The organism is Kocuria salina, assembly GCF_013368965.1.
Taxonomy (GTDB): Bacteria; Actinomycetota; Actinomycetes; order Actinomycetales; family Micrococcaceae; genus Kocuria; species Kocuria rosea.
The window spans coordinates 110,845-494,895 of the sequence record NZ_SSSF01000003.1; the positions used below are offsets into that span (position 1 = coordinate 110,845).

367 protein-coding genes, 12 tRNA genes, 2 other RNA genes, 2 pseudogenes and 1 riboswitch (1 of these 384 only partly in view) are annotated in these 384,051 nt (G+C 73.4%); of the genes and pseudogenes, 157 read left to right on the plus strand and 226 right to left on the minus strand.

Going from position 1 to position 384,051, the window contains the following annotated elements; all coding sequences use genetic code 11:
- The 5 genes from E7Z53_RS07255 to E7Z53_RS07275 form a co-directional block, all read right to left on the minus strand.
- Positions 1–524, minus strand: the start of a protein-coding gene (locus E7Z53_RS07255; RefSeq protein WP_176337484.1) for a bifunctional hydroxymethylpyrimidine kinase/phosphomethylpyrimidine kinase. The gene continues 1,012 nt to the left of window position 1, outside the view; 524 of the gene's 1,536 nt are visible here — the first part of the coding sequence; its start codon is at positions 522–524; the stop codon falls past the left edge of the window.
- Entirely contained in the window at positions 521–1,204 is a 684-nt protein-coding gene (gene thiE / locus E7Z53_RS07260) for a thiamine phosphate synthase (RefSeq protein WP_176337485.1), read from the minus strand. Before thiE ends, E7Z53_RS07255 begins: the two co-directional genes overlap by 4 nt.
- Complete coding sequence (thiM, locus tag E7Z53_RS07265) at positions 1,201–2,025, minus strand: hydroxyethylthiazole kinase (protein ID WP_017834597.1); 825 nt, start codon at positions 2,023–2,025, stop codon at positions 1,201–1,203. The genes thiE and thiM overlap by 4 nt, the downstream gene beginning before the upstream one ends.
- A 42-nt stretch (positions 2,026–2,067) precedes the next feature.
- Positions 2,068–2,161, minus strand: a riboswitch (TPP riboswitch).
- Between the two features lie 49 nt (positions 2,162–2,210).
- Positions 2,211–2,945, minus strand: coding sequence for a nuclear transport factor 2 family protein (locus E7Z53_RS07270; protein ID WP_126350212.1), 735 nt, complete (start codon positions 2,943–2,945; stop codon positions 2,211–2,213).
- Between the two features lie 193 nt (positions 2,946–3,138).
- On the minus strand, positions 3,139–6,501 hold the full coding sequence (locus E7Z53_RS07275; protein WP_176337486.1) for an Rne/Rng family ribonuclease: 3,363 nt from the start codon (positions 6,499–6,501) through the stop codon (positions 3,139–3,141).
- A 427-nt stretch (positions 6,502–6,928) separates the two neighbouring features.
- Between E7Z53_RS07275 and E7Z53_RS07280 the strand changes: the two genes are divergently transcribed.
- Positions 6,929–7,561, plus strand: coding sequence for a vitamin K epoxide reductase family protein (locus E7Z53_RS07280; protein ID WP_035930031.1), 633 nt, complete (start codon positions 6,929–6,931; stop codon positions 7,559–7,561).
- A 128-nt stretch (positions 7,562–7,689) separates the two neighbouring features.
- On the opposite strand, the gene ndk is transcribed toward E7Z53_RS07280, so the two are convergent.
- The 5 genes from ndk to E7Z53_RS07305 all read right to left on the minus strand — a co-directional run bounded on the left by ndk (position 7,690) and on the right by E7Z53_RS07305 (position 14,457).
- A complete protein-coding gene (gene ndk, locus E7Z53_RS07285) occupies positions 7,690–8,106 on the minus strand; it encodes a nucleoside-diphosphate kinase (RefSeq protein WP_017834593.1) in 417 nt (138 codons plus the stop codon).
- A gap of 43 nt (positions 8,107–8,149) precedes the next feature.
- Positions 8,150–8,584, minus strand: coding sequence for a DUF4233 domain-containing protein (locus E7Z53_RS07290; RefSeq protein ID WP_176337635.1), 435 nt, complete (start codon positions 8,582–8,584; stop codon positions 8,150–8,152).
- Positions 8,585–8,648: 64 nt separating this feature from the next.
- Positions 8,649–10,022 (minus strand): bifunctional folylpolyglutamate synthase/dihydrofolate synthase, encoded by a 1,374-nt coding sequence (locus E7Z53_RS07295; protein WP_109267980.1) that lies wholly within the window; start codon positions 10,020–10,022, stop codon positions 8,649–8,651.
- Positions 10,019–13,378 carry an isoleucine--tRNA ligase gene (gene ileS / locus E7Z53_RS07300; RefSeq protein WP_369597962.1) on the minus strand — a complete coding sequence of 1,120 codons (3,360 nt, stop codon included), beginning with the start codon at positions 13,376–13,378 and terminating at the stop codon, positions 10,019–10,021. The genes E7Z53_RS07295 and ileS overlap by 4 nt, the downstream gene beginning before the upstream one ends.
- Before the next feature lie 299 nt (positions 13,379–13,677).
- Positions 13,678–14,457, minus strand: coding sequence for an SDR family oxidoreductase (locus E7Z53_RS07305; protein ID WP_176337488.1), 780 nt, complete (start codon positions 14,455–14,457; stop codon positions 13,678–13,680).
- A gap of 85 nt (positions 14,458–14,542) precedes the next feature.
- Here E7Z53_RS07305 and valS point away from each other — a divergent pair, with 85 nt between their 5' ends.
- Complete coding sequence (valS, locus tag E7Z53_RS07310) at positions 14,543–17,203, plus strand: valine--tRNA ligase (protein ID WP_176337489.1); 2,661 nt, start codon at positions 14,543–14,545, stop codon at positions 17,201–17,203.
- Positions 17,204–17,293: 90 nt separating this feature from the next.
- Here the strand turns inward: valS and E7Z53_RS07315 are convergent, their stop codons facing one another.
- The 6 genes from E7Z53_RS07315 to E7Z53_RS07340 form a co-directional block, all read right to left on the minus strand.
- Complete coding sequence (locus E7Z53_RS07315) at positions 17,294–17,890, minus strand: mycothiol-dependent nitroreductase Rv2466c family protein (RefSeq protein ID WP_035930051.1); 597 nt, start codon at positions 17,888–17,890, stop codon at positions 17,294–17,296.
- Positions 17,891–17,954: 64 nt separating this feature from the next.
- Positions 17,955–19,250, minus strand: a complete 1,296-nt coding sequence (gene clpX, locus E7Z53_RS07320; protein ID WP_017834586.1) for an ATP-dependent Clp protease ATP-binding subunit ClpX — start codon at positions 19,248–19,250, stop codon at positions 17,955–17,957.
- 151 nt (positions 19,251–19,401) lie between these two features.
- Complete coding sequence (locus E7Z53_RS07325; protein WP_017834585.1) at positions 19,402–20,079, minus strand: ATP-dependent Clp protease proteolytic subunit; 678 nt, start codon at positions 20,077–20,079, stop codon at positions 19,402–19,404.
- A 61-nt stretch (positions 20,080–20,140) separates the two neighbouring features.
- Positions 20,141–20,806 carry an ATP-dependent Clp protease proteolytic subunit gene (locus tag E7Z53_RS07330; protein ID WP_017834584.1) on the minus strand — a complete coding sequence of 222 codons (666 nt, stop codon included), beginning with the start codon at positions 20,804–20,806 and terminating at the stop codon, positions 20,141–20,143.
- 189 nt (positions 20,807–20,995) lie between these two features.
- Complete coding sequence (gene tig, locus E7Z53_RS07335; RefSeq protein ID WP_176337490.1) at positions 20,996–22,447, minus strand: trigger factor; 1,452 nt, start codon at positions 22,445–22,447, stop codon at positions 20,996–20,998.
- Between the two features lie 109 nt (positions 22,448–22,556).
- Positions 22,557–22,629 (minus strand) — tRNA-Pro (locus tag E7Z53_RS07340).
- A 225-nt stretch (positions 22,630–22,854) separates the two neighbouring features.
- Here E7Z53_RS07340 and E7Z53_RS07345 point away from each other — a divergent pair.
- Positions 22,855–22,925 (plus strand) — tRNA-Gly (locus E7Z53_RS07345).
- An 81-nt stretch (positions 22,926–23,006) separates the two neighbouring features.
- Here E7Z53_RS07345 and E7Z53_RS07350 read toward each other — a convergent pair.
- Genes E7Z53_RS07350 through E7Z53_RS07360 form a run of 3 tightly spaced genes read right to left on the minus strand, consistent with a single transcriptional unit; the run spans position 23,007 to position 25,093 of the window.
- The gene (locus tag E7Z53_RS07350; RefSeq protein WP_176337491.1) at positions 23,007–23,648 is read right to left on the minus strand and encodes a methyltransferase domain-containing protein; all 642 of its coding nucleotides are present in this window, start codon (positions 23,646–23,648) and stop codon (positions 23,007–23,009) included.
- A 32-nt stretch (positions 23,649–23,680) separates the two neighbouring features.
- Positions 23,681–24,571, minus strand: coding sequence for an Fpg/Nei family DNA glycosylase (locus E7Z53_RS07355; protein WP_176337492.1), 891 nt, complete (start codon positions 24,569–24,571; stop codon positions 23,681–23,683).
- Positions 24,572–25,093, minus strand: coding sequence for a ribose-5-phosphate isomerase (locus tag E7Z53_RS07360; RefSeq protein ID WP_035930062.1), 522 nt, complete (start codon positions 25,091–25,093; stop codon positions 24,572–24,574). It abuts the gene before it with no gap.
- A 252-nt stretch (positions 25,094–25,345) separates the two neighbouring features.
- On the opposite strand from E7Z53_RS07360, the gene pepN reads away from it, so the two are divergent.
- Together pepN and E7Z53_RS07370 are read left to right on the plus strand one after the other, a co-directional pair.
- Complete coding sequence (pepN, locus tag E7Z53_RS07365; RefSeq protein WP_126346269.1) at positions 25,346–27,913, plus strand: aminopeptidase N; 2,568 nt, start codon at positions 25,346–25,348, stop codon at positions 27,911–27,913.
- Positions 27,910–28,455: a globin gene (locus E7Z53_RS07370; protein ID WP_126346268.1), complete on the plus strand. Its 546-nt coding sequence runs from the start codon at positions 27,910–27,912 to the stop codon at positions 28,453–28,455. Before pepN ends, E7Z53_RS07370 begins: the two co-directional genes overlap by 4 nt.
- A 13-nt stretch (positions 28,456–28,468) precedes the next feature.
- On the opposite strand, the gene E7Z53_RS07375 is transcribed toward E7Z53_RS07370, so the two are convergent.
- Both E7Z53_RS07375 and E7Z53_RS07380 read right to left on the minus strand, forming a co-directional pair.
- Positions 28,469–29,137, minus strand: a complete 669-nt coding sequence (locus E7Z53_RS07375; protein ID WP_176337493.1) for a hypothetical protein — start codon at positions 29,135–29,137, stop codon at positions 28,469–28,471.
- Positions 29,138–29,142: 5 nt separating this feature from the next.
- Entirely contained in the window at positions 29,143–29,628 is a 486-nt protein-coding gene (locus E7Z53_RS07380; protein WP_017834576.1) for an acyl-CoA thioesterase, read from the minus strand.
- A gap of 74 nt (positions 29,629–29,702) precedes the next feature.
- Between E7Z53_RS07380 and E7Z53_RS07385 the strand changes: the two genes are divergently transcribed.
- Positions 29,703–30,593 carry an acyl-CoA thioesterase gene (locus E7Z53_RS07385; RefSeq protein ID WP_017834575.1) on the plus strand — a complete coding sequence of 297 codons (891 nt, stop codon included), beginning with the start codon at positions 29,703–29,705 and terminating at the stop codon, positions 30,591–30,593.
- A gap of 102 nt (positions 30,594–30,695) precedes the next feature.
- Here E7Z53_RS07385 and ettA read toward each other — a convergent pair whose 3' ends face one another.
- From ettA to mptB, 6 genes are all read right to left on the minus strand, one after another.
- Positions 30,696–32,378 carry an energy-dependent translational throttle protein EttA gene (gene ettA / locus E7Z53_RS07390; protein ID WP_031283621.1) on the minus strand — a complete coding sequence of 561 codons (1,683 nt, stop codon included), beginning with the start codon at positions 32,376–32,378 and terminating at the stop codon, positions 30,696–30,698.
- Between the two features lie 122 nt (positions 32,379–32,500).
- Positions 32,501–33,094 carry a single-stranded DNA-binding protein gene (locus E7Z53_RS07395; protein ID WP_081615852.1) on the minus strand — a complete coding sequence of 198 codons (594 nt, stop codon included), beginning with the start codon at positions 33,092–33,094 and terminating at the stop codon, positions 32,501–32,503.
- A gap of 205 nt (positions 33,095–33,299) precedes the next feature.
- A complete protein-coding gene (locus E7Z53_RS20250) occupies positions 33,300–33,434 on the minus strand; it encodes a hypothetical protein (protein ID WP_017834572.1) in 135 nt (44 codons plus the stop codon).
- A 436-nt stretch (positions 33,435–33,870) separates the two neighbouring features.
- A complete protein-coding gene (locus E7Z53_RS07400; protein WP_017834571.1) occupies positions 33,871–34,101 on the minus strand; it encodes a hypothetical protein in 231 nt (76 codons plus the stop codon).
- Between the two features lie 728 nt (positions 34,102–34,829).
- A tRNA-Arg gene (locus E7Z53_RS07405) sits at positions 34,830–34,902 on the minus strand.
- 69 nt (positions 34,903–34,971) lie between these two features.
- Entirely contained in the window at positions 34,972–36,543 is a 1,572-nt protein-coding gene (mptB, locus tag E7Z53_RS07410) for a polyprenol phosphomannose-dependent alpha 1,6 mannosyltransferase MptB (RefSeq protein WP_369597963.1), read from the minus strand.
- A gap of 156 nt (positions 36,544–36,699) precedes the next feature.
- On the opposite strand from mptB, the gene orn reads away from it, so the two are divergent.
- The 3 genes from orn (at position 36,700) to def (ending at position 38,191) form a co-directional block, all read left to right on the plus strand.
- Entirely contained in the window at positions 36,700–37,317 is a 618-nt protein-coding gene (gene orn / locus E7Z53_RS07415; protein WP_095650531.1) for an oligoribonuclease, read from the plus strand.
- A gap of 129 nt (positions 37,318–37,446) precedes the next feature.
- Positions 37,447–37,520: transfer RNA gene (locus E7Z53_RS07420), tRNA-His, on the plus strand.
- A 98-nt stretch (positions 37,521–37,618) separates the two neighbouring features.
- Positions 37,619–38,191 (plus strand): peptide deformylase, encoded by a 573-nt coding sequence (gene def / locus E7Z53_RS07425; protein WP_176337494.1) that lies wholly within the window; start codon positions 37,619–37,621, stop codon positions 38,189–38,191.
- Positions 38,192–38,222: 31 nt separating this feature from the next.
- Here the strand turns inward: def and E7Z53_RS07430 are convergent, their stop codons facing one another.
- Positions 38,223–38,996 (minus strand): YaaA family protein, encoded by a 774-nt coding sequence (locus tag E7Z53_RS07430; RefSeq protein ID WP_176337495.1) that lies wholly within the window; start codon positions 38,994–38,996, stop codon positions 38,223–38,225.
- 69 nt (positions 38,997–39,065) lie between these two features.
- Here E7Z53_RS07430 and rnpB point away from each other — a divergent pair.
- An RNA gene (gene rnpB, locus E7Z53_RS07435) (RNase P RNA component class A) lies at positions 39,066–39,459 on the plus strand.
- Between the two features lie 46 nt (positions 39,460–39,505).
- Here rnpB and E7Z53_RS07440 read toward each other — a convergent pair.
- Together E7Z53_RS07440 and E7Z53_RS07445 are read right to left on the minus strand one after the other, a co-directional pair.
- A complete protein-coding gene (locus E7Z53_RS07440) occupies positions 39,506–40,240 on the minus strand; it encodes a zinc ribbon domain-containing protein (RefSeq protein WP_109244279.1) in 735 nt (244 codons plus the stop codon).
- The gene (locus tag E7Z53_RS07445; protein ID WP_176337496.1) at positions 40,237–41,196 is read right to left on the minus strand and encodes a Nif3-like dinuclear metal center hexameric protein; all 960 of its coding nucleotides are present in this window, start codon (positions 41,194–41,196) and stop codon (positions 40,237–40,239) included. The genes E7Z53_RS07440 and E7Z53_RS07445 overlap by 4 nt, the downstream gene beginning before the upstream one ends.
- 104 nt (positions 41,197–41,300) lie before the next feature.
- Here E7Z53_RS07445 and msrA point away from each other — a divergent pair, with 104 nt between their 5' ends.
- The 3 genes from msrA to epsC all read left to right on the plus strand — a co-directional run bounded on the left by msrA (position 41,301) and on the right by epsC (position 43,715).
- Complete coding sequence (gene msrA, locus E7Z53_RS07450) at positions 41,301–41,900, plus strand: peptide-methionine (S)-S-oxide reductase MsrA (RefSeq protein WP_217905559.1); 600 nt, start codon at positions 41,301–41,303, stop codon at positions 41,898–41,900.
- Positions 41,901–42,037: 137 nt separating this feature from the next.
- The gene (gene cysK / locus E7Z53_RS07455; RefSeq protein WP_017833731.1) at positions 42,038–42,973 is read left to right on the plus strand and encodes a cysteine synthase A; all 936 of its coding nucleotides are present in this window, start codon (positions 42,038–42,040) and stop codon (positions 42,971–42,973) included.
- A 157-nt stretch (positions 42,974–43,130) separates the two neighbouring features.
- Entirely contained in the window at positions 43,131–43,715 is a 585-nt protein-coding gene (gene epsC / locus E7Z53_RS07460; RefSeq protein WP_035929867.1) for a serine O-acetyltransferase EpsC, read from the plus strand.
- Between the two features lie 76 nt (positions 43,716–43,791).
- Here epsC and gndA read toward each other — a convergent pair whose 3' ends face one another.
- Entirely contained in the window at positions 43,792–45,249 is a 1,458-nt protein-coding gene (gene gndA, locus E7Z53_RS07465; RefSeq protein ID WP_031283136.1) for an NADP-dependent phosphogluconate dehydrogenase, read from the minus strand.
- Between the two features lie 190 nt (positions 45,250–45,439).
- Between gndA and E7Z53_RS07470 the strand changes: the two genes are divergently transcribed.
- Positions 45,440–45,724: a hypothetical protein gene (locus E7Z53_RS07470; protein WP_017833734.1), complete on the plus strand. Its 285-nt coding sequence runs from the start codon at positions 45,440–45,442 to the stop codon at positions 45,722–45,724.
- Positions 45,725–45,767: 43 nt separating this feature from the next.
- Here E7Z53_RS07470 and E7Z53_RS07475 read toward each other — a convergent pair.
- The 4 genes from E7Z53_RS07475 to E7Z53_RS07490 all read right to left on the minus strand — a co-directional run bounded on the left by E7Z53_RS07475 (position 45,768) and on the right by E7Z53_RS07490 (position 47,818).
- Positions 45,768–45,843: transfer RNA gene (locus tag E7Z53_RS07475), tRNA-Val, on the minus strand.
- Between the two features lie 130 nt (positions 45,844–45,973).
- Entirely contained in the window at positions 45,974–46,876 is a 903-nt protein-coding gene (locus tag E7Z53_RS07480) for an NAD-dependent protein deacetylase (RefSeq protein ID WP_035929858.1), read from the minus strand.
- Positions 46,877–46,907: 31 nt separating this feature from the next.
- Positions 46,908–47,366: a peroxiredoxin gene (locus tag E7Z53_RS07485; protein WP_176337497.1), complete on the minus strand. Its 459-nt coding sequence runs from the start codon at positions 47,364–47,366 to the stop codon at positions 46,908–46,910.
- Positions 47,367–47,401: 35 nt separating this feature from the next.
- Positions 47,402–47,818, minus strand: coding sequence for a DUF3052 domain-containing protein (locus E7Z53_RS07490; RefSeq protein ID WP_017833737.1), 417 nt, complete (start codon positions 47,816–47,818; stop codon positions 47,402–47,404).
- A 454-nt stretch (positions 47,819–48,272) separates the two neighbouring features.
- Between E7Z53_RS07490 and aceE the strand changes: the two genes are divergently transcribed.
- The 6 genes from aceE to E7Z53_RS07520 all read left to right on the plus strand — a co-directional run bounded on the left by aceE (position 48,273) and on the right by E7Z53_RS07520 (position 56,394).
- Complete coding sequence (gene aceE, locus E7Z53_RS07495) at positions 48,273–51,011, plus strand: pyruvate dehydrogenase (acetyl-transferring), homodimeric type (RefSeq protein ID WP_176337498.1); 2,739 nt, start codon at positions 48,273–48,275, stop codon at positions 51,009–51,011.
- A 111-nt stretch (positions 51,012–51,122) separates the two neighbouring features.
- Complete coding sequence (locus E7Z53_RS07500; protein WP_176337499.1) at positions 51,123–52,397, plus strand: PucR family transcriptional regulator; 1,275 nt, start codon at positions 51,123–51,125, stop codon at positions 52,395–52,397.
- A gap of 78 nt (positions 52,398–52,475) precedes the next feature.
- On the plus strand, positions 52,476–53,390 hold the full coding sequence (locus tag E7Z53_RS07505; protein ID WP_035929846.1) for an ACP S-malonyltransferase: 915 nt from the start codon (positions 52,476–52,478) through the stop codon (positions 53,388–53,390).
- 111 nt (positions 53,391–53,501) lie between these two features.
- Positions 53,502–54,569: a beta-ketoacyl-ACP synthase III gene (locus E7Z53_RS07510; protein ID WP_035929841.1), complete on the plus strand. Its 1,068-nt coding sequence runs from the start codon at positions 53,502–53,504 to the stop codon at positions 54,567–54,569.
- A 208-nt stretch (positions 54,570–54,777) separates the two neighbouring features.
- Complete coding sequence (locus E7Z53_RS07515) at positions 54,778–55,023, plus strand: acyl carrier protein (protein WP_017833742.1); 246 nt, start codon at positions 54,778–54,780, stop codon at positions 55,021–55,023.
- Positions 55,024–55,134: 111 nt separating this feature from the next.
- Complete coding sequence (locus E7Z53_RS07520) at positions 55,135–56,394, plus strand: beta-ketoacyl-[acyl-carrier-protein] synthase family protein (RefSeq protein ID WP_017833743.1); 1,260 nt, start codon at positions 55,135–55,137, stop codon at positions 56,392–56,394.
- A 152-nt stretch (positions 56,395–56,546) separates the two neighbouring features.
- Here the strand turns inward: E7Z53_RS07520 and E7Z53_RS07525 are convergent, their stop codons facing one another.
- The 25 genes from E7Z53_RS07525 to ftsY all read right to left on the minus strand — a co-directional run bounded on the left by E7Z53_RS07525 (position 56,547) and on the right by ftsY (position 80,327).
- The gene (locus E7Z53_RS07525) at positions 56,547–57,050 is read right to left on the minus strand and encodes a DUF3145 domain-containing protein (RefSeq protein WP_031283140.1); all 504 of its coding nucleotides are present in this window, start codon (positions 57,048–57,050) and stop codon (positions 56,547–56,549) included.
- A gap of 309 nt (positions 57,051–57,359) precedes the next feature.
- On the minus strand, positions 57,360–58,310 hold the full coding sequence (locus E7Z53_RS07530; protein ID WP_176337500.1) for a tyrosine recombinase XerC: 951 nt from the start codon (positions 58,308–58,310) through the stop codon (positions 57,360–57,362).
- 9 nt (positions 58,311–58,319) lie between these two features.
- Positions 58,320–59,528 carry a DNA-processing protein DprA gene (gene dprA, locus E7Z53_RS07535; RefSeq protein ID WP_176337501.1) on the minus strand — a complete coding sequence of 403 codons (1,209 nt, stop codon included), beginning with the start codon at positions 59,526–59,528 and terminating at the stop codon, positions 58,320–58,322.
- A gap of 126 nt (positions 59,529–59,654) precedes the next feature.
- Positions 59,655–61,226: a YifB family Mg chelatase-like AAA ATPase gene (locus E7Z53_RS07540; RefSeq protein WP_109222452.1), complete on the minus strand. Its 1,572-nt coding sequence runs from the start codon at positions 61,224–61,226 to the stop codon at positions 59,655–59,657.
- 165 nt (positions 61,227–61,391) lie between these two features.
- Positions 61,392–62,576 (minus strand): hypothetical protein, encoded by a 1,185-nt coding sequence (locus E7Z53_RS07545; protein ID WP_176337502.1) that lies wholly within the window; start codon positions 62,574–62,576, stop codon positions 61,392–61,394.
- Between the two features lie 174 nt (positions 62,577–62,750).
- Entirely contained in the window at positions 62,751–63,119 is a 369-nt protein-coding gene (locus E7Z53_RS07550; RefSeq protein WP_017833749.1) for a YraN family protein, read from the minus strand.
- A 112-nt stretch (positions 63,120–63,231) separates the two neighbouring features.
- Positions 63,232–63,576: a DUF2469 domain-containing protein gene (locus E7Z53_RS07555; RefSeq protein WP_176337503.1), complete on the minus strand. Its 345-nt coding sequence runs from the start codon at positions 63,574–63,576 to the stop codon at positions 63,232–63,234.
- Positions 63,573–64,346 (minus strand): ribonuclease HII, encoded by a 774-nt coding sequence (locus E7Z53_RS07560; RefSeq protein ID WP_176337504.1) that lies wholly within the window; start codon positions 64,344–64,346, stop codon positions 63,573–63,575. Before E7Z53_RS07560 ends, E7Z53_RS07555 begins: the two co-directional genes overlap by 4 nt.
- Positions 64,336–65,241, minus strand: a complete 906-nt coding sequence (lepB, locus tag E7Z53_RS20255) for a signal peptidase I (RefSeq protein WP_232035286.1) — start codon at positions 65,239–65,241, stop codon at positions 64,336–64,338. The genes E7Z53_RS07560 and lepB (E7Z53_RS20255) overlap by 11 nt, the downstream gene beginning before the upstream one ends.
- Positions 65,242–65,303: 62 nt before the next feature.
- A complete protein-coding gene (gene lepB, locus E7Z53_RS07570; protein WP_017833753.1) occupies positions 65,304–65,984 on the minus strand; it encodes a signal peptidase I in 681 nt (226 codons plus the stop codon).
- 16 nt (positions 65,985–66,000) lie between these two features.
- A complete protein-coding gene (gene rplS / locus E7Z53_RS07575) occupies positions 66,001–66,405 on the minus strand; it encodes a 50S ribosomal protein L19 (RefSeq protein WP_017833754.1) in 405 nt (134 codons plus the stop codon).
- 195 nt (positions 66,406–66,600) lie between these two features.
- Complete coding sequence (trmD, locus tag E7Z53_RS07580) at positions 66,601–67,419, minus strand: tRNA (guanosine(37)-N1)-methyltransferase TrmD (protein ID WP_035929813.1); 819 nt, start codon at positions 67,417–67,419, stop codon at positions 66,601–66,603.
- The gene (rimM, locus tag E7Z53_RS07585) at positions 67,419–68,072 is read right to left on the minus strand and encodes a ribosome maturation factor RimM (RefSeq protein ID WP_035929809.1); all 654 of its coding nucleotides are present in this window, start codon (positions 68,070–68,072) and stop codon (positions 67,419–67,421) included. Before rimM ends, trmD begins: the two co-directional genes overlap by 1 nt.
- A 139-nt stretch (positions 68,073–68,211) precedes the next feature.
- On the minus strand, positions 68,212–68,454 hold the full coding sequence (locus E7Z53_RS07590) for an RNA-binding protein (protein ID WP_017833757.1): 243 nt from the start codon (positions 68,452–68,454) through the stop codon (positions 68,212–68,214).
- A 2-nt stretch (positions 68,455–68,456) separates the two neighbouring features.
- Complete coding sequence (gene rpsP / locus E7Z53_RS07595; protein WP_031283142.1) at positions 68,457–68,891, minus strand: 30S ribosomal protein S16; 435 nt, start codon at positions 68,889–68,891, stop codon at positions 68,457–68,459.
- A 181-nt stretch (positions 68,892–69,072) separates the two neighbouring features.
- Entirely contained in the window at positions 69,073–70,254 is a 1,182-nt protein-coding gene (locus tag E7Z53_RS07600; protein WP_035929806.1) for an ABC transporter permease, read from the minus strand.
- Positions 70,251–71,192 carry an ABC transporter ATP-binding protein gene (locus tag E7Z53_RS07605; protein WP_017833760.1) on the minus strand — a complete coding sequence of 314 codons (942 nt, stop codon included), beginning with the start codon at positions 71,190–71,192 and terminating at the stop codon, positions 70,251–70,253. Before E7Z53_RS07605 ends, E7Z53_RS07600 begins: the two co-directional genes overlap by 4 nt.
- Before the next feature lie 160 nt (positions 71,193–71,352).
- A complete protein-coding gene (locus E7Z53_RS07610) occupies positions 71,353–72,042 on the minus strand; it encodes a response regulator (protein WP_176337505.1) in 690 nt (229 codons plus the stop codon).
- Positions 72,039–73,547, minus strand: coding sequence for a sensor histidine kinase (locus E7Z53_RS07615; protein ID WP_095650549.1), 1,509 nt, complete (start codon positions 73,545–73,547; stop codon positions 72,039–72,041). The genes E7Z53_RS07610 and E7Z53_RS07615 overlap by 4 nt, the downstream gene beginning before the upstream one ends.
- 67 nt (positions 73,548–73,614) lie before the next feature.
- On the minus strand, positions 73,615–74,922 hold the full coding sequence (locus tag E7Z53_RS07620) for a hypothetical protein (protein ID WP_052133100.1): 1,308 nt from the start codon (positions 74,920–74,922) through the stop codon (positions 73,615–73,617).
- A 71-nt stretch (positions 74,923–74,993) separates the two neighbouring features.
- The gene (locus E7Z53_RS07625; RefSeq protein WP_017833764.1) at positions 74,994–75,479 is read right to left on the minus strand and encodes an NUDIX domain-containing protein; all 486 of its coding nucleotides are present in this window, start codon (positions 75,477–75,479) and stop codon (positions 74,994–74,996) included.
- Between the two features lie 7 nt (positions 75,480–75,486).
- Positions 75,487–77,070: a signal recognition particle protein gene (gene ffh, locus E7Z53_RS07630; protein WP_017833765.1), complete on the minus strand. Its 1,584-nt coding sequence runs from the start codon at positions 77,068–77,070 to the stop codon at positions 75,487–75,489.
- A gap of 199 nt (positions 77,071–77,269) precedes the next feature.
- Positions 77,270–77,608: a P-II family nitrogen regulator gene (locus tag E7Z53_RS07635; RefSeq protein ID WP_017833766.1), complete on the minus strand. Its 339-nt coding sequence runs from the start codon at positions 77,606–77,608 to the stop codon at positions 77,270–77,272.
- A gap of 51 nt (positions 77,609–77,659) precedes the next feature.
- Positions 77,660–78,973 (minus strand): ammonium transporter, encoded by a 1,314-nt coding sequence (locus E7Z53_RS07640; protein WP_081615781.1) that lies wholly within the window; start codon positions 78,971–78,973, stop codon positions 77,660–77,662.
- Positions 78,974–79,181: 208 nt separating this feature from the next.
- Positions 79,182–80,327 carry a signal recognition particle-docking protein FtsY gene (gene ftsY / locus E7Z53_RS07645; protein ID WP_052133099.1) on the minus strand — a complete coding sequence of 382 codons (1,146 nt, stop codon included), beginning with the start codon at positions 80,325–80,327 and terminating at the stop codon, positions 79,182–79,184.
- Between the two features lie 82 nt (positions 80,328–80,409).
- On the opposite strand from ftsY, the gene E7Z53_RS07650 reads away from it, so the two are divergent.
- Entirely contained in the window at positions 80,410–81,645 is a 1,236-nt protein-coding gene (locus E7Z53_RS07650) for an MFS transporter (RefSeq protein WP_017833769.1), read from the plus strand.
- 25 nt (positions 81,646–81,670) lie between these two features.
- Here E7Z53_RS07650 and smc read toward each other — a convergent pair whose 3' ends face one another.
- Complete coding sequence (smc, locus tag E7Z53_RS07655) at positions 81,671–85,366, minus strand: chromosome segregation protein SMC (RefSeq protein ID WP_176337506.1); 3,696 nt, start codon at positions 85,364–85,366, stop codon at positions 81,671–81,673.
- Positions 85,367–85,690: 324 nt separating this feature from the next.
- On the opposite strand from smc, the gene E7Z53_RS07660 reads away from it, so the two are divergent.
- The 3 genes from E7Z53_RS07660 to E7Z53_RS07670 all read left to right on the plus strand — a co-directional run bounded on the left by E7Z53_RS07660 (position 85,691) and on the right by E7Z53_RS07670 (position 90,710).
- Positions 85,691–86,716 carry a 3-oxoacyl-ACP synthase III gene (locus E7Z53_RS07660; protein WP_176337507.1) on the plus strand — a complete coding sequence of 342 codons (1,026 nt, stop codon included), beginning with the start codon at positions 85,691–85,693 and terminating at the stop codon, positions 86,714–86,716.
- A 134-nt stretch (positions 86,717–86,850) separates the two neighbouring features.
- Entirely contained in the window at positions 86,851–89,538 is a 2,688-nt protein-coding gene (locus tag E7Z53_RS07665; RefSeq protein WP_176337637.1) for an alpha/beta fold hydrolase, read from the plus strand.
- Positions 89,535–90,710: an NAD-dependent epimerase/dehydratase family protein gene (locus E7Z53_RS07670; RefSeq protein ID WP_017833170.1), complete on the plus strand. Its 1,176-nt coding sequence runs from the start codon at positions 89,535–89,537 to the stop codon at positions 90,708–90,710. Before E7Z53_RS07665 ends, E7Z53_RS07670 begins: the two co-directional genes overlap by 4 nt.
- A 102-nt stretch (positions 90,711–90,812) precedes the next feature.
- Here E7Z53_RS07670 and E7Z53_RS07675 read toward each other — a convergent pair whose 3' ends face one another.
- The 6 genes from E7Z53_RS07675 to coaD form a co-directional block, all read right to left on the minus strand.
- Complete coding sequence (locus tag E7Z53_RS07675) at positions 90,813–91,856, minus strand: NAD(P)-dependent alcohol dehydrogenase (protein WP_176337509.1); 1,044 nt, start codon at positions 91,854–91,856, stop codon at positions 90,813–90,815.
- Between the two features lie 324 nt (positions 91,857–92,180).
- Positions 92,181–93,122 carry a bifunctional DNA-formamidopyrimidine glycosylase/DNA-(apurinic or apyrimidinic site) lyase gene (gene mutM / locus E7Z53_RS07680; protein ID WP_017833172.1) on the minus strand — a complete coding sequence of 314 codons (942 nt, stop codon included), beginning with the start codon at positions 93,120–93,122 and terminating at the stop codon, positions 92,181–92,183.
- Between the two features lie 20 nt (positions 93,123–93,142).
- Positions 93,143–93,841 carry a ribonuclease III gene (gene rnc / locus E7Z53_RS07685; RefSeq protein ID WP_017833173.1) on the minus strand — a complete coding sequence of 233 codons (699 nt, stop codon included), beginning with the start codon at positions 93,839–93,841 and terminating at the stop codon, positions 93,143–93,145.
- A gap of 5 nt (positions 93,842–93,846) precedes the next feature.
- Positions 93,847–94,050 (minus strand): 50S ribosomal protein L32, encoded by a 204-nt coding sequence (gene rpmF / locus E7Z53_RS07690; RefSeq protein ID WP_031282896.1) that lies wholly within the window; start codon positions 94,048–94,050, stop codon positions 93,847–93,849.
- A 2-nt stretch (positions 94,051–94,052) separates the two neighbouring features.
- On the minus strand, positions 94,053–94,565 hold the full coding sequence (locus tag E7Z53_RS07695) for a YceD family protein (RefSeq protein WP_165440247.1): 513 nt from the start codon (positions 94,563–94,565) through the stop codon (positions 94,053–94,055).
- Between the two features lie 170 nt (positions 94,566–94,735).
- Positions 94,736–95,203, minus strand: coding sequence for a pantetheine-phosphate adenylyltransferase (gene coaD, locus E7Z53_RS07700; RefSeq protein ID WP_031282901.1), 468 nt, complete (start codon positions 95,201–95,203; stop codon positions 94,736–94,738).
- Between the two features lie 83 nt (positions 95,204–95,286).
- On the opposite strand from coaD, the gene E7Z53_RS07705 reads away from it, so the two are divergent.
- The gene (locus tag E7Z53_RS07705) at positions 95,287–96,624 is read left to right on the plus strand and encodes a wax ester/triacylglycerol synthase domain-containing protein (RefSeq protein ID WP_176337510.1); all 1,338 of its coding nucleotides are present in this window, start codon (positions 95,287–95,289) and stop codon (positions 96,622–96,624) included.
- 28 nt (positions 96,625–96,652) lie between these two features.
- On the plus strand, positions 96,653–97,885 hold the full coding sequence (locus tag E7Z53_RS07710) for an aminotransferase class I/II-fold pyridoxal phosphate-dependent enzyme (RefSeq protein ID WP_176337511.1): 1,233 nt from the start codon (positions 96,653–96,655) through the stop codon (positions 97,883–97,885).
- A gap of 96 nt (positions 97,886–97,981) precedes the next feature.
- Here the strand turns inward: E7Z53_RS07710 and E7Z53_RS07715 are convergent, their stop codons facing one another.
- The 5 genes from E7Z53_RS07715 to thiL all read right to left on the minus strand — a co-directional run bounded on the left by E7Z53_RS07715 (position 97,982) and on the right by thiL (position 104,409).
- Positions 97,982–99,307 (minus strand): UDP-glucose dehydrogenase family protein, encoded by a 1,326-nt coding sequence (locus E7Z53_RS07715; protein WP_035928947.1) that lies wholly within the window; start codon positions 99,305–99,307, stop codon positions 97,982–97,984.
- Between the two features lie 89 nt (positions 99,308–99,396).
- The gene (gene rsmD / locus E7Z53_RS07720; protein WP_017833180.1) at positions 99,397–99,996 is read right to left on the minus strand and encodes a 16S rRNA (guanine(966)-N(2))-methyltransferase RsmD; all 600 of its coding nucleotides are present in this window, start codon (positions 99,994–99,996) and stop codon (positions 99,397–99,399) included.
- Between the two features lie 50 nt (positions 99,997–100,046).
- Positions 100,047–102,344, minus strand: coding sequence for an ATP-dependent DNA helicase RecG (locus tag E7Z53_RS07725; protein ID WP_176337512.1), 2,298 nt, complete (start codon positions 102,342–102,344; stop codon positions 100,047–100,049).
- Between the two features lie 12 nt (positions 102,345–102,356).
- The gene (locus E7Z53_RS07730; protein WP_313960165.1) at positions 102,357–103,316 is read right to left on the minus strand and encodes a DAK2 domain-containing protein; all 960 of its coding nucleotides are present in this window, start codon (positions 103,314–103,316) and stop codon (positions 102,357–102,359) included.
- Positions 103,306–104,409, minus strand: coding sequence for a thiamine-phosphate kinase (gene thiL / locus E7Z53_RS07735; protein WP_217905563.1), 1,104 nt, complete (start codon positions 104,407–104,409; stop codon positions 103,306–103,308). Before thiL ends, E7Z53_RS07730 begins: the two co-directional genes overlap by 11 nt.
- Before the next feature lie 64 nt (positions 104,410–104,473).
- Between thiL and E7Z53_RS07740 the strand changes: the two genes are divergently transcribed.
- Entirely contained in the window at positions 104,474–104,965 is a 492-nt protein-coding gene (locus E7Z53_RS07740; RefSeq protein ID WP_017833184.1) for a DUF3515 family protein, read from the plus strand.
- Positions 104,966–105,106: 141 nt separating this feature from the next.
- Complete coding sequence (locus E7Z53_RS07745; RefSeq protein WP_017833185.1) at positions 105,107–105,412, plus strand: DUF4193 domain-containing protein; 306 nt, start codon at positions 105,107–105,109, stop codon at positions 105,410–105,412.
- A 31-nt stretch (positions 105,413–105,443) separates the two neighbouring features.
- Here E7Z53_RS07745 and E7Z53_RS07750 read toward each other — a convergent pair whose 3' ends face one another.
- Both E7Z53_RS07750 and E7Z53_RS07755 read right to left on the minus strand, forming a co-directional pair.
- Entirely contained in the window at positions 105,444–106,724 is a 1,281-nt protein-coding gene (locus E7Z53_RS07750) for an ABC transporter permease (RefSeq protein ID WP_035928937.1), read from the minus strand.
- Positions 106,721–107,518, minus strand: coding sequence for an ABC transporter ATP-binding protein (locus tag E7Z53_RS07755; protein WP_176337513.1), 798 nt, complete (start codon positions 107,516–107,518; stop codon positions 106,721–106,723). The genes E7Z53_RS07750 and E7Z53_RS07755 overlap by 4 nt, the downstream gene beginning before the upstream one ends.
- 479 nt (positions 107,519–107,997) lie before the next feature.
- Here E7Z53_RS07755 and E7Z53_RS07760 point away from each other — a divergent pair, with 479 nt between their 5' ends.
- The gene (locus E7Z53_RS07760; protein WP_176337514.1) at positions 107,998–108,723 is read left to right on the plus strand and encodes a hypothetical protein; all 726 of its coding nucleotides are present in this window, start codon (positions 107,998–108,000) and stop codon (positions 108,721–108,723) included.
- Positions 108,724–108,831: 108 nt separating this feature from the next.
- Complete coding sequence (locus E7Z53_RS07765) at positions 108,832–109,434, plus strand: class F sortase (protein ID WP_017833189.1); 603 nt, start codon at positions 108,832–108,834, stop codon at positions 109,432–109,434.
- A 34-nt stretch (positions 109,435–109,468) separates the two neighbouring features.
- Here E7Z53_RS07765 and E7Z53_RS07770 read toward each other — a convergent pair whose 3' ends face one another.
- The 6 genes from E7Z53_RS07770 to leuC all read right to left on the minus strand — a co-directional run bounded on the left by E7Z53_RS07770 (position 109,469) and on the right by leuC (position 116,088).
- Complete coding sequence (locus E7Z53_RS07770; RefSeq protein ID WP_017833190.1) at positions 109,469–110,587, minus strand: D-alanine--D-alanine ligase family protein; 1,119 nt, start codon at positions 110,585–110,587, stop codon at positions 109,469–109,471.
- Positions 110,584–111,705: an NAD(P)H-dependent glycerol-3-phosphate dehydrogenase gene (locus E7Z53_RS07775; protein ID WP_052133052.1), complete on the minus strand. Its 1,122-nt coding sequence runs from the start codon at positions 111,703–111,705 to the stop codon at positions 110,584–110,586. The genes E7Z53_RS07770 and E7Z53_RS07775 overlap by 4 nt, the downstream gene beginning before the upstream one ends.
- On the minus strand, positions 111,702–112,451 hold the full coding sequence (locus tag E7Z53_RS07780; protein WP_017833192.1) for a lysophospholipid acyltransferase family protein: 750 nt from the start codon (positions 112,449–112,451) through the stop codon (positions 111,702–111,704). Before E7Z53_RS07780 ends, E7Z53_RS07775 begins: the two co-directional genes overlap by 4 nt.
- 13 nt (positions 112,452–112,464) lie before the next feature.
- Positions 112,465–113,781 carry a UDP-N-acetylglucosamine 1-carboxyvinyltransferase gene (murA, locus tag E7Z53_RS07785; RefSeq protein ID WP_095651676.1) on the minus strand — a complete coding sequence of 439 codons (1,317 nt, stop codon included), beginning with the start codon at positions 113,779–113,781 and terminating at the stop codon, positions 112,465–112,467.
- A 172-nt stretch (positions 113,782–113,953) separates the two neighbouring features.
- Positions 113,954–114,553 (minus strand): 3-isopropylmalate dehydratase small subunit, encoded by a 600-nt coding sequence (leuD, locus tag E7Z53_RS07790; RefSeq protein ID WP_017833194.1) that lies wholly within the window; start codon positions 114,551–114,553, stop codon positions 113,954–113,956.
- A 32-nt stretch (positions 114,554–114,585) separates the two neighbouring features.
- Entirely contained in the window at positions 114,586–116,088 is a 1,503-nt protein-coding gene (gene leuC / locus E7Z53_RS07795) for a 3-isopropylmalate dehydratase large subunit (protein ID WP_035928931.1), read from the minus strand.
- Between the two features lie 114 nt (positions 116,089–116,202).
- On the opposite strand from leuC, the gene E7Z53_RS07800 reads away from it, so the two are divergent.
- The gene (locus tag E7Z53_RS07800; protein ID WP_255219483.1) at positions 116,203–117,015 is read left to right on the plus strand and encodes an IclR family transcriptional regulator; all 813 of its coding nucleotides are present in this window, start codon (positions 116,203–116,205) and stop codon (positions 117,013–117,015) included.
- Positions 117,016–117,084: 69 nt separating this feature from the next.
- On the opposite strand, the gene E7Z53_RS07805 is transcribed toward E7Z53_RS07800, so the two are convergent.
- The 4 genes from E7Z53_RS07805 to E7Z53_RS07820 are packed head-to-tail and all read right to left on the minus strand — an operon-like array spanning position 117,085 to position 122,432.
- Positions 117,085–118,773, minus strand: coding sequence for a dynamin family protein (locus tag E7Z53_RS07805; protein WP_035928927.1), 1,689 nt, complete (start codon positions 118,771–118,773; stop codon positions 117,085–117,087).
- Complete coding sequence (locus tag E7Z53_RS07810) at positions 118,770–120,533, minus strand: dynamin family protein (RefSeq protein ID WP_017833198.1); 1,764 nt, start codon at positions 120,531–120,533, stop codon at positions 118,770–118,772. The genes E7Z53_RS07805 and E7Z53_RS07810 overlap by 4 nt, the downstream gene beginning before the upstream one ends.
- Before the next feature lie 57 nt (positions 120,534–120,590).
- Entirely contained in the window at positions 120,591–121,511 is a 921-nt protein-coding gene (locus E7Z53_RS07815) for an NADP-dependent oxidoreductase (protein ID WP_035928924.1), read from the minus strand.
- Positions 121,512–121,556: 45 nt separating this feature from the next.
- Positions 121,557–122,432 (minus strand): potassium channel family protein, encoded by an 876-nt coding sequence (locus E7Z53_RS07820; RefSeq protein ID WP_017833200.1) that lies wholly within the window; start codon positions 122,430–122,432, stop codon positions 121,557–121,559.
- Positions 122,433–122,609: 177 nt separating this feature from the next.
- Between E7Z53_RS07820 and E7Z53_RS07825 the strand changes: the two genes are divergently transcribed.
- Both E7Z53_RS07825 and E7Z53_RS20260 read left to right on the plus strand, forming a co-directional pair.
- Positions 122,610–123,857: a cation:proton antiporter gene (locus E7Z53_RS07825; protein ID WP_017833201.1), complete on the plus strand. Its 1,248-nt coding sequence runs from the start codon at positions 122,610–122,612 to the stop codon at positions 123,855–123,857.
- Positions 123,858–123,974: 117 nt separating this feature from the next.
- Positions 123,975–124,292: a DUF421 domain-containing protein gene (locus E7Z53_RS20260; RefSeq protein ID WP_241482896.1), complete on the plus strand. Its 318-nt coding sequence runs from the start codon at positions 123,975–123,977 to the stop codon at positions 124,290–124,292.
- Positions 124,293–124,360: 68 nt separating this feature from the next.
- On the opposite strand, the gene E7Z53_RS07835 is transcribed toward E7Z53_RS20260, so the two are convergent.
- From E7Z53_RS07835 to E7Z53_RS07850, 4 genes are all read right to left on the minus strand, one after another.
- Positions 124,361–124,636 (minus strand): hypothetical protein, encoded by a 276-nt coding sequence (locus E7Z53_RS07835; protein WP_035928915.1) that lies wholly within the window; start codon positions 124,634–124,636, stop codon positions 124,361–124,363.
- Between the two features lie 158 nt (positions 124,637–124,794).
- Positions 124,795–125,496 (minus strand): esterase/lipase family protein, encoded by a 702-nt coding sequence (locus E7Z53_RS07840; RefSeq protein ID WP_176337515.1) that lies wholly within the window; start codon positions 125,494–125,496, stop codon positions 124,795–124,797.
- On the minus strand, positions 125,493–126,272 hold the full coding sequence (locus tag E7Z53_RS07845) for an alpha/beta fold hydrolase (protein ID WP_031282909.1): 780 nt from the start codon (positions 126,270–126,272) through the stop codon (positions 125,493–125,495). The genes E7Z53_RS07840 and E7Z53_RS07845 overlap by 4 nt, the downstream gene beginning before the upstream one ends.
- Positions 126,269–127,474 (minus strand): glutamate--cysteine ligase, encoded by a 1,206-nt coding sequence (locus E7Z53_RS07850; RefSeq protein ID WP_369597964.1) that lies wholly within the window; start codon positions 127,472–127,474, stop codon positions 126,269–126,271. The genes E7Z53_RS07845 and E7Z53_RS07850 overlap by 4 nt, the downstream gene beginning before the upstream one ends.
- Before the next feature lie 246 nt (positions 127,475–127,720).
- Between E7Z53_RS07850 and E7Z53_RS07855 the strand changes: the two genes are divergently transcribed.
- The 3 genes from E7Z53_RS07855 (at position 127,721) to E7Z53_RS07865 (ending at position 130,923) form a co-directional block, all read left to right on the plus strand.
- A complete protein-coding gene (locus tag E7Z53_RS07855; RefSeq protein WP_176337639.1) occupies positions 127,721–128,770 on the plus strand; it encodes a TerC family protein in 1,050 nt (349 codons plus the stop codon).
- A gap of 318 nt (positions 128,771–129,088) precedes the next feature.
- Positions 129,089–130,345 (plus strand): heparan-alpha-glucosaminide N-acetyltransferase domain-containing protein, encoded by a 1,257-nt coding sequence (locus E7Z53_RS07860; RefSeq protein WP_017833206.1) that lies wholly within the window; start codon positions 129,089–129,091, stop codon positions 130,343–130,345.
- A 146-nt stretch (positions 130,346–130,491) separates the two neighbouring features.
- On the plus strand, positions 130,492–130,923 hold the full coding sequence (locus E7Z53_RS07865) for an OsmC family peroxiredoxin (RefSeq protein ID WP_017833207.1): 432 nt from the start codon (positions 130,492–130,494) through the stop codon (positions 130,921–130,923).
- A 171-nt stretch (positions 130,924–131,094) separates the two neighbouring features.
- On the opposite strand, the gene E7Z53_RS07870 is transcribed toward E7Z53_RS07865, so the two are convergent.
- The 15 genes from E7Z53_RS07870 to E7Z53_RS07940 form a co-directional block, all read right to left on the minus strand.
- Positions 131,095–132,063, minus strand: a complete 969-nt coding sequence (locus E7Z53_RS07870) for an NAD(P)/FAD-dependent oxidoreductase (protein WP_176337516.1) — start codon at positions 132,061–132,063, stop codon at positions 131,095–131,097.
- Between the two features lie 226 nt (positions 132,064–132,289).
- Positions 132,290–132,365, minus strand: a tRNA-Glu gene (locus tag E7Z53_RS07875).
- Positions 132,366–132,516: 151 nt separating this feature from the next.
- A tRNA-Glu gene (locus E7Z53_RS07880) sits at positions 132,517–132,592 on the minus strand.
- A 22-nt stretch (positions 132,593–132,614) separates the two neighbouring features.
- Positions 132,615–132,686: transfer RNA gene (locus E7Z53_RS07885), tRNA-Gln, on the minus strand.
- Positions 132,687–132,774: 88 nt separating this feature from the next.
- Positions 132,775–133,353: a cupin domain-containing protein gene (locus E7Z53_RS07890; protein ID WP_176337517.1), complete on the minus strand. Its 579-nt coding sequence runs from the start codon at positions 133,351–133,353 to the stop codon at positions 132,775–132,777.
- A 127-nt stretch (positions 133,354–133,480) separates the two neighbouring features.
- Positions 133,481–134,995, minus strand: a complete 1,515-nt coding sequence (gene gltX / locus E7Z53_RS07895) for a glutamate--tRNA ligase (protein WP_095651664.1) — start codon at positions 134,993–134,995, stop codon at positions 133,481–133,483.
- 110 nt (positions 134,996–135,105) lie between these two features.
- Entirely contained in the window at positions 135,106–135,879 is a 774-nt protein-coding gene (locus tag E7Z53_RS07900) for a fumarylacetoacetate hydrolase family protein (protein ID WP_035928896.1), read from the minus strand.
- Between the two features lie 70 nt (positions 135,880–135,949).
- A complete protein-coding gene (locus tag E7Z53_RS07905; protein ID WP_035928893.1) occupies positions 135,950–137,059 on the minus strand; it encodes a branched-chain amino acid aminotransferase in 1,110 nt (369 codons plus the stop codon).
- Between the two features lie 98 nt (positions 137,060–137,157).
- Positions 137,158–138,234 (minus strand): 3-isopropylmalate dehydrogenase, encoded by a 1,077-nt coding sequence (locus E7Z53_RS07910; RefSeq protein ID WP_176337518.1) that lies wholly within the window; start codon positions 138,232–138,234, stop codon positions 137,158–137,160.
- A 79-nt stretch (positions 138,235–138,313) separates the two neighbouring features.
- Entirely contained in the window at positions 138,314–139,876 is a 1,563-nt protein-coding gene (gene metG, locus E7Z53_RS07915) for a methionine--tRNA ligase (RefSeq protein WP_176337519.1), read from the minus strand.
- Positions 139,877–139,949: 73 nt separating this feature from the next.
- Positions 139,950–140,765 carry a CPBP family intramembrane glutamic endopeptidase gene (locus tag E7Z53_RS07920; RefSeq protein ID WP_176337520.1) on the minus strand — a complete coding sequence of 272 codons (816 nt, stop codon included), beginning with the start codon at positions 140,763–140,765 and terminating at the stop codon, positions 139,950–139,952.
- Between the two features lie 153 nt (positions 140,766–140,918).
- Positions 140,919–141,944: a ketol-acid reductoisomerase gene (ilvC, locus tag E7Z53_RS07925; RefSeq protein WP_017833217.1), complete on the minus strand. Its 1,026-nt coding sequence runs from the start codon at positions 141,942–141,944 to the stop codon at positions 140,919–140,921.
- Between the two features lie 103 nt (positions 141,945–142,047).
- Positions 142,048–142,557: an acetolactate synthase small subunit gene (ilvN, locus tag E7Z53_RS07930; protein WP_017833218.1), complete on the minus strand. Its 510-nt coding sequence runs from the start codon at positions 142,555–142,557 to the stop codon at positions 142,048–142,050.
- 3 nt (positions 142,558–142,560) lie between these two features.
- Positions 142,561–144,453 carry an acetolactate synthase large subunit gene (locus E7Z53_RS07935; protein ID WP_035928889.1) on the minus strand — a complete coding sequence of 631 codons (1,893 nt, stop codon included), beginning with the start codon at positions 144,451–144,453 and terminating at the stop codon, positions 142,561–142,563.
- Positions 144,454–144,740: 287 nt separating this feature from the next.
- A complete protein-coding gene (locus E7Z53_RS07940; RefSeq protein ID WP_369597965.1) occupies positions 144,741–145,748 on the minus strand; it encodes an NAD(P)-dependent oxidoreductase in 1,008 nt (335 codons plus the stop codon).
- Between the two features lie 167 nt (positions 145,749–145,915).
- Here E7Z53_RS07940 and E7Z53_RS07945 point away from each other — a divergent pair.
- The 3 genes from E7Z53_RS07945 (at position 145,916) to E7Z53_RS07955 (ending at position 147,477) form a co-directional block, all read left to right on the plus strand.
- A tRNA-Lys gene (locus E7Z53_RS07945) sits at positions 145,916–145,991 on the plus strand.
- A 189-nt stretch (positions 145,992–146,180) separates the two neighbouring features.
- Positions 146,181–146,978 (plus strand): hypothetical protein, encoded by a 798-nt coding sequence (locus E7Z53_RS07950; protein WP_176337522.1) that lies wholly within the window; start codon positions 146,181–146,183, stop codon positions 146,976–146,978.
- On the plus strand, positions 146,965–147,477 hold the full coding sequence (locus E7Z53_RS07955) for a type II toxin-antitoxin system VapC family toxin (RefSeq protein ID WP_176337523.1): 513 nt from the start codon (positions 146,965–146,967) through the stop codon (positions 147,475–147,477). Before E7Z53_RS07950 ends, E7Z53_RS07955 begins: the two co-directional genes overlap by 14 nt.
- A gap of 16 nt (positions 147,478–147,493) precedes the next feature.
- Here the strand turns inward: E7Z53_RS07955 and E7Z53_RS20760 are convergent, their stop codons facing one another.
- The 6 genes from E7Z53_RS20760 to E7Z53_RS07985 all read right to left on the minus strand — a co-directional run bounded on the left by E7Z53_RS20760 (position 147,494) and on the right by E7Z53_RS07985 (position 151,584).
- On the minus strand, positions 147,494–148,696 hold the full coding sequence (locus E7Z53_RS20760) for a tyrosine-type recombinase/integrase (protein WP_176337524.1): 1,203 nt from the start codon (positions 148,694–148,696) through the stop codon (positions 147,494–147,496).
- Positions 148,697–148,776: 80 nt separating this feature from the next.
- Positions 148,777–149,187 carry an ImmA/IrrE family metallo-endopeptidase gene (locus E7Z53_RS07965; protein ID WP_176337525.1) on the minus strand — a complete coding sequence of 137 codons (411 nt, stop codon included), beginning with the start codon at positions 149,185–149,187 and terminating at the stop codon, positions 148,777–148,779.
- Positions 149,188–149,356: 169 nt separating this feature from the next.
- A complete protein-coding gene (locus E7Z53_RS07970; protein ID WP_176337526.1) occupies positions 149,357–149,812 on the minus strand; it encodes a hypothetical protein in 456 nt (151 codons plus the stop codon).
- Positions 149,805–150,440: a hypothetical protein gene (locus tag E7Z53_RS07975; protein WP_176337527.1), complete on the minus strand. Its 636-nt coding sequence runs from the start codon at positions 150,438–150,440 to the stop codon at positions 149,805–149,807. The genes E7Z53_RS07970 and E7Z53_RS07975 overlap by 8 nt, the downstream gene beginning before the upstream one ends.
- An 89-nt stretch (positions 150,441–150,529) precedes the next feature.
- Entirely contained in the window at positions 150,530–150,763 is a 234-nt protein-coding gene (locus tag E7Z53_RS07980; protein ID WP_176337528.1) for a hypothetical protein, read from the minus strand.
- Positions 150,763–151,584, minus strand: coding sequence for a hypothetical protein (locus E7Z53_RS07985; protein WP_176337529.1), 822 nt, complete (start codon positions 151,582–151,584; stop codon positions 150,763–150,765). Before E7Z53_RS07985 ends, E7Z53_RS07980 begins: the two co-directional genes overlap by 1 nt.
- A 253-nt stretch (positions 151,585–151,837) precedes the next feature.
- Here E7Z53_RS07985 and E7Z53_RS07990 point away from each other — a divergent pair, with 253 nt between their 5' ends.
- The 54 genes from E7Z53_RS07990 (at position 151,838) to E7Z53_RS08255 (ending at position 188,454) form a co-directional block, all read left to right on the plus strand.
- Positions 151,838–152,164, plus strand: coding sequence for a helix-turn-helix transcriptional regulator (locus tag E7Z53_RS07990; protein WP_217905564.1), 327 nt, complete (start codon positions 151,838–151,840; stop codon positions 152,162–152,164).
- Positions 152,161–152,403 (plus strand): helix-turn-helix domain-containing protein, encoded by a 243-nt coding sequence (locus E7Z53_RS07995; protein WP_176337530.1) that lies wholly within the window; start codon positions 152,161–152,163, stop codon positions 152,401–152,403. Before E7Z53_RS07990 ends, E7Z53_RS07995 begins: the two co-directional genes overlap by 4 nt.
- Before the next feature lie 74 nt (positions 152,404–152,477).
- On the plus strand, positions 152,478–153,068 hold the full coding sequence (locus E7Z53_RS08000) for a helix-turn-helix domain-containing protein (RefSeq protein WP_176337531.1): 591 nt from the start codon (positions 152,478–152,480) through the stop codon (positions 153,066–153,068).
- 4 nt (positions 153,069–153,072) lie between these two features.
- Positions 153,073–153,282, plus strand: coding sequence for a hypothetical protein (locus E7Z53_RS08005; protein WP_176337532.1), 210 nt, complete (start codon positions 153,073–153,075; stop codon positions 153,280–153,282).
- On the plus strand, positions 153,279–154,073 hold the full coding sequence (locus E7Z53_RS08010) for a phage antirepressor KilAC domain-containing protein (protein ID WP_176337533.1): 795 nt from the start codon (positions 153,279–153,281) through the stop codon (positions 154,071–154,073). The genes E7Z53_RS08005 and E7Z53_RS08010 overlap by 4 nt, the downstream gene beginning before the upstream one ends.
- Positions 154,070–154,435 (plus strand): hypothetical protein, encoded by a 366-nt coding sequence (locus E7Z53_RS08015; protein WP_176337534.1) that lies wholly within the window; start codon positions 154,070–154,072, stop codon positions 154,433–154,435. The genes E7Z53_RS08010 and E7Z53_RS08015 overlap by 4 nt, the downstream gene beginning before the upstream one ends.
- On the plus strand, positions 154,428–154,607 hold the full coding sequence (locus E7Z53_RS08020) for a hypothetical protein (protein WP_176337535.1): 180 nt from the start codon (positions 154,428–154,430) through the stop codon (positions 154,605–154,607). The genes E7Z53_RS08015 and E7Z53_RS08020 overlap by 8 nt, the downstream gene beginning before the upstream one ends.
- Positions 154,600–155,070 (plus strand): hypothetical protein, encoded by a 471-nt coding sequence (locus E7Z53_RS08025; protein ID WP_176337536.1) that lies wholly within the window; start codon positions 154,600–154,602, stop codon positions 155,068–155,070. The genes E7Z53_RS08020 and E7Z53_RS08025 overlap by 8 nt, the downstream gene beginning before the upstream one ends.
- A complete protein-coding gene (locus E7Z53_RS08030; protein WP_176337537.1) occupies positions 155,060–156,136 on the plus strand; it encodes a hypothetical protein in 1,077 nt (358 codons plus the stop codon). The genes E7Z53_RS08025 and E7Z53_RS08030 overlap by 11 nt, the downstream gene beginning before the upstream one ends.
- Positions 156,133–156,762 (plus strand): hypothetical protein, encoded by a 630-nt coding sequence (locus E7Z53_RS08035; RefSeq protein WP_176337538.1) that lies wholly within the window; start codon positions 156,133–156,135, stop codon positions 156,760–156,762. Before E7Z53_RS08030 ends, E7Z53_RS08035 begins: the two co-directional genes overlap by 4 nt.
- A 3-nt stretch (positions 156,763–156,765) precedes the next feature.
- Entirely contained in the window at positions 156,766–157,158 is a 393-nt protein-coding gene (locus E7Z53_RS08040) for a hypothetical protein (RefSeq protein WP_176337539.1), read from the plus strand.
- A gap of 2 nt (positions 157,159–157,160) precedes the next feature.
- Positions 157,161–158,000 (plus strand): hypothetical protein, encoded by an 840-nt coding sequence (locus E7Z53_RS08045; RefSeq protein ID WP_176337540.1) that lies wholly within the window; start codon positions 157,161–157,163, stop codon positions 157,998–158,000.
- Positions 157,997–158,245 (plus strand): hypothetical protein, encoded by a 249-nt coding sequence (locus E7Z53_RS08050; RefSeq protein ID WP_176337541.1) that lies wholly within the window; start codon positions 157,997–157,999, stop codon positions 158,243–158,245. The genes E7Z53_RS08045 and E7Z53_RS08050 overlap by 4 nt, the downstream gene beginning before the upstream one ends.
- A 3-nt stretch (positions 158,246–158,248) precedes the next feature.
- Positions 158,249–158,590 carry a hypothetical protein gene (locus tag E7Z53_RS08055; protein WP_176337542.1) on the plus strand — a complete coding sequence of 114 codons (342 nt, stop codon included), beginning with the start codon at positions 158,249–158,251 and terminating at the stop codon, positions 158,588–158,590.
- Complete coding sequence (locus E7Z53_RS08060) at positions 158,583–159,050, plus strand: DUF3263 domain-containing protein (RefSeq protein ID WP_176337543.1); 468 nt, start codon at positions 158,583–158,585, stop codon at positions 159,048–159,050. Before E7Z53_RS08055 ends, E7Z53_RS08060 begins: the two co-directional genes overlap by 8 nt.
- Positions 159,047–159,394 (plus strand): hypothetical protein, encoded by a 348-nt coding sequence (locus E7Z53_RS08065; protein WP_176337544.1) that lies wholly within the window; start codon positions 159,047–159,049, stop codon positions 159,392–159,394. The genes E7Z53_RS08060 and E7Z53_RS08065 overlap by 4 nt, the downstream gene beginning before the upstream one ends.
- Positions 159,391–160,524 (plus strand): DNA translocase FtsK, encoded by a 1,134-nt coding sequence (locus E7Z53_RS20980; protein WP_176337545.1) that lies wholly within the window; start codon positions 159,391–159,393, stop codon positions 160,522–160,524. The genes E7Z53_RS08065 and E7Z53_RS20980 overlap by 4 nt, the downstream gene beginning before the upstream one ends.
- On the plus strand, positions 160,524–160,745 hold the full coding sequence (locus E7Z53_RS08075; RefSeq protein WP_176337546.1) for a hypothetical protein: 222 nt from the start codon (positions 160,524–160,526) through the stop codon (positions 160,743–160,745). Before E7Z53_RS20980 ends, E7Z53_RS08075 begins: the two co-directional genes overlap by 1 nt.
- Positions 160,742–161,092, plus strand: coding sequence for a hypothetical protein (locus E7Z53_RS08080; protein ID WP_176337547.1), 351 nt, complete (start codon positions 160,742–160,744; stop codon positions 161,090–161,092). The genes E7Z53_RS08075 and E7Z53_RS08080 overlap by 4 nt, the downstream gene beginning before the upstream one ends.
- Positions 161,089–161,442: a DUF4326 domain-containing protein gene (locus tag E7Z53_RS08085; protein WP_176337548.1), complete on the plus strand. Its 354-nt coding sequence runs from the start codon at positions 161,089–161,091 to the stop codon at positions 161,440–161,442. The genes E7Z53_RS08080 and E7Z53_RS08085 overlap by 4 nt, the downstream gene beginning before the upstream one ends.
- A complete protein-coding gene (locus E7Z53_RS08090) occupies positions 161,439–161,663 on the plus strand; it encodes a hypothetical protein (protein WP_176337549.1) in 225 nt (74 codons plus the stop codon). The genes E7Z53_RS08085 and E7Z53_RS08090 overlap by 4 nt, the downstream gene beginning before the upstream one ends.
- Complete coding sequence (locus E7Z53_RS08095) at positions 161,660–161,947, plus strand: hypothetical protein (protein WP_176337550.1); 288 nt, start codon at positions 161,660–161,662, stop codon at positions 161,945–161,947. The genes E7Z53_RS08090 and E7Z53_RS08095 overlap by 4 nt, the downstream gene beginning before the upstream one ends.
- A gap of 155 nt (positions 161,948–162,102) precedes the next feature.
- Entirely contained in the window at positions 162,103–163,107 is a 1,005-nt protein-coding gene (locus tag E7Z53_RS08100) for a hypothetical protein (RefSeq protein WP_176337551.1), read from the plus strand.
- Positions 163,104–163,448, plus strand: coding sequence for a VRR-NUC domain-containing protein (locus tag E7Z53_RS08105; protein WP_176337552.1), 345 nt, complete (start codon positions 163,104–163,106; stop codon positions 163,446–163,448). Before E7Z53_RS08100 ends, E7Z53_RS08105 begins: the two co-directional genes overlap by 4 nt.
- A gap of 47 nt (positions 163,449–163,495) precedes the next feature.
- Positions 163,496–163,648 (plus strand): hypothetical protein, encoded by a 153-nt coding sequence (locus E7Z53_RS08110; protein ID WP_176337553.1) that lies wholly within the window; start codon positions 163,496–163,498, stop codon positions 163,646–163,648.
- Positions 163,645–164,415 (plus strand): hypothetical protein, encoded by a 771-nt coding sequence (locus E7Z53_RS08115; protein WP_176337554.1) that lies wholly within the window; start codon positions 163,645–163,647, stop codon positions 164,413–164,415. The genes E7Z53_RS08110 and E7Z53_RS08115 overlap by 4 nt, the downstream gene beginning before the upstream one ends.
- Before the next feature lie 137 nt (positions 164,416–164,552).
- Positions 164,553–165,044, plus strand: a complete 492-nt coding sequence (locus E7Z53_RS20765; protein WP_176337555.1) for an HNH endonuclease signature motif containing protein — start codon at positions 164,553–164,555, stop codon at positions 165,042–165,044.
- Between the two features lie 305 nt (positions 165,045–165,349).
- Entirely contained in the window at positions 165,350–165,568 is a 219-nt protein-coding gene (locus E7Z53_RS08125; RefSeq protein ID WP_176337556.1) for a hypothetical protein, read from the plus strand.
- Positions 165,569–165,727: 159 nt separating this feature from the next.
- Entirely contained in the window at positions 165,728–165,946 is a 219-nt protein-coding gene (locus E7Z53_RS08130; protein ID WP_176337557.1) for a hypothetical protein, read from the plus strand.
- 4 nt (positions 165,947–165,950) lie between these two features.
- On the plus strand, positions 165,951–166,193 hold the full coding sequence (locus E7Z53_RS08135; protein WP_176337558.1) for a hypothetical protein: 243 nt from the start codon (positions 165,951–165,953) through the stop codon (positions 166,191–166,193).
- A gap of 516 nt (positions 166,194–166,709) precedes the next feature.
- Positions 166,710–166,889, plus strand: coding sequence for a hypothetical protein (locus E7Z53_RS08140; protein ID WP_176337559.1), 180 nt, complete (start codon positions 166,710–166,712; stop codon positions 166,887–166,889).
- 65 nt (positions 166,890–166,954) lie between these two features.
- Entirely contained in the window at positions 166,955–167,425 is a 471-nt protein-coding gene (locus tag E7Z53_RS08145; protein ID WP_217905565.1) for a hypothetical protein, read from the plus strand.
- A gap of 6 nt (positions 167,426–167,431) precedes the next feature.
- Positions 167,432–169,168, plus strand: a complete 1,737-nt coding sequence (locus E7Z53_RS08150) for a terminase (RefSeq protein WP_176337560.1) — start codon at positions 167,432–167,434, stop codon at positions 169,166–169,168.
- 19 nt (positions 169,169–169,187) lie between these two features.
- Positions 169,188–170,600 (plus strand): phage portal protein, encoded by a 1,413-nt coding sequence (locus E7Z53_RS08155; protein WP_176337561.1) that lies wholly within the window; start codon positions 169,188–169,190, stop codon positions 170,598–170,600.
- Positions 170,593–171,705, plus strand: coding sequence for a hypothetical protein (locus E7Z53_RS08160; RefSeq protein ID WP_176337562.1), 1,113 nt, complete (start codon positions 170,593–170,595; stop codon positions 171,703–171,705). Before E7Z53_RS08155 ends, E7Z53_RS08160 begins: the two co-directional genes overlap by 8 nt.
- Positions 171,702–172,805 (plus strand): AAA family ATPase, encoded by a 1,104-nt coding sequence (locus E7Z53_RS08165; RefSeq protein ID WP_176337563.1) that lies wholly within the window; start codon positions 171,702–171,704, stop codon positions 172,803–172,805. Before E7Z53_RS08160 ends, E7Z53_RS08165 begins: the two co-directional genes overlap by 4 nt.
- A gap of 11 nt (positions 172,806–172,816) precedes the next feature.
- On the plus strand, positions 172,817–173,191 hold the full coding sequence (locus E7Z53_RS08170; RefSeq protein ID WP_217905566.1) for a head decoration protein: 375 nt from the start codon (positions 172,817–172,819) through the stop codon (positions 173,189–173,191).
- Between the two features lie 18 nt (positions 173,192–173,209).
- Positions 173,210–174,244, plus strand: coding sequence for a major capsid protein (locus E7Z53_RS08175; protein ID WP_176337564.1), 1,035 nt, complete (start codon positions 173,210–173,212; stop codon positions 174,242–174,244).
- A 6-nt stretch (positions 174,245–174,250) separates the two neighbouring features.
- On the plus strand, positions 174,251–174,502 hold the full coding sequence (locus tag E7Z53_RS08180) for a hypothetical protein (RefSeq protein WP_176337565.1): 252 nt from the start codon (positions 174,251–174,253) through the stop codon (positions 174,500–174,502).
- A 57-nt stretch (positions 174,503–174,559) separates the two neighbouring features.
- Positions 174,560–174,976, plus strand: a complete 417-nt coding sequence (locus tag E7Z53_RS08185; RefSeq protein ID WP_176337566.1) for a Gp19/Gp15/Gp42 family protein — start codon at positions 174,560–174,562, stop codon at positions 174,974–174,976.
- On the plus strand, positions 174,973–175,311 hold the full coding sequence (locus tag E7Z53_RS08190; protein WP_176337567.1) for a hypothetical protein: 339 nt from the start codon (positions 174,973–174,975) through the stop codon (positions 175,309–175,311). Before E7Z53_RS08185 ends, E7Z53_RS08190 begins: the two co-directional genes overlap by 4 nt.
- Complete coding sequence (locus E7Z53_RS08195) at positions 175,311–175,607, plus strand: HK97 gp10 family phage protein (RefSeq protein ID WP_176337568.1); 297 nt, start codon at positions 175,311–175,313, stop codon at positions 175,605–175,607. The genes E7Z53_RS08190 and E7Z53_RS08195 overlap by 1 nt, the downstream gene beginning before the upstream one ends.
- 2 nt (positions 175,608–175,609) lie before the next feature.
- Positions 175,610–176,017, plus strand: a complete 408-nt coding sequence (locus tag E7Z53_RS08200; protein ID WP_176337569.1) for a hypothetical protein — start codon at positions 175,610–175,612, stop codon at positions 176,015–176,017.
- Between the two features lie 67 nt (positions 176,018–176,084).
- Positions 176,085–176,660, plus strand: coding sequence for a hypothetical protein (locus E7Z53_RS08205; RefSeq protein WP_176337570.1), 576 nt, complete (start codon positions 176,085–176,087; stop codon positions 176,658–176,660).
- 104 nt (positions 176,661–176,764) lie between these two features.
- Positions 176,765–177,175: a hypothetical protein gene (locus tag E7Z53_RS08210; RefSeq protein ID WP_176337571.1), complete on the plus strand. Its 411-nt coding sequence runs from the start codon at positions 176,765–176,767 to the stop codon at positions 177,173–177,175.
- Positions 177,176–177,570: 395 nt separating this feature from the next.
- Positions 177,571–181,878: a phage tail protein gene (locus E7Z53_RS08215; RefSeq protein ID WP_176337572.1), complete on the plus strand. Its 4,308-nt coding sequence runs from the start codon at positions 177,571–177,573 to the stop codon at positions 181,876–181,878.
- A gap of 3 nt (positions 181,879–181,881) precedes the next feature.
- On the plus strand, positions 181,882–182,730 hold the full coding sequence (locus E7Z53_RS08220; RefSeq protein ID WP_176337573.1) for a hypothetical protein: 849 nt from the start codon (positions 181,882–181,884) through the stop codon (positions 182,728–182,730).
- 12 nt (positions 182,731–182,742) lie between these two features.
- Entirely contained in the window at positions 182,743–183,630 is an 888-nt protein-coding gene (locus E7Z53_RS08225; RefSeq protein WP_176337574.1) for a hypothetical protein, read from the plus strand.
- Positions 183,627–184,721 (plus strand): hypothetical protein, encoded by a 1,095-nt coding sequence (locus tag E7Z53_RS08230; protein ID WP_176337575.1) that lies wholly within the window; start codon positions 183,627–183,629, stop codon positions 184,719–184,721. Before E7Z53_RS08225 ends, E7Z53_RS08230 begins: the two co-directional genes overlap by 4 nt.
- 19 nt (positions 184,722–184,740) lie before the next feature.
- Positions 184,741–185,934, plus strand: a complete 1,194-nt coding sequence (locus tag E7Z53_RS08235) for an H-type lectin domain-containing protein (protein WP_176337576.1) — start codon at positions 184,741–184,743, stop codon at positions 185,932–185,934.
- 7 nt (positions 185,935–185,941) lie between these two features.
- On the plus strand, positions 185,942–186,115 hold the full coding sequence (locus tag E7Z53_RS08240; RefSeq protein ID WP_176337577.1) for a hypothetical protein: 174 nt from the start codon (positions 185,942–185,944) through the stop codon (positions 186,113–186,115).
- On the plus strand, positions 186,108–186,938 hold the full coding sequence (locus E7Z53_RS08245) for a hypothetical protein (RefSeq protein ID WP_176337578.1): 831 nt from the start codon (positions 186,108–186,110) through the stop codon (positions 186,936–186,938). The genes E7Z53_RS08240 and E7Z53_RS08245 overlap by 8 nt, the downstream gene beginning before the upstream one ends.
- Entirely contained in the window at positions 186,938–187,693 is a 756-nt protein-coding gene (locus E7Z53_RS08250) for a hypothetical protein (protein WP_176337579.1), read from the plus strand. The genes E7Z53_RS08245 and E7Z53_RS08250 overlap by 1 nt, the downstream gene beginning before the upstream one ends.
- The gene (locus E7Z53_RS08255) at positions 187,690–188,454 is read left to right on the plus strand and encodes an alpha/beta fold hydrolase (protein WP_176337580.1); all 765 of its coding nucleotides are present in this window, start codon (positions 187,690–187,692) and stop codon (positions 188,452–188,454) included. The genes E7Z53_RS08250 and E7Z53_RS08255 overlap by 4 nt, the downstream gene beginning before the upstream one ends.
- Here E7Z53_RS08255 and E7Z53_RS08260 read toward each other — a convergent pair.
- Both E7Z53_RS08260 and E7Z53_RS08265 read right to left on the minus strand, forming a co-directional pair.
- On the minus strand, positions 188,451–189,119 hold the full coding sequence (locus tag E7Z53_RS08260) for an SGNH/GDSL hydrolase family protein (RefSeq protein ID WP_176337581.1): 669 nt from the start codon (positions 189,117–189,119) through the stop codon (positions 188,451–188,453). The genes E7Z53_RS08255 and E7Z53_RS08260 overlap by 4 nt on opposite strands.
- 14 nt (positions 189,120–189,133) lie before the next feature.
- Positions 189,134–189,883 carry an SGNH/GDSL hydrolase family protein gene (locus E7Z53_RS08265; RefSeq protein ID WP_176337582.1) on the minus strand — a complete coding sequence of 250 codons (750 nt, stop codon included), beginning with the start codon at positions 189,881–189,883 and terminating at the stop codon, positions 189,134–189,136.
- A 142-nt stretch (positions 189,884–190,025) separates the two neighbouring features.
- On the opposite strand from E7Z53_RS08265, the gene E7Z53_RS08270 reads away from it, so the two are divergent.
- The 6 genes from E7Z53_RS08270 to E7Z53_RS08295 all read left to right on the plus strand — a co-directional run bounded on the left by E7Z53_RS08270 (position 190,026) and on the right by E7Z53_RS08295 (position 193,840).
- Positions 190,026–190,478 carry a hypothetical protein gene (locus E7Z53_RS08270; RefSeq protein WP_176337583.1) on the plus strand — a complete coding sequence of 151 codons (453 nt, stop codon included), beginning with the start codon at positions 190,026–190,028 and terminating at the stop codon, positions 190,476–190,478.
- 8 nt (positions 190,479–190,486) lie between these two features.
- On the plus strand, positions 190,487–190,879 hold the full coding sequence (locus tag E7Z53_RS08275; RefSeq protein WP_176337584.1) for a hypothetical protein: 393 nt from the start codon (positions 190,487–190,489) through the stop codon (positions 190,877–190,879).
- 2 nt (positions 190,880–190,881) lie between these two features.
- Positions 190,882–192,408, plus strand: coding sequence for a peptidoglycan DD-metalloendopeptidase family protein (locus E7Z53_RS08280; RefSeq protein ID WP_176337585.1), 1,527 nt, complete (start codon positions 190,882–190,884; stop codon positions 192,406–192,408).
- Between the two features lie 2 nt (positions 192,409–192,410).
- Positions 192,411–192,887, plus strand: a complete 477-nt coding sequence (locus E7Z53_RS08285) for a hypothetical protein (RefSeq protein ID WP_176337586.1) — start codon at positions 192,411–192,413, stop codon at positions 192,885–192,887.
- A gap of 216 nt (positions 192,888–193,103) precedes the next feature.
- Positions 193,104–193,475, plus strand: coding sequence for a hypothetical protein (locus E7Z53_RS08290; RefSeq protein ID WP_176337587.1), 372 nt, complete (start codon positions 193,104–193,106; stop codon positions 193,473–193,475).
- Between the two features lie 65 nt (positions 193,476–193,540).
- Positions 193,541–193,840 carry a hypothetical protein gene (locus tag E7Z53_RS08295; RefSeq protein WP_176337588.1) on the plus strand — a complete coding sequence of 100 codons (300 nt, stop codon included), beginning with the start codon at positions 193,541–193,543 and terminating at the stop codon, positions 193,838–193,840.
- A 445-nt stretch (positions 193,841–194,285) separates the two neighbouring features.
- Here E7Z53_RS08295 and E7Z53_RS08300 read toward each other — a convergent pair whose 3' ends face one another.
- Positions 194,286–194,822 carry a MarR family winged helix-turn-helix transcriptional regulator gene (locus E7Z53_RS08300; RefSeq protein WP_017833221.1) on the minus strand — a complete coding sequence of 179 codons (537 nt, stop codon included), beginning with the start codon at positions 194,820–194,822 and terminating at the stop codon, positions 194,286–194,288.
- A gap of 228 nt (positions 194,823–195,050) precedes the next feature.
- Between E7Z53_RS08300 and bcp the strand changes: the two genes are divergently transcribed.
- From bcp to E7Z53_RS08330, 6 genes are all read left to right on the plus strand, one after another.
- Complete coding sequence (gene bcp, locus E7Z53_RS08305; RefSeq protein ID WP_017833222.1) at positions 195,051–195,524, plus strand: thioredoxin-dependent thiol peroxidase; 474 nt, start codon at positions 195,051–195,053, stop codon at positions 195,522–195,524.
- Positions 195,525–195,559: 35 nt separating this feature from the next.
- Positions 195,560–195,643, plus strand: a tRNA-Leu gene (locus tag E7Z53_RS08310).
- Between the two features lie 78 nt (positions 195,644–195,721).
- The gene (locus tag E7Z53_RS08315; protein ID WP_176337589.1) at positions 195,722–197,329 is read left to right on the plus strand and encodes an ABC transporter substrate-binding protein; all 1,608 of its coding nucleotides are present in this window, start codon (positions 195,722–195,724) and stop codon (positions 197,327–197,329) included.
- 112 nt (positions 197,330–197,441) lie between these two features.
- Positions 197,442–198,926 carry a malate:quinone oxidoreductase gene (locus tag E7Z53_RS08320; protein WP_176337590.1) on the plus strand — a complete coding sequence of 495 codons (1,485 nt, stop codon included), beginning with the start codon at positions 197,442–197,444 and terminating at the stop codon, positions 198,924–198,926.
- Positions 198,927–199,136: 210 nt separating this feature from the next.
- The gene (locus E7Z53_RS08325; RefSeq protein ID WP_115162819.1) at positions 199,137–202,334 is read left to right on the plus strand and encodes an efflux RND transporter permease subunit; all 3,198 of its coding nucleotides are present in this window, start codon (positions 199,137–199,139) and stop codon (positions 202,332–202,334) included.
- A gap of 232 nt (positions 202,335–202,566) precedes the next feature.
- Positions 202,567–203,025 (plus strand): MarR family winged helix-turn-helix transcriptional regulator, encoded by a 459-nt coding sequence (locus E7Z53_RS08330; RefSeq protein ID WP_031282916.1) that lies wholly within the window; start codon positions 202,567–202,569, stop codon positions 203,023–203,025.
- 19 nt (positions 203,026–203,044) lie between these two features.
- Here E7Z53_RS08330 and E7Z53_RS08335 read toward each other — a convergent pair whose 3' ends face one another.
- Complete coding sequence (locus E7Z53_RS08335; protein ID WP_176337591.1) at positions 203,045–203,869, minus strand: transglutaminase-like domain-containing protein; 825 nt, start codon at positions 203,867–203,869, stop codon at positions 203,045–203,047.
- Positions 203,870–204,040: 171 nt separating this feature from the next.
- On the opposite strand from E7Z53_RS08335, the gene E7Z53_RS08340 reads away from it, so the two are divergent.
- From E7Z53_RS08340 to E7Z53_RS08350, 3 genes are all read left to right on the plus strand, one after another.
- Positions 204,041–205,156, plus strand: coding sequence for a YihY/virulence factor BrkB family protein (locus tag E7Z53_RS08340; RefSeq protein ID WP_176337592.1), 1,116 nt, complete (start codon positions 204,041–204,043; stop codon positions 205,154–205,156).
- Between the two features lie 176 nt (positions 205,157–205,332).
- Complete coding sequence (locus tag E7Z53_RS08345; protein ID WP_176337593.1) at positions 205,333–206,430, plus strand: S-(hydroxymethyl)mycothiol dehydrogenase; 1,098 nt, start codon at positions 205,333–205,335, stop codon at positions 206,428–206,430.
- The gene (locus E7Z53_RS08350) at positions 206,427–207,167 is read left to right on the plus strand and encodes an MBL fold metallo-hydrolase (protein ID WP_229586225.1); all 741 of its coding nucleotides are present in this window, start codon (positions 206,427–206,429) and stop codon (positions 207,165–207,167) included. The genes E7Z53_RS08345 and E7Z53_RS08350 overlap by 4 nt, the downstream gene beginning before the upstream one ends.
- A 92-nt stretch (positions 207,168–207,259) precedes the next feature.
- On the opposite strand, the gene E7Z53_RS08355 is transcribed toward E7Z53_RS08350, so the two are convergent.
- Together E7Z53_RS08355 and E7Z53_RS08360 are read right to left on the minus strand one after the other, a co-directional pair.
- On the minus strand, positions 207,260–208,567 hold the full coding sequence (locus tag E7Z53_RS08355) for a hypothetical protein (protein WP_109243476.1): 1,308 nt from the start codon (positions 208,565–208,567) through the stop codon (positions 207,260–207,262).
- Positions 208,568–208,706: 139 nt separating this feature from the next.
- Positions 208,707–209,639, minus strand: coding sequence for an aquaporin (locus E7Z53_RS08360; RefSeq protein ID WP_176337594.1), 933 nt, complete (start codon positions 209,637–209,639; stop codon positions 208,707–208,709).
- A 141-nt stretch (positions 209,640–209,780) separates the two neighbouring features.
- On the opposite strand from E7Z53_RS08360, the gene E7Z53_RS08365 reads away from it, so the two are divergent.
- Positions 209,781–210,905: an ADP-ribosylglycohydrolase family protein gene (locus E7Z53_RS08365; protein WP_146200241.1), complete on the plus strand. Its 1,125-nt coding sequence runs from the start codon at positions 209,781–209,783 to the stop codon at positions 210,903–210,905.
- Here E7Z53_RS08365 and E7Z53_RS08370 read toward each other — a convergent pair.
- From E7Z53_RS08370 to clpS, 8 genes are all read right to left on the minus strand, one after another.
- Positions 210,874–211,521 carry a 3'-5' exonuclease gene (locus E7Z53_RS08370; RefSeq protein WP_020380579.1) on the minus strand — a complete coding sequence of 216 codons (648 nt, stop codon included), beginning with the start codon at positions 211,519–211,521 and terminating at the stop codon, positions 210,874–210,876. The two genes, E7Z53_RS08365 and E7Z53_RS08370, sit on opposite strands and share 32 nt — an antisense overlap.
- 22 nt (positions 211,522–211,543) lie before the next feature.
- A complete protein-coding gene (locus tag E7Z53_RS08375; protein ID WP_035928873.1) occupies positions 211,544–212,416 on the minus strand; it encodes a phosphotransferase family protein in 873 nt (290 codons plus the stop codon).
- A 27-nt stretch (positions 212,417–212,443) separates the two neighbouring features.
- Positions 212,444–213,088: an RdgB/HAM1 family non-canonical purine NTP pyrophosphatase gene (gene rdgB / locus E7Z53_RS08380; protein WP_035928872.1), complete on the minus strand. Its 645-nt coding sequence runs from the start codon at positions 213,086–213,088 to the stop codon at positions 212,444–212,446.
- Complete coding sequence (rph, locus tag E7Z53_RS08385; RefSeq protein ID WP_035928869.1) at positions 213,081–213,866, minus strand: ribonuclease PH; 786 nt, start codon at positions 213,864–213,866, stop codon at positions 213,081–213,083. Before rph ends, rdgB begins: the two co-directional genes overlap by 8 nt.
- A gap of 56 nt (positions 213,867–213,922) precedes the next feature.
- Positions 213,923–214,750 carry an MBL fold metallo-hydrolase gene (locus E7Z53_RS08390; RefSeq protein ID WP_017833240.1) on the minus strand — a complete coding sequence of 276 codons (828 nt, stop codon included), beginning with the start codon at positions 214,748–214,750 and terminating at the stop codon, positions 213,923–213,925.
- 59 nt (positions 214,751–214,809) lie between these two features.
- Complete coding sequence (murI, locus tag E7Z53_RS08395; RefSeq protein ID WP_035928866.1) at positions 214,810–215,754, minus strand: glutamate racemase; 945 nt, start codon at positions 215,752–215,754, stop codon at positions 214,810–214,812.
- Between the two features lie 115 nt (positions 215,755–215,869).
- Positions 215,870–216,430: a DUF2017 domain-containing protein gene (locus E7Z53_RS08400; protein WP_176337595.1), complete on the minus strand. Its 561-nt coding sequence runs from the start codon at positions 216,428–216,430 to the stop codon at positions 215,870–215,872.
- On the minus strand, positions 216,430–216,768 hold the full coding sequence (gene clpS, locus E7Z53_RS08405) for an ATP-dependent Clp protease adapter ClpS (RefSeq protein ID WP_017833243.1): 339 nt from the start codon (positions 216,766–216,768) through the stop codon (positions 216,430–216,432). The genes E7Z53_RS08400 and clpS overlap by 1 nt, the downstream gene beginning before the upstream one ends.
- A 55-nt stretch (positions 216,769–216,823) precedes the next feature.
- Between clpS and E7Z53_RS08410 the strand changes: the two genes are divergently transcribed.
- Both E7Z53_RS08410 and E7Z53_RS08415 read left to right on the plus strand, forming a co-directional pair.
- Entirely contained in the window at positions 216,824–218,173 is a 1,350-nt protein-coding gene (locus E7Z53_RS08410) for a nicotinate phosphoribosyltransferase (RefSeq protein ID WP_370658547.1), read from the plus strand.
- 126 nt (positions 218,174–218,299) lie between these two features.
- The gene (locus tag E7Z53_RS08415) at positions 218,300–218,911 is read left to right on the plus strand and encodes an isochorismatase family protein (RefSeq protein WP_176337596.1); all 612 of its coding nucleotides are present in this window, start codon (positions 218,300–218,302) and stop codon (positions 218,909–218,911) included.
- A 55-nt stretch (positions 218,912–218,966) separates the two neighbouring features.
- On the opposite strand, the gene E7Z53_RS08420 is transcribed toward E7Z53_RS08415, so the two are convergent.
- The 6 genes from E7Z53_RS08420 to E7Z53_RS08445 form a co-directional block, all read right to left on the minus strand.
- Positions 218,967–220,769: a DEAD/DEAH box helicase gene (locus E7Z53_RS08420; protein ID WP_035928862.1), complete on the minus strand. Its 1,803-nt coding sequence runs from the start codon at positions 220,767–220,769 to the stop codon at positions 218,967–218,969.
- A 121-nt stretch (positions 220,770–220,890) separates the two neighbouring features.
- Positions 220,891–221,226, minus strand: a complete 336-nt coding sequence (locus tag E7Z53_RS08425; RefSeq protein ID WP_035928859.1) for a DUF3039 domain-containing protein — start codon at positions 221,224–221,226, stop codon at positions 220,891–220,893.
- A gap of 57 nt (positions 221,227–221,283) precedes the next feature.
- Entirely contained in the window at positions 221,284–222,939 is a 1,656-nt protein-coding gene (locus tag E7Z53_RS08430) for a hypothetical protein (RefSeq protein WP_277619388.1), read from the minus strand.
- Positions 222,921–223,778 carry an ABC transporter ATP-binding protein gene (locus tag E7Z53_RS08435; RefSeq protein ID WP_035928856.1) on the minus strand — a complete coding sequence of 286 codons (858 nt, stop codon included), beginning with the start codon at positions 223,776–223,778 and terminating at the stop codon, positions 222,921–222,923. Before E7Z53_RS08435 ends, E7Z53_RS08430 begins: the two co-directional genes overlap by 19 nt.
- A gap of 167 nt (positions 223,779–223,945) precedes the next feature.
- Complete coding sequence (locus E7Z53_RS08440; protein ID WP_176337597.1) at positions 223,946–224,908, minus strand: tetratricopeptide repeat protein; 963 nt, start codon at positions 224,906–224,908, stop codon at positions 223,946–223,948.
- A 239-nt stretch (positions 224,909–225,147) separates the two neighbouring features.
- Complete coding sequence (locus E7Z53_RS08445; protein ID WP_017833251.1) at positions 225,148–225,489, minus strand: hypothetical protein; 342 nt, start codon at positions 225,487–225,489, stop codon at positions 225,148–225,150.
- A 69-nt stretch (positions 225,490–225,558) separates the two neighbouring features.
- On the opposite strand from E7Z53_RS08445, the gene nucS reads away from it, so the two are divergent.
- Both nucS and E7Z53_RS08455 read left to right on the plus strand, forming a co-directional pair.
- The gene (nucS, locus tag E7Z53_RS08450) at positions 225,559–226,254 is read left to right on the plus strand and encodes an endonuclease NucS (protein ID WP_031282930.1); all 696 of its coding nucleotides are present in this window, start codon (positions 225,559–225,561) and stop codon (positions 226,252–226,254) included.
- Positions 226,255–226,578: 324 nt separating this feature from the next.
- The gene (locus tag E7Z53_RS08455; protein ID WP_017833253.1) at positions 226,579–226,782 is read left to right on the plus strand and encodes a cold-shock protein; all 204 of its coding nucleotides are present in this window, start codon (positions 226,579–226,581) and stop codon (positions 226,780–226,782) included.
- A gap of 75 nt (positions 226,783–226,857) precedes the next feature.
- Here E7Z53_RS08455 and murA (E7Z53_RS08460) read toward each other — a convergent pair whose 3' ends face one another.
- From murA (E7Z53_RS08460) to E7Z53_RS08530, 15 genes are all read right to left on the minus strand, one after another.
- Positions 226,858–228,135, minus strand: a complete 1,278-nt coding sequence (gene murA, locus E7Z53_RS08460) for a UDP-N-acetylglucosamine 1-carboxyvinyltransferase (RefSeq protein ID WP_017833254.1) — start codon at positions 228,133–228,135, stop codon at positions 226,858–226,860.
- Positions 228,136–228,263: 128 nt separating this feature from the next.
- Positions 228,264–228,539 (minus strand): F0F1 ATP synthase subunit epsilon, encoded by a 276-nt coding sequence (locus E7Z53_RS08465; protein WP_031282932.1) that lies wholly within the window; start codon positions 228,537–228,539, stop codon positions 228,264–228,266.
- A gap of 2 nt (positions 228,540–228,541) precedes the next feature.
- Complete coding sequence (atpD, locus tag E7Z53_RS08470; RefSeq protein ID WP_017833256.1) at positions 228,542–230,008, minus strand: F0F1 ATP synthase subunit beta; 1,467 nt, start codon at positions 230,006–230,008, stop codon at positions 228,542–228,544.
- Between the two features lie 55 nt (positions 230,009–230,063).
- Positions 230,064–230,975, minus strand: coding sequence for a F0F1 ATP synthase subunit gamma (locus tag E7Z53_RS08475; protein ID WP_017833257.1), 912 nt, complete (start codon positions 230,973–230,975; stop codon positions 230,064–230,066).
- 60 nt (positions 230,976–231,035) lie between these two features.
- Positions 231,036–232,661, minus strand: coding sequence for a F0F1 ATP synthase subunit alpha (gene atpA, locus E7Z53_RS08480; protein WP_017833258.1), 1,626 nt, complete (start codon positions 232,659–232,661; stop codon positions 231,036–231,038).
- A gap of 151 nt (positions 232,662–232,812) precedes the next feature.
- The gene (locus E7Z53_RS08485; protein WP_095651711.1) at positions 232,813–233,625 is read right to left on the minus strand and encodes a F0F1 ATP synthase subunit delta; all 813 of its coding nucleotides are present in this window, start codon (positions 233,623–233,625) and stop codon (positions 232,813–232,815) included.
- On the minus strand, positions 233,625–234,176 hold the full coding sequence (locus E7Z53_RS08490; RefSeq protein ID WP_031282934.1) for a F0F1 ATP synthase subunit B: 552 nt from the start codon (positions 234,174–234,176) through the stop codon (positions 233,625–233,627). The genes E7Z53_RS08485 and E7Z53_RS08490 overlap by 1 nt, the downstream gene beginning before the upstream one ends.
- A 47-nt stretch (positions 234,177–234,223) precedes the next feature.
- Positions 234,224–234,427 (minus strand): ATP synthase F0 subunit C, encoded by a 204-nt coding sequence (gene atpE / locus E7Z53_RS08495; RefSeq protein ID WP_017833261.1) that lies wholly within the window; start codon positions 234,425–234,427, stop codon positions 234,224–234,226.
- A gap of 114 nt (positions 234,428–234,541) precedes the next feature.
- A complete protein-coding gene (atpB, locus tag E7Z53_RS08500) occupies positions 234,542–235,336 on the minus strand; it encodes a F0F1 ATP synthase subunit A (protein ID WP_017833262.1) in 795 nt (264 codons plus the stop codon).
- A 33-nt stretch (positions 235,337–235,369) separates the two neighbouring features.
- Positions 235,370–235,759: an AtpZ/AtpI family protein gene (locus E7Z53_RS20275; RefSeq protein ID WP_017833263.1), complete on the minus strand. Its 390-nt coding sequence runs from the start codon at positions 235,757–235,759 to the stop codon at positions 235,370–235,372.
- The gene (locus E7Z53_RS08510) at positions 235,756–236,190 is read right to left on the minus strand and encodes a hypothetical protein (RefSeq protein ID WP_176337598.1); all 435 of its coding nucleotides are present in this window, start codon (positions 236,188–236,190) and stop codon (positions 235,756–235,758) included. The genes E7Z53_RS20275 and E7Z53_RS08510 overlap by 4 nt, the downstream gene beginning before the upstream one ends.
- Entirely contained in the window at positions 236,187–237,299 is a 1,113-nt protein-coding gene (locus E7Z53_RS08515) for an MraY family glycosyltransferase (RefSeq protein ID WP_260987103.1), read from the minus strand. The genes E7Z53_RS08510 and E7Z53_RS08515 overlap by 4 nt, the downstream gene beginning before the upstream one ends.
- Positions 237,296–239,224, minus strand: a complete 1,929-nt coding sequence (locus E7Z53_RS08520; protein WP_017833266.1) for a polysaccharide biosynthesis protein — start codon at positions 239,222–239,224, stop codon at positions 237,296–237,298. Before E7Z53_RS08520 ends, E7Z53_RS08515 begins: the two co-directional genes overlap by 4 nt.
- A gap of 70 nt (positions 239,225–239,294) precedes the next feature.
- A complete protein-coding gene (locus E7Z53_RS08525; protein WP_017833267.1) occupies positions 239,295–240,134 on the minus strand; it encodes a glycosyltransferase in 840 nt (279 codons plus the stop codon).
- Positions 240,135–240,138: 4 nt separating this feature from the next.
- Complete coding sequence (locus E7Z53_RS08530; protein WP_035928850.1) at positions 240,139–241,056, minus strand: glycosyltransferase; 918 nt, start codon at positions 241,054–241,056, stop codon at positions 240,139–240,141.
- Between the two features lie 238 nt (positions 241,057–241,294).
- Between E7Z53_RS08530 and E7Z53_RS08535 the strand changes: the two genes are divergently transcribed.
- Entirely contained in the window at positions 241,295–242,266 is a 972-nt protein-coding gene (locus E7Z53_RS08535) for an NAD-dependent epimerase/dehydratase family protein (protein ID WP_031283606.1), read from the plus strand.
- Between the two features lie 49 nt (positions 242,267–242,315).
- Here the strand turns inward: E7Z53_RS08535 and E7Z53_RS20770 are convergent, their stop codons facing one another.
- The 9 genes from E7Z53_RS20770 to argS all read right to left on the minus strand — a co-directional run bounded on the left by E7Z53_RS20770 (position 242,316) and on the right by argS (position 254,620).
- Positions 242,316–243,359 carry an L-threonylcarbamoyladenylate synthase gene (locus E7Z53_RS20770; RefSeq protein ID WP_306460802.1) on the minus strand — a complete coding sequence of 348 codons (1,044 nt, stop codon included), beginning with the start codon at positions 243,357–243,359 and terminating at the stop codon, positions 242,316–242,318.
- A complete protein-coding gene (prmC, locus tag E7Z53_RS08545; protein WP_109222119.1) occupies positions 243,356–244,255 on the minus strand; it encodes a peptide chain release factor N(5)-glutamine methyltransferase in 900 nt (299 codons plus the stop codon). The genes E7Z53_RS20770 and prmC overlap by 4 nt, the downstream gene beginning before the upstream one ends.
- A 14-nt stretch (positions 244,256–244,269) precedes the next feature.
- Entirely contained in the window at positions 244,270–245,352 is a 1,083-nt protein-coding gene (gene prfA, locus E7Z53_RS08550) for a peptide chain release factor 1 (RefSeq protein ID WP_095651910.1), read from the minus strand.
- A gap of 108 nt (positions 245,353–245,460) precedes the next feature.
- Complete coding sequence (rho, locus tag E7Z53_RS08555) at positions 245,461–247,656, minus strand: transcription termination factor Rho (protein ID WP_176337599.1); 2,196 nt, start codon at positions 247,654–247,656, stop codon at positions 245,461–245,463.
- A 325-nt stretch (positions 247,657–247,981) separates the two neighbouring features.
- Positions 247,982–248,932, minus strand: coding sequence for a homoserine kinase (gene thrB / locus E7Z53_RS08560; RefSeq protein ID WP_144835948.1), 951 nt, complete (start codon positions 248,930–248,932; stop codon positions 247,982–247,984).
- Positions 248,933–248,938: 6 nt separating this feature from the next.
- On the minus strand, positions 248,939–250,048 hold the full coding sequence (gene thrC / locus E7Z53_RS08565; RefSeq protein WP_017834411.1) for a threonine synthase: 1,110 nt from the start codon (positions 250,046–250,048) through the stop codon (positions 248,939–248,941).
- Positions 250,049–250,173: 125 nt separating this feature from the next.
- Complete coding sequence (locus E7Z53_RS08570) at positions 250,174–251,496, minus strand: homoserine dehydrogenase (RefSeq protein ID WP_017834410.1); 1,323 nt, start codon at positions 251,494–251,496, stop codon at positions 250,174–250,176.
- A complete protein-coding gene (gene lysA / locus E7Z53_RS08575; RefSeq protein WP_176337600.1) occupies positions 251,497–252,945 on the minus strand; it encodes a diaminopimelate decarboxylase in 1,449 nt (482 codons plus the stop codon).
- A 4-nt stretch (positions 252,946–252,949) separates the two neighbouring features.
- A complete protein-coding gene (gene argS / locus E7Z53_RS08580; protein ID WP_176337601.1) occupies positions 252,950–254,620 on the minus strand; it encodes an arginine--tRNA ligase in 1,671 nt (556 codons plus the stop codon).
- A gap of 105 nt (positions 254,621–254,725) precedes the next feature.
- On the opposite strand from argS, the gene E7Z53_RS08585 reads away from it, so the two are divergent.
- Positions 254,726–254,801 (plus strand) — tRNA-Arg (locus E7Z53_RS08585).
- A 61-nt stretch (positions 254,802–254,862) separates the two neighbouring features.
- Here E7Z53_RS08585 and E7Z53_RS08590 read toward each other — a convergent pair.
- From E7Z53_RS08590 to E7Z53_RS08610, 5 genes are all read right to left on the minus strand, one after another.
- A complete protein-coding gene (locus E7Z53_RS08590) occupies positions 254,863–256,239 on the minus strand; it encodes an APC family permease (RefSeq protein WP_176337602.1) in 1,377 nt (458 codons plus the stop codon).
- Positions 256,240–256,297: 58 nt separating this feature from the next.
- Positions 256,298–256,669: a hypothetical protein gene (locus E7Z53_RS08595; RefSeq protein WP_017834406.1), complete on the minus strand. Its 372-nt coding sequence runs from the start codon at positions 256,667–256,669 to the stop codon at positions 256,298–256,300.
- Positions 256,670–256,810: 141 nt separating this feature from the next.
- On the minus strand, positions 256,811–257,638 hold the full coding sequence (locus E7Z53_RS08600) for an ABC transporter ATP-binding protein (RefSeq protein ID WP_017834405.1): 828 nt from the start codon (positions 257,636–257,638) through the stop codon (positions 256,811–256,813).
- A gap of 3 nt (positions 257,639–257,641) precedes the next feature.
- A complete protein-coding gene (locus E7Z53_RS08605; RefSeq protein ID WP_369597966.1) occupies positions 257,642–258,580 on the minus strand; it encodes an ABC transporter permease in 939 nt (312 codons plus the stop codon).
- A gap of 151 nt (positions 258,581–258,731) precedes the next feature.
- A complete protein-coding gene (locus E7Z53_RS08610) occupies positions 258,732–259,724 on the minus strand; it encodes an ABC transporter substrate-binding protein (protein ID WP_176337603.1) in 993 nt (330 codons plus the stop codon).
- 174 nt (positions 259,725–259,898) lie between these two features.
- Here E7Z53_RS08610 and hrpA point away from each other — a divergent pair, with 174 nt between their 5' ends.
- Entirely contained in the window at positions 259,899–263,936 is a 4,038-nt protein-coding gene (hrpA, locus tag E7Z53_RS08615; protein WP_176337604.1) for an ATP-dependent RNA helicase HrpA, read from the plus strand.
- A 12-nt stretch (positions 263,937–263,948) separates the two neighbouring features.
- Here hrpA and E7Z53_RS08620 read toward each other — a convergent pair whose 3' ends face one another.
- The gene (locus tag E7Z53_RS08620) at positions 263,949–264,377 is read right to left on the minus strand and encodes an HIT family protein (RefSeq protein WP_017834401.1); all 429 of its coding nucleotides are present in this window, start codon (positions 264,375–264,377) and stop codon (positions 263,949–263,951) included.
- A gap of 57 nt (positions 264,378–264,434) precedes the next feature.
- On the minus strand, positions 264,435–265,097 hold the full coding sequence (locus E7Z53_RS08625) for an MBL fold metallo-hydrolase (RefSeq protein ID WP_176337605.1): 663 nt from the start codon (positions 265,095–265,097) through the stop codon (positions 264,435–264,437).
- Between the two features lie 103 nt (positions 265,098–265,200).
- On the opposite strand from E7Z53_RS08625, the gene E7Z53_RS08630 reads away from it, so the two are divergent.
- Positions 265,201–265,632, plus strand: a complete 432-nt coding sequence (locus E7Z53_RS08630; RefSeq protein ID WP_176337606.1) for a Fur family transcriptional regulator — start codon at positions 265,201–265,203, stop codon at positions 265,630–265,632.
- Positions 265,625–266,581, plus strand: a complete 957-nt coding sequence (locus tag E7Z53_RS08635) for a diacylglycerol kinase family protein (RefSeq protein WP_176337607.1) — start codon at positions 265,625–265,627, stop codon at positions 266,579–266,581. Before E7Z53_RS08630 ends, E7Z53_RS08635 begins: the two co-directional genes overlap by 8 nt.
- A 73-nt stretch (positions 266,582–266,654) precedes the next feature.
- On the opposite strand, the gene E7Z53_RS08640 is transcribed toward E7Z53_RS08635, so the two are convergent.
- From E7Z53_RS08640 to E7Z53_RS08650, 3 genes are all read right to left on the minus strand, one after another.
- Positions 266,655–267,737, minus strand: coding sequence for a hemolysin family protein (locus E7Z53_RS08640; protein ID WP_035927290.1), 1,083 nt, complete (start codon positions 267,735–267,737; stop codon positions 266,655–266,657).
- Positions 267,734–269,095: a hemolysin family protein gene (locus E7Z53_RS08645; RefSeq protein ID WP_017833671.1), complete on the minus strand. Its 1,362-nt coding sequence runs from the start codon at positions 269,093–269,095 to the stop codon at positions 267,734–267,736. Before E7Z53_RS08645 ends, E7Z53_RS08640 begins: the two co-directional genes overlap by 4 nt.
- A 194-nt stretch (positions 269,096–269,289) precedes the next feature.
- Complete coding sequence (locus tag E7Z53_RS08650; RefSeq protein WP_017833670.1) at positions 269,290–270,747, minus strand: GuaB1 family IMP dehydrogenase-related protein; 1,458 nt, start codon at positions 270,745–270,747, stop codon at positions 269,290–269,292.
- 270 nt (positions 270,748–271,017) lie between these two features.
- Here E7Z53_RS08650 and E7Z53_RS08655 point away from each other — a divergent pair, with 270 nt between their 5' ends.
- The 3 genes from E7Z53_RS08655 (at position 271,018) to E7Z53_RS20985 (ending at position 275,807) form a co-directional block, all read left to right on the plus strand.
- The gene (locus E7Z53_RS08655; protein WP_035927298.1) at positions 271,018–274,863 is read left to right on the plus strand and encodes a multifunctional oxoglutarate decarboxylase/oxoglutarate dehydrogenase thiamine pyrophosphate-binding subunit/dihydrolipoyllysine-residue succinyltransferase subunit; all 3,846 of its coding nucleotides are present in this window, start codon (positions 271,018–271,020) and stop codon (positions 274,861–274,863) included.
- Between the two features lie 133 nt (positions 274,864–274,996).
- The gene (locus E7Z53_RS08660) at positions 274,997–275,596 is read left to right on the plus strand and encodes a GDSL-type esterase/lipase family protein (protein WP_031283102.1); all 600 of its coding nucleotides are present in this window, start codon (positions 274,997–274,999) and stop codon (positions 275,594–275,596) included.
- Between the two features lie 136 nt (positions 275,597–275,732).
- Entirely contained in the window at positions 275,733–275,807 is a 75-nt protein-coding gene (locus E7Z53_RS20985; RefSeq protein WP_095343185.1) for a 50S ribosomal protein bL37, read from the plus strand.
- Positions 275,808–275,920: 113 nt separating this feature from the next.
- On the opposite strand, the gene rsrA is transcribed toward E7Z53_RS20985, so the two are convergent.
- Positions 275,921–276,187 carry a mycothiol system anti-sigma-R factor gene (rsrA, locus tag E7Z53_RS08665; RefSeq protein ID WP_017833667.1) on the minus strand — a complete coding sequence of 89 codons (267 nt, stop codon included), beginning with the start codon at positions 276,185–276,187 and terminating at the stop codon, positions 275,921–275,923.
- Positions 276,188–276,189: 2 nt separating this feature from the next.
- On the minus strand, positions 276,190–276,858 hold the full coding sequence (locus E7Z53_RS08670; protein ID WP_017833666.1) for a sigma-70 family RNA polymerase sigma factor: 669 nt from the start codon (positions 276,856–276,858) through the stop codon (positions 276,190–276,192).
- A gap of 309 nt (positions 276,859–277,167) precedes the next feature.
- Here E7Z53_RS08670 and E7Z53_RS08675 point away from each other — a divergent pair, with 309 nt between their 5' ends.
- The 4 genes from E7Z53_RS08675 (at position 277,168) to hisN (ending at position 281,076) form a co-directional block, all read left to right on the plus strand.
- Positions 277,168–277,707, plus strand: a complete 540-nt coding sequence (locus E7Z53_RS08675; protein WP_017833665.1) for a DoxX family membrane protein — start codon at positions 277,168–277,170, stop codon at positions 277,705–277,707.
- A gap of 20 nt (positions 277,708–277,727) precedes the next feature.
- Positions 277,728–279,107: a 3-phosphoshikimate 1-carboxyvinyltransferase gene (aroA, locus tag E7Z53_RS08680; RefSeq protein WP_095650643.1), complete on the plus strand. Its 1,380-nt coding sequence runs from the start codon at positions 277,728–277,730 to the stop codon at positions 279,105–279,107.
- Positions 279,097–280,206 carry a ribosome small subunit-dependent GTPase A gene (gene rsgA / locus E7Z53_RS08685; protein ID WP_017833663.1) on the plus strand — a complete coding sequence of 370 codons (1,110 nt, stop codon included), beginning with the start codon at positions 279,097–279,099 and terminating at the stop codon, positions 280,204–280,206. The genes aroA and rsgA overlap by 11 nt, the downstream gene beginning before the upstream one ends.
- 72 nt (positions 280,207–280,278) lie before the next feature.
- Entirely contained in the window at positions 280,279–281,076 is a 798-nt protein-coding gene (hisN, locus tag E7Z53_RS08690; RefSeq protein WP_017833662.1) for a histidinol-phosphatase, read from the plus strand.
- Between the two features lie 71 nt (positions 281,077–281,147).
- Here hisN and E7Z53_RS08695 read toward each other — a convergent pair whose 3' ends face one another.
- The 3 genes from E7Z53_RS08695 to smpB form a co-directional block, all read right to left on the minus strand.
- Positions 281,148–281,945, minus strand: coding sequence for a DUF4190 domain-containing protein (locus E7Z53_RS08695; RefSeq protein ID WP_109243491.1), 798 nt, complete (start codon positions 281,943–281,945; stop codon positions 281,148–281,150).
- Positions 281,946–282,107: 162 nt separating this feature from the next.
- Positions 282,108–282,502: a transfer-messenger RNA gene (gene ssrA / locus E7Z53_RS08700) on the minus strand.
- An 87-nt stretch (positions 282,503–282,589) separates the two neighbouring features.
- Positions 282,590–283,066 (minus strand): SsrA-binding protein SmpB, encoded by a 477-nt coding sequence (gene smpB, locus E7Z53_RS08705; protein ID WP_017833660.1) that lies wholly within the window; start codon positions 283,064–283,066, stop codon positions 282,590–282,592.
- A gap of 177 nt (positions 283,067–283,243) precedes the next feature.
- Here smpB and E7Z53_RS08710 point away from each other — a divergent pair, with 177 nt between their 5' ends.
- Positions 283,244–284,479, plus strand: coding sequence for a polysaccharide pyruvyl transferase family protein (locus tag E7Z53_RS08710; RefSeq protein WP_052132953.1), 1,236 nt, complete (start codon positions 283,244–283,246; stop codon positions 284,477–284,479).
- A gap of 77 nt (positions 284,480–284,556) precedes the next feature.
- On the opposite strand, the gene prfB is transcribed toward E7Z53_RS08710, so the two are convergent.
- On the minus strand, positions 284,557–285,678 hold the full coding sequence (gene prfB / locus E7Z53_RS08715) for a peptide chain release factor 2 (protein WP_017833658.1): 1,122 nt from the start codon (positions 285,676–285,678) through the stop codon (positions 284,557–284,559).
- Positions 285,679–285,766: 88 nt separating this feature from the next.
- On the opposite strand from prfB, the gene E7Z53_RS08720 reads away from it, so the two are divergent.
- The gene (locus E7Z53_RS08720) at positions 285,767–286,927 is read left to right on the plus strand and encodes a glucose-1-phosphate adenylyltransferase family protein (RefSeq protein WP_095650610.1); all 1,161 of its coding nucleotides are present in this window, start codon (positions 285,767–285,769) and stop codon (positions 286,925–286,927) included.
- 79 nt (positions 286,928–287,006) lie between these two features.
- Here the strand turns inward: E7Z53_RS08720 and E7Z53_RS08725 are convergent, their stop codons facing one another.
- From E7Z53_RS08725 to E7Z53_RS08765, 9 genes are all read right to left on the minus strand, one after another.
- Positions 287,007–288,152, minus strand: coding sequence for a glycerol dehydrogenase (locus E7Z53_RS08725; protein WP_035927543.1), 1,146 nt, complete (start codon positions 288,150–288,152; stop codon positions 287,007–287,009).
- A 182-nt stretch (positions 288,153–288,334) separates the two neighbouring features.
- Entirely contained in the window at positions 288,335–289,228 is an 894-nt protein-coding gene (locus E7Z53_RS08730; protein ID WP_217905568.1) for a LamG domain-containing protein, read from the minus strand.
- 354 nt (positions 289,229–289,582) lie between these two features.
- Positions 289,583–290,092, minus strand: a complete 510-nt coding sequence (locus tag E7Z53_RS08735; RefSeq protein ID WP_176337608.1) for a pilus assembly protein TadG-related protein — start codon at positions 290,090–290,092, stop codon at positions 289,583–289,585.
- A complete protein-coding gene (locus E7Z53_RS08740; RefSeq protein ID WP_017833653.1) occupies positions 290,089–290,472 on the minus strand; it encodes a hypothetical protein in 384 nt (127 codons plus the stop codon). Before E7Z53_RS08740 ends, E7Z53_RS08735 begins: the two co-directional genes overlap by 4 nt.
- A gap of 169 nt (positions 290,473–290,641) precedes the next feature.
- Positions 290,642–291,049 (minus strand): TadE/TadG family type IV pilus assembly protein, encoded by a 408-nt coding sequence (locus E7Z53_RS08745; RefSeq protein ID WP_017833652.1) that lies wholly within the window; start codon positions 291,047–291,049, stop codon positions 290,642–290,644.
- Between the two features lie 2 nt (positions 291,050–291,051).
- Positions 291,052–291,276 carry a hypothetical protein gene (locus E7Z53_RS08750; protein ID WP_017833651.1) on the minus strand — a complete coding sequence of 75 codons (225 nt, stop codon included), beginning with the start codon at positions 291,274–291,276 and terminating at the stop codon, positions 291,052–291,054.
- A 53-nt stretch (positions 291,277–291,329) separates the two neighbouring features.
- Entirely contained in the window at positions 291,330–292,274 is a 945-nt protein-coding gene (locus tag E7Z53_RS08755) for a type II secretion system F family protein (protein WP_017833650.1), read from the minus strand.
- Positions 292,271–293,128 (minus strand): type II secretion system F family protein, encoded by an 858-nt coding sequence (locus E7Z53_RS08760; RefSeq protein ID WP_017833649.1) that lies wholly within the window; start codon positions 293,126–293,128, stop codon positions 292,271–292,273. Before E7Z53_RS08760 ends, E7Z53_RS08755 begins: the two co-directional genes overlap by 4 nt.
- Positions 293,125–294,387, minus strand: a complete 1,263-nt coding sequence (locus tag E7Z53_RS08765) for a CpaF family protein (protein WP_035927323.1) — start codon at positions 294,385–294,387, stop codon at positions 293,125–293,127. Before E7Z53_RS08765 ends, E7Z53_RS08760 begins: the two co-directional genes overlap by 4 nt.
- Before the next feature lie 339 nt (positions 294,388–294,726).
- On the opposite strand from E7Z53_RS08765, the gene E7Z53_RS08770 reads away from it, so the two are divergent.
- Positions 294,727–295,674, plus strand: coding sequence for a glycerophosphodiester phosphodiesterase (locus tag E7Z53_RS08770; RefSeq protein WP_176337609.1), 948 nt, complete (start codon positions 294,727–294,729; stop codon positions 295,672–295,674).
- A gap of 16 nt (positions 295,675–295,690) precedes the next feature.
- Here the strand turns inward: E7Z53_RS08770 and E7Z53_RS08775 are convergent, their stop codons facing one another.
- Positions 295,691–296,107 carry a DUF2304 domain-containing protein gene (locus E7Z53_RS08775; protein WP_017833646.1) on the minus strand — a complete coding sequence of 139 codons (417 nt, stop codon included), beginning with the start codon at positions 296,105–296,107 and terminating at the stop codon, positions 295,691–295,693.
- Positions 296,108–296,147: 40 nt separating this feature from the next.
- Positions 296,148–296,813 (minus strand): glycosyltransferase family 2 protein, encoded by a 666-nt coding sequence (locus tag E7Z53_RS08780; RefSeq protein WP_229588149.1) that lies wholly within the window; start codon positions 296,811–296,813, stop codon positions 296,148–296,150.
- Between the two features lie 143 nt (positions 296,814–296,956).
- On the opposite strand from E7Z53_RS08780, the gene E7Z53_RS08785 reads away from it, so the two are divergent.
- Entirely contained in the window at positions 296,957–299,020 is a 2,064-nt protein-coding gene (locus E7Z53_RS08785) for a DUF6541 family protein (protein WP_176337610.1), read from the plus strand.
- 103 nt (positions 299,021–299,123) lie between these two features.
- Here E7Z53_RS08785 and E7Z53_RS08790 read toward each other — a convergent pair whose 3' ends face one another.
- From E7Z53_RS08790 to E7Z53_RS08815, 6 genes are all read right to left on the minus strand, one after another.
- Entirely contained in the window at positions 299,124–299,891 is a 768-nt protein-coding gene (locus E7Z53_RS08790; protein WP_051063783.1) for an ABC transporter ATP-binding protein, read from the minus strand.
- A gap of 2 nt (positions 299,892–299,893) precedes the next feature.
- Entirely contained in the window at positions 299,894–300,754 is an 861-nt protein-coding gene (locus E7Z53_RS08795) for an ABC transporter permease (RefSeq protein ID WP_017833641.1), read from the minus strand.
- Positions 300,754–302,757 carry a glycosyltransferase gene (locus E7Z53_RS08800; protein WP_017833640.1) on the minus strand — a complete coding sequence of 668 codons (2,004 nt, stop codon included), beginning with the start codon at positions 302,755–302,757 and terminating at the stop codon, positions 300,754–300,756. Before E7Z53_RS08800 ends, E7Z53_RS08795 begins: the two co-directional genes overlap by 1 nt.
- The gene (gene glf, locus E7Z53_RS08805; RefSeq protein ID WP_017833639.1) at positions 302,754–303,941 is read right to left on the minus strand and encodes a UDP-galactopyranose mutase; all 1,188 of its coding nucleotides are present in this window, start codon (positions 303,939–303,941) and stop codon (positions 302,754–302,756) included. The genes E7Z53_RS08800 and glf overlap by 4 nt, the downstream gene beginning before the upstream one ends.
- 104 nt (positions 303,942–304,045) lie before the next feature.
- On the minus strand, positions 304,046–305,224 hold the full coding sequence (locus tag E7Z53_RS08810; protein WP_017833638.1) for a glycosyltransferase family 4 protein: 1,179 nt from the start codon (positions 305,222–305,224) through the stop codon (positions 304,046–304,048).
- A gap of 157 nt (positions 305,225–305,381) precedes the next feature.
- Complete coding sequence (locus E7Z53_RS08815) at positions 305,382–305,780, minus strand: hypothetical protein (protein WP_017833637.1); 399 nt, start codon at positions 305,778–305,780, stop codon at positions 305,382–305,384.
- A 312-nt stretch (positions 305,781–306,092) separates the two neighbouring features.
- On the opposite strand from E7Z53_RS08815, the gene E7Z53_RS08820 reads away from it, so the two are divergent.
- Positions 306,093–306,341 (plus strand): WhiB family transcriptional regulator, encoded by a 249-nt coding sequence (locus E7Z53_RS08820; protein ID WP_017833636.1) that lies wholly within the window; start codon positions 306,093–306,095, stop codon positions 306,339–306,341.
- A gap of 73 nt (positions 306,342–306,414) precedes the next feature.
- On the opposite strand, the gene E7Z53_RS08825 is transcribed toward E7Z53_RS08820, so the two are convergent.
- The 3 genes from E7Z53_RS08825 to E7Z53_RS08835 form a co-directional block, all read right to left on the minus strand.
- Positions 306,415–307,968: a sensor histidine kinase gene (locus E7Z53_RS08825; RefSeq protein ID WP_176337611.1), complete on the minus strand. Its 1,554-nt coding sequence runs from the start codon at positions 307,966–307,968 to the stop codon at positions 306,415–306,417.
- Positions 307,969–308,018: 50 nt separating this feature from the next.
- Positions 308,019–309,176, minus strand: a complete 1,158-nt coding sequence (locus E7Z53_RS08830; RefSeq protein ID WP_440941482.1) for an AAA family ATPase — start codon at positions 309,174–309,176, stop codon at positions 308,019–308,021.
- A gap of 224 nt (positions 309,177–309,400) precedes the next feature.
- Complete coding sequence (locus E7Z53_RS08835; protein WP_017833633.1) at positions 309,401–310,054, minus strand: SAF domain-containing protein; 654 nt, start codon at positions 310,052–310,054, stop codon at positions 309,401–309,403.
- A gap of 240 nt (positions 310,055–310,294) precedes the next feature.
- On the opposite strand from E7Z53_RS08835, the gene E7Z53_RS08840 reads away from it, so the two are divergent.
- Positions 310,295–310,510 (plus strand): helix-turn-helix domain-containing protein, encoded by a 216-nt coding sequence (locus tag E7Z53_RS08840; protein WP_017833632.1) that lies wholly within the window; start codon positions 310,295–310,297, stop codon positions 310,508–310,510.
- Between the two features lie 106 nt (positions 310,511–310,616).
- On the opposite strand, the gene E7Z53_RS08845 is transcribed toward E7Z53_RS08840, so the two are convergent.
- Entirely contained in the window at positions 310,617–311,180 is a 564-nt protein-coding gene (locus E7Z53_RS08845) for a hypothetical protein (protein WP_017833631.1), read from the minus strand.
- A 210-nt stretch (positions 311,181–311,390) separates the two neighbouring features.
- On the opposite strand from E7Z53_RS08845, the gene E7Z53_RS20635 reads away from it, so the two are divergent.
- Positions 311,391–312,209 (plus strand): LysM peptidoglycan-binding domain-containing protein, encoded by an 819-nt coding sequence (locus E7Z53_RS20635; protein ID WP_176337612.1) that lies wholly within the window; start codon positions 311,391–311,393, stop codon positions 312,207–312,209.
- A 64-nt stretch (positions 312,210–312,273) separates the two neighbouring features.
- Positions 312,274–312,795: an Rv3235 family protein gene (locus E7Z53_RS08855; RefSeq protein ID WP_035927346.1), complete on the plus strand. Its 522-nt coding sequence runs from the start codon at positions 312,274–312,276 to the stop codon at positions 312,793–312,795.
- A gap of 103 nt (positions 312,796–312,898) precedes the next feature.
- Here E7Z53_RS08855 and secA read toward each other — a convergent pair whose 3' ends face one another.
- From secA to E7Z53_RS08905, 10 genes are all read right to left on the minus strand, one after another.
- Positions 312,899–315,613 carry a preprotein translocase subunit SecA gene (secA, locus tag E7Z53_RS08860; protein WP_035927569.1) on the minus strand — a complete coding sequence of 905 codons (2,715 nt, stop codon included), beginning with the start codon at positions 315,611–315,613 and terminating at the stop codon, positions 312,899–312,901.
- Between the two features lie 189 nt (positions 315,614–315,802).
- On the minus strand, positions 315,803–316,489 hold the full coding sequence (gene hpf / locus E7Z53_RS08865) for a ribosome hibernation-promoting factor, HPF/YfiA family (RefSeq protein ID WP_176337613.1): 687 nt from the start codon (positions 316,487–316,489) through the stop codon (positions 315,803–315,805).
- A gap of 89 nt (positions 316,490–316,578) precedes the next feature.
- Positions 316,579–317,373 (minus strand): ComF family protein, encoded by a 795-nt coding sequence (locus E7Z53_RS08870; RefSeq protein ID WP_176337614.1) that lies wholly within the window; start codon positions 317,371–317,373, stop codon positions 316,579–316,581.
- A gap of 95 nt (positions 317,374–317,468) precedes the next feature.
- Positions 317,469–319,163 carry an LpqB family beta-propeller domain-containing protein gene (locus E7Z53_RS08875; RefSeq protein WP_176337615.1) on the minus strand — a complete coding sequence of 565 codons (1,695 nt, stop codon included), beginning with the start codon at positions 319,161–319,163 and terminating at the stop codon, positions 317,469–317,471.
- The gene (gene mtrB, locus E7Z53_RS08880) at positions 319,160–320,914 is read right to left on the minus strand and encodes an MtrAB system histidine kinase MtrB (protein ID WP_176337616.1); all 1,755 of its coding nucleotides are present in this window, start codon (positions 320,912–320,914) and stop codon (positions 319,160–319,162) included. Before mtrB ends, E7Z53_RS08875 begins: the two co-directional genes overlap by 4 nt.
- On the minus strand, positions 320,911–321,594 hold the full coding sequence (gene mtrA, locus E7Z53_RS08885; protein ID WP_017833623.1) for an MtrAB system response regulator MtrA: 684 nt from the start codon (positions 321,592–321,594) through the stop codon (positions 320,911–320,913). Before mtrA ends, mtrB begins: the two co-directional genes overlap by 4 nt.
- Before the next feature lie 184 nt (positions 321,595–321,778).
- The gene (locus E7Z53_RS08890; protein ID WP_368827654.1) at positions 321,779–322,831 is read right to left on the minus strand and encodes a hypothetical protein; all 1,053 of its coding nucleotides are present in this window, start codon (positions 322,829–322,831) and stop codon (positions 321,779–321,781) included.
- Complete coding sequence (locus tag E7Z53_RS08895) at positions 322,828–323,229, minus strand: chorismate mutase (RefSeq protein ID WP_176337617.1); 402 nt, start codon at positions 323,227–323,229, stop codon at positions 322,828–322,830. Before E7Z53_RS08895 ends, E7Z53_RS08890 begins: the two co-directional genes overlap by 4 nt.
- 10 nt (positions 323,230–323,239) lie before the next feature.
- Entirely contained in the window at positions 323,240–324,442 is a 1,203-nt protein-coding gene (gene mnmA, locus E7Z53_RS08900; protein WP_176337618.1) for a tRNA 2-thiouridine(34) synthase MnmA, read from the minus strand.
- A gap of 160 nt (positions 324,443–324,602) precedes the next feature.
- Positions 324,603–325,808 (minus strand): cysteine desulfurase family protein, encoded by a 1,206-nt coding sequence (locus tag E7Z53_RS08905; protein WP_176337619.1) that lies wholly within the window; start codon positions 325,806–325,808, stop codon positions 324,603–324,605.
- 58 nt (positions 325,809–325,866) lie between these two features.
- Between E7Z53_RS08905 and E7Z53_RS08910 the strand changes: the two genes are divergently transcribed.
- Positions 325,867–326,334: a tRNA (cytidine(34)-2'-O)-methyltransferase gene (locus tag E7Z53_RS08910; protein WP_017833618.1), complete on the plus strand. Its 468-nt coding sequence runs from the start codon at positions 325,867–325,869 to the stop codon at positions 326,332–326,334.
- Between the two features lie 34 nt (positions 326,335–326,368).
- On the opposite strand, the gene E7Z53_RS08915 is transcribed toward E7Z53_RS08910, so the two are convergent.
- Positions 326,369–327,832 carry a S1C family serine protease gene (locus tag E7Z53_RS08915; RefSeq protein ID WP_176337620.1) on the minus strand — a complete coding sequence of 488 codons (1,464 nt, stop codon included), beginning with the start codon at positions 327,830–327,832 and terminating at the stop codon, positions 326,369–326,371.
- Between the two features lie 279 nt (positions 327,833–328,111).
- Between E7Z53_RS08915 and E7Z53_RS08920 the strand changes: the two genes are divergently transcribed.
- A complete protein-coding gene (locus tag E7Z53_RS08920; protein ID WP_176337621.1) occupies positions 328,112–330,163 on the plus strand; it encodes a TPM domain-containing protein in 2,052 nt (683 codons plus the stop codon).
- A gap of 154 nt (positions 330,164–330,317) precedes the next feature.
- On the plus strand, positions 330,318–331,061 hold the full coding sequence (locus E7Z53_RS08925; protein WP_017833616.1) for a PspA/IM30 family protein: 744 nt from the start codon (positions 330,318–330,320) through the stop codon (positions 331,059–331,061).
- A 121-nt stretch (positions 331,062–331,182) separates the two neighbouring features.
- Here the strand turns inward: E7Z53_RS08925 and E7Z53_RS08930 are convergent.
- The 3 genes from E7Z53_RS08930 to E7Z53_RS08940 all read right to left on the minus strand — a co-directional run bounded on the left by E7Z53_RS08930 (position 331,183) and on the right by E7Z53_RS08940 (position 335,530).
- A tRNA-Met gene (locus E7Z53_RS08930) sits at positions 331,183–331,259 on the minus strand.
- Between the two features lie 46 nt (positions 331,260–331,305).
- A complete protein-coding gene (locus tag E7Z53_RS08935) occupies positions 331,306–334,293 on the minus strand; it encodes a UPF0182 family membrane protein (RefSeq protein ID WP_031283016.1) in 2,988 nt (995 codons plus the stop codon).
- 157 nt (positions 334,294–334,450) lie between these two features.
- The gene (locus E7Z53_RS08940) at positions 334,451–335,530 is read right to left on the minus strand and encodes a YlbL family protein (RefSeq protein WP_109222094.1); all 1,080 of its coding nucleotides are present in this window, start codon (positions 335,528–335,530) and stop codon (positions 334,451–334,453) included.
- A 216-nt stretch (positions 335,531–335,746) separates the two neighbouring features.
- On the opposite strand from E7Z53_RS08940, the gene E7Z53_RS08945 reads away from it, so the two are divergent.
- Positions 335,747–337,237 carry a zinc-dependent metalloprotease gene (locus E7Z53_RS08945; RefSeq protein WP_109222093.1) on the plus strand — a complete coding sequence of 497 codons (1,491 nt, stop codon included), beginning with the start codon at positions 335,747–335,749 and terminating at the stop codon, positions 337,235–337,237.
- Here E7Z53_RS08945 and E7Z53_RS08950 read toward each other — a convergent pair.
- The gene (locus E7Z53_RS08950; RefSeq protein ID WP_255219485.1) at positions 337,213–337,782 is read right to left on the minus strand and encodes a M48 metallopeptidase family protein; all 570 of its coding nucleotides are present in this window, start codon (positions 337,780–337,782) and stop codon (positions 337,213–337,215) included. The genes E7Z53_RS08945 and E7Z53_RS08950 overlap by 25 nt on opposite strands.
- A 163-nt stretch (positions 337,783–337,945) precedes the next feature.
- Between E7Z53_RS08950 and E7Z53_RS08955 the strand changes: the two genes are divergently transcribed.
- Complete coding sequence (locus tag E7Z53_RS08955; RefSeq protein WP_158279204.1) at positions 337,946–338,767, plus strand: ThiF family adenylyltransferase; 822 nt, start codon at positions 337,946–337,948, stop codon at positions 338,765–338,767.
- Here E7Z53_RS08955 and E7Z53_RS08960 read toward each other — a convergent pair.
- Positions 338,758–340,590 carry an ATP-dependent helicase gene (locus tag E7Z53_RS08960; protein ID WP_017833443.1) on the minus strand — a complete coding sequence of 611 codons (1,833 nt, stop codon included), beginning with the start codon at positions 340,588–340,590 and terminating at the stop codon, positions 338,758–338,760. The two genes, E7Z53_RS08955 and E7Z53_RS08960, sit on opposite strands and share 10 nt — an antisense overlap.
- On the minus strand, positions 340,584–341,669 hold the full coding sequence (gene nudC, locus E7Z53_RS08965; protein ID WP_258299430.1) for an NAD(+) diphosphatase: 1,086 nt from the start codon (positions 341,667–341,669) through the stop codon (positions 340,584–340,586). The genes E7Z53_RS08960 and nudC overlap by 7 nt, the downstream gene beginning before the upstream one ends.
- Before the next feature lie 103 nt (positions 341,670–341,772).
- Between nudC and E7Z53_RS08970 the strand changes: the two genes are divergently transcribed.
- Positions 341,773–342,951, plus strand: coding sequence for a phosphotransferase (locus E7Z53_RS08970; RefSeq protein WP_176337623.1), 1,179 nt, complete (start codon positions 341,773–341,775; stop codon positions 342,949–342,951).
- Here the strand turns inward: E7Z53_RS08970 and E7Z53_RS08975 are convergent.
- Both E7Z53_RS08975 and E7Z53_RS08980 read right to left on the minus strand, forming a co-directional pair.
- Entirely contained in the window at positions 342,927–346,415 is a 3,489-nt protein-coding gene (locus tag E7Z53_RS08975) for an ATP-dependent helicase (RefSeq protein ID WP_176337624.1), read from the minus strand. The genes E7Z53_RS08970 and E7Z53_RS08975 overlap by 25 nt on opposite strands.
- 59 nt (positions 346,416–346,474) lie before the next feature.
- Entirely contained in the window at positions 346,475–349,909 is a 3,435-nt protein-coding gene (locus tag E7Z53_RS08980) for an ATP-dependent helicase (RefSeq protein WP_176337625.1), read from the minus strand.
- Positions 349,910–350,054: 145 nt separating this feature from the next.
- On the opposite strand from E7Z53_RS08980, the gene E7Z53_RS08985 reads away from it, so the two are divergent.
- Positions 350,055–350,909 (plus strand): 3'-5' exonuclease, encoded by an 855-nt coding sequence (locus E7Z53_RS08985; protein ID WP_081994426.1) that lies wholly within the window; start codon positions 350,055–350,057, stop codon positions 350,907–350,909.
- 43 nt (positions 350,910–350,952) lie between these two features.
- Here E7Z53_RS08985 and hemL read toward each other — a convergent pair whose 3' ends face one another.
- The 8 genes and pseudogenes from hemL to hemE all read right to left on the minus strand — a co-directional run bounded on the left by hemL (position 350,953) and on the right by hemE (position 360,054).
- Positions 350,953–352,269 (minus strand): glutamate-1-semialdehyde 2,1-aminomutase, encoded by a 1,317-nt coding sequence (gene hemL, locus E7Z53_RS08990; protein WP_017833438.1) that lies wholly within the window; start codon positions 352,267–352,269, stop codon positions 350,953–350,955.
- Positions 352,270–352,321: 52 nt separating this feature from the next.
- Positions 352,322–353,320, minus strand: a complete 999-nt coding sequence (gene hemB / locus E7Z53_RS20290; protein ID WP_031283009.1) for a porphobilinogen synthase — start codon at positions 353,318–353,320, stop codon at positions 352,322–352,324.
- A gap of 180 nt (positions 353,321–353,500) precedes the next feature.
- Positions 353,501–354,397 (minus strand): annotated as a pseudogene (locus E7Z53_RS20295) (uroporphyrinogen-III synthase); the annotation flags it as partial.
- 5 nt (positions 354,398–354,402) lie between these two features.
- Complete coding sequence (gene hemC / locus E7Z53_RS09005; protein ID WP_095650636.1) at positions 354,403–355,362, minus strand: hydroxymethylbilane synthase; 960 nt, start codon at positions 355,360–355,362, stop codon at positions 354,403–354,405.
- Positions 355,353–356,561: a ferrochelatase gene (locus E7Z53_RS09010; protein WP_176337626.1), complete on the minus strand. Its 1,209-nt coding sequence runs from the start codon at positions 356,559–356,561 to the stop codon at positions 355,353–355,355. Before E7Z53_RS09010 ends, hemC begins: the two co-directional genes overlap by 10 nt.
- Positions 356,558–357,310 (minus strand): hydrogen peroxide-dependent heme synthase, encoded by a 753-nt coding sequence (hemQ, locus tag E7Z53_RS09015; RefSeq protein WP_035927390.1) that lies wholly within the window; start codon positions 357,308–357,310, stop codon positions 356,558–356,560. Before hemQ ends, E7Z53_RS09010 begins: the two co-directional genes overlap by 4 nt.
- A gap of 3 nt (positions 357,311–357,313) precedes the next feature.
- The gene (gene hemG, locus E7Z53_RS09020; RefSeq protein WP_369597967.1) at positions 357,314–358,852 is read right to left on the minus strand and encodes a protoporphyrinogen oxidase; all 1,539 of its coding nucleotides are present in this window, start codon (positions 358,850–358,852) and stop codon (positions 357,314–357,316) included.
- Positions 358,849–360,054: a uroporphyrinogen decarboxylase gene (hemE, locus tag E7Z53_RS09025; protein ID WP_017833432.1), complete on the minus strand. Its 1,206-nt coding sequence runs from the start codon at positions 360,052–360,054 to the stop codon at positions 358,849–358,851. The genes hemG and hemE overlap by 4 nt, the downstream gene beginning before the upstream one ends.
- 149 nt (positions 360,055–360,203) lie before the next feature.
- On the opposite strand from hemE, the gene E7Z53_RS09030 reads away from it, so the two are divergent.
- The 5 genes from E7Z53_RS09030 (at position 360,204) to E7Z53_RS09050 (ending at position 365,409) form a co-directional block, all read left to right on the plus strand.
- Positions 360,204–361,529 carry a glutamyl-tRNA reductase gene (locus E7Z53_RS09030; protein WP_017833431.1) on the plus strand — a complete coding sequence of 442 codons (1,326 nt, stop codon included), beginning with the start codon at positions 360,204–360,206 and terminating at the stop codon, positions 361,527–361,529.
- A gap of 50 nt (positions 361,530–361,579) precedes the next feature.
- Complete coding sequence (locus tag E7Z53_RS09035; RefSeq protein ID WP_017833430.1) at positions 361,580–362,197, plus strand: TetR/AcrR family transcriptional regulator; 618 nt, start codon at positions 361,580–361,582, stop codon at positions 362,195–362,197.
- A 52-nt stretch (positions 362,198–362,249) separates the two neighbouring features.
- Positions 362,250–362,486, plus strand: coding sequence for a DUF3107 domain-containing protein (locus E7Z53_RS09040; RefSeq protein ID WP_035927396.1), 237 nt, complete (start codon positions 362,250–362,252; stop codon positions 362,484–362,486).
- 350 nt (positions 362,487–362,836) lie between these two features.
- Complete coding sequence (locus tag E7Z53_RS09045) at positions 362,837–364,555, plus strand: DEAD/DEAH box helicase (RefSeq protein ID WP_176337627.1); 1,719 nt, start codon at positions 362,837–362,839, stop codon at positions 364,553–364,555.
- A complete protein-coding gene (locus tag E7Z53_RS09050) occupies positions 364,552–365,409 on the plus strand; it encodes a DNA-methyltransferase (RefSeq protein ID WP_176337628.1) in 858 nt (285 codons plus the stop codon). The genes E7Z53_RS09045 and E7Z53_RS09050 overlap by 4 nt, the downstream gene beginning before the upstream one ends.
- Positions 365,410–365,440: 31 nt before the next feature.
- Here E7Z53_RS09050 and E7Z53_RS09055 read toward each other — a convergent pair whose 3' ends face one another.
- Positions 365,441–366,292: a PHP domain-containing protein gene (locus E7Z53_RS09055; protein ID WP_176337629.1), complete on the minus strand. Its 852-nt coding sequence runs from the start codon at positions 366,290–366,292 to the stop codon at positions 365,441–365,443.
- Between the two features lie 81 nt (positions 366,293–366,373).
- On the opposite strand from E7Z53_RS09055, the gene E7Z53_RS09060 reads away from it, so the two are divergent.
- Positions 366,374–367,948: an aminopeptidase P family protein gene (locus E7Z53_RS09060; RefSeq protein WP_035927404.1), complete on the plus strand. Its 1,575-nt coding sequence runs from the start codon at positions 366,374–366,376 to the stop codon at positions 367,946–367,948.
- Between the two features lie 18 nt (positions 367,949–367,966).
- On the opposite strand, the gene E7Z53_RS09065 is transcribed toward E7Z53_RS09060, so the two are convergent.
- Entirely contained in the window at positions 367,967–368,854 is an 888-nt protein-coding gene (locus tag E7Z53_RS09065; protein ID WP_176337630.1) for a general stress protein, read from the minus strand.
- Positions 368,855–368,960: 106 nt separating this feature from the next.
- On the opposite strand from E7Z53_RS09065, the gene E7Z53_RS09070 reads away from it, so the two are divergent.
- From E7Z53_RS09070 to E7Z53_RS09080, 3 genes are read left to right on the plus strand one after another with little or no spacing between them, the layout of a single operon-like run.
- On the plus strand, positions 368,961–370,262 hold the full coding sequence (locus E7Z53_RS09070; protein WP_035927407.1) for a magnesium transporter MgtE N-terminal domain-containing protein: 1,302 nt from the start codon (positions 368,961–368,963) through the stop codon (positions 370,260–370,262).
- On the plus strand, positions 370,255–370,884 hold the full coding sequence (locus E7Z53_RS09075) for a DUF1003 domain-containing protein (RefSeq protein WP_017833421.1): 630 nt from the start codon (positions 370,255–370,257) through the stop codon (positions 370,882–370,884). The genes E7Z53_RS09070 and E7Z53_RS09075 overlap by 8 nt, the downstream gene beginning before the upstream one ends.
- Positions 370,877–372,064 (plus strand): Mrp/NBP35 family ATP-binding protein, encoded by a 1,188-nt coding sequence (locus tag E7Z53_RS09080; RefSeq protein ID WP_109268080.1) that lies wholly within the window; start codon positions 370,877–370,879, stop codon positions 372,062–372,064. The genes E7Z53_RS09075 and E7Z53_RS09080 overlap by 8 nt, the downstream gene beginning before the upstream one ends.
- 40 nt (positions 372,065–372,104) lie before the next feature.
- Here E7Z53_RS09080 and E7Z53_RS09085 read toward each other — a convergent pair whose 3' ends face one another.
- Together E7Z53_RS09085 and E7Z53_RS09090 are read right to left on the minus strand one after the other, a co-directional pair.
- A complete protein-coding gene (locus E7Z53_RS09085) occupies positions 372,105–372,458 on the minus strand; it encodes a hypothetical protein (protein WP_017833419.1) in 354 nt (117 codons plus the stop codon).
- 37 nt (positions 372,459–372,495) lie between these two features.
- Complete coding sequence (locus E7Z53_RS09090) at positions 372,496–373,167, minus strand: hypothetical protein (RefSeq protein WP_017833418.1); 672 nt, start codon at positions 373,165–373,167, stop codon at positions 372,496–372,498.
- 247 nt (positions 373,168–373,414) lie between these two features.
- Here E7Z53_RS09090 and E7Z53_RS09095 point away from each other — a divergent pair.
- Positions 373,415–374,041 (plus strand): annotated as a pseudogene (locus tag E7Z53_RS09095) (O-methyltransferase); the annotation flags it as partial.
- Positions 374,042–374,049: 8 nt separating this feature from the next.
- Here E7Z53_RS09095 and E7Z53_RS09100 read toward each other — a convergent pair.
- The 3 genes from E7Z53_RS09100 to E7Z53_RS09110 all read right to left on the minus strand — a co-directional run bounded on the left by E7Z53_RS09100 (position 374,050) and on the right by E7Z53_RS09110 (position 375,868).
- On the minus strand, positions 374,050–374,217 hold the full coding sequence (locus E7Z53_RS09100) for a DUF3117 domain-containing protein (protein WP_017833415.1): 168 nt from the start codon (positions 374,215–374,217) through the stop codon (positions 374,050–374,052).
- A 122-nt stretch (positions 374,218–374,339) separates the two neighbouring features.
- Positions 374,340–375,563 (minus strand): hypothetical protein, encoded by a 1,224-nt coding sequence (locus tag E7Z53_RS09105; protein ID WP_017833414.1) that lies wholly within the window; start codon positions 375,561–375,563, stop codon positions 374,340–374,342.
- A complete protein-coding gene (locus E7Z53_RS09110; protein WP_035927412.1) occupies positions 375,560–375,868 on the minus strand; it encodes a DivIVA domain-containing protein in 309 nt (102 codons plus the stop codon). The genes E7Z53_RS09105 and E7Z53_RS09110 overlap by 4 nt, the downstream gene beginning before the upstream one ends.
- Before the next feature lie 188 nt (positions 375,869–376,056).
- On the opposite strand from E7Z53_RS09110, the gene E7Z53_RS09115 reads away from it, so the two are divergent.
- From E7Z53_RS09115 to E7Z53_RS09130, 4 genes are all read left to right on the plus strand, one after another.
- Positions 376,057–376,785 carry an amino acid ABC transporter ATP-binding protein gene (locus tag E7Z53_RS09115; RefSeq protein WP_031282997.1) on the plus strand — a complete coding sequence of 243 codons (729 nt, stop codon included), beginning with the start codon at positions 376,057–376,059 and terminating at the stop codon, positions 376,783–376,785.
- A gap of 53 nt (positions 376,786–376,838) precedes the next feature.
- Complete coding sequence (locus tag E7Z53_RS09120) at positions 376,839–377,693, plus strand: glutamate ABC transporter substrate-binding protein (protein ID WP_017833411.1); 855 nt, start codon at positions 376,839–376,841, stop codon at positions 377,691–377,693.
- Positions 377,694–377,827: 134 nt separating this feature from the next.
- The gene (locus E7Z53_RS09125; RefSeq protein WP_017833410.1) at positions 377,828–378,514 is read left to right on the plus strand and encodes an amino acid ABC transporter permease; all 687 of its coding nucleotides are present in this window, start codon (positions 377,828–377,830) and stop codon (positions 378,512–378,514) included.
- Positions 378,514–379,386: an amino acid ABC transporter permease gene (locus E7Z53_RS09130; RefSeq protein WP_017833409.1), complete on the plus strand. Its 873-nt coding sequence runs from the start codon at positions 378,514–378,516 to the stop codon at positions 379,384–379,386. The genes E7Z53_RS09125 and E7Z53_RS09130 overlap by 1 nt, the downstream gene beginning before the upstream one ends.
- A gap of 6 nt (positions 379,387–379,392) precedes the next feature.
- On the opposite strand, the gene dapE is transcribed toward E7Z53_RS09130, so the two are convergent.
- The gene (gene dapE, locus E7Z53_RS09135; RefSeq protein WP_017833408.1) at positions 379,393–380,502 is read right to left on the minus strand and encodes a succinyl-diaminopimelate desuccinylase; all 1,110 of its coding nucleotides are present in this window, start codon (positions 380,500–380,502) and stop codon (positions 379,393–379,395) included.
- 51 nt (positions 380,503–380,553) lie between these two features.
- Between dapE and dapD the strand changes: the two genes are divergently transcribed.
- The 3 genes from dapD (at position 380,554) to galE (ending at position 383,634) form a co-directional block, all read left to right on the plus strand.
- Positions 380,554–381,519, plus strand: a complete 966-nt coding sequence (gene dapD / locus E7Z53_RS09140; protein WP_031282996.1) for a 2,3,4,5-tetrahydropyridine-2,6-dicarboxylate N-succinyltransferase — start codon at positions 380,554–380,556, stop codon at positions 381,517–381,519.
- Between the two features lie 133 nt (positions 381,520–381,652).
- A complete protein-coding gene (locus tag E7Z53_RS09145; protein WP_035927419.1) occupies positions 381,653–382,576 on the plus strand; it encodes a hypothetical protein in 924 nt (307 codons plus the stop codon).
- Between the two features lie 35 nt (positions 382,577–382,611).
- Complete coding sequence (gene galE / locus E7Z53_RS09150) at positions 382,612–383,634, plus strand: UDP-glucose 4-epimerase GalE (RefSeq protein ID WP_176337631.1); 1,023 nt, start codon at positions 382,612–382,614, stop codon at positions 383,632–383,634.
- A gap of 20 nt (positions 383,635–383,654) precedes the next feature.
- Here galE and E7Z53_RS09155 read toward each other — a convergent pair whose 3' ends face one another.
- Positions 383,655–384,020: an A1S_2505 family phage non-structural protein gene (locus E7Z53_RS09155; protein ID WP_133411333.1), complete on the minus strand. Its 366-nt coding sequence runs from the start codon at positions 384,018–384,020 to the stop codon at positions 383,655–383,657.
- Between the last annotated feature and the right edge of the window lie 31 nt (positions 384,021–384,051).

Consider the following 384,051-nt stretch of genomic DNA (forward strand, 5'->3'; position numbering starts at 1 on the left):
AGCACCAGGGTGCCGTGGGCGCGGGCCACACGGTGGCCCTGCGCGAGGGCCTCGTCCCACGACGACGCCGTGTCCTCCCCGGCGAGCACGGCGAGCTCCTGCAGGTTCGGGGTGATCAGGTCGGCGAGGCCGAGCATCGCGCGCAGGGCGTCCTCGGCCTCGCGCTCCAGCAGGCGGCCCCCGGAGGTCGCGACCATGACGGGGTCCAGGACCACGACCGGCGGCCGGTGGGTCCCGAGCCACCGGGTGACGGCCTCGATGACCGGCACGGACCCGAGCATCCCGATCTTGACGGCGTCGATCTCGACGTCCTCGGCGACCGCGTCCAGCTGTGCCGAGAGGAACTCGACCGGCGGGACGTGGATGTCGCGCACGCCCACGGTGTTCTGCACGACGACGGCGGTGACGGCGCTCATCCCGTAGCCGCCCATCGCGGCGATCGACTTGAGGTCCGCGTGCTGGCCGGCCCCGCCCGTGGGGTCGGTGCCGGCGATGGCCAGGACGCGGGGCACGCGGGCGGTCACGGGGCCACCTCCCCGGCGGGCACGGCGGCGAAGGCCCGCAGGTAGCGGGCGGCCGCGGCGGCGGGGTCCGGGTCGGCGCAGATCCCGGAGACCACGGCCAGCCCCGCGGCGCCGGCGGCGCGCAGGCCGGGGGCGTCCTCGACCCGCACCCCGCCGATGGCCAGGCAGGGCAGGGCCGTGCGGGCCGCGGCGCGGGCGAAGCCCTCGACGCCCAGCGGCTCGGGGTGGTCGGGCTTGGTGCGGGTCGCCCGCACCGCCCCGACGCCCAGGTAGTCGACCGTCCCGGCCGGCAGCGCGGCGGCGGCATCGAGCTCCTCCGCCGTGGCGGCGCTGAGGCCGAGCACGGCCTGCGGGCCGCAGATCTCCCGGGCGAGCGCCACGGGCAGGTCCGACTGGCCCACGTGCACGCCGGCCACGGGGGCGCCGGCCGCGCGGGCGGCGAGGTACACGTCGGCGCGGTCGTCCACGAGCACGGGCACCTCCCGGCCCACGCGCTCGGCCACGGCCGTCAGCAGGGCGACGAGCTCGCGGACCGGGGCGTCCTTCTCCCGCACCTGGACCATGGTGGCTCCCCCGCGCACGGCGGCGGCCACGACGTCCGGGACCGTCCGGGGGGCGCTCAGGGCGGTGTCCGTCACCAGGTGCAGGGCCAGGGCCGCGGGGTCGAGGCGCGGGCTCACCGGGCGACCTCCTCGCGCACGAGCTCCGCCCGGGCGGCGATCCCCTCCGGGGTGACGGCGTGCAGCCGGTCCAGCAGCGCCACGGCGAAGGAGCCGGGCCCGGCGGAGTCGGCGGCCGCGTCCTCGGCCGCCAGGGTGTACACCGTGGTGGCGGCCACCGCCGCGGCGGCCGGGTCCGTGCGCACGGCGGTGAACGCCGCCATGAGGGCGCCCAGGGCGCACCCGCCGCCGGTGATGCGGGTCAGCAGGGGCGTGCCGTGCGGCACCCGGACCACCGTGCCGTCCGGGGAGCGCACGAGGTCCACGGGCCCGGACACGGCCACCGCCGAGCCGGCCCGCTCGGCGAGCGCGGCGGCGGCGTCCCGGGCCGCGTCGACGCCGTGGGTCGCGTCCGTGCCGCGGCCGCCGGCGCCGCCGGCGAGGGCGATGACCTCGGAGGCGTTGCCGCGCACGATCGCCGGCTCGAACCCGAGCAGGTCGCGGGCCAGCGCCGTGCGCACGGGCAGGGCGCCCACCGCCACCGGGTCCAGGACCCAGGCCCGGCCCGCGCGGCGCCGGGCCCCGACGGCCTCGTAGGCGGCGCCGCGCTGCTCGGCGGTGGGCGTGCCGGTGTTGACGAGGAGGCCGTCGGCGAGCTCCGCGAAGACCCCGCCCTCGCCCTGGATGTCGGTCATCGCCGGGGACGCGCCCACGGCGAGCAGCACGTTGGCGGTGAAGTTGGTGACCACGGCGTTGGTGATGCACTGCACCAGCGGCGCCGCGGCGCGCAGGTCCGCCAGGGCCGCGGCGGCGTCCTCGGCGAGCGCGGGGTCCGGCGGCACCGGCCTCCCGGGTCCTGGTGTGCGGTCGGACGGGGGTACGGCATCGCGCATCTGCGACATCCCTTCGCTAGTACTGGCTAGATCAGGTTCGACGGGTGTGTTCTCAGCCGCTCGTGCGGCACCCCGTGTCTGGTGTCCTGCCAGTCTAGTCGTCGTGCGGGAGTCGGCACGGACCCCGCACGGGATCAGAACATGCCGTTGGCGTGCGCCATCCGCTCGGGCACCGGCTGCGCGACGCCCCAGTGCTCCACGATCCGGCCGTCGTCGAGGCGCCAGAGGTCGTAGCAGGCGACCGTTCCGGTGGATCCTCCGTCGCGGCTCCCTCCGGGAACGGCCTCCGCGACGGTCAGCACGAAGTTCCCCTCGCCGACCACGCGGCGCAGCCGCTGGTACGCGGGCTGCGGGCCGTCCGGCGTGCCGCCGGTGTGCTCGGTGCAGCCCCGGGGGCTCATGTGGTCCTGGACGGCGTGGCGGTCGCCCCCGACGAGGGCGGCCTCGACCCACTCGGCGGCGATGCGCTTGTTGTCCTGCGTCCGCTCGTGGTCCGTGACCGCGACGGGACCGTCGAGCTGGGGGCGGGCGCCGTCGGGGCCCGTGCGCAGGGGCTCGAGGACGTCCCAGTGCTCGGCGATCCGTCCGTCCTCCACCCGGAAGACGTCGAAGCCGACCAGCGGCTCCGGACCGAGCCCTTCGTACACCGAGTGGACGGCCACCGTCCCGTGGTCGTCGAGCATCCGGACCATGTCCACGCGGAAGTCGTCGGGCATGCTCTGCACGAACTGCCTGAGACCCTCGCGCCCGTCCGGCGCGAGCGGCGAGTGCTGGACGAAGTCCTCCGTGTAGTGACGGTCCACGGCCGACGGATCCCGGTGGACGAACAGTTCCGTGCCGGTGGTGCGGATGGTGTCTGCACTGGTCATGGCGATGCTCCCTGGAACGGGCGGCCGCTCTCCCGGCGGACGGGACGGCGGCCCCGGGTGTGCTGTGGTGCGCACCACGGTACGCCGCCGCGCGGAGGGCGGGCAGGCCGGGGCGGTCCGTGACGGTCCGCGACGACGGAGGACCCCGACCGTGCCGGTCGGGGTCCTCCGTGGTGCTGCTCGGCGGGGCGGGTCAGCCCCGGTCGGCGGGCCGGCCGCTGGTGAGGTCCTCGGCCTTGACGCCGACGCCGACGACGGTCGGCGCCCGGCGGGAGGACTCCTCCGGGGCGCGCTGGGCGACGGTCCTCGCCTCGTGCCGGGCGCCCTCCGCGGCGGCCGCCCGGCCGGCGGTCACCTCGGCCTCGCCGGGCCGCGCCGTCGGGGCCGAGGCCCGCCGGGAGCGCCGCCGGGGCCGCTCGGGCTCGACGTCCGCCTGCTCCGCGGCAACCGCCGAGGCGGGAGCGGGCGCCTGCCGCTCCGTGCGTTCCTGTGCCGTGCGCTCCTGTGCCGTGCTCTCCTGTGCCGGGGCCTCCGCCGCGGCGGTGGCCCCCTCCGCGGCGTCATCCGCACCGGTGACCGCCTCGGCGGCGGCCTCCGGGGCGGCGGAGCCGGCGTCCGGTCCCCGCTGCCCGAAGACCTCCGCGAGGGAGTCCAGGCTCAGCGGCCGGGCCTCGGCGGGCTCGACGACCACGGCGTGGCCCTGCGGCAGCTCGATGACCTCGCCGTTGATGGTCAGGCGCGAGCCCTGCTCGCCCGGCGCCCCCTCGGCGGGGAGCTGCTCCGGGGCGGCCGGGGCGGTGTCCTCCCCCTCCTCCGGCTGCTGCTCGGCGGCGGTGTCCCCGCCCTGGCCGCGGCCGCGGCTGCGCTTGCCGCGGCGCTTCTTCCGGGAGCGCCCCGAGCCCTCGGGCCGGGACTCCGCAGGCTGGGCGGCCTCCTCGGCTCGCTCCGGCTCGTCCGCGGCCGCCTCCTCGTGGTGGGTGGCGGCGGCGATCGTCGCGAACGCCGTCCGCGCGGCCTCGGCCTTGGCCTTCTCCGCGGGGTCGGCCTCGGCGGAGCGCTGCTCCGTCCGGGCGGGCTGCTGCTCGTTGCGGCCCCCGCGGCCGCGCTTGCGCTCCGTGCGGTTCGGCCGCTGGTCGCGGGACTCGCTCGTGGCACCGCCGGAGCGGCCCTCGAGCGGGTGGTCGTGGACCACCACGCCGCGGCCGGCGCAGTGCTCGCACGGCTCGGAGAACACCTCCAGCAGGCCGGTGCCCATGCGCTTGCGGGTCATCTGCACGAGGCCCAGCGAGGTCACCTCCGCCACCTGGTGCTTGGTGCGGTCCCGGCCCAGGCACTCCACCAGCCGGCGCAGCACGAGGTCCCGGTTGGACTCCAGGACCATGTCGATGAAGTCGATCACAATGATCCCGCCGATGTCCCGCAGCCGCAGCTGCCGGACGATCTCCTCGGCCGCCTCCAGGTTGTTCTTGGTCACGGTCTCCTCGAGGTTGCCCCCGGAGCCGGTGAACTTGCCGGTGTTCACGTCGACCACCGTCATCGCCTCGGTGCGGTCGATGACGAGGGAGCCGCCCGAGGGCAGGAAGACCTTGCGCTCGAGTGCCTTCTGGATCTGTTCCTCCACGCGGTAGTTCACGAACAGGTCCTCGTCCTCGTCCCACTTCTTGAGCCGGTCGAGCAGGTCCGGTGCGACGTAGGTCACGTACGCCTCGATGTTGTCCCACGCCTCGTCGCCCTGGACGACCATGGTGGTGAAGTCCTCGTTGAAGACGTCGCGCACCGTCTTGATCGTGAGGTCCGGCTCCGCGTAGAGCATCTCGGGCGCGAGCGTCCTGGTCGACCCGGCCCGCTCCTGGATCTGCTCCCACTGGGCGCGCAGCCGGTTGATGTCGTGGGTGAGCTCCTGCTCGGAGGCCCCCTCGGCGGCGGTGCGCACGATGACGCCCGCCCCGTCCGGCAGACGGTCCTTGAGGATCTTCTTCAGCCGGGCGCGCTCCACGTCGGGCAGCTTCCGGGAGATCCCGGTCATCGACCCGCCCGGGACGTAGACCAGGTACCGGCCGGGCAGGGAGATCTGGCTCGTGAGCCGGGCGCCCTTGTGCCCCACCGGGTCCTTGGTGACCTGCACCAGGACCGAGTCCCCGGACTTCAGCGCGACCTCGATCCGGCGCGGCCCGCCCTCGAGCCGCGACGCGTCCCAGTTGACCTCGCCGGCGTAGAGCACGGCGTTGCGGCCCCGGCCGATGTCGATGAACGCGGCCTCCATGGACGGCAGCACGTTCTGCACCTTGCCTACGTAGACGTTGCCGATCAGGGAGTCCTGCTGGGTGTGCGAGACGAAGTGCTCGGCCAGGACGCCGTCCTCGAGGACGCCGATCTGGATCCGGTTGTCCTTCTGCCGGACCAGCATCTGCCGCTCGACCGACTCGCGGCGGGCCAGGAACTCGGCCTCGGTGATCACCTGGCGGCGGCGGCCCGTCTGGCGGGACTCGCGCCGGCGCTGCTTCTTGGCCTCGAGCCGCGTGGAGCCCTTCACGGCCACGACCTCGTCGACCGTGGCGGTCTCCGCGGCGCGGGGCGCCCGGACCCGGGTCACCGTGTTGGGCGGGTCGTCGTCGCTGCCGCCCACGAGCTCCATGTCGACCTCGCCGCGGCGGCGGCGCCGACGGCGGCGGCTGGTGGCGCTCCCGCCGGTCCCCTGGCCGGCCTCCTCGCCCTCATCGGCGAGCTCCGCCGTGTCCGGCTCCTCGGGACCGTCGCCCGGGTCCTCGGCGGAGGCGTTCTCCTCCTGCTGGCGGCGCCGCGCCTCCCGGCGCCGGGCGGCGCGCTGCTGAGCGGCCTCGCGCAGCTCGTCGAGGTCCGGGGCGTGGAACATGAGAGAGGTCGCCGTCACCGCGGCGGCCAGCGCCGTGCGCGGCTCCCCGTCGTCGTCGGTGTCCTCGTCGTCGGTGTCCTCGTCAACGGTGTCCGCCTCGTCGTCCTCGGCGGACGGGGCGGAGTCCTGCCCGGCTCCGGCCGGCGCGTCGGCGGCCGGCGCCTGGGCCCCGGGGCCCAGGTCCTCGGTCTCGCCGGCGGGCTCGAGGCCCTCGGCGGCCTCCTCGGCACCGGGCGTGCCGGGCGCGGGGTTCGCGGGAGCGGCGGCCTCCTCGGCCACCGCACCGGGGCGCTCGTCGCCGGGGACCGCGGTCCCGGGCGCGACGTCGAGGGTGTCGGTCCCCGCGGCGTCGCCGGTGGCCGGCGCGGACGGCACGGTCTCCGACGGCTCACCGGGGACCTCGCCCGGTGTGCTGGGCCCGGCCTCCGGGACGGTGTCCGGCGCGGGTCGCACGTCCTCCGACGGCTCCGCGGGCACGTGGTCCGAGACCTCGGGGGCGGCGTCCGGCACGGCCGGCGCGTCCTCCGACGGCTCCCCGGGCACGTGGCCCGGGGTCTCGGGGGCGGTGTCCTGCACCGTTGCCTCCGCCACCGGGAGGTCCCGGCGGGCGTCGTGCGATGTGTTCTGCTGACCAGCGTCCAGGGCGTCCTGCGCCCCGGCCTGGTTCACCTGTTCGGCATCCATATACAGCTGTGCTCCTGCCGCGGTACGCCGTCCGTACCCGGTCCCCGCAGCTGCTTGGTCGGCGTATCGCCGGTGGGGGTCCACGCGGCGGCCAGAAGTCCTGTGCGTACCCGTCGCGTCCCGCACACCTCGCGAACGGGCGGGGACGGCAGCGAGCCAGTCCGGGGCTTCGAGCCGCTGCTCACGAGGGCAACGGTCTTGGGCCGGCGGCGGACGCGCTCAATCCGATGAGAGCCGCGGGTCCTGCCGACCTGGGGTCGAAGTCCGACTGGGCCGAGATCCCGCGTACGGGCGGGCTCGACCGTGGCCAGTATCTCACAGACGCCCCGGTGCGGGCCGGATTGGCTCCGTCACGGCCCGCAACCCGCGGGCACGGGGCCGGGAGAGCCCCCGGGGAGCATCAGGGGGCATCGCCTAGGATCGGCGTGTGACCTCCACTCCGCCCCGCCTCGACGACTCCCCCGCCGTGTCCCGCGGCCCGGACGCCCGCGCCGACCGGCGCTGGGGCCTCGTGGCCCTCGTGACCGGGCTCCTGGGCTTCTACGGCGCCGCCACGCTGGTGTACGAGCGGCTCCAGCTCTTCCTCGACGCCGGCCACCGCACCAGCTGCGACATCAACTCGTGGCTGTCCTGCGGCACCGTCATGCGCACGCCCCAGGCGGAGGCCTTCGGCTTCCCCAACCCCTTCATCGGCATCGTCGCCTACGCGGTCGTCGTGGCCGTGGCGCTCGCGGTGCTGGCGGGTGCCCGGTTCGCCGCCTGGTACTGGTGGGGGCTGCAGATCGGGGTGACCCTCGGCTGGGTCTTCGTGCTGTGGCTGTGGTGGCAGACCACCTTCGAGATCAACGCCCTGTGCCTGTACTGCATGCTCGTGTGGGTGATGCAGACCGTCCTGCTGGTGCACACCACGACCCGCAACCTGCGCGGCGGGGTGCTGCCGGCGCCGGCCGGCGTGGCGCGCGGCGCCGAGCAGTGGGCGTGGTTCGTCTCCGCCGCCCTGCTCGTGCTGCTCTTCGGGACCGTCCTGGTCCGGTTCGCCGGGGTCATCTTCCCGGCCTGAGCCCGCCCGGTGCCGTGCGGCTCCGCCGGACGCGGCACGGCACCGACGACGAACGGCCTCCGCCCGTGCTGGGCGGAGGCCGTCGTCGTCGGTGCGCACCGGGGTCCGGCGGGCTCAGGGCTCAGGGCTCAGGCGAACCAGATGCCGATCTCGCGCTCGGCGGACTCCGGGGAGTCGGAGCCGTGCACGATGTTCTGCTGGACCTTCTCGCCCCAGTCCCGGCCGAGGTCGCCGCGGATCGTGCCCGGCGCAGCGGTGGTCGGCTCGGTGGTCCCGGCCAGGGACCGGAAGCCCTCGATCACCCGGTGGCCCTCGACGACGGCGGCCACGACCGGGCCGCTCAGCATGAACTCGACGAGCGGCTCGTAGAACGGCTTCCCCTGGTGCTCGGCGTAGTGCTGCTCCAGCACGGAGCGCTCCGCGTGCAGCAGGCGCAGGTCGACGAGGCGGTAGCCCTTCGCCTCGATCCGGGCGAGCACCTCGCCGGTGAGGCCGCGGGCCACGCCGTCGGGCTTGACGAGGACGAGGGTGCGTTCCGTGGTCATGGGGGTCCTTCCGAGGTGCGGGTCCAGGATGTCGGTGCCCAGCCTAGCCGTCCGGGTGCTCCCGCTCCCACTGCGCCTGGGCGGCGTCGCGAGCGGCGTTCTCCCGGTCCAGCCGCGCCCCGGTGCGCACGGCGTACCACCAGGCGAGCACGGACAGTCCACCCACGAAGAACATCGTCGGCAGCACGAAGCCGGTGGCCAGGAACACGGCCTGCAGGACCCAGCCGACCGTGTACCCCCAGGGCCGGCCCAGCACGGCGGGGGCCAGCCCCAGGAGCAGCGCGAGCGCGGTCCCGCCGGCCAGGATCGCCGTCCGGGCCCCGTCCCCGAGCTCCCGGCCGAGGACCCCGTAGGCGGTGAGGGCCGCGAAGAACGCGATGAACGCCTCCATGACCAGCACCGAGGAGGCGAACATCGTGCGGATCGAGCGCCGCGGCCGGGGCTGCCCGGGGCGCCGGTCGCGCTGGGCTCTGGTCATGCGTGCCACGTGGGACGGGTCCTCTCCTGCGGGGGGTGCGGTCGGTGCGGGGCGCGGGGCACGGTCACAGCCCCAGCAGCGTGCGGGCCTCGCCGACCACGGTGATCGAGCCCGTGACCAGCACGGCGCCGTCGAACTCCGGGCGGGCGGCGGCGTCCTGGACGGCCTCGGTCATCGCGTCGTCGAGCTGCGGGACGGCGTGGACCACGTCCTCCGGGAAGCCGAGGTCCACGGCGAGCTCCACGAGCTCCTGCGGGTCGACCGCCCGGGGCGAGGAGGACCGGGTGAACCAGAACTCGGTGTGGAACTCCTCGTACTCGTCGAGCAGGACCCGCAGCATCGCCTCGGCGTCCTTCTCCCGGAGCATCCCCACCACGAGGTTGAGCTTCCCGAACGTGAAGGCCTCCTTGAGGGCGGCCGCCGCGGCCGTGAGCCCGTGCGGGTTGTGCGCGGCGTCGAGGACCACCGGGGGCGCCTTGCGGGCCAGCTCCAGGCGTCCCGGGGACTCGACGGCGCCCAGCCCGGTGCGGACCAGCTCGGGGTTGAGCTCCTTCTCCCCGCCGCCCAGGAAGGCCTCCACCGCGGCGAGGGCCAGGGCCGCGTTCTCCGCCTGGTGGGCGCCGAACAGCGGCAGCAGGACCTCGGGGTACCGCCCGGCCAGGCCCTGGAGCGTGAGCACCTGACCGCCCACGGCCGTGGCGCGGGCCTCCACGCCGAACTCCACGCCGCCGAAGCGGAACGGGACGCCGAGCTCCCGGGCCCGGGCGAGGAGCACCTCGGCGGCCTCCGGGTCCTGCGCGGCGGAGACGAGGAACCCGCCCGGCTTGAGGATCCCGGCCTTCTCGGCGGCGATCTCCCCGAGCGTGTCGCCGAGCAGGTCCGTGTGGTCGAGGTCGATCGGGGTCACCACGGACACCGCGGCGTCCGCCACGTTCGTGGCGTCCCAGGAGCCGCCGATGCCCACCTCGAGGACGACGACGTCGACCGGCGCGTCCGCGAAGACCGCGAACGCGAGCGCCGTGACGGTCTCGAAGTAGCTGAGCCGGGGCTCCCCCCGCTCGGCCAGCTCGGCGTCCACGAAGCCCAGGTACGGGGCGATCTCGCCGAAGACGCGCACGAAGGTCTCGTCGTCGACGGGCGCGCCGTCCACGCTGATCCGCTCGGTGACCCGGGAGAGGTGGGGGCTGGTGTAGCGGCCCACCCGCAGATCGTGGGCGAGCAGCAGGGCCTCCACCATCCGGGCGGTCGAAGTCTTGCCGTTCGTGCCGGTCAGGTGGATCACCGGGGCGGCGCGCTGCGGCTCCCCCAGGACCTCCATGGTCCGGCGCATCGCGTCCAGGCGCGGGGCCATCCGGTTCTCGGGGGCGCGCTCGAGCAGCCGGGCGTAGACCTCCTCCACGGTCCCCGCCCCACCGGTCCCGGCGAAGGGGGCGCTCACGCCCGCACCGCCCCGGTGCCGGCGGAGGTGCCGGCGGAGGCCCCGGTCGGGGCGCCCACGACGGACACGGCCACGGCCGGTTCGCCCACGCGCAGCTCGAGCTCGGCGGAGAGCGTCTCGCCGGCCACGAGCCCGCGGTTGGCCTCGAGGGCGGCGACCGTCCGCTCGTCAGCGGTGACGACGGTGCGGATCCGGTCCGAGACCTGGAGGGCGGCGTCCTTGCGGGCCTGCTGGATCGCCCGGACCATGTCCCGGGCGGTGCCCTCGGCCTCGAGCTCGGGGGTGAGCTCGGTGTCGAGGACGAGGAAGCCGCCGCCGGGCAGGACCGCCACGGCGCGGGACCCGGCCGCGGCGTCCTGCGCCACGACGGTCTCGAGCTCGTACTCGCCCTCCTGCAGCGCCGTTCCGCCAGCGGTGACGGTGCCGTCCTCGGCCGTGCTCCAGTCCCCGGACTTCGCGGCCTTGATCACGGCCTGCACGCCCTTGCCCAGGCGGGGTCCCGCGGCGCGGGCGTTGACCTTGAGCTGCTGGGAGATGCCGAACTGCTCCGCGGAGGCCTGGCCGGCGTCGAGCAGGGTCACCGACTTGAGGTTCAGCTCGTCCGCGACGATGCGCTCGAAGGTGCCCGCGAGCTCGTCTCCCCCGGGCACCACCACGGTCATCCCGGCCAGCGGCTGGCGCACGCGCAGCTGGTGGGCCTTGCGCAGGGCGGAGCCGTTGGAGCAGATCGTGCGGGTCGTCTCCATGCGCGCCACCAGGTCGGCCTCGGCGGGGAACAGCGAGGCGTCCGGCCAGTCGGTCAGGTGCACGGAGCGCCCGGCGGTCAGCCCGCGCCAGATCTCCTCCGCGACCAGGGGCAGCAGCGGGGCGGCCACCCGGCAGACGGTCTCCAGGCAGGTGTACAGCACGTCGAAGGCGACGGTGTCCTCGTCGAAGAACCGGTCCCGGGAGCGGCGCACGTACCAGTTGGTCAGGGTGTCCATGTAGGAGCGCAGGCGCTCCGCGGCCCCGGAGACGTCGTAGCGGTCGAAGGCGTCCTGGACGTCCGTCACGAGCCGGCCGGTGGCGGCCAGCACGAAGCGGTCCATCACGTGCTCCGAGTCGTGGCGTGTCCGGGCCTCGTAGCCGGCGCCGCCGTTCGCGGCGTTCGTGTAGAGGCCGAAGAAGTGGTACACGTTCCACAGCGGCAGCATCATCTGGCGCACGCCGTCGCGGATGCTCTGCTCGGTGACCACCAGGTTCCCGCCGCGCAGGATGGGGCTGGACATCAGGAACCAGCGCATGGCGTCCGCGCCGTCCCGGTCCAGGACCTCGTTGACGTCCGGGTAGTTGCGCAGGGACTTCGACATCTTCTGCCCGTCCGAGCCCAGCACGATGCCGTGGCTGATGACGTTGCGGAACGCGGGCCGGTCGAACAGCGCGGTCGCCAGGATGTGCAGCGTGTAGAACCAGCCGCGGGTCTGGCCGATGTACTCCACGATGAAGTCGCCGGGGTTGTGGGTCTCGAACCACTCCCGGTTCTCCATGGGGTAGTGCACCTGGGCGTACGGCATCGACCCGGAGTCGAACCACACGTCCAGCACCTCGGGCACGCGGCGCATCGTGGCGGCGCCCGTCGGGTCGTCGGGGTTCGGGCGGGTCAGCTCGTCGATCCAGGGCCGGTGCAGGTCGACCTCGCCCCGGTCGTTGACGGGCAGCCGGCCGAAGTCGGTCTCCAGCTCGGCGAGGGAGCCGTAGACGTCGCGGCGCGGGTGCTCGGGGTCGTCGGACTCCCACACCGGGATGGGCGTGCCCCAGTACCGGTTGCGGGAGATCGACCAGTCGCGGGCGTTCTCCAGCCACTTGCCGAACTGGCCGTCCTTGACGTTCTCCGGGATCCAGGTGATCTGCTGGTTGAGCTCGACCATCCGCTCCTTGATCCGGGTGACCTCCACGAACCAGGAGGACACCGCGCGGTAGATGAGCGGGTTCCGGCAGCGCCAGCAGTGCGGGTACGGGTGCTCGTAGCTGGCCTCCCGGACCAGCCGGCCCTGGGCCCTGAGGTCCCGGACCACCGTGCGGGCCACGTCCTTGTCGAAGACGTTGCGCCCGGCGATCCCGGCCAGGGGCGCGCCGGGGGCGAGCCGCTCGTCCTCGAAGAGCCGGTAGAACACCCCGGACTCGTCGAGGGAGAGCACCACGGGGATGTCGTAGCGGGCGCAGACGTTCTGGTCGTCCTCGCCGTAGGCGGGCGCCTGGTGCACGAGCCCGGTGCCGTCGGTGGTGGTGACGTAGTCGGCCACGACGAACTGCCAGGACGTGCCCGTGCCGAAGCGCTCGGCGTCCGCGAAGTAGTCCCACAGCCGCTGGTAGCGCAGCCCCTCGAGGTCGGCCCCGCGGTGCCGGGCGGTCACCGCCGCGGCCGCGGCCGCCGCCGGGTCCTCGGCCTCGCCCCAGCCGAGGTCCTTCGCGTAGGCGCCCAGCAGCTCCTCGGCGACCAGGAAGCGCCGGCCCTCGAGCTCGCCGGCGCCGGGGACCACGGCGTAGACGATCTCGGGGCCCACGGCGATCGCCTGGTTGGTCGGCAGCGTCCAGGGCGTGGTGGTCCAGGCGAGGGCCTCCACCCCGGCGAGCTCGGCGGCCAGTTCGGGCCGGACCGCCCACGAGGCGTCGTCGAGCACGGGGAAGGTGACGGTCACCGTCTGGTCCTGGCGGTCCTGGTAGACGTCGTCGTCCATCCGCAGCTCGTGGTTGGACAGCGGGGTCTCGTCCTTCCAGCAGTAAGGGAGGACGCGGTAGCCGGAGTAGACGAGGCCCTTGTCGTCGAGCGCCTTGAACGCGGCGATCACGGACTCCATGTAGTCCGGGTTGAGGGTCTTGTAGTCGTTGTCGAAGTCGACCCACCGGGCCTGGCGGGTGACGTAGTCCTGCCACTCGGAGGCGTACTTCATCACGGAGGACCGGCAGGCGTCGTTGAACGCCGCGACGCCCATCCGCTCGATCTCCTGCTTGTCCGCCATCCCGAGCTGCTTCATCGCCTCGAGCTCGGCGGGCAGGCCGTGGGTGTCCCAGCCGAAGCGGCGCTCCACCCGGCGGCCCCGCTGGGTCTGGTAGCGGGCCACGAGGTCCTTGACGTAGCCCGTGAGGAGGTGCCCGTAGTGCGGCAGCCCGTTGGCGAAGGGCGGGCCGTCGTAGAAGACGAACTCGTTGGAGCCGTCCCGGCCGGGGTCGCGCTGGTCCACGCTGGCCTGGAACGTGCGATCCTGCGCCCAGTAGGCGAGGACGCGCTCCTCCACGGCGGGGAACGCGGGCGCCGCGGGCACGCCCCGGGCCGCGGGGTCGGTGGTCGCCTTGGGGTAGACGGGCTGGTCTGACACGGGGTCCATCCTCGTTCTGACGTCGGTGCTGCTCGTGCGGGTCAGGGTGCAAGGACGCTGCCGGCCGGTCGCCCGGGGCGGAACGCGGTACCACCTCGCTTGCGCCCCGGTCCCCTGGGGGACGCGGGCCGCCGCTCGTCGACTGCTGTGACGGGCTTACCCGTTCGGTTCTACTGGGGCGCGCCCCGGGGCGGGGCGGGCCTGTTCTTCCGAAGACTCCCCGGTGATGGCCGGATCGACGCCGTGATGACTGCCCCCATCTTAACCCACCGGCGACTTCGCCGAGGTCGCGGGGAGGCCTACCGGCCGCGGATCAGCTTGTGCGGGGCCGCCTGGGCGACCGGCTTGATGGTCACGGTGTCGAGGTCCACGTGGTGGGGCAGGTTCACCGCGAAGGCGCACACCTGGGCGACGTCCTCGGAGGTGAGGGGCTTGTCCACGCCCGCGTAGACCTTCTCCGCGGCCTCCTGGTCCCCGCCGAGGCGGTTGAGGGAGAACTCCGGGGTGTGCACGAGGCCCGGGGCGATCTCGACGACGCGCACGTTGTGCTCGGCCTCCTCGAGCCGCAGCGCCTCCGTCATGGCCCGCTCGGCGAACTTCGCGGCGTTGTAGCCGCCGCCGCCCTCGTAGGCCCGGTGCGCGGCGAGGGACGTGAGGTTCAGGACGGTGCCCTCGCCGTTGGCGCGCAGCGCCGGGAGGAAGGCGCGGGTCAGGCGCATCGTGCCGAGCACGTTGACCTGGTACATCCACTCCCAGTCCTCGGTGCTGGCCTCGGCCACGCGGTCCGTGCCGCGGGCGCCGCCGGAGATGTTGAGCAGCGCGTCCACGCGACCCTGCTCCTCCAGCACCTGGTCCCGGAGGGCCTCGACGTCGGCGTCCGAGGTGATGTCGCACGGCGCGGGCACGGCCCCCGTCTCGCGGGCCAGGGCCTCGAGCCGTTCGGCGCGGCGGGCCACCGCGTAGACGGTCCAGCCGGACCGGCGCAGCTCGCGCGCGGTGGCCTCCCCGATGCCGGTCGACGCGCCGGTGACGACGGCGACCCTGCCGGTGAGCGTGGTGGGGCTCTGCTGATCGGTCATGGGTCCCACGCTAGCCGGGCGCCGGGCGCCGCCCAAGCACCGGGGCGTCGGGGCGCGCGCCGGGGCTCGTGAGAGACTGGTCGGCATGGCTGACAACACGCAGGGCACAGACACGCCCGGGACCGCACCGGAGACCACGCCCGAGACCACGCCCGTGACCGTTCCCGACAAGCCCGCGCTGGAGGGCCTGGAGCAGAAGTACGCGCGCAGGTGGCGCGAGGAGGGCACCTTCGCCTTCGACGAGGACACCACGCGCGAGCAGGTCTACTCGATCGACACTCCCCCGCCGACCGCCTCGGGCTCCCTGCACGTCGGCCACATGTTCTCCTACACGCAGACGGACGTGATCGCCCGCTTCCAGCGGATGAGCGGCAAGAACGTCTTCTACCCGCTGGGCTGGGACGACAACGGCCTGCCCACCGAGCGCCGCGTGCAGAACTACTACGGCGTGCGCTGCGACCCCACGAGGCCCTACGTCGAGGGCTACCGCCCGCCGGAGAAGCCCGCGAAGAACCAGCGCGACTGGGACGTGGTCTCCCGCAAGAACTTCATCGAGCTCTGCGAGGAGCTGGCCGTCGAGGACGAGAAGGTCTTCGAGCAGCTGTTCTCCACCCTGGGCCTGTCCGTGGACTGGACCCGCACCTACCGCACCATCGACGCCCGCTCCCGGGCCGTCTCCCAGCGCGCCTTCCTCCAGGACCTCGCGGCCGGCAACGCCTACATGGCCGAGGCCCCCACCCTGTGGGACGTCACCTTCCGCACCGCCGTGGCCCAGGCCGAGCTCGAGGACCGGGAGCGGGAGGGCACCTACCACCGGGTCGCCTTCCACCGTCCCGACGGCGAGCCGGTGCACATCGAGACCACCCGCCCCGAGCTGCTGCCCGCGTGCGTGGCCCTCGTGGCCCACCCGGACGACGAGCGCTACCAGCCGCTGTTCGGCACCACGGTGCGCTCCCCCCTGTTCGACGTCGAGGTCGAGGTGCGGGCGCACCCGCTGGCCAAGCCGGACAAGGGCTCCGGGATCGCCATGATCTGCACCTTCGGCGACCTCACCGACGTGACGTGGTGGCGGGAGCTGGACCTCCCGACCCGGGCGCTGATCGGCCGTGACGGCCGCTTCGCGAGCGAGACCCCGGAGTGGATCGCCGCCGGCGCCCCGGCCGAGCGCTACGCCGAGGTGGCGGGCAGGACCGTGTTCTCGGCGCAGCAGGCCGTCGTGGAGATGCTCCGGGAGTCCGGGGACCTGGCGGGCGAGCCCCGGAAGGTCATGCACCCGGTGAACTTCTACGAGAAGGGCGACAAGCCGCTCGAGGTCGTCACCTCCCGCCAGTGGTACATCCGCAACGGCGGCCGCGACGCCGACCGGCGCGAGGCGCTCATCGGGCGCGGGCGCGAGATGGACTGGCACCCCGCGTTCATGCGGTCCCGGTACGAGAACTGGATCGAGGGCCTGCACGGCGACTGGCTGATCTCCCGCCAGCGCTTCTTCGGGGTGCCCTTCCCGGTCTGGTACCGGCTCGACGGCGACGGCAACCCGGACTACGACGACCCCGTCCTGCCCGCCCTCGACCAGCTGCCCGTGGACCCGGCCGCCGACCCGGCCCCCGGCTTCGACGAGACCCAGCGGGATCAGCCGCACGGCTTCACCGGCGACCCGGACGTGCTCGACACCTGGGCGACGTCCTCGCTGTCCCCCCAGATCGCCACCGGCTGGGCGTTCGACGAGCGGCTGCACGCCAACACCTTCCCGATGGACCTCCGGCCCCAGGGCCACGACATCATCCGCACCTGGCTGTTCTCCACGGTGGTGCGCTCCGAGTCGCTGGCCGGCACGGTGCCCTGGACCAACACCGCGCTCTCCGGGTGGATCCTCGACCCGGACCGCAAGAAGATGTCCAAGTCCAAGGGCAACGTGGTGGTCCCCACCGAGGTGCTCGAGAACTACGGGGCCGACGCGGTGCGCTACTGGGCCGCCTCCGCCCGCCTGGGCGCGGACACCGCCTACGACGAGGGGCAGATGAAGATCGGCCGCCGGCTGGCCATCAAGCTGCTCAACGCCTCGAAGTTCGTCCTCGCCCAGGGCGTCACCGAGGCCTCCGTGCTCGGCGCCGGGGCGTCCGCGGACGTCGTGACCGACGCGGTGGACCGTGCGCTGCTCGCCCAGCTGGCCACGGTCGTGGAGCGCGCCGGCCAGGCGTTCCGGGACTACGAGTACGCCCGGGCCCTGCAGCTCACCGAGCAGTTCTTCTGGACCTTCACCGACGACTACGTCGAGCTCGTGAAGGACCGGGCCTACGGGGCCCGCGGGGCGGCCGCGCAGGCGTCCGTGCACGCCGCGCTCGCCACGACCCTCGACGCGCTGCTGCGCCTGTTCGCCCCCGTCCTGCCGTTCGCCACGGACGAGGTCTGGTCCTGGTGGCGCACCGGCTCCGTGCACCGGGCCTCGTGGCCGGGCGTCGAGGGCTTCGCGGACGCCGTGACCGACGCCGACCCGGAGGTGCTCACGACCGTGGGCGAGGCCCTCTCGGGGCTGCGCAAGGCCAAGTCCGAGGCCAAGGTCAAGCAGCGCACCGAGGTGCGCTCGGCGACCATCACGGCCGCCGCCGAGGACGTCGCCCGCCTCGAGGCGGGCCTGGGCGACCTCAAGGCCGCGGGCAACGCCGCCGAGCTCGTGCTCGTCGCCGGGCCCGAGGGCCTCGCCGTGCGCGACGTCGAGCTGGTCCCCGCGGAGGAGCCGGCCCGGTAGCGCCGTCCCCGGTGCGCAGCACGAGGGCCCGGCCGCCGCGGCGGCCGGGCCCTCGTGCTGTCCGGGACCCGGGTCGGTCCGGGTCGCTGCTCAGTCGAAGATCGGGCCCTCGTCACGACCGCGCTTGAGCTCGTAGAACCCGTGGTGGGAGACCAGGGCCAGGCAGCCGTCCCAGACCCGGGCGGCGTCCTCGCCCCGGGGCGCCGGCGTGAAGACCGGGCCGAAGAAGCCCACGCCGTTGACGGAGATGCAGGGCGTGCCGATGTCCTCGCCGGCGACCGCCTGGGCGGCCTCCGTGGAGGCCCGCAGCGCGTCGTCGAACTCGGTGGCGTGCCGGGCCGCGGCGAGCTCCGCGGGCAGGCCGACCTCCTCGAGGGACTCGGTGATGATCTGCTCCAGGTCCTCGATCCCCCCGGGGTGGCGCCGCGTGCCCATGGCGTCGTAGAGCCTCTTGTTGTACTCGTCACCGTGGGCGCGGGCCGCGGCCTCGACCACGCGCACGAGCCACATCGACTCCTCGTGGCCGTGGTGGTGGCTGCCGGGGTTCTCCTCGTTGAGGATGCCCAGCGAGATGATCCGCCAGTGCACCTCGACGTCGCGCAGCCGCTCGACCTCCTCCATCCACCGCGAGGTCATCCAGGCCCAGGGGCACAGGGGGTCGAACCAGAACTCCACCTTGTCCGTCATCAGCTTCCTCTCGTGCGGGCGTCCGCCGGGAGTGGCGGACGCTTCACCGGGTAGAAGCCACGGCTCAGGCTGTTTTGTTCCGGTTCTGCTCCTCGCGGATCATCTCGTGCGTGATGATCTCCGGCTCGGCCTGCTTGGCCACGGCCTCGGCGGTGACCAGCACGGCGGCGATGTCCTCCCGGCTGGGGAGCTCGAACATGACGGGCTGGAGCACGTCCTCGAGGATGGCGCGCAGCCCGCGGGCGCCCGTGCCCCGCTGGATCGCGAGCTCGGCGACGGCGGTCAGCGCCTCGGGGTCGAACGTCAGCTCGACGCCGTCCAGCTGGAACATCTTCTTGTACTGCTTCACGAGCGCGTTGCGCGGCTCGGTGAGGATGCGGGTGAGGTCGGCCACCGACAGCTCGCGCAGCGTGGTCACCACGGGCAGACGGCCGATCAGCTCGGGGATCAGGCCGAACTTCAGCAGGTCCTCCGGCATGACGTCGGCCATCACCTCGTGGCGCGGCCCGCTCTGCTTCAGCTCCGCGCCGAAGCCGATGCTCGTCCGGCCCGCCCGGGAGTCCACGATGTCCTCGAGCCCGGCGAAGGCGCCGGCCACGACGAACAGCACGTTGGTGGTGTCGATCTGGATGAACTCCTGCTGCGGGTGCTTGCGCCCGCCCTGCGGGGGCACCGAGGCCACGGTGCCCTCGAGGATCTTCAGCAGCGCCTGCTGCACGCCCTCGCCGGAGACGTCGCGGGTGATCGAGGGGTTCTCGGACTTGCGGGAGATCTTGTCGATCTCGTCGATGTAGATGATCCCCGTCTCGGCCCGCTTGACGTCGTAGTCCGCCGCCTGGATGAGCTTGAGCAGGATGTTCTCGACGTCCTCGCCGACGTAGCCGGCCTCCGTGAGGGACGTGGCGTCCGCCACCGCGAAGGGCACGTCGAGCTTGCGGGCCAGGGACTGGGCCAGGTACGTCTTGCCGGAGCCGGTGGGGCCGACCAGCAGGATGTTGGACTTGGCGATCTCGACGTCCTCGTCACCGGCCGCCGTGGCCAGGGACAGGGGCTTGCCGTTCTCGCCGGCCCGGACCCGCTTGTAGTGGTTGTACACGGCCACGGCCAGCGCCCGCTTGGCGGTCTCCTGGCCGATCACGTACTGGTGGAGGTGCTGGTAGATCTCGTGGGGCGTGGGGAGCTCCTGCTGCTCGAGGTCCTTGACCTCGCTCAGCTCCTCCTCGATGATCTCGTTGCACAGCTCGATGCACTCGTCGCAGATGTAGACGCGCGGGCCCGCGATGAGCTTGCGGACCTGCTTCTGGCTCTTGCCGCAGAAGGAGCACTTGAGCAGATCCGCGGTCTCGCCGATGCGCGCCATGAAACAGTCCTCTGGTCGGGGTACGGGAATCCTCGTCCAGGATAGGCGAGGACCGGGTCCCGCCCCAACACCAGGGCGCCCCGGTGCGCCGCGACCGGTCGGGTCGCGGCGCACCGGGGCGCTGCGGGTGGGCTGCGGCGGGTCGCCCGGGTCAGGAGGTGACGGTCGCGGGCTTGTGGATCTTCCGGGACTCCAGGACGTGGTCCACGATCCCGTACTCCTTGGCGGCGGACGCGGTGAGGATCTTGTCGCGCTCGATGTCCCGGTTGACCTCCTCGGCGGTCTTGCCGGAGTGCAGGGCCAGGGTCTCCTCCAGCCACTCGCGCATGCGCATGATCTCGTTGGCCTGGATCTCGATGTCCGAGGCCTGGCCCCCGCCCTGACCGGACATGGCCGGCTGGTGGATGAGCACGCGGGCGTTCGGCAGGGCCAGGCGCTTGCCGGGGGTGCCGCCGGCGAGCAGGACGGCCGCCGCGGACGCGGCCTGTCCGAGGCACACCGTCTGGACCTCGGGGCGGATGAACTGCATGGTGTCGTAGATCGCGGTCATCGCGGTGAACGACCCGCCCGGGGAGTTGATGTACATCGTGATGTCCCGGTCGGCGTCCTGCGCCTCGAGCACGAGCAGCTGCGCCATGACGTCGTCGGCCGAGGCGTCGTCGACCTGGACGCCCAGGAAGATGATCCGGTCCTCGAACAGCTTGGTGTAGGGGTTCTGCCGGCGGTACCCGTAGGGGGTGCGCTCCTCGAAGTCGGGGAGCACGTAGCGGCTGGTGGGCAGGGCGGCCGCGGAACCGGCCGTGGACGAAGGTCCGTGGGTGAAGGTCATGGTTGAGTTCCTCGGAGGTCTGGAAGAGCGTGCCTGATGACGTGGTGGGACCGCCGAGGTCCTACTCCTGGTCCTTCATGGTCCCGCCGCCGCCGGTCATGGAGCCGGCCGAGCTGGCGATGTGGTCGAAGAAGCCGTACTCGAGGCCGCGCTGGGCGTCGAACCAGTTGTCGCGGTCGTTGTCCCGGAGGATCGTCTCCAGGGACTGCCCGGTCTGCTCGGCGGTGAGCTCCGCGAGGCGCTGCTTCATCGACAGGATCAGCTCGGCCTGCACCCGGATGTCCGAGGCGGTGCCGCCCATGCCGCCGGAGGGCTGGTGCATGAGGATCCGGGCGTTCGGGGTGGAGTAGCGCTTGCCCTTGGTGCCCGAGGACAGCAGGAACTGGCCCATCGACGCGGCCAGGCCGGTGGCCACGGTCACCACGTCGTTCGGGATGAGCTGCATGGTGTCGTAGATCGCCATGCCCGCGGTGACGGAGCCGCCCGGGGAGTTGATGTACAGGAAGATGTCCGCCTGGGGGTCCTCGGCCGAGAGCAGCAGCATCTGCGAGCAGATGAGGTTCGCGTTGTCGTCGCGCACCTCGGAGCCCAGCCAGATGATGCGCTCCTTGAGCAGCCGGTTGTAGACGTAGTCGTCCTGGCCGCCCATGGGGCCGCCGCCCTGCAGGCGCGGTCCGGTGGAGGTTGCGTGGGTCGAGCCGAACGGCGACTCGTGAGCGGAGGTCATGTAACAGTGCCTCTTTCGTCCGTGTGGTCCGGTGATCTCTGAACAGAACACTAGTGCCCGCCCCGGGTCCCGGCCGGTCCCCGTCCGGGTTGTTCGCTGATGGCGCATGGTCGCGGGCGCGCCCGCCGCACACGACGACGCCGCCGTCCCGGGCGGGACGGCGGCGTCGTCGGGAGCGGTGTCAGGACGTCACTTGGCGGAGTCCGGGGAGTCGGCCGAGTCGGCCGACTCCGGGGAGTCGGCGGACTCCGCGGACTCGGGCGAGTCGGCGGACTCCTCCTCGGTGCCGGGGGTCGGGGCCGCGGTGGTCTCCTCGGGCTCGACCTCCTCGGCGGGCTCCCCCGCCTGCTCCTCGCCCTGCGGGCGCACGAACTCGGAGAGGTCCACCGTGTTGCCCTCGGTGTCGGTGACCGTCGCGTACTCCAGGACCTTGGCCAGGGCCTTGCGGCGGCGGACCTCGCCCACCATCAGGCCGGCCTGGCCCGAGGAGTCGAGCAGCTGGGCGAACTGGTTCGGGTCCATGCCGTACTGCTGGGACATGTTGATGATGTAGTCGATCAGCTCGGACTGCTCGACGCCGATCTCCTCGGCCTCGGCGACCGCGTCCAGCACGATCTCGTTGCGGAACGCGTCCTCGGCGTTCTTCTGCACCTCGGCCCGGTGGTCCGCGGTGTCGTGGTCCGCCTCGGCCTGCGGGTTGTCGAAGTGCTGGGCGATCTGCTCGTCGATCACGGCCTGCGGCACGGGGATCTCCACGAGGGCCAGCAGCTTCTCCAGGACCTTGTCGCGGGCCTCGACGCCCTGCTCCACCACGGTGCCCTCGGCGGCCTGCTTCTTCAGGTCCTCCTTGAGCTCCTCGATGGTGTCGAACTCGGAGGCCAGCTGGGCGAACTCGTCGTCGGCCTCGGGCAGCTCGCGCTCCTTGACGGCGGTGACCTTGACCTTGACGACGGCGTCCTCGCCGCTGTGCTCGCCGCCGGCGAGCTTGGTCTCGAAGGTGGCGTCCTCGTCGGCGGACAGACCGGTGATGGCCTCGTCCATGCCCTCGAGCATCGTGCCGGCGCCCACCTGGTAGGACAGGTCGTTGGCGGCGTCGACCTCCTCGCCGTCGACCAGGGCCTGCAGGTCGAGGGTGACGAAGTCGCCCTCGGCGGCGGGACGGTCCACGGTCTTGAGGGTGCCGAAGCGCCCGCGCAGCTCGTCGAGGGCCTTCTGCTCGTCCTCGGCGGAGGCCTCGCGGGCCTCCACCTCGACCTCGAGGCCCTTGTAGTCGGGCAGCTCGATCTCGGGGCGCACGGCCACGTCGATCTCGACCTTGACGTCGGCCTCGCGGTTCGTCTCGTCCGGCTTGGCGAGGACCTCGACCTGGGGCTGGGTCAGCGGGGTGATCTCGTTCTCCGCCAGCGCCTGCTGGAAGAAGGTGTTCAGGCCCTCGTTGAGCGCGTTCTCGACGACGAAGTCGAAGCCCACGCGCTGCTCGATCAGCCGCGCCGGAACCTTGCCGCGGCGGAAGCCGGGGACCTGGATCTGGTTGGCGAGCGAGGTGTAGGTCTGGTCGATGAACGGCTTCAGTTCCGCGAACGGGACGTCCACCACGATCTTGACCTGGGTGGGGTTGAGTTTCTCGACGGCGCTCTTCACTTCCGCTGCACTCCTGAGTGGTAGGTCGGTTGGGTCTTCCGGTGCCGCTCTCCGGCCCGGGACAGTCGGGAAGGCGGCTGCCCGGCAGGACCGGGCAGCCGCTCCAACGTCGGGGCGACAGGACTCGAACCTGCGATCTCCTGCTCCCAAAGCAGGCGCGCTAGCCACTACGCTACGCCCCGGTACCTGCAGCCTCGGCTGCAACGACTGCGGTCCGGTGCACGAGCACGGACCACCGGCGAGTCTACCGGCTGGGCGGACGGGGCCGCACCTCGGCCCGCCGGACCCCGCTCCGCACGGCCCGCCGGCGTTCTGCCGGCCGCGCTCCGCGGGTGCGACGAGGCCCCGGGATTTGACACCGCGCGCGCCGGGCCGGTTAATGGGAAGGCCTCGACAGAGCGCTGCGCGGGGATGTAGCTCAATGGTAGAGCCTCAGTCTTCCAAACTGATTACGCGGGTTCGATTCCCGTCATCCCCTCTCCGTGCACGAACGCCCCGGTCCTGCTGGACCGGGGCGTTCGTCGTTCCGGCGGCACCTCGGCCCGGCTCCGGGCGCGTCTCAGCGGCGCAGCCCGACCATCTGCCACACCGCGCCCCGGTCCGCGTGCACGGGACGCAGCCCGTGCTCCTGCAGGACGGCGAGCATGGCCGCCGGGGAGTGCACGTAGGTGCGGAAGGGCGTCCCGGCGGCGCGGAGGCCGAGGTTCTCCAGGGCGGCGAGCGCCCGCAGGAGGCGGTGCCCGGGCGGGTGGCTGAACACGAGCAGGCGCGTGGCACGGTCCGCGGCGGCGCCCAGGAGCCGTTCGTGGTCGGGGTAGCAGCACACGACCCGGTGCAGCACCACGACGTCGTGCGGGGCGACCGCTTCCGGGTCCGTCGCGATGTCGAGCTGCATGCGCACCACGCGGCCGGACACCCCGGCGGCGGCGGCCAGCTCCGCGGCCTCGGCCTCGTAGGAGTCCACGAGCTCCAGGTTCGTGCTCCGCGCGGCGCCCCGGCGCAGCAGCTCGAGCTGGATCCCGCCCACGCCGCCGCCGATCTCCAGCACGCTGGCCCCCTCGACGCCCTGGGCGGCGAGGAACTCCACGACCCGCCGGGAGGCGCGGTCGAGGCCCCGCCGCCGGTACCGGCGGGCGAGGCGCCGCGCGAAGCGGGGGCCGAAGACGCGCCGGTAGCCGGGCGCGCCGCAGCAACTGGACACGGCTCCAGGCTACGCCGTGGGCCCCGGCGCGGTCAGCGCTGGCAGGAGGGGCACCAGTAGAGCGTGCGCCCCTCCAGCTCCCCCGCCGCCACGGGCGTCCCGCACCGGCGGCACGGCAGGCCCTGGCGCTTGTAGACGAGGTGGGCGTGCCCGGGCCACGCCTGTGCCTCCGAGATCCCCGGGCGGTCAGCGGCGTCGGTCGTCAGGATCCGGCCCAGCCGCACGCCCGTGCGCATGAGGGCCGCGTTCTCCGCCCACAGCCCCAGCAGCGCCGGCTCGTCGAGGGCGCGCCCCGGCGTCATCGGGTCCAGTCCGCGGCGGAACAGGGACTCCGCCCGGAAGATGTTGCCCACCCCGGCCAGCACGGCCTGGTCCATGAGCAGCGCGCCCACCGGGCGGCGGCTGCGCCGCACGGCGGCCACGAAGGGCGCGGGGTCCGCGTGCGGGTCGAGCGGGTCCGGGCCCAGCCGCGCCCGGGCCGCCTCGGCCTCGGCGGAGCTCTCCAGCACGCACAGCGCCGGCCCGCGCAGATCGGCCCAGCCCTCGTCCCCGACCAGCCGCACGCGCACCGCCCCCACGGGCGCCGGCGGCAGCAGCGGGCCGGCGGGGGCGGCGTCGTCGTCGTGCGCCTCCCGCTCCCCGATCCGGCGCGGGGCCCCGATGGAGGAGGCGCCGCGGAAGCGGTCGGTGCCGCCGAAGCTCCACGCGCCGTAGAGGCCGAGGTGCGAGCGCAGCACCCGGTCCCCGGCGAAGTCGAGGAACAGCTGCTTGCCGTGGGCCCGTGCCCCCTCGAGCACGGCGCCGTCCAGGGCGTGCGCCCCGGCGGCGAAGCGCCCCTGCGGGGAGCTCACGGCCAGGGCCTGGCCTGAGAAGCAGTCGGCGAACTGGCGGGCGAGGCGGTGGACCGAGTGGCCCTCCGGCACTCAGGCCTCCCGGGCGGCCGGGAACTCGCGCGGGCGCAGGTCCTCGAGCTTCCCCGCGACGGTGCCGGTGGACTCGTACTCGCCGATCTGGGCGATCCGGCGCTCGTGGCGCTCGTCGCCGGAGAAGGGCTCCGCGAGGAACGCCCGGACGATGGCCAGCGCCTCCTCCTGCGGGTGCTGGCGTCCCCCGACGGCCACGACCTGGGCGTCGTTGTGCTGGCGCGCGAGCCGGGCGGTGTCCAGGTTCCAGGCCAGGGCGGCACGGATGCCCTCGACCTTGTTGGCGGCGATCTGCTCGCCGTTGCCCGACCCGCCCAGGACGATCCCGAGGGAGTCGAGCCCCGCCTCCCGGTCCGCCCGGACGGCGCGCGCGGCGCTGATGCAGAACGCGGGGTAGTCGTCGAGGGCGTCGTACTCGGCGGGGCCGTGGTCGACGAGGTCGTAGCCGGCGGCGACGAGCTCCTCGACCAGGTAGCGGGAGAGGTCCAGGCCGGCGTGGTCGGTGGCGATGTGGACGCGCATGGGCGGCGTGCTCCTGGGGTTCGCGGGAACGGGGCGGGATCGAGGCGCAGGGCCCGCGCGGACGGACCGGCCGCCCTCCAGCGTAGTGCGTGCCGCGCACACCGCAGGGCCTCCCCGGGCGGCCGGGACCCGGCTGACATAATGGGACGATCCCCTGCGGCCCACCGGTCGCGGACGCCCCGATCCCGAGCCATCCCGACCCGACCCCGACCCCGACCCCGACCCCGACCCCGACGAGAGGACGGCACTGAAGTGCCCGGAACCAACCTGACCCGCCAGGAGGCGGCCGCGCGGGCCGAGACCGTGGCGGTGGACGCCTACGAGGTGGTCCTCGACCTGACCCGCGGCGAGCGCGTCTTCCGCTCCACGACCACCGTGCGCTTCCGGGCGACCCCGGGCGCCTCGACGTTCATCGACGCGATCACCGACGCGGTGCACTCCGTGGTGCTCAACGGCACCGAGCTCGATCCCGCCGAGGTCTCGGACGGCGTGCGGATCCAGCTGCCGGGGCTCGCCGCGGACAACGTGCTCACGGTCGAGTCGGACTGCCGGTACATGAACACCGGCGAGGGCCTGCACCGGTTCGTGGACCCGGTCGACGACGAGGTCTACCTCTACACCCAGTTCGAGGTGGCGGACACCCGGCGCGTGTTCGCCGTGTTCGAGCAGCCGGACCTCAAGGCCCGCTTCGCGTTCACGGTCACGGCCCCCGCGCACTGGACGGTCGTCTCGACCCAGCCCACCCCGGAGCCCGTCGCCGCCGGCGAGGGCGCCGCCACGTGGTCCTTCACCCCCACCCCGGTGGTCCCCTGCTACGTCACGGCGCTGATCGCCGGCCCGTACGCGTCCGTGCACGACGAGCTCACCAGCGCCGACGGCCGCACGATCCCCCTGGGCCTGTACGCCCGCCGCTCGCTCGTGGAGCACGTCGAGGCGGAGGAGATGTTCGGCATCACCAAGCGCGGCTTCGAGTTCTTCGAGGCGCAGTTCGGGGTGCCCTACCCGTTCGAGAAGTACGATCAGCTGTTCGTCCCGCAGTTCAACGCAGGGGCCATGGAGAACGCCGGCGCGGTGACCTTCGTGGAGCTCTACGTCTTCCGCTCCCGGCCCACGCAGGCCCGGGTGGAGCGGCGGGCCATCACGGTCCTGCACGAGCTGGCCCACATGTGGTTCGGGGACTTCGTGACCATGCGCTGGTGGAACGACCTGTGGCTCAACGAGTCCTTCGCCGAGTTCATGTCCACCCTCGCCGCGGCGGAGAACACCCGGTACACGGAGGCGTGGACCACGTTCGCCGCCGGGGAGAAGTCCTGGGGCTACGAGCAGGACCAGCTGCCCACCACCCACCCCATCAAGGCCGAGATCCGGGACCTCGAGGACGTGCTGGTGAACTTCGACGGCATCACCTACGCCAAGGGCGCCTCGGTGCTCAAGCAGCTGGTGGCCTGGGTGGGCCAGGCGCAGTTCATGGCCGGGCTGAACCGGTACTTCCGGGAGCACGCGTGGGGCAACACCGAGCTGCGCGACCTCATGGTCCGGCTCGAGGAGGCCAGCGGCCGGGACCTCGACGAGTGGGCCGCGAAGTGGCTCGAGACCGCCGGGGTGAACACGCTGACCCCGGAGCTCGAGACCGACCAGGACGGGATCATCCGCTCCTTCCGGATCCGGCAGACCGCCCCCGACGAGCACCCCACGCTGCGCCCGCACCGCCTGGCCGTGGGCTTCTACGACCACGACGGGGAGCAGGGCAAGCTCGTGCGCACGCACCGGGTCGAGCTCGACGTCGACGGCCCGTCCACGGAGGTGCCGCAGCTGGTGGGCCGGGAGCTGCCGGACCTCGTGCTGCTCAACGACGACGACCTCGCCTACGCGAAGATCCGCCTCGACGAGTGCTCCCTGGACACCGCCCTGACCCACCTGAAGAACTTCGAGGACACGCTCCCGCGCGCCCTCGTCCAGGCGTCCGTGTGGGACGGCGTGCACGACGGCGAGACGCCCGCCCGCCGCTACGTGGAGCTCGTGCTCGGCAACATCGCCCACGAGACGTCCTCGACCGGCATCCAGGTGCAGCTGCGCCAGCTGGACACCGTGCTCGACGGCTACGTGGCCGAGCCCGTGCGCGGGGCCACCGTGCGCGCCGCCGCCGACCGGCTCCGCCGGCTCACCGAGGAGGCGGCGCCCGGCTCCGACCAGCAGCTGCAGTTCCTCCGGGCCTTCGCCCGGCACGCCCGCACCGACGAGCAGCTGGACGTCCTCGAGCAGCTCCTCGACGGGCGGCGCACCCTGGAGGGCCTGGCGCTGGACACCGACCTGCGCTGGAGCCTGCTCACCGCGCTGTGCGCCGGCGGGCGGGCCGGCGACGCCGAGGTGGACGCGATGCTCGCGCAGGACAACACCGAGAACGGCGCGATCGCGGCCGCCCGCGCCCGGGCCGCCATCCCCACGGCCGAGGCCAAGGCCCGGGCGTGGCAGCAGATCATGGTGGACGGGTCGCTGCCCAACTCCATCCAGGACGCGGCGATCGACGGGTTCCGCACGGCCGCCGACACCTCCCTGCTGGCGCCCTGGGCCGAGGAGTACTTCGCGGCGATCCCGGGCGTGTGGCGCACCCGGACCCACGAGCTGGCCCAGCAGATCGCGACCGGCATGTACCCGAACATCCCCGCCCAGGAGACCGTCGACGCCGCGGACGCCTTCCTCGCGGACCTGCCCGAGGACCTGCACGGACTCCGCCGGCTGGTCCTCGAGCAGCGCGACGCGACGGCCCGCGCGGTCCGGGCGCAGGCCGTGGACGCCGCCTACGAGGTGGTGCGCGCATGAGCGACGAGCAGCAGCGCCCCGGTCCGGCCGGCCAGGACCCGCGCACCGACCCCGCCGCCGCGGCGCCGCCCGGGGCGCGCTCCTTCGCGGTCGGGGCGCCCCTGTCCCAGCTGCGCCGCCCCGTGCCGCAGGTCGGCGACGAGCGGGAGCAGGCCGAGGCCGGCACGGCGTCGTCGTTCTACGACCAGGTGGGCGGGCACGAGACGTTCGTGAAGCTCGTGCACGAGTTCTACGCCCGGGTGGCCGAGGACGAGCGGTTCCGGGCGCTCTACCCGGAGGACGACCTCGGCCCCGCCGAGGAGCGGCTGCGGATGTTCCTCGAGCAGTACTGGGGCGGGCCGACCACCTACTCGGAGCAGCGCGGGCACCCGCGGCTGCGGATGCGGCACATGCCGTTCCCCGTGGACACGTGGGCGCGCGAGACCTGGCTGACGCACATGCGCGCGGCCCTGGACACCCTGGAGCTCTCCCCGCTGCACGACGGGATCATCTGGGACTACTTCGACCGCGCCGCCCACGCCATGATCAACCGTCCCGGCTGATCCCCCGGGAGTCTCAGCGCTTGGCCAGGACGTGCCCGCCGGGGGTGCTCAGGCGCACCCAGCGGCCGTTCTCCGCGACGGCGACCTCCGCGCCCGGGCGCAGGAAGCCGAGCGAGTACGCGGCGAACGCCGCGCCGTCCGGCAGCGGCGCCCCGGTCAGCCGCCCCGCGAGCGGCTCCGCCCACCCGGACGACCGGCCCCAGACCTGCGAGCGCACGGTGTCCACGACGGCGGCGCCCGCGTCCGTGGGCACCGCCCGGGCGACCTCGGCGATCCCGGCCCGGGCGACCTCGCGCAGCGCGTCCCCGGCGACGGAGCCCACCGGGGTCCACCCGCCCAGGGGCGGGGCGATGCCCGCCCACGAGACGTTCGCGTCCACGGGGGGCAGGCCCACGTCCGTGGCGTCCTGGTCCTGGCGCGGCATCCGGTCGAGGACCCCGCCGAGCGGGACGGTGACGTCCAGGGCCTGCTCCCCGGCCAGCGCGGCGGTGCGCAGGCCCAGGACCGTGGGCGTGGTGTCCAGCAGGCCGTGGGGCTCGAGCACGCACACGTAGACGCCGAGGGCCCGCCCGCGCGCCTGGAAGCGCACCGCGCCCTGCGGGTCCACCCCGCGGGCCCGGGACAGGTACGTCCGCAGGTCGGCGACGTCCCGCGGGTCCGTCAGCGGGAGGGACCGGCCCACGGGGCTCAGGCCTCCGCCGGCGCGGGCCGGCGGGCGAAGCGGGTCGGGGCGTCCTGCCACTGCTCGAGCAGGCCCCGCTGCGTGTCGTCGAGGCGCACCGGCCGTCCGGAGGAGCGGTCGATCACGACGACGACCGTCTGGGCCACGGCGTAGACGCGCGAACCGTCCTCCTCCTGGACCGCGTAGTCCAGCACGAAGCTCGACCCGCCCACGGAGGAGACCCACACCCGCACGGACACCGGGTCGTCGCGGTACAGCAGCTGCTGCGTGTACTCGACCTCCTGCCGGCCGATCACGGTCATCAGGTCCCCCAGCAGGGTGCGGAACGTCGCGCCCTCCGGCACCCCGGCGGCGGCGTCCTCGGGCAGCGGACGGGCCATGAGCCGGACCCGGGCGTCCTCGAGGTACTGGAGCATGGTGACGTTGTTGACGTGGCCGTAGCTGTCGATGTCGCCGAAGCGCATCTGGATGGGGATCAGCAGCGAAGACATGCCCCCCATCCCATCACACCCGTGCGCGTCGGACGCGCCCCGGCGCGACCGGCGGCTTGGCTAGAGTGAAGGCCATGACCTACAGCCCGATCCCGGACCCCACGCAGGCCCTGCTCGACATGCTCGACCTCGCGGACGGGGGTGGCGCGCGCACGCTCGAGGACATCTACGTGGGCCACTCCATCTCCCCCGCACGCGGCCGGGTCTACGGCGGGCAGGTCCTGGCGCAGGCCGCGACCGCCGCCATGCGCACCGTGGAGCCGGAGCGGATCATCCACTCGATGCACGCGTACTTCCTGCGCGCCGGGGACGTGTCCCAGCCGATCACCTTCGGCGTGGAACGGATCCGGGACGGGCGGTCCTTCTCCGCCCGCCGCGTGCACGCCTACCAGGACGGGCGCGCCATCCTCTCGGCCATCGCGTCCTTCCAGGTCCCGGCCCGGGGCCTGGACCACCAGGACGAGTCCCCCCGGAACCTGCCCGAGCCGGAGTCCCTGCCCAGCGCCGTGGAGCTGCTCGGCCACGTCGACGCCCCCGAGGCGCAGGCGATCGCGCACGAGCGGCCCTTCGACATGCGGTACATCACGGAGCCGATCTACTTCAAGCCGGACTCCCGGGGAGAGCCGTTCAACGCGGTGTGGATCAAGACCCTCAAGCCGCTGCCGGACGACCCGAACATCCACCGCGCCGCGCTCGCCTACGCGAGCGACTACACGCTGCTCGAGCCCATCCTGCGCCTGCACGGCAGGACGTGGATCGAGCCCGGCATGAACATCGCCTCCCTCGACCACGCGATGTGGTGGCACCGGGAGACCCGCGCGGACGAGTGGCTGCTCTACGTGCAGTCCTCCCCCAACGCCTCCTCGGCCCGCGGCCTCGGGGTGGGCCGGATGTTCTCCCGGGACGGCCGGCTCGTCGCCACGACCGCCCAGGAGGGCATGATGCGCTTCCCGGAGTTCTCCTGACCGCACCGGAGCACGCCGGAGGGGCCCGCCGGGCGGGAAGGAGCTGCTCCTTCCCGCCCGGCGGGCCCCTCGGGCGGCACGGGCTCCGGGCCCGGCCCTGCGTCAGTCGCGGGTGAGGCGGCGGTGGGTGACGCGGTGCGGCCGCGCGGCGTCGGCGCCGAGGCGCTCCACCTTGTTGGCCTCGTACGACTCGAAGTTGCCCTCGAACCAGTACCACTGGTCCGGCTCGTCCTCGGTGCCCTCCCACGCGAGGATGTGGGTGGCGACCCGGTCGAGGAACCACCGGTCGTGGGAGACGACCACGGCGCAGCCCGGGAACTCCAGCAGCGCGTTCTCCAGGGAGCCGAGGGTCTCGACGTCGAGGTCGTTGGTGGGCTCGTCCAGGAGCAGCAGGTTGCCGCCCTGCTTGAGGGTCATGGCCAGGTTCAGCCGGTTGCGCTCCCCGCCCGAGAGCACCCCGGCCTTCTTCTGCTGGTCGGGGCCCTTGAAGCCGAACGCGGAGACGTAGGCGCGCGAGGGCATCTCGACGTTGCCGACGTTGATGTAGTCCAGGCCGTCCGAGACGACCTCCCACAGCGACTTGCTGGCGTCGAGGTTCGCGCGGTTCTGGTCCACGTAGGAGATCTTGACGGAGTCGCCGATCTTCAGCTCCCCGCCGTCCAGCTCCTCCATGCCGACGATGGTCTTGAACAGCGTCGACTTGCCGACGCCGTTGGGGCCGATGACGCCCACGATGCCGTTGCGCGGCAGGGAGAAGGACAGGCCCTTGATGAGGGAGCGGTCCCCGAAGCCCTTCTGCAGGTCCTTCGCCTCGATCACGAGGTTGCCCAGGCGGGGTCCCGGCGGGATCTGGATCTCCTCGAAGTCCAGCTTGCGGGTCTTCTCGGCCTCGGCGGCCATCTCCTCGTAGCGGGCCAGGCGGGCCTTCGACTTCGCCTGGCGGCCCTTGGCGTTGGAGCGCACCCACTCGAGCTCGTCGGCCAGCCGCTTGGCCTGCTTGGCGTCCTTCTTGCCCTGCACCTCCATGCGGGCGCGCTTGGTCTCGAGGTAGGCCGAGTAGTTGCCCTCGTAGCCGTACAGCCGGCCGCGGTCGACCTCGCAGATCCACTCGGCCACGTGGTCGAGGAAGTACCGGTCGTGGGTCACGGCCATGACGGCGCCGTGGTAGTCCTTCAGGTGCTGCTCCAGCCACAGCACGGACTCGGCGTCGAGGTGGTTGGTGGGCTCGTCGAGCAGCAGGAGGTCCGGCTTCTGCAGCAGCAGCTTGCACAGGGCCACGCGGCGGCGCTCACCACCGGAGAGGACCGTGACGTCGGCGTCCGGCGGCGGGCAGCGCAGGGCGTCCATCGCCTGCTCCAGCTGGGAGTCGAGGTCCCAGGCGTTGGCGGCGTCGATGTCCTCCTGGAGCTTGCCCATCTCCTCCATGAGGGAGTCGAAGTCCGCGTCCGGCTGGGCCATCTCCTCGGAGATCGCGTTGAAGCGGTCGACCTTCGCCTTGATCTCGCCCACGCCCTCCTCGACGTTGCCCAGGACGGTCTTCTCCTCGTTCAGCGGCGGCTCCTGGAGCAGGATGCCGACGGTGTAGCCGGGGCTGAGCCGGGCCTCGCCGTTGGACGGCTGGTCGAGGCCGGCCATGATCTTGAGGATGGTGGACTTGCCGGCCCCGTTGGGTCCCACGACGCCGATCTTCGCGCCGGGGTAGAACGACATGGTGACGTCGTCCAGGATGACTTTGTCGCCCACGGTCTTGCGGGCCTTGGACATTGTGTAGATGAATTCCGCCATGCCCTCAAGGCTACCCCGCCCGGCGGAGGCCGAGGGGCGGCCACCGGGCGGGGACGGACCGGGGGCTGGGGCGCCGCAGCCCCCGCTCCGTCCCCGCGCCGGGACGGCTCCGCCCGGGAAGCTCAGGCGGTGGCGGGCTGGCGGCGCGGGCGCCGTCCCGGCCCGGCAGCGGCCCCGAGGAGCTCACCGGTCTCCGGGTCGACGCCCTCCGGGAGCACGGGGGCCCCGCCGTCGAGGTCGCCGCTCGACTCCGACGGGTCCCCGTCCGGGGCCGCCGGGGCGTCCGCGGCCCCGGTCGCCGCCGCGTCCTCGGTCTGTCCGGCGGGCCGCTCCCCCGTCTGCTCGGCGGGCGGCGAGGAGCTCACGGTGCGCTGGAAGCAGGCCGTGCCGAGGGCGAGGTCGTGCCCCAGGGACACCGCGTCCACGTCCACGGCCGTGTTGCGCCCGTGCTCGCCCTCCCAGAACCGGACCTTGAGCTTGCCGACCACCACCACGGGCTGGCCCTTCTTGATGCTGGCCAGCGCGTTGAGCCCCAGCGAGCGGAACGCCTGGACGGAGAACCAGTTGGTGTGCCCGTCCCGCCACGCACCGGCCTGCTGGTCGAACCAGCGCGGGGTGGAGGCGAGGCGGAAGGTCACCACCACGGTGCCGTCGGGCAGGCTGCGGGACTCGGGATCCGTGGCCACGTAGCCGCGGACGGTGATCTGCTCGGTCATCGGGAACTCCTCTGGACGGCGGCCGGTGCGGCCGGTGCTGGCCCCGGTGGCGGGGTGCACCCAGCGTCCTGCCGGAGCCGGTGCCGCCGCGGCGGGCGGGCCCCGGTTGTGGACGGCCGCGCTCCTCGGGTTCCGGGACCACGCGCTGTGCAGTGCGACCGCCGGGCGACCAGCGTGAGACCGGCTCACGGTCCGCGAGCGCCCGTCAGTCGATGTCGACGGCGTTCCAGGCGATGACGGCGAGGGGCTCCCGGTGCCGCTCCTGCTCGTGGGAGCATGCCCAGCACCACGGGCCGTAGAGCGGTGGGGCGCCGCACTGGCAGAGTCGGATCCGGGCCATCGGACTCACCTCGATGTTCGTTGCAGTGGCCTGACAGGTGACGGCCTGCCGGACGACATCCTGCGCGGGTGTCCTCACCCCTACTACCGGCCCAGGGGCTCCTGTGGATGCACCGCGGCCCGGTTTTCGGGGCCGGCACGGCGCCCGGACCGCCGGAGCGGGCGCCGCGCCTACCCCGTCCCCGCGCGTCGCCCCGCTGCGCGGAGCCGTCGCCCCGCCCCTCGGAGCCGTCGCTCCGCGCGGCGGGGCGTCGACCGCGGACGTCAGCCACGGGCGTCGGCCGCGATCTCGCCACGGCAGGCCGGTGCCGGTGCAGTGCGGGCGCCCGGACGGGAGGCGGCGGTCGGCCTCGCGTGCGACGACCCCCGCAGTCTCCCGGGCACGGCGCAACGGCGCCGTGCCCGGTTCGCCGCCGGCCCCCGTGCGTTCCGTTCGACTAGGCGGCGTGCCCCGGCTCGACCACGATGCAGTCCTCCCGGAAGTCGAGGTGCATGCAGTGCAGCGCGACGACGCCCCGGGTGATCGCCTCCAGCTGCTGCGGATCGATGTCCGGGCCGACGTTGCGGACGATGAAGTCACGGGTGTCCTCCGTGGCCTCCTCCACCGTGTCGTAGTGGTAGTAACGGGCCCCCCGGCCGGTCCACTGCCTGATGATGGTGACGCTCATGGTTCCTCCCCCTGAATCGGATCCGGACGCGTGGTCCGCGGCCGCCCCGGGCACCCCGTCCGGGAACTGCGGCCGTCCCGGCGGGCTGCCGCCGGGGTCGTCGCGGAGGTGCTGCTCCGGCTCCTCGTCCGTCCTGGCGCGGAGCTCAGGTGGCCGGATCACTGCACCCCTCGATGTGCTACTTAACGTATGCGAATTCACAGGGTGGTGCTTGTCCACACTTTCGCGACCGCAAACAATCCAGAGCGGGTTGTAGCTCGGGGAGAGGCACCGGCAGGACTGCCTGGGAGGGGGACGGCCGGGCCGTGCCCGCCGAGGGCCGCAGGTGGGCCGGTCGTCCGGGGTGTGGCGGGAAAGTGCTCCGGCTCCGGGCGCCTGCCGGGACGCCGCTCAGCACCTGCCGGCTCCGCCACCGACGAAAGATGGCCCGCCCGGTCCAGTAAGACCGAGCGAGCCGCGGACACACCGACGGCGAGATCTGCGTGCCCACCGCACAGCCTACCCCGCCTCCGCTCCGCTCGGAGGTACCGGTCCACCGAACGGGCGCCGGCACGCTCATCCGGTCCGCCGGCCCTGCCCGCAAGGGCCGTGCGTCTCGCCACCGGAGAGGTCCCGCCGGGCACCGCAGCACGACGTGCCGTCGGATCTGCCGTCGGATCTGGCGTCGGAGACGACGAGATCCCCGCCACCCTGAGCCGTGAGGGCCGGAATGGCGGGGATCGCGAGTGTGCCCCAGGAGGGAGTCGAACCCCCGACCAAGAGATTAGAAGGCTCCTGCTCTATCCACTGAGCTACTGGGGCGTGCCGCCCGGGACCGCGTCCCGGGCACCGCGGTCGAGTTTATCAACTCGCGGGGGCCACACCGGCTCCTCAGATCACGGCGCTCTGCACCGGGGGCTGGTAGCGGCCGCGGAAGAGCCGCCGGGTCGCCGGGTCGATGAACCACAGGTACACGCCGTAGGAGAGGGCGACGACCGCCGCGATCAGCCGGCCGGAGCTGAGGTCGAGGTCCAGGTACGGGAAGACGTCCAGCTGGTCGGAGACCGCGTAGATCATGAAGAAGACGGTGAGGAAGAACAGGATGTCGACCTGCCAGTCGCTGCGGATGCCCGTGACCGCGAACAGCGGGATGAGCCACACCACGTACCAGGCCTGGATCATCGGGGAGAACAGCACGATCGCGGCGAACGCCCAGGTCAGCCGGCGGATGATCCGCTCGTCCCGGCCCACGAACATCAGCCAGAGGATGACGGGCACCGCGAGGGCCTGGCCCGCCGTGTGGACCACCTCCCGCCACTGGCCCGCGTCGGCGCCCACGGCCGCGGCCAGGGTGGTGGCGAGCACGCCGGCGAGACCCACCGGGGCGTACCAGATGGACACGGAGCCGGGGGTGGACATGGCGGAGACCCAGCCGAAGCCGAAGCCGTTGAGCAGACCCATCAGCCCGAGCAGGGCGACCGCGTAGACGAGGACCAGGAACCAGATGACGAAGCGGCGGGTCCACGACGCGTTCCGGCCCGCCCACAGCAGGCCGATGAAGGGCAGGAGGACGAGGGTGATGGGCTTGATCGCCACGGACAGCGTGACGAGCGTGGTCCCGAGCAGACCGCCCTTCCAGTTGCGGTGCACCGCGGCGGCGTAGGTGCCGCCGAGGGCGAGGGCGATCATGATGGCGTCGTTGTGCACGGAGACGATGAAGTTCGTGAGGAACAGGGGGTTCGCCACGCTGAGCCACAGGGCCCGGGCCGGGTTGATGCCGTGCAGCCGCGCGAGCCGCGGGACCAGCCACATGCAGGCGATCACGGCGAGCACGCACATCCCCCGGAACCAGAGCACCCCGGCGTCCGGGTCCGCGCCGGTGACGGCCACCACGAACTGCTCGAGCCACAGGAAGAGCGGCCCGTAGGGCGGCGGGGACTCCGACCACATCTGGTCGGCCCCGAGCTGGAAGAAGTTGTCGATCGTGGAGACGCCGTGCTCGTAGGGGTTCAGCCCGCTGGCCATCACCCGGCCCTGGCCGATGTAGGAGTACACGTCCCGGCTGAACAGGGGGATCGTCACGAGCATGGGGGCGGCCCACGCCGCGATGGCGATGAGCACCCACCGGCCGCTGCCGGGTCCCCACGTGTTGAGCTTCTGCCCCAGGCGCAGCCACTCACGGATCAGGAGCATCCCGCCCACGGCGAGCAGGAGGATGGAGACGATCACCCCGGTAGTCGTGAAGCGCATGCCGATGATGACCGGCGCCTGCCGCAGCGGGGAGACGGAGGCGAGCCAGCCGACGCCCAGGGAGCCGACCAGGAGCATGAGCGACCCGAGCGTGCCCATGAGCACCGTCCGCAGGAGGGAGTCGGAGTCGTACCACGAGCTCCCGGGATCCGCCGGCGGCCGGACGCCGTCGGGTCCCTCGCCCGGCGCCGGCGTCGTCGAAGTGGTCTGCACTGCTCTCCCGATGCGCCCGTCCGGTGGCTGCGGGCGCCCCGGCTGGGCGCAGCACGGACCCGTGGTCGCCCCGATCCTATCCCCGGCTCCTCGGGGAGTCCCCGACCGGTCCCGGCGGCGACCGGCGGCGTCGGGGCGGCACGGTAGATTGTCCGGGTGGCTAATTCGAACGGACGCATTGTGTGGATCGACTGCGAGATGACGGGGCTGTCCATCGAGGACGACGCCCTGATCGAGGTCGCGGCGCTCGTCACCGACGACGAGCTCAACGTCCTCGGGGAGGGCGTCGACGTCGTGATCCGCCCGGACGAGGCGGCGCTGGCGCAGATGGGGGACTTCGTGCGGAACATGCACACCTCCTCCAAGCTGCTCGACGAGCTCCCCTCCGGTCTGACGATGGAGCAGGCGCAGGAGCAGGTCCTCGCCTACATCAAGGAGTGGGTGCCCGAGCCCGGCAAGGCCCCGCTGGGCGGGAACTCGGTGGGCACGGACCGCACGTTCCTGGTGCGCGACATGCCGGAGCTCGTGGCGCACCTGCACTACCGCGTGATCGACGTCTCCACCATCAAGGAGCTCTCCCGCCGGTGGTTCCCGCGCGCCTACTTCCAGGCCCCGCCGAAGACCGGCAACCACCGGGCCCTGGGCGACATCCGGGACTCGATCGACGAGCTGCGGTACTACCGCCGCGCCGTGTTCGCCGCCGAGCCGGGGCCGGACTCGGTGACCGCGAAGGGCATCGCCGCGGAGATCGCCGCGTCCCGCACGGGCGCCTGAGTCCCCCGTCCGGCGCCGGGACCCCGGCCCGGACGGGCGGGGGTCCCGGCGTGGTCCGGAGCCCTCCGGGAATGCGGTACACTCGTATGCGTTGCCCAGCGGAAGCAGGTCTTCCGGCGGGCGTTCATGGTGGGCGTAGCTCAGTTCGGCAGAGCGCCTGGTTGTGGTCCAGGAGGTCGCGGGTTCAACCCCCGTCGCTCACCCACTGTGAAAGGCCGTCCCGTTGACTCGGGGCGGCCTTTCGTCGTTCCCGAACCGGTTCGAAGGGGCGCAGGCCCCGGCAAGTCGAAGGAAGTGCGTCATGGCCGTCCGTCCCGTGGTGATCACCGGCGATCCCGTCCTCCACCGCCCCGCCGCCAAGGTGGCGCAGTTCGACGAGGAGCTGCGCGCCCTCGTGGCGGACATGTACGAGACCATGGACGCCGCCCACGGCGTGGGGCTCGCCGCCCCGCAGATCGGCGTGGGGCTGCGGATCTTCACCTACACGTTCCAGAACGACGACGACGTGGCGCCGCGCGGCGTCCTCGTCAACCCCGTGCTGACGCCGGGGAAGATATCCCAGGAGGCGCCGGACCCGGACGAGGAGTCCGAGGGCTGCCTGTCCGTGCCCGGCTACAGCTGGCCGCTGAAGCGGGCGGACTGGGTCCGGGTCGCCGGCTTCGACGTGGAGGGCCGTCCGGTCGACTTCGAGGCCACCGGGTGGTTCGCCCGCGTCATGCAGCACGAGTACGACCACCTGGACGGCAAGCTCTACGTGGACCGGCTCAACGACAAGTGGTCCCGCAAGGCCCGGAAGGCGGTCAAGGCCGAGGGCTGGGGCCGCGGCGGCCACACCTGGACCCCTGGCGTCGACGAGGACCCGTTCGGCCACTGATCCGTCCGCGCACCGGCCCCGGCGCGCCCGCTCAGGCCTCCGTCAGCACGACGACGAGCTCGCCCGCCGACCGGGCCGTGGGCTCCGTCAGCTCGGCCCGCCAGCGCTCCTGCGCCGCCGAGAGCAGGTCCAGCGGCGTCTCCAGGCGTTCGCCGGCGGCGGCGCGCTCGACGAGGTGCCGGGCCAGCAGGCCGCGGGTGTGCTTGGCCATGTGCGAGACGACCTGGCGCCTCCCGTTCCGCTCCCGCACCGCTTTCACCCCCACCGTCCGGGCCCGGGGACCGCGCCACGCCGCCGCGTAGGCGGCCGACCGGCAGTCCACGACGAGCCCGTCCCCGGCCGCCGGCTCCAGCACCGCGGGCAGGTGGTGCTTCCAGTGCGCCGCGAGCCTGCCGAGCCCCGGCAGCTCGGCACCCATGGACAGGCGGTAGGCCGGGATCCGGTCGTCGGGGCGCACCGCGCCCCACAGCGCCGAGACGACGACGAGGGAGGCCGCCGCGGCGGCCCGCTGCGTCCCGGTCATCCCGGCCGGGTCGAGGGCGTCGTAGAGCACCCCGGTGTAGACGCTCAGGGCCGGTGCGGCCGGCTCGGCGCCCAGCCGGGTGTTGCGCTCGACCTCGCCGCGCAGCCGCTCCCCCACGCCCAGCACCTCGAGCGCGTCCTCGCGGGCGCTCGTCGCGGCCAGCTCGGCGAGCACCTGCTCCCGCGCGGCCGTGAGCTGGGGGAAGGACAGGAAAGCGGGGTCCACGGGGGCGCCGGCGCCGGGGGCGGTCTTGGTCTCGGAGGGCGGGAGGAGGATCAGCACTCGCAGCAGTCTAGTGACCCCGCGGGCCGGTCCGGGCGCCTCGGACCGGCGGGTAGGATGGGCCTCGGACAGGTCGGCCGGGTGACCGCGGGCCGCGCAGCTCCGGCTGTCGCGGCGCGAGGAAAGTCCGGGCTCCGCAGAGCAGGATGGTGGGCAACGCCCACTCGGGGAGACCCGCAGGAAAGTGCCACAGAGAACAGACCGCCCGTGCCCGGTCCGTCCGGGCGGCGGGTCAGGGTGAAAAGGTGGTGTAAGAGACCACCAGCGCGCCGGGTGACCGGCGCGGCTCGGTAAACCCCATCCGGAGCAAGGCCAGACAGGGTGCGTCCGAGGGCTGCTCGCCCGAGCACCCGGGTAGGCCGCTCGAGCCCACCGGCAACGGTGGGCCTAGATGGATGGTCACCGGCACGGCACGGGCGACCGGCCGTGCGCACAGAACCCGGCTTACAGGCCGGCCTGTCCCCCGCCCCCGCACCGCGCGCTCCGGGCTCGAGCGGCACCGTGAAACCTCAGGAGCGGACGAGCAGCACCCCGCACTCGGGGCACGTGAGCACCTCGTCCGGGGCCGCCGCCCGGAACGTCGCGGCGTCCGTGGGGCTGAGCGCCGTGCCGCAGGACCCGCACGCGGTGCCCCGCAGCTCCGCGGCCGCCGGCCGGTCGGTGCCGCGCCCGGTCCGGATCTTCTCGTACCGTGCCAGCAGCCCGGGGTGCCCCACGCCCTCCGCGGCGGCGGGGCGCGTGCCGGCCAGCTCGTCCCGCTCGGCCGTCAGGGCGCGGCCCTCCGCGTCCCGGGCCTCGACCCGGCGCCGGGCCTCCGTGTCGGCCTCCTTGAGCCGCGGCGTGATGCGGGCGCGGTGCGCCACGGCGTCCTCGAGCTCCTGCATGACCTCCAGCTCCGCCTCCTCCGCCTCGGCCAGCTGCCGGGTGCGGGTGTCGATCTCGTGCTGCAGGCCCATGAGGTCCTTGGCGGAGCCGCCCTGCTCGAGGCGCCGGCGGTCCTTCTCGATCGAGGCCTGGACGCGGGCGACCTTCTGCTCGGCGGCGGCCAGCCGGTCCCGGACGTCCTGCTCGGCGGCCCCGAGCTCCTTGGCGGTGGCGATCGCCCGGGCCCGGAGCTGCAGCGCGGCGGCGACCTCGGGGTCGGTCTGCAGCTCGGCGATCCGGGCGGCGATCCGGCGCAGCCGGGCGTCCACCCGCTCGAGCTCCAGCAGGGCTCGTTGCTGCTCGGGCGTGGCGGTGCTCATGCGGGTCCTCCTGCGGTCGGTGCGGCGGGGTCGGGGGCGGAACGGTCGTGGCCGGAGCGGACGGGGTCGGACCCGTCGTGGCCGGGGTGGTCGAGGCGGAAGTCCCACGGGTCGGAGCACCGCTCGGAAACGTCGACCTGGACGTCGTGGCCGCGCGCCGCGAGCGCCTCCCGCAGCGCGGCGGCGCCCACGGGCAGCCACAGCCACTCGCTCGCGAAGTGGGAGAGGTCCACGAGGTACGGGGTGCCGCCGGCGCCGGGGCCCAGCGCGGCCTCGCGCGCCTCGGACGCCGGGTGGTGGCGCAGGTCCGCGGTCACGTAGACGTCGGCCCCGGAGGACCGCACCGCGTCGAAGAGCGAGTCCCCGGCTCCCCCGCACACGGCCACACGCCGGACGAGGGCGTCGGGGTTCCCGGCCACCCGGACCCCGTGGGCGGTGGGCGGCACGGCGTCGGCGAGGCGCCGGGCCAGCTCCCGCAGGCGCACGGGCCGCGCCAGGTCCCCGACGCGCCCGATGCCCACGGCCGGGTCGGCGGGGTGCGGCGCGAGGGGCGTCGTCGTCGTGAGGCCGGCGGCCCGTGCCACGGCGTCCGAGACGCCGTCCGGGGCGGAGTCCGCGTTGGTGTGGCAGGCGAGCAGGGCGCACCGGTGTTCGATGAGCTCGTGCACCACGGCGCCCTTGAAGCCGTCGGCGGCCACGGACGTCACGCCGCGCAGGAGCAGGGGGTGGTGGGTGACCAGCAGGTCGGCGCCGGTGGACACGGCCTCGGCGACGACCCCGGCCACGGGGTCCACGGCGAACAGGATCCGGCGCACGGGCTGGTCGGGGCGGCCGGTGACGAGCCCGCTGGCGTCCCAGGGCTCCTGCAGGTGCATCGGCCACAGCTGCTCGACGGTCTCGAGCACCTCCGACAGGGTGGGGGCGGGCCGGGGCGGGGACGTGCTCTGCTCGCTCATGCGCCCCAGTCTAGGAGTCCGTTCCGCGCCGGCCGCCGAGGCGGGCGCGGAGGCGCCCGGGGCGGGTGCGGGAATGATGCGGGCCGTGCGGTGTTGTACGGGTCATGGCCTACTCCGCGCACGACGACGACGCACGTCCCGCCCCCGATCCCCGCCCCGCCGCGGCGGAGCCCGCCGCGACCGAGACGTTCGTGCTCGCGGGCGGGTGCTTCTGGTGCCTCGACGCGGTCTACCGGATCACCCGGGGCGTCACCTCCGTGGTCTCCGGCTACACCGGCGGCGACCCCGGGCGCGCCGACTACTACGCGGTGTGCACGGGCACGACCGGCCACGCGGAGGCGGTCGCCGTGACCTTCGACCCGTCGGTGGTGCCGGCGGACGTGATCCTGGACCTGTTCTTCACCGGTCACGACCCGACCACCCTCAACCGGCAGGGCTACGACGTGGGCACCCAGTACCGGTCCGCCATGTTCTGGGCCGACGAGGCCCAGCGGGACCTGTTCGAGCAGTCGATCCGCCGCACGCAGCCGGCGTGGGACCAGCCGATCGTCACGACGCTGGAGCCGCTGGGCCCGTTCTGGGAGGCGGAGCCCGAGCACCAGGACTTCTACGCCGCGCAGCCCTGGAACGGCTACTGCCAGGTGATCATCAACCCCAAGCTGGCGAAGGTCCGGAAACGTTACTCCGCGTGGCTTACCGCGTAGTAGCGCTTGCGGGGCCTGGCTAGGCTGAGCTAGGACCGCGCCGCCGCGGGCCCCCCAGAGCGCCGGCGGCCGCAGCACGACCCGAGCAGCACCCAGATCCGACAGAGAACCGACCACGCAGAAACCGAGGTACGCACATGCCGAAGATCTACAACGACGTCACCGAGATCGTGGGCCGCACCCCGCTCGTCCACCTCAACCGGCTCGACGAGGGCCTGCCCGGCAACGTCGCCGTGAAGCTGGAGTTCTACAACCCGGCGAACTCCGTCAAGGACCGGATCGGCGTGGCCATCATCGACGCAGCCGAGAAGTCCGGCCAGCTGAAGCCGGGCGGCACGATCGTCGAGGGCACCTCCGGGAACACCGGCATCGCGCTGGCCATGGTCGGCGCCGCCCGCGGCTACAAGGTCATCCTGACCATGCCGGAGACCATGTCCACGGAGCGTCGGGTCATGCTCCGCGCCTACGGCGCCCAGATCGTGCTCACCCCGGGTGCGGAGGGCATGCGCGGCGCCGTCGAGAAGGCCCAGGAGATCGTCGACACGACCGACAACGCGGTCCTCGCCAGCCAGTTCGCCAACGAGGCCAACCCGGCCATCCACTACGCGACCACGGGCCCGGAGATCTGGGAGGACACCGACGGCCAGGTCGACGTGTTCATCTCCGGAGTGGGCACCGGCGGCACCATCACGGGTGCGGGCCGCTACCTGCGCGAGCAGAAGCCGGACGTGCGCCTCGTCGTCGTCGAGCCCGCCGACTCGCCCCTGCTCACCGAGGGCAAGGCCGGTCCGCACAAGATCCAGGGCCTCGGCGCGAACTTCATCCCCGACATCCTGGACCGCGAGATCTACGACGACGTCTACGACGTGACGGTCGAGGACTCCGTGCGGGTCGCCCGCGAGCTCGGCACCAAGGAGGGCATCCTCGGCGGGATCTCCTCGGGCGCCATCGTGTGGGCCGCCCTCCAGGAGGCGGCCAAGGAGGAGAACCGGGACAAGCTGATCGTCGCCATCGTGTGCGACTTCGGCGAGCGCTACATCTCCACCCTGCTCTACGAGGACATCCGGGGCTGAGCCGCGCCACTGACCACGACCCGTCCCCGCCGGGAATAGCGCCGCCTGCCGGTGACGTTGCTCCCGGTGGTGGGCGGGTCGTTCCCGTCCGCGCCCCAGCACGTCCCGCCGTCCCGGCGGGCCAGGACCCCCGCCCCCGGAAGAACAGAGGAAGACCGTGAGTTTTTGGAGCAGACTCGCCGAGGACCTGCAGACGGCCCGGACGCACGACCCGGCCGCGCGGTCCAGGGTGGAGATCGCCCTCAACTACTCGGGTCTGCACGCCATCTGGGTCCACCGCCTGTCCCACCGGCTGTGGCAGCAACCCGACCGGCGGCTGCTGGCCCGCACGGTCTCCCAGCTCGGCCGCTTCCTCACGGGCGTCGAGATCCACCCGGGGGCGACCATCGGGCGCCGCTTCTTCATCGACCACGGCATGGGCGTGGTCATCGGGGAGACCGCGGAGATCGGCGAGGACGTGATGATCTACCACGGGGTGACCCTGGGCGGGCGCTCCCTGGAGAAGGTCAAGCGGCACCCCACCGTGGGCGACCGCGTGGTGATCGGCGCCGGGGCGAAGATCCTGGGCCCCGTGGAGATCGGCGCCGACTCCGCCGTGGGCGCCAACGCCGTGGTGGTCAAGGACGTGCCGGAGGACTCGATCGTGACCGGGATCCCCGGCAAGGTCCGCCCGCGCACCCCCGAGAAGCAGCAGCCCCTCGTGGACCCCTCCAGCTACATCGACCCTGCGATGTGGATCTGACCCTGCCCCGCTGCGACGCCGGCCGGCCGCCCCCGGGACGGGGACGGCCGGCCGGCGTCGTCGGGCGGGGTCCGGGTCAGGAGACGACCTCGGAGCGGTCCCCGCTCCACAGGGTGTGGTAGGTGCCCTCGGCGTCGTCGGTGCGCCGGTAGGTGTGGGCGCCGAAGAAGTCGCGCAGACCCTGCGTCAGGGCCGCGTTGAGCCGGGGCCGGCGCAGCGAGTCGTAGTAGTTCAGCGTGGTGGCGAACACCGGCGCGGGGATGCCGCGCTCCACGGCTCGGGCCACGACGCGCCGCCAGGACGGCAGGGCCTCCTCGACGGCGGCGACGAACTCCGGGGCGAACAGCAGGTTCAGCGGCTGCTTGTCCCCCTTGTACGCCTCCATGATGACCTCGAGCAGCTCCGCCCGGATGATGCAGCCCTCCCGCCACAGGCCGGCGATGGTCGCGAGGTCCAGGTCCCAGCCGTACTCCCGGCCGGCCATGGTGAGCATGTCGAGTCCCTGGGCGTAGCTGACCAGCTTCGAGGCGTAGAGGGCCTTGCGCACGTCCTCCACGAACTCGGGGTCGTGCACGACGTCCTCGGTGGTGCCGCCGATGCCGGCGGGCAGCACGCGCTGCGCCTCGAGGCGCATCTCCGGCTCGGCGGAGGACAGCGCCCGGGCGAAGACGGACTCGGCGATCGCGGTGACCGGGGAGCCGAGCTCGAGGGCCTCCTGGACGGTCCAGCGGCCGGTGCCCTTCTGCCCCGCGGCGTCCACGATCACGTCGATGAGGGGCTGGTCGGTGCGGGCGTCGACCTGGCGCAGCACGTGCGCGGTGATCTCGATGAGGTAGGAGGCCAGCTCGGTGCGGTTCCACTGCTCGAAGACGTCGGCCTGCTCGGCCGGCTCGAGCCCGGCGACGGAGCGCAGCAGCTCGTGCGCCTCGCCGATGACCTGCATGTCGGCGTACTCGATGCCGTTGTGCACCATCTTCACGAAGTGGCCGGCGCCGTCCGTGTCGATCCAGGCGCAGCACGGCGTGCCGTCCTCCGCCTTGGCGGCGATGTCCTCGAGGAGGGGGCCGAGGGAGTCGTAGGACTTGCGGGGTCCGCCGGGCATGATGGAGGGCCCGAGCAGGGCGCCCTCCTCACCGCCCGAGACGCCGATGCCCACGAAGTCCAGGCCCTTCTCGGCGAGCTCGCGCTCGCGGCGCCGGGTGTCCTGGAAGTAGGAGTTGCCGCCGTCGATGATGATGTCGTCCTTCTCGAGCAGCGGCACGAGCTGCTCGATGACGGCGTCCACGGGGGCGCCGGCCTTGACCATCACGAGGATGCGGCGGGGGGTCTCGAGGGCGTCCACGAGTTCCTGGAGGGTCTCCGTGCGGATGAACGTCCCCTCGTCGCCGTGGGCGTCGAGCAGGGCGTCGGTCTTCTCGACGGAGCGGTTGTGGAGGGCGACGGTGTAACCGTGCCGGGCGAAGTTGCGGGCGAGGTTCGCGCCCATGACCGCGAGGCCGGTGACCCCGATCTGAGCTTTCTGTTCTGCTGCCATGCCCCCAGCCTACAAACTCCGGGAGGGCGCTCCGTCCGGTGCGCACTTGTTGCCGCGATCCCCAAGGGAAGGAGGGCCTGGGAGGGCCGACGGCGACATCCGGAAAACGAGCCCCGTCACAATCTCCGTTCGCCCCCGGAGGCTCCTACATTTACATTAGTGCTGGAACACGACGAGCCGGGGGGCCGGGATGGACGCGTGGAAGAGCGCACTGACGGTGGCCGTGGCCGGTGCCGCACTGTGGTCGGGCGCCGGGCTCGCACCTGCGGCGGCCGCCGAGGGCAGTGTCGACCTGGTCCTCGGCACCAAAGTGGTGCTCGATGAGGCGACGATCGCCCAGGTCACCGAGGGGGCGTCGCGGCTGTGCGGGGGCACGGCCTCCAGCTACGCGGCGCGGGCCCGGAAGGCCGATCGCACAGGCAGCATCGTGGTCCTGTGCACCCGGCCCGGGAACAAACAGGTTTACTTCCGCTGACCGCGCTCCGCGCCGGCTCCCGCGGGCGGTGCCGACCAGCTCGTGGTGGGTCCTACCGGGATCGAACCGATGACATCCACGGTGTAAACGTGGCGCTCTACCAGCTGAGCTAAAGACCCTGACAACCGGGTGGGCGGTTTTCGCAACCGCCGGCACCCGGTTCCCGAACAGGCTACCCGCCGGGGCGCATCGGTGCCGACCGGGTGCGGGCCCGGCCCGGCGTGACGTTCGCCATATTCGCGGTCCGCCCTACGGCCGGGCGAGTCGCTGCTCGAGCCCCACCAGGAAGGCGGTCGCGGACGCGTCGACCTTCAGCCGCGCCGCGGCGTCCCCCCGGGTGCGCCCGTGGTTGACGATCACCACGGGCACGTCGGCGCGCACCGCGTGCCGGACGAAGCGGCGCCCCGAGTTCACGGTCAGGGACGAGCCCACGACCAGCAGGGCGTCGGCGGCGTCCACCATGCGCAGCGCGCGCAGCACCCGGTGCCGGGGCGCGTTCTCCCCGAAGAACACGACGTCGGGCTTCAGGACCCCGCCGCAGACCGGGCAGTCCGGCACCCGGAACCCGGCCGTGCGCGGCACCACCGCGTCCGCGTCCGGGGCGAAGTCGATGTCGTCCGGGGACGAGATCGAGTCGTAGAAGCCGGGGTTGAGCTCGTCGAACAGGTCGGAGAGCACCGCCCGGGGGATGCGGGTGGCGCAGCGCATGCACCCGACCTGCGTGTAGCGCCCGTGCAGGTCCACGACGTTGAGGGACCCCGCGGCCTGGTGCAGGCGGTCGATGTTCTGGGTGACCACGCCCGTGACGGACCCCGTCTCCTCGAGCCGGGCCAGGGCCGCGTGCCCGGCGTTGGGCCGGGCCCGTGCCAGGTGGCGCCACCCGTACTGGTTGCGCGCCCAGTAGTGGCTGCGCATGGCGGCGCTGCCCATGAACTCGTCGAAGGTCATGGGGGTGCGGGGAGTGGAGCCGGGGCCGCGGTAGTCCGGGATCCCGGACTCCGTGCTGATGCCCGCGCCCGTCAGGACGGCGGTCCGCCGACCGCCCAGCAGCGCGGCCGCCCCGGCCAGGCCCGCCTCGAGCCCGGCGGCGTCGGGGTCCGGGAACTGGTCGGGGTGCACGGGGGCGCCGTAGCCGGCGCGGACGGTGGGCATCGCTGCTCGCGGGGGACCGGGCCGGCCGGGCTCAGCCGTGCAGCCTGGTGAGGGCGGTGCGGTAGGCCTCGAGCTCCCGCGGCGTGCCGCGCTCCGACCGGAAGGCGTCGACGACGACGCCCTGCGCGTCCAGCACGAAGGTGGCCCGCTCCGCCAGACCGGCCACCGGGTCGAACACCCCGTAGCGCTGGGCCACCTCCCCGTGGGGCCAGAAGTCGGACAGCAGGTCGAAGTCGAAGGACTCCTCCCGCGCGAACGCCCGCAGCGTGTACTTCGAGTCCACGGACACCGCGAGCAGCTTCACCCCGGCGTCGTCGAACACGGAGAGGCTGTCCTGGAGCCGGCACAGCTCGCCGGTGCAGACCCCGGAGAACGCGAACGGGTAGAACACGATCGCCACGGGGCGGCCGCGGAGGGCGCTCAGGGTCACCGGCTCGCCGAACTGGTTCTTGAGGGTGAAGTCCGGGGCGGGCGCGCCGATCTCGAGCATGCGTGGTCTCCTCCGCTGGGGTCCGGGACGCCCGGTCAGACGTTGCGCTTGGGCATGAGCCGGGTCGCGGCCCAGTCCGCGCTGACGCGGGCGGTCGTGGTCACGTGCAGGCCCGCCGTGGGCGCGGCCTCCTGGACCTCCGCGGGCGGCACGTAGCCGTCGCGGCCCGCCTTGGGGGTCAGCACCCACACCACGCCGCCCTCGTCCAGGGTGGTGGTGACGTCCACCAGCGTGTCGACGAGATCACCGTCACCCTCGCGGAACCAGAGGAGCACCGCGTCGACGACCTCCTGGTCGTCCTCGTCCAGCAGGTCCGACCCGATCACTTCCTCGATGCCGTCCCTCAGGTCGAGGTCGACGTCCTCGTCGTATCCGAACTCCTGGATGTAGTCGCCATCCTTGAAACCGAGCTGGACTACCGCGTCACCCGCGGTGGTCTTGGCCTCGCTCACTGTTCTTGCTCCTTCTGGGATCGGGCCGACGAACGACGACCACGCACTGCGTACCGGTGCTGGGCTCCGCCTGCCCGTCGGCGGACCGCGGGGGCACGGTGGCGGGCCGGATACCGGCTTCACCGTCCAGACAACACCGGATCAGGGACTCTTTCAAGCTCCCGCACGGTGAGCGCCTCCGAATCATGGGGGTGACGCGTGGGCTGGCACGCCGTGTGACGGCCCGCCCCGGGTGTGGAAGCATGGTCCCCACAGACACCCCGTACGCCCGAGGCGGCCCCGGCGGCGCGATCCGCACGACGGGCCCGGTTCCCGGACGTCCGCCCGTTCCGGGTGGCGTTCGGACAGCGGAACGGGCAACGGGTATTTTTGAGACTGTCGGACGTCCCGGCCGCGCCCTCGCGCGCGCATCCGCCCGGGATCCGTCGGGCAACTCGACGAAGAGAGGTTGAACGTGCCTTCATCCAGCAACCACCACATCCTCAGTGGCTTGACCAACAACCTGAAGGACTCCGACACCGAGGAGACCCGGGAGTGGATCGAGTCCTTCGAGGGCCTGATCGAGACGCAGGGCACGGAACGGGCGCAGTACATCATGCGCGCCCTCCTCCAGCACGCCGGTGCGAAGAGCGTGGGCGTGCCGATGGTCACCACCACGGACTACGTGAACTCGATCCCGGTGGACCAGGAGCCGGAGTTCCCGGGCGACGAGGAGATCGAGCGGCGCTACCGTGCGTTCCTGCGCTGGAACGCCGCCGTGATGGTGCACCGGGCCCAGCGCCCGGAGATCGGCGTGGGCGGTCACATCTCCTCCTACGCCGGTGTGGCGACCCTCTACGAGGTGGGCCTCAACCACTTCTTCCGCGGCCCGGAGCACCCCGGCGGCGGCGACCAGGTGTTCTGGCAGGGCCACTCGGCTCCCGGCAACTACGCGCGCGCCTATCTCGAGGGCCGGCTCACCGAGGAGCAGCTGGACGGGTTCCGGCAGGAGAAGACGAAGGCCCCGAACGGGCTGCCCTCCTACCCGCACCCCCGCTCCATGCCCGGCTTCTGGCAGTTCCCGACCGTGTCCATGGGCATCGGTCCGATGAACGCGATCTACCAGGCGCAGTTCAACCGCTACCTGCACAACCGCGGGATCAAGGACACCTCCGAGCAGCACGTGTGGGCGTTCCTCGGCGACGGTGAGATGGACGAGCCGGAGTCGCGCGGCCTGCTGCAGCTGGCCGCCAACGACAAGCTCGACAACCTCACGTTCGTCGTCAACTGCAACCTGCAGCGCCTGGACGGGCCGGTGCGCGGCAACGGCAAGATCGTCCAGGAGCTCGAGGCCTTCTTCCGCGGCGCCGGCTGGAACGTGGTCAAGGTGCTGTGGGGCCGCGAGTGGGACGAGCTGCTCGCCAAGGACGAGGACGGCGAGCTCGTCCGGATCATGAACGAGACCCTCGACGGCGACTTCCAGACCTACAAGGCCGAGTCCGGCGGGTTCATCCGCGACCACTTCTTCGGCAAGTCCCCGGCCACCAAGGAGCTCGTCGCGGACATGACCGACGACGAGATCTGGGAGCTCAAGCGCGGCGCCCACGACTACCACAAGGTCTACGCCGCCTACAAGGCCGCGACCGAGCACGAGGGCCAGCCGACCGTGATCCTGGCGCAGGGCGTGAAGGGCTACGGCCTGGGCAGCCACTTCGAGGCGCGCAACGCGACCCACCAGATGAAGAAGCTGACCCTGGAGGACCTCAAGGCCTTCCGCGACCACCTGCGCATCCCCATCTCGGACGAGGAGCTGGAGAGCGACCTCTACGGCGCGCCCTACTACCACCCCGGCAAGGACTCGCCGGAGGTCAAGTACCTGCTGGAGCGCCGCAAGGAGCTCGGCGGCTTCGTCCCCGACCGCCCGCACGAGCAGCAGGAGATCGCGCTGCCCACGGACGCCGCGTACAAGTCCGCGAAGAAGGGCTCCGGCAAGCAGATGGCCGCCACCACCATGGCCTTCGTGCGCATCCTGAAGGACCTCCTGCGGGAGAAGGAGTTCGGCCACCGGATCGTGCCCATCGTCCCCGACGAGGCCCGCACCTTCGGCATGGACTCGTTCTTCCCCACGGCGAAGATCTACAACCCCAACGGGCAGAACTACCTCTCCGTGGACCGCGAGCTGATGCTGGCCTACAAGGAGTCCCCGCAGGGCCAGATCCTGCACGCGGGGATCAACGAGGCCGGCTCCGTGGCGGCGTTCACCGCCGCGGGCACCGCCTACGCCACCCACGGCGAGCCCATGGTGCCGGTCTACATCTTCTACTCGATGTTCGGCTTCCAGCGCACCGGCGACTCCTTCTGGGCCGCCGCCGACCAGATGACCCGCGGGTTCATCATCGGGGCCACCGCCGGGCGCACCACGCTCACCGGTGAGGGCCTCCAGCACGCCGACGGCCACTCGCCGCTGCTGGCCGCGACCAACCCGGCGGTCATCCACTACGACCCCGCGTACGGCTACGAGATCGCCCACATCGTCCGGCGCGGCCTCGAGCACATGTACGGCACGGGCGACGAGGACCACAACGTCATGTACTACGTGACGGTCTACAACGAGCCGTACCAGCAGCCGGCCGAGCCGGAGGACGTCGACGTCGAGGGCATCCTCAAGGGCATCTACCTGCTCAAGCCCGCCGAGAACGAGGGGCCCCGGGCGCAGCTGCTCGCCTCCGGCGTGGCCGTGCCGTGGGCGCTCGAGGCGCAGAAGCTGCTCGCCGAGGACTGGGGCGTCTCCGCCGACGTGTGGTCGGTGACCTCGTGGGTCGAGCTGCGCCGCGACGGCCTGGCGGCCGAGAAGGAGGCGTTCCTCAACCCCGGCGACGGGACGCGGACCCCGTTCGTGGCCCAGCAGCTGGCCGGGGCCACGGGCCCGGTCGTGGCCGTCTCGGACTTCAGCGCGGACCTGCCGGACAAGATCCGCCAGTTCGTCCCGAACGAGTTCGCGTCCCTGGGCGCCGACAGCTTCGGCTTCTCGGACACCCGCGCCGGCGCCCGCCGGTTCTTCAAGATCGACTCCCACTCGATGGTGGTCCGTGCCCTGGAGATGCTCGCCAAGCGCGGCGAGGTCGACTGGCGCGCTCCCGGCGAGGCGATCGAGAAGTACTCGCTCAAGGACGTCACCGCCGGCACCTCCGGCAACGCGGGCGGCGACGCCTGAGCCGAGCCCTCCGGCGCACCACGGCGCCCCGCCCACCCGCGTCCGGGTGGGCGGGGCGCCGTCGTCGTCCCCGGGTCCGGGGCGGCGATCCGGTGCTCTAAGCTCGGAGGCATGGCTGGACAGGACGGGAACACCACGACGCGCTGGCTGCGCCCCTCGCGCAGACGGTCCACCGACCGGCACCGTCCCGTCGCCCCGCCCCACCCCAGGACGCTCGAGAACCTCAAGGCCAACCTGGGCGCGATCTCCACGGTCGCGACCCGCCGGCTCGAGACGGACCTCGGCTGGTTCGAGGAGCTGCGCGCCGACGAGCGCTCCGAGCTGGGCCTCGTGGCCCAGCGGGGCATCTCCTCGTTCGTGCGCTGGTACGAGGACCCGGAGGAGCCCCTGTGGGTGCTCACCCAGGTCTTCCGGGGCGCCCCCACGGACCTGACCCGCTCCATCTCCCTCCAGCACGCCCTGCAGCTGCTGCGGATCGTCGTGGACGTCGTGGAGGAGAAGGTCCCCGAGCTCGCCAAGCACCACGACGAGGCCGCGCTGCGGGAGGCCGTGCTGCGCTACTCGCGGGAGATCGCCTTCGCCGCCGCGGACGTCTACGCCCGCGCCGCCGAGAACCGCGGGTCGTGGGACGCCCGCCTGGAGTCCCTCGTGGTCGACGGGATCCTCCGGGGGGAGCACTCCGACGCGCTGCGCTCCCGCGTCGCGGCCCTGGGCTGGACCTCGACGGGCCCGGTCACCGTGCTCACGGGCTCCGCGCCCGAGGCCGCCGGCCCGTCCACCGTGGCCCGGCTGCGCAGGCTCGCCGGCCGCCACGCGCAGGACTCCCTCGTCTCCATCCAGGGCGACCGGCTCGTGCTCATCCTCGGAGGGCTGTCCGACCGGGACCTCGCCCTCGAGAAGCTCGCCGCCGCGTTCGGGCCGGGACCGGTGGCCTACGGCCCGGAGTCCCCCACGGTCTTCGCGGCGGGACGCTCCGCCCGGCTCGCCCACGCCGCCCTGTCCGTGGCGCCGGCCTGGCCCGCGGCGCCCCGCCCGGTGCACTCCGAGGACCTGTGGCCGGAGCGGGCCATGGCCGGGGACGAGAGCGCGCGCACGGCGATGATCGAGTCGGTCTACCGCCCGCTGACGCGCTCCGCGACCGGGCTCGTGGAGACCCTGTCCGCCTACGTCTCCGTCGGCCACTCCCTCGAGGCCACCGCCCGGGAGCTGTTCGTGCACGCCAACACGGTGCGCTACCGGCTGCGCCGGATCAGCGACCTCACCGGCTGGGACCCCCTGGTCCCCCGCGACGCGTTCGTGCTGCACTGCGCCCTCGTGGCGGGCCGGCTCGCGGACTCGTGCGCCCCCATCGACACCTCCGCCCCCGCCGTGGGACCGGTCTTGTAGCATCCCTACAAACACCGCCGCCGGGCTTGGTGGCCTCCGGGCCACCGCGCGGGGGCCCATCCTTGCGAAGCTGTAGCGGTGATCGCGATCGTCTGCCCCGGACAGGGCTCCCAGAAACCCGGCTTCCTCACCGAATGGCTCGCCCTCGACGGCGTCCGCGCCCACCTCGAGGAGCTGGGCGAGGCCGCAGGACTCGACCTCGTGCACTACGGCACCGAGGCCGACGAGGACACCATCAAGGACACCGCGGTGGCCCAGCCCCTCATTGTGGCCGCGGGCCTCGTCGCGGGCCGGCTGCTCGGGGACCGGATCGGCCCCGGCCGGGACGACCTGGTCTTCGCGGGGCACTCGGTGGGTGAGATCACCGCCTCCGCCCTGGCCGGCGCCCTCACCGAGGCCGACGCCATGGCCTTCGTGCGCACCCGGGCCAACGCCATGGCCCGGGCGGCCGCCGCCGTCCCCACCGGCATGAGTGCCGTGCTCGGCGGCAAGGAGGACGAGGTCCTCGCCGCCATCGAGGCCGCGGGCCTGACGCCCGCCAACGCCAACGGGGGCGGGCAGACCGTGGCCGCCGGCACCCTCGAGCAGCTGACCGCCCTCGCCGCGGCCCCGCCGGCCCGCGCCCGGGTGATCGCCCTCAAGGTGGCCGGCGCCTTCCACACCGAGCACATGGCCCCGGCCCTGGAGCCCCTGCACGAGCTGGTCCCCCGGCTCTCGCCCGCCGACCCCGTGCATCCGCTGCTCTCCAACGCCGACGGCGAGCCCGTGAGCGGCGGCGCCGCCAACCTCGAGTCGCTCGTGGCCCAGGTCTGCCGGCCCGTGCGCTGGGACCTGTGCACGCGGACGCTCCTGGAGCGCGGCGTCGAGCAGCTCGTCGAGCTCCCGCCGGCGGGCACCCTCGTCGGCCTGGCCAAGCGGGGCATGAAGGGCGTCCCGGCCCTGGCCGTGAACTCCGCGGCGGAGCTGGAGCAGGCCAGGAGTATTCTTGACTGACGTCCGCGCGCGCACCTCGTGCGCCGCCCGTCCCGAGGCCGGAGCAGCCGTTCCGCCCCGCCCAGCCGGCCCGTCCGTCCCGCCCGGCCGCACGAAGGAGCAACGACCCCTGTGGTGACCCTGAAGCAGCAACAGACCAACGCGCACTCCCGGATCCTCGGCCTGGGCGTCTACCGCCCGGACGTGGTGGTGACCAACGACGACGTCTGCCAGTGGATCGAGTCCTCGGACGAGTGGATCCAGCAGCGCACCGGCATCAGGACCCGGCACCGCGCCGCCGAGGACGTGAGCGTCCTCGACATGTCCGAGCACGCCGCCCGCGAGGCGCTGGCCGCCGCCGGCATCGAGGCCTCGCAGCTCGGGGCGGTCATCGTCTCCACGATCTCCTTCCCCTACCTCACCCCGTCCGCCGCCGCGGCCCTGGCGGACCGCCTGGGCGCCACCCCGGCACCGGCCTTCGACATCTCGGCGGCCTGCGCCGGCTACTGCTACGGCGTCGCCCAGGCCGACGCGCTCGTCCGCTCGGGCGCGGCCGACTACGTGCTGGTCATCGGCGTGGAGAAGCTCTCCGACGTCATCGACAACACCGAGCGCTCCATCTCCTTCCTGCTCGGCGACGGCGCGGGCGCCGTGGTCATCGGCCCCTCCGACACCCCCGGCATCGGCCCGTCCGTGTGGGGCTCCGACGGCTCCAAGTGGGACGCCATCCGGATGACCCACCCGCTCACCGACATCCGGGCGGTGGAGCAGGGGCGCGAGCGGGCCCAGTCCCCCGACCTCCTCGACCCGGAGACCGGCGCGGTGCGCGAGGACGCCACCCTCTGGCCGACCCTGCGCCAGGACGGGCAGACGGTCTTCCGCTGGGCCTCGTGGGAGGTCGCCAAGCGCGCGCAGGAGGCCATGGACGTGGCCGGGGTGCGGCCCGAGGACCTGAGCGCCTTCATCCCCCACCAGGCGAACATGCGGATCATCGACCAGATGGCCAAGACGCTCAAGCTCCCCGAGTCCGTGGTCATCGCCCGGGACATCGCCGACTCCGGCAACACGTCCGCCGCGTCCGTGCCCCTCGCCACGCACCGCCTGCTCGCCGAGCACCCGGAGCTGTCCGGGAAGCTGGCGCTGCAGATCGGCTTCGGCGCCGGCCTCGTCTACGGGGCGCAGGTCGTCGTCCTCCCCTGACCGCCGCCGGCACGCGGACCGGGCCCCCGGGGTCCTGCTCACGTGTCGGTGCCGCCGCGGGGCCCTGCGAGTCGTCGTAGGGTTGAACCGCACACCCGATGTCCCCCGGTCCGGGCCCACGGCCCGACCGGGACAGATGCACCCGGCACCTGCCCGGGGCGCACGTCACCACCGGCTGCTCCGGCAGCCGCAGAGAAAGGAAGCCACCATGGCGAGCAAAGAGGAAATCCTGACCGGCCTGGCCGAGATCGTCAACGAGGAGACCGGCCTCGAGACCGAGGCCGTCCAGCTGGACAAGTCCTTCACCGAGGACCTCGACATCGACTCCATCTCGATGATGACCATCGTGGTCAACGCCGAGGAGAAGTTCGACGTGACCATCCCCGACGAAGAGGTCAAGAACCTCAAGACCGTCGAGGACGCCGTCAACTTCATCGACAACGCCCAGGCCTGATCCGGCCGGTCGGTGCGGGGCGCGGCGGACCGCAGGATCCGCCGCGCCGCACCGGCCCGCGACCGGGCGGGCCGCCCGCCGCATCACCCCAGGACACGAGGAAGTGCAGTCATGACCCGCAAAGTAGTCGTCACCGGTCTCGGTGCCACCACCCCGATCGGTGGCACCGTCCCCGAGCTGTGGCGCAGCGCCACCACGGGCGTCTCCGGTGTCAGAGCCATCGAGCACGACTGGGTGGACACCTACGATCTGGGCGTGCGGATCGCCGCGCCCGTCTCGACCCCCGCCAGCGAGGTGCTCTCCCGGGTCGAGGCCAAGCGTCTGGACCCCTCCGGGCAGCTGTCCGTCATCGCCGCCCGCGAGGCGTGGGCCGACGCCGGCTTCTCCGGCAACAACGCAGAGACCTCCGAGGAGGTCGACCCGGACCGCTTCGCCGTGGCCTTCGGCACCGGCATCGGCGGGGTCTGGACCCTGCTGGACGCCTACGACACCCTCCAGAAGCGCGGCGCCCGGCGCGTCATGCCCCTCACCGTCCCCATGCTGATGCCCAACGGCAACGCGGCGGCCGTGGGCATGGACCTCAAGGCCCGGGCCGCGTCCATCACGCCCGTCTCCGCGTGCGCCTCCGGCACGGAGGCCTTCTACCAGGGCATGAACCTCATCCGCTCCGGCAAGGCGGACCTCGTGGTGGTGGGCGGCGCCGAGTCCGCGATCCACCCCGTGACCATCGCGGCGTTCGCCTCCATGCAGGCGCTGTCGAAGCGCAACGACGAGCCGGAGCGCGCCTCCCGCCCCTACGACACGGCCCGCGACGGGTTCGTGATGGGCGAGGGCGCCGGCGCCGTGGTCCTCGAGTCGGAGGAGCACGCCCGCGCCCGCGGCGCACGGATCTACGCCGAGCTCGCCGGCGCCGGCCTCACCTCGGACGCCTACCACATCACCGCGCCCGACGAGGAGGGCCGCGGGGCGGCCCGCGCCCTCGCGGAGGCCATGGAGACCGGGGAGTTCGGTCCGGCCGACGTCAAGCACGTCAACGCCCACGCGACGTCCACGCCCAAGGGCGACGCCCCCGAGGCCGGCGCCCTGCGCCGGGCGTTCGGCTCGGCGGTGGACGACATGTGCGTCTCGGCGACCAAGTCGATGACGGGCCACATCCTCGGCGGCTCGGGCGCCGTCGAGGCCGTGCTCACCGTGCTGGCCGTCCACCACCGCACCGCGCCCTGCACCATCAACCTGGAGAACCAGGACCCGGAGATCGACCTCGACGTCGTCACCGACGCCCGCGACCTTCCCTCCGGGGACTTCGTGGCCGTGTCCAACTCCTTCGGCTTCGGCGGCCACAACGCGGTCGCCGCGTTCCGCACCGTCTGAGCGCACGCCCGCCGCGCCCGCGCCGTCGGGCGCAGCCCGTCCGGGCGCAGACCGTTCGGACGCACGGAAGAGGGCCGTCCCGCTGATCGCGGGACGGCCCTCTTGCGCGCTGCGGGCCCGTGCCCCCGGAGGCGGGGCGGGGCCGCGGGGGCTCAGCCGACGCGGTGCAGCCAGCGCACCGGGGCGCCCTCCGCGGCGTGCCGGAAGGGCTCGAGCTCCTCGTCCCAGGCCTCCCCCAGGGCGAGGGAGAGCTCGTTGATGACGAGCAGCGGGTTGCCGGCCGCCGTCTCGTAGGCGTAGCGGATCCGGTCCTCGGAGACCATGATGTTGCCGGCGGCGTCCGTGGTCGCGTGGAAGATCCCGAGGTCGGGGGTGAAGGACCAGCGGGCGCCGTCGTGGCCGCGGCACGGGTTCTCGGTGACCTCGAACCGGAGGCGGCCCATCGTGCGCAGCGCCGAGGCGAGGAGGGCGCCGGTCCCCGCGGGTCCGGACCACTCCAGCTCGGCGCGCACGGAACCGGGCTCGGCGTTCTGCTGGGTCCACTCGAGCTCCGTGCGCTGGCGCGCGACCGACTCCAGCGCCCACTGGATGTGCGGGCACAGCGCTCGCGGAGCCGAGTGCACGTAGAGCACTCCGCGCGTGGTGGGTGCAGACATGACCTGTTCCTCCGTCGTGTAGGTACGTCTTCCCCAACGCCCTGCACGGAAGCGGTCCCACCCGTCGGGCCGCGGCGAGCGTGCCGCGACCGGACGATGCTGTTGTCCGGGCTCGCGTCCCGCCGCGGGGATTCGAGGCCCGCGCGGCGTCCGGTCGCCCGGGTGCCGCACCCGTCGTTCCGGCCGGCTCCGAGCGTGTTGCCGTGTCCGGGACGTCGAGTACAATACGCCACTCATTCAACTGCAAACATTCCACGGGCGTCAACCCGGGACGCCGTGTTGCTCCGCGATCCTCCGCCCCGGCGCACCTCAGGCCCGGGGGTGGGCCTGACGGTAGACGGTTCCCAGGCGGTCCACGGAGACGTGCGTGTAGATCTGGGTGGTCGCCACGGAGGCGTGCCCCAGCAGCTCCTGCACCGTGCGCAGGTCGGCGCCGCCGTCCACGAGGTGCGTGGCCGCCGAGTGGCGCAGGGCGTGCGGACCCCGGGCGGCGGTGTCGGGGACGGTGCCGAGCTCCCGCTCCACGACGCGCCGGACCTGTCGGGCGTCGATCCGGCCGCCCCGGGACCCGAGGAACAGCGCCGGCCCGCTGCCCGCCGCGGCCAGCACGGGCCGGCGGGCCAGCCAGAGCTGCAGCGCGTCGTCGGCGGGGCGGCCGAAGGGCACCGTGCGCTGCTTGTCGCCCTTGCCGATCACCGTGAGGACGCGGCGGGAGCGGTCGACGTCGTCGACGTCGGCACCCGTGAGCTCGCCCACCCGCGCACCGGTGGCGTAGAGCAGCTCGAGGAGGGCGCGGTCCCGGGCGACGAGCGCGCTCTCCACCCCCGCGGTCCCGGGCTCGGTGGAGCGGGCCGCGAGATCGTCCAGCAGCTCGCGCATCCCGTCGGCGGGCACGACGTCCGGGAGGTGGCGCCGGCGGCGCGGGGCGACGAGCCGCAGACTGGGGTCGGCGCCCACCAGGCCGGTGCCGGCGGCCCAGCCGAAGAAACCGCGGACCGACGCCGTCCAGCGGGCCATGGACGAGCGGCCCGCCCCCTCGGCGTGCCGGGCGGCCAGCCAGGCCCGGAGCATCTCCAGGTCCACGGCGGCCGGCGCGGCGACCCCGTACCGGGCGTGCAGCCAGGTGAAGAGGGCACGGAGGTCGCCCGTGTAGGCGTCCACGGTGCGGGGGCTGCGCGCCAGCTCGTGCACCAGGTGGTCCGTGTACCGCTCCAGGGCCCGGACCACGGCCGTGGGCAGCGGGGCGGCGTCGGAGGTCATGCGGCGATTCTAGCGGCGGCGCCACCCCTCCCCCGCCCCCTCCGCCAGGCCGCGCTCCTCGAGCCGGCGCAGCCCGCCCAGCACCTCGCGGACGGACAGGCCGGCGACGCGGGACAGGTGGTCCGGGCGGCTGCGCACCCTCAGGGGCAGCGCGTCGAGGAGCACGCGGTCCCGGTCCGAGAGCCCGTCGACGACGGAGGCCGGGGCGGGGCGGTCGGGCGCCGGCGCCGTCCCGAGGGGCTGGACGAGCTCGAGCAACTCGTCGACGTCCGTGACCAGGACGGCGGTGCCCTCCCGCACCAGCCGGTGGCAGCCGGCGGAGGTGCCGGCGTGGACGCTGCCGGGCACCGCGCCCACCGGGCGGCTGAGCCCGTCCGCGTGGTGGGCCGTGTTCTGAGCCCCGGACCGCCACCGGGCCTCGACCACCACCGTGCCGGCGGAGAGGGCTGCGATGATCCGGTTGCGCTGGAGGAAGCGGTAGCGGCTGGGCGTGCACCCGGGGGCGGCCTCGGCCAGCAGCAGCCCGGCGGCCTCGACCCGGTGGAGCAGCTCGTGGTTGCCCGGAGGATAGAGGCGGTCGATCCCGCACGCCATGACCGACACCGTGGGCGGGTGCGCGGTGCCGGTGGCCAGCGCGGCCGAGTGGGCGGCCTGGTCGATGCCGTGGGCACCGCCGGAGACCACCGTCCAGCCGCGGGCGGCCAGGGCGCCGGCGATGTCCAGGGCGACCTGCCGGCCGTAGGTCGAGCAGTCCCGGGAGCCGACGACGGCGACGGAGCGGGCGGCGGGGAAGCCGAGGAGCCGCCGGTCGCCGCGGCCCCACAGGCCCACCGGCTGGAACAGGCCCAGGTCGGCCAGCGCCGCCGGCCAGTCGGGGTCCTCGGGGATCGCGAACCACGCTCCCGCCCGGGCGGCGATCCCCAGGTCGGCGGAGGGGTCGAGGTCCGCCGCCCGGGGCGCCCAGCGGGCCAGGGCGCGCCGGAGGTCGACCTGCCGGGGACCGTACCCGGCCTCGGCGGCCGCCCGCACGAACACCGGGTGCTCCCCGGCGCCGATGGGGCGCGTCCCCGTGGCGATCTCGAGCGCGGCGACCGGTCCGAGCGCCGCCAGCAGCAGCATGGCGGTGGCGTCGGTCGGCTCCACGAGCCGGGACAGCCCGGCGCGGGCCAGCAGCAGCGGGTCGTGGCCGGAGCGTGTGCCGGGCGGGGCGGAGTGCATGGCGGGCCTTCCTGTCGCGGACGGGTCGGACTGGACGGAATGGGTCGGACCGGACCAACCGGGCCGGACGGGGCGGGACGGGCGGGACGGGGCGGGACGGGGTGGACGGGGCGGATGCGGCGGCGCTCAGGCCGGGACGAGGGAGCGGAAGTACAGCGCGGTGTCGACGTCGTCGAGCACCGGGACGCCCCGGCCCTCCAGGTCGGCCAGCGTCCAGGCGACCCGGAGCACCCGCTGGTGCCCTCGGGCGGTCAGCGAGCCTCGGTCCATGGCCCGCTCCAGCGGGGCGGTGACCGGGCGCGGGGGACGCAGGGCGCCGTGCAGGAGGCTGCCCCCGAGCTCGGCGTTCGTGCGCAGCCCCAGGCCGCGCAGACGCTCCGCCTGGGCCGCCCGCGCCCGGGCGACGCGCACGGCGACCTCCGCCGTGCTCTCCCCCTGTCCCGCCCCGGCGGCGAGCTCGCCGTAGGAGACCTTCGGCACCGCGATCTGCAGGTCCACCCGGTCCAGCAGCGGACCGCTCAGCTTGCCGAAGTAGCTGCGGCGCATCCGTGGGGTGCACGTGCAGTCGGCGCCCCGGCCCCCGGCCTGCCCGCACGGGCAGGGGTTCGCCGCGAGGACCAGCTGGAAGCGGGCCGGATAGACCGCCGAGGCCGTGGACCGGTCGATCACGACCCGGCCGTTCTCGAGGGGCTGGCGCAGCGCGTCGACGACCCCGCGGTCGAACTCGGGGGCCTCGTCGAGGAAGAGGACGCCGCGGTGCGCCCGGGAGGCGGCACCGGGGCGCGGGATCCCGGACCCGCCCCCGAACAGGGCGGCCGCCGAGGCGGTGTGGTGCGGCGCCTCGAAGGGAGGGCGCCGGATCAGGGCGGTGCACCGCCCGGCGGCCCCGTTGAGCGAGTGGACGGCCGTCACCTCCATCGCGGCGTCGTCCTCGAGGTCCGGCAGCAGGCCCGGGAGCCGCTCGGCGAGCATCGTCTTGCCGGATCCTGGTGGGCCCACCATGAGCAGGTGGTGCCCGCCGGCGGCGGCGATCTCCAGGGCCAGGCGCCCGTCGGTCTGCCCGGCGACGTCGGCGAGATCCGGTGCGGCGCGGGGTGCGGGGTGGGTCCCCACGCCGTCCGTTCCGGGCAGGCCCGGCGCTGCCCCGCCCGGGACGGACCCGGCAGGTGCCGGCCGGCACAGACCGGCGGGATCGGCCCCGGCGCCGGCGAGCACGTCGGCGAGGCAGCGGAAGCCCTCCACCCGTGCGCCGGGGACCAGCCCCGCCTCCGCCGCGTTGGCCGCCGGGACGACGATCCGCTCGTGCCCGGCGCGCACGGCGGCCATGACCGCCGGCAGGATGCCGCGCACCGGCCGCAGCGCCCCGTCCAGGCCCAGTTCGGCCAGGAAGACGGTCCGTCCGGTTGCGGGCACGTCACCGGCGGCCTGCAGGGCGCTCATCACGATGGCGAGGTCGAAGAGGGATCCCCGCTTGGGCAGCGTCGCGGGGGTCAGGTTGACCGTGAGCTTGCGCGGGCTCAGGGGCATCCCGCTGTTGCGCGCCGCCGCCCGCAGCCGTTCCCTCGCCTCGTTGAGCGCGGCGTCCGGCAGCCCCACGATGGAGAAGGCGGGCAGGGTCTGCCCGATGTCCGCCTCGACCTCCACCATCGACCCGTCGAGCCCGACCAGGGCCACCGCCCAGGTGCGTGCGAAGCCCATCAGCGCACCCCGGTGGCGGGCGCGACGGGGTCCCGGGGGCGGCGCCCGGGGACGGGGAACGGAAGGGGACGACGACGGTGCATGGGAACCTCCTCGTTCCCAGACTGTGCCGTGCCGGCGGAGCGCGGCGGTGTCGCCCGCCCGACGGTGGAGAAGTCCGCCGGCTCAGGCCAGTTCGGCCCCGCTGGGGAGCGAGGGTGACGGCCCGGGCGTCGCGGCCGGTGACGGAGCGCCCGTGGAGGCCGTGGGGGTGGGTGTCGCCGTGGGGGACGGAGCGGGCGACGGAGTGGTGGTCGAGGCCGACGGCGCGGGCGTCGGCGTGGACTCCGGGCGCGGGGGCCAGTTCCAGCGCCTGGAGGTGCTCGGCGAGGGCGAGGCCGAGGCGCCGGCGGTGGCCCCGGGGGTGGCGACCTCGCCCCTGGCGGGGTTCTCGGCGGGAGGCATGGTCTCCTCCGGCGGTGGCGCGACCGGGGGAACGGGCGTCGGCGTGGGCTCCGGCGTCGGCTCCGCGGGAGGCATGACGGGAGGGACGACGGGAGGGATCACCGGGTCCACCGGCTGCTGGGGGTTCGCCGGTTCCACCGGCGGCTGCGGCGCCGCCGGCTCGGGCTCGGGGGCCGGTGCGGGTTCGGCGGGCACCGGCGCGGCAGGCACGCGAGGCGGTTGCGCGGCGGGACGGGCGGGTTCGGGTGCCGCCGGTGCCGGCGCCGGTTCCGCCTCGATCCGCTCCCGGGGCGCCGGCTTCGGCACCCCGGCCCGGTACTGGCGCTGCTCGGGCCCGTGCCCGACCGGGGCGGGGTCCTGTGACCGGTCGTTGGGGTACGGGGACAGCTCGATGTCGTCGAAGGTCTTCGGCAGCTTCTCGAAGTCGCCGACCATGAGCTCCCGGCCCGTGGCGCCGACCGGGACGGCGCCGGTGTACTGGGCGATCAGCTCGTGCGTGCGGGCGTCGAGCCGGGCGCCCTCCTGCGGGTCGAGGGGGGAGCCGTCGGCGCCCCAGAAGCCGCCCTCCCCGGAGCGGTTGGGGTCCCAGTCCGAGAGGACCTCGGCGACCGGCTCGAACGGGAACTGCCCGCCCTCGTGGCTGATCACCTTGAGGTCGTCGATCTGGACGGTGCGGGTGCCCTCGGTGTTGTCGATGTGCAGCTCCACGTAGACCACCGGCTCCACGCTCAGGTCCCGCCGCAGCTGCTCGACGTCGTCGTCGGGGGCCGGCACGGTGGGCAGGTCGAAGGTGATGACCGCGCCCTCGTCGGTGGTGAGGGCGTACGGGCCCGGGCTGAGACCGCTGGGCGCGGTGATCACGGTGCCCGGCTGCGCGATCGCGTCGGGCTCCGGGGCCTTCAGCACGCCGCACCCGGTGGCGGTCAGCGCGACAGCCGCCGCGAGAGCCGCAGCGCGTCGTGGAGCGGCGAGCGGTCCCGCAGCGACCACAGCACACCTCCGTCGTTACTCCCGATCATCGACGGTTCAACATTGGCACGTCGCACGAGGCATGTCACGCGGGCCCGGGCGCGCCGCGTCTCATTGGATCTGCCGCAGGACCTCGATCTCCGGCCCTCCGCCGTGTGCGAAAGTAATTGCAACGGCATCGACCCTGACCACCCGGGGGTCGCGGTCGTGGGCCCGCGCCCAGGCGGCCGCCAGGCGGTGCAGACGGACGATCTTCTGCCGCGTAATGGACTCGAACGGATGCCCGTACCGCAGGCTCGAGCGGGTCTTCACCTCGACGACGACCACCCAGCCCTCGTGCTCCGCGACGAGGTCGGCCTCCCCCCGCAGTCCGTCCCGGGAGGGCCGTGCGCGCCAGTTGCGCTCCAGGACGCGGTACCCCCGCGCCTCGAGGTGGGCGGCCGCCAGCAGCTCGCCGCGCGCGCCCAGTCCCTCGGACACGGGACACCTCCCTGCTCGGCGGCGCCGTCCCGGCGGCGGCCGGTCGGGTGCCCTCATCGTGCGCCGCGCCGGTCCCCCGCCGAGGGGCCCCAGGGACCGTGTGCAGGGCGGATCAGGGGGCCGCGGGCCCCTCCGGCACGGGCCCGGCGGCGCCCGGCACCGCGAAGGGGTCCGCGTGGGCGAGCTCCTCCACGTTGACGTCCTTGAAGCTCATGACGTGCACGTGCTTCACGAAGCGGGCGGAGCGGTAGACGTCCCACACCCACGCGTCCTTGAGCTCCACGTCGAAGTACAGCCCGGTCTTCGTCTCGACCGGCTCGACCCGGACCGAGTTGGCCAGGTAGAAGCGGCGGTCCGTCTCCACCACGAACTGGAAGAGCCCGGCGACGTCCCGGTACTCGCGGTACAGCTGCAGCTCGAGGTCCGTCTCGAAGTTCTCGAGTTCTTCGGCGCTCATGTCGTCCCGTCTCCGATCGTGCTCGGCGCGGCCGCGGGCGGCGCCTGCGTGAGCCGCCAGCTGAGCCGGTGGTGCGGCGTGGTCCCGTGCTCCTCGAGGGCGCGGCGGTGCCGGACGGCGCCGTAGCCCTTGTTGCTGTCCCAACCGTACTGCGGCCAGCCCGCGGAGAGCTCGCCCATGACCCGGTCCCGCTCGACCTTCGCGAGCACGCTGGCAGCGGCGACGGACGCGCACGTCAGGTCGGCCTTGACGCGGGTCACGACCTGTCCGTCCCACCCGTGCACCGGGAGGCCGTCCGCCGCGGGCGGGGGGTCGCCGAAGAGCGTCCCGGCGCCGGGCCCCGAGAGCCAGTCGTGCGCGCCGTCGAGGAGCACGACGTCGGGCGGCGTCCCCCGCCGCGCCGCGGCCGCGATCGCCCGGTGTCCGGCCAGGCGCAGCGCGGCCGTCAGCCCGAGTCCGTCGATCTCCTGCGGCGAGGCGTGGCCGACGCCGGCGGCCGCGCACCAGGCGAGGATGCGGGGGACGAGCGCTTCGCGCCGTGCAGGGGTGAGCAGCTTGCTGTCCCGCAGCCCGGGGACCCCGCGCCCGGTCCCGGGTCGCAGGACGACCAGCCCGGCGGTGACGGGTCCGGCGAGGGCCCCGCGGCCCACCTCGTCCATCCCGCCGACGAGGCGCCCGTCCGGCTCCTGCAGGGACCGCTCGACGACGAGCCCCGGGGCCCCGCCCCGGGGCGGCGCCGAGCGCCGGCCCGGCCGGGGCTCAGGAGCCACCGGCGGACCGGTCGGCGACGTCGGCGAAGACCTCGTCCGGGTTCTGCAGCAGCTGGAACCGGTCCAGCGGCCAGGCGATGACGAACGCGGTCCCGACGACGTCGTCGTGGCTGATGAACGCTCCGTTGTCCGCGATCTCGGCCAGGTGCACCCGGGCGTCGGCGGACGCGTCCCGGTGGTCGCCCAGCACGAAGTAGTGGTTCTCGGGGACCTCGACCTCGAACTCGAGCTCCGAGGGCGCGGACCCGGGGTGGAGGTACGCGTCCTGCTCCTCGAGGGCCTCCCCGTTGACGGTGACCCGCCCCGAGGCGTCGCAGCACGCCACGGTGTCGCCCCCGACCCCGATGACGCGCTTGATGAGGTGCTGGTCGGTGCGATCGGGCAGCACGCCGACGAAGGCCAGGGCGTCGTAGACGGCGTCGGTCGGCCCGCCCCCGCTGTCGGGCTGGGCCGGCAGCCAGCCCTTGGCGTCCTCGAAGACCACGATGTCCCCGCGCTCGAGCGGGCCGAAGGTGGGCTCGAGCACGTTGACGAAGATGCGGTCGTTGAGCTGGAGGGTGTTCTCCATCGAGCCGGAGGGGATGTAGAACCCCCGCACCAGCAGGGTCTTCACGACGAACGCGATGAGCACGGCCCAGACCAGCACGAGGAGGATCTCCCGCGCCGAGCCCCAGAAGGTGTCGGGGCGCTTCTTGCGGGAGCGCCGGTCGGAGGAGCGCCGGCCCGCGCGGCGCGACGACGCCTGGTCCTGCCCGTCCTCGGCGCCGTCGAGGGGTGCGGTGGCGCGCTCCGCGTCGGCGGTGGGCGCCGCCGGGACGGGAACGGCGGCGTCACCGGGGACGCCGTGGTTCTCCTGGGGCACGCCGTCGCCGGCGGGCTGGGTCCTGTCGGCCACTGCTCTCGTCCTTCCTGGGCGGACGCCTGTGGGCGTCCGGATCCGGATCCGTGCGGATCGCGTCAGAGCTGCCCGGCCCGGTCCCGGGGCCACAGAACAGCAATGGGTTCTCCGATGACCTTATCCGCTCGGACCAGTCCGCCACCGGGCGCGCCGAGCAGGCTGCGCGAGTCCACCGACACCGACCGGTGGTCGCCCATCAGCCAAAGCCTGCCCTCCGGGACCACCGCGGTGAACTCGACCTCGCTGGGCCGGTCCCCGTCGAGGACGTAGTCCTCGACGATCTCCTCGCCGTCGACCTCGAGGCGGCCGGAGGGACCGCAGCAGGCGACGGTGTCCCCGGGGGTGCCGATGACCCGCTTGAGGTACACGCTGTCCGAGCCGGTGAGCCCGCTCCACCGGCCGAGGGTCTGCAGGACCTGCACGGGCCACGGGTCGTCGCTGTGCAGCGGGGCGAAGCTGCCCCGCCCGTCGAAGACCACGAGGTCGCCCCGTTCGAGAGCGTCCTCGTCGACGAGCTTGCCCACGAGCACCCGGTCCCCCGGTTCGACCGTGGGCTGCATCGAGTCCGACCCGATCCAGTAGACGTCCAGCACGAAGGCGCGCAGCAGACCCGTGACCAGCACGGCCGCCAGGAGGGCGAGGACGACGGAACGCCAGCCCCGAGCACGGGGCTGGCGTTCTCGCCGAACGGCGTGGGACCCGGTGGCGCGGGGGTCCCGTGCGCGGGTTCCGGTGGACACCGAAGCGCGCGCTGTCCTACTTGCCGGACTTGCCGGACTTGACGGCCTTCCCGGACTTCGAGGACTTGGCCGTGGTGTTGTCGCGCTTCTCGCGGATGCGGGCGGCCTTGCCGTGGCGGTCGCGCATGTAGTAGAGCTTCGCGCGGCGGACGTCACCGCGGGTGACGACCTCGATCTTCTCGATGACCGGGGAGTGCACCGGGAAGGTGCGCTCCACGCCCACGCCGAAGGAGACCTTGCGGACGGTGAAGGTCTCGTGCACGCCGGCGCCCTGGCGGCCGAGGACGAAGCCCTTGAAGACCTGGACGCGGGAGCGGCTGCCCTCGACGATGTTGACGTGCACGTTGAGGGTGTCGCCCGGCCGGAAGTCGGGGACGTCGCTGCGCAGCGACTTGGCGTCGAGCTGGTCGAGAATGTTCATGGTGACTCTCCTGGTGAACGCCGCAGGTCGCTCACGTGGGTCGGCACGGATCCGTGGTGGCGGGGCGGTGCCCGGTCCGGGTGCGGGATCCGCAAGACGTGGTGACGGGAACCCTGTTCGGGGTCCCGGGTGTCCGGCTGTTGGTCGCTCATCCCCCTGCGGCAGGGGCGTGCCCAGCAGACACACAGCTGAACATTATGCCACAGGTTCCCCGGAGGCGCCGTCCCCGGCGCGCACCACGTGTCCGCCCGAGACGACCCACCCGGCCTCGGCCAGGACGGCGCGGTCCGCGCGGTCCAGGCCGGCGGGGTCGAGGGACGCGACGAGGTCGGGGCGGCGGGCGGCGGTGCGCTGCAGCTGGCGGTCCCGCCGCCAGCGGGCGATCCGGCCGTGGTGGCCGGAGAGCAGGACCTCGGGGACCGGCCGGTCCCGCCACAGCGCGGGCTTGGTGTAGACGGGGTACTCGAGCAGGCCGTCGGCGTGGGACTCCTCCACGAGGGACTCGGGGTTGCCGACCACGCCGGGCACGAGGCGCCCGACGGCCTCGACCATGGCGAGCACGGCGACCTCCCCGCCGTTGAGGACGTAGTCGCCGAGGCTCATGGGGCGGACCTCGAAGTGCTCGCGGGACCAGTCCACCACGCGCTCGTCGATGCCCTCGTAGCGCCCGCACGCGAAGACGAGGTGCTCCCGCAGGGCCAGCTCGCGGGCGGTGGCCTGAGTGAAGACCTCACCGGCCGGGGAGGGCACGACCAGCACCGGCCGCTCCCCCGCCGGCGCGGGTCCGCCGCCGAGGACGGCGCCGAGCGCCGCGGCCCACGGCTCCGGCTTCATCACCATGCCGGCCCCGCCGCCGTAGGGGGTGTCGTCCACGGTGCGGTGCCGGTCGGTCGTGAACTCGCGCAGGTCCGTCACGGTCAGCTCGAGGAGGCCCTGCTGCCGGGCCTTGCCGATCAGGGAGAGGTCCAGGGCGGAGAGGTACTCGGGGAAGATGCTGACGACGTCGATGCGCATCAGCGCCCGCCCTCCGTCGCCCCGTCCGCGGGGTCCCCGGTGCCGGGGTTCCCGTCGCCGGGGTTCACGGCGTCGCCGTTCCCGTCGTCGTCGTTCCCCTCGTCGGGCTTCCCGTCGTCGAGGCCGAGCTCGAGCAGCCCCGGCGGAGGGGTCACCACGACGAAGCCCCCCTCGGGGTCGACGACCGGGACGATCTCCTCGACGAAGGGGAGCACGGCCTCGCGCCGCCCCTCGTCGAGCTCGATCTCCAGCAGGTCCTGGACGGGCAGGGTGCGCAGCCCGGTGACCACGCCGATCCGCGGGCCCGACCCGTCCTCGGGGCCGGTGCGCACCTCGAGGTCGACCAGCTCGTGCTCGTACCACTCGTCGGACTCGGGGTCCTCCTCCAGCGCCTCGGCGTAGAGGTGGGCTCCGCGCAGGGTCTCGGCCCCGTTGCGGTCGGGGACCTCCTCAAGGGCCACCACGAGCACGGCCTTGTTCCAGCGCGCCCCGCGCACGGTGACCACGCCCTCGGGGGCGAGGGGGACGGACGGCTCGAGCAGCAGCCGGGCGCCGGGGGCGAAGCGCTCCTCCGGGGCGTCGGTGAACAGCTGCACGGTGACCTCCCCCCGGATGCCGTGGGGCTTGCCGACGCGGGCGACCTGGACCTTCATGGATCTCCTGGGGGTCGGCGGCCGGGTGGCCGCGGGGAGGGGTGCGGTGGCGGGGAAAAGCCGACGGTCCCCGCATCCGGTGCGGATGCGGGGACCGTGCGGGCGGCGGGACCGGACGCCGGGGCGCCCGGTGCGCGCCTCAGCGGGTACGGTCGGTGTCGACGACGTCGATCCGGACCGGGCCGTCCTCGGCGAGTGCGCCCACGACGGTGCGCAGCGCCTTGGCCGTGCGGCCCTGGCGGCCGATGACCCGCCCGAGGTCGTCCGGGTGCACCCGGACCTCGAGGGTCTCCGACCGGCGCCCGCTCTTGACACGGACGTCGACGTCATCGGGGCTGTCCACGATCCCGCGGACCAGGTGCTCCAACGCGTCGGCGAGCATGACTACTCGGCCTTCTCGGCGTCAGCCGCGGGGGCGTCGTCGGACTCGGCACCGGGGGCGGCCGGCTCGGCCTTCTCGCCCTTGGGGGTGATCGCCTCGGGGACGATCACGGAGCCCTTGTCGGGGGCGACGAACTCGGCCTTGGGCTCGCGCGTCCGGAGGGTGCCCTCGGCGCCCTCCTCGCCCTTGAACCGCTGCCAGTCGCCGGTCACCTTCAGGATGGCGGCGACGGCCTCGGACGGCTGGGCGCCGACGCCGAGCCAGTACTGGGCCCGGTCCGAGACGACCTCGATGTAGGAGGGGTGCTCGGTCGGGTGGTACTTGCCGATCTCCTCGATGACGCGGCCGTCGCGCTTCTTGCGGGAGTCGACGACGACGACGCGGTAACGGGGATCGCGCATCTTGCCCATGCGCTTGAGACGGATCTTAACAGCCACTGGTGTGGACTCTCCTGGTTCTTGGATGAGGTGAACGCCCTGGTCTCGCTCCCGTGGGGCGGGCCGGTCACAGGGGTTCTGTGGACACGAGAAACGTGCGGCGAGAGGGACCGCACGCATCGAGTACCCGTCCAGTATGCCAGACGCCGTCAAGTCCGGCGTCCGGCGGCGCGCTGCCCGCTCACTGCTCGAGGCGCGCGGCCTCCCGCCACGTGAGGGAGCGTCCGCCCTGGAACACGGCGCGCTGGTAGATCCGCTCCCCGAGGCGCAGCAGCACCCAGGCCGCGGCGAGGGCCAGCGCGAGGGACAGCACGGGCTGCCACCAGGCCACGCCGCCGTCCAGCATCCGGATGGGCATCGCCACCGAGGAGACGACCGGGACGAAGGACGCGGCCGTGAGCCACGCGCCCTCGGCGTAGAGGCCCACGAAGAGGGCTCCGATGAGCACCGTCATGATCGGCCCGGTGCTCGTCTGGAGGTCCTCGGAGCGGGAGGCCAGGGAGCCGAGGACCGCCCAGACGGAGGCCTGCGCGGCGAAGCCCGCCACGAAGAAGGCCACGAACCAGCCGGACGCGGCGAGGATCCAGCCGACGTCCGCGGCGGCGCCCGTGACGTTGACGCCGACGAGGCCGACGGCGGCGTAGAGCCCGATCTGACCGAACGCGAGCAGGGAGTTGCCGAGCACCTTGCCGTAGAGCAGCTGCCGGACGGGGACGGCGGTGGCCAGGATCTCCACGACCCGGTTCTGCTTCTCCTCGAGCACGGAGTTGGCGATGGCCATGCCGAAGAGGATGGCGGCCAGGTAGAACAGGAACGCGAAGACGAAGCCCACCACGAGCCGTGCGGGGCCGCGGTCCTGGCCGCCGGACAGCAGCTCGGTGCGCACCTCGGCACCCGCGGTCAGCTCCTCGGCGGTCGTCCCGGCGGCCCGGGCGCCGGCCGCCAGCGTCTCCGCGGCCACCGCGTCCTCGAGGACCCGGGCGAGGGCGGGGTCGACGTCGTCCTGGCCGACCACCGTCCACCCGTCGAGGTCCCGCAGCAGCGCGGCGTCGGCGGTCCCGTCGGCCACCGCCTCGCGGGCCGCGTCCGGGGAGTGGGCGGAGTGCACGGTGAGGGTGTCCTCGCCGCGCTCGGCCAGCTCCTGCGCGGCCCGCGCCGCGACGGGCGCCGCGTCGGGCGCCGCGGTCGCCAGGACGTGGTCGGCGGCCCGGCCTCCGAACAGAGCGGAGGCGGCGATCGAGGCGGCCACGAGGAGCACCGTGACCACCGTGGAGAGCAGGAAGGACCGGTCCCGCAGCTTGACGGAGATCTCGCGGGACGTGACGATCCACCAGGGACGGGCTGCGGGCGGGCGGGCGCTCATCGGGTGACCTCCCGGTAGACGTCGGACAGGGAGGGCACGATCTCGGCGAACTCCAGGAGCCCGCGGGGCACAGCGGTCTCGAGGACGCGGCGGCGGGCGGCGGCGTCCGCGAGCTCGAGCACCGCGGCGGGTCCGTCGACGTCGACGACGCGAACGCCCGGCAGGTCCCGCACCCAGCCGGCGTCCTGCTCGCAGCGCAGCCGGTGCCGGCGGGGACCGGTGCGGCGCAGGTCCTCGGCCGTGCCGGAGGCCAGGACCCGGCCGCCGGAGAGGACGACCAGGGAGTCGCAGAGCCGGTCGACGAGATCGAGCTGGTGGCTCGAGAAGAGCACGGGCACGCCCTGGGCCGTGTGCTCGCGCAGCAGCTCGACCATGGAGTCCACCGCCACGGGGTCCAGGCCGGAGAACGGCTCGTCCAGCACCAGGGCGGCGGGCCCGTGCAGGAGCGCGGCGGCGACCTGCACCCGCTGCTGGTTGCCGAGGGAGAGGGACTCCAGCCTGTCCTTCCCGCGCTCGGCCAGGCCGAAGCGCTCCAGCAGCCGCCCGGCCTCCGCGAGGGCGTCCCGGCGGTCCATGCCGTGGAGCCGGCCGAGGTAGCCGAGCTGGTCGAGCACCGGCTGCTTGGGGTAGAGCCCCCGCTCCTCGGGCATGTACCCGAAGCGGGCCCGGTCCGCCGCGGTGGCGGGACGGCCGTCCCACAGGACCTCGCCGGCGGAGACGCGCAGCACGCCCATCAGCATCCGCATGGTCGTGGTCTTGCCCGCGCCGTTGGCCCCGACGAAGCCGGTCATCCGGCCGGGCTCGACCCGGAAGGAGACGTCCTCGACCACGGTGCGGCCCCCGAAGGACCGGCTCAGGCCCCGCGCCTCCAGGACGTGCCCCTCGGGGCGGCTCCGGAAGCGGGTCGTGGTCGCGGCGGGGGTGGTGCTGGTGCTCATGGGCCCGGGTCCTCTCGGGGTGCGTCCTCCCGGTGGGTGCCGGGCGGCTCGTGGTCAGCCTACGAACGCGGGGGCCCCGGCGGATCCCCACCCGGGCGGAGTGCGGGCGCCCCGGGGAGCGGGTCGCGGCCGGCGGCCTCCGTCCCGGGGCGGAGCCCGCTCAGCCGACGAGGCCTGCCCGGTGGGCGAAGACGACGGCCTGCACCCGGTCCCGGGAGCCCGTCTTGGCGAGGATGTTGGACACGTGCGTCTTGACGGTGGCGGGCCCGAGGAACAGCCGCTGGGCGATCTCCGCGTTGGACAGCCCGTCCGAGACCAGCAGCAGCACCTCGTGCTCCCGCTCGGTGAGGGACTCGACGACCCGGCGCCGGGCGGGGTCGGACGGCAGGGGGTCGGCCGGCGCGGGAGCGGCCTCGGGGGCGGGTGCCGGGGCGTCCGCGGTCAGGGCCCGGATGACGCGCAGCGTGGCCTCGGGGGCGAGCAGCGCGTGGCCGCCGGCCACGGCGCGCACGGCCTCCACGAGGTCGTCCGGGTCGGCGTTCTTCAGCAGGAACCCGCTGGCCCCGGCGGCGAGCGCGTCGAAGAGGTAGTCCTCGCGGTCGAACGTGGTGACGATCACGACCTTCGCGCACCCGGTCCCGACGATCCGGCGGGTGGCCTCGATGCCGTCCATGACCGGCATCTGCACGTCGAGCAGGGCCACGTCCACGGCCCCGTCGCGGGCGGCGGCGACGGCCTGCGCGCCGTCGGAGGCCTGGGCCACGACCTCGATGTCGTCCTCCACGGACAGGACCATGGCGAAGCCGGAGCGCACGAGGGCGTGGTCGTCGGCGAGCAGGACACGGATCATGCCTCCGATCCTCGCAGAATCCCGTCCGGGGCGCCGGAGGCGGCGCCGGCGGCCGCGTCCGGGGCGTCCTCCCCGGTGCCGCCGGGGGGCAGGGGGCAGCGGGTGCGGACCCGCCAGCCGGGCCGGCCGGAGCGCGGCCCGATCTCCGCCTCGCCGCCGTGCAGGCGGACGCGCTCGCGCAGCCCCTGGAGGCCGAACCCGGTGCCGGCGGTGCCGCGGCGGGGCGAGCCGTCGTCGAGGACCTCGAGCTCGAACCACGGCTGCCCCTCCGGGCCGCGGCCGGTGCGCAGGGTGACGGACGCGGTGCCGGCCGTGGAGTGGCGGATCACGTTGGACAGGGACTCCTGGGCGCACCGGAAGACGGACAGGCCGAGGGCCGGCGGGATCCTGTCCAGGTCACCCGGGACGGCCTCGACGGTGCGGACGTCCACCGCGAGCCCGTTGTCCGCGTGCCGGCGGGCGAGGGCGTCGATGTCGGCGAGGCCGGGGTCCGGCCGGCGCGCGGCGTCGGGGGCGCCTCCGCCCGGGCCCGGGGCGCCCTCCTCGCCCTCGGCGCGGAGCACGCCGAGCAGCTGGCGCATCTCCCCCACGGCGGTCCGGCTGGACGCCTCGATCGTGCGCAGGGCGGTCGTGGCGGCGGCGGGGTCACGGTCCAGGACCTTGCGCGCCGCCCCCGCCTGGATGCCGATGACGGACACGTGGTGGGCGACGACGTCGTGCAGCTCCCTGGCGATGCGCAGCCGTTCGTCGACGACGGCGCGGCGGGCGATCTCGGCGGACTGGTCCCGGATCCGCTGCGCCTGGGCCGCGAGGCGGTGCTGCTGCAGCGCGGCCCGCCAGGACGCGCGCCCGGCCAGCACCGCCCCCCCGAAGTACACGGCGTTCACGATCAGGGTGTACACCGCGTAGGACGGCAGCTGGGGCAGCGGCCCGTCGACCTCGCCCAGACCGGAGAGGAAGTCCGCGTAGGCGTTGGTGATGGTGAAGGCGCCGAGCAGCCACAGCCCCATGGTGCCCACGACCACCGACATGGCGACCCACAGGGCCTGGCGGTCGCGCGACCAGGCGACGGCGGCGTAGAGGGCCGCGAAGTAGGCGCCCTGGAAGGGCAGCGTCATGGCGGCCGTGGGGCTCGCGTACGTCAGCCCCAGGAACAGCGCGGAGGACGCGACCACGACCGGCAGCGGGAAGCGGCGGCGCACGGCGAGGGGCACCACGATGAGCACGGTGCTGAGGTAGAAGCGCCAGGGCTCGTCACCCTCGGCGAGCCCCGCGTAGCTGTGCAGCAGCACGGAGGCGAGGAGGGTGACGAGCAGGAAGCCCAGGGCGGCCAGCACGTCGTTGCGCCGCTGGGCCGCCGTGGGCGCGGGCCGGGACCAGAACGGGTCTTCGGGGTCGTTCAGCCAGGCGGTGACGCGCACCGCGAGCGGAGCGCGCCGGACGGGGGCCGGGTCCGGTCCCGCGTCCGGGTCGGTGTCCGGGTCGGTGGTGGGTCGGGTGTGCACGCCCCCACGGTAGCCCGCGGCGGCGGCGCGGGACTTCCGCCCCGCGGGGGATCCTGCGGGGGCGCTCTCAGCCGCGGTGCAGGCCGAAGAAGCGGCGCAGGCGTGCTCGCGAGCCGGGGGCTGCGGAGGGCTCGGAGAGCTGGGCGGCGGGCCCGGGGGCCGCGGGCCGCTCCTCGTTCCGCCGGCGGCGCGCGCCGCGCAGGGCGGCGTAGTAGGCGCTCTCCGCGGCGGCGTCCGCGAGCAGCGCCGCGGAGAGGGTGCCGAGCACGCGCGCCCCGGCCCCGCCGCGCCGGGCCGCGCCGGCGAGCCCCACCCCGAGGGCCGTCTCGGTGCCGGCGACGGCCAGCAGCAGCTCCGGGCGGCGGACGAGGGCCCGCTGGTACCGCGCGAACAGCCCGTCGCCGGTGGGCTCGGTGGTCATCCCCCGCAGCAGGGCCGAGCCCACGCCCGTGGGCTCGTAGTGCTCGGCGCCCTCGGTGGCCGTGAGCTCCCGGTGGCCCTCGACGACCTTGGCGGCGAGCACGGGCAGGCCCAGCAGCTGCAGGACGGACTCCAGGACCAGGTCGGTGGACTCCCCCAGCACGTAGTTGCGCAGCCGGTTGGTCTCGGCCGGGTCCAGGTCGAAGACGGAGGCCACGGACTCGATCTGCAGGTCCGAGGTGCCGCCGGAGCACAGCCGGACGAGGTCGCGCTCGAACCGGGCGGCCGGCGTCTGCTCGGCCTCGACGGACACGCCGCCCGCGGGGAGCCAGTCGGGGCCCCACTCGAGGGCGCACACGGCGTCGGCCGCATCGAGGTCGGTGACGGACGCCGGGTCCTCCCCCGCGAGCAGGACCTCGAAGGAGCGGGTGGCCCCGTCCGAGGACAGCGCCACGGCGGTCTCGGCGAGACCGGTGCGCACGGCCCAGAAGTCGACCTCGGCGTCGAAGACCACCACGGACCAGCCGTGCCGGGACACGGCGGTGAAGCCGGTGCCGGACAGGGCCGCCAGCACGGGCAGCTCGGGGGCGTCCAGGTGCACGAGCAGCACCCGGCGCAGCCCCGGGTGCTCGGGCTGGAGCTGCTGGCCGGTCATCCGCACGAAGGTCTCGGAGAGCTCGTCGAGGGTGCAGCCGGGCTGCACGGAGCCGTCCTCGGCCCCCTGCGCCAGCCGGCCCTCGGCGTCGGCGAGGAACATCAGCTGCGTGGCCCGGGGGCCCTCGGCGTAGGCGCTGATCAGGCGGTGGTGGGCGATGACCTTGCGCATCCCCTCGCAGGTGGGGCGCGGCCCGGGTCCTTCGGACGCGGTGTCCTCCGTCGCGCACAGCACCGTGGCCGGGACCAGGTCCCACGCGGAGGTGGGGGATGCGATGTCGTCGGCGGGGAGTGAGGTCATGGCGTCCATGCTACGCCGTCGCCGGGGCCGGGCCGGGGGCCCGAGGCGTGCGCCCGGTGGCCCCGGGGCGCTCAGCGGGGCCCGTCGACGAGCTCGGCCGTGGTGCCGTCCTCGAGGGCGGCCAGGCCCGCCCGCAGGCGGCGGGCCAGTCCGGGCCGCAGGTACCGGTCCAGGTCCTCCGGCGCCGTCCAGCGGTGGCTGAGCAGCTCCTCCTCCTGGATCGTGATGGGCGTGTCGGCGCCGATGACGCCGCCGTCGTAGACGAAGGAGACCGAGTCCCCCCACAGGCCCATCGCCACGCCGTGGTGGACGACGAGCAGCCGGCCCTCGGGCAGGTGCAGGCCGACCTCCTCGACGACCTCGCGGAAGCACCCGGTGCGGGGGTCCTCCCCCGCCTCGACGGTGCCTCCGGGCACGGTCCAGTCGGACTTGTAGTTGGGCTCCACGAGGAGCACGCGGCCCTCGGGGTCCCGGATGAGGGCCTCCGCGGCGAGGCGGCGGGTGGGCAGCGAGTCGACGAACTGCTTCAGCTCGGTCTCGGACAGGTAGGAGCTCACGGCGCGATCACTGCCCCAGGAACTTCTCGAAGCCCTTGGGCAGGTTCAGGTCCGCGGGGTCCGGCTGCCCCGGTGCCGCGCCGAACGCCGATCCGGCGGGCGCCTTCTGCTTGCGCTGCTGCTCGAGGGCCGCGTTCTCCTGCGCCCGCTTGGCGGGGTTGCCGGAGCGGGACCCGCCCTTCTTCGCGGCGCCCTTGCCCTTGCCCTTCTTCGGGCCGCCGCCCGCACCGGGCATGCCGGGGATGCCGGCGGGCATGCCGGGCACGCCCTTGCCCTGGGCCAGGCGCTTCATCATCTTCTGCGCCTGGGCGAAGCGCTCCATGAGCTGGTTCACCTCGGAGACGGTGACGCCCGAGCCCTTCGCGATGCGGGCGCGGCGTGAGCCGTTGATGATCTTGGGCGCGACCCGCTCGTGCGGGGTCATGGACCGGACGATGGCCTCGACGCGGTCGATCTCGCGCTCGTCGAAGTTCTCGAGCTGCTCGCGCATGCCGGCGGCGCCCGGCATCATCATGAGCATTTTCTTCATCGACCCCATCTTGCGCAGCTGCTGCATCTGCGCGAGGAAGTCCTCGAAGGTGAAGTCCTCCTGGTCGGTGAACTTCCGGGCCATCTTCTCGGCCTCGTCGCGGTCCCACTGTTTCTCGGCCTGCTCGATCAGCGTGAGGACGTCGCCCATGTCGAGGATGCGGGACGCCATGCGGTCCGGGTGGAACTGCTCGAAGTCGTCGACGTTCTCCCCGGTGGAGGCGAACATGATGGGCTTGCCGGTCACGGAGGCCACGGACAGCGCGGCGCCGCCGCGGGCGTCGCCGTCGAGCTTGGACAGGACCACGCCGGTGAAGTCGACGCCCTCGTTGAAGGCCTGGGCCGTGTTCACGGCGTCCTGGCCGATCATGGCGTCGATGACGAAGAGCACCTCGTCGGGCCGGACGGCGTCGCGGATGTCGCGGGCCTGGTCCATGAGGGCCTCGTCGATGCCGAGGCGGCCGGCGGTGTCCACGATGACCACGTCGTGCAGCCGCGCGCGGGCCTGGGCCACGCCGTCCCGGGCGACCTGCACGGGGTCGCCCGTGGGGTCGTCGAACTCCGAGGTGGTGCCCGGGTGCGGGGCGAAGACCGGCACGCCGGCGCGCTCGCCCACGACCTTGAGCTGGGTGACCGCGTTGGGCCGCTGGAGGTCGGAGGCCACGAGCAGGGGGCGGTGGCCCTGGCCCTTGAGCCACTTGCCGAGCTTGCCGGCCAGGGTGGTCTTGCCGGCGCCCTGGAGGCCGGCGAGCATGATGATCGTGGGCCCGGTCTTGGCCATCCGGATCCGGCGGGTCTGGCCTCCGAGGATGTTCTGCAGCTCCTCGTTGACGATCTTCACGACCTGCTGGCCGGGGTTCAGCGCCTCGGAGACCTCGAGCCCGAGGGCGCGCTCCTTGACCGCGGCGGTGAACTCCCGCACGACCGGCACGGCGACGTCGGCGTCGAGCAGGGCGCGGCGGATCTCCCGCACGGTGGCGTCGACGTCCGCCTCGGTCAGGCGTCCCTTGCCTTTGAGGTTCTTGAAGGTGGCGGTCAACCGGTCGGACAGTGAATTGAACACGGGTCGAAAGCTGCTTTCGTCGAGGGAGGCGGCCGGTGCCCCGCGGTCTGCGCCGCGGGCCGCGGCCCGGCCCGGTGTGGCGGGTCAGTGTCCAAGGTTAGCAACTCCGGGCGGCGCGGGGCCCGCCCCGTCGCCGTGCGGGGACGACGACGGCCGGCCCCCTCCCGGTGGAGGGGGCCGGCCGTCGGGACGGGTGGGGTCAGAGCGCCGTCTCGTCGCGCTCGCCGGTGCGCACGCGCACGGCCTGGTGCACGTCGGTGACCCACACCTTCCCGTCACCGGCGCGGCCGGTGTTCGCGGAGGAGACGATGACGTCGACGATGTCCGTGGCCTGGTGGTTGTCCACGAGGATCTCGACCCGGACCTTCTCGAGCAGGTCCACCGTGTACTCCGCGCCGCGGTAGACCTCGGTGTGCCCGCGCTGCTGCCCGTAGCCGTGCACGTTCTGGACCGTCATGCCCTGGACGCCGTAGGACTCGAGGGCGGACTTGATGTCCTTGAACTTCTCGGGGCGCACGATCGCGGTGACGAGTTTCATGGAAGGGATGCCTTTCGTGAGGAGGGAATGCGCCGGCGGTCGCCGCACGGCTCAGCTGTGCACCGGCTCGGAGCGGCCGGGCTCGAAGGACGAGGCGTCCTCGCCCGCGGCGTGCCGGCCGGGGCTGAAGGAGCCCGTGGCGTCCCCGGCCAGGGCGTAGCCGGACTCGGCGTGCTGGGTGATGTCGATGCCGTCGATCTCGTCCCGCTCCGTGATCCGGAAGCCGATGGTCTTGTCGATCGCGATGGCGATGACGAAGGTGAGCACGGCGCAGTACAGGACAGAGACCAGCACCGCGACGACCTGGGTGAGCAGCAGGCCGAAGCCGCCGCCGTAGAACAGGCCCGCGGTGCCCTCGGAGGGCAGCGCCACGAAGCCCAGGGCCACGGTGCCGACGATGCCGGAGACGAGGTGCACGCCGATGACGTCCAGGGAGTCGTCCATGCGCAGCCGGTACTTCAGGCCCACGGCGAGGGCGGAGCAGATGCCGGCCACGAAGCCGATCACGATCGCCCAGACCGGGGAGACGTTGGCGCAGGCCGGAGTGATGGCCACGAGCCCGGCCACGGCGCCGGAGGCGGCGCCCAGGGAGGTGGCGTGCTTGTCGCGGATGCGCTCGGTGAGCAGCCAGCCCAGCATGGCCGCGGAGGGGGCCACGAGGGTGTTGATCCAGATGAGGCCGGCCTGCTCGGCGGTGCCCGCGGCACCGGCGTTGAAGCCGAACCAGCCGAACCACAGGATCGCGGCGCCGAGCATCACGAGCGGCAGGTTGTGGGGGCGCTGGCTCGGGTCCTTGCCGAAGCCCTGGCGGGCGCCGACGATCATGATGAGGATCAGCGCGGCCACGCCGGCGTTGATGTGCACCACGAGGCCGCCGGCGAAGTCGATGGCCTCGCCGATCGCGGAGCCCACGGCGCCGTCCTCGGTGAGCAGCCCGCCGCCCCAGACCATGTAGGCCAGGGGGGCGTAGACGAGCGTGGCCCAGACGGGCACGAACACGGCCCAGGCGCCGAAGCGGGCCCGGTCGGCGATCGCCCCGGAGATCAGGGCGACGGTGATGATGGCGAAGGTCCCGCCGTAGGCGGCGCCGAGGAGGTCCTCGGTGCCCATGATGTCGGCCAGGGCGAAGGACGGCACGGGGCTGCCCGTGAGTCCGCCCAGCAGCGGGTCCCCGCCGCTCATGGAGTAGCCCCACAGGACCCACACCACGGAGACGAACGCGATGGAGATGAAGCTCATCATCATCATGTTCAGGACGCCCTTGGCGCGGGTCATCCCTCCGTAGAACAGGGCCAGTCCGGGGGTCATGAAGAAGACCAGGGCTGCCGCCACGATCGTCCACACGTGTCCAGCGGTGATTTCCACGATGTGCACCTCTCTCTGAAGCTTGTCAGGTCACCGGTGCCACTGGCCCGTTCCCCGAGGGGCCGTCCGGTGCTCACCGTTCACTGTCGAGTCTCCGAGAGAGATGTTTCGCCTGCCGCCGCGCGGGGTTGCGGACATGTTTCACGCCCGCCGCCATGGTTACGAGCACGTGAACTGCGGCGGGCGTGTGGGGGAAAAGGGGGACGGATCAGTCGAGCAGGGCGTCCACGAAGCTCTCGGGCTCGAAGGGCGCGAGGTCGTCGGGTCCCTCGCCGAGGCCGATGAGCTTGACCGGCACCCCGAGGCTCTTCTGGATGGCGACCACGATGCCGCCCTTGGCGGTGCCGTCCAGCTTGGTGAGGACGATGCCGGTGACGTCGACCACCTCGGCGAAGACCCGCGCCTGGGTCATGCCGTTCTGCCCGGTGGTCGCGTCGATGACGAGCAGCACCTCGTCGACGGCGGCGGCCTTCTCCACGACCCGCTTGATCTTCCCGAGCTGGTCCATCAGCCCCGCCTTGTTCTGGAGCCGGCCGGCGGTGTCGATCATCACGACGTCCACCTCGTGCTCGATGCCGGCGGTCACGGCGTCGTAGGCCACCGAGGCGGGGTCGGCGCCCTCGACGTGCGAGCGCACGGTGGGCACGCCCACGCGGGCGCCCCAGGTGGAGAGCTGGTCGGCGGCCGCGGCGCGGAAGGTGTCCGCGGCGCCGAGCACCACGTCCTTCTCCTCGGCGACGAGCACGCGCGCGAGCTTGCCCACGGTGGTGGTCTTGCCCACGCCGTTGACGCCCACCACGAGGACGACGGCGGGGACCGGCCCCTTGCGCTCCACGGCCAGGGACCGGTCCATCGACGGGTCGACCAGTGCGAGGAGCTCCTCCCGGAGCATGGCCTTCACGTGGGCGGGGTCGTTGGTGCCCTCGACCTTGACCCGGCGCTGGAGGGCCTCGACGAGGGCCATGGACGAGTCGGTGCCGAGGTCGGCGAGCAGCAGCGTCTCCTCGATCTCGTCCCACACGTCCTGGTCGATGCGGTCGCGCGAGAGCAGGGCCAGCAGGCCCTTGCCGAAGACGTTGTTGGACCTGGCCAGCCGCCCGCGCAGCCGCGCCATCCGGGACGCGGCGGACTCGGGGCGGTCGAGGGCCGGCCGGGTGTCGGCGGGCGGGACCGGAGCGGTGCCGGGCTCCAGGTCCCCGGGGGCCGCGACGGGGCCGCCCTCGAGGTCGTCGGGGTCCCGGGTGGAGGGGTAGCCGCCGCGGGGCGCCTTGGGCCCCCGCAGCAGGACCAGCCCGAGCAGACCGAGGACCACGACGGCGATGAGCACGTATGCGAGAACGGGTATCGAATCCACGTCGCCCAGCTTCTCACACCGCCCGGTCCCCGGGCCGGGGGCCGCGGGGCCGGGCCGCCGCCCGGGGTCCTAGACTCGACGGGTGCCTGTCCAGCCCGCCGCCGCCGCGCCCGAGCGCGACCGCGTTCCCCAGCAGATCACGGTGCTCATCGCCGCCGCCTTCGTCATCGCGATCGGCTACGGCATCGTGGCCCCGGTGCTCCCCCAGTTCGCCACGACCTTCGGGGTCGGGGTGGCCGCGGCCTCGGCCGTGGTCAGCGTCTTCGCCGTGGCCCGTCTCCTCTTCGCGCCGGCGGGCGGGCGGATCCTGAACCGGATCGGCGAGCGCCCGACCTATGTGACCGGCGTGCTCATCGTCGCGCTGTCCTCCGCGGCCACCGCCTTCGCCCAGACCTACTGGCAGCTGCTGCTGTTCCGGGGCCTCGGCGGGATCGGCTCGGTGATGTTCACGATCTCGGCGATGGGGCTGATCGTGCGGCTGGCGCCGCCGCGGATGCGCGGGCGCGTCTCGGGCTACTACGCCTCTGCGTTCCTGGTGGGCGGGGTGCTCGGCCCCGTGGTCGGCGGCCTGCTCGCCGGCTTCGGCATGCAGGCGCCGTTCCTGATCTACGCGGTGTCGCTCCTGGTGGCCGTGGCCGTGGTGCACTTCCGGCTCAAGGACGAGGTGCTCGGCGCCGGCGCGGACCGCCGGAACCAGCCGGTGATGACCGTGGCCGAGGCGCGCCGGGTGGGGGCCTACCGCTCCGCCCTGGTCTCCAGCTTCGCCAACGGGTGGACCGCCCACGGGATCCGGGTGGCACTCGTGCCGCTGTTCGCGGTGGCCGTGCTGGGGGCCGGCCCGGCCGTGGCCGGCCTGGCCCTGGCGGTCTACGCCGCGGGCAACGCGATGACCCTCCCGGTCACCGGCCGGCTCACGGACCGGTTCGGGCGCAGGCCGCTCGTGCTCTCGGGCCTGGTGCTCAACGGGGTCGCGACCATGGGGCTGGGCCTGGTCCAGGACGTCCCGTGGTTCGTGGTCCTCTCGCTCGTGGCCGGGATGGGCTCCGGGACCCTGAACCCGGGCCAGCAGGCGACCGTGGCCGACGTCATCGGACCGGACCGGGCCGGCGGACCGGTGCTGGCCCGGTTCCAGATGAGCGCCGACGCCGGGCAGATCCTCGGCCCCGTGGTGGCCGGTGCGCTGGCGGACGCCGCGGGCTTCGGCTGGGCCTTCGGGGTCTCCGGGGCGATCATGCTGCTGGCCGCCGGGGCGTGGCTGCCGGTGCGGGACACGATGGAGCGGCCCGAGACCCCGCCCGTGCGCGGCGCCGGGCAGTAGCGCCCCGGGCACGAGCACGGCGGGCTCAGCGCAGCTCGGCGAGCCGCTGCCCGATCACGGTGGTCACGCCGTCCCCGCGCATCGCGACCCCGTAGAGGGCGTCGGCGATCTCCATGGTCCGCTTCTGGTGGGTGATGATGATCAGCTGCGAGGTCTCCTGCAGCTGGCGGAAGATGCTCAGCAGCCGACCGAGGTTGCGGTCGTCGAGGGCCGCCTCGACCTCGTCCATGACGTAGAAGGGCGAGGGGCGGGCCTTGAAGATCGCCACGAGCAGCGCGATCGCCGTCAGCGACCGCTCCCCGCCGGAGAGCAGGGACAGCCGCTTGATCTTCTTGCCGGCCGGGCGCGCCTCGACGTCGATCCCGGTGCTGAGCATGTCCGTGGGGTCGGTGAGGCGCAGCCGGCCCTCCCCGCCCGGGAACAGGGTGGCGAAGACGCCCTCGAACTCCCGGGCGGTGTCGGCGTAGGCCTCCGCGAAGACGCGCTCCACGTGCTCGTCGACGTCGCGGATGATGCTGCGCAGGTCCTGCCGGGAGCGCTTGAGGTCCTCGAGCTGCTCGGCCAGGAAGCGGTGGCGCTCCTCGAGGGCGGCGAACTCCTCCAGCGCCAGCGGGTTCACCCGCCCCAGGGAGGCGAGCTCCTTCTCGGCCCGGCGCAGCCGCGCCTCCTGCTGGGCGCGCACGTAGGGGGCGCCTCCCGCGGCCTCGGCCGGGTCGCCGGACGCGACGCCGAACAGGGCGTCCTGGCCGTCCTCGGCCGCCGCCGGCGCGTCGTCCTGCGGCGCCCCGGGGGCGCGGTCGGAGCCGGCGCCGGCGCCGGGGTCGAGGTCGGGGTCGGGGATCAGCAGGTGCGGTCCGTAGTGCTCCACGAGCGCGTCCGGGGTGAGCCCCAGCTCCTCGAGGGAGCGGTCCTCCAGGGCCTGGATCCGGGCGCGCTGCTGGGTGCGGGCCAGCTCGTCCCGGTGCACGGAGTCGGTGAGCCCGGCGAGCCGCGCGGCGAGCCGGTCGTTGGCGGCGCGCAGGTCCGTCAGCTCCGCGTCCAGCCCGGCGCGGACGGCCTCGGCCCGGTCCCGCTTCGCGGCGGCGACCGCCGCGGACGCCGCCACGAGCTCGAGCAGCTGCTCGGCGCCGGCGAGCACCGCCTCGGCGTTGCGGGCCTGGATCCGGCGGCGCCGGGCCCGCCGCTCCGCCTCCTCCCGCGCCCGGCGCTCGGCGGCGGAGGCCCGCTCCTGGGACGCGGCCCGGTTGCCGAGGGCCCGGGCCTGCTCCTCGAGGGAGCGCAGGGCGAGCCGGGCCTCCGTCTCCGCGGTGCGGGCCGTCGTGGCGGCCCGGTGCAGCTCGTCGCGGCGGGCGGCGGCCTCGAGCTGGACGGTCTCGGTGTCCTCCTCGCCGTGCTCCTCGGCGGCCCCGAGCCGCTCGGCGGCCTCGCGCAGCCGCTCCTGCTCCCGGGCCAGGTGCTCCCGCGCGGCCGCGACCTGCTCGTCGTAGCGCCGGGTCTCCGCCTCGGCCGAGTCCAGCACGGCCCGGACCCGGGAGAGCTCGGACGCGGCCCGGTCCGCCGTGCGCTCGGCGGCGCGCAGCAGCCCCGCGGTCTCCTCGGCGGCCCGGCGGGCGGTGTCCCGCGCCGCGGCCGCCGCGCCGGAGGCGGCCCGCGCCCGGTCGAGGGCCGCGCCCAGCTCGGCCCGCTCCGCCTCGGCGGCCTCGGCCGCGGCGCGGGTCTCGAGCGTGCCGGCCGCCTCCGCGGCGCCGCCCCAGGCGCTGCTGCCCGTGAACACGTCGCCGCCCCGGGTGACGGCCGTCAGCTCGGGCCGGTCGGCCACGATCCGGGCGGCCGTGGCGGCGTCCTCCGTGAGCACGGTCGCAGCCAGCAGGGCCCGGACGGCGGCCGCTCCGCGCCGCGCGTCGTCGTCGCCCGGGCCGGCGCCCTCGCCGTCCCGCAGCACCGCGGCGGCGGGCCGGACCCCGGGACGGTCGGGGAGCGCCGGGGCGGGGCCGGACCGGTCCGGGGCGCCGGCGGCCACCAGCAGGTGCACCCGGCCCACGCCGTCGGCGCGCAGGGACTCGAAGACGGAGACGGCCGCGCCGTGGGAGCGCACGGCGAGGGCCTCGGCGAAGGGGCCCATGGCGGCGGTGACCGCCCGCTCCCAGCCGGGCTCGACGTCGACGAGGTCGACGACGGCGCCGAGCACGGCGTCGGCGTGCCCGTCGAGGACCGCCGCGGAGCCGTCGGGCTGGCGCAGGGCGGCGCGCAGGGTCTCGGCGCGGGCGCGCTGGGCGTCGTGGGCGCGCAGCAGCTCCTGGGCCGCGGCCTCGGCCTCCCGAGCGGCGGCGCGGGCGCCGGCGGCGGCCTCGGCGTCCTGCTCGTGGCGGGCGCGGGCCCGTTCGGCGGCGCCGGCCGCGTCCTGGGCCGCGAGCGCCAGGCTGTCCGCCTCGGCGCCGGCCTGCACCCGGCGCCGCCCGGCGTCCGCGTGGGTGGTGTGCAGGCGGGAGAGCTCGTTCTCGGCCGCCTCGACCCGGGAGCGGGCCGCCGCGACCGCGCCGGTGAGCCGGGCCGTGCCCTCCCGGCGGTCGGCGGCCGCCCGGAGCAGACCGGTGACCACGCCGTCCTGGTCGCGCGCCGCGGCCTCCGCGTCCTCGCGCTCCTGGATGGCCTCGGCGAGGGCGTCGACGGCGTCCTCGACCTGCTCGAGGAGCTGGTGCTGCTCCTCGCGGGTGCGGGCCGCCTGGGCGTCGAGCCGGTCCGGGTCCCGCCCCGGGTCCGCGGGCTCGGCCGCGGACCCGAGCAGCCGGCGCCGCTCGGCGGCGAGCGAGGCGAGGGACCGGTAGCGCTCCTGCACGGCGGTGAGCTGGTACCACGTGTCCCGCGCGGTGTTCAGGGCGGGGGTCGCCTCGGCGGCGCGCGCCTCGACGTCGGCCTGCCGGGCGCGGCCGGCGTCGAGGGCCTGCTCGGCCTCGGCGCGCTCGGCGCGCAGCCGGCGCTCGGCGTCCTCGTCGACGGCGAGGCTCGTGCGGGCCTGCACGAGGTCGTCGGCCAGCAGCCGGGCGCGGGCGTCGCGGACGTCGTGCTGGATCCGCTGGGCACGCCGGGCCGTCCTGGCCTGCCGGCCCAGCGGGGTGAGCTGGCGGCGGATCTCGGCGGTGAGGTCCTCGAGCCGGTCGAGGTTGGCCTGCATCGCCTCGAGCTTGCGCAGCGTCCGCTCCTTGCGGCGCCGGTGCTTGAGGACCCCGGACGCCTCCTCGACGAAGCCGCGGCGCTCCTCCGGGGTGGCGTGCAGGATGCGGTCGAGCTGGCCCTGGCCCACGATGACGTGCATCTCCCGGCCGAGCCCGGAGTCGGAGAGCAGCTCCTGGATGTCGAGCAGCCGGCACGGCCGGCCGTTGATCGCGTACTCGGAGCCCCCCGAGCGGAAGAGCGTGCGCGAGATCGTGACCTCGGAGTACTCGATGGGCAGGGCGCCGTCGGCGTTGTCGATGGTCAGCGACACGTGGGCCCGGCCGAGCGGGGCCCGGCCGGCGGTGCCGGCGAAGATGACGTCCTCCATCTTCCCGCCGCGCAGGGACTTCGCGCCCTGCTCCCCCATGACCCACGCCAGGGCGTCCACCACGTTGGACTTGCCCGAGCCGTTGGGGCCGACGACGGCGGTGACCCCGGGCTCGAACTCGAAGGTGGTGGCCGAGGCGAAGGACTTGAACCCCCGCACGGTCAGGGTCTTCAGGTGCACGGGTGTCCGGTCTCCTGGGGTGGGCGTGGCGGGCAGGGGGTCGCCACCACTGTACTCGCGCGCCGCGACGGCCCCGCGGCCGCCGGCCGGGCGCCGCGCACCGGAGGGAGCGCCGGCCCGCCCGGAGCGGGCGCGGGCGGAGACGAGGAGCGGGGACGAGGAGCGGAGAAGATGATCAGCCTACAGAGAAACGACCGGGCCCCGGCCGGCGCCGCGGAACCGGCCGGTAGACTGACCGCGACCAGCACGACCTGCCCTCCCCGCGACCGCGCCCTCCGTGGGCGGGCCGGGGCGTCGGCGAGACCCTAACGAAAGCCAGAGACCTTGACCGGTAATTCCTCGATCCGTCACCGCAACCCCGCCCTCCTGGCCATCACCAAGGTCGAGGCGGACGAGGTGGTGCCCTCGTCCCACGCCGACGAGGTCCTGGCGGACACGTTCGCCCGGCTGAAGATGCCGAAGGGCCTGCTCGAGCGGCTCGCGGGCGTCAACGAGCGGCGCGTCTGGGCCCCCGGGCGCCACTTCACCGACGGCGCCGTGGAGGCGGGCGAGGCGGCCCTCGCCCGCGCGGGCGTGCGCCCGGACCAGGTGGGGCTCCTGATCAACGCCTCGGTGACCCGCGACGGCTACGAGCCCGCGGTCTCGGTGTCCGTGCACCACCGGCTCGGCCTGGCCCCCTCCGCCCTCAACTTCGACGTCACCAACGCGTGCCTGGGCTTCGTCAACGGGCTCACGATCGCGTCCACGATGATCGACGCGGGCGCGATCGACTACGCCGTCGTCGTCGCCGGCGAGGACCCGACCCCCTGGCACCGCGAGACGTACGAGCGGCTGCAGGGCCCGGACGTGACCCGGGCGGACGTGGTGCGCGAGTTCGCCACCCTGACCCTCGGCTGCGGCGCGGCCGCCGCCGTGGTCGGCCCCGCCGACCGGCACCCGGAGGGCCACCGCATCGCGGGGTCCGTGACCCGGTCCGCGACCGAGCACCACGGGCTGTGCATCGGGGGCTTCGACGGCATGTACACCGACGCCACGGGGCTGCTCAAGCACGGCGTGGGACTGCTCGCGGACGCGTGGCACGACGCGCACGAGGACGGCTGGGACTGGGCGGACATGGACCGCTACATCGGCCACCAGGTTTCCATGTCTCACACCAACAAGCTGTTCCAGGACGTCGGGATCGACCCGGAGAAGTTCCCCCTGACCTTCCCGTTCTGGGGCAACGTCGCGGCCGCCGCGCTGCCGATGACCCTCGCCCTGGAGGCCGAGCGGCTCCGGCCCGACGAGCGCGTGCTGCTGCTCGGCGTGGGCTCCGGGCTCAACGCGACCTACATGGAGATCGACTGGTGAACCGCCGGCGCTGACGCCGCGCCCGCCCGAGACACCCCGCACGAGACGCACCCTCGAGGAGCCCCACGACCATGGCACGCACACGACCGTCCACGACCCAGCAGCCCGGAGGGCCGGACGCGGCGCGGCTGCCCATGACGGAGGTCCCCCTGCCCGGGGTGGACCCGGCGTGGTCCCGCACGGTCACGGTGGCCTCGACGGCCCCCGTGGAGCCGGTCCCCGGCCGGCGGCGCCGCTGGCACGTCCTCGACAACGCGGCCTCCCTGGAGGCCGCCGGCCTCACCCCGCGGGGCACGGTCCTCGCCGTGCACGGCAACCCCACCTGGTCCTACCTGTGGCGCGACGTGCTGGCCGCCGGGACGGACCCCGCGAACCCCTGGCGGGTGATCGCCGTGGACCAGCTCGACATGGGGTTCTCCGAGCGGACCGGGCTCTTCCGCCGCCTCGACGACCGGGTCCGCGATCTGGGCGACCTCACGGCCGAGCTCGGCCTGGACGCGAGCGAGGCCCCCGTGGTGACCCTCGCCCACGACTGGGGCGGGCTCGTGTCCTCCGGCTGGGCCCTGGAGCACCAGGACGTCCACCGCGCCACGATCCTCACCAACACCGCCGTCCACCACGACAACGCCGAGCGGATCCCCGCCTCGCTGCGGCTGGCACTGGCCCCGGCCGCGCACGGGCTGCTCACCGAGCGGACCACGAGCTTCCTCGACGTGGCCCTGGCACTGGCGGAGCCGTCCCTGTCCCGCGAGGTGCGGGCGGCCTACCGGGCGCCCTACGCCACGCGCGCCCGGCGGGAGGCGATCCGCAACTTCGTGGCCGACATCCCGGCCGCCCCGGACCACCCCTCGCACGCCCGCTACGAGCAGATCGCCGCCGGCGTGGCCGCCCGCGAGGTCCCCGCCCTGCTGCTGTGGGGCATCGGCGACCCCGTGTTCCAGGAGCGCTACCTGCAGGACCTCGTGCGCCGCATGCCGCACGCCGACGTCCACCGCTACGAGGGAGCCCTGCACCTGCTGCCCGAGGACCGGGACGTCGCGATGCCGGTGCTGGCCTGGCTCGCGGACCGCTTCGGCCCCGGCCCCCGCCGCCGCGAGCTGCACCTGCAGCGGCGCGCCGTCTCCCGCGGCGAGCACGTCCCCTTCCCCGCGGAGCTCGACGCGCGGCGGGCCGACCTCGGCCTCGCCGTCGTGGACATGGCCCCCGCCTCCGGGGACGCGGGCGCGGGGGCGCACGCGGCCCCGGTGCGGGCGAGCCTGAGCTGGGCGGAGCTCGCCGACCGCGTGGACCGCCTCGCCGCGGGGCTCACCGGCATCGGGGTGCGCCCCGGGGACCGCGTGAGCCTCATGGTGCCGCCGGGCTCCGACCTCACCGCGCTGCTCTACGCGTGCCTGCGCATCGGCGCCGTCGTCGTCGTGGCGGACTCCGGACTCGGCCCCAAGGGCCTCACCCGGGCGCTGCGGGGGGCCGCCCCGGCCTGGCTCGTGGGCATCCGCAGGGCGCTCGTCGCCGGCCGGGCCCTCGGCTGGCCGGGCACCCGGATCTCGCTCGAGGCCCTCGACCCCGTGTCCCGCCGGGCCCTCGGCGTGGCGCACGACGTCCCCGCGCTGCTGGACTCGGCACCGCGCGCCGACCTGCCCGCCCCGGACCCGGACGCGGACGCCGCGGTGCTGTTCACCTCCGGGTCCACGGGCCCTGCCAAGGGCGTCGTCTACACCCACCGCCAGCTCTCCGCCATGCGGGACGCCGTGCGCGGCACGTACGGGCTCGCCGCCGGCACGGGGCTCGTGGCGGGCTTCGCGCCCTTCGCGCTGCTGGGACCCGCCATGGGCACCACGTCCGTGACCCCGGACATGGACGTGACCGCGCCGAAGACCCTCACCGCCCGCGCCCTGGCCGACGCCGCCTCGGCCATCCAGGCCACGGCCGTGTTCCTCTCCCCCGCGGCGATCGCCAACGTCCTCGCGACCCGGCACGAGCTCGACGAGGGGCAGCGGCGGGCGCTCGAGCTCGTGGAGCTCGTGCTCTCGGCCGGGGCACCCCTCCCGGAGCCGCTCCTGGAGCAGCTGCAGGAGCTCGTACCCGCGGCGACGCTGCACACCCCCTACGGGATGACCGAGGGGCTGCCCCTCACGGACGTGACCCTCGGGACCATCCGGCAGGCCGGCCGGGACAGCGCGGGATCCGCCGTGGCCGGCGCCGGCAACGGCGTGTGCGTGGGCACCGCCGTGCACGGCGCAGAGCTGGGGGTCACCGCCCTGGGCCCGGACGGCGTCCCCGACGACGGGATCATCACCGAGCCCGGGGTCACCGGCGAGATCGTCGCCCGCGCCCCGCACGTCAAGGACCGCTACGACCGGCTCTGGTACACGGAGCACCTCAGCACCCAGCTGCCCGGCTGGCACCGCACCGGGGACGTCGGGCACTTCGACGCCGCCGGGCGGCTGTGGGTCGAGGGCCGCCTCGCCCACGTCATCGTCTCCGCCGGCGGCGTGCTGACGCCGGTCGCCGCGGAGCACGCGGCCCGGACCGTGCCCGGCGTCGGCCGCACCGCCGTCGTCGGGGTCGGCCCGGCGGGCACGCAGGTGCCCGTGGCCGTCGTGGAGACCGTCCCGGCGGCCCCGCGCCCGGGCCCCGCCGACCCGCTGCTCTCCGGTGCCGTGCGCGCCGCCGTGCGCGAGGCCACGGGCCTGGACCTCGCGGCCGTGCTCGTGGTCCCCGAGCACCCCACCGACATCCGGCACAACTCCAAGATCGACCGAGCCCTGCTGGCCGGATGGGCGGAGTACGCCCTGGCCGGAGGAAGGATCAGGAACCCGTGAACGGCAAGCACCGCCAGGACGGCACGCACGACGACAAGGTCCCCGCCTACGACGCCTCCGTGACGGAGGGCGCCCCGCCGGCCGGCACCGGCAGCCACGAGGTGGAGCGCGGGCGGCAGGAGCTGTCCGGCGACGGGCGGACGGTGCTCGTCACCGGCGCCTCCGGGATGCTCGGGGAGCACGTGGCGCGGCTGCTCGCCGCCCGCCACTGGACGGTCCGGCTGCTCCAGCGCCGGCACGCGCCGCTGGCCGACCAGCCGAACGTCGAGGAGGTCCTGGGCTCGGTCACGGACCCGGACGCCGTGGCGCGGGCCATGGAGGGCGTCGACGACGTCGTGCACCTCGCCGCCAAGGTCTCCTTCGCCGGGGACTGGGACGAGTTCGTGCTGACCAACGTCACCGGCACCCGCGTGGTCCTGGAGACCGCGCGGCGGGCCGGCGTGGACAACGTGGTGTTCGTCTCCTCGCCGTCGGTCGCCCACACGGGCGACTCCATCGTGGGCGAGCCCGCCCGGGCGGCCGACCCCGTGCACGCCCGCGGCAACTACGCCCGGTCCAAGGCCGCGGCCGAGCTGCTCGCGCTCGAGGCCGACGGCCGTGGGATGCGCGTCACGGCCGTGCGCCCGCACATCGTGTGGGGCCCCGGGGACACCCAGCTGGTCGAGCGGATCGTCGACCGCGCCGCGAAGGGGCGGCTGCCGCTGCTGGACCACGGGGCGGCCCTGATCGACACCACCTACGTGGACAACGCGGCCGAGGCGGTCGTGCGGGCGCTGGAGCGGATCGAGTGGGCGCACGGACGGGCGCTGGTGGTCACGAACGGCCAGCCCCGCACCGTGGGCGAGCTGGTGGCGGGTTTCTGCCGGGCGGCCGGCGTGGAGCCGCCCACGCGCAGGGTCCCCGGCGTCCTGGCCCGCCTCGCGGGCACGGTCATCGAGAAGGTGTGGGCGGTCCGCCCGGGGGCGGACGAGCCGCCGATGACGGCCTTCCTGGCCGAGCAGATGTCCACGGCCCACTGGTTCGAGCAGCAGAGCACCCGCGAGGTGCTCGACTGGACGCCGTCCGTGACGGTCGAGGAGGGCATGGCGCGGCTGGCCGAGTACTACCGGACCCACCCCCTGGGCGCCCACGACGCCCCGATGCCCGCCACCGGGTCCACCGCCGCCCGCTGATCCCCCGCCGCGTCGGGCGGCGGGCCGGTCGGCGGTCTGCGCGCGGCGCACCCCCGGGGCGGCCGCACGTGCGGTCGCCCCGGGGGTGCGCGGGGCCGGGGATCAGACCAGCGTGGCGGTGTCGATCACGAACCGGTAGCGCACGTCCGAGTTCTGCACCCGCTCGTAGGCCTCGTTGATCTGCTCGGCCGAGATGACCTCGATCTCGGCGCCCACCCCGTGCTCGGCGCAGAAGTCGAGCATCTCCTGGGTCTCCCCGATGCCGCCGATCATGGACCCGGCGAAGGTGCGGCGGTTGGCCAGCAGCGAGAACACGTTGACGTCCAGCGGCTCCGCCGGGGCGCCGACGTTGACCATGGCCCCGTTGACGTTCAGCAACGACAGGTGGGCGTCGAGGTCGATCTTCGCGCTGACCGTGTTGAGGACCAGGTCGAAGGTCCCGGCCAGCTCCTCGAACGTCTGCGGGTCGCTCGTGGCGTAGTAGGCGTCGGCGCCCAGGGCCAGCCCGGCCTCCTTCTTGCGCAGCGACTGGGAGAGCACCGTGACCTCCGCGCCCATGGCGTGGGCGATCTTCACGCCCAGGTGCCCCAGCCCGCCCAGACCCACGACGGCGACCTTCTTGCCGGGGCCGGCCTTCCAGTGGTTCAGCGGGGAGAAGGTGGTGATGCCGGCGCACAGCAGGGGCGCGGCGACGTCGAGCTCGATGCCCTCCGGGATGCGCAGCACGAAGTCCTCGGCGACCACCACGTGGGTGGAGTACCCGCCCTGGGTGACGGTGCCGTCGCGGTCCTCGGCGCCGTAGGTCATCACGGCGCCGTCGAGGCAGTACTGCTCGTCGCCGGCCCGGCAGTTGGCGCACTCGCCGCAGGAGTTGACCATGCACCCGACCCCGACCCGGTCGCCGACCGCGTGGCGGGTGACGCCGGCGCCGACCTCGGTGACGATCCCGGCGATCTCGTGCCCGGGGGTCAGCGGGTACTGCTGGGGGCCCCAGTCCCCCTGGACGGTGTGCAGGTCGGAGTGGCAGATCCCGGCGTACTTGATCTCGATGAGGACGTCGTGGGCGCCGAGGTCCCGGCGCTCGAGAGTGGTCGGGACCAGCGGTGCGCCGGCGGACGGGGCGGCGTAGGCGTTGACGGTGCGCAAGAGGTGCTCCTCGGAGGGTGTGGGTGCAGAAGTGTGCGTGCAGCAGTGCGGGTGCGGCGGAAGGGGGCGCCCGCCCGGGCGCACGGCGGCCTCCGGAACCGGGTGCGGCTCCTGGTGCCGGCGGTGACCGGGGGTCGCGACCGCAGGGGCGGCCGCCACGGAGGGTGGAGGACGGTGCGGGGCCGGCGCGGGGTCTTCCCCGACGGGATCATGGCGAGCCGCACGTCCTCGACGAGCCTACACGCGCAGGAAGTTGGAAAGGAAGCTGATCGATTCCGGGCCGCCGGGGACCGGCGCCCCCCGTGCCCCGCCCGGGGCCCGGTCTCAGAACCGGGCGTTGCGGGGCGTGCGCTGGCAGACCGGGCAGCGGTAGGAGGAGCGGTTCATGAACTGCTCCCGCACGATCAGGGTGCTCCGCCCCTCCTCCGCGCAGCGCGGGCAGGGCAGGGAGGCGCGGCCGTAGGCGGAGAGGGAGCGGGCGAAGTAGCCGGACTCGCCGTTGACGTTGACGTAGAGGGAGTCGAAGCTCGTCCCGCCGGCCGCCAGCGCGCGGTCCATGACCTCGCGGACGGCCGCGAGAAGGCGCAGCGTCTCGGGCCGCCGGAGCGTGTCGGTGGGCCGCGCCCAGTGCAGGCGCGCCTGCCACAGGGCCTCGTCCGCGTAGATGTTGCCGATCCCGGAGACCAGCGCCTGGTCCAGCAGCGCGCGCTTGAGCCCGGTCCGGCGCCGGCGCAGCCGGTCGTGGAGGCGCTCCGCGTCGAAGGCGGGGTCCAGCGGGTCCCGGGCGATGTGGGCGGCCCGGGCGGGCACCAGCGGGACGCCCGTGGCCGAGCGGCCGCCCGGGGCGCCGTCGTCGGTGGGGACGAGCCGGTCGAGGAGCATGCCGCCGAAGATCCGCTGGTCCACGAAGCGCAGCTCCGCCGGGGTGCCGGGGCGCTCGGACAGGCCCAGCCGCACCTTGAGGTGCTTCTCGTCGGGCAGCCCGGCGTCCTTGACCAGCAGCTGCCCGCTCATCCCCAGGTGCACCAGCAGCGCCTCCTGCGGCGGGGCGCCGTCCGCCCCGGTCAGCGGCAGCCACAGGAACTTGCCGCGGCGCACCGCGTCGGCCACGACCGCGCCGTCGAGCTCGTGGCCGAAGGAGACGGGGCCGGGCTCGTGGCGGCGCACCGAGCGGGGGTCCAGGACCTGCACGGACTCGATCCGGCGGCCGACCACCCAGCGCTCCACCCCGCGGCGGACCACCTCGACCTCGGGCAGCTCAGGCACGGGCGCTCCGGGGCGTGCGCTCAGCCACCGCGGCGGGCCACCAGGGTCGCGTAGGCCTGCGCCGCGGCGGAGCGCTCGGCCTCCTTCTTGGTGGTGCCGGTGCCCGTGCCGTGGTCCTGACCGCCGACGAGCACGTGCGCCTCGTAGCGGCGGTCGTGGTCGGGGCCCGTGCCCTCCACGGCGTAGCGCACGGGGCCCAGGGCGCGGGCCGCCGCGAGCTCCTGGATCTCGGTCTTCCAGTCCCGGCCCTCGCTCATCACGAAGCCGTCCTCGAGCAGGGGGACCACGAGCCGCAGCACGAAGGCCCGGGCCGCGTCGAGGCCGGTGCTCACGTACACGGCGCCGATCAGCGCCTCCATGGTGTCGGCGAGGATCGAGGCCTTCTCGTGCCCGTTGGTGCGCACCTCGCCCTTGCCCAGGCGGATGTGGGGGCCCACGTCCAGGGACCGGGCGAGGTCGGCGAGCGTGCGGGTGCTGACCACGGCCGAGCGGATCTTCGCGAGGTTGCCCTCGGAGTCGTCGGGGTAGCGGTGGAAGATCTCGTCGGTGACCGCGAGACCCAGCACGGAGTCCCCGAGGAACTCGAGCCGCTCGTTGTGGCCCTGCCCCTCGTGCTCGTACGCGTAGGAGCGGTGGGTCAGGGCAAGACGAAGCGTCCCGGCGTCGATGTCGACGCCGAGACGCTCCAGCAGGTCCTGAGGTGTCGCGGTGGAGGTCACCGTGGTCAGGCGTCGGCCACCTTGCGGCCCTTGTACTCCAGGAACAGCGCGGTGCCGGCGGAGTCGGTCACGACCTTCGCCTGGTGCGGCAGGCTGTAGGTGACCTTGCCGTTCTCGACGGTCTTGACCAGCTTGGGCGCGGTCGCCTTCCACTGCGAACGGCGTGCACGGGTGTTGGCACGGGACATTTTCCGCTTCGGAACAGCCACGGCTATCTCTCTTCTCTCGGTTCGGTCGTCTGGGTCGAGGTGTCCTGCTCGAGCAGCCCCGACAGGGCGCTCCAGCGAGGATCGAGAACCTCGTGGTGGTGTCCCGGGTCGTCCTCCAGGCGCGCGCCGCACTGGGCGCACAACCCCTGGCAGTCCTCCCGGCACACCGGTTGGAACGGCAGCTGCGTGATCACTGCGTCCCGAAGCATGGGTTCGAGGTCGATGGTCTCGTCCTGAACTTCATACATCTGGTCGTCCTCGGAGTCCTCCCCGCCGTCGGCGGCGGGGTCGAAGACGTAGAGCTCCTGCACGTCGACGTCCAGATCGTAGTCGATCGGGTCGAGGCACCGGCTGCACTCGCCGTGGATGGCCACGGCGGCCGTGCCGGACACCAGGATCCCGTCGTGGACGGATTCCAGCCGGAGGTCCAGGTCGATGTCCGAGCCCTCCGGGGCGCCGATGAGTGCGTTGCCGAAGTTCTCCGGCGCGGGCACAACTTCTTCCAGGCGTCGCATCGTCCCCGGGCGGTGCTCGAGGTCCCGGACACCGATGGTGAGGGGCGAACTGTTCTCGCGACTGATGACTGACTCCTGGTGAAATTCTGACCGACAGACCATGTTAGCGTGCCGCCCTGCGCGTTCTCAAACGGGCCGGGTCCGGGCGCGCCGGGACGGGCCGCGCCCGCTCAGCCCTGCAGGGCCCGCAGCACGGGCGCCGGCACGAACCCGGAGACGTCGCCGCCGAGGCCCTGGACCTCCTTCACGAGGGTCGAGGACAGGTGCAGGAACCGGGGGTCGCCGGGCAGGAAGACCGTCTCCACCCCCGTGAGGTGGCGGTTCATCGTGGCCATCGGCACCTCGTACTCGAAGTCCTCGCCCGAGCGCAGCCCCTTGACCAGGGCCACCGCCCCCCGCTGCGCCGCGTACTCCGCGAGCAGGCCCGCGCCCATGGGCTCGACGACGACGCCGGCGACGTCCGCGAGGCTCTCCGCCACCAGGGCCAGCCGCCGGTCAGCGTCGAAGCGGTAGCGCTTGTGCGGGTTGGTGGAGACCGCGACGACGACCTCGTCGAAGAGCGCCGCGGCGCGCGCGACGACCTCCACGTGGCCGTTGTGCAGGGGGTCGAAGGAGCCGGGGCAGATCGCTCGGTGCATGGGTGCCATCCTAGGGGCGCTCCGTGCCGGGGCGGCGTACCGTGGTGGACGAGGGAGTCCTCCGGCCAGAGCGGAGCACCGACATGGGCATGCAGTGCCGCCGGGCGCGGACCGGGGAGCGGATCAGCGCCCTGGACGAGGCCAACCTCCGCGTGGAGCGGCGCGGGGTGCCCATGCACATCGCGGCCCTGGCCCTCCTGGAGGCCGGTCCCCTGCTCGATGCCGGCGGGCGCGTCCGGCTGGCGGAGGTGCGGGAGCACGTCGAGCGGCGCACCCGGGACGTCCGGCCGCTGCGCCGGCTGCTCGTCCGCCCCGGGGGCGGACGCCCCATGTGGCTCGACGACCCGGTCTTCGACGTCTCTCGGCACGTGCGCAGCCGTCCGGTGCCGCCGCCCGGGGACGAGGAGGGCCTGCTCCGGGTGTGCGCCGGGATCGCCGCCGTCCCGCTGCCCCGGGACCGGCCCCTGTGGGAGCTGTGGCTGCTCCCCGGCCTCGCCGGCGGCCGGGTCGGCCTGCTGATCCGGTGGCACCATGTGCTCGCCGACGGTCTCGCGGCCCTGACCCTGCTCGCGCCCCTGTTCGATCCGGAGCCCGGCGGCGCCCCGCGCGCCCCGGACGCGCCGGATCGCCCGGGGACGGGCGGCCCGCCGCCCGTTTCTGCCACGGCCCGCGCTCCGGCCCGCACTCCGGCCCGCGCCGCTGCCCGCCTGCTCGGCGCCGCGGCCCAGGTCCGCGGCGCGCTCGCGGAGGGCCGCGCCCCGGCGCTGTCCCTCAACCGGCCCGTGGGCGCGCGGCGCCGGGCGGTGCTGGTGCGCGCCGACCTGGCGGCGGTCCGGGAGCTGGCCCACCGGCACGGCGGGACGGTCAACGACGTGGTGCTCACCGCCGTGGCGGGCGGCGCCCGGCGGCTGCTGGCCGCGCGCGGCGAGCTGGCCGGCGTGCCGGAGCTGAAGGTGTCGGTGGCCGCCTCCGTGCGCGCGGCGGGGGACCCCGCCGGCGGCAACCGGGCCGGTGTGCGCGTCGTGGCCGTGCCCGTCGACGAGCCCGACCCGGTGGCCGGGCTGCGGCGGATCGCGGCCACCACCTCCCGGCAGCGGACCCGTCCGCCGTACCGGCCGGGCGGCCGCCTGGCCCAGCGCTGGATGGTCCGGGTCATGGACCGGCAGCGGCTCGTCAACGTGCTGCTCAGCAACGTGCGCGGCCCCGCGGCGCCCCTGCTCTTCGCGGGGGCACCGGTGCTCGAGCTGTTCCAGCTCGGCGCCGTGCAGGGCAACCTGGCCCTCGCCGTGGGCGTCGTCTCCTACACGGGGACCCTGGGCATCGACGTGGTGGCCGACGCCGACGTGGTGCCGGACCTCCCGGTGTTCGTCGAGGGGCTGGCCGGGACCCTCGTGCGGCTCGGCGCCGGGCCGCCGCCCTGAGCCGCCGCGGGACCCTAGACTGGCGGCCATGGATGCCACCGACGCCGCCGTCCCGTCCACGCACACGTCCGGCCCCCCGTGGGAGCGGATGGCCCGCGGGGGCGGTCTGCTGACCGGCACCGGGGAGCTCACCGGGACCGTCTTCGAGGAGATGTCACGGCTGGCCGCGCGCACGGGCGCGATCAACCTGGGCCAGGGCTTCCCGGACGTCGACGGCCCGCGGGAGATGCTCGACGCCGCGGCGGCCGCACTGCACGGCGGCGGCAACCAGTACTCGCCGGTGGCGGGTCTGCCGCTGCTGCAGGAGGCCGTCGCCGCGCACCAGCACCGGTTCTACGGGATCGACCTGGACCCGGCCTCCGGGGTGGTCGTGACCGTGGGCGCGTCCGAGGGGCTGGCCGCGAGCCTGCTCGCGTTCCTGCGCCCCGGGGACGAGGTGGTCGTGTTCGAGCCGCACTACGACCTCTACGGCGCCGTGGTGGAGTTCGCCGGCGCGCGGCTGGTCACGGTCCCCCTCGAGCCGCCGCACTTCTCCCCCGACCTCGACCGCCTCGCCGCGGCCTTCGGGCCCCGCACCCGCATGGTGATCCTCAACGACCCGCACAACCCGACCGGGACGGTGTTCGACGACGCCGTCCTGGCCCGCGTGGCCGGACTCGCCGCCGAGCACGACTGCGTGGTGGTGACCGACGAGGTCTACGAGCACCTGCGCTACGCCGGCGGGCACCGGCCGCTCGCCGCGCTGCCGGGGGCCTTCGAGCGGACCCTCACCGTCTCCTCCGTGGGCAAGTCCTTCTCGGTCACGGGCTGGCGGGTGGGCTGGGTCAGCGGGCCGGCGCACCTCGTGGGCCCGGTGCGCGCCACGAAGGCCTATCTCACGCACAGCGCCGCCACGCCGCTGCAGATCGGGGCGGCCACCGCCCTGGGCCTGCCGGGCGGGTTCTACGACCGGCTCACGGAGGACTTCCGGCGGCGGCGCGACGTGCTCGTGCGGGGCCTGGCCGCGGCGGGCGCCGAGCCGTTCGAGCCGCAGGGCACGTTCTTCGTCGTGGCGGACGTCCGCGGCCTGTGCGAGCGGTACGGGGTCGAGGACGCCGCGCACCTGGCGCCGGTGCTGGCCGAGCGGGCCGGTGTGGTGGGCGTGCCCGTGCCGGCCCTCGCCTCCGCGGAGCACCGGGAGCGCTACGCGTCCTGGATGCGCTTCTCGTTCGGCAAGCGCCTGGACGTCCTGGAGCGGGCCGGGCGGCAGCTGGCCGGCTGAGCCGGTCCGCACGGCGGGGAGCTCGCCGCCCGCCCTCGTGCCGGCTCCCCGGCGGCGGGGAACCGGCGCGCGGGACGCCGCCCCGCGCGCCGCGGCTCAGACGGCGCTCGCCCGGCGGCCCAGGGCCCGGTAGGTGAAGCCGGCCGCGGTCCAGCGGTCGGGGTCGAGCACGTTGCGGCCGTCGAGGATCTGCGGGACGGCCACCAGCGGGTCGAGCTGCTCCGGGGTCATCGCCTTGAACTCGGCCCACTCGGTCAGCAGCACCACGACCTCGGCCCCGGTGACGGCGGCCTCGAGGGAGTCCACGTAGTCCAGGCGCGGATAGCGCTTGGCGGCGTTGGCGTTGGCTTTGGGGTCGTAGACGGCCACCTCGGCGCCGATCGAGTGCAGCCGGGCGGCGATGTCCAGGGCCGGGGAGTCGCGCACGTCGTCGGAGTCCGGCTTGAAGGCCGCCCCGAGCACGGCGACCTGCCGGCCCACCACGGTCCCGCCCAGCATCTGGGTGACCGTCTCCACCGTGTGGCCGCGGCGGCGGACGTTGATGTCGTCGACCTCCGCGAGGAAGCGCACCGACTGCTCCACCCCGAGCTCCGCGGCCCTGGCGCGCAGGGCGCGGATGTCCTTCGGCAGGCAGCCGCCGCCGAAGCCCACGCCGGCGTTGAGGAACTTGCGCCCGATCCGCTCGTCGAGGCCGATCGCGTCGGCCAGGGTGCGGATGTCCCCGCCGACCGCCTCGGTGAGCTCGGACAGGGCGTTGATGAAGGAGATCTTGGTGGCCAGGAAGGCGTTGGCCGCGACCTTGACGAGCTCGGCGGTCTCGAAGTCGGTGACGATCAGCGGGACGCCGGCCTCCAGCTGCCGGGCGTAGACCCGGCGCATCACGGCCTCGGCGGCCGGGTCCTGACAGCCCAGCACCATCCGGTCCGGGGCCAGGGTGTCCTCCACGGCGTAGCCCTCGCGCAGGAACTCGGGGTTCCACACCAGGGACACGTCCACGCCCTCCCGCGCCGAGGCCTTCGCCAGGTCCGCCAGGCGGCGGGCGGAGCCCACGGGGACCGTGGACTTGCCGGCGATCACGCAGTCCTTCGTGGCGGCCGCGGCGATGGAGCCGACCGCGGCGTCGACGTAGCGCATGTCCGCCGCGAAGCTCCCGGCCCGCTGCGGGGTGCCGACCCCGACGAAGTGGACGTCGCCGAAGGCGCCGGCCTCCTCGTAGCTCGTGGTGAAGCGCAGCCGGCCGGTGCCCACGTGCTTGCGCAGCAGCTCGCCCAGGCCCGGCTCGTGGAAGGGCAGCTCGCCGCGGGACAGGGCGTCGACCTTCTCGGGGTCCACGTCCAGCCCCAGCACCTCGAAGCCCATCTCCGCCATCGACGCGGCGTGCGTGGCCCCCAGGTAGCCCGTTCCCAGAACCGTGATCCTCATGGACGTCCTCCGTTCCTCCCGGGCGCTGACCCGGGCTCGATGCTGCCTGTCGAATCTTGTCAAAGGGGGTGCGCCCAGCGGCGCAGGTGTCAGTCCGGCGCGCCGGGGGACGCGGGCGATGTGACGTCCGTCTCGGCGAACCACACGGTGGTCTCCCCGTGCCGCTTCTGCTCGAAGCGGCGCAGCCCGGCCGGCCAGCCGGGCTCCGGGGACCGGGTGGAGCGCTCGACCACGAGCACCCCGCCCTCCCGCAGCCGGCCCACCAGCGGGGCGAGGACCGCGGCGAGCTCCGCCTCCGGCAGGGGGTAGGGCGGGTCGGCCAGCACGAGGTCCCACGGCCCCTCGGCGGGATCCGCGAGGTAGCCGCCCACCGCCCCGTGCCGGACCGTGACGACGTCCTCGCGCCCGAGGGCCCGGTGGACCGTCGCGGCGTTGGCGCGGCAGACCCGCGCCGCGCCCGCGTGCCGCTCCACGAGGGTCACGGCGGCCGCGCCGCGGCTCGCGGCCTCGCAGCCGAGGGCCCCGGAGCCCGCGAAGAGGTCGAGGACCCTGGCGTCCCGGAGCATGCCCCACGCCTCGAGCCGCGCGAAGAGGGACTCCTTGACCCGGTCGGTGGTGGGCCGGGTGTCCCGGCCCGGCACGGACTGCAGGCGCAGCCCCCCGGCGGCCCCGGCGATGATCCTGCTCATGGGTGCTCCTCTCGGGTGCCCGGCGGCACGCGGCTCGGCGGCACGGGGGCTCAGCCCCGGTCCAGGAACGCCTCGGCGTCCGGGTCGAGGTAGCGCTCGATGGCCTCGGCCAGTTCGGGGTGCTCCAGCAGCTGGGGGTCCTCGCCCAGGATCGTCACGGCGTCCCGGCGGGCGCGCTCGATGAGCTCGGCGTCGTCGAGGACCCGCAGCAGGCGCAGGGTGGAGCGGCCGCCGGACTGCGCGGCGCCGAGGATGTCGCCCTCGCGGCGCAGCTCGAGGTCCGCCCGGGCCAGCTCGAAGCCGTCCGTGGACCCGGCCACCACCTCGATCCGCTCCCGCGACGGGTGCTCGGCGGGGCGCCGGGTGACGAGCAGGCACGTCCCGGCGTGCCCGCCGCGCCCGATCCGGCCGCGCAGCTGGTGCAGCTGGGAGATGCCGAACCGGTCGGCGTCGACGATGATCATCAGCGTGGCGTTGGGCACGTCCACGCCGACCTCGACCACGGTGGTGCACACGAGCAGCTGCACGTCCCCGGCCGCGAACTCCTCCATGAGGCGGGACTTCCGGTCCGTGTCGAGCCGGCCGTGCAGCACCTCGGCGCGCACGCCGGCCAGGACGGGCTCGGCGGCCACGAGCTCGGCGAGCCAGGTGACGGACGCCATCGTCGCCTCGGACTCCTCGTCCTCGGAGGCCGCCGCGAGTGCGGACTCCGCGAGGGAGGCGTGGGGCGGGGGCTCGTCGTCGTCGCCGATCTTGGGCGCGACCACGTAGACCTGGCGGCCCGCGTCGATCTCCTCCCGGGCGCGCCGCCACAGGCGCCGCTCCCAGCCCGGGTGCTCCACGAGCCCCACGGTGTGGGTGGCGATCGGCTGCCGGCCGGCCGGGAGCTCGTCGAGGACGGAGACGTCCAGGTCGCCGAAGACGGTCATCGCCACGGTGCGCGGGATGGGGGTCGCGGTCATCACCAGCAGGTGCGGGGGCCGCCCGGCCTTGTCCCGCAGCCGGTCGCGCTGCTCGACGCCGAAGCGGTGCTGCTCGTCCACCACGACCAGTCCGAGGTCGGCGAACTGGACGACCTCGGAGAGCAGGGCGTGGGTGCCGATGACGATCCCGGCCTCCCCCGACGCGATCCGCAGCAGGGCCCGCCTGCGCGCCGCGGCGCCCATGGACCCCGTGAGCAGCACGACCTGGGTGCCGTCCGGGTCCCCGCCGAGCAGGCCGGCCTGCGCGAGCGGGCCCAGGGAGCGGATCACGGAGCCGTGGTGCTGGGCGGCGAGCACCTCGGTGGGGGCCAGCAGCGCGGCCTGCGCGCCGGAGTCCACGACCTGCAGCATCGCGCGCAGGGCCACGAGCGTCTTGCCCGAGCCGACGTCGCCCTGGAGCAGCCGGTTCATGGGGCGGGTGCCCGCGAGCTCCGCGGCGAGCTCCTCCCCCACGGTCCGCTGCCCGGCGGTGAGCTCGAAGGGCAGCCCGGCGTCGAACCGGGCGAGCACCCCCGCGGGGACGCCCGGGCGGGCGGTGGTGGGGTGGGCGGCGAGCTCGGCGCGGCGGCGGGCCAGGGCGCACTGGAGCAGGAACGCCTCCTGGTAGCGGAACCGGCGGCGCGCCTCCCCGTGCGCCCGGGTGTCCCTCGGGCGGTGGACCTGCCAGTACGCCTCCTCGAGCCCCATGAGCCCTTCCCGCTCCCGGATCCCGTCCGGCAGCGGGTCCGGGACGGCCCCGAAGTCCACGACGGGCAGCAGCGAGTGCACGGCGCGGGCAATCTTGTCCGTGGTCAGCTTGGCCGTGGCCGGGTAGATCGGGATGGGCCGGCCCGCCCGCTCCTCGGCGGTCTCCCCGGCCTCCGGGGCGTCCGGGTCGAGGATCGCGTAGTGCGGGTTCGTCATGGTCACGCCGCCGTTGTACAGCCCGACCTTCCCGGAGAACAGGGCGTGCGTTCCGGGGGGCAGGTCCCTGGCGGCGGTCCAGGCGTTGAAGAAGCTCAGCCGCATCGTCCGGCCGGGGCCCGGGTCGCCGTCCGCGAAGAGCCGCTGCGGGTCGGAGGAGACGCGGTCCGTGATCACCACGTCCGTGATGGACCCGCGCCGCGAGCGCATCTGGCGGGTGGAGGCGTGCACGACCTCGGCCACGATGGTGACCTGCTGGTCGATGCGCAGCTCCGAGAACGGGGTGAGCTCGCCCCGCGGCATGTACCGGCGGGGGAAGTGGTCGAGCAGCTGCCCGATCGTGGACACCGAGAGCTGCCGGGCCAGCTGGTCGGCCGTGGTCCGCCCCAGCAGCCGGGCCAGCGGCTGGTCGAGCTCGGAGACCGGGTCGGGGAACGCCCCGCCGCCGTGGGTCGGGGTCATCTCAGGGGTGCCTCATCCGTCCGCCTCCGAGAGGGAGGTCACCGTGAGGTTCACGGCCTTGCCGCGGGCGCCGATCACGGTGAGGGCGTCCTCGGGCCGCGGCACGTGGACGTGCACGCGCCAGCGGTAGCCGTCCCCCGTCTCGGTCACCGCGCTCATGATCACGCTGGTGCCCACTTCGCTGAGCTCGTGGCGCAGCTCCGCGGCGTCCAGCGGGGTGAGCTCCACGGTGCACATCACCTCCACGCCGCCGTGCACGGTGTGCGGGGCGTCCCCGGCGCCGGCGGCCCGGGCCGCGGCGGCGTCGATCAGCGCGTCGAGGGCGTTCTCGTCGCCGGCGTCGTCGCCGCCCACGGTGCGGGCCAGGGCGTCGAAGACCACGAGCATGCCCAGGGCGCCGGCGTCGACCGTGCCGGTCTCGCGCAGGATCTCGAGCTGGTCCGGGGTGACGAGGACCGCGGCGCGGGCGGCGGTGCTGACGGCGGCCAGGAACTCCTTGAGCTGCTGGTTGGACCCGTCCTCCACGCCCTGCGGCACGGGCACGGCGGCGGCGGCCTCCAGGACGGAGAGCATGGTCCCGTCCACGGGGTCCGTCAGGACGCTCCAGGCGCGCACGTGGCCGGCGTGCAGGGCCAGCCGGACGGACTCGGCGCTCATTCTGGTGCTCCCCTCGAGGGAGCGGCCCACGGCCGTGAGGAAGACGGAGAACAGGGTGCCCGAGTTGCCGCGGGCCTCCTCGAGGGCGGCCTGGCCGGCGAGGGAGAGCAGCTCCCCGACGTCGCCGGTCTCGAGCACGGCGGCGGCCTCGGCGGCGGCGCGCACGGTGGTCGCGAGGTTGGTCCCGGTGTCGGCGTCCGCGACCGGGAAGACGTTGAGGGCGTTGAGGACGGGGCTGTGGCGCACGAGATCACGGTGGGCCAGGTCGAGCCACCGCCGCATGACGGCCGCGTTCGATCCGATCCTATGGTTCAAAGTGATCCCATCCTTCGCCGACCGGGTGCCCGAGAGCGAGGTGCGGCGCTCGTCCGTCGAGCAGCACCCGGGGGAGGGTGTCGTCGTGCGCGGGGGGCGCGGGCGCACACGAGCCTATCGCACGGAACATCCCCGGCAGCGGCACGCCCCGGGGGAAGACGGCGAGCAGCCCGTGGTCCTCGCCCCCGGTCAGCACCCAGTCGCGGGGGTCGGCGCCGAGCAGCCGGGCGGCCGGGCGCAGGGGCTCGGCGAGGCCGGCCACGGCCGCGCCGTCGAGGTCCACGACGACGCCGCTGGCGGCAGCGACCCGCCCGGCGTCGCGGAGCAGGCCGTCGGAGAGGTCGATCATCGCGGTGGCGCCGGCGCGGGCGGCCGCGGGGCCGGCGGTCACCGGGGCGCACGGCCGCAGCTGCGCCGCCGCGAGCCCGTCCAGGAGCGCGTCCCGGCCGGGCCGGTAGCGGCGGTCCTCGAGCAGCGCCACGCCCGCGGCTGCCCGCCCGGTGGTCCCGGCGAGCGCCACCGTGCCGCCCTCGCCCGCCCCGGAGCGGCGCACCGGGTCCCGGCCCTCGAGGTCGCCCGTCACCGTGGCGGTGACCGACAGCTCCCGGCCGGCGCCCAGGTCCCCGCCGACCACGGCGCAGCGGTCCGCGCCCATGGCCTCGAACCCGGCCAGGAGGCCGCGGGCGAAGTCCTCGGGCCAGGACACGGGCGTGCCCGGCGGCAGGGTGAGCGAGACGACGGCGGCCGACGGGACGGCGCCCATCGCGGCGACGTCGGCGAGGTTCTGCGCCGCGCACTTCACCCCGGTGTCGTAGCCCGTGGTGACCGCGCCGCCGGTCCAGGCGAGCCGGAAGTCCTGGTCCTGCACCTGGGTGTCCGTGGTGATCACGTACCGCCCGTCCGGGGCCGCGACCACGGCGCAGTCGTCGCCGGGGCCGAGCAGCACCAGGTCCGCTCCGGGGCGGGGGGCGGGGCGCAGGAGCAGCGGGAGCACCCTGGCCAGCAGCTCGGCCTCGGAGAGCTCCCCGACGGTGGGCCCCGGACCGGGCGGGGCGTCGGGCACGGGGGACGGCTCCGCTGGGGGTCGGGTCATGGCGCTCATCCTAACGACGGCCCCGGACGCGGGAACGGGCGCCCCCGAGGATTACGCTGGGGGCATGCCCTCGCCCTCCCTGTCCCGATCCGCCCGTGCCCTGCTGGGGGCGGGAGCCCTGGTGGCGGTCCTCGCGGGGTGCTCCCCCGCCGTCACCGTGGACCCCGCCGAGAACGCCGCCGACCCGGGGTGCGCCCCGGCGATGCTGGCCATGCCGGAGACCGTCGGCGAGCACGTGAGGCGCGAGACCACCAGCCAGGCCACCACGGCCTACGGCGAGCCCACGGCGGCGGTCGTGCGGTGCGGCGTGACCCCGCCCGGGCCCACCACGGACGCCTGCTCCTCCGTCAACGACGTCGACTGGCTGATCCGCCAGGACGAGGACGGGAGCACCTGGACCGCCACGACCTACGGCCGGGACCCGGCCGTCGAGGTGGTCTTCGACAGCACCGCCGTGGCCTCCTCCACCCTGCTGGTCGAGCTGGGCTCCGCGGTGGAGCAGATCCCCGCCGAGCGCCGGTGCCTGGACCTCCAGGACACCGTGGAGGGCCTCTGAGCCGGGGCCGGACGGAGGAGTCCGTCCCCTCCCACGGGACGTCCCGGGGCTCGGGAATAGGCCCGTGCCCCGCCCGGTTGTGGCGTGGACACGCGCGCGAGCCCACCGCGCCCCACCACCACGCCAGAAGGAGGCACATCCGTGGCCACCGATTACGACGAGCCCCGCGTCAAGCCCGAGGACGAGCCCGCCAACGAGTCCCTCGAGGTGATCCAGGCGCAGCGCAGCGCCACCGCGCAGAGCCCGGCGATCGACGTCGACGACTCGGACACGGCGGAGGGCATCGACCTGCCGGGGGCGGACCTGTCCCAGGAGGAGCTGCTCATCCAGGTGGTGCCCGAGCAGGACGACGAGTTCACCTGCATGTCCTGCTTCCTGGTCCGCCACCGCAGCCAGCTCGCCCGCGAGCAGGACGGCGCCCGGTACTGCATCGAGTGCGAGGGCTGACGGCCGCGGCACCCACCCCGGGCCCGCCCGGTCACTCGTGGCGCAGGGAGGCGATGGGGTCCTTCCGCGCGGCCCGGACGGCGGGGATCGTCCCGGCCAGGAACGCGATCCCCATGACCGAGAGCACGATCAGAGCCACCCGCCACGACTCGAACGCGAACAGCGACAGCCCCGGCAGCCCGGACAGGAACCCGTCGGCCAGCGCCCCGCTCAGGGCCGAGCCGCCGACGACGCCCGTGACGGCGCCGACGACCGCCCCGAGGAACCCGATGAAGACGGCCTCGAGGGAGAACAGGCCGAAGACCCTGCCCCCGCTCATGCCCATGGCCTTCATCAGGCCGATCTCCCGGGTCCGCTCCTGGACCGACATCAGCAGGGTGTTGACGATGCCGAGCCCGGCGGCCACGAGCGCGATGACGGCGCAGGCGTTGAGGATCCACACGATGGCGTTGATGACGGCGCGGAACATGCCGAGCTGGTCCTCCACGGTGAGCCCGAGCATGTCCTGCTCCTCCAGCCGCGCCTGGATCCCGGGGGCCAGGGCCATGTCCTCGACCGTGACCGTGGCCATCGCGAAGCTCTCCGGGACCTCCTCCGGGACGCCGCTGACCTGGTAGTCGTAGAGCCGCTCGTTGAACGTGTCCGACGGGATGGGGTTCAGGGAGGTCCCGACGAGACTGGCCTGCGTCACCCCGGAGATCGTGGCGGGGAACGCCCGGTCCTGCTCCGCCATGTTGGTCATGACCACGTCGACGCGGCCCCCGACGGCCTCCTGCGCGGAGGAGAAGCCCAGGTCGGCGACCCAGCTGTCGGGCACCGCGATCTCGTCCCGGCCCGCGGCGGGCGCTCCGCCGGCCACCATCTGCAGGCCCACGGCGTCGACGGGGATCCCCGGGGAGAGCTGGAACCGGCTGCCGTCGGCGGCCTCCAGGTAGGTGGGGGCCACGGAGTACATCGGCTTGACGGAGCGCACCCCGTCCAGGTCCTCGATGACCTCGATGTCCTCGGGTGTCAGCCCTTCGAAGGACACGCCGAACCCCGTGCGGATCCGGGTGGTGTCCGGGTCGTACTCCCGCGGGCCCGAGGTCGAGGACAGCTCGATGAGGGGCTGCGACTTCTGGACGTAGAGCGCGTCGGCGTCGCCGAACGCCGCCACGGTGTCGTCGATGTACCGGTTCACCCCGGTGCCCATGCCGGAGGTGAGGGTCAGGGCGAACGCACCGATGAAGACGGCGAGCACGGTCAGGGTGGCGCGGATCCTGGCGCGCGCGGTGTTGGCGACCGCCGAGGCCAGCAGGTCGGACCACCTCACCGGGCACCTCCGACCGCTCCGACGACGACCTCGTCGTCCGCGCCGGCGTCGTCCCCTCCGGCGGCGTCCCCTCCTGCGGCGTCCGCTCCGGCGGCGGGGGCCTGCCGGGGTGCGGGGGCGTCCACGACGAGACCGTCGTGCAGGTGCACCTGGCGTCCGCAGCGCCGGGCGAGGTCCTCGTCGTGGGTGACGACGACGAGGGTGATGCCGCGCTCCCGGTGGAGCTCGAGCAGGAGGTCCTGGACCACCGCGCCGGTGGCCGAGTCGAGGTTGCCCGTGGGCTCGTCGGCGAAGATCACGGAGGGGTCGTTGACCAGGGCCCGGGCGATCGCGACCCGCTGCTTCTGCCCGCCCGACAGGTCGGCGGCACGGCTGGAGGCCTTCTCCGCCACGTCCAGGCGCTCCAGCACGTCCAGGGCGCGGCGCCGGCGCGCTGCGGGGCGGACCCCGGCGATGCGCAGCGGAAGCACCACGTTCTCCAGGACCGTCTGGTCCGGGGTCAGGTAGAACTGCTGGAACACGAACCCGAACGCGGCGTTGCGCGTCTCGTTGAGCTCACGGGCCGTCATCGACGCCGCCGGCCTGCCGTCCAGGGACACCGTGCCGCGGGTGGGCGCGTCGAGCAGCGCGAGAAGGTGCATCAGGGTCGACTTGCCCGAGCCGGACTTCCCGACGACGGCGACGGACTCCCCGTGCCGGATGCGCAGGTCCACGCCCCGCAGCGCGGCGAAACGGGTGTCCCCCCGGCCGTGGATCTTGACCAGGTTCTCGGCCTCGAGCACCGCGGACGTCATCGAATTCCCCCTGTCGGGGCGACCGTCCCCCCGGACGGCCGCCGCGGGACCACGTCCCTCCCCCATCATGTGCGCAAGCGAATGGTGGCGGCGACCCGATCCGTGTCCCCACTAGTGCTGTCCCATGCCCCGCGCGGACCGGGACGGCTGCGGAGGACACCCCCGGCGGACCGGTCACGAGGGGCCGGAGGCGCTCGCCGGGTCCGGTGCTGCAGGCCGGGACTCCTCCCGTCACGTAACAGTTCACCCTTGCTAATGCCGGGATGTGGACGATAGTTAACAGCACAGCTGTTCTTCGGCAGGGGGTTCCGGCTCCGGGGGACGGGCGCACGCCCCGTCCGCGCCGAACGACGAGCGGCACGACGTGACGGGGGTCCGTCCGCGCGGGGGCGCGGCAAGGACCCCGGTGGGGCCGTGCGGCGCGCTGGCGGTCCTGGGGTGGGCCCGGGCCGACTACGGAGTACAGGAGACGCATCGACATGACAACTACGAGAAGACTGGCTGTTGCCGGTGCCTCGGCGACCGTGCTGGTGGGGGGCCTGTTCCTGGGCGTCCCGGCGGCCGTCGCGGCACCTGACGACGCCCCGCCGGTCGACGCCCCACCGGGCGCGGCCGCATCCACCGAGGTGGCCGGTGCCGTGGCGGAGCTGCCGGCCGCGGTGCCCGCGGACGTCCCGGTCGCCGAGGTCCTGGTCGCCGAGGCGGCTCCGCCCGCACCGGCGGAGGTCCCGGTCGCCGAGCCCGCACCGGTCGTCGCCGACGTGGCGGCGCCCGAGCTGCCGGCCGCGGCCCTCGCGGACGTCCCGGTCGCCGCGCCCGTGGACGTCCCGGCTGCCGCGCCCGTGGACGTGCCGGCCGCCGCGCCCGTGGACGTGCCGGCCGCCGAGGAGGTCCTGCCCGCACCGGCGGAGGCGCCGGCTCCGTTCGTGGCCGACGTGGCGCCGGAGGCACCGGCGCTGTCCGACGCGGCACCCGCCGCGCCGGCCGCAGCCGCGGTCCAGCAGGAGGTGGTCCCGGAGCTCGCGCCCCAGGAGGCCGCCGCCGGGGCCGCGAACGCGGGGCTCAACGTGGACACCCGCCTCACCGCGGCACCGATGGGGCAGGCGGCCGGCGCCGGCCTGCTCACGGCGCTGCTCGCGGCGGCAGTGGCCCTTCCCGGTGCGCTCGCGTACCGGGCCCGGAGGCTCGGGCGCAGCGGCGCCTGAGCCGCGTGCCGTGCCGGTGGTGCCCGCGGGGCGGCGCCGGCACGGCACCGACCCCGGCGGAACGCGCCGGGTCGGAGAACAGGTCAGGTCGGAGGAGGACAGCACAGCATGGCAACGAGCACCGTGGCGGGACCGCCGCGCCCCGTCCCGGCCGAGGAGAGGGATCCCCTGGTCCGGCGGGCGGCGGTGGTGACGCTGTGCGCGGCCGTGCTGTGGGTGGCGCTCATGAACCAGTGGTTCCTCGCCCAGCACCTCCTGGGGCACGTGCCGGCCGCGGCGTCGCCGGTGCGCCTGAGCATAGACTCGGTCGGCTTCGACGCCGACGTGCTCCCCTACGACCCGACCGACGAGGACCTCGAGGGCGGCTCGCTCGTGCCTCCGCAGACCTACAGCGGCTACCGGCTCACGCCGTACGGGATGCCCGGCGAGGGGTCGACGAACACCACGTACATCGCGGGGCACAGCTACGACAAGGTGGAGCTGCCCTTCAACAAGCTGAGCGACCCGACCCTGGTCGGGGAGGAGCTCGAGGTCGAGACCGTGGACGGGACCCTCGACTACGTGGTGGACTCGGTGACCACCTACGAGAAGGACACGCTGAAGGACAGCGAGATCTGGCGGATCGTCCCGAACCGCATCGTCCTGATCAGCTGCTACACCCAGGACGCGGTCGGCAAGAACGTCGTCGTCACCGCGTCGCCCGCTGCGTGAGCCGGGGGCTCCGCCCCCGGTGGCGTGCCGCGGCTCAGCGCAGCCCGACCGGCCGTTCCAGGGCGAGGCCCAGGAGCTCGTCGATCAGCTCGGCGTAGTCGAGCCCGGAGGCGGCCCACATCCGGGGGTACATCGAGATCGGTGTGAAACCGGGCATCGTGTTGATCTCGTTGATGACCACCCGCCCGTCGGGGGTGTAGAAGAAGTCGGCCCGGCACAGGCCCTCCCCGTCCAGCGCCTCGAACGCGGTCACGGCGCTGCGGCGGATCGTCCCGATCGCCTCCTGCGGCAGGTCCGCGGGGCAGCTGAGCCGCGCGGAGGCCTGGGAGACGTACTTCGCCTCGAAGTCGTAGAACGCGTGCTCGTCGACGATCTCGATCTCGCCGGGCATGGAGGTCCGGGCGGCGGCGGTCCCGCGGCCCTGGAGGACGGCGCACTCGATCTCCCGCCCCACGATCCCCGCCTCGACCACCAGCTTGCGGTCGTGCTCGCGGGCGGTCTCGATCGCGGCGTCCAGATCCTCGGCGCGCTCCACCTTCGTGATGCCGAAGGAGGACCCCGCCCGGGCGGGCTTGACGAACACGGGGAAGCCCAGCGCGGCGATGCGCTCGCGCACGTCCTGGGGGTCCACGGCCCACTGCCGGTCGGTCACCACGGTGTAGGGGCCCACCGCCAGGCCCGCCGCCTCGAAGGCGAGCTTCATGAAGTGCTTGTCCATCCCCACCGCCGAGGCCGTGACCCCGCAGCCCACGTAGCGCAGGTCGGCGAGCTCGAGCAGACCCTGCAGGGTGCCGTCCTCGCCGAAGGGCCCGTGCAGCAGGGGCAGCACCACGTCGATGTGCCGGTCCCGGCTGACGGTCTGCCCGCAGGGACCGTCCTGGCGCACGATGAGCTCGCTCTCCCCGACCTTCAGCGGCAGGCTCACGAGCTCGTCGCCCACGGGCAGCTCCGCGATCGGGTTCGCGTCCAGCAGCGCCTCCAGCTCCTCCTGCGGGCAGAGGAACCACTCGCCGGAGGTGGCGATGCCGACGGTCACCACGTCCCACTTGTCCCGGTCGATGGCGCGCAGGACCCCGAGGGCGGTGATGAGGGAGATGGAGTGCTCGCTGGAGCGTCCGCCGAACAGCACGGCGACGCAGGGGCGGGGGGTCATGGGGCGGTCCCTTCGGATTTGATCTCGCGGCCCAGCAGGAGCGGGGCCACGTCGTCGATGGTGATCTCCTCGCGGAGGATGGCCACGACGGCCTCGGTGATGGGCATGTCCACGCCGTGGCGGCGGGCCAGGGCGAGCACGGCGGGGGCGGACTTGATGCCCTCGGCGGTCTGGGTCATCTCCTCCTGGACCTCCGCCGGGGTGAGGCCCAGGCCGAGGAGCCGGCCCGCGGTGCGGTTGCGGGACAGCGGGGAGGAGCAGGTGGCCACGAGGTCGCCCAGTCCGGCGAGGCCGGAGAGGGTCTCCAGCCTCCCGCCGAGGGCGAGCGCGAGCCGGGTCGTCTCGGCGAGCCCGCGGGTGATGATGGAGGCCTTCGAGTTCTCCCCGAAGTGGCGGCCGTCGGCGATGCCCACCCCGAGGGCGATGACGTTCTTGACGACGCCGCCGATCTCGGTGCCCACCACGTCCGTGTTCGTGTAGGGGCGGAAGTAGCGGGTCCGGCAGGCGTGGGCCACCCAGGTGGCCAGGTCCGTGGCGGGGGCCGCCACGACGGAGGCCGTGGGCTGCTCCTCGGCGATCTCCATGGCCAGGTTGGGCCCGGACAGCACGCACGTGCGCGCCCGCCAGTGCCGGGGGCCCAGCCCGGTGGCCCGCCCCAGCTCCTCGGCGACGACCTCGCTCATCCGCAGCCCCGTGTCCCGCTCGAGCCCCTTGGCGAGGGACAGCACCACGGCGTCGCGCTCGAGGTGTCCGGCCACGGCGGTCAGCTGGGCGCGCAGGGACTGGGCGGGCACGGCGAGGACCACGAGGTCCGCGCCGCGCACGGCGGCGGCGAGGTCGGCGGTGATCTCCAGGCGCTCGGGCAGCCGGATGCCGGGCACGTAGCGGTCGTTGACGCGGGTGCGCGCGGTGTGGTCCATCGCGGGGGAGCTGCGTCCCCACAGGGCCACGGTCCGCCCGATCGGCTCGGCCCGGGCGTGGGCGGACTCGCGGGCGCTGTCGGCGAGGATCTTGGCGAAGGTCGTGCCCCAGGACCCGGCGCCCAGCACGGCGATCCTCCGCGGCCCGGCGGCGGGCAGGCCGCCGGCAGGGGCCGCGGCGGTCTCGGGGGGCGTCACAGGCGGCCTCCCCGGCGCCGGTCCCAGAGGACTGCCGGCGCGTCCGTGCCGCGCAGCACCGCGAGCTCCCGGGTCACGGCGCGCATGACGGCGTCGGTGGCGTCCTCGAGCCGCGCCGCATGGCGGCCCACCGGATGGGTCAGGTCGGGGACGTCGTCCCGCCACGGGGTGAGGTCCACGGGCGGGCCGATCCGCACGCGCACGTCCTTCCGGGGGAACAGGCTGACCGTGCGCCGGCCGGTGGAGCGGTCGTGGTCGAGGACCTCCTGGTCCCCCCAGTGCGCCACCGGGACCACCGGGGCCCCGGTCGCGAGGGCCAGGCGCGCGGCGCCCGTGTGCCCGGTCATCGGCCACCGGTCGGGGTCCCGGGTGAGGGTGCCCTCGGGGTAGATCACCACGGCGCCGCCGGAGGCGAGCTCGGCGCGGGCGGCCGTGAGCGCCGCCGCGGCGTCGGCCGTGCCGCGCAGCACGGGGACCTGGCCGGTGGCCCGGAGCACCGTCCCCACCCCGGGGGCGCGGAACAGGGACTCCTTCGCCAGGAACCGCGGCATGATCCCGTTGTCGTAGAGCGTGATCGCGACCGTCAGGGGGTCGAGCTCGGTGAGGTGGTTGGGCACCACGATGAACCCGCCCTCGGCGGGCAGGTGCTCCTCCCCCGTCCAGCGCAGCCGGGCCGCCAGCCGGTAGGCCGGCTTGACGACGCCCGCGAGCACGCGGAACAGGCGGCGGTTCGAGGTGCGGCTCATCGGCGGGCCCGGCTCACTCGCCGTCGAGCTCGAAGGACGCCCCGAGCCCCGTCAGCTTGTCGGTGAAGTGCTCGTAGCCGCGCTCGATGAGCTCCACGCCGGTGACGTGGGACGTGCCCTCGGCGGCCATCGCCGCGATGAGGTGGGAGAAGCCGCCGCGGAGGTCGGGGATGTTGATCTCGGAGGCCTGCAGCGGGGTGGGCCCGGAGATCACGGCCGAGTGCACGAAGTTGCGCTGGCCGAAGCGGCACGGCACGGAGCCCAGGCACTCGCGGTGCAGCTGGATCGTGGCCCCCATCCGGTTGAGGGCGGCGGTGAAGCCGAAGCGGTTCTCGTAGACGGTCTCGTGCACGATGGACACGCCCGTGGCCTGGGTCAGGGCGACCACGAGCGGCTGCTGCCAGTCGGTCATGAAGCCGGGGTGGACGTCGGTCTCCACGATGAGCGGGTTGAGGTCCCCGCCGGGGTGGTAGAAGCGGATGCCCTCCTCCCGGATGTCGAGGCCCCCGCCGATCTTGCGGAACGTGTTGAGGAAGGTCATCATGTCGGACTGCCGGGCCCCGGCCACGAAGATGTCGCCGCCGGTGGCGAGCGCGGCGGAGCCCCAGGAGGCGGCCTCGATGCGGTCCGGCATGGCCCGGTGCCGGTAGCCGGTGAGCTCGGGGACGCCCTCGATGCGGATCACCCGGTCGGTCTGGACGGTGATGATGGCGCCCATCTTCTGCAGGATCGCGATGAGGTCCATGATCTCGGGCTCGGTGGCGGCGCCGCGCAGCTCGGTGTGGCCGTCGGCCCGGGTGGCGGTGAGCAGCACCTGCTCGGTCGCGCCGACCGAGGGGTAGGGCAGCTCCACCTTGGCGCCGTGCAGGCCGTGCGGGGCGCTCATCCGGATCCCGGACTCCAGCTTCTCGACACGGGCGCCGAAGTGGCGCAGCACGTCGAGGTGGTAGTTGATGGGCCGGTCGCCGATCTTGCACCCGCCGAGGTCGGGGATGAACGCCTCGCCGATGGCGTGCAGCAGGGGCCCGCACAGCAGGATCGGGATCCGCGAGTCCCCGGCGTGGGCGTCGATGTCCGCGTGCCGCGCCGTGGTGACGTTGCAGGGGTCCAGGGACAGCCGGCCGTCCTCGCGCCCCACGTCGACCCCGTGCAGCGCCAGCAGGTTGGTGACGACCTGGACGTCCTTGATCTGGGGCACGTTCTCCAGGACGGACGGTGTGGAGCCCAGGAGGGCGGCCACCATGGCCTTGGGGACGAGGTTCTTGGCACCTCGCACGGTGACCTGCCCGGACAGGGGGATTCCGCCCGTGATGTGCAGTGCGCTGCTCATGACCTTCCGATCTGCTGTTGCCGGGCCACCCCCGAGCGGGAGCGGCACCCGTACAGTGTAGGTTCCCCGGCGCGGGCCCCCGCACAGGGGCGGGCGTCGTGCGTGTCCGGGACAGCACGACGGCCCGGCGGGCCGTGGGAGGCTCCGCCGGGCCGTGCCGGGCGTGACGGGGTCAGGTGCGGGCGGGCAGCGTGGTCGGCTTGAAGGCGGGACGGCCCGCCTCGAACGCGGCGATGTCCTCCTCGCGCTGGAGGGTGAGCCCGATGTCGTCGAGGCCCTCCATGAGGCGCCAGCGCGTGTAGTCGTCGATCGTGAACGGCACCGTCACCGTGTCGCACGTCACCGTGCGGGACTCGAGGTCGACCTCGATCTCGGTGCCGGGGTGCTCCTCGATCAGCTTCCACAGCAGCTCGACGTCCGCCTGGTCGACCTGCGCGGCCAGCAGCCCCTGCTTGCCCGAGTTGCCGCGGAAGATGTCCGCGAACCGGGAGGAGATGACGGCCTGGAAGCCGTAGTCGCGCAGCGCCCACACCGCGTGCTCCCGGGAGGAGCCGGTGCCGAAGTCGGGCCCGGCCACCAGCACGGAGCCGTGCCGGTACGGCTCCCGGTTGAGCACGAAGTCCTCGTTCTTGCGCCAGGCGGCGAACAGGGCGTCCTCGAAGCCGGTCTTGGTGATCCGCTTGAGGTAGACGGCCGGGATGATCTGGTCGGTGTCCACGTTGGACTGGCGCAGCGGGACGCCGACACCCCGGTGGGTGGTGAACTTCTCCATGGCAGGGCCTTTCTGGGCTTCGGGTCGAGGGCTCAGGCGCCGGCGGACGCGAGATCCGTGGGGGCGCCGGCGGGCTCGAGGTCGGACGGGGAGGACAGCGTGCCGCGCACCGCGGTGGCGGCGGCCACCACGGGCGAGACGAGGTGGGTGCGCCCGCCCTTGCCCTGCCGGCCCTCGAAGTTGCGGTTCGACGTCGAGGCGCACCGCTCGCCGGGGGCGAGCTGGTCCGGGTTCATGCCCAGGCACATCGAGCAGCCCGCGAAGCGCCAGTCCGCGCCGAAGTCCTTGAACACCCGGTCCAGGCCCTCGGCCTCGGCCTGCAGCCGCACCTTGGCCGAGCCCGGCACCACCATCATCCGGACGTTCTGCGCCTTGGCGCGGCCCTTGACGATCTCCGCCGCCGCCCGCAGGTCCTCGATCCGGGAGTTGGTGCAGGAGCCCAGGAAGACGGTGTCCACCGGGATCTCCTTCATCGGGGTGCCGGCGGCCAGGCCCATGTACTCGAGGGCCCGGCGGGCGTTGGCCTTGTCGTTCTCGTCCCCGATGTCCTCGGGGTCGGGGACGGCCTGGGACAGGGGGACGCCCTGGCCGGGGTTGGTGCCCCAGGTGACGAACGGCTCGAGCTCGTCCGCGTCGAGGAAGACCTCGGCGTCGAAGACGGCGTCCTCGTCGGTGCGCAGGGTCCGCCAGTACTCGACGGCCGCGTCCCAGTCGGCGCCCTGCGGCGCGTGCGGGCGGCCCTGGACGTAGTCGAACGTGGTGTCGTCGGGGGCGATCATGCCCGCGCGGGCGCCGGCCTCGATCGACATGTTGCAGATGGTCATCCGAGCCTCCATGGACAGGGCGCGGATGGCCGAGCCCCGGTACTCCAGGACGTAGCCCTGTCCGCCGCCGGTGCCGATCTTGGCGATCACGGCCAGGATGATGTCCTTGGCGGACACCCCCGGGCGCAGCGTGCCCTCGACGTTGATGGCCATGGTCCGGAACGGGGCGAGCGGCAGCGTCTGGGTGGCCATCACGTGCTCGACCTCGGAGGTGCCGATGCCGAAGGCCAGGGCCCCGAACGCGCCGTGGGTGGAGGTGTGGGAGTCGCCGCAGACCACGGTCATCCCGGGCTGGGTGAGGCCCAGCTGGGGGCCCACCACGTGCACGATGCCCTGCTCGGCGTCCCCGAGCGGGTGCAGGCGCACGCCGAACTCGGCGCAGTTGGCCCGCAGGGTCTCGATCTGCTTGCGGGACGTGTCGTCGGCGATGCGGGAGAAGATGTCCTGCGTGGGCGTGTTGTGGTCCTCGGTGGCGATCGTGAGCTCGGGCCGGCGCAGCGGGCGGCCCGCCAGGCGCAGCCCCTCGAAGGCCTGCGGCGAGGTGACCTCGTGGAGCAGGTGGAGGTCGATGTAGAGCAGGTCCGGTCGCCCGTCCTCGCCCTGGCGCACGAGGTGGTCCGCCCAGACCTTCTCGGCGAGGGTGCGCCCGCCCCGGGGCCCGGAGGGTGCGGCGGAGGTCGTGGAGGGGGTCGAGGACTGGTAGTCCGGCATGGCGGATCCTTCCGTGCTGCCTGTGCAACGTGTTTCCTCCATGGTCGGCGCCCGGCTCGCGACGGGCCAGCTTTCGGGCTTGCTTCTCACATTCTGAGACGTCAGTATCAGTGCATGGACACATCTGGACACATGGATCCGTCCGGCGCCCCGCTCGGCACGCCGCTGGGCGGGCAGGGCACCGGGGAGTCGCTCGCGCTGACCGCGACCACCGCGCCCAGCGGGGTGGGGGTGGTCGACAAGGCCGCGATGATCCTCGACGCCCTCGAGGCGGGGCCGGCGACGCTGGCCCAGCTGGTGAGCGCCACGGGCCTCGCCCGGCCCACCGTGCACCGGCTGGCCGTGGCACTGGCCCACCACCGGTTCGTGGGACGGGACATCCAGGGCCGGTTCGTGCTCGGCTCCCGGCTCGTGGAGCTGGCGTCCGCGGCCGGCGAGGACCGCCTGATCGCGGCCGCCGGCCCCGTCCTGATGAACCTGCGGGACGCCACCGGGGAGTCCGCGCAGATCTTCCGCCGGCAGGGCGACTGGCGCGTGTGCGTGGCCTCCGCCGAGCGGCCGATCGGGCTGCGGGACACGATCCCGGTGGGCACGCAGCTGTCGATGAAGGCGGGCTCCGCCGCGCAGGTGCTCGTCGCGTGGGAGGACCACGACCGCCTGCTCGAGGGCCTGCGCCACGCGCGGTTCTCCGCGACCGTGCTGGCCGGGGTGCGCCGCCGGGGCTGGGCGCAGTCGCTGGGCGAGCGCGAACCGGGCATCGCCTCCGTCTCGGCCCCGGTGCGCGGACCCTCGGGCCGGGTGATCGCCGCGGTGTCGATCTCCGGACCGATCGAACGGCTCACCCGCCAGCCGGGCCGGCTGCACGCCGAGGTCGTGGTGCAGGCCGCGCGCCAGCTCACGGAGGCGGTCCGGGCCACCACCCAGTAGCCGGGCGCCGGCGGGCCCCGCCCTGCCGTCCCCCGCCGTGCGGCGGGGGACGCTCCGCGGCCGCCGCGCTCAGCCGCGCAGGACGGCCAGCGCCCTCCGGAAGGCGGCGAAGGCCTCGAGCTCCGCCCGCACGGGGTCGACGACGGTGCGCCGGGCCGCCTCGGCCACCGACTCGCGCAGCCGGCGCCGCACCGAGCGCTCCCGCATCCGGGCGCCGAAGCCGGCGAGGACCCGGCCGGTCAGGGCCGTGAAGATCCCGAGCACCACCCCGGCGAGGACGAGCAGCGTGGGCACGGGCAGCGGGAAGCCCTCGACGTACGGGGGCGGCGGGACGGGGATCTGGAACCACTCGAGCAGGAACAGGCCCAGGAGCCACAGCAGCCCCGCGACCACCGCGAGCATCGCGAGCCACTGGACGACGTCGAGGACGAGCCACCACCAGGAGTTCCGCCCGGCCCGGAAGTCGGTGCGGGCGACGGCCTGGTCGATCGCGTCCGGCAGCCTCTCCTCGTGGGTGCGCGCGGCCTGCCTGACCGACCGGGTCCACGGTTCGGCGGCCCCGTCCGCGGCGTCGTGGGCGAAGGTGCGCACCGCGGAGTCGGCCGCGGCCCGCTGGGCGGCGCCCATGGGCGGCAGGGACGTGCGGTTGACCTCGGGGTTCACGGTCCCGCCCCGGTCGAGGTTCAGCCGCCGCATCGGGTCCTTGCGGAACCTCAGCAGCCACCGGGTGGGGATCCACCCCGTGTGCTCCGCCGCGTGCAGGGCGTAGGACCTCCCGGCGGCCCGGGCGATCCCGGGCACGTTGGCGGCCTGCGCCAGCCCGTCGGTGAGCCGCTCCTGCGCCGGCTCGGTGATCCCGGCAGGCTCCCCGTCCCCGGAGGCCTCGGCGAGCAGCGCGGCGGCGTCGTCCACGTCGGCGTCGAGCCGGGCGCCGGCCGCCGCCCTGGTGTCGGCCACCTGGCGGATCCGCGCGCGGAGGGCCTCGACGCCCTCCCCCGTCACCGCGGAGACGGCCACCGGCTTCGACAGCCCCGTGGTGGGCAGCCCGTCCTGGGCCACGAGCTCCTCGAGGGAGGCCATCACGGCGGGGACCTCGGCGTCCGGCAGCCGGTCCACCTGGTTCATCACCACCATGGTCACGGCCCCGTGCCGGGCCAGCGGCGCGATGAACTCCTGGTGGATGACCGCGTCGGCGTACTTCTGCGGGTCCACGACCCACACCACGACGTCGACCATGCCGACGAGACGCTGCACGATGGTGCGGTGGTGCAGGCTCACGGAGTCGAAGTCCGGCAGGTCGAGCAGGATCAGACCGCCGGGCGCCTCCGCGGCGGGCGCGCCCGTGATCCGCTCCTTGACGCGCGTCCACCGGCCGGCGTCCGCGTGCCCGGTGGGCAGGGGCGTGTCGACGTGGTGGCGCTGGGTGACACCGAGCCAGTCCAGCAGGGCCTCGCTGCCCGGCTCCCCCCAGACGGCGGCCAGCGGCTCGGAGGTGGTGGGGCGGCGGGCGGCGGCCCGGGCGATGTCCCGTCCCACGACCGCGTTGAACAGGGTGGACTTCCCGGACCCGGTCGCCCCGAAGAAGCCCACCACGGTGTGGTCGGCGGACAGGGAGCGCCGCTCGGCGGCGCGGTCCAGGACGGTGCGGGACGCCGCCACGGCCACGTCGTCGAGCCGGCCGGAGGCCAGCTCCGTGGCGCGCGCGAGCGCGGTGAGCCGTTCGGAGAGAGTCGGCGCCGCCTGCCGGGCGGGGCTCATGCGCTCTCCCCCAGCGTCCGCCCGGCGGCGCGGATGCGCTCGGCCACGGCCACGAGCTCGTCGGCCTCCGGGTGCCCGTCCAGGACGTCGAGGCGCCGCAGGAACACGGACGCCTGCTGGTCCATGACCGTGTGGATCCGGGACTCGAGGTTCTTGCGGGCGTCCTCGGCCATCCGCCGCACGGCGTCCTCCCCGAAGACCGCCTCGAGCAGCTTGGTGCCCACCACGCCGGAGCCGCCGGCGATGCCGACCTCCAGCCCGGTGAGCCCGCCCGTCATGGAGAACACGCCGATCATGAGGATCACGGTGAGCGCGTTCACACCCAGCGACATGGCCCGCGCCCTGGTCCGCTTGTCCGCGCCCTCGCGCTGGATCAGCTCCATGAGGTCGCCCTGCCAGGCGCGCACCTGCTCTGCCGTGCGCTCGCGGAAGTCCGGGGGCAGCGAGCCGAGGTCGGACCCGCCGAGCAGGACCCGGCCCGCGGGCTCGTCCAGCCAGCGGCGCTCCGCGGTCTCGGAGGCGCGCGCGGCCTCCTCAACGATCACGGTCTGCAGACCGGTCTCGATGGCCTCCTCGACCTGGACCTCGGGTGCCGGCCTCCCGCTGAAGAAGGCGGTGAGCCGGTCCCGCATCCGGCCGATCCCGGCCTCGAGGTTGCGGAAGAACTCGCCGGTGCCCACGAAGTCCTGCCAGCGGGCGAGGACCTCGCCGCGCAGCAGGGTCCCGTCCCGGGTCGACTCGATGACGGCGGCGAGCGCCTCGTCGAAGGCGCGGTCCACGTCGTGGCGCAGCTGCGCCTCGACGCGGTGCTGGGAGAGCACCGCCGTCCCGGCCGCGCCGGTGCGCTCCGCGATGGAGCGGACCGCGCCGCCGAGGGTCCGGCGGGCGATCTCCGAGCGGGAGGCGGCGTTGCGCCCCAGTTCGGCCAGGAAGTCCACCACGGGGGCGACGACGTGGGGCGGGAGCATGCCCATCTCGTTGAGCGGTGACTCCGGGACGGTGAACACCGGGGCGTCCCCGAGGCCCTGCTCGGCGAGCATCCGCCGGAGGTCGTCCTCGATCTCGGCCTCGAGCCCCTGCGGGACCCGGTCGAGGACCACGGCCACCGTGATGTCCCGCTGGGCGGCCTCGACGAGCAGCCGCCACGGCACGGCGTCGGCGTAGCGGTTCGCGGTGGTCACGAACAGCCACAGGTCGGCGGCGGCCAGCAGCTGTCCCGCGAGCCGGCGGTTCTCGTCGGAGATCGAGTCGACGTCCGGGGCGTCGAGCAGGGCGACGCCCTCGGGGATCCGCGGCTCGGCGAGCAGCACGAGGGCCTGGCCGTCCGCGGTGCCGGGCAGCGCGGACGGGGAGGCGGTGTCCGCGGCAGTCGAGCCGGCGGGGATGACCTTCCGCGCGTGGATCCGGCTCAGGTGCGGGAGCACCCGCTGGGTCGAGAACGCCTCGGCGTCGCGCGGGTGGTGGATCAGGATGGGCTGCCGGGTGGTCGGGCGGATGGCCCCGGACCGGGTCACGGGGTGCCCCACGACCGCGTTGACCAGGGTCGACTTGCCGGCGCCCGTGGAGCCGCCGACCACCGCGAGCAGCGGCGCGTCGAGGGAGCGCACCCGGGGCAGCACGTAGTCGTCGAGCTGGGCGACGGCACGGTCGATGTCCTCGCGCTCGCGCAGCACGTCGGTCGTGGACAGCGGGAGGGTCGACGCCGCGAGCAGCGCCCGCGCGTCCTCGAGGGCGCTCAGGATCTCTGTCTGGTCGGTCACAGGGACATTGTGCCAGTCAGCCTGCTGTGCACCTACGCGGCGCGGGTCGCCGGGGGCTCACGCCATCCGGACGGCGATCTTGCCGCGGACATGCCCCTCCTGGCTGAGCCGGTAGGCCTCCACACCCTCGGCCAGGGGCACGCTGCGGGCGAGCTCTATCCGCAGCGCGCCCCGGTCCACCAGACGGCCCAGCTCGGTGAGGTCCTCGGCGGAGGGACGCACCCACATCCACGTCCCGCCGTGGGCCTCGACCGCGTCGTCGGCCACGGAGGCGTGCCGTCCCCCGTCCTTCAGGACGGCGAGCGTCTGCTCCACGACCCCGCCCACGAGGTCGACCACGACGTCCACGCCGTCCGGAGCCAGCTCCCGGACCCGCTCGGGCAGCCCGTCCCCGTAGGCCACGGGCTCCGCGCCGAGACCGCGCAGGTACTCGTGGTTGGCCTCCGACGCCGTGCCGATCACGCGGGCGCCCCGGGCCGCGGCGAGCTGGACGGCGTAGCCGCCCACGCCCCCGGAGGCGTTGTGCACGAGCACGGTCTCTCCCGCGGCCGCCTCCAGGCGGCCGAGGACCTGGTAGGCCGTGAGCCCGGCGAGCGGCAGCGCGGCCGCCCGGTCCCAGTCCACGGAGGCCGGCTTCGGCGCGAGCAGGCGTGCGGGCAGGGCGACGTACTCGGCCATCGTCCCGCCGTGCACCCAGTCCGTGCGGGCGTAGGAGATCACCTCGTCGCCCGGGGCCCACTCCGGGACGTCGATGCCGACGGCCTCCACGACCCCGGACACGTCCCAGCCGGGCACCACCGGGAACTGGACCTCCATCAGCGGATCGAGGCCGCCGGCCATGATCTTCCAGTCCACGGGGTTGATCGCGGCGCTGCGCACCTTCAGGAGCACCCAGCCCGGGGGGACCTTGGGCTCGGGGAGGTCGGTGAGCTCGAGGACTTCGGGGCCGCCGTAGCGGGCGTACGTCAATGCCTTCATGCTCCGCGCAACCGGCGGTCCCGGGAATCTGTTCCCGGCCGCGGGTCAGCGGCCCGGCTCCCGCAGGTGATCCGCGGCGTAGGCGGCGAACACCTCCCCGGGGGCCTCCCCCGTGCTGACGAAGTCCTCCCGCAGCTTTCGCGCGAGCTGCTCCAGGGCCAGGCCCAGGCGGCGGGCGCTCGTGCGCACCGGCGGCGCCGAGGACGCGGCGGCACGGTCGCGCAGCTCGAGGGCGTAGGCCAGCTGCCGGGCCAGGGAGAGGTCCGGGTCCTCCTCCTGGAAGTAGTACGTCTCGCCGTGCTGGGTGAAGTCGATCCGGGCCCGGGACACCTCCGCGGTCAGCCCGTCCAGCACCCGGGCCGCCGTCACGGGGTCCTCCTCCGCGATCCCGTCCGCGTACTCCACCTCGGCGAGGGACGTCAGCTCGAGCGCCAGGGCCCGGCGGCGGGACAGCGGCGGATAGATCTGGGTGAACCACGTCAGGGCCGCCGTGAGCAGGGCGAACCCGGTCAGCGCCTCCAGCGGGGTGGCCAGCCGGATCCAGGGGTCGGTGGCCACGACGTCCCCGAACCCCAGCGTCGCCAGGGTGACGAACGAGAGGTAGAGGGCCTCGAGGAGATCGGGGTAGGCGGCGGGGTCCACCCCCGGCGAGTACGTGAAGCCCTCGGGGACGTGCGGCAGGTAGATCAGGGCCCAGCCGAGGCCCTGCAGGAGCACCCACAGGAGCACCACCGTGATCATCGAGCCCGGGCCCACGGCCGAGCCGAAGCGGTGCCCGGTGCGCCGGGAGACCCACCAGACGCCCGACTGCACCCGGCCGCCGACGGCGCCCGAGCCGCTGGGGTGCAGCAGGCTGTGGTACATGTCCCGCAGGCCGAGCACGATCACCGTGGTCCCCAGCAGCGTCAGCAGCACGTCCACGTCGTCGCTCCGTCCCAGTCGATGACCGTCCTTCCCGGGGACCTTACCCGGTGGCGCCCGGGCCCGTCCCGGAGGTTCGGCCTCCGTGCTTGCCCCGGGGACCATCAGCAGGGTTACGGTGGAAGCATCCGCTGCCCCGGACGGCGACGCGGCCCCCACAGGGACGGAAGGACGACGATGGACATCAACCTGGTGCTGGCGCTCTTCGCCGGAGCCGTCCTGCTGATCTCGGCGTTCTCGACGCTGCTGCAGCGGATCAGTCTCCCCGGCCCGGTGCTCGCCCTCGCGTTCGGCGCGCTGATCGGCCCCTACGCGCTGGACCTCGTGCGGATCGAGGACTTCGGCCTGCCCCCGGGAACGCTGCTGGAGCAGGCGGCGCGGATCACCCTGGCGGTGGGCCTGGCCGGGGTCGCCCTGCGCCTGCCGCACGGCTACTGGCGCAGCGACGCCCGCTGGATCGCCGTGGTCATCGGGCTGGGCATGGCCCTGATGCTCGTCGTGGCCACCGGCGTGCTGTGGGCGGCGCTGGGCGTGCCGTTCCTGGTGGCGCTGCTGCTGGGCGCGATCATCACCCCGACCGACCCCGTGGTCACCACCCCGATCGTCACGGGTTCCCTGGCCGAGGAGCGGATTCCCGAGCGGGTCCGGCACAACCTCTCGGCCGAGAGCGGGCTCAACGACGGACTGGCCTACCTCTTCGTCCTCCTCCCGGTGCTGCTGCTGACCGAGCCGGACCGGGCGTGGCACGAGCTGCTGACCACCGTCCTGCTGTGGGAGGTGCTCGGCGCGGCGGTGTTCGGGGCGCTGGCGGGCTTCCTGCTGGGCAGGCTGTTCGTCGTCGTCCGCCGGCACGGGCTCATGGAGGAGAGCTCCTACCTGGCCTTCGTGGTGCCGCTGGCACTCGTGCTGCTCGGGACCGGCAAGCTGCTGGGCACCGACGCCCTGCTGGCCGTCTTCGTGGGCGTCGCGGTCTTCGGGCAGGTGATCCCCCAGCGGGACGAGGCGCAGGAGGACAAGGTCCAGGACGCCGTGGCCCGGCTGTTCCTGCTGCCGGTGTTCATCCTGCTCGGCCTGGCGCTGCCGGTCGGTGAGTGGACGGAACTGGGCTGGGGTGCTCCCCTGGTCCTCGGCGCGGCGCTGCTGCTGCGCCGCTTCGTTGCCCTGTGGGCGCTCCGGCCGCTGCTGCGGGGCGTGCACGACCGCGCCGAGACGCTCGTCCTGAGCTGGTTCGGACCCATCGGCGTCTCCGCCCTGTTCTACGCGACGCTGGCCGAACGGCACACCGGCAACCACGAGATCTTCGTCCACACCACCCTGGCCGTCACCCTGTCCGTGCTCGTCCACGGGCTGTCCACCGCACCGCTGAGCGCGTGGCTCCAGCACCGGGAGCCGGAGCGCAAACAGGAGGAGGAGACCCCCGCATGAGCCCGCAGCACCCCTGTCCCAGGCCCCTCATCACGGACCGGGAGGCCCGCCGTGTGGTTTGACTCCCGGGCATAGGGCGCCACCGCCCTGACCCTGCTCGCGGCTCTCCAGCTGCTCGTGGCCCTCGTCTCGGCGCGCCGTCCGGGGGCCCGGCGCTTCTTCACCTCGGACCCCGTCCTGCTGCTGGCCGACGGCCGGATCCGGGGCGAGGCGCTGCGCCGCAACCGGCTCACCGAGTCGGAGCTGCGCCAGGCCGTGCGGATGCAGGGCACCGGCGAACTCTCCCGGGTCGAGGCGGTCGTGCTCGAGACCAACGGCAAGCTCAGCGTCATCACATCGAGCTCCTACGGCGACGGGTCCGCGCTCGCGGACGTCCGCGGGACCGAGGCCCTGGGCGACGACGACCGCCGGGGACCGGCCGGCCCGGAGGCGTGAACCGCACGGTGCGGTGGCGCTGCGCCGGGCCCGGTGCTCGCACGTTCCCGCCCGCGGCCCCGGGGCGGTCAGGGGCCGGAGCGGCCCTCCTGCTCGAGCAGCCGCAGCCGCTCCCGGTACTCGTCCTCGGTGAGCTCTCCGGCGGCGTGGCGCTCCAGCAGGCCGTCCCGGGCCCGGCGCAGGCCGAGCCGGGTGCGCGACCTGCGGCCCCAGCGGGTGTTCTGCCCGTAGCGTCCCACGAGCCACCGGACGCCCCGGGCCACGGTCCACACCGCGGCGGCGGCCAGCAGGGCCCAGGACATCACCTCCCAGCCCTGGAAGGGGGTCAGTCCCAGTTCGCCCACGGTCCCACCGTCCCTCCGGCGTCGTCCGTCGTTCCTGTCTCCGGCGGCGCGCCGTCCGGGGCGCGCTCGGTGGCCGAAGAGTAGCAGTCGCCTCCGACGCCGGGCCGGGGCGGTCCGGTCGGGTCGGCGGCCGCCGGGGCCACCGGGCGCCGGCGGGGTCAGCGGGTGAGCGTGCCGATCCCCTCGAGGATCGCCTCGTGCACGCGCGGGTCGCTGAGCGGCAGGAAGTGACCGCGCGTGCCGAGCTGGACGTTGCGCGCCCCTTCCAGGTGGCTGCCGCCCGGGATGTGGGGGTCGAACAGGCCGTAGACGGAGACGATGTGCTGGTTGACCTCCCGGCGGGTGGTCAGCGCGGTGAGCTCCGGGGAGTGGGGCAGGAACACCCGGATCGTCGGGAGGGGCAGGAGCCGGGCGAGCTCGGAGCCCGTGAAGGGGGTGTTGACGGCCACGAGCCCCCGGATCACGGTGCCCTTGTTGTGGTGGGCCAGGAGGTGCTTGCCGATCAGCCCGCCCTTGCTGTGCGCCACCAGCACGCAGCGCTCGATCCCCTCCCGGCGGATGTGCTCGTCGACCAGCGCCGCCATGTCCTCGATGGTCCCGGTGTTGAACCTCAGGTCCTCCACCACGTGGACGTCGTGGCCGTGCTCCCGCAGCAGCCCGGCCACCGGGAGCATGAACGTCCACGACTCGTAGATCCCGGGGATCAGCACGACCGGCGTCCGCCCCGGCTCTCCCCGGCCCCGGTAGTGGGCGGGCTCCCACCGGCCGAGGACGCCCGCGGCCTGCCACCGGACCGCGTAGACGTAGTCGCGGGCCCAGGCCGCGAGATTCGCGGCCGCCGCGCCCAGCCGCGGGATCACACCGGGCTCCCGGGACGGCAGGCGGCGAGGAAGGGCGCGCAGGCGGCGGCGAGCTCCCGGGGGTCGGTGTGCTGGACGTTGTGCGGGGCCCCGGGGATCTCCAGGAAGCGGGCGTCGGGGGCCGCCCGGGCCAGCCGGCGGGACCAGTCCCGCCGGGCGATGGGGTCCCGGGACCCGCGCACCACCAGCCCGGGGGGCGTGCAGCCCCGGATGTCCTCCTCGATCCGGTCGCGGAGCATGTGCCGGGCAGTGCGCAGATAGCGGAGCGGGCCCATCCGGAGGTAGTCGCGGACGACCACGGCGTTGGTGCGCAGGGGCTCGCGCGCGGTGTCCCGCAGCAGCCGCCGTCCCTGGCCGAGCAGACTGCGCGCGGTGGGGTCGACGGTCGGTCCCACCAGCACGTAGCCGGCGCACAGCCCGGGGTGGTCCCTGACGGCGTCCACGACGACCTGGCAGCCCATGGAGTGCCCCACGACCACGGGAGCCCGCAGCCCCAGCGCCTCGACGGCCCCCGCAACCACGCGGCCGAGCTCGGGCACCGACAGGGGCCGGGCGGGGCGCGGCGAGGACCCGCAGCCCGGCAGGTCGACGGCGTAGACGTCGTGCGTGGCCGCGAGCGCGTCAGCGAGCCGCAGGAAGTACCGGCCCGACATGCCGATGCCGTGCACGAGGACCACCGGGGGCCGCGCGCGGTCGAAGGTCCCCCGCACGTCGACCGCGTGGGTGCCGGCGACGACGCGCCGCCGCTCGAGCCCCGGGTGCCCCCGCGCCCTCACCGGTGGGTCGCCTCGAGCGCCAGGCGCACGACGTCGAGCGGGTCCCGCCGCGCGGCGTGGGCCGCCAGCTGCCGCCGGGCGCCGGAGCCGTCCCGCAGGACGCCGGCCACCACGGACTCCACCTGCGCGGCCTCGTCCCACTCGGCGAGCACGGGGCGCACGACGGCCAGCAGCTCCGCCACGACGTCCGCGGCCGGGGCGGGCGCGCCGGAGGCCGGGCTGATCAACGGCCCCTCGACGCCGTCCCTGCTGGCCTGCCAGGACCAGGTCCGCAGCTGCGCCGCGCTCACCGGCGGCGCAGGGAGGCCCGCCCGCCACTGGCGGGCGGCCGTCTCGACCAGCGCCCGGCCGAGGGCGGCCAGCACCCCGGCGTGCTCCGCGTCCAGGCACATGTCGGTGATCCGGATCTCCACGGTGGGGTAGCGGGCCGAGAGCCGGGCGTCGAAGTAGATCATGCCGAGGTCGAGGGGCACCCCGGAGCGCAGCAGGGCCTCGCGCTGCCGGTCGTGCTCCTCGACCGAGCCGAAGACCTCCGTGGGACCGGAGGTGGGCCAGCGGACCCAGGCCTGGTAGCGGTAGCTGCTGAAGCCGCTCTCCCGGCCGTACCAGAACGGGGAGTTGCCGCTCAGGGCGAGCAGGACGGGCAGCCACACCCGGATGCGGTCCAGCACGGCCACGCCCTCCTCGCGGCTGCCGACGCCCACGTGGACGTGGAGGCCGCAGGTCAGCTGCTCGGCCGCCACCAGCCCGAAGCGCTCCTGGAGCCACCGGAAGCGCGGTGCGGGCACGAGGTGCGGGGCGCCCGCCGTGACCGGTGAGGCGAGGGCGACGGCGCGGGCACCCACCGCGCGGGCGGCGGCGTCGGCCAGGCGGCGCCCCTGACGGATCGCGGCGATCTGCTCCGGGAGGCCGGTCAGCGGAGGACTCGCGACCTCGATCTGCTCCTGCTGCAGCTCGGTGGTGACCTGGTGCGCCGGTGCCGTCGCCGGGGAGGAGCGGACGCCGGCGGCGTGCGCGTCCACGGCGTCCGGGCCGGCGGGGGCGGGCGCCAGCGTCACGGCGTCCACGAGGAGCAGCTCCTCCTCCACGCCGAAGGTGCGGGTGGGGCCGGTGGTCGCTGCGGGGGACGGGTGCGGGAAAACGGTGATCACCACCATCCGGGAGGGGCTGGAGCGGTGCGGACGGGCGGGGCGGGAGGCCACGCCGTCGTCGCCGGGCGGATCCCCCGGCTCACTGCGGAGCGTAGCACCGGGGACCCGCGCAGCGCCGCTGCGGGAGCTCGCGACGCCTCTTGACGCGGAGGGCGGGGCGGGGTTCGCTGGAGGGGCCAGGAGGGGAGTATCCCCCCGCGCAGCGTCGTCACGACGGTCCCCCGCAGGATCCGGCGCGCGGGCCCGGAACGGGCCGGGAGAGACCTCCGGTCGGGAACCGGAGGGTGGCTGGTGGCGATGGACGTCCCGTTCTGGGGGTGGGCCGCGGTGATCGGCGGCATCGTGGTCCTGCTGGCCGTGGACCTGCTCGCCCACCGGCGCCCGCACGCGATCGGGCTGCGCGAGGCCGCGGTGTGGACGGCGGTGTGGGTGGCCTGCGGGACGGGCTTCGGGGTGGTGGTCTGGGCCGTCTTCGGGTCGCAGGCCGGCCAGCAGTACTTCGCCGGGTACCTGATCGAGAAGTCGCTCTCCGTGGACAACGTGTTCGTCTGGGCGGTCATGCTCACGTACTTCGCCGTCCCCCGCGCCTACCAGCACCAGGTGCTGTTCCTGGGCGTCTTCGGGGCGCTGGTGCTGCGCGGCGCCTTCATCGCCGCGGGCGCGGCGCTGATCCACGCCTTCGAGGGAGTGCTCTACCTCTTCGCCGCGTTCCTGCTCTGCACCGGGTGGCGGATGCTCCGGCAGCGGGAGGCGCGTCTTGACCCGGACCGGTCGGCGGTGCTGCGGGTCTTCCGCCGCTGCGTGCCGATGACCGAGGTGTTCTACGGGCAGCGGCTCGTGGTGCGCGTCGGCGGGGCGCTGCGGGCCACGCCGCTGCTGGCGGTGCTGGTGCTGATCGAGGCCACCGACGTGGTCTTCGCCGTCGACTCGATCCCGGCCGTCTTCGCGGTCACCGACGAGGTCTACATCGTCTTCACCGCCAACGCCTTCGCCGTGCTGGGGCTGCGGGCCATGTACTTCCTGCTCGCGGACCTGATGCACCGTTTCGTGCACCTGCGCGCCGGGCTGGCCCTGGTCCTGGTGTGGGTGGGGGTGAAGATGGCGCTCAAGGTCGACGTGGTCGACATCCCCACGGGAGTCTCCCTCGCGGTGATCACGGCCGTCCTGGTCGTGTCGGTCGGCACGAGCCTGCGCGCCACCCGCGGGCAGGGGCGGCGGGCGCCGCAGTGCCCGGAGGCCCCGCCGTTCCGGACCGCGACCCCCGCCGAGCTCGCGGCGCTCCAACCCCTGCGGCCGTCCCGGGCCGCCTCCGCGGACCGGGGCGAGGACGGCCGGAGCGGCCCCTGAGGGGCGCGGACCGCGCCCCGTGGGAGGGTCGCCGCCCCGTGAAGGAGCCGACCCCGTGCACCGCAAGCTCTCCGTCCTCGTCGAGGCGGACCCCGACGGCCGGTTCGTCCGGGTCAGCGTGACCGGTCCCCTGACCCGCGCGAACCAGCAGGCCCCCCACGCCGCCGCCGGGGCCGGCGCTGCGCGAGGCCTCCTGAGCCTTCCGGCGCAACGTTGCCGCGACCGACGGCCCGGATGCGAAGATTGGCGGCAGTGCACACGACATCCTGAGCGCGACCCACCGTGGGGCCGGGGATGAGGAACAGGACGGCGGGACCCATGAACGACCACCCCACGAGAGACCGGGCCGCGGAGGCCACCGGCGGGCTCGACCCCCGCCGGTCGGCCGGGCGCCTGGTCGCCGTGGACGCCGCCCGGGGACTGGCTCTCGTGGGGCTGACGGCGGTCCACTTCCTGCCGCAGTCCTATCCCGACAACGACCGGCCGACGCTGTCCTGGCTGCTGTTCGCCGGGGACTCCGCGGCGCTGTTCGCGCTGCTCGCCGGGGTCGGCCTCGCCTTCTCCACCGGAGCGCGCAGACCCCGCAGGGGCCGGGACCTGACCGCCGCCCGCGCGGGGATCGCGGTGCGCGCGCTGCTGATCATGGTGATCGGGCTGACCGTCGGGTACCTGATGCCGGCGGACCCGCCGGCCGTCGGCATCCTGGTCCACTACGGGCTCTTCTTCCTGCTCGCGCTGCCCTTCCTGGGGCTGCGGGCACGGACCCTGCTCCTGTGCTCGGGCGCGTTCCTGCTCCTCGGGCCCCTCCTGATCCACTGGCTGGGCGACGTGGTGCCCGAGCACAGCGCCGCCAACCCGACGTTCGCCCACCTCGTCACCGAACCGGTCGCGCTCTTCTGGCAGCTGACGCTGACCGGCACGTACCCGGCCGTGACGTACATGGCGTACCTGCTCGCCGGGCTCGCCCTCGGCCGCCTCAACCTCAAGAGCCTGCGTCTGCAGAGCCGCCTCCTGGCCGCGGGACTCGGCCTCGCGGCCCTCGCCAAGCTCGTCTCCTGGGTGCTCCTCTACGGCATGGACGGCTACAACGTGCTGCTCTACAGCATCGTCTCCCTCACCCGGGCGGACCTGGACCACCTCGTCGTCTTCGGCGCCGACGGGCCCCTGCCGACGTCCTCGCTGTGGTGGCAGGCGCTCTCCGCCCCGCACACCAACACGCTCCTCTCGGTGGCCTGGAGCCTCGGGGTGAGCACGGCCGTGCTCGGCGCCTTCCTGCTCGCCGGCCGCGAGTTCGGCAAGTGGCTGCTGCCGCTCACGGCCATGGGGGCCATGACCCTGTCCCTGTACACGGGACAGCTGGTCCTGCTGGCCACCGAGGTCCACTACAGCAGCCCGCTGCTCTGGTTCGCCGCCTGCCTCCTCGTCTCGGCGCTCGTGGCGCTCGCCTGGCGGCACGCCTTCGGACGGGGTCCGCTGGAACGGCTCGTGTCCGCGGCCGCGCACGCGACCTCCCGTGCCGTCGCCGATCGGGGGACGCCCCGCGGCCCGGAGACCCCCAGGAGGCCCCTGGGGTAGCACGTGCCTCCGCCGGCCGGACACGCGCCGACGGCTGAAACACGGCCCCGGCCGCTCGCGGGCCGCACGGATCCGTTAGCGTGACAGCAGCGCCGCCCGGCGCCGGCAGGCGGAGCGCCCGCCTGCCGTGGACCTCAGGAGGAACCATGCCGAAACCCGTCATCAGCAAGGCCAGCACCGTCTGGACCGGCGATCTCTTCAACGGCTCGGGCACCACCAGCCTGACCGGCTCGGGCCTGGGCCCCTTCGACGTGGACTGGGACACCCGCGCGGAGAGCGGCGCCGGCGCCAAGACGAGCCCCGAGGAGCTCCTGGCCTCCGCGCACGCCACCTGCTACGCCATGGCGTTCTCCAACATGCTCGCCCAGAACGAGACCCCGCCCACCCGGCTGGACTCCTCGGCCGAGGTGACCTTCGTGGCGGGCGAGGGCATCAAGGGGGTCGAGCTGACCGTGGTGGCGCAGGTGGAGAACATCTCCGCGGAGGACTTCGCGCGCATCGCCGAGGAGGCCAAGGCCGGCTGCCCGGTCTCCCAGGCCCTGTCCGTGGACATCACCCTGGACGCCTCGCTGGCCTGATCCGGTGCCCGGCCCCGCCGGCCCGGGCAGTGCCCGGGCCGGCGGGGCCGGCCGCGTCCGGCGTGTCGGTGACGGCGGCGGACGACGGCCCGGCCGGCGAGGGCGTGGAAGGTCGCGCGCGTCCGCTCCTGCTCCTCGTGGATCCGCCCCCGGCCGGCCGGACCCGTGACGTCAGGCGCGGTCGCGTTCGGCGAGCGCCCGGCCGAGGTCCTCGGCCTGCAGGTCGGCGTTGACGGCCGTGGCGGTCGTGAGCCCGGCCGCCGCCGCGGCGAGGACCTGGGCGTGGAGGTCCGTGACGTTGCCCGCCACGTAGATCCCCGGCACGTCCGTGCCGCCCGTGGGCGCCGAGGGCACGTACGTGCCGACGGCATGGCCCTTCTCCTCCACCTGGGCCGTGCGCAGGCCGAGGGAGTCGATGAGGGCGGAGCGGACCGTGAAGCGCGGCACCACGACCACGGCCCGGCACGGCACGAGCTCGCCGGCGACCAGCCGGAGACCGGTGATCCGGTCCTCCGACACCTCCACGCGCCGCACCTCGCCCGCCACGCACGCGATGCCGAGGGCCGCCAGGTGCTCGCGCTCCTCGTCGTCCGGCGCCGGGGCGGTGTGCTGCACGAAGGTGATGTCGTGGCTCCACTGCCGGAACAGCTGCGCCTGCTGCACGCCCAGGGGGCCGGTGCCCAGCACCGCCAGCGGCTCGTCCCGCCACTCCCAGCCGTGGCAGTAGGGGCAGTGGACGACGTCGCGGCCCCACCGCTGCGCCACGCCCGGGACGTCCGGCAGCTCGTCGGTCAGTCCGGTGGTGATCAGCACGCGGCGCGCCCGCACCGACCGGCCGTCCTCGAGCGCCAGCAGGAACCGGACGCCGTGGCCGTCGTCCCCGGCGGGACGGGCGGAGACCACTGTGCCGTCGACGACGTCCGCTCCGTAGCCGGTGACCTCGGCACGCCCGTCCGCGAGCAGCGCGCCCGGGGCGTCGCCGTCGCGGCCGAGGTAGTTGTGCACGTGCTCCGCGGGGTCGTTGCGCGGGGCCCCGGCGTCCACCACGAGGACCGTGCGCCGGGCGCGGGCCAGGCACAGCGCCCCGGCGAGGCCCGCGGGCCCCCCACCGACGACGACCACGTCGTAGCTCTCGTCCATCTTGCCTTCCCCCGTCCCGGAGCCGGTCCCGGCCGCAGTCCTGCGCCGCTCTGCCAACGTAGCAGTGCCGAGACGGGGATGTAAGCCTGCTGACTGTAGGCGGCGCCGGAGCATTCGGCGGGCGCCCCTCCCCCGGGCGGGGCAGCGCCGGACCGGGCGGTGCCGGTGCTCGTCGTGGGGAAACGACGACGTCCCCCGGACCGTGTGGTCCGGGGGACGTCTTCCGTGGTGACCCCAGCGGGATTCGAACCCGCGTTACCGCCGTGAGAGGGCGGCGTACTAGGCCGCTATACGATGGGGCCGCACCGATCCGGTCCGCGGTTTCCCGCGACCGGCCTCGTACACTGTACCAGGTCCCGGGCCCTGTTCCGGACGCCGGCCCTGTTCCGGCAGCGCAGCGCACCCCGGACACGAGAACACCCCCGGACCGTGTGGTCCGGGGGTGTTCTGCGGTGGTGACCCCAGCGGGATTCGAACCCGCGTTACCGCCGTGAGAGGGCGGCGTACTAGGCCGCTATACGATGGGGCCGTACTGATCCGATGGAGCAGCGCTGGGATACCAGGACTCGAACCTAGAATGACGGTACCAGAAACCGTAGTGTTGCCAATTACACCATATCCCACTGTCGTCCCCGGTCCGGCGGTTTCCCGCGGCGACCGGCGCAACGCAAAAGAACTATACCGGCCTTCCGGCGGGGCGGCAAATCGGGCTCAACGGCAGTAGCGGTCCTCGAGCTCCCCGTCGATCCCCCGGCGGCGGGCGATGCCCGCCAGCGCCCGGACGACCGGCCCCAGCCAGCGGTAGAGCCCCGGGAGGTTGATGTCGGTCCACTGGATGAGCAGCGCCGTGCGGAGCAGGCTCCGCGGCCGGCCGTCCCAGCGGGTGCGCCCGTCCCGGGCGAGCCCGTACAGGGCCACCAGGCCCTTCTCGAAGCCCTCGTGGGCGGGCCGCACCTCGACCACGAAGCGGGCCGGCGACCCACTCGGGTTCTTCCAGCGGAACAGGTGCTCCGGGGGCACCTCGACCTCGCCGCCCGCCCCGAGGTCCCGCACGACGTGGCCGACCTGGACCCGCAGCACGCCCTCGAGGACCCGCACGCGCATCCCGAACCGGCGGTGGTAGTGGGCGAGCACCTCTCCCCCGGCCTCCACCTCGACGTGCAGCAGGGCGTGCTCGCCCCCGGTCTCCGCGCCGGTGCGCAACCACGTGATGGTGTCCCGCTGCACGGGATTGCGGTGCTGCGGGCGTCCCGCGCGCATCGCCTCGATCTGGTCGTCCGTCCGGTCCATGCTGATCGCCCCCGTGTCCCAGGCTACGCCGGAGCGCCCGGGCGTGTGCAGATGACGTCCCCGCCGACGGTCCGGCCCGCCTTCCGCGGAGGGCGGGCCGGACCGTCGTCGTCGGCGGGGAGGGCGCTCAGCCGAGCTGGGCGGCGAGGGCGCGCAGGCGGGTCAGGGAGGAGTCCTTGCCGAGGATCTCGAGGGACTCGAAAAGGGGCGGCGAGATCCGCCGGCCCGAGACGGCGGTGCGGACGGGGCCGAAGGCCAGTCGCGGCTTGATGCCCAGCCCGTCCACGATGGCCTCGCGGAGCGCGGTCTCGAGGGCGGCGGCGCTCCAGTCCTCGAGCGGCTCGAGGGCGGCGAGCGCGGCCCGCAGGACGTCCCCGGCGGAGTCCTTGAGCTGCTTGCGGGCGTCGTCGGCGACCTCGATCTCGTCGTCGGCGGCGAAGAGGAAGGACAGCAGCTCGGGGGCCTCGCCGAGCAGGTTCATCCGCTCCTGGACCAGCGGGGCGGCCCGGTCGAGGATGTCCCGCTGGCGCTCGTCCAGGGTGTCCCCCAGCACGCCGCCGGCCTGCAGGTAGGGGACGAGCCGGTCGCGGAAGTCCTCGGGGGCGAGCCTGCGGACGTGGGTGCCGTTGATCGCGGTGGCCTTCTTGAGGTCGAAGCGCGCGGGGTTCGCCAGGACGTCGTGGACGTCGAAGTGCTCCACGAGCTGCTCCACGGTGAAGACGTCCTCGTCCGCGGACAGGGACCAGCCCAGCAGGGCCAGGTAGTTGAGCAGGCCCTCGGGGACGAAGCCGCTGTCCCTGAGGTGGAAGAGGCTGGACTCGGGGTCGCGCTTGGACAGCTTCTTGTTGCCCTCGCCCATGACGTAGGGCAGGTGGCCGTACTCGGGCACGTACTTCGCGAAGCCGATCTCGACCAGGACGCGGAACAGCGCGATCTGGCGCGGTGTCGAGGAGAGCAGGTCCTCGCCGCGCAGCACGTGGGTGATCTCCATGAGGGCGTCGTCCACGGGGTTGGTCAGCGTGTACAGCGGCTGGCCGTTGGCGCGCACCACCACGTAGTCCGGGATGGAGCCGGCCCGGAAGACGATCTCGCCGCGGATCATGTCGTGGACCACGATGTCCTCGTCCGGCATCCGCAGCCGCAGCACGGGCTCCCGGCCCTCCGCCCGGTACGCCGCGATCTGCTCCTCGGTGAGGTCGCGGTCGAAGTTGTCGTAGCCGAGCTTGGGGTCGCGGCCGGCCGCCCGGTGCCGGGCCTCGACCTCCTCCGGGGTGGAGTACGCCTCGTAGACCGCCCCGTGCTCCCGGAGCCGGGCGGCCACGTCGCGGTAGACGTCCAGGCGCTGCGACTGCCGGTACGGGGCGTGCGGACCGCCGGTCTCGACGCCCTCGTCCCAGTCGATCCCCAACCACGCGAGCGCCTCGAGCAGCTGCTGGTAGCTCTCCTCCGAGTCGCGCAGGGTGTCGGTGTCCTCGACGCGGAAGACCATGGTGCCGCCGGTGTGGCGGGCGTGGGCCCAGTTGAACAGCGCGGTGCGGATCAGCCCCACGTGCGGGGTGCCCGTCGGGGACGGGCAGAAGCGCACGCGCACGGGCGAGGAGGTGGTCGAGGCGGTGGCCGGGGTGGCGGGCGTGTCGGTCATGGCTCTTTCGTGGATCGGTCGGGGTCTGGGCGGGGTCGTGCGGTGGTGCGGGGCGCCGCGGTGCCCCGCACGGGTCGGCGGTGCGGACCGGCGCCGGCCGGCGGTGCGGGTCAGCGGCGCAGGACGGTCGGCAGGACGCCGATGCCCTCGACCTCCACCTCGATCCGGTCGCCCTCGTCGACGATGCCGACGCCGGCGGGCGTGCCCGTGAGGATGACGTCGCCGGGCAGGAGCGTGAACGCCTGGGAGACGTAGGAGACGAGGAACGGGACGTCGAAGACCATGTCCCGGGTGTTGCCGTCCTGCTTGGTCTCGCCGTTGACGCGGCTGCGCACGGCGAGGGCGGAGGTGTCGAGGTCCGTCTCGATCCAGGGCCCGAGCGGGCAGGCCCCGTCGAAGCCCTTGGCGCGCGCCCACTGCCCGTCGGTCTTCTGCACGTCGCGGCCGGTGAGGTCGTTGGCGGCGGTGTAGCCGAAGACCACCTCGGGCACGCGCTCCACGGGGACGTCCTTGCACATCCGCCCGATGACGACGGCGAGCTCGGCCTCGTAGGAGACCTGCTCGGTCCATGCGGGCAGGGTCACGGGGTCGCCGGGGCCGGCGACGGACGTGTTGGGCTTGAAGAACAGCATCGGCGAGGTGGGCAGCTCGTTGCCCAGCTCCGCGGCGTGGTCGGCGTAGTTGCGGCCGACGCACACGATCTTGGAGCGCGGGATCACGGGGGCGAGGAGGCGGACGTCGGCGATGTCGTGGCGCTGCTGGGTGGGGTTGATCCCGGTGTAGAAGGGGTCGCCCGCGAGGACGGTGACCGTCTCCTCGCCGGCGGCGCCCTGCACCGCGCCGAAGTGGATCTCGCTGTCGACCGTGAACCTGGCAATTCGCATGGGACCAGGCTATCCCACGGTCCGCGGGCGGCCGCGCGGCCCCGGTGGCGCCACCGGGGCCGCGCGGGGCTCAGACCAGGCGGGTGAGCCAGCCGTGCGGGTCCTCCGCGCGGCCCGTCTGGATCTCCAGGAGCTGCCGGCGGATGTCCATGGTGACCTCGCCGGGCCGGGCGCCCTCGTCGCCGATGGTCTCCTCGGTGGAGACGAGCCGGCCGATGGGGGTGATGACGGCGGCGGTCCCGCACGCGAACGCCTCGGTGATGGTCCCGGCCTGCCAGCCCTCGCGCCACTCGTCGAGGGTGAAGCGGCGCTCCTCGACGGTCATCCCGCGGTCCTTCGCGAGCTGGATGATCGAGCGGCGGGTGACGCCCTCGAGGATCGTGCCGGTGAGCTCGGGGGTCACCAGGCGGCCGTCGTCGTAGACGAAGAACACGTTCATGCCGCCCAGCTCCTCGACGGCGTCGCCGCGGTCGCGGTCCAGGAACATCACCTGCTGGCACCCGTGGGCGTCGCCCTCCATCTGGGCGATCAGGGAGGCGGCGTAGTTGCCGCCGCACTTGGCCGCTCCCGTGCCGCCGCGGCCGGCGCGGGCCCAGTCGCGGGAGAGCCAGATGTCCACGGGCTTCACCGGGCCGCCGAAGTAGTTGCCGGCCGGGGAGGCGATCACGGAGTACAGCACCTGGCGGGACGGGCGCACGCCCAGGAACGCCTCCGTGGCGATCATGAACGGGCGCAGGTACAGGGACTCCCCGTCCCCGTCGGGCACCCACTGCTCGTCCACCGACACGAGCTCGCGCAGCGAGTCCAGGAACAGCTGCTCGGGCAGCTCCGGCAGCGCCAGCCGGCGGGCCGACAGGTTGAGCCGGGCGGCGTTGGCCTCGGCCCGGAACGTCCACACGGAGCCGTCCGCGTGCCGGTAGGCCTTGAGCCCCTCGAAGATCTCCTGGCCGTAGTGCAGCACGGCCGCGGCGGGGTCCAGCACCAGCGGACCGTACGGCTCGACCCGCGGGTCGCTCCAGCGCCCCGTGCCCTTCTCGACGTCCCCGAACCAGTCGATCTTCACCATGTGGTCCGTGAAGTTCGTGCCGAAGCCCGGCTCGGCGAGGATGGCCGCCCGGACCTCCTCCGGGACCGGGTCCTGGCTGAGGTGGTGGGCGAAGGTGGTGGGCTGTGTGGTCACTGCGTCTCCCTGCGAGGTCGACCCCGTGGCGACCGGCACGCGGGGCTCAGCTGTTGGTTCCGTGCCCCAGCCTATCCCCGGAGCACGGCCGGATCGGCTCAGGCGAGAGCGGCGAGCACGCCGTCGCCCACCTGGGCGGTGGTGCGGGACTCGTTGCCGTGGGCCGCGAGGTCCTGCTGCACGGCGGCCTCGATCCGGGCCGCCGGCCCGGAGTGGCCGAGGTGCTCCAGCATCATGGCGGTGGCGAGGATCGCCGCCACGGGGTTCGCCTTCTGCTGCCCCGCGATGTCCGGTGCGGAGCCGTGCACGGGCTCGAACATCGAGGGCGCCGTGCGGTCCGCGTTGATGTTGCCGGCCGGGGCCAGTCCGATGCCGCCCGTCACCGCGCCGGCGAGGTCGGTGAGGATGTCCCCGAAGAGGTTGTCGGTGACGATGACGTCGAAGCGCGCCGGGTCGGTCGTGAGGAAGATCGTGGCCGCGTCCACGTGCAGGTAGTCGACGGCGACGTCGGGGAACTCGGCGCCGACCTCCTCCACGAGGCGCGCGTAGAGGCGGCCCGCGTTGACGAGCACGTTGTGCTTGTGGACGAGGGTCAGCCGCCTGCGCTCCCGCCCGGCGGCGAGCTCGAAGGCGTAGCGCACGAGGCGCCGCACGCCGTAGGCGGTGTTGAGCGAGACCTCGGTGGCGATCTCGGCGTCGGTGCCACCGCGCAGCACCCCGCCGTTGCCGGCGTACGGGCCCTCGGTGCCCTCGCGCACCACCACGAAGTCGATGTCCCCGGGGTGGGAGAGCGGGCTGGTGGTGCCCGGGAAGAGCTTGGACGGGCGGAGGTTGACGAAGTGGTCGAGGCTGAAGCGCATCTTCAGCAGCACGTCGCGCTCGATGATCCCGGACGGGACCCGCCGGTCCCCGGGGGCGGCGCCGACCGCGCCGAACAGGATGGCGTCGTGGGTCCGCAGCTCGTCCAGCGTCCGGTCCGTGAGGGTCTCCCCCGTGTCCAGCCAGTGCTGCGCGCCGAGGCCGAACTCCGTCCTCTCCACCGTGACGCCGTCCGCGGCGGTCACCGCGTCGAGGACCTTCACCGCCTCGGTTACGACCTCGGGGCCGATGCCGTCACCGGGGACGAGGGCGATCTTCAGGTGGGCGGGGGCGGCTGCGGGCGTCGGCTGGCTCATGGCCCCAGGATAGGAGCCGACCGACCCGTCCGACCACGGTGTGGACGGACGTCTCACATGATGGACGACCGATCGCCGGTCAGGACTGGAGTGCGGCGGGCTCCTCGTAGCGCGGGAACACCGGCGCGGGCGGGGGCAGCTCCGTGCCCGCCACGAGGGGCGTGTCCAGGGCGGTGAACAGGCGGGCGTCGCCCTCGGCCTGGCCGAGCACGTCGAGCAGCCGGGCGGCGGCGTCCGGCACCACCGGCTGGACCAGGATGCCGACCGTGCGCACCACCTCGAGCGTCACCCAGAGCACGGTGGCCATGCGCCCGGCGTCGGTCTTGCGCAGCTTCCAAGGCTCCATGGCGGTGAAGTACCGGTTGGCCTCGGCGACCACCCGCCAGATCCGCTCGAGCGCCCGGTGGAACTGCTGCTCGTCGAACTCGGCGCGCACCGGCGCGCAGAGCCCGGCGGCCGCGGCGAGCATGGCCCGGTCCTCGGGGGTGAGCTCCCCCGGCCCGGGGACCCGGCCCTCGCAGTTCTTGGCGACCATCGACAGCGAGCGCTGGGCGAGGTTGCCGAGGTCGTTGGCGAGGTCGGAGTTGATGCGGTTCTTGATCCCGTCGTGCGAGTAGCTGCCGTCCTGCCCGAACGGCACCTCGCGCAGCAGGAAGAAGCGCAGCGGGTCGAGGCCGTACTCGGCCACGAGGGCGTGCGGGTCGATGACGTTGCCCACGGACTTGGACATCTTCTCGCCCTGGTTGAACAGGAAGCCGTGGGCGAAGACGCGCCGGGGCAGGGGCAGGCCGGCGGACATCAGGAACGCCGGCCAGTACACGGCGTGGAAGCGGGCGATGTCCTTGCCGATCACGTGGGCGTCGGCGGGCCAGTACCGCTGGAACGTCTCGGATGCGGTGTCCGGGAAGCCCACGCCGGTGAGGTAGTTGGTGAGGGCGTCCACCCACACGTACATCACGTGGTCCGGGTTGCCGGGCACGGGCACGCCCCAGTCGAAGGTGGTGCGGGAGATGGAGAGGTCCTCCAGGCCCGAGCGCACGAAGGACGCGATCTCGTTGCGCCGGGTCTCGGGGTGGACGAAGCCCTCCCGCTCGTAGAGCTCCAGCAGCCGGTCCTGGTAGGCGGAGAGGCGGAAGAAGTAGGACTCCTCCTCGGTCCAGGTGACCTCCGTGCCGGTGCCCGTCGAGCAGCGCACGCCGTCCGCGCGGAGCTCGGTCTCGTCCTCGCCGTAGAACGCCTCGTCGCGCACGGAGTACCAGCCGGCGTACTTGCCGAGGTAGATGTCCCCGGCCTCCTCCATCCGGCGCCAGAGGGCCGCCGACGCCGCGTAGTGGTCGGCGTCCGTGGTGCGGATGAAGCGGTCGTAGGAGATGTTCAGGGCGTCGTCCATCTCGCGGAAGCGCGCCGAGTTGCGGTCCGCGAGCTCCCGGGCCGTGAGGCCCTCCTTCTCCGCGGTCTGCTGCATCTTCTGGCCGTGCTCGTCGGTGCCGGTCAGGAAGCGGACGTCGTAGCCGTCCAGCCGCTTGAACCGGGCCATGACGTCGGTCGCGATGACCTCGTAGGCGTGCCCGATGTGCGGGGTGCCGTTGGGGTACGCGATGGCCGTGGTGATGTAGTACGGGGTGCGGTGGGAGGAAGTCACGGCCTCCACTCTACCGACCGCGGGGGCCGTGCGCGCCCGGGGCGGCCGGCGCTCGGGGCCCGGCCGGGTCGGCTCACCGCCGGGGGCGCCCCGCGCCCAGCCGCCCGCGGGTGAGGGCCACGACGAGCAGCGCGGCCCCGGCGTAGGTGCCGAACAGGACGAGGTCCACGGTGTCCAGCAGCCCGGTGTGCACCGGCTCCGCGGCCAGCAGGACGAGGTGGTCCTGGGCCGGCGTGAAGCTCGCGTGCAGCAGCACGCACAGCAGCACGCTGCCCGTGCGGTTGTACAGCGGCGTGTAGAGGAACGCGAGGACGAACGGCACCGCGAAGCCCAGCGGCCCGTAGAGCGGGACGTGCCACACCCCCCACAGCAGACCGAGCAGCGCGGTCGCCCGGAGCGGGCCCAGCCGCTCCTGCAGCCGGGGCAGCGCGAAGCCGCGCCAGCCGGGTTCCTCCAGGCCGCCCCCGAGCACCGCCACGAAGACGAAGGTCGCCAGGTAGGCGGGGGCCCGCTCGAGGGCCAGGGACCAGTCGACCTCCCGGCCCAGCGCCGCGAGCAGGGCGTTGACGACGGCGTACAGCAGCGCGGGCAGCCCCAGCGCCCAGGCCCACCAGCGGGCCGGGACCCGCCACCGCACGATCGCCCGGGCCCAGTCCCGCACCGGCTCCCCCGACAGCCACGTGACGGCCCACGCCGCCACGAACGGGCCGAGGCCGCCGAGCAGGAGCAGCGGCGTGCCGCCCGCCCCGAGCAGCAGGGGCGCCCAGCACGTCCAGGACCACGCGTACGTCAGGACGAAGAAGGCCGGCAGCTGGTGCCGGGCGACCCGCCCCCGCAGGCCCGGCCCGGGCTGCTGTGCCCGTGCTCCGATGTCCGCCGTGCGGACCACCCCCCGGGATCGCGGCGACCGGCTCCGCCCCCAGGGTAGGACGCCGGACGCGGCGAGGGGCCGCGTCCGCACGGAATGCTCGGCGCATGACGTGCGGACGCGACCCCTCGGCCGGTGCCCCCGCGCCGGTCGCGGCGGTGGGGCGGGTGCGGATCAGCGGGCCGCGGTGCCCTCGACGTAGTCGGCGTCCGGCGAGGTCCACGCGAAGAGCTTGCGCAGCTCCCGGCCGGTGACCTCGATCGGGTGGGACTCCTCCTTCTCGCGCAGCTTCTTGAACTCGGCGCCCCCGTTGTCCTGGTCCTCGATGAAGCGCTTGGCGAAGGTGCCGTCCTGGATGTCGGCCAGCACGGCCTTCATGTTCTCCTTGACCGTGGGGCTGATCACCCGGGGGCCGGAGACGTAGTCGCCGTACTCGGCGGTGTCCGAGATGGACCAGCGCTGCTTGGCGATGCCGCCCTCGACCATGAGGTCCACGATGAGCTTGAGCTCGTGCAGGACCTCGAAGTAGGCGATCTCCGGCTGGTAGCCGGCCTCGGTCAGGGTCTCGAAGCCGTACTGGACCAGGTGGGACATGCCGCCGCACAGGACCGCCTGCTCGCCGAAGAGGTCGGACTCGGTCTCCTCGGTGAAGGTGGTCTTGATGACGCCCGCGCGGGTGCCGCCGATGCCCTTGGCGTAGGACAGGCCCAGCTCGAGGGCCTTGCCGGAGGCGTCCTTCTCCACGGCCACGAGGGCGGGCACGGCGCGGCCGGCCTCGAACTCGCGGCGCACGGTGTGGCCCGGGCCCTTCGGGGCGACCATGACGACGTCGACGCCCGCGGGGGCCTCGATGTAGCCGTAGCGGATGTTGAACCCGTGGGCGAAGAAGATGGCGTCGCCCTGCTCCAGGTTCGGGGCGATCGACTCGGCGTAGACGTGGCGCTGGACCTGGTCCGGCGTCAGGATCATGATGACGTCGGCTTCCTTGACGGCGTCCGCGACGGTGAGCACCCGCAGGCCCTCGGCCTCGGCCTTGGCCCGGGAGCGCGAGCCCTCGGCGAGGCCGATGCGCACGTCCACGCCGGAGTCGCGCAGGTTCAGCGCGTGGGCGTGGCCCTGCGAGCCGTAGCCGATGACGGCCACGGAGCGGTCCTGGATGATCGAGAGGTCGGCGTCGTCGTCGTAGAAGATCTCTGCCATGGGATTGTCTCCTTGAAGCATGGGTGGGCGCGGCGGGGGCACCGCCGCGAGGTGGTTGGGGTGTCTGTGGGCCGGCGCCCGCGTCCACCGCCGCCCGGGGGCGTCAGTGGCGCAGGGCGCGGTCGCTCATCGACTTGGGACCACGTCCGAGGGCCAGCGTACCGGCCCGAACGATCTCCCGGACGCCGAAGGGCTCCAGGATGTCCAGCAGCGCCCGGAGCTTCTCCGGGGCGCCGGTGGCCTCGATGACGAGCGACTCGGTGGAGACGTCGACAACGGTGGCCCGGAACAGGTCCGCGGCTTGGGTGACCTGCAGACGCGTCGCGGCGTCGGCGCGGACCTTGACCATGATGTGGTCCCGCTGCACCGACGAGTCGGGGGTGAGCTCGACGATCTTGATCACGTTGATGAGCTTGTTCAGCTGCTTGGTGACCTGTTCGAGCAGCTCGCCCTCGGCGTCCACCACCACGGTGATGCGGGAGACGCCGTCGAGCTCCGTGGGTCCCACGGCGAGCGAGTCGATGTTGAAGGCGCGGCGCGCGAACAGTCCGGCCACCCGGGTCAGCACGCCCGGCTTGTCCTCGACCAGCACGGAGAGGGTGTGTCGGCTCATGGGTCAGTCCTCCTCGTCCCAGTCGGGGGTCATGTTGCGGGCGATCTGGATCTGGTCGTTGGACACGCCGGTGGGCACCATCGGCCACACCATCGCGTCGGCGGAGACCACGAAGTCGATCACCACGGGGCGGTCGTTGATCTCGAGGGCCTGCCGGATGACGTCGTCCACGTCCTCGTCCCGGGTGCAGCGCAGGGCGGCGCACCCGTAGGCGTCGGCGAGCTTGACGAAGTCCGGCACCATGATGCTGTCGTGGCCCGTGTTCAGGTCGGTGTTGGAGTACCGGCCGTCGTAGAACAGGGTCTGCCACTGGCGCACCATGCCCAGCGAGGAGTTGTTGATCACCGCCACCTTGATCGGGATCTTGTTGATCGTGCAGGTGGCGAGCTCCTGGTTGGTCATCTGGAAGCAGCCGTCGCCGTCGATCGCCCAGACCACGCGGTCGGGCTGGGAGACCTTGGCGCCCATCGCGGCGGGCACGGCGAAGCCCATGGTCCCCAGTCCGGCCGAGTTCAGCCACTGCCGGGGCCGCTCGTACTGGACGAAGTGGGAGCTCCACATCTGGTGCTGGCCCACGCCGGAGACGTAGACGGCCTCCGGGCCGGTCAGGGCGGAGATCCGCTCGATGACGTGCTGCGGCGAGCCCAGTCCGTCCGCCGGCTTGGGGTAGCCCAGCGGGTAGGTGGCCTGCAGGCTGCTGAGCGCGGTCCACCACGAGGAGAGGTCGGGGCTGCCGCTGCGCTCGAACTCCTGGCGCACGGCGGTCACGAGGTCCGGCAGGATCTCCCTGACGTCGCCGACGATCGGGACGTCGGCGGTGCGGTTCTTGGAGATCTCGGCGGGGTCGATGTCCGCGTGGATGATCTTGGCCGTGGGTGCGAAGGTCTCCAGGTGGCCCGTGACGCGGTCGTCGAAGCGCGCGCCGAGGGTCACCAGCAGGTCGGCCTGCTGCATCGAGTACACCGCCGGGACGGTGCCGTGCATCCCTGGCATCCCCAGGTTCTGCTCGTGGGAGTCCGGGAACACGCCCCGGGCGGTCAGCGTGGTCACCACGGGGGCGCCGGTCAGCTCGGCCAGCTCCATGAGCTCGGCGGCCGCGTCGGCGCGCACCGTCCCGCCGCCCACGTAGAGCACGGGCCGCTGGGCCGCCGCGATGAGCTTGGCGGCCTCCCGGATCTGCTTGGCGTGCCCGCGCGTCACGGGCCGGTAGCCGGGCAGGTCCATCCGGGGCGGCCAGGAGAACGTCATGGTGTCCTGCTGGGCGTCCTTGGCGATGTCCACGAGCACCGGGCCCGGGCGCCCGGTCGAGGCCAGGTGGAACGCCTCGGCGAGCACCCGCGGGATGTCCTCGGCGTGCGTCACCAGGTAGGAGTGCTTGGTGACCGGCATCGTCATCCCCACGATGTCCGCCTCCTGGAAGGCGTCGGAGCCGATCACCTTGGACGAGACCTGCCCGGTGATCGCGACCATGGGGATGGAGTCCATGTGCGCGTCGGCGAGGGCGGTGACGAGGTTCGTGGCGCCGGGGCCGGAGGTCGCGATGCAGACGCCCACGCGGCCCGAGGCGAGGGCGTAGCCCTCGGCGGCGTGGCCGGCGCCCTGCTCGTGGCGGACCAGGATGTGGTTGATCCGGTCCGAGTCCAGGAGCGGGTCGTAGGTCGGCAGGATCGCGCCGCCGGGGAGGCCGAAGACGTCGGTGACGCCGAGCTCCTCCAGCGCCCGGATGACGGCCTGGGAGCCGGTCATCTCCGTGGGGGCCACCGTGCTGCCCGGGCCCATGACGGACGGGACGGCGGGGACGGACTTCTCCGGGGCCCCCGGGGGCCGGTGGTCAGCGGCGGTCTCCGCGCGCTTGGTGGCCATCAGCGCTGGGCTGATCGGCTGTCCCTTGCTCATGTCACTGTCCTTCTGGTCTGGCCTTCTGGGCTGGTGCTGCTGTTCCGGCTCGGCTGTCGCTCCGCCGTGGGCGCCGGGCAAGAAAAAAGGCCCTCGCGGCACCGGGAGGTGCGACAGGGCCCGTGCGCTCGACCGGTCGTCGGCTCAGGCCCCGCGTCCGACGAGGACGCGTACCGTGAGCTGGACGACACCGTGGCTGAGTTGCATGCTCCCATGCTCTGCCGCCCGGCCGAGCGTGTCAATCTTCGGACTCCTTGTCCCACGATGTGAGACACGGCACGTCCGGATCACCCCTCCGCGTCCGCCGGGACGTCCAGCCGCCCCTCCTGCTGCAGGAACAGGGGCCGCTCCCCCGCGGCGATGCGCTCGAGCTGGGTCCGCAGCAGCCGCCGCACGCGCGGCTTGTAGGACGTGCAGGATCCGCCGGTGTGCGGGGTGAGGATCGCCCCGGGGGCGCGGAACAGCGGGTGGTCGCCGGGGAAGGGCTCGGGCTCGACGACGTCGAGGGCGCAGCGGAGCCGCCCGGAGACGACCTCCGCGGTCAGCGCGGGGGTGTCGACCACCCGGCCGCGGCCCACGTTGACCACCAGGGCGTCGTCGGGCAGCAGGGACAGCACGCGGGCGTCGACGAGGCCGTCGGTCGCCGGGCTCGCGGGCAGGGCCACCACGAGCACGTCGGCGTCGGGCAGCAGGGCCGGCAGCTCGTCGATGCCGTGCACGGGACCGCGCTCGTCGGTGCGGGCCCGGGAGGCCACCCTCGTGACCTCGACCTCGAAGGGGAGCAGCCGGTCGACCACGGCGGAGCCGATCTCGCCCACGCCCAGCACCAGGGCGCGGCTGTCGGCCAGGGTGCGGGTCTCGAAGCGGCGCCAGATCCCGTCGCGCTGCTGCAGGACGGCGCGGTCGAGCTCCCGCTGGGCGGCGATCATCAGCCCCAGGGCCAGCTCGGCGGTCCCGGCGGCGTGCACCCAGCCCGCCGTCGAGAGGGCGAGGTCGGGCCCGATGGCCTCCGGCACGCCGTCGAAGCCGGTGCTCTGCAGCTGCACGAGCCGCAGGCGGGTCGCGGCGGGCAGGGCCCCCACCCAGCGGCCGGTGAAGTACGGAGCCACCGCCACGTCGATCTCGTCGGCGCGGGCCCCGACCGGGTCCCCGGCCATGTCCCACAGGACGTAGCGGAAGCCCGGGACGCGGGCGCTCAGGTGGTCCACGAGCTCCTGCTCCGGGAGGGAGACCACGCGGAGCTCGGAGACCGGGACGGACGGGGCGGACGGCGCGGGGGTCTGTGCGGAGGGCATGACGGCCATGCTAGACGCCGCCGCCGTCCGGACGGCGGCGGCGGAATGGACAAGGCGGGACGAGCTGGTAGAGTACTTTCTCGTTGCGAGGCTGGACCCGGCGGAAGCCGGCCGGCGCGATTCGGCCCCCGGGCCGGGAGCGTGCTAGTGTTCTTGCCGCACCACCAGCGCCTCTAGCTCAATTGGCAGAGCAATTGACTCTTAATCAATGGGTTCTCGGTTCGAGTCCGAGGGGGCGCACCACGGAAAAGCCCCTCACCAGCGGGAACGCAGGTGAGGGGCTTCCTTCATGCCCTGACTTCGATGGTCAGGTCATCGAAAACCCATCGCTTTCAATTCGACTAGCCCGTGCCTCCTGGCAACACGCGCCCCCACTCTCCGGGGAAGCCGTGGACAAGTCGCTACTCTGTGCATACCAGAGGGGAAGCGCATATGGATCAGCAGAGCATTGACCTCTACATCGGAGGCCATGAGAACAACATCGACGCCCGCGCCCTGACAGATGGCAGTGCGGCGTTTGTTCGTCTGCTCGAAAACGCCGCCGATGCGTCCCGGGCCGCCGGCAACCGAGGCCCGAAACCCCGGTGGGTCATCGAGCATCTCAAGACTGGCTCCATCGACATCGGGATTGCACCCGATGAGGCCACTGCCGAGACGGGTGAGCAGGTGATTGAAACGGTCACCGCAGGCATCCGCGTACTGGATACGGAACCGAGGATGCCCATTGGGTGGACTCGTTCGATGCTTCTACAGCTGCAGAAGATCGGCCGCCTCGGGGAACACGCTGGCGTCAGCGGCGTTCAGATTTCCTCGGAGACCCTCGGCAAGGTGGCCCTAGAGCGGGCGGTCCTTCGCAATGTGCAGACGATCCTGAACCAATCGGTCGCTTCAATCGGGGCAGTCACCGGCAAGCTGGTCGGCTGGCATGTGGCCAACGACACCGATCATGTCGAGGTCCGTGACGAGTCCACGGGCAATGCCATCGACGTGGTGATTCGGGACAGTTCAATAGCCGACATCGGGTTGCTCCTCCGCAAACGAGTGCGCGTGCAGGGCATCCTCAATCGGAACCTTGAGGGTGTCAAAGAGAGCATCGAAGCGAAGCGCATCGAGGAAGTAGAGCCAAGATCACGCGTGTCCATCAGGGACATAGCGGGGTCCCTGGGAACGGACTGGACTGACGGCATTAACCCCGTGACTTGGCAACGGAGACATCGTGACATCGGGTAGTAGAAAAGCACCAACAGTCGTAGTCGACACGTGCGTCATCCTGTCGGCCTTGATGGGCGAGTCTCAAAACGACCCCGAGCCGAAGTTTGAGGCGAGTGTCGATGAGCTGGCACGAGGCGAGGATGGGCGTTCACGCCTAGTGCTCCCGGCGATGGTCATGGCTGAGCTGCACGGTGTCTCTGCCCTAGGCGGGGGTCTGGCAACCCCGGCAGAGCGGGAGCGGAAGTGCGCCCAGATCCGGGACTACATCAACGCCACCACTTTCACGCCCGTTGAGATCGACTGGCGTACCGCCGAAGTTGCCGGAGATCTCGCACTCGATCACAGGCTTCAACCTGGCGACGCACTTATTGCGGCGACTGCACTCCTTCTCGCAGCTGATGTCCTTGTCACTTGGGACAAGAAATTGCTCAGCCTGGACGACACAAGATACCCCGTCGCGGTTCGGAGGCCCGAGACCAGCATGACTCAGCAGGTCCTCACGCTGCCCCCGGACTAATGAACGACGTGCTCGATTACTCTGCTGCCCGCATCTGCTCGATGATGTGGGCGACGTCGACGCCGGCGGCGCGTTCGACGTAGTGCCGGCGGGTGATCTCCGGAGACGAGTGGCCCAGCTGCGCGGCCGCTCGGTCCATACCGAGCTCGCGCTCGACGAGCGTGGCCACGGCCCGCCGGAGGTGGCGCAGCTCCACGTGCTCCCACTCCCCCGCCCGGGCCGCCCGCCATGTGCGCGCGGCGTTGGACGGCTCCCACAGCCCACCGATCCTCGAGGGGAACACGAGCCCACCGAACGCAGTGCCGGCCGTCCCCGCGCTCGCGGCATCGGCCCGCCGGCGGCGGAGGACGTCGACGGCGAACTGGGGTAGCGCCAGGGTGCGGCCGGACGTCTCTGACTTCGGGTGCTCCTGGCGGTGGAGGCCGCCGTCCTTGGTGCGCTTCACCGTGCCGGTGATGGCGAGAGTCCCGGCCTTCAAATCCACGTCGGTCCACTGCAGGCCGAGAAGCTCTCCCGGGCGTAGGCCGGTGCCGATGAGGACGTCGAGCATGTCGAGGACCGCGGCGTTGCGTTTGGGTCCGTGTCGCTGCTCTCCTGCGGCCCAGGAGTGCACGTGGGCCCGCAGTGCGTGCACGTGCTCGGGTGCCAGTGCTGTGACCGGGGCGCGTTTGATCTTTGGAGCTCGGGAGGAGCGGACGGGGTTGCCGACGGCGGCGTCGTGGCGGGCGGCGAGGTCCATCATCATGGACAGGATCGTCCGTGCGCGGCGGGCGGCGGTGGGCCCGCCGACGGACAGCTTCCGACCGGCCTCTTGCACCTCACGCTTCTGCTCGACGTCGCGCACGAGGCCTTCCACGCGGGCGGTGGTGACCTCACGGATCCGCCAGTTGCCGGCGCGCGGCAGGATGTGCCGATCCAGGGCTTGGCGGTAGGTGTCGCGCGATCCGTCGGCGACGTCGAGCGTGGTGAACCAGGCTTCGGCGAGCACTCGTACGGCGGTGTCGGGTTTGATCTCGGCGCCGGCGACCTTGGGCCGGTCATCGAGCTTCGTGTACAGCGCGGTCTGGGCTTTGCCCTTGGTTGCAGCCCGGGCCTCGACGAGGCGGGTGACGCCGTCGGGGTCGCGGTAGCGGGTGCGTGCCCGCCACACCCCGGTCGACAACTGCGCCAGAGAGATGACGCCGTGGTGCCCGATCGGCAGCGGCGGCCGCGGGCTCACAGGGCACCTGCCCTTCTGGGTGTGGGTGTGCGCATAGTGGGCTCCTGCTCGTGGTGCAGACGTGGGTGGGTGGCGTCGTGTCAGCCGTCGATGTGCTGTTCCCAGCGCGCCCGCTGGATAGCTTTGATTTCCTCGGGGCCTGCCGCCTCGAGACGGTCGCGCAGGACGGCGTCGGTGACGCCGAGTTCCTCGGCCAGGGCGTGCATGGTGTCGTGCCAGTGCCGGTGCGCCCAGAGCCGGTCGCTGGGGATGAGGAGCCGGGCAGCCTCCGCTCGGACGGCGCGCTCCACCGTCTCCGACTGGTGGCCCATGTGCCCGTGCTCGAGGTGCACGAGCTCGTGCATGAGGGCGCACCGCCGTTCGACCTCGGTCAGACGCTCGTCCAGCCAGATGTTGCTGTGCCCGTCAGTGACTCCAGCCGCGCGCTCCAGGCGGTCGAAGTGCACGCTGATGTGGGGGTGACGGGAGACCTCAACCCAGGGATCTTCCATGCGTCCGAATGTAGGCGGACCTGGGGACACGCTAAGGGGTCGATAGCAAAGACGGCGTGTTTGTGGGGCTGGGCGCCTGGCCGGCGTCGTGCCGCACCTTCCCCGGGAACTAGTGGTCCTTGTTCTGGCCGTCGTCGGCCGCCACCTCATCCTTATTGGACGCTGGGTCTTAGGCTTCGGCGGAGTCCCCGAAGCGGAAGTCCCCGAGGGCAATGATGGGCAGCCGCAGGGGGTGGGCGAAGCAACGCCCGGTTACGTCTTCGAGCATCTGGCGTAGGTAGGGCACGTAGGCCATAAAACCAGTGCGGTTGACGAACTCCAGCGCGGCGGCTTCGCTCACTTCCAGGGGCTGGTCGTAGTCGAAGAGCATCGCCCCGTCGACCAGGACGTAGCCGACGGGGGTGTCGGTCTCGAACCGGATCCGCATCCCCATGCCATTGGTGGTCTTGCTCAGCTTCAGGTCAAGCTCGGGCTCCACGGGTGCGCCTTCAGCGCTGACCCCCGGCTCCTGCTGCTCGGGTGTGGCCCGGGCGTGGATGTCGTAGTACTGGATGCCGCTGATGTGGACGTGCGGGTACAGATCCTCATAAGAGTCGATCTGTTGGGGCGCGGCACGCTCAGGCATCCTCGGGAACCCTCCCGTGGTAAGACCTAAACAGCTCGGACACACGGTGACCCTCGAAGGCCACGGCACGCATCGAAGTGTGGATCGTGGCGGGCCCGACAGTGAACGCCACGTGCCCTGGCACCCAGTTGCCGTTGTTCTCCGCGGCCCCGGCCATCCGCGCGTTGGCGCACGCGATGATGCCAGGGCTCAGCGGCATGTCCTCGTGCACCTCGTCGATGGGCTGCCGCCGGGTGAGACCCCACAGGTACACCTCGTGCCAGGACCACAGCTGCACCGTGCCGGCAGCCTGGTAGTGCTTTGGGAAGTCCCGACCACGGGTGCCCTGCGCCCACAAGCGCGCAGCCTCGTGAGTGACGTCGAACCGCTCCGCGATCTCACTCAGCGTCACGAGCTCGTGCTCGAAGCGCAGCGCTCGCAGGTGCGGTTCCAAGTCGTGCAGGAACCGCTCCATGGTGCGCACCGCGTCCTCCTCGGTGTCGGCTTCGACGATGAGTTCCAGCTCGTGCAGGTCGTCAATGGCCGCGGGGTACACCCCCAGGGCCGCGTCGAAGAACCGCTGGGACAGGTCGGGGTCTTCGATGTCGAACGGCTCGGTGATGACTCGGGCTTGATAGGTACGGCGCATGGTGTGTCTCCTTCGTGCGGCTAGTATGTGCACGCGGTGTTGGGAATGTCCAACAGATTTGACGGGCGGCGTGTCACGAATGGATTGCACTACAGGCCGGTGACACGCAGCCCGTGTGGGCACCGCTTCACGTAGGCCTTGATCCGCTTCACTTGCTCCTCATCCCCCGCCTTCGGGCTCGTCCAGATCGACTTCTGACAACCCTTCCCACACTTGATCACCCCAGCCGGATGCGCCCGCGGGTTCGAGCTCTTGTAGGTCCAACCGCGACCCACCAGCACCTTGATCAGCGCCCACACCTGCCGCCCCGGCTCACCACCCATCAGTCCTCCTCCGGAGGAACCTGCGACCCCTCAGCGTCCGCGTCCTGCTGATCGCGCTCCAGGATGCTCTGCTGCGGCTCGTCGTAGGCGGCCATCGTGTCCTCATCCGGACGCGGCGGCACAACCTCCAGACCGCCACGTTCGCGGCGCCGGCGGGCCAGCTCGTCGCCCTTCTCGCCGGACGTCAGTCGTTCGAGGGCATAGCTAAGGCCTTCGTGGAAAGACTCGATGGTCCAGTCGTCTTCCAGTGCTTCCTCGGGGACGCTGTGCATGTTCGCGTAAACGGGGTAGTTGTGCAGGTGGTGCGAGGGGTCCACATCGGCGAGTACGCGAGACGAGTAGGACAGCGCATGCTTCGCGTTGTACTCGGCCCGCTTGTCCGTACCTGCCGTGGCTAGGTCGATTGAGTCCAGCTGCAGGAGGGCGCGGCGCGCTCGCCTGACGAGTTGTGCTTGATCGTCAGCTGTCTTGGGCTCATCCGGCACGAGCACATCCTCTGTCGCGGGGCTCTCCCCCGCACGCGTAATGGGGGCGGCTTCTGCATCGCCACCACTCTCCTCTGCTGCCACGAGCACCCGCAGTAGGTCGATGACAGCCTGGCGGGCCTTGGGCGAGAGGTTGTTCACGCCGTCGGGCAGCTCGTCTGCCAGCGGAGGCCCGGGTGCCGGTCGGCCTGCCGCTGTGAAAGCAGCCTCTTCGCTGACGCCAGCCAGCCAACCGAGTGCACGAATCGTCATATCTGACGGACGGGATTTGTAAGTGCCGGCCTTCAGGTGATTGATCGTGGTGCTCGTGATGGCGAACCCGTGCTTCTGAGCCATGGCCGCCAACTGCCGTCCTGACGCATGGTGGCGGACTTGGGCTCGGACCACGAGGTCTCGGAGCGTTTGGGGTGCTTTCACAGCGGTAACGATCCTCGGAGGTGGTGGACTTGCGGAACATGTCAGCACTCACGGCGTGACAAGTGACAGATGCAGTATTGCAGGTCATGAAGCTGTTTGAACGGTAATCATGTTGACAACCAATTACATCTGACACATGATCTACTTGTCAGATCGATTGAAGGAGAGCATCATGGCTGTTGTACCGATCACCAAGCGCGGCAAATGCGCCCCACGAAGGGACATCTGGATGAAAGTGAAGGATCCGGCGCGGATTCGTCGATGGAGGAAGCAACGGCACTACAGCCAGCGAGACCTCGCCTTCCTCGTCCGTCGCTCGCAAACCACGATCCACCTCCTCGAGAAAGGCAGCATGAAGACGCTTTCCGAGGATCTGGCCATTGCCATCGCCGCTCGTCTCGACGTGCCGTGGGAGGACTTGTTCGAGGCCCAGGAGGAAAAACCCATGTCTTCGCTGACAAATGACACAGATGCCACCCGTAATGGAGTAGCGGCGTGATCGCCCCGATGGAGCCGAAGGCCCGTTTGAAGGCGGCGGAGGCCGCGACATACCTGGGGCTCACCGAGAAGACGCTGGCGAACTGGCGCTCGCAGAACGTGGGGCCGGCCTATCTGAAGGTCGCCGGTCGTGTGCAGTACGTCGTCAAGGACCTCGACAGCTGGATCGAGCAGTTCCGTATCGAGACGGCTCGGGCCACCGCAGGGCCGGTCCTGTCCGCTCTCCCCCGCACCGCATGAAGAAGGCCGCCTACCTGGTGCAACAGGCGGCGGCCGACAGATCCAAGCCAATGAATCCGAGAAGGAGTCTACCGATGTCTATCGACAAGATGCACCAGTCCCCGAATCACCCAGCGGTCCGTCTGGCTCGGAACCCGGTACGCCCGGGTCTGAGTCCCGAGGCCCGCCGCTACGTCGGTGACCGTATCGCCCAGTCCCGCCGGGCCCATGGCTACTCTCGCGGCCAGGTAGCCGCGGCCCTGTGCATCAACGACCGGTACGGGATCGACTACGTCGCCCGCCTCGAGGCCGGCGAGGTCGAACTCACGGAGGGGCGCGCCGCGGCGTTGAAGAAGAAGCTCGGCATCGCCGCCCCCATGTTCCTCGCCGTCGCCCAACAGTACGACGCCACTCCCTGGCACGAGCGGATCGTCCCGGCAGCTCCGCGCTCATGGCCCGGGCTCCCGCCGGCCAAGCCCCGCACCGCGGCTGACCGACGTGTAGAGGCGATCGCCGTGCTCGGAGCCGTCGTCGGTGCACTGTTCGTGGTCGCTTCGCTGATCACCCTCGTCGTCGGTCACACCGGCGCTGCGGCGACCGCCGGCGTGGCCGGTTGGCTGGCTCTCTCCTGGCCCCTGGCGCTCGCCGGAGCCCGCGCCATGGACAACCGCAACCGCCGCGGCTGACCCGGTGATCGCCATGTGCCTGCTCGCCACGACCGCGCCCACGGACGTCGTCACCGCGGCCCTGACCCGGGCCGGGCTCGACCCGCTCGCCTACATCGTCTCGGACATCGTGCACGACCTCCGCGACGCCACCGCCATGCACATCACCGAGGCCGTCGGCACGGACCTGTTCCTGCGGATCGCCCGGGACAACACGAGGGAGGGAACCCGATGACCGATCTGACTCTGTTCGAGGGACAGCAGGTGTCCCCGTTCGACTCCATCCGCCAGGTCGACGAGCACGGCGCCGAGTACTGGTCCGCCCGCGACATGATGCCGCTGCAGGGCTACGGCGCCGACTGGCGCAACTTCGTGGCGTCCATCGACCGCGCCAAGGCCACGGCCGTGAACCAGGGCATGGACCCCGCCGAGCTTTTCGTTGCCGTCACCGAAAAGTCCGGCGGCCGGCCCCGCGAGGACTACCGCCTCTCCCGCTACGCCGCCTACCTCGTCGCGATGAACGGCGACCCGCGCAAGCCCGAGGTCGCCGCCGCCCAGTCCTACTTCGCGATCCGCACCCGTGAGGCCGAGAGCGCACCGTCCCGAGAGCTGACCGGCCCGGAACTCATGGCGCGGGCCCTGATCGAGGCCGACTCCACGATCAAGGCCCAGCAGGCGCAGCTCGAGGAGGCCAAGCCCAAGGCCGAGGCCTGGGACTCCTTCCTCTCCTCCACCGGCGACGTGTCCGTGAACGAGGCGGCCAAGGAGATCTCCCGGAACACCAGCCGGATCATCGGCGAGAAGCGCCTCCGGAACCGCCTCGAGGACTGGGGGTGGATCTACCGCCACCAGGGCAAGCCCCGCGCCAAGCAGGCCCAGGTGGACCTCGGCCGCCTCACCGAGCGCGCCCGCTTCCACTTCCACCCCGAGACCGGGGAACGCGTCATGGACACCCCGCAGGTGCGGGTCACGGCCAAGGGCCTGGACGCCATCCGCACACGCCTCTCCCAGGAGGCGGCGGCATGAGCCCCATCGAAGAGGTCCGCAACGCCCACCGGCAGTCCCCGGCCGGCGCCCACGACCACGCGGCCGACCTCGCCTCCGACCGTGAAGTGCTGCTCGCCGTCCTCGCCCGCGTCGAAGCCCTCCACGCACCCGTCACGGTCTGCCAGGACTGCGCCCACCCCACCTCTCCCGTCTGCACCGGCGCCAGACACTCCCGCAACACCCACGTGCTGTCCGTGGTCTGCGCAACGTGCTGCACCGACGGGTCCGGACACCAGATGTCCATGTGCGTCATGACCCACGACCACACCCACGACGGCACCGACCGCTGCTCCACGATCCGCGCGATCTACGACACCCCACAGGAGACCCACCGTGTCTGACCTGCTCCTCGCCATCGTCACCGCGATCACCAACCTGCTCGGCCCCGCGGCCGGCCCGCTCACCGGCGGCCTGCCCATCGTCGCCCTGCTCACCCTCATCGCCCTCAGCTCCGCCCTCCTGCCGGCCGCCGCCCGCGCCGACCGCACCCAAGGAGGCGGACACCGTGGCTGACCTCAACCGCTTCTTCACCGCGCTCGCGGGCATGAGTGAGTCCGGGCCCGCGGCTGTCGAGCAGCTGCACACCGCGCTCGAGCGCATCCCTGCCGTCCAGCACTTCAAGGAGTCTCCCGTGCACCTCGTCCAGTCCGTCCTGACGCCGCCGATCACCGACCCGACCCGTCGTCCGCGCCGCACCGACGGCCCGCGTCTGCGGGTCCGATCGATCGATGGGCACGTGATCACGCTGCCGGGCGCCGATCCCCGGAACCTGTCCGGTTCCCGCGGTCCGCGGCTGTTCGTCGCGGAGTGGGAGATCTGGCTGATCGACGAGCAGGGCCAGGAGCAGATGCTCGAGCACCACGGCACGGGCGGCGGGGCGCTGCACGCGCTGCCGCGTCTGCTCCGCCAGCTGGGCCTGATCAACGAGGACGGCACCCGCCCATCCGCGGAGGGCGGTGTCTCCGATGCCGCGTGAGATGGAGTTCTGCTGTAGGTGCTCGCACCTGCTGGCCCCCGCCAGGCGGAAGCGCGCCCAGGTGGGTGAGCGCCTCGGCGTGCGGACCGTCGACTACGGCCGGGTGTGCTTGAAGTGCCTCGACCGCCACAACCTCACTCCGGTGCGAGAGGACACCCCGGTCGCCGTACCCGCCCCTGCCCCGGCGCCTGCCGTGGCTCTGGACGCGGCGCAGGCCGCGATGGATGCGCTGCCGGAGTGGATCAAGCGCGACGGTGCGGCCCACGGGCGGGCACGCCGCGAGGCTGCCGCTGACGAGGCCACCGCCAAGCCGGGCCCCAAGCCCGCCGCACCGGTGAAGCACTACTCCGTGACGCCGAGCATCATCGCTCGCGAGGACCGCGCGGTCCCCCTGGACGAGTCGCGGAACCCCGCGGCGACCGCCTCCCTGGAGGCGTCGGCACCGGTGGCCCGTGACATCAAGGAGACGCCGAAGACCGCCCGTCCCGTGCGCCGCCCGGCCCGGCCCCGCCGCGAGCCCTCCGCGGCCGTCCTCGCCGCGCTGGCCCCGGCGTCGGACACGCACGACATGGCGGCACTGGACCGCATGCACGGCACGCAGACCAGCGCGCCGGCCCCGCGGCCGTGGGTCCACGAGATGCCCGGCCCGACAGCTCCGGCCCGGAGGACGGTCATTGAGGAGCAGCGGCGCCCGAGGCCTGCCAGCACGCCCGAACAGCGCCGCGCGCTCGCTCTCGCCTACGCACAGAAGCGCGGCGGGGCTTCGACCCCGCCCGCGTACCGCCGCCCGATCGTCACGTCCGAGGAGATCCTCGCCACCGTCACCGACAAGGGCGAAGACCAGATCCCGGTGGAGGCACCCACGGGGACGCTGAACGGCTACCAAGCGGCCGCGCACCTGGACATCGGCTACAGCACGTTCCGCAGCTTCCTCAAGACCTACGGGGCACCTCCTCGCACTCGTGGCCAGGGGTCGTCGTGGATGTACGAGCCGCGCGAGCTGGAGCTGTGGCACAGCGACATCCGCAGGGAGTCGCTCTTCGACACCCCAGGGCGTGCGGCATGACCGCCGAGGTGATCGACGGGCAGCTGGACCTCCTCGAGCTGCTGGGCTCCGCTGACTCGCCGGTCGGCCCGGTCTCCGCGACTGAGTCCGGGGCGGGCGCCTGGGTCGCGTTTCACGTGCGAGTGGCCGTGGTCCGGGAGGACGGCTCCCGGTACCTGACCACGGACCAGCACTGCGGCTTCTGTGGCTCCGGGTCTCTGTCCTCGGTCGGCTCCGGCGCCTACTGCGGGATGCAGGACGACGGCGACCACTGGTCGCTCGCCTACTGCGGGCGCTGCCAGGACCGATACCTGCACTACCGGTCGATCGAACGCCTCGTCCGGGAGGGCGTCCTGTATCTGGTCGAGCACGAGGTACCCGACGGGTGCGACGTGTGCGCCCGCCTCGCCCGCGGCGGGAGCCTCTCGTGCGGCACGCACCGGAAGGGCTCGCTCTTCGACCACCACGTCTGCGTCGTCTGCGGTCGGGCCTTCACCGGCCACGGCCGGGGAGGGCAAATCCTCGGCTTCGGCCCGGTCACCGCCCCGTACTGCTCGGAGCCCTGCGGCAAGCCCGCCTCGGCGTTCCTTCGGGCCCTGCACTCCGACCTCACCACCAACGCCAACCACACCACCCAGGAGGACTGACCCATGACCGAGCAACCCAGCACCCCGCGAAGCCACCCGATCGTCAGCACCGAGACGGTCATCCGGCAGCTCAACGAGCACCACCCCACCCGCCTCGCCCGCATCGAAGCGTGCGCACGAGTCCTCGAGACCGACCTCGCCGCCCACCCGCCCCAGTGCCCGGACGACCGTGATCTCGCGCTCGCGGCGCTCCGCGGGTGGATCAGCGACCAGGTCGACGCCACCGACGACGCCCGGGTGGCGCGCTTCTATCTGGGCCAGTACGAGGCCGACGGCATGAAGCCGGTCGTGAACTACGAGTCCCTTCCCGTCGAGCACAAGAGGACCTGGCGCCGGAAGTACCGCGCGGCGCTCGCCTCGATCGAGTCCACCACCCCATCCACGCAGGAGGCATGACCATGAGCACCAACGATCAGCAGCGGAAGTTCCCGACCCCGGCCGATCTGGACCCGTCGCGCACGGCGGCCCGGGCCGCGGTCGCCGAGGAGCTCGGCGAGCACCTGGACAAGGCTGTGCAGGCCGAGGGTCGCCGGGGAGGCTATGCGTCCCCGGTTCCGCAGATCACCAGGCTCTCCCCACCGGTGGAGCTGACCGACGAGCAGAAGGCCCGTGTCGAGGCGCTTCACGCGGCGCGCCGGGTGCTGGGCGCCCCGCGCGCCTCCGATGGTCACATGCTCGCCGGGTGGGCGTGGCAGGCGATCGAGCTGGCGTCCTACATCGTCACCGGGTGTACCGACTCCGGCCCCGCGGAGGAGGACGACGCGGAGACCGAGGACGAAGAGGGCGACGCGCCCCGCCCCGGGTCCCTGGTGATCGGTCTGGGCGACCCGATCCCGGCCGGCACCCCGGCCGCCGTGGCCCAGTTCATCGACCGGATCCGCAGCGCGGTGCGCCCTGCCGGGCACACCGACGCCGGGGACCTCGAGGACCACGTGAAGGCCCAGCGCGACTACGTCGACCGCTACCTCGACAAGCCCGACGGCGGCAAGGAGCTCAACGCCCAGGGCATCTACCCCGTCTGGGGCTCCGAGCCACCCTGTGCCGACACCCTGCACGACGTCACCTGCAACCGATGGGACTTCAACCAGGACACCGGCCGGTGGACGCGCGAGGTGCTCCCCTCGGACATCACAGGAAAGCCGTCCCGTATCTCCACGGTCTGGGGCCCGGCGCTCGCCGAGCACGGCCCGTTCCACGCCGCCGCCGGGCCCGTGCCGGCGGGGAGGGCTGACCGATGACCACCACCAGCACCCGTCCTCCGGTCCCGTTCACGGCCCGCCAGCAGTTCCAGGCCCGCATCCGCGAAGCCGCCACGGCCCAGTCGATGACCCCGGACGAGATCTGCGCCGCGGCCCGAACCATCTCCACCGACTACGGCTGGGCCACCGCGCGCGACGTCGCCAACGAGCTCGTCAACGTCCTGGGCACCGGCTGGGGCGCGATCTTCCTGCACTGGTACCACGAGCAGCGGAAGGAGCGCTGACCCATGGGTTACGGCTACTACACCCTCCCCGACGGCCGAGAGGCCGGGTACGGCGTCCGAGCCCAATGCGACGCCAAAGGCTGCACCACCGAGATCGACCGCGGCCTTGGATACCTCTGCGGCCGCAACCCCCTCGGCCACAAGGACGAGGAAGAGCCCGGGTGCAGCAAGTACTTCTGCGGCACCCACAAGTACGACCACAACTGCCCGGACCCCGAATGCGGTCTCTACTCCGCCGACGAGGAGAACTGCTGCTATCTCATCCGCGGCCACGAGGAGGCCCACTACGACGTCTACGCAGACAAGGCCTTCACCGAAACCCACCAGGAGGCCACCGGTGATTGAGACCGCCCCGTCCGAGACCTGCTGCTGCCTCCCCGCCCGGGAGGGCAAGGCCGCCCGCCGCTCCAACGCCTGCCCCATGCACGGGTGCACGTGCGGTGTGGGCCGCTACGGCCGGGCCGAGGACCGCGCGAAGGTCGACGGTTCCTGCCCGTCCCACGGCCCCACTGACGCCCCGGCGGTGCAGCAGGGCGCCCGTCCGGCCCGTGTCGTCCCGCCCTTGGACCCGGCTGTGTTGGTGGAGGTGGACCTGGAGATCCTCGCGCTGGAGAAGGAGGTCTTCAAGTACCAGGGGGCGAAGGACCAGCGGGCGGCCGAGGTCATCGGCGGCCGGTACGGCGGGGTCACCCCGACCCGCTACTACCAGCGCCTCAACCAGCTCATCGATCACCCCGAAGCGAACCGTCTGGAACCGGCCCTGTGTGACCGGCTCCGCACCCAACGAGAGGGCCACAGACCATGACCGACATCGACCTCACCCCCATGAACGAGGCAACCGCCCGCGCCCTGTTCGCCGAGCAGTACGCCGAACGCTTTATCAACGCCCAGGACGGCCTCACGGTCGAGCAGCTTGCCCAGTACCGCATCGAGGTCCGACAGCACGCCCTCACCGCGTGGGACCGGGGCGTCATCCAACACGAGACCATGATCGAGTACCGCGAGCTCGCGCTCGCGGCGACGCTCACCACGTGGAAGGACGTGGCCCGGCAGGCGTGGAAGCAGGGCTATAGCGCGGGCAACGTAGACGCCTACCACGGCGGCGCTTACGGACGACAGGCCAACCCCTATGAGGAGGTCCGGCCATGAGCGTGATCAGTGTGGCTGGGGCGGACCTGGCGAAGGCGATCAAGGCGGTGGCACCGCACGTGCCCCGCGACAAGGACAACGACGCTGTCTCGTGCATGCACTTCCACGTGACCTCGTCCGCGGAGCTGCTGATCTCCGGGTCCGGCGGCGGCACGGGCGCGACGGCCTCGGTGCCGCTGTACGCGGACGACTGGGACGGGGAGCTGACGGACTTCGCCCTGTTCAAGGACGACGCCGCGCAGATCCCCGCAGTGCTCGCCGCGCGGGAGGAAACGGTCGTGGAGATCACCGTCACCCACCAGGTGACGAAGCTCCCCCCGGAGTTCCACCCGAAGACCGGGGAGCAGTTGCCAGCGAAGGAGGAGCGCCGCACGGAGGTGGAGTTCGTGGAAGCCGACAAGATGTTCGGCGGCCGCCGCGTCCGCATGGCCGGCCTCGACGCCCGCGACTACGGACCCGAACGCATGTGGTCCAAGCTCCGCGCCTCGGTGCTCGCCCCCTCCTCCCCCGCGGAGCTCTCCACCGACCCGGACCTGCTCGGCCGCTTCCGCGCCGCGACGAAGCTGTACAAGGACGACGCGGAGTTCCGCGTCGCCGGAGGCACCGACATCTACATCCAGGTGGGTCGTCACTTCATGGGCTACTGCTCCGGCTGGCCCACGGAAACCCCGGCCGAAGGCCTGGCCTACGCCCACTGGCACCCGCGCCTCGACGCCGCCCTTGACGGCCGCCAGGAGCACGACAGCTTCCGCTCCGAGGTGATCGGCATGGTCGACGAGGCCATGACCGACGTCGTCCGCGACATGGCCGAACAGGGCATCACCGTCGAATTCCAGCAGGGCGACATCCGTCGGGCACTCGGAGAGACAACCCCCGCCCCGACCGACGACGACGCCCTACTTCGCCAGGCCGCCGAGCTCGTCATCACCACCCAGTTCGGATCCGTGTCCATGCTCCAGCGCAAGCTCCGCGTCGGCTTCGCCCGGGCCCTCCGCCTCGCCGAAAAACTCGAGGAGCACGGAATCCTCAGCCCCACCGAGCAACCCAGCCGCGCCCGCGACGTCCTGATTCAGCCTGAGGGGCTGGACGACGCGCTCGCCGCCCTCCCCACCGACCGGAAGGACTCCTGATGGAACTCGCGAAGCACCGGCAGCTCCCGGACGGGACGTGCATCTGTCACTCCGATCACCGGGTGGCCGAAGTACGGCGGGCGGCTCGCGCCCCGATCTGCCCGGAGTGCCGTTCCGGGAAGCACGGCAACTGCGACGGCGTGGCCCTCAACGAGGTCACGGACGAGATCGTCGCCTGCACCTGCCCGCCCGCCTTCCACCCGAAAGGAACCCGGCCATGACCGCCCCCGACCCGACGGCCGTGGAGCGGGCGGCCCGCATGCCATGGACCGTGGCTGAGGAAGAGAGCCTGTGGGTGGCGTCCGGTTTCTACCCCGACGGCGGACAGTTCCAGGAATGCCTCGCCCGTGTGATTCCGCAGCGCATCACCGGCCCGCAGACCACGCCGCTCTTCCAGATCCTCATGTGGGGCGGCAGCGGGACCGGTATCAGCGATGTCGTCCCGGCCTCCGCGATCGTCCGGGCGCGCGAGCTCATCCTCGTCGAAGCCCTCAACCCGTTCAAGGCCTACTACGAGGACGACCAGAGGCTCATCGACCATGCCCTGCAAGGGAGGGACGAGGCATGAGCGCCCCGAAGCGGATCCAGCGCCGCCGCACGAAGGGCTGGCGGATGCCCGAGAACACCGTCTACGTCGGGCGTGGCTCGAAGTGGGGCAACCCGCACAAGGTCGTGCGTGACGGTGGATTCATGTGGGTAGAGCCGGGCGGGTCCCGTGTCGTCTGCTCGACCGATCGTGAAGGCAACCTGCGTGAACGGCGGCAGGAGGCCGCTGACCTCTACCGGCCGATCGCGCTCCGTGCCGACGATGTGCAGCTAGCGGAGCTCCGAGGGAAGAACCTCGCCTGCTGGTGCCCGCTCGATCAGCCGTGCCACGCAGACGTCCTCCTGGAGATCGCGAACGGGGGCCGGCCATGACCGCCTACGGTCAGCACCCCGCCCCGCACAACTGCGAGCTCACCGCCCCCAACCAGCTCGGCCCGGGCGTCTCCTGGACCTGCTGGTGCGGCCAACGCTGGAGCACCCGCAACGCCAACGACCTGTTCACCGGCGGCCCGATCACCATCTGGGCCCGCACCAACGGATGGAACATCGCCCAGTACTGGCGCGACTGGCGCCGGCAGAAAGCCCGGCCATGAACCGCCCGCAGCTCATGGGCAACGGCGCTCGCCGCGATACCCCGGCCGGACCTAGGGACTTCTCCCGGTCGCACTCGGCCCCGGCCGGGGTCGTGGCGGCCACGGAGGCCTACGCGGGGCGGCTGATCAGCATCGGCACCTCGGACGGTCCCGGCCTGGTCGTCCTGACCGGCGCCGAGACCTACTCCGATGCCGTGGTCCTGGCCTTTCGATACCGCGACGGCCGCACCAGCACCCGGCGCCTCGACCCCGCCACCACCGTCTTGATCCACCGCACCCGCTAGGAGACCCCTCGCATGCTTCCACCAGCACCATCCACCCACCGCCCTGACTCCGGCCTCACGGCTGTCGAGCGGGTCCCGGCCGCCTCCGTGGCGGCGACGGAGGTGGGTGCCTGATGTCGTGGGGGGCTCTCTCGGACACGTTCGCCAACCACCCTGTGGTCCTCAAGCCGCTGGAGCTACCTGAGGCGGACGAGCGGATCGTCAACGAGGTCGCCGGGGCGGTGCTGCGATGCATGGCCCAGGTCGCCGCACTGGAGGGCGACTACGTCGTGCCGATGGGCATGTGGCGTCAGACCGCGGGCTTCGCCCGGGCCGAGGAGCTCGCCCGCGTGGCGGTCTTCTCCGGCTACATGATCCGGGTCGAGACGGACGAGGGCCTGCCAGCCTTCCGGCTTGTGGAGAACCGGGACCTGTTCAACATGATCCCGCGCACGGCTCGCGATTGGGCGAACCAGCGGCGCAGGGACGCACGGAACATGGACCTGGTCATCCCCGTCCGCACACGCGATGGCGACGCTTGTCGGTGGTGCAGCAACGTCGTGATCTTCGGTGACCAGAAGTCCGGCCGCGGCGGCACCTACGACCACCTGCAACCGGGCAAACAGGCAACAGTCGAGACGTTCATCGTCTCCTGCCGGTCCTGCAACTCGGCACGCCAGGACGACCTCGAGTCGTGGAACAAACCGCTGCTGCCCGCACCGACTCAGCCCTACTACCGAGACACCACCGTGACCCTTCTCGCCAAGCACGGCGTGGCCGTCACCTCCTCGGAGAAGCCCTCCCCGCGCCCCGCGCCCTCCGGCCAGACCAACGGCGCCCAGGCTGCAGCCCACTCGGCGACGACTCCCGCTCCCGCGGTGCAGACGCCCGAGCAGAAGCCAGCCCAGGCCCCGGAACCTGGACCGTCGAAGGACGCACCCAGCGCGGCGGAAAGCTCCCCCGGCGAATCCCGGCCAAAGACAGCGGTGACGGATTCGGTCATGCAGGGAAGGGAAGGGTCCGGGCAGGGTCTGGGTCAGGAAGGGCCTGGCAAGGCCGGGTCACGCGATACCCCACCCCCCGAGGAGAGCCGGCACGAGAACCCACCCACAGACCGACCACGCCCAGATGACCACAGACCAAGCAAGCGGAAGAGGCCCCGCAGGAGGAAGCGGAAGTGACCACCACCAAGAAGACCAGACCGTCCCCCAACGATCCGATGTACCGGTGGAGCGAAACCGAGTTCCAGACATTCATGCTGCAGCGCGCCGCCGGCCATGGCTGGTCCCTGCGCTATCACACCTACGACTCCCGCCGCTCCGCCCCCGGCTTTCCTGACCTCGTGCTCGTCCACCCGGTCCGGGGCCGAACGATCTTCCGGGAGCTCAAGACCGAGACCGGCCGCGTCTCCCCCGACCAACGCGGATGGATCGACGGCCTCACCGCCGGCGGATCCGACGCCGCCGTGTGGCGCCCCTCCGACTACCTCTCCGGCCTCATCGAACAGGAGCTCCGCTCGTGACCGCCTACCCCTATCGGGAGCCGCCCCCGCGCTGGGATGGACAGCCGATGACCAGCCCTGTCGACCTCTGGCCGTATGGCTGCATCTGCGAGTTCAAGTTCAACCAGGAGCTCGACGGGGAGTTCTACAACGTCCTGTCCCTCATCGAGCCCGACTGCCCCCACCGTCACAGACACCCCCTCCTCGAGGAGAAGCCATGAGCACTTGCTACTGCACCGCCCCAGCCACGACCGGCGCCCTCTGCACCCAGCACCTCGGTCAGCTCCACAACCACCTGTGGTCCACCCCCGAGACCCTGCGCGAGCTCGACGTCACCATCACTGGGCAGGACGCCCAGGGCGGGGGCGCCGGAGCCGGTGGCACGCCGATGGCCTTCAACGAGACCGCCTCCACCAGGAAGGACGACCTGCTCGTCGTCCTGCGCTCAGCCGCCAACGCCGCCGACCCGCAGCTACGCCATCGCTTCGATGAGACCCCGGTCGACATGGTCGCTCGCGCCCTCGGTCACCTCGACGCCCTCGCCCGATCCCCGCACGTGCACACGATCGCCCAGGACCTGACGGACGCCCTGGCCCAGGCCGAGCGCGTGATGCAGCCGGCCGCCGAGCGGATCGCCTACGGACCGTGTGAGTGCGGTGTGGAGCTGACTGCCCCAAAGGACGCCGACGTGGCATGGTGCCGCGGCTGCGGAGGACGGCACGAACTCACGAGCGTGCAGGCCTGGCGGCACGTACAGCTGATGGATCGCCTCGAGACCATGACCGGCACCGTCCAGCAGATCGCCTCATGGCTACAGCTCGAGGGCTACGACGTCTCACCTCGGACGGTGGAGAAGTGGCCGGACCGAAGGCGCTCCCCTCTCATTGCATGCGTCCAGGAGGGCGCACCCGCCACGTACAGCTACGCACAGGCCCGGATGCTCGCGAAGAAGCACAGCGAGCGCCGGACGCGTGTGCTTGCGGTGTGAGCGTTTTTGGGGGATGATTCATATCAATATGGAAGTGGTGTCGGACGAGCAGGATGTCCGGCACCACTTTTGCATGGAGAACCCCCGCGAGGCGGCAACCTCCGGGGGCGCGGCGACCGTCTCTGGAGGACGATCACATGAGCAAGCCTACTCGTGAAGAGCGGTTCTGGGCCAAGGTTGATAAGGCTGGGCCGGTGCCTCAGCGTTGTCCGGACTTGGGTCGGTGTTGGCTATGGACTGGCGCTAAGGGTGGGAATGGGTACGGGTACTTCAGGGCAGACGGCCGGCCCGTCGGAGCGCATCGCTTTTCGTACTCGTTGCAACATGGGCCCATCCCCGATCGCGTGGAAGTTGACCATGTGTGCCACGTGCTCATGTGTGTGAATCCGTCCCATCTTCGGCCTGCGTCGCGCAAGCAGAATGGTGAGTACAGGTCCGGAGCCCAGTCCAACAATGAATCGAGTGGCGTCCGCAACGTGTACCGCGAAGTTGGCGGCTGGCGAGTCCAGATCAAGCACAACGGACGTCGAACTTCATTCGGCACCTACCCCACGATCGCAGAGGCCGAAGCCGTAGCGATCCGTGAGCGGGATCGCCTGTTCACCTTCTCAGAGCGAACCTTCGCCTGATATGCCCGGCGCCGCGAGCGCCGCTCCCTACTCCCGCGCCATGCCTGCCGGACAACGCAGCCCGGGCCCGCGCGGGATCCACGGCCTGGTCTTCTAAGCGAGCGCCCCGCGCATCTGTCGTGGGAGCGCCCACCAGGCTGTCCGCCCGGCCCCGCCCTCGTCCCCCGAGGGCGGGGCCGGCGCTCAGACTTGCGGCGAGTCAACGGCACCCGCTCGGGCGGGCCGAAGGCCGGCACTCAACTGGTGGCATCGAAACTGCTGGGCCGGACCTGCTCGCCGCATCAGACAGAACACCGGAGGCCGACATGGCTAGTGATCCTGACGCGTACGCCCGCTTGCAACAGCAGGCCCGGGTGGAGCAGGCCCGCGGTGAGCGGGTGCTGCGGGGTCTGCGGGCCGCGGGGAACAACCCGTACATGAGCAGGGACGAGCCGGAGCGGCGCACCCACTCGGATCCGACCGCGGACCAGGCGATCGGCAATGTGGACCGCGAGCGCGGCCAGCAGTCGTCGCGGCGGTGGTGAGCGGTGGGACGTGTGGCGCTGTGCAAGAACCCCGGGTGTGATCGGTTGCCGGTCTACTCCGGCTGGTGTTGGGAGTGTGGCCAGGAGCGGCAGCTCCAGCACGCACCGCTGGGGTTCATCGAGTGGGACGCGCCGGACATCGACTGAGGTGGTGACGAGGTGGCGGACAACAACGAGCTGGAGAAGTACTGGAAGCGCGGGCCTGGTGCGCTCAAGATCCGTTGGGGAACTGATGGCGACTTCACTCGGTGTACGCGCAACCTGGTGAAGCACGTCGGTCTGGCCCGCGCCAAGCGCATCTGCGCTCAGTGGCCCCACGACGTCAACGGCATCTGGCCCGGCCACCACGGTGGCAAGAACAAGATCGGACCGGGGTGAGCCCATGGCTGACACGAACCTGCAGGTCGGTACCGCTGAGGTGCCACTGGACCTGGACGATGACGAGCTGGTCTTGAGCGTGATGGTTGTGATTGAGACCGCGCCCGTCGACAGCCCGGGCAGGACTCGACTGAGGGTCCGTGTCCCGGAGGATCAGAACTTCCTCAAGACCCTGGGCCTCACCCGGTACGCCGCGCTCGAGGCGGACGACGAGGCTCTCAACCCCTCATCCAGCGAGGGCGACTGATGCCGTGGTCGGGTCGGAGCGGCCGAACGAAGAACCTCCCGAAGGACTGGCCGAAGCGCAGGGCCAAGCAGCTCGAGGCCGACGGCCACCGATGCACCTACGTCTCACCAGATACCGGATTGCGGTGCACGGCGAAGGCCACTGATGTGCACCACCAGGGGCCGGCCGATGACCACGATGACCTCACGTCGTTGTGCTCGTGGCATCACGACCGGATCACCGGGGCGCAGGGCGCGACGTCGCCGCGCAGGCCGCGTGAGCGGCGCCCCTCGGAGCGGCATCCGGGGCTGATCGACTGACTGTGTGACCGATTGTGACGAGGGGGGCGGGGACCCCCTCCCCCGGGTGCCCTCTCTCCCTCCCGCAGCGTTCTGCTTCTCGCTGTGCGCGTGGGTCTGGGGGAATCCTGACCAGGAGAAATGCGTGGACCGGACCTGTATAATGTGCGGCTTTTCGTTCATCGCTGTGCACAGGCGGGGCCGCCCTCAGCTGTACTGCACCGTCGAGTGCCGGCGGTTGGCCGAGTACGAGATCGGTCGGCTGAACCGGAGGCTGGAGCAGCTGGAGTCGAGGCGTTCGGAGATCGCCGCGAACGGCCACAAGTGGGAGCAGAAGATGCTCGTGCCCCTGGACGTCCAGATCGAAGAAGCGACCGCCCGGCTCCGGGATCTGCTCAGCGTCCCCGCTGACCCGTGAGCCTCCTACTGCCGCGCCACTGACAGCGTCACGCCGTCAGGGCCTCGTCACGGGAGGTGATCGCCATGGCCGGTACCGGCCCCGCAGGCAAGCAGCAGCGCTCGCGCTCCCGGGACACCCCGGAGCGGACGAACCTCGCCGACGAGCGGAACCGCCCGCGGGCTTTGGTGAAGTCGACCACGAAGCTGGGTCCGATCCTGCCGCGCGACGTCCTGCCCGGTGGTGAGACGTGGCACCCCGTCACGAGGAAGTGGTGGGAGCACTGGCGGGCGTCCCCGCAGGCGGCACGGATGCTGTCCGAGCCGGACTGGGACGTGCTGCTGGACACGGCGCTGATGCACCATCAAATGTGGTCCAAGGGCCGGTGGGAGTTCGCCGCCGAGATCCGCCTGCGCGTGGCGAAGTTCGGGGCCACCCCGGAGGACCGGCTGCGTCTGCGCTCGGAGATCGAAGTGCCCGAGACGACCCCGGTCGGTGATGCCGCCGAGGCGTCGGTGACGTCGCTGGACTCACGCCGCGGCCGGATCAAGGACTGAGCCGCCATGCCTCACAAAGTTGTCCGTCCGCCCGGGTCCTCGCGGAGTCGGTCGCTCGGGTGGCTGGGGCTGTGGTGGATCGAGACCTTCGTCGTGCACGGCCCCGGCGGTGTCGCCGGCCAACCGGTCCGCCACGGCGACGAGTACTCCCAGCTCATCGTCGACTGCTACGCCCTCGACGGGTCCGGCAAGCGGCTCGTGGACTCGGCGTTCTTCTCCCGCCCCAAGGGCTGCAACAAGTCCGGGGTGGCCGCGGAGCTCGTGCTCTTCGAGGCCCTGGGCCCGTGCCGCTTCGACGGCTGGGCCAAGGGCGGGGAAACCTTCGAGTTCCTCGGCCAGACCTACACCTACGAGCCCGGCGAGCCCATGGGACGCCCGGTCGTCTACCCCTACGTGCGCATCATGGCCACGGAGGAAGGACAGACCGGCAACGTCTTCGACATGGTCTACCTCAACCTCACGCAGGGACCCCTGTCCCAACTGAGGGCCTACGGCCTCGACGTCGGCCAGACCCGCGTCCTGCTCCCCTACGGCGGAGAGATCACCCCGTCCACCGCGGGATCCGCGTCCAAGGACGGCGGCAAGGAGACCTTCGCCGTCTTCGACGAGACCCACCTCTACAACACCCCGCAGCTGCGGGCCATGTACGAGACCGTCACCCGCAACCTGTCCAAGCGCAAGAAGGACGCCGAGCCCTGGTACATCGAGACCACCACGATGTACCTGCCCGGTGAGGAATCCATCGCCGAGGCCACCTACAAGTACGCCCACCTCATCGAGGAGTCCATCACCGCGCTCGCCGCCGGCGGGCGCCCCAAGGTGCGCGGGCGGCTGCGCCTGCTCTACGACCACCGCTGGTCGGACCTGAAGGACCTCTCCGACGAGGACGCGCTCGTGGAGGCGATCGTCGAGTCCTACGGCGAGGCCATGGACTGGAACAGCGTCGAGGGCGTCGTGGACAAGATCTTCGACCCCAGACACTCCCCGGCCGCGGCCCGGCGCTACTACCTCAACGGCCTCTCCGAGGCGTCCAACGCTTGGGTCACCCCGGCCGAGGTCGCCGAGGTCACCACCGACATGCCGGTGGTCGGGCTCGACGAGCTCGAACCCGGGGAGCGGATCGCCCTGGGCTTCGACGGCGCCCAGACCGACGACGCCACCGCGCTGGTCGGCTGCCGGATCTCCGACGGGTACCTCTTCGAGGTCCTCATCCAGGAGTGCCCCGACGGCCCGGAGGCCGCCGACTGGCGGGTGGACGAGCTCGCCTTCGACGCCGCGGTGCACCGGATGTTCACCGAGTACGAGGTCGTGGCCTTCTTCGCGGACCCGCCGCACTGGCTGGACCGCATCGAGGCCTGGGAACGGGAGTTCGGCGAGCACCTGCGCGCCAAGGCCGGCGCCCAGTCCGCGATCAAGTGGTGGACGAAGCTCGACACGAAGATGGCCCTGGCCTTGGAGCGGCTGCACCTGCAGATCTCCACCGCCGGCATCCGCATCTCGGCCAACCCGGTGCTCGTGCGCCACCTGATCAACGCCCGCCGATGGTCCCGCCGCGGCGGCATCGTGATCGGCAAAGAGGGCAAGAACAGCGTGCGCAAGATCGACGCGGCCGTCGCCGCCGCGCTCGCCTTCGAGGCGCGCGCGGCGTTCCTCAACGCTCCCGAGGAGGAGCCCGAGGAGACGTTCGTACCGTTCAAGGTCGGCGGCTCCGCCACGAAGACCCGACGCAAGTTCAGACGATGACGGAAGGAGGCGGTCACCAGTGCTCGAGGGACACTCCCGGTTCCCCAACGCCGGCACGATCGAGCGCGGCTCGGACGAGTGGTGGATGCTGCGGCTGGCCAAGAAGCTCGGCGACCGCCTCCCCCGCATCGACACGAACCAGGCCTGGTACGAGGGCAAGCCCCCGAAGCCCTACCCGGACAAGGGCGGCAACTTCGACCGGCTCCAGCGCATCGCGAACCTGAACCCGGCGGAGATCATCGTCAACGCCCGGCTGCACCGCACCATGCCCCTGGCGTGCATGACCGCCGTAGACGACAGCGCCAACGGCGACGACGTCGTCAACCGGCTGTTCAACGTCAACGACATGCCGGCGAAGTTCGCCGAGATCCTCGAGTGGATGTACTCGCTGTCGGTGTCCTACGCGATGGTCGACTACCGGATCCCCGGCGACCCGACCTCCGGGGCGCTGATCACCGCCGAGCATCCCGCCCAGGTCATCGTCGAGCCCAACCCAGCCGACCCCACCCGCCCGCTGGCGGCGCTGAAGATCATGCGCGACGACGTCAACGACGTCGACGTGGTGGTGCTCTTCCGCCCCGGCTACACCCGCGTCGCCCGCCACGTGGGCTCCACGATCCTGCCCAAGCCGGGCACGAAGCGTTGGCAGCTGCGCCCGGTCAGCTGGGTCATCGAGGACGAACGTACTCCCACCGCCACCGACCAGGTGCCCATCTTCGAGTTCCCCAACCGCTCCGGCATGGCGGCCTTCGAGAAGCAGATCCCAACGATGGAGCGGATCAACCACACGATCCTCCAACGGATGATCCTCATCGCGCTCCAGGCGTTCCGGCAGCGCGCCGTGAACGGCGCTCCCCGCCATGACGACGACGGCGAAGAGATCGACTACGACGACATCTTCGAGGCCGACCCGGGCGCCGTATGGATCCTGCCCAAGGCCGCCACCCTGTGGGAGTCCAGTCAGGCCGACTTCACCCCGGTGCTCAAGGCCGTTGCGGACGACCTGAAGTACCTGGCCGCGACGTCCAACACCCCGCTGGACATGCTCGCCCCCGATTCCGCCAACGAGTCCGCCGCCGGGTCCGACCTCAAGCGCGAAGGCATCGTCTTCGACGTCGAGTCCACGATCAAGCACATCGACGGACGGATGCGCTCGCTGATCAGCTACGCCCTGCAGTTGCAAGGCGAGACGGACCGGGCGGATCTGGCGGGCATGCGCCTGATCTGGGCCAACCCGCGCCGGTCCTCACTGACCGAGCGGGCTGAGTCCGGCCGGACAGCCAAGGCGGCCGGGGTGCCGTGGAAGACCCGCATGGAGAAGTTCCTCGAGCTGACCCCGGAGGAGATCGCCGCTGCCGAAGTCCAGCGATCCGAGGACGCGATGCTCGCCGTAGTCGCCGGAGCCTCGGAGGTGGAGGACACCGATGGCTGATCTGCGCGTGCTCACCAAGCTCGTGGACGCCCAGGCGGCGATCACCGCCAAGCTGACCGGCGTGCTCATCGACCAGCTGCGCTCCCTGTGGAGTGACTTCGACGGCTGGTACGACGGGGAGCTGGTGCGCACCCAGGCCCGCGCCTCGGCCTCCCTGGTGGAGACCACCCAGGCCGAGGTCCGGAAGCAGACCACCGCCTACATGCGCCAGGTCTACCAGGAGATGGACGCCATCTTCCCGGAGGACGACATCGACCACGAGATCCTCGGCTTCCAGTACGCCCGCCACGGCGTCGACGTCGAGGACGTGTACGAGCGGCCCGTGGAGCAGTACCGCCGGGCCCGGGCCCTGAACGTCCCCGAGGGCGCCGCCCGCGCCCGGGCGCTGCAGCGGGTCGAGAAGCTGGCGCAGACGGACATGATGCTCACCCAGCGCGACCAAGAGCACGAGGTCATCCGAACCCCGCCCTCCCCGCGGGAGAAGCGCACGGAGCAGCGCAAGCCCCCGGCCAGGCGCCGCTCCGAGGTGAAGGGCTACCGCCGCATCATCCACCCGGAGCGGTCCAAAACCGGCACCTGCGGTCTCTGCGCGGCGGCCGCCTCCCGGATCTACAGCGTCGAAGACCTCATGCCCGTCCACACCGGCTGCCAGTGCACGGTCCTGCCCATCACCGCCGCCGGCGACCCTGGCCTCACCCTCAACGAGGCCGACCTGAACCGCCTCTACGGGGCCGCCGGGTCCACCGGCCGGCAGGACCTCTCGCACGTGCGCGTCGTCATCGACGAGCACGGAGAGCTGGGCGCAGTCATGCGCGAGGACGGCACGACCGAGCTCACCGAGGACAGCCCGCGTATGACGGCCGCCCGCCGCGCCTCGATCCGCAAGGCCAAGGAGACCCCGGTGCGCTCCGACCCGTCCGAGCGGATCGAGGAGCTCGAGCGGAAGATCGCCGCCGCCGAGAAGTCCATCGCCTGGGCCGACACCCTCGACGAGGACGTCACCGACCGCCGCTCGCGCGGCTACTGGGTCGTGTCCACGGCGAAGAACAGGATCGGCCGCTACCAGCGGGAGATCGAGGCGCTGAGCAGGAGGACGGCGGCATGACCATCCGCACCGTCTGCGGGCCCCCCGGAGCCGGGAAGTCCACCTACGTCGCCGACCACGCCGGGCCCGAGGACCTGGTCGTGGACCTGGACGAGATACGCACCCGCTACTCCGACCGTGAGACCGCCGCCTCGGTGCGCTCGCTGATGGAGCGCACCGCCCGGGACTACCAGCGCGGAGACGTGTGGATCATCCGCACCCTCGCCGACGCGGCCGCCCGGCACGACCACGCGGCGCGTGTGGGCGCCGACGAGGTCATCGTGCTGGCGACCCCGGCCGAAGAAGCCACCCGCCGCGCCCAAGAGCGCGACGGGACGACAGACCTGGTGGAGCCGATCACCCGGTGGTGGGAGACCTACTCACCCCACGACGGCGACACCACGATCACGCCCGACGTGGGCAACGACTCACCTGACAAGGAGAACACCGTGGGACAGCAGAACAGCCAGGCTCAGCAGGGCGCCCCGCAGGGCCAGGGCACCACGCCCCCGGCCCAGGACGACCAGCAGAGCGGCCAGCAGGGCGGGCAGACGGGCCAGCAGCAGGGCGGCCAGACCGGCCAGCAGGAGCCCGACAGGGGCTATCCCGCGAACACCCCGCTGGAGCAGATGAACGTCGAGCAGCGCGAGGCCTACTGGAAGCACCAGGCCCGCAAGCACGAGAACACGGTCAAGTCCCGCGCCGACTACGACACGCTCGCCGAGAAGGCCCGCCAGTTCGACGAGCTCCAGCGCCAGCAGCTGCCGGCCGACGAACGCGCCCGACAGGACGCCGTCGAGCAGGCCCGCCGTGACGGCGAGGCCCAGGCCCGCCTCGCGCTGGCCCCGCAGCTGGTGCGCGCCGAGTTCCGCGCGGCCGCCCCGGGGGTGGAGGAGGACAAGCTCAACTCCTTCCTCGAGGACCTGGACCTGTCCAAGTACCTCAAGGACGACGGGTCCGTGGACACGGCCCGCGTCCAGGCCAAGGCCACTCTGCTTCCCAGCACCAATCCCGCCCCGCAGCGGCAGTCCTTCCAGGGCTACAACCGTCCCGCGGGCGCTTCCTCTGTGGCCGCCGGGCGCGAACTCCACGCCGCCCGCCGTGGCCCCAAGAACTCCTGAAAGGAGTCATCATGCCCAAGCTCCGTAGCGAGTCCTTCGGCGGTGGCGACCAGTCCTGGCTCGGTTCCGCCCACGGGATCGCCAACTGCCGCACCGAGACGATCAACGTCTCCGCGTTCACCGCCGGCACCCACTACCCCGACGGGTACATCCCCTCCGGGTTCCCCGTGGCCAAGGTCAACGGCCTGCTGGTCCCCTACAACGCCGCCGGCGCCGACGGGTCCCAGAACATCGCCGGGCACATCTTCACCGACCAGGCCGTCGTCGGCACCGGGAACCTCCCGGCGCCGCTGCTGGACCACGGCCGGGTCAAGACCGCCCGCGTCCCCCTGGCTGGCTTCGCCGCCCCGGCGTCCCAGCCGAACACCAACATCGTCTACCTCTGAGAAGGGAGGGACTAGATCATGGCCCTTTGGACCGACATCATCGACCCGGCGACGCTGACCGGGTACGCACGCGCCTCCCTAGAGGAGTACGAGCGCCGCAACGGCACGCTCGCCCGCTGGCTTCCCAACCGCACCGTCATGGACTCCGTGGTCCGTGTCATGCAGGGAGCCCACGGCCTCGTCGACGCGGCGAAGTTCCGCGCGTACGACGCCGAGCCCGAGACCGGCCGGCAGAAGCACGGCCGCCGCTACACCATCGAGCTGCCCGCACTGGGACAGAACATCCCCGTGTCCGAGTACAAGCAGCTGCGTGAGCGCAACGCCTCCGACGAGGCGATGCTCAACAGCATCCAGGGCACCACCGACCAGGTCGTCATGGCCGTGGCCAACGCCATCGAGCTCATGCGCGGCATCGTGCTCGCCACCGGCAAGGCCACGATCGACCAGGACAACTTCAAGACCGAGGACGACTTCGCGCGCTCGGCGTCCCACTCGATCACCGCCGCCGAGCTGTGGGCCACCCCTACCACCTCGCGCCTGGACCAGCTGCAGGACTGGGTCGACGCCTACACCGTCGCCAACGGCCAGCCGCCGGGATCCATCCTGGTCTCCACCCGGGTGTTCCGCGCCTTCGCCTCCGGCAACGAGTTCCAGACCCAGCTCCTCAACGGTGGCGCTCGCAACGCCACCGCCACGGAGGTCAACAACATCGTCGACGCTGCCGGCCTGCCGCCGCTGGTGAAGTACGACCGCCAGGTCGCCGTGGACGGGGTCGCCCGCCGGGTGCTGCCCAACGACCAGCTCCTGCTGCTGCCGGAGCCGGGCGAGACCACGGACGAGGCCGGCACCAACCCGCTGGGCTCCACCGTGTGGGGTCAGACGCTGACCTCCACCGATGCCGAGTGGGGCATCGAGGACGCCGAGCAGCCGGGCGTCGTCGCCGGTGTGTGGCGCAACCCGAAGCCGCCGATGATCGCCGAGGTCATCTCCGATGCGATCGGCCTGCCGATCCTGGCCAACGCGAACCTGTCGTTCGCCGCGAAGGTGCTCTGATCGACCATGGCGAAGATCAAGGAGAGCACCCTCGCCCGCAACCCCAGGACCGGCGAGGTGGAGTTCCTCGCGAAGGGCTCCACCGCCCCGGCCTGGGCCGCGCAGGCCATCAGCAACCCGGCCGTCCTCGACCAGCCGAAGCCGGAGGAGACCGCCACGGTCCCCGAGGGCGGCGACGGCGAGCAGGACGGCGGGACCCAGGACCCGCCCCAGCCGCCCGAGGGTGGCACCGCCAAGAGCACCACGGCCAAGAAGTAACCCGGTGCCCGGCCCCCACGCGGGGCCGGGCACCGGTCGCACCCGGAGGTGAGAGCAGTGGCCAACGCCCTACGCATCGACATTGACGCCGTCGCCAACGCCTACGAGGGTGAGATCGACCGGGAGGACGAGACCACCGTCAGGTGGCTCACGGAGCAGATCGACAAGGCCGTCAGGGCCCTGATCGGTGACTGCCCCACGCTCCTGCGCCGACTGGCGGAGAAGTCGGTCGACGCTCTGCTGGTGCAGGATGTCGTCGTCGACGCCGTGCTGCGCGTGGTCCGCGACGAGGACCCAACCATGAAGTCCGAGTCCGAGTCCGGGTACTCCTACACGAAGAACCCCCTCACGGCCTCCGGCGACATCTGGTTTCCTGACAAGGACCTCCGGCGCATCGGATGCAAGGCCGCCACGGACGGCTTCGTCGGCACCGCCCGGGTGAAGGCCTCCCGGCCCTTCGGGTGGCCGGTATGAGCCTGCTGACCCGGCCGCGCCACACCGTCACGGTGCAGCTGCGCGAGAGCGTCCAGGACGACGAGGGCATCGAGAACCTCGCACCGGTGGGAGATCCGATCCCGGTGCGGTGCAACGTCAAGCCCATCAGCACCGTCGAGGCCGAGGCCTACGGGATCACGGCCCGCGAGACGTACCGGATCACCGCCCGGGACTGGCCGGGCGATCACCTCTCCCTGGTGGCCTACGACGGGCGGGACTGGGACCAGCACGGGGAACCGCAACGGCACCGCATGTCCCCCCGCACCGCCCACGACGTCGTGATCATCACGGCGAACCACCCGAGGGGGTCCTGATGGCCGAGGTCGACCGCGACGTCGGCGTGATCGTCGCCCGCATGGTCGGTGACTCCGCCGCCCTGGACGACGTCGCCGAGGCATTCCGCGACGAAGTAAAGCGGCTAGCACCTGTGCGCACTGGAGCCTTTCGAGACTCCATCAAGGTGAAAAAGGTTCCCGGACGCTCAGGCGTCACCGACCGGCTCATCTACTCCGACGACCCAGCAGCGGTGATCATCGAACACGGATACGAGTCAGACGACGGAACCTTCGTCGCTGGCAACTTCCCCTTCCACAAGGCACACGGAGGCTGAGCGTGGCACTGCGCATCAACGCCGTCATCCAGCGCGCCCTCACCGCGGCCGCCCCGGCCGGCACCTACGTGACGTCCACCCCGAACGCCAAGCGCGCCATGCGCAAGCCCTACATCGTCTTCACCGCACTCAACGGGGCGCGGCCGGACAACGGCGACGCCGCACACGGGCAGATCTGGACCGTGCCCGTCTCCGTCGTGGCCGACACGAACAGCGGTGCCTCCGAGCTCGCCTGGGACGTGCACGACGGCCTGGACGCAGCACCGGCCAACGGCCACCTGGACCCAGGCCCCGGGCGCATCGCCCACACGGACGTCGTCTCGCTCCCGACACGGGCGCCGACCTCCACCGATCCAGCGGAGCACGTCCACCAGTACGACGCCACCTACCGCCTGGTCATCGCGGACTGACCACCTCGTCCGCACCCCACCAATCCGGCCCCACCCCGGGGCCGTCTCTCACTTCTGGAGGTACATCATGGCGCTCGACGCCGGCAAGATCATCATCCCCGGCCGTGGCAACGTCCTCGTGGGCGAGCCCGATGCCGATCCCATCGACCCGGGCCAGTTCCTCATCGGCGTCCCGGCCACCTACGGCACCCTGCTCACCCTCGGGCACACCTCGCGGGAGAACACCGTGGCCCTGGAGAAGGAGGGCGGCGACGTCACCCAGGTCGGCACCTGGGAGGTCGAGGCCGCCGACACCTCCACCGAGGCCACTGCCTGGACCCTCGGCGTCAACGCGCTGCAGGCCGACCAGGCCACCTTCGAGCTCGTCTTCCCCGGCGGTGAGTGGGACCCGGTCACCGAGTCCTACGACGTCGGCGACATCGGCTCCGTCGAGAAGTCCGTGCAGGTGATCATGGTCCAGGGCCTCAAGCGCCTGTCCTTCTTCTGCCCGCGCGTGTCCCTGTCCGTGGGCGACGCTCCCACCATCGACGTGGAGAACTTCTTCGAGTTCAACCTGCTCGGACAGGTCCTCTCCTCCAACGTCACCGGCAAGCGGTTCCGCTGGTTCGGCACCCGCACCTACGCCGCCCCCGTCACCCCCTGACCGGGGCCCTCTGACCCCGTGCGGGGCGTGGCGTGAGCCCCACGCCCCGCACGGCCTGCTCACCTTTCACCGGCTCACACACCCCAGATTTGGAGGCTCACACCATGCCCACGAACACCACCACCAAGGCGGCCGCGGCCAAGGCCGGCGCTCGCACCCCCACCGACCACAAGGACTCCGTCGAGACCAAGCAGAAGCGCTTGGAGGAGTTCGAGGGCGCGCAGCTGCTCAAGCCGCTGTCGAAGGTCCCGGTGTGGGACCAGCTCGACCTGCAGGCCTACTTGCTCGAGGCCCTCGGCGACGCCCGCTCGGCCTCCGGCGTCGAGGAGATCGACGCCAGCAACCTCGACCCGAAGCTGCTGCCGAAGCTGGGCGGCGTCGTCAAGCACGTGGCCGATCACTTCACCGCCGAGGGCTGCCACGAGGAGTTCGTGGAGTTTGTCTCCGGCGCCGGGGCGATGAACCGGGCGCTGGACCTCGTCATGGCCTACGTGGGCGAGATGGGGGAAGGCTAGCGCTCCGGAAGTACCTGGACGAGGAGCCGGACCTCGTCGCTGATCTGACGGCCCTGTACGGCTTCGACCCCTACGGGGCGCTGCGTCAGGACCACAGCGACGGGGTCCTGCGCCTCCAGGCACTGCTGGAGCGCATTCCCCACGAGGCCCGCTCCCTGTGGCGGGCCAAGCAGCAGGGCGGCCCCGAGTACTTCGGGTGGGACGCCCTGGAGTACGCCCTGCAGAACGTCGACGACCGCCTGCAGGGACTGCACAACATGATGGCCGTCCAGGGCTCCAGGAAGCGGCCCCGGCCCCTCGTGCCCGCCTACCGGCCCTCCACCACGGTGAAGCAAGCCACGGACCTCGAGGACTTCGACTTCTCGGGCATCGAGTAGCGAAGGAGACCGCATCCGATGGAGGCCAAGGAGGTCGGACGCCTCGGCGTCAGGGCGCTGCCGGACACGACGAACTTCCGTCGCGATCTGCTCGAGAAGCTCAAGGGCATCGAGAAGCGGGCGCGGATCCAGGTCAAGGCCGTCCTCGACGGCAAGGACCTCGCCCGCGACGTCGAGCGCACCGTCAAGGCCGTGGAGAAGTCCGCCCGCGTCACCCTGCGCGCTGTGCTCGACGACGACGGTCTGCTCGCCGGCGCCCGGCGTGCCACCGAGAAGGCCCAGGAGAGCGCCCGCCGGAACCCCGTGCAGGTGCCGGTGGTCTCCGAGATGGACAAGGCCTTCCGCTCCCGGATCAGCTCCGACGTCCGCAAGGCCGTCTCCGGGGTCGAGGCGCTCATCCCCGCCACCGTCGAGGGTGAGCGCCTCCGCTCCGAGATCGCCGCCCAGGTCGATCGCATCCAGGACCAGGTCAAGGCCGAGATCCCGGTGGAGCCGGAGAAAGCCGCCGCGTTCCGCGCCAAGATCGCCAAGATGGTCTCCGACGTCGAGGACCGGGCCGCCAAGATCCGCGTCGACGCCGAGACCGCCGCCGCGAAGCAGCGTCTGGAGGACCTCGCCGACGAGGCGGAGAAGCGGGACATCCACCTCCCTGTGAACGTGGACGCCGCGCTGGCCGCGGCCAGGATCGCGGCCCTGACCCGTGACCGACTGGTCACCATCCGCACCCGCCTCGAGGGGTCCTCCTTCGCGGCCACCGCCGGCGCCCTCGCGGGTCTGTCCGGCGCCCGGGTGCTGGGCGACCTCGGGTCCTCCGTGCGCAACCTGGTGACCAATCTCGACCGGTCCCTGCCCTCGGTGGCTGGGCTCACCCTCGCCATCGCCACCCTGTCGGCCACCGCGCTGGCCGGAGTCTCGAACCTCGTGGCCCTGGGTGGGTCTCTGGCCGCGATCATCCCCGCCGCCCTGGCCCTGCCCGGCATCCTGGCCGGCTTCGCTGTCGGCACCGGTGTGCTCATCGCCGCGCTCGTAGACGTCAAGGACGTCCTGGGCGATCTCGGCCCGGGGTTCTCGGCGCTGCAGGACTCCATCAGCACCGCTTTCTGGGCCCGGGCGGCCCAGCCGATCCGTGACCTGGCCAACAGCGTCCTGCCGATCCTGCAGGACAAGCTCACCGCGATCTCCCACGAGTTCGGCGTCATGGGCGCGGCCATCGCCAACACCCTGAATACCCCCCTTGGTCGGGGTCAGCTGGGCGCCCAGCTCGAGTACCTGCGTGAGTCCGTGGACATCGCCGGTGAGGGCGCTTCCTACCTGACCACCGCCCTGATGACCCTCGGCACCGCCGGGGCCTCCTACCTGCCGGCCCTCGCGTCCTGGTTCAACCAGATCACCGAGCGGTTCGACACCTTCATCCAGACCGCCGCCGGCGACGGGTCCCTGCACCGCTGGATCCGCGACGGCATCACCAACCTGCAGGACCTCGGCCGGGTCATCGCCAACGCCTCCGGCATCCTCGCCGGGCTCTCCCGCGCGGCAGCCAACGCCGGCGGGGCGTCCCTCGGGGCGCTGGCCGACGGCCTCGCCCGCGTCAACGCCGCGATCAACGGACCCGTCTGGCAGGGCGCGCTCACCACCGTCTTCGCCGGAGCGCACGCCGCCATGGCCGCGCTCGCCCCCGGGGTCTCCGCCCTGGGCGACGCGTTCATCTCTCTGGCCCCGGCCCTGGCCACCATCATGGTGCTCGCCGGGCAGGCCGCCTCGGCCCTCCTCGAGGGGCTCGGCACCGCCCTGTCCTCCCCGGCCCTGCAGTCTGGGGCGACGGCCATGTTCGCCGGGATCCTCGCCGGGATCCGCGCGCTGCAGCCGGCCTTCCCGGCTCTCGGTGCCGCTGTCGGTTCCCTGCTGTCCGTGCTCGGGTCACTGGCCGCCACCATCGGGCCCGTGCTCGGTGCAGCGCTCCAGGCGCTCGCACCGGTCTTCATTTCCCTGCTGGCCGCGGTTCAGCCGATCATCCCGGTCCTGGGCTCCGCCCTGATCTCCGTGGTGCAGGCGCTCGCACCGATCCTGGTGGCCGCGGCCAACGCGGTGCAGGCCTTCGCGACCCAGTTCCCCGGGCTGTCGGCCGTGCTGGTCGTCGTCGGGGCGGCGGTGGCGGCCATGGTGCCGCTGGTCGTGTCCCTGCTGGGGACACTGGCCACGATCGCCCCCGTCATCACCGCGGTCGCCGGGTCCTTCGCCGCCGGCGGTGCCGCGGCCACGGCACTGTCCACCGTCATGACGGTGCTCGGAACCGCGGTCCGGCTGCTGCTGGGCCCTTGGGGTCTGCTCGCGGCCGCGTTCGTCGCGGCCGCGTTCGTCGCGGCCGTGGCGTCCTCGGCCCCGCTACGCGAGCAGCTGGCCACCCTGGGCACCACCCTGTGGGAGCTGGCGACCACGGTCGGCACCGCCCTGATGCCGATCTTCCAGCAGCTCACTGCCGCGGTGATGCCCGCACTCGTCGCCGTGTTCCAGGCGATCGTGCCGGTGATCACCGTAGCCGCGCAGATTCTGCTCCAGCTCGCGACGATGCTGATGTCGGTGCTGGTGCCCGCCCTGCAGCTGCTGCTGCCGGCGGTCGAGGGCGCCTTCAACGGCGCCGCGGCCGTGATCACCGGAGCCCTGACAATCATCACCGGTTTGCTGCAGGGGTTCCTTCTCCTGCTGCAGGGCAACTGGTCCGGCGCCTGGGCGGCGGTGCGAGATTCGCTCTCGCAGGCTTGGTCCCAGATGTCCTCGATCGTCTCCGGCCAAGTCGCCGCAGTGGCCTCGACGATCGTCTCCGTCCTGTCCTCGATCGTGAGCGCCTGGTCCGCCGGGTGGTCCACGGTCGTGTCCGCGGTTTCCTCCGCGCTCGCCTCGGTGGTCAGTTTCGTGGCCTCCGGGATCGCCTCTGTGCAGTCGGCATGGTCCTCCGGGATGGCCGCGCTCCAAGCGGCGGCCTCCGCGGCGTGGTCGGCGGTCACCTCGCTCGTCGTCTCGGCGATGTCCGCGCTGGTCTCCGCCGTGGTCTCCGGGGCGAGCAACGTCGTCTCTCAGTTCCAGGCCATGGGCTCCAACGCCGTTGCTGCCGTCTCCGGTTTCGTCGGGCAGATGGTCTCGGTGGGCACGAACCTCGTGCAGGGACTGATCGACGGCATCGTGTCCATGGCGGGCTCCGTAGCCGACCGGGCGCGCTCGGTGGTGCAGGGCGCCGTGGACGCCGCAAAGAGCGCCCTGGGGATCAAGTCCCCGTCCCGGGTGTTCATGAAGATCGGTAACTACACGGTTGCCGGTCTCGTGAAGGGTCTGACCGGGTCCCAGTCGAAGGCGGAGAAGGCCGCTGGTGACATGGCCAAGGCCATCCATCAGCAGTACAAGAAGACCTTCCCGGACGCCAAGCAGTTCCAGCGCATCGTCGGTGTTTCGCGGGAGCAGGGAGCCAACAACTTCCTGCGCTCCCACGTCGCCACCGAGCTCGGGATCCTCGAGCGCTACGCGGCCCAGCGGGACAAGCTCACCGACCGGCTCAAGGCCTCACAGAAGAAGCTCGACGACGTCCTCAAGGACCGGAACAAGTACCGCGACTCCCTGGCCGAGACCCTCGCCGGAGGCTTCAGCCTCTCGGCCGCGGCCAACGGCGAGATCGGCCTGGAACGGATCACACAATCCGCCCAGGACGCACTCGCCCAGATCCGCACCCTGCGCTCGCAGATCTCCCAGCTCGGGAAGCTGGGGGTGCCCAAGGGCCTGATCGACGAGATCGCGCAACTGGGCGGGGAGAAGGGGTCGCTGGTCGCTGAGCAGCTGCTCAAGGGCCCGCGCTCGCAGCTCAAGGAGCTGTCGAAGACGTACACGGCGATCCAGTCCGAGTCGGCCAAGACGGCTGGCACGGTCGCCGATCAGATGTACGGGGTCGGGGTGGACGCGGCTCGCGGGCTGGTGAAGGGCATCGAGTCGCAGCTGGCGGCGGTGGACCGGGCGTCGAAGACCCTGGCCGACCGTCTGACGAAGAAGGTCCGCACCTACCTCGGGATCCACTCCCCCTCGCGCGTGTTCATGCGCATCGGTGAGCAGACCGGGGACGGCATGGTCCTGGGTCTTGACCACCGGGTCAAGGCGGTGCAGAGGTCCATGGCGGCCATGGTCGCCCCGCCGAGTCCGGTCGCTCCTGAACGGGATGGGCGGCTCGGTGGGGCGGGGCTGCCGCCGATAAACCTGACCGTGCCGGCGCGCGAGGGCGAGGACCCCTCGCGGGTCGGTCGCCGTGCCGGTGAGGCGCTGGCCTTCGAGCTCGGAAAGTGGGTGTGACGCATGGCCTGGACCGCGACGCTGACCTCAGCTGACGGCTACACGGCGAGGTTCAGCACCCGCGAGCCAGCCGAGTACCCGCGGCTGCATCTGATGGACGTGGCCGGGTGGTACGGCGGGGTCGGGGTGACGGGCGCCGCGGACCAGCGCATGGGCCACGGCCTGTTCCCCGAGCCCACGGAGCGCACCGGCCGCGCCATGACCATCTCGGTGCAGGCGAAGTACTCCGGGGTGCGGATGCGCACGGTGCTCGAGCGGGCGCTGTCGGGTCTGCTGTGGGACGGCCAGCTAGCCACCCTCACGGTGGACACCGGAACGCACGAGCTCTCCTGTCAGGTGCGCCTGGACGGGGAGGTCGGGATCGCCCGCCGCGGCGTCGACACCCTGGACGTGCAGATCCCGCTGCTGGCCCCGTCACCATTCCTGCACGGGCCGGAGCGGGTGCAGCAGCTCTTCCCGGCCGGCACCGGTGTGGGCCTGGTCTGGCCGCTGTTCGGCAACGGGGTCATGGACTTCGGGGACACCGCGGCCGGATCGATGCTGACGATCGAGAACCGGGGCAACGTCAAGGCGTGGCCCCGGTTCCTGGTCCGCGGGACCTGGCCGTCGGGCTTCACCCTCACCAACGGGCGCGACGTCGTGGAGTACCGGGCCCCGATCTTCTCGCAGTCCCCGGCCGTGGTGGACATGGCCAGCGGCTCGATCAGCGTGGGCGGCAACGACATGACGCACGCGGCCACCCGCCGGGGCTGGTTCGGCATCGACCCCGGGGCGGTGATCGCCCCGCGCGCCTCATCGGCCCAGCAGGGCGCCGGGTGGATCGATGTCCACACCGCAGACACCTACCTCTAGGAGGACAACACCATGGCCACAGGACTGGGAGTCCCCCACGTCGTCACCCCCGAGGGCCCGGTCGGGACGACCCCGGAGGACATGCAGCGGATTATCGCCGCGGAGTACAACACCGATGGCATCATCGACGGCTGCGACGTGTCCGGCACCGCGACCATGGAGTACCGGGTCACGGCCGGTGCGGTGGTCCTGTCCACGGGCACGGACATGGCGATCACGATCCCGGTCGTGGCGACCACGCTTCCGGCGGCCGCGGCCCCGGCGACGGGCACGCGCACGGACCTGATCTACGTGCGCCAGCTCTTCCCCACCCAGGGGAACCCGGACAACACCGCGTTCGTCGGTGTGACCTCCGGGGCGCTGCCGGCGAACTCCGTGCTGCTGGACCAGCGGGTCGTGCCAGCCGGGGCGACGGCGACCACGGCGACCACCTCGGTGGCCAACCGGAAGTTCGCCCGCCCGGTCGGCTCCACCCTGGGCCGGTTGCACCTGCACGTGGAGAAGGACTCGACCCCGCGCACCACCGGGGTGTTCACCCGGGGCGCGGGCCGGTTCTACGTGCCCACGGACCGTGACGTCGACATCCGCCTGGCCTCCTGCGTCTCGGCCTCCGCCTCGAACGGGGCGACCCTCGACGAGTACGGGTCGGTGCTCTACACGATCTACGTGGACAACAACCCGTTCGTGTCCTTCGAGCGGCGCTTCGACCGGTTCTGGGAGACCAAGGTCTTCACCGCTGTCCTGGCCGCCACCGAGGGCGAGCACACCGTGCACTACACGGTGCAGCAGCGCTTCGTGCCCGCCGGCCAGTCCGGCCGCTGGGCGGTCCGCTACGGCGGGGCAGACAAGTTCCCGGGCGATGACTTCCGGCTCTACGACCGAGGAGTGATCCACTGGTGAGCTGGCGCGTGTACCTGGCCGAGACCATCACCGGCGCCGCTGGCCGGACCCTGGACCCGGTGTCCTTCGCCTGGTCGGACGAGCTCAACGGCACCGGCGGCGGCACCTGCGTGGTCAAGAAGGCCGACCTGGCCGGACTCGCCCGCACTCAGTTCGGCCCGTGGTGGGCGTGCCTGGTGCTCTGCTACGTCGACGCCGACGGCAACGAACACCCCTGGGTCGGCGGCCCCATCACCGGGTGGCCCACGGAAGACCGGAAGAACGCGACGTTCTCCTGGTCGGGCATGCGCAAGATGTTCGAGCGGCGCTTTGTCGAGGACGATCTCACGTTCCGGAACACCTCCTACGGGCAGATCATGTGGGAGCTGATCCAGCACGGCATGGCCAAGCCCAACGGGCGGCTGCCCATCGTCCACGGCGTGCCGGCCGAGACCGGTGCCCAGGAGCGGGCCTACAGCTCCTGGGACTTGGCGAACAACGCGGTAGACCAGCGCCTCGATGAGCTCGCCGCCGTCCTCGACGGACCCGACGTGATGCTCCGCCCCCGGTGGGCCGACGAGAACCGCACCCGTTTCGAGTGGGTCCTCGTCCACGGCACCACCGTCCAGCCCACCATCGCCCAGGACTGGGCCCCGGACTGGGACACCACCCCCGCCGAGTCCGACGTCGCCGACGTCACCGTCAACGCCGACTCCTCCCAGATCACCGACCGCGTCTGGGCCACCGGCTCCGGCCAAGGAGCCGGCACCGTCATCGCCAAAGCCGAGGACCTCGCCGCCGTCCAAGACGGCCGGCCCTTCCTCGAGTCCGTCATCTCCGACACCAGCCAGAACCGCATCGCCCCGCTCGCCGAGAAGGCCGCCGGCCATCTCAAAGCCCACCGGGTCGCCACCGACCAGGTCAGCATCACCGTCCGCGCCGACTCCACGAAGAACCCCCTCGGCAGGTGGCACGTCGGCGACGCCGGCTACGTCACCCTCGGACCCGACTGGCTCAACATCCCCGCCGGCACCTACCTCATGCGCATCATCAGGGCCTCCGGCTCCCTCACCGAGACCGTGACCGTCGAAATGCAAGAGGAAAGCTTCTGACCCACCAGAGGAGACGCCAGTGGTAGAACGCCGCACCCTCACCCCACCCCCACCGGTCACCACCGGCGCAGACGCCGCCGCAGCGCTCGCCGTCGAGAGCTCCCTCAAGCGCCTCGTCCGCTCCGCCCTCAAGACCGACACCACCCCGCACGGGGTGAAGGTCGCCGACGAGGGCGAAGGCACCGCCTACGCCCTGCCCGACGGGTCCACGCTCTTCCTCGACGGCATGAAAGCCGCCGCGTGGGACGCGGAGATCGCCGGCGCTCGCCAGGCGCTGGAGGACGCCCGCCTGGTCGTGGAGGAGACGCAGGCCTCCCTCGACGCCACCGAGCTGCGCCTGACCACGATGGACCAGGACATCGTCGAGATCCGCGGCGGTGACATCGATGTGCCGGGCACACTGGCGGCGAAGGTCGTGCAGGCGATGGATGTGGAGGCCAAGCGGCTGGTCGTCACCGAGGACGCGATCCTCAACCAGGTCACCGTCATCGAGGGCATCGTCACACCGACGCTGGTCGCGAACCGGATCAACCTCGGGGACCTCGGTCACGACCTGATGCAGCAGGCGGCGCTGACCGTCGCGGGGCCGCAGGGGATCGTCGAGGTGTCCGGCTCCGGGTACAAGGCGTGGAATGCGCAGAACCAGCTGACCGTGGATCTCAACGGCGCGAGCAACCTCATCACCGGGAACTTCAAGACCGCGCCCTCCAGCACCCGAGTGGAGCTCACGACACGGCTGGCCTCCGGGAGCACGAACCCACAGTTCGGGACCTCGGCGCTCGACTTCTTCGTGGGCTCCGAGGACGCCCACGGCGCGCTCTGGTACGACAGCGGGGCGAACCGATTCCTGAATCTCTATGCCATGCCGAACGCTGGCTTCGACGGGAACACAGCCACGGGCATCACACTGCACAACGCGTCGGACGGCATCCAGCTCAACGGCAAGCTCTCGAACAGTAGGGCGATTCAGAAGGGGCACCTGAGCGGCGGGTTCATCGCGGCCGGCGGGTTCATTTCCAACGCGACGGTGACGTTCCCTATGCCGTTCACGAGCGTGCCGCGAGTGTTCTGCCAGGCGCAGTCCGAGAACGCGACCGATCTTCTCATCACGCTGAGGTCCCGCACGACCACGGGCTTCACCTACAACGTCAAGAACCTCGGAACGAACAACTCGACCGGCGACTTCCGGTTCGACTGGTTCGCAATCGCTTAGGAGCTTCATGGACCCCCTGTCCCCTGACCAGCTGGCCGCGAAGGTGCTCTACCTGGAGCGGGAGAACGCGCAGCTGCGCGCCGAGGCTCTCGACCTGAAGGTCCGCGCCGGGCTCATCCGCCTCGCATCCCCGGCGCCGGCCGAGGAGGCCCAGACGCAGGAGGGCGGCGAGGATGGCTGATTACTTCGAGGAAGCTCGCCAGACCGACACGACGATGACAGTCACGACGGCGGACACAACCCCTGAGACAACGGCCTTGGCGGCCCCCACGACAGAAGGACCCACGATCATGGCATACCCACCCGGCATCTCCCTCGCCACCATCACCATTGGCGCCGGCCGGACCATGTTCGGTGCCGCCCCCAAGCTCATCAGCGCCACCGTGACGCCCATCTTCGTGGGCACGCCGCACGTCGTGCACGCCGCCTCAGGGTGGCCGTTCTACCCCACTCCCCGCACCTTCCGAGTGGAAAACGGAGAGGAGCTCACCTTCGAGCTCCCCCACGTCAACGCCGAGGGTTGGCGGGACACCGCGGGCAACGAGTTCCCCGCCCTTCTCGAATCCGGGGAACGAGACAAAGGCTGGGCCTACCACGCCAAGTTCACCGTCGTCGGTGGATCCGGCCAGGATGCAGTCCCTCACCGGTACGAGAAGGTTTTTCAGCCTCTGGTCGGGCAGACGGGACCCATCGACATTGACCTGGTCCCGGACGGTCAGATTGGCGAACCAGTGTCTGCTCCCGCAGCCACCGTCACGGACTTCATGGGATTGACCGGCTCCGTGTCGAGGGATCAGCTACAGGACGCCGGGCTTGTCCACGATCCCAACCCGGAACTTGCGGTCACGTACAACTCCGACGGCACCGTGGCATCGACAACTGAGAACGGTGTCACGACCACGTTCACGTACAACTCCGACGGAACTGTGGCAACACAAACTCGTGCCGGTGTGACCCGAACCTTCAGCTATGACGACAACGGCAACGTGACAGGAGCAGCCTGATGGATGTCGTGACCCTCGGCATGGCGAAAGCCGCCGATAAGGACCACCGTGGTGTCCCGTTGCGGGTGTTCGACCCAGTGCGTGACGTCCCGGGCACTCTCGTACATTTGGAAGCCGATGTGCTCGCCGGATCGAACGGCGCGACGGTAACGACGTGGCAGGCCTCATTCGGCGGATTCGCGCTGAACCGGACCTTGGCCTCCAAGCCGACCCTATTGACCAATGCGCGGAATGGGCACAAGGCGGTCAGGTTCACCCCGTCCACATACCTGGGCAACTCGGACACTTTCGGGTCCGGCGGTCTCGGTGTCATGGCGGGCTGGCCGCTGCCGCTGACCTTCGTTATCGTGTTCCGGGTCTCCGCGAACTGGGCCCAGAACAATGACGCGGTGCTGTTCGGCTCCACCGGGGTGAACGTCCGGATGGCCGCAGCAGGGAACAGTCTCCACGTGAACGCGGGTTTGGACTCCTCGAAGTACGGGCCCCCATTCAATGACGGGGCATGGCATGTCGCGATCATCACTATCGGCTCTGGCGGTGCGGCCGTTTACGTCGACGGGTTCGTGACCACGGTCTCCGGCGCAGCGGTCGGCACGAACACGATGGACAGCCTGTTCATCGGCCCCGGCCAGGGTTCTCCTCCCACCGCGGGGACCCTGGACGTTGGGGAAGTCATCGTCGCCAACCAGCCCGTCTCACCGTCGCGGGCGGACATCATCACGCAGAACATCGCCAAGAAATGGGGCCTGTCATGATCGGACGCCAGCGTTACGGGGTGCACCCGGTAGACACTGTCGACTCCGCCGGCATCAATGTGCGGTACTGGTTGCCGCCCGCCGAGTCTATGGGCGCTGGCGCGCCGCTGGTGATCTACTGCCACCAACTCTCCGGCAACGAGCAGATCCCCCGGGGCTACTGGGCGTACCCAATGATCCACGCTGCGATACAGCAGGGGTGCATGGTCGCCGCTTCCCGCGCCCACGGTGACAACTGGGGCAACGCCGCGTCCCTCACCGACGTGGTCAACGAGTACAACCTCATGAACGCGATCAAGCCCGTTTCCAAGGTCGTCCTCGTTGGCGCGTCGATGGGCGGGCTTGACGCCGCGCTGACCGCCGCGAAGAAGACCCTGCCCACGGGGAAGCTCAAGGGCGTGTACCTGATCGACCCGGTACTCGACCTGAACTGGGCCTACACCGCTTCACCGGGCGGCACGGCCAACGGGTTCCAGTCCAGCATCAACGCCGCCTACGGTGTCACGTCGTTCGCGGAGATCCCTGCCGGACACTCCCCGCTGAACTCCTACGACGCCGCGAACTACGCGGGCCTCCGGTGGCGGATCTACGCCTCGGCTGCAGACGTGACCGTGTCCAAGGCCGCCAACGCCGTCCCGTTCCACACGAAGATCACAGGTGTCGCCACTGAATCCGCGGTGGTGCACCACGACACTGGCGGCCACACTGCCAGTGCTCCGGTCATCGACTTCGCCGAGTTCCTGGGACGCTGCTTGGCCTAGTCCAGTGCGTTGCCGACCCGGGCGGCGAACTCCTCGTGGCCATCCTTTGTGAGGTGCAGGTCGTCGGGGAGGAACGCTAACTCCCACTCGAGGGCGGAGACGTAGTCGGCCCCGGCGGTCTGCGCAGCCTCTGACAGCGCCGCGTCCACGGCTTGTTCCCCGTCTCGTGCCGGGGCGTTCACCGGACCCACCACCACCACCCGGGGCACGCTGGCGGCGTCCTCAAGCAGGGCGTCTGCCGCGGCCCGAAGCTCCTCGGGCTCGGCTGAAGTGTCGTTGAGCCCACCCTGAATGATCAGCGTCTCTGGTCCGGTCTCGAGCACGGCAGCGATGCGCTCGGCGTAGCTGTGCTCACCGCAATACCCGCCGCTGACGAAGCCTGTGGACCCAACGCCTGCCACGGTTCCAGCTACCTGGTAGGCCCAGCCGTCACCGCGTTCTTCCAGACCGTCCCCGGCGGTGTACGAGTCGCCAAGGGCTGCAACGCCCGCCGCCCCATCCGGTGATTTCACGAGCAGTCCGGGGTCCTGGAGATATGCCTGCAATCCCTCGCATGCCTCTGCCTCTCGGGCGTTGCCAAGCACCACCTTCCCGCCGGCGGCTCCACCAACGGCCAGCACCACGCCGACCCCCAGGACCGTGACAACTCGGAATGTCTTTCGCATAATGACTCGCTGACTCAGGCGGAGCGGACGGCGGACTTGAAGGCGTCGGCGAGGGCGGCGTGCCCTGCCCTGTTCGGGTGCACGCCATCCTCCACGACAAGGTCGGGCTTCCCTTCCAGCGGCTGCCCGATGTCTACGAAGGTGGCGTCGACCTTTTCCGCGGCGGTCCGTACCGCATCGACCCGGGTGTCGAATCCCTCCGGGGTCTCGTCGTCGTCCCACACCGGGCTCACGGCGTAGACCGTGGCCTTGGGGAACGTCTCCACAACACTGCTGAGCACCCCGTCCACTGCGTCGGCGAACTCATCGGGTGACATGTCGAAGTCGTTGCGGCCTCCGGCGACGACAACAACATCGGGGCTTTGGCCGACGTAGCCCTCGAGAGCCTGTGCGTAGTCAGGGCAGTAGCCCTTGCCGCAGGCATCCCTGCTCGTGGGCGCGTCCACAGACGTCCCGTACCCGGTGCCTCCTGCGGCGAGGTTCTTTTCGTCCCACCCCTGAGCCCTGGCGACCCGGGTGGACCACCGGTCAGCTTGACGGGACACGCCTGCGCCTGCGGTGTATGAGTCCCCGATGAACAACGCAGTGTCCGGGCCCTCAGCGGCCGGAGCAACAGTGTGCTCCGGTGGTGAGTACGTGGACACGGCCGCGGCGTTGCGAGCCTGCACCTGGTTGTCCTGGACGGCTGCGACCCCGAGCCCGGCCACAAGGAGGGCGCCGAGGCCGACGATCGCGGTGTTGGCGAGCTTTTTGTTTCGGGGCATGGGCTTCTTCTCGGCGCGTGCAGCGTCAGAACGGGGGGTGCGTTGCATGAGCGAAACCTTACCGGCCGGTGTGCACAGGACGGCCCACACGACACGACACCGAGCCACCCCGCGGGGTGGCTCTTCACATTGGAGGCCCTTCATGGCTGTACCCCACATCCCACCCACCGCCGCGGAGCGGAGGTGGTACCTACGCGTCTGGTACGGGCTGCAGGAACCACGCTCCGTGACCGTCGTCCAGACCTTCATCTACGTCGCCACCGCGCTCGCCGGTGTGCTGGCCCTGATCGATCCGCCGCTGTCGATCCGCGGTGATCTCGGCGAGGGGCTGCTCTATGCGATGGCCGGGCTGTGGCTCGTCGGTGGTATCACCGGCGCGGTGGGGTGTCCGCCGGGGTGGTGGGTGGTGGAGCGCGCCGCGGTGTGGCCGTGCGCGGCCGGCTTCGCGCTCTACGGCTCCTCCGTGCTGGGGCTGCACTTCACCGAGTCCGGCAATCGCCTTGTTCAGGCGATCGCCCTGTTGATCCTGGTCCTGTCCTTCATCAAGCGGTTCTTCACGATCCGCGGGGCGATGGTCGACCCAGCCCGGCTGTAGGAGGACCCGTGACTGAGATCGTCGTCCCCCCCCTGGTCCATATGGTCACGACGGCCCTGACCATGGCCGCGTCCCCCGAGTCGGGCACCGCGTTCCTGCAGCTGCTGCTCGTGGGCGCCGCGGCCGGAGGCTTCCTCACCGAGGGTGTGAAGGGCCTGATCGGCCTGGCCCGGGGACAGGTCGGCCGGGAGCGGGCCCGGGTGAAGTCCGAGAAGGAACGCATCGCCGAGCTCGAGCGCGGGGAGTCGAGGGCCGACCGGCGCGCAGATTGCGAGGCCGGCAACCGTCGCGAGATCGACGAGTGGGCGAGCAACCTGGTGCGTCTGCTCAACGAGTCCGGCATCCCGTTCCCTCCGCGCCCGCACCTGCGCAACTGCAACATCGACCGCGAGGAGACCTAGTCATGGCCATGCGACCGGTGCCGGAGATGTTCCCGATCACGCAGACCTACCGGCAGAACGCCACGATCTACAACCGGGGTTCCTTCCACGGGGCGATCGACTACGGAGTGCCGCTGGGCACCCCGATCGTCGCGCCGGAGGACGGGATCGTGGTCTTCGACGGATGGGTCTGGGACCTGCCCGGCGGGCCCAACGACTGGCACGTGCGCTGGTACCTGATCAAGCCCGCGCGCGGGGACACCCGCACCGGCGGCGGGATCGTGACAATTTTCCGCAACGCGGCCGGATCCCACTGGGGTATCTCCCACGCCAGCCGGTCCTACTTCAACGTCGGGGACCGGGTCCGCAAGGGCCAGGTCATCCAGGACTCCGGGACCACCGGCTCATCCACCGGGCCGCACTCCCACGTGAACCTCTGGCCGGCCTCCCCGGCGTGGGGCAACGGCGGGTTCGGCGCGATCGACCCGGCCCCCTACCTCACCGAGCCCTACCGCCCGCTCACCGCCGTGTCCTGGCAGGGCTCCCCGACCGCCGGCATCGGCTCCACGACCCGGGACACGGTCGTGGACTTCGTCGACGCCTCCGAGCACAACACCGTGGCCTCTGTGAAGACGGTCCCTACCGACGCGATCATCCTGCGCACCGGCTGGGGCATCGGCGGGGACGACAAGCTCTTCGCCGCGCACCTGGCCACGGCCCGGGCCCGGAAGCTACGCATCGGCACGTACCACTACTCCTACCTGCACCTCAACGACCCGCGGGCTGAGGCCCGCTACTACGCCTCCCGGATCCCGGCCGACGCGGAGTTCGCCTGCCTGGACTACGAGGACGGCATCGACGAGGCCGCCGACGTGCAGCCGGCCAAGGTCGCCGCCTTCGCCGAGGAGTTTCGCAAGCACTCCAAGGCCCGCTTGGATCTCTACACCTGGGCCTGGGCGGCCGAGCGGATCGACCCGGCCCCGTTCGGCGGCCGCCTCTGGCTGCCCGACTTCGGCGCCAATCCGGTCTTCAAGAACTACGTCGGCGTCGTGGAAGTGCCCAAGGTCAAGGGCTGGACGGTCATCGCCAACCAGTACGGCGACCGCTTTACCCCCGCCACCGGCGGAAAGTTCGACATCAACAAGCACCTCGGTGGCATGTGGGCCGCCCGGGCCACCACAGCCGCCGCGCCGGCCGACTTCCTGGAGGAGTTCTTCAGCATGGACCAGAGCAAGATCAACGCCGCCCTCAACGCTTGGGCGAAGACCGGCACCGCCCAGTCTCTGCTCGGCCGGGCCGTGCTCGACCGGGAGTTCGAAGACGAGTCCGGGGACAAAAGGATGTCTCTGGCCAAGTTCTTGCGCTACGACAAGAAGAACCAGGCCAAGATCGACGCGATCGCCCGCGCCGTCGCCCCCTCGACGATCACCGCCGCCGTCGCCGAAGGCCTGGGCAACCGCACCGACATCGACCCCGCCGAGCTCGCCGACCTCCTCGCCCAGCGCCTGCTGGTCCACGCCCTCAACCCCACCACCGAGAAGGGAGCCTGACCATGGCTGCTGGAATCCACGAGCCCACCGGCACGAATGCCGGCCGCGTCACCATCTGGACCACGTTCGCGTCCCTGATCCCGCCGTTCGCCGCGATCTTCGTGGTCGTCGTCTGCGCGCTGCTCGAGATCCTCGAGAAGGAGACCGCCGGCGCCGTCATCCTGGGCATCCTCGCCACGGCCGGGCTCACCACCGGCGCGGTCTTCACCACAGCCAAGAAAACGCCCACCGACCAGGCGCGCCTGATCTGGGGCTCATCGCCCGTCGCCGACGTCGTGACGCCTCCGCCGGGCACCGTCGAAGTCCCGGACGACGTCGAGCCGGAGGATGGCCAGGAGACGCCGGAGGACGCCGCGGCGACCGAGGTCTTGGTGAACAACTTCGAGGTCACGGGCTCCGTCTCCAGCGAGGACCTGGCCGCCGAGGTGGAAGCGGTCCGTGCTCGACGCCCGGGCTCCACCGCCGCCGGTGCACTGTGAAGATGATCCGCCGGTGGGTCACTGCCCCGGTCCGATGGGGAGTGAAGCTGGTCCGCCGCTACACCTGACAGTGTCTGCGGGTCCCTAGCCCGTAAGGACAGGCGCCCGATCTCCCCGGTCGGGCCCCGAAGCGCCCCCACCCCGTCCCGGGTGGGGGCACTTTCGTCATGCCCTGCATCTGGTAGACCTGTGGCCGTGTGGGAAGACCTGGATTACGTGGACGATGAGACGAATGCCCGCCGGCGCGCCGTCTCGGGCTCGCACTGTCATCTTGGCGGACCGGAGCTGACGGAGGACATCGCCGCAGCGATCCGCGCCGTCTCCGCAGAGGGCTTCACTCCCAATGGTGGAGCAAGACACTTCCCCTATAGGCGTGAGCCGTATGGGCGGGCCCGGATTCCCACCGGCCTCGGCGTGTTCCTGGTCGACGGGAAGGTCCGCGCCACAGAGGGCGGGCCGTTGCTCGAGCTGTGGCGGAAGTGCGCCGGCGGCCGGGTCCTCGATGTGTTCATCCCCGCCGCGTGGGTGCGCCCGATCGGTCGGGACGAGTCCGCGTGGATCGACGTCTACGACATCCTGGATGAATGAAAGCGCCCCGCCCTCCGACTCGGAGGTCGGGGCGCTTTCGTCGTTTCTGCCCGTACCCTGTGGCCATGGAGGATGAGGCGAGGTTCCGGGGGTACAGCCCGAAGGAGGTTGCTGAGCTGACCAAGCTCTACGGCGAGCACGAGCTCCGCCGCATGGCAGCCGGCGGGGAGATCTCCCATCACAGGGGCTCCCGGAATCGAATCATCTTCTTCGCGGACGACATCGCCTCCCTGTTGGAACGTACGAGGCGTGAGCCGGTGCCGCCGGCGCAGGTCCCGGACTCATCCGCGGAACTGTTTCGTCAGACACCGCGGTCTGCCGCGATCCACCGGGGGAAGCAGCCGTTCCCACCGCCACGGGCCTAACTGCCGACAGGCACTGGGCGACCCGCGTGCTCATCGAAAACCCATCGGAAACGGCGGGAAAGGCGGGGAATCTCCGGGAACGGACGAGCCCTCATTTACCCTCCCTCCGAAACCTATGCACTCGTCGCGGGCACTTTTGGGCCACACGCAGGAAGCTCTGGGAATGCCGCAGATTGGGCGACCGTGGATCAATGGGTTCTCGGTTCGAGTCCGAGGGGGCGCACCACAGGAGGACCCCACCGCGGAGCACCGCGGTGGGGTCCTTCGTCGTCCCCGGGGCGGGACGGGCCGCGGGCACGAAAAAACCCGGGGTCGTCGTGCCCCGGGTGCTCCCGCCGGAGGCCGCCGTCCGGCGACCTCGCGCGCCCTCGTGCCGGGGTCGTCCTCGACCCCGTGCCGACCCGCCCCGCGCCCGTCCGTGCCGGGACCGCGGGCCGCGGCCGTCTCAGGACGCGGTGTCCCCCGCCGTGCCGGCCTCGGCGATGTCGCGCGACTGCTCGGGCGTGGTCGCGTCGGCGGACCCGGCGTCGGTGACGGTCCCGTCCGGCTGGACCCGCAGCTTCCAGCGGGCGCCGCCGAGCGTGGTGATGATGTCGGCCAGCGTGCGGCGCAGGTTCTCGTCCGTGAGCAGCCCGTGGTCCACCAGCTCGTCCTCGAGCTGGGTGGCGGCCTCGAGGATGCGCAGGCCCTCCGGGGTGATCGACACGAGGTGGCTGCGGCGGTCGTGGACGTTCTTGGACCGGTTGACGTGGCCGTGCAGCTCGAGCCGGTGCAGCGTCTTGCCCATGGTCTGGGCCTGCACCCGGACGCGGTGCGCCAGCTGGGCCTGCGTCATGCTCCCCGCCGTCTTCAGCACGTCCAGCGCCATGACGCCCGCGTGGGTCACCCCGAGCGTGGCCAGGCGCTCGTTCCACGCGTGCTCCACGAGCCGGGCCGCGGTGGAGAGCAGTCGGTTGGTCGGCCATTGAGTGGTGAAAGGCATGCAAAGCAGTCTACCGACCTGCACCACGGAATACAGCACCATGCTAAGCAAACTGACGAGCATTTCTTCGCGGGCGGATCCGCGGCGGTCCTGAGCGCTCCCCCGGGACCGCGGGGACCACCGGGACGAGCGCCGGTAGTGTTCGTGGTCCGGGGCCGTCCCGCGGCACCGGACCCTCGCCCGGGCCCGGCCCGGACGGCACCACCGACCCGACGGAGGAACATCCCCATGGCAGCACGTCTCGAACCCGGCAGCCCGGCCCCCGACTTCTCCCTGCCCGACGCCCGGGGCGGGACCGTCTCCCTCGCCGACCACCGCGGGCGGCGGGTGGTCGTCTACTTCTACCCGAAGGCCTCGACCCCCGGCTGCACCACGCAGGCGTGCGACTTCCGCGACAGTCTGGAGCGCTTCGCCGCGGACGGGTTCGCCGTGCTCGGCATCTCCCCGGACTCCCCGGAGGCCCTCGCGCGGTTCGCCGAGGCCGAGTCCCTCACCTTCCCGCTGCTCTCCGACCCGGACCACCGGGTCGCCGAGGCGTACGGCGCCTGGGGCGAGAAGAAGAACTACGGCAAGACCTACGAGGGCCTGGTGCGCTCCACCGTGGTGGTCGGGCCCGAGGGCGAGGTGGAGCTCGCGCAGTACAACGTGCGCGCCGCGGGCCACGTGGCGAAGCTGCGCCGCGACCTCGGCCTGGAGGGCTGAGGCTAGGATGGGCGGGGGCCCGGACGGGCCCTTCGGCGCGAGTGGTGGAACTGGCAGACACGCAGGATTTAGGTTCCTGTGCCCTGACCGGCGTGCGGGTTCGAGTCCCGCCTCGCGCACCCCGCCGTCCCCGGGCACGCCCCGGGGCCGGCCCACGACGACACCCACGACCGATCCGGTGAGGCGGCGAAGGACCCATGGCGCCCAGGCGAACCCCCCGCACCGCGGCCGCGCTCGCGCTCGTCGCGGGGCTCCTCGCCCTCGGCGGGTGCGCCCCCGCGGGCGAGGGGCCCGGCACCCCCACCGCCGCCCGGTCCGTGCCGAGCGGGGAGTTCGTGTTCGCCAACGCCGCCGCCGCCCCCACCCTGGACCCGGCCACGGTCAACATCCTGGAGACGTCCCGGATCGGGGCCCAGATGCTCGAGGGGCTCGTCTCCGCCGACCCCTCCACGGGCGAGGCGGTGCCGGCCCTGGCGCGGTCGTGGGAGACCTCCGAGGACGGGCTCACCTACACCTTCGACCTCCGCCGGGACGTGCGCTTCCACGACGGCACCGCCCTGGACGCGGCGGCGGTGTGCGCGAACTTCGAGCGCTGGGAGGCCCTCGCCGCCGAGGGGGCACGGACCCCCTTCGCCACGGTCCTGCGCACCGGCGCCCCCGGCATCGATTCCCTCTACGCGGGGTGCGCCGCGGCGTCGGAGTCCACGGTGGAGCTCTCGCTGACCGCGCCGCACACGCCCCTGCTCCGGGCGCTGACGCAGCCCGCGTTCGGGATCGCGTCCCCCGCGGCCCTGGCGGCCGGCACGCACGAGACGCACCCCGTGGGCACCGGCCCCTTCCGCTACGAGTCGGGGGACGGGACGAACGTGGTGCTGGTCGCGAACCCCGACTACTGGGGCGAGCTCGGGGACATCGGCCGGCTCGAGTTCCGCACGATCGCCGAGCCGGAGCTGCGCTACGTGGCGCTGCGCCTCGGCCAGGTGGACGGCTACGACCAGGTGGGCCTGGACTCCTTCGCCCCGCTCGCGCGCGAGGGCGTGCAGGTCCTCCAGCGCGACCCGTACTCCGTGTCCTACCTCGGCATCAACCAGGACGTGGAGCCCCTGGACGACCCCGAGGTGCGGGAGGCGATCGCCGCCGCCGTGGACCGCGGCGCGATCGTGCGCGAGCACTACCCCGACGGCACCCGGGTGGCGAACCAGTTCCTGCCCGCCCGCTTCGCGATGGACGGGACCGACCTGCAGGTCCCGTCCTACAACCCGCAGCGGGCGCGCGAGCTGCTGGCGGCGTCCTCCTACGCCGGCGAGCCGCTGCGGTTCTACTACCCCCGCGGCACCTCCCGCACCTACATGCAGGAGCCCGAGAAGATCTACGCCGACATCGCGGCCCAGCTCGTGCGGGCGGGGTTCGTGATCGAGCCCGTCCCGGTGGACTGGTCGGACGGCTACGTGCAGCAGGTCCAGGACCCGGAGGGCGACCACGCCCTGCACCTGCTCGGCCTCAACGGCGGCTACCGCGACCCGGACTACTTCACGGCCGCCCTGTTCGGCGCCCCCCGCGGGGAGTTCGGCGTGGACGCCGTGTCACTGTTCGGCGCCGTCAACCGCGCGGCGGCACTGCCCGACGGCGAGGACCGCTCGAGCGCGTACGTGTCGATCAACAACCGCGTCTCGCGGCTGCTGCCCGCCGTCCCGCTGGCCCACCCGATCTCCGCGGTCGCCGTCGGGGACTCCGTGACGTCCTTCCCCCTGAGCTCCACCGGCAACGAGGTCTTCAACCGGGTGGACCTCGGCGCCGCGCCGTGAGCACCGGCCCCGGCGCGCGCCCGGCCGCATTCGGGGTTCGTCCGGGCGTGGCGATAGTCTGATCCCGACCATTCACCGGCGCAGCGCCGGGCGTTCAACGGGAGCATCGACTGTGACATCACCTCAGACAACGGAATCGACCGACGTCCTCCTGATCGGCGGAGGCATCATGAGCGCCACCCTCGGCGTGTTCCTCAAGGAGCTCGAGCCGCAGTGGGACATCACGATGCTCGAGCGCCTCGACCAGGTGGGCGCTGAGAGCTCCAACGTCTGGAACAACGCCGGCACCGGCCACTCCGCGCTCTGCGAGCTCAACTACGCGCCCCAGGCCGCCGACGGGTCCGTGAGCCCGGAGAAGTCGCTCGGCATCAACGAGCAGTTCCAGCTCTCCCGCCAGTTCTGGGCCTCCCTCGTGTCCGAGGGCAAGCTGCGCGAGCCCGGCTCCTTCATCAACCCGGTGCCGCACATGTCCCTCGTCTTCGGCGACGCGCACAGCGACTACCTGCGCCGCCGCTGGGAGGCCCTGCAGCCGAACAAGCTCTTCGAGCGCATGGAGTACACCGAGGACCGCGAGAAGATCGCCCAGTGGGCGCCGCTGACCATGCACGGCCGCGGCGCGGGACGCGTGGCGGCCTCCTGGTCCCCCGAGGGCACCGACGTCGACTTCGGCGAGCTGACCCGTCAGCAGGTCGCCCACCTGCAGGCCCGGGGCGGGGAGGTGCGCTACGGCCAGCAGGTCACGGACCTCGACCGGCAGGGCGACGGCACCTGGGTGGCGAGGGTCAAGAACCGCCTCAACACCGAGGGCGACCGGCTCGTGCGCGCGAAGTTCGTGTTCGTGGGGGCCGGCGGCGGCGCCCTGCCGCTGCTGCAGAAGTCCGGCATCCGGGAGGCCAAGGGCTACGGCGGGTTCCCGGTCTCCGGCCTGTGGCTGCGCAACTCCGACGAGGACGTGGCGGCCCAGCACAACGCCAAGGTCTACGGCCAGGCCTCCGTGGGCGCCCCGCCCATGTCCGTCCCGCACCTGGACACCCGCTACGAGCACGGACGGCGCGCGCTGCTGTTCGGCCCCTACGGCGGGTTCAAGCCCAACTTCCTGAAGCAGGGGTCCTACCTGGACCTGCCCCTGTCCGTGCGCCCGCACAACCTCTACCCGATGACCCGCGCGGGCCTGGCCAACCTGGATCTCGTGAAGTACCTGCTGAGCGAGCTGGCCAAGTCCAAGGGCCAGCGGGTCGAGGCGCTGCAGCAGTTCTACCCGACCGCCGACGGCTCGCAGTGGGAGCTGATCGAGGCCGGCCAGCGCGTGCAGGTCATGAAGCGGGACAAGCAGAAGGGCGGCGTGCTCCAGTTCGGCACCGAGCTGATCACCGCCGCGGACGGCTCCATCGCCGGCCTGCTGGGAGCCTCCCCCGGCGCGTCCACCGCGGTGCCCATCATGCTCAACCTCCTGGCGAAGTCCTTCCCGGCGCGGATGTCCGGGTGGGAGCCGCGGATCAAGGAGCTCATCCCCTCCTACGGCGTGAAGCTCAACGACAACCCGCAGCTCGCGGACGAGGTCATGGGCCGCACCGCCCAGGTGCTCGGCATCAGCTGACACCGCCCCGACGGGCACCGCTCCGCACGCCGCGGTGCCCGCGCGACGAGGCCCCGGACCGGCCGGTCCGGGGCCTCGTCGTCGTCCGGTCCGCCCCGGCCCCCCGGCCCAGCAGGCCCGGGTGACCTGTCGGTACGCGGCGGTACGCTGAGGGGCGTGCGCCCCGGCCCGGCCGGGACGCCCTCGCCCATCCCTCCCCAAGGAGCACGAGTGTTTCTCCTCGCCCGCGCGTCGATGGCCAACCGCGCCCTGATCGTGCTCATCACGCTGTTCGTCGCCCTCTTCGGGGTGCTCAGCATGCGCTCCATGAAGCAGGAGCTCATCCCGTCCCTGGAGATCCCCGCCATCAGCGTGGTCTCGGCGATGCCCGGCGCGTCCGCGGAGGTCGTCGACGAGCAGGTGGGCCGGCCCCTGGAGCGGGCGCTCAACATCGTGGAGGGCCTCGAGAGCTCGGCGTCCACCTCGCGCAGCGGGCTGTCCGAGATCCGGCTCGGCTTCGAGTACGGCACCGACCTGGACCGGGCCCGCAACCAGGTGGAGCGGGCGATCTCCAACGTGCGCACCCAGCTGCCCGACGACGTCGAGCCCACCGCGTTCGCCGGCTCCGTCGCCGACTTCCCCATCGTCTTCCTGGCCGTGTCCTCCGACGAGGACCTCAGCCCGCTCGCCGCCGACCTGGAACGGCTCACGGTCCCGGACCTGCAGCGGATCGAGGGCGTGCGCTCCGCCGAGGTCAGCGGCGCCCCCGAGCAGGTCGTCTCGATCCTGCCGGACCGCGCCGACCTCGCCCGGGCGGGCGCCACGCCCGCGGACATCCGCACCGCCCTGGAGGAGAGCGGCGGGCTGGTGCCCGTGGGCACCGTGGACGACGGGGCCACGACCCTGCCCGTCCAGGCCGGCTCCCCGCTCGACTCCCTCGAGGCCGTGGAGAACGTCCCGCTGCCCCTCCCCGAGGACGCGCCCGACGGCGCCGAGCCCACCACGGTGGGCGCCGTGGCCGCCGTGGAGCTCGCCGAGCAGGAGCAGACCTCGATCACCCGCACCAACGGGGCCCCGACGCTCGCCCTGTCCGTCACCAAGACCCCGGACGGGGACACGGTCGGGATCTCCCAGGCGGTCGGGGAGATGATCCCCGAGCTCGAGGAGGACCTCGGTAACGGCGCCGAGATCACGGCGGTCTTCGACCAGGCCCCCTACATCGAGCAGTCGATCGAGGACCTCACGGTCGAGGGCCTCCTGGGGCTCGCGTTCGCCGTGCTCGTCATCCTGGTGTTCCTGGCGTCGCTGCGCTCGACCCTGGTCACCGCGATCTCCATCCCGCTGTCCCTGCTCGCCACGTTCATCGGGATCAACGCCCTGGGCTACTCGCTGAACCTGCTGACCCTCGCGGCCATCACCCTGTCCGTGGGGCGGGTCGTGGACGACTCGATCGTGGTGATCGAGAACATCAAGCGCCACTACGGGACGGTCGACCTGAGCACCGACCCCGCCAACGCGAAGCGCCGGGCCATCCTCACCGCCGTGCGCGAGGTCGCGGGGGCGATCACCGCCTCCACCCTCATCACGGTCGCGGTGTTCGTGCCCATCGCGTTCGTGGGGGACGTGACCGGCGAGCTGTTCCGGCCCTTCGCCCTGACCACGACCATCGCGCTGCTGTCCTCGCTCGTGGTGTCCCTGACCATCGTGCCCGTGCTGGCGTTCTGGTTCCTCCGGGACCCCCGCCTCGCGCGGCGGGCCCGCCGGGCGCCGGCGGGGCGCCCCGCCCCCTGGGCCGACGGCACGGCCGGTCCCCCGCCCGGCGCCGCGGCCGGGACGCCGCCCCGGCTGGCCCAGGGCTACCTGCCGGTCCTGCGCGGCACGCAGCGCCACCCGTGGGCCACCCTCGGGGTGAGCGTCCTGATCCTCGGCGGCACGGCCGCCCTGCTGCCGGTGCTGCCCACCAACCTGCTCGGGGACACCGGGCAGAACACCATGACGATCGAGCAGGACCTGCCGCCCGGCACCGCGCTCGCGGTGACCTCCGAGCAGGCGGGCCGCGCCGAGGAGGTGCTCGACTGGACCGAGGGCATCGAGGACGTCCAGGTCACCATGGGCCCCGGCGGCGGCTTCTCCGCGTTCCTGCCGGGCAGCGGCACCAACAGCGCCACGTTCTCCGTGACGACGGACGCCGCGGTCGACCAGGAGCGGCTGCGCCGCACCGTCGGCGAGCGCCTGGACCGGCTGGACGGCGCCGGCGAGTTCTCGGTGCGGGGCGCTCAGGGCTTCACGAGCAACGACGTCGAGATCTCCGTCACCGCCACGGACCAGGCGACGCTGGCGGAGGCCGACGACGCCGTGGTGCGGGCCATGCGGGAGCTCGGCTCCGCCGGGCAGGTCACGAGCAACCTGGCCGCCACCCAGCCCACCGTCGTGGTCACGGTCGACCGGGCGGCCGCCGCCGCCCGCGGCCTGAGCGAGGAGCAGGTCACGGGCGCGCTCGCCGGTACCGTGAACCCCCTCCCCGCCGGGTCCATCGACCTGGACGCCGACTCGGTGGCGGTGACGATCGGCGAGGGCCGCGCCGTCGAGGACCTCGAGGCGCTGCGGGCCCTGCCGGTGCCGGCCGCGGGCGGGACCGTCCGCCTCGACGAGCTGGCCGAGGTCGAGGAGGCGCTCACGGTCGAGACCATCACCTCGAGCAACGACCAGCGCACCGCCACCGTGGCCGTCACCCCGGGCGGCGACGACCTCGGCGCCACGAGCGGGGAGGTCCGGGACGCGCTCGCGGGCCTGGACCTGCCGCAGGGCGCGGCGGCCGAGCTGGGCGGGGCCGCCACGGAGCAGGAGACCACGTTCCGGCAGCTGGGCCTCGCCGTGCTCGCCGCGATAGCGATCGTCTACGTGGTGCTCGTGGCGACCTTCAAGTCCCTCGTCCAGCCGCTGGTCCTGCTGGTCTCGATCCCCTTCGCGGCGACGGGCGCGGTGCTCGCGCTGCTGGCCTCCGGGGTGCCGCTGGGCCTCGCCTCGCTGGTGGGCGTGCTGATGCTCGTGGGCATCGTGGTGACCAACGCGGTCGTGCTGATCGACCTCATCAACCAGTACCGGGGCCGGGAGCACCGCATGGACCTGGAGGAGGCCATCGAGAAGGGGGCGACCCGCCGGCTGCGCCCCATCGTGATGACGGCCCTGGCGACCATCCTGGCGATGACGCCCATGGCGCTGGGGATCACGGGGCAGGGCAGCTTCATCTCCCAGCCGCTGGCGGTCGTGGTGATCGGCGGGCTGATCTCCTCGACCCTGCTGACCCTGGTGCTCGTGCCGGTGCTGTACCGGCTCGTCGAGGCGCGCAAGGAGGCGCGGCTCCGGCGCCGGGAGGAGCGGATCGCGGCGCTGGCCGCGGCCCCGGGGCGCGGCGCCCGCGGAAGGTGACGTGACACTCGTCACCGTGCGCTCTTTCGTGGACGTTTGCTTCTGAAAACACTCGCGGGCGCACCCCGGTCACTCCCCGTCCGCAGGGTGCAGAAGGTATCATCGCCGCTGGTCACAGGGGGATTCGGTGCTGTGGAGCGGGCGGCGTGCGGGGAGCCCCCGGGAGGCATCCCCCGAAAGGGGGGACACCGGGGCCCGGTGCACCGATGTAACCGGGTCGTAGCATTATCCTGTGACCCGCAGAGAAACAGATCGTGTGCAGAACAGCGCCGACGCCTGGGAGGCCCTCTTCAGGGCCCAGGTGACGGTCATGCGGCGTCTCCAGCGCCAACCCGAGTTCGCGGAGCTCTCCGCCCGCGAGTACGACGTCCTCTTCAACCTCTCCCGCTCCGACGAGGCCGGCATGAGGCTCAACGAGCTCAACGAGTACGTGCTGCTCACCCAGTCGAGCCTCAGCCGGATGCTGGAGCGTCTCGAGCTCAAGGGGCTGGTGCACCGCTGGCAGGACCCGCAGGACCTGCGGGGGCTGCGGATCCGGCTGACCGACCGGGGCCGGCAGATGCAGGTGCAGATCGCCGAGCAGTTCCGGGTGCACGTGCACGAACTGATGTCCGCGGGCCTGGACCCGGAGGAGCTGCGCATCCTGACCCGGCTCGCCGACCGCCTGCGGGAAGCCGTCAACGAGCTCTGAGCCGCGCTCCCCCGCCGCGCTACAGCGGGAGGACGACCCTGGCTCCCGGGTCCTCGCGGCCGGGGACGGAGGACTCCGCGGACACCCGCATCCCGCCCAGCGTGATCTCTCCCTGGAGCGTGGTCAGGAACGCCGTCTCGGAGGCGTCGGCGCCCGTGGCGATGCGCACGAACTCCGTGCGCGGGGCGAGCCCGGTGGCGTCGAGGACGTACCAGGCGCCGTCGTGCCAGGCCTCGACCACCGCGTGGAAGTCCATGGGGGACAGCCCGGGCGCGTAGACCGACGCGAGCCGCGCCGGCACCCCGAGTCCCCGCAGCAGGGTGGTGAGCAGGTGGGCGTAGTCCCGGCACACGCCCTGCCGGGTGAGGAACGTGTGCACCGCGGTGTCGGTGGCCGTCGAGGAGCCGACCACGTAGTCCAGGTGCTCGTGCACCCAGTCCCGCACCCGCTGGAGCGTCTCGTAGCCGCCGCCGCGGGCCCCGGGGAAGAGGGCGTCGGGGGTGCCGGCCATCTCGTCGAAGGGGCAGAACCGGCTGGGCCGGGTGTAGCGGACGAAGTCGACCGGCTCCGCCGGAGGCGGTGACCCCGCCGGGCCGTCCAGCTCCAGGGCATAGGACACCGTGCACTGCGTGCCGCCCGGCACCCGGGCCAGGTGCAGCCGCGTGCCGTGCTGGTCCTCCGCCTCCTCGAGCGCGACCTCGGTCCCGTCCACGCGCAGGCTCAGGTGCTCGCCGGGGCGGGCGCCTCCGCCGGGGCGGGCGGCCGCGAGGGAGAACACCGCCAGGTGGTCGGTCTCCGAGGCGAAGTCGACCTCCGCGGAAACGGTGCGCCGGGTGGTGGGCACGAAGGGCCTCCTGGTCGGGGGGAATGTGCGGCGGACCGGTGGCCCGTCCGCTCCATTGTCGCTCACGGGGGCGATTCATCAGTACACTGATCCACGAGACATCCCCCACACGCCCCGCCGCCGGCCGGAGCCCGCGCGCTGCACCCGGCGGCCGACCGCGAAGGACGCAGCATGGCCCAGGACACCACCCAGGACAGCCGCTCCAAGGAGCGCACCGCACCGGATCCCGAGGATCCCCGCAAGCCGGACAGTCCCACCGAGATCAGCAAGCCCTCGTGGGGCTACGTCGTCAAGCGTGCGATCTCCGAGTTCTCCAAGGACGACTGCACCGACCTCGCCGCGTCCCTGACGTACTTCGCGGTGCTCTCCCTCTTCCCCGCGCTGCTCGCCATCGTGTCCCTGCTCGGCGTCTTCGGCCAGGGTCAGGCCACCACGCAGGCGATCACCGACTTCCTCAGCGACTTCGCACCGGAAGCGCTCGTGGAGCTGCTGAGAGGACCCATCAACAACCTCACCACCAGCACGGGTGCCGGCCTCGCGCTGTTCACCGGCATCCTCGGCGCCCTGTGGACCGCCTCCGGATACACCGGCGCGTTCGGCCGGGCCATGAACCGCATCTACGAGGTCGAGGAGGGCCGACCCGTGTGGAAGCTGCGGCCCATGAACCTCCTCGTCACGCTCGCCCTGGTGCTCATCGTGGTGCTCATCATGCTCATGCTGCTGATCTCCGGCGGCATCGCCCAGTGGGTGGGCGACCTCGTGGGGCTCGGCGCCACGGCCGTGACGGTGTGGAACATCGCCAAGTGGCCGGTCGTGGTGGTCCTCGCGGTCCTCCTCATCGCCGTGCTCTACTACTTCACCCCCAACGTGCAGCAGCCCAAGTTCCGCTGGATCAGCATGGGCTCGATCGTCGCCCTGGTCGTGGCGGCCCTGGCCGCGGCGGCGTTCACCTGGTACGTGGTCAACTTCGCGTCCTACAACGCCACCTACGGCATCATCGGCTCGGTCATCATCCTGCTGCTCGGGCTGTGGATCATCAACAACGTACTGCTGCTGGGCGCGGAGATCGACGCCGAGGTGGAGCGCGGCCGCCAGTTGCAGGGCGGGATCAAGGCCGAGGAGACCATCCAGCTCCCGCCGCGCGACACCCGCCAGGTCGAGAAGAAGGACAAGAAGGCGGAGAAGCTCGTGGACCAGGGCCGGAAGCTGCGCCTCGAGCACGAGCACCTCGACTACTCCTCGGACGACTCCGGGAAGGACGCCGACAAGGCCTCCGGCAGGAGCTGACGGCCGACCCCGGCGGCGGACCCGTGGTGCTGATCCACGGGTCCGCCGCTTCGTTCTGCCCGGACCGGAGCCGCCGCGCTCCGGCGCCGCACCGCGCGCCCCCGGCGTCCTTCCCTAGACTGGGGAGCGGTGTTCCGGACCGGAACCGTCACGTCGTCCGCAGGAAGGTCCCACTCATGCACGAGGTCAGAGCCGTCGTCGTCACAGCGAAGAACACACCAGCCACCCTCGAGACGATCCTCGTCCCGGACCCCGGGCCCGGGGAGGCGCTCGTGGACGTCCTCACCTGCGGGGTCTGCCAGACCGACCTGCACTACAAGGTCGGTGCCGTGGGCGACGACTACCCCTACCTGCTCGGCCACGAGGCCTCCGGCGTGGTCGCCGCGGTCGGCGAGGGCGTCACCGAGGTCGCCGTCGGGGACAAGGTCATCCTCAACTGGCGCGCCGTGTGCGGGGAGTGCCGGGCCTGCCGCAGGGGCGAGCCCTGGTACTGCTTCGCCACCCACAACGCCACCCAGAAGATGACGCTCGCCGACGGCACGGAGCTCTCTCCCGCCCTGGGCATCGGGGCGTTCGCCGAGAAGACCCTGGTCGCGGCCGGTCAGTGCACCAAGATCGAGGGCGAGCTCGAGGACCACCAGTACGCCGCGGTCGGCCTGCTCGGCTGCGGCGTGATGGCCGGCATCGGCGCCGTCCTGAACACCGCGAACGTCCGGCGCGGGGAGTCCGTGGCCGTGATCGGCTGCGGCGGCGTCGGCACCGCGGCGATCGCCGGGGCCCAGCTCGCCGGGGCCACCACGATCATCGCCGTGGACCTCGACGACGAGAAGCTCGCCACGGCGCAGAAGTTCGGCGCCACCCACACGGTGAACTCGAAGGAGCAGGACCCCGTCGCGGCGATCCAGGAGCTCACGGGCGGGCACGGCGCCGACGTCGTGGTCGACGCCGTGGGCGTCGCCGCGACCTTCCAGCAGGCCTTCGAGGCCCGCGATCTCGCCGGACGGCTGGTCCTGGTGGGCGTGCCCGCCCCCGGCACCACGTGGGAGATCCCGCTGGACGAGGTCTTCGGCCGCGGCGGGGCCATCAAGTCCGCCTGGTACGGCGACACCCTGCCGAACCGGGACTTCCCGATGCTCGTGGACCAGTACCGGCTGGGCCGGCTGGACCTCGACGGCTTCGTCACCGAACGGATCGGGATCGCGGACGTCGAGCCCGCCTTCGAGCGGATGACCGCCGGCAAGGTGCTGCGCTCCGTCGTGGAGCTCGGCCGATGAGCGCCGTCGACGGCCACGACGGCGAGGCCCTGCCCGACCGGGAGCGCGCCCACCCCGCCGACCGCGGCGCCGTCCCGGTGCGGCCCGCCGCGGGCGCCGGCCGGGCCCGCATCGACCGGCTGGTCACCTCCGGGACGTTCTCCCTCGACGGCGGGACCTGGGACGTCGAGAACAACGTGTGGATCGTGGGCGACGACGACGAGTGCGTGGTGATCGACCCGGCCCACGACCCCGCCGCGGTGGTGGAGGCCGTCGCCGGGCGCACGGTGACCGCGGTCCTGCTCACCCACGCCCACGACGACCACATCCGCTCCGTCAAGGAGGTGGCCGGGCAGGTGGGCGGGACGATCCACCTGCACCCGGAGGACACGGTCCTGTGGGAGCAGGTCTACCCGAAGACGCCCTTCGACGCGGCGATCGCCGACGGGGACGAGTTCACCGTGGCGGGGACGACCCTCACCGCGCTGCACACCCCGGGCCACTCCCCCGGGTCCGTGTGCTTCTGGGCCCCGGGCCTGGGCGAGGGCGGGGTACTGTTCTCCGGGGACACCCTGTTCCAGGGCGGTCCCGGCGCCACGGGCCGGTCCTGGTCGGACTTCCCCACGATCGTCGACTCCATCCGCGAGCGGCTGCTGACGCTGCCCGAGTCCACGGAGGTGCTCACCGGCCACGGCGACACCACCACGATCGGCGCCGAGGCCCCGCACCTGCAGGAGTGGATCGACCGGGGCCACTGACCGCGACCCCGGCCACCCGCCGCGGCCTCCGGGCCCGGCGGGTGGCCCGGGACGGCGGTGCCCCTGCCGGCACTGTCCCGGGCCCGGTGGGCTCAGAGGTCCCCGGGACCGATGCGCCGCCAGCGGTGCACGAAGGTCAGGGCCGTGGCCAGCAGGACCGCCGCGGAGAGCACCGGCACCAGTGCGGCGCTCCGGTAGCCCCAGGACTCCCCCCACCACCCGGACAGGGCGAGCCCCCCGGTCAGCCCCACGCTCATCACCGCGGTCATGACGGTGGTCAGGGCCGTGACCCGGGAGCTCGGGGCCACGACCCGGGCGATCTCGTAGACCGCCACCAGGCACGGCCCGGTGGTCAGCCCAGCCAGCGCCAGCACGACCACCATCCCCGCGGAGTCGTCCGGGATGGTCAGGAGCATCGCGGCGAGCACGGCCCCGGCGGCCGCCGCCACCCAGCGGTTCCACAGCCGCAGCTCCTCGGTGCGGGCGGACGCGGCCACCGCGGCCAGCGCCGAGGTGAACCCCGAGACCGCGTACAGCCAGCTGACCGAGACCACCGCGTCCACGGCGGTCGCGAAGACGAGGACCGCTCCCAGGGTCGACCCCACGAGGGCCCCCAGCGCACCCATCCCCAGCACGGGGAGCAGCCGGAGCTGCCGCGCCCGGCGGCGGCGGTTGCGGGCCGCCCGGTTCGGTGCGGCCGCGACGGGCGGCAGGAAGTGGATGAGCCCCCGCGGCAGGCGGGCCGAGCAGTGCAGCAGGAACACGGTGGTGCCCACGAGGGTCAGGGTGGCCGCGAGCACCAGCACGGCCACCGGCCCGAGGGTCACGGCCACGAGCCCGGTCACCGCGGCCGCCAGGACGGTGGCCAGCGAGTCCATGACGCTCTCGTGGCGCAGCGCGGTGTCGAAGAGGTCCTCCCGGGAGTCCCGGCGCAGCAGGGACCACCAGCGCAGCCGGCACGCCACGCCCATCTGCGGCAGCACGAGCCCGGCGAGCAGGCACGGGAGCACCAGCTGGGCGGGGGCCGCCCCGGGGTCGGCGGCGAGGTCCGGGAGCCGGCGCACGAGCCACCACAACACCAGCGGGTTCACGAGGGTGAGCAGCACCAGGCCGAGCTGGCGCCGGCGCCACGAGGCGGCCGCGCCCATGGCCAGCCCGCACACCGCCGAGCCGAACGTCACGGCGGCGGCGCAGAAGGCGCCCAGCGCCGGGGACCCGGAGATCAGCGCCACCGTGGTCAGCACGCCGAGGGGCACCATGGTCTGGGGCAGCCGCACGAGCAGGGTCAGCACGGGGTACAGCGCGCCGCTGACGGCGGCGAGCTCCCGGGAGTCGGCCAGGGGCGAGCGGGCGGCCGTGCTGAAACCCCCGAGGGGCTCGGCGGCGCGCGCACTGCTCACGAGGTACCTCCGCATCCTCCCGACGGCGGCCGGGCACGGACCAGCCTAGCCCCGCCGTCCGGAGGATGACGGAAAGCGTCGGTCCCCCGCGGCGGGCGGAGGACCTGGCGGCCCTGCCGGACCCGGCAGGGCCGCGGGCTCACCGCTCCCGGACCGGCGCGGCGGACGCGGTGGGCGTCGCCTCCGCTGCCGGGGCGTCCTCCTCCGCGGCGGGCGCCCCGGCGCCGCGGCGCGGCCGGGAGAGCGTCGCCGAGCGGTGGACCAGACCGGCCACGAGGCCGCCGAGCAGCGGGGCCACCCAGAACAGCCACAGCTGGCCCAGGTGGCCGGCGCCGGCGACCACGGCGGCGCCGGTCGAGCGGGCGGGGTTCAGCGACCCGCCGTCGAACGGCGCGGTGATCGTGAGCAGGAACGCGAGGGCCGCACCGATGGCCACGGGGGCGAGCACCGCGTTGGCCCGCGGCGCGGTGGAGCCCAGGACCACGAGGGCGAACAGGGCGGTCGCCACGAACTCGACGAGCAGCACGGTGGTCCACCCGGCCTGGGAGGTGGAGTTCTCCCCGAAGCCGTTGGAGACCGCGCCGAGGACCTGCGCGGTGGTCGAGGAGTCGAGCAGGCTGATGAGCACCGCCCACAGCACGCCGGCCGCGGCCAGGGCGCCGAGCACCTGGGCCACCACGTAGCCGATCGCGGCCCGTGCGGGCGTGCGCCCGGCCACGACCGCGGCGAGCGTCACCGCGGGGTTGAAGTGCCCCCCGGAGACGTGCCCGAAGGCGACGATCGCGGCGACCAGGCCGAGACCGAAGCCGAGCGCGGAGTCGATGACCTCGGTGGCGAACATGCCCGTGCCCAGCCCGGCGAAGACCAGCAGCGCCGTCCCTGCGAACTCGGCGGCCCACTGGGCCGGCGCGGACGCGGCCTCCGGGGCGCCGGCGGGCACGGTGTCCTTGCGCGCGGCGACGGGCACGGGCGCCGCGAGGCCCGCCGTGCCGGGGGCGGCGCCGTCGTGGGCGGTGCTGTCGGCGCCGTCGGCGCCGGGGCGCGCGGTGGTGCCGGGAACGTGGTGACTCATGGATTTCTCCTCAGGGATCGGGGCGGCACGGTGGGGGTGCCGTGCCGGCGGGGCGCCGGGCGCCCGTGCCATGCAACCACAGTGACCTGAAGGGCGGTTGAACCGCCCCGGGCCGTGTCGGCCGCCGACTACACTGACCGCATGCCCGCACCCCTGCTCTCGCCCGTCGCCGGCCTCGACCCCGCCTGGCCCGAGTACGCCGACTCCGTGCGCGCGGCCCTGCTGGGCGGAGCCCTCGGGGACGCGCTGGGCGGCCGCGCGAGCTCCGGTCCGCGCTCCCGCTCCGCGGCGGCCGGCGCGGACGCCCCCGCCGACGCCGAAGGCAGCGCGGTGCTGCGGATCTCCGACGCCACCCAGCTGACCCTCTACACCCTGGACGCCCTGCAGGAGGTCGTCGAGTGGGCGAACCAGGGCCACGGCGCCGACGAGACCGCGTGCCTGTGGCTGGCCTACCTGCGCTGGCTGGGGACCCAGGGCGAGCGCCACCCGGCCGAGGCGCCGCGGCCCCTGCCCCGCCCGATCGACGAGCACGAGGTCCTGCACGCCGTGCGGGAGCCGGACGGAACGGTGCTGGCGGCCCTCCGCTCCGGCCGGATGGGCGAGGTCGAGCGCCCCCTGCAGCCGGAGGCCAAGGGCGCCGGACCGGTGCTGCGCTCCTCGCCGTTCGGTCTGCTCCCCCACGTCGGCTGGCGCACGCTCGCGCCCCTGGCCATCAACGGCGCCGCCCTGACCCACGGGCACCCCGAGGCGCAGACCGCGGCGGCCGTCCAGGGCTTCGTGGTCCACGCCGCCGTGCGGGCCCGCCGGGAGGGCCTGCCGCGGCCGGTCGCCGCCGCCGTGGCCGCCGCCCGCGAGACCGCCGGGAACCTCACGCGCCCGGTGGCCGAGACCCTCGCCCGGCTCGAGGACGCCGTGCGCGCCGCCATGCGGGAGGACCCCGACCCCGCGGCGCTCGACCGGCTGCTCGGCGAGGGCGGGGCCGCCCCGGAGACCCTCGCGGGCGGCCTCGGCGCGGCCCTGCGCGCGGAGGCCGAGGCCCCGGGCGCCGGGGACCCGCAGGCCGTGTTCCGCCGCGCGGTGGAGCTGGCCACCGCCGGCACCGGCCACCCGGCCGCGGCGGGGGCGATCGCCGGCGCCGTGACGGGCGCGGCCCTCGGGACGGCCGCGCTGCCGCCGGAGTGGCGCACCCGGCTGGACGCCGGGGACGTGGTGTCGGAGACGGCCGAGCGCTGGCTCAGGGAAGTGGGGGCGCCGCCAGCCGCTTGACGTTCAGTCCCGCGCCGGCGAGCAGCTCCCGGACGGTGCCCGCACCGGCCCGGTGGACCAGGTCCACCACGATCCCCGCGCAGGCCCGGGCGTCCTCGAGGGCGTCGTGGTGGCGGCGCAGCGGCACCCCGGCGGCCTCGGCCGCCCGGGGCAGCGCGTAGGACGGCAGGTCGTAGCCGCGCCGGGCCAGCGCCAGGCTGCACGCATACGCCAGCGGGGCGTGCCGCGTGTCCGTCTCCGCGCACGCGGCGCGGATCACGCCCATGTCGAAGGCCGCGTTGTGCGCCACCACGAGCTCGTCGGGGTCCTCGGCCAGGATCCAGTCCTCGATCCGCGGCCACAGCTCGGCGAAGCCGGGGTGGCCCGCCACCGTGTGCTCGGTGATCCCGTGGATGCGCGTGTTCCCGGGGTCGAAGTCCGCGCGGGTGCGCGGCGGGCGCATGTAGGCGGAGCGCTCCGCCACCACCCGGCCGCCGCGGACCCGCACGAGGCCCACGGCGCACGGCGAGCCGATGAAGCGGTTCGCGGTCTCGAAGTCGATGGCGGTGAAGGAGAGGGACGACGGATCCGCGGCGGGCCGGTCGGTGGTCGTGTCGGGGGAAGCGGGACGAGGCACCGGAACAGCCTACTGCGCCCGCTCAGGCGGAGACACCGCGCAGGTTGGTCTCGATCCAGTCGTCGGCCCGGGCGATGGACTGGTTGACCTGGGCGGTGTCGAGGTCGTGGTGCAGCGCGTAGGCGACCGCCTGCAGCGGGAACGTGCGCGCGTGCAGCCGGGCCCGCTCGTAGACGGTCTCCGAGACGGCGGCGCGCAGGGTGTCCCAGCCGTACCACAGCCCGAGGGACGCGGCGTCGTGCGCGGGGTCGGACAGACAGGCGTGGTCCCAGTCGATGATGCCCGTGAGCTCGTCCCCGTCACCGTCCCACAGCATGTTGTGCCCCATGAGGTCCCCGTGCACCAGGGTCGGCACCACGGTCGGCAGCGCCGCGAGCTCGGCGACGGCCCGCCGCGCGGCCTCCTGGTTGCGGGGCAGCAGCCGCGGGATGACCTCGTCGAGCAGCACGTGCCGCCGCCGGTGGCCGCCCCAGTGCTGGCCGGGACGGTCGAGGTACCGCGCGAAGCCGGAGGTGTCGACCTCGGCCAGCTCGGTCAGCACCCGGTGCAGCACGGCCGGGTCGCCGTGCCCGGGCGGGTGCGGGTGCCCGGGCAGCCACGTCAGGCCCACCCCGGTGTAGCCGTGGGAGACCACCACGCCGGTGAGCGGCCGCGGGGTCGCGAACGAGAAGCGGGGCAGCCTCCGCAGCACCTCCGTGCGGCGCTGGACGTGCTCGCAGACCGTGGCGTTCTTGGCGATCCGCACGGAGATCACGTGGCCCACGTTCACCACCACGTGGGCGGACCCGCCGGCGTGGACCTCCCACTGGCCGGGGTCGGCGCTCATGCCGGCTTCGCGCAGCACGGCCTCGACGGCGCCGGCGAACGGCAGGTGGTGGAGCTGCGACCAGGGCATGGTCAACTTCCTCGGTTCGGACGTGGGTCAGTCGGGGACGGCGGCGGGGTCGAGGGCGGTCAGCAGGTGCGGGAGCAGGGCCCGCATCGCGCGCCCGCGGTGGCTGATGGCGTTCTTCTCCGCGCGCGTGAGCTCGGCGCAGGTCCGGTCGGACCCGTCGGGGCGCAGCACGGGGTCGTAGCCGAAGCCGCCGTCCCCCACGGGCTCCCGCAGCAGGGCGCCGCGCAGCGTCCCGGTCTCCACGTGCTCGCGGCCGTCCGGGGTGACGAGCGCGGCGGCGCACACGAACTGCGCGCCGCGATGGGCGTCGGGGACGTCGGAGAGCTGGGCGAGCAGCAGCCGCAGGTTCGCGGCGTCGTCGCCGTGCCGGCCGGACCAGCGCGCGGAGAAGATCCCGGGGGCCCCGCCCAGCACGTCGACGGCCAGGCCGGAGTCGTCGGCCACGGCGATCAGCCCGGTCGCGGCGGTGGCGGCGCGGGCCTTGAGCAGGGCGTTGGCCTCGAAGGTGGTGCCGTCCTCGACGACGTCGGGCGCCCCGGCCGCGGCGGCGTCCACGACCAGCCGCTCGACGTCGGCTCCGGGCAGCGCGGGCGCGAGCAGGTCCCGCAGCTCGGCGAGCTTGCCCCGGTTGTGCGTGGCGAGCACCACCCGGGCGCCGTGGTGGTCACCCATCGCCGGCCTCGCGCAGGGTCTCGACCTGGATCTGGGTGAGCTGGGCGCAGCCGGCCAGCGCGAGGTCGAGCAGGGCGTCCAGCTCGGCGCGGTCGAAGGGGGCGCCCTCGGCGGTGCCCTGCACCTCCACGAAGTCGCCGGACCCGGTGACCACCACGTTCATGTCGGTCTCGGCCCGCACGTCCTCGACGTACGGGAGGTCCAGCATCGGCACGCCGTCGATGATGCCCACGGACACGGCGGCCACCGTGTCGGTGAGCGGCTGCGCGCGACGGGCGACGAGCCCCTCGGCCCGGGCCCACCCGATCGCCTCGGCGAGGGCCACGTAGGCGCCGGTGATGGCCGCGGTGCGGGTGCCGCCGTCGGCCTGGAGGACGTCGCAGTCGAGGACCACGGTGTTCTCGCCGAGGGCGGAGAGGTCGATGACCGAGCGCAGGGAGCGGCCGATGAGCCGGGAGATCTCGTGGGTGCGCCCGCCGATCTTGCCCTTCACGGACTCGCGGGCGGACCGGGTGGACGTGGCCCGCGGGAGCATCGCGTACTCGGCGGTCACCCAGCCGCGGCCCTCCCCCTTGAGCCAGCGCGGGACGCCCTCGGTCACGGACGCGGTGCACAGCACCCGGGTGCTGCCGAACTCGATGAGGGCGGAGCCCTCCGCCTGCTGGGACCAGCCGCGGGTGATCGTGATGGGTCGCAGCTCACCGGGCGAACGGCCGTCCGACCGGGTCACCCCCGAGGTCGAGAGGGCCGGTGCGGTCTGGTCGACGGGGGAATCCATGTGGTCCACCTTACCCCGCGGCACCGACCGCCCGGCCCGGCCGCCGGCGGCGGGGCTCACGGCCCGACGGCGGCCGCGGGACGGCCGCTCCCCCGCCGGACGATCCGGTAGGTGTAGGCGGGCTCGGCCACCCCGATGGGTCCCGCGAAGACCTCCTGCGCCTCCTCCACGGCCCGCGTCGGGGAGTTCCACACCGGCAGGTGCGTCAGCAGCAGCTGGCGGGCCCCGGCGTCCCGGGCGGCCTCCGCCGCGCGCCGGCCGGTCAGGTGGATGCCGCGCAGCGCGTCGTCGCGGCCCTCGTGGTAGGCGGCCTCGCACAGGAAGACGTCGGCGTCCCGCGCGGCGCGCACGAGCCCCTCGCACGCGTCGGTGTCCCCCGAGTAGGCCAGGGTGCTGGGGCCCATGACGCCGTCGTAGTCGATGCGCAGGGCGTAGGGCTCGGGGGTGGGGTGCTCCACCCGGAAGGGCGTGATCGCGAACGGCCCCACCCGCACGGGCTCCTCCGGGACCCAGGTGTGGAAGTCGAACTCCCCGTGCATCCCGGGCTCCGTGGGGAGCCCGTGGGTGCTGCTGAGGTACTCGTGGAGGCCGGTGGGCGCCCACAGCGGGATCGGGGGTCGGCCCCAGCCGCGCGGGTCCCACTTGATGGCCACGTGCAGCCCGGCCAGGTCGATGCAGTGGTCGGGGTGCAGGTGGCTGACGAGCACGGCGTCGATGTCGTGCAGGTCGATGTGACGCTGCAGCACCCCGAGGGCGCCGTTGCCCATGTCCAGCAGGATGCGCCAGGTCCGTCCCTCGGCGTCCTCACCGCTGACGAGGTAGCAGGAGGCCGGGGAGTTCGGCCCCGCGAAGGAGCCGGTGCATCCGATGATGGTGAGTTTCATGGGCGAGAGCCTTCCAGGAGGTGCCGGTGGGACGGCGGCCGCACCGGCCGCGGAGCTGCTCAGGGCGCGGACGGGCCCGCTCCCCCGATCATCTCCGGGGTGATCCGCGCGAGCGAGCCCGTGGGGTACTGCTCCGCCACGGAGCTGGTGTGCCGGACGCGGGCGACCTCCGGCCCCAGGAACCGCCGGGCGAGGACCTCGAAGGACGCGGCGTCCCCGGTGGCGAGGAACTCGTGCCGGGCGGGCCCGCCCGGCACCCCCGGCTCGCGCTCGAGCCCGTGGCTGACGAGCGCCCGGTAGACGTCCTTGGCGGTCTCCTCCGCGCTGGAGACCAGCGTGACGGCGTCGCCCATGACGTAGGAGATCACGCCGGTGAGCAGGGGGTAGTGGGTGCAGCCCAGCACCAGCGTGTCCACGTCGGCCTCGCGCAGCGGGTCCAGGTAGGCCTGGGCCGTGGCCAGCAGGCCGGGCCCCGTGGTGACGCCCGCCTCCACGTAGTCGACGAACGCCGGGCAGGCCACCGAGTCGATCCGCAGGTGGGGGGCGGCGGCGAACGTGTCGTCGTAGGCGCGGGAACCGACCGTCGCCTCCGTGCCGATGACGCCGATCCGGCCGTTGCGGGTCGAGGCGACCGCCCGGCGCACCGCCGGCTGGATGACCTCGACCACCGGGATCCCATAGACCCGGGTGTAGCGCTCCCGGGCGTCGCGCAGCACCGCCGCGGACGCCGTGTTGCAGGCGATCACGAGCAGCTTGACGCCCGAGTCGACGAGCTCGTCCATGATCCGCAGGGCGTGCGCCCGGACCTCGGCGATCGGCAGCGGCCCGTAGGGCCCGTGGGCGGTGTCCCCCACGTACACGATCTCCTCGTGGGGCAGCTGGTCGATGATGGCGCGGGCCACGGTGAGACCGCCCACCCCGGAGTCGAACACGCCGATGGGTGAACCGGGGTTGGGGCGCCGGGCGGCCCGGCCGCCGGCCCCGAAGACGTCGTCATCCTGCATATCGTCAAGAGCGTAGTCCCGGGCGTGCCGCCGTCCCAAACCGCGCCGCGGCCGTGCCGCCGTGAGCCGCGTCACCCCCGGCCGGGGTGGGGGCCCGCCGCGGTGTCGTGCCCGGTCAGTCCCGGGGCAGGTCGTGGAGGAGGGCCTCCATGAGGGTCTCCTGCAACCACGAGACGAAGTTGTACAGGAGCGACATGTACGTCTCGACGTCCTCGATCGCGGACCAGTCGTCGTAGCGACCCACGCGCTCGGCGTCGGCCTCGTTGCGGATCCCGAGCCGGTCCGCCAGCACCAGCCGCACGTCGTTGAGGGCCTGCCCGAAGGCCTGCGCCTGGGCGGGGTCCAGCCGCACGGGCTGGGCCTCCAGCGCGAGGGCCGCCTGCTGCAGCACGCCGCGCTTGGTCTCCCGCAGCCCCCGCTCCGTGTACCGGCGGAACTCGGCGGCGCGCTCGGGGTCCAGGCTCCCGTCGGGCAGCAGCCGCCGCAGCGCGGAGTCGTCGGGGACGGTGGCGTCCCCGGACACGCCGAGCATCCGCTCGAGCGAGTCCTCCGAGGCCGGCTGCTCGGGGGCGAGCGCCTGGGCGACGTCCGCGAACAGCTTCTGGAGCAGCTCCTTCTCGGGCTCCTCGAAGCGGGCGGTGATGCCCCGGCGGGTGGACCGGAAGCCCTGCGCCATCAGTGGCCCCCCGCCTGCTCGAAGGTGGCCCACAGCCCGAAGCCGTGCATCGCCGCGGTGTGGGTCTCGGCCTCCTCGAGGGAGCCGCTGGCCACCACGGAGCGCCCGTGGTGGTGGACCTCCAGCATCAGGGAGCGGGCCTTCTCCTCCGGGTAGCCGAAGTAGGAGCGGAACACGTAGGTGACGTAGCTCATGAGGTTGACGGGGTCGTCCCACACGACCACGTTCCACGGGGTCTCGGTCTCCGTGGCCACGGACGTCGCGCCGGTGGGCCGGGTGCCGGTCTCCGGGGTGGCGGTGGCCGCGGGGCGGGCGGCGGCGGGAGTAGCGCAGTGCATGGTCCGTCCATCGTAGCGAGTGCCGGAGGCGTGGCGCACCGGCGGCGTCGCTAGAGTGGTGCCCGTGAACCAGCGCAGCCACCGGTGGGCCCCGCCGCCCACGTCCCTGATGACCGACCACTACGAGCTGACCATGCTGCAGGCCGCCCTGCACGCCGGCACCGCGCAGCGGCGCAGCGTGTTCGAGGTCTTCGCCCGGCGGCTGCCCGCTGGGCGGCGCTACGGCGTGGTGGCGGGCACGGGGCGCCTCCTCGAGGGGCTCGGGAGCTTCCGCTTCGGCGACGAGCAGCTGCGCTTCCTGGCGGACACCGGCGTGGTCAACCGCGCCACCCTGGACTACCTCGCGGACTTCCGCTTCACCGGCTCGATCTCCGGCTACGCCGAGGGCGAGGCGTACTTCCCCTCGTCGCCGCTGCTCGTGGTCGAGGCCACCTTCGCCGAGGCGTGCGTGCTCGAGACGTACTTCCTGTCGGTGCTCAACTACGACAGCGCCGTGGCCTCGGCCGCCTCCCGCATGGTGGGTGCCGCGGCGGGGCGCCCGTGCATCGAGATGGGCTCCCGGCGCGCCCACGAGGAGGCCGCCGTCGCGGCCGCGCGGGCGGCGGTCATCGGCGGCTTCGACTCGACGTCGAACCTCGAGGCCGGGCACCGCTACGGGATCCGGACGGTCGGGACGGCCGCCCACTCCTTCACGCTCCTGCACGACACGGAGGAGGACGCCTTCCGCGCCCAGCTCCAGTCCATGGGCCGGGACACGACCCTGCTGGTCGACACCTACGACGTCGAGACCGCGGTGCGCAAGGCCGTGGAGCTCGCGGGTCCCGGTCTGGGCGGCGTGCGCCTGGACTCGGGCGACCTCGTGACCCAGGCCGCCTGGGTGCGCGGGCTCCTCGACGAGCTCGGCAACCCGGACACCCGCATCACCGTCACCTCGGACCTGGACGAGTACGCGATCGCGGCCCTGAACGCCGCGCCCGTCGACGCGTTCGGCGTGGGCACCCGAGTGGTCACCGGCTCCGGCGCGCCGACGTCGTCGATGGTCTACAAGCTGGTGGCCCGAGAGGACTCCTCCGGCGAGCTGCGGCCCGTGGCGAAGGCCGCGAAGGGCAAGGTGTCCGTGGGCGGGCGCAAGCACGCCCTGCGGCGCCGGGACGAGCGGGGCACGGCGACCCACGAGATGGTCGGCATCGGCCGGCTGCCCGACGACGACGGCGACGACCGGCCGCTGCTGGAGGACTTCGTCCGCCGCGGCGAGCTGCTGGACGGCTGGACGGGCCCGGAGGGGGTCCGCCGGGCCCGGGAGCGGCACGCGGCGTCCGTGGCGGAGCTGCCCCGCTCGGCCCGGCGGCTCAGCGAGGGCGACCCCGTGATCCCGACCGTCCTGGGGCCCGAGGCCCCGGCCTGAGCGGCCGTCCGGGCGGCGCGCGCCGGGCGGGATCCGCTCAGCGGCACCCGCCGGAGGAGCACCACCGGGCGAGAAGCACCGGGCGAGAGGCACGAGCGTGAAGCACCGAACAGAGGGAGGAACACCATGAGGACCGCACTGATCGTCGTCGACGTGCAGAACGACTTCTGCGAGGGCGGCTCGCTGCCCGTCGCCGGAGGCGCGGCGGTGGCCGCCGCCGTGTCCGAGCACCTGGAGGACCACCACGGGGACTACGCGGCCGTCGCGGCCACCCAGGACTGGCACGTCGACCCCGGGGCGCACTTCTCCGACGAGCCGGACTACGTGCGGTCCTGGCCGGTGCACTGCGTCGCCGAGTCCCGCGGGGCCCGCTCCCACCCGGACCTGGACACGGACTGGATCCAGGCGTGGTTCCGCAAGGGCGAGCACGACGCCGCCTACTCCGGTTTCGAGGGGCTGCTCGCCCCGGACGCGGACGTGCCGATGGGCGACGACGAGGACGTCGACGACGAGCCGGACGTGAGCCTCGACGACTGGCTGCGGGAGCACGAGATCGAGGCCGTGGACATCGTGGGCCTGGCGACCGACCACTGCGTGCGGGCGACCGCCCTGGACGCCGTCGAGGCCGGCTACGACACCCGGGTGCTGGTGGAGCTCACCGCGGGCGTCGCCGCGGAGTCCACGGAGCGCGCCCTGCGGGAGATGGCCGAGGCGGGGGTCGAGGTCGTCCGGTCCTGACCCGTGCCCGGCAGCGGACCGCCCCGTCCCGGGCGGTTCGCGTCCCGGGCGCGGCTCACTTGCGCCCGATGAACCAGTCCTGCAGCTTCTTCACCCGCGCCTGGAGCTGCGCCTCGTTGGCCTGCGCCACCGCGGGTCCTCCGCACACCCGGCGCAGCTCGTTGTGGACCATGCCGTGCGGGGTGCCGGTGCGGGACGCCCAGGCCGAGACGTTCTTGGACAGGGTGGCGCGCAGCTCCTTGAGCCGCCGGTGGTCGGGCACCGCCGGCTGCTCCGGGGCGCGGGCGGCGCCGGGGCGCCGCCGGGCGTGCTGGGACTGCCGCTCCCGCAGCAGCGCCGAGACCTGGTCGGCCTCGAGCAGTCCCGGGATGCCGAGGAAGTCCGCCTCCTCCTCCGAGCCCACCGCCACGCCGCCGCCGAAGGCGCCGCCGTCGAAGAGGACCCCGTGGAAGGACGCGTCCGAGCCGATGGCCTCGAACCGGCCCTGGGCGAGGGCCGCGGACGCCTTCTCCTCCCGGTTGGCCTCCTCGAGCAGGTCGTCGTCCCAGCCCTCCTCGAGGGGGTCGGCCGGCAGGCCGGTCTCCTCCGCGGCGGGCTTGTCGAGGGCGTGGTCCCGCTCGGCCTCCATCTCGTTGGCGAGCTGCATCAGCGCCGGCACGGACGGCAGGAACACGGAGGCCGTCTCCCCGCGCTTGCGGGCGCGCACGAAGCGGCCGACCGCCTGGGCGAAGAACAGCGGCGTGGACGTGGACGTCGCGTAGACGCCCACGGCGAGCCGGGGGACGTCGACGCCCTCGGAGACCATCCGCACGGCCACCATCCAGCGGCTGTCCCCGGCGGAGAACTCGTCGATCCGGTCCGAGGCGCCCTTGTCGTCGGAGAGGACCACGGTGGGGTTCTCCCCGGTGATCCGGCGCAGCTGCGCGGCGTAGGCCTTCGCGTCCTGGTGGTCGGTCGCGATGACCATCGCTCCGGCGTCCGGCACGGTGCGCCGCACCTCCGTGAGCCGCTGGTCCGCGGCCTGGAGCACCGACGGGATCCACTGCCCGTTCGGGTCGAGCGCCGTGCGCCACGCGTGGGCGGTGATGTCCTTCGTGAAGCCCTCGCCGAGCTCCGCGGCCATCTCCTCCCCCGCGCTGGTGCGCCAGCGCATCTGCCCCGAGTAGGCGAGGAAGATCACGGGCCGGACCACGTGGTCCTTGAGCGCGTCGCCGTAGCCGTAGGTGTAGTCGGCGCTCGAGCGGCGGATGCCGTCCCCGTCCTCCAGGTAGCGCACGAACGGGATCGGCGCGGTGTCCGAGCGGAAGGGGGTGCCGGTCAGGGCGAGCCGGCGGGCGGCGGGGTCGAAGGCCTCCTGGAGCCCGTCGCCCCACGTGAGGGAGTCCCCGGCGTGGTGGATCTCGTCCATGATCACCAGGGTCCGGCCCGCCTCGGTGCGGGCCCGGTGCAGGAGCGGCTTCATGGCCACCTGCGAGTAGGTCACGGCGGCGCCCAGGTAGTCCCGGCCGTGGGAGCCGTCCGCGTTCTTGAAGTTCGGGTCGATCGCCAGGCCCACGCGGGCGGCGGCGTCCGCCCACTGCCGCTTGAGGTGGTCCGTGGGTGTCACCACCGTGATCCGGTTGACGGTCCCGCGGTCGAAGAGCTCCTTGGCCACGCGCAGCGCGAAGGTCGTCTTGCCGGCCCCGGGGGTCGCGACGGCCATGTAGTCCCGGGGCTGTGCCTCGAAGTAGCGCTGCAGCGCCTCCGCCTGCCAGGCGCGCAGCTTGGGGGCCGTGCCCCACGCGGCGCGGTCCGGATAGGCCGGGGGGAGGTCGGCGGCGGCTGCGCCGAACAGGGAGAGCTGGTCGTCCTGGGACACTCTGGCGACGTCCTTTCGCTCGTGGTGCCGCGGCCTCGTGGCCGCGGTGGATGACGGGGGCGCGGCGGCGGGCCACGCAAAAGCGCCCGCCGGCGGCGGGCGCTTGCTCGGCCGGGGGTGCTCAGCCCTGGTCGTCGCCCTGGTCGTTCGGGGGGCGGAGTCCGTCGTAGATCTCCTTGCAGGTCGGGCACACCGGGAACCGCTGCGGGTCGCGGCCGGGGACCCAGACCTTGCCGCACAGGGCGATCACGGGCTCGCCGGAGAGGGCGGACTCCATGATCTTCTCCTTGCGCACGTAGTGCGCGAAGCGTTCGTGGTCGCCCGGCTCCTGGAGCTCCCTGGTCTCCTCGCGCTCGATCGTCGAGGTGCCCCCGGCCGGCTGCGCCGGATCGGCACCGTACGGGGTGTCGTCCGGGCCGTTCGTCGGGGTGCCGGTGGTCGCCGCTGAGACATGCATGGGCGCCAGTTTACCCCGTCCCCGCCGACCCCCGTGCGCCGGGAGCGCCCGTCCCGCTCAGCGGAACTGGGCGACCTCCTGGAGCAGCTCGGGGGCCCGCCGGTCGTACCAGCGCCCGCCGAGGACGATCCCGCCCCAGCACAGCAGCGGGCCGAGCACCGCCCCGGCGGCCAGCCCCGCCCAGCCCCACACGGGGTCGCCGGTGAAGACCTGCACGAGGAGGGGGACGGCGGCCGGCAGCACGAGGACGAGGATCAGCCCCAGCGCCACGAACTGGACGAGGACGTTCAGGACGGTGAAGCCCTGCGGCGTCTTCAGCGGGGACGCGCCCGGCGGGGCCACGGGGTAGGTGTACCGGGCGGACATCACCGAGGACAGGCCCGCCCCGCCCAGCAGCGCCAGCAGCGCGGTGCCCGCGACCCCGGGCAGCAGCTGCCACCGGCCCTCGACCGCGAACGGCAGCAGCAGCCCGGCCGCCGTGAGCGGCACGGCGATCACGAGCAGCGCGAGCACCCGGCCCGCGCGGTCGTGGACGCCCCGCACACCGGTGAGGACGTGCAGGTGCAGGGCGGTGTTGTCGTAGGACACGTCGCCCGAGATCTGGTACGCGAGCAGCGCCGCGATCATCGGGCCCAGGGCGTAGAGGAGGACGCCGCCTCCCTCCGGGTCCCGGGAGAACCACATGAGCACGGCGAGGGCCGGGATGACGAGCAGACCGGCCGAGTAACGGGGGTCCCTGACCCAGTAGACCAGGCACCGGGCCGCGACGGCCGCCCACGGGCGCCGGGGCGCGAGGTCGAGGAGCCCCGCGCCGGCGGCCCCCTCGCGCGGGGCCGCGGTCCGCCCGCCGGCCGTGCTGGTGAGGGCCCGCTCCTGCGCGACCCGCCAGACGAGAACGAGGACGACGACGGTCAGGACCGTGACGGCCAGCCGGGCGGCGGCGGAGCCCCACCGGCCGGCGGCGACGTCGGCCGGGACCGCCCAGACGGCTCCGACCGGTGTCCACGCGAGCACGCCGGCGTACTGCGGCAGCCGGTCCCACAGCCGCTCCAGCCCGCTCAGCAGGCCGGTGAGGATCGGGCCGAGCAGCACCAGGGCCACGAGCGCGGCCAGCGAGACCAGCTCCGTGAGGCGTCGGCGGCGGCCGAGACCGACGGCGAGGGCGGTGACGCAGCGGGATCCGGTGACCACGAGGGCCAGCGCGAGCGGCACGCACAGGAGGGCCGCGAGCAGCGCGGCCGCGGACGAGCGCCAGGAGCTCACCGTGGCGAGGAGCGCCACGACGGTGAGCGCACCCGGCACGCCGACGACCGCGCCGAGGGCCTGGCCCCACTGCACCTGGCCCACGGACAGGGGCAGGAGGGCGAGGCGGGCCGGGTCCAGCGTGGCGTCGGCCCGCGCCGCGAGGATGGGCAGCAGCCACCAGGCCAGCACGGCCGCCGACCCGGCCAGCACGAGCACGGTGCGCACCAGGGACAGGTCCTGACGGCCCAGCAGGAACAGCGCGACGACGGCCAGGCCCAGCAGGAACACGAAATAGGCGGCGCCCAGCACGGTCCCCACGAGCACCCAGGTGCTGCGGGTGAGGGTGTTGACGAGGATCCTCGCCTTGAGGCCCACGAGGCGCCCGGCCAGGGCGGCGGTGCCCGCCCGGGCGGGGGCGAGGCCCTCCGGGGCCGGGGCGAGCTCCGGGCTCACTCCGGGCGCAGCCACGGCAGGCCCTCCCCCGTCTCCCGGCGCCCGCCGACCAGTTCGACGAACCGGTCCTCGAGCGTGGCCCCGGCCCGGACCGCGTCGACCGTCCCGGCGGCCAGCACCCGGCCGCGGTCCATCACGGCGACGTGGTCGCACATCCGCTGCACGAGGTCCATGACGTGGCTGGAGACGACCACGGTCCCGCCGGCGGACACGAAGCCGTGCAGGATCTCGCGGATGTTCGCCGCCGAGACGGGGTCGACCGACTCGAACGGCTCGTCGAGGACGAGCAGGCTCGGGGCGTGGATGAGGGCGCCGGCCAGCGCGATCTTCTTGGTCATGCCGGCGGAGTAGTCCTGGACCTGGGTCCCGGCGTCGGCCGTGAGGTCCATGGCCCGCAGCAGGTCGTCGGTGCGCTCGGCCACGACGTCCCGGTCCATGCCGCGCAGCAGGCCGGCGTAGGTGACGAGCTGGCGTCCGGTGAGCCGGTCGAACAGGTGCAGTCCGTCCGGCAGCACGCCCATGAGCTGCTTGGCCCGCCGGGGCTCGGCCCAGACGTCGACACCGGCCACGCGGGCGCTGCCCGCCGTGGGGCGGAGGAGTCCGGTCGCCATGGACAGCATCGTGGTCTTGCCGGCGCCGTTGCGTCCCACGAGGCCGAAGAAGGAGCCGCGGGGGACGTCGAGGTCCACGCGGTCCACGGCGACCTTGGCCTCGGGGGTGCCGGGGCGGCCGAAGACCCGGACGAGCCCGCGCACGCTCAGCGCCGGCGGCCCGCCGGACGGGGGCGCCGGGGTGTCCGGCGCGGGGGCGCCGGTCCGTTCCGGGGCGGCCTGCGGGAGGTGCTGGTGGCTCATGCCCCCAGCGTAGGCAGGCGGGACCGGGCGCGCCTCCGGCGCGCGGCGGAGCCCGCCCCGCCGGCGCGCGGGATGCGCTCCACCGTGCGGCGGAGGACGCGCCCCGCGCGCCGGCGGACGGTGGCCGTGCGGGCGGGGCGGTCAGGGGGGGCGTCAGGGGCGGGGGCTCAGAACAGGGCGCGCATCAGGGCGCCCCGGGCGGTCACCGTGCGCGGGTCCTCGGCGCCCACCACGTCGAAGAGCTCGAGCAGGCGCAGCCGGACGGCGTCCCGCTCCTCCCCGGCGGTGCGCCGCACCAGGTCCAGCAGCCGGCGAAAGGCGTCCTCCACGTGGCCGCCCGAGACGTCGAGGTCGGCGACGGCCAGCTGCGCCGCCACGTCCTCCGGGGCGGCGGCGGCCTCGGCGCGGACCGTCGCGGCGTCCAGCGGCAGCACCCGCTGGAGCAGGTGCACCTGGGCGAGGGCGAGCTTCGCCTCCCGGTCCCCGGGGTTCTCGGCGATCGCCTTCCGGTAGGCGGCCTCGGCGGCGTCGACGTCACCGGCCTCGAGGGCGTCCACGGCCTCCTGGTGCAGCGGGGGCAGGGGCTCCGGCTCGTCGTCGGGGCGGACGGGCTCCACGGTGCCCGTGATCCCGTTCTGCTCGGCGAGCGCGAGCAGCTCGTCCAGCAGCTGGGTCACCTGCTCGGCCGGGACCGTGGAGTTGAACAGCGGGACGGGCCGCCCGCCGAGCAGCGCCACCACGGTGGGCACGGACTGCGCCTGGAACATCTGCGCGATCTCGGGGACCGCCTCGGCGTCCACGGAGGCCAGCAGGAGCCGTCCCCGGTAGCGGTCCACGACCTGCTCCAGGGTGTCGGTGAACGCCACGGACTGCTCGCTGAAGCGGGCCCAGAGGGCGAAGACCACGGGGACCCGGGTGGAGAGCTCGGCGACCTCCTGGAAGTCCGCCGCCGTCACCTCCCGGCGGTACCCGACCGGCCGGCCCTCCCCCGCGGGCTGCCCGCCCGGCCCGGCGGCGGGCACGGCGCCCAGGTCCACCGCGCCCCGCACCGACGACGGGAGCGGGGCCTCCTGCGGCGGCGGAGCGGTCTCGGCGGTGCGGCGGGGCTGCTGGTGCTGGAACTCGTTCACGGGGCGTCTCCTGAGGGCTCGTCGACGGGCACGGCGGTCCGCTGGGCCGTCGGTGTCGGGGCGGGATCGGTGGTCCGGTCCGCCGGGCCGGGGCCGCGGCCGGCGGCGGGACGGCGCCCGGCGGGCGCCGCGGGTCTTCCACGATTATCGGCCGCCGGGGGCGGCTCGGCCACCGGTGCGCCCGCGTGTCCGCTCCCGGCGTGACGCCGTGACGGCGGCCGCGCCGGGCGGGGCCGGGCTCAGCGGCGGGTGCGCCAGCAGCGCTCGTGCCAGTGGCGGCGGTCCTCGAAGGCGCTGCGCGCCCCCAGCAGGGAGTCCTGCTGCCAGACGACCAGGTGCGCGATCCCCGGCGGGATCGACCGGCCGCAGCCGGGGCAGGTGTAGGTCTTGACCGCGTTGGCGGGCCGGACGTGGCGGACCAGCCAGTCCCCGTCCGCCGAGCGCTCCACCGTGGGCGCCGGCTCCAGAACGCGTTCGACCGACCACGGCTCCTGGGCGGCGCCGCGCTGCCACTTGCTCGCGCGCGGGCCGCTGCCGGGGCCGCCGTGGCGGCGTCGGGAGGAGTGGTTGGAGCGTGGCACCGCGCCATCGTCTCACAGCGGGGGCCTCCGGGTCCGGGCCGGGTCCCGCGGAGCGCTAGGCTGGTCCGCGTGCGTCTTGTCATTGCCGATTGCTCCGTCGACTACGAAGGGCGTCTGCGCGCCCACCTGCCCGCCGCCCGGCGTCTTCTCCTCGTGAAGGCGGACGGTTCCGTGCTCGTCCACTCGGACGGCGGCAGCTACAAGCCCCTGAACTGGATGAGCCCGCCCGCCCGCCTGCACGTCGGCGAGCCGGAGGCCGAGCTCGCGGCCGAGGGCGTGCTGCAGACGTGGACCGTCCAGGCCGCCAAGAGCGACGACCGCCTCGTCATCCAGGTGTTCGAGATCCACGAGGACGTCTCCCACGAGCTGGGCACCGACCCCGGGCTGGTGAAGGACGGCGTCGAGGCGGACCTGCAGCGCCTGCTCGCCGAGCAGATCCACCGCCTGGGCTCGGGGCACACCCTGGTCCGGCGCGAGTACCCCACCGCGATCGGGCCCGTGGACATCCTGGCCCGCGACGCCGCCGGCGCCACCGTGGCGGTCGAGCTCAAGCGCCGCGGCGACATCGACGGCGTCGAGCAGCTCACCCGGTACCTCGAGCTGCTCAACCGGGACCCCCTCCTGGCGCCCGTGCGCGGGGTGTACGCCGCCCAGCTCATCCGGCCCCAGGCCCGGGTGCTCGCCGAGGACCGGGGCATCGCGTGCCTGACCCTCGACTACGACGAGATGCGCGGGCTCGACGACAGCGGCTCGCGCCTCTTCTGAGCCCGCTCCCCCGGGCCCACCGGCGCGGGCCCGGGTCCGCGCCGGGCGCCGCCGGGGTCACGCGCTCGGCGAACAGCCCGCAACACGCGATGATCAGCAGGCGAACAACGTTGACCGCCCCCGGGGAGTGTGTGAAGCTGAACGTGTTCTTCGTTCCATGTTTTGCATGCTCGCAGAACGGGTAAGCGAGCGTGACGTTCGACCCTGGCCCTGGTCCTCCTCCTTCGGGAACGGAGACCGCGGCCCTCGGCTCATCTCGTGGTACCGCCCTTCAGTGCACGACCTGTGCACACGTTTCGCACCATCTCGCAAGGAGAGATCTTCATGGCCCAGGGCACCGTCAAGTGGTTCAACGCCGAAAAGGGCTTCGGCTTCATCACCCCCGACGACTCCGACTCGGACGTCTTCGTCCACTACTCGGAGATCCAGTCGGGCGGCTTCCGCACCCTCGAGGAGAACCAGCGCGTCGAGTTCGAGATCGGCCAGGGCCAGAAGGGCCCGCAGGCCACCGGCGTCACGCTCATCTGATCCGCTTCCCGCGCACCGGCTGAGCACGGAGCCCCGCACCCGTCCCGGGTGCGGGGCTCCGTCGTGCCGGCGTGCTCAGTACGCGGTGCCGACCAGGTGCCGTTCGACGGCGGCCCCCGCGGCCCCGAGCTGCTCCACGAAGTGCTCGTAGCCGCGGTCGACGTGCTGGACGCCGCTCACGTCCGTGGTGCCGACGGCGGCCATGCCCGCGATCACGAGGGCCGCGCCCGCCCGGATGTCCATGGCCTCCACCGGCGCCCCGGAGAGCACCGGCATCCCCGCCACCAGGGCGTGGTGGCCGTCGAGGCGCACGCTCGCGCCCAGCCGCTCGAGCTCGGCCGTGAAGCCCCAGCGGGCCTCGAAGACGTTCTCCGTGACCATGCCGGAGCCCTCGGCCACCGCGTTGAGGGCCACCACGAACGGCTGCAGATCGGTGGGGAAGCCCGGGTACGGCAGCGTGGACACGTTGATCGCCCGCGGCCGCCGCGGTCCGGCGACCACGAAGCGGCCCCCGTCCGTGTCCACGCGGCAGCCCGCGGAGCGCAGCTTGTCCAGCACCACGGTCAGGTGGCCGGGCTCCGCGCCCTCGATCTCCACCGTCCCCCCGGTCACGGCCGCGGCGAACGCCCAGGTGCCCGCGACGATCCGGTCGGGCACCGTCCGGTGCTCCACCGGGCGCAGGGACGCCACCCCGGCGACCGTCACGGTGCTCGTGCCGAGCCCCTCGATCCGGGCGCCCATCGCCTGCAGCATCCGCCCGATGTCCACGATCTCCGGCTCGCGGGCCGCGTTGTCGATGACGGTGGTGCCCTCGGCCAGCGTCCCCGCCATCATGAGGTTCTCCGTGGCGCCCACGGAGGGGTAGTCCAGGCGGAAGTGCGTCCCGCGCAGGCTGCGCGGCACGGACGCCACGAGATAGCCGCGCTCGATCTGCAGCACCGCGCCCATCGCCTCGAGACCCGCCCGGTGCATGTCCAGGCCGCGGGAGCCGATGGCGTCCCCGCCGGGCAGGGCGACCTCGGCCACGTGGCACCGGGCGACCAGCGGACCGAGCACGGAGATCGACGCGCGCATCGCCCGCACCAGGTCGTAGTCCGCCTGGTGGTGCAGGACCGCCGGGACGTCGATGCGGACGGTCTTCTCGGCGCGCTCGTAGACCACCCCGCAGCCGAGCCGGCGCAGCAGCTCCGCCATGATCGTGACGTCGTGGATCTCGGGGACGTTCGTGATGGTCGACTCGCCCTCGGCCAGCAGGGTCGCCGCCATCAGCTTCAGCACGCTGTTCTTCGCGCCGGAGACGCGCAGGGTGCCGTTGACCGCGGTGGGTCCGTGCACGACGATCTTCTCTTCCATCCACTCTCCTGGGCGGTCTCGCCGGGGTCCCTGCGGGGCCCCGGGTACGGCCGCGGCCTCCGCACCGGTGGTGCGGAGGCCGCGATGTGCTGGGCGCGCGGGGCGGGGCCCCGCGCGGACGGGCGGGATCAGGCGGCGGCGGCGCCGGGCAGCTCCACGTTGTCCGCCACGATCGTCACCCGGTCGTTGTCGACGAACACGAAGCCTGCGTCGATCGTGCCCTCGAGCCGGGAGCCGTCCACGGGGTCCACCGCGAAGTCGCCGGGCTTGAGGATGCCGGCCACGGCCTCGTGGCCGGGCAGGATACCGATGTCGCCCTCGGACGTGCGGACCCGCACCATCCGGGCGGTGCCGGTCCACACGGCCTGCTCGAGGGAGACGATTTCGACGATCATCTCAGCCATGACTACTTGCCACCGGTCCGCTTCTTGATCTGCTCCCACTGCTGCATGACGTCGTCGAGACCGCCGACGTTGTAGAACGCCTGCTCCGGCACGTGGTCGAACTCGCCCTCGCAGATCTTCCCGAACGCCTCGATGGTCTCGGCGAGCGGGACCGTGGAGCCCTCGACACCGGTGAACTGCTTGGCGGTGTAGGTGTTCTGGGAGAGGAACTGCTCGATGCGGCGCGCGCGCGAGACGACGACCTTCTGCTCCTCGGAGAGCTCCTCGACGCCGAGGATCGCGATGATGTCCTGCAGCTCCTTGTTCTCCTGCAGGATCGACCGGACGCGGATCGCGACGTCGTAGTGCTCCTGGCCCACGATCTGCGGGTCGAGGATGCGCGAGGTCGAGGTCAGCGGGTCGATCGCCGGGTACAGACCGCGGGAGGCGATGTCACGGGAGAGCTCGGTGGTCGCGTCCAGGTGGGCGAACGTCGTGGCCGGGGCCGGGTCGGTGTAGTCGTCGGCGGGCACGTAGATCGCCTGCATCGAGGTGATCGAGTGGCCGCGGGTCGAGGTGATGCGCTCCTGGAGCACGCCCATCTCGTCCGCCAGCGTCGGCTGGTAGCCCACGGCGGAGGGGATGCGGCCCAGCAGGGTCGACACCTCCGAGCCGGCCTGGGTGAAGCGGAAGATGTTGTCGACGAAGAGCAGCACGTCCTGGTTCTGCACGTCGCGGAAGTACTCCGCCATCGTGAGCCCGGTCAGGGCCACGCGCAGACGCGTTCCCGGCGGCTCGTCCATCTGGCCGAACACGAGGGCGGTGTCCTTGAGCACGCCCGCCTCCTCCATCTCGACCCAGAGGTCGTTGCCCTCACGGGTGCGCTCGCCCACGCCGGCGAAGACCGAGGTGCCGCCGAAGTTGCGGGCCACACGCGTGATCATCTCCTGGATGAGCACGGTCTTGCCCACGCCGGCGCCGCCGAACAGGCCGATCTTGCCGCCCTTGATGTAGGGGGTCAGCAGGTCGATCGACTTGATGCCGGTCTCCATCATCTCCGTGGAGCCCTCGAGCTCCGCGAAGGACGGCGCCTTGCGGTGGATCGGCCAGCGCTCGGTGATCTCCAGGGAAGAGGTCTCGACGTCGAGGGCCTCACCGAGGACGTTGAAGATGTGGCCCTTGACCACGTCGCCCACGGGCACGGAGATCGGCTCGCCGGAGTCCTTGACCTCGGTGCCGCGCACCAGGCCGTCGGTCTGCTGCAGGGCGATCGCGCGTACCATGTTGTCGCCCAGGTGCTGGGCGGTCTCGAACGTGATCGTCCGCTTCTCGCCGTTGAGCTCGTACTGGGCGGTCAGGGCGTTGTAGATGCCGGGCACGGCGTGCTCGGGGAACTCGACGTCGACGACCGGCCCGATGACCCGGGCGATGCGTCCCGTGGCACCGCCCGAGACCGGCTGCCCGGCCTGTTCGCTGATGGTGGCAGTCATATCTCTCACTTCACTTGTTCGTGGTGGACACTTGCTGGATCGCCGGGACGGCCCGTCACAGGGCCTCGGCGCCGCTCACGATCTCGGTGAGCTCGGTGGTGATCTCGGCCTGGCGGGCGTTGTTCATCAGGCGCGTGTACTTCTTGATGAGGTCGTCGGCGTTGTCGCCGGCCGCCTTCATCGCCCGCTGCCGGGCCGCGAGCTCGCTGGTGGCTGCGTGCGCCAGGCTCGCGAAGAGTCGCGCGTCGATGTAGCGCGGCAGGACGGCGTCGAGGAACTCCTCGGGGTTCGGCTCGAACTCGAAGGTGCTGTCGGGCTCCTCCAGCTCCTCGAACTCCCGGGCGACCTCGTCGGTCAGCGCGTTGGCGTCCACGACCTCGAGCGGCAGCAGCCGGAGCACCCGGGGCTCCTGGACGACCATCGACTGGAACGACGTGTAGACGAGGTGGATCTCGTCGACGCCGCCGTCCTCGTACGCGGTCTCCAGGTCTTCGATCAGCACCTTGCGCAGCTCCCGCGCACGGTCCGGCCGGGCGTTGTCCGTGTCCCCGGTCCAGTTCCGCTCGTACGGACGGCTGCGGAAGTCGAAGTACGCCTGGGCCTTGCGGCCGATCAGGTAGACCTTGGTCTCCTTGCCCTCCCCGTGCAGCAGCTCCAGCAGGCCCTCGGCCTCCTTGAGCACGTTGGACGAGTAGGACCCGGCCAGACCGCGGTCCGAGGTCATGATCACCACGGCCGACCGGCGCACCTCGTCGGCCCTCGTGGTCAGGGCATGGGAGACGTTGTGCTGGGTGGCGACCTGTGAGACCGCCCGGGTCAGCGCGTTCGCGTAGGGACGCGCCGCCTGCAGACCCTGTCGGGACTTGTTGATGCGCGAGGTCGCGATCATCTCCATGGCCTTGAAGATCTTCTTCATGGACTTGGTCGACGCGATCTTGTTCCGGTAGACCCGAATCTGCGCTCCCATGTGACTTCCTTTCGTCACCGTGCCCGGTGCGCCGCCGCGGCGGCGCACCGGACCGACCGGTTACTTCCTGACGATCCGTTCCTGGTCGACCGCGGACGCGTCGAGGGGCTCGTGCTCCTCGTGGCCCGGCTCGATCCCGTGCTTGGTGCCCCGGAAGTCCCGCTTGACCTCGGCGACGGCCGTCTCCAGCGCGGCGACGGCGTCGTCCTCGAGCTTGCCGGAGCCGACGATGGAGTCCATCACGTTGGTGGTGCGGCGCACGTGCTCCAGCAGGGCCTGCTCGAAGTCGAGCACGTCGGCGACCTCCACCTCGTCGAGGTGGCCGTTGGTGCCGGCCCAGATGGACACGACCTGGTCCTCGACCGGGTACGGGGTGTACTGCTTCTGCTTCAGCAGCTCCATCAGCCGGGCGCCGCGGGTCAGCTGCTGCCGGGACGCGGGGTCCAGGTCGGAGGCGAACATCGCGAAGGCCTGCATCGAGCGGTAGGACGCCAGCTCGAGCTTCAGCGTGCCGGAGACCTTCTTCATGGCCTTGACCTGCGCGGCGCCGCCGACGCGGGACACCGAGATGCCCACGTCCACGGCCGGGCGCTGGTTGGCGTTGAACAGGTCCGACTGCAGGAAGATCTGGCCGTCGGTGATGGAGATGACGTTGGTGGGGATGAACGCCGAGACGTCGTTGGCCTTCGTCTCGATCATCGGCAGCCCGGTCATCGACCCGGCGCCCAGCTCGTCGGAGAGCTTGGCGCAGCGCTCGAGGAGGCGGGAGTGCAGGTAGAACACGTCGCCCGGGTAGGCCTCGCGTCCCGGCGGGCGGCGCAGCAGCAGCGAGACCGCACGGTAGGCCTCGGCCTGCTTGGACAGGTCGTCGAAGACGATGAGGACGTGCTTGCCGCCGTACATCCAGTGCTGGCCGATGGCCGAGCCGGCGTAGGGGGCGAGGTACTTGATGCCCGCGGCCTCGGAGGCGGGGGCCGCCACGATGGTCGTGTACTCCAGGGCCCCGTTGTCCTCGAGGGTCTGGCGCACGCCGGCGATGGTGGACGCCTTCTGGCCCACGGCCACGTAGATGCAGCGCACCTGCTTGTTGACGTCGCCGGACTCCCAGTTGGCGCGCTGGTTCAGGATGGCGTCCACGGCGATGGCCGTCTTGCCCGTCTGCCGGTCGCCGATGAGGAGCTGGCGCTGACCGCGGCCGATCGGGATCATCGCGTCGATGGCCTTGATGCCGGTCTGCAGGGGCTCGTGGACCGACTTGCGCATGGTCACGCCGGGCGCCTGGGTCTCGAGGGCGCGGCGGCCCTCGGCCTCGATGGGGCCGAGGTCGTCGATGGGCGTGCCCAGCGGGTCGACCACGCGGCCGAGGAAGGCGTCGCCCACGGGCACGGAGAGGACCTCCCCGGTCCGCTGGACCTCCTGGCCCTCCTCGATGCCGCGGAAGTCGCCGAGGATCACGACGCCGATGTCGCGGGTGTCGAGGTTCTGCGCGAGGCCGAGCACGCCGTTCTCGAAGCGCAGCAGCTCGTTGGCCATGACCGAGGGCAGGCCTTCGACCCGCGCGATGCCGTCGGAGGCGCTGCTGACGCGGCCGACCTCGGTTCGTTCTGCGGTGCCGGGCTCGTAGGACGCGGCGAATTCGCTCAGCGCGCTACGGACGTCGTCGGCATTGATGGTGACTTCGGACATGTCCTGTCCCTGCTCTCCTAGTTCGTGATCACTGCCGTCAGCGGTGACCGTGAGTCCAAATCTGTGGCGGAACGCTGCGCTGGTCCACCGGCTGCTGCCGTTCGGCCGGTGGGGCGCCCGCCCGCGGCGGCGGCGTGGGCGCCCCCGGCGCTCAGGCGCCGATCCGCTGGCGCAGCTCGTCGAGCCGGGCCGCGACGGAACCGTCGATGACCTCCTCGCCGACCTGCACCTTGAGCCCGCCGAGCAGCGCCGGATCGACGTCCACGGTGAGCTTGAGGTCCTTGCCGTACAGCGAGTTCAGCTGCTGCTGCAGCCGGCCGCGCTGGTCCTCGGTCAGCGGTCGCGACGTGGTCACGTGCGCGATCCACCGCTGCCGGCGGGCCGCCACCTCCTCCGCGAAGCGCTCGACCAGACGGCCGACCAGGGCTCCGCGCGGCGAGAGCACGGCCTGCTCCACGAGGAGCAGTGCCTCGTCCGAGGCGCCCGGGGTCAGCCGGTGCGCCAGTCGCGTCTTGGCCTCGACCCCGGCGCGCTGGTCGCTGAGGGCGCGCTGCAGCTCGTGCGAGCCGTCCAGCACCCCCTTGAACGCGATCAGCTGGTCCACGACCTGCTCGAGGCCCTGGAGTCCGGCGCGGTTCTCGGCGGACGCCGCGGTGAGGGACACCCCGGCGTGCTCGAGGGCGTCGGCGAACTCGCGGTCGTCGCTCCAGCGCCGACCGGCGAGGTGCGCGACGATCTCCACGGCGTCCGGGGAGACCTTGTCGGCGAAGATCCGGCGCACGACCTGCTCGCGCCGCGGCCCCTCGTAGGAGGGGTCGGCCAGCGCGCGCCGCAGGGCGCCGTTCTCGTCGAGGATGGCGAGCACGGCGAACAGCTCACGGGCGAGCGCGGGGCTGGCGGAGCCGGCCCAGCGCTCGACCTCACGAGCGCTCTGCTGGGTGAATTCGTTCGCTGCGTCTGCCATTACCGCGCCGCACCTGCGTTCCGCTCCTGCTCCTGCTCGAGGTCGGCGAGGAAACGGTCGACGACCCGGTTGGACCGGGCGTCGTCGTCGAGGGACTCGCCCACGATCTTCGCCGCGAGCGTGGTCGCCAGGGCGCCCACCTCGTTGCGCAGGGAGACCACGGCCGCCGAGCGCTCCGCCTCGATGGTGCGGTGGGCATTCTCGGTGATGCGCGCCGACTCGGCGTTCGCCCGGTCCTTGAAGTCCGCGAGGATCTTCTCCCCCTCGAGGCGGGCCTCCTCGCGGATCTTCTGAGCTTCCAGGCGCGCGCTCTCGAGCTGCTGGTTGTACTCGTCGCGGGCGGCGGCGGCCTCGGCCTGCGCGGCCTTCGCCTTGGCCAGGCCACCTTCGATGGCCTCGGTGCGCTCACGGTAGACCCGCTCGAACGCCGGCACGACGAACTTGACGACGAGGAAGAGCAGGATCAGGAACCCGATGCCGGTGATCAGCATTTCCCAGACGTTGGGGAAGAGGGGGTTCGCCCCTTCCTCGGCTGCCAGCAACAGTGTCATGTGCGCGATTCCTGTTCTCTCAGAAGGACGTGTACTTGGTCAGGCACTCAGGCGATGAACGCGAGCACGAAGCCCAGAATCGCGAGGGCCTCGACCACGGCGAAGCCGAAGAACAGCATCGGCTGGAGCACGCGCTGCGACTCGGGCTGGCGGGCGACGGACTGCATGTACGCGGCGAAGATCAGACCCACGCCGATGCCACCGCCGATGGCAGCCAGACCGTAACCAATAGCGCTGAGCGAACCAGTCATGAGGGGTATTTCCTTTCTAGGTGCCCGGGGGCCGGGCGTCGTAGCCGTGTCGGCTCTGAACATTTCGAGGATGGACTGCGGGGTCCGGCCGGGGCCGGGGCTACTCCACCGGCGTCAGTGGCCCTCTTGCAGGGCACCCTGGACGTACACGGCGAAGAGGAGGGTGAAGATGTAGGCCTGGAGGACCTGGATCAGGATCTCCAGGAAGTAGATGAACACGCCGAGCACGGTCGAGCCCAGGGCGACGACGCTGATGGCGCTGGCCTGGGAGAGCAGGTAGCCCGTCATGGACGCCGCGACCATCAGGGCGAGGTGACCGGCGAACATGGTGGCGAACACACGCAGGGCGTGCGTGACCGGGCGGATGATCAGGTTCGAGAGGAACTCGATCGGGATGAGGAAGATGTAGAGCAGCTTCGGGACGTCCGGCGGCATGGTCATCTTGCCCATGAAGCCGCCGAGGCCGTGGCGCTTGATGCCCATGAAGACCCAGGTGACGTAGGCGATGCCGGCCAGGACGTAGGCGGAGCCCGCGTGGGAGAGGGTCGGCAGCTGCAGCACCGGGATGGAGCCGAACAGGTTGTTCACCAGGATGAAGAAGAAGAACGTGAACAGCAGCGGGACGTAGGGGCGGAACTCCTTCTCACCGATGATGTCCCGGCCGAGGTGGTTGCGCACGAACCCGTAGCCGCTCTCCGCGAGGTACTGCGACTTCGACGGGACGAGCGCGTTGCGGCGGATGGCCCACATGAAGAAGCCGGCGATCAGGACGACCGACAGGAGGATCAGCAGCGTCTGCTTGCCGAACTCGAAGGTGCCCAGCGCGAAGAACGGCGGCAGGTGCATCTCCTCGACGGTCGGGGCGGTGAATCCTCCGGTGGCGGGGAGCCTGATGAGGGCGGCGTTCAATGCGGGTCCTTTCTGCAGTGCTCTGGCCGGTGGTCACGGTCGGGGCGCCGAGTCCGGGCCGGACTGGTGCGGGTTGTGTGGATCTCGCCCATCGGAGGTCAGGCTGCGACGCAACCCCTCCTGCATGTGGAGGTACACGACGTAGATCCCGGAGGCGGCGCCGATGCACGCTCCCAGGACCACGATCCACCGGGTTCCCAGCACGCGATCCGCACCCCACCCTACCAAACTCCAGAACCCCATCCCGATCACCACGTAGAGGAGTGTCGTGAGACCTCCGGAAAGCCCTCCGCCCTCCACGAGCTCCCCCGCGGTGCGCAGTCCGGGGCGCTCCCCGGGCCCGTCCTGCGGGGCCCCGGGGCCCTCCTCCGGCGGGGGCGTCCCGTCCGGGCGGGCCGGGTCGTCGCGGTCATCCGCGCTCATGGTCGTCCGTGCTCATGGTCGTCCTGCTTCCTGTCGTCCGGGGTCCTGCCGTCGCGCGTGCCGTCGCCGGCGGGGCCGGGTGCGCCCGGGCCGTCCGGGTGCTCGGCCGCTGCCCGCCGCCGGGCCTCCAGCACCGGCTCCAGGCTGGTGCGGGTGCCGCGGGCGCCGGCGCGGGCCGCGAGCGCCAGCGAGACGACGAGCGCGGCCAGCACCCCGGCCGCGCCCCAGCCCGGGACCAGCCAGCCGGGGGCCGGCACGGTGAGCAGGACCCAGCCGAGCAGGAGCACCTTCAGCACGTACGTCGCGGCGAGCACGGGGGCGGCGACCGGCCCGTCCGTCCCGGCGGTGGCCCGCGCCACGAGCACGGTCACCAGGTGGCTCGCGGTGATCAGCCCCGCGCCGAGCAGGACGCTGAGCAGGGCCGCGCTCACGGGCGGGTCCCCGTCCGGGAGCGGACGCCCGCACGGCGCCCGAGCAGCGCGGGCAGCACCAGGTAGAGCGCGAGCACCGCCAGCACGAACGCGCCGGCCACGGCCGTGGCGACGGGCCCCGTGCGCAGGCCCACGACCGAGGCGACGCTGACGAGGACGGTCGCGGCCGTGACGACGAGCGCGGAGCCCGTGTGGGACAGGCCCACGTCGGTGAGCTGCTGGTAGACGTGCTGGCGGTGCGGCCGGTACCAGGCCTCCCCCGCGCGGACGCGGCGGAGCAGGGTCACGGAGGTGTCGGCCACGTAGACCGCGAGCGGGGGCAGGAGGTACTCGACGTAGACGCCGGAGAGGAAGGCCGCGACCGCGATGCCGGCCAGCGAGCCGCCCAGCAGGTAGGAGCCCACGTCGCCGAGGAACACGGTGCCGCGGCCGAGGTTCCAGGGCAGGAACCCGGCGAAGCCGCCCGCCACGGCCAGGCCGGCGGCGATCATCCACGGCAGGTCGTTGGAGGCGCCGGCCCAGGCGTACAGCAGCCCCGCGGCGAGGCCGTGCAGCCCCGAGATGCCGTTGATCCCGTCCATGAAGTTGGCCATGTTCACGTAGGCGGCGATCGCGAGGGTGCCCACGGGCAGCCACCAGGCGGAGGTGCCGAGGACCGCGACCAGGACGGCCGTGGCGGCCAGGCCGATGCCCAGCTGCGCGGCCAGGCGCGCCCGCACGGACACGCCCCGGTAGTCCTCGGCCCAGCCGAGGGCGGCGAACAGCCCGGTCACGGCCAGGACCACGAGCGCGACGGAGCGGTCGACCTCGATCGCGCCGGTGAGCAGGGCGGAGCCGTAGGCGGCGAGCACGGCGAGGGCCACGGCCAGGCCCATGCCCCGCACGACCGTGCGGTGGTGGGAGGAGCGCTCGTTGGGGACGTCGAGCACGCCCCACCGGGCGAGCAGCGGCTTGACGGCCAGGGGCAGCAGGAGGCTGAGCACGAGGGCAGGGACACCGACCGTGAGGACGAGCTCCCCGAGCCGGCGCAGCTCCTCCGGGTCGGGGGCGGCGCCCGGGTCGGTGAGGTCGAGCCCGGCGGGGAGCAGCACGATCGGGGCCGGGCTCACGACGCCCGCCCCGAGGAGCTGCGCGGGCGCTGGACCGACGTGGGCGGCGGCTGCGTGGACGGTCTGACGACGGGGATCGTGCCCGTGTAGACCATGCCGCCGCGCACCTTCCAGGTGTGCCGGTCCAGCTGGGCGGGGTCGAGGCGGTCGGCGCGCGCGTGGGAGATCTTGGGGTGGAAGGGCCGCTCGTCCTTCTCGCCGAGGCCGATCAGGTCCTCGTGCAGCTTCTCCCCCGGGCGCAGCCCGGTGATCTCGATCTCGATGTCCTCGCGCCCGCTCATCACGCGCAGCCGCTCGGCGATGTCCATGATCCGCACGGGCTCGCCCATGTCCAGGATCAGCACCTCGCCGCCGCGGGCGATCGCCCCCGCCTGGATCACGAGCTGGCAGGCCTCCGGGATGGTCATGAAGTAGCGGGTGGCCTCCGCGTGCGTCACCGTGATCGGGCCGCCCTGCCGGATCTGCTCGGTGAAGAGGGGGAGCATCGAGCCCCGGGAGCCGAAGACGTTGCCGAAGCGCACCGAGACGTACCGGCGCCCGGTGCGGTCCGCCATCCACGCGGTGAGCTTCTCGGCGACGCGCTTGGAGTGGCCCAGGGCCGTGGTGGGGTTGGCGGCCTTGTCGGTCGAGATGTTGACGAAGACCTCGACCTCCGCCTCCTCCGCGGCCTGCAGCACGTTGAGGGTGCCGACGACGTTGGTCTTCCACGCCTCGTCCGGGTACTGCTCGAGCAGGGACACGTGCTTGAGGGCGGCCGCGTGGAAGACCACCTGGGGGCGGCGGTCGCGGAAGATCGCCCCGACGGACTCCGGGTCGCGGATGTCGGCGAGGACGGTGTCGCGGCCGTCGAGCAGGCCGCGCCCCGTGATGGAGATCTGGGTGCCCTGCAGCGCGGACTCGTCGCGGTCCACCATGATCAGCTCGGCGGGCTCGAAGCCGACGAGCTGGCGGCACAGCTCGGAGCCGATGGAGCCGCCGGCGCCGGTCACCAGGACGCGGCGGCCCTTCACGTAGCCGGCGATCTCCTCGACGTCGATGTCGACGGGGCGGCGGCCGATGAGGTCCTCCATGCTGATGTCCCGGAAGTCCGCGCCCTGGTGCTTGGCGGTGAGCACCTCGCCGAGCGGGGGCATGGTCATGACCCGGATCCCGGTGCCGGCCACGGCGTCCGCGACCCGGTGCATGATCCGGGGGTCCGCGCCGGACATCGCCACGATCAGCACCGAGGCGCGGGTGCGGGCCATGACGTCGCGGAGGTCGTGCAGGGTGCCGAGCACGGGCACGGAGGAGATCCGCAGGTGCTTCTTGGCGGGGTCGTCGTCGAGCAGGGCCACGGGCAGGAACTCCGAGTGCGGGTCCTGCATCATCCGCTGGATGAGGAAGGTCCCGAGGTAGCCGGCGCCGTAGACCACCACGTGCTGGGCGGAGGCGCCCGGACGGGCGGAGGCCTCCTGGTACATCCGCTTGAGGTAGCGGAAGGCGGCCATGAACAGGCACGCGAAGGGGAACGCGATGAGGGCGGTGGAGCGCGGGATGCCGATGCTCGTGCCCACCACCAGGAGCAGCACCTGGACCACGGCCGTGACGATGAGGGTGACCACCACGAGGAGCTTGGCCTCGTCGAAGCTGCCGAAGGAGTACCGCCCCTTGTACAGGGCGAAGGAGAAGCCGACGACGAGCTGGGCGGCCACGGCCACGAGGGACACCAGCAGCAGCCCGGGGGCGCTGATGAACTGGAGCTCCATCTCGTAGCGCAGCACCAGGGCGAGCACGAGGGCCACGACCCAGGCGACGGAGTCCAGCAGCATCTGGATCCACAGCCACGCCACGGGCCTGTCCTGCGGGGCGCCGCGGGGCGGGAACCCCGCGGCGGGACCCCCGGGGGGCACCGCCGTGCCGGCGGTGCGCTCGGGCGAACCACTCATCGCAGAAGTTCCTTTCGTGGTCGGTGCCGGAGCCGGGGGGCCGGGCGGGGATGGTGCCGGTGCGGGACGGTCAGGGGCGGGGTGCGCCGACCATGGCCCGGTAGGCCAGCTCCCGGAGCCGGGTGGGGACGAACCGGTAGCCGCCGCGCACCACCACGTTGCGCACCCATTGTAGGAACCCGACGTGGCCGATCCCGCGCAGGCGGGCCTGGAGGGCGAGCTCCGCGCGGAGCACGCGCCATCCGCCGCGCCGCTCGTAGGAGCCCGCCGAGACCCGGTAGCCGACCAGCGGTTCGGCCACGTTGCGCACGTCGGCGCCCGCGCGCAGCATCCGCACCCACAGCCAGTAGTCCTCGGCCAGGGGCACGTGCTCGTAGCCGCCGGCCGCCCGCACCGCCGAGCGCCGGAACACCACCGTCGGGTGGCTCACGGGGTTGCGGCGCCGGGAGACGGAGAGGATGTCCCGCTCCCCCACCGGTGCGCGGCGCAGGGCGATCGGGGTCCGCTCGTCGTCGCCGATCTCGTGCATCGACGAGCCCACCAGGTCGGCCCCGGCCTCGATCACGGGCAGCTGCACCGCGAAGCGGCGGGGGTAGGAGACGTCGTCGGCGTCGGCGCGGGCCACCACGTCGTGCCGGCACCGGTCCAGGCCGGCGGTGAGCGCCGCGGTGAGGCCCTCGTTGCGCTCCAGGTCGACCCGCACCACGGGCACGGGGAGCTCGCGCACCAGGCGGTCCAGCTCGGCCTCCAGCGCCGCGGGGACGGGGCCGTCCCGCACGACGACGAGCTCGGCGGGCCGGCGCCGCTGCTCGACGGTGGCCGACTCGGCCGCCCGGCGCACCCGCTCCGCGGTGTCGGCGCGGTAGACGGGCATGAGCACGGAGAACTCGAGCGGGGGGTGCGGGCTCACGGGGTCACCGCGGCCCGCCGAAGCCGCGGCCGCGCATCCCGCCGGCGTAGCGGCTCGCCCAGGACGCGAGACCGCGCACGTCCCGCCGGCGGAGGTAGAAGAGGGGGTAGCCGACGAGGTCGGCCCCGAGCTGGACGACCCGCTTGTACCGCCACGTGGTCCAGCCCCGGTTGCGGAAGAAGTGCTCGCGCTTGAACTCCGTCCCGGGCACCACGACCTTGAGCCGGCCGGGGACCACGACGTGCTCCTCGTCCCAGCCCGGCGGGTGCGCCACGGCGGTGCGGGTGGTGGTGCCGAAGGGCAGCCCGGAGCGGCGCAGCCGCACCAGGAAGTCGACCTCGTCGCCGCGCAGGAAGAGCTTGAGGTCCGGCAGCCCGACCGTGAAGAAGACGTGCTCGGCCATCAGGGCGCCGTTGAAGAAGGTGGCGTAGCCGGGCAGGAAGCCGAGCGGCTCCAGGTCCGCCCGGGAGTGGGTGATCCGCCCCTCGAGGCGGTAGGAGAAGGCCAGCGCGCCGTGGTCCTGGGGTGCCACGACGAGCGGGGAGACGACCGACAGCTCCCGCCGCGCGGCCTCCTGCAGGAGGATCTCGAGGCAGTCGGGGCCCTCCGGGTGGGCGTCGTCGTCCATGAGCCACACCCGGTCGGCACCGGTGGCGAGCGCGGTCAGGATCGCGAGGGAGAACCCGCCGGCCCCGCCCAGGTTGGCGAGGGAGCGCACGAGCTCGAGCGCGAACCGGCCGCCGATCGCCTCCTCGAGCACCTCCCGCGGCAGCGCCTCGCGCCCCGCGTCGACGAGGCACAGGGAGGCGATGGGGACCGTCTGCTCCCGCAGCGCGGCGACGAGCGCGAGGACGTCCTCGTGCCGGTCCTGGGTCACGCAGGCCACCGCCACCGTGGGGGTGGGCGTGGGGTCGGACGGCATGCGGCTCCTCCAGGGGGTGACGGGCTGTGCGGTGACGGGCAGTGCGGGAACGGGTGCGGGGTCCGGCACGGTGCCGCGGGCGGGCGGCGGAACGTGCCGAGTCTAGCAAGCGGCGCCCGGACGGCCGGGCCGGCGGGCCGCGTCGCCCCGCCCCGGCGGTGGGCCGGTCTGTACGATGAGCGCAGGAATCCGGGCCCGGACGACGGCGACCGGAAGCGACCGGCAGAGAGGAAGCACCGTGACATCGACGACGTGGGCAGTCCTGGGAGCGACGGGGTTCGTGGGTTCCGCGACCGTGGCCCGGCTGCAGGCGGACGGCCAGACGGTGGTCCCGGTCTCCGCGCCGCGGCTGGGGTCCGGGGCGCGCACGGTCCACCACCTGCTCCAGCAGGCCGGCCGGCTCGAGTCCGTCATCGACTACCTCGCCGAGTCCTTCGCCGGTGCCCACGTGGTCGTCAACGCGGCGGGCCTGGCGGCCCCGGACCAGACGCACGAGGAGTCCCTCGTGGGGGCGAACGCGCTGCTGCCGGTGCTCGTGGCGCTCGCGGCGCGCCGCACGAGCGTGCGCCGGATCGTGCACGTCAGCTCCGCGGCCGTCCAGGGCGACGTCGACGTCCTCGACGAGACGCCCACGGTCCGGCCGTTCTCCCCCTACTCCTTCTCCAAGGCCCTGGGCGAGAGCGCGCTCCTGAAGCTGCGCCGCGACTGGGCGGGCGAGGACGGAGCACCCGCGATCACGGTGCTGCGCGCGACCTCGGTGCAGGGCTCCGGCCGGCGCACCACCGCGCGGCTGGCCCGCTTCGCGTCCTCGCCGCTGAGCTCGGTGGCCGGCGACGGCGGCGCGCCCACCCCGGTGACGTCCGTGCACGCCCTGGCCGAGTTCGTCTCCCGGGTCGGGCGCCACGGGGAGGCGCTGCCGCCGGTCGTGCTGCAGCCCTGGGAGGGCGCCACGACCGGCTCCATCCTGCGGGACGCGGGCCGCCGGGAGCCGCGCCACCTCCCCGTGCTGCTGTGCCGGCTCGTCGTGGACGCCGGGTTCGCGGTCTCGGCCCTGGCCGGGCACCGGTGGCACGGCGTGTTCCGCCGGCTCGAGGTCACCTGGTTCGGTCAGCGCCAGGTGCGCGGCTGGGCGGAGGAGCACGACGCGGTCCCCGAGCCGCGGATCAGCGAGGTCCTGCGCCAGGCGCACCTGGCCGCCGGCCGGGGCTGAGCCCCGCAGAGCTGCTCGGGGCCGCGCCGGGCCGCTCCCGGGACGGGCCTCAGGCCTCGCCGCTGCCCCGAGCCACGAGCCGGGCGGCCTCCTCGACCGGCAGCGGCCGCGGCTGCCCCGGCGCCCCGGGCCGCTGGACGCGCGTGCGGTCCTGGTCCACGGCCGGGCGAGCGCCCGCCGCGGAGCGCGCCACGAGCGCGGCGGCCAGTCCCTGCGCCGTCGCGGCCCGCGCCGGCCCGGGCGCCGGAGGCTGCCGGTCCGCGGGTGCGGCCGCGCCCGCCGGGTCGGCGGGCTCCGCCGCGGGCGGCACGGCCTCCGGATCGGGCTCGCTCACGGCGTGCGATCCCGAGGCCGCCGGGCGGCCGGCGCCGGGCTCCGCGGGTCCCGCACCCGGCGCGGGAGCGCTGTCGAGCTCCTCGTCGCCGTCCGCCGGCACCACCGAGGGCACCACCGAGCGCAGCCGGGCCAGGCTCACGGTGCCGTGGCGCACCAGCAGCGGGGTCTCCCCCGTGCAGTCCACGATCGTGGAGGGGACCGGGTCCCGGTCGGCGGGTCCGCCGACCGGCCGCGGGCCGCCGTCCAGGTAGAGCTCCACGGAGTCCCCGAGCATGTCCACCGCGGCCCCGGCCGTCGAGGCGGCCGGGTGGCCGGTGCGGTTGGCCGAGGACACGGCCAGCGGGCCGCTCTCGATGAGCAGCGCCTGGGCGAGCTCGTCGTCGGGCACCCGCAGGGCCACGGTCCCGTGGGTCTCCCCCAGGTCCCAGCCCAGCGAGGGGTGGGAGTGGAAGATCAGGGTCAGGCCGCCGGGCCAGAAGGCCCGGGCCAGCGCGCGGGCGTCGTCGGAGACCTCGTCGGCCAGGCCGTCGAGCACCCCGGCGTGGGCGATGAGCACGGGCGGGGGCATGGCCCGGGACCGGCCCTTGGCGGCGAGCAGGGTCGCGACGCCCCGGGCGGAGAACGCATTGGCCCCGATCCCGTAGACGGTGTCGGTGGGCAGAACCACGCACGCGTCGGCCGCGAGGGCGCGCGCGGCGTGCTTGAGCCCGGCGGTGCGCTGGGCGATGCTGCTGCAGTCGTAGACGGTGGAGTTCACGGCGTCCATTCTCCCATTCCGGTCGTGCGGGCACGGCCCTGGAGGGGCGTCCGGCCGGCCGTGGCCCGGTCCCGGCCCGTCAGGTCCTGGTGGCCCTCGACGTCCTCGAGGCCCGCGGCGCGGAAGGCGTGCGCCACGGCGCGGGCCTGCACCTCGGCGTGCTCCATGACGAAGAACCCCCCGGGGCGCAGCAGCCGCAGGGCCGAGGCCAGGGCCGCCCGCGGGAGCTCGAGCCCGTCCTCTCCGCCCCCGTACAGGGCGAGGTCGGGGTCGTGCTCCCGGGCCTCCGGCTCGCGCGGGACCGCGTCCGCGGGGATGTACGGCGGATTGGAGACCACCACGTCGCAGCGCCCCTCGAGCTCCGGGAACGCGGTGCGCAGGTCGCCCCGGACGAGCTCCGCGCGCGTCCCGCGCAGGTTCTCGGCCGCCCAGGCGTGGGCGGTCCCGGACAGCTCCACGGCGTGCACGCGGGCCTGCGGCACCTCGTGGGCCACCGAGGCGGCGATCGCCCCGGAGCCCGTGCCCAGGTCCACCACGTGCGGGCGGTGCACGCCCGCGGCCAGCTGCTCGCGCAGCTCGTCGACCACGGCCTGCACCACGGTCTCCGTCTCGGGCCGGGGCACGAACACCCCGGGCCCGACCGCCAGCGTCAGGTAACGGAAGTGGGCGACGCCCGTGAGGTGCTGCAGCGGGATCCGGCGGGCGCGCTCGGCCACGAGCTCCGCGTACCCCGCGGGCTCGTCCCCGCCGATGATGGCTCTCGCCTCGACCTCCCCCCGGGACAGCCCGGTGAGGTGGCCGGCGAGCAGCAGCGCGTCGGTGCGCGCGGAGTCGATCCCCGCCTCGGCGAGCACCTGCTCCGCCCAGCGCACCGCCTGGCCCAGTGACCTCGTCATCCCGGGGCCCCCGCTCAGCCGTCCTGCTGGCCGATGGCCTCGAGCTGGGCCTGCTCGTCCATCTCGATGGCCGAACGCACGACCGGCTCGAGGTCCCCCGCCATGACGTGGTCGAGGTTGTACGCCTTGTACCCGGTGCGGTGGTCGTTGATCCGGTTCTCGGGGAAGTTGTAGGTGCGGATCCGTTCCGACCGGTCCATGGTCCGGACCTGGGAGCGGCGCTGCGCGGCGTTGTCCGCGTCGATCTGCTCCTGCTGGTGGGCCAGGATGCGGGCGCGCAGCACCCGCATCGCGGCCTCGCGGTTCTGCAGCTGCGACTTCTCGTTCTGCATCGCCACCACGATGCCGGTGGGCAGGTGGGTGATGCGGACCGCGGAGTCCGTGGTGTTCACGGACTGGCCGCCGGGCCCCGAGGAGCGGTAGACGTCGATCTTCAGGTCGTTCTGGCTGATCTCGACCTCCTCGGGCTCGTCGACCTCCGGGAAGACGAGCACCGCCGCGGCGGAGGTGTGGATCCGGCCCTGCGACTCGGTGACGGGCACGCGCTGGACGCGGTGCACCCCGCCCTCGTACTTCAGCCGCGCCCACACGCCCTCGGCGGGGTCCGTGGCGTTCGACTTGATCGCCACCTGCACGTCCTTGTAGCCGCCCAGGTCGGAGTCGTTGGTCGAGATGAACTCGGTCTTCCAGCCGCGGGACTCCGCGTACTTGAGGTACATGCGCAGCAGGTCCCCGGCGAAGAGCGCGGACTCGTCGCCGCCCTCCCCCGCCTTGACCTCGAGGATCACGTTGCGCCCGTCGTCGGGGTCGCGCGGGACGAGCAGCCGGCGCAGCTTCTCGCGGGCCGCCGCGAGCTGCTCCTCGAGGGCCGGGATCTCCTCCGCGAACTCGGGCTCCTCGGCGGCGAGCTCGCGCGCCGCCCCCAGGTCCTCCTCGAGGCGGTGCACCCGGTGGTGGGCCTCGACGATGCCGTTGAGCTCGGCGTAGCGGCGCCCGAGCTTGCGCGCCCTGCCCTGCTCCGCGTGCACGGCGGGGTCGGCGAGCTGGCGCTGCAGCTCGGCGTGCTCGTCGAGCAGGGACTGGATGGGATCCGGCATGGGGCGCTCCTTCGGAGGCAGCGGAGAGGGTCGGGCGGTGGTGGGCACGACGACGCCGCCGCGGCCCCGTCCGGTCGAACCGGTCGGGGCCGCGGCGGCGGGGGCGTGCTAGCGGTCGCTCTCGGCGCGGGCCGACAGCGTGGTCTTCTGCACCTGGAGCAGGAACTCGGTGTTGGACTGGGTGTCCCGCAGCTTGTTCGTGAGCAGCTCGAGGGCCTGCTGCTGGTCGAGCCCGGAGAGGACGCGGCGCAGCTTCCACATGATCTTGATCTCGTCCGGGGAGAGGAGGTTCTCCTCGCGGCGGGTGCCCGAGGAGTTGACGTCCACGGCCGGGTAGATCCGCTTGTCCGCGAGCGAGCGGGACAGGCGCAGCTCCATGTTGCCGGTGCCCTTGAACTCCTCGAAGATGACCTCGTCCATCTTGGACCCGGTCTCCACGAGGGCGGTCGCGAGGATCGTGAGCGAGCCGCCGTTCTCGATGTTGCGGGCCGCCCCGAAGAACTTCTTCGGCGGGTACAGCGCCGCGGAGTCCACGCCGCCGGAGAGGATGCGGCCGGAGGCGGGGGCCGAGAGGTTGTAGGCACGGCCCAGGCGGGTCATGGAGTCCAGGAGGACCACCACGTCCATGCCCATCTCCACGAGCCGCTTGGCGCGCTCGATCGCGAGCTCGGCGACCGTGGTGTGGTCGTCCGCCGGGCGGTCGAAGGTCGAGGCGATGACCTCGCCCTTGACCGTGCGCTGCATGTCCGTGACCTCCTCGGGGCGCTCGTCGACGAGCACCATCATGAGGTGGACCTCGGGGTTGTTCGTGGTGATCGCGTTGGCGATCGCCTGCAGCATCAGCGTCTTGCCGGCCTTCGGCGGGGAGACGATCAGCCCGCGCTGGCCCTTGCCGATGGGGGCGACGAGGTCGACGACGCGGGGCCCGATCTTCTTGGGCTCCGTCTCGAGGCGCAGGCGCTCCTGCGGGTACAGCGGGATCAGCTTCCCGAAGTCCACGCGGTCCTTGTTCTCCTCGGTCTTCTTGCCGTTGACCGTGGTGAGCTGGACCAGCGCGTTGAACTTCTGCCGCGTGGCGTTCTGCTGCTCGCCGTCGCGGGGGGCGCGGATGGCGCCGACCACGGCGTCGCCCTTGCGCAGGTTGTGCTTCTTGACCTGGGCGAGGCTGACGTAGACGTCGTTCGGGCCGGGGAGGTAGCCGGAGGTGCGCACGAACGCGTAGTTGTCGAGCACGTCCAGGATGCCGGCGACGGGCAGCAGGACGTCGTCCTCGGTGAACTCCGTGTCGTCGACCTCGGGTCCGGTGCTGCGCCCGCGGCGGTTGCGCCGCTCGTTGCGCTCGGCGCGGTCGTTGCGGTCGCTGCGGTCCCGGTCGCGGTCGTTGCGGTTGCGGTTGCGGCGGCTGCGGCGGCTGCCGCCATCGTCCTGGCGGTTGTCCTGACCGCCCTTGTCCTGCCGGTTGTCCTGGCCGCCCTTGTCCTGGCGGCTGTCCTGGCGGTTGTCCTGGCCCTTGCCGTCCTGGGACTTCCCGCCCTCGGACCGGCCGTCGCGCCGGCCGCGGCCGTCGCCCCGGTCCTGGCCGCCCTTGTCCTGGCGGTTGTCCTGGCCCCGGTTGTCCTGGCCGCGGTTCTGGTTGCGGCTCCGGTCCTGCTTCGACTGGTCGTCGTCACGGCCCTCGGCCGAGGAGCGCGCCTCGTCGGTCTCCTGCCCGGAGTCCTGGCCGCCGTTGACCTGGCCGTTGTCGTCGCGGTTGCGGTTGCGGCGGCTGCGGTTGCGGTTGCGGCCGCCCTCGCCCTCGGCGCCGGAGGAGTCCTCGGCGGGAGCGGGGTGGTCGGCCGGCTGCTGCTCGGTGGCGCCCTGCGCCGCGCTCTGCTGGGCGGCGTCCTGCTGCTCGGAGCCCTGCTGCGCGGGGACGGACACCACACCGGTGCTCGTGGCGCGGCGGGAGCGCGAGCGCCGCTGCGGCTGGCCGCCGTCGGCGCCCTGCGCGGCGGAGGAGTCCTCGCCGGTCGTGGCGGCGGCCGGGGCGGTGCCCTGGTCGGCGCCGCCGTCGGCGGTCTTCTCGACCGTCTGCGCGATCTTCTGCTCGACGGCCTGGTCCCGGTCGGCGACGGCGCCGCCGCGCTGGTGGGCGGCGATCGCGTCGACCAGCAGGCTCTTGCGCATCCGGCGGGCGCCGGTGATCCCGAGCTGGGAGGCGAGCGCCTGCAGCTGGGCCAGCTTGAGCGCGGACAGTCCCGCGTTCCGGGGGTCGCTGGTGGTGGTCTCTTCCGTACCCGTGGAAAGGTCGGTGGTCTCGGTCACGAAGTGTCCTTCTCCCTCGGTGGGGGGCCCATGGATCTCAGAGTCCAGGACCGTGGATGGTTCCCGGCGGGCCGCGATCGCGGGCCGCCTGCGGCGGGGCGCACTTCAGGGCGCGGCAGCCTGGGCGAACAAGGTGTCACCCGGAGATCATGGTGCGCTCCGGTCCGTGTCGGTGCGGGCCGGGGCGCCGACGGCATCGAAGAAGCCGGTGCCGGCGGGGGATCACCGGAGGATCTGAGGCGGTGGAGCCGAGGACCCCGGGGCATCCGACCGGGGCGCTGCCCCTCATGATGCCCGCTGTCCTCGCCGCGCCGGGCGCGGTCTCCTACCCCTGGATCTGCTGCGGGTGCCTCTCCAGCTTAGCACCCTGACCGTCGACGCGCAGACGGAGGACACGCCAGGAGACGGAATCGGCCCCGGGGGCGGCGAGCTCCGCGAGGGCCTGCTCCGTCTCCTGCGCCTGGTCCCGGTCCCCGGCGAGGACCAGGACGGTCGGCCCGGCCCCGGAGATCATGGCCGGCAGCCCGCGGGCCCGCAGCGCGGCCATCAGCCGGGCGCTGGGGGGCATGGCCGAGGCCCGGTACGGCTGGTGCAGCCGGTCCTCGGTGGCGGGCAGCAGCAGCTCGGGTCGCCGCGTGAGGGCCTCGACGAGCAGGGCCGTCCGCCCGGCGTTGACCGCGGCGTCGTGGTGCGGGACGGTCGCGGGCAGCAGGGAGCGGGCGAGGCGGGTGGGGACCTCGAAGTCGGGGATCGCCACCACCGGCACGACGTCCTCGTGGACGGTCACGGGGGCGCTGCGGTAGCCGTCCGCGTCGGTCCACGAGATCACGAGCCCCCCGAAGAGGGAGGGGGCCACGTTGTCCGGATGGCCCTCCATCGCGGCGGCGACCTGGAGCAGTCGCCGGTCGTCGAGGGCGCGCTCCGCGGGCAGCAGCGCGTTCGCCGCGAGCACGCCGGCCACCACGGCCGAGGCGCTCGAGCCCATCCCGCGGCCGTGCGGGATCCGGTTGGTCGCCTCGAGCCGCAGCCCCGGCAGCTCCTCGACGCCCGCGGCCCGGAAGGCGGCCCGCATGGCGCGGACCACCAGGTGCTCCGCGGACCGGGGCACGGACGCGGAGCCCTCCCCGTGCAGCTCGAATTCGAGGCCGCCGCCGGTCACGGTGACGGCGAGGTCGTCGTAGTGGCCCAGGGCCAGGCCCAGGCTGTCGTAGCCCGGGCCCACGTTGCCGGTGGAACCGGGGACGCTCACCGCCACCCGCTGGCCGATCTCGAACATCCGGGACTACTCCAGGCCCAGCGCGGCGGCGACGGCGACCACGTCGAAGGGCACGCGCGTGGGCTCGGCCAGCGAGGGGTCCTCCCGCTCGGCGGCCTTGATCGCCCACTGCGGGTCCTTGAGACCGTGGCCGGTCACGGTGATGACCACCGTCTGCCCGGTGGGGGCCTCCCCCGCGGCGTGCTTCTGGAGCAGGCCGGCCACGCCCGCGGCGGAGCCCGGCTCGACGAACACGCCCTCCTTGGCCGAGAGCCACCGGTGGGCGGTCAGGATCTCGTCGTCCGAGACGGAGCCGATGAGCCCGCCGGACTCGTCGCGGGCGGCGATCGCCGAGTCCCAGGAGGCGGGGTTGCCGATCCGGATGGCGGTCGCGATGGTCTCGGGCTCCGTGACGGGGTGGCCGAGGACCAGCGGGGCCGCGCCCTCGGCCTGGAAGCCCCACATCACGGGCAGCTTCGTCGAGACGGCCGGCAGCTCCCCCGCCGTGGCGGAGGCGTAGGGCCGGGCGTACTCCTGGTAGCCCTTCCAGTACGCGGTGATGTTGCCGGCGTTGCCGACCGGCAGGATGTGCAGGTCCGGGGCGTCGCCGAGGGTGTCGACCACCTCGAACGCCCCGGTCTTCTGGCCCTCGATCCGGTACGGGTTCACGGAGTTGACGAGGAACACGGGGTAGGACTCGGAGAGCTTGCGGGCCACCTCGAGGCAGTTGTCGAAGTTGCCGTCCACCTGGATGATGTCCGCGCCGTGCGCCACGGCCTGCGAGAGCTTGCCCATGGCGATCCGCCCCTCCGGCACGAGCACCGCGCACGTGAGCCCGGCCTGCTTGGCGTAGGCCGCGGCGGAGGCGGAGGTGTTGCCGGTCGAGGCGCACACGACGGCCTCGGCGCCCTCCTCCTTGGCCTTCGTGATCGCCATGGTCATGCCCCGGTCCTTGAACGAGCCGGTCGGGTTCATGCCCTCGAACTTCAGCCAGACGGTGTTGCCGGTGAGCTCCGAGAGGGCGCGCGCCCGGATCAGCGGCGTACCGCCCTCCCCCATCGTGATGACCTCGGTGGAGCCGGAGACCGGCAGCCGGTCCCGGTACTCGTTGATGACGCCCTGCCAGACGTGTGCCATGTGCTGGATCTCTTCCTGTGGACTCGGTGGTGCGGGGGGTGCTCGTGCGGGGTGCTCGCGGGGGGGGCGTGCGGCGGCACCCCCTCCGGGTGCGGTGCCGCCCGCAGGCGGCACCGCGGGGCGGATCAGTCGGCGTGCTCCACACGGATCACGCCGGCGACCTCCTCGACGAAGGGCAGCTCGCGCAGGGCGTCCACCGTGGCCACGAGGTCCTTGTTCGCGCCCCGGTGGGTCACCAGCCGGATCTCCGAGAGCTGCGGGTCGCCGTGCGGGTGGTCCGTCTGCTGCATCGTGAAGATCGACACGCCGTGGTCGGCGAAGACCTGGGCGATCCGCGCCAGGACGCCGAGCCGGTCCTGGACCGTCAGGGTGATCGAGAAGCTCGTGCGGACGTCGTCCATCGGCGCGGCGGCGAGCTGGGCGTGGGGGTCCGCGCCCTGGGCCGGGCCGCCGAGCACGAGCCGGCGCGCGGCCGAGACGAAGTCGCCCAGCACGGCCGAGGCGGTGGCGGCGCCGCCGGCGCCCGCGCCGTAGAACATGAGGGACCCGGCGTTCGCGGCCTCGACGAACACGGCGTTGTAGGCGCCGTGCACGCCGGCCAGCGGGTGCTCCCGCGGGATCATGGTCGGGGTGACCCGCAGGTTCACCCCGCCCGGGCAGCGCTCGCACACCGCCAGGAGCTTGATGACGTAGCCGGCCTCGCGGGCGGCGGCGACGTCCGCGGCGGTGACCCCGGTGATGCCGCGGCAGTACACGTCGTCGATGGTGAAGGTCGAGTGGAAGGCCAGGGACGCGAGGATCGCGGCCTTCGCCGCGGCGTCGTGGCCCTCCACGTCGGCGGTGGGGTCCGCCTCGGCGTAGCCGAGCTCCTGCGCCTCGGCGAGCGCGTCGTGGAACTGCGCGCCGGTGGTGTCCATCTGGTCGAGGATGTAGTTCGTGGTGCCGTTCATGATGCCCAGCACGCGGTCCACCCGGTCCCCCGCGAGGGAGTCCTGCATGGGGCGCACGATGGGGATCGCCCCGGCCACGGCGGCCTCGTAGGACAGGGGCACGCCGGCGGCGTCGGCCGCGTCCTGGAGCTGGCGGCCGTGCCGGGCGATGAGGGCCTTGTTGCCCGAGATCACCGGCTTGCCGGCGTGCAGGGCCCGCAGGATGCGGCTGCGGGCCGGCTCGATGCCGCCGGTCAGCTCGATGACCACGTCCGCGGCGTCGACGAGGGCCTCGGCGTCGGTCGTGAGCAGCTCCTCGGGCAGCTCGACCGTCCGCCGGGCGGCCAGGTCGCGCACGGCGATGCCGATGAGCTCCACGGGTGCGCCCACGCGGGCGGCGAACTCGGGGCCGTGGTCGAGCAGGGTCCGGGCCACCTCGGCGCCGACGTTGCCGGCACCGAGCAGGGCGACCTTCACGGTCGAGGGCGGGCGGGTGGTCTCAGGGGTCGAGGCGGTCAATCAGGCTCCCAGGTCGCGGGCGAACAGGTCTTCTTCGGTCTCGCCCCGCACGATGAGCCGGGCCTCCGACCGGTCGCCGGCGGCGCGCACGGCGACGACCGGCGGGCGGGCGATCCAGTTGTAGTTGCTGGACAGGGCCCAGCAGTAGGCGCCGGTGGCGGGCACGGCCAGGACGTCCCCGGGGGCGAGGTCCTCGGGCAGGTAGACGTCCCGGACCACGATGTCCCCGGACTCGCAGTGCTTGCCCACCACCCGGGAGAGCACGGGGGCCCCCTCGGCGCGGCGGTTCGCGAGCACGGCCGTGTAGTCGGCCCCGTAGAGCACGGGCCGGGCGTTGTCGCTCATCCCGCCGTCCACGGAGACGTACCGGCGCTGCGCGCCGGACTCCGCGGTGACGGTCTTCAGGGTGCCCACGGTGTAGAGGGTGCACGCGGCCGGCCCGGAGATCGCGCGGCCGGGCTCGATGGACAGGTGCGGGACCGCCATCCGCAGGGACCGGGCCGTGGTGGCCACCTGGTCCGCGAGGGCCTCGGCGATCTCGCGGGCCGGGCGGGGGGTGTCGGCCTCGGTGTAGGCGATGCCGTAGCCGCCGCCGAGGTCGAGCTCCGGGAGGGTCAGGCCGAAGCGCTCGTCGGCGGCGGCCATGAAGGCGAGCACCCGCTCCGCTGCCATCCCGAAGCCGTCGGCGTCGAAGATCTGGGAGCCGATGTGGCAGTGGATCCCGCGCAGGTCGAGCTCGGGCTCCAGGACGCACGCGGCGACGGCCTGCATCGCGGGGCTGTCCCCCCCGCCCTCGGGCGGGGCGAGGGACAGGCCGAACTTCTGGTCCTCGTGGGCGGTGGCGATGAACTCGTGCGTGGACGCGTGCACGCCGGGGGTGACCCGGATCAGGACGGGGGCGACGACGCCGAGGGTGCGCGCCAGGTGGGCCACGAGCTCGATCTCGGCGAGGGAGTCCACGACGATCCGGCCGAGGCCGTGGTCGAGGGCGCGGGTGATCTCGGCGGCGGACTTGTTGTTCCCGTGCAGGGCGATCCGGGCGGGCTCCATGCCGCCGCGCAGGGCGACGGCCAGCTCCCCGCCCGAGGCGGTGTCCACGTTGAGGCCCTCCTCGCGCAGCCAGCGCACCACCTCGGTGGTCAGGAAGGACTTGCCGGCGTAGTAGACGGAGACCTCGGCCCCGATCCGCGCGAACGCCTCGGTGAAGGCGGCGCGGAACTCGCGGGCGCGCGCCCGGAAGGTGTCCTCGGAGTAGACGTAGGAGGGAGTGCCGTAGCGCTCGGCGAGCTCCGGGACGGGGATCCCCGAGACGGCCAGCACGCCGTCCTCGCCGCGGCGGAACGCCTCGGGCCAGATGACGGGGTCGAGGGCGTCGAGGTCCTCGGGGACGCTGAGCCAGGCCGGTGCCAGGGGGGAGCCCCCGGTGCGGGTGGTCGGGTCGGCGGTCATGCGATCACATCCTCTCCGGCGCGGACACGCCGAGCACGCCCAGGCCGTTGGCCAGGACCTGGCGTGCGGCGTCGTTGAGCCACAGGCGGGTGCGGTGCAGGTCGGTGACCTCGTCCTCGCCCTGCGGCGCCACGCGGCACGCGTCGTACCAGCGGTGGTAGGTCCCGGCGAGCACCTCGAGGTGGCGCGCCACGCGGTGCGGCTCGCGGTACTCGGCGGCCTGGGCGAGCACCGACGGGTACTGGCCGAGGGCGGCCAGCAGCTCCCCCTCCATCGGGTGGTCGAGCAGCGAGGCGTCGAACACGGCCTCCCCCCGCTCGTCCGTGCGGGCGACCCCCGCCGCCTCGGCGTTGCGCCCCACCGCGCACGTGCGGGCGTGGGCGTACTGGACGTAGAACACCGGGTTCTCGTTGGAGCGCCGGGTCAGCAGGCCCAGGTCGATGTCGATGTTGGAGTCCACGGAGAAACGGGTCAGCGAGTACCGGGCGGCGTCGACGCCGACGGCCTCCACGAGGTCCTCCATGGTCACCACGTTGCCGGCGCGCTTGGACATCCGCACGGGCACCCCGTCCTTGACGAGGTTGACCATCTGGCCGATGAGGACCTCGACCCGGTCCGGGGCGTCGCCCAGGGCGGCGGCGGCGGCCTTGAGCCGGGCCACGTAGCCGTGGTGGTCGGCGCCGAGCATGTAGATGCACAGGTCCGCGCCGCGGTCCCGCTTGTCCTTGAAGTAGGCGATGTCCCCGGCGATGTAGGCGGCCTGGCCGTCGGACTTGATGACCACCCGGTCCTTGTCGTCGCCGTAGGCGCTCGAGCGCAGCCACCAGGCGCCGTCCGCGAAGTAGAGGGCGCCGGAGGTCTTGAGCTGCTCGAGGAGCTTCTCCACGGCGCCCTGGTCGAACAGGGACTGCTCGTGGAAGTACACGTCGAAGTCCACGCCGAAGTCGTGCAGCGAGGACTTGATCTCGGCGAACATCAGCTCGACGCCCGCGGCGCGGAACGCCTCCTGGGGGTCCCCGGAGTCGAGGACGCCGGGGTTCTCGGCGACGATGCGCGCGGCGATGTCGGTGATGTACTCCCCGCCGTAGCCGTCCTCGGGGGCGGGCTCGCCCTGGGCGCGGGCCAGCAGGGAGCGGGCGAAGCGGTCGATCTGCGCGCCGGCGTCGTTGAAGTAGTACTCGCGCACCACGTCCGCGCCCTGCGCCTCGAGCACGCGGGCGAGGGAGTCGCCGACCGCGGCCCAGCGGGTGCCGCCCAGGTGGACGGGGCCGGTGGGGTTCGCGGAGACGAACTCCAGGTTGACGGACGTCCCGGCCAGCGACCGAGCCCGGCCGAAGGCCTCGCCCTGCTCCACGACGGTGCGGGCGATCTCCCCGGCGGCGGCGGCGTCCAGGGTGATGTTGAGGAAGCCCGGCCCGGCAACGTCCACGGCGGCCACGCCCGCGGTGCCCTGGAGGCGGTCACGGACCACGGCGGCGACGTCGCGCGGGGCGCGCCCCACCTTCTTGGCCAGCTGCATGGCGACGTTGGTCGCCCAGTCCCCGTGCTCCCGGTTCTTCGGTCGCTCGATCCGCACCTCCGGCAGCGGAGCGCCGTCGGCGAGGGCGAGGTCGCCCCGGGCCACGGCGTCCTGCAGGCATGCGGATACGGCGAGAGAAAGTTGTTCTGGAGTCACCGGACCAGTGTAACCGGGCGCCGTGGAGCGCCCGCGCCGGGTGGTCCACGAGCACCCCGCGAAACCTGCTAGTATCGTCGAGGTTCATCGCTGCGGCGGTGAAAGGCCCGCGTAGCTCAGGGGATAGAGCGTCTGCCTCCGGAGCAGAAGGCCGTAGGTTCGAATCCTACCGCGGGCACCACTCGGGACGAAGGCCCCGGACCACTCGGTCCGGGGCCTTCGTCGTGCCCGGCCCGGGCCGGTCAGCGGCGCTCCGCGGGTCGGCCGGTGCCGGCGCCCCGGTCCCCCGCCTCCTCGGCCCGCCGGTACCGGACAGGCTGCCCGCCGCGGACCCGGGCGACGGCGTAGAGCAGCACGCCCACGGCGAGGACGATCCCACCGCGTGCCCACACCCCGGCCTCCAGCTGGGTCAGCAGCACGAGGCAGGACAGGACGGCGAGCACCGGCAGGGGCGTCCAGGCACAGAAGTGCCGGTGCTCGACCGCCTCCCGGCGCAGCACGAGGACGGCGACGTTCGTGCTGATGAAGACGATGAGCAGCAGCAGCACCACCGTCTCCGCCAGCACGGCCACCCCACCGGTGAGGGTCAGCGCCAGCGCGGCGAGGGTCGTGACGACGATGGCCACCCACGGGGTGCCGCGGCCCGGCAGGACCCGGCCCAGCACGGCGGGGAAGAGTCCCTGCACGGCCATGCCGTAGGTGAGGCGGCTGGCCATGATCATGGTCAGCAGGGCCCCGTTGGCCACCGCGACCAGGGCGAGGAGGCTGAACAGCCAGCCGGGCACCGGGACCCCGGTGGCCGTCACCACGTCCAGCAGCGGGGCGCTCGAGGACTCCAGCCGGTCGGCCGGCAGGGCCACCGACGCCGCCGTGCCGACCAGCACGTACATCGCCCCGGCCACCAGGAGGGACCCGAACAGGGCCCGGGGGTAGACCCGCGACACGTCGCGGACCTCCTCGGCCATGTTGGCCGAGGTCTCGAAGCCCACGAAGGAGTAGTACGCGAGCAGTGCGGCGCCCAGCACGCCCAGCAGCGGGTCGACGTCCTCGCCGAAGCGCACCGCGCGCCCGACGTCGCCGCCCCCGCCGCCGAGCATCACGGCGACGGCCACGACGACCAGGACCAGCCCCGAGACCTCGAGCGCCGTCATGACGACGTTGGCGCGCAGCGACTCCTTGATCCCGCGCGCGTTGAGCAGGGCGATGGCGACGAGGAACACGATGGCCCCGGCAGCCGGGGGCACGTCCACGAAGACCGCGAGATAGTCCCCGCTGAAGGCCAGGGCCAGCGCGGACGCGCTGACCACGCCGGCGGTGAGCATGCAGAAGCCCACGAGGTAGGGCACGATCGGGACGCGGAAGGCGCGGTGGGCGAAGACCGCCGCCCCGCCCGCCCGCGGGTACTTGGTGACGAGCTCGGCATAGGACGCGGCCGTCAGCAGGGCCAGCAGCAGCGCCACGAGCATCGGCGCCCAGGTGACGCCGCCCACCTCCCCCGCGATGATGCCCACGAGGGCGTAGACCCCGGCGCCGAGGACGTCTCCGAGGATGAACAGGAACAGGAGGGGCCCGGTGATGTGCTTCTTGAGGCCCGGACCGTCAGCAGGCTGATTGAGCATGGGACGAGTCTAGGCCGACCGCCCGGCGCAGGAGGCCGGGGCCCCGGTCGTGGGCCCGTCAGTCGCGGGCGCCGGGGTCCCGGCGCCCCGGGCCGCGGAACTCGTCCGGGTCGTAGGGGCGCACGGGCCCGTCGCCGAACTGTTCGTCGAGCAGCCGGTCCTCCTGGCTGGGACCCTCCCCCGCCGAGCGGCGCCAGTTGAACCCGGCGATCGCCAGGGCCCCTCCGCCGAGCAGGGTCACGGCGCCCACCACGACGACCACCACCGCGCGCCCGCTCAGGCCCGTCCCGTCCTCCGCCGAGACGCGCGCCAGGTGGTGGATGGCCTCGGGCACGGTGAACGTGGAGACGAACAGGGCCACCACGCCCACGGCCAGCAGCCACCCTCCGGTGCGTCGGCGGGCGTGGTGCGGGTCGGGGGTCTGGCTCACGGGGCTGCTCTCCTGGCCTTCTGGACGTGCTGCTGGGCTCTGCCGGGCGGACCGCCCGGCGACGCGCGACGGGGCGGGCCGTGCCCGGCCCGCCCCGTCCTCGTCCGCGCCGGTCGTGGACCGGCGGCCGGTGCCGTCCGGTCAGGAACCGTCCTCGGTCTTGACGCTCTCGAACAGCGTAGCGTCGTCGAACGCCTCCTGCCCCGCCCCGGGCTGCAGCCGGCGGAACTGCTCGAGCAGTCCGGGCACCGTCATCGACTGCTTCTGCGCGGCGTCGAGCTCGAAGAGGATCCGGCCCTCGTGCATCATGATGAGCCGGTTGCCCAGGCGCAGGGCCTGGTCCATGTTGTGCGTGACCATCACCGTGGTGAGGTGCTGCTCGGCCACGATGTCCGCGGTGAGCCGGGACACGAGGTCCGCGCGCTGCGGGTCGAGGGCCGCCGTGTGCTCGTCGAGGAGCAGGATGCGCGGCTCGGAGAACGTCGCCATGAGCAGGGACAGCGCCTGCCGCTGGCCGCCGGAGAGCAGCCCCACCTTGGCGCCCAGCCGGTTCTCCAGGCCCAGCTCGAGGCTGGCCAGTTTGTCGCGGAAGAGCTGGCGGCGGGCGCTCGTGAGCCCCGGGGCGAGCCCGCGGGACTTGCCCCGCTGGTACGCGATCGCCATGTTCTGCTCGACCGTCATGGTGGGCGAGGAACCCTTCATGGGGTCCTGGAACACGCGGGACAGGTACCGGGCGCGCTTGTGCTCGGGCAGCCGGGTGACGTCGGTGTCGTCGACCCGCACCGTGCCGGTGTCCGGGATCAGGCTCCCCGAGATGGCGTTGAGGATCGTCGACTTGCCGGCGCCGTTGGAGCCGATGACGGTGAGGAAGTCGCCCTCCGCCAGGGTCAGCGAGACTCCGGCGAGGGCGCGCCGCTCGTTGACGGTCCCGGCGAAGAACGTCTTGTGGACGTTGTCGATGGTGAGCACGGCTCAGGCACCTGCCTTCGTGGTCGCGGGGGTGTCGGTGAGGTCGTCGACGAGCCGCGCCGCCTCGCTCGCCAGGTGCCGCTCCCTGCGGCGCCGGAAGAACTGCAGCTGGGGCAACACGAGCGCGGCCACCACGAGGACCGCGGAGATCAGCTTCATGTCGGACGGGTTGAGGCCCGCCTGCAGGGCCACGGTGATGACCAGACGGTAGACGACCGAGCCGAGGACGACGGCGAGGGTCGCCATCACCACCGTGCGCGAGCCGAAGAGCCCCTGGCCGAGGATCACGGAGGCGAGGCCGACGACGATGAGGCCGATGCCCATGCCGATGTCGGCGAAGCCCTGGTACTGGGCCACGAGGGACCCGGCGAGGCCCACGAGCCCGTTGGACAGGCACAGGCCCAGCATCTTCTGGTGGTCCGTGTTCACGCCGAAGGAGCGGATCATCTCCGGGTTGTCGCCGGTGGCCTGCATGGCGAGGCCGGCGTCCGTGTAGAGGAACCAGTCGAGGAGGACCTTGACCACGGCCACCCCGAGCAGGAACAGGGCGATGCCGATCCACGTCCCCTGCACGCCCATCTCGGCCAGCGGGGTGAAGACCGTGTCCTCGCGCAGCAGCGACAGGTTCGCGCGCCCGTCCATGACGCGCAGGTTGATGGAGTAGAGCGCGGTCATGGTGAGGATGCCCGCGAGCAGCCCGTTGATGTGGGCCTTGGTGTGGAGCAGGCCCGTGATGAGCCCGGCGAGCGCACCGGTCAGGAAACCGGCGGCGGTGGCGAGCCAGGGGCTGCCGCCGCCGAGGATGATCATCGCCGTGGTGGCGGCGCCCGTGGTGAAGGACTGGTCGACCGTCAGGTCGGGGAAGTCGAGCACCCGGAACGTGAGGTAGACGCCCAGCGCCATGACCGCGTAGAGCAGTCCGAGTTCGATACCGGCTATCACTTCTGCTGGATCCGTTCTGGTTGGTGGGAGACGGGGGCCGTCCGCCGATCGGGCGGGCGCGTCCTCCGTCGGAGGGGTGCCGCGAGGGCGGGGGCCGGGCGGGCCGGCGTCCGGGGTCTCCGGACGCCGGCGCCGTACCGGCCGCCCGGGACTACTCGATGACCTGGTCGGCGGAGTCCTGGAGCTCCTGGGGGACCTCCACGCCCATCCGCTCGGCGGCCTGCAGGTTGATGATCAGCTGCGTGTCCTCCTGGGACTCGACGGGCATGGAGGCGGGGTCCCCGCCCTCCTTGAGGATGCGCACGGCCATCTCGCCGGTCTGGCGGCCGAGCTGCTCGTAGTCCAGGCCCTGGGTGATGAGGGCGCCGCGCTCCACGGAGTCGCCCTCGCCGGCGATGAGGGGGATCTTCTTGGACTCGGCGGCGGAGATCACGGCCTCGAGGCCGGAGACCACCTTGTTGTCGGTGGGCACGTAGATGGCGTCGGTGTCCAGGGACTCGGCGGCCTGGGCCACCTCGGAGGTGTTGGTCACCGACTTCTCGACGACCTCCAGCCCCTCCTCCGCGGCGGCCTCCTTCGCGAGGTCCACCTGGACCTGGGAGTTGGTCTCGCCCGAGCTGTAGATGATGCCCACGGACTCCGCCGCCGGGTCGAGCTGCTTGATCAGCGCGATCTGCTCGGCGACCGGGTTCATGTCGGTGGTCCCGGTGACGTTGCCGCCGGGGCTCTCGAGGGAGTCGACCAGCCCGGCCTCGACCGGGTCGGTGACGGCCGTGAACAGCACCGGGCGGTCGGTGACCGACTGGGCCAGGCCCTGGGCGGACGGCGTCGCGATCGCCAGGACGAGGTCCGCGTCCGAGGACGCCATGTTGGAGGCGATGCTGGTGGAGGTGCCCTGGTCCCCGGAGGCGTTCTGGAGGTCGACGGTGAGGTTCTCCCCCTCCGTGTAGCCGCCCTCCTCGAGCGCGGCGAGGAAGCCCTCCCGGGCGGAGTCGAGCGAGGGGTGCTCCACGAACTGGCTGATCCCGACGGCGGCCTCGCCGCCGCCCCCGCCGCCGGCGGGCTCGGTGTCGGAGCCGCCGCAGGCCGTGAGCAGCAGGGCGGTGGAGGCGAGGGCCGCCGTCATCGGGAACAGTCGCTTCATGGTGGGTCCTTTCGGGAACGAGTGGTGTCAGCGATATTACCTTCCGTTCGGTCACAAAATGAGAGGCAGCTCACAAGTGGTGACATAACGGCTCCGACGGCGTGTCGGCGGTGCCCGATCGTCCACCGGGACCGGGCCCTCCGCGGCCCGCGTCCCCGGTAGGATCGGGAGGTCATGTCAGCATCCCTGAGCAGCCCCCGAACCATCGTCTACCCCGAGAACCTCCCGGTCTCCGCGCGCCGCGAGGACATCATGGGCGCGATCGCCGCGCACCAGGTGGTCGTGATCGCCGGCGAGACCGGGTCCGGCAAGACGACCCAGATCCCCAAGATGTGCCTCGAGCTCGGCCTGGGCGAGCGCGGCCTGATCGGCCACACCCAGCCGCGGCGGATCGCCGCGCGCTCGGTCGCGGAGCGGATCTCCTCGGAGCTCGGCGAGAAGATCGGCGGCACGGTCGGCTACCAGGTGCGCTTCACCTCCGAGGTGGGCGCGGACTCACGGGTCAAGCTGATGACGGACGGCATCCTGCTCGCCGAGATCCAGCACGACCGCCTGCTGCAGAAGTACTCGGCGATCATCATCGACGAGGCCCACGAGCGCTCCCTCAACATCGACTTCCTGCTGGGCTACCTCCGGCGGATCCTGCCCCGGCGCCCCGACCTCAAGGTGATCATCACCTCGGCCACGATCGACCCCGAGCGCTTCGCCCGGCACTTCGCGCCGGAGACGGCCGAGGGCGGCGAGCCGGGGCGGGCCCCCGTCATCGAGGTCTCGGGCCGCACGTACCCGGTGGAGATCCGCTGGCGCCCGCTGGCCCAGCCGCGCTCCGGGGACGGCGGCCAGGACGCCGAGGACGCCCGCGACGGGCTGGAGGACGAGGACCGGGACCCGATCGACGCCGTGTGCGACGCCGTCGAGGAGCTCTCCGCGGAGCCGCCCGGGGACATCCTGATCTTCTTCGCCGGCGAGCGGGAGATCCGCGACGCCCAGGAGGCGCTGCAGGGCACCCTGAAACGGGTCCGGGGCCTGGCCGACGCCGAGATCCTGCCCCTGTTCGGCCGGCTGTCCATGGCGGAGCAGCACCGGGTGTTCGCGCCGTCGGGCCGCCGCCGGATCGTGCTGGCCACCAACGTGGCCGAGACGTCGCTGACCGTCCCCGGCATCAAGTACGTGATCGACCCGGGCACGGCCCGCATCTCGCGCTACTCGGCGCGGACCAAGGTGCAGCGCCTCCCGATCGAGCGGATCTCCCAGGCCTCGGCGAACCAGCGGGCGGGACGCTGCGGGCGCGTCTCGGACGGCATCTGCATCCGGCTGTACTCGGAGGAGGACTACCTCTCCCGCCCGGAGTTCACCGACCCCGAGATCCTGCGCACGTCCCTGGCGGCCGTGATCCTGCAGATGACCTCGGTGGGGGTCGTCAAGGAGCCCGGGGACATCGAGCGCTTCCCCTTCGTGGAGCCGCCGGAGTCCCGGGCCGTCAAGGACGGCGTGGCCCTGCTCCGGGAGCTGGGCGCCCTCAAGGAGCCGCGGGGCGCGTCCCCGCGGGGCGGGCGGGACGACGACGCCCGCGGCGGGCCCCTCACCCCGGTGGGCCGCCAGCTGGCGCAGCTGCCGGTGGACCCGCGGCTGGGCCGGATGATCGTGGAGGCGGACCGGCGGGGCTGCGCCCGGGAGGTCATGGTCCTCGCGGCGGCGCTGACCGTCCAGGACCCCCGCGAGCGCCCCCTGGAGAAGCGGCAGCAGGCGGACGAGCTGCACAAGCGGTTCTTCGACGAGAACTCCGACTTCACGAGCTGGCTGCTGCTGTGGCGCTACGTGCAGGAGCAGCAGGAGGAGCTCTCCTCGACGCAGTTCCGGAAGCTGTGCCGGCGGGAGCACCTGAACTTCCTGCGCATCCGGGAGTGGCAGGACCTCTACGCCCAGCTGCGCCAGATGGGCCAGCAGGTCGGCATCCGGGTCGGCAAGGGCCGCGAGGTGGACCCCTCCGGGAAGGAGCGGGAGATCCACGTCTCGCTGCTGGCGGGGCTGCTCAGCCACATCGGGCTCAAGGACGAGCGCAAGCGGGAGTACCAGGGCGCCCGCGGCTCGCGGTTCGCCGTCTTCCCGGGCTCCAACCTGTTCAAGAAGTCCCCCGACTGGGTCATGTCCGCCGAGCTCGTGGAGACCTCCCGGCTGTGGGCCCGCGTCAACGCCGCGATCGACCCGCTGTGGGCCGAGGAGCTGGCCCCGCACCTGGTCAAGCGCAGCGTCTCGGAGCCCCACTGGTCCCGCGCGCAGGGATCCGTGATGGCCTACGAGAAGGTCACCCTCTACGGCGTGCCCGTCGTGGCCCAGCGCCGGATCAACTTCTGGCGGGTGGACCCCGCCCTGGCGCGGGAGCTGTTCCTCCGCCACGCCCTCGTGGAGGGCGACTGGCAGACCCGGCACCGGTTCTGGGCGCGCAACCGCAAGCGCCTGGCCGAGGTCGAGGAGCTCGAGAACCGGCTGCGCCGCAAGGACCTGCGGATCGACGACGAGGCCCTGTTCGCGTTCTACGACGCCCGGATCCCCGAGTCCGTGGTCTCGGCACGGCACTTCGACGCGTGGTGGAAGAAGGCCCGCCAGCAGGACGAGCACCTCCTGGACCTGGACCCCGAGGACCTGATCGCCGAGGAGGCCGGCGGCTACGACGAGTCGCTCTACCCGCGCCAGTGGGTCCGGCGCACCCGGGACGGGGAGCTGGTGCTGGACCTCGCCTACGAGTTCGCCCCGGGCTCCGACCAGGCGGACGGCGTGACCGTGCGCGTGCCCGTGCTGTTCCTCAACCAGCTGGAGCCGGAGCAGTTCCGGTGGCAGATCCCCGGGTTCCGCACCGAGCTCGTCACCGCGCTCATCAAGTCCCTGCCGAAGGCCGTGCGCCGCAACTTCGTGCCCGCCCCCGACGTCGCCCGCCAGGCGGTGGCGATGCTCGACGCCGACTTCGACCCCGCCGTCGACGCCCTCGAGCCGTCCCTGGAGCTGGTCCTGCGCCGGCTCAAGGGCCACGTGGTCCCGCCGGGCTCCTGGAACTGGGAGGCCGTCCCGGCCCACCTGCGGATGCGCTTCGAGGTGCGGGACCGCCGCAACCGGGTGCTGGGCGAGGGCGAGGACCTCGAGGCGCTCCGGTCGGAGCTGCACGACGAGATCCGTGCCGCCCTGGCCGAGTCCCTGGGCGCGGTGCCCGGCGCGGCCCCCGGCGCCCCGGCCGGCGGCCCCGCCCGGAACGGCCCGCGTTCCCCCGCGCCCCGGCCCCCGGACGCGGCGCCGGCCCCGCCGGCGCTCGAGCGCTCGGGGCTGACGGCGTGGCCCGAGGAGGACCTGCCGCGCAGCGTGGAGACGACGGTGACGGGCCAGCGGATCACCGGGTGGCCGGCGCTCGTCCCCGAGCGTCCCCGGGCCGCGGGGAGCCGGCCCGCCGGCCGGGAGGCCACGGTGGCCGTGCGCATCCTGTCCTCCGCCGCCGAGCAGCGGGCCGCCCAGCGCCGCGGGGTGATCACGCTGCTGCAGCTGCGCATCCCCTCCCCCGAGCGGTACGTGCTGGAGCACCTCAACAACCGGGAGAAGCTGGTCTTCACGCAGAACCCGCACGGGTCGGTGACCGAGCTCATCGCGGACTGCACGGTCGCGGCCATCGACAAGCTCACGCCGCCCGAGCCCCCCTTCACCCGGGCGGAGTTCGACGCGCTGCACGAGCACGTGCGGGCCGAGCTCATCGACACCGTCTTCCAGGTCACCGCGCTCGTGGAGCAGGTGCTCTCCGGGGCCGCCCGGATCCGCAAGCAGCTCAAGCGGTCGTCCTCGCTCGCCGCGGTGAACTCGCTCAACGACGTCAAGACCCAGCTCGAGCACCTCGTGCACCCGGGCTTCGTCGCCGCCACCGGCTACGACCAGCTCCAGCACCTGCCCCGCTACGTGCGGGCGATGGAGGTGCGGCTCGAGAAGCTCGCCGGCCACCTGCAGCGGGACACGGTCGGGATGCTCGCCGTGCAGAAGCTCGAGGACGACTACGACGCCGCGCTGGACGCCCTGCCGACGCACGCCCCGGTCCCGGACGAGCTGCGCCGGGTGGCCTGGATGATCGAGGAGCTGCGGGTCTCGCTGTTCGCCCAGGAGCTGGGCACCGCCCACACCGTCTCGGAGAAGCGGATCCGCAAGGCCCTCAAGGACGCCCTCGGGGCCGCCCGGGCCTGACCCGGCGGCCGGTCAGGCCTGCGGCACGGCGGACCCGTGCCCGGCCTCGACGAGGGCGGCCCGGATCCGCTCCGCGGCCTCGTCCATCCAGGCGGGGTCCGGGTCGCGGAGCACGTTGACGAACTGGAACTGCTCGACCGTCTCCGCCGGCCACACGTGCACGTGGGTGTGCGGGACCTCGAAGCCCTGGATCATCTGGCCCACCCGCGCCGGCCGCCAGACGGCGTCGATGGCCCGCCCGATGCGCTGAGAGACCACCATCAGGTGCGCCGCCAGGTCCTCCGGCAGGTCGACCCAGTGGTCGTGCTCCTCGCGCGGGACCACGAGCGTGTGGCCCTGCGCGAGCGGGTCGATCGACAGGAAGCCGACGCAGCGCTCGTCCTGCCAGACGAAACGGCCGGGGATCTCCCCCTCGATGATCTTCGTGAAGACGGTGCTCACAGGTGCTCCCTTTCGGTGGTGGGTCGGGTGCGGTCGGCGGGCCGGGCGGTCCCGCGGCTACAGGGCGACGCGCTCGCCGACGGCGAGGTGGCGGTACTCGGCCCCGTACTTGGCGGCGAACGAGGTGAGCTGGCCCTCGATCACGCCGAGGCCGTTGTCGGAGAGCAGGCCGTCGTGGATCTGGAAGACCCGCTCGGGGCGCACGGACACCACGAAGTCGACGACCTCCGCCAGCTTGTTCCACGGCGCGTGGATCGGCGCCAGCAGCACGGGGGCGGAGAGCCCGTGCGGGACCACCAGCGAGTCGCCGGGGTGGTAGACCGTGTCCTCGACCAGGTAGCCGATGTTGTCCACGGTGCGGATGAGCGTGTGGATCAGCGCGTGCTGGCCGCCGAACGTCCGCACGGTGAAGCCCTCGAGCTCCAGCACGGTCTCGGGCTCGGCGTCGTGGATCGCGTGGCCCTCCCCCAGGGCCTCCCGGAGCCCCGCGGCCACCGGGGCCGGGGCGTACACCTGCACCTCCGGGTGCGCCCGGAGGTGCGCGTGCACCGGCTCGGGGTCGAGGTGGTCCGGGTGCTCGTGCGTGACGAGCAGGACGTCGGCCCCGTCGAGGGCCTCCGCCAGCTCCTCCCGTCCGGAGAACTTGCCCGGGTCGATCACCAGGACCCTGCCCGCGTTCTCGAGCCGCACGCACGAGTGGGTGTACTTGATGAGCTCCATGGGCCCACCCTAACCCCGGGTCCCACCGGCCGGCGGGGCACGTTCCGCGCGGTCCTTGTTAAGCTGGTGCCCGGCCCGGGCACCAGCGACGAGAGGACGAGGCGTGAGCGTGAGAACCAGCGGGGGGAGCGCCGGGGAGGTCCGCAACACCCGGCAGCGCCGCGCCGTCGCGCGGGCGCTCGCGTCCTTGGAGGACTTCATCTCCACGCAGGACCTGCACGCCCTGCTGCGGGAGCGCGGCGACTCCGTCTCCCTGGCCACGACCTACCGGATCCTGCAGTCGATGTCCGAGCTCGGCGAGCTGGACGTCCTGCGCAGCGACGACGGCGAGGCGATCTACCGCCGCTGCGCCGCCGAGCACCACCACCATCACCTGGTGTGCCGCCGCTGCGGCGCCGCCGTGGAGCTCGAGGCCCCCGCGGTCGAGGAGTGGGCCGGGCGCACCGCCGCCGCCCACGGCTTCACCGAGGTGGACCACACGGTCGAGATCACCGGCCTGTGCGCCGCCTGCGCGGCGCGGCGGGCCGATGCCTGAGCCGGGCCCGTCCCGCGGCGTCTTCGTCCTGGCGGTCAACCCGTGCGCCGGCCGCGGCCGGGCCCTCGAGGACGCCCACCGGGCCGCGGAGCTCCTGCGGACCGGCGGTGACGAGGCCGTGGTGCTCTCCGCCGCGGACCTCGGCACCCTGGTGGGGCTGGTGCGCGACCGGCTGCGGGCGCACGCCCTCACCACCCGGGCGCTCGTGGTCGTGGGCGGGGACGGGATGGTGCAGGCCGGCCTCGGCGTGCTCGTGGAGCTCGCCGCGCAGGGCGTCGACGTCCCGCTGGGCGTGGTGCCGTGCGGGACCGGCAACGACCTGGCCCGCCACCTGCGCGTGCCGCTCCGGGACCCGGTGGCCGCGGCCGGGCGGATCCTGCGCCGGCTCGACGACCCCCGGGACCGCCGCCTCGACGTGGGCCGGGTGCGCTTCGCGGACGGCCGCACGTCCTGCTTCGCGACCGCCCTGTGCGCGGGCTTCGACGCCGTGGTCAACGAGCGGGCCAACCGGTGGCTGCGCCCGGCCGGCTCCTCCCGCTACCTGCTGGCCGTCCTGGTGGAGATCGTGCGGCTGCGCACCGTCCACTACCGGCTCGAGATCGAGGACGCCGGCGGCCGGCGCCGCACGGAGCGCCGGGACGGGGTCCTGCTGAACGTCGCCAACACGTCGTCGATCGGGGGCGGCCTGCGGATCGTGCCCGACGCCCGGGCGGACGACGGGCTGCTGGAGCTGTTCACCGTGGCGCCCCTGGGCCGGGCCCGGTTCCTGCTCCTGTTCCCCCGGCTGTACTCGGGCCGCCACGTGGCGCTGGAGAGCGTGCGGATCGAACGGGTCCGCGCCGTGGCCGTGGACGCCCCGGACGTCACCGTCTACGCGGACGGGGAGCGCCTCGGCCCGCTGCCCGTGCGCGTGGACGTGCTCCCCGCGGCGGTCCGCGTCCTGGCCTGAGCCGGGGCCCGGTCGCGGCGCCGGGCGCCCGGCGCCGCCCGCCGCGGGAGTCCCCGCGGCGGGCGCCGGCCCTTCAGCGCGGCGGCTCCGAGGTGTCCACCCGGTCCCCGCGGCGCTGCCGCCGGTCCTGGGTGGTGTCCCGGATCTCGCCCACCAGCTCCTCGATGACGTCCTCGAGGAACAGCACGCCCAGGGTCTGCCCGCCGGCGTCGACCACGCGCGCCAGGTGCGAGCCCGTGCGCTGCATCGCCGCCAGCGCGTCGTCGATCTCGATGCCGGGACGCAGGTTCGCCAGCGAGCGCACCCGGGTCACCGGCACCGGCTCGTTGTAGCGGCTCTCCGGGATCGAGAGCACGTCCTTGATGTGCAGGTAGCCGTTGAGCTCGCCGTCGTCCTCCGTGAGGGCGAAGCGGGAGAAGCCCGTGCGGGCCACCGCCTTCTCGACGTCCGCCGCGGAGGCGTCCTCGGGCAGCGTGACGAGCTGGTGCAGCGGCACCATCACGTCGGCGGTGCGCTTGGACGAGAACTCGAGCGCGCCGGAGAGCAGGCCCGTCTGGTCCGCCACCGTGCCCTCCTTCGTGGACTCCGCCACGATGGACTGGAGCTCGTCCAGGGTGAAGGTCGAGGACACCTCGTCCTTCGGCTCGATGCCCATGAGCTTCAGGACGTGGTTCGCCGTCCAGTTCAGCGTGGCGATCACCGGCTTGACCATGCGGGAGACGAGCACGAGCGGGGGCGCCAGCAGCAGCACGGCGCGGTCCGCGGCGGACACCGACATGTTCTTCGGCACCATCTCGCCGAACACCACGTGCAGGAAGGTGACCACGAGCAGGGCCGTGAGGAACCCGCTGACGTCGGCGACCTCGGCCGGCACGCCCAGGTGGACCAGCGGGCCGGAGACGATGTGGTGCAGCGCCGGCTCGGAGATGTTGAGGATCAGCAGCGAGCACACGGTGATGCCCAGCTGGCAGCAGGCCAGCATGAGGGACACGTGCTCCATCGCGTACAGCGCGGTCCGGGCCCGCTTGTTGCCCTCCTCGGCCAGCGGCTCGATCTGGCTGCGCCGCGCGGACATGACGGCGAACTCGCCGCCCACGAAGAAGGCGTTGCCCGCCAGGAGCACCACGAGCCACGCGAGGCCTGCCCAGTCGCTCATCGTGCGTCCTCCTCTCGGGCGCCGCTCTCGCGGGCCCCTGCGGGGGCGTCCTCGGGCTCGGCCGGTGCGGGGACGAACCGGATGCGGTCCACGCGGCGCCCCTCCATCCGGGCGACCTCGAGCACGCCGCCCTGGACGGGGACCACGTCCCCGGGCTTCGGGACCTGCCCGAGCCGGTCCATCATGAACCCGCCCATGGTCTCGTAGGCGGGACCGTCCTCGATGTCGAGCTCGGTGATCTGCTCGGAGACCTCGTCGGGGCGCATCAGCCCGGGGAAGTACCACTCGCCCGCCGCGGACTGCAGGGCGCCGAGGCTGAGCCGGTCGTGCTCGTCGGAGACCTCCCCGACCACCTCCTCCACGAGGTCCTCGAGGGTCACGACGCCGGCGGTGCCGCCCCACTCGTCGACGACGACGGCCATCTGGAGCCCGCCGGAGCGCAGCTGCACGAGCAGGGAGTCGAGGTGGACGGTCTCGGGCACGCGCAGGACGTCCTCCATGATCGCCCCGCACTCGAGGGCGGCGCGGCGCTCCGACGGCACGGCCACGGCCTTCTTGACGTGGACCACCCCGCGGACGTCGTCCGGGGAATCGTCCATCACGGGGAACCGGGAGTGCCCGGTGCGGGAGGCGACGGCCACGACGTCCGCGACGGACTCGTGGGAGTCGAGCATCTGCACGCGGATCCGGGGCGTCATGACGTCCGCGGCCGTGCGCTCGGCGAAGGTGAGGGTCTTCGCGACGAACGCGGCGGTGCCGGCGTCCAGGGTGCCCATCTTCGCGGAGCGGCGGACCATCGAGGACAGCTCCTCCGGCGAGCGCGCGCCCGAGAGCTCCTCCTTGGCCTCCATCCCGAACAGGTGCAGGACCCGGTTGGCCACGCCGTTGAGGGTGACGACGAACGGCTTGAACACCGCGGTGAACACGAGCTGGGGACGGGCGACCAACCGCCCCACCCGGAACGCCTCCGCGATGGCCCAGTTCTTGGGCACGAGCTCGCCCAGCAGCATGGACAGCAGCGTGGAGATGAGCATCGACAGCGCCAGGGTCGCTCCCCCGGCGGCCGCCACGGACAGGCCGGTGAGCTCGGCGATCGGTTCCCGCAGGAAGGACTGGAGCGCCAGGTCCAGGGTGTAGCCGGTGAGAAGCGTGGTCAGCGTGATCCCCAGCTGGCAGCTGGAGAGCTGCGTGGACAGGGACTTGAGGCACTTCAGCAGCGGTTCCGCCGCGCGGTCGCCCTCGGCGATCGCCCGGCGCACCGTGGTCTGATCGAGGGCCACGAGGGAGAACTCCACGGCCACGAAGAAGCCCGTGCCGAGGATGAGGAGCAGGCCCGCCGCCAGGAGCAGCCATTCCATCAGGAGCGGCCTCCCGCGGCGGCCCGCCGGGCGGGGACGGGGCGGTCGGCGGCCGGGCGGCCGGGGGCGGAGCGGGGGACGGTGGGCGAGCCGGCTCGGGGGCCGCGGCGGGGGGCGCCGCGGCCGGGCCGGCAACTACTGAACGAGTCCATGAGAGCTCCAGGGTACCGGAGCGGGAGCCCTCCGGCGCCGGTTCAGGACCAGCTGACGGGGCGCGCCCTGCCCTCCTCGTAGCCGGACGCGGACTGGATGCCGACCACGGCCCGGGCCGCGAACTGCTCGAGGGTCGTGGCGCCCGCGTAGGTCATGGAGCTGCGCACGCCCGCGGTGATCTGGTCCACGAGGTCCTCCACGCCGGGGCGCTCGGGGTCGAGGTACATCTTGGAGCTGGAGATGCCCTCCTCGAAGAGCCCCTTGCGGGCGCGGGCGAAGGCGCCCTCGCCGCGGGTGCGCTCGCGCACGGCGCGGGTCGAGGCCATGCCGAAGCTCTCCTTGTACATGCGGCCGTCGGCGTCCACGTTCAGCTCGCCCGGGCCCTCGTGGGTGCCGGCGAACCAGGAGCCCACCATGACCTGGCTGGCCCCGGCCGCCAGGGCGAGGGCGACGTCCCGGGGGTGCTTCACGCCGCCGTCCGCCCAGACGTGCCGGCCCAGCCCGGCGGCGGCCTCGGCGCACTCGAGCACGGCGGAGAACTGGGGCCGGCCCACGGCGGTCATCATCCGGGTGGTGCACATCGCACCGGGGCCCACGCCGACCTTCACGATGTCCGCGCCGGCGTCGACGAGGTCCTGGACGCCGTCGGCGGTGACCACGTTGCCCGCCACGACGGGCACGTCGGGGGCCGCCGCGCGGACCAGCTCGAGGGCCTCCACCATCTTGCGCTGGTGGCCGTGGGCGGTGTCCACCACGAGCACGTCCACGCCGGCGTCGAGCAGCGCCCGGGCCTTGCCCCGGACGTCCCCGTTGATGCCCACGGCGGCGCCCACCCGGAGCCGGCCCGCGCCGTCCAGGGCGGGGGTGTAGATCGTGGAGCGGACCGTGCCCTTGCGGGTCAGCACGCCCACCACCGTGTCGCCGTCGAGCACCGGCGCCACGTGGGCGCGGGTCTGCGCGAGCCGGTCGTAGGCGGCGGCGAGGACGTCGTCGCCGGACCCGGCGCGGACCTCCGCCAGGGTGAACACCGGGGCGTCGGTGCGCATGATCGAGCCGAGCTGGGTGAAGCGGTCCACCTCGGCGCAGTCGGCCGCGAGCACCACCCCGCGGTAGGCCCGCCCCGGACCGCACACCACCACGGCGCCGTGGGGCCGCTTGTGCATGATGCCCAGGGCGTCGTGGACGGTGTCCTCGTCCCCGAGGACCACGGGGGTCTCGAAGCGCGGCGAGCGCTCCTTGACCCAGGACGTGACGTCCGCGATGACGTCGAGCGGGATGTCCTGCGGCAGGATGCCCAGACCGCCGCGGCGGGCCAGCGTCTCGACCATCCGGCGCCCGGTCACGGCGGTCATGTTCGCGGCCACCAGCGGCACGGTGGCGCCCGTGCCGTCGCGCGGGGTGAGGTCGACGTCGAACCGGGAGGTGACCCGGGAGCTCGAGGGGACGAGGAAGACGTCGCTGTAGGTCAGGTCGGACGTGGGGGTGTTGAGAAATCGCACGCGCGCCAGTCTAGCCGGGGCCCGCGACACGCGCGCCGGGGCGGGGCCGCGGACTAGCCATGCCGCCGCGCGGATCACTAGACTCGCCGGAGGTACGGCCGCGCCCGGTCGACGACCGTCCGGCAGGTTCCGGAGGCGGACGCCGCCGGCTGTCACGGGAGACGGCCGGCGAGGAACACCGGCGGCGGGTCCGGACGCTGCCGGGACCGACACTGTGGAGACCGGGCAGACGGCCTCCACGCGATCAACCATGGAAGAGGCGTATTCCCCGTGCCACATCAGCCACAGCACCCCATCCCTGAAGAATTCGCAGGTAACGAGTGGCTCGTCGACGAACTGTTCGAGAAGTACCGGACGGACAAGAACTCGGTGGACGAGAAGTGGTGGCCGATCTTCGAGTCGATGAGCGCGGACAGCAGCACCGCCGCGGAGCCGGCGGGCGCCGCGCAGGCGCCGGCGCCGAAGGCGGCCCCGGCGGCCGCCCCCGCGCAGCCCAAGGCCGCCGCCGCCCCCCGGCCGCCCGCGGCCCAGCGCACCGCCGCTCGCACCTCCCCCGCCCCGGCGGCGAAGCCCGCCACGCCGCCCGCGCCCACCAGGTCCGGTGCCAAGGCCGAGGGCCGGCCCGAGACCGACCAGGGCGAGACCGAGGCCTCGGACGCCAAGAAGCCCATTCCGGCCCAGCCCGCCCGCGCCCGCGCCACGGCGCCCAACCACGACGCGCCGGCCGAGGACAAGGTCGTCAAGCTGCGCGGTCCGGCGAAGGCCGTGGCCGCCAACATGGACGCGTCCCTCACCGTCCCCACCGCCACCACGGTCCGCGCCGTCCCGGCGAAGCTGCTGATCGACAACCGGATCGTGATCAACAGCCACCTCTCCCGCAACCGCGGCGGCAAGGTGTCCTTCACGCACCTGATCGGCTACGCCGTGATCAAGGCGCTGGCCAACTACCCGTCCCAGAACGTCGTCTACGACGAGCAGGACGGCAAGCCCGTGGCGGTGCACCCCGCCCACGTCAACTTCGGCATCGCCATCGACATCCCGAACAAGGACGGCTCCCGCAACCTCGTGGTGCCGAACATCAAGGGCGCCGAGGCCATGTCCTTCATGCAGTTCTGGAACGCGTACGAGGACGTCGTCCGCCGCGCGCGCGCCAACGAGCTGACCATGGAGGACTACCAGGGCACCACGGTGTCCCTGACCAACCCGGGCGGCATCGGCACCGTGCACTCCGTGCCGCGGCTGTCCAAGGGCCAGGCGTGCATCGTCGGCGTGGGCGCGCTCGACCACCCCGCCGAGTACCGGGGCTCCTCCCCCAAGACCATCGCGCGGCACGCGGTCTCGAAGATCATCACCCTGACCTCGACCTACGACCACCGCGTCATCCAGGGCGCGGGCTCCGGCGAGTTCCTGCGCCTCATCGAGTCCTACCTGCTGGGCGGGGACGACTTCTACGACGAGATCTTCGAGGCCCTGCGGATCCCCTACGAGCCCGTGCGCTGGGCCGTGGACAACCAGGTCAACCCGGAGATCCAGGTCAACAAGGTCGCCCGGATCCAGCAGCTCATCCACGCGTACCGGGTCCGCGGCCACCTCATGGCCGACACCAACCCGCTCGAGTACGTGATGCGCAAGCACCCGGACCTCGACATCCGCACCTACGGGCTGTCCCTGTGGGACCTGGAGCGCGAGTGGCCCACCGGCGGCTTCGGCGGCGCGGACGTGCTCAGCCTGCGCACCATCCTGGGCCGGCTGCGGGACGCCTACTGCCGCACCCTCGGCGTGGAGTACATGCACCTGCAGGAGCCGGAGGAGCGCGAGTGGTTCCAGGACCAGCTCGAGCACGGCTACCAGAAGCCCAGCCGCGAGGAGCAGTTCCGCATCCTGGGCCGGCTCAACGCCGCCGAGGCGTTCGAGACGTTCCTGCAGACCAAGTACGTGGGCCAGAAGCGCTTCTCCCTCGAGGGCGGTGAGTCCCTGATCCCGCTGCTGGACGAGATCATCTCCGACGCCGCCGACGCCGGGCTCGCGGGCGTCGGCATCGCCATGGCCCACCGCGGCCGGCTCAACGTGCTCACCAACATCGCCGGCAAGTCCTACGCCCAGGTCTTCCGCGAGTTCGAGGGCAGCCAGGACCCGCGCACCACCGAGGGCTCCGGCGACGTGAAGTACCACCTCGGCACGGAGGGCTCCTTCACCTCCGACAACGGCAACGAGACCCAGGTCTACCTCGCCGCGAACCCGTCCCACCTCGAGGCCGCCGACCCGGTCATCGAGGGCATCGCCCGGGCCAAGACGGACGTCCTGGGCGCCGGGCCCGAGGGCGACGGGACGTTCCCGGTGCTGCCGATCCAGGTGCACGGCGACGCGGCCTTCGCGGGCCAGGGCGTGGTGGCCGAGGTCCTGCAGATGGCGCTGCTGCCCGGCTACACCGTGGGCGGCACCGTCCACGTGGTCGTGAACAACCAGGTGGGCTTCACCACCGCGCCCGCCGCGGCCCGGTCCACCACCTACGCGACGGACATCGCCAAGGGACTCCAGGCGCCGATCTTCCACGTCAACGCCGACGACCCCGAGGCCGTCACGCACGTGGGCCAGATGGCGTTCGCGTACCGGCAGACGTTCCACAAGGACGTCATCATCGACCTCGTGTGCTACCGGCGCCGCGGCCACAACGAGGGCGACGACCCCTCGATGACCCAGCCGCTGATGTACAACCTCATCGAGGAGAAGCGCTCGACCCGCAAGATCTACACCGAGAACCTCGTGGGCCGCGGCGACATCACCCAGGAGGAGGCCGACCGGGCGCTGAAGGACTACCAGGAGCGCCTGGAGCGGGTCTTCGCCGAGACGCACGAGGCGCAGACGTCCTCCATCCCGCTGGTCACCGGGGACTCCGCCGCGATCTCGAACATCGAGCGGCCCTCCGCCCAGCAGGCGGACTCCGGGGTCTCGATCCCCCGCACCACGGCCATCTCGACCGAGGCCGCCCAGCGGATCGGCGCGGTGCATGTGGAGGTCCCCGAGGACTTCGCCGTGCACAAGAAGCTGCGCAAGCTCCTCGAGCGCCGCGAGGCGATGACCCGCGAGGGCGGCGTGGACTGGGGCATGGGCGAGCTCATGGCCTTCGGCTCCCTCATGATGGAGGGCATCCCGGTCCGGATGAGCGGCCAGGACGTCCGGCGCGGCACGTTCACCCAGCGCCACGCCGTGTTCTACGACTCCGGCACCGGCGCGGAGTGGACCCCGCTCAACCACCTCTCCGGGAACCAGGCTCAGCTGGCGATCTACAACTCGCTGCTGTCCGAGTACGGCGTGCTGGGCTTCGAGTACGGCTACTCCGTGGAGCGCCCGGACGCCCTGACCGTGTGGGAGGCGCAGTTCGGCGACTTCGTCAACGGCGCCCAGATCATCCTGGACGAGTTCGTCTCCTCCGCGGAGCAGAAGTGGGGCCAGCGCTCGTCGCTGGTCATGCTCCTGCCGCACGGCTTCGAGGGGCAGGGCCCGGACCACTCCTCGGCCCGGATCGAGCGCTTCCTGACGCTGTGCGCCGAGAAGAACATGGTCGTGGCCAACCCCTCGACGCCGTCGAACCACTTCCACCTGCTGCGCCGGCAGGCCTACAGCCGCCCGCGCAAGCCGCTGGTGGTGGCCACGCCGAAGCAGCTGCTGCGCCTCAAGGCGGCGGCCTCCCCGATCGAGGAGTTCACCTCCGGCGCGTTCCGCCCGGTGATCGGCGACCAGGCGGGGCTCGAGGCCGCCGAGGTCACCGACGTGGTGCTGGTCTCCGGCCGGCTCTACTACGACCTCGCCGCGGCCCGCGAGGAGCGCAAGGACCGGAGGACGGCGATCGTGCGCGTGGAGCAGCTGTACCCGCTGCCCCTCGCGGAGATCCGGGAGGAGCTCGGCAAGTACCCCGAGGCCCGCCTCACGTGGGCGCAGGACGAGCCCGCCAACCAGGGCGCCTGGCCGTTCATGGCGGTCAACCTCCTGCCGCAGCTCGACCGGCCGGTCCGGCTCGCCTCCCGCCCCGCGTCCGCGTCCCCGGCCAACGGCTCGGCCAAGCGCCACGCGGCCGAGCTCGAGACCCTGGTGCAGACGGCCTTCGAGCGCGACTGAGCCCGTCCCGGGAGGGCGGGGCCCGTGCCCCTGCCCTCCCGCACGTCCCCAGCGAGTCCGGCGCCGGCCCGTGCCCACGGGCCGGCGCCGCTCGTCCCCCCGACATCCCGCACCCCCGACCAGAAAGAACGACGTGGAGCAACGAAGGATCAGAATTGTCGCAGTCGGTGACGAGCTGCTGGCCGGCGAGGGCGACCCCCGGGGCCTCGGCTGGTTCGGGCGGGTCATGGCCCGGACCCCGCACCACGTGGCCCCCGTGTCCGCCTACAACCTGGCGGCGCCCGGCGAGGGCAGCGAGTCGCTCAACGAGCGCTGGTTCGAGGAGGCGGCCCGCCGCTTCTCCCCCGGCCACGACAACCGCCTGGTCATCGCGCCCTCCACCCTGGACATCGACCTGTCCATCACGAGCGCGCGCTCCCGGCTGAACATGGCCAACATCATCGACACCGCCTCCCAGCACAACGTGCGGGTCCTCGTGGTCGGCCCCCCGCCCACGATGGACGCCGAGCGCAACCGCCGGATCGCGGACCTCTCGGCCGCCTACGCGGACGTCACGACCCGGCGCAACCACGTCTACGTGGACACGTTCAACCCGCTGCAGCACCACGAGCAGTGGCGCAAGGACCTCGCGGCCAACCACGGACACCCCGGCCAGGCCGGCTACGGGCTGATGGCGTGGCTCGTGCTGCACCGCGGCTGGTACGACTGGCTGGACCTGCCCGAGCCCCGGTGAGCCCCGCCCGTCCCGCGTGTGAGAGAATGGCGGGCAGTGCCTCGTCCGGCCGCCGCTGACATCACCAGACCACGCGGGAACGGACGCCGACACCCACGATCCGCCGCGGGCGACCGCGGACAGACAGGAGGCTCGCATGAGCAAGCGCGGACGCAAGCGCAAGGACCGCCGCAAGGGCGGCGCCAACCACGGCAAGCGCCCCAACGCCTGAGGTCCTTCCCGGACCCGGCGACGCCGTGACGGAAGGGCCCCGGACCGCTGACGCGGTCCGGGGCCCTTCCGTGTGCCCGGAGGTCCTGCCGTGCGGGAGCCGGGGCGCCGCGCTCAGGCGGCGGGCGGGTCCTGGCGCGCGCCGTGCAGCCGGGCGAGGATCGAGACCCGCAGGTCGGCGGGCGCGGTCTCCGCGCAGGACCGCCGGACCACGGAGCGGATCACGCACTCCAGGTCGTACTCGCGGGCGCACTCCGGGCACTCGAGGAGGTGGCCGTGGATCTCGTCGAGGTCGTCCGCCGGGAGCACCCCGTCGAGGTACTCGTAGATCAGGCGGATCCTCTCGTCCGTGCAGCATCCGAGGCTCTCGCAGTCGGCCATGTCTACTTGTCCTTTTCCTTCTTCTTGTCGCCGGTCACCCTGGACGTGTCGAAGCCGCGCTCGGCGGCGTAGTCGGCGAGCTTCTCGCGCAGCAGCTTCCGCCCGCGGTGCAGGCGGGACATCACCGTCCCGATCGGCGTGTCCATGATCTCGGAGATCTCCTTGTAGGCGAAGCCCTCCACGTCGGAGAAGTACACCGCCAGCCGGAACTCCTCGGGCAGCTCCTGCAGAGCGCGCTTGACGTCGCTGTCCGGCAGGTGGTCCAGCGCCTCCACCTCCGCGGAGCGCAGCCCCGAGGACGTGTGGGACTCGGCGCGGTGCAGCTGCCAGTCCTCGACGGTGTCGGTGTTCGCCTGCAGCGGCTCGCGCTGCCGCTTGCGGTAGAGGTTGATGTACGTGTTCGTGAGGATGCGGTACAGCCACGCCTTGAGGTTCGTGCCGGGCTTGTACTGGTGGAACGCGGAGAACGCCTTCGTGTAGGCCTCCTGCACGAGGTCCTCGGCGTCGGCCGGGTTGCGAGCCATGCGCAGGGCGGCGGCGTAGAGCTGGTCCACGTACACCATGGCGTCCTGCTCGAAGCGCGCCTTCCGGTCCTCGGGGGACTCGGTCTCGACGTCGACGGGCGGCTCGGTGCGCTGGGGGGCGGCCCCCTGCTGGTTCTGCTCGTTCATCACGGACCAGTCTACGGGGACGCGCGCGCGGGCCGGGGCGGGCTCGAGAACGCTCGTGGGGGCGGTGATGACTGCTCCTCTCCCCCGCCGTGCGGGTCCCTCCGAAAACCTGTGCCGGTGACCTGCCCCGGACGGGGCGGCCGCTGTCCTGCACAACGGGTGTCACCGTCGCACCTATTCCCACCGCGCCCGGCCCGTGCTCGCCCCGGGCGCGGTCCCCGTGGCTAGGATGGGACGAGCGGCGCCGTCCGCCGATCCAGACCCGCCCGACACAGCCCCGCGGTACCGTCTGCCGCCGAGGAGGAACCCATGAGCATCGTCCGTCGCATCGCCCGCCCGCTGCTGGCCACCGGTTACGTCGCCAACGGGGTGGAGAGCTTCCGCAACTCGTCCCAGGCCGCCCAGCACCTCGCCCCGGCGATCTCCGCCGCCACGAAGGCCTTCCCCCAGGCCGGACCCGCGCTGCAGAACCACGCCGTGGTGGCCCAGGGCCTGGCCGCGGCGCAGCTCGGCGCCGCCGTGCTCTTCGGGCTGGGCAAGCTGCCCCGCCTCTCGGCCGGCGTGCTCGTCACCACCACCGCGCTCAACGCCTACGCCGACTACCGCGCCGCGGAGGCGAGCACCCCGGAGCAGAAGGCCGCCCGCCGCTCCACCGCCTTCAAGAACTCCTCCCTGGTGGGCGCCGTCATGCTCGCCGCCGTGGACACCGAGGGCAACCCGTCCCTGCTGTGGCGTGCCGAGCACCTCGCCGGGGACGTCCGCAAGAACGCCTCCAAGCTGGGCAAGGACACCCAGAAGCAGGTGGCCAAGGCCGAGAAGGCCCTCCAGCACGCCGTCAAGCAGGGCTAGGCCCCGGTCCCCCTGTCGTGATGCCGCCGGAGTCCTCCGCCCCCGCAGCCCGTCCCGACGCCGCGGAGCCGGCCCCGCAGCACGAGCTGTGGCCGGCTCCGTTCGTCGGGCCCCGTCCCGTCGTCGCCGAGCTGACGGTGCCGGGCTCGAAGTCCCTCACCAACCGGTACCTGCTGCTCGCCGCCCTGGCGGACGGTCCGTGCCGGCTGCGCTCGCCCCTGCACTCCCGCGACTCGCGGCTGATGGTCGAGGCCCTGCGGGCCCTCGGGGCCCGCGTCGAGGAAGTGCCCGGGGACGGCGGCTTCGGCCCCGACCTGCTCGTCGAGCCCGCCCCCTGGGACGCCGCCGAACCGGTCACGGTCGAGTGCGGGCTGGCCGGGACCGTGATGCGCTTCGTGCCGCCGGTCGCCACCCTCGCACGGCGTCCCGTCACCTTCGACGGCGACCCGGGCGCCCGGGTGCGTCCCATGGGGCCGGTGATCGACGCCCTGCGCGCGCTCGGCCTGCGGGTCGAGGACGACGGCCGGGGCCGGCTGCCCTTCACCGTGCACGGCACCGGCGGCGTGCGCGGCGGGGAGCTGGAGATCGACGCCACCGGCTCGAGCCAGTTCGTCTCGGCCCTGCTGCTCGCGGGTGCCCGGTTCGACGACGGGCTCGTGCTGCGCCACCGCAGCGCCGACGGCTCGGGGCGCGGTGTGCCGTCCATGCCGCACGTCGAGATGACCGTCGAGGTGCTGCGCGGCCTCGGCGTCTCCGTGGACGACTCCGTGCCCGACGAGTGGCGGGTCTCCCCCGGGCCGGTGCGGGCCTTCGACGTGACCATCGAGCAGGACCTCTCCAATGCCGGCCCCTTCCTGGCCGCGGCCGTGGTGACCGGCGGACGGGTCTCGGTGCCCCGCTGGCCCGACCGCACCACCCAGGGCGGCGACCACTGGAAGCACATCCTCCCGGCCTTCGGCGCGGCGGTGGAGCTCACGGACGGGACCTTCACCGTCACGGGACCGGACGCGGTGACCGGGGTCGACCTCGATCTCGGCGAGGCCGGGGAGCTCGCGCCCACCGTCGCGGCCGTGTGCGCGGTCGCCGGCACGCCCTCGCGGCTGCGCGGCATCGCCCACCTGCGCGGCCACGAGACCGACCGGCTCGCCGCGCTCGTCACGGAGATCAACCGGCTCGGCGGCGACGCCGAGGAGACCGCGGACGGGCTGCTGATCCGGCCGGCCCCCCTGCACGGCGGGACGTTCCACAGCTACGAGGACCACCGGATGGCCACCGCCGGCGCCGTGATCGGCCTCGTGGTCCCGGACGTCCGGGTCGAGAACATCGCGACCACCGCCAAGACCCTCCCCGAGTTCCCCCGGCTGTGGGCGGAGCTCACGGGCACGAGCCGTGACGCGTAGGGACTCCGTCCGGCGCGACTGGGACGAGTCGGACGTGCGCGTCCGTCCCAGCAAGACCGGCTCCCGCCCGCGCACCAAGGAGCGGCCGGCGCACGAGGACGCCGTCACCGGCCGCATCGTCACCGTGGACCGCGGCCGCTACACCGCGATCCTCGAGGAGGACACCCCCGGGGAGCGGCTGGTCGTGGCCGTGCGCGCCCGGGAGCTGCGCCGCCGGCCCGTGGTCGCGGGCGACCTCGTGGGTCTCGTCGGCGACGTCAGCGGCGCCCCGGACAGCCTGGCCCGCCTCGTGCGGATCGAGGAGCGCTCCACCGTCCTGCGCCGCAGCGCGGACGACACCGACCCGGTCGAGCGGGTCGTGGTGGCCAACGCCGACCAGCTCGTGGTCGTCGTTGCCGCCGCCAACCCCGAGCCCCGCACCGGGTTCATCGACCGCTCCCTCGTGGCCGCCTACGACGCCGGCATCGAACCGCTGCTGTGCATCACCAAGACCGACCTGCGGGACCCCGCCGAGCTGATCTCCCACTACACGGCGCTCGAGCTGCCCGTGCTCGTCTCGGGACCCGCCCGCGACGTCCCGGCCGACGACGACGGGACCACGCTGCCCCTCGACCCGGCGCTCGTCGAGGCCCTGCGCGAGCGTCTCGACGGCCACGTCTCGGTGCTGCTGGGCCACTCCGGCGTGGGCAAGTCCACCCTCGTCAACGCCCTCACGGGCGCCGACCGGGCCACGGGCGGGGTGAACGCCGTGACCGGACGGGGCCGGCACACGTCGTCGTCGGCCCTCGCCCTGAAGATCGAGGACGCCTCCCCCGGGTCCTGGATCATCGACACCCCCGGCATCCGCTCGTTCGGCCTGGCGCACGTGGACCACGACCGGATCGTGGAGTCCTTCGACGAGCTCGCCGAGGCGATCGCCGAGTGCCCCAAGGGCTGCCGGCACACGGGGACGTCCCCCGGCTGCGCCCTGGACGCCTGGGTGGCGCAGGGCCGCGCCGGGGAGGCGGGCGAGTCCCGGCTGGTCTCCCTGCGCCGGCTGCTCGGGGCCGGGGAGCGCCCCGGGGAGTCCCGCGAGGACAAGGAGCTCGGCGTCCAGTGAGCCGTCGGGCGGGGGTGCCTCGCACCCCCGCCCGACCAGGCCCGGGACCGCGGTTCGGGGTAGGTTGGACCAATGCGCAGCCCCAGCAACTACACCGACGACCTCCGCCTCGCCCACATCCTGGCCGACGCCGTGGACCGCCTGACCATGCGCCGGTTCAAGGCCCAGGACCTCACGGTGGAGACCAAGCCCGACCTCACCCCCGTCACGGACGCCGACCGCGAGGCCGAGCAGCTCATCCGCACCCAGCTGGGGCGCGCGCGCAACCGGGACGCCGTGATCGGCGAGGAGTACGGCGCCACCGGCAGCGGCGCCCGGCAGTGGGTCGTGGACCCCATCGACGGCACCAAGAACTTCGTGCGCGGCGTGCCGGTGTGGGCCACCCTGATCGCCCTCGTCGACGAGGGCCGGCCGGTGGTCGGCGTGGTCTCCGCGCCGGCGCTCGGGCGCCGCTGGTGGGCGGCGGCCGGCACGGGCGCGTTCACCGGCAAGTCCCTGGCCAACGCCCAGCGGATCCACGTATCCCAGGTGGGGCGGCTGTCCGACGCCTCGCTGTCCTACTCCTCGCTCACGGGGTGGCGGGACCGCGGGGTGCGCGAGCGCTTCCTGGAGCTCACCGACGAGGTCTGGCGGACCCGGGCCTACGGCGACTTCTGGTCCTACTGCCTCCTCGCCGAGGGCGCCGTGGACATCGCCTGCGAGCCCGAGCTCAGCCTGCACGACATGGCCGCGCTGGTGCCCGTGGTCGAGGAGGCCGGCGGCCGGTTCACGTCCCTCGAGGGCGAGCCCGGGCCCTTCGGCGGCAACGCGCTGGCCACCAACGGCCTGCTGCACGACGAGGTGCTGGGGCTGCTCGCGACCGGCTCCTGAGCCGCCCGCGCGACGACGGGGGCCCGCACCGGCCGGTGCGGGCCCCCGTCGTCGTCGGTCTCCGGCCGGGGTCAGAGGTCCTGGCCGGTGAAGCCCATCTCCCGCTCGATGCACTGCTGGAACGCCGCCTGGTCATTGGAGAACTGCGAGCAGGCCTCCATGGCCGGCCCGAACTCCCCGAACAGCGCCCCGAAGAGCACCAGGAAGAGGATGCTCGCCAGGATCGCCAGGACGCTGAGCACGATGCCGATGATCGGCAGGGCCTTGGACGCGCCGGGCGTCCTGCCCAGCTTGCGCAGCGCCACGATGCCCAGCACCAGGCCCACGAGGCCCGGGACGAGGCCGAGCACGAACCAGCACGTCAGCAGCGCCACGATGCCCAGCACCAGGGAGGCGATGCCCAGCCCCGTGCCGGCGGGCCGCGGGCTCGCGCCGTACTGGTTCATGTCGTACTGCCCCTGGTAGCCCTGCTGCCCCTGGTAGCCCGGGCCGCCGTACTGGCCCTGGTCGTACTGGCCCTGGCCCTGGTAACCCTGGCCACCGTACTGACCCTGGTCGTACTGGCCCTGGCGGTACTGGTCCTGGTAGCCCTGCTGCCCCTGGCCGTAGGAGTCCTGGCCCTGGTAGCCCTGGCCGCCGTACTGGCCCTGGCCGTACTGGCTCTGGTAGCCCTGCTGCCCCTGGCCGTACTGCGGTGTGGCGTACGGGTCGCCGGCGCCGCCCTGGCCGGAGCGCGGCGGCTCGTAGGAGGGTCCCGAAGGCGCTCCCTCGACGCGCTGACCGTACTCGGGCGGGTCGTGGCGACCGGAGCTCGACGACCCGCCGGCACCGGTGCCGCTCTGGTCTGGCGTGTTGTCGTTGTGGCTCATGGCGTTGCCCTTTCGGTCGTCTGCGGTACGCCACCAGCTTGTCACACGGCCCGCCGAGACGTGCCCCTTCCCGGGCGGCGGCACGGCGCCCACCCTGCCCCCGGAACGATCCGGGCACGAAAAAACCGGGGAGCGCCTCGCGGCGCTCCCCGGTCAGGGATCTCGTGGAGATGGGGGGAATTGAACCCCCGTCCGATGCAGCATTGTCAGGGCTTCTCCGGGTGCAGTCTGCGTGGCGTTTTCTCAGTCCCGGCCCTCGTGCAGACACGTGGCCGACGGACTCAGTCGCGAAAGTGTTCTCCAGACGCCCGCGACGAACGGCTGGAGCAGTGGCCTCCTGATTGATGCCAGACCCCGGGTCGAAGGCGAACCCGGGCTGACAGTCACCTAAGTAGTCTGGTTGCGCTTACGCCGCGAGGGCGAAGGCGTTCTGAGACTTGGCGACGTTGCTCTGAGAATTGGCAACTATTGTTTTACAGAGAGCGTTTACGAGATAACTCTGCGTCCTCGACCCGCTTCCCCTGTCTCAACTCACATCGTCGAAACCGATCATCCCCGTATTTTGTTGTCAAGCACCCCGCCGCAGCGGGACACACCATTCTACCGCGCGGTACCCGCCGACCGCAAGCATTCGCCCCGGACCCTCAGCCCAGGTTCTTGTAGCGCATGGCCCGCTGGGCCTCGCGGTTGTCCTGCTGCTCCCGCAGGGTCTGGCGCTTGTCGTACTCCCGCTTGCCCTTGGCCACGGCGATCTCGACCTTGGCCTTCTTCCCGTCCACGAAGTAGAGGGACAGCGGCACGATCGTGAAGCCGGACTCCCGCGTCTTCTGCTGGATCTTGTCCATCTCGCTGCGGTGCAGGAGCAGCTTGCGGCGGCGGCGGGCGGAGTGATTGGTCCACGACCCCTGCAGGTACTCGGGGATGTGGACGCCCTCGAGCCACAGCTCGCCGTCGGTGAACTGGCAGAACCCGTCCACGAGCGAGGCGCGCCCCATGCGCAGGGACTTCACCTCGGTGCCCATGAGCGCGAGACCCGCCTCGTAGGTGTCGAGGATGTGGTAGTCGTGCCGGGCCTTTTTGTTGTTGGCGACGACCTGGCGACCAGTGTCCTTCTTGGCCATGGGCCTCCTCCCTGGGGACGGTGCGGACGGGAACGTGCCGCGCACCGGGGCACGCGGCAGATCCTCCATCCTACGCCACGGCCCTCGCGCGGGACCACGGCCGGCACCCGGACCCGGCGGCGCCCCGCCCAGGAGCGTCGCCCCAGGTCACCCCGCCGCACCCGGTAGGCTGGGCGGATGCTGGAGCCAGTCCCCACCGAGCGCCCGCCCGCTGCGGACGTCCTGTACCTCGTCGGCACGAGCGGTCACCCGAACTTCGGCGACGAGTTCATCGCCGCCTCGTGGCTGCGCTTCCTCGCCCGCGCCCGGCCCGGCGCCGAGGTGTGGCTCGACTGCCCCCACCCGGGGCTGGCGTCCCACCTGTTCGACGGACTGCACCCGGGTCTGCGGACCACCGACACCCTGTGGCGGCTCGCCTTCGAGACGACCGGCATGGACCCGGCCGCGGCGGACGCCCACGTGGACCGGGTGGTGACGCACCTGGGGTCCCCGCGCTACGACCTCGGCCTGCTCGGCGCCCGGCGCGCGAGTTCCGTGCACATCCTCGGGGGCGGGTACCTGAACTCCATCTGGCCGCACCACGCGCGCCTGCTCCGGGCGGCGCTGCGGCTGCGCCAGGTCTCCGGGGCGCGGCTGGCCGCCACCGGCCTGGGCCTGGCCCCCGCCACCGACGCCGAGGGCCTGCGCGCCGCGCTCGGCGCCTTCGACCACGCCACGGTCCGTGACGCGCCCAGCGCCCAGCTCGCCCGCGCCGACCGCGCCCCCGACGACGCCTTCCTCGGCCTGCCCGGTCTCGCGGGCTTCACCGGCGCGCCCGCCGAGGGGACGGACGACGGCGACGTGTGGGTGTGCCTGCAGAGCGACATGACCGAGCCCGGGATCCTCGACGGCGCCGTCGCCGCCGTGCGGGCCGCGCTGACGGGTCCGGCACTGGCGGGCCGGACCGTGCGCTACCTCGAGGCGATCCCCGGCGCGGACCGCGCGGCCTTCGACCGGCTCGCCGACCTCGTCCCCGAGGAGAACTTCGTGCCGTTCACGCGGCTCTGGCAGGAGGGCTTCCCGGCCCGGCCGGGTCAGACGTGGATCACCTCGCGGTTCCACTTCCACCTGCTCGCCGCCGCGTGCGGCGCGGAGGGCACCGCGCTGGAGGTCAGCCCCGACTACTACCGCGTCAAGCACCAGTCGCTGCTCGAGGCCGGCACGGGGTGGTCCGTCACGCCCACCGGCGGCACGGAGCCGTACGCGCCCGCCCGGTCGCACGCCTTCCCCGCCACGGCCGCGCGGCTGCACCGCACCAAGCTGCGGGAGGCGGAGGAGCTGTACCCGGCGGCAGCGGCCCCCGAGGACGACCCCGCCGGGACGGAGCCCCGCACCCGGCCGGGACGGACGGTGGCGCGCTTCCTGCGCCGCTGAGCGCCCGCCCTCCCAGGGCACCGGGCCCCGGCCGGTCGCGGGACCGGCCGGGGCCCGGTCAGGGGTCCCGCGGGAGCTCAGGCGTCGGCCGGGGCGTGGCGCTGGTCGGCGCGCCAGCGGATCCCGGCGTCGACGAAGCCGTCGATCGCGCCGTCGAAGATCGCGGAGGGGTTGCCCTCCTCGTGGTTGGTCCGCAGGTCCTTGACCATCTGGTACGGGTTCAGGACGTAGGAGCGCATCTGGTCGCCCCAGGACGCCTTGACGTCCCCGGCCAGCTCCTTCTTCTTGGCGCTCTCCTCCTCCTGGCGCTGCAGGAGCAGCCGCGACTGGAGCACGCGCAGCGCGGCGGCGCGGTTCTGGATCTGGGACTTCTCGTTCTGCATGGACACGACGATGCCCGTGGGGATGTGGGTCATCCGCACGGCGGAGTCCGTGGTGTTCACGGACTGCCCGCCGGGGCCCGAGGAGCGGAAGACGTCCACCTTGATCTCGGACTCGGGGATCTCGATCGAGTCGTCCTGCTCGATGAGCGGGATGACCTCCACCGCCGCGAACGAGGTCTGGCGCCGCCCCTGGTTGTCGAAGGGGGAGATGCGGACGAGCCGGTGGGTGCCGGCCTCGACGGACAGGGTGCCGAAGGCGTAGGGGGCCTTGACCTCGAAGGTCGCGGACTTCAGGCCCGCCTCCTCCGCGTAGGAGGTGTCCAGGACGGTGGTCGGGTAGCCGTGGCGCTCCGCCCAGCGCAGGTACATGCGCATGAGCATCTCGGCGAAGTCGGCGGCGTCCACGCCGCCGGCGCCGGAGCGGATGGTCACCACGGCCTCGCGCTCGTCGTACTCGCCCGAGAGCAGAGTCTGGACCTCCAGCCGGGAGAGCGCCTTCTTGACCGCGGCGAGCTCCTCCACGGCGAGCTCCAGGGTCTCCGCGTCGTCCTCCTCGGCGGCCAGCTGCACCATGACCTCGATGTCGTCGATGCGGCCGCCGAGCTTCTCGAGCCGCTCGAGGTCGGACTGCTTGTGGGAGAGCTTGGAGGTGATCTTCTGCGCCGCGGCCTGGTCGTCCCACAGGTCCGGGGCGGTCGCCTGCTGCGAGAGCTCGGCGATGTCCCGCTTGATGGCGTCGACGTCGCTCACGGCCTCGATGGACGCGAACGTGGAACGGAGGGCGGAGATCTCTGCCGGAAAGTCAAGGGAGGCCATGGAAGCCAAGATTATCCCATGGGGGCAAATCGCCCCGGCCCGGCCCGGCGCCCCTCTGGCAGGATGGTGCCGAGAGGAAGGAAGCACGATGCGCATCCCTCGCACGCTGGCCCTGGTCCTCGCCGGCGGGAAGGGCTCCCGGCTCGGCGCCCTGACCGAGAAGAAGGTCAAGCCCGCCCTGCCCGTGGCGGGCACCTACCGGCTCATCGACGTCGCCCTGTCCAACCTCGTGCACTCCCACCTCTCGGACGTGTGGGTCGTCGAGCAGTTCCTTCCGCACAGCCTCAACCAGCACCTGGCCAACGGGCGCCCCTGGGACCTCGACCGCACCCACGGCGGGCTCCAGGTCCTGCCCCCGTACCAGGGCACCGAGGGCGAGGGCTTCGCCGAGGGCAACGCGGATTCGCTCTACCGGCAGAAGGACCTGATCCGCGACTTCGCCCCGGACCTGGTCCTGGTGCTCAGCGCCGACCACCTGTACACGCTGAACTTCCTCGACGTGATCGACACCCACCTCGAGCGGGGCGCCGACCTGACCGTGGTCACCACGCTCGTCGACGAGGACCCCTCCCGCTACGGCGTGGTGCAGGCCGACGACGGCGGCCGCGTCACCGGCTTCGACTACAAGCCGGACGAGCCCCGGGGGCGGCTGGTCGCGGCCGAGATGTTCCTCTACGACGCGGAGAAGCTGCTGGAGGCCCTGGACCTCGTGCACGAGCAGGAGGGCGGGCTCGAGGACTACGGCAACGACCTGGTCCCGTGGTTCGTGGCGCACCGCACGGTGGTGGAGCACCGCCTGGACGGGTACTGGATGGACCTGGGCACCCTGCAGTCCTACTGGACCGCCCACATGCAGATGCTCGACGGCGACGGCGTGGCCCTGGACGACCCCGGCTGGCCGATCCTCTCGGCCCAGCCGCAGCGGGTGCCCGCCCGGATCGCCGGCAGCGCCGAGCTGCGCGGGTCGATGGTCGCCGCGGGCGCGATGGTGCGCGGCGCCGTGGAGCACTCGGTGCTCGGCCCCGGCGTCGTCGTCGAGGAGGGCGCCACGGTGCGCAGCTCGGTGCTGCTGGACGGCGTCCGGGTGGGAGCCGGGGTGACCCTCGAGAACGTCCTCGCCGACACGGGAGCCGACATCTCCGCGGGTGCGCACGGCGCCGCGGGCGCCGTGACCCTGATCGACGGCACGGGCGCCGTGGCGGCCACCGAGGAGTTCGACCGCGGGGCGGTCCTGCCCCGCGGTCACTGAGCCCTCCGCGGACCGGTCCCGCCGGGGCGGGACCCGCCCGGGACGGGACCGCCCGGACGGATCGTGTCCGGGCGGGACGCTAGTGGGCGTGGCGGTAGGGCTGCGGCTCGGGCAGGCCGGCGCGGGCACGCACCCGCCGGCCGAGGCGCTCGATGGAGGTCAGCGCCGCGGCGACGTCGTCCGCCCGCACGGTGAAGGGCATGCTGTGGATGGTCTCGCTCTCCACGGTGGCGGCCCGCGCCACGGCCCGGATCTCCTCGGTGTCCTCCGCGCGCAGCCCGATCTCCGTGAGGGTGGTCGGCAGCCCGACCCGGGTGGTGAACTCGATGAAGTCCACGATCTCCGAGCTCGGGGCGCCCTCCAGCACGAGCTGGGTGATGGAGCCGATGTTGACCTTCTGCCCGTGGGCCAGGCCGTGGGTCTGCGGCGCCGCGGTCAGTCCGTTGTGGACGGCGTGGGCCGCCGCCAGTCCGCCGGACTCGAAGCCGAGCCCGGAGAGCAGGGTGTTGGCCTCGATGACCTTCTCCAGTGCCGGGGTCACGACGTGGTCCCGGGCGGCGTCCATCGCCACGAGGGCGTTGTCCCACAGGACGTCCCAGCTCAGCCGGGCCAGGGCGGTGCCCGTGAGGGTGGCCGTGCCCCCGGCCATGGTCAGCGACCCCGAGGCGGCGGTGGCCCTGGCCTCCAGCCAGGTGGCCAGGGCGTCGCCGACGCCCGCCGCCAGGAAGGTCGCCGGCGCGTTGGCCACCAGCTGGGAGTCGACGAGGACGAGGTCGGGGTTGCGAGGGAAGAAGCGGTACTCCTCGAAGACGCCCTCGTCGGTGTAGACGACCGCCAGCGCCGAGGTCGGCGCGTCGGTGGAGGCGACGGTGGGGACGCTGACCCACCGGATCCCGGCGAGGAACCCGGAGGCCTTGACCGCGTCGATGGTGCTGCCGCCGCCCACGGCCACGGCCACGTCGGCCCCCGCCGCGCGGATGACCGCCGTGAGCCGGTCGATCTCCCCGGCCGAGGGGATGCCGTTGAAGGCCTCGCGCGTGGTCGCCATGCCGGCCCGCGCCAGGGACGCCTCCACGTCGTGGCCCACGAACCCCCAGACGACGTCGTCGGCCACCACCAGGGGTGTCTGCCCGACGGCGGCGAGATACTCTCCCAGGCGTGCGATGGCGCCCGGTCCCTGGACGTAGCGTCCTGGGCTGATGACGGAGCGGACGGGAGCGTCCATGGCCTTCTCCTTCGACGACGGGGCCGGCAGGTCGTTCCCCCCGCCGTCCGGGATGATCTCCCGGGTGCCCGCCAGCATAGGAACGTCCCCGCGGCCGGCACCAGGGACGTTCTCGCCGGCTGAGAAACCGGGGACGCGTCGCCGTCGCCTCCCGCCGTCCGGGCCGGGCCGCGCCCCGGTCCTCACCGCGTGGTCATCACCCGGTAGTGCTCCTCCACCTGCTTCCCGGGCAGCTCCTTGGTGTAGACCGCCACCTTGCCGACGGCCCCGTCGAAGAACGACCTCAGGTCCCGGGTGCCGACGCGGAACGGTGCGCTGCCGCGCCGGGGCACGACGACCGTGCCGTCGTGCTTCAGGTCGTCCTGGTCCATGCGCTGCCCGTTGCGGTAGATTTTCGTGTAGCCGTTCGGATAGTTCCCGCCCTTGGCATTGGCATTGATGACGAGCACGTAGTGGATCCACTCCCCCTTGCGCACCGGCACCTGGAAGTAGGACCCCGGCCCCTCTCCTCCGGACGGGTTGAACGCGTAGCCGGAGATGCGGTTGGGCCGGTTCTCGGAGTTGCTCTTCGAGTACATCCGCGCCACGTACTCGTGGTTCCTCGGCGCGCCCTTGCCCATCCAGTGCACGTACCCCGAGCCCTCCTGGGACCGGAAGTCCAGCGCGTCGGGGCGCATCCACGCCTCGACGGTGAGCACGCCGCGCGTGCCGGCGCTGACGGCGGCGGCGTCGGACACCTGGAGGTACTGACCGGTGCCGTCGAAGTCCGCGGCCGTGTCGCCGTTGGGCAGGGTCGCCCGCTTCGGCTTGCCGTGGTAGCTGCCGTGGAGCCTGCCCACCAGGTCCTTCTCCGTGCCCGCACCGGGGCTGCGCATGGCCCAGTACGCGGCGGGTCCGTCCTTCCGGACGGTGTCGTCGTAGGTGAGCGGGCGGGCCGCGCTCCGCAGGACGTCCCCGGGATGGTCCCGGGCGGCCGACGGCGGAAGTCCTGCGATGCCCAGCGCCAGCGCGAGCAGCAGCGTCAGCACGCCCTGCACCGGCGTGCTCCACCGCCCCCGCGCGCGAACAGTGCTCATGTCGAGACCTCGATGTGGTGTCGGACGGGACCGCCCGCACCGGTTGCCCCCGTGGTGCGCGTCCCGCTCACTGCGGTGCCGGCCGTGCGGCCGCACCGGACGTCGTCGCGACACCTCCTCCCCACCAGGACCGATGCACTCCCGAGGACCGGTCCGGAGGAACATCCCCTCGGCACCAGCGTGCGCCGCCGCGCCCGGGCGGTCAATGAGATCGCGCCGAACAGCACCCGAACGGTGACCATCTCCGTCGCCCGGTCCGGGGCCGGCCCTGACGTCTGCGAGCGCCGTGCCTCCCGCGCCGGCCGAGCCGCCCCCGGAGCCGCCGCGCGGGTCAGCGGAACCGGGTGGGCCGCGTCATCGGCCCAGTCGCGCGCGGGCCTCGCTCGTGGCGGTGATCGGGATGCCGTCGGGCACCAGGAGGTTGACCACCGGCGGGTGCACGACGGCGGCCAGGGTCACCTCCGCGGTCCGCCCGTCCGGGCTCCCGGTGGGCGCGGCCAGGGCGAGGCCCGGCGTCCCGGCCCAGGCGCTGACGGTGTCGAGGTAGGCGGTCGCCGCCCCCGCCACGGCGTCGTCGTCCAGGACCGTGACGGGCGGGGCGCCGCCCGTCCCCGGTTCCAGCGCCACGAACGTGTCGGCCGCGGCGAGCGCGGCGTTGTCGGCCAGCACCTGCAGCTTGCGCTCCCCCACGTAGACCGCGGTGACCCCCATGACCACGACCGTGAGCAGGAGCAGCACGACCGCGAAGCCGATGACCAGGATCGTCACCTGCCCGTCGTCCCGGTCCTCGCCCCGGTCAGTGCCCCGGTCGTGGTCCCGGCTCCCGTCCCGGCGCGGGCCGGGTCCGGCGGTCCGCCCGCTCATCCGTAGCGGCCGATCACGACCGTGGCCGAGGACGTCAGCACGGCCACGTCCAGATCGGTGAAGCCGGGCACCAGCGGCAGCGGGACCTCCAGGGTGGCGTGCACCGTGGCCACCGCACCGGGCTCCGCGCACGCCCCGTCGGAGCACTCGAGGCGGAGCGCCAGCCGGTCGGGGGCGAAGCCCTGGTCCGCGGCCGCCAGCCGCGCCGCCGCGGTCAGCCCGGTGTCCGAGAGCGCACCGGGCTCGGCCCGGGCCAGCACCTGGGACGCCTGCTGCGCGGCGGCCACCACTCCGAAGGCCCCGGCCTGGACCTGGGCCACCGCGAGCACGAAGTAGACCACGGGGACGAGCAGCAGCGTGCCCAGCGCCACGAACTCCACGACCGCGCTGCCCTCGTCACCGCCCGCAGTCCTCCCGAGCACATCGGGCGGCCCGGCCGCACAGGCCGTCCCGGTCGCTCCGATCGCGCCGGTCGCTCCGGTCGAGGCGGGCGAGGCGGTCGAAGCAGCCGTAGCCGTCGATGCCGCTGCTCCGCTGGAGGCAGGAGCTTCAATCCCCGAGGACGGCATGGCCGCGCACCTCCAGGGAGTCGGGCGGACCGAACAGCGCCACCACGGGCAGGGGCGAGACCACCGTGATCTCCAGGGTCCGCAGCTCGCCCACCGCCGCGGTGGTCGCGACGACGTCCTGGGCGTACCGGGGGCCGAGGGCGCCGGAGACGATCCGGCGGGTCCGCTCGACCCCGTCCTCGGGCGACCGGTCGGCCAGGGTGCCGTACCGGGCGCCCGCCGCGGCGGCGTCGATCAGCGTGTTGCGCACGTGCAGGGCCAGGGCCAGTTGCAGCGTGGCGGCGAAGATCATCGCCACGAGGCCGGCCACCATGACGTACTCGACCACCGCACTGCCCCGGTCCGTCCCCGGGGGCCCGGCGCCCGGCCGGGCGCGCTCCTCGTCCATCCTCAGTTCTGGCTCACGCGCGCCATCGCGTCCTGGAAGAGCCCCTCCAGGGCCGGCTGCGCCACCAGCAGCAGACCGGCCACGAGCACCGCGGACATCAGGGTCAGCATCACCCAGCCGGGGACGTCCCCGCGGTCCGGATCATCGGCGGCGAGCCGCTCGCGCAGCGCGGCGAGGGTCAGGGTGAGGACGCCGAGCAGGGCGGCGAACCGGTGGAGGTGTGTCATGGGGTGTGTCCTTTCCTGGAGGGCTGCCGGTTCCCGGCCGCCCGGATGAGAGGTCAGAAGCCGAGCTCCAGCACGGCGATCCCGGGGAACACGGCGAACACGACCGTCAGCGGCAGCACGCAGAACACGAGGGGCACCATCATGGCGATCTCCTTGCGCCCGGCGGCCTCCATCAGCTCGCGCTTGTCGTTGTCCCGCACGTCCTGGGCCTGGGCCCGCAGCACGTCCGCCAGGGGCGTGCCGCGCTCGATGGCCACGACGATGCCGTCCACGAACCGCCCGATGGGCGCCACCGGGGTGCGCGCGGAGAAGTCCTGGAGGGCGTGCACGAGTCCGGCGCCGGACCGCGTCTGTGCGAGCACCGCGCGGAACTCCGCGGTGAGCTCTCCCTCCGCGACCCGGCACACCCGCTCGAGCGAACCCACCGCGCTCTCCCCCGCGCCCACCGACAGCGCCATCAGCTCGGCGACGGCGGGGAACTCGGCCAGCATCCGGGCCTCGCGGAGCCGGATCCGCCGGCTCAGCAGGTGCCCGCGCAGCAGGTGCCCGGCGGCCGTGGCCGCGCCCACGGCCAGCAGCACCCCGCCGGGGCCCGTGCCCCAGCGCGCCTCGGCGGCCACGCCGAGCAGGACGCCGAGCAGCAGGCCCCCCGTCGCGCACAGGAGCTGCTCGGCGCGGAAGTCCGCCGCCGTGGTGCTGACGCCCGCCCGGACCAGGCGTCCCTCCAGGGCCGCCGACGGGGCGGCGTGCCGGAACACGCGGTGGGCCAGCCCGCGCACGACCGGGTCCAGCCCCGCTGCGGCCCGGCCGGGTGTCCGGGCGGAGCGGCGCCCGGGGCGGGCGAGCAGCGCCGACTCGACCTCCACCGAGCGCAGCTGCGGGGCGATCCGGGTCGCAAAGGACGGCCGGCCGGTGACCCGGGCGCCGGTGAGCACCAGCCACAGCCCGGCGGCGTGCACCAGGCCGAGGAGCACCAGCAGGGCGGGGGTAGCACTCACCGCAGCACCCGCTCGGGCTCGGGCAGGGCGCCGATCCGCAGCATGAGGCGGTAGGCGATCGTGGAGACGAGCAGCCCGCCGATCAGCACCAGGGCGCCGGCCGGGGTGTCGTAGGCCCGGATCGCGGCGGGCTGGGTGGCCATCAGCGCCAGCACGATCCACGGTGCGGCCACCGCCAGCCGGGCGGCGTTGACCGTCCAGGACTGCCGGGCCTCCAGCTCTCCGCGGGTGCGGGTGTTCTCCCGCAGGAACTCGGACAGCGTGCCGAGCAGCCGGCCGAGGTCGGTCCCGCCCACCTCCCGGGTCACCCGCAGGGCCTCGACGATGTTGTCGGCCACGGGGTCGGCCAGCCGGTCCTTGAGCAGGGTGAGCGCGCCCTGCAGCTGCCCCGAGGCGCGGTAGTCGGCGGCGAACCGGGCGAAGGCCGGGCGCACCGGCTCGGGTCCGCGGTACTGCAGCTGGATCAGCGCCTCGGGCAGGGACATCCCGGCCCGGATCGCCGAGCGCAGGTGGTCGACCACGTCGGGCCACACCTCGCGCAGGGCGGCCGCCCGGTGCCGGGCCCGGTGCTGGACCACCGCCAGGGGAACCCAACCGCCCAGGACGGCGGCGCACAGGCCGAGCACCGCCGCGCCGGTGACCGCGGCGACGAGCAGTCCGCTCAGCGTCCCGGCCGCGGCGCAGGCGGCCAGCAGTCCCGCCGGACCGACCCGGGCCAGGTCCGCGCGCAGCAGCAGCTCTCGCAGCCGGCCGGGCCGGCGCGGGCCGGCCGCGCGCGGCGCCTCCTCGGCCCAGCAGGACCACCAGAGCAGGAACACGCCCGCCCCCAGCAGCACGCCCAGCGCCGCGCTCACCGCCCTGCTCCGGCCGGGCCGTCGTCCGCCAGCAGCTCGCTCACCCGGTGTCCGGCCCGCTCGAACTTCCACGCCGCCGGCGCCTCGGCGGCCACTGCCAGCAGGGCGCCGTCCGTCTCGGCGAAGACCGGGTACGTCTCGATCACGCCGTTCTCGACCCGGTTGCCGATCGCGAGGATCTCGCTCACCCGGCGGCGGCCGTGCCGGTCCCGGTGGCAGTGCACCACGAGGTCGAAGCACGAGGCCACCGTGGGCACCACGAAGCCGGAGCTGATGTTCTCCCCCGCCAGCAGCGGCAGGGTGCAGATCTTGGTCACGGCGTCCCGGGCGGAGTTGGCGTGCAGGCTGCACATCCCCGGGAGTCCGCTGTTGAGCGCGATGAGCATGTCCAGGCTCTCCGCCTCCCGGACCTCCCCGACCACGAGCCGGTCCGGGCGCATCCGCAGCGCCTCCTTGACGAGCCGGCGCAGGGGGATCTCGCCGGTGCCCTCGAGATTGGGCTGACGGCACTGCATCCCCACGACGTCGCGCAGCGGGACCTGCAGCTCGAAGATCTCCTCGACCGTCACCACCCGCTCCCGGGGGCCGATCGAGGCGCACAGACAGTTCAGCAGCGTGGTCTTGCCCGCCTGCGTGGCGCCGGAGACGAGGATGTTGAGCCCGCTGGCCACGGCCGCGTCGAGGAAGCGCGCGGCGCGCGGCGGCAGCGCACCCAGCTCCACGAGGTCGTCCAGGCGCCGGGCCCGGGCCACGAACTTGCGAATGTTCACGGCCCAGTGCCGGCGCGTCACGTCCGGGATCACCACGTGCAGCCGGGACCCGTCCGGCAGCGCCGCGTCCACGAACGGGGAGGACAGGTCCAGGCGACGGCCCGAGGACTTGAGCATCCGCTCCACCAGGTTGCGGATCTGGGCCTCGGTCAGCACGAGGCTCGTCAGCTCGGACTCCCCGCCGCGGGCGGCGTAGACCTCCGCGGGGCCGTTGATCCAGATCTCCTCGATCCGCGGGTCGTCGAGCAGCGGCTGCAACGGGCCGAACCCCGCGACCAGGTCCAGCAGCACCCGCCGGGCGGCGTCCAGGTCCGCGAGGGCCGGCAGCACCCCGCGCGCCGAGCGCTGGTCGTAGTCGCGCACCGCGGCGTCCACCAGCTCCCGGGTCCGCTCCAGCTCGAGCACCGGGTCCAGGCCGCGGCGCCGGATGAGCTCGCGCACCTCGGCCTCGACCAGCCCGAGCGCGTCCTCGGAGAGCAGTGCCGTCATCCGTCCCCCTGCGCGTTCCCCGGCGCGGGATCCGCGCCGGCGGCGCTCCCCCCGGAGCGCATGCACAGGAACATAGGCCGATCCGGCGTCGTCCCCACAACCCCCGTCCGGGCTCCTGTGGACAGCCGTCGCTGACCTGCGACGTTGTTCCCGTCCGGAAACACATGAAGTGTCACAGGATGCGGGCGCATGGAAACAGGTCGGCGGGGGCCACGTCCCGAAAGGGCGTGCAGGCCGGGCCGCCGGGCCGTAGGGTGGCGGGCGAACACGCTCCCCCCGGGCGTCCGCGTCACGGCACCACCCGTGCCGCACGCACTGCCCCCGATCGCAAGGACCGCCGTGACCCACGTGACCACCGAGCAGGGCGGCACACGCCCCGACGTCGCCGCTCGTCTCCGGGCGCTGCTCCGCGCGGGCGTCCCCTTCGCCGGGAACCTGCTCACGAGCGCGGCCGGAGCGGCCCTCGGCCGGCACCTGGTGGACCCGTCGCCGGTCCCGAGGGCAGCCGTGCCCCGGGACTGGCCGCCCGTCTTCGCGCACCGGGGCGGCGCCGAGGTCGCCCCGGAGAACACCCTCGAGGCGTTCCGGGCCGCCGCCGCCCTCGGGGACGTGGTGCTGGAGCTCGACGTGCAGGCCTCCGCCGACGGCACGGCCGTGCTGATGCACGACCTCACGGTGGACCGCACGACGGACGGGACCGGCGCCGTCGCGCTGATGTCCGCCGCGGAGCTCCAGCGCCTGGACGCCGGGCACGCGTTCACCCTCGACGGCGGGACCTTCCCGTGGCGGGGGCGCGGGGTGCACGTCCCGACGCTCGCGGAGGTCTACGAGGCGTTCCCCGAGCACCGCGTGGCGATCGAGCTCAAGGGCAACCGTCCCGGCGCCGAGGAGATCGTCTGGCGGGCCGTCCGGGCGGCGGGTGCCCAGGAGCGCACGCTCGTCGCGACGAACCGCACGGCCTCGATCCGGCGGTTCCGCCAGGTGTCGGGCGGGGCGGTGCCCACGGCGGCCTCCCCCACGGAGTTCGCGGCCTTCCGGCTGCTGTACCTGCTGGGCCGGCACCAGCACCACACGCTCCCGTTCCAGGGCCTGCAGCCGCCGGACTCGCTCCTGGGACTGCGCGTGCTCACGCCCGCACTCGTGCGCAGCGCCCAGCAGGCGGGTCTGCGGGTGGACGTCTGGACCATCGACCGGGAGGACGACATGCGCCGCCTGCTGGGGTGGCGGGTGGACGGCGTCATGACGGACCGGCCGGACTTGCTGTCCCGGGTGCTCCGGGAGGCCTGATCCGCGCCGGGACCGGTCAGGCCGCGGGGCGCGGCGCCGGAGAGGTCTCGGCGAAGTCCCGCACCGAGGCGCGCTGGGCGTGCTCCGGGGCCGGGGCCCAGGGCCGCTCCGCCTCGGCGACCGCGATGTGCCGGGCCAGCCGGGTCACGTTGACCTCCTGCTGGCGGTTGCGCAGCGCGGAGGTGGCCTGGGTGATCATGAAGATCACCACGAAGCCGTACAGGACGAGGTCGGTGCCGCGTCCGATCCCGAAGAAGTGGGCCACGCCCGTGAGCAGGTCGGGGAAGAAGATGGACAGCGCCGCGAAGACGAAGAAGGCCAGGCCCACCACGCGGCGGATCGCCTGGTGCTTCGCGTTGGCCCCGCCGCGGATCAGGGCGAGCGCGCCGTAGCCCACGGCCAGGACCAGCAGGATCTGGACGGCGTAGATCATCGGACGGCTCTTCCCTTCGACGGTGCGGACTGGGTGCGGACTACTTGACGAACAGCTCGGCGAGGATGTTCACGCCGTTGAGCAGCGACTGCCCCTTGGACTTCGAGTAGTCCGTGTAGATGATCTCGACCGGGTGCTCGACCCAGCGGGGCCGGATGTCGGCCAGCTGGTTGACGATCTCCGAGGCGTGCGCCATCCGGTTCTGGGTCAGCCGGATCCGGGACAGGGTGCCCCGGTCGATGGCGCGCAGCCCGTTGTGGGCGTCGGAGAGGTCCATGCCGGTGGACAGCTTCGAGAAGAACGCGGCGGTGCGCAGCACGACCCGCTTGAGCGGGGAGATCCGGGTGCGCCCGTCGAGGAAACGGGAGCCGAGCACGACCTCGGCCTCGCCCGAGCGGATCCGCTCGACCATGTCCCACGCGTCGGTCACGCGGTGCTGGCCGTCGGAGTCGAAGGTGACCACGCAGTCCATCCCGGGGTCCTGCAGGGCGTACTCGAAACCGGTCTGCAGCGCCGCGCCCTGCCCGAGGTTGATGGGGTGCTGGACGACGACGGCGCCGGCCTCGGCGCAGATCCGGGCCGAGTCGTCGGAGGATCCGTCGTCGACGCAGACGACGTGCGGGAAGGTCTTCCGGAGCTCCTTCAGCACCTCTCCCACGACGGCCGCCTCGTTGTACACGGGCATGACGATCCACGAACGACTCACCCGGACATTCTCGCACAGCGCGCCGGACCCGCCCGTCAGGTCGGCGGCCGGACCCGGGCCGGCCGCTATGATCGACCCGACCCTTCCCCCCACCGTGAGGACAAGACCGTGCCCGCTGCCAGGCAGAGCCCCGCAGGACCGACGTGCTGACGGACTGGGGACCCCATCTGCCGGCGTTCCTGGTCCTGCTGGCGTTCCTGTGGCTGCCGGGGCTGGCGCTGCTGTGGGCCTTCGGGCAGCGCGGGGGCCGGATCCTGCTGACGGCACCGGTCTTCAGCGTCGCCGTCGTCGGGCTCACGGGCGTGGTCCTGGACCTGGCGGGCATCCCCTACGGCGCGCTCACCCAGGTGGCCGCCGCGGTGGTGCTGGCGGCGCTGGCGTGGCTGGTCGGCCGGCTCCTCCCCCGGGGCGGCCACGCGCCCGGCCAGCACGACGCCGGGGCGGACCCGGCGGAGCGCTCGGGCGGCGCGGGCCGCTGGCTCTTCCCGGCGGGCGCGGCCGCCGGGCTCGCGATCGGGGCGGTGCTGCTGGTGCGCCGGATGGCGTCCGTGATCGGGCACCCGGAGGCGATGGCCCAGCGCTGGGACAACATCTTCCACCTCAACGCCATCCGCTACGTCGTCGAGACCGGCAACGGCTCGACCCTGACCCTGAACCGGATGGTCAGCCCGGAGAGCACCATCGCGCTGTACCCCGCGGCGTGGCACCAGCTGGCGTCCCTCGCGGTGCCCCTGTCCGGGGACAGCGTGCTCGTGGCCCACAACCTGACGCTGCTCGCGGTGGGCGGGCTCGTCTGGCCCGCCTCGTGCATCTTCCTGGTCCGATGCCTCGTCGGCCCGTCCCCCGTCGCGGCCGTGGTCGCCGGCACGGCCGCCGCCGGGTTCAGCGTCTTCCCGCTGGGCCTGATGGCCTGGGGGCCGCTCTTCCCCAACATCCTCGCCCTGGCGCTCGCCCCCGTGTCCCTCGGCCTGCTCGTGCGGCTGCTCGGCCCCGGGGTGAGCGCGGACCGGACGGCGCGCACCCCGGACGCGGCCGGCCGGGTCCGGCTGGCCGCCAGCCTGGTGGTCACCCTCGGCGCGCTGTTCGTCTCCCAGCCCAACGCGTTCCTCGCCCTGCTCGTGGTCGCGGTCCCCCTGGCGGCCACGGCGTGGTGGCTCGGGCTGCGGGCGGCCGCGGGCGCCCGGCGCCGTGGTCCCGCCCTCGGGCTCGTGGCGGTCGCGGTCGTCGTGGTCACCACGTGGCTGCTCCTGTGGAACGTCCTGACCACGTCGTTCGTGTGGGAGCCGTCCACCACCCTGGCGCGGGCGGCCGGCGAGGCTCTGCTCTTCGGCTCCAACGGCCGGGAGGACGTGCCCTGGGTCCTCGTGCTGCTCACCGGGGCGGGAATCTACGCTGCCATCGCCCGGCGGAGACTGCGCTGGCTGGTCATCGCCCATCTGGTGCTCTCGTACCTCTATGCTGTGGCCGCCGCGGGCGAGGAGAGCCCGGTCCGGCAGTGGCTCGTGGGCGGGTGGTACACCGACTCGTACCGCCTCGCGGCCACACTCCCGCTGACGGCCGTACCGCTGATCGCCCTCGGTGCTGCCCATGTGGTGGGCAGCCTGGCCATCGGCATGACGGCACTGGCCTCGTTCACCGGCCGCCCCCGGGCAGGCCGAGCCGCCTATCCCGTCGCAGCGGTCGTGGTGCTGGGTCTCGCGGTGCCCTACTCCCAGGTCGAGTCCCTGACCCAGGCGACCCGATGGGGCAAGCAGTACTACGCATGGGAGGGGCCGGAAAGCATCCTCAACCAGGATGAGTACGCGTTGCTCCAGGACCTCGACGAGCTCACGGAGCCGGGGGACGTCATCGCGGTCAACCCGTGGAACGGTGGCTCTCTGGCGTTCGCGGTCGCCGAGCGGCCCGTCACCCAGTACCACGTCGAGTCACCCGGGGTCGAACTGCGCACGCTGGACCCGGAATTGAACGCCCTGGCCACGGGGATCGCCGACGCCACCCCGGACAGCCGGGCCTGCACCGCCGCCGAAGAGCTGGACGTGCAGTGGGTCCTGGACTTCGGCACGCAGTTCATCATTCCCGGTGCCCGCCAGGCCGGTGAGTACGCGGACATCAACGCCGTCGACCCGCAGCTCGCGCCCGGTCTTGCGCTGGTCGAGCGCAACGGGCAGGCCGCGCTCTACGAGATCGTCGGCTGCGACGGCGTCTGAGCCTGCTGCGGGACTCCCGTCCTGCGACGGACGACGGGCCGCCCGGTTCCTCGCGGAGCCGGGCGGCCCGTCGTCGTCCGCGGATCGCGGGCAGGGAGGACCGTCAGCCGGCGTTCTCCGCGGCGCGGAACTGCTCGATCACCTCGTCGATGGGCCCGTCGCTGCGGACCCGGCCGTGCTCGATCCACACCCCGCGGTCGCAGACCTTGCGGACCACGTCGAAGTCGTGGCTGACGACCAGCAGCGTCTTGCCCTCCTCGGAGAGCTCCTTGACCCGGCCCAGGCTCTTGCGCTGGAAGGGCTCGTCGCCCACCGAGAGGATCTCGTCGATGATGAAGATGTCCGGGTCGGTGAACACCGCCACGGCGAAGGCCAGGCGCAGGTACATGCCGGACGAGTAGAACTTCACCTCGGTGTCGATGAACTGCTCGATCTCGGAGAACGCCACGATCTGGTCGAACTTCCGGTCGATGTCCTCCTTGGACATGCCGAGGATCGCGCCGTTGAGGTACACGTTGTCGCGGCCGGTGAGGTCGGGGTGGAAGCCGGCGCCGACCTCGATCAGCCCGGCCACGCGCCCGTTGACCGTGAGCGAGCCCCCGTCGGGGCTCATCACGCCGGAGACCAGCTTGAGGAACGTGGACTTCCCGGAGCCGTTGAGCCCAACGAGCGCCACGCTCTCCCCCGGCCGGATGCTGAGGCTGAGGTCCTCGAGGGCGCGGAAGCGGTTGGAGATGTCCTGGCGCCGCCCCCGGGCGAGCCACATCACCGTCTCCTTGAGGGATCGGGCGTGGCGGAGCGAGAACTCCTTGGCCAGGTGCTCGGCCACCACGGCGGGCTCGGCCGGCGGGGTGGTGCGGTCGGTGCTCATCGTCACAGCTCCTGCGCGAATCGGCCCTCGAGGCGACGGAACAGCAGGTCGCCCAGGAACATGACGACCGTGACCACCAGCAGCGCCACCGGCGTCCAGAGGGAGAACAGGTGGGGCGGCACCTCGTGGGCGCCGGGGGTGGTGGTCGGCAGCCAGAACGCCGCGTGCGAGAGCTCCACGGCCACGGTCAGGGGGTTGAGCATGAACCCGGCGAACCACACCGGGCCCAGGACGTCCCGGACCATCGTCCAGGAGTAGAGCACCGGGGCGGACCACGTGCTGACCATGACGATCAGGTCCACGAAGTTCTCGGCGTCGCGGAAGAACACGTTCGCCGCGCCGAAGAGCATGCCCAGACCGGCCCCCAGCAGACCCACGATCAGCAGCGCCGCGGGCACGGCCAGCAGGGAGATCCACGTGGGCGACCAGCCCACGATGAGGGCGGCCAGGAGCATGACCACCAGCTGCGGCATGAGGTGCACGCCGGCGACCCACACGGACGCGACCGGGAACATCTGCCGGGGCAGGTAGATCTTCTTGATCAGGCTCGCGTTGGCCACGATCGAGCGCGCTGCGTTGCCGAAGGACTCCGAGAAGAAGTTGATCAGGATGATCCCGGAGAACAGGTACACGGCGTAGTTCTCCATCCCCCGCTCCAGGCCCAGGAAGATGCCCAGGGCCACGTAGAAGACGACGAACTGGATCCCCGGCTTGACGTAGGACCACAGCAGCCCGAGGACCGTGCCCCGGTAGCGGATCTGCAGCTCCTTGTCGACCAGCAGCTTCAGCAGGTAGCGCTGGCGGAACACCGCCGGCAGCCCCGTCCCGGGGGACGGCCTCCGGACGACCGTGGCAGCCGGCATCAGGCGCCGATCTCCGAGTGCTCGCGGAAGGTCGCCTCCCAGGCCGCCATGGAGGTGACCTCCGGCAGCGCGGCCCGGTAGCGGCGGGACAGCTCCGGCCAGCGCAGGGCCAGCTGGGCGTGCAGGCGCAGGGACTCCGCCATCAGGGCGCGGGCCTCCCGGGGCGAGCGCTTGTACCAGGTGTAGCCGGTGCCGTCCGAGGCGGAGACCAGGGCGCTGTCGTAGCGGGCCAGCCGCCACCACCGGGCGTCCTGGTAGGGCAGGTGCACCTGCGGGTGCTGCTCGGCCTGCTCCTGCGGGCGCACGGCGAGGTGGCGCACCACGGCGGTGGTCGCCGAGGTGAGCACCTTCAGCCCGTGCGGGGCGGAGAGCCGCCGGGTCCGCAGGGGCTTGGCCGACGCGACCGTGGGGTAGGCGTCCAGGTCCGCCTCGTAGACGGCGTCGGAGTGCTGGGTCATCATCCGGCGCACGTCGCGGATCCGCTGGGGCAGCAGCTCGTGCAGGGCCTCGGGCCCGGCCAGGACGTCCCGCAGGGCCAGGACCCGGGCCTCCTCCGCGAAGTACTGCATGGACAGCAGGTGCCGCAGGTCCTTGATCCCGTTGCGCCCGAGCACCTCGCCGCCGCGGTCGAACGGGGAGTGCAGCAGGGCGGCCACGAGCTGGTTGCGCTTGTGGAAGTACGCCTGCCAGCTGATGGTGTCGTCCTTGTCCGCCCAGGCCAGGTGCCACACGGCCACGCCGGGCAGGGACACGGTGCGGTAGCCGGCCGCCTTGGCCCGGATGCCGTACTCGACGTCGTCCCACTTGATGAACACGGGCAGCGCCAGGCCGATCTCGCGGACCACCTGCGTGGGGATCAGGCACATCCACCACGCGTTGTAGTCCACCTCGATGCGGCGGTGCATCCACGCGGTGCTGCGCAGGTTGCTGCGGCGGAAGTCGTGGCCGATCTCCACGCCCTCGCCCGCGGGGCCGTACTGGAAGCTGTACGGGTCCATGGCCTCGCCGAAGTTGTGGATCTTCGTCGGGTTGAGCAGGTCGATCATGTGCCCGCCGACCAGCGTGGGCCGCTTGCAGAAGTCGGCGAACACGCTGATCCGGCGCACGGCCTCGGGCTCGATCTCGACGTCGTCGTCCATGAGCAGCACGTAGGTGCTGTCGGCGCGCACGGCCTCGTACATGCCGCGGGCGAAGCCGCCGGCCCCGCCCAGGTTGCCCTGGTCGATGACGCGCAGCCGGTCGCCGAAGCGCTCCTGGACCTCGCTGAAGCCCGGCTCGTCGACGACCTTCTGGTTGCCCTGGTCCACGATCACGACCTGCGCGACCTGCGGCAGGTGCTCCCGCTGCTCGTCCAGGCGGCGGGCGTTGGTGAGGCAGTAGGAGGGCTTGTTCATGGTCGTGATCTGGAGGGTCACGGACCCCTCCGTGGTGCCGGTGCCGTCGCCCAGCCACTGGGCGCCCAGGACCTCGAGCTCCTGGTCCGCCGCGGTGGCGTCGAACCAGTACCACCCGCCGTCGGCGAAGGCCTTCAGCGGCAGCACGACCTCGGTCAGCCGCTCGGCGCCGGAGACCTCGTGCACCGACACGGGCACGGACTCGCCGCGCGCGTTGGAGCTGTGCACGTTCACCGAGCCGCGGCCCGTGGTGCGCACGCGCAGCACGACCTCGCGCAGGTGGGTGTTGTGCCGCCAGTAGCTGGCCGGGAACGCGTTGAAGTACGTGGCGAAGGACACGGTGCTGCGGGCCGGCACGCGCACGGAGGTGCGGCCGAGGATCGCCACGCCGCTGGCGGCCCCGGCGTCGGAGGCCACGTTGACCACGATCTGGGGCCGCTGCTCCTTCGTGTCCTCCTGCTGGGCGGCGGTGCCCGTGTCCGCCCGGGAGTCCAGGTAGAGGGGCTGGGTCGGGAAACGGTCCTTGGCCGGGAAGACGAGCTCCTGCAGCACCCGGTAGGAGGTGCCCTCGGTGCCGGTCCGTTCGGTGTCCTGGGTCGTCGCGGTCACGCGTCCACTCCCCCGCTCTCGATGGTGGCCCCGCCGGTGAAGTGGGGCTTGAGCTTGTTGTCGACCATGGACAGCGCGGCCCCGATGGCCATGTGCATGTCCAGGTACTTGTAGGTGCCGAGGCGGCCGCCGAACAGGACCTTGTCCTCGCCGCGGGCGAGGTCGCGGTACTTGAGCAGCTTCTCGCGGTCCACCGAGGTGTTGACCGGGTAGTACGGCTCGTCGCCCTTCTCCGCGAAGCGGGAGAACTCGCGCATGATCACCGTGGCGTCCGTGGTGTAGTCCCGCTGCGGGTAGAAGTGGCGGAACTCCAGGATCCGGGTGAAGGGGACGTCGGGGTCCGGGTAGTTGATCACCGGGGCGCCCTGGAAGTCCTCGATCGGCAGGACCTCCTGCTCCAGGTCGATGGTCCGCCACGAGAGGTCGCCCTCGGCGTAGTCGAAGTACCGGTCCACGGGGCCCGTGTAGACGACCGGGACCTGCCCGGAGACGGCGGAGCGGGAGTAGTCGTGGCCCTCGTCGAAGAAGTCGGTGTCCAGCCGGACGTCGATCTTGGGGTGGTCCGCCATGCGCTCGAGCCACGCGGTGTAGCCGTCCACCGGCAGGCCCTCGTACTTGTCGTTGAAGTACCGGTTGTCGTAGGTGTAGCGCACGGGGAGCCGGTTGATGATCGAGGCGGGCAGGTCCTTGGGGTCCGTCTGCCACTGCTTGCCCGTGTAGTGCTTGATGAACGCCTCGTAGAGCGGCCGGCCGATGAGCTGGATGCCCTTGTCGTTGAGGTTCTGCGGGTCCGTCCCCGCGAGCTCACCGGCCTGCTCCTGGATCAGCGCCCGGGCCTCGGCCGGCGAGTACGCCGCGCGGAAGAACTGGTTGATCGTGCCGAGGTTGATCGGCATGGGGAAGACCTCGTCGTGGTGCCGGGTGTAGACCCGGTGCACGTAGTCCGTGAAGTCGGTGAACCGGTTCACGTAGTCCCAGACCCGCTCGTTGGAGGTGTGGAACAGGTGGGCGCCGTAGCGGTGCACCTCGATCCCGGTCTGGGGCTCGTTCTCCGTGTAGGCGTTGCCACCGATGTGGTGCCGCCGGTCGATGATGGCCACGTCGAGGCCCAGCTCGTTGGCGGCCCTCTCGGCCACGGTCAGGCCGAACAGGCCGGACCCTACGACGACGAGATCTGCGTTCACGGGCTAACTCCTGGGGTTGGTGTCCTGGTGGGCCCGGCCGGCGTCCGGCCGGTGAGGGGGCGGCACGGGCGCGCCGGGCGTGCGCTGCGTACCAAAGTACCTGATCAGTCGGGGAAGCCCTGGAGCAGCCACTCGGCGGCGAGGCGACCGGAGGCCGCCAGGGAGGCGTTCTCGGCCGCCCATGCGGCCCGGCGGCGGCGCTCCCGGTCGTTGTCCTCGGCCAGCGCCGGGTCGAGCCGGCGGTCGAGGGCGGCGATCATGGCCTCGGCCACCGCGTCGGCGTCGTGGTCGACGGCCGCGCCCAGGCCGTTGTCCTGCACGAGCTCGGCCGCGACCCCCGCCCCCGCGTAGACGACCGGCGTCCCGCACGCGGCGGCGGCGTAGATCTTGGTGGGCTTGGTGAAGTCGTAGCCGATGCCCGGGAGCACCGCGCCCAGGGCGGCGACGGCCCCCCGGGTCCACTCCGCGGTCTCGGCGGCGGGACGCAGCCCCTCGAAGAGCACGCTCCCCGGGGCGAGCCGCTCGGCGATCTCCTGGACGCGGTCGATGTCGGAGCCCCTGCCGAAGAAGCGCAGGCGGGCGTCGGGGTGGGCCTCGAGGACGCGGGGCATGGCGCGGACGAAGACGTCGGCGCCCTGCCACTCGGACATCGACCCGGCGTAGACGAAGTAGGGGGCGCCGGGCTCGGCCACCGGTCCGTCGGGGCGGAAGACGTCGGTGTCGATGCCGTTCTCCGCCACGAGCACCTTCTCCCAGGCCACGCCGGTGACGGACTGCAGCTCGCGGCCCATGGCCTCGGACACGGTGAGCACGCCCGCGGCCCGCCGGGCCGCGAGGGTCTCCATGACGCGCATGGCCCGCTTCACCGGCGCGGAGACCTCCATCTTCTCGGCGGCGGTGGTCCAGATGTCGGGGGCGTACCAGACGTAGGGACGGCCCCGCAGGAGCGAGGAGACGAGCACGGCCATCCCCGTGGTGGGGGGCGGTTCGCTGACCACGAGGTCGGCCGGGGTGGCCAGCAGCCGGAAGAGGACGGGGACGTCGAAGCTGAGGTACTGGACGATCCCGCGCACGTAGTCGAACCGGTCGCGCAGGACGGGCCACCGGCGCACGTCGTAGGGCTCCGGCTCGATGACGGACCCGGCGGGCGGGCGCGTGGTGAGGACCGTGACCTCCGCCCCCGCCTCGGTCAGGCCACGGGCCAGGGCCCGCAGCCGGAAGGACGCGGCGGCCGGCTCGGGGGCGAAGATGCGGCTGACGATGACGATGCGGCGGGGAGTCACGGGACCACCTGTTCGGAGCTGCTCGACGGGAGGGGACGGAACGGACGGGGGCCGGGCACGACGACGGCGGGCACGGGCGCTCCAACTGTACTGGTCCTGCCCGGCCGTCCCGGGCGGGCGCGCCCCGGGGCCGCGGGGACCGGCCGGGCGGACCCGCTCACCGGACGGTGCGGCTGGTCCACGCCAGCACGCCCGGCCGGAAGAGCAGGACGAGGACGAGGACGGCCGGCACCGCCGTCGCGAGCCCGGGCCCCCACTGCCCCGACCGGAGCAGGGGGTAGGCGAGCACCAGGAGGAAGAGCTGGACCACGAGCGCGGCCGCGCGGGGCCACCGGAAGCCGCGCCAGAGGCCCCGGCCCACGCGCAGCAGCCACAGGGCGCCCCCGGCGAAGACCGCCGCGAGGAAGACCGTTCCGCCCACGGTCAGGGGCTCCTCGAACAGGAGGGACCAGACCAGCCGCAGGGCGGCCCCGGCGAGGACCAGGGCCTCGAGCAGCACCACGCCGGTCAGGACCGCGACCGCGCGGGGCCGGGCGTCCCGGGAGGGGGTGGGCATGGGGTTCTCCTTCCGGCCGGGCGGCGGGCCCCGGCGCTCCCCGCCACCCTAGTCCGCCCGCCGCCGGCGCGGCCTGCCGTGCGGATCGTGCGGCGGCCCGCCCCGGGCGTCCTGTGAGCAACGCCTCACCGACCCGGCTGTGACGCGCCACCCAAAGCCCTTGTCCGCACCCCTCCGGCGTGGGAAGGTGGACGTCAGTTCTTCACAAGGCCCGTGCGAATGGGCCTTTTCTCTTGTCCCGGACGCGGCCGCCGCAGGATCCTTCTGCCCTGCCCCGACGGGACCCACCCTTGAAAGGAGCGATCGCTGACCATGGATTGGCGTAGTCGCGCAGCATGCCTGGAGAAGGATCCCGAGCTGTTCTTCCCCGTGGGCAACACCGGACCTGCTCTCCTGCAGATCGAGGAGGCGAAGGCCGTGTGCCGCAGCTGCCCGGTGATGGACACCTGTCTGCAGTGGGCCCTCGAGTCCGGCCAGGACGCGGGCGTCTGGGGCGGGATGAGCGAGGACGAGCGCCGCGCCCTCAAGCGCCGCGCCGCCCGCGCCCGCCGCGCCTCCTGAGCGCTCCGCTCGCACCGAGGACCGGGAACCCTGCGGGGTCCCGGTCCTCGCCGCTTCCCGGGCCCTCGCCGGATCAGTCGTCGAGGCGGGCGCACACCGTCACCTCGGTGCCCCCGCCCTGCCGCGGTTCCCAGCGGATCCAGCCCCCGAGCTCGCCCGCCACGAGGGTGCGCACGATCTGCATCCCGAGCCCCTCGCCGCCGCCCGCCCTGCGGAAGGCGCCGACCCCGGACTCCTCGATGACCACGTCGCCCATCCCGGCGCCGTCGTCGCTCACCACCACCTCGAGCAGCTGACCGGCGCCGTCCTCGTCCCGCACCCTGGACGCCTCCAGGGTGACCGTGCCGGTCCGCCCGGCGAGGCCGTGCTCGACCGCGTTCGTGACGAGCTCGTTGATCACGAGCGCCAGTGGGGTGGCCAGGCGGGTCGGCAGCTCCCCGAACTCCCCGATGATCCGCGTGTGCACCGTCTGCTCGGGCGCGGCCACCTCCGCCGCGAGCCGGAACTGCCGGGCGATGAGCTCGTCGAAGTCCACATTCTGCGTGAACCCCTGGGAGAGCGTCTCGTGCACCATCGCGATGGTCGCGACCCGGCGCATGGCCTGCTCCAGCCCGTGCCGCGCCTCGTCCGTGGTCATCCGCCGGGCCTGCAGGCGCAGCAGCGCGGAGACCGTCTGCAGGTTGTTCTTGACGCGGTGGTGGATCTCCCGCACGGTCGCGTCCTTCGAGACGAGCTCCAGGTCCCGGCGGCGCAGCTCGGTGACGTCCCGGCAGAGCAGCACCGCGCCGAGCCGTCCGGACCGGTCCCGCAGCGGGACGGAGCGGAAGTTCACGCTCACGCGCGCGCCCTCCACCTCGCTGCGCCACGCCGTCCGGCCGCTGAGCACGGGGGCGAGGGTCTCGTCCGAGTCCGCCCCCGGCACCAGCACGGGAGGCACGAGGTCCATGAGCCGCTCCCCGAGCAGCTCCCCGTCGATCCCCAGCCGGCGCAGCGCCGACTCCGCGTTGGGCGAGACGTAGGTCACGCGATCCTCGGCGTCGAGCCGGATAGCGCCGTCCCCGACGCGCGGGGCGCCGCGGCGCGAGCCCGTCGGGGCGGAGAAGTCCGGCCACAGGCCCTCGTTGGCCATCCGCAGCAGCGCGTCGGCGGTCTCGCGGTAGACGATCTCCTGCCGGGAGACCACCTGACTCGGTGCCCGTCCGGCGTGCAGGGTCAGCAGGGCGAGCGTCCGCCCCTTGCGCACGAGCGGGACCACCTTGACCGGGCCGGAGGCGCCGGCCCCCTCCCCCGACGGGCGCACCCGCTCGATCCGCCGGCCGACCCAGGCGGCCCGCAGGGGCCCGCTCAGCTCGTCGGGCAGCAGCTCGCCCACCATGTCCTTGTGGAAGACCGTGGGACCCGTCGCCGGCCGCACGTGGGCGAGCACCCGGAACGAGCTGCCGGGGGCCGGCATGCCTCGCCCGTTGCCGCTGCCCGCGGCCGGGATGTAGTCGGCCGGGAAGCTGAGGATCAGATCGCCGAAGGCGAGGTCGGAGATGAGCTGCCAGTCCCCCACGAGCAGGTGGAGCCACTCGTAGTCCCCGGGCCCGAAGTCCTTGGTGTCCCTGAGCGGTTCCGTGAACGCCACGTCGCCTCCGGTGGTCGCAGGTGGGGAGGGGCCGGACGGCGCCCCCGCGATCAGCGCCGCAGCCAGGCCCCGATCCTGCCGCCCAGCCTAGTACCGCGCACAAGCGGGTCCTCGTCCGCCCCCGCCTCCCCGGGCTCGGCGAGCACCCGGCCGGCCAGCTCCCGGAGCGCGGCCCGCACGGAGGATCCCGCCGCGGTCTCCGCGAGGACGGCCCCGGCCAGCAGCGCCTCGTCGCAGGTCTCCGGGTCCCACGGCACGAACAGCTCGACCGACGGGCCGGAGCCGAACCGCGCCCACGCCTCCCGGACCCCCAGCTCGGGTGAGCGTCCCGCCGCCGAGCGGCGCAGCTTGTTGACGGCGACGACGAGCCGGGCCCCGGGCGCGGCCGCGGCGACGTCCGGCAGCGCCTTCAGCAGCCTCGGCACGCCGATGGTGTCCGCGGCGCCCACGGCCACCACCACGTCGGCGCGCTCCAGGACCGTGAGGGCCGCCGCGTGCCGGCGGGGAGCCATGGTGTCGACGGTGAGCTCCTCGTCGGCCTCCAGCGCGAAGCCGCAGTCCACCACCGTGGAGCCGAACTCCTGCACCGAGCGCTCCAGCACCGCCGCCACGGCGCTCGAGCGCAGCTCCGGCCAGCGGTCCTGACGGGTCAGCCCCGTGAGCACCCGGACGGTGCGCCCGGCGACGGCCACGTCGGCGGCCGTCCGCCGCAGGTTCACCCCGTCCAGCCGCCCCTGGTCGGCGAGCCGGCACGCCTGGGCGAGACCCGCCGCCTCGTCCAGCATCCCGAGGGCCGCGGCCACCGAGGGTCCGTAGGTGTCCGCGTCGACGAGTGCGGTGTCCTGCCCCAGGAGCGCGAGCTCCGCGGCGAGGTTGACGGCCACCGTGGTCCGGCCCGGCGCTCCGGTGGGCCCCCACACCGCCACGATCCGCCCGGCGCCGCGGGGTGCCGGGGACTCGGCCCCGTCGCCGTCCTCCCCCTCCTGCGGGTGCCCGCCGGCCGCGGGGGCGGGCGCGCCGGGCACGGCGGCGGTTCCGTCGGCGCGGCCCGCCGCGACGACGTCGGCGTAGCCCACCCCGCTCGGTGCGCCCGACGCGGCGGCGACGGCCTCCTCGACGAGGCGGGCGGCGTCCTCGGGGGCCGCCCGCTCCGGGACGACCACGGCGCCGAGACCGGCGAGGCGGCGGTGGTCGTGGCCCTCCAGCACCAGCAGCGCCGCGCCGCCGAGCCGGATCTGCTCGAGCAGGCTCGCCGTGAGGTCCTCGGCGCCCTCCGCCACGAGGGCGGCCCGGCCGAGTCCGGCGCGCGCCGCGGCCAGCAGCTCCGTGAGGTCGAGGCATCGGCGGACCACCGTGACCGGTCCGTGCAGCCGTTCGATGCCGTCGACGAGGGGCCAGGTGGAGACCCCCAGGGCCATGACCGGGAGGACCATCACCGGCCGCCCGCGGGATTCCACACGAGCGTGACGCGGGCGTCGTTGCCGAGCGCGTCCACGAGCTCCTCCATCGGGTCCTCCTCGACCAGGACGTGCACCACGGTGCCGCGGCCCGCGCCGAGGGCGGTCTGCTCCGTCTGCACGCCGGCGATCTCGGCCGCCGGGAGCAGCAGGCGGGCCGGCTCGTGGCCGCGGCCGGAGGGCTTCTGGGCGGCGACCCAGACGTCCACGCGCGTTCCCGCCCCGGCGTCCTGGGGCAGCGGATGGTCCACCGGGACGGCGACCGGCTTGCGGTCCAGCCGGTCCGCGGTGCCCAGCGCGGACCCCGGCAGCAGCTGGCCCGCCGGGATCCGCTGCGTCGCGACCGTGCCCGGCCCCGGTGCCGCGTCCGCCGGGACGTAGAGGTCCGCCGCGTCCTGCAGCCGGACGTCGACGGCCACCAGGTCCTCCCCGGTCACGTCCTGGCCGACCTCGATGTCCCGGGCGGCCGCCAGGTAGGGGTCCGTGCGGTTCGTGGCGGTGACCACGGCGGTCACCCCGGCGACGGAGAGCAGCACGAGCAGCAGCCCGGTGAGCAGCCTCGGGTCCCGCCAGGTCGGTCTCCGGAACCGGGCCGACGGGGCGTCCGTGCCCCTGACCGTGCCGCTCATCGGCGACCGCCTCTCTCGTTGCCCGCACGGCCGTGGGGACCGTGCTCGTGGCCCACATTCTGCCCGCGGCCGTAGTGCCCCGGGAACCGGTCGGTGCACAACTGGGGACAGGAGGCGCGCCCCGGCCACCCGTGCCCGCCCGGGGCGGGCGGTGGCGACGCCGCATGTGGACGGGGAGCCGTTGCGCCTCTTCGGTGGCAGACTGGAACGGGAGAGCAACCACGAGCAAGGAGGCGGAGGATGGCGCAGCAGCGCTTCCTGACCTTGGCGGACGTCGCCGAGATCCTCAACATCTCGGCGACGCAGGCGAGGGCTCTCGTGCGCAGCGGGGAGCTGCCCGCCATCCAGGTGGGCGGCCGCGGCCAGTGGCGCGTCGAGACCGCCAAGCTGGAGGAGTACATCGCCCGCGGCTACGAGCGGACGGCGGAGGCGGTGCGCTCGGGCGCGCTCGACTGATCCACCGGGACGCCGCCGCCGACCGTCTCACCCCGCCGTGAGCGAGGAGACGCAGACCAGCGCGGGGAACGGCACGGCGCGCAGCGCGGTCACGCTACCGACCGTCTCACCCCGCCGTGAGCGAGGAGACGCAGACCAGCGCGGGGAACGGCACGGCGCGCAGCGCGGTCACGCTACCCCGTCTGCGGTAGTCGTCGTCGGGGTGCAGGGCCAGGTCGAAGAAGTCCGCGCCCACCTGGTCGACCGTCCCCTCGAGCTCGCCCAGCGGTCCACCGCCGGCGAGCCGGATCCGCACCCCGGCCCTGGCCCGGGCCAGGGCGCGCAGCGCGTGCCCCAGGCCGAGCCGCAGGGCCAGCGGGTCGTCACCGGGCGCCCACCCCCGGCCGAGGGACTCCCACCACAGGACGGCTCCCAGCGGCACCAGGTGCTCGGTGCCCCGGTCCTCGAGGACGACCCAGCCGGCGCCCACCGTGCGAACCCGGCCCTCGAGCGGGACGGCACCGGTGAGCAGGGCCCGAACGGGTTCGCCCTGCCGGAGGCGCAGCCGGTCGGTCAGGCGCACCCGGGAGTACTCCGCGCGGGCCTGCTCCGCCGCCTCCTCCTCCACGCCCTGCTGGTGCGCGGAGGCCAGCTGCGCCTCCAGGTCCGCGAACAGCTGCTCCCAGCGCACTGCAGGGCCTCCCCTTCCGGCTCCCGGGCCGTCCGGTCGCGCAGGGCCTCAACGTAGGCGTCCGCCCTGCCCTCGTCAAGGAACGTTATGTCCACCGCGGGCCGCTGAGACCTTTACACCGGCACCCAGGGGGTGCTAGCAATGCTTCACGACGTCAAACAGCAACAAATGCTGTCAAACGACATGAAAGCTCACTTTCAGGGAGATCAGATGATCGGCACCCCAGGATCTGCGAGCACCGCGTCCGCTCCGCTGTGGTCTGTGCTCCTGGTGCCCGCCCTGGGTGCGGCCACCGCGGCCTGCGGCGCAGCCCTGGCCGGTGCGGGCGGCGTCCGCACCGGCGGGGGCCCGGACACCGGGACGCTGATCGGGCTCGCGGCGGCCGTGCTCGGCTGCGCCGTGGTGGCGGCCTGGATCCTGGCCACCGCCCTGGCGGTGCTCGCGGTGCTGGCAGGTCACCACCGCTGGGAGCGCCTGGCCGGGGTCTGCGGGCGGTGCTCCCCCGCCCTGCTGCGCCGCGCGGCGGCCACGGCACTGGGCCTGCAGCTGCTCGCGGCCCCGGCGGCGGTCGCCGTCGATGCCCCCTCCCCGTTCTGGGGCGCCGGGGCGTCCGCGCAGGACTCGGCCCCCGCCGCGGAGGGGACGACGTCCGCCCCGGAGGAGACGACCCCCGCCCCGGAGGCACCGGGCCCGGCGCCCGCCCCCGGTGCCGGACCCCGACCCGGCCCCGACCGCGAGCCCGCCCCGGGCGGGGAGTCCGCCCCCGCGCCGTCGACGGATCCGGATCCCTGCTTCCCGCGGACCGGCCCCTCGGTGGCGGAGCGCACAGTGGACGGCGCCGTCACGGTCGTGCGCGGGGACACCCTGTGGTCCCTGGCCGCCGCCCACCTGGGCCCGGAGGCCTCCGACCAGCAGGTCGCCCGTGCATGGCCCCGCTGGTACGAGCTGAACCGGCCGGTGCTCCCGGACGGACCGCACCGGCTCCTGCCGGGTCAGCGGCTCGTCGTGCCCGGCGCCGGGGGGCCCTGACCCGCCCCGGCTCCGCGGCACCCCACCATCGACCCACCGCAGCACCGTTCCCAGGAGGCCCGTCATGAACGCACCCACCGCCGGTTCCGACCCCGTTGCCCGTCCGCTCGCGCCCGAGCGCGGACGCCCGGCGGCCGGGCCCCCCGCCCGCCGGGGGCGCCCGGCGCCGCCCACGGCCCCCGGCGGCTACACGTGGGGCGCCACGCGTGTGCTGGGCCACGACGCCGAGGACGAGCTGGGCCGGGTGACGGCCCTGGCCCGTTCCATCGGCCAGGCGGCCGTGGAGGTGCTGGGCGGGAGCCGGCCGGCGGCACAGCTGGGCCGCTGGACCACCCCGGAGATCGTGGAGCGCTTCCAGCAGCGCGCCGACATGCTCCGGCTGCTCCAGGAGCAGTTCGAGGGCAAGGCCGCGCTGCAGGAGCTGCACCGGAACCCCCACGTGCGCAGGTGCCGGGTCTGCCGGGTGGGCCGCGGGGTCTACGAGGTGGCCCTGGTGGTGGTCGAGCCGAGGCGCAGCCGGGCCGTGGCCATGCGGGTGGAGCGGCTGGGGCGGGGCTGGAGCGTGACGCAGCTCGAGGTCGGCTGACCCCGCCTCCCCGCCCCGGCGCGTTCGACCCCGGCGGACCGAGTCCCCGGCAGGCTCAGCCCCCGGCGGACTCAGCCTGGGGAGGAACCTGTCCTCGGCGGGCTCAGCCCTCCGCGGACTCGGCGCTGGCGGCCCGGGCACGGGCCCGGCGCCCGGCCCGGTTGGCGGAGACCTCGGCGGCGTCCGCGTCGTCCTCGCCGCGGCCCGCCGCGGTGGGCTCCGTGCGGGTCTGCGTGCCGCCGGTCTCGGCGGGCGCGGTGTACTGCAGGAAGCCGGGCTGGCGCGGGATCTGCAGGTCGACGGGCCCGCCGTCGGCGCCCACGCGCTGGCGGCGGATCTCCATCCGGTACAGGGTCGAGACCGTCTCCTCGCGGATCGCGCCCATCATCTCCTGGAACATCGCGTAGCCCTCGCGCTGGTACTCCACGAGCGGGTCGCGCTGGGCCATCGCCCGCAGGCCGATGCCCTCCTTGAGGTAGTCCATCTCGTAGAGGTGCTCGGGCCACTTGCGCCCGATGACCGACAGCAGCACGCGCCGCTCCAGGTTGCGCATGGCCTCCGCGCCCACCTCCTCCTCCCGCTGGTCGTAGACGAGGCGGGCGTCCGAGAGGATCTGCTCGCGCAGGAACTCCGCCGTGAGCCGCGTGCGGCCCCCGGCCTCCTCCACGACCTCGTCGACCGACAGGGTCACGGGGTAGATGGTGCGCAGGGACTCCCACAGGCCGTCGAGGTCCCAGTCCTCGGGGTGGCCGACCGCCGTGCGGTCCTGGACCGTGGAGGTGACCACCTCGTCGACGAACTGGACGATCTGCTCCTGGAGGTCGTCGCCCTCGAGGACCCGGCGGCGGTCGCGGTAGACCGCCTCGCGCTGGCGGTTGAGGACGTCGTCGTACTTGAGGACGTTCTTGCGCTGCTCGGCGTTGCGCCCCTCGACCTGGCTCTGCGCGGAGGCGATGGCGCGGGAGACGATCTTGTGCTCGAGCGCGGTGTCGTCCGGCGCCCCCGCCATGAGCCGCTGGGCGGCACCGGCGTTGAACAGCCGCATGAGGTCGTCCGCGAGGGAGAGGTAGAAGCGGGACTCGCCCGGGTCCCCCTGCCGCCCGGAGCGCCCGCGCAGCTGGTTGTCGATGCGCCGCGACTCGTGGCGCTCCGTGCCCAGGACGTAGAGACCGCCGACGTCGACCACCTCCTGGTGCTCGGCGCGGGTCTCCTCCTCGCAGCCGGCCACCACGTCCGGCCACACGCGCTCGTACTCCTCCGCGTCCCGCTGCGGGTCCAGGCCCTTCTCCCGCATCCGGTCCACGGCGTTGAACTCGGCGTTGCCGCCGAGCATGATGTCGGTGCCGCGGCCGGCCATGTTGGTGGCCACGGTCACCGCGCCCTTGCGGCCGGCCTGCGCGACGATCGCGGCCTCCCGGGCGTGGTTCTTCGCGTTGAGGACCTCGTGGCGGACGCCGCGCTGGGCGAGCAGCTTGGAGAGGTACTCGCTCTTCTCGACCGACACGGTGCCCACGAGGACCGGCTGGCCCTTCGCGTGCCGCTCCTCGATGTCCTTGACCACCGCGGCGAACTTCGCGACCTCGTTCTTGTAGACGAGGTCGGGGCGGTCGATGCGGACGAGGGGGCGGTGCGTCTCGATGGACACGACGCCCAGCCCGTAGGTGTTCATGAACTCCGCGGCCTCGGTCTCGGCGGTGCCGGTCATGCCCGCGAGCTTCTCGTAGAGGCGGAAGTAGTTCTGCAGGGTGACCGTGGCGAGGGTCTGGTTCTCCGCCTTGATCTCGACCCCCTCCTTCGCCTCGATGGCCTGGTGCATGCCCTCGTTGTAGCGTCGGCCGGCGAGGATGCGCCCGGTGTGCTCGTCGACGATCATGACCTCGCCCTTGAGCACCACGTAGTCCTTGTTGGCGCGGAAGAGCTCCTTCGCCTTGATGGCGTTGTTGAGGAAGCCGATGAGCGGGGTGTTCTGGGCCTCGTAGAGGTTGTCGATGCCGAGCCAGTCCTCGACCTTCTCGATCCCGGACTCGAGCACGCCAACGGTGCGCTTCTTCTCGTCCACCTCGTAGTCGGTGCCCGCGTCGAGCCGCTGCACGAGGCGGCCGAACTCGGTGTACCACCGGTTGGCCTCGCCGGAGGCGGGCCCGGAGATGATCAGCGGGGTGCGGGCCTCGTCGATGAGGATGGAGTCCACCTCGTCGACGATCGCGAAGCTGTGGCCGCGCTGCACGAGCTCGTCGGGGCTCCACGCCATGTTGTCGCGGAGGTAGTCGAAGCCGAACTCGTTGTTCGTCCCGTACGTGATGTCGGCGACGTACTGCTGGCGGCGGGTCGCCGGGTCCTGGTTGGCCAGCACCACGCCGGTCTCCATGCCCAGGAACCGGTAGACGCGCCCCATGAGGTTGGCCTGGTACTCGGCCAGGTAGTCGTTCACGGTGACGACGTGGACACCCTTGCCGGAGAGGGCGTTGAGGTAGGCGGGGGCCGTCGCCACGAGGGTCTTGCCCTCGCCGGTCTTCATCTCGGCGATGTTCCCGAGGTGCAGGGCGGCGCCGCCCATGAGCTGGACGTCGTAGTGGCGCTGGCCCAGGGTGCGGGACGCGGCCTCCCGGACCACGGCGAAGGCCTCGGGCAGCAGCCGGTCCAGGGACTCGCCGTCGGCGACCCGGGCGCGGAACGCGTCCGTCTCGGCGCGCAGCTCCGCGTCGCTGAGCTCCCGGAAGCCGTCCTCGAGGCTGTTGATGGCGGTCGTGTAGGACCGCAGCCTCGTCAGGACCTTCTTGTCTCCGGTCCTGAGGACTTTCTCCAGGAATGACGCCACGTGCACACGCTCCTCGTGTTCGACTGCCGTGCTGGGACTGATGGGGGGGTGTCCGGCACCCGCTCCAGTCTACGGGAGCCGGTGCCGGTCTCCGGGCGCGGACGAGCCCGGTGGCCGCGACCACCGGGCTCTTCCGGGGCGGGACCCGGCCGGCACCCAGCCGGACGGGCCCGCCGTCACGGGGTGGGGTCAGCCGGCGGGCTCGGGCTGGTAGGCCCGGACGCTCTCCTCGGACTCCTCGCCGTTCTCGCTCAGGCTGATGACGCCGTAGCTCCAGCCCTTGCGGCGGTAGACCGCGGAGGGCTCGCCGGTCTCCTTGTCGACGAAGAGGTAGAAGTCGTGGCCGACGAGCTCCATGTGGTCGACGGCCTCGTCGACGCTCAGCTCGGAGGCCGGGAACCGCTTGCGCCGGATCTCGACGGGGGTGACCGCGTCGGTGAGGCTCACGCTCTGGTCGAACGCCTCCTGCTCGGCGATCGCGAGCTCCGCGGCGGTGGTGTAGATGGGCCCGGAACTGGGGACCACGGGCAGGGCGCCGGTGGCCTCGTGAACGGCCGTGGGACGGTGGGCGCCGCGGTGCACCTTGCGGCGGTCGCGGGCCCGGCGAAGGCGCTCGAGGAGCTTGCTGTAGGCCTCGTCGAAGGCGGCGAACTTGTCGTCGCCGCGCGCCTCGGCCCGCAGGACGGGGCCGCGTCCGGAGACCGTGATCTCCACGCCCATCCCCTGGTGGCCGGGCAGCGCGTGGTCCTTGGTGACCTTGACATCAATGCGCTGGACCTTCTCGCCCAGCTCCTCGAACTTGACGACCTTCTCGGCGGCGTACTCCTTGAACCGCTCCGGTACGGCGACGTTGCGCCCCATGACGTTCAGTTCCATGATGCCCTCCAAATCTCGGGGGTGACGTGGGCGGATGGGGCCGCCCACCCGGGAGGATTGTTGCGTCCCGTGACTCAACGTTAGTTGAATCACACGGGATATTCACCCGGCCGGGCCGGACCCGGATCAGCGGTGAGCGGAACTGCCGGCGGCCGCACGGCGGCGAGCACCACCGCCCCGAGCACCTCGGCCCCGCCGGCCCGCAGTGCGCGGGCCGCCTCGCCGAGGGTCGCCCCCGTGGTGAGCACGTCGTCGACGACGACGCACCGGGCGCCGGGGGCCGCGGCGGCCCGCATGGACCCCGCGGGGCGGGCCCGCCGGCCCGCGGTGCCCAGCCGCTTCTGCGCCGGCCCGGTCAGCGAGGCCCCGGCCGCCCGGTGCCGCAGCCCGCGGCTGACGAGCGTGCCGGCAGGGAGCGCGCCGCGGCGCGCGCAGTCCTCGAGCAGCAGCCGCACGGGGTCGAACCAGCGCCGCCGCAGGGCCGCGGGGCTGGTGGGCACCGGGACGAGCAGCACGGGCCCCGCCGGCCAGCCTGGGGCGGCCGCGTGCAGGGCCGTGGCCAGGCAGGCGGCGAGCACGGGGACCAGGTCGGTGCGCCCGGTGCTCTTGAGCGCGAGCAGACAGGTGGCGAGTCCGTGGGCGTAGCGGCCGGCGGCGACGACGGACAGCGGCGGGTCGAGCAGAGGTGCGGCCGAGGACGCCTCGAAGGGGCGGGCGCAGGACCGGCGCAGCACCAGGCGGCAGGCACGGCACAGCGCGGTGCCCGGGGCGCGGCACACGGCGCACTCCACGGGCAGGAGCACCTCGGCGGCCTCGGCCAGCCGGTCGAGGGCGCGGGCGGCCGCCCGGTCGAGGGCGCGGGCGGTGGGCGGGGTCGCGGGCATGCGGCCATCCTGGCCCGTGCCGGACGGCCCGGCCGGGGTGCGGCCGGGGATCCGGACGGCCGGGGCTGTGGACCGCGGTCGGGCCCGGCGGGTGGTCAGCCGGCGAACGCCGTGTCCAGGACGTCCTCGCTCTGCGGCGCCCAGGCGTTGCCGGTGAGCATGTGCAGCGTGCCGCCGGCCACGGCGTAGACGGAGGACGTGCCGTTGCCCCCGCTGAGCCCGGTGAGGCCCTCGATGCCGGGCAGCTCGCGGAAGCGCCCGGACACGTCGTAGACGCGGGGCCGGACGGAGCCGGTGCCGCCGAGCGGGGCCGCGACGAACTCGCGGTCGCTGAGCCACAGGGCCGCGTCCGCGTCGACGTCCGCGGCCACCCGGAACGGCTCGTTGAGCCGGCGGGGCGTGCCGTCTGGCTCGCGCACCACACCGGTCAGCCAGATCTGGGAGACCCCTTCGTCCTCGGTGACGACGAGCGCCCGGGTGCCCCCGCGCGAGACCCGCAGGGACGTCACGGTCCGCGCGGCGAGCCACGAGGCCTCGACGCGGACCGGGCTCCCGGCGCCCGGGACGGCGCGCACGGCCCGGATGGTCCCGGCGGAGTCCCCGGTCCACACCCACCCGTGCTCGTCGAAGCTCGGTCGGGTCAGGCCGGTCCCGCTGAACTGCTCCACGGGCTCCTCCTCCCGCGCCACGGTCACGAGCGAGCCGGTGCCCGTGTCCACGAACGCGAAGTGCTCGGCGGCGGCGTCCATCGCGGGGCTGGACGGGTGGTGGCCGTCCAGCGGCGGGATCCCGTCCACGTTCTCGGTCTGGCCGCCCTGGTAGAACACGAGGTCGCCCTCGCGCAGCCCGACCTGGCGGGACGGGACGGTGACGTCCTGGACGGGCGCGGCGTCCGTCCACCCCGCGCCCAGCTCCACGGGCGCCCCCTCGACGAGCAGCTCCACGTCGTTCACCGCGGTCAGCGACCGGAGGCTCAGCGCGAGCTGGTCGTGCATCCGGCGGTTGATCTCGATGTTCGCCGGGTCGAACTCGGGCACGCTGAGCTCCACCGTGGCGGTGCCGTCCCGCACGGGCACCGCCGAGCGGGCGAGCGTGGTGCCCGGCGGGAACGCCGAGGTCACGGCCCCCCGGAGGTAGGGCGCGGGGCCGCCGAGCAGGGCCCGCACGATCGACGTCGAGACGGGCACCCGGTCCGGGAACCAGCGGGGGTCGACCACCACGTTGGACAGGTCCTCGTCCGCGAAGTAGAGGTGGTGGGGCTCGAAGATGTCCTCGAAGTCGGCCGGAGTGAGCGCCGTGGCGTCGGGGGCGTCGGAGATCCGCCACTGGCCGTCCACCTGGACCACGTCGAAGTCGAGCACCTCGGTGGCGCCCGCCGGCTTGCGCTCGATCACGCCGCTGCCGTCCACCACGCTGTCCACCTCGAGGTTCACCCGGTACTCGTTGTCCTCGAGCCGGGGCACGGGCACGGCGTCGCCCCGGTGCACGAGGGTGCGCGCGTCGGGGTGCCAGGTGCCCGCGAGCTCGGGGGTGAGGTACTCGCGGGCCACGGAGTAGTCGTCGGCCACGCCCGTCCCGGCCGCGAGGAAGCCCCGCACGATCTGCTCCGGCGTCGCGCCCTCGCGGGGGCCGGCCGGCTCGACGTCGTAGCTCGGCTGGACCGCGGACCGGGTGGGCTCCGCGTGCCGGTGCACGGGTCCCGTCCGGGGAATGGCTCCGCAGCCGCCGAGCGCCACGGCCGCGGCCAGGGCCAGTGCTGCCGTGCGGGTCTGCCGCCGGGTCCTGCTCATGACCGGTCCTCCTCGACGTCGGTCGGCTGGGCCGCGGCGGGGGGCGCCGGCTCCGCCGCGGCCGCGGTGGCCAGGGCCAGGGTCCCCGTCCTGGTCACCACCGCGGTCTCCGGGTACGCGTCGGCGTCGGGCGGCAGACCGAGCGGGCTCTCGTCGTCGGGCACGAGCCGCCGTCCGCGGGTCCGGGGCAGGGTGAGCCGGAAGCACGCGCCCTCCCCCGGGGCGCCCCAGACGTCGAGCCGCCCGCCGTGCAGCCGCGTGTCCTCGGTGGCGATCGCGAGGCCCAGCCCCGTCCCGCCGGTCGTGCGGGCCCGGGCCGGGTCAGCGCGCCAGAAGCGGTTGAACGCCTTGGCGGCCTCCTCCTCGGTCATCCCGATGCCGTGGTCGCGCACCGCCACCGCCGCGGCCACCTCGGAGGCCCCCACCACGATGTCGATGGGCCGGCCCTCCCCGTGCTCGAGGGCGTTGACCACGAGGTTGCGCAGGATCCGCTCGATCCGCCGCTGGTCCCCCTGGACGGTGCAGCGGGACAGCTCCGAGCGCACCCGCACCGTGGAGCCGGACGAGACGGCGAGCGGGGCGGCGGCCTCCACGACGTCGTGCACGACCGAGAACAGCTCGACGCTGGCCACCTCGAGCCGCGCCGCCCCCGCGTCGAAGCGGGAGATCTCCAGCAGGTCGGCCAGCAGAGCGTCGAAGCGGTCCACCTGGTGGTAGAGCAGCTCGGCGGAGCGGCGGTTGACGGGGTCGAAGTCCTCGCGGGCGTTGAAGAGCACCTCGGCCGCCATCCGCACCGTGGTCAGCGGGGTGCGCAGCTCGTGGGAGACGTCCGAGACGAAGGTCTGCTGCATCGAGGAGAGCTGCTCGAGCTGGGTGATCTGGTCCTGCAGGCTGTCCGCCATGCGGTTGAAGGACCGGGCGAGACGGGCGACCTCGTGCGAGCCGCTGACGGGCATCCGCACGCCCAGGTCGCCGTCCGCGAGCTGCTCGGCCACGCGGGCGGTGCTGGACACGGGGCGGACCACTTCGCGGGTGACGTACCAGACGATCGCGCCCACGAGCAGCAGCAGGACGACCACCGACAGCAGCAGCACCGCGTGCATCGCGTCGAGGGTGCGCTGCGGCTCGGAGAAGTCGTAGACGAGGTAGAGCCCGTAGCGGCTGTTCTGGTAGAGGTCCACCACCGTGCCGACGACGATGACGGGGGCCTCCTCCCCGTTCTCCGTGACCCGGACCGAGGCGGGCTGCCAGAACACGCCGTCCTGCTCCGCGAGCCGCTCCTGCAGCTCCGGCGGCACGGTGCTCGAGGTCATCCAGGGGCTCTGGCTCTGCGCCGGGATGAGGGTCTGCCCGCTCGTGAAGTCCATCGGGAGCAGGATCCAGCGCTCCGTCTCCGCGCCGTCGACCGAGAGCGAGCCGAGGGTCGAGGCCACGAGCGCCTGCAGCTCGTCGCGGTCGGAGGCGTCCGAGGCGTCGAAGCTGGCCTGCACCTGCTCGAAGTCCGCGGTGGCCGAGGCGAGGACCTGGTCCAGCCGTTCCGAGAACAGCCGGTCCGCGATCTGGTGGGAGAGGAAGCTGCCCGTGACGAAGAAGGCCAGCGCGGTCAGGGAGAGGGACACGGCGATGGCCCGGAACTGCAGGGACTGCCGCCACCGGCGGGCCAGCAGGAGCCGCCCCAGCCGCAGCCGCCGGGTCGCGGCGCCGGCCGGTCCGCGGCGCCGGGAGGAGGCGGCGGCGTCCGGCGGGGTCATCGGGCGGACGTGCCCGCCTTGTAGCCGACTCCGCGCACGGTGACCACGATCTCGGGGCTCTCCGGATCCCGCTCGATCTTGGAGCGCAGCCGCTGCACGTGGACGTTGACGAGCCGCGTGTCGGCGGCGTGCTGGTAGCCCCAGACGTCGCGGAGCAGCATCTCGCGCGAGAACACCTGGTGCGGTGCGCGCGCCAGGGCGGTGAGCAGGTCGAACTCGAGCGGGGTGAGACCGATCTCGTGGTCCCCGCGGTGCACGCTGTGCCCGCTCACGTCGATGGTGAGGTCGCCGATCCGCAGCTCCTGCGAGTTGGCGCGCTCCACGGGGCGCAGCCGGGCCTTGACCCGGGCCACGAGCTCAGCGGGCTTGAAGGGCTTGGGCACGTAGTCGTCGGCCCCGGCCTCCAGACCGCGGACCACGTCGACGGTGTCCGACTTGGCGGTGAGCATGACGACCGGGACGTCGGAGATCGTGCGGATCTCGCGGCAGACCTGGATACCGTCCTTGCCCGGGAGCATGAGGTCGAGCAGCAGCAGGTCCGGGCGCACGGCCCGGAAGGTGTCCACGGCGGTGGCACCGTCGTAGCAGAAGACGGGCTCGAAGCCCTCCGCGGTCAGGACGATCCCGATCATCTCCGACAGGGCGGCGTCGTCGTCGACGACCAGTATTCGCGCGTTCATCGCCTCTCCGGTGGTGTGGGGCGGGCCCGCCGGGGCGGGGGCCGCCGTGGCCCGGGGCGTCCGGGGCGTCGTGGCCAGGGTGTCCTGGGCGTCGTGGTGGACCGGGGTCCACCTGCATTGTGGCCGATTGCGGCCCGCCCCGCACCTCGGCGCGGAGTGTGTCGGTCCACCGGGTGGGACGGGCTCACGCGTCGGCGGCGGTCCGGGCCAGCGCGGAGGCGGTTCCGGTGACCCGCGCGAGGACCTCGCGCAGCTCGGCGGGGCCCAGGGCGTCGAGCTCCTCGCGCGGTGTGATCCGGACCCGGTCGAGGGCGGCGGCGGGCAGCCCGAGGTCCCGCCACACGGACCACACGTCCGCGGCGAGGGCGCGGGCCGTGCCGCCGGCCGCGGGGACGAGGCCCAGCCACAGCTGCATGCCGTCCTCGACGAGCGCGGCGAGCGGCTCCCAGTCGTGGACGGTGCCGGCGGGGGCCGGGACCTGCACGGCGTCCGCGCCGGTCTCCCGGGCGAGCCGGGGGTCGACCCCGGGCGGCAGCCGCAGGGTGACGCCGGCGGCGCCGGCCGACCGGCAGGCCTCGACGACGGCGGTGAGCGAGCGCCGTGCCTCCGCGGCGGGGACCGCGCGCAGCGTCCGGTAGCCGCTCATCGTGGGCAGGCCGCCCGCGAGCACCCGGGCGAGCTCGGGCTCGTCCAGCTGGACGAGGACGTCCCGACCGGGGGCCGCGGCGCGCACCGCGCGGACGTGCTCGAGGACGCCGGAGGCCAGGGAGTCCGCGATGTCGCGGCGGGCGCCGTGGTCCTTGAGCGCCCGCTCCCCCGCGTGCAGGTGGAGCCGGGCGGCCAGGCTGAGCGGGCCGATGAGCTGGGTCTTGACCGGGGCGTCGTCGGGGCCGCTCTCGGCGCCGATCACGTCGGCGAGCACGTTGACGTCGCCGGCCAGCAGCGCCCGGGCGGACCGGGAGTCCTTGCCGGGCACCCCGGAGACGCGCAGCCCGTGGGGCTGCCGGTCCGCGTACAGGTCGTCGAGCACCGCGGCGGTGCGGGCCACGGGGTCGGCGGCCGCACCGCGGGCGGGCAGGACGGGCAGGAACGAGATGTGCGGGGCCCCGAGCTCGCCGCGCAGCAGCGTGACGGACTCGACGACGTCCGTGCCCGGCATCGCGCCGAGGGCCGTGCCCACGACGCCGGGGACGTCGGGGTCGGTGCGCCGGGGGCCGGGCGGGGCGCTGCGGGTCACGGGCGGTCGTCGTCCTGCCGCCGGTGGTCCTCGGAGAGGGCCACGTGGTGGCGGATGACCTCGCTGATGATGAAGTTCAGGAACTTCTCCGCGAACTCGGGGTCGAGCTGTGCGGAGGCCGCGAGCGCCCGGAGGCGGCCGATCTGGGCGGCCTCGCGGTCCGGGTCACCGGCGGGCAGGCCGTGGGTCGCCTTGAGGACGCCGACGCGCTGGGTCGCCTTGAACCGCTCGGCGAGCAGGTGCACCAGGGCCGCGTCGATGTTGTCGATGGTGCCGCGGATGGACTGCAGCTCGGCGAGCACGCGGGGGTCGGCCTGCTCCTGGAGCGAGGACGCGGTGGCGTCGAAGTCCTGGTGGGCCCGGACGTCGGCGGAGGCGTGGTGGTGCGGTGCGGTCATGGCCGCCAGTCTATCGGGCGGGATCGGGCCGGCCCGCACCACCCGGGACGTCGGGGCGGGCCAGCGAGTGGGCGCGGTCGACCGTGGCCTGGCCGAGGACCCGGGTGCCCTGGTAGAGCACGACCGACTGTCCGGGGGCCACGCCGCGCATCGGCTCCTCGAGCCGGACCACGAGCTCGGGCAGCGGGCCGCCGTCCCCCTCGACGAGCTCGAGGTGGGCCCGGGCGGGGACGGGGTCCCCGTGCGCCCGGACCTGGGCGAGGACGGGGAACGGGGCCGACGCCGCCCCGGCCGCGGCCCCGGGCCGCAGGAGCGGCGCCGCCTCGGGCACGGGCGCCCCGGCCCAGGAGGGGCGGATCCCGCGCAGCTCGTCGACCGCCAGCATCGCCTGCGGGCCCACCACGACCTCGTTGGTCCGCGGCCGGATCTCCAGGACGAAGCGCGGCTTGCCGTCGGGGGCCGGGGTGCCGATGCGCAGGCCCTTGCGCTGGCCCACCGTGAACGCGTTGGCGCCGGAGTGGGTGCCGACCACGTTGCCCTCGACGTCCTTGATCTCGCCCTCGGTCATCTTGATGCGCTCCGCGAGCCAGCCGCGGGTGTCGCCGTCGGGGATGAAGCAGATGTCGTGGGAGTCGGGCTTGCTCGCCACGGACAGCCCGCGGCGGGCGGCCTCGGCCCGCACCTCGGCCTTGGACGGGGTGTCGGCCAGCGGGAGCAGCACGTGCTCGAGCTGCTCGGCCGTGAGGACGCCGAGGACGTAGGACTGGTCCTTCGCCCAGTCCGCCGCGCGGTGCAGCTCCCGGCCGCCGGCGGGGTCCTCGACCACCTTGGCGTAGTGCCCGGTGCACACGGCGTCGAAGCCCAGGGCGAGGGCCTTCTCGAGCAGGGCGGCGAACTTGATCTTCTCGTTGCACCGCAGGCACGGGTTGGGCGTGCGTCCGGCCGCGTACTCCGCGACGAAGTCGTCGACGACGTCGGCCTGGAAGCGCTCGGAGAAGTCCCACACGTAGTATGGGATGCCCAGGACGTCGGCGGCGCGCCAGGCGTCCCGGGAGTCCTCGATCGTGCAGCACCCCCGGGAGCCGGTGCGCAGGGTGCCGGGCGTGCGCGAGAGGGCCAGGTGCACGCCCGTCACGTCGTGGCCGGCGTCGACGGCGCGGGCCGCCGCCACGGCCGAGTCGACGCCGCCGCTCATGGCTGCCAGTACTCGCACGGTGAGATCGTCTCCAGGGGTCGGGGTCGTGGTCCGTGGCGTCAACGGGGCGCGGCCGGCCGGTATTCCCGGGCCGCGGCGGGGCGGGTCCCGCGGGCCCCGCCGGTGCGGGATCGGACCGGCGCGGGATCGGACCGGCGCGGGGTCGACCGTTGCTGGCTCAGACGGGCGCCGCGCCGGAGAGCCCGGCGCGCAGCGCCCGCCGGTGGACCTCGGGCAGCGCGGCGAGCAGGGCGTCGACGTCGGCGCCCGTGCTCGTGCGGCCCAGGCTGAAGCGCTGCGCACCGCGCGCGGTGGCCTCGTCCAGGCCCATGGCCAGCAGCACGGAGGACGCGCGGGGCACCCCGGCGTGGCAGGCCGAGCCGGTGGAGGAGGCGATCCCGGCGCCGTCCAGCAGGAACAGGAGGGAGTCGCCCTCGCACCCGGGGAAGGTGAAGTGGGCGTTGCCGGGCAGCCGGGCGCCCGTGTGCTCCCGGTCCTCCGGTCCGCGCAGCACGGCGTCCGGCACGATCCGGCGCACGCCCTCAACCAGCCGGTCGCGCAGGCCCGCGAGCCGCTCCTGCTCGGTCTCCCGCTCCGCGGCGGCCTCACGGGCCGCAACCCCGAAGCCGGCGAGCGCGGCGGCGTCGAGGGTGCCGGAGCGCACCGTGCGCTCCTGCCCGCCCCCGTGCTGGACGGGCGCCAGCCCCACCGTGCGCCCGGCCACGAGGGCCCCGGCACCCACCGGTCCGCCCACCTTGTGGGCCGAGACGGCCAGCGTGGTGAGCCCCGGCAGGTGCGCGTCGACGGGCAGCGCGCCGAAGGCCTGCACGGCGTCGCAGTGGAAGGGGACCCCGAACTCCTCCGCGAGGGCGGCGATCTCCGCGACGGGCTGGACGGCGCCCACCTCGTTGTTGGCCCACATGACGGCCAGCAGCGCGGTGGCGCCCGGGTCGCGGGCCAGTTCCTCCCGCACGGCGGCCGGGTCCACGCGGCCGGCCGCGTCGACGGGCAGCCAGACGGCCTCGGCGCCCTCGTGGGCGGCCAGCCACTCGACGGTGTCGGACACCGCGGCGTGCTCCACCGCGGAGACGAGGACGCGGCGGCGGCGGGGGTCCTGCTCCCGCCGGTGCCGGTACAGGCCCTGGACGGCCAGGTTGTCGGCCTCGGTGCCCCCGGAGGTGAAGACCACCTCGACGGGCTCCGCGCCCAGGGCCGCGGCGACGTCCTCGCGGGCCTGCTCGACGACGGCGCGCGCCGCGCGGCCGGGGCGGTGCAGCGAGGACGGGTTGCCGCCGCGGGCCAGCTGCTCGGCGACCGCGGCGAGCGCGGAGGGCCGGAGGGGCGCGGTGGCGGCGTGGTCGAGGTAGACGGGCTCGTGCGGCACGGACTCCAGTCTAGGGCCCCGGCCCGGGCGTGCGTCCGGCGTCCGTAGACTGGCGGCCATGCTCCGCATCCTCTTCCACACCCCCGAGATCCCGGGCAACACCGGCAACGCGATCCGCCTCGCCGCGGTCACCGGGGCCGAGCTGCACCTCGTGGAGCCGCTGGGCTTCGACTTCGGCTCCGCGCACCTGCGCCGGGCCGGCCTCGACTACCACGACCTCGCGGTGCTGACCGTCCACCCGGACCTGGACGCGGCCTGGGCCGCCCTGGCCCCGGAACGGGTCTGGGCGTTCACCACCGACGGCGAGGTCTCGCACACGGACGTGGCCTACCGCCCCGGGGACGTGCTGCTGTTCGGACCCGAGTCGGTGGGCCTGCCCGCCGCGGTGAAGGCTGACCCGCACGTCACCGCGCGGGTCCGCATCCCCATGCTGCCGGCCCGGAGGTCGCTGAACCTCGCGAACTCGGCGTCCATCGCCGTCTACGAGGCCTGGCGCCAGCTGGGCTTCGCGGGCGCCGGGAGCTAGCCCCGGCGACCGGCCGCCCGCCGGGGCCGGCCGCTCACTGCTGCTCCTCGGCGTCCCCGACCGTCACGTCCGCGGTGCGCTCCTCGCCGTCCCGCACGAACGTCATCGTCCCGGTCCCACCGGCGGGCAGCTCGCGCACGGCCGCCGTCAGGGAGCTCGCGTCCTGGATGCGGTGGCCGTCGAACTCCGTGATCACGTCGCCCACCTCCAGTCCGGCCTCGTCGGCCGGCGAGCCGGGCACGACCTGCTCCACCGCGGCGCCGTCGGAGAAGGCCCGGCTCCGGCCGTCCGCGCCCGGGGCGGCGCTCACGCTCGTGCCGAGGTAGCCGTGCGTGGCCCGGCCGTTGTTGATGATCTCCACGGCCACCCGCTGGGCGGTGTCGACGGGGATCGAGAAGCCCACGCCGATGTTGCCGGCCTCCGTGCCGGAACCGGCCGAGGCGATGGCCACGTTGATCCCGATCACCTCGCCGTCCGTGTCGATCAGCGGCCCGCCGGAGTTGCCGGGGTTGATGGCCGCGTCGGTCTGGATCACGTTGAGGAACACCGACGGCGAGGATCCCTGCGAGCGGCCGCCGGAGCCGCCGTCCTCGTCGGGGAAGTTGAAGAAGAAGTCGTTGCCGTCGCCCTGCTCCTCGCCCTCGCCGTCGCCCTCCGACGGCGTGGACGGCGCGGCGGAGGAGGCCACCGTGATGGTCCGGTTGAGGGTGGAGACGATCCCGTCGGTCACCGTGCCCGCGAGGCCCAGCGGCGCGCCGATCGCGATGGCCGTGTCGCCCACGTTCACGTCGTCCAGGGAGCCCAGGGTCGCCGGGGTCAGCCCCTGGGCGTCGACCTTGAGCACCGCGAGGTCGGACAGCGGGTCGGTGCCGACCACCTCGGCCGGCAGCACCCTGCCGTCGTCGAGCTGCACCTCGAGGGAGGGGCTGCTCGTGGTCCCGTCGAGGGTCACCACGTGCGTGTTGGTGAGGATGTGGCCCTCGTCGTCGATGATCACCCCCGAGCCGGAGCCGTTCTGACCGCCGCCGGACGCGGAGATCGTCACCACGGACGGGGACGCCTTCACGGCCGCCGCGGTGACCGCGTTCACCTCGTCCTGGTCGTTGACGATGACCGAGCTGGACGTCGACCCGCCCGCCGCCGGTGCCGCGCCGCCGCCGTCCAGCAGGGCGTCCGTCCCGACGGCCGCCCCCGCCCCCACCAGTGCGGCCAGGACCATGCCCGTCACGAGCGATCCCCCCGAGAAGCGCCGCCGCTCCCGGCGGCCCCCGGTGCCGTTCCCCCACGGGTGCCGGGCGGCGGGGTCCCCGGCGCCCTGCCACGCCCCGGCGTAGGGGCCCGCGTCCTGGCCGCCGGCCTGCGGTGCCCCGTGGCCGGCGCGCGCGTCCTGCTCGACGCCGGACGCCCACGGGTCGTGGGCCGGACGGCCGTAGACGGGCGGGAGGGGCTGCGTGAGCTGTGGATCGGCACCGTACCGCGGGTCGCGGGGCTCGGACATGGGGGTCTCCTCCTGGAAACGGACGGGCCCGGCGGTTCCCGGTGCGGACGGGGTGGCACGGGCGGCTCTGTCCCCAAGTATCCACGTCCGCACTGAGACGACGCTGAGAGCCCTGGCCGTTCCCCGGGCGCCGCCCGGACGGCGGCCGGGGACCGCCGGGGCCCGCCCGCAGGTCATCAGCCGCCTTGTGGTTTCGCCCTGCGCGTAGGTCCGGCGCCGATCGCCACGCCGTGACGCCCTCGCCCTAGAATCGGGAGCACCGACCACGTGAGGGAGATCATGCACTGGCGCCCCATTGCCCGCCGGACCGCCGCCGGCTGCGGCCTGACGCTCGCCCTGTTCGTACCCGCGGGAGCGGCTCTCGCCCAGCCGCCCGTCGACGTGCCCCCGGGCGAGCGGATCGTCGACGAGTCCGGGGTGCTGGAGGATCCCTCCGCGCTGGCCGCGGACGTGCGCGAGCTCGCCACCCAGGAGGGGATCACCCTCACCGCCGTGTTCGTCGACACCTTCACCGACCCCTCGGATCCCGACGAGTGGCTGCAGGAGTTCGCCGAGCTCAACGGGCTCGGCAGCTCGGACGCGGTGCTGGTCGTCGCCACGGAGGACCGGCAGCAGCGCTTCTCCGCGTACTCCACGGGGCCCCTCAGCACCGAGCAGCAAGAGCGCATCAACCGGCAGTTCATCACCCCGGCGCTCGCGGCCGACGACTGGGACGGCGCGGTCGAGGGGGCCGTCGAGGGCATCGAGACCGAGCTCTCCGGCGCCCCCGCCGGGACCGGGGAGAGCTCGGACGGGGGCGGCGCGGGCTTCGGCCTGCTCGGTCTCGGGGCGCTCGGCCTCGGCGGGATCGCCGTCTACGGCATGGCCTCCCGCAACAAGAAGCGCCGGCAGCAGGGGTCCGCCCCGCAAAGCGGGCCCGGCGGCCGAGGCGCTCCGCAGGGTCCCGCCGGCCCCTACCAGGAGGTCCCGGTGCCGGAGCTGCGCAAGCGGGCCGGGGAGCTGCTGGTGTCCACCGACAACGCCATCCAGCACTCCGAGCAGGAGCTGGCCTTCGCCCAGCTGCAGTACGGGGACGAGCAGGTCGAGCCGTTCCGCCGCGCCGTCCAGGACGCCAAGAAGCACATGCAGGCCTCCTTCGCCCTCCAGCAGCAGCTCGAGGACCACATCCCCGACACCGAGGAGCAGCAGCGCGCCTGGCTCGGCGAGATCATCGCCCGCTCCCAGGACGCCCAGCGCCCGCTCCAGGAGCACCAGGAGGCGTTCAGCTCGCTGCGCCGGCTGGAGTCCCGCGCCCCGCAGGCGCTCGAGGAGGTGCGGCGCCAGGCCGAGGCCGTGCGCCCCCGCTTCGGCACGGCCGACGCCCGGCTGCGGGAGCTCACCGCCCGCTACAACGACACGGCGCTCGCCCCCGTCAAGGACAACATCGACCAGGCCCGGGACCGGCTCGACTTCGTGGACACCGCCGTGGAGGAGGCCCGCACCGACCTCGCCGCCGGGCGCACGAGCGACGCCGTGCTGGACATCCGCGCCGCCGAGGAGGGCGTGGGGCAGGCCGGGGGCCTGCTCGACGCCGTGGAGCACGCGGCCACCGAGCTCGCCCACGCCGAGGAGTCCCTCAAGGACGCCGTGACCATCGCCCAGCGGGACGTCGCCGAGGCGGACGCCCTCGTCCGGCGCGGCTCCAACCCGGAGCTCGCCGGGGCCGTCGCCGGCGTCGGCGCCGTCCTGCGCACCGTCGAGGAGCAGATGGGCGCGGGGCGGATCGACCCGCTCGGCCTGAGCCGGCGTCTGGCAGTGGCCAAGGACGAGCTCGACAAGGGGCTCGCGTCGGTGCGCTCCCAGAACGACCGGGACCGCTCCGCGCGGGAGACCCTCGCCCACACCCTCGTCTCCGCGCAGGCCCAGCTGAGTTCGGCGAGCGAGTACATCTGGGCCCGCCGCGGCGGTGTCGGCCCGGAGGCCCGCACCCGCCTCGCGGAGGCCGAGCGCTACCTGGAGGCCGCCCAGCAGGCCCGGAAGTCGGACCCCTCCGAGGCGCTGACCTGCGCCAACGAGGCCGTCCGGCTCGCCGGCGAGGCCCAGTACATCGCCCAGCAGGACGTCGACTCCTTCTCCTACGGCGGCTTCGGCACGCCCGTGGGGATGGGCGGCCACCGGGGCCGCTCCAACAGCGGTCTGGGCGGCGCGATGCTCGGCGGCATCCTCCTCGGCTCGATCCTCAACGGCGGCGGGGGCTTCGGCGGTGGCGGCGGCGGATTCGGCGGCAGCTTCGGCGGCGGGTTCGGCGGTGGCGGCGGAGGCTTCGGCGGCGGCATCGGCGGCAGCTTCTGATCCGCGCCGACGGGCGCCCGCCGCCGGACGGGCACCGCGCACCGCCGCCCCTCTGACCCTCGTCCACCCCGTGACCCCTGACCGACCCACCGTCCCCGACCGACCCATGATCCCGGGAGCCCCTCCCGGGAAGCACCAGAGGAGAGAAGGAACCATGATCAAGCAGTCCATCTTCGGCCGCATCGCCCAGCTCGCGAAGGCCAACATCAACGGCATGATCGACGCCGCCGAGGACCCCCAGCTCATGCTGGACCAGATGGTGCGCGACTACACCGAGAACATCCGCGAGGCCGAGGCCGCCGTCGCGCAGACCATCGGCAGCCTGCGCCTGCTCGAGCAGGACCACGCGGAGGACGTGCGCGAGTCCCAGGAGTGGGGCAACAAGGCCCTCGCGGCCTCGAACAAGGCCGAGGAGTACCGGGGCGCCGGCAAGTCCTCCGAGGCCGAGAAGTTCGACAACCTCGCCAAGGTCGCCCTCCAGCGCCAGATCCAGTACGAGACGGAGGCGCGCGGCGCCGAACCGCAGATCCAGTCCCAGACCCAGGTCGTGGAGAAGCTCAAGGACGGGCTCAACAAGATGCGGGGCAAGCTCCAGGAGCTGTCCAACAAGCGGGACGAGCTCAACGCCCGGCAGAAGACCGCGCAGGCGCAGTCGCAGGTCCAGGACGCGCTCAAGGCCTTCGACGTGCTCGACCCGACGAGCGAGGTCTCCCGCTTCGAGGACAAGATCCGCCGCGAGGAGGCCCGTGTCCTGGGCCAGCAGGAGCTCGCCGCGTCCTCCCTGGACGCGCAGTTCGAGTCCCTCGAGTCCCTGGGCCAGCAGTCGGAGATCGAGGCCCGGCTCGCCGCCCTGAAGTCCCGCAACGCCGAGCGGATCGTCTCCTCCGAAGAGGTCTGACCCCGCCCCGTCCCCGGGCACGGAAGAGCCCCCACGGCTGCGGCCGTGGGGGCTCCTTCCCGGCCGGGGTCCTCCGGGCAAGGCGAAGGCCCCCGGACCGTGACGGTCCGGGGGCCTTCTGTGGTTGCGGGGGCAAGATTTGAACTTGCGACCTCTGGGTTATGAGCCCAGCGAGCTACCGAACTGCTCCACCCCGCGGCGACATGTATGACTATACGTGCCGCGGGGTGGACCCGCAAATCGGCTACTCGGCGGGCTGCTCGGCCGGCTCCTCGGGGGCCAGGGCGCCCTCCGCCTCGGGGGCGACGACGCCGTCCGCCTCGAGCGCCCGCTCGATGGCGTCCTGCAGCCGCTGCTGGGCCTCGCCGTAGGACGTCCAGTCGCCGTCCTGCAGGGCCTCCTCGGACTCCTGGATCGCCTGGTTGGCGTCGCTGAGGGCGTCCTCGAGGCTGGCGCCGCCGGCCGGGGCCTCGGCCCCGTCCTCGCCGGCGCCGTCCGGGCTCCCGGCCTCCGCCTCGTCGACGCCCGCACCGGACGACGTCTGGGCCCCGGAGTCGCCCTGGAAGACCTCGTCGAGGGCCTCCTCGAGGGTCGGCGCGAAGCCCACCTCCTCGCCGAAGCCGACGAGCACGCGCCGCAGCGTCGGGTACGCGGCGTCGCCCGAGGACTGGACGTAGACGGGCTGCACGTAGAGCATGCCGCCGCCCGCGGGCAGGGTGAGCAGGTTGCCGTTGATGACCTCGGAGGCGCCCTGGCGGAGCAGGTTCAGCTCCGTGGAGACGTCGGTGTCCGAGTTGAACAGGTTCTGCGCCTGGCCCGGGCCGGGCACCACGGACGAGCGCGGCAGCTCCAGGAGGCGCAGCGTCCCGTACTCGTCGCTCTTCACGCCGTCCTCGCCGGTGCCGGCGTCGGAGTTGGCGGAGAGGTACCCGTACATCACGTTGCGGGTGTTGCCCGTCTCCGACTGCTGCGGGATGAAGGAGGTGGTGAGCGAGAAGTTGGCCTCCTCCTCACCGGGCATCCGCATCGACAGGTAGTACGGGGGCAGCGCCACGTCCGAGTCCTGCGTCGGGTCGTTGGGCACGGACCACACGTCGTCGTTCTGGTAGAAGCTGCCGGAGTCCGTGACGTGGTAGCGGTTGAGCAGCTCCCGCTGGACCTTGAACATGTCCTGCGGGTAGCGCACGTGCGCCATGAGCTCCGCCGACATCTCGGAGTAGGGCTTGAGCGTGCTCGGGAAGACGTTCTGCCACGCCTTCAGCACCGGGTCCTGGTCGTCCCACGCGTACAGGTTCACCGAGCCGTCGTAGGCGTTGACCGTGGCCTTGACCGAGTTGCGGATGTAGTTGACCCGCTCCGGCGGCAGGGCCGCCGCGGCGCCCTGGGCGGTCTGCGTGTCCTGCGTCGCCTCCTGCAGCACCGACGGCGTCGAGTACGGGAAGGCGTCCGAGGTGGTGTAGGCGTCCACGATCCACTGGACCTGACCGTCGATGATGGCCGGGTACGGGGCGCCGTCGACCGTCAGGTACGGGGCGACCTTCTCGATCCGCTCGCGCGGGTCCCGGTCGTAGAGGATCTGCGACTCCGGGCGCACGGCGTCCGAGAGCAGCATGTCCGAGGACTGGAACTTGATGCCGTAGGCGAGCCGGTTGAAGAAGTTGCCGATGCTGGGCCCGCCGTTGCCGGCGAACGTCGTCTTGGCGTCGCCGGCCTCGTCGCCGGCCGTCTGCGGGCGGTCCAGCTCGAGGGGCTCGTCGCCCTCGGCGCCGCCCACGATGGAGTACAGCGGGGAGTTCTCGCCGAAGTAGATGCGCGGCTCGTAGTCGTCCGAGATCACGCCCCGGGACGGGATGCCGGACTGCATGAACTGCGGCTTGCCGTCCACCTCGACCCGGTTGCCGTAGGCGGCGACCACGCCGTAGCCGTGGGTGTAGACCACGTGCTGGTTGAACCACCCCTGGTTCTGGTCGGGGTTCAGCTCACGCGTGGCGATGACGGTGTCCTGGACCTCGCCGTCGATCTCGTAGCGGTCCACGTTGAGGGTGTCCGGGAACTGGTAGTAGGGGCGGAACTGCTGCAGCTGCGAGAACGCCGCCGAGACCACGTTGGGGTCCAGCAGACGGATGTTCGAGGTGGTCTCGGTGTCCTGGCGCAGGGCGCCCTGCTCGGTCTCCGTGGTGGCGTCGTACGGCATGACCTCGGCCGCGTCCAGCCCGTAGGCCGACCGGGTGAGGTCGATGTTGCGCTGGATGTACTGGCTCTCCAGGGCCTGCTCGGTGGGCGTGACCTGGAAGCGCTGGACGATCCACGGGTAGATCCCGCCTGCCACCACCGCGACCACGAGCAGCATGGCGGTGCCGATGATCGGCAGCCGCCAGCGGCCGATGAAGGACGCGACGACGAACAGGATCGCGACGATCAGCGCGGCCGCCGCCAGGATCGCCTTGGTGGGGATCACGGCGTTGACGTCGGTGTACAGCGCGCCGGTCCACGTCCCGGACGTGGACTGCAGCGTGGAGTACCGGTCCAGCCAGAAGTTCGCGGCCTGGAGCAGCAGGAACAGCGCGGCCAGCACCCCCAGGTGCACACGGGACGCCCGGGTGGTGCTGAGCCCCCGCTCGGTGATCCGGATGCCGCCGTAGACGTAGTGCATCAGGATCCCCGCCACGCCGGCCAGCAGGATCGCCGAGACCAGGAACCCGATGAGGAAGCGCAGGAACGGGAGGGTGAAGACGTAGAAGCCGATGTCGAGGCCGAACTGCGGGTCCTCCTGGCCGAACGGCTCCTGGTTGAGGAACAGCAGCACGGTGTCCCACTGGGTCATCGCCGTGCTCGCCGCGAAGAGCCCGAAGAGCACGGGCACCACCACGATGACGATCTTGCGGACCGGCTCGAGGGCCTCCTGGTAGCGGCGCAGGTTGTCGTCCACGATGGACTCGGCCGTGATGGGCCGGCTGCGGTAGGCGAGGAAGAGGCTGGCGAACATCAGCGCCGCCACGAGCACGGCGGCGACCACGAAGATCACGATCTTCGTGACGTTCTCGGTGACGAACACGCTGAGGTAGCCCAGCTGGTCGTACCACAGCACGTCCGTGTAGAGCTGCGTCAGTCCCACGAAGGCGGCCACGAGGACCAGGACGACCACGACCGTCGGCCACAGCGCACCCCGTTTCCGCCGCTGTCCTGCTGGCTGCTGCCTCGGTGGTCGGGGGGCTGTGGGTCCGGCGGTCACTGGTTACCTCTGCAATCGGGGTCGTTCGTCAGGTGTGGTGCGTGAAGTCGTGGGGTGCTGCCTGCGTCGAGGAGGAGCGCCGCCGGCGGGTCGCCGGGGCACCCCGTCCATTCTGCCCGCGGGCTTCTCGGGGGTGCAATCGTGCACACGGCGCCCGTCATCGGGCGGCGCACCCCGGCAGCGCGGAGAGGTCCCCGCCGCTCCCGGCGGCCTCGGCGGCGGCCACGGCGTCGTCGAGGGTGCGCACGGACACGACCGTCAGCCCCTCGGGGACGTGGCCCTGCGCCTCGGCGCAGTTGTCCGCCGGGGCGAGGAAGACCTCCGCCCCGGCCGCCGCGGCCCCCTCGAGCTTCTGCCGGATGCCGCCGATGGGCCCCACCTCCCCCTCCGGGGTGATGGTGCCGGTGCCGGCCACGTGCCGGTCCCCGGCGATCGAGCCCGGGGTCATCTCGTCGACGATCCCCAGAGCGAACATCAGCCCCGCGCTGGGCCCGCCGACCTCGTCGAGCTCGAACGCCACGTCGATCGGGAAGTCGTAGGCGGCCAGCAGGAACACGCCGAGCTGCCAGTTCCCCGACGCCTCGTCGCGCACGGTGTCCACCTCGACGTCGCGCGGCGACCCGGCCCGCTCGACCTGCAGGGTGACGCCGCGCTCCCCCGCCGCGTCGAGAGCCGACTTGAGGGACGGCAGCGACGAAACGGGCTCCCCGTCCACGCCGCGCAGGACGTCGCCGTGCTCGAGCACCCCCTCCGCGGGGCCGCCCGGGACCGTGTCCTGCACGGAGAGCCGGGTGCTGAAGTCCTGGCCCAGGTGCGTCAGCGCGGCGGCGACCGAGTCCTCCTGCGAGCTGCTCATCGCCGCCATGCTGTACTGGTCGGCCTCCTCCCCCGACACGTCCCGGGGGTAGAGGGTGTCGGCCGGCACCACGGAGGCGGACGGGTCCAGCCAGGACCCGAGCACGGTGAGCACGTTGACGTTCTTGTTGGGCCCGCCGGTCACGTAGACCGTGGTCAGGTCCAGGACGGAGTCGCTCGGGTAGGTCGGGGCGCCGGAGACCCCCAGCAGCTGCCGGCCGTCGTGCTCCCCCACCGTGTTGAACGTGGGCCCGGGAGCCTCGATCACGAACGGGGCGGGCAGCACCGCCCCGGCCAGCAGCAGCCCGGCGGAGCCCAGCAGCGCCCAGGACTCGAGACCGCGGCGGCGCAGGGCGCGGCGCGGGCGGGGGGATGCGGTCACGGGCGGTCCTCGGCGTCGTCGTCGGAGGGACCGGAGGCTGTGAGGCCGCACGGTCCGGACGGTCCAGCTTATCGCGCGCGACCCGGCCCTGAGCTTCCAGCGAACTGGGAGTTGGCTCATGGTCGGCCCCGTCCGGTGCTCGCTACGCTGGGAGCAGAGACGTCGGGCGCGCCCGTGCCGCCCGATCCCCCGACCCGATCGAAGAACGGTGGACCCATGACTCCCCAGCCTCCCAACGACCGCCCCGGGAACACCCCGGGCGACGACTCCGGCGACGGCCCCAAGGACCCCTTCCAGGAGATGCTCGAGCGCCTCATGGGGCAGAGCGGGATGAGCCCGGAGGACCTCCAGCGCGCCGGCGTGCCGGTGGACCCCCAGGCGATGTCGATGATGTTCCAGCAGATCCAGTCCATGATGGGCGCCGGGGCGTCCGAGGGACCGGTCAACTGGAAGCTCGCCCACGACCACGCGCGGCAGATCGCCGCCGCCGACGGCGACCCGTCGGTGACCCCCGCCCAGCGCGGCGCGGTCGAGGACGCGATGCGCCTCGCCGAACTGTGGCTGGCCGACCACACCGAGTTCGGCCAGACCTCGATCCGGCCCCAGGCGTGGTCCCGCGCGGAGTGGATCGAGGCCACCCAGGAGACCTGGAAGGACATGACGGGCCCGGTCGCGGAGTCCGTGACGAAGGCGCTCACCGACGCCCTCACCCAGCAGCTGCCCCCCGAGCTGTCCGCCATGATGGGCGGGGCCTCGGGGATGCTCGCGGGCGCCGGCGGGATGCTGTTCGGGATCCAGCTGGGCCAGGCCATCGGCGGCCTGTCCCGCGAGGTGCTGTGCTCCACCGACATCGGCCTCCCGCTCGCGGAGGGCCGCTCCGGGCTGCTGCCCGCCAGCATCAGGGCCTTCGGCGAGGGCCTGGACATCCCCGCGCAGGAGATCATGCTCTACGTCGCCGTGCGGGAGGCGGCGCACGTCCGGCTGTTCGCGGCGAACCCGTGGCTGCGCCAGCACATCCTGGACCTCGTCAAGCGCTTCTCCGCGGGGATCCACATCGACATGTCCCGCATCGAGGAGGCCGCCCGGGACATCGACCCGATGGATCCCTCGAGCATGCAGGAGGCCCTGTCCTCCGGGATCTTCGCCCCGCAGCAGACCCCGGACCAGGAGGTCACCCTCAAGCGGCTCGAGACGGTGCTCGCCCTCGTGGAGGGCTGGGTGCACGTGGTCACCGTCGCCTCGACCGCCAACCTGCCCTCCGGGGAGGCCCTGTCCGAGACCGTCCGGCGGCGCCGCGCCGCCGGCGGGCCCGCCGAGCACGCGTTCGGCTCCCTCGTGGGGCTCGAGCTGCGCCCGCGCCGGCTGCGCGAGGCCGCGCAGTTCTGGGAGTACGTCGGCGAGCGTCGCGGGGTGGAGGACCGGGACGGCCTGTGGGACGCCGCGGAGCTGCTGCCCACCGACGAGGACCTGGACGACCCCGCGGGCTTCACCGAGCGCCGCGGGCTGCTCACCGCGTCCGAGGACGAGGTCGACGCCGCGCTCCAGCGGCTGCTCTCGGGCGGCTACGAGGGCCCCGACGGCGGGCCCGGCGCGGACGGCGGTCCGGCCACGGACCCTGCTCCCGGCGCGGACGGCGGGCCCGGCACGAGCGGCGGTCCCGGGCGGCCGGAGGACGACGGGCCTCAGGACGGGGACGGCTCCCGCTGATCCGCGCCGGCGCGTCCTGCGTGCCGGTGCGCCCACGCGGCGCCGTCCAGGAACGCCCGGGCCTTCTCGGCGAGGGGGTAGCGGGCCTCGAGCTCCCGGAACCGGGTACTGTGGTCGGCCTCGAGCAGGTGCGCGAGCTCGTGCACCAGCACGAAGTCGAGCACCCACTCCGGGGCCTGCTGGAGCTGCGCCGAGATCCGGATGACGCCGGTGGCCGGCGTCGCGGAGCCCCACCGGGTGTGCTGCCGCCCGGACCACCGTACGTCCGAGGGCCGGGCGCGGCCGTCGAGGTGTCGCCGCGACAGCTCGTGGGCGCGCTGCAGGAGGTGGTCGTCGGAGCGCCGGTCGGCGCCCTTGGCCGCCTCGCGGCGCCGGCGCTCCACGACCCGGGGCACCAGCTCCCGGGTCCAGTGCTCGATCTCCCGCCGGGTGGCCGTCTGGGGGACCGAAAGCACCACCGTGTCCTCGCTCCAGTGGGCGGACACGGTCTTGCGCCGGCGGGCGGAGCGGCGCACGACGACCTCGGGCTGCGACGGTACGGGCATGGGGCCATTGAACACGCCGCGGGCACGGGCCGCGAAACGCCGGCACGCGCCCATGTGCACGGCGCTCCGCCGTGCACTGTGGACGACCCGCCGGCGGGCGCGCCGCGGGCACGGTCCGGGCGAGAGTGACGACGTCCCGCCCGCGCGTCCCGGAAGGCGTCCCGTGCCCACCACTCCGTTCCCCGGCCCTCCTCAGGGTTCCCCGCACGACCCGGAACTGCGCCTGTCCTGTCTCGAGCGGCCCCGTCCGGACGAGGTGCACGTCCTGCTCCTGGGCCTGGACGGTCTCGCGGCGGCGCTGGCCGTGCGCCTGCTGCGCTGCGGCGTGCTCGGGCTCAACGTCAGCGACACCGCGCCCGTCGCGGCCGCCGACCTCGGGACCGGCGCGTACCGGCCCGCGGACGTCGGCCGGTCCCGCGAGGCGGCCCTGCGCCGGCGGCTGCGCGAGCTCGACCCCCGGTGCGCCCCCGTCAGCGCGCCGGAGCTGTTCCCCGGGGCGCTGCTGCCGGGCACGGTCGTGGTGCACAGCTCCGGGCGGCCCGCCCCGGACGGCCGGCTCCCGCCCGGAGCGGTGGAACCGGAGGCGTGGGCGGGGATCGACCCCCGCCACCCGGTGGTGTCGCTGCACCACGCCGACGGGGTCCTGCTGCGCTGGCCCACCGTGCCCTGGGCGCACCGGCCCTGCCCGGACTGCGTGCGGGCGACGCTCGAGCACACGCAGCCCCGCACGGCGCCGCACGGCCCCGCCGCCGTCCTCGCGGCGTGGGCGGGCGCGGCCCACGCGGAGGCCGTCGCGGTCCGCCTGGCCGTCGAGGTGCTCGCGGTGGCCCTGGACTCGCTGTGCGGCGCCGGAGCCGAGGGGCACGGGCACCGGGAGCAGGGCGGCGCGGGACGCGCCGCCCTCTACGCCCCGCCGTGGCCGGACGCGGTGTCCTGGCCGGAGCCGGACCGGAGCCGGTGCCTGTGCGGGCTCGATCAGGCGTGAGCGCGGGCGCCGCCCGGGCGGGACCGGCGCGGGGCCGGGCGGTCTCCGCCGGTCTCCCGCAGGGCGTCGAGGAAGCGTGAGGGCTTGCGCGTGGGCCGGCCGCCCGGGGTGCGGGACAGGGTCCAGGACAGCACGAGGTGCTCCCGGGCGCGGGTGATGCCCACGTAGAGCAGCCGGCGCTCCTCGTCGATCTCGTCGGCGGTCTCGGCGAAGCCGATCGGCATGAGCCCCTCGCTGAGGCCCGCCAGGAACACGGCGTCCCACTCGAGGCCCTTCGCCGAGTGCAGGGACGCCAGGGTCACCCCATTCATCACGGGAGCGTCCTGCTGGGCCATGCGCCGCTCGAGCTCCGCGGCGAAGTCGGGGAGCACGAACTGCTCCTCGCGGGCGGCGGCCTCCGCGGCCATCCGGTCCGCGAGGGAGACCAGCGCGGCCAGCGACTCCCACCGCTCGCGCACCGCGCCCGTGGAGCGCGGCGCGCGGTCCGAGTAGCCCAGCGAGGAGAGGATGTCGCGCACCAGGCGCGTGGGCTCGTCCGAGGCCTCGGCGGCCCGCGCCGCCGTGCGCAGCTGCACCACGGCCTGCTTGACCTCCGGCCGGTTGAAGAACCGCTCCGTGCCGCGCAGCTGGAAGCCGATGCCCGCCTCCGCGAGCGCGGTCTCGAAGGCCTGCGACTGCCCGTTGGTGCGGAAGAGGACGGCGATCTCGGACGCGGGCACACCGTCGTCGACCAGGTCCCGGATGCGCGCCGCGGTCCCCGCCGCCTCGGCCTCGTCGTCCGCGTACTCGTTCCAGGACGGGGGCGGCCCGTCCGGGCGCTGCGCCACCAGGCGCAGCGGGGTGGCCCAGGCGCCGGGGGTCGAGCCCCGCGCCGGCCGGCGGGCCGCGAGCAGGCGGTTGGCGGTCTCCACGACCTGCGGGGTGGAGCGGTAGTCGCGCACGAGCTCGATCACCCGCGCCTGCGGGTGCCGGGCCGGGAACTCGAGCAGGTGCCGGGAGGTGGCCCCGGTGAAGGAGTAGATCGTCTGGGAGGCGTCGCCCACCACGCAGACGTCGTCCCGGCCCCCGAGCCAGGCGTCGAGGAGACGCTGCTGCAGCGGGGAGACGTCCTGGTACTCGTCGACCACGAAGTGCCGGTACTGCTCGCGCACGGTCGCGGCGACGCGCTCGTCCTCCTCGAGCACGGCCACCGTGAGCAGCAGGACGTCCTCGAAGTCGATCAGGTGCCGGTCGGTCTTGAGCTCCTCGTAGGACTGGTACAGGCGCTGGACCGTGCGCACGTCGTAGTTCAGCGGCATCTCCCGCCCGGCCGCCCGCGTCGGATAGGTGTCGGGGGTCAGCATCGAGACCTTGGCCCACTCGATCTCGGCGGCGAGGTCCCGCACGGCCGCGCGGTCCGTGGACAGGCGCATGTTCTGCGCGGCCTCGGTGATGAGCCGCGCCTTGTGCTCCACGAGCCCGGGCAGGGGCCCGCCCACGGCCTGGGGCCAGAAGTACTGCAGCTGGCGCAGGGCCGCGGCGTGGAACGTGCGCGTCTGCACCCCGGCGGCCCCGAGCTCGCGCAGCCGGTTGCGCATCTCGTTGGCGGCGCGGGCGGTGAACGTCAGGGCCAGGACCTTCTGCGGGGTGTAGACGCCCGTGGCGATGCCGTAGGCGATCCGGTGGGTGATGGCCCGGGTCTTGCCCGTGCCGGCGCCCGCGAGCACGCACACGGGTCCGCGCAGCGTGGTCGCGACCTCCCGCTGCTCGGGGTCCAGGCCGGCGAGGATGCGCTCCTCGAGGGTCGACTCCACGTCCGTGCCGGTCTCGCTGCTGGTCACCACGCGGTCTCCGGCAGGTCCTCGCCGAGCCAGTGCGCGATGAGCGCGTGCGCGATCGAGACCCGCCCGGGCAGGGTCACGGACCCGGTGCGCGCCGCCTCCCGCAGCTGAGCCCGCGTGAACCAGCGCAGCTCCAGGATCTCCTGGCCGTCCGGGACGGCCGCGCCGGAGCGCACCACGGCGCGGCAGCCGAGCATCAGGGAGCGCGGGAACGGCCAGGGCTGGGAGCCCAGGTACTGCACGTCCCCCACGGTCAGGCCCGCCTCCTCGGCGACCTCGCGGACCACGGCCTGCTCCAGGGACTCCCCCGGCTCCACGAACCCGGCGAGGGTCGAGAACCGGTTGCCCTTCCAGAGCGCGGAGCGGCCGAGCAGCAGCCGCTCCCGGTCGGGGTCGGGGTCGCCGTCACTGACCGCCACGATGATCGCGGGGTCGGTGCGCGGGAAGTGCAGCGACTCGTCGTTGGGGCACCGCCGGGCCCAGCCGGACCGGATCACCTCGGTGGGCTCCCCGCACTGCGGGCACCGGGGGTGGTCCCGGTGCCACAGTCCCACGGACTGAGCGGTGACGAGCAGCGAGGTGTCCCCGGTCGGGAGCACCGGGCCGAGCTCCCGCAGGCCGGCCCAGCGCAGCTCCTCCCCGCCCCGGCCGGAGGCGAACGCGGTGACGGCCGCCACGAGGGGCTCGGGCACCGCGAAGGGCTCGGCCGCGGCGTCCTCGCCCCCGGGCTCGGGGGCGGCGACGGCGCGCAGCAGGACGCGGGGGCCGGGGGCCCCGTGGGCGCCGGGCAGCCGGCCCAGGTAGACCTCCGGCCGGCGCGGGTCGTGGGGCACGGCCGGGAGCTCGGCCGCGGGCACCAGGACCAGGGCGTCCCCGGCCACGGGGGCGAGACCGCCCGCGAGCACGAGCACGAGCGTGGTGGGGTCCTGCGCGGCGAGCACGCGCACGTCGTGGAGCTCACGGTCGACGGCGTCGCGGTCGAAGGCCGTCGCCGCGAACGGCAGGCGGGCCGGCGAGAGACGCTCGGGGGCGGGCACGGGGCGGGAGCCGGAAACGGGCTCGGAAGGGGTGGAGGCGGGCACGTCCCCCACTGTAGCGACCCGGGCGGACCACGGGTCCGGCGGGTGGGGACGGGGACGGCCGCCGGACCTCTTGCAGGGCCGGGCCTCTTGTAGGGTGGACGGCGTGAGCACGTCCCTCGAGCACCTGGCCGCCGTCGCCGCCGCAGGCGTCCCCGGACTCGCACCCGTGGCCGTGGGGCCCTCCCCCGACGACGACGCCGACTTCCGCTCCGCCGTGGTCCTCGACGCCTCCGGCCGGCGCTGGCGGGTGCGTTCCCCGCTGAGCCCCGAGGCGAGCGTCCGCCTGGAGACCGAGCACCTCGTGCTCCGCTCCTTCACCCCCGCCGTCCGGTCGCGTCTCCCGTTCCTGGTCCCCACCGCCGCCGGCTCCGTGGCGCACGGGGACCTGCACGCCTTCGTGCACTCCCACATCGAGGGCGCCCCGCTGGACATCGACGCGCTCGCCCGCATGGCCGCCGAGCCGGACCCCGAGCACCACCGGCACGTGCCGAGCGCCGAGCCGCCCCCGACGCTCACCGTGCAGCTCGGGCGGCTCCTGGCAGCGATCCACGCCCTGCCGACCGCGCTGGTCCTGGACGCCGATCTGCCCGGCTACACCGCCGAGCAGTGCCGGCAGCGGCGCCGCACGGAGCTGCGCCGGGCCGCCGACACGCGGCGCGTGCCGGCCGCGCTGCTGCACCGGTGGGAGCATGTCCTGGAGGACCGTGCCGTGTGGCGGTTCCGGCCGCGCGTGGTCCACGGCGACCTGCAGGAGGACGACCTCGTGATCTCCCGCGGACGGGTGCGCGGGGTGACCGGGTGGACCGACCTGCACGTGGGGGATCCCGCCGAGGACTTCGCGTGGCTCTTCGCGGCGCGCGACGCCCGCCTCGCCGAGGGGGTGCTCGAGGCCTACGCCGCGGCCTGCCGCCGCACGTCCTTCCAGGCGCCCGACGGGGCACCGGACCCGCACCTGCTGGACCGGGCCCGGCTGGACGCCGAGCTCGCCCTGGCGCAGTGGCTCGTGCGCGGCGTGGACCGCGGCGCGCAGGACCTGGTGGCCGACGCGGAGCAGATGCTCGCCACGCTCGAGCAGGACGTCGCCCGGCGCCCCGAGCCGGTCGCGGCCGCCCCGGAGACCGCGCCGGCGGCCCCGGGGCAGGACGACGCCTCCCAGGACGCGGCCCCGGACCGCGCGCCCGGGGACACCGCCCCGGCCGGCGGCCCCGAGGCCCCCTCCGGCCGGACGCCGCCGACGGGACCGGGCGGCGGCCCCGCTCAGGGGCGCAGCACCACGTCGTAGGCCTCCCGGACCACCGCCTCGAGCTCCTCGGCCCCGGACAGGTCGTGCGGACGGACGACCCGGTCCTCGGCCACGTAGTAGAACGCGGCGGTGACCTCCTCGAGCGGGACGGCCCGCAGCCGGGACCACGCGAGCCGGTACACGGCCAGCTGCGCCGACCGCTCCTGCAGCTCCCGGCCGGAGGGTGCCCGCCCGGTCTTCCAGTCGACCAGTTCCCACGTGCCGTCGCCGTTGCGGAAGACGGCGTCCACCCGGCCGCGGACCGTGACCCCGGCGATCGGGGTCTCGAGAGGGAACTCCACGGCGTACGGCTGGCGGTCGGCCCACGGGCTGGAGCGGAACGTCGCCGCGAGCTCGGGGAGGTCGTAGGCCGCGTCGACGTAGTCGTCGGCGGTCCCGGGCAGCTCCCCGACGTCGAAGATCGCGGAGCTGCCGTAGTACTGCTCGATCCAGGCGTGGAAGGTGGTGCCGCGCCGCGCCGCGGTGCCGGGCCGGCGCGGCATGGGCCGGCGCAGGCCCGACACGACCTCGAGCGGATCGCGCGCGAGCGCCACCAGGGTCGAGGCCGAGACGTGGGACGGCATGGGGACGGTCCGCTCGGCCCGGCCGTCCTCGTGCCGGGCGAGCAGGATCTTCGCCTCCTCGGACCACCGGCGCGGGTCCGGCGCGAGCCCGTCCCGCTCCGCGACGCCGAGCAGGTCCTCGACGTCGAGGTCCGCGGTGTCCTCGAAGCCGCGCTCCCGCACCGCGCGGGCGGCCCGCTCGAGCACGGCCCGGCGGCCCCGGTGCGGGGGCGGGCTCACGCGCACGGCGCTGTGCCCGTACTCGTCCGTCACGGTCTCGGTGACCTCGGGGCCCTCCAGCGGGTCGTACGGCCAGGGGGCGCTCAGCACGGTGGCGGCGGCCGGGTTGCGGGCCCCCTCCGGGACCTCGGCCCAGGGGCCCGGGCGGACGGACGGCTCGGGGCCCTCGGTGAGCGGTGCCAGCTCCGCGACGAACACGGAGGGCTCCTGGCCCTTCGCGGCCGTGCCCCGGAACACGGTGCAGGACAGTTCCAGGACCTCGCGGGCCCGGGTCACGGCCACGTAGGCGAGACGGCGCTCCTCGTCCTCGGCGTGCTGGGCGGCGAGCTCCAGGAACTCCGTGTGGGACTCCTCGAGGGCCTTGAGGTCGCTCGTGTCCACGGCCCACTGCGGCAGGAACCGGGCGTCACCGCGCAGCGGCCAGGCCAGGGTCCCGGTGTCGAGGGTCCAGCGGGAGGGCCGGTCGGTCGGGAAGTTCCCGGCGTTGAGTCCCGGGACGTAGACGTGGTCCCACTCGAGGCCCTTGGAGGCGTGGACCGTGACGAGCTGGACGGCGTCGTGCCGCGTGCGGTCGGGGCCGGGCTCGAGCCCGTTCTCCTCCGCCAGGGTGACGTCGAGCCACGCGAGGAACGCCGAGACGTCGCTGCTCGCGGAGAACGCGGTGAAGGACTGCGCGGCCTCGTGGAACGCGTCCAGGTTGCGCCGCGCCTGGTGGACGGGGCGGTGGGGGTGCGCGGCGACCTCGACGTCGAGGCCGAGCACCGTCTCCACCTCGTGCAGCAGGCTCGGCAGGTCGTCGGAGAGGAAGGAGCGCAGGTGGTCCAGCTCCGTCCGCAGCCGGATCAGGCGCTCCCGCGCGGTCTCGGACAGGGTGCGGGCGTGCGCGGACGTCCAGCCCGGCCACGGGAGGGTCTCCAGGGCCTCGATCAGCGACGCGTGGTCGGAGAGGTCGGGCTCGACGAGGGCGTCCTCCTGGGCCTCCTCCGCGGTGACCGGGCTCTCGAGGTCCTCGGCCCGGCCCGCCTGCGCGGCCTCCGTGCGGCGGCGTTCCAGGTGGGACGCCCAGTCGGCGAGGGCCATGAGATCCCGGGTCCCGATCCGCCAGCGGGCCCCCGCGAGCAGCCGCACGAGCGCGTCCGAGCGGCCGGGGTCGTCCAGCACCCGGAGGGTCGCGACGACGTCGGAGACCTCCGGCGTGCTGAGCAGCCCGCCCAGGCCCACGACCTCGTAGGGGATGCCGCGGGCGGCGAGCTCCCGGCGCACGGGCTCGATCTGGGAGCGCTTGCGGCAGAGCACCGCCATGGTGGGCATCTGCTCCTCCGGGTCGCCGCGGTGCTGCTCCCGGCGCTCCCGGACGCGCTCCGCGAGCGCGACGGCCTCCTCGACGTCGGTCGCGTACCGGCTGATCCGCACCCGGCCGGTGCCCGCCCCGGGACGCGGGGTGAGCTCGGGGACGGCGAGGGAGGACGTGCTGCGCGCCCACGCCGGCAGGGTCCGCAGGGGCGCGGCGATGGTGTTGGCGACGTCCAGGATGCTCGCGTCGTTGCGCCACGCCGTGGTGAGGAAGCTGGGCTCCCCGTCCTGGCCGGGCGCGACCGGGAAGGAGTCGTAGAAGCCGAAGAGCTGCCCGGAGGAGGCCCCGCGGAAGCCGTAGATCGACTGCTGGGGGTCGCCCACGGCCATCACGGAGTGCCCCTGCCCGAAGAGCGCGGCGAAGAGCCGCAGCTGGGCGTGCGAGGTGTCCTGGAACTCGTCGAGCAGCACCACCCGGTGTCGCTCCCGCTCGGTCCGGCGGGCTGCCGGGTCCTGCTCCGCGAGCCGGGCGGCGGCGGAGAGGAGGTCGCCGAAGTCCATGGCCTGGGCCTCGCGCTTGCGCCGGGCGAAGTCGGCCACGAGCTCGGCGAGGACCCACGCGGTGCGCTGGTTGTCCTCGACCTTCTTCAGCTGGGCGCCCAGGGTCTTCTTCCGGCGCCCCGGCGGTGTCGTGGCCAGCGCGCCGAGCAGCTCGGCCGCGAAGCGCTCCACGTCCGCCGGGTCCACGAGGTGCTCCGCGCACGCCGAGGCGAGGTCGAGGACGGCGGCGACCATGGTCGACTTCGCGGGCATGGTCTCGAGCAGCTCCCCGGTCCAGGCCTCCACGGTCTGCGCGGCGAGCTGCCACGTCCGGGCCTGGCCCAGCAGCGTGGTGTCCGGCTCGATCCCGATCCGCAGCCCGTAGTTGCGCACGAGCGTGTTGGCGTAGGAGTGGTAGGTGCTGACCGTGGGGTCCTGGGGAGCGGCCGGGAGGTCGTCCTCCTCGGCGTGGGCCGGAGCGACGAGCCCCTGGGCGCGCAGCCGGGCGAGCCGGGAGCGCATGCGCTCCCCCAGCTCGCCGGCGGCCTTGCGGGTGAAGGTCACGCCGAGGACCTGGTCCGGGGCGACGACCCCGTTGGCCACGAGCCAGACCACCCGGTCGACCATGGTCGCGGTCTTGCCCGAGCCCGCGCCCGCGACCACCAGCCGGGGGGTGAGCGGGGCCGAGATCACGGCCGACTGCTGGGCCGTGGGGAGGTTGCCGCCGAGCAGCTCGGCCAGCTCCTCGGGACTGTACCGGGGCTCGACGCCGCCGTAGGGGTGCTCGGCGGCGTCGAGCCGGGTGCGGTCGTCGGGGGCGTCGGTCATGGGCGCTGTCGTCTCCTGCTGTCCGGGTGGGACGGGGCCGGGATCCGTCCGAACGGTCCTCACGGTTCGCTCACCTGCCGCCCCTCGGCGCACAGCGGGCAGATCTGCGGCAGCTTGCACCCGTGCCCGTTGAAGGCGCCCTCGGCCTGGTCGTGGCGGGCGGTGAACCGTTCCCCGGCCACGAGCTCCGCGGCCCGGGTGATCAGGTCCCGCGCCCACGTGGCGTCCGGGTCGAGGGGGTCCTGCTGCTGCACGGAGGGGGACTTGGCCCGGGTGCCGAGCTGGACGAGCAGGGCGCCGCCGGAGAGCTCCGTCACGGTGCCGCCGGGCAGCTCGAGGACGGTCTCGTCCTGACCCGCGACCATGGCTGTGCCCGCTCCCGCCGTGAGCGCCACCTGGTAGGCCGCGAGCTGCGGGTGCTCGGCGATCTTCGCCCCGGCGGGCTGGTTCCGGCCGGTCTTGAGGTCGACGACGACGTAGCGGCCCTGCTCGTCGAGCTCCAGGCGGTCCACGCGGCCCCGGAGCAGGGCGTCGCGCGCCCGCCCCTGGACGAGCACGCTGAACGCCCCCTCCACGGAGGCCAGCCGGCGGCCGTGCTTGCTGCGGGCGTCCAGGACGTACTGGGCGAACTTGCGCAGCATCTGCCGGGCCCGTTCGAGCTGGACCGCGGACTCCCAGGTCTCCGGCAGCCCCAGCGTGGGCCAGCGGCGCTCGAGCTCGGCGACGAGCTCGGTGCCCGACGCCTCCGGCAGCTCCTCGGCGATGGCGTGCACGAGTGAGCCGAGGCTGCGGCTGAGGTCGGTCGCGGCCTCGGCCCGCGAGGCGGCCACGAACCAGTCGAGCGGGGACCGGTGGATGGTCTCGATCCGGGACGGGGAGACGGGCACGGGGACCCCGTCGTCGAAGACGGGCGCCGTGCTGGAGAGCTCCGCGGCGCCCCACCAGGTGTCGGGGTGGGCGCCGGGCACCGGGCGCGGGGAGGAGGAGATGCGGTGGAGCAGCCGGGCCGCGGCCTCCGAGCGCACGGGGTCCTCCTCGTGCAGCTGGACCCACTGCCGCAGCTCGGCCACGAGGGCGCGCAGGGTCATGGGCCGGGGGGCGTCCACCACGGCCCGGGCGCCTTCCCCGGGCCGCGAGCCCGGGGGGTCGACGAGGTCGAGGAACTCCGAGGGCTGCTCGTCCTCGCCGGAGGCCGCCGTGACCACGAGCGTGCCGCAGCTGCGGGAGACGGCGGCGGAGAAGGAGCGCAGCTCGTCGTGGCGGACCTCGCGCATGCGGGTGACCGGGGTGACCCGCGCGGCCTGGTCGACGCCGAGGTCGAGCGCGTCCGTGAGCAGGTCCGCGCCGAGCAGCTGCCCGCGCAGGCGGGTGTTGGGCCACACGCCCTCCTGCACGCCGGCGACGAAGACCACCGGCCACTGCCGGCCCGCGGCGGTGGCGGGCGTCATGATCTCGACCGTCTCGTCGGTCGGGGCGCGGGCGGCCAGGGTGTCCATGGGCAGCTCCTGGTTGTCGATGTAGTCCAGGAACTGGGCGGGGCCGGCCCCGGGAAGGTGGTCCACGTAACGCTCGGCGGACTCGAACAGGCCCACCACGGCGTCGAGGTCGCGGTCGGCCCGCTCCCCCGCCGGGCCGCCCTCCAGTGCCCGGCGCCGCCAGGACTCGGCGACCCCGGCCGCCTCCCACAGCGCCCACAGGACGGTCTCGGCCGTGGCGCCCTCCTCCCGGAGGGCACGGGTCCCGGCCGCGAGCATCCGGGCGATCCGGCGGGCCGGCACGGAGCGCACGCCGGCGGCGTCGAGCGCCCCGGGGGCCACGAGGGCCTCCACGAGCAGGTCGTCGCTGGTGCGCCGACCCCCCGCGGCGAGCTCCTCCGCCCGGAGCCGCTGGCGGAGCCGGCGGACGTCCATCGGGGAGGCGTTGCCGATCCGCGAGGAGAGCAGGTCGACGGCCGCCTGGACCGTGAGGGCGCCGAAGTGCGCGTCCTCCTCGCGGTCCGCGGCCGCCGCGGCGGCCTCGGTCACGATGCGCAGGGCACCCAGCAGCGGGCGCACCGCGGGCTCGTCGCGCACCGGCGTCTCCGCGGCGGAGGTGCTGACGGGCACCCCGAGGGCGGAGAGCTGGCGCTCGAGCCCCTCCAGGTAGCGGCCGTTGCGCACGACCACGGCCATGTCCGCCAGCGGGACGCCGTGCACCAGGTGGCGCTCCAGGACCTGGTGCGCGATCCAGCGGGCCTCGTGCAGCGGCGAGGAGAGCACCACCGTGGTGACCTCTCCGGGCGCCGCGCGGTCTCCGGTGCCGTCCACCGCGACGTCGGCCGGCGCGGTCGCGGTGTCCGCGCCGTGGCCCGTGTCCGCAGCGCCCGGGGCGCTCCCGGCGGGCCGGAGGGCGCGGGGGTGCCGGGCCCCGGCCACGGCGGGGATCCGCTCCGCCACGCGCTGCCACACCTCCGCGACGGCCCCGGGCATCCGCCGGCTCGTGCCCAGGGGGTGCCGCCGCAGGGGGCGCGCGGGCTCGGCGAGCCGGTCCTCGAGGGTGCGCAGCAGGTCCGGGCGGGCCCCGCGGAAGCCCTGGACCACGGTGTCCGTGCAGGCGGTCAGCACGGTGTCCCGTCCCCGGCACAGCACGGCGAGCAGCCGGTGGATCGAGGGCGTCGCCTCGTGCAGGTCGTCGACGAGCACGAGGTCGAGGCGCTCCTGCTCGGCCCGCAGGAACTCCGGCTGCTCCTCGAGGACCCGCGCGGCCTCCGTGACGAGGGCCGCCGGGTCGTAGGACTCCGGCATCCGCAGCCGGCGCACGGCCTGGTACTCGGCCTGCATCGTGGCGGCCGCCGCCCAGTCCGGGCGCTCCAGGCGCCGGGCGAGGCGGCGGAGGTCGTCGGGGGCGAGGTCGTACTCGGACATGCGGTCGAAGAGCTCGCGCACCTCCTGCCGGAAGCCGCGGGTGGCGAGCGCCTCCCGGAGGTCCGGGGGCCACACGACGGGGGCCCCGAAGCCGGCGGCGTGCCCGGCCATGAGCTCGCCGATCAGCACGTCCTGCTCCGGGCCGGACAGCAGCTTGGGTCCGTGCGCGACGCCCGGGAGCAGTCCCTGGTTCTGGGCCCGCCGGAGCAGGTCGAAGGCGTAGGACTGCCAGGCCCGCACGGGCGGGGAGCTCATGGTGGCCGAGACCGCGGCCGTGAGGTCGTCCCGCAGCCGGGCCGCCGAGAGCCGGGACGGCGTGAGCACGAGCAGCCGGTCCGGGTCCAGGCCCCCGCCGATCCGGCGGGCCGCCAGCTCCACGAGCACCCGGGTCCGCCCGGTCCCGGGGCCGCCGAGCACGAGCCGGGGGCCGCACCCGGCCGGGAGCCCGGCGATCTCCTCCTGCTCGGGGTTCGGCCGCCACGGGGCGCGCTCCGGCGCGGAGCCGTGCGGCGGCACCAGGGTCCAGCGCACCGGCCCCGCCCCGGGCAGGGCGGAGCTCGTGGCGTGGGTGCTGTCCTCGGTGTGCCGCATGGGTCTCATCTCATCACGGGACTCCGACGGTCTAAGCGCTCCGCGTCCGTGCGTACCCGGACGGTTCCGGACCGGTGCGCACGGAGGCGTCGGCCGGGGCGGCCGCGTCCGTGGCGGGTCGGAGGGGGCCGGTACGGTGGGAGCCATGTCCTCGCCCTCAGGCCCCGCCGGCCCCACCGACCAGCTGCCCCTGTTCGACGCCGCCCCGCTGCGCGCGCCGAGGCCCGCCCCGCCCGCGCCGGACGACGCCGCGGAGCAGGACGTGCTCTTCGACCTCGAGGGGTCCGCGGGCGCCCCGGAGGCGTCCCCCGCGTGGACCGAGGGTCCGCGCGCCTCCTTCGACCTCGAGACGACCGGCCGTGACCCGCACACGGCCCGCATCGTCACGGCGTCCGTCGTGCGCACCGACGCCGCCGGCGCCGTGACGGACGAGTGGGAGTGGCTGGCGGACCCGGGGGTGGAGATCCCCGAGGAGGCGGCCGCCGTGCACGGGGTGAGCACCGAGCGGGCCCGCGCCGAGGGCCGGCCCGCCGCGGAGGTGGTCGCGGAGATCGCGGGCGTCCTGGCCGGCCTCTTCGCCGCGGGCACGCCCGTGCTGGTGTTCAACGCCTCCTACGACTTCACGGTCCTCGCCCACGAGGGCCGGCGCCACGGGGTGGAGGTCCCGCAGCCCTTCCCGGTGCTGGACCCCTACGTCCTCAACAAGCAGGTGCACCGGTACCGGCGCGGCAAGCGCACCCTCGGGGCGCTGTGCGAGGAGTACGGGGTCGAGCTCACCGCGGCGCACACCTCGGCGGCGGACTCGGTCGCGACGGAGCGGCTCGCGGTGCTGATGGCCCGCCGCTTCCCCGAGCTGGTGCGCCCGGCGGCCGCGCTGCACGCCGACCAGGTGGGGTGGGCGGCCGAGCAGGCCGCGAGCCTCCAGGAGTACTTCCGCCGGACCCGCCCGGACGCGGTGGTCGACGGCGCGTGGCCGCTCCGCCGCCCCGAGGACGCCTGAGCGCTCCCCGGGACGGCGGCCGGCCGGGCCCCGGCGGCCGGGGTCAGGCGGCCGGCCGGGCCTCGGCGGCCGCGCGCGCCGCGGCCGGCAGGGCGGAGACGATCCGGTCCATCGCGGCGTCGTCGTGCGCGGCGGAGAGGAACCACGCCTCGAACACCGACGGGGGCAGGTAGACGCCCTGGTCGAGCATCGCGTGGAAGAACGCCGGGTAGCGGAACGTCTCCTGCGCCTTGGCCTGCGCGTAGTCGTGCACGCCGGCGGCGGAGGTGCCGAAGGCCACCGAGAACAGGTTGCCGGCCGACTGGATGGAGTGGTCGACCCCGGCCTCGGTCAGCGCCGCGCGCACCGCCTCCTGCAGCTGCGCCGAGCGCCGGTCGACGGTCTGGTAGGCGATCCGGTCCGCGGTGCGCAGGGTCGCCGCGCCCGCGGCCATCGCCACCGGGTTCCCGGACAGGGTCCCGGCCTGGTAGACGGGGCCCAGGGGCGCCAGGTGGTTCATGACCCCGGCCCGCCCGCCCACGCCGGCGACCGGCAGCCCGCCGCCGATGACCTTCCCGAACATGAACAGGTCGGGCTCCCAGCCGTCCTCGCCCGCGGCGGTGAGACCCCAGTAGCCGGCCTCGTGCACGCGGAACCCGGTCAGCACCTCGTCGAAGATCATCAGCGCCCCGTGCTCGCGCGTGAGCCGGCGCAGGCCCGCGTTGAAGCCCTCGCCGGGGGTGACCACACCCATGTTGGCGGGCGCGCCCTCGGTGATGACGGCGGCGATCCGGCCGGGGTGGGCGGCGAAGGCCTCCTCCACGGCGGCGAGGTCGTTGTAGGGCAGCACCAGGGTCTCGGCCGCGGTGGCCGCGGTGACCCCGGCGGAGCCGGGCAGGGCGAGGGTCGCCACGCCGGAGCCCGCCTCGGACAGCAGGGAGTCCACGTGCCCGTGGTAGCACCCGGCGAACTTCACGACGAGGTCCCGGCCGGTCACGCCGCGCGCCAGGCGGATCGCGGTCATGGCCGCCTCGGTCCCGGTCGAGACCATGCGCAGCTCGTCGATCGCGCCGATCCGCTCGACCACGAGTTCGGCCAGCTCGGTCTCCCCGCGGGTCGTGGCCCCGAAGGACAGGCCGCGCTCCACGGCCTCGTGCACGGCCTCGATGACGGCCGGGTGGGAGTGCCCGACGAGGGCGGGCCCCCACGAGCTGACGAGGTCGACGTACTCGCGGCCGTCGACGTCGGTGAGGTACGGGCCCTTGGCCGCGGTGATGAAGGGCGGGGTGCCGCCCACGGACGCGAAGGCCCGCACCGGGGAGTTGACCCCGCCGGGCATGACCTTGCGCGCGCGGTCGAAGAGTTCCTGGGAAACGCTCATGGGTTTGTCTGCTTCCTTCCGCCGGGGGTGCCGGCTCGGGGGACGGTGGGGGTCAGGAGAGGCCGTTCTCCTCGCGGAACCAGTCCGCGAGCTCGACGGCGAAGTAGGTGAGCACGGAGTCGGCGCCCGCGCGGCGGATGGACAGCACGGACTCCTGGATCGCGGCCCGGCGGTCGATCCAGCCGTTGGCGGCGGCGGCCTCGATCATGGCGTACTCGCCGGAGATCTGGTACGCGGAGACGGGCACCGGGGAGACCTCGGCCACGTCGCGGAGGATGTCGAGGTAGCTCATGGCCGGTTTGACCATGACCATGTCGGCGCCCTCGTCCAGGTCCAGCTGCAGCTCGTGCAGCGCCTCCCGGCGGTTGGCGGGGTCCATCTGGTAGCTGCGGCGGTCGCCCTGCAGCTGGGAGTCCACGGCCTCGCGGAACGGGCCGTAGAACGCGGAGGAGTACTTCGCGGAGTAGGCCAGGACGGCGACGTCGGGGTGCCCGGCCTCGTCGAGGGCGGAGCGGATCACGCCGACCTGGCCGTCCATCATGCCGGAGGGCCCGAGCACGTGGGCGCCCGCCTCGGCCTGGGCCACGGCCATCCGGCCGTAGATCTCCAGGGTCGCGTCGTTGTCCACGGTCCCGTCCTCGGCCAGGACGCCGCAGTGCCCGTGGTCGGTGAACTCGTCCAGGCACAGGTCGGCCATGACGACGAGGTCGTCGCCGACCTCGGCGCGCACGGCGCGCAGCGCCCGGTTCAGGATGCCCTCGGGGTCGCACCCGGCGCTGCCCTCGGGGTCCCGCTCGGCGGGCACGCCGAAGATCATGAACCCGCCGAGGCCCTTGGCCACGGCCTCGGCGGCGGCGCGCCGGAGCGAGTCCATGGAGTGCTGGACGACCCCCGGCATGGAGCCGAGCGGGGCGGGCTCGGCGAGGCCCTCGCGGACGAACACGGGCAGGATGAGGTCGGACGGATGGACCCTGGTCTGCGCGGCGAGCCGGCGCACGGCCGGGGTGGTGCGCAGGCGGCGGGGGCGGGACACCAGGTCGTAGCGGGGAATTCGGTGGGTCACGGAGTTCGTCTCCTCGGTCGCAGGGATCGGTGTCGTCGGGATCGGTGTGGTCGGTGCGGCCGGCGGCGGAGCCGCCGCCGTCGGGGTCGGGGCGGGCGCCCCCGCGGCCGCCCGGGAGGCCGCGGGTGCGGTGAGGGCCCGGGCGAGGGCGTCGCGGATCCCCTCCGGGGTGGGCAGGGACGCGGCCACGGACGGCAGGCCGCGCTCGGCGGCGGCGCGTCTCGTCGGCTCGCCGATGGCCACGAGGACGGTGCCGGCCAGGACGGCGGGGTCGTCGCGCACGAGCTCGGCGAGGTGGGACGGCGCCGTGAGCACCACGGCGTCGGCCTCGCCCGCGGCCAGGACCTGCAGCAGGTCGGACCGGTGGAGCTCGGCCACGCGCCCGTCCACGCCGCGGTCCGTGTCGTCGTCCGCGTCGTCGTCCGTGCCGTCGGCCTCTCCCTGGGCCGCGGCCCGCCGCACGAGGGGCGCGGGCGCCGGCCAGGGCACGGTCTCGTAGGCCGTGGCCGTCAGCACCCCGTACCCCCGCGCGGTCAGACCGGTCTCGAGGGTGGGCCGGGCCCGGGCGGAGAGCGGCAGCAGGACGGTGCCGGGAGCCGGCTCCGGCGGCCAGTCGGCGAGCAGCCCGGCGGCCGAGTGCACCGCGCCGGGCACGAGGTCCGGCCGCAGCCCGGCCGCCGTGAGGGCCGCGGCCGTGGCGTCCCCCACCGCGGCCACGCGCAGGCCGGCCCGCCGGGCCGCCGCGAACCGGTCGCCGAGTGCCGTGCCGGACGGCTCCCCCGCGACCGCGCGCAGGGCCCGGACGGTGGTGACCGAGGTGACCACCAGCCAGGACCCGGCGGCGGCCCCCGGGTCCGCCGCCCGGTCCAGCAGGGCGGCCACGGGACCGGTGTCCCCGGGGAGGGTGGCCTCGAGCAGCGGGGCGAGCCGGACCCGGGCCCCGTGCCCGTGCAGCAGCGCCACGAGCTCCCTGGCCCGGTCGGCGGAACGGGTCACGACGACCCTGGCCCCGCGCAGGGCGGCGGCCGGGTCGGCGGAGCGGTCGGCGGGGCCGGGGTGCGGCACGGGTCTCAGAGCGTCAACCGGGCCAGCCGGCCGGCGCCGTCGGCGAGCAGCTCGTCGCCCAGCCGGTGGCCGAGGGCGCGGGCGTCGTCGACGCCGCGCTCCGCGGTGCGGCCGCTGCGGCGCATGACCCGGCTGCCGTCCGGGTCGGCCACGACGACGTCGAGCACGAGCACGCCGTCCTCGATCCGCGCGAAGGTGCCCACGGGGGCCGCGCAGCCGGCCTCGAGCCGGGTCAGCAGCGCCCGTTCCGCGGTCACGGCCAGGCGGGTCTCCAGGTGGTCCACCGCGGCGAGGGCGGCGGCGAGCGGGGTGTCCCCCGAGGCGTCCTCGGTGCGGCACTCCAGGGCCAGGGCGCCCTGCCCGGGGGCGGGGAGCATGACGGACGGGTCGATCAGCTCGGTGATCGCGTCCTCCAGCCCGAGCCGCCGCAGCCCGGAGGCGGCGAGCACCACGGCGTCGAGGTCGCCGGGGGCCACCCGCCCCAGTCGGGTGCCCACGTTGCCGCGGATGTCGACGATCTCCAGGTCAGGGCGAGCGGCGCGCACCTGCGCCGCGCGCCGCGGGGAGCCGGTGCCGACCTTCGCGCCGGAGGGCAGGCCGGAGAGGGTCAGCCCGTCGCGGGCGCACAGCGCGTCCCGGGGGTCCTCCCGCTCCGGCACCGCGGCGACCTCGAGGCCCGGCACGGGAGCGGTGGGCAGGTCCTTGAGGGAGTGCACGGCCAGGTCCACGGATCCCGCCAGCAGCGCGGCCCGCAGGGCCGTGGCGAAGACCCCGGTGCCGCCCATCTGGGACAGGGGCCCGGTCAGGACGTCGCCCTCGGTGCGGATCGTGACGAGCTCCGGCTCCAGCCCGCCCGCCGCCGCGACGGCCCGGGCCGCCGTGGTGGTCTGGGTGAGCGCGAGCCGGGAGCCGCGGGTCCCGACCCGCAGCACCGGGAGCCCCTGCGCCGCGGCCGTCACGACCACCGCACCTCCCCCGCCTCGTCGAGGGCGACCGGGAGGGGCTCGCCCTGGGGGCGCTGCGCGATGGTGGGGCGGGGCCCGGCGGCGCCGCGCAGCACCTTGACGCAGCAGTCCGGGGCGCAGTCGTCGAACCACGTGCCCTCGGCGCACGCGGAGAGCCGCGGCGGGGCGGCGCGCCCGGCGACGCGCTGCTCCACGAGGTCCGCGAGCCCGGCCACGAACGCCGGGTGGGTGCCCGCGGTGGGGGTGCGCACGGCCGGGAGGCCGAGCCGTTCGCAGGTCTCCAGGGCCTCCGTGTCGAGGTCCCACTTGACCTCCATGTGGTCGGAGACGAAGCCCAGCGGCACGAGGACCACGCCGGCGACACCGCGCTCGGCGAGCTCCTCGAGGGCGTCGTTGACGTCCGGCTCGAGCCACGGCACCTGCGGCGGCCCGGAGCGGGACTGGTAGACGAGGTCCCAGGTGTGGTCCCCGAGCTCCTCCGGCCCCACGCGCTCCAGCACGGTCCGGGCCACGGCCAGGTGCTGGGCGACGTAGGCGGAGCCCTCCTCGAAGTCCATCCGCGCCGGCCCGGAGGCCTCGGCGTCGGTCGTGGGGATGGAGTGGGTGCAGAACAGGACCGCGATCCTGCCGCCGTCGGCGCCGAGCCGGTCGCGCACCTGCGCGAGGCCCTCCCGGAGGCCCTCGACGAAGGGCTGCACGAAGCCCTCGGAGTCGTAGTACTGGTGGACCTTGTCGACCTGCATCTCGTCCGCGAGGCCGAGCTCCTCGAGCGCCACGCCGTAGTCCTCGCGGTACTGGCGGCAGCCGGAGTAGCTGGAGTAGGCGCTGGTGGCGAGCACCAGGAGCTTGCGCAGCCCGCGCGCGTGGCACTCCCGCACCACGTCCGCCACGTAGGGCGCCCAGTTGCGGTTGGCCCACAGCACGGGCACGCTCAGGCCCCGGCCGAGCAGCTCGGCCTCGAGGGCGGAGCGCAGCGCGCGGTTCTGGGCGTTGATGGGGCTGACGCCGCCGTTGGCCCGGTAGTGGGTGGCGACCTCCTCCAGCCGCTCGTCGGGGATGCCGCGGCCCTTCGTGACGTTGCGCAGGAACGGCAGGACGTCGTCCTGCCCCTCCGGCCCGCCGAAGGACGAGAGGACGACGGCGTCGTAGTGCTCCGGCGCGTGCGCGCGGGCCCGCGACAGGGCGTTCTCGGCGCTCATCGGAGCACCTCCGCGAGCTCCTCGGAGCGGATCCGGCGGCCCGTGTAGAACGGCGTCTCCTCGCGCACGTGCAGCCGGGCCTCCGTGTTGCGGAAGGCCCGCATGACGTCGACGAGGTCGACCAGCTCGGGGGCCTCGAGCGCGAGCAGCCACTCGAAGTCGTTGAGCCCGAAGCACGCGATGGTGTTGGCGAGGACCTGGGGGTAGTCGCGCGCCGCCATGCCGTGGTTGCGCAGCATCTCGGAGCGGCGCTGGGCGTTCATGTAGTACCACTCGTAGGAGCGCACGAACGGGTAGACGCAGACCCAGTCCTCGGGGGCGACGCCGCGGGCGAAGGACGGCGAGTGGTTCCGGGTGAACTCGGCGTCCCGGTGCACCCCCATCGCGTTCCAGGCCTGCGCGGTGCCGGCCAGGAGCTCCGTGCGGCGCAGCCGGCGGACCGCCGACTGGAGCGCCTGGGGGTCGTCGCCGTGCAGCCACGTGAGGACGTCGGCGTCCTCGCGCATCCCCGAGACGTCGTAGGCGCCGCGCAGCGTCACGCCCTCGGCCGCCAGCTGCTCGACGACGCCGTCGAACTCGGCGGCCGCGGAGGCGTCGTCGCCGGCCGTGCGGGCCGCGGCGCCGCCGGCGGGGCGGGCGAACACGGACCAGACGGCCCAGTGCAGCCGCTCCGCGCCGCCGTCCTGCGTCGGCTCGGGCGTGGCTGCGGGATGACCGCCGTGCTCGTGGGGGCTGGTGTCGTGGGACAAGGCTCAGTCCTTTCGTCGGGTGCTGGTCGGTGGGGTGCGTGCCGGTTCGGTGGCGGCCGGCGCGGCGTCGTCCGGGACGCCCGCCTCGGCGAGCAGGGCGCGGACCTGGGCCCGGGTGTCGGCGACGACGGAGGCGAGGCCCGTGCCCGCGAGCCACCCGCCGACCGCGACGGCGTCGGGCAGCGCCGCGAGCGCCCGCCGGAAGTCGGCGACCCGCCGGGCGTGCCCGACGCCGGTGCGGGGCAGCGCGGAGCGCCAGCGCACGATGTCCGCGCCGACGAGCTGGGCGGGCCGCAGGGGCATGCCCATGAGGGTCGAGGCGTCGGAGAGGGCCAGGCGGATGAGCTGGTCGTCGGGCAGGGCCACCTCCGGGGGCACGGCGGTGGCGTCGGGCTGGGCGCGCCCGTAGGAGAGCCGCAGCACGTGCCGGCCGGGGCCGGCCGCCTGCCGGACCCAGTCCCACTTGGCGGTGGCGTGGGTGAGGGCCTTGGCGCGCACGCCGCGGGCGTCCTCGCTCACGAGCAGGCCGGTGCCCCGGGGGGCGCCGTCGAGGCGCGGCTCGTCGACCACGAGCGTGGCCAGGGCCACCTGGGGCCCGGCCCCGGGGGCGAACCGCTGGAGCCCCTCCTCGTGGCTGGCGAGGAGCCGGACGGCGGTCGTGCCGTCGGTGGCCATCACGAGCAGCTCCCCGCGCGCCACGGCGGTCTTGTGGCCGAAGCGCGGCTGGCGCTGGATGACCATCCAGCCCTCGCGCCGGGGGTCGCGGTCGAGGGCGATGACGTCGTAGCCGGTGACGAGCTTCACGCCCGCCCGCTCGAGGTCGTGCACGAGGGTCTCGGACAGCGCGTTCATGCCGCCGCGCAGCCCGGCCACGTTCGCGCCCGCGGGCGCGGCGCGGCGCAGGGCGCCCGCCGCGGCGCCGAGGGACCCGTGCTCGCGCAGGGCCCGCCGCAGGCCGGGGGCGACGGCGTCGACGTCGAGGTCGTCGGGGTGGGCGGAGTGCACGCCCGTGGCGAACGGCGCGACGAGCCGGTCCAGGACCCGCTCCCCCATCCGCGCCCGGACGAGGCCGCCGAGGGAGCGCTCGGTCATGCCGACGAAGGGCGGCAGCCGGCGGTCGAGGCTCGCGCGCAGCATGCCGGCCCGGCCGAGGGCCGCCCGCAGCCGGGGGGCGGTCGGGTCGGCGGGGATGCCCAGGATCCCGGTGTCGGGGGCGGGCACGGCGCCCTCCGGCAGGAACAGCCACGAGCCGGAGCGGTTGGGGTGCACCACGCGCTCGCCGAGGCCGAGCTCGTCCAGGAGGTCGGGGACCGCCCGGGAGCGGGTCGCGAAGGACTCGGCGCCCGAGTCGAGGACGAGGCCCGCCACCTGGTGGGCGCCGACGGCTCCGCCGAGGTGGTCCTCGGCCTCGACCAGGGTGACGCGCAGCCCGCGGGCCGCCAGGTCGCGGGCGGCCACGAGCCCGGAGACGCCGCCGCCCACCACGAGGGCGGATCGGGGCGGGGTCCGGCGGGCGGGCCGGCCGTCCCGCTCCGCGCTCACGGCCTGCCGCCGCGAGGGGTCTGCTCCAGCGGCTGGTCGTGGACGAAGGACACGAGGTCCGTCAGCACCTGCGGGTCGGTGCCCGGCGGGACGCCGTGGCCGAGGTTCACCACGTGCCCGGGCGCCGTGGCCCCGCCGGCCAGCACCTCGCGCACGTGCTCGGCGAGCACGGGCCAGGGGGCGGTGAGCAGGGCCGGGTCGATGTTGCCCTGCAGCACGGTGGACCCGCCGAGCCGCCGGTTGGCCTCGGCCAGCGGGATCCGGTAGTCCACGCCCACCGCGTCCGCGCCGGCGTCCCGCATCGCGGCGAGCAGCTCACCGGTGCCGGTGCCGAAGTGGATCCGGGGCACGGCGAGGTCCTCGACGGCGCGCAGCGCGGCCGCCGAGTGCTCCACCACGTGCGCGGAGTAGTCGGCCAGGGACAGGGAGCCCGCCCAGGAGTCGAAGAGCTGCACGGCGGAGGCGCCGGCCTCGACCTGGGCGCGCAGGAACGCCCCGGACGTCCGGGCCGCCCACTCGGCGAGCGCCCGCCAGGCCGCCGGGTCGGCGTGCATCATCGTGCGCGGCAGCAGGTGGTCCCGGGAGGGCCCGCCCTCGACCATGTAGGCGGCCACGGTGAACGGCGCCCCGGCGAAGCCGATGAGCGGGGTCGCCCCGAGCTCCGCGACGGTGCGGGCGACGGCCTCGCGGATCGGGTCGAGGGAGCCCTCGGTGAGCTCGGGCAGGGCGGCGACGTCGGCGGCCGTGCGCACGGGGCGCTCCAGGACGGGGCCGCGGCCCGGGACGATCTCGACGTCCACGCCGGCCACGCGCATGGGCACGACGATGTCGGAGAAGAAGATGGCGGCGTCGACGTCGTGCCGGCGCACCGGCTGGAGGGTGATCTCGGCGGCCATCGCGGGGTCCAGGCAGGCGTCGAGCATGGCGGTGCCCTGGCGCAGGGACCGGTACTCCGGCAGCGACCGGCCCGCCTGCCGCATGAACCACACCGGGCGGCGGCCGGGCGCGCGGCCCGTGAGGGCCTGCAGCAGCGGGGCGTCCAGTGTGCCGGCGGCCCGCAGCGGATGGCCCTGCGGCAGCGCCCCGAGCGATCCGGTCAGGCGCCGGAACGCCGCCGAGGGGTGGGTGCCGCCCGTGGGGTGCCCGGGAACGGCTGCGGTCGACGTGTCCGGCGTGCTCGCCGTCTCAGGGGTGGTAGGCATAGTGCTCCCATTGTGCCAAGGAACACCGACGTCGTTTACCGACGCAGCGTCACCGGGGTCCGGGAGGGGCCGGTCGGTGACGGACGTGAGCGGCCTCTCGGACGTCACTGAGGCGCGGATCCGCGGTGACCGTCTAGTATGAATGCACTGTGGTCCTCTTCGCTCTCGTCGCCTCCCATCAGAACGTCGATCTGAACACCGTTGCGCGTCTCAGCACCGGTGCGCTCGGGCTGTCCGAGGAGATGGTCCGCAGCGGCCCGCTCCGGGGCGCCGTGACCCTCTCGACGTGCAACCGGCTCGAGATCTACGGGGAGCTCGAGGACACGCCGGGCGTCCCGTCCGGGGCGGCGCTGGACCGGGTCCTGGCCGAGCTCGCCGAGCAGATCGGCTCCCGCGCCGGGCTCGACCCCGAGTTCGTGGCCGACTCCCTGCGGGCCTTCACCGACTCCGGCGCCGCACGCCACCTCTTCACCGTGGTCTCCGGGCTGGAGTCCGCCGTGGTGGGCGAGCGCGAGATCACCGGGCAGGTCCGGCGCGCCCTCAACGACGCCCAGCAGGCGGGGACGGTCTCCGGCAAGCTCCAGCGGCTGTTCGAGGCGGCCGCCCGCACCGCCCGCAAGGTGGGCACGCAGACCGCCCTGGGCGAGCGCGGCCGCTCCATCGTCTCCGTGGCCCTGGACCTCGCCGACGACGTCACGTCCGGCACCTGGACGTCGCGACGGGCCCTCGTGTTCGGCACGGGCGCCTACGCGGGGGCGACCATGGCGGCCCTGCGCGACCGCGGCTGCGCGGACATCGAGGTGTACTCGGCGTCGGGCCGGGCGGAGCAGTTCACCGAGAACCGCGGCGGCACCCCGGTGGGGACCGCGGAGCTGGCCGCGGCCCTGGAGCGCGCCGACGTCGTGATCGGCTGCAGCGGCGGCTCCGCCCCCATGGGCGCCGCCGCGTTCCCCGCCGGGTCCCGCACCGTGGTCGACCTGGCCCTGACCCGCGACTTCGACCCCGCCGTGGCGGACCTGCCCGGCGTCGAGCTCATCACCCTCGAGTCGGTGCGCGTGGCCGCCCCGGACGAGACCCGGGAGTCCGTCGACGCCGCGAGCGGGATCGTCGAGCGCGCCGCCCAGGAGTTCGCCGCGAGCCAGGAGGCCCGGGACATGGACGCCGCGATCGTCGCCCTGCGCAAGCACACCATGGCCGTCCTGGACGCCGAGCTCGAGAAGGTCACCTCCCACCACGGATGCACGGCCGCCCAGGAGCAGATCGAGCTCGCGATGCGGCGCATGGTCCGCTCCCTGCTGCACACCCCCACCGTCCGCGCGCGCGAGCTCGCCGCGCAGGGCCGGCAGGACGAGTACATCACCGGTCTGGCGGCGCTGTACGGCATCGAGGTCCCCGCGCCCGCCGCGGAGGAGAGCGCACCACCGGCGGCCGGGGCGCCGCCGGAAGCCGCCACCCGGTCCCAGGCCGCGGGGTAGGGCAGCATTCGTTCGGCCGGCGCCGCCGACCGGTTGAGGAGGAACGGTTCATGACTGAGACCAGGAGAGGCCGCCCGGCGCGCCTCCCGCGCGAGGCCCGCCGGCGGCAGCTGCTCGAGACGGCGCTGACCGTGTTCTCCTCGAACGGCTACCACGGGTCGTCCATGGACGACATCGCCGACGCCGCCCAGGTGAGCAAGCCCGTCCTCTACCAGCACTTCCCCGGCAAGCGCGAGCTGTACCTCGCCCTCGTGGACCACTACCTGCAGGAGCTCTCGCTCGGGCTCGTCACGGCGCTGCAGGGCAGCGACGTGAACCGCGAGCGGGTCGAGTCCATGCTGGACGTCTACTTCGGCTTCGTCGAGGCCAATCCGGAGGCCCACCGGCTGATCTTCGAGTCCGACCTGCTGGCGGACCCGGAGGTCGCGGAGCGCTTCGAGAGCTTCCACCTCGCCGTGGCGGACTCGATCGCCGGGGTCCTCGGGCCCAACGCGGGGCTGAGCCACCCGCACGCCGTGCTCGTCTCCCGCTCCCTCACCGGCATGGCGCAGACCGCCGCGGTGCACTGGATCCGCAACCCGGGCACCGGCGGCCGGGCCGAGGCCCAGCGCCAGATCTTCCGTTTAGCTTGGGGCGGAATCTCGATCATCGACGAGGACTGGCAGTAGCGCCCTCCTAGACTGGCCGGGACGCATCCCGCAGCCCCGACCAGGAGGAACCATGGAAATCAAGATCGGTGTTCAGCACGTCGCCCGGGAGATCGTCGTCGACTCCGCGCTCGAGGCGCCGGAGGCCGTGGAGCTGATCACCGCGGCCATGTCCTCCGGGTCCCCCCTGACCCTGACGGACACCAAGGGCAACGTGACGGTCGTCCCCGCGGGCGTCATCGGCTACGCCGCCGTCGGCGCGGAGCAGAAGCGGGCGGTCGGCTTCACCCCCTTCGCCCAGGACGGCTGAGACCCCCTCCGCCCGGCACGGCGGACCCGGCCCGGCGACCGCACGGAGCGTGCGCGGTCGTCGGGCTACACTGTTGAGTGCACTGGATGACCGGTCGTACCCGCGATCCCACGAACGACAGACACCTACTCGCCCCCGCTCCCCGCGAACAGGCCCCCCACGGCGGCCTCGCGCAGGACCGGACCCGGGCGCCACGCTCCCGTGGCCCGCGCGGTCGAGGCGGCGCACGCTCACGATCGGCTTCCACCCAACGCACGCCCCCCCGGCGCCCGCCAGCACGGCGGCCCGGAGGCCGGACCCCGAGGTCCCCTCCCTTCAGCGGGCGTGCCCGAGTCGTAAGGAAACCGACCGTGACCGACCACATCACCGACACCGCACCGGACGCCGCCGCGCCCGACGACGGGACCGTCTTCGACGGCACCCCCGAGGTGGTCGTCGAGACCACCGAGCACCCCGAGCCGCTGCCCCAGGACTTCGCCGAGTTCGGGGTGCGCCAGGACATCGTGGACTCCCTCGCCGCCGAGGGCATCGTCCACCCCTTCCCCATCCAGGCCATGACCCTGCCGGTGGCGCTGTCCGGGCAGGACATCATCGGGCAGGCCAAGACCGGCACGGGCAAGACCCTCGGCTTCGGCATCCCCGTGGTCCAGCGCGTCGTGGGCCGCGGCGACGCGGGGTGGGACCAGCTGAAGAAGCCGGGCGCCCCGCAGGCGCTCATCGTGGTGCCCACCCGCGAGCTCGCCGTCCAGGTCGGCCACGACCTGGCCACCGCCGCGCGGACCCGCGACGCCCGGGTGGCCACCATCTACGGCGGCCGCGCCTACGAGCCCCAGATCGAGCAGCTGCAGGCGGGCGTCGAGGTCGTCGTCGGCACCCCCGGCCGGCTCATCGACCTCAACCGGCAGCGCCACCTCGACCTGTCCGCGGTGCGGGCCGTGGTGCTCGACGAGGCCGACGAGATGCTCGACCTCGGCTTCCTGCCCGACGTCGAGAAGCTGCTCTCGGCCGTGCCCGAGGTCCGGCAGACGATGCTCTTCTCCGCGACGATGCCCGGGCCCGTGGTGGCCATGGCCCGCCGCTACATGACCAAGCCCATGCACATCCGGGCCGCCGCGCCGGACGAGGGCGCCACCAAGAAGGACATCCGCCAGGTGGTCTACCGGGCGCACCACCTCGACAAGGACGAGGTCGTGGCCCGGATCCTGCAGGCCGAGGGCCGGGGGCGCACGATCGTCTTCACCAAGACCAAGCGGGCCGCGGCCAAGCTCGCGGACGAGCTGATCACCCGCGGCTTCGCCGCCGCCCCGCTGCACGGCGACCTGGGGCAGGGCGCCCGCGAGCAGGCGCTGCGCGCGTTCCGCAACAACAAGGTCGACGTGCTCGTGGCCACGGACGTCGCCGCCCGCGGCATCGACGTCGAGGACGTCACGCACGTCATCAACTTCCAGTGCCCCGAGGACGAGAAGACCTACCTGCACCGCACCGGCCGCACCGGCCGCGCGGGCAACAAGGGCACGGCCGTGACGTTCGTGGACTGGGACGACATCCCGCGCTGGCGGCTGATCGACAAGGCCCTGGAGCTCGGCATCCCCGAGCCCCGCGAGACCTACTCCTCCTCCGAGCACCTGTACGAGGAGCTGAGCATCCCGAAGGGCACCAAGGGCCGGCTCCCCCGCTCCAGGCGCACCCACGAGGGGCTCGGCGCCGAGGTCCTCGAGGACCTCGGCGAGCCCGGCGGGCGCAAGAGCGGCCCGCGCGGCGAGGGCCGGGACGGGCGCTCGCGCGACCGCGGCGCCGGCCGCGGCGAGGGGCGCGGCTCCGGCCGCGGCGACCGCGGCGGGTCCGGCCGCGGTGAGGGGCGCGGCGGCCGCGGCCGCCGCGACGACGCCGCGACGTCGTCCGCTCCGCGCGAGGACGCCCGGGCGCCCCGGGCGGCTGCGCGCGAGACGGCTCCCGAGGCGCCCCGGGAGACCTCGGTGGAGCGCACCTCGGACGGCACCACCCGGCGCCGCCGGCGCCGCCGCAGCAGCGCGGCCTCGCCGGAGCAGAGCGGCACCGCCGGCGAGTGAGCCCCTTCGCCTTCGACGCCGAGGGCCCCGACGCGGTGGTCGCCGCGGAGAACCTGGATCTCCTGCGGCGGCTGCCCGACGGGGCCTTCCGCATGATCTACGTGGACCCGCCCTTCAACACGGGCCGCACCCAGCGGCGGCGGGAGTCCACGGTGACCCCGGCCGCCGCCGGGGAGGGCGACCGCACCGGCTTCGCCGGCCGCTCCTACACGACCGTGCTGGGGGCCCTGCGCAGCTACGACGACGCGTTCGCCGACTACTGGGGGTTCCTGGAGCCCCGTCTGCGGGAGGCGTGGCGGGTGCTGGCCGACGACGGGACGCTGTACCTGCACCTGGACTACCGGGAGGTGCACTACGCGAAGGTGATGCTGGACGCGATCTTCGGGCGGGAGTGCTTCCTCAACGAGATCATCTGGGCCTACGACTACGGCGGGCGCTCCCGCCGCCGCTGGCCCGCCAAGCACGACAACGTCCTGGTGTACGTCAAGGACCCCGAGCGGTACCTGTTCGACAGCGCCGAGGTCGACCGGGAGCCGTACATGGCCCCGGGCCTGGTGACCCCGGAGAAGGTGCGGCTGGGCAAGCTGCCCACGGACGTGTGGTGGCACACCATCGTCTCCCCCACCGGCCGGGAGAAGACCGGCTACCCCACGCAGAAGCCCGTGGGCCTGGTGCGGCGGATGGTCGCCGCGAGCTCCGCCCCCGGGGACTGGGTCCTGGACTTCTTCGCCGGCTCCGGGACGCTCGGCGCCGCCGCCGGCCAGCTGGACCGGCGGTTCGTGTGCGTGGACCGCAACCCGGAGGCGATCGAGGTCATGCGCGCCCGCCTGCCGGGCGCGACCGTGTGGGACTGAGCACGGCCTCGCCCGGCAGGCGGCGGGGCCCTCAGGGGTAGCGCGCGGGGACCCCGGAGCCGGCCTGCTCCTCGATCCGCACGAGCGACTGGACGGACGTCAGGTTCTCCCCCAGCCGGTTGGGCTTGCCGGCCCCGTGGTAGTCGCTCGCGCCCGTGACCACCAGGTCGTGCTCGGAGGCCATCCGGACGAGCCGGGCCCGGGCGTCGTCGGGGTTGTCCCGGTGCGCGACCTCGAGCCCGCCGAGGCCGGCGTCGATCATGGCCTCGAAGACCTCCGGGCCGACCACCCGGCCGCGGGCCGCGGCGAGCGGGTGGGCGAAGACGGGCACGCCGCCGGCGGCCCGGACGAGGCGCACCGCGTGCACCGGGTCCGGGGCGTAGTGGGGGACGTAGTAGCGGGAGCGGCTGTGCAGCACCGAGGCGAAGGCGGCGGTGCGGTTCTCCACGACCCCCACGGTGACGAGCGCGTCGGCGATGTGCGGGCGGCCCACGGTCGCGCCCTCGCGCACGTGGTCCAGGACCACGTCCCAGTCGATCGGGTAGTCCTCGGACAGCAGCTCGACCATGCGCTCGGCCCGGGTGCGCCGCGAGCAGCGGGAGGACTCGATCTCGGCGAGCAGCCGTGGCTCCCGCGGGTCGTGCAGGTAGCTCAGCAGGTGCACCGAGATCCCGTCCTCGGTGGTGCAGGAGATCTCCATGCCCGGGACGAAGGCGACCCCGAGGGCCACCGCGGCGTCCCCGGCCGCCTGCCACCCGGACGTGGTGTCGTGGTCGGTGAGGGCGAAGACGTCCAGGCCCGCCGCGTGCGCCGCGCGGGCCACGTCCGCCGGGCTCTCCGTGCCGTCGGAGTCGGACGAGTGGGTGTGCAGGTCGATCTTCACCCGCTCCACGATACCGGTCCGGGCCGGACGGCCCGCCGCCTCCCGTGGCACGATGAGACCGACGACGCGAGGAAAGGAATCATGACAGAGCACAGCAGCACACCCCAGGACGCGGCGCAGCCGCTCTCGGACCGGGTCGAGAACCGGTCCCAGCGCCCCGACTCCGCCGCCTTCCAGCAGTTCATGGCGTCCCAGTGGGCGGAGGCGGAGCCCACCGAGGTGGAGCGGGCCCCGGTCGCGGACTTCGCCGCCGAGCGGCGCCGGCGGATCTCCGAGCGGTTCCCCGGCGAGCGGCTCGTGCTCCCCGCCGGGCCGCTCAAGGTCCGCTCCAACGACACCGACTACCGCTTCCGGCCGCACTCCGCGTTCGCGCACCTCACGGGTCTGGGCGTGGACCACGAGCCCGACGCCGTGCTGGTGCTCGAGCCCGTCCAGGAGGGCGCCGGCGACGACGGGGGCCACCACGAGGCCACCCTGTACTTCCACCCCATGGCCGGCCGGGACTCGAAGGAGTTCTACGCCGACGCCAAGAACGGCGAGTTCTGGGTGGGCCCCCGCCCCACCCTCGAGGAACTGGGCGCCGCCTACGGGCTGCGCACCCGGGACCTCGGGGGCCTCGAGGACGCGGTCACCAAGAACGCCGGGCCCACCGCCCTGGGCGGCCTGCGGGTCCGGCTCGTGCGCGAGGTGGACCTGAACGTCGACGCCCTGGTGGACACCTCCCGGATCAACACCGGGGTGGACCTCGAGTCCTCGGACGCCCTCGACGGCGAGCTCGCCGAGGCGCTCTCGGAGCTGCGGCTCGTCAAGGACGCCCACGAGGTCGGGCAGCTGCGCGAGGCCGTGGACGCGACCATCGCGGGCTTCACCGACATCGTGCACGTGCTGCCGGCCGCCGCGGGCCACCGCCACCGCGGCGAGCGCATGGTCGAGGGCGCCTTCTTCGCCCGCGCCCGCACGGACGGCAACGACCTCGGCTACGACACCATCGCGGCGTGCGGCAACAACGCCACGGTCCTGCACTGGATCCGCAACACCGGGAGGGTGATCCCGGGGGAGCTGATCCTCGTGGACGCGGGCGTGGAGGCCGACTCCCTCTACACCGCTGACATCACCCGCACCCTGCCGGTGAACGGCCGCTACTCGGAGGTGCAGCGGCGGATCTACCAGGCGGTCCTGGACGCCGCCGACGCCGCGTTCGACGCCGCGGTGCCCGGCAACCGGTTCCGGGACGTGCACGCCGCCGCCATGGAGGTCCTGGCCCGGCGGCTGGAGAGCTGGGGCCTGCTGCCCGTGCCCGCCGAGGTCTCGCTCTCCGCGGCGGGCCAGCACCACCGGCGGTGGATGCCGCACGGCACGAGCCACCACCTGGGCCTTGACGTGCACGACTGCGCGCAGGCCAAGCGGGAGCTGTACGTGGACGGGGTCATCGAGCCCGGCATGGTGTTCACCATCGAGCCCGGCCTCTACTTCAAGGCGGAGGACCTCGCGGTGCCGGAGGAGTACCGCGGGATCGGCGTGCGGATCGAGGACGACGTCCTGATCACCGAGGACGGCAACGTCAACCTCTCGTCCGGGCTGCCCCGCACCCCGGACGAGGTCGAGGCGTGGATGACCGGTCTGTGGCACGCCCGGGAGGGCGTCGACCCCAGCTGAGCCGGCGGCCGCCGGCCGTCAGCGGGAGGCGTCGGTGGACGTGCTCCCGCCGGCCGGCGGCCCGGACCGGTCCGGGGCCGCGTCCTGACCGGCGGCGTCCCCGTCGGGCTCCCCGTCGGGCTCCCCGGGGGGGAGCCTGATGCCGTACTGGGGCCGGCCGTCGGGCAGGTCCTGGAACATCGCGGAGCGGCCGGGCGCGTCGGCCTGCTCGCCCTGGCCCGCCGCGGGGACCGCGGGCGCGGGACCCGCGGGTCCGCCGGCCGGCTCCGGGGCGGCGCCGTGGGAGGGACGCTGCCACGGGGCCCCCGCCGGGGGCCGCCCCGGCGTCCCGGGCTGCGGGGGGCCCTGCCGCATCCCCTGCGGAGGACCCTGCTGCGGAGCGGGCCGCGGCGCGGGAGCGGTCCGCGGCAGGCTCTGCAGCCCGCGCAGCCCCTGGAGCACCTGCTGGGCGCGCTGGGCCACCTCGGGGGCGGCCACGACGTCGTAGGACGTGGCGACGATCTGGTTGGTCGAGGTGAAGTCCCGCTTCCCGCGCTGCATGGCGTAGGTGATGGTGGCGAGCAGCATCCAGAAGGCCCCGCCCATCAGCACCGACACGAGCAGTGTGGACAGCCACTGCTCCCCGCCCAGCAGCGACAGGATCATCCCGAGGAACGCGCCGAAGACCATGCCGTTGAGCGCGCCCTGGCCCGCGACCTTCGGATAGCTCAGCCGGCCGGTCACCTGCTCCACGGACTTCAGGTCGTTGCCGACGATCGCGATCCGGTCCACCTCGAACTGCTCGTCCGCCAGGTGGTCCACGGCCTTCTGCGCGTCGGCGTACGTGGCGTAGCGCCCGATCACCTCCCCGCGGGGCAGACCGCGGACGGCGGGGCTGGCGGGAGGCAGGGACCGTGGCGAGCTCATGCCCCCATTCTCCCCCATCCGCTCCCGCCACCGCGCCCCGACCCGGTCCCCTCACGGGCCACGGCCCGGGGCAGGGGCCCGGGGAGCCGGTGGGTAGTCTTGTACGGTGAGCAGCCACATCGACAAGATCTTCATCGCGCGCCTGATCGGCCTCGACGTGTTCGACCCCCTGGGGGACCGTCTGGGGCGGTTGCGCGACGTCGTCGTGCTCATGCGCGGCAGCTCCCGGTACGGCCGCTCCTCCCGCCGGCCCCTCGTGGTCGGCCTCGTGGTGGAGGTCCTCGGCAAGAAGCGGGTGTTCGTGCCGATGACCCGCGTGACCAGCATCGACGCGGAGAAGATCATCAGCACGGGGCTCGTGAACCTGCGCCGCTTCGAGCAGCGCGGCGCGGAGACCCTCGCCGTCGGCGAGATCTTCGACCGGACCGTGGTGCTGCGCGACGGTTCCGGCTCCGCCACGGTCGAGGACATGGCGATGGAGCGCAAGCGCAACACCGGGGACTGGCTGATCACCCAGCTCTTCGTGCGCCGCACCGGCACGGGCGGGGGCCTGATGCGCCGCCGCAACGAGACGCTGATCATCGACTGGGAGGACGCGGGGGACCCCTCCGCCGCGGGCCACCAGCCGGCCACCCAGTGGGTCGCCTCCCACGAGGAGCAGCAGCCCGCCGACCTCGCGGACGAGCTCCACGACATGTCGGCCAAGCGCATGCTCGAGATCGCCCACGAGCTCCAGGACGACCGGCTCGCCGACGTCCTCGAGGAGCTCCCGGAGGAGGACCAGGTCTACATCCTCACCAACATGGAGCCGGACCGCGCGGCCACGGTGCTCGAGGAGATGGAGCCCGACGACGCCGCCGACCTGCTCAACGAGCTGCCCGAGGCCCAGGCCGAGGAGCTGCTCGCGCGGATGCAGCCCGAGGACGCCGAGGACGTCCGGCGCCTGCTGGAGTACGAGGAGGGCACGGCCGGCTCGCTCATGACCCCCGTGCCGATCATCCTGCCGCCGGAGGCCACGGTGGCCGAGGCGCTCGCGCACATCCGCCAGGAGGAGCTCAGCCCCGCGGTCGCGGCGGCCGTGATCATCTCCCGCCCGCCGCTGGAGACGCCCACCGGCAAGTACCTCGGCATGGTGCACACCCAGAAGCTGCTGCGCTATCCCCCGCCCGAGGCCGTGGGCAACCTCATCGACCGCTCGTTCGAGCCGGTCTCCGACCTCGCCTCCCTGCAGGACGTCGCGCGCGAGCTCGCGACCTACGACCTCACGATCATCCCGGTGGTCAACGACCACGACCGGGTGGTCGGGGCGATCACGATCGACGACGTCCTCGACGCCCTGCTGCCCGAGGACTGGCGCACCGCCGACGACGGGACCCCGATCCGGAAGGTGGGCAAGCGGTATGAGTGAGCGCGAGCCCCGGCGCCCCCGCGTCGGCACCCGCGGCAACGCCCTCGACCAGCCGCGCGAGCACCGGCCGGGACTGCTGGACCGGTTCCGGCCGAACCCCGACGCCTTCGGGCGGATGACCGAGGGCTTCGCCCGGTTCATGGGCACCCCGCAGTTCCTGCTGTGGATGACGGTGTTCGTGGCCCTGTGGCTGGGCTGGAACACCATCGCCCCCCGGGAGCTGCAGTTCGACTCGAAGGACCTCAACTTCACGCTGCTCACACTCATGCTCTCGCTGCAGGCCTCCTACGCGGCGCCCCTGCTGCTGCTGGCGCAGAACCGGCAGGACGACCGGGACCGGGTGACCCAGGAGGAGGACCGCCGCCGGGCGCAGCAGAACCTCGCCGACACCGAGTACCTGACCCGGGAGATCGCCTCGCTGCGGATCGCGCTGCGGGACGTCGCCACCCGCGACTTCGTGCGCTCGGAGCTGCGCTCGGTGCTCGAGGAGATCCTGGAGTCCCAGGACGACGCCCCGGACGCCGACGAGCCGGGGGCCCCGCCGCGGCGGGGCGCCCGCCGCAGGAGCCGCAACCCCGACCGCCCCACCGCCCCCGAGACCCGAGGGAACCCCCGTGCCTGAGCCCCGCCCCGACGACGTCCTCGCCCCCGAGACCCTCGACCCCGCCCTGCGCGCGGCGCTCGACCGCGTGCTCGACCCGGAGCTGCGCCGGCCCGTGACCGAGCTGGGGATGATCCGCTCCGCCCGCCTCGACGACGCCGGCCACGCCGCGGTGCACGTGCTGCTGACGATCAGCGGCTGCCCCCTCCGCTCGACGATCGAGCGGGACGTCCGGGACGCCGTGGGGACCGTGGCGGGGGTGCGCACCGTGGACGTCGAGATCGGGGTGATGACCCCCGAGCAGCGCACCGCGCTGAAGGACCGGGTGGGCCACACCCGGACCGTCCCCTTCAACGACCCGTCCTCCCTGACCCGGGTGCACGCGGTGACCAGCGGCAAGGGCGGCGTCGGCAAGTCGACGGTCACCGTGAACCTCGCCGCCGCGCTCGCCGCGCGCGGCCGGTCGGTCGGCATCGTGGACGCCGACGTCCACGGGTTCTCCGTGCCCGGGCTGCTCGGCATCGACCGGGCGCCCACCCAGGTGGGGGACATGATCCTGCCCCCCGTCGTGGACGTCCCCGAGGAGGCGCGGGAGGACACCGGGCGCCCCGGGGTGCTCAAGGTCATCTCGATCGGGATGTTCGTGGACCCGGACCAGCCGGTGGCCTGGCGCGGGCCGATGCTGCACCGCGCCGTGGAGCAGTTCCTCACGGACGTGCACTTCGGCGACCTGGACCACCTGTTCCTCGACCTCCCGCCGGGCACGGGCGACATCGCGATCTCCGTGGCCCAGCTGCTGCCGTCCGCGGAGGTGCTCGTGGTCTCCACGCCCCAGCAGGCGGCGGTCGAGGTCGCCGAGCGCTCCGGGGCGCTCGCGGTGCAGACCGGCCAGCGGGTGGCCGGGGTGGTGGAGAACATGGCGGGCATGCCGATGCCGGACGGCAGCGTGCTCGAGCTCTTCGGCGCCGGCGGGGGCACCCGGATCTCGGAGTCCCTGACCCGGCGGCTCGGCTACGACGTGCCGCTGCTCGGCGCCGTGCCGCTCGACGTCGCCCTGCGCGAGGGCGGGGACGCCGGCCGCCCGGTGGTGTGGTCCGCGCCGGGCTCGCCCGCCGCGGTCGCCCTGCGTGCCGTCGCCGACGCGATGGGCGCCCGCCCGCGCGGGCTCGCCGGACGGCCGCTGGGCCTGGGACCGCGCTGACGCGCCGCCGGCCCCGCGCTCGGCGTGTGCGGGGGCCGGCTCAGGTGGCTTCGGTGTCGAAGGGGGCCCGTTCGCCGGGGGCCAGGCGGGTCAGCACCGGGCCGGGGCGCGGCCGGGGTGCGGCGGGCGCCGCCGGCTCGTCGTCCTCCAGGAGGGCCTGGCGCACGATGGTGCGGGGGTCGTACTGGCGGGGGTCGAGCCTGCGCCAGTCGACGTCGGCGATCTCCGGCCCGAGGGTCTCCTTGAGCTCCTCGGTGGCGCCGGTCGCGTAGCGCTTGGCGGCCTTGACCAGCTCCTTGAGCTTCTCCGCGTACTCCGGCAGCCGCTCCGGCCCGATGATGAACAGGGCCAGGAGCACCAGGATGATCGCTTCGCCGCCGTTGATGCCGAGCACAGGAAGTGATTTTACCAGTCCGGGAGCCGGTGGCCGGTCAGCCGAAGATCTCGCGCAGGCCGACCAGCACCGTCTCGACGACGCCGGGGTCCCCCGGGGACGGCTCCACCACGCGCCCCCGCTCGTCGGCCACGACGAGGCCCACGGTGTGGGCCATCGCGGACGGTCCGGAGTCCCCCGAGACGGTGTAGACGACCTCGTCCCCGACGAGCACCGCCCGCCACGGCGGCCCGGCGTCCACCCACAGCGGCACGCCCTCCACGGCGACGCGCTCGAGGCCCTCGGCGCTCACGGGCAGCCCGGTCAGTCCGTCCATGGGGTTCTCGCGGTCGACCCCCCCGCGCTGCTCCACCACGACGACCTCGTCCTCGCCGCGGTGCAGCCTGACGGCCACGACCGGGTGCCCGGACAGGGTGCCGCGGGTCATCGAGCCCACCCGGTAGCCGTCCGCGGCCAGGGTGGGCAGCGTCCAGCCCTCCGTGCGCAGCAGGTCCGCGGACACCTCGTCCGCGTGCAGCACCCCGTGCGTGCCGTGCCACGCCGAGACCGGCACCCGCTCCTCGGCGCTGTGCGCGGACTGCATCACGACCGTGCGCCCGACCGCGTAGCCGGAGCCCAGGACGAGGGTGAGCACCGCGCTCACGGTGGCCGCGGCCACGGGCACCGCGCTGCTGGGGCGGGCCGGCGCGGTGCGGTCCGGGCGGGGCATCGGTCCTCCTCGTGCGGTGGTCGGGCGGCGGGCTCCGGGTGGGCCCGTGCCCGGTCCCGTGCCGCGGTCGGCGTCGGGAGCGGGTGCACGGACCGCTCCGTGAGGAGGCCCGCGAACAGGTCCGTGGAAGACGTCGTGAACGTCTCCATGATCGACCGGGAAGCTGGATGCCGACTGGACGGTGGCCGGACGGACGGGCCCAGCCGGTAGGATGGCGCGCATCCACTACAGCGACGAAGGGCGGACCATGGGCGCGGACAAGACGACGAGCTGGTCGTACGCCGAGGCGTTCGCCGCCGAGGACGAGCTCGCCTACCGCGCCCGGGAGCGGTCCCTCGCCCTGCGCATCCCCCCGGTGACCCCGGGGACGGCCGCCGCCCTGACCGTGCTCGCCGCGGCGGCCCGGCCCGCCACCGTGGTCGAGGTGGGCACGGGGGCCGGGGTGTCCGGTCTCGCCCTGCTGCGCGGTCTGCCCGGCACGTCCGTGCTGACCACGATCGACACCGACATCCGGGCGCTGCGCGCGGCCCGCGACACGTTCCGGGAGGCCGGGATCCCGACGAGCCGGACCCGCACGATCCCCGGCCGCGCGTCCCTCGTGATGCCACGGTTGAGCGCCGGCGCCTACGACCTCGTGTTCCTCGACGCCGACCCCGAGGGGACCCTCGACTACGCCGAGGAGGCCGTCCGGCTGCTGCGCCCGGGCGGGATGCTCGTGGTCAACGACGCCCTGTCCCAGGACAAGGTGGCGCAGCCGGCCAACCGCGAGGAGAACACCCGGACGATGCGGGCCGTGCACCGGCTGTTCCGGGAGGACGAGCGCTTCAGCACCGCCCTGTTGACGACCGGCTCCGGGCTGCTGCTGGCCGTCCGCGCCGGTGGTCACTCGGTGACGCCGGCCAGGCACTCCTTGAGCTCCGCGGCCTCGGCCGGCTTCAGCTCGACCACCAGCCGTCCGCCGCCCTCGAGCGGCACCCGCATGATCAGGCTCCGCCCCTCCTTGGTGACCTCCATCGGTCCGTCACCGGTTCTCGGCTTCATGGCCGCCATGTGGGAACTCCTCTTCCTCGATTGGTGTGGCTCCCATCCTATCCGAGCCGCAACCGTGGACCCGGACCACCCCGGCGCCCGGGGGTCCGCGTCGGCGTGCCCGGCGCGGGGTGCGGACGGGATCAGGGCGGGTAGTCCCCGCCCCCGGGCAGCTGCTTCCAGTGCCACAGCCAGCCGACCCAGACGAGCTGGAGCAGCGCGCCGAACACCACGCAGGCCACCCGGTAGGCGCGCGAGTCCGAGACCGCGGCCAGCGGCAGGGCGAGGGGGAACAGCGGCAGCAGCAGCCGGAAGGTGCTGCTCTGGGGGTGCAGGAAGAGGAGCAGGTACACGGCGTAGCTCGCCAGCCACACGCGCGTGAGCAGGTCCAGCCGCTCCCGCACCACGCGGGTGCCCAGCAGCACCGTCCCGCCCGCGACCAGCAGCACGGGCGCGGCGAGCCCGAGCACGGGGCCGAACAGCCCGGCGGCGGCGTCGAACCAGGGCACCACCGGCTCCAGCCCTCCCCCGCCCCGCCACGCCGTCTCGGTGTCGGTGTACGCGGTCGGCTCGCCCGTGACGGCCCACGCGATCGCCGGCCAGGCGAGGGCCGCGCCGCACGCCAGGACCGCGAGGCCGAACAGCCCGTCGACGGCTTCCGCCGCGCGGCGCAGCTCCCCGGCCCGGTGCCGGCGCACGGAGCGCACGAGCCACGTGATCCCCAGGGCCGCCGCGAAGGGGACCCCCGCCGGGCGCGTCAGGCACATCAGGAGCACCACGGGGGCGGCCGCCAGGTGGTTCCCCCGGGCCACCAGCAGCAGGGCGCCCGCGAGCAGCAGCAGGTGCAGCGACTCGGCGTAGGGGACCTGCAGCACCGGGGCGACCGGGCTGAACGCGACGAACGCGACACCCCACAGGGCGGTGGCCGGAGGGGCGAGCCGGAGGAACAGCCGGTGGACGAGCAGGACGGCGCCCAGGCTCGCGGCCAGGGACACGGCCGACGCGGCCGCGTCCCACCCCGCGCCGGTGGCCGCCGAGACCACCCGCACGACCATCGGGAAGACCGGGTAGAACGCCCAGGCGTTCTCCTGCACCTGCCCGGCCGCGTCCCGGGGCAGGGACGCGGGATAGCCCTCCCGGGCGATGCGCTCGTACCAGTCCGAGTCCCAGGTCCCGGTGAACTCGAGGTAGCCCAGGGCGCCGTCCCCCCACGGACCGGGACCCTGCTGCCGGCCCACCGTGGTGAACACGGCCCAGGCCCAGAGCCGGGAGGCCGCCCAGACCAGCAGGGCCTGTGCCCACCAGGGAGCCCGGGTCCACCGGAGGGCCACGGCCGTCCGGAGGGCCACGGCCGTCCGGCCGCTCACGCCCCCGGCACCGGGCGGGACGGCGGGTCCTCCGGCGGCGGCAGCCGGTCCGCGAGGTGGGCCAGCACGGCGTGGACCTCCGCGGGGTCGTAGCCGCGGCGCCGTACGGAGAACGCGATCCGCTCCACGTCCTCCGCCGTCGGGTGCTCGGGCAGCACGAGCGGCGCCCCGGGGGCGCGCGCCACGGCGATCCCGTCCCGGGCGGGCACGACCCGCTCGGCGAGGCGGTCGCGGCCGAGGACCACGACGCCCACGACCGTGAGCAGCAGCACGAGCCCGGACAGCACCACGAGGATCTCGGTCATGCCCTCCAGGCTATGCGCCGCCGGGCGGGACGGGGCGCCGCAACATTTCTACGGACGGGTAAGCAATTAACACGATTGCAACGTGTTCGGCATCACACGGAACGAATCTGGGATATCTTTCCGGTATGTCACACGCCACTCCGCCGGCCGCCGCTCCGGCCTCCTCCACCGCGGGGACGGCCGAGGCCCTGGTCCGCATGACGCACGTCAACAAGCACTTCGGGGACCTGCACGTGCTCCGGGACATCAACCTGGAGGTGAAGCGCGGCGAGGTGGTGGTCGTGATCGGCCCCTCCGGCTCCGGCAAGTCCACCCTGTGCCGGGCCATCAACCGGCTCGAGAGCATCGACGACGGCGAGATCCTGATCGACGGGAAGCGGCTGCCCGAGGAGGGCAAGGCCCTCGCGAAGCTGCGCGCCGACGTCGGCATGGTCTTCCAGTCCTTCAACCTCTTCGCCCACAAGTCGGTCCTGCAGAACGTGACCCTGGGGCCCGTCAAGGTGCGGGGCAGGTCGGCGGCCGAGGCGAAGAAGCAGGCCATGGAGCTGCTGACCCGGGTGGGGGTCGACAACCAGGCCGAGAAGCTGCCCGCGCAGCTCTCCGGCGGCCAGCAGCAGCGCGTCGCCATCGCCCGCGCCCTGGCCATGGAGCCGAAGGTGATGCTCTTCGACGAGCCCACCTCCGCGCTGGACCCCGAGATGATCAACGAGGTCCTCGACACCATGGTCGCCCTCGCGAAGCAGGGCATGACGATGATCGTGGTCACCCACGAGATGGGCTTCGCCCGCAAGGCCGCCGACCGCGTGGTGTTCATGGCCGACGGCATGATCGTCGAGGAGAACACCCCCGAGGAGTTCTTCACGAACCCCCGCTCCGAGCGCGCCCAGGACTTCCTCGGCAAGATCCTCGGCCACTGACCGTCCCCCGACCCTCCGACCCACGCCACCACCTCCACAGCAAGGAGCACACCATGCGCAGCAGCAAGCCCCTCGGACTGGCCGCGATGGCCGCGGCCGCGGCCCTGACCCTCACCGCGTGCGGAGGTGGCGACGACGGCGGGTCCGGTGCAGGCGGCGAGGGCGGCGGCTCGGGCGAGTCCGTGCGGATCGGCATCAAGTTCGACCAGCCCGGCCTCGGCTACCGCGACGGCAGCGAGTACACCGGCTTCGACGTCGACGTCGCGAAGTACGTCGCCACCGAGCTCGGCTACTCCGAGGACCAGATCGAGTGGGTCGAGTCCCCCTCCGCCAACCGCGAGAACATGCTCTCCAACGACCAGGTGGACATGATCTTCGCGACCTACTCGATCACCGAGGAGCGCGACCAGACCGTGGACTTCGCCGGCCCCTACTTCGTGGCCGGCCAGGACCTGCTGGTGCGCACCGACGACTCCTCGATCGCCGGCCCCGACGACCTCGAGGGCAAGAACCTGTGCTCGGTGACCGGATCGACCTCCGCGCAGAAGGTCAAGGACGACCAGCCCGGCGCCAACCTCGTCGAGCAGCCCGGCTACGCCGACTGCCTCACGGCGCTCGAGTCCGGCCAGGTGGACGCCGTGACCACCGACGACATCATCCTCGCCGGCCTCGCCTCGACCGACGCCAACCAGGGCAAGTTCAAGGTGGTCGGCAACACCTTCTCCGAGGAGCGCTACGGCGTGGGCCTGCCCGACGGCTCCGACCAGTGCGAGGCCGTCAACGAGGCCATCACCAAGATGATCGACGAGGGCGCCTGGGAGGAGGCCGTCACGGCCAACACCGAGGGCGCCGACTACACCTACAACGCCGAGCTCAACCCGCCGGAGCCCGAGCCCTGCGGCGAGTGACCCCGGACGCGTGAGCACCCCGTGGCCGGCCGGCGACCGGCCGGCCACGGGACCGCGACCGCGCAGCACGCCGACCGATCCGCGACGAAGGGGCCTTCCGTGACCCAGGACCTGCCCGATCCCCGGGAGCTCCCGTGAACGACTACCTGACCGACTTCGCCAGTCTGTTCGCCCAGTACGACGTGCCGGGCGCGTTCTGGGTCAACCTGCAGCTGACCTTCTGGGCCGCGATCGGCTCGGCGGTCCTCGGCGCCCTGATCGCCCTGATGCGCATCTCCCCCATCGCGTCCCTGCGGCTGCTCGGCACCACGTACGTGAACCTGTTCCGCAACACGCCGCTGACGATCATCCTCGTGTTCCTGGTCCTGGGCGTGTGGAGCCAGCTCGGCATCAACCTCTCCTCGGACTTCAACCGGAACTTCTTCCTCTACGCCGTGATCGGCCTGAGCCTCTACCACGCGGCCTTCGTCTGCGAGGCCATCCGCTCCGGCGTCAACACGGTGCCGGCCGGGCAGGCCGAGGCGGCCCGGGCCATCGGGCTGAGCTTCCTGCCCGCGGCCCGGCTGATCGTCTTCCCGCAGGCGCTGCGCGGGGCGATCACCCCGCTCGGCAACACCCTGATCGCCCTGACGAAGAACACGACGGTGGCCGCGGCCGCGTCGGTCACCGAGATCTCCTCCCTCATGAAGACCATGATCGAGTTCCGCCCGGACGTGATCATCGCGATCTTCCTGGTGGTGGCGCTCGGCTTCGTCCTGATCGTCGTCCCGGTGGGCCTGCTGACCACCTGGGCCTCCCGGAAGCTGGCGGTGAAGCGCTGATGGCCAAGACCCAGAACGTCCTCTTCGACGTGCAGGGGCCGCGTGCCCGCCGGCTCACGCTGCTCTTCAACGTGGCGGGAGTCCTGCTGATCGCCGCGCTCGCCTGGGTCGTGCTCGGCGCGCTCGCCGAGCAGGGCCAGCTGGACGCCGACCGGTGGACCCCGCTGCTCACCGCCCGGGCCTGGGAGAACTTCCTGCTCCCGGGGCTGTGGGAGACCCTGCGGGCCGCGCTGCTGGCGGTGGCCCTCTCGATCGCCTTCGGCCTGGTCTTCGGTCTCGGCCGGCTCTCCCAGCTGGCCCCGGTGCGCTTCGTCTGCACCGTGGTGGTCGAGTTCTTCCGGGCCGTGCCCGTGCTGGTGATGATGATCTTCTTCTACCTGGGCATCGGCCGCGCCGGCCTGGTCGAGCCCGCCAACGTGCCGTTCTGGGCCGTGGTGCTGGGCCTGATGTTCTACAACGGGTCGGTCATCGCCGAGCTCATCCGCTCCGGCGTGCACCAGCTGCCCAAGGGCCAGCGCGAGGCGGGCCTGGTCATCGGGCTCACGCCCTCCCGGTCCCTGCGGATGATCGAGCTCCCCCAGGCCCTCACCGCGATGCTGCCCTCGATGGTCAGCCAGTTCGTGGTGATCCTCAAGGACACCGCGCTGGGCTACATCATCACCTACCCGGAGCTGCTCGCGAGCGCTCGGCGCCTGGGCTCCGGGGACGGCAACATCCTGCAGACGCTGTTCGTGGTGGCGCTGGTCTTCGTGCTCATCAACTACCTGCTGACCCTGCTGGCCGCGTGGCTGTCGCGGTTCCTCAGCTTCCGCACCGCGGGCCGGACCAAGCCGGCCGAGGGGCCCATGGCCGCCGAGGAGACGACCGTCTGACGCCGCTCAGGCCGTGAGCCACGCGGCCAGGGCCCGGCAGCACTCCCGGACCGCGTCGGCACTCACGTGCTCGTCGTCCGTGTGGGCCAGCAGGGCGTCGCCGGGGCCGAAGTTCACGGCGGGCACGCCCATCTGCGAGAAGCGGGCCACGTCCGTCCAGCCGTACTTGGGCTTGGGCTCCTGGCCCACCGCGGCCACGAACGCGGCGGCCGCGGGACGGTCCAGGCCGGGGCGCGCCGCCGGGGAGAGGTCCGTGAGCTCGATCTCGTAGCCGGCGAACACCTCCCGCACGTGCGCCACGGCGTCCTCGGGGCTCTTGTCCGGGGCGAAGCGGTAGTTGATCTCCACGTGGGCGGTGTCCGGGACCACGTTGCCGGCCACGCCGCCGCCGATCCGGATCGCGTTGAGCCCCTCGCGGTACTCGAGCCCCTCCACCGCCACGGTCCGCGGCTCGTAGGCCGCCAGACGGGCGAGGACGTCGGCCTGCTTGTGGATCGCGTTCTCCCCGATCCAGGACCGCCCCGAGTGGGCGGCACGGCCGGTGGTGGTGATGCGGAAGCGCATCGTGCCGTTGCACCCGCCCTCCACGGTCCCGTCGGTGGGCTCGAGCAGCACCGCGAAGTCCGCCTCGAGCAGCTCGGGGGCGTGGCGCTGGAGCCGGCCCAGCCCGCTCGCGTCGGCGTCGACCTCCTCGTGGTCGTAGAAGACGTAGGTGATGTCCCGGTTCGGCGCCGTCAGGGCCGCGGCCAGGACGAGCTGGACGGCCACGCCGCCCTTCATGTCGGTGGCACCCCGGCCGTAGAGCACCCGGTCGCCGTCGGCCCCCGTCCACGTGGCGGGCACGGTCCCCCGGGCGCCGGGCGCGGTCGGCAGGGGCACGGTGTCGAGGTGGCCGGCGAGCACCACCCGCTCGGCGCGGCCGAGGTCGGTGCGCGCCACCACGGCGTCCCCGTCCCGGTGCACGGTGAGGTGCGGGAGCCGGCGCAGCGCGGCCTCGACGGCGTCGGCCAGGGGACCCTCCGAGCCCGAGACGGACGCGATGTCGATGAGGGCGGCCGTCAGGTCGGCGGGGTCCGCGGCGAGGTCCAGCTCCGGTGCGATCATGGCTGCCAGCATAACGGGGAGGCCGCAGCCGCCCGTCGGCCCCGTCCCGGCGTCCCCCGTAGGATGGAGGCCATGACTTCTTCCACCTCTCGTCCCGCCTCCGGACTCGGCCTGGCCACCGTCGTGGCCTCGGGCCCCAAGGAGGGCACCGTCCTCGACGTCTGGTACCCCGCCCCGTCCCTCTCCGACGCGGTCGACACCTCCCTCGACGCGGACCTGCGGCTCGCGGCCACCGCCGACCCCGACCGCAACGTCCGCAGCGAGATCGTCGAGACCTCGATCGACCTCGACGCCGCGCCCGCCGACGCCGCGGACGCCTACCTGCGCCTGCACCTGCTCTCCCACCGCCTCGTGCGCCCCAACACCCTGAACCTCGACGGCGTGTTCGGCCTGCTCGCCAACGTCGCCTGGACGGACCGCGGGCCCGTGCTCGCCGAGGAGCTGACCTTCGCGCTGCTCCGGATGAAGGCCTCCGGCGGGCACGTGACCGTGCACAGCGTGGACAAGTTCCCGCGAATGGTGGACTACGTGGTCCCCGCGGGCGTGCGGATCGGCGACGCCAGCCGGATCCGGCTCGGCGCCCACCTCGCCGAGGGCACCACGGTGATGCACGAGGGCTTCGTCAACTTCAACGCCGGCACCCTGGGCCAGTCCATGGTCGAGGGCAGGATCAGCGCCGGCGTGGTCGTGGGCGACGCCACGGACGTGGGCGGCGGCGCCTCCATCATGGGCACCCTCTCCGGCGGCGGCAAGGAGCGGATCACCGTGGGCGAGCGCGTGCTGCTCGGCGCCAACTCCGGTGTCGGCATCTCCCTCGGCGACGACTGCGTGGTCGAGGCCGGCCTCTACGTCACCGCCGGCACCCGGGTGAGCGTGCACTCCGACGGCGAGCGGTCCACGGCCAAGGCCTCGGAGCTCTCGGGCCTGTCCAACCTGCTGTTCCGCCGCAACTCCCTCACCGGCGCCGTCGAGGTGCTGCCCCGCGCCGGCGGGACCGTGGAGCTCAACGCGGCGCTGCACGCCAACTGAGCGCGTCGGGCCCCGCCCCGCCGCCCGACGCCGCGCAGGACGGGCCCGCCCCGCCCTGCGCGGCGTCGCCCGTCCACCCGTCCCTGCCCGCCCGTCGCCCCCCGCCCGTCCTCCCGTCCGCCCAGGAGCGCCCGTGTCCTCCCCCGTCCCCGGCCGCCGCAGCAGGTCGCTGCGGCTGCCGCTGTTCGTGCTCCTGCTCGTCGGCGCCGTGCTCGCGGCGGGGGTCCTCGTGGCCGTGGAGCTGCGCGCGGGGCGGCCCTCTGCCGGGGAGCCCCGGTGCGTGGTCGCGAGCACGGACGGGGACGGGCAGCGGCAGCGGCACGCCCTGTCCGCGGAGCAGTCCGCCAACGCCGCCCTGATCACCGCGGAGTCCGTGGCGCGCGGCACCGACCCGTACGCGGCGGTCGTGGCCCTGGCGACCGCGATGCAGGAGTCGCAGCTGGTCAACGTCGACTACGGGGACCGGGACTCCGTGGGGCTGTTCCAGCAGCGCCCCTCCCAGGGCTGGGGCACAGTCGAGCAGATCATGGACCCGGCCCACGCCACGGCCGCCTTCTACGACGGCCTCGCCGAGCTCGACTACCGGACGATGTCCGTCACCGACGCCGCGCAGGCGGTCCAGCGCTCCGGGCACCCCGAGGCGTACGCGCGGCACGAGGGCCTCGCCCGGGCCTTCGCCGGCAGCCTGACCGGCGCCACGGAGGGCTCGCTCAACTGCGTGCTCCACGACCCCGAGCACCCCGGGGACCCGCGCCGGGCGGCCGACGCCCTCCGCGACGCGTTCCGCACGGCGGTGCCCGCCCCGCGCACGGACGGCGACCGGGTGGTCGTGCCGGCGCCCGGGGAGCCGGCGGGCTGGGCCGCGGCGCACTGGGCGGTCGCGCAGGCGGACGCGCTGGGCGTCGCCGAGGTGTCCTTCGACGGGCGCAGCTGGGTCCGGGCGGACCAGCGCACCGCCCGCTTCGCGCCCGCCCCGGGGTGGGTGGACGCCGCCGAGGCGCACCCGGAGGGCGCTCCCCCGCCCGACGACGTCGTGGTGGTCCTCGCGAGCCGCTGACGGGACCGCCGCGGCCCGGCCGATACGCTGGGGCCATGAAGATTCTCGTCACCGGGGGAACCGGCTACATCGGCTCGCACACCGTCCTCGCCCTGCTGGGGGCCGGGCACGACGTCGTCGTGATGGACAACCTCGCGAACTCCTCGCGGACCTCGCTGGAGCGGGTCGAGGAGCTCGCGGGACGCTCCGTCGAGGCGTTCGAGCAGGTCGACCTCCTCGACCCCGCGGGACTCGACGCCCTGTTCGCGGAGCACCGCCCGGAGGCCGTGATCCACTTCGCCGGGCTCAAGGCCGTCGGCGAGTCGGCCGAGCTGCCCCTGTGGTACTACCGCACCAACGTGGCCGGCACCCTCAACCTGCTGGACGCCATGGGGGTCCACGGCTGCCGGTCCATCGTGTTCTCCTCCTCGGCCACGGTCTACGGCGCCCCGGAGGAGATGCCGCTGACCGAGAAGCAGCCCATGGACGCGCAGAACCCGTACGGGCGGACCAAGGAGCACATCGAGGACATGCTCGTGGACCTCGCCGCCTCGGACCCGTCCTGGAACGTCGCCCTGCTGCGCTACTTCAACCCGGTGGGCGCCCACGAGTCCGGCCGGATCGGCGAGGACCCCTCGGGCGTGCCGAACAACCTGCTGCCGTTCATCGCCCAGGTGGCCGTGGGCCGGCGCGAGAAGCTGAAGGTCTACGGCGCCGACTACCCGACCGCCGACGGGACGGGCGTGCGCGACTACATCCACGTGGTGGACCTCGCCGACGGGCACCTCAGGGCCCTGGACCACATCACCGAGCACGGCGGGGTGCGCACGTGGAACCTGGGCACGGGCAAGGGCTACTCGGTGCTCGAGGTCCATGCCGCCTTCGAGCGGGCCTCCGGGCGCAGCATTCCCTACGAGCTCGTGGACCGGCGGCCGGGCGACGCCGCGGTGTCCTACGCCGATCCGTCGACGGCCCTGGCCGAGCTGGGCTGGTCCGCCGACCGGGACCTCGACACGATGTGCCGGGACCACTGGAACTGGCAGCGGAGCAACCCCGAGGGCTACGCCGCGGGCGCCTGAGCGCCGGTCCGGCCCGGGGCTCACCAGCCCCGGGGCCGGACCACGTTGGGCGGGGCGTCGGCGAACAGGGCGGCCACCCGCCGCTCGTCGTGGCCGGCGATGCCCGTGCCCACCCGGGTGAGCCAGAACGTCAGCTCGGGGTGCTCCCGGGCGAAGGCCACGAACGCGGCCGCCTCCCGCTCGAGCGCCGGGAGCCCGCTCATGCTGTCGATCGCGTACGAGCGTCCCTGCAGGCCGTGCCCCCGGCCCGGGACGGCGCCGAAGCGCTCGACGGCCGTGCGCGCCGCGCCCGCGAGGTGGGCGCCCCGGGCGTTGGAGCCGAAGACGAAGACGTCGTCCGGGCCGAGCTCGGTGATCCGGTCCGGGGTGTGCCGCTGCTCGCTCATGCGACCACGCTACCGGGGCGGGGGCCGGTGC

What these genes read in the sequence shown, in the direction of transcription:
- E7Z53_RS08175 (WP_176337564.1), top strand. Translation starts at nt 173,210, where the DNA reads ATGGCCCTTTGGACCGACATCATCGACCCGGCGACGCTGACCGGGTAC.
- E7Z53_RS07860 (WP_017833206.1), top strand. Translation starts at nt 129,089, where the DNA reads ATGAACGACCACCCCACGAGAGACCGGGCCGCGGAGGCCACCGGCGGG.
- E7Z53_RS08695 (WP_109243491.1), bottom strand. Translation starts at nt 281,945, where the DNA reads ATGAGCCACAACGACAACACGCCAGACCAGAGCGGCACCGGTGCCGGC.
- E7Z53_RS08345 (WP_176337593.1), top strand. Translation starts at nt 205,333, where the DNA reads ATGCACGAGGTCAGAGCCGTCGTCGTCACAGCGAAGAACACACCAGCC.
- E7Z53_RS08135 (WP_176337558.1), top strand. Translation starts at nt 165,951, where the DNA reads ATGGCTGACACGAACCTGCAGGTCGGTACCGCTGAGGTGCCACTGGAC.
- E7Z53_RS07665 (WP_176337637.1), top strand. Translation starts at nt 86,851, where the DNA reads ATGACGGAGGTCCCCCTGCCCGGGGTGGACCCGGCGTGGTCCCGCACG.
- hisN (WP_017833662.1), top strand. Translation starts at nt 280,279, where the DNA reads ATGCGCAGCCCCAGCAACTACACCGACGACCTCCGCCTCGCCCACATC.
- E7Z53_RS09075 (WP_017833421.1), top strand. Translation starts at nt 370,255, where the DNA reads ATGAGTGAGCGCGAGCCCCGGCGCCCCCGCGTCGGCACCCGCGGCAAC.
- E7Z53_RS08775 (WP_017833646.1), bottom strand. Translation starts at nt 296,107, where the DNA reads ATGATCTACGCCGTCCAGATCCTGCTGGTCCTGGCCGTGGGCTACGGC.
- thrB (WP_144835948.1), bottom strand. Translation starts at nt 248,932, where the DNA reads ATGTTCGAGATCGGCCAGCGGGTGGCGGTGAGCGTCCCCGGTTCCACC.
- E7Z53_RS08160 (WP_176337562.1), top strand. Translation starts at nt 170,593, where the DNA reads ATGGCTGATCTGCGCGTGCTCACCAAGCTCGTGGACGCCCAGGCGGCG.
- E7Z53_RS08360 (WP_176337594.1), bottom strand. Translation starts at nt 209,639, where the DNA reads ATGAGTCACCACGTTCCCGGCACCACCGCGCGCCCCGGCGCCGACGGC.
- E7Z53_RS09035 (WP_017833430.1), top strand. Translation starts at nt 361,580, where the DNA reads ATGACTGAGACCAGGAGAGGCCGCCCGGCGCGCCTCCCGCGCGAGGCC.
- ndk (WP_017834593.1), bottom strand. Translation starts at nt 8,106, where the DNA reads ATGACCACGGAACGCACCCTCGTCCTCGTCAAGCCCGACGGCGTGGCC.
- E7Z53_RS08625 (WP_176337605.1), bottom strand. Translation starts at nt 265,097, where the DNA reads ATGGAGCTCATCAAGTACACCCACTCGTGCGTGCGGCTCGAGAACGCG.
- rph (WP_035928869.1), bottom strand. Translation starts at nt 213,866, where the DNA reads ATGGATTCCCCCGTCGACCAGACCGCACCGGCCCTCTCGACCTCGGGG.
- E7Z53_RS08340 (WP_176337592.1), top strand. Translation starts at nt 204,041, where the DNA reads ATGGCCCAGGACACCACCCAGGACAGCCGCTCCAAGGAGCGCACCGCA.
- E7Z53_RS08725 (WP_035927543.1), bottom strand. Translation starts at nt 288,152, where the DNA reads ATGGACGCTCCCGTCCGCTCCGTCATCAGCCCAGGACGCTACGTCCAG.
- E7Z53_RS08765 (WP_035927323.1), bottom strand. Translation starts at nt 294,387, where the DNA reads ATGACGGCACTGCTCTCCGAGGACGCGCTCGGGCTGGTCGAGGCCGAG.
- E7Z53_RS08465 (WP_031282932.1), bottom strand. Translation starts at nt 228,539, where the DNA reads ATGGCTGAGATGATCGTCGAAATCGTCTCCCTCGAGCAGGCCGTGTGG.
- E7Z53_RS07380 (WP_017834576.1), bottom strand. Translation starts at nt 29,628, where the DNA reads ATGTCTTCGCTGCTGATCCCCATCCAGATGCGCTTCGGCGACATCGAC.
- thrC (WP_017834411.1), bottom strand. Translation starts at nt 250,048, where the DNA reads ATGGCACACGTCTGGCAGGGCGTCATCAACGAGTACCGGGACCGGCTG.
- murA (WP_095651676.1), bottom strand. Translation starts at nt 113,781, where the DNA reads ATGAGCAGCGCACTGCACATCACGGGCGGAATCCCCCTGTCCGGGCAG.
- E7Z53_RS07315 (WP_035930051.1), bottom strand. Translation starts at nt 17,890, where the DNA reads ATGACGGACAAGGTGGAGTTCTGGTTCGACCCCCTGTGCCCCTGGGCC.
- E7Z53_RS08745 (WP_017833652.1), bottom strand. Translation starts at nt 291,049, where the DNA reads ATGGACGAGGAGCGCGCCCGGCCGGGCGCCGGGCCCCCGGGGACGGAC.
- E7Z53_RS08820 (WP_017833636.1), top strand. Translation starts at nt 306,093, where the DNA reads ATGGATTGGCGTAGTCGCGCAGCATGCCTGGAGAAGGATCCCGAGCTG.
- E7Z53_RS08110 (WP_176337553.1), top strand. Translation starts at nt 163,496, where the DNA reads ATGACCAGCCCTGTCGACCTCTGGCCGTATGGCTGCATCTGCGAGTTC.
- E7Z53_RS08950 (WP_255219485.1), bottom strand. Translation starts at nt 337,782, where the DNA reads ATGCCCGTACCGTCGCAGCCCGAGGTCGTCGTGCGCCGCTCCGCCCGC.
- E7Z53_RS08925 (WP_017833616.1), top strand. Translation starts at nt 330,318, where the DNA reads ATGATCAAGCAGTCCATCTTCGGCCGCATCGCCCAGCTCGCGAAGGCC.
- prfA (WP_095651910.1), bottom strand. Translation starts at nt 245,352, where the DNA reads ATGCCGGATCCCATCCAGTCCCTGCTCGACGAGCACGCCGAGCTGCAG.
- E7Z53_RS07440 (WP_109244279.1), bottom strand. Translation starts at nt 40,240, where the DNA reads ATGAGCACCGCCACGCCCGAGCAGCAACGAGCCCTGCTGGAGCTCGAG.
- E7Z53_RS08835 (WP_017833633.1), bottom strand. Translation starts at nt 310,054, where the DNA reads ATGAGCGGCACGGTCAGGGGCACGGACGCCCCGTCGGCCCGGTTCCGG.
- E7Z53_RS09100 (WP_017833415.1), bottom strand. Translation starts at nt 374,217, where the DNA reads ATGGCGGCCATGAAGCCGAGAACCGGTGACGGACCGATGGAGGTCACC.
- E7Z53_RS07985 (WP_176337529.1), bottom strand. Translation starts at nt 151,584, where the DNA reads ATGGCTCAGAAGCACGGGTTCGCCATCACGAGCACCACGATCAATCAC.
- E7Z53_RS20765 (WP_176337555.1), top strand. Translation starts at nt 164,553, where the DNA reads ATGAGCAAGCCTACTCGTGAAGAGCGGTTCTGGGCCAAGGTTGATAAG.
- E7Z53_RS07815 (WP_035928924.1), bottom strand. Translation starts at nt 121,511, where the DNA reads ATGAAGGCATTGACGTACGCCCGCTACGGCGGCCCCGAAGTCCTCGAG.
- murI (WP_035928866.1), bottom strand. Translation starts at nt 215,754, where the DNA reads ATGCAGGATGACGACGTCTTCGGGGCCGGCGGCCGGGCCGCCCGGCGC.
- E7Z53_RS08635 (WP_176337607.1), top strand. Translation starts at nt 265,625, where the DNA reads ATGCCTGAGCCGGGCCCGTCCCGCGGCGTCTTCGTCCTGGCGGTCAAC.
- E7Z53_RS08240 (WP_176337577.1), top strand. Translation starts at nt 185,942, where the DNA reads ATGGACCCCCTGTCCCCTGACCAGCTGGCCGCGAAGGTGCTCTACCTG.
- E7Z53_RS07445 (WP_176337496.1), bottom strand. Translation starts at nt 41,196, where the DNA reads ATGAGCGAGCAGAGCACGTCCCCGCCCCGGCCCGCCCCCACCCTGTCG.
- E7Z53_RS07765 (WP_017833189.1), top strand. Translation starts at nt 108,832, where the DNA reads ATGGCAACGAGCACCGTGGCGGGACCGCCGCGCCCCGTCCCGGCCGAG.
- E7Z53_RS08675 (WP_017833665.1), top strand. Translation starts at nt 277,168, where the DNA reads ATGAGCATCGTCCGTCGCATCGCCCGCCCGCTGCTGGCCACCGGTTAC.
- E7Z53_RS08610 (WP_176337603.1), bottom strand. Translation starts at nt 259,724, where the DNA reads ATGAAGCGACTGTTCCCGATGACGGCGGCCCTCGCCTCCACCGCCCTG.
- E7Z53_RS08475 (WP_017833257.1), bottom strand. Translation starts at nt 230,975, where the DNA reads ATGGGAGCGCAGATTCGGGTCTACCGGAACAAGATCGCGTCGACCAAG.
- E7Z53_RS07620 (WP_052133100.1), bottom strand. Translation starts at nt 74,922, where the DNA reads ATGACCTCACTCCCCGCCGACGACATCGCATCCCCCACCTCCGCGTGG.
- hrpA (WP_176337604.1), top strand. Translation starts at nt 259,899, where the DNA reads ATGTCAGCATCCCTGAGCAGCCCCCGAACCATCGTCTACCCCGAGAAC.
- E7Z53_RS07270 (WP_126350212.1), bottom strand. Translation starts at nt 2,945, where the DNA reads ATGACCAGTGCAGACACCATCCGCACCACCGGCACGGAACTGTTCGTC.
- E7Z53_RS08000 (WP_176337531.1), top strand. Translation starts at nt 152,478, where the DNA reads ATGTCTATCGACAAGATGCACCAGTCCCCGAATCACCCAGCGGTCCGT.
- def (WP_176337494.1), top strand. Translation starts at nt 37,619, where the DNA reads ATGGCCGTCCGTCCCGTGGTGATCACCGGCGATCCCGTCCTCCACCGC.
- E7Z53_RS07400 (WP_017834571.1), bottom strand. Translation starts at nt 34,101, where the DNA reads ATGAGCGTCACCATCATCAGGCAGTGGACCGGCCGGGGGGCCCGTTAC.
- clpS (WP_017833243.1), bottom strand. Translation starts at nt 216,768, where the DNA reads ATGCACTGCGCTACTCCCGCCGCCGCCCGCCCCGCGGCCACCGCCACC.
- E7Z53_RS07870 (WP_176337516.1), bottom strand. Translation starts at nt 132,063, where the DNA reads ATGGACGAGAGCTACGACGTGGTCGTCGTCGGTGGGGGGCCCGCGGGC.
- E7Z53_RS08730 (WP_217905568.1), bottom strand. Translation starts at nt 289,228, where the DNA reads ATGAGCACTGTTCGCGCGCGGGGGCGGTGGAGCACGCCGGTGCAGGGC.
- ilvN (WP_017833218.1), bottom strand. Translation starts at nt 142,557, where the DNA reads ATGAGCCGACACACCCTCTCCGTGCTGGTCGAGGACAAGCCGGGCGTG.
- E7Z53_RS08195 (WP_176337568.1), top strand. Translation starts at nt 175,311, where the DNA reads ATGGCCGAGGTCGACCGCGACGTCGGCGTGATCGTCGCCCGCATGGTC.
- E7Z53_RS08875 (WP_176337615.1), bottom strand. Translation starts at nt 319,163, where the DNA reads ATGAGCAGGACCCGGCGGCAGACCCGCACGGCAGCACTGGCCCTGGCC.
- E7Z53_RS07910 (WP_176337518.1), bottom strand. Translation starts at nt 138,234, where the DNA reads ATGAGCCAGCCGACGCCCGCAGCCGCCCCCGCCCACCTGAAGATCGCC.
- E7Z53_RS08735 (WP_176337608.1), bottom strand. Translation starts at nt 290,092, where the DNA reads ATGAGCGGGCGGACCGCCGGACCCGGCCCGCGCCGGGACGGGAGCCGG.
- E7Z53_RS07800 (WP_255219483.1), top strand. Translation starts at nt 116,203, where the DNA reads ATGGACACATCTGGACACATGGATCCGTCCGGCGCCCCGCTCGGCACG.
- E7Z53_RS08010 (WP_176337533.1), top strand. Translation starts at nt 153,279, where the DNA reads ATGACCGATCTGACTCTGTTCGAGGGACAGCAGGTGTCCCCGTTCGAC.
- E7Z53_RS07485 (WP_176337497.1), bottom strand. Translation starts at nt 47,366, where the DNA reads ATGCTCGAGATCGGCGCGCCCGCCCCGGACTTCACCCTCAAGAACCAG.
- E7Z53_RS08520 (WP_017833266.1), bottom strand. Translation starts at nt 239,224, where the DNA reads ATGAGTGGTTCGCCCGAGCGCACCGCCGGCACGGCGGTGCCCCCCGGG.
- E7Z53_RS08435 (WP_035928856.1), bottom strand. Translation starts at nt 223,778, where the DNA reads ATGAGCCACCAGCACCTCCCGCAGGCCGCCCCGGAACGGACCGGCGCC.
- dapE (WP_017833408.1), bottom strand. Translation starts at nt 380,502, where the DNA reads ATGCTGGCAGCCATGATCGCACCGGAGCTGGACCTCGCCGCGGACCCC.
- E7Z53_RS07970 (WP_176337526.1), bottom strand. Translation starts at nt 149,812, where the DNA reads ATGCCTGAGCGTGCCGCGCCCCAACAGATCGACTCTTATGAGGATCTG.
- E7Z53_RS08280 (WP_176337585.1), top strand. Translation starts at nt 190,882, where the DNA reads ATGGCCATGCGACCGGTGCCGGAGATGTTCCCGATCACGCAGACCTAC.
- atpA (WP_017833258.1), bottom strand. Translation starts at nt 232,661, where the DNA reads ATGTCCGAAGTCACCATCAATGCCGACGACGTCCGTAGCGCGCTGAGC.
- E7Z53_RS07780 (WP_017833192.1), bottom strand. Translation starts at nt 112,451, where the DNA reads ATGAGCCGCACCTCGAACCGCCGCCTGTTCCGCGTGCTCGCGGGCGTC.
- E7Z53_RS08920 (WP_176337621.1), top strand. Translation starts at nt 328,112, where the DNA reads ATGCACTGGCGCCCCATTGCCCGCCGGACCGCCGCCGGCTGCGGCCTG.
- E7Z53_RS08720 (WP_095650610.1), top strand. Translation starts at nt 285,767, where the DNA reads ATGCGCATCCCTCGCACGCTGGCCCTGGTCCTCGCCGGCGGGAAGGGC.
- E7Z53_RS08315 (WP_176337589.1), top strand. Translation starts at nt 195,722, where the DNA reads ATGGCGCCCAGGCGAACCCCCCGCACCGCGGCCGCGCTCGCGCTCGTC.
- E7Z53_RS08145 (WP_217905565.1), top strand. Translation starts at nt 166,955, where the DNA reads ATGGCCGGTACCGGCCCCGCAGGCAAGCAGCAGCGCTCGCGCTCCCGG.
- E7Z53_RS08670 (WP_017833666.1), bottom strand. Translation starts at nt 276,858, where the DNA reads ATGAACGAGCAGAACCAGCAGGGGGCCGCCCCCCAGCGCACCGAGCCG.
- E7Z53_RS08150 (WP_176337560.1), top strand. Translation starts at nt 167,432, where the DNA reads ATGCCTCACAAAGTTGTCCGTCCGCCCGGGTCCTCGCGGAGTCGGTCG.
- E7Z53_RS08065 (WP_176337544.1), top strand. Translation starts at nt 159,047, where the DNA reads ATGACCGACATCGACCTCACCCCCATGAACGAGGCAACCGCCCGCGCC.
- prfB (WP_017833658.1), bottom strand. Translation starts at nt 285,678, where the DNA reads ATGGCCTCCCTTGACTTTCCGGCAGAGATCTCCGCCCTCCGTTCCACG.
- E7Z53_RS08220 (WP_176337573.1), top strand. Translation starts at nt 181,882, where the DNA reads ATGGCCTGGACCGCGACGCTGACCTCAGCTGACGGCTACACGGCGAGG.
- E7Z53_RS08640 (WP_035927290.1), bottom strand. Translation starts at nt 267,737, where the DNA reads ATGAGCGACTGGGCAGGCCTCGCGTGGCTCGTGGTGCTCCTGGCGGGC.
- E7Z53_RS07725 (WP_176337512.1), bottom strand. Translation starts at nt 102,344, where the DNA reads ATGACCCCGACCCACGGCGGCGGGGCGTTCCCCGACCCGGTCTCCGAG.
- E7Z53_RS08870 (WP_176337614.1), bottom strand. Translation starts at nt 317,373, where the DNA reads ATGCCCGCGACCCCGCCCACCGCCCGCGCCCTCGACCGGGCGGCCGCC.
- E7Z53_RS09090 (WP_017833418.1), bottom strand. Translation starts at nt 373,167, where the DNA reads ATGCCCCGCCCGGACCGCACCGCGCCGGCCCGCCCCAGCAGCGCGGTG.
- E7Z53_RS07705 (WP_176337510.1), top strand. Translation starts at nt 95,287, where the DNA reads ATGGGCATGCAGTGCCGCCGGGCGCGGACCGGGGAGCGGATCAGCGCC.
- E7Z53_RS08840 (WP_017833632.1), top strand. Translation starts at nt 310,295, where the DNA reads ATGGCGCAGCAGCGCTTCCTGACCTTGGCGGACGTCGCCGAGATCCTC.
- E7Z53_RS07695 (WP_165440247.1), bottom strand. Translation starts at nt 94,565, where the DNA reads ATGCGACGCCTGGAAGAAGTTGTGCCCGCGCCGGAGAACTTCGGCAAC.
- atpE (WP_017833261.1), bottom strand. Translation starts at nt 234,427, where the DNA reads ATGACTGGTTCGCTCAGCGCTATTGGTTACGGTCTGGCTGCCATCGGC.
- E7Z53_RS08180 (WP_176337565.1), top strand. Translation starts at nt 174,251, where the DNA reads ATGGCGAAGATCAAGGAGAGCACCCTCGCCCGCAACCCCAGGACCGGC.
- E7Z53_RS08455 (WP_017833253.1), top strand. Translation starts at nt 226,579, where the DNA reads ATGGCCCAGGGCACCGTCAAGTGGTTCAACGCCGAAAAGGGCTTCGGC.
- trmD (WP_035929813.1), bottom strand. Translation starts at nt 67,419, where the DNA reads ATGCGCATCGACGTCGTCAGCATCTTCCCCGAGTACCTCTCCGCCCTG.
- E7Z53_RS07395 (WP_081615852.1), bottom strand. Translation starts at nt 33,094, where the DNA reads ATGACCGAGCAGATCACCGTCCGCGGCTACGTGGCCACGGATCCCGAG.
- E7Z53_RS08115 (WP_176337554.1), top strand. Translation starts at nt 163,645, where the DNA reads ATGAGCACTTGCTACTGCACCGCCCCAGCCACGACCGGCGCCCTCTGC.
- E7Z53_RS07600 (WP_035929806.1), bottom strand. Translation starts at nt 70,254, where the DNA reads ATGAGCGCCCGCCCGCCCGCAGCCCGTCCCTGGTGGATCGTCACGTCC.
- E7Z53_RS08980 (WP_176337625.1), bottom strand. Translation starts at nt 349,909, where the DNA reads ATGCGGCACACCGAGGACAGCACCCACGCCACGAGCTCCGCCCTGCCC.
- E7Z53_RS08080 (WP_176337547.1), top strand. Translation starts at nt 160,742, where the DNA reads ATGACCGCCCCCGACCCGACGGCCGTGGAGCGGGCGGCCCGCATGCCA.
- E7Z53_RS08795 (WP_017833641.1), bottom strand. Translation starts at nt 300,754, where the DNA reads ATGCCGGCTGCCACGGTCGTCCGGAGGCCGTCCCCCGGGACGGGGCTG.
- clpX (WP_017834586.1), bottom strand. Translation starts at nt 19,250, where the DNA reads ATGGCGCGCATCGGCGAGACCGCGGATCTGCTCAAGTGCTCCTTCTGC.
- E7Z53_RS08910 (WP_017833618.1), top strand. Translation starts at nt 325,867, where the DNA reads ATGCTCCGCATCCTCTTCCACACCCCCGAGATCCCGGGCAACACCGGC.
- E7Z53_RS07530 (WP_176337500.1), bottom strand. Translation starts at nt 58,310, where the DNA reads ATGACCTCCGACGCCGCCCCGCTGCCCACGGCCGTGGTCCGGGCCCTG.
- E7Z53_RS08645 (WP_017833671.1), bottom strand. Translation starts at nt 269,095, where the DNA reads ATGGAATGGCTGCTCCTGGCGGCGGGCCTGCTCCTCATCCTCGGCACG.
- E7Z53_RS07635 (WP_017833766.1), bottom strand. Translation starts at nt 77,608, where the DNA reads ATGAAACTCGTCACCGCGATCGTGCGCCCCGAGAAGTTCAAGGACATC.
- E7Z53_RS08590 (WP_176337602.1), bottom strand. Translation starts at nt 256,239, where the DNA reads ATGCTCAATCAGCCTGCTGACGGTCCGGGCCTCAAGAAGCACATCACC.
- E7Z53_RS07605 (WP_017833760.1), bottom strand. Translation starts at nt 71,192, where the DNA reads ATGAGCACCAGCACCACCCCCGCCGCGACCACGACCCGCTTCCGGAGC.
- murA (WP_017833254.1), bottom strand. Translation starts at nt 228,135, where the DNA reads ATGGAAGAGAAGATCGTCGTGCACGGACCCACCGCGGTCAACGGCACC.
- aroA (WP_095650643.1), top strand. Translation starts at nt 277,728, where the DNA reads ATGCCGCCGGAGTCCTCCGCCCCCGCAGCCCGTCCCGACGCCGCGGAG.
- E7Z53_RS07825 (WP_017833201.1), top strand. Translation starts at nt 122,610, where the DNA reads ATGGACATCAACCTGGTGCTGGCGCTCTTCGCCGGAGCCGTCCTGCTG.
- E7Z53_RS07865 (WP_017833207.1), top strand. Translation starts at nt 130,492, where the DNA reads ATGCCGAAACCCGTCATCAGCAAGGCCAGCACCGTCTGGACCGGCGAT.
- E7Z53_RS09010 (WP_176337626.1), bottom strand. Translation starts at nt 356,561, where the DNA reads ATGAGCGCCGAGAACGCCCTGTCGCGGGCCCGCGCGCACGCGCCGGAG.
- E7Z53_RS08215 (WP_176337572.1), top strand. Translation starts at nt 177,571, where the DNA reads ATGGAGGCCAAGGAGGTCGGACGCCTCGGCGTCAGGGCGCTGCCGGAC.
- E7Z53_RS08350 (WP_229586225.1), top strand. Translation starts at nt 206,427, where the DNA reads ATGAGCGCCGTCGACGGCCACGACGGCGAGGCCCTGCCCGACCGGGAG.
- E7Z53_RS08250 (WP_176337579.1), top strand. Translation starts at nt 186,938, where the DNA reads ATGGATGTCGTGACCCTCGGCATGGCGAAAGCCGCCGATAAGGACCAC.
- E7Z53_RS08045 (WP_176337540.1), top strand. Translation starts at nt 157,161, where the DNA reads ATGAGCACCAACGATCAGCAGCGGAAGTTCCCGACCCCGGCCGATCTG.
- E7Z53_RS07715 (WP_035928947.1), bottom strand. Translation starts at nt 99,307, where the DNA reads ATGAGGATCACGGTTCTGGGAACGGGCTACCTGGGGGCCACGCACGCC.
- E7Z53_RS07325 (WP_017834585.1), bottom strand. Translation starts at nt 20,079, where the DNA reads ATGACCTTCACCCACGGACCTTCGTCCACGGCCGGTTCCGCGGCCGCC.
- E7Z53_RS07525 (WP_031283140.1), bottom strand. Translation starts at nt 57,050, where the DNA reads ATGTCTGCACCCACCACGCGCGGAGTGCTCTACGTGCACTCGGCTCCG.
- E7Z53_RS07935 (WP_035928889.1), bottom strand. Translation starts at nt 144,453, where the DNA reads ATGAGCAAGGGACAGCCGATCAGCCCAGCGCTGATGGCCACCAAGCGC.
- E7Z53_RS07385 (WP_017834575.1), top strand. Translation starts at nt 29,703, where the DNA reads ATGACCTACAGCCCGATCCCGGACCCCACGCAGGCCCTGCTCGACATG.
- E7Z53_RS08075 (WP_176337546.1), top strand. Translation starts at nt 160,524, where the DNA reads ATGGAACTCGCGAAGCACCGGCAGCTCCCGGACGGGACGTGCATCTGT.
- E7Z53_RS09040 (WP_035927396.1), top strand. Translation starts at nt 362,250, where the DNA reads ATGGAAATCAAGATCGGTGTTCAGCACGTCGCCCGGGAGATCGTCGTC.
- E7Z53_RS07940 (WP_369597965.1), bottom strand. Translation starts at nt 145,748, where the DNA reads ATGCCCTCCGCACAGACCCCCGCGCCGTCCGCCCCGTCCGTCCCGGTC.
- hpf (WP_176337613.1), bottom strand. Translation starts at nt 316,489, where the DNA reads ATGGAACTGAACGTCATGGGGCGCAACGTCGCCGTACCGGAGCGGTTC.
- E7Z53_RS07555 (WP_176337503.1), bottom strand. Translation starts at nt 63,576, where the DNA reads ATGAGCGCCGAAGAACTCGAGAACTTCGAGACGGACCTCGAGCTGCAG.
- E7Z53_RS09130 (WP_017833409.1), top strand. Translation starts at nt 378,514, where the DNA reads ATGGCCAAGACCCAGAACGTCCTCTTCGACGTGCAGGGGCCGCGTGCC.
- leuC (WP_035928931.1), bottom strand. Translation starts at nt 116,088, where the DNA reads ATGCCGGACTACCAGTCCTCGACCCCCTCCACGACCTCCGCCGCACCC.
- E7Z53_RS07540 (WP_109222452.1), bottom strand. Translation starts at nt 61,226, where the DNA reads ATGGGCTTCGCACGCACCTGGGCGGTGGCCCTGGTCGGGCTCGACGGG.
- E7Z53_RS08895 (WP_176337617.1), bottom strand. Translation starts at nt 323,229, where the DNA reads ATGACCGCACCGCACCACCACGCCTCCGCCGACGTCCGGGCCCACCAG.
- E7Z53_RS07500 (WP_176337499.1), top strand. Translation starts at nt 51,123, where the DNA reads ATGGCTGGACAGGACGGGAACACCACGACGCGCTGGCTGCGCCCCTCG.
- E7Z53_RS07710 (WP_176337511.1), top strand. Translation starts at nt 96,653, where the DNA reads ATGGATGCCACCGACGCCGCCGTCCCGTCCACGCACACGTCCGGCCCC.
- gndA (WP_031283136.1), bottom strand. Translation starts at nt 45,249, where the DNA reads ATGGCAGCAGAACAGAAAGCTCAGATCGGGGTCACCGGCCTCGCGGTC.
- E7Z53_RS07770 (WP_017833190.1), bottom strand. Translation starts at nt 110,587, where the DNA reads ATGACCCCCCGCCCCTGCGTCGCCGTGCTGTTCGGCGGACGCTCCAGC.
- dapD (WP_031282996.1), top strand. Translation starts at nt 380,554, where the DNA reads ATGGAGGCCATGACTTCTTCCACCTCTCGTCCCGCCTCCGGACTCGGC.
- rsrA (WP_017833667.1), bottom strand. Translation starts at nt 276,187, where the DNA reads ATGGCCGACTGCGAGAGCCTCGGATGCTGCACGGACGAGAGGATCCGC.
- E7Z53_RS07990 (WP_217905564.1), top strand. Translation starts at nt 151,838, where the DNA reads ATGGCTGTTGTACCGATCACCAAGCGCGGCAAATGCGCCCCACGAAGG.
- E7Z53_RS07305 (WP_176337488.1), bottom strand. Translation starts at nt 14,457, where the DNA reads ATGACCGATCAGCAGAGCCCCACCACGCTCACCGGCAGGGTCGCCGTC.
- dprA (WP_176337501.1), bottom strand. Translation starts at nt 59,528, where the DNA reads ATGCACTCCGCCCCGCCCGGCACACGCTCCGGCCACGACCCGCTGCTG.
- E7Z53_RS08030 (WP_176337537.1), top strand. Translation starts at nt 155,060, where the DNA reads ATGCCGCGTGAGATGGAGTTCTGCTGTAGGTGCTCGCACCTGCTGGCC.
- E7Z53_RS08095 (WP_176337550.1), top strand. Translation starts at nt 161,660, where the DNA reads ATGAACCGCCCGCAGCTCATGGGCAACGGCGCTCGCCGCGATACCCCG.
- E7Z53_RS08040 (WP_176337539.1), top strand. Translation starts at nt 156,766, where the DNA reads ATGACCGAGCAACCCAGCACCCCGCGAAGCCACCCGATCGTCAGCACC.
- E7Z53_RS08210 (WP_176337571.1), top strand. Translation starts at nt 176,765, where the DNA reads ATGCCCACGAACACCACCACCAAGGCGGCCGCGGCCAAGGCCGGCGCT.
- hemE (WP_017833432.1), bottom strand. Translation starts at nt 360,054, where the DNA reads ATGCCTACCACCCCTGAGACGGCGAGCACGCCGGACACGTCGACCGCA.
- E7Z53_RS07965 (WP_176337525.1), bottom strand. Translation starts at nt 149,187, where the DNA reads ATGGAAGATCCCTGGGTTGAGGTCTCCCGTCACCCCCACATCAGCGTG.
- E7Z53_RS08165 (WP_176337563.1), top strand. Translation starts at nt 171,702, where the DNA reads ATGACCATCCGCACCGTCTGCGGGCCCCCCGGAGCCGGGAAGTCCACC.
- atpD (WP_017833256.1), bottom strand. Translation starts at nt 230,008, where the DNA reads ATGACTGCCACCATCAGCGAACAGGCCGGGCAGCCGGTCTCGGGCGGT.
- E7Z53_RS08225 (WP_176337574.1), top strand. Translation starts at nt 182,743, where the DNA reads ATGGCCACAGGACTGGGAGTCCCCCACGTCGTCACCCCCGAGGGCCCG.
- rplS (WP_017833754.1), bottom strand. Translation starts at nt 66,405, where the DNA reads ATGAACATTCTCGACCAGCTCGACGCCAAGTCGCTGCGCAGCGACGTC.
- E7Z53_RS08400 (WP_176337595.1), bottom strand. Translation starts at nt 216,430, where the DNA reads ATGGCGCAGGGCTTCCGGTCCACCCGCCGGGGCATCACCGCCCGCTTC.
- E7Z53_RS07950 (WP_176337522.1), top strand. Translation starts at nt 146,181, where the DNA reads ATGGATCAGCAGAGCATTGACCTCTACATCGGAGGCCATGAGAACAAC.
- E7Z53_RS07900 (WP_035928896.1), bottom strand. Translation starts at nt 135,879, where the DNA reads ATGCGAATTGCCAGGTTCACGGTCGACAGCGAGATCCACTTCGGCGCG.
- E7Z53_RS07590 (WP_017833757.1), bottom strand. Translation starts at nt 68,454, where the DNA reads ATGCTCGCCGACGCGTTGGAGCACCTGGTCCGCGGGATCGTGGACAGC.
- E7Z53_RS08255 (WP_176337580.1), top strand. Translation starts at nt 187,690, where the DNA reads ATGATCGGACGCCAGCGTTACGGGGTGCACCCGGTAGACACTGTCGAC.
- E7Z53_RS08815 (WP_017833637.1), bottom strand. Translation starts at nt 305,780, where the DNA reads ATGCCCACCCCCTCCCGGGACGCCCGGCCCCGCGCGGTCGCGGTCCTG.
- E7Z53_RS09120 (WP_017833411.1), top strand. Translation starts at nt 376,839, where the DNA reads ATGCGCAGCAGCAAGCCCCTCGGACTGGCCGCGATGGCCGCGGCCGCG.
- E7Z53_RS20275 (WP_017833263.1), bottom strand. Translation starts at nt 235,759, where the DNA reads ATGAGCGCGGATGACCGCGACGACCCGGCCCGCCCGGACGGGACGCCC.
- mtrB (WP_176337616.1), bottom strand. Translation starts at nt 320,914, where the DNA reads ATGACCCCGCCGGACGCCGCCGCCTCCTCCCGGCGCCGCGGACCGGCC.
- E7Z53_RS07515 (WP_017833742.1), top strand. Translation starts at nt 54,778, where the DNA reads ATGGCGAGCAAAGAGGAAATCCTGACCGGCCTGGCCGAGATCGTCAAC.
- E7Z53_RS07370 (WP_126346268.1), top strand. Translation starts at nt 27,910, where the DNA reads ATGAGCGACGAGCAGCAGCGCCCCGGTCCGGCCGGCCAGGACCCGCGC.
- E7Z53_RS08245 (WP_176337578.1), top strand. Translation starts at nt 186,108, where the DNA reads ATGGCTGATTACTTCGAGGAAGCTCGCCAGACCGACACGACGATGACA.
- hemL (WP_017833438.1), bottom strand. Translation starts at nt 352,269, where the DNA reads ATGAGCGTTTCCCAGGAACTCTTCGACCGCGCGCGCAAGGTCATGCCC.
- mtrA (WP_017833623.1), bottom strand. Translation starts at nt 321,594, where the DNA reads ATGAACGCGCGAATACTGGTCGTCGACGACGACGCCGCCCTGTCGGAG.
- E7Z53_RS08090 (WP_176337549.1), top strand. Translation starts at nt 161,439, where the DNA reads ATGACCGCCTACGGTCAGCACCCCGCCCCGCACAACTGCGAGCTCACC.
- E7Z53_RS07980 (WP_176337528.1), bottom strand. Translation starts at nt 150,763, where the DNA reads ATGGGTGGTGAGCCGGGGCGGCAGGTGTGGGCGCTGATCAAGGTGCTG.
- E7Z53_RS07975 (WP_176337527.1), bottom strand. Translation starts at nt 150,440, where the DNA reads ATGCGCCGTACCTATCAAGCCCGAGTCATCACCGAGCCGTTCGACATC.
- E7Z53_RS08945 (WP_109222093.1), top strand. Translation starts at nt 335,747, where the DNA reads ATGACTCCCCAGCCTCCCAACGACCGCCCCGGGAACACCCCGGGCGAC.
- galE (WP_176337631.1), top strand. Translation starts at nt 382,612, where the DNA reads ATGAAGATTCTCGTCACCGGGGGAACCGGCTACATCGGCTCGCACACC.
- E7Z53_RS08975 (WP_176337624.1), bottom strand. Translation starts at nt 346,415, where the DNA reads ATGACCGACGCCCCCGACGACCGCACCCGGCTCGACGCCGCCGAGCAC.
- E7Z53_RS08985 (WP_081994426.1), top strand. Translation starts at nt 350,055, where the DNA reads ATGTCCTCGCCCTCAGGCCCCGCCGGCCCCACCGACCAGCTGCCCCTG.
- leuD (WP_017833194.1), bottom strand. Translation starts at nt 114,553, where the DNA reads ATGGAGAAGTTCACCACCCACCGGGGTGTCGGCGTCCCGCTGCGCCAG.
- E7Z53_RS08530 (WP_035928850.1), bottom strand. Translation starts at nt 241,056, where the DNA reads ATGCCGTCCGACCCCACGCCCACCCCCACGGTGGCGGTGGCCTGCGTG.
- E7Z53_RS08300 (WP_017833221.1), bottom strand. Translation starts at nt 194,822, where the DNA reads ATGCCTTTCACCACTCAATGGCCGACCAACCGACTGCTCTCCACCGCG.
- E7Z53_RS08050 (WP_176337541.1), top strand. Translation starts at nt 157,997, where the DNA reads ATGACCACCACCAGCACCCGTCCTCCGGTCCCGTTCACGGCCCGCCAG.
- lysA (WP_176337600.1), bottom strand. Translation starts at nt 252,945, where the DNA reads ATGACCGCCGACCCGACCACCCGCACCGGGGGCTCCCCCCTGGCACCG.
- prmC (WP_109222119.1), bottom strand. Translation starts at nt 244,255, where the DNA reads ATGACGAGGTCACTGGGCCAGGCGGTGCGCTGGGCGGAGCAGGTGCTC.
- E7Z53_RS08365 (WP_146200241.1), top strand. Translation starts at nt 209,781, where the DNA reads ATGCCCGCACCCCTGCTCTCGCCCGTCGCCGGCCTCGACCCCGCCTGG.
- E7Z53_RS08750 (WP_017833651.1), bottom strand. Translation starts at nt 291,276, where the DNA reads ATGACACACCTCCACCGGTTCGCCGCCCTGCTCGGCGTCCTCACCCTG.
- E7Z53_RS08710 (WP_052132953.1), top strand. Translation starts at nt 283,244, where the DNA reads ATGCTGGAGCCAGTCCCCACCGAGCGCCCGCCCGCTGCGGACGTCCTG.
- E7Z53_RS07470 (WP_017833734.1), top strand. Translation starts at nt 45,440, where the DNA reads ATGGACGCGTGGAAGAGCGCACTGACGGTGGCCGTGGCCGGTGCCGCA.
- E7Z53_RS07480 (WP_035929858.1), bottom strand. Translation starts at nt 46,876, where the DNA reads ATGCCCACCGTCCGCGCCGGCTACGGCGCCCCCGTGCACCCCGACCAG.
- E7Z53_RS09110 (WP_035927412.1), bottom strand. Translation starts at nt 375,868, where the DNA reads ATGACCGAGATCCTCGTGGTGCTGTCCGGGCTCGTGCTGCTGCTCACG.
- E7Z53_RS07330 (WP_017834584.1), bottom strand. Translation starts at nt 20,806, where the DNA reads ATGACCTCCGCTCACGAGTCGCCGTTCGGCTCGACCCACGCAACCTCC.
- E7Z53_RS09155 (WP_133411333.1), bottom strand. Translation starts at nt 384,020, where the DNA reads ATGAGCGAGCAGCGGCACACCCCGGACCGGATCACCGAGCTCGGCCCG.
- E7Z53_RS07890 (WP_176337517.1), bottom strand. Translation starts at nt 133,353, where the DNA reads ATGGACCGGACGGACGACCAGATCGAGGCGATGCGCGCGGGACGCCCG.
- E7Z53_RS09065 (WP_176337630.1), bottom strand. Translation starts at nt 368,854, where the DNA reads ATGAGCTCGCCACGGTCCCTGCCTCCCGCCAGCCCCGCCGTCCGCGGT.
- E7Z53_RS08265 (WP_176337582.1), bottom strand. Translation starts at nt 189,883, where the DNA reads ATGCCCCGAAACAAAAAGCTCGCCAACACCGCGATCGTCGGCCTCGGC.
- E7Z53_RS08485 (WP_095651711.1), bottom strand. Translation starts at nt 233,625, where the DNA reads ATGGCAGACGCAGCGAACGAATTCACCCAGCAGAGCGCTCGTGAGGTC.
- msrA (WP_217905559.1), top strand. Translation starts at nt 41,301, where the DNA reads ATGGCCTACTCCGCGCACGACGACGACGCACGTCCCGCCCCCGATCCC.
- rdgB (WP_035928872.1), bottom strand. Translation starts at nt 213,088, where the DNA reads ATGGGTGACCACCACGGCGCCCGGGTGGTGCTCGCCACGCACAACCGG.
- E7Z53_RS20635 (WP_176337612.1), top strand. Translation starts at nt 311,391, where the DNA reads ATGATCGGCACCCCAGGATCTGCGAGCACCGCGTCCGCTCCGCTGTGG.
- E7Z53_RS08170 (WP_217905566.1), top strand. Translation starts at nt 172,817, where the DNA reads ATGCCCAAGCTCCGTAGCGAGTCCTTCGGCGGTGGCGACCAGTCCTGG.
- E7Z53_RS08205 (WP_176337570.1), top strand. Translation starts at nt 176,085, where the DNA reads ATGGCGCTCGACGCCGGCAAGATCATCATCCCCGGCCGTGGCAACGTC.
- valS (WP_176337489.1), top strand. Translation starts at nt 14,543, where the DNA reads ATGGCTGACAACACGCAGGGCACAGACACGCCCGGGACCGCACCGGAG.
- E7Z53_RS07610 (WP_176337505.1), bottom strand. Translation starts at nt 72,042, where the DNA reads ATGATCCGTGTCCTGCTCGCCGACGACCACGCCCTCGTGCGCTCCGGC.
- E7Z53_RS08260 (WP_176337581.1), bottom strand. Translation starts at nt 189,119, where the DNA reads ATGCGAAAGACATTCCGAGTTGTCACGGTCCTGGGGGTCGGCGTGGTG.
- E7Z53_RS07360 (WP_035930062.1), bottom strand. Translation starts at nt 25,093, where the DNA reads ATGCGCGTCCACATCGCCACCGACCACGCCGGCCTGGACCTCTCCCGC.
- gltX (WP_095651664.1), bottom strand. Translation starts at nt 134,995, where the DNA reads ATGACCGACACGCCCGCCACCCCGGCCACCGCCTCGACCACCTCCTCG.
- E7Z53_RS07275 (WP_176337486.1), bottom strand. Translation starts at nt 6,501, where the DNA reads ATGGATGCCGAACAGGTGAACCAGGCCGGGGCGCAGGACGCCCTGGAC.
- E7Z53_RS08425 (WP_035928859.1), bottom strand. Translation starts at nt 221,226, where the DNA reads ATGCATGTCTCAGCGGCGACCACCGGCACCCCGACGAACGGCCCGGAC.
- E7Z53_RS08790 (WP_051063783.1), bottom strand. Translation starts at nt 299,891, where the DNA reads ATGAGCACCGACCGCACCACCCCGCCGGCCGAGCCCGCCGTGGTGGCC.
- bcp (WP_017833222.1), top strand. Translation starts at nt 195,051, where the DNA reads ATGGCAGCACGTCTCGAACCCGGCAGCCCGGCCCCCGACTTCTCCCTG.
- E7Z53_RS08055 (WP_176337542.1), top strand. Translation starts at nt 158,249, where the DNA reads ATGGGTTACGGCTACTACACCCTCCCCGACGGCCGAGAGGCCGGGTAC.
- E7Z53_RS08015 (WP_176337534.1), top strand. Translation starts at nt 154,070, where the DNA reads ATGAGCCCCATCGAAGAGGTCCGCAACGCCCACCGGCAGTCCCCGGCC.
- ettA (WP_031283621.1), bottom strand. Translation starts at nt 32,378, where the DNA reads ATGGCGGAATTCATCTACACAATGTCCAAGGCCCGCAAGACCGTGGGC.
- E7Z53_RS20980 (WP_176337545.1), top strand. Translation starts at nt 159,391, where the DNA reads ATGAGCGTGATCAGTGTGGCTGGGGCGGACCTGGCGAAGGCGATCAAG.
- E7Z53_RS08915 (WP_176337620.1), bottom strand. Translation starts at nt 327,832, where the DNA reads ATGTCCGAGCCCCGCGACCCGCGGTACGGTGCCGATCCACAGCTCACG.
- E7Z53_RS07805 (WP_035928927.1), bottom strand. Translation starts at nt 118,773, where the DNA reads ATGAGCCCCGCCCGGCAGGCGGCGCCGACTCTCTCCGAACGGCTCACC.
- E7Z53_RS08415 (WP_176337596.1), top strand. Translation starts at nt 218,300, where the DNA reads ATGAGGACCGCACTGATCGTCGTCGACGTGCAGAACGACTTCTGCGAG.
- E7Z53_RS08270 (WP_176337583.1), top strand. Translation starts at nt 190,026, where the DNA reads ATGGCTGTACCCCACATCCCACCCACCGCCGCGGAGCGGAGGTGGTAC.
- cysK (WP_017833731.1), top strand. Translation starts at nt 42,038, where the DNA reads ATGCCGAAGATCTACAACGACGTCACCGAGATCGTGGGCCGCACCCCG.
- smpB (WP_017833660.1), bottom strand. Translation starts at nt 283,066, where the DNA reads ATGGCCAAGAAGGACACTGGTCGCCAGGTCGTCGCCAACAACAAAAAG.
- E7Z53_RS07855 (WP_176337639.1), top strand. Translation starts at nt 127,721, where the DNA reads ATGGACGTCCCGTTCTGGGGGTGGGCCGCGGTGATCGGCGGCATCGTG.
- E7Z53_RS07520 (WP_017833743.1), top strand. Translation starts at nt 55,135, where the DNA reads ATGACCCGCAAAGTAGTCGTCACCGGTCTCGGTGCCACCACCCCGATC.
- E7Z53_RS08190 (WP_176337567.1), top strand. Translation starts at nt 174,973, where the DNA reads ATGAGCCTGCTGACCCGGCCGCGCCACACCGTCACGGTGCAGCTGCGC.
- E7Z53_RS08085 (WP_176337548.1), top strand. Translation starts at nt 161,089, where the DNA reads ATGAGCGCCCCGAAGCGGATCCAGCGCCGCCGCACGAAGGGCTGGCGG.
- E7Z53_RS07760 (WP_176337514.1), top strand. Translation starts at nt 107,998, where the DNA reads ATGACAACTACGAGAAGACTGGCTGTTGCCGGTGCCTCGGCGACCGTG.
- E7Z53_RS08855 (WP_035927346.1), top strand. Translation starts at nt 312,274, where the DNA reads ATGAACGCACCCACCGCCGGTTCCGACCCCGTTGCCCGTCCGCTCGCG.
- E7Z53_RS08125 (WP_176337556.1), top strand. Translation starts at nt 165,350, where the DNA reads ATGGCTAGTGATCCTGACGCGTACGCCCGCTTGCAACAGCAGGCCCGG.
- E7Z53_RS07755 (WP_176337513.1), bottom strand. Translation starts at nt 107,518, where the DNA reads ATGACGTCCGCGGTGCTCGAGGCCGAGAACCTGGTCAAGATCCACGGC.
- E7Z53_RS08490 (WP_031282934.1), bottom strand. Translation starts at nt 234,176, where the DNA reads ATGACACTGTTGCTGGCAGCCGAGGAAGGGGCGAACCCCCTCTTCCCC.
- ilvC (WP_017833217.1), bottom strand. Translation starts at nt 141,944, where the DNA reads ATGGCAGAGATCTTCTACGACGACGACGCCGACCTCTCGATCATCCAG.
- E7Z53_RS08390 (WP_017833240.1), bottom strand. Translation starts at nt 214,750, where the DNA reads ATGAAACTCACCATCATCGGATGCACCGGCTCCTTCGCGGGGCCGAAC.
- E7Z53_RS20250 (WP_017834572.1), bottom strand. Translation starts at nt 33,434, where the DNA reads ATGGCCCGGATCCGACTCTGCCAGTGCGGCGCCCCACCGCTCTACGGC.
- E7Z53_RS07740 (WP_017833184.1), top strand. Translation starts at nt 104,474, where the DNA reads ATGCCCTCGCCCTCCCTGTCCCGATCCGCCCGTGCCCTGCTGGGGGCG.
- E7Z53_RS08295 (WP_176337588.1), top strand. Translation starts at nt 193,541, where the DNA reads ATGGAGGATGAGGCGAGGTTCCGGGGGTACAGCCCGAAGGAGGTTGCT.
- E7Z53_RS08285 (WP_176337586.1), top strand. Translation starts at nt 192,411, where the DNA reads ATGGCTGCTGGAATCCACGAGCCCACCGGCACGAATGCCGGCCGCGTC.
- E7Z53_RS07290 (WP_176337635.1), bottom strand. Translation starts at nt 8,584, where the DNA reads ATGACCAGAGCCCAGCGCGACCGGCGCCCCGGGCAGCCCCGGCCGCGG.
- coaD (WP_031282901.1), bottom strand. Translation starts at nt 95,203, where the DNA reads ATGCACCGAGCGATCTGCCCCGGCTCCTTCGACCCCCTGCACAACGGC.
- rsmD (WP_017833180.1), bottom strand. Translation starts at nt 99,996, where the DNA reads ATGAGCAGGATCATCGCCGGGGCCGCCGGGGGGCTGCGCCTGCAGTCC.
- E7Z53_RS08375 (WP_035928873.1), bottom strand. Translation starts at nt 212,416, where the DNA reads ATGCCCTGGTCGCAGCTCCACCACCTGCCGTTCGCCGGCGCCGTCGAG.
- thiL (WP_217905563.1), bottom strand. Translation starts at nt 104,409, where the DNA reads ATGACCCGACCCCCAGCGGAGCCGTCCCCCGTGCCCGACGCCCCGCCC.
- E7Z53_RS09060 (WP_035927404.1), top strand. Translation starts at nt 366,374, where the DNA reads ATGACAGAGCACAGCAGCACACCCCAGGACGCGGCGCAGCCGCTCTCG.
- rimM (WP_035929809.1), bottom strand. Translation starts at nt 68,072, where the DNA reads ATGAAGGTCCAGGTCGCCCGCGTCGGCAAGCCCCACGGCATCCGGGGG.
- E7Z53_RS08035 (WP_176337538.1), top strand. Translation starts at nt 156,133, where the DNA reads ATGACCGCCGAGGTGATCGACGGGCAGCTGGACCTCCTCGAGCTGCTG.